We start from the raw sequence: 440820 nt of genomic DNA, 5'->3' as shown, positions 1-440820 counted from the left end.
CCGACGCGGCAGCGCTGCTCGACGGCGTGCGGCTCGTGCGGCTGCCCGCCGGCGCGGCGGGCGGCGCATCCTTCGCGACGTCCACGTGCTGGGCGCTGCCAGCCGACACCCGCACCGGCGACGAGGCGCGCGACCTCGTCGCAGCGCTGCTCGAGGACGACCCGCAGGTCGCGCTCGCCGACGCCACCGGCACCGTGCCGGTCACGACGACCGGCGGCGCCGCGTTCGCCGAGCAGCATCCCGAGCGCGCAGCCGTGGTCGCCGCGGCCGCGGATGCGACCACGATGCAGGCCGCGCTCGGCCCGGCGGAGGCGACCGACGCGCTCGACGACGCGCTCGCGTCGCTCGTCGCCGACGGCGAGGACGCCGACGTGGCCGCGCTGCTCGCCGACCTGCAGGAGCGGCTCGAGCAGCAGCTCGGCGAGGCCTGAGCCGGAGGGCCGGTAGGCGCCCGCGAGCCCGAGCGCCGTCGTCCTCGGCTGGGCGGGCCGCCCTCAGGCCTCCCGCGGCACGCGCACGAGCAGGGCGCCGGGCTCGATCCACGCCCGGAAGGCGGTGGCGATGCCGAACTCGTCGCCGTCGAGCTCGATGCGCTCCGGCCGCTCGAGCCGCGCGACGACCCGCTTCGCGGTCTCGTAGCGCAGGTCACGGTGGTCGCGCCGCTCCCCCACGACGGCCGTGCCCGCCTTCGTGCGGCGCAGCACGCCGTTCGTCCATGCGATCTCGAACCAGACGCGCACCCATCCGAGCGCGTTCCTCGGGCGCATCAGCATGAGGTCGAGCACCCCGTCGTCGATGGCCGCGTCGGGCATGAGCAGGATGTTCGCGGGCAGCGACCCGCAGTTGCCGAGGATGAGCGTGTGCACGGTCGCGCGCCTCGTGCCGCCGTCGTCGACGCGGAACCGCAGGTGCAGCTCGCGCGGATCCCGCAGGGACGCGATGGTCGCCTTGACGTACGCCGCCCAGCCGGCCTTCGCCTTCAGATCCTCGTCGGTGTTCTCGATCATCTTCGCGTCGAGCCCCATGCCGGCCATCACGACGAAGGCGTGCCGATCGCGAGCGCCGCCCTCGCGCTCGATGTCGATCATCCCCAGGTCGACGGGGCGATCGACGCCCTCGAACGCCGCCGACACGGAGTCGGGCATGTCGTCGAGGGTGAGCTCGAGGTTGCGCGCGAGCAGGTTGCCGGTGCCCGACGGCAGGAGCGCGACGGGGGTGCCGCTGCCGCGCACCGCCTCCGCGACCGCTCGGACGGTGCCGTCGCCGCCGGCGGCGAAGATGAGGTCGACGTCGGCGTCGAGCGCCGCGCGCGCGGCTCCCTGGCCTGGATCCTCGGCCGACGTCTCGAACCATCGCGACTCGCCCCACCCCGCTGCGTCGGCCGCCCTCGCCACGACGTCGCGCAGCACCTCGAGGTCGACCTTCACGGGGTTGTAGACGACGCCCGCGGTGCGCTGTCGTGTCGTGCTCATGCGTGCTCCATGCCGCGACGGTACGCAGGCGCAGGCTGCGCGCGTGAGTGCCTTGCGCTCGACGCGGGAAGCACTCGACCTCCGGCGCGACCGACGTCGCGCCGGCGCCCGCGCGGGGTGCACCTCAGCCGAGATCCGCCCTGCCGAACGCGGTCGGCGCGACGTCGGCGTGGTCGTCGCCGTGCTCGTAGGCATGCCGTCGGTACGTCTCGCGCAGGGCCTCGAGACGCGCGACGGCGTCGGCGTGGCGCTGCTCGTCGACGCGCAGCAGCACGTCGATCGCGAGCGAGCACCGGTCGAGGCCGTTGCGCATCGCCATGTCGAACGGCGTCGTCGTGCTGCCCTCCTCGCGGAACCCGTGCACGTGGATGCGTGCGTCGTCCGTGCGCCGGTACAGCAGCCGGTGCACGAGCGCCGGATACCCGTGGAAGGCGAGGATCACGGGCCGGTCGGTCGTGAAGAGCGCGTCGAAGCGCTCGTCGTCGAGGCCGTCGGGGTGCCGCGACGGCGGTGCGAGCCGCTGCAGGTCGAGGATGTCGACGACGCGGATGCGCAGGTGCGGCGCGTGCTCTGCGAGCAGTCGCGCGGCCGCGATCGCCTCCATCGTCGGCACGTCGCCCGCGCCCGCGAGCACGGCGTCGACCGGCTCGCCCTCGACCTCGGTGCCGGCCCACGGCCACGCATCCACCCCTCGTTCGAGGTGGGTGCGGGCCTCGTCGAGGTCGAGCCAGACGGGCATCGGATGCTTGCCGGCGACGACGACCTGCACGCGGTCGGTGGTCGTGAGGCAGCGCTCGACGGTCGCGAGCAGCACGTTGGCGTCGGCGGGCAGGTACGCCCGCACGATCTCGGGGCGCTTGTTCAGGACGACGTCGAGGAACCCGGGATCCTGATGCGAGAAGCCGTTGTGATCCTGCCGCCACACATGCGACGAGAGCAGGGTCGTGAGCGAGGACACGGGCGCGCGCCACGGCACGCGCGTCGCCGACTCGAGCCACTTCGCGTGCTGGTTCGTCATGGCGTCGACGATGTGCACGAACGCCTCGTACGACGTGAGCATGCCGTGCCGTCCGGTGAGCAGGTAGCCCTCGAGCAGACCCTGCATGAGGTTCTCGTCGAGCAGCTCGACGACCTGGCCGCGCGGCCCGAGCGCCTCGTCGCCATCGTGCACCGGCAGCTGCCACTGCCGGTCGGTGACCTCGAACACGGCCTCCAGGCCGTTCGACTCGACCTCGTCGGGCCCGAAGAGCCGGAAGTCGCGGTTCGCGGCGATGACGTCGCGCAGCCACGGCCCGAGGGCGCGCGTCGCACCCGCGTGGGCATCGGTCGCGGCGTACGCGTCGAGCTGCGGCAGCTCGAGCGCGCGGCGGAGCCTGCCGCCGTTCGCGCGGTCGCTCGCGCTCATCCGCCGCTGCGGCGACGGCCGGTTCGCGAGCACCGCGGCGCTCGGGGCGCCCGCCTCGTCGAACAGCTCCTGCGGTCGATACGAGCGCAGCCATCGCTCGAGCTGCGCCCTGCGATCCGCGTCGTCCGCGACCCCGTCGAGCGGCACCTGGTGCGAGCGCCACGTGCCCTCGACCGCCTCGCCGTCGACCTCCGCCGGTCCCGTCCATCCCTTGGGGCTGCGCAGCACGATCACGGGCCGCCGCTGCATCGAGCCCTCCGGCGCCTCGCGCACCGCACGGATGCCGTCGAGCGCGCGGTCGAGCGCATCCGCGAAGCGCGCATGCGCGGCCGCGTGGGCGTCCTCGGGCTCGATGGCGACCTCGATCGGCTCCCAGCCCCATCCCCGCAGCACGTCGCGCAGGCGATCGGCGGGCATGCGCGCGAGCACGGTCGGCCCCGCGATGCGCCAGCCGTTGAGGTGCAGGATGGGCAGCACCGCGCCGTCGTCGCGCGGATGCAGGATCGCCGAGAGCTGCCAGCTCGCCGAGAGCGTCGCGGTCTCGGCCTCGCCGTCGCCGATGACGCAGGCCACGAGCAGGCTCGGATCGTCGAGCGCGGCGCCCACGGCGTGCACGAGCGAGTAGCCGAGCTCGCCGCCCTCGTTGATCGAGCCCGGCGCCTCGGGTGCCGCATGCGACGGCGCGCCACCCGGGGTCGAGAAGCGGCGCACGAGCTCGACGAGCCCCCGCTCGTCCTGGCCGACCTCGGGCTCGAGCTCGCTGAGCGTGCCCTCGAGCCACGCGTTCGCATACGCCGCCGGGCCGCCGTGGCCCGGACCCATCACGAAGATGGCGTCGAGCGCATCACGCTCGATCACCCGGTTCAGGTGCGCCCATGCGAGGTTGAGCCCAGGCACCGTGCCCCAGTGCCCGAGCAGCCGGCGCTTCACCGACGACGCGTCGAGCGACCGCCGCAGCAGCGGGTCGTCGCGCAGGTAGATCTGCGCGGCGCTCAGATGGTTCGCCGCGCGCCACCAGGCGTCGACGGCGACGAGGTCGGGTCGGAGGTCGTCGCTCATGCTCGCCTCAGTCGAGCTGCACCGTGCCGCTCTCCCCGCCCTTCGGCTCGCCCGTGACCTTCGACGTCACGAGGCTGATGAGCGTCGCGAGCCTGCCGGGGCTGTCCCAGAACTGCGCGCTGGACGCCGACACCTTCAGCAGGACGGCCTTCGAGTCGTGCGGGCCCTCGGGGAACCACGCCTCGACGACCGGGTTCCACAGCGCCTCGAGCCTCGCATCGTCGTGCACGATCGCCGCGGTGCCCGCGATCGACAGCCAGGCGGAGTCGCCGCTGAACGACGCGTTCACGGCCGGGTCGACGCCCACGTGCTCGACGAGCGGCGCATCCGAGCCGACGATGAACCACAGGTCGCCATCGAACTCGCGCTCCTGCACGGTGAGCGGATGCGCCTGCAGCATGCCCTGCTCGTCGCGCGTCGTCAGCATCGCGAACCGGAATCCCTGCAGCATCGACTGCACCTGCTCGAGCTCGGTCTTCGCCATCGTCGGCTCCTCTCGTCGGTCGCTCCAGGCTCGCTGCCGAGGGCGCGCGGCGCACCCGGTTGCGCATCGCGAGCGCGCATGCTCCCCTGCACGCTCCGGCGCAAGGCCCTGCGCGCACGCGCCCGGGCCGACATCGTGGAGTCATGGCCGACCTCCACGTCACGCTGCAGTCCGGCACCGAGCTCGCGCTCTCGAACGCCGGGACCCCGTTCGCCGAGCACCTCGTGATCCTGTGCAATCCGCTCGAGGTCACGGGTCTCGTCGACCCCGACCCCGTCGTGACGGCGCGGCATCCCGTGCACCTGCTCGTCGCCGACCCGGTGGTGCAGGCCGACCGCACCCAGGTGACGCCGACGCAGCAGGCGTCGGCGATCGCCGAGTACGTGCGGGAGGCGCAGCAGACGGGTGCGCGCACCGGTGCACGCGACCTGCGCAACATCGGCGTCGTCGGCTGGGGCTCCGGCGCGCTCGTCGCGGTGTCGCTCGTGCTCGACCACCCGGGCCTCTTCACGAAGATCGCGCTCGTCGCACCCGACCTCGCCGAAGGCCCCTCGACGGCCGCTCCGCTGCCGGATCTCGGCGACGGGCCGTCGACCGGCACGCTCGACGACCGCCTCGCTCGCGGCCTCGTGCCCGACGAGGACACGGCGAGGATCGCCCCCGACGACGCCGACTCGCTCGCGGATCGCTGGCGCTCGACGCGCATCGGAGGCGGCGGCTCGCTCGTGATCGACCCCGAGCGGCTGCCCCAGGATCACGGCACCACCGATCTCGAATGGGCCACGGATGCGCTCGTGGGCTCGTGGGAGCGCGTGCTCGCGCACGTGCAGCACGACCCGAGCGACGACGACGAGGGGCAGGAGGAGCGAGCATGACGAAGGATCTCTCGAAGGGCGACCGCGTGAGCTGGTCGACGCCGCAGGGACGCACGCAGGGCAAGGTCGTCGAGCAGCGCACGAAGGACTTCCAGCACGACGGGCAGCACTTCACGGCATCCGCCGACGAGCCCGCCTACATCGTCGAGTCCGAGAAGTCCGGCGCGACGGCGGCCCACAAGGGCTCCGCGCTGCGCAGGCTCAAGGACTGACGGGTCGAGCGCGCACGCGCGCGGGCGGCCCTCGCGGCCGTCGCGTCGCTCGAGCGCGCCCGGATCCATCCGACGAAGCACGACACGAGGCAACACGACACGACGGGACACGAGGAGCGACATGGATCTGGGCATCGACGGCAAGCGGGCACTCGTCACGGGGGCCGACTCGGGCATCGGCTGGCACACCGCGAAGGTGCTGCTCGACGAGGGCGCGACCGTCGTCATCACCGACCTGCACGCCGACCGGCTGCGCGAGGCCGCCGACCGGCTGGAGGCCGACCCCGACCGCCTGCACGCCTTCCCGGCCGACGTGACCGACGTCGCCGAGCTCGCCGCCCTGCACGCGCGCGTGGCGGAGACGGTCGGCGAGATCGACATCCTCGTGCAGTCCGCGGGCGTCACCGGCGCCCAGGGGCTCTTCCACGAGATCGACGACGACGGATGGGTGCAGACCGTCACGACCGACCTGCTCGGCCCCGTGCGGCTCATCCGCGAGTTCCTGCCCGACCTGCGCGCGGGCGGCTGGGGCCGCATCGTGCTGCTCGCGTCGGAGGACGCCGTGCAGCCCTACGACGACGAGCTGCCCTACTGCGCGTCGAAGGCCGGCATCCTCGCGCTGTCGAAGGGGCTGTCGCGGTCGTACGCGAAGGAGGGGCTGCTCGTGAACGCCGTGTCGCCGGCGTTCATCGCGACGCCGATGACCGACGCGATGATGGACTCGCGCGCCGAGGAGCGCGGCACCGACCGCGACGAGGCCATCGCCTCGTTCCTCGACGAGGAGCGCCCGTACCTCGAGCTCGGTCGCCGCGGCGAGGCCGAGGAGGTCGCAGCGGTCGTCGCCTTCCTCTGCTCGGACCTCGCGTCGTTCGTGAACGGCTCGAACTACCGCGTCGACGGCGGGTCGGTCGCGACGATCTGAGGCGGGTGCGGGCGTCGGGCGCGTCCTCGGAGTCCTACCTCTCGTCGGAAGGCCGGAACCGTCTGCGCTCGCGACGCTCGGCCTTGGCGCGTTCGAGCGCGTCAGCGCTCACTCCCGACGCCTCCGCGAGTTCGTCGACGAGGCCGCTCACCTCAGCCGATGCGTCGGTCAGAGCGCGCTCGTCGTCCGTCAGCGCAGACGAGCGCACGCGTCTGAGCAAGAGCGAGCGCAGCACCTCCACGCTCCTTGGACCATCTGTCCGAGCGCCGCGAACGGGCGCGCCGGGCGATGCTGCCGCGCCCGCCGCGACCGCTTGAGGCATCGCGCCGACGAAGACCCGCGGCTCGACGTCTCGCGGCAGGTCCCACGATCTCGACGACCGCGGGGAGGCTTTGACGACGTGGGCGTCGACCGGTTCAGCAGCGGGCCACGTCGTGATCAGGTACCGCTCCATGACGGCGTTCGGCGCGAGGTCGCCTGGAGCGTGCAAGGCTGCTCGAGCGATCACGACCGCATGGAGACGCGACGTCATCGCGAGAGCGTTGCCCTGCTGGCCGGGGGCCACCGAAGCGAGCGAGGCGTCTTCATCGAGCTGCGCTGGAGCGACGACGACGTCGTCCCACTCTTCAAGTCCGTCCAGCCTGACGTCGCCCGTGGCGCGATCGATCTCGACATCCACCACACCCGTATGCGCGCCCGTTCGGATGCCGAGACGACGGTCGAGCAAGACGTGCTCCCCGTCACCGGGCTCGTGCACCCACGCGACACCGCTCAACGCGACGACTGCGAACGTCACCCTGCATCGCACGCCGTCTGCCTCTGTCCCGCCACGGGCAAGGATGCCTGTTCGAGCTGGGGATGCGCGGTGCCCGCTGCTCCGCTCGCGGCGAGGAGGTCCGTGTGCCCTGCTCTCCGCGATCGGCTCGTACGCGAGGTGCCCACGACGGAGGCTGCTGCCACGAGGGCCGCGACGATCGTCTTGACCGAAGCGCCTACCGAGGCGTCGACCAGCACACGACAGCACCCCGTGCGATGAACGCGGACATGAAGGCTGTCGTACGCATGGCGATCCTTCCTGCGTCTCCTCGCACGCCTCGTGGGCATGAGACTGGCCTCGGTGCGATTCGTCCTGAACGACTCCACGCGCCTCGAGTTCGAGCCGCCTGTGCTCGATGGCGACGCGCCGCTCCTCGACTGCTTCGTGTGGCCTCGAATCGAGGTCGCCGGTCGCCTCTGGGTCGAGGAGGACCCGGGCTATGGAGACGTCTTCCGTCGGCTCTCACCCGGGAACGTGCGTGCAGTCACCGTGGAACCCTCATGTGGCATTCGCATCGCGCTCACCACCGGCACGCTGATCCTCGAGGCCCGACTGGACGAGGTCGCGGTGGAGATCGCGCTCCTGAGCATGGGTGATGGCAGCTGGGACGCATGGCGCCCCGGCGATGAGGGCTTCGAACATCTCGGACGAGCCAGCCGACTTCGCGCGGAGGTTCGATCGCGTCGGACGCCCGACCCCCGGAGCCAACGTGAGACGCCCGATGGTGCCCCGGCGCGACCCTCGCGTCAGCGGCGCCCGAGCCTGCGCTCGCCGCCGCTGCCCGTCGCGTACGGCAGGCCGTAGTGCGCGTAGACCTCGGGCTCGACCGCGGCCTCGAGCTCGCCGTCGGTGTCGATCGACGGCGCGTCCTTCACGACCTTCTTGTCGTACATGACGTTGAGGTGCTTCGGCGTGACCGTCGCGCCGTCGAGCGGCACGAAGCGCAGCCGGTAGCGACCGAGGATGCCGGTGCGCACCGCCGCGAACGCGGGCGCGTCGGTCGCGGTGTCGAAGTAGATGCTCTCGAGCGGCCCGATCGTGTCGCCCGCGGGGTCGACGACGTTCGATCCGATCCAGTCGCGGATGCTCGCAGCCTCGAACATGGTCTGTCCTCTCCTGCGCCGACGGTGATGCGCTCGGCAACCATCGCACAGGCCGCCGCCGCCGCGTCATGGCTTGCGCTGCCCGCCGGAGGGCCGTAGCGCCGCCTGCTCAGTCGGCGTCGCCGTGCACGAGGGTGCGCAGGTGCCCCGCGAACCCACTGGGCGCGCGGCCGTCGCGCCGGCCCGAGGTGCGCACCGAGGCGCGAGGCGTCGTGACGACGCGGCGCCCGGCGTCGCGCAGCGCCGCGACGAGCGACACGTCCTCGTGCGCCGCGAGCGGCGGGAAGCCGCCTGCAGCCCGGTAGGCGTCGAGTCGCACGCCGAGGTTGGCACCGTGGATGCGGTCGCCGACCTGCGATCGCGCATGCCAGCGGGCGAGGGCTGCGGCGCTCGCGTCGTCGGATGCGAGATGCACGAGCCCCAGCACCGCGTCGGCACCGGCGTCGGCGAGCGCCAGGTGCACCCGCAGCCAGTCGGCGGGCACGACGCTGTCGGCGTCGGTCGACGCGACCCACACGCGGGCGGGGTCGATCGCGTCGTCGCCTGGCGCATCGACGCCTGCGCGCCGGGCGACGCCCACGCGGGCGGCGGTCGACGCGACGACCTCCACCCCCGCGTGCGCCGCGGCGAGCGCGGCGGTGTCGTCGCGGCACGCGTCGGCCACGACGACGCAGCGGGTGCGCACGCCGCGCGCCTCGACGGCAGCGCGGGCGACGGCGATCGCCGCGAGGCAGCGGTCGATGCGCTGCGCCTCGTCGCGCGCAGGCACGACGATCCGCACCTCGCCGATGCGGGTCACCGGCCGGCGTCCGGCATCGTGCGGCGGTGCGCGCGCAGCTCCATCCGCACGTCGCCGTCGGCGTAGGAGGCGGCTCGCGGGGGCACGGCCTCGACGTCGAACGCGGCGTGCACGGCGTCGGCGTCGAGCACCCATCCGCGCACGGGATGGCGCCAGTGGCACAGCGCGACGGCGCCGTGCGGCGAGAGCGAGCCCGCGACGCGCTCGACGAGCGCCTCGAGCGCCGCGGGCGACAGGAAGTAGCCGAGCTCCGAGACGACGACGAGGTCGAAGCGCCCGTCCGGCCACGTCCACGGCACGTCGCCGAGCAGCAGCCGCACGGGCAGGCCCTCGGTGCGCTCGGCGGCGCGAGCGAGCGCGGCGGGCGAGGCGTCGAGGGCCACGACCTCGTCGGCGCGCGCGGCGAGCGCCGCGGTCGTGACGCCCGTCGAGCATCCGACCTCGAGCACGCGCCCCAGCCGCTCGGCCGGCAGCATCGCGAGCAGCAGCGATCGCTTGCGTCGCTCGTACCAGCGGCGATCGGCGCCCCACGGCTCCTGCTCGTCGACGTGGAGGCGGTCGAGGCGGTCGTCGACGATCGGCGGCGCCACGACGTAGCGCTCGATGCCGGTGCGGAACCGGTCGAGCACGTGCGACCCGAGCAGCACCTCGTCGCCCGGCTCGTCGGAGAGGGGATGCACCTGGCTCGCGTGCGCGTCGATCGCGGCGTGCTTCGCGTGGCGCTCGGCGTCGTCGAGCGCGAGGTGCACGAGCTGCGCGTCGGCGAGGGCGGAGGGCTCGGCGGCGTGCAGCAGCCAGATCGGGTACTCGAGCAGCCGCGCGTCGGTGCGGCGAGCGGCGATGGCGGCCGCACGGCCGGCGGCCTCGTGGTCGGGGTGCCCGTCGCCGCGGTACGGCGCGACGAGCAGCACGCCGCGGCCGTCGCCGACGAGGTCGACGATCGCGGCCACGACGTCGTCCTCGTGCTGCGCGACGGCGCCGTCGGCGACGCCCAGGTGCACGAGCCGGTCGGCGTCGACCCCCACGGCCGCCGCCGCGACCACCGACTCGCGGCGTCGACGCGCGCCGAGCTCGGCCCGCGAGTGCGTCGGCGAGCGCGGATGCGATGCGTCGCCGTCGGTGGCGATCAGCACGTCCGCGGGCACGCCCAGCCGCGCGCAGCGCGCGAGGAGGCCGCCGGCGCCGAGCGACTCGTCGTCGGGATGCGCGGCCACCACCACGACGCGCGCGATGCCCTCGACGTCGATCGCCGGGCCCGTCGCATCCGCCCATGCGCCGAGCGGCGTGCCCGGGTCGGCGTGATGGAAGGTCACCACCCCGCGGCTCCGTCGAGCACGGCGCGGCCGAGCGCGGCGTCGTCGCGCTCGGCATGATGCTGGCGCACGTACACGCGCAGGTCGTCGACGCGGCGCGCATGGTCGGCGTCGAGCGCGAGCGGCGCGGGCCCCATCGCGTGGTCGGCGCAGCGCACGACGTCGTCGACGACGCTCGCGACGGTGCCGCGCACGCGCAGCGCGAGCGCCGCCGGATCGGCGACGCGCGCGCCGTCGACCTCGGCGGCCGCCTCCGCGAGCACCGCGCGCCCCGCAGCGAGGCCGCGGTCGACGCGGCCGAGCAGCGCGAGGGCCAGCTGGTCGGGCTCGCGGCGCCGGCTCGCGTCGAGCATCGTGCGTGCGACGCCCGCCGCACCGCCGAGCCACACGGCGGCGACGCCGATGCCACCCCATGCGAACCCGGGCCGCTCGAGGTACCACCCGGGGTCGCCGACCGGCTCGCCGGGCACGCCAGCGAGACGGATGGGCACGCTCGGCACGTCGGCGAGGCCGCGCGAGACCCACGCGTCGGCGGCGTCCACGACCACCCCGGGGTGGTCGAGCGCGATGGCGAAGAGCCCGCGACGGTCGCCGACGCGGGCGGTGACGAGGGCGCGATCGAGCCGCGCCGCGAGCGAGCACCACGGCTTCGAGCCGGAGAGCGTCCAGCCGTCGTCGCCGGGCTCGGCCTCGAGCCGATGCCCGCCGCCCTCGGCGGCGTAGACGCCCCAGCGCGCGTCGTCGGCGGGCGCGCCGGCACCGCGCTCGCGCAGGATCGCGAGCGCATCGAGGTGCGGCTCCAGCGTGCGGGCGACGCCGAGGTCGACGGCGGCGACCGTCGCGAGCGCCGACCACAGCGTGGCCGTGTCGCCCGCGCCGGGCGGCGACACGGCGGCGGCGACGTCGGGTGCGACCGCGAGCGCGCCCGCGATGCGGTCGCCCCCGTCCGCGGCGTCGTGCGCGAGCGATGCCGCGCGCTCGACGACGTGGCGGTCGGCCCCCGCCAGCAGCACGAGCGGATGGGACTCGGGCCGCATGGAGGTCACCTCACGACGCTAGCCAGCCCTCGCGGCGCACGCCGACCCTTGCGCCATGCCATGTCGCATGGCACGAGTGCGCACGGCACCGTGGTCAGCGCGTCACGACCCACCTGCGCAGCCGCGAGCGCCCCGCTCCGGCGGGCACCGCGCCACCGGGCGCAGCGCTGGCGGGCGCAGCGCCACCGGGCGCAGCGCCGGCGCGCGCAGCGCCACCGGGCGCAGCGCCACCGGGCGCAGCGCCACCGGGCGCAGCGCTGGCGCGCGCAGCGCCACCGGGTGCGGCCCCCGAGGCGGGCGTGAACGAGCCATCGACGCTGAGACCCTCGGGCCGGCCGCCCGCCGGGCCCTCGGCATCGGCGCTGTGGCCGAGGGTGCCGGTCGCGCCGTGGTCGATGCCGTCTGCGACGGCCGGGGCGACGAGGCCGTAGTGGGCGTGGAGGCCGTCCTCGGCGTGCTGGGCGAGCGCACCGTGGATGTCGGTGCGCGGCGCATCCGCGACGCGCCTCCTGTCGACGCCGAGGCGCACCATGCCGTCGGCGACGGTCGCGTCGTGCAGCGGCACGAGCACCTCGGAGGCATCGGACGAGCTCGACACGACGCCGCCCCACGACGGGCGATCGGCGGCGTCCTCCGCGAAGAGGCTGCCCACGGTGCCGATCCGGTCGCCGTCGCGGTCGAGCACCGTGGCGCCGATGAGGGAGGCGAGGTCGTCAGCATGCGTCATGCGACCAGGCAACGCCATCGGCGGCGGCGGGGACAGCGGGTGGCGCGCTCGCCCGGCGCGGGCTAGCCTCGCCGCCGCGCGGGCGCCGGATGAGCCACGACGTCGGCTGCGCGTGTCCCGTCGCCGAGGCCTACGATCGAACGCATGTTCGAACGGGCGCGCGCTGGGATCGGCTCGTGCCCGAGCTGAGGCCCGAGCCGTGCGAGTGGGCCGTGATCGTGCACCGACGCGTCTACGTCGTCATCCGCTGCGTCGAGATCGACGGCGACGACTACTGGCGCGTCGTCACCGGCGAGGACGACCGCGCGCACCGACGGCTCGTCGGCTACTGGGGCAGCCTCGAGGAGGCGTCGCACAACGCGCTCGCCTTCGTCGAGCGACAGCTGCCGGGCGCGTGGATGGCCACGGGCACGTCATCGTCACGGACGCCCCGGGCGATGACGCCGCAGAAGCCGCCGCCCGCGCCCGCCCAGCAGGAGCCGTCATGGCCCGGCCCGCGCGGCATCCCCCACGGCGTCGACACCGTGTGGGGCGCGCCGCGGCGGAGGCCGCGCCGATGAGCGGCCCGCGCGCCGGCGGGCGCGCCGGCGTCACACGATCGCGTCGGTGAGGTGGTCGGGCGTGCCGAAGCGGTGCGCCGTGATCGCGATCGCCTGCTCGCGCAGGTACGGCAGCAGCTCGACGCGGCCCGACTCGGTCGCCGGCCCGGCGTAGACGGCGAGGTCGGGGCGCCCGTCGCTCGCGGCGTGCACCGTCGAGGCGGCGGCGCCGAGGATGCGGACACGCCCGGCGCCGTGCGCCTGCACGCGCGCCGCCCACGCCGCGGCGTCCTCGACCGTCACCGACGCCGCGATCGACTCGAGCGCACGCAGGAGCTCCTCGGGGATCTCGCGGTCGAGCGACACGACGACCCGCGTGCCGGTGAGCGCCGACGCGCCCACGGTGCGCACGACGTCGGCGACGCGCGCCTCCGACTCGAGGCGCACGAGCACCGGCGCGTCGAACGGGCGGTGGCGCAGCAGGTTGCGCTCCGCCTCGAGCCCCGAGACGTCGACGGCCGAGCCGAAGCGCTCGCGCCATGCGAGCGCGTCGCTGCGCAGCGCGCGCTCGAGGCTCGCCGCATCCGCCTCGGGCAGGGCGGCCCGCGCCGCCGCCAGCAGCACCTGCACGCGCGGCTCGGCGATGCGCTCCCCCGCCGTCGCGGGCTTCGGCTCCCACGAGCCGAGGCCCACGAGATAGCTCGGGCCACCCGCCTTCGTGCCCGCACCGACCGCAGAGCGCTTCCAGCCGCCGAAGGGCTGCCGCTGCACGATCGCGCCCGTGATGCCGCGGTTGACGTAGAGGTTGCCCGCCTCGACGCGCTGCAGCCACGCGTCGATCTCGGCCGGGTCGAGCGAGTGGATGCCGGAGGTGAGGCCGTAGTCGATCTCGTTGACGACGTCGATCGCCTCGTCGAGCGTCGCCGCCGTCATGATGCCGAGGATCGGGCCGAAGTACTCGGTGCGGTGGTACTCGGAGCCGCGCGCGACGCCGTCGCGCACGCCGGGGCTCCAGAGCCGCCCCTCCTCGTCGAGCCGCTCGGGGCGCACGAGCCACCGCTCGCCGTCGCCGAGGGTCGTGAGGCCGCCGAGCAGCTTGCCGGATGCGGGCTCGACGAGCGGGCCCATCTGCGTCGTCGCATCCCACGGGTGGCCGACGTCGAGCGATCGCACGGCGTCGAGAAGCTGCGTGCGGAAGCGCTCCGAGCGCGCGACGGAGCCGACGAGCACGACGAGCGACGCCGCCGAGCACTTCTGCCCCGCGTGGCCGAACGCCGAGGCGACGACGTCGCGTGCTGCGAGGTCGAGGTCGGCGGACGGCGTGACGACGATGGCGTTCTTGCCGCTCGTCTCGGCGAGGAGCGGCAGATCCTGCCGGAAGGAGCGGAACAGCTCGGCGGTCTCGTACGCGCCCGTGAGGATGACGCGGTCGACCCGCTCGTGCGCGATGAGCCGCGCGCCGAGGGGGCGGCTGCCGAGCTGCACCATCTGCAGCAGGTCGCGCGGCACGCCGGCCGCCCACAGCGCCTCCGCGACGAGCGCGCCGGAGCGCGCGGTGACGGCCGCGGGCTTGAACACGACGCCGGACCCCGCGGCGAGCGCCGCGAGCACGCCGCCCGCGGGGATCGCGACGGGGAAGTTCCACGGCGGCGTCACGACCGTGACGGCCGCGGGCACGAACGTCGCGCCGTCGACGTCGTCGAGCTCCTTCGCGAGCTCGGCGTACCAGTGGGCGAAGTCGATGGCCTCCGACACCTCGGGGTCGCCCTGGCCGATCGTCTTGCCCGCCTCGGCGGCCATGACCTCGAGCAGCTGCGCGCGCCGCGCCTCCAGCTCGTCGCCCGCGCGGTGCAGGATCGCGGCGCGCTCGGCGCCTGAGCGCCTCCCCCACTCGACGCCGGCGGCATGCGTGCCCTCGACGACGGCATCCAACGCCTCCGCGTCCTCGACGCGTGCGGCGGCGACGGCGTCGACGCCGAGGGTCGAGCCGGGCACGCGGGCGAGGATGTCGCGCGCCCATGCCCGGTTGCCCTCGACGGACGGGTCGGTGTCCGGCGTGCTGCGGAACGCCCCGTCGACCGACCGCGGCGTCGCGGCGAAGCGGTCGGCCACGCGATGCGGCGCCGGCACGTCGCCGTCGAGCGCCGCGACCGAGTCGAGGAATCGCCGTCGCTCCCGCTCGAAGAGGCCCTCGTCACGATCGAGCTCGAACACGGCCGACATGAAGTTGTCGCTCGCCGCGCCCTCCTCGAGCCTGCGGATGAGGTAGGCGATCGCCACGTCGAACTCGGTCGGCGCGACGACGGGCGTGTAGAGCAGCAGGCTGCCGACCTCGCGCCGCACGGCCTCCGCCTGGCCCTGGGCCATGCCGAGGAGCATCTCGTAGTCGATGCCGTCGCGCACGCCGCGAGCGCCTGCGAGCTCCCACGAGTAGGCGATGTCGAACAGGTTGTGGCCCGCGACCCCGAGCCGCACGTTCGCGATGCGCTCGGGCTGCAGGGCGTAGGCGAGGACGCGCTTGTAGTGCGTGTCGGAGTCGAGCTTCGTGTGCCAGGTCGCGAGGGGCCAGCCGTGCAGCGACGCGTCGGCGCGCTCCATCGGCAGGTTCGCACCCTTCACGAGGCGCACCTTGATGGGGGCGCCGCCGCGGCGCACGCGATCGGCAGCCCACTCCTGCAGACGCATCATGGCGCTCAGCGCATCCGGCAGGTACGCCTGCAGCACGATGCCGGCCTCGAACGCGTGCAGCTCGGGGCGGTCGAGGAGGCGGGTGAAGACCGCGATCGTGAGGTCGAGATCCTTGTACTCCTCCATGTCGAGGTTCACGAACGTCGACGGCGAGGTGGCGGCGGCGTCGACGAAGAGCGGTGCGAGCTCGTCGACGATGTCGTCGACGGCGGCGTCGAACGCCCACGGGTCGTGCGGTGCGACGGTCGACGAGACCTTGATCGACACGTAGTCGACGTCGTCGCGCGCGACGAGCCGGCGGGTGCCATCGAGGCGGCGCGCCGCCTCCCGCCTGCCGAGCACGGCCTCGCCGAGCAGGTTGACGTTGAGGCGCACGCCGTCGCGCCTGAGCCTCGCGATCGCGGGGCCGAGGCGATCCTCGCTCGCGTCGATGATGAGGTGGCCGACCATCTGCCGCAGCACGCGGCGCGCGATGGGCACGACGATGCCGGGTGCGACGGGCGCCATGGCGCCGCCGAGGCGCACGGCGGCGCGCATGGGCGCCGGGAGGAAGCCGGGCACGTCGGGGGCGATGGACCGCAGCGTGCGGGCGGCGACGCCGAGATCCTCCGGCCGCACGACGCCGTCGACGAAGCCGACGGTGAAGGCGAGGCCCTTCGGATCCCTCAGCACGCCGGCGAGCTGCTCGCCCGCCGCGTCGGCGGGGATGCTCGCAGCCTCGCGCAGCCACCGCCGCACGAGGGCGACGGCGGCGTCGAGCAGGGCGGGATCGGTGGCGTCGGGGCTCGCGGGCGTGGCGGCGGCGACGGGTGCCGTGTGCGTCATGGGGAGGCTCCGGAGGGTGCTGATCGGGCGACGTCCCGCCCGCATGGCCAGCATGCGCCCGCACGACCCGTCAGGTGAAGCGACGATTGCTAACCTGTTCTCTGCATCTCTGCTGATGGATGGAGCGCCGATGCTCGACGTGCGTCGCCTCATGCTGCTCCGCGAGCTCGCGGTGCGCGGCTCGATGGCCGCGGTCGCCGAGGCCATGCAGTTCAGCCCCTCGGCCGTGTCGCAGCAGCTCGCGGTGCTCGAGCGCGAGGCGGGCCTGCCGCTGCTGCGCAAGGCGGGTCGCGGCGTGCAGCTGACGCCGCAGGCGGAGGTGCTCGTCGCCGCGGCGGAGGAGATCGCCGACGTGCTCGAGCGGCTCGACACCGACCTCGATGCGCTCGGCGACGTCGTGCGCGGTCGCGTGCGCGTCGCCGTCTTCCAGTCGGCGGCGCTCGCCCTCATGCCCGCGGCGCTGCGGGCGATGGGCGAGGCGCATCCCGACGTGCGCATCGAGATGGTGCAGAAGGAGCCGGAGGAGGCGCTGCGCGACACCTGGGCTCGCGACTTCGACGTCGTCATCGCCGAGCAGTACCCCGAGCACTCCGCCCCGTGGCTCCACGGCCTGCGCAGGCAGCGGCTCACGACCGACGAGGTGCGGCTCGCCGTGCCGCCCGGCTCGAGCGCGCAGGGCATCGACGACGTCCGCGACGCGGCATGGTTCATGGAGCCGCGCGGCACCGCGTCGCGCCACTTCGCCGAGCAGCTGTGCAGGCTCCACGGCTTCGAGCCCGACGTGCGCTACGAGTCGGCCGACCTGCAGTCGCAGATCCGCCTCGTCGAGAGCGGCAACGCCGTGGGCCTCATGCCCGACCTCATGTGGACGGGCCGCGCCACGACCTGTCGGCTGCTGCCGCTGCCGGGCCGGCCCAGGCGCACGATCTTCACGGCCCGCCGATCCGCGTCGGCGGCGTCGCCGGCGATGACCGCGTTCCTCGCGGCGCTCGAGCGGTCGGCCGCCGAGCAGGCCGCGGCTGCGACCGAGGGCTGACGCGGGTCGGCCGCCGCGATGCGCGCTGAGCGGATGCTCACGTGCGATCTGCACACGAGTGGCCGCTCAGCGCGCATCTCGGCGGCCGCCGCCTCGCTTCCCCTCGTCGTCGCTCGGGGACGACGATGACCTTGCCCGAGATGCGCGAGGAGCGGCTGACCGACGTCCTGCCGCGCGTCGCCGAGCACGTCCGTAGGGTGTCGCCGCCCGCGATGCGCACGCAGCGGGGTCAGGACGCCCAGGGGCGAGCCAGGCGCCGCTGGGTGCACATCCCGGCGCCTCGCGCACGGTCGCACCATCCCGCGCGCATCCGCAAGGCCGCGCGCCACCACCGCCCGCATCCGTAGCGTCGAGGCCATGGCTGACCAGTACACGTTCGCAGACCCCACGACGCTCTACGCCCACATCGACACGACGGCGATCTCGCAGGACGGCCCCGGCCTCGACGCGAACATGCGCGACAAGGCCGACCTCGGCGAGGAGACCTACCGCGGCACCGGCCGCCTCGAGGGGCGCAAGGCGCTCGTCACCGGCGGCGACTCCGGCATCGGCGCCGCCACCGCCATCGCCTTCGCACGAGAGGGCGCCGACGTCGCCATCTCGTACCTGCCCGAGGAGGAGGAGGATGCGCAGCGCATCGTCGCCCTCATCGAGGAGGCTGGCCGCACCGCCGTCGCGATCCCCGGCGACATCACCGATCGCGAGACGAGCCGCGCCGCCGTCACGACGACCGTCGAGCGCCTCGGCGGCATCGACATCCTCGTCGCCAACGCCGGTCGGCAGCAGTACGTGAACGACATCGAGGACCTCACGGACGAGTCGTTCGACCAGACGTTCAAGACCAACGTCTACCCGCTGTTCTGGATGGTGAAGGATGCCGTGCCGCACATGCCGGCCGGCTCGACCATCATCGCGACGTCGTCCATCCAGGCGTACTCGCCCTCCGAGCACCTCGTCGACTACGCATCGACGAAGGCCACGCAGAACGCCATGTGCAAGGCGCTCGCGCAGCAGCTCGCCCCCAAGGGCATCCGCGTCAACGTCGTGGCGCCCGGCCCGATCTGGACGCCGCTGCAGACCGCGGGCGGCCAGCCGACGGATGCGCTGCCCGAGTTCGGCGAGCAGACGCCGCTCGGCCGCGCCGGCCAGCCGGCCGAGCTCGCACCGGCGTACGTCTTCCTCGCCTCGCCCGAGTCGAGCTACGTCGTCGGCGAGACCCTCAACGTCAACGGCGGGATGCCCACGCCGTGACCTTCGCGTGGCAGGTGGGCTCCGGCCCCCGCTGGCACGGCGGCGAGCCCGTCGACGCCCCGGTCGACGGCCGGGACGCCGACGGGTACGCCGACCTGCGCACGTACGCGCCGATCGGCGACGGGCGCACGATCGCGCTCATCTCGCGCGGCGGCGCCATCGACTGGCTGCCGCTGCCCGCGATCGACTCGCCGCCGCCGTTCGCGGCGCTCCTCGACGCGGAGGCGGGCGGGCGCATCCTGCTCGCCCCCGTCGAGGAGCACACGTCGAGCCGCCGCTACCTCGAGGGCGGCAACGTGCTCGAGACGACGTTCACGACAGCCTCCGGCGTCGTGCGCGTCACCGACGCCCTCAACACGGGGCAGGCTGGGCGTCTGCCGTGGTGCGAGCTCGCGAGACGCATCGACGGCGTCTCGGGCTCCGTGCGCCTGCGCGGCGAGATCGCGCCGGGCACGCTGCTGAACGCGGCGTCGCCGTGGGTGAGCGAGACGGTGCACGGCACCGTGCTGCGCGTGGGCGGCCTCACCCTCGCGCCGCGCACCCTGCACGATGCAGGCGTCGACGTCGAGGAGCGCCGCGTCGTCGCCTGGTACGAGACGACGCCCGGCTCGCGGCACCTGCTCGGCCTCGTCGCCACCGACGAGGAGCCGCTGCCGCTGCCCGACCCCGAGCGCATGGACGAGGGCATCGACCGCACGATCGCCACCTGGCGCCGGTGGGCCGAGTCGTGCGCGTACGACGGGCCGTGGAGCGCCGAGGTCTCGCGCAGCGCCCTCACGCTCAAGCAGCTCATCTACGGCCCCACGGGCGGCATCGCCGCCGCGGCCACCACATCCCTCCCCGAGTCGCGCACCGAGCCGAAGGGCTGGGACTACCGGTACTCGTGGCTGCGCGACACCGCCTACTCGCTGTCGGTGCTGCTGCAGCTCGGCGTCACCGAGGAGGTGCACGGCGCAATGACGTGGATGCTGCGCCTGCTGCGCGCCGAGCACGACGTCACCGCCGTGCTGCACGCGCTCGACGGCAGCGACCCGAGCGCCGACGTCGTCGAGCACGACGTGCCCGGCTGGCGCGGCGCGCAGCCCGTCGTCACCGGCAACCGCGCCACCGACCAGCTGCAGCTCGGCGTCTACGGCGACCTGTTCAGCATCGTGCAGCTGTACGTCGACGGCGGCAACGTGATCGACGCGCCCACCGGTCGCCTCATGACCGAGATCGCCGACCTCGCCGCCGACCGGTGGCGCTCGAAGGACGCCGGCATGTGGGAGCTCACCGAGCAGCGCCACTACACGACCTCGAAGCTCGGCTGCTGGCAGGCGCTGCGCCATGCGGCGCACCTCGCCGACATCGGGCAGATCCCCGGCGACGCGAAGCGGTGGCGGTTCGAGGCCGACGCCATCCGCGACTGGGTCGACGAGCACTGCTGGTCGGACGCCCTCGGCGCCTACGAGTGGTATCCGGGCTCGGATCGGCTCGACGCGTCGATCCTGCTGCACGCCATCAGCGGCTTCGACAGGGGCGAGCGGATGCGTTCGACGCTCGACGCCGTCGAGCGCGACCTCGCGTTCGACGGGCACCTCGTGCGCTGGACGGGTGCCGAGCAGGAGGAGGAGGCGTTCGTCGCCTGCTCGTTCTGGATGGTCGCCGCCCGCGCGATGTGCGGGCAGGTCGAGGTGGCGCGCGAGCGCATGGAGCATCTGGTCGCGACCGTGCCGAACGACGTCGGCATCATGGCCGAGATGGTCGAGCCGTCGACGGGCGCCTTCGCCGGCAACCTGCCGCAGGCGCTCAGCCACCTCGCGCTCGTGAACGCCGCCCTCACCATCCGCACCGTCGAGCGCGACGGCGTGCCGAGCGACGGCTGATGGCGTCGCTGCGCACGCGCCTCGCGTCGACGTCGGCGAGCGCAGCACGCCAGGGCGTCGCGACGCTCGTGTCGCCCGACCGTCTGCTGCTCGCCGCGAAGGGGGCCGTCGCGGCGGTGCTCGCGTGGCTCGTCGCGCGTTCGCTGCCCGGCTTCCTCGACCAGTACGCCTACTACGCGCCCTTCGGCGCCGTCGTGGCGATGATGCCGTCGGTCGTCGACTCGCTGCGCACGGGCCTGCACACCCTGCTCGGGCTCGCCGTCGGCGGCGGCATCGCCGTGCTCGCGTACCTCGTGGGGCTGCCGGGGCTCGCGACCGTGGCCATCGTGATCGTCGTCGCCATCCTCGTCGCGGGCCTGCTGCCTCCTGGTCCCGGACGCGACTACGTGCCCGTCGCGGCGATCTTCGTGCTGATGTCGAGCGGCGGCGATCCCGAGATGTTCGGCACCGCCTACGTGGTGCTGACCGGCATGGGCCTCGTGATCGGCACGATCGTGCACCTCGCGATCCTGCCGCCGCTGCGCACGCTGCCCGTCGACCGGCGGCTGGAGGCGCTGCGCGCCTCGGCGGCCTCGCTGCTCGACGACCTCGCGACGCAGCTCGACGACGCCGAGCAGCCCGTCGTGTCGCTCGAGGATCGCGGCGCCGAGCTGCAGCGCGCCGTCGACGAGACGCAGGCCGCGCTCACCGACGCGCAGCGCACGCGGCGCGTGAACGTCCGCGCGCTCGGGGGGCGCCACACGATGACGATGAGCACCGTGCGGTTCGGCGAGCTGCGCGCCACGGTGCGCGAGCTCGTCTCGCTCGCATCCGTCGTCTCCGACGAGCGCACGACGCTCGCCGTGCCCGACGAGCTGCCCGCGGCGCTGCGATCCGCGGTCGCCGACGTGCTGCGCAGGCTCGGCCGCGCCGTCGAGGGGGAGGATGGCGACGACGAGCTGCGCGCGGCGTGCGACGACGCGGCGCGGGCGCTGCGCGACTGGGATGCGCCGTCGATCGCCGCCGCGGCGGCCGCGGGCGCGCTCGGGCACCATGTCGTGGCGCTCGAGCAGCGCATCCGCGGCCGCTCGCCGCAGGACGACTGACGCGGGCGACGCGCGCGGATCACGGCACCGCGCGACCGCCCGTCACGCCGATGACGGCTGCCGACGTGTACGCCGCCTCGTCGGAGGCGAGGTAGACGTACGCGCCCGCGAGCTCGGCCGGCTGCCCCGCGCGACCGAACGGCGTGTCCTGGCCGAACTGCTGCACCTTCTCGTCCGGGAATCCCGTCGCCGGGATGAGCGGCGTCCAGATGGGCCCGGGCGCCACGGCGTTCACGCGGATGCCGCGCGGGCCGAGCTCGACCGCCATGGCCTCGACGAACGCGCGCTGCGCGGACTTCGTCATCGCGTAGTCGACGAGCCCGGGCGACGGATCGGCCGACTGCACCGACGACGTCACGATGATCGACCCACCCGCGGGCAGGTGCGGCACGGCCTCGCGCGCGAGGATGAGCAGCGCGTAGAGGTTGGTGCGGAAGACGCGGTCGATGCCCTCCCAGGTGATGGCCTCGATGCCGTCGCGCTGCCGCTGATGGGCGGCGTTCGACACGAGCACGTCGAGCCCGCCGAGCTCGTCGACCGTGCGCTGCACGGCCTCCACGCATGCGGCCTCCTCGCGCAGGTCGAGCGCGAACGCGACGCCGCGCTGCCCCGCGTCCTCGATCGCCGCGATGGTGGCGGCGGCGTCCTCGGCCTCCTCGGGCAGATGCACGATGGCCACGTCGGCGCCCTCGCGGGCGTACGCGATCGCCACGGCCCGGCCGATGCCGGAGTCGCCTCCCGTGATGAGCGCGCGGCGCCCCACGAGCCTGCCGCGGCCCACCCAGCTCGTCTCGCCGTGGTCGGGCACGGGATCCATGGGCTGCGTGAGCCCCGGCTGCTCGGGCTGCTGCTGCGTGGGGAACTCGGACGGATGCTGATCGGACATGTCGCGCCTCCTGACGGGTCGGGGGGAGTCCTGCAAGACCAGCAGGCATGCGGTGGGCGCGGGAGCCCCTTGCGCGGTCGACGCGCTCGGTCGACGCGCGCGTCAGGCGCCGACGAGGGCGGGCAGCTCGTGCATCGCGCGGAAGACGACCGATGCACCCGCGGCGCGCAGCGCATCCGCATCCGCACCCTCGGGCGCGTAGGCCAGCACCGTCGCACCCGCGGCGACGCCCGCCGTGGTGCCGGCGACCGTGTCCTCGACGACGGCGCAGCGGCGCGGGTCGACGCCGAGGCTCGCGGCGGCCGCGAGGTAGACGTCGGGAGCCGGCTTGCTGCGCGGCTGCTCCTGCCCGGACAGCACGTGGCCGCCGAAGCGGTCGAGGATGCCGAGCATCGTCAGCTGCATCTCGATCTTCGCCCGGTCGGCGCCCGATGCGCAGGCGACGGCTCCGGGGTAGCGGGCGACGACGGCGTCGAGCGCCGCGACGACGCCCTCGACGGGCGCGACGCCGTCGGCGAGCAGCGCGGCGTCGCGACGCTCGCGGAACTCGTCGATCCACGTCGCGTCGAGCACGGCGCCCGCGTGCGCCATGATGACCGGCAGCTCGTCCTCGAGCACGCGACCCACGAAGCGGCGCATCGACTCCTCGGGCGTCAGCACCCATCCGAGCTCGGCGATCATCGTGCGCAGGACGCCGTTCACGGTGGGCTCGGAGTCGGCGAGCACGCCGTCGCAGTCGAAGAGCACGGCGTCGAAGGGGCGCGCGAGCGGCGCGGAGACGTGGTGGTGCGACGGCATGCGGCGCCGGTCAGGCGACGTCGTCGATGCCGAAGAGGGCCTCGAGCGCGTCGAGGTAGTCGGCGTGGCGGCCCTTCGCGGCGAGCTCGCGGGCGCGCACGCTCGGCTGGTGCAGCAGCACGCCTGCGAAGTGGCGCAGGGCCTGCTCGGCGGCGAGCTGCTCGGCCTCGGTGCCGCGGCGGCGCACGCGCGTGAGCTCGGCGTCGAGCGCAGCCGTCACATGCTGCCGCAGGGCTGCGACCGCCGGGCCGAGGCGCTGCTCCTCGCCGACCCGCTGGTAGGTCTTCGCGGCCTTCTGCACGAGCGCACGAGCGTCGTCGGTGGCGGTGAGGTGGTCGAGCGGAGCGTGGATGCGGATGGTCTCGAGGTCGAGCAGCTCGACGCCGTGCACGCGCGACACGTCGGGCGCGACGTTGCGCGGCAGGCCCATGTCGATGACGAGCTGGCTCGAGCGGCCGTGCTCGACGGGGCACGAGGCACCCGTGACCTGCACGGCGACCGGGCAGACCGCGGGCTCGACGCGCTCGGGCTCGGCGCCCGCCGCGAACGGCCCGACCGCGACGCCGTGCGCATGCCCCGAGGGCATGCCCGCGTACGCGTGGGTCGCGGCGAGCGCGCGGCGGCCCGCTGCGATCATCGCGGCGTCGATGACGTGCTCGCTCGACGTCGTGCACGTGACGACGACGTCGGCGCCCGCGAGCGCGAGCGGCGCATCGCGGCCGTCGACGCTCGCGATGCCGTGGCTGCGGGCGAATCGGTCGCCGCGGCCGGACGGGCTCCACACCTCGACGTCGCGCACGCCGCGGTCGCGCAGCGCCGCGAGCGACGCCGCCGCGAAGCGGCCGGTGCCGACGAGCAGCACGCGCGCCTGCGACCAGTCGTGGATGCGGTCGCTCGCGAGGTCGAGCGCGAGGCGCACGATCGAGCGGCCCTGCTCGCCGAGGCCCGTGCGACGCTTCACGCCGCGCTGCGTCTCGATGGAGCGCTGGAAGAGGCGCTCGAGATCGCTCGTCGTCGTGCCGGCATCCTGCGCGTTGCCGAGCGCGCGCCGCACCTGGCCTGCGATCTCGCCCTCGCCGACGACCACCGACTCGAGGCCGGCCGCGACGGCGAAGAGGTGCTCGGCTGCGTGGGCGTCGTAGAGCGCCTCGACGTGCTCGACCTCGCCGGGCGCGCCGGCGCGCGTCAGCGCGGCGTCGAGCGCGGTGCGCGCCGCTGCGTCGGCCTGGTCGGCGGAGACGTCGAGGTAGGCCTCGAAGCGGTTGCAGGTGGAGACGACCACCGCGCCGTCGACGCCGTCGGAGGAGGCGAGGAGGGTCGGCAGCATCGACGAGTCGGCAGCGGCGAGGCGCTCGAGGACGTCGAAGTCGGCGTTCCGGTGGCTCGCCGTGAGGCAGATGAGCACACTCCATCGTATCGGGCTTCCGACGCTGCGCCGTTCGCTCGCCGCGTGACGGCACTCGCCCTCACCGCCGCCGTCATCCCGACCGCCGATCGCCGCGCCCAGGCTCGCGCGGGCCACGCCGATCGTGCAGGCGCCCGCTGCACGCACGGCATCGGCGCGACATCGCCCGTCGCCCGTTCGAGGCGCTGCATCGTGCGAGCGGCGGCCGCAACCTCGCGACCAGGCCGCTGCCGTGCCTCTCGACGACCGACATGCGAGCGGGTCCCCTCGCGACCTCGGCTCGTGGGGCTCTGCGCACCTCCAGTCGAGGCGCAGGGCCTCCTGGCATCATCGCGAGGGTGAAGCCGGCCTCGCTCGAGTCGCTCGTCGACGACAGCAGCTCGTGGGGAGTCGTCGAGTGGTGGCGCCTCGAGCTGCGATCGTTCGCGGACTTCCCGCATGTCCAACGCGCACTCGCGGTGCTGTCTCCGCGTGAGGCGTGGTCGAAGGAGCACGGGAGGCCCTCGCTCGGCGGCTGCCTGCAGACGCTCGCGTTCGTCGCGTCCCTCGTCACGCCCACGATCGCAGCGGCACTGCTGATCACCTGGATGGCAGACGGGTTCGGCGCCATGCCCCTTCCGCAGGTCGGACTGCTCTTCCTGGTCAGCGTCCTCGTGAACGTCTACTCCGAGGTGCAGGGACGCCGCCGCCCTCGCGCCGTCGCGATCGGCGCGGTGCGTCGCGTCAGCCTCGTGCACATCGTGCCAGCGAGCGCCGTCCTGGCACTCGCTGCGCTGGCCGCGGCGGGCGACGGGCGACGATCGCCGGAACCGCCCGTGCTCCTCTGGCTCCTCCCCGTCCTCATCGACCTCGCGCTGCACGTCCACATCTGGCGAAGGGGTGCGACCCGGCCCGGCGGCCCGCAGGACCCCGTGGAGAACGTCGTCCGAGCCGTGCACGAGCTCGATCACCAGCAGCGCGAGAGCATCCGCGCTGCTCGCGATGCCGCGATCGATCGACTCCTGCTGCAGGGGAAGATCGACGCGGACGCCATGACTCGCGCGCAGCGCACGGAGATCGGATCGTTGGCCCTCACCGTCGCCCCCGAAGGACGATCCGGCTACCACCCGGCATCTGCACCCGACGACTCGAGACCATGACGCGACCCCGCGCGACCGCCGACGGACGCGTCGATCAGGGACGCAGGGAGCGAACCGTCGTCTCCGGGAGGCGTCTCGCTGCCGCCGATCGGTTCGGCTGATGGACGATGCAGGCAGCCATCCACCGCGTCGACGACGCCGTCGACGACGGTGGCGAGGTCGAGCTCGCTGGTGCCGGAGTCGGCGAGCTCGGCCTCACCGGACATGTCGGTGGCGAGCACGGTCCCGCCGACCCCGCGCAGGCCTGCGACGTCCAGCGCCAGGAGGCGCTCCACGTGCGGTCGAGGAGCCGCGGCGCGTCACCTCCTGCCGTGCCGCACGCGACGAGGCCCCCGATCCGCAAGGGGATCGGGGGCCTCGGCGTGCACGGAGTGCTAGCGCTTGTCGCCGCCGAAGGCGTCGTGCGCTGCGTCCTTGACGTGCTCGCCCGCCTGCTTCGCGTTGGCCTTGCCCTGGTCGGCCTGGCCGTCGCGCTCGAGGCGCTCGTTGTCGGTGGCGTCGCCGAAGGCCTCCTTGGCCTTGCCCTTCAGCTCCTCGGCCTGGTTCGAGATCTTGTCTCCGAGTCCCATGGGCTCCTCCTTCTCCTCTTGCGATCGAGGTCTCCCTCGCGTGGTCTGCCTGCAACGATGCCCCTCGCGACGGGGGCCCGCCACGCCTTGCGTCATCGACGCAGCAGTGCAAGGACGCTCGCAGGTCATACGACGATCGAACGACTTGGACGTCGGGTTCGAGGCGGTCGCGATGCGGCTCGGGCGCGGCCGTGGCGGGCGTCGGCGGTGGAAGCGGCGCTACCGTCCCCCGCTCGCAGCCATCATGGGTCGCCTCATCCCCTCCCGGGCATCCCGACGCCAACCGGCGCCTCTACCGCCCCGAATCAGATCTGGCAAGCGTGCCTCAAGGTCGTTCGAAATCGAATCAAGATTCCTCGTGACGAATCGCGAGCTCGCGACGTCTTCATCACGTAGGACCTCGACACGACAGGAAGGGAGCCACACCATGGCCACCACGAACCCCACCCCCAACACGGTCGCCGCCGCAGGCGTCACCGGCACGACCACCGTCGTCGACCCCGTCGTCGCGAAGATCGCCGGCATCGCAGCGCGCGAGGTGCCGGGCGTGCACGACCTCGGCGGCGGCGCAGCCCGCATCGTCGGCTCGGTGCGCGACGCCATCGGCCAGCGCGACCAGGGCCAGGGCATCAAGGTCGAGGTCGGCGAGAAGCAGGTCGCTGCCGACGTCACGATCGTCGTCGAGTACCCCGAGCAGCTGCAGGTCGTCGCCGACGGCGTGCGCCACGCGGTCGCCCGTGCGATCACCGAGCTCGTGGGCATGGAGGTCGCCGAGATCAACGTGACCGTCACCGACGTCCACATCCCGGGCACCGAGGACGACGAGGCCGAGGAGTCGCGCGTCGCATGAACGGCATCACCATCGGCGCACTCGCCGGCCTGATCCTCGCCTTCTTCGGCCTGGCCTTCGGCATCGGCGGATTCCTCATCGCCCTGCTCCTCGGAGCGCTCGGCGCGGTCATCGGGGGCGTCGCCACCGGGCGACTCAACCTCCGCGCAGCCGTCGACGCGGCCCAGGGGCGGAGCCGAGGATGAGCCTCCCCGGTCGCGTCTCGATCGAGCCGCGGGCCATCCGCGCGGTCGTCGAGGCCGCGACCGCCGAGACCTTCCGCGCTCCCGCCAAGGGGGTCCGCGCCAAGGTCCACGCCGATCGCGGGCGGCTCGAGCTCGACATCGCGACGCCGTACGGCGGCGCCGAGCCTCTGCTCGGCGCCGCCACCCGGGGGCGCGACGCCGTCGCCGCCCGGGCCACCGAGCTCACGGGCGCCCGCTTCGACCGGGTGCGCGTGCGCATCACCTCCCTGACCGACATCGACGACCGAAGGAGGGTCGAATGAGCTGGATGCGACGCTACGAGCGCCGCGAGCTGCACCGCTCGCGCTCGCTCTCGTCCTCCATCGCGCTGATCGTGACGGCCGCCGTGCTCGTGTGCGGTGCGCTCGTCGCGATCCTCGGGCCCATGGGGCTCCTGCCCACCGGCATCACCGGCGAGGGCGTGCAGACGTTCCTCGTCTCCGCAGGCGCCGCGAGCATCGCGACCGGCGTCGGCGTCATGATCGTGGGCCTCGTGTGGCTCGCGCTCGGGCTGGGGCACGGCCGCCGCAGCCGGCGTGCGCTCGAGAGGGATGGCGTGGTCGTGATCGTCGACGACGCGACGCTCGCGAGCGCGATCTCGGGCACCGTGGCTCGTGCGGCACGCGTGGGCTCCGGTGCGGCGAGCACCGTGCTCGGCCGTCGCCGCGCACGCACGCTCGTGCGTGCCGACGCCGGCTTCGACGCCGACGTGGATGCCGCCCAGGCGGCCGCCGCGGCGACGCTCGACGCGCTGCGCCCCCGCAGGACACTGCGGGCCGACGTGCAGGCGGGTGCGGCATGACGACCTCGAACCGCGGCTGGAACCGCATCGTGCTCGTGCTGCTCGGCATCGTCTGGCTCGCCGGCGGAGGCATCCTCGTCGCCCGGCAGATCTGGCCCGACCAGGTCGTCGCGGCGTGGGAGGCGGCACCGCAGGCCGTCGCCGACGGCTGGGCCGCGCTCACGGCGCAGCTCGGGCTCTCGCTCGGCGCCCTCGACCCGGCAGCCCTCTGGGGCGTCGTGCTCGTCGCGACCGCCGCCCTCGCACTCGTGTGGGCCGTCGTCCACGCGGCGACGCGCGGCAAGGGTCGCACGAGCGACGCCGTCCAGCAGGACGACGTCGTCGTCGAGGCCGGCGCCGTCGAGGACGTCTACCGCGACGCCCTCGGCTCGCACCCCGACGTGCTGCACGTCAAGGTCACGGCCTGGCGGCACCGCGGCGCGAACGCCTGGCGCGCGAGCGTCGACGTGCGCGACCACGCACGCCTCGACGAGGTCGCCGACCGCGCCGCCCACGCCGCGACGGCGACGCGCGAGCGGATCGGCATCGACGCCCCCATCGTCGTGCACCTCACGAGCAGCATCCGCGCATCCGTGTCGAAGACCGCCAGGGCGGCCTGACGCGCACCGACCATCACCACCGACGCGGCGGCACCCGCCGTCGCATCCACCATCACCGAAGGAGGAGTCATGGGACTCGGAGACAAGATCACGAACAAGGCCGAGGAGCTCGGCGGCAAGGCCAAGGAGGCCATCGGCAACGCGACCGACAACGAGCGCCTCGCTGCCGAGGGCGAGCGCGAGCAGGCCGCGGCGAAGGCCAAGCAGGCCGGCGAGCACGTGAAGGACGCCGCCAAGGACGTCTTCGGCGACAAGCGGTAGCGAGCGACCTCACCGGTCGCACGACGGCCGCGGTGCACGTCGATCGGCGCGCGCCGCGGCCGTTCGCGTCGCGACGGGGAAGGCCGATCGGGCTCCTCGATCGGACGCGCCATCGTCGCGGGCGCCCCGTCGCGCCCGGCCCCTCCATGGCCGGGCGCCTCGACTCGATCGCCCGATCCCCCCGGACCCCGAGACCCCGAGACCCGACCAGAGGAGACCCCATGCGCAGCACCATCGTCCTGCTCGCCGGCGCAGCCGCCATCGGCTTCGTGCTCGGCACGCGGGCCACCCGACCCGTCGTCCGCGAGTCCGCACCGCGCCGCGCCGTGCGACGCGCGATGCGCCGCTGACGATCGATCATCCCGTCGACGACCCGAGCCCTCGCGGGCACGACGCCGACGCCCCACCCGACGACCCGACGAGGGTCGCTACCGTACGACGAGAGGAGGTGCCGATGCGGCTCGAGGATGCACCCGATGCACTGCTCGCCCAGCGATCGGCCGACGGCGACGACCGCGCCTTCGCGGTGCTGGTCCGCCGGCACTCGCCCTACCTGCGCGGCTTCGCCGCCCGCTACCTCGGCTCGAACCTCGAGGCCGACGACGTGGTGCAGGAGGCGCTCGTGACCGCGTGGCGCCGCATGGGCGAGCTGCGCGACCCGGCGCAGGTGCGCTCGTGGCTGGCGACGGCCGTCGCCAGGCGCGCGACCGACGTGATCCGCACCCGAGCGCGGCGCCGCACCGACGGCGGCATCGAGGAGCGCGAGATCGAGGATCGCCGCGACGGACCCGAGCGGCGGCTCGAGCAGCGCGAGGCGACGAGGGCGCTCGGCCGCGCGGTCGACGCGCTGCCCGCCGAGCAGCGCGATGCATGGATCCTGCGCCAGATCGGTGGCCTCTCGTACGACGAGATCGCCGAGCGCACGGGGTCGACACCCGCGACCGTTCGCGGAAGGCTTGCCCGAGCGCGCCAGAGCGTGCTCGCGACGATGGAGGAGTGGAGGTGACCATGCACGAGGACCACGCCCGCGACGACGCTCGCACGGCACCCGACGGATCCGCCGTCGCCCCTGCCGCACCCGTGCACGATCCGCGAGCCAAGGAGCTCGCGCAGACGATCGACGCGACGCTCGAGGAGCTCGGCGAGGCGACCGGCGAGTCCGGCGCCACGCCCGAGGAGCCCGCGCAGCCCGCGCAGCCCGCGCAGCCCGAGGAGCCTGCGGATGCCGCGGAGCCCGGAGAGCCCGAGGAGACGATCGGCGCGACCGGCGCCACGCTCGAGGAGCTCTCGGCGTATCACGACCGCGGCCGCAGCCCGCGCGTCGCCGCCTTCGAGCACGACGCGGAGGCGAAGGCCCTGCTCGACTCGATGGAGCGACTCGACCGGCTCGCAGGCACCATGGCCGACGAGGATGCCGCCGAGGCCGGCGCGGTCGACGACCAGTGGCTCGAGGGGCTGCTCGGCGTGATCCGCAGCGAGGTGCGCGCGGGTCGCGACCTGCCGATCGAGGATCCCGACGAGCGCACGTCGACCACGATCACCGAGGGTGCGCTGCGCGAGATCGCTCGCAGCGCCGGCGACGGCGTCGACGGCGTGCTCGTGGGCCGCGTGCAGCTCGTCGAGGACGCCGGCTCGCTCGACGTGCGCCTGTCGATCGGCGTGCGCTACGGCAGCGCCGTCGTGCCCGCGGCCGACGCCGTGCGGCGCGCGGTGCACGACGCCCTCGTCGCTCACGCGCCGATGCGCGTGGGCACGATCGACGTCGTCGTCGACGACGTGCTGCTGGGAGGTGCACGATGACCGATCCGACCGATGTCGCTCGCCTCGTCGATGCCTCGGTGGCGACCGTGCGGGGCGTCGCGCACGTCTACGTCGCGGCGCCGGCGATGGCGCAGATCGCGGAGGCGGGCCGCCGAGAGGTGCTCGCCCACGTGACGCCCCTGCCGAGGACGATCCGCGTCGCCATCGGCGTGCACCAGTCGGCCGACGTGCGGGCGGCGACGCGCGCCGTCGCGACCGCGGTGCGCGCGGCGCTGCCGGACGACTGGTCGGATGCGCGACTGACGGTGCAGGTGCGCCGCATCGAGCGCGACTGACGCTCCCGGCGCCGCGATCCCCCGAGGCCGCGGCGCCGGGACCCGTCCACCCCCTCGGGGGCGACGACGCGGATGGGAGGATGGAGGCACGATGACGACGCTCCCGCAGCACCACCCGCTCCACTCGACGACGGCAGACAGCCGGCTCATCCGCGCGTACCGCGGCGAGCGGCCCGACGTCACGCCCGTCTGGTTCATGCGGCAGGCAGGGCGCTCGCTGCCCGAGTACCGCGAGCTGCGCACGGGCCACGACATGCTCGACAGCTGCCTCGACCCGGCGCTCGCGAGCGAGATCACGCTGCAGCCCGTGCGGCGCCACGGCGTCGACGCGGCGATCTTCTTCTCGGACATCATGGTGCCGCTGCTGCTCGCGGGCGTCGACGTGCGCATCGAGCCGGGCGTCGGGCCCGTGATCGGCTCGCCGATCGCCTCGCCGGAGGCCGTCGACCGGCTCGTCGCCACCGACCCCGCCATGCTCGACGACGCGCTCGAGCCCGTCCGCGAGGGCGTGCGGCGCACCGTGGCGGGCCTCGCCGGCATCGGCGACGGCACGACGCCGCTCATCGGCTTCGCCGGGGCGCCCTTCACGCTCGCGGCGTACCTCGTCGCCGGTCGCCCGTCGAAGGATCACCTCGCGGCGCGCACGCTCATGCGCGCGCATCCCGTCGCGTGGGCGCGCCTCACCGACTGGTGCGCCGACGTCACGGGACGCTTCGTGCGGGCGCAGGTGGATGCGGGTGCGTCGGCCGCGCAGCTGTTCGACTCCTGGGCGGGCTCGCTGCCGCTCGACGCGTACGTGCAGCACGTCGCGCCCGCATCGTCGCGCGCGCTCGACCACGTGCGCGGCCTCACGGCATCCGACGGCCGCTCGCTGCCCCTCGTGCACTTCGGGGTCGGCGCGATGGAGCTCTACGGCGCCATGCAGCTCGGCGTCGACGCGATGGGCGTCGACTGGCGCACGCCGCTCGACGTGGCGCATGCGCGCATGGGCAGCGGCGTGACGGTGCAGGGAAACCTCGACCCGGCGCTGCTCGGCGCCCCGTGGGAGACGGTGGCCGCCGCCGCCGACGAGGTGCTGCGCCAGGGCGCCGCCGCCCGCGCGCACGTCTTCAACCTCGGGCACGGCGTGCCGCCCGAGACCGACCCCACCGTGCTGACGCGCATCGTCGAGCACGTGCACGCAGCATGAGCGAGCCGGGCGCCGGCGGTCGCGAGACCGGCGAGGACGCGCACGAGCCGGGCGCGACCGGCGACGCGCCGGAGGCCGAGGCGGCGCCCGAGCTCGAGCGCCCCATGCACGAGGTCGTCGTCGTGGGCGCGGGCGTCGCAGGGCTCGTGCTGGCCAACGACCTCGCTCGCCGCGGCTACGACGTGCTCGTGCTCGAGGCGCGGGATCGCGTGGGCGGCATCGTGTCGCGCCATGACCTCGCGGGCATCGCGCTCGACGCGGGCGCCGAGTCGTTCGCGGTGCGCGGCGGCGCCGTCGCCGAGCTCGCCGGGCAGCTGGGCCTCGAGGACGACCTCGTCGACCCGGAGCCCGGCGGCGCCTGGCTGCGGCTCGCCGACCGCTCCGTGCCCCTGCCGAAGCGCACGATGCTCGGCATCCCGTCGGTGCCGCTCGCCGAGGACGTCATCGCGGTGCTCGGCTGGCGCGGCGCGCTGCGCGCATACCTCGACCGCCTCATGCCCGTGCTGAAGGTGGGCAAGGACGACCGGCTCGGCCCCCTCGTCGAGCGCCGCATGGGCTCGGCGGTGCTGCGCAGGCTCGTCGCGCCGATCTCGGGCGGCGTGTACTCGTCGAACGCGCGCGACCTCGACGTCGCCGTCGTCGCGCCGGGGCTCAACGAGGCGATGACGCGTGCCGGCTCCCTGTCGGGCGGCGTCGCGCTGCGCATCGGCGACGGCGCGCGCCCCGGCTCGGCCGTGCGAGGCATCCGCGGCGGGATGCACCGGCTGCCGGAGGCTCTGCGCGTCGAGGTCGAGCGGCGCGCGACGATCCGCACCGCCGTCGCCGTCGACCACGTCGAGCGCACCGATGCCGGATGGGCCGTGCAGGCGGGCGAGGAGCGCTGGACGGCGTCGGCCCTCGTCGTCGCCACGCCGGGTGCACCGGCCGCGACGCTGCTCGCGGATGCGGGCATCGAGGTGCAGGCTGCCCCCGCGACGACCGTCGAGCTCGTGACGCTCGTCGTCGAGGGGCTCGAGGGCGCGCCGCGCGGCTCGGGCGCGCTCGTCGCCGAGGACGCCGGCATCGCCGCGAAGGCCCTCACGCATGCGACGGCGAAGTGGGCCTGGCTCGCCGAGGCCGCCGGTGACCGCGCGGTGCTGCGCGTCTCGTACGGTCGCGCAGGCGAGGCGCCTGCGACCGCCGCGCTCGACGACGACGCAGCGATAGCGCTCGCGCGCGACGACGCATCCGCGATCCTCGGCGTGCCCGTGCCCGAGCCGATCGCCGCCGATCGCGTGCGGTGGGAGCAGGCGCAGCCGTCGTCGTCGGTGGGCGCGCGGGCGATGCAGCAGCGCGTGCGGCAGGCCGTCGCCGACGTGCCGAACCTCGAGGTCGTCGGCGCGTGGATCGCGGGCACGGGCCTCGCGCAGGTCGTGCCCGACGCGCGGGAGGCGGCGTTGCGCATCCGTCGCGAGCGATTCGCGATCGAGCGGGAGCCCGAGGCCGACGAGCCCGGCCCCACGACCGACTGACGCCTGCTGCCCTCAGCGCTCCTGAGCCTCGACGACGTCGGCGACGCGGTCGAGGAAGTCGGCGATGAGCAGTCTCGAGCGGGTCGAGAGCTGCTCGACGATCTCCTGCACCTGCTGCTCGACCGGATCGTGGGCGACGGCGTCGCGGGTGGGGACGACGATCTTGCGACGGCGGTCGGAGTGATGGGGCCGCGTCTCCACGAGGTGCACGCGCATCAGCCGGTCGAGGAGCGACGTCACCGCCGACGTCGTGAGGCCGAGGGACGCGGCGATCTCGGTGGGGGTGACGGGCTCGTCGTCGGCCCGGTCGATGACGAGTCGCAGCGCCGCGGCGTCGGACTCGCCGAGCCCCTGCGCAGCCTGGCGGCGCCGCACCATGTGCGACTCGGCGGTGCGCAGGCGCACGAGCGCCTGCATGACGTCGGTCGCGGTCCGACCGACGAGCGTCTTCTCCTCCATGAGGTGCACGGCAGCCTCCCCTCGCTCGACGGTGCCCCCGCGAGGGGCCACCGCATGCCCGCGCACCGTCGGTCACGGGCATCTGCTTCGACAGCCTAGCAACTCGTCCTTCGAGTAGCATGGCAGGCAGGTCGGATGAGGCGTCGAGACGTACGATCGGATCCCGACCGATCGAGCATGGAGGAGAGCCCATGACCAGCACCGACGAGGCGAGCGCCGCGCTCGACGTCGCTGCGCCGGTGCGTGAGCGGACCTCGGAGTACTGGTACCCCGACGGCCACGCCCCCTCGGCCGTCGACGTGCTCAACCTGCTGCGCCGCTACCGCACGGCCGAGACGGCGATGCGCGCCCGCACGCGGTCGTCGATGCACATGAACGAGACCGACCTGCTCGCGCTGCGCCATCTGCTGCGCGCCCAGCGGCACGGCGACCTCGTGCGTCAGCGCGACCTCTCGCAGCTGCTCGACATCTCGTCCGCCTCGGTCACCGCGCTCGTCGATCGCCTCGAGGCGTCCGGCCACGTGCAGCGGCAGCCGCATCCGAGCGACCGGCGCTCGGTGGTCGTCGTCGCGACGGCCGACACCGACCGCGAGGTGCGCGAGACGCTCGGCGACATGCACCAGCGCATGATCGGCGTCGTCGACGGCCTGAGCGAGGAGCAGCTCGAGGCCGTCGGCATCTTCCTCCGCGGCATGGTCGACGCCGTCGAGGAGTCCAGCAGCCGCCCGGGGCGCTGACGTCCGCACGCCACGCCGCGTGCGAGCGACCACCCCACGACGCGAGACAATGGAGCAGTGAGCGACGACAAGATGGCCCCCGTCGTGCCCATCGGCACGGCACCGATCGAGGTCATCCGGCACCCCAGCGGCCGGGACCTCGAGGAGCCCCAGGGCTTCGCGACGTGGATCGTGCTGCGACGCACCGCACCGGCGGGCACCGCAGGGCGCGAGGCGCTCGACGACGCCGTGGCCGGCCTCGGCAGCGTGACGCTGCGCGGCATCTACGACCTCACCGGGTTCCGAGGCGACGCCGACGTCATGCTCTGGCTGCACGGCCCCGACGCCGCCGACCTGCAGCACGCGGTGCGCCGCCTGCGCCGCACCGCCGAGCTCGCAGGCACCGAGCAGGTGTGGAGCGCCATGGGCGTGCACCGCGACGCCGAGTTCAACAAGCGCCACGTGCCCGGCTTCCTGCGCGGCGTCGACCCGCGCGGCTGGGTCGCGGTCTACCCGTTCAACCGCTCGTACGAGTGGTACCTGCTCCCGGCCGAGGACCGCTCGCGCATGCTCGCCGAGCACGGCCGCCGGGGTGCGGCGTACACGGGCGTCATCGCCAACACGGTGAGCTCGTTCGGCCTGGGCGACTGGGAGTGGATCCTGCCGCTCGAGTCCGACGACCTCGTCGAGCTCGTCGACATGATGCGCGAGCTGCGTGCCGTCGAGGCGCGCATGCACGTGCGCGACGAGATCCCGTTCTACACGGGCCGCAGGATCGAGACGACCGACGTGATGGAGGTGCTGGCATGAGCTGCTGCGGTGGAGGATGCTGCGGAGGTGCGTCGCAGACGCAGGACGCCGCGATCGAGACGATCGGCATGCAGGAGCAGGTGCAGCAGCAGCAGGGGCAGGCTGCAGAGCCCGGCCGCCGCGAGCTGAAGCCCGCGGCTGCCACGAGCGTGCACCTCGAGCCCGGCGCCGTCGTCGCGAACGCGACGCCCGCCGCGCAGGCGGGCCCCGAGCACGTCACCGAGCCCACGCGCTACGACGCCGTGCTGCTGTCGGGATTCGGCGGGCCCGAGGGGCAGGACGACGTCATCCCGTTCCTGCGCAACGTCACGCGCGGCCGGGGCATCCCCGACGAGCGGCTCGAGGAGGTCTCGCACCACTACCGCCACTTCGGCGGCGTGAGCCCCATCAACGACCAGAACCGCGCGCTGCTCGAGGCGATGCGGGCGGCGTTCGCCGCCGCCGGCCTCGACCTGCCGATCTACTGGGGCAACCGCAACTGGGCCCCGTACCTCGACGAGGCGCTCGAGCAGGCGGCCGCCGACGGCGTGCGCACGATGCTCGCGATCCCCACGAGCGCCTACTCGTCGTACTCGTCGTGCCGTCAGTACCGCGAGGACTGGGCGGATGCGCTCGAGGCGACGGGGCTGCAGCAGACGCTGCAGATCGACAAGGTGCGCCAGTTCTTCGACCACCCCGGCTTCGTGCAGCCGTTCATCGAGGGCGTCGAGGCGGCCGTGGCCGAGGCGCGCGGCGCCGGCCACGCCGACGACGCCATCGAGGTGCTCTTCGCGACCCACTCCATCCCCACGGCGGACGCCGAGCGCTCGGGCGCCCCGGACATCTTCCAGTGGGGCGAGGGCGGTGGCTACGCCGCGCAGCATCGCGCCGTCGCCGAGCACGTCATGCAGCATACGGCGCCCGAGGTGGCGTGGCAGCTCGTGTACCAGTCGCGGTCGGGCCCGCCCACGCAGCCGTGGCTCGAGCCCGACGTCAACGACGCCATCGAGGCGCTCGAGGGGCGCACGGCCGTCATCATCGTGCCGCTCGGCTTCGTGAGCGACCACATGGAGGTCATGTGGGATCTCGACGAGGAGGCGCTCGAGACCGCCGAGGAGCACGGTCTGTGGGCGCGGCGCACCCCCACGCCCGGCACGCATCCCGCCTACGTCGGCGCGCTCGTCGACCTCGTGCAGGAGCGCCTCGAGGGGCGACCCGTCGAGCAGCGCGGATCGGTGACCGACATCGGCCCCTGGTTCGACACGTGCCGCCCCGGCTGCTGCGAGAACCCACGGCTGGGGTTCAAGCCGGCCATCGCAGGCGTGCAGCCGTGAGCACCCTCCGGGTCGGCACGCGCGGCTCGGCGCTCGCGCTCGCGCAGACCACCGCGCTCGCGCAGCGGTTCTCGGGCGAGGTCGAGATCGTCGAGATCACGACGCGAGGAGACGTCGACCGGGGCCCGCTCGCGCAGATCGGCGGCACGGGCGTCTTCACCTCGGCGCTGCGCGATGCGCTCCTCGCGGGCGACGTCGACGTCATCGTGCACTCGATGAAGGATCTGCCGACGGCACCGCATCCCGGCATCGCCCTCGCGGCGGTCGCGAGGCGCGAGGATGCCCGCGACGCGCTGTGCGCGCGCGACGGCCTCGGCTTCGACGACCTGCCGGAGGGCGCGAAGGTGGGCACGGGGTCGCCGCGCCGGGCGGCGCAGCTGCGCCGCGTGCGCCCCGACCTCGACGTCGTCGACATCCGCGGCAACGTCGAGACGCGCCTCGCACGCGCCCAGGGTCCCGAGGCCGACCTCGACGCCGTCGTGCTCGCGCTCGCCGGCCTCACGCGCCTCGGCCGCCAGGACGCCGTGACGGAGGTGCTCGGCCTCGGCCGCTTCCCGACCGCCCCGGCGCAGGGCGCGCTGGCCGTCGAGGTGCGCGAGGGCGACCAGGATGCGCTGCGCGCCGTCGCGAAGGCCGACCACGTCGCGTCGCGCGCATGCGCCGACGCCGAGCGCCTCGTGCTCGCAGGTCTCGAGGCCGGCTGCTCGGCGCCGATCGCCGCGAGCGCGCAGATCGACGACGGCATGCTCTTCCTCACCGCCACCGTCTACAAGGCCGACGGGTCGCAGCACCTCACCGCGAGCCACGCGTACACGCTCGACGGCCAGACGGCCTCCGAGCTGTCGGAGGCGGCGATGGACGTCGCCGGCAGAGCCGTGCGCGAGCTGGTCGACGCCGGCGCGATGGGGCTGGACGACGCGTGACCCGCGTCCTGATCCCGCGCGGCGGCTCGTGGGGCGAGCACGTCTCGCGCCTCGTCGAGCAGGCGGGGCTCGTGCCGCTCGTGCTGCCGCTCATCACGGTGGCGCCGGCCGAGGATCAGGACGCGCTGCGCGCCCGCATCGACGAGCTCGGTGCCGGCCGGTTCGACTGGCTCGTCGTGACGTCGCAGTCGACGGTGCGGTACCTGCCGCGCGTGCCCGCCGCCGTGTCGGTCGCGGCCGTCGGCAACGTGACGGCGGCGGCGCTGCGCGAGCGCGGCATCCCGGTGGCGTTCGTGCCGCGCACGCAGTCGGCGGCCGGCCTCGTCGACGAGTGGCCCATCCCGTCCGGTCGCGTGCTGTGGCCGCGGTCGCTGGATGCGAAGCCCACGATCGCGCAGGGGCTGCGCGAGAAGGGCATGGAGGTCGTCGACGTCGTCGCGTACCAGACGGTCTCGGTGCTCGATCAGGACGAGCACGAGCTCGACGAGCTCGGCGTGCTCGCGGGCGACGATCAGGCGCTCACGGCGTTCGAGCCGCGCGAGACGCCCATCGACGCCGTGCTCGTGACGAGCGGGTCGGTCGCGAAGCAGGTGCTGCGCCTCGGCCTGCCCGTGGGCGCGGCCACCGTCGCCATCGGCGAGCAGACCGCCGAGGACTGCCGCCGCGCCGGCCTGCACGTCACGGCGATCGCGAAGGTGCCGACGCCCGAGGGTCTCGTGGCCGCGCTGACGGGGGCGCTCGCGGGCTGAGGCCCGCCCCAGGCTCCCACGGCGCTCGTCGCAGGGACGCCTCGCGGGGACGGCGGGACGTGCCGCTGCGCAGCCAGGAGGCCCGCAGGCGGCGCGCCGCTCCGCTCGGCGGCGCGTCTCGCCGCACCGCCGCACGTGTCAACGCCTGGCCGCCTCCGCCGCATCGGCGTAGCGTCCGGGGGACGACAGAAGGAGCGACGATGAGCGACCACGACGCACGCGACGAGCACGGCACGCCGAAGCCGGGCGGCCTCGGCGACGACGGCACGATCCCCGACACCGACGACGGCGTCGCGGTGGGCCACACGGGCGAGCACTCGACGTTCGAGCCCGAGGAGGACGAGGGCGCCGACGACGAGGCGCAGCGCGACTGACGCCGGCGCTCACGACCCGGGGCGCAGCCCGTCGACGAACGCCAGCTTCTCGATGACCGGGTCGGGCAGGACGAACGGGTAGAGGTCGCGTCGGCCGAGCGAGCGGTTCACGACGTTCATCGCGGTCGCGAACGGCAGCCACCCCTCGACGACGACCGTGCGCATCCCGGCGTCTCGCGGCAGCGGGTCGACGAGGCCGAAGTCGGTCGCCGTCTCGAGGGTGTCGTGGATGTGGAGGACGTGGGCCCAGCACTCGGCGAAGTCCTCGTACGGGTGCATGGTGGCGTAGGCGCTGAGGTGGCGCGCCTGCCAGCCCTCGGGCGGGCCCTCGTCGTAGTGACGTGCGATCTCGGCCTGGTAGTCGGCGCGCTCGTCGCCGAACAGGGCGCGCGCCTCCTCGATGCGCGGCCCTCCCTCGACGAGCTGCCACTCGAAGTAGTGGCCGCTCTCATGCCGAAGGTGGCCGAGCATCGTGCGGTACGGCTCGTCGAGCTGCTGGCGGACCCGCTCGCGGTGGCTGTGGTCGCCCTCCGACAGGTCGATCGTGATGACGCCGTTCGCGTGGCCGATCGTGATGTCCTCGTCGGTGCTCGAGAGCAGGTCGAACCGCAGCGGCGTCGAGCCGTCGACGTCGAAGCCGAGGCGGTGCACGTCGCGCAGCAGGTGACGCTTCGCCTCCTCGGCGACGGGCCACAGGCGCATGCCCTCGGCATCGTCGTCGCGAGGCCGCGTGCGGGTGCGCTCGCAGCTCGGGCACAGCCCGGCGCCGGCGCGCGTGAGCCAGTTGCAGCGGACGAGGTCGGCGTTGACGCAGCGCCGACGCTCGACGCCGGGCACCTCGGATGCGACGACGGCGAGGAACGCGTCGTCGTCGAGCACGTAGCCGACGCGGGTGCCGCACGCGTCGCACGCGATCGAGTCGAAGAAGAGGGTCGCCGCGCATGCGGGACAGTCGTAGCGACGCATGGGAGCGTCTCCGTTCCTGGGTGACGGCGGGGCGGGATGGCGCGGATGGCGCCACCGCCGGGCGGCCGGGTGATGAGGCGGGTCGTCGCGGGACGCGTCAGAGCACGCGGCGCACGTCGCCGACGCCCTCGGTCGGCGCGACGTCGAGCGCGCCCGTGGTCTCGCTCGCCGCCATGTCGCCGAAGGCGCCCTGTGCGACGTCGCGCAGCGCGTCGAGCTGTCCGGTCGTGATGTCGTCGGCCACGTGTCCGTCTCCTCCCGGCGACACGGCTGTCGCCCCGTCCGCCATCCTGCGCGATGCGACCACGCGTCGCCACGGGTCGACAGCGCCCGCCGAGCGTGCTCCACGCCGTCGCGTCGCCCATCCCGGCCGCGCTCCTCCTGCACGACGGCGCCGATCGTGCCCGACGATCGCCCCGCGTGTGCGCGACGTTCGACGATGCGTCGACGCACCGGGTCGGCGAGCGCTGCGAGGGAGCGCAGGGCACGCGAGCATCGCACGCGAGGCGATGCACAGGGATCGTCGGAGGTCAACGCGGTCACCGGCGTTCGCCTCGGCGCACCCGCGTGGTCGATGCTGGCTCGATGGACTCGCGAGGACCGCTGACGCCCACGCCCGACGAGGTCGGCCCCACCGGCGAGCGCACGCACGACACCCGCATCGGCGAGGTCGACCTCACGCGCTGGCCGGGGAGGCTCGGCGACGCGACCGCCGACGGCGCCGACGCCATCGCGAAGCGCAGCGGCCCGTACGCGGCCCTCGCCGTCGCGCTCGCCGTCGCGATCGGGGTGCTCGCCATCGCCACGGCCCTCGTCATCTGGATCTACGCATCCATCACCACGGCGCGCGGCGTCGCCGGCGTCGACCAGCCGCTGCTCGACGACCTGCTGTCGCTGCGCTCCCCTGCCCTGAACGCGACGCTCACCGCCCTCACGATGACGGCGGGCACGATCGGCATGCCGCTCATCGCGCTGGCCGCGATGGCGATCCTCGCGACCCGCAGGCGCTCGTGGACGCCCGTCGTGCTCATCGCGACCACCGGCGTCGTCTCGGTGCTGCTCACGATCGTCGGCAAGCGCTTCATCGACCGCGTGCGACCGCCGCACTCGGATGCCGTGCCGCCGCTCGAGCTCTCGGAGTCGTTCCCGAGCGGCCACACCCTCAACGCGGTCGCGATCGTCGGCGTCATCGCCTACCTCGCGATCCTGCGCCGCACGAGCGCTCGCGCACGCATCGCCATCGCGCTGGGCGCCGCCGCCTACGTCGTGATCATCGGGTTCACCCGCGTCTTCCTCGGGCACCACTGGTTCACCGACGTGCTCGCCGGCCTCGTGCTCGGCCTCGCGTGGCTCGCCCTCGTCATCACGGCGCACCGGTTCTACCTCACCGCGCGCACCCGATCCGAGCCGGTCGATCGCATGGCGGCCGCGCAGCGCTGACGCAGCGGATGGGGCGCCGGATGGGACGCAAGGGGCCTGCGCCATCGGCTGCGACGCGATGGACTGCTGGCATGCGAGCCTCCCGACCCACCGCCGTCTACCTCCGCGACCACGAGATGGGCGCCCAGGCCGGCATGCGCGGCTTCGCGCGCGCAGCCAGCAGCCAGCGCTCCCGCCCCTGGGGCCGCGACCTCGCGCATCTCGCCGTGCAGGTGCGCGAGGATCTCCGCACCGAGCAGCGCATCCTGCGCCGCCTGCGCGTGCGCCGCAACCACCTGGCCGCGCCCGCCGCGGCGCTCGGCGAGCGACTCGGCCGCCTGAAGGGCAACGGCGCCGTGCTGCGCCGCTCGCCCACGACCGACCTCGTCGAGCTCGAGGGCCTGCTGATGATGGTGCACGGCAAGCGCGCCGGATGGCGGTCGCTCGAGACGGCTGGCGGCGTGCCGGGATTCGACATGGGTGCGCTCGTCGCCCGTGCCGACGCGCAGACGCGGCGGCTGCAGGCGATGCACGATCAGGCTGCCGCGGTGCTGCGCGAGCGCACGGGTCGCGCGCGCGGCTGAGGCGCACGGCCCGCCGGCGGGGCTGAGCCTCTCAGCCCGCCGTCGGGGCTGAGCCGCACGGCCCGCGGACGGCTCCGACCGCTCCGCGTCGCCCGGCTCAGACGGCCGGCGCCCGGTGCGGTGCGACGAGCTCGATGCCGTCGTGCCGCAGCCGCGAGGCGTCGACCGCCTGCAGCAGACGGTCGACGAGCATGACGTCGACGGGCTGCGCGGCGGACGCGCCCTGCGCCGGCGCGGCCTCGTCGACCTCGAACGTGAGGGCGACGTAGACGACATGACGGCTCATGCTGCGACGCTACGGCCGCAGCGCCGGATCGTGGATGCCGGGCGTCGGCCTTGACAGCGGGCGCTCCGCGTGCGGCGCCCGGCCGACGGGCCGAGCATCGATCGGCACCGCAGCGCTCGCGCGACCGCGAGCCGCGCACCGCGAGCTGGCCCCCGCGTGCCTCCGTGTCACGCCGCCGGCGGCCACCAACCCCCGAGGTAGCCCCCGAGGTCGGGCTCGTCGTCGAGCACCAGGATGCCGTCGGCGCCGTGTCGCTCGCTGCGCCAGCGGGTCGCTCGGCCCCAGCGACGATCGCGGTGGCGGGCACGCTCGGCCGACACCGTCACGTGCTCGCCGAGCATCACGGTCGCGAGGTCGCCGACCCCGACCGACGCCGCCGCCGCGCGCATCGCAGCGCGCGCCCGCTCGTCGAGCAGCACGGGCACCGCGAGGCGCACCGCCACCCGGTGCCCTTCCCCGGGCTCGCGCACGAGTCGGGCATCCGCCGCGAGCGCGGCGTGCACCGCATCCGGCACGACGACGCGGGCGGTGGGGAACGCGCGCAGCACGGCGTCCACGCACGCGATGGCCGCGGCAGGCGACGGCGCCGACTCGAGGTGCACCACCACGTCGGGCGGCCCGATCGCGAGGGATGCGGGCGCCGACCCGGGCACGCCGATCACGCGTGCGAGGGCCACCGTCTCGGCGTTCTTGCGGCGTCGCCGCTCGTCCTCGTCGCGGCCAGCCCAGTCGGGCCCGTCGTGCCAGGCGACGGCCGACCGCACGTGCGCGAGCGCGGCACCGCGCGACCACGCGCGGTGCACCCACTCCCAGTCCTCGCCGCCGTACGACGTGAACGACTCGTCGAAGCCCCCGACGTCGTCGAAGAGCCACCGCGAGCACGCGACGACGGCGCCGATCGCGAAGCGGTACGAGCGCGCGTCGGCGTCCAGCAGGTCGCGCGAGCGCTCGTACGCGTCGACGAGCCACCGCGGCTCCTCGAGCTCGTGCTCGGGCCCCGCGACCTCGACGGGGGCATCCACCGGCACGGCGTCGAAGGCCGCGTGCCGCCGGCGCCCGACGGCGACGACGTCGGGCGCCGCCGACGGCAGCGCGGCGATGCGCGCGACGTACTCGGGCTCGGGCGCGGTGTCGGCGTCGAGGAAGCACAGCACGTCGCCCGTGGCGCTGCGTGCGCCGAGGTTGCGCACGGCCGAGAGGCGGAACCCGTCGTCGGCCTGGCGCACGAGGATCACGTCGTCGGGCACGACGGGCGGCGTGGGCGAGCCGTCGTCGGCGACGACGATCTCGAGCAGATGGCGCGGATGGGTCTGACGCCGCAGCGCTGCGATCGTGCGATCGAGCTCGCGCTGCTGCGCGTAGTGGGCGACGATGACGGTCACCGATCGTGCGGGCCCGTCGAGGGGCACCGCGCTCCAGTCGTTGCCGACGAGCGGCGAGCCGAACGCCGCGGTCACGGGTGCTCCCAGAGCGCGAGGTGGGCGCGGGCGACGTCGTCGAGCGTCGGCCGCACGTCGACGCCCGCGTCGAGCCACGTGGACGCCGGATCCGCGACGGCGCGCTCGATGGCCGCGGCGAGCCCGTCCTCGTCGACGAGCGTCATGGTGCCGGGGCGCAGCGCATCCATCTCCGCGAAGTACGGTCCGCGCACGACGATGGGGCGCCTGCCGGCTGCGAGCCACGTCGTGAGGGAGCCGGACGCCGAGACGTGCCGGTGCGCGACGACGGGCACCGCGGTGGCACGAGCACGCTCGCGCAGCGCGTCGTCCGAGAGGAAGCCCGTGCTCGTCACGGCGACGCCCGATGCGGCAGCGTGCGCGACGAGCTCTGCGAGCTCGCCCTCATGCCCCGAGGCCGCGCGGCCGATCGCCACGACGGGCAGCGGCGACGGCAGCGCGGCGGATGCCTCGACCGCCTCGCTGTGGCCCTTGCCCGGGTAGAAGTAGCCGAGCACGCCGATCTCCCGTCGCGGATGCGCGGGCGGGCTCGCGGGCGCCGGCGGCTCGCACGGCAGCGGCACGACGTGCGCCGCGACGTCCGCTCCCACGTGGGCGCGCAGCAGCGAGCGCTCGTGCTCGCTGCTGCAGACGACGGCGGTCGCGGCGTCGACGACGCGTCGGTAGGCGGCTGCGCGACGATCGAGGCCCGCGCCGTCGGAGGGCTGCGGCACGTCGTGCAGCGTGACCGTGACCCGAGCGTGCGCGGCGATGCCCTCGACGACGGTGGCCGCATCCGCAGGCGTCGAGCCCCAGAGGCGATCGGTGAAGTGCAGGTGCACGCGCGAGCCGGCGGGCACGTCGCCCGGCATGCGCAGCTCGACGGTCGGGTCGAGCCGTGCGACGGCCGCGGCGAGGTCGCGTGCGTAGCGGTCGACGCCGTGCTGCGCGTCACCGCGGTGCAGCAGCAGCGGCACGGTCATCGTGCGAGCTCCTCGAGCGTCGCCCGATGCCGCTCGATCCCCGCGGCGACGACCTCCGGATGCTCCAGATACCAGGCGAGGTGCGCCGCGCGCACGTCGCCGACGTCGACGGGCCCGCCGCCGACGACCCAGTGCTCCCTCGGCTCGGCGTCGAGCGCGAGCGCGTCGATCACCTGCCGCTCGCGGGGTGCGTGGATGGCGTCGAGCAGCTCGCGCGGCAGCGGCACGAGGTCGCCCTCCAGGCCGAGCCGATCGTGCACGCGCATCGCGAGCGCCTCCCACACCGGGTTGCCGGGGTGGTTGATCGTGCGCATGAGCGCGAAGCGGGGCTCGGCGAGCAGGTCGGATGCGGCGACGGCATCGTCGCGCACCTCCCGTCGCCGCAGCTCGTCGACGGAGGCGGCGCCGACGGCGGCGATGGCCCGTGCCGACGTCGGCGGCAGGGGCGAGCCCGCCGCCTCGGCGAGCAGACGCAGGTCGTGGTACGGCACGACGGGTGGCGTCATCGACGGGTCGCTCGGGGGTCGCACGATCGCCTGCCACGGGTAGAGGCCCGCGAAGCGGATCACGGGGACGACGGCCGTGCGGCGGGCGCGCGTCGCCGCGAGCAGCTGCCGGGTGCCGAGCGGCAGCCCGTGGTAGTCGTCGCGGATGGGCTGCGCCACCAGCACGTCGACGCGCTCCAGGATGCGGTGCAGGTGCGGCAGGTCGTCGATCGTCAGCTCGTGCACGGGCGGGATGCGCAGCAGTCGTGCGCCGCTGCCGTCGAGGGCGACGCGCAACGACTCCGCCTGGCAGTTGCCCACGATGACGCCGAGCGGGCCGTCGTGCTCGACGGGCTCGTAGAGGTCGGCGTAGTGGCGTCTGCGCGCGTCGTCGATCACGTGGCGGTCCCCTTCCCATGTCGACCGTACGGCGTCCGCGCGCGCCCTGCCCGCGCAGCGACGACGCACTATGGTGGCGAGGGACTGCAAGGCCGCCTCGCCCGCGGTGCCGCTGCCGCCCGGCCCGCACCCGAGAAGGACGAGAGATGCCCACCGCCCCGCCCATCCGCGTCGCCGCGGTCCCGGCCGGGCACCCGTACGTGCGGGCCGTGACGCCCGACGACGGCAGCGCCGTCGTGCTCGCCGACCCCGTCGTCGACGCCGCGCATCCCGAGCGCTGGTGGCCGCCCGCGGTGCTCGACGCCGACTGGATCCGAGCGAACGCCGATGCGCTCGACCTCGTGCACGTGCACTTCGGCATGGAGTCGCTGCCCGCCGGGAGGCTCGAGGGCGCGCTCGACGCGCTCGACGCGCTCGGCATCCCGCTCGTCTTCACGGTGCACGACCTCGACAACCCCCAGCTGACGGATCAGGCCGCCCATCGCCGCGACATCGACGCGCTCGTGCCGAGGGCCACGCGGCTCGTGACGTTGACGGAGGCGGCCGCCCGCCGCATCCGCGACGCGTACGGCCGTGACGCCGCGGTGCTGCCGCACCCGACGCTGCTCGACGGCGCAGCGCCGCCGAGCGCCCACGACGCGAAGGTGCCCACGATCGGCATCCACCTGCGCGACCTGCGGCCGAGCATCGACGCCCTCGGCGCCGCACGCGGGCTCGCAGCGACGCTGGATGCGCTCGCGGCCGACGGCCTCCGTGCCGAGGGCAGGGTGCTCGTCAACGACACGACCCGCGACCCCCGCACCGCCGACGAGGTCGAGGCGCTGCTGCGCGACCGCGCGGACTGCATCGTCGTGCGTCGTCCGCGGCCGGACGACGACGCGCTCGTCGCCGAGGTCGACGAGCTCGACGTCGCCTGGCTGCCGTACGCGCACGGCACCCACTCCGGCTGGGTCGAGCTGTGCTTCGATCGCGGCGTGCAGGTGGTGGGTCCGGCGGCCCTGCCCATGGCCGACCAGCATCCGGGCGAGTACCACGGCGTCGACGACGCACGCTCGGCGGCGGGCGCCACGCGCGCCGCCTTGGAGGCCGCGACCCGTGCGGGCTCGGCGGCGCGCATCGCGCAGGTCGAGGGGCGACTGCAACGACGGCGCCTCGAGCGCAAGGCCACGCGGGCGGCGCACGCGGCGCTGTACCGTGCGGTGATGCACGAGTGCGACCGATCGAACGAGTCCGCGGGGTGAGCCGCCCCGAGCAGCGACGCCTGCGCATCCTCGTCATCGCACCCTCGCGCCACCCGATCGCCGAGCCGCACGCGGGCGGCCTCGAGGCCGCGGTGTGGGATCGCGTGCGCTCGCTGCGCGCCGCCGGGCACGCCGTGACCCTCGTCGCCGCGCACGGCTCCGACTTCCTCGACGAGACGCCCATGGAGCTGCGGCTGCCCTCGGTCGCATGGGAGGGCACGGCGACGTCCGACGAGGCGTACCCGGCCGGGTACGTCGACGCGGTGGCGCTCGTGCTGCACCGCCTGACGATGCGGCTCGTGCAGCGGCCCGACGAGTTCGACCTCGTCGACAACCACAGCCTGCACCCGCTGCCGATCGCATCGGCACGCGAGCACGGCATCCCGATGCTCACGACGCTGCACACCCCGCCGCTGCCCGAGCTCGTCGACGCGGCGCTCGTCGCGGGGCCGGCGCACGAGTTCCTCGCCGTGAGCGAGTACACGGCCGCGCAGTGGCGCGCGCACGGCGTGGAGGCGCGCGTGCTCGCGAACGTCGTCGACGCCGACGCGTGGCCGCTCGGGCGCGGCGGACCGGATCTCGTCTGGTTCGGTCGCATCGTGCCCGAGAAGGGCCCGCACCTGGCGATCGACGCCGCGAGGCTCCTCGGCCGCGACATCGTCGTCGCGGGCCGGGTGGGCGACGTCGGCTACTTCGAGCAGGAGGTGGCGCCGCGGCTCGGTCCGGGCGTCCGCCACGTCGGGGGCATGCAGCGCGCCGCGCTCGCGCGCCTCGTGGGCCGCAGCGGCGCAGCGCTCGTCACCCCGAGGTGGGACGAGCCGTTCGGGCTCGTCCTCGCCGAGGCGCTCTGCACGGGCACGCCCGTCGCGTGCTTCGCGCGCGGCGGCGTCGCCGAGGTGGTCGACGGGCTGCCCGGCACCCGGCTGCTGCCTGCCGACGACGTGGAGGCGCTCGCGCGCGCCGCCGACGAGCTGCTCGCGACGGGGCTGGCCGAGCGCCGCCGCATCCGAGCGCACGCGGTGCGCCGCTTCGCGTCGAGCGAGCGGATGCCGGTGCTCGACGAGCTGCTGCGCACGCATGCGGGGCGGGCGTCGTTCGTCGACGTCGCAGCGGCGTCGTGATCGGCTGGTACGTCCACCACCACGGTCTCGGGCATCTGACGCGGCTCCTGACCGTGCTGCCGCACGTGTCGGCGCCGGTGACCGTCGCGAGCTCCCTGCCCCGGCCGGATGCGCTGCCGGATGCCGTGCGCTGGATCCGCCTCGAGCGCGACGACCTCGACGAGGGCTCGGGGCATCCGGCGCTCGCCGACCCGACCGCGTCCGGCGTGCTGCACTGGGCGCCCGTCGGACACGCGGGGCACGCCGCGCGCATGGCCACGATCGCCGCGCTGCTGCCGCACGTCGACACGATGGTGGTCGACGTGTCGGTGGAGGTCACGGCGCTGGCGCGCCTGCTCGGCAGGCGCGTGGTCCGCTTCACGCAGCCCGGCGACCGCACCGACGCGCCCCACGCGCTCGGCGACAGCCTCGCCCACGCGACGATCGCGCCGTGGCCCGGCACGTCCGACGCCGCACGCACCCACGTCGGCGGCATCTCGCGATTCGCGGAGCGCACGCGGTCGGCGGCCCCGCGCCCCGGCACCGTGCTCGCGCTCGGCGGGGGCGGTCGCGACGACGCGTGGACGGCGACGATCGAGCGTGCGATCGCGCAGACCCCCGACCGGTCGTGGAGCGTGCTCGGCCACGACCGCTGGGAACGCGACCCGTGGGATGCGCTCTGCGCCGCCGAGGTCGTCGTGACCGCGGCCGGGCAGAACGCGATCGCCGACGTCGCGGCCGTCGGCGCGCGCGCCGTCGTGCTGCCGCGATCGAGGCCGTTCGACGAGCAGGTGCGCACGGGCGACGCGCTGCGCGACCGCGGCCTCGCCGTCGTCGTCGACGACGACGCCGAGCCGGATTGGCCCGCGCTGCTCGATGGCGCGCGAGCGCTCGAGCCCGACTGGTCGCAGTGGGGCGTCGACGGCGCCGCCGAGCGCGCCGCCCGCATCATCGACGCATCCGGGAGCCGCGCATGACGCTCGCGACCATCACGCTCGCCTCGGCCGCGCGGCTGCTGCACGTGCAGCGGCAGCAGGCGCGCCTCGCCGCCGACGGCGGTGGCGTGCACCGCATCGTCGTGTGGCTCGACGCCGAGCCGCCCGCCGACGACCTGCGGGGGGCGACCGTCGTGCACGTGCCGCCCCACGGCGACGGCCTGCGGCTCGCCGCGGGCCGCAACGCCGGCGTCGACGCCGCGATCGCCGCCGGCTGCGACGAGCTCGTGCTGCTCGACGCCGACTGCATCGCCGGGCCCGCGCTGCTCGATCGCTACGCGCACGCGATGCGCGCGATGCCGCAGGGCCTGCACGCAGGCCCCGTCACCTACCTCGACGAGGGCGTCGTCGTCGACGCCGACACCGACCTGGCACCGCTCACGAGGCCGCACGCCGCGAGGCCGTCGCCTCCCGACGGCGAGCTCGTCGTCGCCCCGCGCGAGCAGCAGCTGCTGTTCTGGTCGCTGTCGTTCGCGACGACGGCGGGCACGTGGCGCTCGATCGGCGGCTTCGACGAGGGATACGTCGGCTACGGCGGCGAGGACACCGACTTCGCGATGCGCGCAGCCGAGGCCGGCGCCGCCCTCACGTGGGTCGGTGGCGCGCACGCGTACCACCAGCACCACCCCACGAGCGCGCCGCCGTGGCAGCACCTCGACGACATCCTGCGCAACGGCCGCCGCTTCGCCGCCCGCTGGGGCTTCTGGCCCATGGAGGGATGGCTGCGGGCCTTCTCGGAGGCGGGTGCCATCGTCGAGGTCGACGGCGACTGGCGCCGCACCGGGGTGCAGGCGCCCTAGCCGCCGGTGCGCACCATGCCGACCGGGTCGTCGTCGGCGCGCGAGAACCCCAGCGACTCGTAGACGCCGACGGCCTCCGGGCTCGCGAACAGCCCCACGACCTTCGCGTCGCCGGGCTGCGCATCCACCCACGCCAGCAGCCGCTCGACGATCGACGTCGCCACGCCCTCGTCGGTGGCATCCGGTCGCACCATGACGTCCTGCACGTAGGCGTACCGCACGCCGTCGCCCACGAGCCTGCCCACGCCCACGACCTCGTCGCCGTCGATCGCGACGACGCCGTGCAGGGATCGCGCGAGGCCCGCGCCGATCACCGACCAGTCGAAGTGGTCGAGCCACCCCACGGCCTCCGCGACGCGCTCGAGCTCGGAGACGGTGGGCGGGCGTTCCTCGAAGACGAGCATCCCGGCACCCTACGTGCCCCGCGACGCGCGCCGCGAGGGGGCTGCGGGGGTGGCGATGGCCGCCGCGCTGGGCATCGCAACCACCGACGCGGGCGCCTGCATGGCCGGTGCGCTTGGATCGTACCCATGGCTCTCCTCAGCGAACGCCCGTGGCTCTCGTCGTACGCGGAGGGCGTGCCGGCGGACATCCCCGAGGTCTCCGAGACCCTCGTCGACATGATCGACGCCGCGGTGCAGCGGCATCGCGGTGCCGTCGCCCTCGACTTCTTCGGGGCCACGACGTCGTACGCCGAGCTCGGCGACGCGATCGCGCGGGTGGCGGGAGGCCTCAGGAGGCTCGGCGTGCGCGCGGGCGACCGTGTCGCGATCGTGCTCCCCAACTGCCCGCAGCACGTCGTCGCGTTCTACGCGGTGCTGCGTCTCGGTGCGATCGTCGTCGAGCACAACCCGCTCTACACCGAGCGGGAGCTGCGGCATCAGTTCGAGGATCACGGTGCCACGACCGCGATCGTGTGGGACAAGGTCGTGCCGACGGTGCTCGGACTGCCCGACGACCTGGGCGTCGGCCGCGTCATCTCCGTCGACCTCACGCGGGCGATGCCGTGGCGCACCCGCGCGGCCCTGCGCCTCCCCATCCCCAAGGCGCGCACGTCGCGCGCCGCCCTGACGTCGGGTGCGCTCGCGCGCGGCGCGGTCGACTGGTCGGATCTGACGGGGGCGAGGAGCATCCGTCGCTCGCATCCCCGCCCCGCCGTCGACGACGTCGCGGTGCTGCAGTACACGAGCGGCACGACGGGGCGCCCGAAGGGCGCGATCCTCACGCATCGCAACCTGCGCGCCAACGCCGCGCAGGGTCGGGCGTGGGTGCCGGGCCTCGAGGCCGGTCGCGAGGTGGTCTACGCGGTGCTGCCGATGTTCCACGCCTACGGCCTCACGCTCTGCGCGACGTTCGCCATGAGCATCGGCGCGCGCCTCGTGCTGTTCCCCCGGTTCGATCCGGCGCTCGTGCTCTCCGCCATGCGCACCGCGCCCGCCACGTTCCTCCCCGCGGTGCCGCCCATCTACGAGCGGCTGGCGCAGGCCGCCGCCGACCGACGGGTGAGCCTGCGCAGCATCCGCTTCGCGATCTCGGGAGCCATGAGCCTGCCGGTCGCCACGGTGGAGACGTGGGAGCGGGCCACGGGAGGACTCCTCATCGAGGGCTACGGGATGACCGAGAGCTCGCCGGTCGCGATCGGCAACCCGCTCGGGCCCTCGCGCCGGCCGGGTGCCGTGGGCGTGCCCTTCCCCAGCACCGAGATCCGCGTCATCGACCCCGACGATCCGAGCGTCGACCGCGGCGCCGGCGAGGAGGGCGAGCTGCTCGTGCGTGGCCCGCAGGTGTTCTCGGGCTACTGGAATCGTCCCGACGAGACGAAGGAGGCGCTGCTCGACGACGGATGGCTCCGCACCGGCGATCTCGTGCGCGTCGACGGGGACGGATTCGTGACGATCGTCGACCGCCGCAAGGAGCTCATCATCACGGGTGGGTTCAACGTGGCGCCGTCGGAGGTCGAGGAGGCGCTCGTCGCGCATCCGTCGGTCGCGGAGGCTGCCGTCGTCGGCCTGCCGAGCGCGAGCGGAGGCGAGACGGTGGCAGCCGCGATCGTGCTCGCGCCGGGAGCCGAGCTCGACGAGGAGGCGATCCGGGCCCACGCGAAGCAGCGACTGGCGGCCTACAAGGTGCCGCGACGACTCGTCGTCGTCGACGACCTCCCGCGGTCGCTCATCGGCAAGGTGCTGCGCCGCGAGGTGCGCGAGCGCCTGCTCGCCGAGCGCTAGGGCCACTCCGCGGCGCCCGGGCCGGCGTCGCCGACGCCCGATGACGACCGCAGGCCGGGCCCACCGGCGCGGCCTGCATCACCCGCCAGCCGTCAGGCGAGGTCGTCGTGCGCGAACGTCGGCAGCGATGCCGTGATGAGCGTGCCGTCGGCGCGGCGGAAGCCCTCGAGGTCGTCGGTCGAGGGGGCGTCCTCGTCGACGACGGGGCCCTGGCCGTCGAGGTCGACCGTGCAGGGCTCGCCCGCACGCACGAGCACGTGCTCGCCGCGCACGAGGACCCGCGCATCCGAGCCCTCCTCGACGGTGAACGTGATGGCGTCCTGCTGCACGCGGATGCGCAGGCGGGTGCCGCGCAGCGTCATGCGGAACGTGATGCCCTCCCACCCGACGGGCAGGCGCGGGTCGAACGAGATCTCGCCGTCGTGGTCGCGCATGCCGCCGAAGCCGGCGGCGTACGCGAGCCAGATACCGCCCGTCGACGCCACGTGCACGCCGTCGGGCGTGTTGCCGTGGAGGTTCGCGAGGTCGACGTACAGCGCGTCGAGGTGGTACTCGAGCGCGAGCTCGCGGTAGCCGACCTCGGCGGCGATGATCGACTGCACGACCGCCGACAGCGTCGAGTCGCCCGTCGTCAGCGCGTCGTAGTACTCGAAGTCGCGCCGCTTCTCCTCCGCCGTGAAGTGCTGGCCCTGCAGCAGCAGCGCCAGCACGACGTCGGCCTGCTTCAGCACCTGGAAGCGGTAGATCACGAGCGGGTGGAAGTGCAGCAGGAGCGGGCGGTGCTCCGCAGGCGTGTTCGCGAGGTCCCACACCTCCCGCTCGAGGAACTGCGCGTCCTGCGGGTGCACGCGCAGCTCGTCGTCGAACGGGATGTGCATGCCCTCGGCGGCGCGCATCCACTCGGCGACCTCCGCGTCGGTCACGCCGATGCGCGCGACCATGCGCTCGTGCGCGGCGGGATCCTCCTCGCGCAGGCGGTGCACGGCCCTCGCGGCCGCCCACAGGTTCGCGCGGGCCATGACGTTCGTGTACAGGTTGTCGTTCACGACGGTCGTGTACTCGTCGGGACCGGTGACGCCGTGGATGTGGAACGTCTCGGAGCCGTTCGAGCGCCAGAACCCGAGGTCCTCCCACATGCGGGCGGTCTCGACGAGGATGTCGATCGCGCCGCGCGCGAGCAGCTCGGCGTCGCCCGTCGCCTCCACGTACTGCACGAGCGCATGCACGATGTCGGCGTCGATGTGGTACTGCGCCGTCGAGGCGGCGTAGTACGCGCTCGACTCCTGGCCGTTGATCGTGCGCCACGGGTACAGCGCGCCGAGCTGGTTCATCTCGGATGCGCGGGCGCGGGCCGCGTCGAGCATGCCCTCGCGGAAGCGCAGCGCGTTCCGTGCGACGCCCGGCGACGTGTACGTCAGGAAGGGCATGACGTACACCTCGGTGTCCCAGAAGTAGTGCCCGCCGTAGCCGGAGCCCGACACGCCCTTCGCGGCGATGCCGCCGCCGTCGGTGCGTGCCGCGGCCTGCGCGAGCGCGAAGAGGTTCCAGCGCACGGCCTGCTGCACGGCCGCCTGCCCCTCGACCTCGACGTCGGCGCGCATCCAGAAGTCGTCGAGCCATTCGCGCTGCGCCGTCTTCACCGCGTCCGGTCCGAGCCGCCTCGCGCGATCGAGCGTGCGCTTCGACCGGTCGACGAGCTCGCGCACGGGCACCTGCCGGGCCGTGTGGTAGCTCGCCCACTTCGTGAGACGGATGCGGTTGCCCGCCTTCGCCTCGATGCGGAAGACGTGCTTCGCGAGGTCGGCCTCGACGTGCCGCACGCACGACCACTCGTCGTCGGTCTCGATGACGTGCTCGATGCCGACCGCGATGGTCATGCCCGAGTTGACCGCCTGGTAGCCGAGGATGACGCGGCCCTCGCGGTCGTGCTGGTGGCGCGGCTCGAGCACGCGACCCTCGACCGTCTCGGCCTTGCGGGGGTCGAAGCCCTCCTCCTCGGGCCTCGCGTGGAGGTCGTCGCGCATGTCCTGCCGGTTCATGAGCTGGCTGGAGATGATGATCGACGCGTCGTCGAGCGGCGTCACCTCGTACTCGAGCAGCGCCAGGTGGCGCTCGGCGAACGACACGAGCCGCGACGTGCGGATGTGGATGCGCTTGCCGCTGGGCATGCGCCACTCGCACTCGCGCTCGAGCACGCCGCGCTGGAAGTCGAGGCGACGCGAGTAGGCGGTGAGGTCGGCGTCGGCGAGCACGAACGGCTCGTCGTCGACGTAGAGGCGGATGATCTTCGCGTCGGGCGCGTCGATGATGGTCTGTCCGACGCGCGCGAAGCCGAAGGCCTCCTCGGCGTGACGGATGGGCCACGTCTCGTGGAACCCGTTCACGTAGGTGCCGAACGCGTGGCCGTGCCGTGCCTCCTCGACGTTGCCGCGCATGCCCAGGTAGCCGTTGCCGATGGCGAACAGCGTCTCGGTCGTGCCCTGCTGGCTCGCGTCGAGCTCGGTCTCGACGAGCGCCCACTCGTCGATCGGGTAGCGGTGGCGGTCGAGCGGGTCGGCTGCGTCGCGCCTCATGCGGCACCTCCGGGGAGCGAGGGGATGAGCTCGGCCAGGTCGTCGACCACGAGGTCGGCGCCGTGCTCGAGGAGCGACGCGGCGCCCGCGCCGCGGTCGACGCCGATCGTGAGCAGGAAGCCGCCCGCGTGGCCGGCGGCGACGCCCGAGTGCGCGTCCTCCACGACGACGCACCGCTCGGCGGCGAGGCCGAGCAGCTGCGCGCCCTCGAGGTACGTGGCGGGCGACGGCTTGCCCGCGAGGCCGTGCGCGGCGGCGTGCACGCCGTCGACGACGACCTCGAAGCGGTCGGCGAGGCCCGCTGCGGCGAGCACGCGGCGGCCGTTGCGGCTGCTCGTGACGACGGCGACCTGCAGGCCGGCGGCCTCGGCGGCGTCGAGGAACGCGACGGAGCCGGCATACGGCTCGACGCCGTGCTCGTCGACCTCCGCGTTGAACGCGACGTCCTTGCGGTTGCCGAGGCCGTGGACGGTCTCGGCCTCCGGCCCGTCGGTCGTCTCGCCCTCGGGCAGCTCGATGCCGCGCGCCTGCAGCATCGAGCGCACGCCGTCGTAGCGGGGCTTGCCGTCGATGTGGGCGAAGTAGTCGGCGTCCACGTACGGGGCGACGCCGTGCTCGGCGAGCACCGGCGTGAACAGGCGCGCCCACGCGCGCATGTGCACCTCCGCCGTCGGCGTGAGCACGCCGTCGAGGTCGAACAGGATGGCGTGGGCGTCGGCGAGCGCGCTCGCGTCGCGGGAGCCGTGGATCATGCGTGTCGCGACCTCTCGGAGCTGGTGTCGAATGGTGCATGGCGACCCGGTTCATCCCTGCCGCGCTCGCGAGCGACGCTACCGCAGGCGCTCGCCGCAGCGCACGTCGCGCACCCCGGCTCGCCGCATGGGCCATGGCCGCCACCCCGTCGCACCCTTCTCGCCTCGACCCTGCGATCCCGCGCGCCGACCGAGCAGTCCCGCGAGCCGACTGGGCACTTCCGGGCGCCGATCGGGCACGTGATGCGGTCGTTCCGTCCGAAGGACCGCATCTCCTGCCCAGTCGAGCGCTCGACCGGCCCGCACCAGGGCATGCTGGAGGCGCACCCGACGGCGAAGGAGCCACGCGTGACGACCGACCTGCTCGACCTCGAGTCGCTGCTCACCGACGACGAGCGCGCCACCCGCGCCCGCGTGCGCGCCCTCGTCGACCGCGACATCCGCCCGCACGTCGCCGACTGGTTCGACGAGGGCCGCTTCCCCACCGAGCTCGTGCCCGCGCTCGCCGCCGAGGGGCTGCTCGGCATGCACCTCACGGGCCACGGATGCGCGGGCCGCTCCGCGGTCGAGTACGGCATCGCCATGCAGGAGCTCGAGGCGGGCGACAGCGGCATCCGCACGTTCGCATCGGTGCAGGGCTCGCTCGCGATGACCGCGATCGCGAGGCACGGCACCCCCGAGCAGCAGGCCGACTGGCTGCCGCGCATGGCACGCGGCGAGGCCATCGGCTGCTTCGCGCTCACCGAGCCGGAGGCCGGCAGCGACCCCGGCGCCATGCGCACGACCGCTCGGCGCGACGGCGACGACTGGATCCTCGACGGCGCGAAGCGCTGGATCGGCCTCGCCTCGATCGCCGACGTCGCCGTCGTGTGGGCGCGCACCGACGACGGCGTGCACGGCTTCCTCGTCGAGACCGCGAGCGCCGGCTTCGCCGCGCATCCGATCGGGCGCAAGCTGTCGATGCGCGCCAGCATCCAATGCGACGTCGAGCTCGACGGCGTGCGCGTGCCCGAGGGGATGCGCCTGCCCCGCGCTCGCGGGCTGCGCGCCGCGTTCGAGTGCCTCGACGAGGCCCGCTACGGGATCGCGTGGGGAGCGCTCGGCGCCGCTCGCGACTCGCTGGAGGTCGCGCTCGCGTACGCCGGCGACCGCGAGGTGTTCGGCCGGCCGCTCGCGGGCATGCAGCTGACGCAGCAGCGGCTCGCCGACATGGTGCTCGACCTGCAGCAGGCGCAGCTGCTCGCCCTGCACCTCGGCAGGCGCAAGGATGCAGGCGCGCTCGAGCCGCACCAGATCTCGATGGGCAAGCTCGCGTCCTGCCGCACCGCCATCCGCATCGCCCGCGAGGCGAGGGCCATCCTCGGCGGCAACGGCGTGACGCTCGACCTCTCGCCCATGCGGCACGCGGCGAACCTCGAGAGCGTGCGCACCTACGAGGGCACCGACGAGGTGCATGCCCTGGTCATCGGACGAGCCCTCACGGGGCTGCCCGCGTTCCGCGGCTAGCGATGCACGACCTCGCGGGGTGGGCGCAACCCACCTGACCTATGAGCGTCGGATCCGTAGCGTGGACGGCACCGAACGAGAGGAGACCATCCAATGGCCACCATCACCGAGCAGATCGAGGTCGACGCACCCATCTCGGCCGTCTACGGGCAGTGGACCCAGTTCGAGTCCTTCCCGCGCTTCATGGACCACGTCGAGCGCATCGAGCAGCTGGGCGACGACCGTCTGCGCTGGCACGTCGAGATCGGCGGCCAGAAGCGCGACTTCGAGGCCGCGATCACCGAGCAGCACCCCGACGAGCGCATCGCCTGGGCGGCCGACGGCGACGTGCACCACGCGGGCGTCGTGACGTTCCACCGCATCGACGACGCCACGACGCGCGTCGCGCTGCAGCTCGACTGGACGCCCGAGGGCTTCCTCGAGAAGGTCGGCGCCGCGGTCGGCATCGACGACGCCAGCGTGCGCGGCGACCTCAAGCGCTTCAAGGCGCTCATCGAGGACGCCGGCCACGAGTCGGGTCGATGGGACGGCGACATCGACCGGGACGCGGACGCGACCGGTCGCTGACCCCCACGAGCGACGGCCCGGCATCCCTTCGGGGTTGCCGGGCCGCTTCGCGTCGTGGCGCCGATGGGGCGCGGACGGGGTCGGGGTCAGCGGCGCTCGGAGGCGCGGTCGCCGGAGAAGAGCAGCGCGAACGGGCTGTTGCCCGCGGCGGTCGTGGACGGGGCGTCGGGCGTCGTCCAGCGCGTGAGGTGCGCGGCGATGGCGGGCAGCGCCGCCTCGGGGATGTCGTGCATCTCGAAGCCGACGCCGAGGTCGACGTGCGTGAGCTCGAGCCACGCGAGGTGGTCGCGAGCGCACAGCTCGTCGCCGTCGTCGGCGGGGATGCGCACGCCCGGCTGCACGTCGAGGCGACGCACGACCATCGTGAGCGTGGTCGACAGGGCGTCGATCAGCTCGGTCGCCGGCGCCTTCAGCAGCGAGTCGCTCGCGAGGCGCTGCGTGGCGTCCTCCCCGGGCGATGCCGTGATGCGGCGCGCGTGCCTGATGAGGCGCGCGATCACGTGACGGCGCGTGCCGAGCCCGCTCGCCGCGGGGTGCAGCAGCTCGACGTCGCCCAGGCGCATCGTCGCGCCGAGCAGCCGATGCGTCGAGAGGCGAACCTGCTGCAGGAGCAGGGCGGCCTCGGGGTCGGCGCGGTGCATGGACTCCTGCTCCGGTGCCATCGTCATCTCGGACCCCCTTCGTCAGACGCGGTCGCCGATGCGACGCCGCGTCCGGTGCGGTGCCTGGCACGAGTCGGACGATGCTCGACGACTCCGAGGCTGCTACCGACTCATAGCAAAGCGCGCACCACCGACACCCGCCAGCCGTTGACACCTGCGGGTCGAAGATGCTTCACCGAGCGACGATCGACGCTCCCACGTCGTTCCGCGGGGGACGCGCCTGCGCGACGTGCCCCCGGAGGGGGACGCGTCAGGCGACCTCGGGCCGCTTCTGCCTGAACATCCGCGCCGGGGTGTCCGGCCCGTCCCACACGAGCACGGCGCCCCACGCGACCGCGGCGAGCGGCACGGCCAGCAGCGTGCCGAGGATGCCGCCCAGCACGGTGCCGACGGTGAGCACGATGAGCACGACGAGCGCATGCAGCTTGAGCGACCGGCCCATGACGACGGGCTGCAGGAAGTTGCCCTCGAGCTGGTTCACCGCCACGACGATGCCGAGGATGATGAGCGCCGTCACGAGGTCGGTCGACACGAGCGCCACGAGCGTCGCGAGCGCGCCCGCCAGCGTCGCGCCGACGATGGGGATGAAGGCGAAGAGGAAGACGAGCACCGCGAGCGGCAGCGCGAGCGGGATCTGGAAGATGGCGAGGAAGATGCCGATCACCACGGCGTCGACGAGCGCGACCGTCGCCGTGCCGCGCACGTAGCCGCCCATCGTGTCGACCGAGCGGCGGCCGACGCGCTTCGCCCGCGCATACGACTCACCCTGGAAGGGGCGCAGCAGGAACTCCCAGATGCGCGGTCCGTCCTTCAGGAAGAAGAACAGCACGACGACCATCAGCACGATGCCCGTGACGAGGTTCGCCGCGACGCCGACGCCAGCGAGCGCACCGGAGCCGAACTGCGCGGAGGTGAGGAAGTCGATGATCGCGTCGCGCCACTCGCCGATCTGCTCGTCGCTCGGCGCGAACGGCAGGGTGGCCACCCACTCGATCACCTGGTCGATGCCCTCGCGCGCCTGGTCGTAGAGGCTGCGCCACTGGTGCTGCACCGAGTTGACGATGAGGAAGACGACGCCGCCGAGCACGCCGACCAGCGCGACGAGCGACAGCACGGTCGCGAGCACCGACGGCACGCCCTTGCGCCGCAGCCACGACATGACGGGCTCGAACGCCGACGCGATGATGAGGGCGATGATCACGGGGATGATCACGAGCGACAGCTGCATCATCGCGAACACGACGGCCGCGACGACGACGACCACGAGGATGAGCTGCAGCGACCGCGTCGCGAGCCTGCCGAACGAGTCGGTCCACTGCGACCACGGCGGTCGGGAGGGCCGCTGGACGACCTCGGTCGGCGCCTTCGACGCCTTGCTGAACAGTCCCATCGCATCCTCCTCGCGCGGCGGCCGGGGCCATCCGCGCTCCTCGCGTGGGCCCCACGCTAGCCCGGCCACCCGGGTGCGGCCCCCGGACGCGCTGCGGTGGCGGGCTGCCATCGGATGCGGTAGGCCCGACTGGTCGCTCGTGACCCCCACGAGCGACCAGTCAGTCCCCACGAGCGACCAGTCGGCGCCCGCCGACGTGTCGGGGGGCACGGATACGGTGGCCCGGTGACCGACTCCCCAGCTCCCGAGGCATCCCTCGCCGCCGGCTACCGCATGCTGCTCGAGGCGCCCACCGTCGACGAGTACCGTGCCCTGCGGGCCGTCTCGGGGCTCTCGCCGAAGTCCGTCGGCCAGGCCGAGGGCGCGATCGCGGGCACGTGGTCGTGGCGCACCGTGCGCGTCGACGACGGCGCGGGCGAGGCGGTCGCGATGGGCCGCGTCATCGGCGACGGCGGCTGGTACTTCCTGATCGCCGACATGGCGACGCTGCCCGAGCATCAGGGCCGCGGCATCGGCAGGGCCGTGCTGCGGTCGCTGCTCGCCGAGATCCGCGACCGTGCCGAGCCGGGCGCGTACGTCACCCTCACGGCAGACCCTCCCGGGCGCCGCCTGTACGAGGCGCACGGCTTCGACGACGTCGCCCCCGCCCGCACGGGGATGTCGCTGCTCACCTGAGGCCGAGCGATCCGCGCTGGCGCGCACCGCATCCGACGGGTATCGTCGCCTCCCGTCCAGCCCGCGGTGAGAGCGCGGATGCAGCACGAGCAGAAGACGAGAGCATGACGGAGATCCTCCGCGACGCGACCATCGCGCGCTGAGAGCGGCACACGCACCGCATCGGTCCTCAGCGCGCAGCGAAGCGCTCCTGGAGGACACCGTGTCTTCGACCATCCATCTCTCCCATGCCGGCGTCGTCTGGCCAGACGGCTCCGTCGCGCTCGACGACGTCACCGGCACGTTCCGCGCAGGCAGCACGGGGCTCGTCGGCCGCAACGGCGCCGGCAAGACCACCCTGCTGCGACTCGTGGCGGGCGACCTCGCCCCGACGAGCGGCACCGTCACCGCCACGGGCCGCGCCGCCACGCTGCCGCAGTCGCTGCCGACGCATCCCGGAACCGTCGCGGATGCCCTCGGCATCGCGCGCGTGCGCGCCGCGATCGCCGCGATCGAGCGCGGCGACGTCGACCCCGCGCGATTCGATGCCGTCGGCGACCGCTGGGGCATCGACGCGGAGGCCGTCGCGGCGCTCGCCGCCACGGGGCTCGACGGCGACGAGGCGCTGCTCGATCGGCCCATGCGGTCGCTCTCCGGTGGCGAGGCCATCCGCGTCGGCCTCGCGGGCATCCGTCTCTCGGGGGCGCCGATCGCGTTGCTCGACGAGCCCTCGAACAACCTGGACGCCGATGCGCGCGCCGACCTGATCGCGGCCATCCGCGACTGGTCGGGCACCCTCGTCGTCGCGAGCCACGACCGTGCGCTGCTCGAGCACGTCGATCGCATCGCCGAGATCCACGGTCGCGAGCTGCGTACGTTCGACGGCCCCTGGTCGACGTACGAGGAGGCGATCGCGATCGAGCAGGCGGCCGCCCGTCGTCGCCTGCACGATGCGGAGGCCCTGCATCGCCGCGAGCGCGCCGATCGCATCGACGCGCACGAGCGACGGCAGCGGGCGGAGGCCGCCGGGCGGCGCAGGCAGGCCGCCGGCGGCATCCCGCGCATCGTGGTGCACGCGTTGCAGAACCAGTCGGAGGCGTCGACGGCGGCGAGCAGGCGGCTGCACCAGGGTCGCGAGGCGAGCGCGCTCGCCGCGATCGCCTCCGCAGAGGAGGCGGTGCGCGACGACCGCTCGATCCGCGTGCCCATGCCCGAGACGCGCGTGCCCGAGGGCACCACGGTGCTCGAGCTCGACGCGCCCGACGGCCGTCGCACGGTGCGCGGCCCGGAGCGCATCGCGCTCGCCGGCCGCAACGGCTCGGGCAAGAGCACGCTCCTGCATGCGATCGCGGCGTGGCCCGCGGCGCCCGACCGCGTGCCCGTGGCCGAGGTCGTGCATCGCATCGGCGAGGTCGGCATGCTCGCGCAGCGCACCGAGCTCGACGACTCGGCGACGCTCGTGGAGGTGCTGCGGCAGGCGAATCCGCACGCGACGCCACTGCAGGCGCGGGCGATGCTCGCCCGGTTCCTGTTCCGCGGCGCGGAGGGCGAGCGGCGTGCCGCCGACCTCTCCGGCGGCGAGCGCCTGCGACTGTCGCTCGCGCGGCTGCTGCTCGCCGACCCGGCGCCGCGGCTGCTGCTGCTCGACGAGCCCACGAACGACCTCGACGTCGACGCCATCGGGCACCTCGTCGAGGCGCTCGCCGGCTACGAGGGCGCGTTCGTGGTGGTGAGCCACGACGAGCGCTTCCTCGCCGACGTCGGCGTCACGCGCCGCTGGACGATCGAGGGCGACGGCATCCGCGATCGGCAGGAGGGCTGACGCGTCGCCGGGCGTGACGCGTGCGCGGCCTCAGACCGACTCGCACCCCTGGAGCGCGGTGAGCGCGCGGTCGTAGATCGTCTGCAGCCGCTCGTCGTCGCCGGCGTCGGCGACGCGCAGCCACTCCTCGATCGAGAGGCGGATGAGCACCGAGAGCCACTCGACGAGGGCTCGCACGTGGAGCGGGTCGCGTCCGCTCGTCTCGACGAGCGCGGCGACGAACGCCTCGTCGCGGCCGTGCTCCTGCCGCAGCGCGGCGGCGAGCAGGCCCGGCTCGTCTGCGATGAGGCGGCGCACGCGCAGGTGCCGGTGGTGCCCGGCGACGTCGGCCTCGAGGTCGGCCATGCGCTCGCGCCAGAAGGCGACGAGCTGCGGGCGCAGCGGCATGGATGCGTCGATGGCGTCGGCGGCGTCGGCGAGCGCGCCGGCGATCTCGCCGTCGTCGAGCACCGCCTGCTCCTTCGTGCCGCACAGGCGGTAGAACGTGCGCGGCGAGATGCCGGCGGCGGCGGCGATGTCCTCGACCGTCGTCGAGGCGACGCCCTGGCGCTCGAAGAGGTCGAGCGCGGCCTCGGCGATCTCGGAGCGCGTCTGCGAGCGACGGCGTTCGCGCAGGTCGCTGGCTGCTCGCTCCTCGATGGTCATGCAGTCATGCTACGGTAGTCCGCGTCAAGATGGCAGTCACTGCCAACTTGGCGAGCATGCGCGGAACGAGGGCGATCGGCGCACGCGAGCCCATCGGGGCTCGCACGGCTCGCGCCCTCGCGCGCGAGCAGCAGACGCAGCGCAGACGAGGACGACATGACGAGCACCGACACCGCATCCACCCCCATCCCCACCGCCGGCGACGAGCAGCGGCCGGCGGCAGCGCCGCGCCCGGGCCCCGTGCTCGCGCTCCTGGTCGCGAGCGCCTTCGTCGTCATCCTCAACGAGACGATCATGGGCGTCGCCATCCCGCAGCTCACGACCGCGCTCGACATCACGCTCTCGACCGCCCAGTGGCTCACGACGGGCTTCCTGCTCACGATGGCCGTCGTCATCCCCACGACGGGCTTCCTGCTGCAGCGCTTCCCGCTGCGCACCCTCTTCTTCGTCGCGATGGGGCTGTTCACCGTCGGCACCGTGCTCGCAGCGGTCGCGCCGGGCTTCGGCCTGCTGCTCGTCGGCCGCATCGTGCAGGCGTCCGGCACGGCGATCATGATGCCGCTGCTGTTCACGACCGTGCTCTCGGTCGTGCCTGCCGAGCGCCGCGGCCGCTTCATGGGCGTCATCTCCATCGTGATCGCCGTCGCACCCGCCGTCGGGCCGACCGTGTCCGGCCTCATCCTGTCGGCGTTCGACTGGCGTTGGCTGTTCGTGTTCGTGCTGCCCATCGCGATCGCGTCGCTCGTGCTCGGCGCCGTGTTCGTGCGCAACCTCACCGAGACGCAGCGCGCCCACCTCGACGTCGCCTCCGTGCTGCTGTCGGCGGTCGGATTCGGTGCGCTCGTCTTCGGCCTCGCCTCGATCGGCGAGTCGGCCGAGGGTCACGCGCCCGTGCCGGTCTGGATCCCGATCGTCGTCGGCGTCGTCTCCCTCGCCGCGTTCGCGTGGCGTCAGCTCGCGCTCGGCGGCACCGACCGGGTGCTGCTGAACCTCGGCGTCTTCCGCACCCGCGCGTTCTCGCTCGCCGTCGTGCTCGTCATCGTCGTGTTCGCGGTGCTGCTCGGCACGCTCATCCTGCTGCCGCTGTACCTGCAGCAGGTGCTGGGCCTCGACACGCTCGCCACGGGCCTCATGCTGCTGCCCGGCGGGGTGCTCATGGGCGTCGCCGCACCCATCGTGGGTGCGCTGTTCGACCGCTTCGGCCCGCGTCCGCTCGTGCTGCCCGCCGCGATCGTGACGAGCGGCGCGCTGTGGTGGATGACGACGCTCGACGCCGACTCGACGGTGCCCACCATCATCGCGATGCACCTCACGCTGAACCTCGGCCTCGCGTTCATGTTCACGCCGCTGCTGACCTCCGCGCTCGGCTCGCTGCCGCGCCACCTCTACTCGCACGGCTCCGCGATCATGTCGACGCTGCAGCAGGTGGCAGGCGCGGCCGGCACGGCGCTGTTCGTGACCCTCATGGCCGTCGGCGCGTCGGCGGCGGTGGCCAGCGGCACGACCGATGCCGCCGCGGCGACGAGCGCCGGCGTGCACTCGGCGTTCGTGGTCGGCGCGAGCCTGTCGCTCGCCGCGGTCGTGCTCGCGGCGTTCGTGCGCGGCGGCACGGCCCGCGACGAGCGGGTGCTCGCGCACTGACGCCGCGCACGAGATGAGCCCGAGCGGGCCGCCGAGTGGAATGCACCCTCGGCGGCCCGCTCGGGCTCATCTCGTGCGTGCCGGCGTGCGTGCCGGCGTGCGTGCCGGCGTGCGTGCGCGCGTCACGCGCGCGCGGCCTCCGCGTCGTCGAACCGCTCGCGCGCGGCCTCGACGTCGGCCATGTGCGTCGTCGTCCAGCGCAGCAGCGCGTCGATGAGATCCTGCAGCCCCTTGCCGACGGGCGCGATGCGGTACTCGACCGCGAGCGGCCGATCGCCCACGACGACGCGCTCGACCATGCCGTTGCGCTCGAGCCTGCGCAGCGTCGCGGTGAGCGACTTCTGCGTGATGGCGGGGATGGAACGACGCAGCGCGTTGAAGCGCAGCGCCCCGTGCTCGCAGAGTCGGTCGAGCACCTCGAGCGACCACTTGTCGAGCAGCTGGTCGAGCAGCTCGCGGTGGGCCCCGGTGATGGTGGTCGGGTCGATGGCGGTCTCCTGCATGACACCTAGTCTCGTTGCAGTGCCTGCGGGGTACCAGGGTTCCATGGGATACCACCAAGCGATCCGATCCAGGAGGCACCCGTGAGCGCACTGCTCCACTCCCCCGAGGGCATGTTCCAGCCCGTCCCCTACCACCACGTCGCCGTCGGCACCGGCTCGCGGCACGTGCACGTCGCCGGGCAGATCGCCCGCGACGGCGAGGGTCGTGCCCTCGCCGTCGGCGACCTGCGCGGCCAGGTCGCCGAGGTGCTGCGCAACGCGCATCGCGGCCTCGCGAGCGCGGGCGCCACGTTCGACGACGTCGTGCGTCTGCGGTTCTTCGCGGCCGGCTGGCGACCCGACCTGTACGACGCGTTCCTCGCGGGCGTCGCCGACGTCGCCGACGAGCTGGGCCTGCCCACCCCGCTGCCGCCGGCATCCCTCATCGGCGTCGACATCCTCTTCGAGCCCGACGTGCTCATCGAGCTCGAGGTCGAGGCCATCGTCGACTGACGCCGCGCACGCGATGAGCGTGAGCGGGCCACCGAGCGGCATGCACCCTCGGCGGTCCGCTCACGCTCATCGCGTGCGGGCGCGTGCCAGGCTGGGATGCACACCCCACCGACGCGAGGAGCACCACGATGCGAGCGACGATCATCCACGGCGAGCGCGACGTCCGCGTGGAGGAGGTGCCGGATCCCGTGCTCGCGTCGGGCCCGAAGGCGAGCGGCCGCGACGCGATCGTGCGCGTCGTCGCGGCGTGCGTGTGCGGCTCCGATCTGTGGCCGTACCGCGGCGTGCGCCCCATCGAGGAGCCGCGGCGCATCGGCCACGAGTTCGTCGGCGTCGTCGAGGAGATCGGCAGCGCGGTGCGCACGCTGCAGCCCGGCGACTTCGTCATCGCCCCGTTCGTCATCTCCTGCGGCGAGTGCGTCAACTGCCGCAACGGCGTCACGACGTCGTGCCTGCACGGTGGCGGCTGGGGCTGGGAGGGCGAGGAGGGCTTCGCGGATGCGGGGCAGGGCGAGCGCGTGCGCGTGCCGCTCGCGGACGGCACGCTCGTCGTCGTGCCCGGCGAGCCCGCGCCGGAGCTGATCCCGAGCCTCCTCGCGCTCTCCGACGTGCTGCCGACGGGCCACCACGCGGCGGTGTCGGGCGGCGTCCGCGAGGGGTCGACCGTCGCGGTCGTCGGCGACGGCGCCGTGGGTCTGTCCGCCGTGCTCGCCGCCAAGCGCCTCGGTGCGTCGCGCATCGTCGCGATGTCGCGTCACGAGGACCGGCAGCGCCTCGCGCTCGAGCTCGGCGCGACCGACGTGGTGCCCGAGCGCGGCGACGAGGGCGTCGAGCGCCTCCACGCGATGTTCGACGGCATCGGCCCGGACGTCGTGCTCGAGTGCGTGGGCACGAAGGAGTCGATGGATCAGGCGCTGCGGTCGGCGCGGCCGGGCGGCCAGGTCGGCTTCGTCGGCGTGCCCGCCGGCGGGCCGGAGCTGCCGGTGCGGCAGCTGTTCTCGACGAACGTCGGCGTGCGCGGCGGCATCGCGCCGGTCCGCGCGTACCTCGACGAGCTGCTGCCGGAGGTGCTCGACGGCTCGCTCGACCCGGGCCGCGTCTTCGACATGGAGGTGCCGCTCGACGACGTCGCGGAGGCGTACCGCGCGATGGACGAGCGCCGCGCGATCAAGGTGATCGTGCGCCCCTGACCCCACGCCGCGGTGCTCGCGCGCACCGCGATCCCCGTCCTGAGGCTCTCGGCCCGTTCTGATGTCAGAAAGCGCCGAGAACCTCGGATCCGCGGCGCCGGGCGGTCGGCGGGGTCTTCCAGGACCTCCCACGGCGCGGGCCCACGGTCGTAGCGTGGGCGCATGGGAGACATGCGTCGCGAGATCCGCGAGTTCCTCACGTCACGGCGCGCCCGCATCACGCCCGAGCAGGCGGGCCTGCCCGCGTACGGCGGCAACCGCCGCGTCGCGGGGCTCCGCCGCGAGGAGGTCGCGATGCTCACGGGCGTCTCGGTCGACTACTACGTGCGCCTCGAGCGCGGCAGCCTCGGCGGCGCCTCCGAGTCGGTGCTCGACGCCCTCGCCCGCACGCTGCAGCTCGACGAGGCCGAGCGCACCTACCTGCACGACCTCGCGCGGTCGGTCGCGCCCACGCGCACGCCGCCGCCGCCGCCCGCGACGAGCGTGCGTCCGGTGATCCTGCAGGTGCTCGACGCCTTCGCTGGGCCCGCGTGGGTGCGCAACAGCAGGCACGACATCATCGCGGCGAACGCCATGGGCCGCGCGCTGTACCAGCCGGTGTTCGACGACCCGCACCGCCCGGTCAACACGACGCGGTTCATCTACCTGAATCCCGCGGCGCGCACGTTCTGGCGCGACTACGAGCAGACCGAGCGCACCGCTGCGGCGATGCTGCGTCTCGAGGCCGGCCGCGCACCCCACGATCCCGACCTCATCCGCCTCGTGGGCGAGCTGTCGACGCGCAGCGAGGTGTTCCGGCAGCGCTGGGCGTCGCGCGACGTGCATCTCCACCGCTCGGGTCGCAAGCGCCTGCACCATCCGGTCGTCGGCGACCTCGACCTCGACTACGAGTCGATGGAGCTGCCGAGCGAGCCCGGGCTCGTGCTCAACGTGTACACCGCGCCGGCCGGCTCCCCGTCGGCCGACGGGCTGCGGCTGCTGGCGTCGTGGGTCGCGACGCACGACGCCGAGCCGGCGAGGGCGACGACCGAGCGGTGAGCCGCGGATGCGCGTTGCGGCTCGCGAGCCGTGCGTCGCATCCGCGAGCGCCGGCGTCGGCGCCCACGGCTCAGTCGCGAGCGCTGCGCCGCTCGAGCAGCACCGTGTCGTGCCAGACGCCGTCGGGCGTGCGGGCGATGCGCTCGCGCGTGCCCACGACGCGGAAGCCGGCCCGTTCGTGCAGTCGGATGCTCGCGGCGTTCTCGACGAGGATGGCCGACTGGATCGTCCAGATGCCGAGTCGCTCGGACTCCTCGACGAGCAGCCCGAGCAGGGCGGAGCCCACGCCGCGGCCGGCGGCCTCCGTGGCGACGTAGATCGAGTGCTCGACGACGCCCCGGTAGGCGTCGCGCGCCGACGCCCGGGAGGCGGCGACCCAGCCGACGACCTCGTGCCGCTCGTCGAGGGCGACGTGGCTGAGGCCCTCGACCCTGCTCGCGAGGAAGGCCTCCGCGGCGGGCGTCGTCGCCTCGAAGGTCGCGAGGCCCGTCGCGATGCCCTCGGCCCAGATGCGCTCGACGCGAGCCCAGTCGGTGGCGAGCATGGGTCGCAGGTCGATCGTCACCCTGCGAGCCTCGCACGCGCCGTGGCCATCGGCCGCCGTGCCCGCTACGCCCTGCCCGCGCCGGCCGCGACCGCCGTCGACACCGCCGTCGACACCGCGGTCGTCGCGGCGAGCACGGTCGCGACGTGCCGGTCGACGACCGTCGCGCCCCAGTCGCCCTGCTGCAGCGCGAGCGCGCGCGAGGCGACGGTGCTCGTCCAGGGGATGCGACGGTGCAGGGCGGGCAGCTGGTCGCTCGCCCAGAGCAGCGCGGCGAGCGCAGCGGAGCGCGGGTCGGGGTCGACGCCGTCGACGAGCACGGCGCGCAGCCGCGACACGACGCCGTCCTCGTGCGTCGTGTCGACGGTGCGCATTCGCGTGACCGGGATGAACCCCAGCACGCGGTCGCGCTCGCGGCGGAGGATGCCGCGCTCCTCGAGCCGGTCGAGCACGGTCTCGCGCAGCGGCGGCCCGATCTCGGCGATGCGTGCCACGACCGAACGACGCTGCGTCGCGATCACGTCGAACGCCGAGCGCAGCAGCGGGTCGGCGGGTGGCGTCGCGCCCGGCACGGCCTCGACGCCCTGGCCCGGGGCGACGCGCACGAGCCCGCGCTGCGCGAGCTCGACGATCACGGCGCCGCCGAGCGTCGCGTACAGCATCCCCTCGCCGAGGATGTGGCCGCCGTCGTCGTCGAGCAGCACGAGCAGCAAGTCCTCGACGAGCAGCAGGTCGTCGTCCACGGTGCATCCCTCCCGGGCCGAGCGAGCCCCGACCAGACGCATCCATGCCACACCGTGCCCTCGGGGCCGGGTCAAGCGGGCGATCGGGCGGCGGCGGCGCGTCCCCCGAGACGCGCAGAAGGCCCCGGAGTCTCCTCCGGGGCCTTCCTCGTCTCCCCGAGGGGACACCGTGCGCGAGGGGGGACTTGAACCCCCACGCCCTTGCGGGCACTGGCACCTGAAGCCAGCGCGTCTGCCAATTCCGCCACTCGCGCATGGGCCGCATCGCTGCGAGCCAACCACGCGACTCTAGCACCCTCCGAGGCGCCTGCGACGCGACGGCTGCGTTCGTCCCGTACCCTGGGTGGCGCATCGACGAGAGGCATGACGGACACGTGGGAATCCTCGACAGCTTCGAGCGTGGGCTCGAGCGGGTCGTCAACGGCGCATTCGCCAAGACGTTCCGCAGCGGCGTCGAGCCGTTGGAGATCGCGGCTGCGCTGAGGCGCGAGCTCGACACCAACGCCTCCGTCGTCTCGCGCGACCGCATCCTCGTGCCCAATCGCCTCACGGTGCGGCTCGCCCCCGAGGACCATGCGCGCATGCAGCGCCTCGGCGACTCGCTCACCGACGAGCTGCGCTCTGCGCTGCAGCGGCACGCCGCCGAGAACCAGTACTCGTTCGCGGGCGGCCTCGACCTGACGCTCGAGCGCGACGACGGCCTGTCGACGGGCATCCTCGCCGTCGATGCCGAGCTCGCGAAGGGCGAGGTCGCCTGGCGAGCCGTCGTCGACATCAAGGGCAACCGCGTCTCGCTGCGCACGGGCCGCACCGTCATCGGTCGCGGCTCCGACGCCGACATCACGATCGACGACGCGGGTGCGTCGCGCGCGCACGCCGAGATCGTCTGGGACGGCTCGCGAGCGCAGATCACCGACCTCGGCTCGACGAACGGCACGCTGCTCAACGGCCGCACGCTGAGGAAGTCGCTGCTCGAGCCCGACTCGATCATCGACATCGGCTCGACGCGGCTCGTGTACCGCGTGCTCGCGGAGTCGAGGGATGCCCGATGAGCGACATCAGCGATCTCACCCTCCTCCTGCTGCGCGTGGGCTTCCTCGTGCTGCTGTGGGTCTTCATCTTCATCGTCATCTACTCGCTGCGCAGCGACCTCTTCGCGTCGCGCATCACGCGGCTGCAGCAGGGCGGCGACGCCGCTGCCTCCTCCGCCGCACCGACTGCGCCTGCGCGACCGGCGCCCTCCACGAGCCCCGACGCCGCGACGACCGTCACCCACATGGGTCGTGGCTCGCGCAGCGCACCCGCCCCGACGGTCGCGCAGCCTGCCCGCAGGCTCGTCGTCACGGGCGGCCCGCGCTCCGGCGTCGAGATCGACCTCCCGGCCACGGGCCTCACGATCGGCCGCTCGAGCAGCTCGGGCCTGCAGGTGAAGGACGACTACACGTCCTCCAACCACGCCCGGCTCGTGCTGCGCGGCAGCGAGTGGCGCATCGAGGACCTCGGCTCGACGAACGGCACGTTCGTCGCCGGTCGTCGCGTGCAGGGCTCGGCGTCCGTGACCCCGGGCGTGGAGCTGCGCATCGGCACCACCACGTTCGAGCTGAGGCGGTGACGTGGCCCTCGCCGCAGCGCGCAGCCACGTGGGCAGGGTCCGGAGCGACAATCAGGACTCGGGCTACGCCGGCGCGCACCTGTTCGTCGTCGCCGACGGGATGGGCGGGCACGCCGGCGGCGACGTCGCCTCCGCGCTGACCGTCCGCCGACTGCGCGACGCCGATCGCGAGCACGCGACGCCCGAGGAGGCGCTCGACGACCTCAAGGGCGTGATCCAGTCGGCCGGCGAGCAGCTGCAGTCGACGATGCGCGAGCACCCCGAGCTCGCCGGCATGGGCACCACGGTGTCGGGCATCGTCCGCGTCGGCGACCGCATGGCGATCGCGCACATCGGCGACTCGCGCATCTACCGCTACCGCGTCGGCGCGCTCACGCAGATCACGACCGACCACACCTTCGTGCAGAAGCTCGTCGAGGCGGGCCGCATCACGCGCGAGGAGGCCGAGACGCATCCGCGGCGCAACGTCGTGATGCGCGTCCTCGGCAACATCGAGACGCATCCCGAGGTCGACGGGCTCGTCGAGGACACGCTGCCCGGCGACCGCTGGGTCGTGTGCTCCGACGGTCTCTCGGGCGTCGTGTCCGAGGCGCGCATCGCGCAGCTGCTCGGCCACCGGCGCGACGCGGGCGCCACCGCCGACCGGCTCGTGCAGGAGGCGCTGAGCCACGGCGCGCCCGACAACGTGACCGTCGTGATCGTCGACGTCGACGAGTCGGGCTCGTCGGGCGTCGAGCCGCAGACCGTCGGCAGCGCCGCGAGCGAGATCGACTACGCGGCGGCCGAGCCCGAGGCCACCCCCATGAGCCTCACGCAGCTGCTGCTGCATCCCGTGCAGGCGAGGCAGCAGCCCGCGTACGAGCACTTCGAGCCCGAGAGCGAGGAGTACCTCGCCGAGCTGCTCGCCGAGCACCGCAGGTGGAAGCTGCGCCGCCGCATCACCTGGACGGTGGGCGTCGCCCTCGCGGTGATCGCGGTCGTCGCCGCGTGCCTCGGCTTCTACGCGTGGACGCAGACCCGCTACTTCGTGGGTGCGAACGACGAGGGCTACGTCACCATCTACCAGGGCGTGCAGAGCGACGTGGGCCCGATCTCGCTGTCGTCGGAGGTGCAGGTCACCGACATCGAGCTCGACGAGCTCAGCGACTTCGAGCGTCAGCGCATCGAGCAGACGATCAACGCGGACGACCTGGGAGCCGCGCAGCGCATCGTCGACCGGCTGGAGGTGGCGGCGCCATGAGCAACGCCCTGCAGACCGGCATGATCCAGCTTCGCGACGCGACGCAGGCCATCCGCGTGCGCATCCGCAATCCGCAGAGGCTGCGAGCGCTCGAGCTGCTGCTGCTCGTCATCGCGTGGGCGATCGGCGGTGGCGCGATGCTGCTCGTGCAGATCGGCGCGCTCGGCGCCGTCGACCTCACGCTGCTCTACCTCTTCGGCGGCCTCGCGGCGATGACGCTCGTCGTGCACGTCGTGCTGCGCTTCGTCGCGCGCGACGCCGACCCGTTCCTGCTGCCGATCGCGACGGCGCTCAACGGCCTCGGCATCGCCATGATCTACCGCATCGACATCGGTCGCGGCGATCTCGGATGGGATGCGGCGGGCGTGCGCCAGATCGTCTGGATGGCCATCGCGCTCGTCGCAGCGGTCGTCGTGCTGCTCGTCATCCGCAACCATCGCGTGCTGCTGCGGTACCGCTTCACGGCGATGGCGGCGGCGCTCGTGCTGCTCGTGCTGCCGATGCTGCCCGGCCTCGGCGCGACGATCAACGGCGCGCAGGTGTGGATCCAGGTCGGCAGCTTCTCGTTCCAGCCCGGCGAGATCGCGAAGATCGCCCTCGCGGTCTTCTTCGCCGGCTACCTCGTCACGGCCCGCGACTCGCTGTCGATCGCCGGGCGCCGCGTGCTCGGGCTGCAGCTGCCGCGCCTGCGCGACCTCGGACCCATCGCGCTCGTGTGGGCCATGTGCATGATGGTGCTCGTCGTGCAGGGCGACCTCGGCACGGGCCTGCTGTACTTCGGGCTCTTCACCGTCATGCTCTACGTCGCGACGGGTCGGCGCTCGTGGATCATCATCGGCCTCGTCATGGTCGTCGCCGCTGGCGCGATGCTGTGGCTGCTCACGCGCGGCGAGGCGGAGTGGATGCAGCGCGTCGGCATCGGCGTCATCGTGCTGGCCGTCGTCGGCATCATGGGCGCGTTCGCGGTCATGTCCCTGCAGCGCTGGCGCGCAGACGGGGGCATCGGCTGGATCGTCTCCGGCGGCGTCGCCGCCGTGGCAGGCCTCGTCGTGGCGTTCGTGCTGCTGCGCCTCGACCCCGCGTCGCTCGAGGGCCTCGGCATCGGTCGCGTCGAGTCGCGCGTCGAGGGCTGGCTGCGCGCGTTCGACGACGACGTCTTCTCCCGCGAGTCGGGCAGCTCGTACCAGCTCGTCACCGGCATCTTCGGCATGGCGGCCGGCGGGCTCATCGGCACGGGCCTCGGCCTCGGCCGCCCCGGGCTCGTGCCGCACGCCGAGTCCGACTTCATCATGGCGTCGATGGGCGAGGAGCTCGGGATGGTCGGGTTCTTCGCGATCCTCGCCCTCTTCCTCGTCCTCGTGTCGCGCGGCATCCGCATCGGCTACCTCGGCTCCGACGACTTCACGAAGCTGCTCGCCGTGGGCCTCGCGTTCGTCATCGCGCTGCAGGTGTTCATCGTCGTGGGCGGCGTCACGCGCGTCATCCCGCTCACGGGCCTCACGACGCCGTTCATGGCCGCGGGCGGCTCGTCGCTCGTCGCGAACTGGATCATCGTGGCGCTGCTGCTGCGCCTCAGCGACACCGTGCGCATGCAACGAAGGGTGGTGACCGCATGAACCGCGAGCTCTCGAGGGTCAGCGTGCTGCTGCTGTGCATGTTCGTGGCCCTGTTCGGCTCCTCGTCGATCATCCAGTGGGCGCAGGCGGATGCGCTGCGCGACGATCCGCGCAACTCCCGCACGCTGCTGGCGTCGTTCGCTGCCGAGCGCGGCTCGATCCTCGTCGACGGCACGGCCGTCGCGCAGAGCGTCGAGTCCGGCGACGTCTACGAGTGGCAGCGCCAGTACCCGCAGGGTGCGCTCTACGCTCCTGTCACGGGCTACAACACGCTCGGACAGGGCAACAGCGGCATCGAGGGCGCCATGAACGACGAGCTGACGGGGCAGGCCTCGAGCCAGTTCTTCCAGCAGGTCGAGCAGCTCATCACGGGTCAGGATCCGTCGGGCTCGTCGGTCGAGCTCACGATCGACCCCGCAGCGCAGGAGGCCGCGATGACGGCGCTGCAGGGCGTCGGCCCGGGTGCCACGGGCGCCGCGGTCGCGATCGACCCGGCGACGGGCGACATCCTCGCGCTCGCCTCGAACCCGACGTTCGACCCGAACGTCCTCGCGAACCACGACACGCAGGCCGTCATCGCCGCGTACGACCAGCTCATCGCCGATCCGGGGGATCCGCTCGTCAACCGCGCGATCGGCGGCGACCTGTACTTCCCCGGCTCGGTCTTCAAGCTCGTGGTGGCGGCTGCGGCGATCGAGTCCGGCGACTACACGCCCGAGTCGACGTTCGCGAACCCGGCCGAGCTGAATCTCACGGGCACCTCCACGCCCATCTACAACTCGACTCGCGAGGCGTGCCGCGGTGGCGAGGGCGACCAGGTGTCGCTCGTCAACGCGCTCATCTACTCCTGTAACATCCCGTTCGCCGAGCTGGGCGAGCAGCTGGGCGAGGATGCCCTCGCCGAGCAGGCTGCGGCGTTCGGCTACGGCGAGGCGCTGCAGATCCCCATGTCGGTCACGGCGTCGACCTACCCCGACGGCCTCGCCCCCTCCGAGCTGCAGCTGACGTCGTTCGGCCAGTACGACGTGCGCGTGACGCCGCTGCAGGTGGCCATGACGACGGCGGCGATCGCGAACGACGGCATGCTCATGCAGCCGCAGCTCGTGGAGCAGGTCATCGACACCGAGTCGCTCGACGTCATCGCCGACCCCGATCCTGCCGAGCTCGGCCAGGCGGTCAGCGAGTCCACGGCTCAGACCATGCAGGATCTGATGGTGCAGGGCGTCGAGCAGGGACTCGCGTCGAACGCGGCCATCCCGGGGGTCACGGTCGGCGGCAAGACCGGCACGGCCGAGAACGACGAGTCGGGCGACAGCCCCTTCAACCTGTGGTTCACGGGCTTCGGCGAGGGGACGGACGGCCAGCAGGTCGCCGTGGCCGTCGTCGTCGTCCCTGAGCAGAACATCGCGGCGGACACCTCGAACGAGGTCGCCGCACCCATCGGCAGAGCGATCATCGAGGCGGTGCTGAACTCATGAGACCAACGAGCGGACTCACCTTCGGTGGGCGGTACCAGCTCACGTCGAGGATCGCCATCGGCGGCATGGGCGAGGTCTGGCAGGCCAGCGACCTCGTCATCGGCCGCACGGTGGCGCTGAAGATCCTCAAGGACGAGTACATGGGCGACCCCGGGTTCCTCGAGCGCTTCCGCGCCGAGGCCCGGCACGCTGCGCTCGTGAACCATGAGGGCATCGCGAACGTCTTCGACTACGGCGAGGAGGAGGGCAGCGCCTTCCTCGTGATGGAGCTCGTGCCCGGCGAGCCGCTGAGCGCGATCCTCGATCGCGACCGCACGCTGCCTGCCGACAAGGTGCTCGACATCGTCGCGCAGACGTCTGCGGCGCTGCACGCAGCGCATCAGGCGGGGCTCGTGCACCGCGACATCAAGCCCGGCAACCTGCTCATCACGCCCGAGGGGCGCGTGAAGATCACCGACTTCGGCATCGCGCGCATCGCCGACCAGGTGCCGCTGACGGCCACGGGTCAGGTCATGGGCACGGTGCAGTACCTGTCGCCCGAGCAGGCGAGCGGCCAGCCGGCCGCCCCCGCCACCGACATCTACTCGCTGGGCATCGTCGCCTACGAGGCGCTCGCCGGCCGTCGGCCGTTCACGGGCGAGTCGCAGGTCGCGATCGCGATGGCGCACATCAACGACGCGCCGCCCGAGCTGCCCGGCACCGTGCCCGAGCCCGTGCGCAACCTCGTGCTGTCGTGCATCGCGAAGAAGCCCGCCGATCGGCCCACGTCGGCCGCGCACCTCTCGCGCGCCGCGACGATGCTGCGCCGCGGCGACATCGCAGGCGCCGCGGCCATCGTGCCCGGCATCGCCTCGACCGACTCGTTCGCGACGATCGACGCGCCCACGCAGGCGACGACGCGCGTCATCGGCACCCAGTCGCATCCGGCCACGGCGGCGCTGCCCGTCGCGATCGAGGAGGACACGCGCGTCGACGAGCGCGGGCGGCGCAAGCCGTGGGTCATCCCCGTCATCGTCATCGCGGCGAGCCTGCTCATCGCGGGGCTCATCGCGCTCGCGTGGGCGCTCATCGGCCAGGGTGCCGACGAGCCCGAGCCGTCGACGAGCCCCGAGCCGACGCCGTCCGAGACGATCGAGACGGTGCAGATCGACGAGGCCGACTACCTCGGCATGACCGAGGCGGAGTTCCGCGACGCGATGGCGAACCTCGACCTCGTCGCCGACGTGCAGACGGGTGGCGAGGCCGCCCCGACGGCCGCGCAGGCGGGCACGGTGTACGCCGTGAACCCGACGGGCCCCGTCGCCCCGGGCACGCAGATCTCCGCGACGATCTACGCCCCCCTGCCCACGCTCGACCAGCCTGCCGCTCCGACGGTGCAGGGCGGCGGTTCGACCGACGTCCAGCCCGGCGATGCCGCCACGGTGACGTGGGACACGTACGGATGCCCGGCCGGGTACGACGCCTCCTACCGCGTGTTCCTCGAGGGTCCGGGCGGCGTCGGCAACGTCACCGGATCGACGGCCGACGTCACGTTCAACGGCGAGGGCTCCGTCATCGTCACGTACACGGTGACGTGCGAGGCCGAGGGCCGCGACCAGCTCACGAGCGAGCCGTCGCAGCCGCTCACGTTCACGGTGACGGCGCCCGAGCCGTCGACCCCGCCGTCGACCGAGCCGCCCGCCGATCCCGAGCCGACGATCCTGCCGACGCCCTGACGCACGCCAGCGCGACCACAGGTCCGCACCCCCTCTCGGCCGCTAGACTCGACCGGTCCGAGAGGGGGTGCGCATGACCGACGTCATCGCATCCCTCGACGTGCTCGGAGACCGCTACGAGATCGGCGAGCTCATCGGTCGCGGCGGCATGGCCGAGGTGCATCGCGGCCGCGATCGCCGCCTCGACCGGCTCGTGGCCATCAAGCTGCTGAAGCCCGAGCTCGGCGAGGACGACGACTTCCGCGTGCGCTTCCGCCAGGAGGCGCAGTCGGCGGCGCGCATGTCGCATCCGACGGTCGTGCGCGTGTTCGACGCCGGCGAGCAGGTCACGAAGGACGCCCACGGTCGCACCGTGTCGGTGCCCTACATCGTGATGGAGTACGTCGACGGCCGCATGGTGAAGGACATCATCGCCGAGGCCCCGCTCACCGAGTCGGAGGCCGTGCGCATCACGAAGGGCATCCTCACGGCCCTCGAGTACTCGCACCGCGCCGGCATCGTGCACCGCGACATGAAGCCCGGCAACGTGATGGTGACGCCGGGCGGCCACATCAAGGTCATGGACTTCGGCATCGCCCGCGCCGTGAGCGAGACGTCGACCTCGGTCGCGCAGACCGGCATGATCCTCGGCACGGCGCAGTACTTCTCCCCCGAGCAGGCTCGCGGCGAGGTCGTCGACGCCCGCACCGACCTGTACTCAACGGGCGTGATGCTCTTCGAGATGCTCACGGGCCGCGCGCCGTTCCTCGGCGACTCCGCCGTCGCCGTCGCGTACCAGCACGTCTCCGAGCAGCCGGTCGCGCCGTCGACGCTGCGCGACGGCATCTCGCCCGCGATGGACTCCGTCGTGCTCAAGGCGCTCACGAAGCGCAAGGAGGAGCGGTTCCAGACCGCCGACGAGTTCCGCGAGGCGCTCGAGGCAGCGCTCGTGGGCGAGGCGGTCGACGTCGAGGACGACGAGGCGGCCATCTTCACGACGGGCGTGCAGGGCGGCGCCGCGACGACGATGTTCCAGGTGCTCGACGTCGACGACTATCGACCGGCGCCCCAGGCGCGGCCGCCGGTCGCGTGGCTGTGGGGTGGCATCGCCCTCATCGGCGTGCTCGTGGTCGCGATCGTCTTCTGGGCTGCGAGCCAGGGCCCGAGCCTGCCGATCGCCGGCCTGTCGGCCACCGTGCCCACGGTGACGGGCCTGACGCAGGAGGAGGCGGTCGCCGCGGTCGAGGAGGCCGGGCTCTCGCCGAGCGTGCGCCAGACGGTCGACGAGGACTCCGACGCCGGCGAGGTGCTCCGCACCGATCCGCCGGAGGGCACCACCGTGTCGCCTGCCACCTCCGTCACGATCTTCGTCTCGAGCGGCCCTCCGCCGTTCGCGCTCGTCAACGTGCTCGGCAACTCGGTCTCCGAGGCGACCGCTGCGCTCGAGGGCGCGCGACTCGTCGTCGCGGAGTCAGTCATCACGAGCGATCACCCGACGCTGCCTGCCGGCACGGTGCTGCGCACCGAGCCGGCCGCGAGCACCCTCGTCTCCCAGGGCGACACGATCACGCTCGTCGTCTCGAGCGGCGAGGTGCAGATCCCCGACGTCGTGGGCGAGAGCATCACCGACGCCGTCGCGACGATGCAGAGCCCCGACGTGGGCTACCAGGTGCGGCAGCTGTTCGTGCAGTCGTGTCAGGGCGGCCGCGTCGTGCAGCAGGATCTGGCGCCCGGCTCGCACCCGCAGGGCGGCACGATCACGCTCACGTACTGCAACGGCCAGCCTGCGCCCCCCGCGGCCCCGACGACGCCTCCCACCGAGGGCGGCGACGCGCCGCCTCCGGGCGACGGCGGCGGCGAGGGCGACGGCGACTGACGCCAGCGGCGGCGGATCGCCGTGGTTCGTCGCGACCGCGCTCACCCGCGTGGGTGCCTCGCGAGGCGCGAGTGCGGCCCGGCTGCCTCGCCGAGCCTGCTCGACGACCCGTCGGCGTCAGTCGCCGAACGACACGAGGGGTGCCTTGCCGTGCGCACGCTCGGCCGCGCCCTCGAGGCCCGCGCGCTCGAGCCAGTTGCCGAGCATGCGGTAGCCGCCCTCGGTCAGCACCGACTCCGGGTGGAACTGCACGCCCCACACCGGGTGCTCGCGATGCTCGAGCGCCATGATGACGCCGGGCCCGTCGGCCTGCTCGGTGCGGGCCGTGACGGCGAGCGCGTCGGGCACCGTGCCGTCGACGACCGCGAGCGAGTGGTAGCGCGTCGCGGTGAAGGGCGAGGGCACGCCCTCGAAGACCGGCGAGCCCTCGTGGACGACCTGCGACGTCTTGCCGTGCATGAGCTGCTCGGCGTGCGTCACGACGCCGCCGAGCGCCTCGGCGATCGCCTGATGCCCGAGGCACACGCCCAGCAGGGGCACGTCGTGCGCGATCGCCTCGTGCACGATGGGGATGGATGCGCCCGCGTCGGCGGGCGTGCCGGGCCCGGGAGAGAGCAGCACGGCATCCCACTCGCCGATCGTCGCCGGGTCGACGACGTCGTTGCGCACGACGTCGACCTCGGCGCCCAGCTCGGAGAGGTAGCCGGCGAGGGTGTAGACGAAGCTGTCGAAGTTGTCGACGACGAGGATGCGCGTCATGCGACGGTCGCATCCGGCGTCGGCAGGAACGTCTGCATGATCCACGGGTACACGTGCCAGATGAGGGCGTAGGCGACGCCGGCGAGCAGCGCGAGGGCGATGATCGCCTTCACGGGCCACGGGCCGGGCAGGATCCTCCACAGTGCGCCGTACATCAGGCACCTCCCTGGATCGCGGCGAGCTCGGCCGGCATGGTCTCGGACCATCCGACGTACACCGAGTACGTGATGAGTCGCGTCGCGGCCGACCACTCGGGGTGGCACGTCGTCATCGTCATGATGCGGTCGGTCGGCACGGCCCCCGGCTGGTTGGGCACGGGCGCGACGACGTCGACCTGGGTGGGCTGCACGTACTCGCTGTCGCGGTACTCGTACACGTACCAGACGCCCGCGGTCTGCACGTAGATGCGGTCGCCGACGACGAGCTCGTCGAGGCGGGTGAACGGGCCGCCCTGACCGTTGCGGTGCCCGGCGATCGCGAAGTTGCCGACCTCGCCGGGCATGGCGGACGTGTCGTAGTGCGCGAGGCCGAGGTCGAGCGAGTCGAGCACGAATCGGCTGGTGCCCTGGCCCACGACGCGCTGGAAGTCGCCGAAGCGGGGGATGTGCACGACGGCGAACGCCTCGCGGTCTGCCGGAGCCGCGGCGACGGGCGGCTCATCGGTGCGCAGCTCGGTGGCGGGCTCGCCCTGCGCGCCACCCGTGAGCGACTGCGCGAACGTCTCTGCGGCGTCCTGCTGCTGGCCACCCATGATCTCGTCGCTCAGCCACACCTGCCAGCCGACGAAGCCCAGCACGAGCACCCCGACGGTGACGAGCAGCTCCCCGAGCACGCCGCCGACGGTCGTGCGACGACGGGGACGCGGTGGCTTCGGCACTCGAGCATTCTACGCGGGACGCTGCGCTAGACTCGCGGATCATGGCCAGGAACAGCATCGCCCGCTCGCGCGCATCGCGCGATCACGAGGAGTCGCGCAATCCGCAGTGGTACGTGCCGGTCATGCTCGGCTTCATCATCGTCGGGCTGCTGTGGGTCATCGTCTTCTACATCTCGGGCTCGACGCTGCCCATCCAGTCGATCGGTCCGTGGAACATCGCGATCGGCTTCGGCATCATGTTCATCGGCTTCCTGATGACCACGCGCTGGCGCTAGCCAGCCCCTTCGCCTCGCCAGCAGGCCCGCACCGTCTCGGTGCGGGCCTGCTGCGTTCGCAGCGCGTCGCATGGAGGGCGACGCGCATAGCGAATGTTCGAAGACGCTCGAATCACACGCCTGTCAGTTGTGCACAGGTGGGGATAAGTCTGTGGAGAACCGCGGGCGGGCGAGCGCACCGCGGTTCCCCTGCCGAGGGTCCGTCGCCATGCCGCTCGACGGATTGGCACGCGGCGCGCTCCGGGTCGGCGAGGGCCCGCTCCCGCAGCAGGGGCGGGCGGAGCGGGTCGCGGCTGCGACCCGGCCGTCAGAGCACGACGAGCAGGAAGCCGATCCACGTCGCGACGGCCGCGCCGCCGACGACCGCGATGGGCACCCACGACGAGCGGCGCGTCTCGCGCCGCCGCAGGTTGGCGCCGATCCAGAAGCCGAGCGCGACGCCGGCGACGAGCCCGCCCACGTGCGCCTGCCAGGAGACGCCCGAGAGGAAGAGGCCGATCGCGAGGTTCACGCCGACGATGATGAGGATCTGCGGATCGAAGCGGCCGCCGAGCATGCGCTGCAGCCCGATGTAGATGCCGAAGAGCCCGAAGATCGCACCGCTCGCGCCGACGACGGCCGAGCCGGACAGCAGCGTGACGGCGAGGGATCCCCATGCGGCGGTCACGAGGTAGATCGCGAGGAAGGGCAGCCTGCCGAGCCGCTGCTCGATGCCTCGACCCACGAGGTAGAGCGTCAGCATGTTGAAGACGAAGTGCAGCAGCCCGCCGTGCACGAGCGCTGCCGTGACGAAGCGCCACGGCTCGGCGACGGCGAAGGGCGCGTAGAAGAGCAGCGACTGCGTGACGACGCCCCGCATGCCACCCGTGACGAGCTGCAGGATGCCGACGGCGGCGGTGAGGGCGATGATCGACGTCGTGACGGGCGTCGGCATGCCGAGCCAGCGACGCACGCCGCGCCGCACGGGGCCGCCGTAGGCCAGCCTGCGCTGCTGGCGATGCGAGGCGATCGACGTCACCTTCGCTTCGCGCACGCACTCGGGGCACTGCACGCCCACGGGCGCCTGGATCTGGCAGGAGCCGCAGATCGTGCGGCCGCAGCGCTGGCACAGCGTCCAGCTCTGACGACTCGGGTGCCGGTAGCACGCCTCGGCGCCGGGAGCGCTCGTCACGAGCGGCTCCCGGCGCCGAGGCAGGGCTGGTGGTGCGTCACGCTCAGACGGGCGTCACCGTGACGCCGGTGATGACGACGTCCTGGAGGGGCTTGTCGCGACCGTCGGTGTCGACGGCCTGGATGGCGTCGACGACCTTGCGGCTCTCGGCGTCCTCGACGAGGCCGAAGATCGAGTGCTTGCCCCGCAGCCACGGCGTGGGCACGGTCGTGATGAAGAACTGCGAGCCGTTCGTGCCGCGGCCGCCCTGGATGCCGGCGTTCGCCATGGCGAGCACGTAGGGGGCGTCGAACGACAGCTCGGGGTGGATCTCGTCGTCGAACTGGTAGCCGGGGCCGCCGATGCCCTGACCGAGCGGGTCGCCGCCCTGGATCATGAACTCGGGGATGATGCGGTGGAAGATCGTGCCGTCGTAGAGCGGCGCCGACGAGGTCTCGCCCGTGCCCGGGTGCTTCCACTCCTTGCCACCCGTCGCGAGGCCGACGAAGTTCTCGACCGTCTTGGGTGCGTGGTTGCCGAGCAGGTTGACCTCGATGTCGCCGAGGTTGGTGGAGATCGTCGCGACTGCGGTGTGGAGGGCCATGCCTCGATCCTCGCACGCGGCACCCCTGCGCTAGCACCCGTTCGACCACAGCGAAACCCATGGGCTCTCTCCATGCGCCCGTCAGGAGTCCATGCCAGGATGCTGAGCAGACACGACCCGGGAGGCAATCATGTCGCTGACGCTCACTCGCAAGCGCGAGAAGGAGATCAAGAAGCTGCGCAAGCAGGCAGAGAAGCTGTGGACGGTGCAGCGCGACGTCGGCGAGCGTGCCGGCCTCCTCGCGCAGCAGGCTGCAGACCAGGCGAAGGCCTACGGCAACGAGACCCTCGTGCCGGAGGCCCGCCGCTACGCCAAGCGAGGCGTCGACAAGGGCCGCGACGCGGTCGCAGGCGCCACGCACGGCTGGAACGACAAGGTGCTGCCCGCCGTCGCGAGCGGCCTCGGCTCGTTCGCCGCGTACGCGCAGATCGCGAAGGACCAGCGCGTCAAGGACGCCATCTCCAACGTGCAGCGACTGCGCCTGCCCGAGGTGGCGCCCGCGAAGAAGAGCGGCCCCTCGGCCCTCCAGTGGGTGCTGATCGGCGTCGGCACCGTCGCGGTCGCAGGTGCCGCGTACGCCGCGTGGCAGACGCTGCGCGCCGACGACGACCTGTGGATCCCCGACTCCGACGAGGTCGACCCCAGCGTCTGACGCTCGTCGAGGCACGACGAAGGCCCCCACCGCGAGGTGGGGGCCTTCGTCATGTCGCGACGAGGGGCGTCAGCCGCGCTGCGCCGCCGCGTCCGACTCGCCTCGCTCGGCCGCCGACGCATCCGACGTCCGCTCGCGCTCGATGCGCTGCTGCGCGTCGAGCGCGCGCCGCTCCTCGATCTCGAGCGACGAGTCGTCGGCCGGATCGAGGTCGGGCTCGGGGGTGTCGACGAGCTCGCCGACGCCCTCGCCCGGCTCGGTCTGCTCGACCGCGAGCTGGAAGTCGTCGCCGTGCGACGTGACGCCGGCGACGACGGCGTGCTCGACGGCGGCGATCGCGTACTGCCTGCGCACGACGACCGGGTCCTGGCTGAGGTCGCGCGTGAGCGCGACGCACAGCCCGATCATGATGACGATGAACGGCAGCGCCGCGATGATCGTGATCTGCTGCAGGCCGCTCAGCGCATCCTCGCCGCCGATCGACAGCATGACCGCTGCGGCGGCGCCCGTCGCGACGCCCCAGAACACGACGGTCCAGCGCGACGGGGTCAGCGATCCGCGGTGCGAGAGGGTGCCCATGACGATGGATGCGGCGTCGGCGCCCGACACGAAGAAGATCGCGACGAGCACCATGACGAGGATCGAGGTGACCTGACCGAGGGGCAGCTCGCCGAGCGCTGCGAACAGCGTCGCCTCCTGGCCGCCGGCTCCGAGCACGTCGACGCCGTCGATCGTCTGCTGGATGCCGAGGCCGCCGAAGATCGCGAACCACACGAGCGAGACGAGCGAGGGCGCGACGAGCACGCCGACGACGAACTGGCGGATGGTGCGACCGCGCGAGATGCGCGCGATGAACATGCCGACGAAGGGGGTCCAGCTGACCCACCACGCCCAGTAGAAGATCGTCCAGCCACCGAGCCAGTCGGCGAACGCGGCGCCACCCGCCGCCTCGGTGCGACCCGCCATCATCGCGAGCTGCTCGGCGTAGCCCGCGATGGTCGTGGGCAGCAGGTTGAGGATGAAGACGGTCGGGCCGACGACGAACACGAAGAGCGCGAGCACGCCCGCGAGCACCATGTTGATGTTCGACAGCCACTTGATGCCGCGCGCGACGCCGGAGACGGCGGACAGCACGAACAGCACGGTCAGCACGGCGATGATGCCGACCATCGCGGCGTTGCCGAGAGGCCCGACGCCCGCGACGATCTCGAGGCCCGTGCTGATCTGCAGGGCGCCGAGACCGAGCGAGGTCGCCGAGCCGAAGAGGGTCGCGAAGATCGCGAAGATGTCGATCGCCTTGCCGACGGGGCCCTCGACGCGCCGCTTGCCCAGCAGCGACGTGAACGCCGACGAGATGAGCAGCGAGCGGCGCTTGCGGAAGACGCCGTAGGCGAGGGCGAGCCCGACGACGGCGTAGATGGCCCACGGGTGCAGCGTCCAGTGGAACATCGTCGTCGCCATGGCGGTGCGCACCGCCTCGGCCTGGTCGCCGCCCTCGGTGCCCGGCGGGGGCGTGACGAGATGGCTCACGGGCTCGGTGACGCCGTAGAAGACGAGGCCGATGCCCATGCCGGCCGAGAACATCATCGCGATCCAGGAGATCGTCGAGAACTCGGGCTTCGTGTCGTCGTCGCCGAGGGTGATGGTGCCGTAGCGGCCCGCCGCGATGCAGACGACGAACACGACGAACGCCGTGCCGGCGAGGGCGAAGAGCCAGCCCGTGCCGTGGATGACCCAGTCGAAGCCGGTCTGCGCGGCCATCGTCAGCGAGCCGGTCGCGAGCGTGCCCCACAGGACGAATCCGATGGCGACCGCGGCGGCCACGAAGAAGACGATCCTGTCGAGCGGCGCCTTGCGCGCGTTCGGGTTGCGGCCCGGGATGGGCTCGAGGGCGGGGTGCTGCGCCGTGACGTCGGGCACCGCGGTGGCGGGCTGCGCCTGCAGCGGAGCGGCGGTGCTGGCGCCGCTCGGTGCGGAGCTCGTCTCCGCGGTCGTCGACGCGTCGGGCGCGTCGGAGTGCGTGTCTCGTGTCATGTTCGGTTGCGAATCCCAGTCGGTTGCGTGTCGTGCTCCGGAAGGTCGGCCGCGAACGGCCAACCTTCCGACGATAGCAACCGCTCGGAGGATCCCTCGGGGCGAGGAGTCGCCCGCGGGCTCAGCGCAACCGCGCGCGGCCCCGCACGACCGACTCGACCGTGTCCCGCACGGGTGCGCCGGCGAGGAGCCCGAGGGATGCGCCGGCGGCGAGCGCGAGACCGATCGCCGCAGCGCCGGCCAGCTGCACGACGCCGCCGACGAGGCTCGAGGTCGACTCCGCGTCGACGAGCGCCACGAGGCCGCTGAACACGGCGTAGCCCGGCACGAGCGGCACGATCGCCGCCGTCGTCACCGCGATCGACGGCACGTGCAGGCGGTGGGCGACGAGGATGCCGGCGAACGAGGTGATGAGCGCGCCGAACGCGCTCGAGACCGGGGCGCCGAGGCCCAGCCCGAGGCCCACCCACCAGCCGGCCCACGCGAGCGCGCCGAGGCCGGCGCTCAGCACGATCGTGCGCACGCTCGAGCCGAAGACGACCGCGACCGCCACGGCGATGAGGATCGACCCCGCGAACTGCTCCCACACGGTGCCGAGCGGGAAGGCCGTGGCGATGGGGATGGCGATGCCGGCGACCGACGCGAGGTGCAGGCCGCCGAGCACGCCGGCGGCGACGCCCACCGTCGACAGCACGATCTCCATGACGCGGCCCTGCGCCGTGAGGCTGAAGCCGTCGATGGCGTCCTGCGCGGCCGCGACGACCGACATGCCCGAGAGCATGAGCACGATCGAGCCGGCGACGATGAGCGAGGCGCGCATGTCGACGAACGGCCCGATCCCCATCTCCCCCGCGGCGGCGGTCGCGGCCGCCGCCGCCGTGACGACGAGCGCGCCGACGACCTGCGAGAAGAAGAACGGCACGCGGATGCGCGCCATGCCGCGCTGCGTGACCGCCGCGAGCACGGCGGCGACGAACGCGATGATCGTCAGCAGCCAGCTCGCACCCATGAAGATGCACACGCCGAGCGTCACGAAGCCCTGCGCGGCGACGACGAGGGCGGGCCGGTAGGTGAAGGCGGTGCGGCGGATGCGGTCGAAGGTCGCGAGCGCGTCGTCGAGCGCCATGCCGGCCTCGACGTCGGCGAGCAGGGCCTGCAGGCGCTGCAGCTTCGCGTGGTCGGGTGCGGGGGCGCGCACGACGCGCAGCAGGGTGGTCGGCTCGCGGTCGACGGTGCGCTGCCAGGAGATCGTGATCGAGTTGTACGTCGTGTCGACGTGCAGGGGGCGCACGCCGTATGCGGCGGCGATGCGCGTGCACGCGAGGGTCACGTCGTTCGCCGACGCACCCGTCGTCAGCATCGCCTCCGCGACGCGCACCGCGAGGTCGAGCACCCGCAGGGCCATCGCACGATCGACGACCACGAGCATCTCGGTGTGCGGCAGCTCGGGGTCGGCCCGCACGATCCCGAGGAGGCGGTCGACGATGCCGCGTCGGCGCTCGATCATGATGCGGCGGGTCGCCAGCCGTCGAGCAGACCGAGCGCGACGTCGACCAGGCCGACGTGGCGCAGGCTCGGGATGTCCGCGACGCGATGCCAGCCCGCGTCGTCGGAGGAGCCGTCGACCTCGATCGTCAATGCGCCGCCCGTGATCTCGGCGGCGTAGACCACGCGGATGGCGTGCAGCGGCTCGCCCTCGCCGCGCAGCCTGTCGGCGACGGGGATGACGATCGAGTCCACGCCGAGGAGGCCCGTGAGCCGCGCGTGGTAGCCGGTCTCCTCGAGCACCTCACGGATCGCGGCGGCCTCGGGATGCTCGCCGGGATCGATGCCGCCACCGGGCAGCGTCCACCCGTGGCGGCTGCCGTCGCGCCAGTGCGAGAGCAGCAGCTGCGCGTCGTCGCCCTCGCCCCGTCGGATCACGCAGTACGCGGCGGCTCGGATGCGCATCCGGTCAGCCTAGTCGCGGCCGTGGGCGCCTCGGCGACGCCGACGCGTCGGGCACGGGCGAGCCCCGCGCCGCTCATGCGGCGCGGGGCTCGTCTCATGCGCTGGTCGAGGGCGGACTACGCCGTGGTGTCGGCCTCGCGGCGCGGCAGCACCCAGCCCGGGCGTGCGAAGTGGCACGTGTAGCCGTTGGGGATGCGCTCGAGGTAGTCCTGGTGCTCGGGCTCGGCCTCCCAGAAGGCGCCGAGCGGCTCGATCGTCGTGACGACCTTGCCCGGCCACAGGCCCGATGCGTCCACGTCGGCGATCGTGTCGCGTGCGACGCGCTCCTGCTCGGGCGTCACGGGGAAGATCGCCGAGCGGTAGCTCGTGCCGATGTCGTTGCCCTGACGGTCGATCGTCGAAGGGTCGTGGATCTGGAAGAACAGCTCGAGCTGCTCGCGGAAGCTCGTCTGCGTCGGGTCGAAGACGATCTCGATCGCCTCGGCGTGACCGGGATGGTTGCGGTACGTGGCGTGGTCGTTGTCGCCGCCGGTGTAGCCGACGCGGGTCTGCACGACGCCGGGGCGCCTGCGGATGAGGTCCTGCATGCCCCAGAAGCAGCCGCCTGCGAGCACGGCGGTCTCGGTGCCGGGGATCTGGGTGACGGTGCCGGTGTCGGTCATGTCGGTCTCCTTCGCGGTCGCTCGCGATGCTACGCGCGGCAGGTTCGCCGCGTCACACCATGGACAACGCGTTCGGACCGGGTTCTGATCCCGGATGGTCGAGCGCATGGGCGATCCACAGGGTCTCGGCCCGCCTGCTCGCCGCGCGGAGGCCCATCCGCCGACCATGCGGCCGGATGCGTCGCGTCAGACGTCGAACGCCGACAGGTCGCGGATGGGGTCGGCCGGGGCCCGCCACCCCATGAGCGCCTCCGTCGCCCGCACGACGACCTGCGTGCGTGCCGCGTCGTGCGTGCGCACGATGCGCGCCCCGCGCGTGATCGCGAACACCGTGGCTGCGAGCGCACGATCGCCGCGCTCCGAGGACGAGGCGTCGGCGGCGGCACCGAGGAGCGGCGCGCTCGACATCGTCGCCAGCACGGGGAAGCCGAGGTCGGCGACCGTCGACAGCCGCCGCGCGAGCCGCAGGCTGTCGATGGCATGCCCGTCGAGGTCCAGCCCCGGGTCGAGCAGGATGCGGTCCGCACGCACGCCGCCGTCGAGCGCCTGCGCGACACGGGCCTCCAGCAGCGCCACGACGTCGTCCTCCACCGCGGCCTCCGCGGTCGACGCGTCGACCTCGGCATCGAGCGAGTGCGCGAGCACGAGCGTCGCATCCGAGGCGGCGATCGCGCCGATCAGGTCCGGCCCCTGCGCACCGCCCACGCGGATCACGTCGGCGCCCGCGTCGATCGCCGCCGACGCGACGCCGGCGTCGGACGCGTCGACCGCGATGACGACGTCGGATGCGGCGCGCAGCTCGCGCACGATGGCCACGACGCGCTCGGCCTCGTGCGCAGCCGTGTCCTCCCCCGCGGCGACCGATGCGCCGCCGAGGTCGACCCAGTCGGCACCCGCGGCCACGGCGTCGATCGACGCCCGCACCGCGACGTCAAGGCCGACGGTGCGCCCCGCCTCGGACGGCGAGTCCGGCGTGCAGTCGATGATCGCGACGACCGCGACCTGCCGATCGAGGTCGAACGTGTGGGTGCCCATCGCGCGCAGCGGATGCGCGATGGGCGGCTGATACGGCTGCGACGCCTCGTGCACGGCCATGCGATCCTCTCGGCGCCGGGGCCCATGGTCGCCGACGACTCCGATCCTGGCCGTCGCGGCGCCCGGCCGCAATCGCCGCGCGTCTTCCCGGGACGCGAAGAACCCCGTCCGATCCGGACGGGGTTCGAGGGGTGGAGCCTGGGAGAATCGAACTCCCGACATCCTGCTTGCAAAGCAGGCGCTCTACCAACTGAGCTAAGGCCCCGGTGTGGCGCGTGGTGGGGCTACATGGACTCGAACCATGGACCTCTTCGTTATCAGCGAAGCGCTCTAACCGCCTGAGCTATAGCCCCGCGCGCACGATCAACGACATTACCATGCGTCGAGCGTGCACATGCACACCCTCGGTGCGGATCCCGACCTACTGGTTCGAGAAGCCCACGAGCAGACCGCCCGTGAACCGCACCGACAGGTTGTACAGCGTCGCGAACACGGCGCCCAGCACCGTGATGACGACGAAGTTGAGCAGCGCCACGATCACCGAGAACAGCAGCACCTGCGGCAGCGACAGGAAGCTCATCACCGTGAACGAGTCGCCGAGGATGTCCGACAGCGTCTCGTCGATGCGGCCGAAGAGCCCCAGCAGGTTCAGCAGCGACCACAGCACGAACGCCACGACCACGAGCACGATGCCCGCGATGAGGCCGACGATCGCCGACAGCTTCAGCGCCGACCAGAAGTCGATCCAGACGAGCCGCAGGCGCACCTGCTTGCCGCCCGACCGTCGCGGGCCCTTGCCCTGCAGTCGCTCCGCGATGCTCATGCTTCCTCCGTGTCACCCTCAGCAGGCGCATCCGTGCCGCTGGACCCGTCCACGATAGTGGCATCGTCGTCGGACGTCGCGTCGCCGGGCTCGTCGGCCGCGATGCCTGCCGCAGCGAGCGATGCTGCGGGCACGCCCTGCTCGTCGGCGAGCTCGACCGCCTCCTCGACGGCCTCCTCGATCTCGGCCTCCGGGTTGATGGCGATCGCGACGATCGGATCCTTGTCGCTGACCGACGCGAACTGCACGCCCTTCGTCATGCGGCTCGTGGCGTTCACCTCGCCCGTCGACGAGCGCACGACCTTGCCGCTCGCGCGGATCACGAGCACCTCGTCGGAGGCACGCACGATGAGCGCGCCCGCCAGGCCGCCGCGGTCCTCGGCGCCGCGGCTGTAGGTGCCGACGCCCTTCGCCCCGCGCCCCGTGAGGCGGTACTCGGTGACGAGCGTCTTCTTGGCGTAGCCGTGCTCGGTCACGACGAAGACGTAGCCGTCGTGCGGCGCGACCATCACGTTGAGCACCGTGTCGCCGTCGACGAGCGTGATGCCCTTCACTCCTGCGGTCTTGCGACCCATGGGGCGCAGCTTCTCGTCGGATGCGGTGAAGCGCACCGCCTGGCCCGCGCGGGACACGACGAGGACGTCGTCCGACTGGTCGACGAGCATCGCCGACACCAGCTCGTCGCCGTCGCGCAGGTCGATGGCGATGATGCCGCCGGTGCGGTTCGTGTCGTACAGCTCGAGGCGCGTCTTCTTGACCTGGCCGTCGCGGGTGGCGAGCACGAGGTACTCGGCCGCCTGGTAGTCGCGCACGGCGAGCACCTGCTGCACCGTCTCGTCGGGCTGCATCGCCAACAGGTTCGCGACGTGCAGGCCCTTCGCGTCGCGGCCGGCCTCGACGATCTCGTACGCCTTCGCGCGGTACACGCGGCCGAGGTTCGTGAAGAACAGCAGCCAGTTGTGGGTCGAGGTGACCTCGAAGTGCTGCACGAGGTCGTCGGCGCGCAGCTGCGCGCCGCGCACGCCCTTGCCGCCGCGGTGCTGCGCCCGGTAGTTGTCGATGCGGGTGCGCTTCACGTAGCCGCCTCGCGTCAGCGAGACGACCATCTGCTCCTCGGGGATGAGGTCTTCCATCGAGACGTCGCCGTCGCCGCCGGGCACGATGTGCGTGCGTCGGTCGTCGCCGTGCTTGTCGACGATCTCGGTGAGCTCGTCGACGATGATCGAGCGCTGTCGTGCGTCGTCGCCGAGGATGTCCTCGAAGTCGGCGATCTTCTCCTCGAGCTCGGTCGCCTCGTCCTGGATGCGCTGGCGCTCGAGCGCCGCCAGGCGTCGCAGCTGCAGCTCGAGGATGGCGCGCGCCTGCACGTCGTCGATCGACAGCAGCTCCATGAGGCCCGTGCGCGCCTCGTCGGCGTTCGGCGAGCGGCGGATGAGCGCGATGACCTCGTCGAGCGCGTCGAGCGCCGCGAGGTAGCCGCGCAGGATGTGCATGCGCTTCTCGGCCTCGCGCAGGCGGTACTGCGTGCGGCGCACGATCACCTCGACCTGGTGCGCCGCCCAGTGGGTGATGAAGCCGTCGATCGGCAGCGTGCGCGGCACGCCGTCGACGATCGCGAGCATGTTGGCCGAGAAGTTGTCCTGCAGCTGCGTGTGCTTGTACAGGTTGTTGAGCACGACCTTCGCGACGGCGTCGCGCTTCAGCGTGATGACGAGGCGCTGGCCCGTGCGGCCCGAGGTCTCGTCCTTCAGGTCTGCGATGCCCGAGATCTTGCCATCCTTCACGAGGTCGGCGATCTTCACGGCCAGGTTGTCGGGGTTGACCTGGTACGGCAGCGACGTGACGACGAGCGACGTGCGCCCGTGGATCTCCTCGACCGAGACGTCGGCCCGCATGCGGATCGAGCCGCGACCCGTGCGGTACGCCTCCTGGATGCCGCGCGTGCCGAGGATCTGCGCGCCCGTCGGGAAGTCGGGCCCCTTGATGCGCGCGATCAGCGCATCCTGCAGCTCCTCCTGCGACACCTCCGGGTGCTCGAGGTGCCAGATGGCACCCTCGGCGACCTCGCGCAGGTTGTGCGGAGGGATGTTCGTCGCCATGCCGACGGCGATGCCGACGGAGCCGTTGACGAGCAGGTTCGGGAATCGCGCGGGCAGCACGATGGGCTCCTGCGTGGAGCCGTCGTAGTTGTCCTGGAAGTCGACGGTGTCCTCGTCGATGTCGCGCACCATCTCCATCGCGATGGGCGCCATCTTGGTCTCGGTGTACCGGGGCGCGGCCGCCTCGTCGTTGCCTGCCGAGCCGAAGTTGCCCTGCCCGAGCGCGAGCGGGTGCCGCATCGCCCAGGGCTGCACGAGGCGCACGAGGGTGTCGTAGATGGGCGAGTCGCCGTGCGGGTGGTACTGCCCCATGACGTCGCCGACGACGCGCGCGCACTTCGAGAACGCCTTGTCGGGGCGGAAGCCGCCGTCGTACATCGCGTACAGCACGCGCCGGTGCACGGGCTTCAGCCCGTCGCGCACCTCGGGCAGCGCGCGCCCGATGATGACGCTCATCGCGTAGTCGAGGTACGACCGCTGCATCTCGAGCTGCAGGTCGACCTGCTCGATGCGGCCGTGGTTCGGCTCGTTGGTGGTGGTGTCGGTCATGCTCGCGTCCTGGATTCGTGGCGTGGGGTTCGTGGATGCAGGCGTTCGCCTAGATGTCCAGGAACCGCACGTCCTTCGCGTTGCGCTGGATGAACGTGCGGCGCGACTCGACGTCCTCGCCCATGAGGGTCGAGAAGACGGTGTCGGCCACGGCGGCGTCCTCGAGCGTCACCTGCTTGAGGACCCGGGTGTCGGGGTCCATCGTCGTCTCCCACAGCTCGGAGTAGTTCATCTCGCCGAGGCCCTTGTAGCGCTGGATGCCGCCGTCGTTCGCCTTCGGCAGGCGTCGGCCGGCCTCCTCGCCGATGCGGCGCAGCTCGTCGCGCTCCCGGTCCGAGAACGCGTAGTCGGGCTCGCCCTGCGTCCACTTCATCTTGTAGAGCGGCGGCGCGGCCAGGTAGACGTAGCCGCGATCGATGAGGGGGCGCATGTAGCGGAAGAGCAGCGTGAGCAGCAGCGTCGTGATGTGCTGACCGTCGACGTCGGCATCGGCCATGAGCACGATCTTGTGGTACCGCACCTTGTCGGGGTCGAAGTCCTCGCCGAGGCCGGCGCCGAACGCGGTGATCATCGACTGGATCTCGGTGTTCTGCAGCGCGCGGTCGAGGCGCGCCTTCTCGACGTTGAGCACCTTGCCGCGCAGCGGGAGGATCGCCTGCGTGCGCGGGTCGCGCCCCTGCACGGCCGAGCCGCCTGCCGAGTTGCCCTCGACGAGGAAGATCTCGCACTCGTTCGGGTTGCGCGACTGGCAGTCCTTCAGCTTGCCGGGCATGCCGCCCGACTCGAGCAGGCCCTTGCGTCGCGTCTGCTCGCGCGCCTTGCGGGCGGCGATGCGCGCCGTCGCAGCCTGGATGGCCTTGCGCACGATGTCCTTCGCGGAGGACGGGTTGCGCTCGAACCAGTCGCCGAGCTGCTCGTTCACGACCTTCTGCACGAACGACTTCGCCTCGGTGTTGCCGAGCTTCGTCTTCGTCTGGCCCTCGAACTGCGGCTCGCCGAGCTTGACGGAGACGATGGCGGTGAGGCCCTCGCGCACGTCGTCGCCCGAGAGGTTCTCGTCCTTCTCGCGCAGCTGGTTCGTCGAGCGGGCGTACCGGTTCACGAGGCTCGTGAGCGCCGCGCGGAAGCCCTCCTCGTGCGTGCCGCCCTCGTGGGTGTTGATGACGTTCGCGTACGTGTAGACGGCCTCCTGGTAGCCCGTCGTCCACTGCATGGCGATCTCGACCGACATGCGCCGCTCGACGTCCTCCGTCTCGAAGTCGATGATCTCGTCGTGCACGAGCTCGACCTTCTTCGTGCGGTTGAGCTGCTCGACGTAGTCGCGCAGCCCGTTCTCGTAGTAGAACTCCTCGAACCGCGGCGTGACCGACCCGTCGTCGGCGACGTCGCCGTGCTCGGGTCGCTCGTCGGTCACGTGGATCCGCAGGCCCTTGTTGAGGAACGCGGTCTGCTGGAAGCGCTTCGCGAGCGTGTCGTAGTCGAACTCGGTGGTCTCGAAGATGTCGGCGCTCGGCCAGAACCGGAGGGTCGTGCCCGTCTGGTCGGTCGCCTCGCCCTTGACGAGCGGCCCCATCGGCTCGCCGACCTCGAACGCCTGCGTCCAGAGGTTGCCCTGGCGGCGGATCTCGACCTCGAGGCGCGACGACAGCGCGTTCACGACCGACGAGCCGACGCCGTGGAGGCCGCCGGAGACGGCGTAGCCGCCGCCACCGAACTTGCCGCCGGCGTGCAGCACCGTGAGGACGACCTCGAGCGTCGACTTCGACGGGTCGGAGGAGTGCGGATCGACGGGGATGCCGCGCCCGTTGTCGACGACCTCGATGCCGCCGTCGGCGAGCATGCGGATCGCGATGAGGTCGCAGTACCCGGCGAGCGCCTCGTCGACGGAGTTGTCGACGATCTCGTACACCAGGTGGTGCAGGCCGCGCGGGCCCGTCGACCCGATGTACATGCCTGGACGCTTCCTGACGGCCTCGAGGCCCTCCAGGATCTGGATCTGATCGGCCCCGTACTCGTCCTGCGTCTCGTCCGCCATGCGTCCTGCAGCTCCCTCGGAATCCCTCGCGCGCGCACGCGCGCGCAACCCTACGATTCTACCTTGTATCTAGGGGGATGCTGCGGTCGGCGGGCCGTCGTCGCACCGATCTCGCGCTCGGCGCGACGCCAGGGGCCGGGGCGACGCCTGCGCACGCAGCATGTCCGAGACGTCGGCGTCGCGGCAGCGGCGCCGACGAGGTCAGTCGGCGAGCGTCGCGACGACCCTCGCGAGCGAGTCCGCGTCGCCGACGTTGCCGGCGAAGACGACGTACGGGATGCCGTCGGCCGGTCCGCCGTCCGGCTGCCACAGCGAGACGATGCCGGGCAGCATCGGGCCCACGACGCGTGCGCGGCGGATGCGCAGCGCCTCCGACGCCACGTCGCTTGACGTGATGCCGCCCTTCGCCACGACGAAGCGCGGCGGCGCGACCTCCAGCACGCGCTGCACGAGCTCGACGACGCCCGACGACACGCGGCGGGCGATCTCGAGGCTCGCGTCGCCGTCCGCCCCGTCGATGCGCTCGCGCGTCGTGTGCACGATGACGGTGCCCGTGCCGATCGCCTCGGCCACGGCGGCGGTGCGCTCGGCGAGATGGGCGTCGCGGTCGTCGCCGATGAGCGCTCGCACGTCGAGCTCGATCGTCGCCGTCTCGGGCCGGGCGGCGCGGAGCGCCTCGAGCTGCTGCGTCGTGAGCGGCACGTGGCTGCCGACGACGACGAGCCCACCTCGATCGTGCGCGAACGCGACGTCGCTCGCGGCGACGGGCGGCGCGACCTCCTGGCCGATGTGGGCTCTGGGGTAGGGCGGGCCGACCCGAAGGAGCGCACCCACGCCCTCGCGCTCGAGCGCGTGCAGCGCGAGCGCCACCTGCCGCATGTCGGCCTCGTCGACGACGTCGACCACGACGACCGCGCCGTCGGGCAGCGGTCGTAGCGCCTCGACGACGGCGTCGGTGCCCGAGCGGATGATGGGCAGCGTGAGGGCGAGCACCTCGTCGCGGCCGATGCGCCCCGCGGTCTTCTCCTGCACCCAGTCGCGCAGGTCCGACGATGCGAAGCCGAACGTGGGATCGCCCGCGAACGCCGTCTCCCCCACCGGGGTCGCCTCGCCGTCGACCACCCAGTGGTGCACGGCGCCGACCGTGATGCGCCCCGCGTCGGGGAAGGCGGGCACGAGCACCGTCAGCCGCGGCGCCGTGCCGCCGGCGGCGACGATCGCCTCGCGCAGCACGTCGGTCTCCAACGGGAAGTGGCCGCGCAGCGTCGAGTCCCCGCGGCTCACGAACGACGCGCGCCGCCCCGCGCGCTCGGCGGCCGCGAGCGCGACGGCGACGACCTCGCGATTGCGGGTCGCGGCATCCTCCTCGCTCAGCGAGCGCGTGTTCGTCAGCACGTACACGGCCGGTGCGCCGGTCGCGAGCGCCCAGTCGAGATCCTCGGCCTCCCACCGCGTCAGCACCGGCAGGTCGGCGACCGACTGGGTGCCCGTGGGGTCGTCGTCGAGCACGATCTGCACCAGCGCCGGATCGAGCGCGGCCGCGACGTCGGATGCGGGGATGGCGAGGGGCGCGGGAGCGCCCGCCAGCAGCTCGTCGACGTGCACGGTTCGACTCCTCGGGACGGGGTGGAGGCCCGGGCAGGGCTCCCGACCAGCCTACGGAAGGCGCGTCGCGCCGCTCATCCCCAGGTGTCGCGCGGGCCGCGGCCGCGCACGACGCGGGGCCCGCGCAGGAACGTCGGCTGCTCAGGCCCGACGAAGCGGATGCCGACGACGCCGGCATCCGGGAAGGTCGTCAGGATTCGCGAGGTGATGTCGGCGCGCATGAGCCGCATCTGCTGCGCCCATGCCGTCGACACGCAGCGCACGACGAGGAGCCCGTCCTCGATGCCCTCGGGCGTCGTGCGCTCGGCGTTCTCGGCGCCGACGATGCGCGGCCACTCGGCGAGCACGCCGCCCTGCGCCATCTCGCCCTGCCAGCCCGCGTCGGCCACCATGCGGTCGAGCACGCCGCCGAGCCCCACGGGGTCGCGACCGGCCGTGAACGGCTCGGAGCCGATCGCACGGCGCGCGCGCGTGCGGCCGTCCTTCGTCGTGATCGCGGGGTCGCCGAAGCGGGCCCGGATGCGCATCCACACGCGCTCGGGCTCGTCGCGGTCGGCGTCGAGATCCCTCATGCAGCCCCCGCAGCCGAGTCCTCGACGACCGCGCCCGCGGCGATGCGGATGCGGCGGCCGGCGAGCACGTCCGGCACGTCGTCGTCGACCGCGGCGGTGATGAGCACCTGCTCGAAGCCCGAGACCGCGACCGCGAGCCGCTCGCGCCGGCCGGCATCGAGCTCGGCGAACACGTCGTCGAGGATCACGACCGGGTCGCCTGCCGCGTCGTGGCGGATGAGCTCGGCCGCCGCGAGCCGCAGCGCGAGCGCGTACGACCACGACTCCCCGTGGCTCGCGTAGTGGCGCGCCAGCAGGCCGCCGAGGTCGAGGTCGAGGTCGTCGCGATGCGGGCCGAGCAGGCTGACCCCGCGGTCGAGCTCGTCGCGCCGACGGGCTCGGAGCGCCTCGGCGTACGCGGCCTCGTCCTCCGGCACCTCCGAGACGAGACGGATCTCGGTCGCGTGCTCGTCGCCCGCCACCGTGCGGTACGCCGCTGCCACGTGGGGCTGCAGCTCGTCGACGAGCGCCCGCCTCGCGCGCTCCACCTCGAGGCCGAGGGCGACGAGCCGCTCGTCCCAGACGTCGAGCGTCGTGAGGTCGTCGGGCTTCAGCCGCGACGACCTCGCCGACTTCAGCAGGCTCGACCGCTGCCGCAGCACGCGCTCGAGATCGCTCATCACCGACCCCATGCGCGGGCTGCGCTGCACGATGAGCTGGTCGAGCATCCGACGCCTGCCACCGGGATCGCCACGCACGAGCGCGAGATCCTCCGGGCTGAACAGCACGGTGCGCAGGTAGCGGGGCAGCTCGCCCATGCGCACGGGATGCCCGGAGGCCTGCGCCTTGTTCGATCCCTTCGCCTGGATCTGCAGGTCGACGCCGATGGTGCGCTCGCCGTTCGTGAGGCTCGTGCGCACGAACGCCTGCTCGTGGCCGGCGCGCACGAGCGCCGCGTCATGGCTCACCCGGTGGCTCGCGCCCGTCGCGGCGACGACAAGCGCCTCGACGAGGTTGGTCTTGCCCTGGCCGTTGCGGCCGATGAGCAGCGTGACGCCCGGCTCGAGCTCGACGATCGCGCGCTCGTAGTTGCGGAAGTCGGTCAGCTCGAGGCGGCTCACGTGCATGACGCCGCCACGCTCACTCCGCCGGCTTGACCGCGTGGCCGCCGAACTGGTTGCGCAGCGCCGCGACGGCCTTCATCGCAGGGCTGTCGTCCTGCCGCGACTCGAAGCGCGCGAAGAGCGCCGCCGAGATGACCGGCAGCGGCACGGCGTTAGCGATGGCCTCCTCGACCGTCCACCTGCCCTCGCCCGAGTCCTCGACGTAGCCGTCGATGTCGGAGAGGTCGTCGTCGGCGTCGAGCGCGCGCACCATGAGGTCGAGCAGCCACGAGCGGATGACGGTGCCGCGCTGCCACGCCTTGAACGAGCCGGGCACGTTCGACACGATCGGCGACTTCTCGAGCAGCTCGAAGCCCTCGGCGTACGCCTGCATCAGCCCGTACTCGATGCCGTTGTGCACCATCTTCACGTAGTGGCCGGCGCCGACGCCGCCCGCGTGCACGAAGCCCTCCTCGCGAGGACCCTCCGGCCGCAGCGCGTCGAAGATCGGCATGGTGCGCTCGACGTCGTCCGTCTCGCCGCCCACCATGAGGCCGTAGCCGTTCTCGAGCCCCCAGATGCCGCCCGAGACGCCGACGTCGAGGAAGCGGATGCCGCGCTCGCCGAGCAGCGCGGCATGCGTCGCATCCTCGGTGAAGCGCGAGTTGCCGCCGTCGATCACGAGGTCGCCGGGCTCGAGGCGCTCGGCGAGGTCGGCGATCACGGCCGCCGTGATCTCGCCGGCGGGCACCATGACCCAGATCGTGCGCGGGGCTGCGAGCGACGCGACGAGCTCCTCGACGCTCGCGACGTCGGTGACCTCGGGGTTGCGGTCGTAGCCGACGACCTCGATGCCCGCGGCGCGCACGCGCTCGCGCATGTTGCCGCCCATGCGGCCGAGTCCGACGATGCCGAGCTGCGTCATGGCTTCGCTCCGATCAGCGCAGCAGCAGGTTGGGCTGCAGCAGGTACTGGAAGTCGGTCGCGCCGGCGTCGTCGCGCGACGTCTGGCCCGTGATGAGCATCGGGCCGGGCTTGTTCGTCGTCTCGGAGCGCGTGAACGCCACCCGCACGAACTCCGAGTGCGTCGCGCCGAGGCCGTCGAGCAGGAACTGCGGCTTGATCGACAGGACGATGTCCTCGCCGGTGAGCACGGCATCCACCGACTCCTGCGCCTGCGCCTGCTCGGAGCCGATCGCCTCGAGGGTGACCTGGCCGTCCTCGAAGGTGCAGCGCAGCGCGGCCTCGCGCTCGAGCACGAGCTGCACGCGACGCGTGGCCTCGACGAGGTCGGCCGTGTTGAGCACGGCGTGGTGCGGGGTCTCGGTCGGGAAGAGGCGGCGCACGGGCGGGTAGTTGCCCTTGATGAGCAGGCTCGTGACGGTCTTGTCGCCGGCCGAGAAGGCGATCTGCTGGCGCTCGCCGGGCTCGGACATCGTCACCGAGATCTGCGCCGCGGAGCCGAACGTGCGGCCGACCTCGGAGATGGTGCGCGCGGGCACGAGCGCCGTGAGCACCTCGGTGTCGTCGCCGGCATCCCACGGGATGCTGCGCACGGAGACGCGGTAGCGGTCGGTCGCGATGAGCGACAGCGTCGTCTCCGACGCCTCGAGCTGCACGCCGGTGATGACGGGGGTGACGTCCTCGCGGGAGGCGGCGACGGCGACCTGCGACACGGCCTCGGCGAACGCCGAGCCGGGCACGACGCCCGTGCGGCCGGCGACCTCGGGCAGGGTCGGGTACTCCTCGATCGGCATCTTCAGCAGCGTGAACTTGGCCGAGCCGCACTGCACCTTGACGATGCCGTCGGCCTCCTCGACCACGATCTCGCGCTGCGGCAGACGACCGGCGATGTCGCTGAGCAGACGGCCGGAGACGAGCACGGTGCCCTCGGTCTCGACGTCGGCGTCGACCGACGTCGTGGCGGACACCTCGTAGTCGAACGTCGAGAGCGTGACCTTGCCGGCAGCGGCCTCGATGCGCACACCCGTGAGGATGGGCAGCGTCGAGCGCTGCGGCAGCAGCTTCACCGCGAACGACACGGCCTCTGCGAAGACATCCCTGTGGATGACGAACCTCACGGCGCACTCCTTCGATCCAGCCCGGTCATTGTGTCACAGCGCAGCGGCGAGCCAGCGGCGGGCCGGAGCCGGCCGGCGACGGTCATCGGGGCGTGGAATGACATCTCTCTCAGGAATGGTCATAACCGGTGTGGAAGGTGTGGAGGGATGACAGGATTCCTGTCATCCAGCGGGAACTACACGGTTGTGAGATGTGGAGCCGCTGTGCGCGGATCCGACGTGCCTGTGCGGACCGCCTCGAATGACATTCCTGTCATTCCACAGGGCATGGCGGGCTTGTCCACACCCCCTCCGGCGCGGCGCACACGGTTGCCAACACGAAGTGCACACCCTCCGAGACGTGTCATCCCGCTCGATGGGCGCCGTCGCCGAGCGCAGCCGGGGCGCCGAGGCGCGCGTCGGGTGCCCGATCCGTCGCGCACGCAGGTCGATCGGGCACCGCGCGCACGCCGAACGACACCGAGCGCACGCCGAACGGCACCGAGCGCACGCCGCAGCAGCACGGATGCCGGACGCAGGCGGGGGATGCCACCCGAGCGGGGCGCGGTCGTCGCGAGACCCCTTGCTCGAGCGAGCGAGCGGGTGCGCAGGTGCTCCTCGCAGGAGCGCGCGCGTCAGCGGCTGGGCGCCGACTTGATGCGCGCGGTGAGCTCCGTCACCTGCGTGTAGACCGAGCGCTTCTCCTTCATGAGCTTCTCGATCTTCTTGTTCGCGTACATGACCGTGGTGTGGTCGCGATTGCCGAACAGCTGCCCGATCTTCGGCAGCGACAGGCTCGTCATCTCGCGGCACAGGTACATGGCGATCTGCCTGGCGAGCGCGACGGTCTGCGAGCGGGAGGAGCCGTAGAGGTCCTCCTCGGTCAGCTGGAAGTAGCCGGCCGTGTGGGTGATGATGTCGCTCGGGCCGACCGCGACCTCGCTCGACTGCGAGAAGAGATCCTTCAGCACGGTCTGCGCGAGATCGAGCGTCACCGGCAGCCGGTTGAGGCTCGCGAACGCCGTCACCCGGATGAGGGTGCCCTCGAGCTCGCGGATGTTCGTCGTCACCCGCTCGGCGATCTTCTCGAGGATGTCGTCCGGCGCATCCATGCGCTCGGCCTGCGCCTTCTTGCGCAGGATGGCGATGCGCGTCTCGAGGTCGGGTGCCGTGACGTCGGTGATGAGGCCCCACTCGAACCTCGACACCATGCGCGCCTCGAAGCCCGTGAGGTGCTTCGGCGCCACGTCGGAGGTGATCACGACCTGCTTGTCGTGGTCGTGGAGCGTGTTGAAGGTGTGGAAGAACGCCTCCTGCGTCGACTCCTTGCCCTGCAGGAACTGGATGTCGTCGATGAGGAGGACGTCGACCTCGCGGTACCGGCCCTGGAACGCCTGCCCCTGGTTGTTCGCGATCGAGTTGATGAAGTCGTTCGTGAACTCCTCGCTCGACACGTAGCGGACGCGGATGCCCGGGTACATGTTCTCGGCGTAGTGGCCGATGGCGTGGAGGAGGTGGGTCTTGCCGAGGCCGGACTCGCCGTAGATGAAGAGGGGGTTGTACGCCTTCGCGGGGGCCTCGGCCACGGCGAGCGCGGCAGCGTGCGCGAAGCGGTTGGAGCCGCCGATGACGAAGTTGTCGAAGACGTACTTCGGGTTGAGGCGCGAGTCGACGCGTCCGGCCGGCGAGGGTCGCGTCACGGCGGACGGCGCCGAGATGACCTCGTGCTGCACGTACGGCGTCGACACCTCGGGGGTCTCGTCGAGCGCGTGGCCGAGCTCGAGCTCGGGGTTCACGACGATCTTGAACGACGTGATCTCCACAGCGTTCTCCACAATCGCCTCGGTCACCGGGATGCGGAGCCGCTGCTCGATCATGTCGCGCGTCAGGTCGTTGGGGACGTCGAGGTAGAGGACGGATCCCATGGTGCCCTGAGGCTCCACGAGGTCGAGGAATCCCCGGACAGAGGGTGGTATGCGCGGATCGGTCGCGAGGGTCGCGATCACCGATGCCCAGAGCTGGTGGGCGTCGCCACCACCGCTCATGCGCAGGCTCCGTCCCGTGGGGTGCGTGGGTCTCTCCACACCGTTGTCCACAGGTGGATGGATCGGTGGGTGGTCTCCGGGAGGCGGCCGTGCAGGCCCCATCCGCCCGGAGGATTCACTGAGTCTGCACGCATAGCGCACTCCTTGCAAGTCGCTCCAGAATGGGGGCGGCGTGGCGTGCGACACGGTTCGAGGCTCGGTTGACCCTCGCTCCGGTTCTCGCGTATGATCGCCAGGTTGCCGTTCGCGGCAGCGACGACTTCCGGCCGCATCGGCCGATACCCATGGAGACAGTCTCATGAGCAAGCGCACGTTCCAGCCGAACAACCGCCGCCGCGCCAAGAAGCACGGCTTCCGCCTCCGCATGCGCACGCGTGCCGGCCGCGCCATCCTGGCTGCGCGCCGTCGCAAGGGGCGCACCGAGCTCTCCGCCTGAGCCGCGGTGCTGCCGAAGCCGAACCGCGTCGTGCACGCGGCGGACTTCCGGCGCATCGTCCGCGCGGGCAGGAGACACTCGTCCCCCGTCGCGGTGCTCCACGTCACCGAAGCCGAAGCGGCCACCAGCCGCTTCGGCTTCGTCGTGTCCAAGAAGGTAGGCAACGCCGTCGTGCGCAATCGCATCCGACGCCGCATGTCCGAGCACGTCCGGCAGCATGTGCTGCCGCTCGATCCCCCGGTCGACGTGGTCGTCCGGGCGCTCCCTGCCGCCGGCATAGCCGACTACGGTACGCTGACCGCTGCATTCGAACCATTGCTGAGGTCACGATGAGCGCGCTCGTGCTGATGCCGCGCAACGTGTGCATCGCGATGCTCGTCGCGTACCGCGCGGTGGTGTCGCCGTTGTACGGCGACGTCTGCCGCTACTACCCGAGCTGCTCGTCGTACACGCTGCAGGCCATCCAGCAGCACGGTGCGGTGCGGGGCATCTGGATGGGGGCGCGGCGCATCGTGCGGTGCCACCCGTGGGCTGCGGGCGGCGTGGACGACATCCCCATCCCGCGCCGATCGATGGCGACGACGAGATTCGGCTTCGTGACGGGAGCCGCATGACGAACGAGAAGAGGAATCGCTGATGCCCGACATCATCGGCCTGCTCATGTGGCCCATCAAGTGGGTCCTCGAGGCCATCCTGGCCGGAGGCCACTGGGTCTTCGAGCAGCTGGGCATGGACGGCTCGTCCGGACTCGTCTGGGTGCTGTCGATCGCGACCCTGACGCTCATCGTGCGCACCGCGATGATCCCGCTGACCGTGCGGCAGATCCTCTCGTCTCGCAAGGCGCTCGAGGTCGCCCCCGAGATCAAGCGCATCCAGGACAAGTACCGCGGCAAGAAGGATCAGTTCTCTCGCGAGGCCATGCAGCGCGAGACCATGGAGGCGTACCGCAAGGCGGGCACCAACCCGTTCGCCTCCTGCCTGCCGCTGCTCGTGCAGATGCCGATCTTCTTCGGCCTCGTCACGGTGCTCACCGAGGCGAACCGCGGCAATGCCGGCGTCGGCTTCATGAGCGAGGCGCTCGCCGACCAGTTCCGGCAGGCGTCGCTGTTCGACCTCGTCGACCTGAACATGACGATGCAGCACGGCTTCGAGCAGGGCGACGTGCCCGTCATCATCACCGCCGTGCTGATGACGCTCATCATGGTGGCGACGCAGTTCTACACGCAGCTGCAGATCATGTCGAAGAACCAGACTCCTCAGATGAAGGAGTCGCCGATGTACAAGCAGCAGCGCATCATCCTGTACGTCATCCCGGTGTTCCTCCTCATCTCCGCCTGGGCCTTCCCGCTCGCGACGATGTTCTACTGGCTCGTCTCGAACATCTACACGCTCGTGCAGCAGCTCATCATCATCGCCAAGCTGCCGAACCCGGGCTCGGATGCGGCGCTCGCCCGTGAGGCCCGCCTTGCTCGCAAGCGTCAGCGCATGGGCATCGAGCCCGAGCAGGCGACGAGCGAGGGTGCCGTCGAGCAGCCCGTGATCGTGAACACCCAGCGGCAGCAGCCCAAGCGCAAGGGCCCCAAGTCGCAGCGCGATGGAGGACCGAAGTGACCGACGAGCAGACCCAGGCGCCCGAGCAGACCGAGGTCGACGAGGGCGAGATCGCCGCCGACTACCTCGAGGCGCTGCTCGACATCGCCGACGTCGATGGCGACATCGAGATCGAGGAGACCGGCACCCGCACGACGCTCAAGGTCGGCGAGCCCGGCGACGCCTCGCTGGCCGTGCTGAGCGCTCCCGAGGTCGTCGCGGCGCTACAGGATCTGACTCGGCTCGCCGTGCAGTCGCAGACCGGTGAGTTCTCGCGCGTCGTCCTCGACGTCGCAGGCAGCCAGGACGCCCGCACCGTCGAGCTGCGCGAGCTGGTCGATCGCGCGATCGCGCGCATCGAGGGTGGCGAGGACCGCGCCGCGCTCCCCGCGATGTCGTCGTACGAGCGCAAGCTGGTGCACGACCTCGTCGCCGAGGCCGGCTACCACTCGGAGTCCGAGGGCGAGGGGCGCGACCGCCACGCGGTCGTCGTTCCCAAGTGACCACGTACGAGGCCGAGCCGTCTGCTGCGGCGGCGATGTTCGGCGACCGCATCGAGGTCGCGCGCTCGTACACGGCCTCGCTCGCCGAGCACGGTGAGACCCTCGGCCTGATCGGACCTCGTGAGCTCGACCAGCTGTGGAGCCGACACATCCTCAACTCTGCTGTCATGGCTCCTCTGCTGCAGCGCAACGCGCTCGTGGCCGACGTGGGCTCGGGTGCCGGGTTGCCCGGGCTCGTCCTCGCGATCGCACGCCCCGACGTGTCGATGGCGCTCATCGAGCCCATGGAGCGCCGCTGCGACTGGCTGCGATCCGAGACCGAGCGCATGGGCCTCACCAACGTCGAGGTCGTGCGAGCGCGCGCCGAGGAGGTGCACGGCACTCGGGCGTTCCACCAGGTGACTGCGCGCGCCGTCTCAGCCCTTCGCACCCTGATCCCATGGACCGCTCCCCTCGTCGCCGACGGCGGCGAGCTCGTGCTGCTGAAGGGCGCCCGGGTGCATGACGAGCTCGCGGCCGCCGAGAAGGCGATGCGCAAGCACCGAGTGGGCGCGCCCGAGGTGCTCGAGCTCGACGCGGGCGACGGCGACGTCACCCGCGTGCTGCGCGCCGTCGTTCGCGGCTGACGTCGGCGTCGCCGACGCGTCCCCGCGTCGGGTCGGTGCTTCCCATGGGCGAGCCGTGCGTGGCGCGGTCAACCCTCATGTCGCACGATGTCTTCGTCCTGTCGGCGAGAACGTTCTGCGTGAGCGCCTGGACGCGGGCTGGTGCTGGGCGACCGAGTCATCCGAGCATGTCCGATCGAGCGATGGATCCGACGCGGCTGGGTGGGTGCAGCATCGATGCTCCCCGGCCGTGGCGCCGGGGTGCCGGCGATGCGGCCGGCGCGGTGGCGGTCGTCTTCTGGTGCGCGCTGCGTGCTGACGGGCGTCGGGCCGGGCCCGTTCTGGCGCGGTGGCGGTCGTCTTCTGGTGCGCGCTGCGTGCTGACGGGCGTCGGGCCGGGCCCGTTCTGGCGCGATCTGGCAATGGTCGACCCGTTGGAGCACGTGGCTACGTGCGTCAGGAGCCATCGAGAGCATGATGCGCCAGTGTCCGCTCGCCGGCGACACGGGCGTGCGGGATCTGGTGACGCCGCATGCGAACGGATTCACCCGTGATCGAAGCGTGAGATCGCGGCATAGCAGGCTCTGGATCCGTGATGCCGAGCGGGCGGGGTTGCTGCGCACGCATGATCGCTCGCGGACGGAACGTCGTCGTTCCTTGCCGTCCGCGCCTCTCTGTCGGTGATCGAAGGGTCGGGCGACGGGTGGCGGGCCGGCCATCGCGCCGTCCTCGCGATCTCGGTCGCGCGTGTGTTCCACGTGAAACACCAGCACCGCGATGCCGTTCCCATGGACGGCCGCAGGCAGAGTGCATGTCTGCCTCACGACGGGTCCAGCTCAGCGCCGTCGATTTGCCCGAGCGGGATGACCAGGCCTGCACCCGCTGCTCCGGGCCGGCGCTGCCGCGCGGAGCGGCCGAGCTCGTGCAGCCGGTCGCATCTCGGCCGCCTCAGACGCCAACGTCAGGGTCATCGTCACGAGCTCAAGGGGTCGAGTGCTCCGGAGCCGTCGACGACTGTGTTCGGATGGTGTGCACGCCCGCGCGCCGCACCTGGGCCGCCTACGACCAGTATGTTCCACGTGAAACATCGGGCCGAGGCGGGGTTCCAGGGTCACGGGTGAACGGGTCCGACCATCGCGGCGTCCTATGCGCGGCTCAGAACATGCGAGCGCCCCGGCTCCAGCCACCTCCACATAGTCCTTCGACGTTTCACGTGAAACCCAACCCGGATCTTCGGGCTCGAAAGGGACCGCTGTACTCAGCTCCATTGTCGATCGGAGAACACGGGGCAACCGCGTTCCGTGTTCACGACGGGCGAGCGTGCAGAGTTCGGTGGCGTCAGCCCTCGCAACCGGTCGGGACGCGCGTCCAAGACCGATGCCTCGTAGGGAACTGGCAGGGTTGAGGCCCGAGTTGGGTCGATCCGATCGCGGCCGCGAAGCGCGCCCGGCGCCGTGCGCCATCGCGCCGAGGAGAAGCGGGCGCCGGCGGTAGAGCCAGCGAGTGACCCCGTCGTCGTGAGACTGGCATGTTTCACGTGAAACAGCGGACGATGCTGGGGTCGTCAGGCGAGCGAGTGGTGCGCACATGTCTGCGAAGCATGTGCATGGCATCCGTGCGGCAAGTGATGTTGTGCGACGGCGCACGGTTGGGAGCGTAGGCGTTGCAGCAGTCTGCGAGGCTCGAGCTCGGCGTTGGCATGCTCCTGCGTGAGGGGGTCCCGCGGCCAACGCGGCACCATCGCCGCCACTCCGTGTCGCTGCGCATCACGCGCGTCGTCATGGAATGCCGGACGGCTAGCCGTCGAGTGGTGCGCCGCCGCGTAGCGGAGGTCTTCGACAGGACGGTGCTGGGGATGGAGCCATGACTCGTCTACAGGCGCAGGCGCACCGGGGCTCGGGCGCGCCGCGACGAACGCGCTCCTGGTGCCGGTGCGCCGGTGCGGTGGTCAGCAGGCATCGCAGCTGAACCGACCGTGGCGGATGTTTCACGTGGAACATCGAGGCGGGCGCCACGGCCGTACGTCGTGGCATTACGGCGGAGCCGCCGCAGTCGCAGCGTCAGACGAAGGCGCTGCCCCAGTCCAAGGCCCCGTCTCGGTGGCCGTCACGCCGTTCCAATCGCAGTCACGCAGTCTCGGTCGCAGTCACCCAGTCGCGCAGTGGCCGGCAGGCAGTTGCGGTGACGCAGTCGCAGTCGTACTCGTACACGCTGGCCCAAACGAAGGCCCAGCCCGGGTCGCAGTCACGTCCACAGCTCTCGGCGCACCCGCAGCCGATGATCCGGCCGCCCACCGAAGGTGTCGCCCGCTGCGGAGAGAGGCGACGTCCTCGTGAAGCCCCTCCCGAGCGGGACCGCCGTGCATCGGTGCCGAGCCACCCGTCCTGTGGAGAACTGTGGAGAACGCGACGCGCTCGGGCGCGTCGCGGCGACGCAGTCTCGGCGCGTCGGAGCGCGACTGCCCAGTGTTTCCGCGGGATTTCGGGGGTCATGGGCGTGAGCGCGCGCGCCCAGCGCGACTGAGCCAATCCCGTGGTGTTCTCCACAGCTCTCCACAGACGTGCGTGTGGAGGGGCGCGCCGAAGGAGTTGGCGAACACAGCCCGCATGCCGGAAGATGGCTTCGGAGCAACGGACGCGCGCGTGATGTTTCACGTGAAACACGACCGGGAGAGGACGGGGTTCCAGTGCAGACGACGGGTCGATTCGACACCACGCCCATCGCACGCGAGATGGCGGATCTGGCCAAGCGACGCACGGCACTCGCCAATGCAGAGCATCCGCTGCCGACGACGACCCGCATCATCGCGGTCGTCAATCAGAAGGGCGGCGTCGGCAAGACGACGTCGGCGGTGAACCTGGCGTCGTCGCTCGTACGCGCGGGCGCGCGCGCGTTGGTCGTCGACCTCGACCCGCAGGGCAACGCATCCACCGCCCTCGGCATCCCGCATCACGCGGACGTCACGAGCACGTACGACGTGCTCGTCGACGAGACGCCGTTGGCCGACGCGGTGCAGCCGAGCGCAGACGCGGAGCGTCTGGCCGGCGTGCCCTCGACCATCCACCTCGCGGGTGCCGATCTCGAGCTCGCGCCCCTCGAGCGGCGGGAGTTCCGGTTGCGGGCCGCCCTCGAGCAGTACCTGGCCTCGCAGGACGAGCCGGTGCACTACGTCTTCATCGACTGCCCGCCGTCGCTGGGCCTGCTCACGATCAATGCCTTCGCCGCGGCGACCGAGGTGCTGCTGCCCATCCAGTGCGAGTACTACGCGCTCGAGGGCGTGACGCAGCTGCTCGACACCATCGAGCGCATCAAGGCGCACCTCAACCCGGCACTGTCGCTGTCGACGGTGCTGCTCACCATGTACGACGGCCGCACGCTGCTGTCGCGGCAGGTCGTCGACGAGGTCCGCGAGCACTTCGGCGACGTCGCGCTGCGCACGATCATCCCGAGGACGGTGCGGATCTCGGAGGCTCCGGGCTTCGGGCAGACGGTGCTCGCCTACGACCCGAACTCGCCTGGTGCGCTCGCGTACCGTGAGGCCGCCGCCGAGATCGCACAGCGAGGAGCACGATGAGCAAGCGCACGGGACTCGGCCGCGGCATCGGCGCGCTCATCCCGACCGCTCCGGTCGACACCGAGGCGCCGACACAGCCCGCGCAGCCGCGCGAGCGGCCCGTCGACGTCTTCTTCCCGGCTGCGAAGACCACGGACGGTCAGGAGCTGGCCGCCGTCCCCGGCGCGCGCCTGGCAGAGCTGCCGCTCGACGCCATCGTGCCCAACCACGTGCAGCCGCGCGACGTCTTCGACGAGGACGACCTCACCGAGCTCGAGCACTCGATCCGCGAGTTCGGGGTGCTGCAGCCGATCGTGGTGCGGCCCATGCCGGGCGACGCCGAGCGGTTCGAGCTCATCATGGGCGAGCGTCGGTGGCGTGCATCGCGACGGGCGGGCAAGGCCACGGTCCCTGCCCTCATCCGCGAGACCTCCGACGAGGCGATGCTGCGCGACGCGCTGCTCGAGAACCTCCATCGTGCGGACCTCAACCCGCTCGAGGAGGCATCGGCCTACCAGCAGCTCATGGCCGACTTCTCGATCACGCAGGAGGAGCTGTCGCGGCGCATCGGCCGCAGCCGCCCGCAGATCTCGAACACGATCCGTCTGCTCCGGCTGCCGGAGACCATCCAGACCCGTGTGGCATCCGGTGTCCTGAGCGCGGGGCACGCTCGTGCGATCCTCTCGGTCGACGGTGAGGACGCGATGCAGCGCCTCGCCGACCGCATTGTGAATGAGGAACTCTCAGTACGCGCTGCCGAGCACGCGGCGAGCGTCGTGCAGGTGAAGGTGCCCCGTCGCACGCCGCAGCGCGGCGGCGTGCAGCGCGGCCTCGACGAGGTCGCCGAGCGGCTCACCGACCGACTCGACACGCGAGTGCGCGTGAGCCTCGGCCGCACGAAGGGCCAGATCGTCGTCGACTTCGCGACGGTCGCCGACCTGAACCGCATCCTCTCCGAGCTCGGCGAGCCGCCGTTCGGCGACGCCGTGAGCCTCTCCGAGTAGCCGCACGCACGACGAAGGGCCCCGGGGAGACCCGGGGCCCTTCGCGTGCTCCCGCGGTGGGGGAGCGATCAGTCGATCAGAGGAATGCTGCGAGGTCGGCCTCGAGGGCCGCCTTCGGCTTCGCGCCGATGAGCTCCTTCTTGACCTCGCCACCCACGAAGACCTTCATCGCGGGGATCGACGTGATGCCGTAGCGCATCGCCAGGTCGGGGTTCTCGTCGACGTTGACCTTCACGACGTCGAGCTTGTCGGTCTCGCCGTCGATCTGCTCGAGGATGGGGCCCACGGCACGGCACGGGCCGCACCACTCCGCCCAGAAGTCGACGAGGACGGCCTTGTCGGCGTCGAGGACGTCGGCCTGGAACGAGTCGGTGGTGACGTTCTTCATGCGATCTCCTTCGTGTCAGACGGTGACTGCCTCGGGCAGCTCCGCCAGGTAGTGCTGGGCATCGAGCGCCGCGACGGTGCCCGAGCCGGCGGCCGTGATGGCCTGTCGGTAGGTGGGGTCGATGACGTCGCCCGCAGCGAAGACGCCGGGGACGTTCGTGCGCGACGAGCGGCCGTCGACCGCGATCGTGCCCTCGGTCGTGAGCTCGAGCTTGCCGTGCACCAGATGCGTGCGCGGGTCGGAGCCGATGGCGACGAAGACGCCGTCGACGGGCAGCTCGCGCTCCTCGCCCGTCACGGAGTCGCGCAGCGCGACGCCCGTGACCGACGTGTCGCCGAGGATGTCGGTGACGACGGCGTTCGTGACGAACGAGATCTTCGGGTCGGCCTCGGCGCGGTCGAGCATGGCAGCGCTCGCTCGGAAGGTCTCGGAGCGGTGCACGATCGTGACGGTCGCGGCGAACTTCGTGAGGAAGGTCGCCTCCTCCATCGCCGAGTCGCCGCCGCCGACGACGACGAGGTGCTTCTCCTTGAAGAAGAACCCGTCGCATGTGGCGCACCACGAGACGCCGTGGCCCGAGAGGCGGTCCTCGCCGGGCAGGCCCAGACGACGGTAGGCGGAGCCGGTCGCGAAGATGACGGTGCGAGCCTCGAGCACCTCGCCGCCCACGTGCACCTTCTTCACGGGGCCGTCGAGCTCGAGCTCGGTGACGTCGTCGAGGCGCACGTCGGCGCCGAAGCGCTCGGCCTGCTGCTGCATGTTGAACATGAGGTCGGGCCCCATGATGCCCTCGGGGAAGCCGGGGAAGTTGTCGACCTCGGTCGTCGTCATGAGGTCGCCGCCGGCCTCGACGCTCGACGCGAGCACCACGGGGGCCAGGTTCGCGCGAGCGGCGTAGATCGCCGCGGTGTATCCGGCCGGGCCGGATCCGATGATGATGACGTCGTGCACGGATGCCTTTCGCTGGGCGCCACGGTGGCGCTCACTGCTGATCAACCGATGCTAGCCGCGGGCCATTCCCTCGACGGGCAGGGTCTGGAGCACGTCGCCGGTGGAGGCGTCGAGCACCGAGATGCCATCGGTCGCGAGGTGTTCGGAGCCGACGACGCGAGCGTTCGGCACCCGCGATCGCGTGCGCCTGTCCCAGGAGTCGACGACGGTGCCCGTCGCGCCGTCGACGAAGACGACGGCGGGATGCGCGTAGGCCATGGGCGAGGACTCGTCGGACGACCACCAGCCCCGGAACGGCAGCGGACGCTCGGGAGCGCCGAGCGACGGCTGCGCAGGCCCGCGGCGCACGAGCGCGCCCTGGGCGACGATGGCGCCGACGCCTGCCGCGGCGCCCACGATCACGGGCACGATGAGCCTGGCGAGCGGATGCGGCATGGTGCCTCCCGAGTCGATCAGTCCTGACGCGTGGTGGCGGCGTCGCCGCCAACGCTACGGCGGCGGCCTGTGAAGCGCGCCAGCACCATGTCGAGCGTCGACCGGAAGTCCGGGTTGCGCGTGAGGAACAGCAGCCCGAAGTAGACGACGCCCATCGCCGCGCCCGCGAGGGATGCGGTCGCCAGGGCGGGCACGGTGGCGGTCGTCGCCCATCCGCCCTCCTGGAAGCCTCCGAGGCCCCAGACGACGAGCACGCCGGGGATCGCGGCGACGAGCGCATAGGCGAGGTACTGCAGGTGGCGCACGGCGACGAGGCGGAAGCCGAACGCGCCGATCTTGCGGCGTACGAGCCAGATCCACGCGGTGCACGAGACGAGGTTCGCGATCGTGACCGCGAGCGACGCGCCCGCGACGATCCACATCCCCGGCAGGAGCGTGCAGGCCCACAGGAGCGCGAACGTCACGAGCATGCCGAACAGCGCGTAGAGGAAGGGGGTGCGTGTGTCCTCGAGGGCGAAGTAGACGCGCTGCAGCACGTACTCGGCGCTGAAGGCGACGAGACCGATGAGCATGGCCCACAGCACGAAGGCCGACTGCAGCATGTCCTCGAACCCGCGGTCGAAGTAGCGGAAGAACGGCACGGCGATGACGGCGAGCACGGCAGCGCTGATGGTCGTGAGCATGCCGACGCCGCGCAGCGCCGCGCTCACGTCGGTGCGGATCCCCGGGAGGTCGCCGCGGGACGCATGGTGAGACATCCGGGTGAAGAAGGCGATCGCGATCGACACGGCGATGACCGAGTGGGGGAGCGAGAACACGTACCAGGCGTTCTGCATCGTGAAGAGGTTCGCGCCGTCGGGGTCAGCGAGCGTCACGACGCGCGCCTGCACGAGGCCCTTGATCTGGCCGATGATGACGACGCCGAACAGCCAGCCGGCGCGCTGCCCCGTGGCACGCAGGCCGACGCCGCGCCATCCGAAGTCGAGCCGGAAGGTCATGCCGGTGCGGCGGAACAGCAGCACGAGCACGAGTGCCTGCACGGCGACGCCCGCCGTCGTGGCGATGCCGAGCATCGCCACGCGGTCGGGGGTCCAGAGCGCGGGATCCTCGGTGCGGTCGCCGACGAGGAGGAGGACGACCAGCAGGCCCGCGATCGAGACGACGTTGTTCGCGACCGGCGCCCACGTGTACGGCCCGAACTGCCCGCGAGCGTTGAAGATCTCGCCGAGCAGCGTGTACAGCGCGTAGAAGAGGATCTGCGGCAGGCACCAGTACGCGAGCGCGATCGCCAGCGCCATCTGCTCGCCGCTGAAGCCGCCGCCCTCGCCGTCGCTGCTCGACGCGTAGAGGTTGACGAGGATCGGGGCCGCGATGGTCGCGACGACGGCGAGCAGCAGGAAGATCGTGCCGCCGAGCGTCAGCAGCTTGCGCACGAACGCCTGCCCGCCGTCGTCGCCGAGGCTGGCCTTGACGATCGCGGGCACGAGCACGGCGGACATGACGCCGCCGGCGACGAGGATGTAGACGTTGTTCGGCAGCTGGTTGGCGAGGCCGAACGCCGCAGCCGCCTCCGAGCCGGTGTTGCCGATGACGACGGCGAGCAGGCCGGCCTTCGCGAAGCCCAGCAGTCGCGACACCGCGGTGCCCGCGGCCAGGATCGCGCTCGAGCGCTGCACGCTCGGACCCTTCGCGGGCGCAGCCGCCCCGGGTGACGCTGCCCCGGGTGCAGCCGCGCCGGGCGACGCGGTGCCATCGGTCATGCCCTCGGTCATCCACGTGCTCCTGGGTCGTCGGTGGCGGGGAGCTCCCCGCGTCGTGCGGCTGCTGCGGCGTCGCGTGCGTCGGCGACGGCGAGCTGCTCGGTGCGGGGGTCGATGTCGCCGCGTGCGGTGCCCGCGCGGCGGCCGCGCACCGAGCGCAGGATGCCGAAGCCGAGCAGCAGCGCCGCCGCGAGGCCGACGACGACGAGCAGGATCGTCTCGAACGCCGGCTGCGCGACGATGCGCAGCGACGCGGAGTCGAGCACGACGTCCGCGGGCGTCCGCACCTCCAGCCGCACGACGCCGTCGCCTGCGGCGATGACGTCGACGGGGAGGGCGACGCGCACGCGTCCGCCGGCGGGGACGACGACGTCGATGGGGTCGTCGGGCAGCGAGACGGCGTTCGTGCCGGCGCGGGCGACGAGCTGCACGGAGACGTCGACGTCGAGCGCGTTCTGCAGCGTCACGGGCAGCTCCGAGGGGCTGCCGAGCAGCGCGGCGTCTCCGCCCTCGACGATCGTGACGGGGGCGCGCAGCGGTGCGACCAGCGCGTCGAAGCGCTCGACGGCTCCCGCATCCTCGTCGCGCGACGTCGCGGCGATCGCGGCGAGCACCTGCAGCCGCACGGGCGCGACGAGCGACACGGGATCCTCGAGCGTCGTCGCGACCGACTCGGCGATCGCGGATGCCGCGACGAGCGCGGCGACGCGCGACGCGGCGTCGGACTCGGCGTCGCTCGCCGATGCGGACACGAGCTCGGCGTCGCGCGGAGGCTCGGCGAGCGCGTCGGCGACGGTGGCGGTCTCGAGCCATCCGGCCGACGCGACGGCCGTCTGCAACGCGAGCGCCGACGACGGGTCGGCGTCGAACGGCAGCGCGGCGACGAGGGTGCGCTGCAGCGACGGCGCCTCGCGCGTCACGGTGGCGAGCAGCGCGAGCACGCGCGCGATGCCGTCCTCCGCGGTCGTGCCCTGCGCGCGCACCGCCGTGCGCACCAGCTGCTGCAGCTCGGCGTCGGCCGCGAGCACGGATGCGCCTGCGACGGTGGCGTGGGCGCCGGGCGTCACGCGATCGAGCTGCTCGTCGAGGGCGTCGGTCTCGACGACCACGGTGGAGCCGGCGGCGAGCGAGCCGAGCAGCGTGGTGTCGAGGGTGGCGTCCGTGGCGTCGACGACGGTGCCGAGGGTCGTGGGCACCTCGGCGAGCGCGGCGGGCAGCACGGCGCCGTCGGGCCCCGGGATGCCCGCGAGGGCCGGGATGGGGGCCGCCGAGCGGGCGAGCACGACGGGATCGGCGCCGCCGTACGGCAGCGCGAACGTCTGCGGCAGGGCGCTCGCGGCGTCGAGCCAGGCCTGCGCGCCATCCGGGGCGTCGTCGCCGAGCGCGGCGATGCTCGCAGGCAGGATGGGGTCGATGCCGAGGGCGACGCCGGTCTCGGCGACGGCGAGCTGCTCGGCGAGCACGCTGCCGGGCGCGACGGCAGCCTCGAGCTCGTCGGCGGTCAGCAGGCCCGTCGCCGTCTCTGGAGCCGTCGACTGCATCGTGAGCGCGAGGCCCGTGGGCCCGCCCTCCGGCAGGTCGCGCGTCACGAGCGAGCGCAGCGTCTCCTCGACGCCGTCGACGTCGGCGGCGAGCAGCATCGCGCCGCTCGTCGATGCCGACCACGGCAGCTGGGCGACGGGCACCGTGATCTCGACGCTCGACGACCCGGCGGGGATCGCCGCCGACGCGACGGTGGAGAGCGGGGGAGACGACGTGCCGTCGAGCCACTGCGTCAGCGCGGAGCGCGTCGCGAGGGCTCGCGCGCCGACGCGCACCTCGACGGCGGTGTCGACGGCGACGTCGGCACCGAGCTCGACCTCCACGACGAGGTCCTGGTCGCTCGCGAGCACGGGGTCGGATGCCGCGACGACGGGGTCGGCGTCGTCGGCTGCGGCGATGGCCGGTGCGGGCACGAGGGCGACGGCGCCGAGCGCGCCGAGCGAGGCGATCGTCATCGCCAGTGCGCGCCGCACGCGCCCACCCGCCGCGAGCATGCTCGACAGTCTACGAGCGCGCGCCCGAGCGCTCGCGCGGCACGCATGCGCGCGCCCTGGCAGGATGGCTGACCGTGACGAGCATGGCCGAGGCGACTGCGCGCCTGCAGCAGGTGGCGGCATCCGGACCGACGGCGGCGCTCGCCGACGCATTCGTCGCCGCGGGCTTCGAGCTGTCGCTCGTCGGCGGCCCCGTGCGCGACGCGCTGCTGGGCCGCGCGACGTCCGACCTCGACTACACGACGGACGCGCTCGCCGACGACATCCTGCGCATCGTGCGCCGCATCTCCGACGCGCAGTGGGACGTGGGGCGCGAGTTCGGCACCATCGCCTGCCGCATCGACGGTCAGACGGTCGAGGTGACGACGTATCGCGCCGACGTGTACGACGGTGCGACGCGCAAGCCGGCGGTGACCTTCGGCGACCGCCTCGAGGACGACCTCGTGCGTCGCGACTTCACGGTCAACGCCATGGCGCTGCAGCTCGTCGCTCGCACCGGGCCGGGGGCGGTGGAGCGCATCGCCCCGCGCCTCGTCGACGTCGGCGGCGGGCTCGAGCACCTGCTCGCCGGGGTGCTCGACACGCCGCAGGCGCCGGAGACGTCGTTCCGCGACGACCCGCTGCGCATGCTGCGCGCCGCCCGCTTCGAGGCGCAGCTGGGCTTCCGCGTCGCGGAGCGCGTGCAGCACGCCATGCAGGAGGCGTCGGCGACGATCACGCACATCAGCGCCGAGCGCGTCCGCGACGAGCTCGTGAAGCTGCTGTGCACCTCCGACCCCACCGGCGGCCTGCGCCTGCTCACCGACGCCGGCATCCTCGACCACGTGCTGCCCGAGGTGCCCGCGCTGCGGCTCGAGGTCGACGAGCACGCGCACCACAAGGACGTCTACGAGCACTCGCTCACGGTGCTGCGCCAGGGCATCGCGCTGGAGGCGTCGCGGCATCCGGGCGCCGCTCCCGACGTGGTGTCGCGCCTTGCGGGGCTGCTGCACGACATCGGCAAGCCGGCCACGCGGCACGTCGAGGGCGGCGCGGTCACGTTCTACAACCACGACGTCGTCGGCTCGCGGCTCGCCGCGAAGCGACTGAAGGCGCTGCGCTTCGACAACGACACCGCGAAGGCGGTCGCACGTCTCGTCGAGCTGCACCTGCGCTTCTACGGGTACATGGATGCGTCGTGGTCGGATGCGGCGGTGCGTCGCTACGTGCGCGACGCGGGCCCGCTGCTCGAGCGCCTGCACATCCTCACCCGCTCCGACGTCACGACGCGCAACCGCCGCAAGGCCGAGCGCCTCGACTTCGCCTACGACGACCTCGAGCGCCGCATCGCCGAGCTCGCCGAGCAGGAGGAGCTCGACGCCCTGCGCCCGGACCTCGACGGCGAGCAGATCATGGCGATCCTCGGGATCGGCCCGTCGCGTGCCGTGGGCGAGGCCTACCGGATGCTGCTCGATGCCCGCATCGAGCACGGCCCCCTCGACCCGGAGCGCGCCGAGGCGATGCTGCGCGAGTGGTGGGCGGCGCGCTCGACCGACTGAGGCGGCGCGGGCGTCGGCCAGCCCGACGACCACCGACGGGCCTCGGCGATGACGGGTGGCGCGACGCGCCCGGGATCCGGTAGCCTTGCCAGGTTGTCCGGCCTCGCCGGGCACCATGCATACCCTCCTGCTGCAGATCGTCTGCAGCCGTTCGAGTCCGAAGGAGGTGGGTGAAGCATGCATCCCTACGAGCTGATGGTCATCCTCGACCCGGCCATCGACGAGCGCACCGTCGCCCCGTCTCTCGAGAAGTTCCTCGGTGTCATCCGCACCGCAGAGGGCGAGATCGAGAACGTGGACATCTGGGGCCGTCGTCGCTTCGCATACGAGATCGACAAGAAGACCGAGGGCATCTACGCCGTCGTCGACTTCACCGCGACGCCCGAGGCGACGCGCGAGCTCGACCGACAGCTGAACCTGTCCGAGGCCGTCATCCGCACCAAGGTGCTCCGTCGTGACGAGGTCATCGCCCAGCGCGCCGTGAAGGCCGCGAAGGACGAGGCCAAGGCTGCCCGCCAGGCGGCGAAGGCGACCGAGGCCGCCTGATGGCCGGCGAGACGATCATCACGGTCGTCGGCAACCTGACGGCCGACCCCGAGCTGCGGTACACGCAGAACGGTCTCGCGGTCGCGAACTTCACGATCGCATCGACGCCGCGCACGTTCGACCGTCAGGCGAACGAGTGGAAGGACGGCGAGGCGCTGTTCCTCCGCGCGTCGGTGTGGCGCGAGTTCGCAGAGCACGTCTCGCAGAGCCTCACGAAGGGCAGCCGCGTCATCGCGCAGGGCCGCCTCAAGCAGCGCTCGTTCGAGACGCAGCAGGGCGAGAAGCGCACCGTCATCGAGCTGGAGGTCGACGAGATCGGCCCCAGCCTCCGCTACGCGACCGCGCAGGTCACCCGCTCGTCGGGTGGCGGCGGCGGCAACCGCGGTGGCGGCGGCCAGGGCCAGTTCGGCGGCGGTCAGCAGCAGGGCGCAGTCGCCGACGAGCCGTGGGGTCAGCCCGCAGGCCAGCAGTCGGGCGGCAACCAGGGCGGCGACGTCTGGGGCGCGCCGGGCACCTCCTACAACGACGAGACGCCCTTCTAGGCGCGTCGGCAGAAGACAAGAGAGCAGGAAGCACTATGGCTGGAAAGCCGCAGGGTCGCCGGGGTCGTGGACCCAAGGGCGGGAAGCCGGTCGCACCGGCGAAGGCCATCACCGTCGGCGTCATCGACTGGAAGGACGTCGCGACGCTGAAGAAGTTCATCTCGGAGCGCGGCAAGATCCGTGCCCGTCGCATCACCGGCGCATCGGTGCAGGAGCAGCGCCTCATCGCGAAGGCGATCAAGAACGCTCGCGAGATGGCGCTGCTGCCGTACTCCGGCGCGGGCCGCTGAGGAAGGATCTGATATGGCGAAGGTCATTCTCACGAACGAGGTCTCGGGCCTCGGCACCGCCGGCGACGTCGTCGAGGTGAAGAACGGGTACGCCCGCAACTACCTCGTCCCGCAGGGCTTCGCGACGCCGTGGACCCGCGGTGGCGAGAAGCAGGTCGAGCAGATCAAGGCAGCCCGCGCCGCGCGCGAGCACGCCACGATCGAGGAGGCGCAGGACCTCAAGCTGAAGCTCGAGGCCAACCCGCTCCGCGTGTCGGTCAAGGCCGGCAAGGAGGGTCGTCTCTTCGGCTCGGTGCAGACGCAGGACATCGCGGACGCCGTCTCGTCGCAGGGCCTCGGCTCGCTCGACAAGCGCGTCATCACCATCCCGTCGGCCATCAAGGTCGTGGGCAAGCACCAGGCGACGGCGCGTCTGCGCGACGACATCGTCGCGAGCATCACGCTCGAGGTCGTCGCCGCCAAGTAGTCGGCGACACCGCACGAACGAGGGCCGCACTCCCGCGAGGGGGTGCGGCCCTCGTCGTGTGCGGCGGCCCGACTGGTCGCTCGTGGGCTGGGACTGGTCGCTCGTTGGGGTGCGACTGGTCGCTCGTTGGGGCGATCGGTCGCTCGTGGACGCAACGAGCGACCAGTCAGACCCAACGAGCGACCGGTCGGATGCGCACGGTCACGCACCGGGGGCCGGCACCAGGCGGTAGAGCACCTGCGGGCGACCGCGGCGACCGTAGCGGTGGGCGAGGTCGATGACACCCGTCGCGACGAGGTGGTCGAGGTAGCGCCGTGCCGTCGCGCGGGAGACGCCCGCCGACGCCGCGACGTCGACGGCCGACACCGCGACGACCGGGTCGAGCGCGGCGAGCACGCGCTCGAGCGTCGGCGCGCTCAGCCCCTTCGGCAGCGCCGCGGATGCGGATGCCGCTGCCGCCGCGGATGCGGATGCCGCCGTCGGCGTCGCGACGGTGCGCAGCGATCCCGTGGCGAGCAGCCGATCCACCTCGCCCTGTCCGAGCGGCACGTCGCGCTCGAGCGACCGTTCGCGCCGCTCGGCCGCGTAGGTGCGCAGCCGTTCCTGCAGCACCTGCTGGTCGAACGGCTTGATGAGGTAGCCGATGACGTGCGCGGCGAGCGCCTGCCGCACGGTGACCTGGTCGCGCGACGAGCTGATGACGAGCACGTCGGTGCCGCGCGCCGCGAGCGTGCGCATGCGGTGCAGCACCTCGATGCCGCTGACGTCGGGCAGGCGCATGTCGAGCAGCACGAGGTCGACGCCGTGCTCGACGAGCGCGAGCGCAGCCGTGCCGGACGCCGCCGTGCCGACGACCGAGAAGCCGTCGACCGCCGACACCCAGCGGGCGTGCAGCGCTCGCGCGCCCGCGTCGTCGTCGACGACGAGCACAGCGATGGAGGCGGTCATGAGCGCACCGCCATGTCGACGTCGAAGCGCGCCCCACCGAGCGTCGACCTGCCGACGACGACGGAGCCACCGCGATCGGCGACCGTGCGGCGCACGAGGTCGAGTCCGACCCCGCGGCCGAGGCCCGTCGCATCGTGCTTCGACGACCATCCGCGCTCCAGCACGCGATGCGCATCGCGCGGGTCGATGCCCGGCCCGTCGTCCTCGACGACGCCCACGAGCACGCCGTCGCGCACCGAGAGCGTGCATCGCACCAGCGCAGCACCGGCCTCGGCCGCGTTGCGGCACAGATTCGCGACGACGAGCAGCGCATCGTCGTCGAGCGCGACGTCGTCGCCGACGCGCATCTCCAGCTGCGCACCGAGGGCCTCCAGCTCGCCGCGCACGGCCTCGATCGTCGCGGCGACGACCGCGCCCGACCGCGCCGAGGCACCGGCGGCGCCGGTGAGGGTCGGGGCGACGCCGTCGATGTAGGCGACGGCGTCATCGCCCTGCCCCTGGGCCACGAGCCCTCGCACGACGTGCAGGCGCGTGCCGAACTCGTGCGCCTGCTCGCGCAGCGCATCCGTGGTGCGCCGCATCTGCCGCGCCTCGGCATCGACCGCGTCGGCGCGACGCAGCCTGCGTGCGATCGAGACCGACAGCAGCGCGCTCGCGAGCGTCGCGACGAGCAGCGCGCCGACGCTCCACGGCAGCAGGCCGCCGAACGCACGCTCGCGGTCCGCTGCGATCTCGGACTCGAGCACGCCGACCGCGACGATGCCGACGACGGCGCCGTCGACGACGACCGGGACCTTCGCGCGCAGCGTCGGTCCGGAGGGGCCGGTCTCGGTGCCGACGAACTCCTCGCCCGCGAGCACCTCGGTCGTCGTCGTCTCGACGAGCTCGCCGCGCTCGTCGGCATCGGGATGCGTGATGCGCACGCCCTCGTCGTCGGTGACGACGACGTACGAGACGCCCGACGCATCCTCGACGAGCGACGCGAGCGGCTGCAACGAGGCCGTCGCCGCGGCGAGCCCCTCGGCGTCAGCCGGGTCGGATGCCGTGCCGGCATCGGTCGCCGCCGCGACGGCCGAGCGCACCTCGGGGAGCGCGGCGAGGCTCGAGGCGACGCCGTGCACCTGCTCGACGACGCTGGCACGGATGCTCTGCTCCTGCACCGCGGCGGCCACGAGCGTCGTGACGCCGGTCGCCGCGAGCACGATGACGCTCGGCAGGGCGAGCAGCGCCAGCCGGGCGGCGCGGGCCGGGAGCCGCATGGGCGCACCTCCTGCCGCATCCGTGAGCGTCAATGAGCACAACGGCCGCTGCGCCCTCATGGCGCGGCGGCGGGTGCCATCGTACCGAGACGCAGCGCACGACGACGTGAGCACGAAGGAGCACCCATGACCGACCCGGGCATCCCAGACGACGGCGTGGCGGCCGCGCCGCCGACCTCGAGGCGCATGGCGCTGCGCATCGCCGGCGGCCTCGTCGCCGCGGCATCGATCGCCGTCGCCTGCTACGGCTCGGTCACCTCGGCTGCCGCAGGCGGCGACCCGACGCGTGCCATCACGATCGTCGCCCCCGCGGCCGCCGGCGGCGGCTGGGATGGCGTCGCGCGCGAGATGCAGCAGGCGCAGCGCGCCCAGGGCATCGTCAACTCGGTGCAGGTCGTCAACATGCCTGGCGCCGGCGGCACGATCGCACTCGGCAACGTCGCGCGGCTCGAGGGTCAGGCCGACACGCTGCTCGTCGGCGGCACGGGCCTGCTCGCCGCCGAGATCCAGTTCGGCTCGGCCGTGACGCACGACGACATCACGCCGCTCGCCGTCACCGTCGAGGAGTACGACGTCATCGTCGTGCCCGCCGACTCCCCGTACGAGACGCTCGACGACCTCGTCGCAGCGTGGGCGGAGGCGCCGGGCTCGGTGCCGTGGACGGGCGGAGGATCGTTCGACCAGCTCGTCGTCACCGACCTCGCCGTCGCCGCAGGCGTCGAGCCCACGGACACGAACTACATCCCGTCGGACGGCGGCGGCGAGGCCATCCAGGCGCTGCTGAACGGCACGGCGGCAGCCGCGGCCGGCGGCTACCCCGACAACATCGACCAGATCGAGTCGGGTCGCCTGCGCGCCCTCGCGCTCGTCGCATCCGAGCCCATCGACGGCATCGACATCCCCACCGCCACCGAGCAGGGCTACGACGTGACGCTCACGAACTGGCGCATGGTCGCCGCTCCGGGCGGGCTCGAGGACGCGCAGGTCGACGCGCTGACGAGCATCGTGCTCGAGACCATCGAGACGCCGGAGTGGGCGGATGCGCGCGAGCGCTACCACTGGACCGAGCGGGTCATCACGGGCGACGACCTGGAGGCGTTCCTCGACGAGGAGCGCACCCGCATCACCGCGCTGTACGAGGAGCTGGGCCGATGACGCATCCGAGCAATCCCACGTCCGCCTCGGCCGTCGTCGGACAACGCCTCGCGTTCGGTGCGGGCCCCGGCCGCCTCGCCGGGCTCGCGAAGGAGCTCACGGTGCCTGTGCTGCTGCTGGCCGCCTCCGCCTACCTCCTCGTCGGCATCGTGACGATGCGGGTGCCGGACGGCACGGCCTTCCCCGGCCCCCGCTTCTTCCCCGGCCTCATCGCTGCCGCGCTCGCGGTGCTGGCGACGCTGCTCGTCGTGCGGGTCGTGCGGCAGCGTCGCGCCGCGGAGGCGGAGGCGGCGGATGCCGTCGCCCGCGCGGTGCTGCTCGACGACGAGGCCGCGGTGCGCGAGCCCGCGGAGCCCGAGCCCGCCGCGCGCGCGGTGCGGGTCGACGTGCGCTCGCTCGCCTGGGTCGTGCTGTCGTTCGCGGGCTTCGCGCTGCTGCTCGACGTGCTCGGCTGGATCGTCGCCGCAGGGCTGCTCTTCGTCGGCGTCGCGCGCGGCCTGGGCGCCGCAGGCTGGCTGCGCCCGCTGCTCGTCGGGCTCACGGTGAGCTCGCTCAGCTACATCGCGTTCGACATGCTCCTCGAGCTGTCGCTGCCGTCGGGCATCATCGGCTGGGGGTTCTGACATGGACGTGCTCGCGCTCCTCGGCGACGGCTTCGCCGGCGCCCTCTCGTGGCAGAACCTCATCTGGGTCGTCGTCGGCTGCCTGCTCGGCACCGCCGTCGGCGTGCTCCCCGGACTCGGCTCGTCGATGGCGGTCGCGCTGCTGCTGCCCGTGACGTTCTCGCTCGACCCGACGGCCGCGTTCATCATGTTCGCGGGCGTCTACTTCGGTGGGCTGTTCGGCGACTCGACCATGGGCATCCTCATGAACACGCCCGGCCAGGCGTCGGCGATCGCGTCGACGTTCGAGGGCCACAAGATGGCGCTGCACGGGCGGGCGGCGCAGGCGCTCGCGACCGCGGCGATCGGCGCATTCGTCGGCGGCATGATCGCGTCGGTGCTCGTCGTCTTCCTCGCGCCGGCGCTCGCCTCGTTCTCGTCGAGCTTCGGCCCCGCCGAGTTCTTCGCGCTCGCGCTCTTCGCGTTCGTCACGACGTCGTCGGTCGTCACCGACGACGCGCTCAAGGGCCTCGGCTCGCTGTGCCTCGGGCTCGGCATCGCCGTCGTGGGCGTCGACGGCATCTCCGGCGCCCCGCGCTTCACGATGGACGTGCCCGAGCTCTTCGACGGCATCTCGCTCGTGACCGTCACGGTCGCGCTGCTGGCGCTCGGCGAGGTCATCTACGTCGCGTGCCTCGCCCGCCACCTGAAGGACGGCGCGATCGTGCGCCCGAAGGGTCGGCCGTGGCTGTCGCGCAAGGAGTTCCGCGAGGCGGCGCCCGCGTGGCTGCGCGGCACCGCGATCGGCCTGCCGTTCGGCGTCGTGCCCGCCGGAGGCTCCGAGATCCCCACGTTCCTCGCCTACGGCCTCGAGAAGCGGCTGGATGCGCGGCGCAAGGATCCGCAGTTCGGCAAGGGCGCCATCCGGGGCCTGGCCGCGCCGGAGGCCGCAGGCAACTCGACGACGGGCATGGCGATGGGTGCGCTGCTGGCGCTCGGCCTGCCCATCTCGGCCACGGCGGCCATCATGCTCGCCGCGTTCCGCCAGTACGGGCTGCAGCCGGGGCCGCTGCTGTTCGACCGCGCACCCGACCTCGTGTGGGCGCTGCTCGCGAGCTTCTTCATCGCGATGGTCGTGCTGCTGGCGATCAACCTGCCGTTCGCGATGGTGTGGGCGAAGCTGCTGCTCATCCCGCGCGCGTACCTCTACGCGGGCATCGCCGTGTTCTGCGGCCTCGGCATCTACGCGACGAGCGGCTCGGTGTTCGACCTGCTGATGCTGCTGGGTCTCGGGCTCGTCGGCTTCCTCATGCGTGCGCTCGACGTGCCGCTGGCGCCGCTCATCATCGGCATGGTGCTCGGTCCGCTGGCCGAGACGAGCCTGCGCGACGCGGCGCTCAGCGCCGACGGCGACCTGACGGTGCTCGTGCAGCAGCCCATCCCGATCATGCTGTACTCGGTGCTCGCGGTCGTGCTGGCGGTGACGGTGCGAGGGCGCATCGTCGCGCGGCGTCGGGCTCGGAGGGAGCGCGAGCTGGTCGACGCGTAGCCCCGGGCCCGACTGGTCGCTCGTCGTTCCCAGGAGCGACCAGTCACCCCGAGGAGCGACCAGTCACCCCGACGGGCGACCAGTCGCACGGTGGGACGTCAGCCTGCGGTGCGCATCGCGACGATCGCGGCCACGATGCGGGAGATGAGGTCGGTGGGCAGCGGGTCGCGGTGGCGCAGCACGACGCCATCCTTGCCCTTCCGCAGCGGTGCGACCTCGGCCTCGAGGGCGTCGTCGAGCACGGGCACGGGATACAGGCCGACATGCGCCTTCCACCCGGCGTAGTGGATGGCGTAGCGGCCGCCGAGCATGACGGCCGGGATGCCGTAGCGCACCCGCTCCTCCGCATCCGGCACCACGGCGAGCGCGATGGCGCGCACCTGCCGGAGCCGGTCGGCGACCTCCAGCGGGACGCCGTCGAGGTAGGCGGCGACGTCGGGAGGCGGCTCGGTCATGCGGTCAGCGTGGCACGGCGGCGGCGCCGCGTCACCCCGCGGGTCCGGTGCCCGCCGGCGCCTGCGAGCCCTCGGCTCGCCCTGCGACGGCCGAGCGCTCCTCAGTAGCCGACTGCCGTCACGCCGTACTCGGCCTCAGCCTGGCTGAACCCCTCGAACAGCAGCTGGTCGATCAGGCCCTGGCGCGAGAACGACATGAAGTCGAGGTAGTCCTGCGCAGATCCCGCGGCCTGCGCGTTCCAGTCGACGGCCAGCGAGTCGACCGCGAACGTCGAGTCCTCGGTCGAGAAGCCCTCGAACTCGAGCTGGTCGATGAGGCCGCTCCGCGAGAAGTGCGTGAAGTCGAGGTAGTCCTGGGCGCTGCCGATCGCATTCTGCTGCGCGACCGACAGCGTCGGCGCCGGTGGGGCCGGGGGCTGGGTGGGCGTCGGAGGCGCGGGTGCCTGGGTGGGCGTCTCGGCCGGCGGCGAGGGCGCGGCTGCCGCGGGCTCCGGCTCCGTGGTCGCGACCGGCGTCGTCTCGACGACCTCCTCGACGGGAGCCGCAGTCGGCTGCGTGGCCGCGGGCGGCGCGATGGTCGGTGGGAGGGCGACGCAGCCGGTGAGTGCCGCGATCGTGAGCGCGGCGACCGCCGCAGCGGTGCGAGGGATGTGCATGGGGGCTCCTTCGTCGGCGTCGTGTGCTGCGGCGCCGAGTCGCAGTGTGAACCCGACCCCTGACAGTCCGCTTCGAGCGCCCCGGTCACGTCACCCATCCACCCCACCCGGCCAGCGCCCACCCGCCGGACCTCGCCCCGCGCACGCGAGAGGGCCCCGCCGACCGCTCGGTCGACGGGGCCCTCTCGGCGGGTCAGCGGAAGCGCAGCTCGGCGTCGCCGCCGTTCAGCAGGATGATGGGCGTCACCGTCGGGTGGCCCGCGGCTCGGATGGCGGCGAGGTCGAACTCGACGAGCGGCGTGCCCTCGGTCACCTGGTCGCCGACCGCCACGAGGGTCGTGAAGCCGCGACCCTCCATCTCGACGGTGTCGATGCCGACGTGCATGAGCAGCTCGGTGCCGTCACCGAGCACCATCGCGACCGCGTGGCCCGTGGGGAACACGTGGGCGACGGTGCCGTCCGCAGGTGCGACGACGACGGACCCGGTGGGCTCGATGGCGAGGCCGGGGCCCATGATGCCCTGGGCGAAGGTCGCATCCGGCACGTCGGCGAGCCGCACCACGCTGCCCTCGACCGGCTGGCGCACCGTGATCACCGTCGCGGTCGCGACGCCGCCGGTGGCAGCGCCGGTCGACTCGACGACGGCCTCGACCTCGGCATCCGACGGCGCGGCGACGCGGCCGGCGATGAGATCGTCCATCGCATCCTTCACGAACTGCACCTCGAGGCCGTAGATGACCTGCACCGACTTGCCGCCGGGCTTCATGACGCCCGCGGCGCCCGCGCGGCGGATCGCCGCATCGTCGACCTTCGAGACGTCGGCGACCTGCATGCGCAGTCGCGTCGCGCAGTTGTCGAGCTCGACGACGTTCGACGAGCCGCCGAGGCCGTCGAGGATCGCCGACGCCTGGGCGTGGAACCTCGAGCCCTTCGAGCCGCCGCCTGCGATCTCGACGTCGTCGTCCTCGCGACCGGGGGTCTTGAGGTCGAAGCGCTTGATGATGAGGTAGAACGCCACGAAGTAGACGACGAACCAGAACACGCCCATGACGGGGATGAGCCAGGGGTTCTGCGCCAGCGGGTTGGCGAGGTTCACGACGAGGTCGATGAAGCCGCCGGAGAAGCCGAAGCCCATGCGCACCGGCAGCATGGCGCTGATCGCCATCGAGATGCCCGTGAACACCGCGTGCAGCAGGTACAGCGGCGGTGCGAGGAACATGAAGGCGAACTCGAGCGGCTCGGTGACGCCGACGAAGAACGAGGCGAACGCCGAGGCGATGAGGATGCCCGCGGTCACCTTGCGGCGCGTGGTCTTCGCCGTGAGGTACATGGCGAGGGCGGCGCCCGGCAGGCCGAACATCATGATGGGGAAGAACCCGGTCATGTACTGGCCCGTGACGCCGAACGTGCCCGTGTTGTTGAGGAAGTTGCCGAGGTCGTTGATGCCGGCGACGTCGAACCAGAACACCGAGTTGAGCGCGTGGTGCAGGCCGGTCGGGATGAGGAGCCGGTTCAGGAAGCCGTAGATGCCGGCGCCGACCGGGCCGAGACCCAGCAGCAGCTCGCCGAACGCGACGAGGCCGCCGAAGACGAGGGGCCAGACGAAGAAGAGCACGAGCGCCACGACGAGCGAGGCACCCGCGGTGACGATCGCGACCGAGCGCTTGCCTGAGAAGAACGAGAGCGCCAACGGCAGCTTGACGTCCTTGAACCGGTCGTAGCAGACCGCGCCGATGAGGCCGGCGAGGATGCCGATGAAGGCGTTCTCGATGTTGCCGAACGCAGGGTTCACCGACTCCACGTCGGCGGCGCCCGTGAGGCCCATGACGGTCTCGGGGGAGAGCAGGCGCGTGATGACGAGGTACGAGACGAGGCCGGCGAGGGCGGCGGTGCCGTCGGACTTCGAGGCCATGCCGAACGCGACGCCGATGGCGAAGAGCAGCGGCAGGTTGTCGAGCAGCGCGCCACCGGCCGCCGCGAAGAACGCGGAGGCGACGTTCGCGCCGGCGACGGAGGAGATCCAATAGCCGATGCCGGAGAGGATCGCCGCGACGGGCAGGACGGCGATCGGCAGCATGAGCGACTTGCCGAGCCTCTGGAAGAACTTCATCGTGCGTGCTCCATGGTGAGGGGGAGGGATGCACGGACTCTATACCGCAGCGGGGTTCTGGTCTAGACCACCGCCGGCGGGGGCTCGTCGGCTCGCGATGCCGCTGCGATCAGTGCTCGTCCGGCACCACGGAGAGATCCCGCGCACGACGGGCTCGCCGGCGCCGGATGGTCGAGACGGCCACGATCCGCAGGGCCAGCGACGCCACGAGGACGATGAGCAGCAGCTCGAGGGAGGACGGCATGCCCGCGAGCAGGAGGAGCCCGACGGCGCTCCGAGCATCGGGCTCCGAGCATCGCGCTCGAGCGTCGCAGCCATGACGGGCCGGGGGTCCGGGCCGGAGACCCGGGTCGGGGCGGAGGCGCTCAGCCGAGCGGCAGCGTGAGCCGCTCGGCGAGCGGGAACGTCAGCTCGTACCGGTCGGCCGGGAAGGTCACGCGCGAGAACTCGACGGGCACGCCGTCGGACACCGCGGTGCGCGACAGCCGCAGCACGGGATACGTCGGGGCGATCTCGAGCACGTCGATCTCCTCGGGCGTCGGCAGCGCCGCCGTCACCACCTCGACGCCCTCGGTGGGCAGCAGGTCGAGGCCCTCGAGCAGCTCGTAGAGGCTGCCCTCGGCGGCCTGGCGGTCGAGGGTCGGCACGAGCGCGACCGGCAGCCACGCGTCCTCGAGCGCGAGCGGACGATCGTCCCCCAGCCGCAGCCTGCGCAGGTGCACGGTCTCGGCCTCGTCGTCGAGTCGCAGGTGCGCGCTGACCTCGGCGGGCCGCTCGGTGCTGCGAACGTACGACAGCACGCGCGTCTCGGGGCGCATGCCGTGCTCGCGCACCGCGCTCGCGAACGACCGCAGCCGCACCTGCAGCGACACGGGCGGCGCGAGGCGCTCGGTGCCGACGCCGCGGCGCGTGCGCACGAGGCCCTCGCGCTCCAGCACGTCGATCGCGGCCCGCACGGTCATGCGCGCGACGCCGAGCTCGCCGGCGAGCGCGCGCTCCGAGGGCAGCAGCTCGCCGGGAGCGAGCGCCGTCGCGAGGCGTCGCACGCCCTCGAGCGCCGTCGTGCCGCTGTCCCGTGCCATGCCCTCCAGCATCCCATCCGTGCCGGGCATCCGACTCGGGACGCATGGGACGATGGATGCGAGACCCCGGCTGCGAGGGCGCAGGCACCGACCCCGTGGGCACCCATCCGCCGACCGCAGCCAGGAGCGCCTCCATGACGACCGACTCCCTCGCCGCCCAGACGGGCGCGCACCCGTTCGACGACGCCGACATCCGCCTCATCGTCTCCGACATGGACGGCACGCTGCTCGACGAGCACGGTGCCGTGCCCGAGCGCCTGTGGCAGCAGCTCGAGGGGCTGCGGGAGCGCGGCATCGTCTTCGCACCCGCGAGCGGCAGGCAGTACGCGGCGCTGCGCGAGCTCTTCGAGCGTGCGATCGACGGCATGGTCGTCATCGCCGAGAACGGCTCGATCGTCATGCAGGACGGCGTCGAGCTGTCGTCGGTCACGATCGAGCGGGAGGGCGCGGCCGCGATCGTGCGGACCCTGCGGCAGCTCGCCGCAGACGGCGCCGACCTCGGCATCGTGCTGTGCGGCAAGCGCGGTGCGGTCGTCGAGCGCGGCGATGCGGGGTTCCTCGAGGCGACGCGGCAGTACTTCGCGGCCTTCGAGGTCGTCGACGACGTGCTCGAGCACGACGACGAGATCCTGAAGCTCGCGGTCATCGACTTCCACGACCCCGCGGCGGTCGCCGCCGCCCTCTCGGCGTTCTCGGCGACGCATCAGATCGTCGTGTCGAGCGACCGCTGGGTCGACATCATGTCCCGCAGCGTCGACAAGGGCGTCGCGGTGCGCGCGCTGCAGGAGCGCCTGGGCGTCACGCCCGCGCAGACCGCGGTGTTCGGCGACTACCTCAACGACCTGCAGATGCTCGACGCCGCCGAGCACTCGTTCGCGATGGCGAACGCGCATCCGACCGTGCGCGAGCGCGCCCGCCACACGGCCGGCTCGAACGCCGAGCACGGCGTCGTCGACGCGATCGAGCGGCTGCTCGCGCGCTGACCCGCGCCCCGCCGCCTCCCCCCTGCACGTTCGCGTCTCGCAGGCGATCCCGGGGAGCGAAGGGGCATCTCCCCTCCGCCACCGCGAATCGCCTGCAAGACGGAACGGCACGCGCGGCATCCGCACAGCACGAAGGGCCCCGACCGAGACGGTCGGGGCCCTTCGTGCTGGCGACGCTCAGTCGCGCGTCGGCGCCGAGCGCACCTCGGCCGCCGCGAGCTCCGCGGTCGTGGGATGCGGCGTGCGGCCCCCGTCGCGCTCGAGGCTCGAGCCCTCGACGTCGACGTTCGGCAGGATGCGGTCGAGCCAGGCGGGGATCCACCACGCCGAGCGGCCCAGCAGGTGCATCGCTGCGGGGATGAGCAGCATGCGCACGACGAACGCGTCGAAGAGCACGCCGATGGCGAGGCCGAAGCCGAACGGCCGCACCATCGCCATGTGCGAGAAGACGAAGCCGCCGAAGACGGAGATCATGATGATCGCCGCAGCGGTCACGACGGGTGCGCCGCCGCGCAGCCCGGCGACGACCGCCACCTTCGCTCGCGAGCCGTGCACGAACGCCTCGCGCATGCCCGACACGAGGAAGAGCTGGTAGTCCATCGCGAGGCCGAAGAGCACGCCCGTGATGACGACGGGCGCGAAGCTCAGCACCGGTCCGGGGTCGTGCACCCCGAACACCTCGCCGAGCCAACCCCACTGGTAGACGGCCGTCACGGCGCCGAGCGCCGCGAAGAGCGACAGCGCGAAGCCGATCGTCGCGATGAGCGGCACGAGGATCGAGCGGAACACGAGCAGCAGGATGAGGAACGACAGCCCGATGACGATCGCGACGTACGCGGGCAGCGCGCCGCCGATCGTCTCGGAGAGGTCGATGTTGCCGCTCGCGGTGCCCGCGACGCCGTACTCCTCGACGCCGTCGATCGGCGTGAGGTCGCGCAGCGCGTGCACGAGCTGCTCGGTCGACACGGATGCGGGGCCCTCGGTGGGCATGATCTGGAAGACGAGGAAGTCGTCGCCCTCGCCGACGCCCACGGGTGCGACCGCCTCGACGTCGTCGACGTCGAGCAGCTGCTCGGCGACGTCGGCCTGCGTCGTGACGACCTCGTCCTCGGCCATCGGCGCATCCAGACGGGCGGACACGACGAGCGGCCCGTTGAGCCCCTCGCCGAACTCCTCGGCGGTCGTCTGGTAGGCGGCGTACTGCGTGGAGTCCTGCGGCTCGGCCGAGCCGTCCGGCAGGCCGAGGCGCATCGACAGCGCGGGGATCGCGATGACGGCGAGGGCTGCGACGGCGATGACGACGCGCAGCACGGCGACGCCCGATCGCATGGGCTTCGGCTCCTCGACGGCGGTGGTGGTGGCGGCCTCTGCCGCCGCACGCTCCTTGCGCGTGAGCACCTTCGTGCCCATGAGCGACAGCGCGGCGGGCGTCAGCGAGATGGCGATGAGCACGGCGACGGCCACGCACCACGCGCCGACGGAGCCCATGACGCCGAGGAAGCCGATGCCCGTGACGTTGAGGGCGAGCAGCGCGATGACGACGGTCGAGCCCGCGAACACCACGGCGGTGCCGGAGGTGCCGTTCGCCAGCGCGATCGACTCGCGCACGTCGAGCCCGCGCCGCAGCTGCGTGCGATGGCGGTTGACGATGAAGAGCGTGTAGTCGATGCCGACGGCGAGACCGAGCATGACGCCCAGCACGGGGGTGATCGACGTCATCTCGACGACGCCAGAGAGCGCGAGGGCCGAGGTGACGCCCACGCCGACGCCGATGAGCGACGACACGATCGGCAGCATCGCGGGCAGCAGGCCGCGCAGCATCACGAGCAGCACGATCGCGGCGACCGCGACGCCGATGATCTCGGCGGGGCCGACGAGGTCGGAGACGTTGGTCGTGAGCTCTGCGGATGCGTCGACCGTGACGCCGTCGATGTCGGCGCCCTCGATGATCTCCACGATCTCGGACTTGTCCTCCGCGGGCACCTCGTAGGCGCTCGTGTCGAACTGGATGACCGCGATCGCGGCGCTCTCGTCGGCGGCGACGAACTGCAGCGCGTCGGCAGCCTCGAGCAGCGTCTGGCCCGCCTCGAGCTGCTCGGCGCCGGCGTCGATGTCGGCGAGGCCCGCGTCGAGCTCGGCCTGCTGCGCGTCGAGCTGCGCCTGGCCCGCCTCGAGCTCCTGCTGCTGCGCGAGCAGCTGCGCCTCGAGGGGCGTGCCGGCCGCTTGCTGCAGGGCGGCGTCGAGCTGTGCGCGGTTGGCGTCGAGCTCGGCCTGCCCGGCGTCGAGCTGCGCCTGGCCGGCGTCGGCCTGCTGACGCCCCGCCTCCAGCTCGTCGGCGGATGCGGTGAGCTGCGACGCCTGGTCGGCGCGCTGCTGCTGCGTCTCGAACGGGTCGACGGTCGTCTCGACCGAGCCGACCTCGCCGATGTCGCCGAGGAAGTCGGCGATGCCGTCGCGCTGCTCGTCGGTAAGGGCCGAGCCGTCGTCGGTCGAGAAGACGACGTTCGCGGTGCCGGTGCTCTGCCCGCCGAGCTCGTCGGCGATCTCGTCACCCACGAGCTGCGTCTGCGTGCCGGGGATCGTCACGTTGGTCGCGAGGGTGCCGCCGAAGCCGAGGAAGGCGGCGACGCCGCCGGCGAGGATCACGATCCACGCGGCGATGACGACCCACGCTCGGCGCGCGGCGAAGCGCCCGAGTCGGGCGAGGAGGAGTGCCATGGATGCCTTTCGACGGCGAGGCGGATGCATGCGGCACGACGGCGGGCCATCCACGAGCCTAACCGACAGGTGTCGGAAAGGCGACACCTGTCGAAGACGCATGGCATGCTCGAAGCCATGGATCCGCGGATCGCGCGCACGCGCCAGAGCCTGCAGCAGGCGCTGCTCGCCCTCGCGCGCGAGCAGCCGCTCGACGCGATCTCGGTCGCCGACATCGCGGCCCGCGCAGGCGTCCACCGCTCGAGCTTCTACCAGCACTACGCCGACAAGGAGACGCTGCTCGCCGACGCGATCGACGCCGCCACCGACGAGGCCGCCGAGCGCTCGCTCGCGAGCGAGCTCGCATCCGGCGCGGGGGAGTCGACGCCCGACGAGCAGCAGATCCTGCAGACCCTCACCGTCTTCCTCGAGCACGCGAGCGCCAACGCGTCGCTCTTCCGCCGCGTGCTCGGCCCGCACGGCTCGGCCCGCGCGACCGCGCGCATGCGCGAGCGCATCGACGCCATCGTGCGCGAGGGCGTCGAGCGCGCCCGCGCGACGGGCACCGTGCCGGCGAACGCCGTGCCGGTCGAGGTCGAGGTCGCAGCGGTGTCCGGCGCGGCGATCGCAGCCGTCGACGCCTGGCTGCACATGCGCCCGATGCCCGCTCCGACGCAGGCCGCCGCGTGGATCTGGACGCTGCTGTCCACATCCCTCATCCCCATGTCCCTCGACGCGGCAACCCTCGACGTGGACTGAAGGTCGATTCCCACAGTCGACCTGTGGAAAGAGAAATCACCGGTCAGTAGCCGATACGGGCGCTGTCAGCGAGAAGTTCCCACAGCGTTGTCCACAGGAGTGGGGATGATGTGGGTGGTTCCACCCACCGTTGTCCACATGTCATCCACAGGCGCACCGCGTGTCGTCAACAGGCTCGGCTTGGCGAGGCGATGGGGTGCCTCCTACAGTGACGTGTCCGTGTCTGAGCAAGGGGAGCAGGAGTCGCAGTGACGAACGTCGCAGAGCTCGGCACGGAGGAGTACCGCCGCGATCGCACGCCGCCGCACGACGTGCTGGCGGAGCAGTCGGCGCTCGGCGGCATGATGCTCTCGAAGGACGCCATCGCAGACTGCATCGAGGTCGTGCGCGGCCCCGACTTCTACCTGCCGAAGCACGAGCTCGTGTACGAGGCGATCCTCTCGCTCTACTCCCACGGCGAGCCCGCCGACGTCATCGCCGTCTCCGACGAGCTCACGAAGGCGGGCCACCTGTCGCGGGTGGGCGGCATCGAGTACCTCTACTCGCTCACGTCGGTCGTGCCCACGGCCGCCAACGCCGGCTACTACGCGACGATCGTCGCCGAGAAGGCCGTGCTGCGCCGCCTCGTCGAGGCGGGCACGCGCATCGTGCAGATGGGCTACGCGTCCGAGGGCGAGGTCGTCGACCTCGTGAACAACGCGCAGGCCGAGGTCTACGCGGTGAACGGCGGGCAGCAGTCCGAGGACTACGTGCCCCTCTCGGTCGCGATGGTCTCGGCCATCGAGGAGATCGAGGCCGCGAAGGGCCTCGACGGGCAGATGACCGGCGTGCCCACGGGCTTCCGCCAGCTCGACGAGCTGACGAACGGCTTCCACCCGGGGCAGCTCATCATCGTCGCCGCCCGACCCGGCTTCGGCAAGTCGACGATCGCGCTCGACTTCTCCCGCGCCGCCGCGATCAAGAACGACGTGCCCACCTGCTTCTTCTCGCTCGAGATGTCGAAGTCCGAGATCGCGATGAAGCTGCTCTCGGCCGAGTCGAGCATCCACCACCACAAGATGCGCAAGGGCTCCATCGAGTCGCGCGACTGGACGACGCTGGCGCAGGTGCGCGGCCGCATCAACGACGCCCCGTTGTACATCGACGACAGCCCCAACCTCACGCTCGTCGAGATCCGTGCGAAGTGCCGCCGCCTCAAGCAGCAGATCGGCCTCGGCATGGTCGTCGTCGACTACCTGCAGCTCATGACGAGCGGCAAGAAGGTCGAGTCGCGTCAGCAGGAGGTGTCCGAGTTCTCGCGGTCGCTCAAGCTGCTCGCGAAGGAGCTGCAGGTGCCGGTCATCGCGCTGTCGCAGCTGAACCGTGGCCCCGAGCAGCGTGCCGACAAGAAGCCCGCCGTCTCCGACCTCCGCGAGTCGGGCTCGCTCGAGCAGGACGCCGACATGGTCATCCTGCTGCACCGTGAAGACGCCTACGCGCCCGACATCCGCCCCGGCGAGGCCGACATCATCGTCGGCAAGCACCGTGGCGGCCCGACGGCGACGATCGCCGTGTCGTTCCAGGGCCACCTGGCGCGCTTCGTCGACATGGCGCAGGATGCGCCGTCGTTCGGCGGCGGCCCGCCCGCGATGCCGCCGATGGGCGGCCAGCCCGGCGGCGTCGGCGCGCCTCCCACGACGGGTGGCGGCTTCTAGGCCGACCACCCCGCGCGGGCCGCGGTGCGCGAGCGCCGCGCGCTACTGCTCCTCGTGCGTCTCGGGGTCGCCGCCCCAGAGGCGACCGCGGGCGAGGCCCGAGATGGCGCGCAGCTCGGCGTCGTCGAGCGTGAAGCCGAAGACGTCGGCGTTCTCGCGCTGCCGCTCGGGGTTCGCCGACTTCGGGATGGGCGTCGTGCCGAGCTGCGTGTGCCAGCGGAGCACCGCCTGCGTCGGCGTGACGCCGTGCGTGCCCGCCACGTCGGCGACGACGCGCTCGGTCAGCAGCTCGCTGCGGCGAGCGAGCGGGCTCCACGACTCGGTGCGGATGCCGTGCTCGGCGTGGAAGGCACGCAGGTGCGACTGCGGGAAGTACGGGTGCAGCTCGACCTGGTTCACCGCGGGCATGACGCCCGTCGCGTCGGCGACGCGCGTCAGCATCTCCTCCGTGAAGTTCGAGACGCCGACGGAGCCGAGCACCCCCTCGTCGCGCAACGCCACGAGCGCCCGGAAGGTGTCGACGTAGCGGTCGACCGACGGGTTCGGCCAATGGATGAGGTGCAGGTCGATGCGGTCGAGGCCGAGCCGCTCGAGCGAGCCCTCGACGCTCCGTCGGGTCTCGTCGAAGCCATGGTCGCGGCCGGGCACCTTCGACGTCACGAGGATCTCGTCGCGCGGCACACCGCTGTCGCGCACGGCGCGGCCCACCTCCTCCTCGTTGCCGTAGTTCACGGCGGTGTCGAGCAGGCGGTAGCCGACGTCGATCGCCGACCGGATGGCGGCGACGCCGTCGTCGCCGTCGAGCTTGTAGGTGCCGAAGCCGAGCTCGGGGAAGGCGGTGCCGTCTGCGAGGGGGACGGTGGGGATCGTCAGCATGCCTCCATGGTGGCGCGCTCGTCGCCCGCGCGACAGGGCTGGTCGCGGCGAGGGACTCGTGCTCTGTCGTTGACGAAAAGTCTTCCCGGAGTGGCCGACGAAGGACTCGACGCAAGACTCGAGCGGCCGAGGGGAGCGACATGACCGGACGACGACTGCTGAGCGAAGCTGCGAGGGGAGATCTCGCGTGCGTCACGGCGATGTTGGATGCCGGTGCCGACGTGGAGCATCGTCATTCCTGGAAGGGCACCACGCCGCTGATGGAGGCGGTCATCGGCGGGCATCTCGAGGTGGCCTCGGCGCTCATCGATCGAGGTGCCGACCTCGAGGCGGCATGCACTGCGCGCGGTCGAACCGCGCTCGGGTACGCGGTCGGCGGACGAGCCATCGAGATGGCCCGCCTCCTGCTCCGCCGCGGCGCGGACGTCGACCACGTCCCCGAGGACAGCTTCCTGGAACGCACACCCCTGCACGAGGCAGCCCTCATCGGCGACGTCGAGATGGTTCGCGTCCTCATGGCTGCGGGCGCTGACCCAGGGCGGGTCGACCGCCGAGGTGACAACGCCCTCTCACTGGCGCGTCCGAGGCCATCCCTGACCGTCGACCGCTTCGACCGACCCTCTGTGGAGCCGCCGCTGCGGGCATCGACCGTTGCCGAGGTGGAGGTCGTGGAGACGCTCATCGCCGCCGGAGCCACCGATCCTGTTCTCGCGCCGTTCCCCCCGTCGATGCCGTGGCCCGAACTGCACTGGGACCCGACGCGGCTGCGCGAGGCCTCCACGCTGCCTCCCGGTGCCCAGCCCGCGCAGGTCGTCACGAGCTACATCCAGGCGCTCCACGCATGGGAGGTCGAGGTGCTTCGCACCGTCGAGCCGAACGGCTCGGTCGCCGATCTGCGGGCCGCGCTCGCGGTCGCGCATCTGCTGTCCGCACTGCACCTCACCGACAGGCCGCGCGCCTCGCAGCGCGGGGGGTTCAGCAGGCCGCCCCTGCTCACCCCGAAGCACGCACTGCTCGAGGTCACGATGCCCTCGTCGACGCGTTGCGAGCTGCTCGTGCGACATCCGCACCCGATGGCGGTCGTCCACGAAGACGAGTGGAGCTTCGTCTGCCTTCGCCGCGCTGGCGAGTGGCGCATCGACTCGGCCCGCACGCGGATGCACGGGACGCTCCGGTGGGAGCGAGCCATCCTGTGATCGACGTGCGAGAGGGGCGCCGACCGCGATGGTCGGCGCCCCTCTCGCACGATGCGGTGGCGCTAGGCCTGCTGCGCGATCGTGAACGTCACGCGGCCCGCGTCGTCGGGCGCGGCATCCAGCACCTTGTCGTCGAGCACGGTCGTCGCCGTCTCGTCGAGGAAGACACGGGCACCCTCGGCGTCGAGCACCTGGTCGCCCGCGACGGGCGCGGGCGCGACGCCCACGTTCAGCTGGTCGCCGTCGGCGCCGCTGATGCGGAGGCCTCCGGTCTCGGCGGCGTCGGACTGGCCGACGATGCCGGTGATGACGGTCTGGGCGGTCTCGGTCAGGGTGAGCATGGGTGCTCCTCTCGGATCGCGAGCAGGCCACGATGCCGAGGATGCGCGCGTCACGCAACCCCCGCGGAGCGACCTCGGGCGTGTCGCCCGAGGGTCGACCGGGCCTCAGCCCTGGGCGACCGTGACCGTCGCGACGAGCGGGTCGCCGCTGTACTCCTCGACCATGAGCGTGTACGTGCCGACGTCGAGGTACTCGTTGAGGCGCGACGCCCACGTGGCGTCGCCGCTGTCGTCGTCGCTCCACGACTGACCGTTGCCGGTGAGCTCGATGCGCGGGTCGCCGTCGTTCGTCGGCACGACGTCGATCTGGTACTGCCCGGCCGTCGTGATCTCGATCTCGGTGACGGACTGGCCGTTCGCGCCGACCGTGACCTCGTACGTGCCGGTGCCCTGCGCGCCGCCGCCGCCCGTGCCGCCGCCGCCGCCCTGCGTCTGGGTCTGCGTCTGCGCCCCTCCGAGGAGGCTCGTGGCAGCCCAGATCCCGAGGCCGCCGATGACGAGCAGCAGCACGAGCACGCCGGCGCCGATGCCGATGAAGAGGCCGGTGCGCGACTTCTTCGCGGGCTGCGGCGACTGGCCGTACTGGTTCCACTGCTGCTGCGTGCCGGTCTGGCCGAAGTCCTGCGGCCCGCCCTGCTGCGGCGTCGAGCCCTGCCCCCAGGCGGGTGCGGATGCATCCTGCTGTCCCCAGGCGGGTGCGGATGCGGCGGGCTGGTTCCACGACGGCTCGGCCGCGGGCGTCGACGCGGTGCCCCAGGCGGGCGCCGACCCGGGCTGCTGCCACGTCGAGGACGCGTCGGATGCGGCCGCGTCGGAGGGCGCGGACGCGGCTGCGCCGTCGCCCGCCTGCTGGCCGCTCGCCGCGCTCGGCGAGAAGCTCTCGAACGGCGTCGGCGACCAGTCGCCCTCACCCGAGGACGCTGCGCCATCCGCGTCGTCGCGCGGCCGGAAGCGGTCGTCGGTCGCGGCGGGCTCCTGCGACGGAGCCCACTGCGAGCCGTCCCACCAGCGCGTGGCGCCCTCGCGCTCGGGATCGGGATACCAGCCGGCGGGCGTCGTGCTCACTGCGTGTCTCCTCATGCGCATCGTCGCCGCGGCGACGTCGAGACGGCCGTCGGCTGCTCGACGGCTCGGACGGGATGCTACCCCGCGCCCGCTGGGAGCACGCCGGGACTCGGCGATGCCATCGCCCACGGCCGGTCCGCGCGGCCCGGTCGGCGCGGGATGCGAGACTGGAGCCGCCGAGAGGAGCTCCATGATCGATCCGGCGGACAGCCGAGTCGCGGTCTACATCGACTTCGACAACATCGTCATCTCGCGCTACGACCAGCTCCACGGGCGCGGCACGTTCCACCAGCAGCGCGTGAAGTCGGTGCAGCGCGGGTCGTCGGAGGCGGCGATCGTCACACGCATGGAGCAGGCGACGGTCGACGTCGGCGCCATCCTCGACTACGCGGCGTCGTTCGGCACGCCCGTGATCTCGAAGGCGTACGCCGACTGGTCGGTCGCGGTCAACGCGGGCTACCGGCAGCAGCTGCTCTCGAGGGCCGTCGACCTCGTGCAGCTCTTCCCGACGACGCGCGGCATCAAGAACGGCGCCGACATCCGTCTCGCGGTCGACGTCATGGAGGATCTGTTCCGCCTGCCCGACATCACGCACGTCGTGATCGTGGCCGGCGACTCCGACTACATCGCGCTCGCGCAGAAGGCCAAGCGCCTCGGTCGCTTCGTCGTCGGGATCGGCGTGGCCGGGTCGACGTCGAAGTCGCTCGCGGCCGCATGCGACGAGTTCGCCGACTACGACGCGCTGCCCGGCATCGAGCGCCCCGTCATCCCGACGCGGGCCGAGCGCGAGGCGCAGGACAAGGCCGATCGCGCCAAGGCCGCGCAGGCGGCCGCGGATGCGCTCGAGCAGGCAGCCGCCGAGGTGGCGAGGGCCGAGGCCCCCGCCGAGGAGCAGCCCAAGGCGGCCGGCCGCCGTCGCAAGCCGAAGACGACCGACGAGCAGGCGGGTGCGGGTGCACCCGAGCAGCAGGCCGAGCCGAAGGTCGCCGCGGCACCGCCCGAGACGCGGGCGCCCGCAGCGTCGAAGCCCGTCGAGCGCGAGATCGTCGACATCGACGACGAGGACGACGACGACGGTGCCGACGACCCGATCGGCGACGCCGAGGAGGCCGCGGCAGCGCTGCTCGAGCGGGCCATGCGCGTGAGCCACGCGAAGGACGACGACGAGTGGCTGCACGCCAACGTCGTGAAGGCGCAGATGAAGCGCATGGATCCCTCGTTCAACGAGAAGACCCTCGGGTACCGCTCGTTCACCGACTTCGTCACGGCGCACGAGGAGCTCACGCAGCTGCGCGAGGACGGCCAGGCGCGGCTCATCCGCCTGCGCACGAAGGACTAGTCCCGCGGTGCCGCGCCCGTCATCCGCGCGGATGACGCGGCGTCGGCGGGATCCTCCGGCAGCCCGACGCGGCCGAGCGCGCCTCGCGGCGAGGCTTGCAGCATGCAGGCGATCAGTGCGCGCGGACTGCGCAAGACCTACGGACCGACCACCGCCCTCGCGGGCGTGGACATCGACATCGCGCCCGGCGAGGCCGTCGCGATCATGGGGGCGTCCGGCTCGGGCAAGACGACGCTCCTCCACGCCCTCGCGGGCATCGTGACCCCCGACGCCGGCACGGTGCACCTCGCGACGCCCATGGGCGTCGTCGACGTCGCCCGGCTCTCGGACGGCGAGCGTACCCGGCTGCGACGCGAGCGCTTCGGCTTCGTGTTCCAGGAGGGGATGCTCGTGCCCGAGCTCACCGCCGTCGAGAACGTGGCGCTCGCGCTCATGCTCGTCGGCTCGACGCGGGCAGCGGCCATCCAGGAGGCCGCGATGTGGCTCGGATCGCTCGGGCTCGCGGGCATGGAGGATCGGCGCATCGGCCAGCTCTCCGGTGGGCAGGCGCAGCGCGTCGCCATCGCGCGCGCCCAGGTCACGGGAGCATCCATCGTGTTCGCCGACGAGCCGACCGGCGCCCTCGACTCGGTGACGAGCGGCGAGGTGATGTCGGCGCTGCTCGGCGCGACCGTCGGCCGTGGCCGCACGCTCGTGCTCGTGACGCACGACGAGCAGGTCGCCGCCCGGTGCACGCGCATCGTGCGCATGCGCGACGGGCTGCTCGCGGATGCCGGGGTCGCGCAGGGTGGGCACGCGCCGCAGGGCGCTCACCTGCCGCAGCGTGCGCCGGTCGCGCAGGGTGCGCCGATGGCGCAGCCGACGGGCACGCTCCCGCCGCCCGCTCCCGGCACGGCGGTGCCTCCGCCCCACCCGGCCGACGCCACGCACCTCGGCCCGCAGACGCATCCGGCGTACGGGGCGCAGCCGCATCCCGTGCACGGTGCGCAGCCGCATCCCGCGTACGGCGCCCCGGCGCAGCGCACCCCCGACCAGGCATGGCAGGTGCGCGCATGAGCGCGCTGCGACTGGCCCCCATGCTGCTGCGACCGTCGACGCAGGGCGCCGCGGTGCTCGCGCTGCCCGTGGTCGCGTTCGGCGTCGTGACGTGGCTGCTCGGCATCGTCGTCGGCGGCGCACGCGCATTCTTCACCTGGACGTCGTACGACGCCGCGACCTACCAGATGCTCGCCGTCGTGGCGCTCGCGCTGCTCGCGGTGCCCCTCGCGACGCTCGGCGGCTCGGCAGCGCGGCTCTCGGCTCGGCGCCGCGACGACCGCCTCGCCGCCCTGCGACTCCTCGGCGCGACGAGCGGCACCGTGCTGGCGCTCGCGGTCGGCGAGGCGACGCTCCTCGCGCTCGGCGGCGCCGTCCTCGGCGCCGTGGGCGCTGCGGCGACGAGCCCGCTCATCGGCCTCATCCCGTTCGCGGGCGTGCCGCTGGGTGCATCCGCCATGCTGCCGATCGGCTGGATCGTCGCGCTCGTGGCTGCGGTGACGCTGCTCGCCGCAGCGAGCGCGCTGCTGTCGATGCGCAGCGTCGTCGTGTCGCCGCTCGGCGTCGCGCGGCGCGACGCGCCGGCTCGGGTGCACTGGATCGTCGTCATCGTGGGCGTCGTGCTCGTCGGCATCGTCGCGACGGTGTTCGCGTCGTTCTCGAGCGTCGCCATGGCGCTCGGCATCGCCGCGACGATCGCGGTGCTCGGGATCGGCTTCGGCGTCACGATGCTCGTGCTGAACCTGCTCGGGCCGTGGATGCTCGGCGTGCAGGCACGCATGCAGGTGCGTCGAGCGTCGACGCCCGCGCGACTCATCGCCGCACGCACGGTGCTCGAGTCGCCGAAGGCGGCGTGGCGGCAGGTCGGCGGCGTCGCGCTCGTCACGTTCGTCGGCGTCATCGCGGGCGTCGGCTCGGCCCTGCTCGGCTCCGGCGGCGGCGAGGTCTACCTGGCCGCCGACATCCGCACGGGCCTGATCATCACGGTCGTCGGCTCGTTCCTCACCGTCGCCTGCACGGTGGGGCTGCAGCAGGCGGCGTCGATCCTCGACGGGCGGTCGCTCTCGCGGGCGCTGCACCACGGCGGCATGGACGTGGCGACGATGGATGCGGCACGCCGCTGGGCGGTGCTGTCGCCGCTGCTGCTCGTCGTGGCCGTCGCGGCGATCGCCGCGGGCACCCTCGTGATCCCGCTGCTCGGCATGGCGCTGCTCTTCGAGCCCCTCACGATCCTCATCACCGGCGGCACGGTCGTGCTGGGCGTCGCGATCGTCGCGGTGGGCCTCCTGTCGACGCGGCCGCTGCTGCGGCGGGTGGCGACGGCGCACGTCGCGACGGCGTAGCGCAGGCGCCGATGGGGCGGCGGAGCATCCGGCTCCGCCGCTCCGCGGCCCCGCCCGCCGGTACCCTCGAGGCATGTCCTCGTCGAGCCGCACCGCGCACGGCGCGCGGCTCGACCGACGGCGGCGGGCGCTCGCGCACGCAGCCATCCTGACGGGGCTCACCACCGCCGTGACGGGCTGCGCGCACTCGCTCGCGGGTGGCTCGGCGCCGTCGCTCCTGCTGCTCGGCGTGGCCTCCATGGTCACGCTCGTGCTGCTCGCGCCCGTGCTCGGCGCTCGCGCGCCATGGCATCGGCGCGTCGTCGCCATCGCGGCCGCGCAGGTCCTGCAGCACGGCCTCTACTCGCTGCCGCAGCCGACCGCATCCCCCGTGCAGGGCCATGCGCACCACGGCGCCGAGGCGCTGCCGACGATCGCCTCGGGCGCCGCGTCGCACGCGCACGGCGACATGCTGCTCGCGCACGTGCTCGCCGGCGCGCTCGCGCTCGCGGCGTCGTACGCCGGTGCCGCCGTCGTCGCCGCCGTGCTCGGCGCGGTGCGCGGCGACCGACTCGTGCGGGTCGTCGCGCTCGTCGTGCCGCTCGGCGTCACCGGGCCCGCGGCCGTCACCGCCGCACGGCCGGTCGTGCGCTCGGCGCAGGCCGTGCTGCGCACGCCCGCGGTGCGCCGCGGGCCACCGCTCCTGGCCGTCTGACCGTCACCTCGCCATCGGGCGAGGTGCGTGGCCGCATGCCACGACACCCGGCGACCGCTCGCGGACGCCGGATCTCAGACGATCGCGCCCGCGTCGGCGCGCACTGCCCAGGAGTCCTCCACCCATGTCCTCATCCCGCATCCTCGCGGGCGCGAGCGTCGGCGTCGCCGTCGCGCTGCTCGCGCTGTCCACCCCGGCCGCCGCGGTCGCGCACGTGACCGTCGACGGCACGAGCACCGCCCCCGGCACCGCATCCACGTTGTCCTTCACGATCGAGCACGGCTGCGATGCGTCGCCGACGACGGCCGTGACCATCGCCGTCCCGGACGAGGTGGCCGCCGTCACGCCCGTCGCCAACGCCGGCTGGTCGATCGGATACGACCTCACCGCACCGGGCCGCACCATGACCTACACGGCGCAGACGCCGCTGCCGTCCGCCATCCACGACACACTCGTCATGGACGTGACGCTGCCCGACGACGTCGCGGACGGCACGGTGCTCGCCTTCCCCGTCGAGCAGACGTGCGAGGTCGGCTCGCTGTCGTGGGATTCGCTCGAGCCGGACGCCGCCTACCCGGCGCCGCTGCTCGCGGTCGCCGCTCCCGTCGAGGAGGCACCGGCCGCCGAGTCGTCGGATGCCGGCCCGCTCGGCATCGCAGCGCTCGTCGCCGCGGTCGCCGCGACGGCGCTCGCCACCATCGCGCTGCGCAGGCAGCAGGCTGCACGATGACCGCGGCGATCGACGAGCGCGCCCCGCGCGCGCCTCAGCCACCGGGCGCCCGGCGCCCGTGGGTCTCGCAGCTGCTGCGTCGCCTGCACTGGCTCGCCGGCATCCTCGTCGGCCCCTTCATCCTCGTCGCCGCGCTCTCCGGCGCCGCGTACGCCGTCGCCCCATCCGTCGAGCGCGTGCTCTACGCCGACGCACTCACGGCGCCGGCGGAGGGTGAGCGGATGCCGTTGGCCGAGCAGGTGACCATCGCGCAGGACGTCGTGGGCGACGACGCACCGCTCGCAGCCGTGCGACCCGCACCCGAGGCGGGGGACACGACGCGCGTGCTCTTCGCCGCGGATGGGCTGCAGGAGAGCGAGTCGCGGGCAGTCTTCGTCGACCCCGTCTCGGGCGAGGTCCGCGGCGACATGACCGTCTACGGCACGAGCGGCGCCCTGCCGTTCCGCGCGGCGATCGACCACTTCCATCGCGGTCTCGGGCTCGGCGACGTCGGCCGGCTCTACTCCGAGCTGGCGGCGAGCTGGCTCGGCATCGTCGTGCTCGCGGGCGTCGCGCTGTGGATCGTGCGGTGGCGCACCGGCAGGCGGCGGAGGGAGCTCGTGCGGCCCGAGGTGCGCGCGAGGGGTCCTCGTCGGCTGCTGTCGTGGCACGCGGCCATCGGCATCTGGGTCGCGCTCGGTGCGCTGTTCCTGTCCGCGACGGGGATCACGTGGTCGCAGCACGCAGGCGCGCACGTCACCGACCTGCGCGCGACGCTCGGCTGGACGACGCCGTCGCTCACGACCGAGCTGGACGGCACGGCGGCGACCGCCGATCCGCACGCCGCACACGGCGGTCACGCGGCGGGGCCTGCAGCCGCGGGCGTCGACGTCGCCCTGTTCGACGACGTCCTCGCCGTCGCGCAGGACGTGAACGTCGACGTGGGCGCCGTCGAGATCCGCCCTCCGTCGGCGGATGGGCAGGCGTGGGTGGTGCAGGAGATCCAGCGCTGGTACCCGACGGAGGTCGACGGCGTCGCGGTCGACGGCTCCACGCTCGAGGTCGTCTCGCGCACCGACTTCGCCGACTACGGCCTCGTCGCGAAGCTCGCGCGGTGGGGCATCGACATCCACATGGGGCAGATGTTCGGCGTCGCGAACCAGATCGTCATGGCGGCCATCGCGCTCGGCATCGCGACCCTCGTCGTGCTCGGCTACCGGATGTGGTGGACGCGCAGCCCCTACCGACGCCGCCCGGGCCGCGCGCCGGAGGCGGGGGCGCTCGCCGCCGCGCCGTGGTGGGGTCTGCTCGTCGTCGGCGCCGCGGGCGTCGTGATCGGCGTGCTCCTGCCGCTCGTCGGGTGGACGCTCGCCGCGTTCGTCGTCATCGACGGCGTGCTCGTCGCGGCACGCACTCGCACGCGGGCCTGATCTCGGACCGCGAGGGAGGGGCGCCGGCGCGGCGCTCCTCCCTCGCGGAACACCCGCGGCCCGCGCGGCGTTCACCCCACATGGCCTTCAACGACATGATCATCGACGCGTTCCGCTCCGGCGAGGGCGTCGTGCGCGAGCCCATCGACTTCGGCAGGAACCTCGGCCTGCTGCACATCCCCAAGAAGGACGGCACCGTCGCCCTCACGCCCCTCTTCGCGCTCGAGCAGGGTGGGGCGTGGCACGTCGTCGCGAGCGCCGCCGGGTCCCCGAAGCACCCGGCATGGGTGTTCGGCCTGCGCCGCGTCGAGGAGATCGACCTCGAGGTCGCAGGCGACCTCGGCGACCCCATCCGCGTCGTGCGGGTGCGCGTCGACGAGCTCGAGGGCACCGAGCGCGACCACCTGTGGGAGGCGTTCAAGGCCACGGGCGGCAGCTTCGCCGGCTACGAGGCGACGGCCGAGGGGCGCGTGTTCCCGATCTTCCGCCTCACGCCCGTCGAGGGCTGAGGCGGCGCGCCCGCCCGCTGCGGGCGCATCCGCTCCGCGTCAGCGGCCGAGGTGCGCGAGCACCGCGGTCGTCATCGCGCGCACGGCCGTGTCGAGCGTCGGCTGCAGCACGGGCACGAAGGCGGGGGAGTGGTTCGTCGGGATGTCGGTGAGCACGGCGTCCGCCTCGACCGCGGCTGCGTAGCGCGCATCCTCGATGCCGCCCGTGAACCAGAAGGCGTACGGAGCGCCGTAGGCGGCGGCGAGCTCCGAGAAGTCCTCCGAGCCCGACAGCCGCTCCATCGGCACGACGTCGTCGCCGAACTCCGCCTCGAACGCCGGCTGCAGCGTGGCTGCGACGCCCGGGTCGTTGTCGGTGACGGGCGCCCACAGCGTCCGCTCGATCGTCGCGGGCCGGGGCGTGCCCGCCGCCTGGCACTCGGCCTGCACGATGCGCTCGACCGCCTCGCGGATGCGGGTGCGCAGCGCCTCGTCGTACGTGCGGATCGAGAGGCCGAGGCGCGCGGAGTCGGGGATGATGTTCGACTTCGTGCCCGCGTGGATCGTGCCGACGGTGAGCACGGCCTGCGCGCTCGAGGGCACCTCGCGGCTCACGATCGTCTGCAGGCGCAGCACGATGCATGCGGCGAGCACGACGGGGTCGACCGTCGTCTCGGGCTGCGAGCCGTGGCCGCCGCGGCCGTGCACCGTGACGATGAGCTCGTCGCACGCCGCCATGATCGGGCCGGGCGACAGGCGCACCTGCGACGCCGGGTAGGGCGCGACGTGCTGGCCGAGCGCGACGTCGATCGACGGCGCGATGGCGCGCAGCGCATCCGTCATGCCGCGGGCGCCGGCGACGGTCTCCTCGGCGGGCTGCAGCACGATCACGAGGGTGCCGCTCCACGCGTCGCGGTGCTGCGCGAGGAGGCGCACCGAGCCCTGCAGGCTCGCCATGTGCACGTCGTGGCCGCACGCGTGCATGACGCCGACGGTGCCGCCGTCGGCCTCGGTCGTCTGCGTCGAGCGGTACGGCACGACGTCGTCCTCGACGACGGGCAGGCCGTCCATGTCGGCGCGCACGAGGATCGTGGGGCCGTCGCCGTTGCGCAGGATGCCGACGACGCCCGTGGAGGCGCCGACGCCCTCGTGCACCTCGTCGACGCCGGTGGCGCGCAGCTCGGCGGCCATGCGGGCGGCGGTCTCGTGCTCGCGATCGGAGAGCTCGGGATGCGCGTGGAGGTGCCGGTAGAGCTCCTCGGTGAACGGGCGGACGGAGGCCAGGTCGTCGAGCACGCGCATGCCGTCAACCTACCCTCCGACATTCGAGGTTCTCGGTCGCCATCGACCTCACGAGCGGCCGAGAGCCTCACGAGGGCTCGGGGTCAGAGGGCGCGCACGCCGCCGATGCCCGGGTTCCACTCCTCGATCGCGGTGATGACCACGCCCGGATGCGTCATGTACGGGTCGGCGTCGATCGCCTCCTGCACGCGCTCGCGCGACGCGGAGAAGAGCAGCAGCGCACCCTCGCCGTGCTCGTAGGGGCCTGCGGCCAGCAGCACGCCGTCGTCGACGAGCCCCTGCAGCAGCTCGCGGTGGCGGGGGCGCAGCTCGAGGCGGCCCGGGGCGTCGGTGTAGCGCAGGTGCACGGCGATCATGGTGCGAGCCTACGGCCGGTGCCCGGCGTCGCCGGGCGCGTCGTCCCAACCCAGCTGCGGCGTCTCGCACGTGTCGCGGAAGACGATCTGCGACGGCAGCTTGCGCTCGGAGCTCGACCAGTCGATGCGCGGCCTGCGCGCCTCCTCGGGCACGTAGCCGATGCGGTACACCGCCATGAGCTCGAGGTCGTCGGGCACGCGGAAGAGCTCGACGATGCGCTCCCACTGGCCCGGCACCTCCATCGGGAACGACACGAACTGGATGCCGAGACCGAGCTCGACCGTCGAGAGCCAGAGGTTCTCCATCGCGGCGCCCATGCTGAAGAGCGAGTAGAACGACGACAGCTCGCCCGGGCGGTGCTCGGCGCGGTCGAGCATGACGCCGAGCAGCATGGGCGACCCCGCGACCAGCTTGCGGTTCTCCTCGCCGAGCGTCTGCGGCACCTTGAGCGTGTTCATGAGCCGCTGACCGCGCGGCGTCATCGCCTGCCCCGTGAAGGGGCGCAGCGGCGCGGGCAGCCGGTCGAAGAGCATGCCGTCGCGACGCTCCTCCATCTCGCGCTTCGAGAAGCGGAAGTACCGTCGATACCGCTCGAAGAACGAGCCGTTCGACATCGCCTCCGTCATGCTGCCGCCGCTGATCGCCGCGACCTGCTCGATGGTGTCGCGATCCTCGGAGATGACGAATCGCCACGGCTGGCTGTTCAGCTGCGACGGCGCGCGCCCCGCCATCTCGATGAGCAGCCGCTGATGCTCCTCGCGCACCGGATCGGGCAGGAAGGCGCCGTTCGTCGTGCGGCGACGGCGGATGGCGTCGAAGAGCTCCATGGGTCAGTCCTTGCGGTCGGGGAGGAGGGCGGCGGCGACGAGCCACGGCGCGATGGTGACCGCCACGAGCGGGTGGCGGCGCGAGCGGGTGGGGATGCGCGGCAGCAGCGCGAGCGGCAGGAGCGCGGGGGCGGCGAGCAGCGTGCGAGCGCGGTCGCCGCTCGCGGCGTTCGCGACGACGGTCGCGGCGGTGAGCGTCTTGGCGCCGATGAACCCGACGTGGTGCACCCAGCGGTGCCGCTCGTTGCGCCACCAGCCGGCGGCGAGCCCGATGCCGAGGGTCGCCGTCGTCGCGTACACGGCGAGCGCGCCCACCGCGAGGCCGCGGGCGGCCGTCATCGCTCGCTCCTGCGGTCGAGCACGAGCAGCAGGCGGAAGGGCCACTGCCGCTCGACGCGCCACGGGGCGGGCACGAGCGCGCGCAGCTCGTGGGCGCGGTGGCTGCGGCGGATGGATGCGGTGCCGTCGTCGTGCAGCAGCGACGACCGGCGCAGCGGCGCGGTGGCGATGCCGAACGCGACGTGCGGCACGCGGGCGCGCTCGAGGTCGGCGTGCAGCGCGAGGCTCGTCGTGAGCGCCTCGCTGTCGGCGACGATCGCGCGCAGGGCCGCGTCGTCGAGGTGGTGCAGCACGTGGTTCGAGAGCACGACGTCGAAGCGCTCGCCCGCGGCGACGAGGTCGGTGCTCGTTGCGAGCTCGAAGCGCACGCCGTCGACGGGCCGGGCGGTGGCGAACGCATGGGCGCGCGGGTCGGGGTCGACGCCCGTGATGCGCGCGTCGATGCCGTCGCGGCGCATCCATCCCGCGAGTCGACGTGCGACGTCGCCGCCGCCCGAGCCGACGTCGAGCACCGTCGCGGTGCGCGTCGTGGGCAGCGCGGGCCGGATGCGCTGCACGTACAGCGCCCGCCAGCGCGCGACGAGCGCGTTCACGGTGTCGAACTGCCGGTAGGTGCGCTCGAGCAGCGCGAGGTCGACGCCGGGGTCGTCCATGCGCTCGAGCTCGTGCGAGCGGTGCGCGAGCGACCTCATCCGACGCCCTGCATCGTGAGCAGCGCCGACTCCATCGTGAGGCCGGGCCCGAACGCCATGGCGCACACCTGCTCGCCGTCGCGTCGCGTGCGCAGCTCGCGCTCGAGGATGTGCAGCACCGTCGCGCTCGACATGTTGCCCCGCTCGGCGAGCACGGCCCGCGACGAGTCGAGCTGCGCGTCGTCGAGCTCGAGGGTGGACTGCACGGTGTCGAGGATCGCGCGCCCGCCTGGGTGGATGGCCCATCCGGCCACGGCGGGCCAGGCGGCGGCCTCGCGTGCCCGCATCAGCGGCTCGATGGCCTCCACGACGTTCGCGCCCACGAGCCTCGGCACCGCGCCCGAGAGCACCATCTCGAAGCCCTCGTCGCCGATCGTCCACGCCATCTCCTCCTCGCTCGAGGGTGCGATGGTGGAGGCCAGGGCGTCGATGCGCAGGCCGCGCGAGCCCGGCCGCGCGGTGACGAGCGCCGCGCCGGCGCCGTCGGCGAAGACGCTCGACGCGACGATGGTGTCGGGGTCGCTCGACGATCGCAGGTGCAGCGAGCACAGCTCGACGCACACGACGAGCACGACGGCGTCCGGCTCCGCCCGGCAGATGGCGTCGGCGGCGCGCAGCGCGGGGAAGGCCGCGTAGCATCCCATGAAGCCGATCGCGAGGCGCGGCGTCTGCACGGGCAGCCCGAGGTCGCGCACGAGCACGTGGTCGAGCCCGGGCGCGAAGAAGCCGGTGCAGGATGCGGTGACGACGTGGGTGACCTCGCTCGCGTCGAGCCCGGCCTCGGTGATCGCGGCCGCTGCCGCCTCGAGCGCGAGCGCCGGAGCGCGCTCGACGAATCGCGCGTTGCGCACGCCGGTGCCCGGGCTGCGCAGCTCGCCGGTCGCGGCGTCGAGGAACGGCGACTCGCTGCCGTCGACGAGCTCGTCGAGCACGACGTGGCGCGCGTCGATCGCCGAGGCGTCGAAGGCGGTGCGCACGAGTCGCCTGCCGAGCGGCGTCAGGCCGGGCTGCGCGCCGATGAGGTCGCGCGCGGCGGTCTGCGCGAGCCGGGCGGCCGGGACTGCGGTGCCGATCGCGACGATCGCGGGTGTTCGTGCCTGCACGGGATCCTCTCGATGCGTCGGTGGACGACCGACGTCGCACCCAGCCTGTCGCGTGCGGTGCCCATCGTGGCAGGGGTCGCGCACATCGCGCTCGGCATGCACACTCCCTGCGTCGTCCTCAGGCATGCCGTGCGAGCGCCGCCTCGATGAGCACGGTGGCCGCGCGCCGCGCGTGCGCAGCGGCGTCGGGGGAGCCGTCGATCGCGGCGGTCGTCTGCGCGCCCTCGGCGAGCAGCGAGAGCTGCGGCGCGAGCTCGGCGGGCGCTCCGAGCTCGTCGACGAGCCGTGCGACGTAGGCCTGGAACCCCGACTTCTGCTCATGCGCGATGCGTGCGACCGCGGGGGAGACGGCGCCGAGCTCGCCGAAGGCGTTGACGAAGCCGCAGCCACGGAACGCGTCGTCGCGGAACCAGACGCCCAGGAAGTCGTAGATCGCGAGCAGCCGAGCCTGCGGCGTCGTCGCGTCGGCGGAGGCGGCGGCGATGCCGTCGGCCCAGATGCCCATGCGGTGGCGCATGACGGCCTCGAGGAGCGACTCCTTCGAGGGGAAGCGCGCGTAGATGCGCTTGAGCGGCACGCCCGACTCGGAGCGCACGAGATCCATGCCGACCGCCTGGATGCCGCGGCCGTAGAAGAGGCGGTCGGCTGCCTCGACGATGCGATCGCGGTCGTCGCTCGCGTCCGTCGCCATCTCGCACCTCCACTTGCATCGAGAACGTCGGTTCTCTATCGTAGCGGTCGGAGCGAGAACGATCGTTCTCGCCAGGATCGTCAGGAGTCGCCATGGGCACCATCACCGTCGGCCAGCAGAACTCGACCCCCATCGAGCTGCACTACGAGGATCAGGGTTCCGGCCAGCCGGTCGTGCTCATCCACGGCTACCCGCTCGACGGCACCTCGTGGGAGCGCCAGACGCGCGAGCTGCTCGACGCCGGCTTCCGCGTCATCACCTACGACCGCCGCGGGTTCGGAGGCTCCTCGAAGGTCGCCTCGGGCTACGACTACGACACGTTCGCCGCCGACCTCGACGCCGTGCTCACGACGCTCGACCTGCGCGACGTCATCCTCGTCGGCTTCTCGATGGGCACGGGCGAGCTCGCCCGCTACGTGCACCGCCACGGCGCCGACCGCGTCGCGAGGCTCGCGTTCCTCGGCTCCCTCGAGCCGGGCATGCTCGGCCAGGGCGTGCCGCAGTCGCAGTTCGACGGCATCGCCGCCGCCGCGAAGGGCGACCGCTTCGCGTGGTTCACCCAGTTCTACGCCGACTTCTACAACCTCGACGAGAACCTCGGGGCGCGCATCTCGCAGGAGGCCGTCGACGCCAGCTGGCGCACGGCCATCGGCAGCGCGCCCGTCGCCGCCTACGCCGTGGTGCCCGCCTGGATCGAGGACTTCACGGAGGACGTCGCGGCGGTGCGCGCGAGCGGCATCCCCTCGCTCATCGTGCACGGCACGGCCGACCGCATCCTGCCGATCGACGCGACGGGGCGCCCCTTCCACGCAGCCTTCCCCGAGGCGCAGTACGAGGAGATCGACGGGGCCCCCCACGGCATGCTCTGGACGCATGCCGACGAGGTGAACGCCATCCTGCTGCCCTTCGTGCAGGGCTGAGCGACGCGGGCCCGGGCGCATCCCGCCCGGGCCCCGCTGCCACGGCGGCGGTGGAGGCGCCAGGGGTCGCGGCGGTCGGTGGTCGCGGGCAGACTGCTTCCATGCCGGAGCTGCCCGAGGTGCAGGCGCTCGCGACCGATCTGCGCGGGCGCCTCGTGGGGCGGCGCGTGCGCCGGCTCGATGCCTACGCCATCTCGGCGCTCAAGACGTTCGATCCGCCGCTCCGCGCGCTCGACGGCGGCGAGATCGTCGCGGTCGACAGGCACGGCAAGTGGCTCGACCTCTCGGTCGCGACGGTCGGCGCGCCGCCCGAGACGCTGCACGTGTGCATCCACCTCGCCCGCGCCGGCTGGCTGCGCTGGCGCGACGAGGCGCCCAAGACGAGGCCGCGCATGGGCAAGGGGCCGTTGGCGGCCCAGCTCATGCTCGACGACGACGCAGGTCTCGACCTCACCGAGGCCGGCACGAAGAAGGGCCTCGCGATCCACGTCGTCCGCAGCCCGCACGACGTCGGCGACATCGCGACGCTCGGGCCCGATCCGCTCGCCGACGACTTCACCGAGGAGGCGTTCGCCGCCGTGCTCGACGAGGCCGGGCGCGCGCAGATCAAGGGCGTGCTGCGCAGCCAGCGCCGCATCGCGGGCATCGGCAACGCCTACTCCGACGAGATCCTGCACGTCGCGCGCATGTCGCCGTTCCATCCCGCATCGATGGGCGCCGACGACCGCCACAGGCTCTACGCCGCGATGCGCGCGACGCTGCAGGGCGCCGTCGCGGCCCGCGAGGGCGTGCCCGCGTCGAGCCTGAAGTCCGAGAAGCGCTCCGACATGCGCGTGCACGGCCGGGCGGGCGAGGCGTGCCCGGTGTGCGGCGACGTGGTGCGGCAGGTCGAGTACGCCGACTCGACCTTCCAGTACTGCGCCACCTGCCAGACCGGCGGCAAGCCGCTGTCGGATCGCGTGCTGTCGCGGCTCCTCCGGTAGCCGCCCGACGATCCGGGCGGCCACCGAGGTCGACTACGACTGCTGCGCGACCCGCTCGAGCACGGCGTCCGCGGCGTCGCCGTCGAGGCCGGCGCTGCCGACGAGCAGCGCGCGTGCCGGCGCGCGGTCACCCGTGCGCCACGCCTCGTAGGCGCGCTCGGCCTCGTGGACGACGTCGGGCGTCAACGTGCCGGTCGCGCCCACCTGGTCGGCGAGCTCCTGCGCGGTGGTCACGCCGAAGGCGCCCGCGATCGACGGGGGAAGGCGGTAGGAGGAGTAGGCGCCGAGGTCCACGAGATGCTCCGTTCGTCGAGCCCGCGCTGCTGCGGGCCGGGACGGCGACGATACGAGCAGGCCACGCGGGCGCTGCAGGCGGTTGACAGCCTCGGCCGGATGCGCGTGCGCGGCAGGATGGATGCGTGACCGACGCGCGCGAGACCGGCTGGACGACGACCTCGACCCGCGAGGTGTACGCGAACCGGTGGATGCGGCTGCGCGAGGACGAGGTCGTCCGGCCCGACGGTGGCGCCGGCATCTACGGCGTCGTCGAGGTCGCGCACCCCGCGGTGTTCGTCGTGGCCCTCACCGATGCCGACGAGGTCGTGCTCGTCGACCTCTTCCGCTACACGACCGGGCGATGGTCGACCGAGATCCCCGCCGGATCGACCGATGGCGAGGATGCGCTCGTCGCCGCCCGGCGCGAGCTCGCGGAGGAGACGGGGCTCGAGGCATCCGAGTGGACGCACGTGGGCGACATGTCGTCGCTGAACGGCATCTGCGACGCACCCGAGCACGTCTTCCTCGCTCGCGACCTGCATCCGTTCGAGGGGGATGCGGCGACGACGCAGGCCGAGGAGGGCATCGCGCGGGTGCGCCGCGTGCCGTTCGCCGAGGTGCTCGCGATGGTCGCGCGCGGCGAGATCACCGACGCCGAGACGATGGCGGCGCTGCTGCACGTCGCCGTGCACCTCGGTCGCGTCGGCTAGTCGCCGAGGGCGTCTCGCTGCAGGTCCTGCGCGAGCATGACGAGGATGTCGCTCGGTCCGCGCAGGTACGTGAGCAGGTACGCGTCCTCGTAGCGGGCGACGCCGCGCAGGGGTCGCACCCCGTGGCGTGCCGCGATGGCGAGCGCCGCGTCCAGGTCGTCGACCTGGAACGCGATCCGGTGCATGCCGATCGTGTTCGCCATCGCCGGCTCCTGCTCGACGCCCGCGGGGTGGATGGGCTCGAAGAGCTCGATCGTGCCGTCGCCGCTCGGCGTCCGCAGCATCGCGATGCGCGCATGGTTGCCGTCGAGGCCGACGGCGGTGTCGGCCCAGTCGCCGCTGACCTCGTCGCGGCCGAGCTCCTCGAGGCCGAGGTCGGTGAGGAACGCGACGGCGGCGTCGAGGTCGCGCACCGCGATGCCGACGTTGACGAACCGGATGTCCATGGCCGAACGGTAGCCCCGGCGGCCGCGCCCCGCCAGGATGAGGGGCGATGAGCGACGACGCCTACTTCCTGCCCGGAGGCACCCTCGACGACGCGGAGCTGCTGCGGCCCACCGCGCACACGGGCAGCCCCTGGAGCGCAGGGCTGCAGCATGGCGGACCCGTGGCGGGCCTGCTGTGGCGCGCATGCGAACGGGCGCCGGGCGCGGAGGGCCGGATGCTCGTGCGGCTCGCGGTCGAGCTGCTCGGCCCCGTGGCCGTCGACGAGGTGGCGGTGCGTGCCGAGGTCGTGCGCTCGGGGCGCTCGGCCGACCTCGTCGAGGCCGAGGTGCGGCAGCGCGATCGGTCGGGCGCGTGGCGTGCCGTGGCGCGCGGGCGCGGGTGGCGCATGCGCACGCTCGACACCGCGTCCGTCGCCGACCGTGCGGGCTGCACCGTGACGCTGCCGCCCGAGGGCGCCCCGACGCTGCACGACGCGCCGGTGCCGCGGCTGTGGCTCGAGGGCTTCGTCGGCTCGCTCGACTGGCGCTTCGCGACGACGTTCGGCGAGCGCGGCGCCCCGACGGTCGCGTGGGCGCGGCTGCGGATGCCGTTCGTCGCGGGGGAGGAGCCGAGCGCGTCGCTGCGAGCGATCCTGCCGATCGACGCCGCGAACGGCGTGGGGGCGCGGCTCGACACGTCGGCGTGGACGTTCATCAACACCGAGCTCGCCATCCACCTCTTCGAGCGGCCGACGGGCGAGTGGGTCGGCATCGAGGCGGAGTCGTCGATCGGCTCGGAGGGCGTGGGCCTCAGCCAGGCGATCGTGCACGACGAGCGCGGCCCCGTCGGCCGCATCGCCCAGTCCCTCCTCCTCTCGCCCCTCGCCCCCGCGATGTGAGGTTCTCGGCCGCTCTTCACCTCCGAAGCGGCCGAAGACCTCACAGGGATCGATTGGAGAGCGCGCGAGCACGGGGCGAGACCTCATCACCGCAAGTGGACCGCGCGGGCCGAGCCACTCGCAGCCACTGCGGCTCGAATGGCCTGCGGCACCCCGCGTAGCGTCCGGCCCATGAGTGAAGATCAGGTTCCCGCGCGCGCGACCGACGGCGTCAAGCGCGGCCTCGCCGAGATGCTGAAGGGCGGCGTCATCATGGACGTCGTCACGCCCGAGCAGGCGCGCGTCGCCGAGGATGCGGGCGCCGTCGCCGTCATGGCCCTCGAGCGCGTGCCCGCCGACATCCGCGCCCAGGGCGGCGTCGCGCGCATGTCCGACCCCGACCTCATCGACGCGATCAAGGCCGAGGTCTCGATCCCCGTCATGGCGAAGGCCCGCATCGGCCACTTCGTCGAGGCGCAGGTGCTGCAGGCGCTCGAGGTCGACTACGTCGACGAGTCCGAGGTGCTGAGCCCCGCCGACTACGTGCACCACATCGACAAGTGGCGCTTCGACGTGCCGTTCGTGTGCGGTGCGACGAACCTCGGCGAGGCGTTGCGTCGCATCACGGAGGGTGCGGCGATGATCCGCTCGAAGGGCGAGGCCGGCACGGGCGACGTGTCGGAGGCGACGAAGCACATCCGCACCATCTCCAAGGAGATCCGCGCGCTCGCGTCGCTGTCGAAGGACGAGCTGTACGTCGCCGCGAAGGAGCTGCAGGCGCCGTACGCGCTCGTCGAGGAGGTCGCGCGCGAGGGCCGCCTGCCCGTCGTGCTGTTCGTCGCCGGCGGCGTCGCGACGCCCGCGGATGCGGCGATGATGATGCAGCTCGGTGCCGACGGCGTGTTCGTGGGCTCGGGCATCTTCAAGTCGGGCGAGCCCGAGCGCCGTGCCGCGGCGATCGTGCAGGCCACGGCCCAGTTCGACGACCCGGCCGCGATCGCCGCGGCGTCGCGCGGGCTCGGCGAGGCGATGGTGGGCATCAACGTCGCCGACCTGCCCGCGCCGCACCGGCTCGCCGAGCGCGGCTGGTGACGCGCGTCGGCGTGCTCGCGGTGCAGGGCGACGTGCGCGAGCACCTCGCCCTGCTCGCGGGCCTCGGCGCCGACGCGAGCCCGGTGCGCAGCGCCGCGCAGCTCGACGACGTGGATGCGCTCGTCATCCCGGGCGGGGAGTCGTCGGTCATCGATCGGCTGACCCGCATCCTGCACCTGCGCGACCCGCTGCTCGAACGCATCGCGGGCGGGATGCCCGTGCTGGGCACGTGCGCGGGCCTCATCCTGCTCGCCGACCGCATCCTCGACGCGGCGCCCGGCCAGCGCACGCTCGGCGGCCTCGACGTGACGGTGCGCCGCAACGCGTACGGCAGCCAGGTCGACTCGTTCGAGACGTCGGTGCCGATGCCGGTGCTCGGCGAGCGACCCGTGGCGGCGTCGTTCATCCGCGCGCCGGTCGTCGAGGAGGTCGGCGAGGGCGTGGCGGTGCTCGGCGAGCACGAGGGGCGCATCGTGGCGGTCGAGCAGGGAGCGGTCATCGGCATCGCCTTCCATCCCGAGCTCGTCGGCGACGACCGCGTGCACCGCAGGCTGCTCGAGCGGGCCGGGTGACGCGCTCGCGACCCGCCGCACCCCACGCGGGCCGGTAGCCTGGGATGCGGTGAGCACGATCGAGCAGCATGGCGGCCACGCGCCGTCGACGCCGAGCGACCGCCCCGTCTGGCAGCTGCCGGCGGCGCGCGCCGTCCCCGGCGTGCTCGTCGGCGTCGCCCTCACGTTCCTGCAGGCGCACGACGCGCGCGTGGGACTCGTCGGCGCCGCCGTGCTCGCGCTCGGCACGGGCATCGCCCTGCTGGCGCTCCGCGGCTCGGTCTACGCGCCCGTGCGCCGCTTCCCGCTCGTCGCCGGCGCCGCGGGCGTCGCGGTGGGCATCGCTGCGGCTGCGCTCGCGATCGCCGCTCCGTCGGGCCTCGCGCTCAAGCTCGTCGTCGCCGCGTGGGCGCTCGTCGCCGCGCTCGCCGAGGGATGGGCGTGGTGGACGCTACGGGCCACGACCGACCCTGCGGCGCGTCGCATCGCCGCCGACTGGCGCTTCGTCGCCGCATTCACGCTCGTCGCCGCGATCGTCTTCGCGCTGCTGCCGAGCCACGACGTCGTGCTCGTCGGCCTGCTCGGCGCGTACGCGATCATCGTGGGCGTCTTCCACGGCATCGCCGCCTCGTCGGCGCGCATCGCCTCGAAGGACGCCCGGAAGGCCACCCCATGAAGCCCTCGCGCCGCGACCGTCTGAAGCCCGTCGAGTACCTCGCCTTCGCGGGCGGCATCGGCATCTTCTCGGCGCTCGTCGTCATGCTCGTCATCCGCGAGCCCGTCCACGCCGTCGTCGTCGGCGGCATCGCGTTCATCGTGTCGCTCGTCGTCATCGCGACGCTGACGCTCATGATGCAGCCGCCGAAGCCCGAGGACCGCGACCAGGGCGACGACCGGCCGCGAGGCCACTGAGCGCATGCGCGCTCGAGGGGGCCGGATGCGCCTGCTCGCCGCTGCGACGCTCGTCGCGACCGCGGCGCTGACGGCGTGCGCACCCGTGGGGCTCGTGGCGCCGCAGCCCGACGCATCCGCAACCGATGGCCCCACCTTGCGGACCGCATCCGCCGTCTTCGACCCCGTCGCCGGCGACGTCGCGGGCACCGAGGCGTGCGACGGCCTGTCCGGACGCGAGGCGCTCGAGGTCTTCGATCGCGCCGCATGGCCCGAGCTCGGCGTCGCGGCCGGCGAGGCGACGCTCACGTGCGGCAACGCCGACGGCTCCGGCTGGCGGCACATCGCCGACGGCCACACGGGCGACTTCGGCGAGCTCGCCGACGAGGTCGGGGCGTCGTGGGAGGACGTCGCCTGGTTCGCGATCGACCAGGCGCTCGAGGCGCCCACGCGCGTCGAGGAGTACCGCTCGGACATCGTGAACTACGACGTGCGCGTCGAGCTCGTCGGCGACGCGGGCGACGTCGAACGTGCATGGATCGTCACGGTGGGCTACGGTCTCGGGTCGAGCAGCATCATCACGTCCTTCCCCGATGAGGTGGATCCTTGACCCTTCCCGACCTGGTCTCCCCGGCCTGGCTCCGGACGCACCTCGGCGACGCCGACCTCGTCCTCGTCGACGCGTCCGTCGGCGGCTTCCGCGGCGCGGACGGCCCGCCCGGCGCGCTGCGCTTCGACCTCGACGGCGTCATGTCGCGGCACGACACGGACGGCGTGCACGACATGCTCGACCCGTCCGAGTTCGAGGAGCGCCTCCGCGAGCTCGGCATCCGCGACGGCGACCGTGTCGTCGCCTACGACGCGCAGGGCATCTTCTCGAGCGCGCGAGCGTGGTGGATGCTCGAGGCCGCCGGCCTCGACGCGGCGGTGCTCGACGGCGGCCTGCCCGGATGGGTGGATGCGGGCGGCACGACCGAGCCGACGCGCGAGCGGGCCGAGACGGCGGGCGACGTGACGGTGCGCTGGCGCGACGACGCGTTCGTCGACGCGGATGCCGTGGCGCGGGCGATCGCGGCCGACGACGCCGTCGTGCTCGACGCGCGATCGTTCGAGCGCTTCGCCGGCATCGCGTCCGAGCCCAGGAAGGGCCTGCGCGGCGGGCACATCCCCGGCAGCGTCTCGCTGCCGTACGCGGCGCTCGAGTGCGACGGCCGCATGCAGGAGGTCGGCAGCCTCGCCGACCGCCTCGACGAGGCCGCGGGCGACGCGCCCATCATCACGACGTGCGGCTCGGGTGTGACGGCGTGCGTCGTCGCGCTCGCGGCGACCCTCGCCGGCCGCGACGACGTGCGCGTCTACGACGGCTCGTGGTCGCAGTGGGGCCGCGCCGACTCGGGCCGCCCGGTCGCCGTCGGCGACTGACGAACGCGCCGGTCGGTCGCCGCTGCGCTTCCATGGCGTCCGTCCGATGACCCTCGACCCATGCGAACCGACGCCACGATGAGAAGGGCACCCGTCACGACCCTCCGTGAGCGCGTCCTCCAAGAGACGAAGCCAGGGAATCCCCTTCGCACCGCAGCGGAGGCATGACGGCGCCGGGACCGAGCGGGTTCAGCGCTCGCTGACGTCGCGCGCCATGACGACGATCTTCCAGATGAGACCCTCATCGAAGGTCACGTGCACGACGCGCCCATCCTGGATGCGGAAGAGGTCGAAGTTCTCCTCCGACCGGTAGGGCTCGCCGAGCACGGCTCGCACGTCCTTCCGATCCGAGGAGGCGAAGTCGATGCCATCGATGAAGCCGGTGGTGTCGGCGTACGGGGTGAAGCCGTCGTCGTCGAGGGCATAGATGAACACGGAGGACAGCCGCTTGGCGTTGAAGCGAAGCGAGATTCCCGCGTCCATGAACTTGACGAAGTCGACGGTGGGGCCGGTGAACGAGGCGCGCTCCGGTGTCCCGTCGTAGCCGTCGACGATCGCCTGCACCTCCGGTTATCCTCGGGGAGGTCGAACGCGGCGGCGATGGTCGCGATGTGGCCGGTGACGGTCTGCATGGTGCGGCGTTCGATAAGAAGCGCTCGTCGGCGTCAGTGCTCGATGACGCCTTGGAACTCGACCATGAGCTGGATGCCGGTGATGGTGTCGCGCGGCTTGACGCCTGCGGCGGTGCGTGTGCCGCCGAGGGAGAGCAGCGGGACGTGGATGAATGACTCGTCGAAGGGGAGCGGGCCGTGTGCTGCGACCGCGTCCTGGTAGGGAGCCCAGTCGAAGTCGTCGTCGATCTGCTCGGCGCCGTCCATCACGGTGAGGCGCACGAACTTGTCGAGCGTGCTGCCGAGTCCGACGACGCGCTCCTGTCGATAGATGATGCCGGTCATGCCGTCGCCAGGATCCCATGTGACGAGGTCGCCGAGGGCGGTGACCATGAGCGGGATGGCGATGGCTTGGCCGGTGACCTTGCCGAGGCAGTCGGCGAGGGCGTCCGCGTAGTGCCTCGGGTCGATGACGCGGAAGAAGCTCTCGCCCCACGTGCCCTGGCCGTACCGCTCCCACAGCTCCACGACCTCGTCGGTCACGACGCCGCGGAACTGGTCGATGACAGCGGGATCCATGGATGAGTGCGGTGTGAAGTCCGAGATCTCGCGCATGAGGCGCAGCCTAGACGAGACGACTGGCAGCGCCGCCACGTCGCGCCATGCGACGGTGGTCCGCGTCCCGCACGAGCTGACGCGGAGGGATGAGGCGCCGCTTCCCGATCGGACCGGCCCTAGCCTCGCGGGTGAGTAGCGGCGCAGGTCCCTCGACCGCCGTCCGCCGCGTCGAGCGAGGACGGGGTCAGGACGTGATCTGGTCGGCCACCCCGTAGGCCCAGGCGACGGGGTCGTGGGCTCGGCCGAAGCCGTCATCCTCGGGCAGTAGCCGCGTCCATGCCTCCCGGATGGAGGCGACGTGCGCGTCGTCGAGCTGCATCTGCGCGGACGATCTGCTGCCACGACGCATCGACCGGCGCAGAGGACGTCCCTCGGAGGCGCGGCTCGAGGCCGCGCATGCCCGTGGCGGTCGTCTCGTCGAGGGCACCGATGAGATCGAGCACATAAACGTCCACGAGACGCAGGAAGGGCTTGCCGTCGTACCGGTCCGTCAAGCGAGACGCTCCTCCTCCTCGTTCATGGTCGGCGCATCCGGTGCGCCATGGAATGCGCCGTGCCAGCCGCGCAAATCTGGCGGTCGCGCGCCCGGAGTCTGGGTGTCGTCAGCGCTCGCTGACGTCGCGAGCCATGACGGTGATCTGCCAGATGCCGATCGAACGCCTCGATCTCGAGGTCGGGGCCGACGAGCCCGATCGCCCTGCCGAGCGCCTCCGGATGGTCGGCTGGAGAGCCGGGTGCGTCGAGAGACGCGGAAACGTCGCCGGAGAGAGTCATGGTTCCCGTGGTCCCATCGGATGTCCTGGCCGCTGGCCGCGAAGCGACCTGTCTAGGGTGGGGCCATGGAGACCTGGTACTTCGTGGCACCATCCGACTCCATCGCCATCTCGACGCTGTCGTGGAGCGGCGGGCTCTTCCGCGCGGCACCGGAACTGCGAGCGCAGCTCAGCGCGCTCCCCGTCCGGGGACCGCAGGCCGCGGACGACCTCATGAGCCTCGCGCCCGTGCTCCTTGGGCGTCGAGGACGGAGGCTCGAGGTGCGTCGCTTGGCCGAGAGTCGGATCGGTCAGCTCGTCGTCCTCTCTCGAGTTCCCGACCCGCTCGTCAGGGCGCTCGCTGCTCCAGATCGCGGCTGGCTCGACGAGGGCGCGGAGTCGCAGCTGCGTGTCGTCCGGAAGGCGCCGTCGAACGGCCTCGAGCAGGCCGTGGTGCACGCTCAGGTCGCGGTGGCGGAGGGCGACCATCTCTACGCCTTCGCCCACTCCTGACCCTGAGGCCTGGGGAGCGGACTGCCGAGCCCGTCCGAGGGCACGGGTACGTTCAGGTGATCGACGAAGGGATGACCATGGCGGTCGGAGCTGCGCTGGGTGGGACCTACGACGAGTTCGTCGAGGCGTACGGAGATGGGCAAGGACACGATCCGACGGCGCTGCTCGAAGAGGCGTTCCGCAACACGGACCCTGTCGCTCGCGTGGCGATCGCGAACAGGCTGCTCGACGATGGCGCGGACGCTGCCTTCGTGTCCGATGGCTACAACGCCCTGTCGCTGCTGTTCGGGCAGCTCGAGCATCTCCCGCAGGAGGAGGCTGCGCTCATCCGACGCCTCATCGAGGGTGGCCTCGACGTCAACTTCCGCTCGCGACGTGGCGAGCGCCCCATCCAGCAGCTGACGCTGATCTCGCACCCAGATGCGGACGCGGTGCCCATGTACGACGCGTTGCTCGAAGCGAAGGACCTCGATCTCGACTTCGACGTGTCGAAGGATGGTTCGGGGAAGTCGTTCCGCGAGTGGCTGCTCGAAGGACCCGTCCGTCGGAAGTGCCCGCTGTTGAAGGAACGCGTTCGGGCGATGGGTTGAGCCGGTCGGGGTCAGCTCGTCCCCGACTCGTCCGACCGACTGGCGATCCGCTCGCCCGTGGTGCTGTCGACGAAGTAGCGCTCGCCCTCGCTGTGCACCAGCTCGAGCCGGGTTCCGATCGGCATGTCGTAGACCGCGATGAGCGCGGGCTCGATCGGGCACAGGGGTACTGCTTGGGGTCGATGACGCGCAGGAAGCCGTCCGCCCACGTGCCCTGTCCGTACTGCTCCCAGAGCTCGATCACGTCGTCGGGGACGTCGCCCCGGAAGTGGTCGATGACGGCTGGATCGATGGGTGCGTGGGGAACGAAGTCCGGGATCTCGGGCATGAGGCGCAGGCTAGACACGACGACTGGCAGCGCCGCCAGGTCGCGCCATGTGATGGTGGTCCGCGTCCCGCACGAGCTGCCGCGCAAGAATGAGGCGCCGCTTCCCGGCCGGACCGGCCGCAGGCCTCGCGGATGAGTGGCGCCCCCAACCCTGGACGACGGTCCGCTGCGTCGAGCGGCGACGGGTCAGGGCGTGATGTGGTCGGCCACCGCGTAGGCCCAGGCGACGGGATCGTGGGCTCGGCCGAAGCCGCCATCCTCGAGCAGCTGCCGCGTCCATGCCTCCCGGATGGAGGCGACGTGCGCGTCGTCGAGCTGCATCTGCGCGCGAACGATCTGCTGCCACGACGCGTCGGCCGGCGCAGAGAACGTCGCTCGGAAGCGCGGCTCGAGGCCGCGCATGCCCGTCGCGGTCGTCTCGTCGAGGGCACCGATGAGATCGAGCACGTAGGCGTCCACGAGTCGCAGGAAGGGCTTGCCGTCGTACCGGTCCGTCATGCTCGACGCTCCTCGTCGTCGTTCATCGTCGGCGCAGCCGGTGCGCCACGGAATGCGTCCGTCATGCCCCTCGCCCACGCGTGAGGGTCGTCGCGCTCGTCCGAGCTGATCGGCGAGGAGTGTGCGCTGAAGTCTGGGTCCCGTCAGCGCTCGCTGACGTCGCGAGCCACGACGGTGATCTGCCAGATGAGACCCTCATCGAAGGTCACGTGCACGACGCGCCGATCCTGGATGCGGAGGAGATCGAGGTTCTCCTCGGACACATAGGGCTCGCCGAGGACCGGTCGCACATCCTCCCGGCCCGAGGAAGCGAGATCGACGCCGTCGATGAAGCCGGTCGTAGCGGGATAGGGAGTGAGGCCGTCATGCTCGATGGCATTGACGAAGACGGTGTCGAGCATCTTTCGCTCGAACATCAAGGACAGACCGGACCTCGTGCGCTGCACGTACTCGGGGGACCAGCTGCACGAACTGCTGCATGTTCTGAGCACGAGCCGCCCACCCGCCCAGCAGCGAGCGTCGAGCGTCGAACGACGATCCTCCACCCGCGGCATCGCGTGCGTTCCAAGGCCCGTCGCAGCGCTCGTCGGTAGCATCGAGCACGAAACGCGACGACGACCGAGGAGCGCGCATGTCCAAGTTGTTCTCGTTGGCCAGCCGGGGGAGCCTCGAGGAGTTCCTCGCTGGCTACACCGCTGAGGATGCTGGCCTCGTCGAGGGCTCGGGTCGGTCGCTCCTGATGCATGCTCTGAGGAACGACGATCCCGCAGTGCGAGTCGCGATCGCCGACAGGCTCCTCGACGACGGGGCTGACGCTGCGGTCGTCGTCCCGGACTCGGGGGTGAACGCGCTCCACGTCCTGCTCGGTGCCTTCGATCACGACTTCGCAGCAGAGGCGCCGCTCGTGACCCGCCTGATCGCCGGCGGGGCGGACGTCAACGCGATGGCACCGCGCTTCGGTACGCCCGTCGTCGTGGCCCTCGACGAGTTCGTCGCGGCCAATCCGGCCGCCACGCCCCTCCTCGAGGCCCTCGTCGAACACGGTGCCATCGACTTCGACGTGCACGTGCAGCGAAAGGGCGCGCCGGTCGTGTCCCTGAGGGACCGCGTGCTCGCAGAGACGAAGCCCGGCAACCCGCTGCGAACGGCGGCCGAGGCGTGAGTCGCGCCGCGGCCCGGCACCGATGCGGGGCCGGGCTGCGCCGAATCAGCGATAGAGCTGCTCGCGCGTGAGTGCGCGCCCCGTCGCCTCATCGACGATGGCGATGCCCCCCGACCCGGGGCGGTCGATCCGCAGCTGAGAGCCGACCGGAAAGTCCCAGATGGGGATGAGCGCTGGCTCGATGGCGCAGAGCTCGTTGAAGTCGACGACCCTGGAGTTGTCGGGGTTCGCGAGGTAGTCGTCGGTGTCGATGTCGCTGAGCACGCGCCAGCCGTTGTCGACGGGGTCCTGCGAGGCCTCTCGCGAGAGCCAGCGGACCTTGCCGGCTCCGGTCATGACGTTGTTCGTAGCGATCGAGGCTCCGGCGCCTGGGATGAAGGTCGGGTAGCTCGCCATGACATCGTCTCCGTCTCGACTGGGAGGCATCAGGCCTCATCCATGTGGGATTGGTTCCTCAATCGATCCTGCACCGTGTAGTTCGACTCCCGCCGAAACTCCGCCAAGAAGTCGTCGAGTGCATCCTGGTCGTCCCAGCTCGGATCGTCGAGCCTGTCGAGGTACTGGCGATGCAGGTCCCTGAACTCCGAGCCCGGTCGATGGCCCATGTCCCATGGTCGACGCCGTGAGCTGCCGCGATCGACGGGGACCCATTCGTTCTGACGGTCGCGAACGAACATCTCGTCAGGCCCCGGACGGCGGGGGAGTCCCATCGCCTCCCAGTTCGCCACCTGCCGGCTGCGATCGCGATCCCACACGTTACGCACGGTCTGCGCGGGCAGATGCGGCCGACGGTTCGGGTCCGTATGCGGCACCCGAGTTCCGTCCGGGTTGTACCGGTAGTTCGACTGCGTCGCGCCGCGCTGTGCTCGATCCCAATTGCGGATCTGATCGATGTCTTGCCTTGTCTTGCCCTTCGCGGCCTTCAGGACGGCCTTGAGCTCCACGCCCTGCCGCATCATCTGCCGGATGATGGGGTCGGTCACCGCATCGATGTCGAACTTCTTGGCCATGGGTCAACCTGCCGTCGAGAACTGGAGTGCGGAGAACTGGGCGACGAACTCGTCGGTGATCCGGCCCTGATCCTCGGCGTTCTCGTCGAGCTCGTCGGCCGCGTCCTCGAGCGCGGCGAGGTCAGCCTCGAACGCCTCCAGCTCGCCGACCGCTCCCTGGACGAGGGGTGCGTCGGACATCTGCTGGATCAGGTGCTCCCCCACGCCCATGAGCGGTTCTGCGACGAGCCCGAGGATCTGCGTCATCGCCTGCTCGATCGCGACGTTCGTGAGGAAGTCGAGCGCCTTCTTGCGGGCGGCGATGATGGCCACGTTCGCCGCAGCGCTGAGGCCGAACGTGAAGGCGGCCGAGGCGATCGCCGCGGCGATCTGCGCTGCCGTGATCACGAGCTCGGCGATGACCTTCAGCTTGAGCGCGATGACGGCATCCGCGAGCACGTCCAGGCCGGTCGAAGCCGGCGGGATGAGCTCCACGAAGCCCTGCATGTTGTTCGACCGGTTGTCGGTCCAAGCGCCACCGAAGCTCGCCCCAGCCTGCGTGCGATAGCCCGGAACGATCTTGTCGCTGATGATCGAGTCGGCCCTGCGGATGGCGGCATCGAGGTCCTCTCCGTACTGCCGCAGCAGCACTGCACCCTTCTGAACCTCGTCCTCGTCGATCTCGGGCCAGTCGTAGCCGAGCATGTTGAGCACCCAGGCGAGCTCGCTGGGGATGGTGATCGCCACGTGCCACCTCCTCTTCCCGTCGAGCACGAAGGTACGGCGGTCGGCTGGAGGGCACCATGGGGAGAACTGCCCGGCCGCCGAACCCGTGCAGGACGCATCCGCGGCGCGAGGACCGCCCCGTCAGGTGCCGCGGCTATCGTGGCGGTCATGGAGGGCGGCTGGCGCGACGACGTGCTGGGCGCGGGCTTCCAGCAGCGCACGCTCGACCTCCGGCCCGATGACGAGGGCGACGTCGTCGCGACGCTCGTGCGAGCGCTGCCGACGCGGCGCAGGCTGTGGCAGCGCGAGCGCGACCTCGAGGACGTCGACGTGCTCTACGTGCACGGTTGGTCCGACTACTTCTTCCAGTCGCGGCTCGCCCGCTTCTTCACCGACCGCGGCGCGCGCTTCTTCGCGCTCGACCTGCGCAAGTACGGCCGCAGCATCCGGCCCCGCCAGACCCTCGGCTTCGTCGCCGATCTCGGCACGTACGACGAGGACGTCGAGGCCGCGCTCGCGGCCATGCGCGAGGGCGGAGGAGCGGATGGCCGCAGGCTCGTGCTCATGGGGCACTCGACCGGTGGCCTCACGCTGAGCCTCTGGGCGCACCGGCATCCCGGCGTGGCGAGCGCCGTCATCCTCAACGCGCCGTGGCTCGAGCTGCAGTTCGGCGCCCGCTCGCGCGCGGCGATCACGCCGGTCGCCGAGCTGCGCGGCCGCATGTCGCCGCTCGCCCCCGCGCCGCAGATCGACCTCGGCTACTACGCTCGCGCGCAGCGCGAGACGTTCGACGCCGACGACCCGTACGTCGTCGACCATGCGTGGCGACCCGAGATCGCGATGACGGCGCACGCCGGCTGGATCCGCGCCGTGCTCGCCGGTCATGCGCGGGTCGCAGCGGGCCTCGCGATCGACGTGCCGGTGCTCGTGCTGCTGTCGACGCGGTCGATCCTGCCGACGCGCTGGTCGAGCGACCTGACGCGCGTCGACACCGTCATCGCCGTCGATCCCGTCGCGCGCGCAGCGCTCAAGCTGGGGCCGTCGGTGACGATCGAGCGCATCGAGGGTGCGCTGCACGACGTCTTCATCTCGCGGCGCGAGGCACGAGCGGATGCGTACGCGCGGCTCGAGCGCTGGGTCGACGGCATGGTGGCGCTGCGCTGACGCCCAGTCGACGGCGCTAGCGTGAGCGCACGGATCCTCGGATGGGAGGTGCGATGGAGCAGCCGGTGACGCTGGCGCGGTCCGCCGTCTTCGCGCCCATCGAGGAGCTCGGCCGATGCGAGGCCGTCACCGCCCGCCTCGAGGAGGCGATCGTGCTCGGCATGCTCGCGCCCGGTGAGCGGCTGCCGTCGGAGTCCGCGCTCGCCGAGCGCTTCGGCGTCGCGCCCGCGACGGTGCGGGAGGCGCTCGCCGACCTGCGCGAGCGCCGCCTCGTCACCACGCAGCGCGGCCGCAGGGGTGGCTCGTTCGTGACCATGGACGAGGCGGATCGCGTCGCCGCGGTCGAGCAGCGCATCCGATCGCTCTCGAGCGACGAGCTCGCCGACATCGGCGTGCACGCGATGGCGATCGGCGGCACGGCCGCGGCGCTCGCAGCCTGCGAGGCGTCGCCGTTCGAGCTCGACGCGCTCGCCCGCGACGCCGAGACCATCGACCTCGACGACGAGCTCGCCGCTCGCCGCGCCATCGGCGGCTTCCAACTGCAGGTCGTGGCGCTCAGCAGGTCGGTGCGGCTCGTGCGCGAGCAGGTGCGCTTCCAGCACGGCGACGGGCCGATGCTGTGGGCGTCGCTCCATGACGCCGAGGAGCGGCGCATCGCGCGCCTCGGCGCCGGCATGCTCGTGCACGCGCTGCGCTCGGGCGACCCGGACGAGGCACGCGACATCGTGCAGCGCGCGGCGGACCGCGGCGTGCGGTGGCTGCTCGACACGAAGCGGAGGCTCATGTGAGCGCGATCGAGGCGATCCAGGGGATCATCGCCGACGTGTCTGCGGTGCAGCAGCGGCTGCTGCGCGACGTCGGCCGCGTCGAGTCGGATCCCGTCATCGCATCCGCCGTCGTCGCCGACGTCGCGGCCGAGGAGCTCACGGCGCGCACCGCCCTGTTCGGCTTGGGCTACGTCGTCGCCCCCGAACGCCACGGCAGCGCGCTCATGTCGTGGTGGCAGGCGCTCGGCGACGCGCGCGAGGTGCGCAGGCTCGACGCCGGCGCGACCGGCACGGGCACCGTGCGCTCGTACGAGGAGCTCGAGTGGTACGCCGTGCCGAGGCGCACGGGCGAGCCGCACATGACGGGCCCGTACGTCGACCTGCTGTGCACCGACCAGGCGACGCTCACCTTCACGACCCCGCTCGTCGTCGACGGCGCGTTCGGGGGCGTCGTGGGAGCCGACGTGACGGTGCGCTCGTTCGAGTGCGCCGTTGCGGATGCGCTGCGCGCGGCGGGAGAGGGCGCGCTCGTCGTGACCGACGAGGGCCGCGTCGCCGCATCCACCGACCCGACGGTGCTCGTGCAGCGCCGCCTCGCCGCGGGCGCCCTCGACGGCTACGCGCTCGAGCGCGTGCCGGGAGCGCCGCTGTCGGTGGCCGTGCCGCGCTGACGCGCCCCGAGCACCGCGATCACGGGCCACAGGGAGGGACGAGATGAGCACCGACCAGCAGATCGCCGCGGAGTCCGACGAGCGACGGCCGACCTGGGGCTCGACCTCGGGCCCACGCGCGCTCCTGCCGTTCGGCGTCGGCCTCGTGGTGGTGTGCTGGATCGCAGCCCGCGGCTCCGTCGGTGGGGGATCGGGCGGCGTCACGGGCGATGGCGCATGGCTCGACGCGAACGGCGACATCACCACCGTCCCGCCCGAGACGTACTCGATCGTGCTCTCGCCCTCGCCGCTCGTGCTCATCCTCGCGCTGCTGCTGCTCGCCGTGGCGTGGTGGACGCGCGATGCACGCGGCATCCCGCGGTGGCTGAGCCCTGCGTTCGCAGCGTCCGGGATGCTCGTGCCGATCGTGGTCATCGCCGCGACGTGGATGTGGATCCGCGGCTTCGAGCACCCGTGGGTGCTGGGGCAGGCGATCGAGGGCCCTTGGTGGTCGACGACGACCGTCACGATCGACCGCATGGAGTGATCGGCGCCACGGACGGAGCGTGTGCGGGACGTCCGCGTCAACGCACGCGCTCCTCGCGCAGCACGCCGTAGACGAGCGCATCGTGCACGCCGCCCGACCAGCGGCGAGCCGAGCGCATGCGCGCCTCGAGCGTGAAGCCGGCCGCCTCGGCCGCGCGCTGCATGCCGACGTTGCCCGAGTACGTCGCGAGGTCGAGGCGCAGCGCGTCGGTGACGGCGAAGAGGTGGTCGGTCCAGAGCGACAGCGCCTCGCGGCCGACGCCGCGGCCGCGGGCCGCGTCGTCGTACAGCACGATGCCGATGCGTCGCCAGTCGGTCTCGCGGCTCTCCCAGTACCAGGAGACGCAGCCGAGCACCGCATCCGTCACGGGGTCGGCGATCGCGAGCGACGCGCGCGGCAGCGGCACCTCGGATGCGGGCATCGCCGCCAGGGCGAGGTAGCCCTCGCGCACGCGCGACATGTCCTCGGCGGTCGGCCTGCCGAGGTACGGGCCGTTCGTGTCGTGCCACGACGCACGCGGGTCGAGCAGCGACCGCAGCGCCTCGGCGTCGCCGAGCGCCCAGTCGCGCAGCACGCAGCGCGAGCCGACGATGCGGATGCGCTCGGCCCGCTCCGCCCTCATCGGTGCGGCGAGCTCACGGCGCGAGATCGGTGAGCTCGGGCGCGAGCCCCACGTACGTGCCGGGCGTCAGCGTCTTCAGCCGCTCCTTCGCCGCATCCGAGATGTCGAGCCCGTCGACGAACTCGGCGAGCTCGGCCTGCCCGACCCGGTGCCCGCGCGTGAGGCCCTTCAGCTGCGCGTACGGATCCTCGATCGACGAGTTGCCGGCGAGCACCTCGGCGCGGATGACCGTCTGGATGGCCTCGGCGAGCACCTCCCAGTTGCCGTCGAGGTCGGCGGCGAGCCGTGCGGGGGCGACGGCGATCTCGCCGAGTCCCTTGCGGAGGTTGTCGAGCGCGAGCAGCGAGTGGCCGAGGGCCACGCCCACGTTGCGCTGCGTCGACGAGTCGGTGAGGTCGCGCTGCAGGCGGCTCGTGACGAGCGTCGCGGCGAGCGACTCGAGGAGCGCGCTCGCGATCTCGAGGTTCGACTCGGCGTTCTCGAAGCGGATGGGGTTGATCTTGTGCGGCATCGTCGACGAGCCCGTCGCACCCTCGACGGGGATCTGCGTGAAGTAGCCCATCATGATGTACGTCCACACGTCGGTGGCGAGGTTGTGCAGGATGCGGCCCGCGTGGCTGATGCGGCTGAAGAGCTCGGCCTGCCAGTCGTGGCTCTCGATCTGCGTCGTCAGCGGGTTCCACGTGAGCCCGAGGCCCGCGACGAACTCCTTCGCGAGGTTCGGCCAGTCGGCCTGCGGGTCGGCAACGACGTGCGCCGAGAACGTGCCCGTGGCGCCGGCGAACTTGCCGAGCACCTCGACGTCCTCGATCTGGCCCGCGACGCGCTCGAGGCGCCACGCGAAGACCGCGATCTCCTTGCCGAGCGTCGTCGGCGTGGCCGGCTGCCCGTGCGTGTGGGCGAGCATCGGCTGGTCGCGGTGCTCGACCGCGAGGCCCGACAGGCGGCCGATGACCTCGCGCAGCGCCGGCATCCACACCTCGTGCACGGCGTCGCGGATCGTGAGGGCGTAGGAGAGGTTGTTGACGTCCTCGCTCGTGCAGGCGATGTGCGTCGCCTCGGCGAGCGCGTCGAGCCCCTGGGTCGCGAGCCGGTCGCGCACGAGGTACTCGACGGCCTTCACGTCGTGACGGGTCACGGCCTCCTTGGCCGCGAGCCAGTCGATCTCGGCCTGGCCGAAGCCCGCCGCCCACTCGCGCAGGCTCGCGGCATCCGCCTCGGCGATCGCCGGCGTGCCGAAGAGGCCTCGCTCGGCGCAGAAGATCAGCCACTCGACCTCGACGTGCACGCGCGCCCGGTTGAGCGCCGCCTCCGACAGGTGCTCGCCGATCGCGCCGACCTGGGAGCGGTAGCGGCCGTCGAGGGGGGAGACGGGCTGCGGGGGAAGGGTCATGACGTCCTCGGGGTCTGCCTGGGGCGCTGGCGCGCGCGGACGTGCCCCATCATCCCATCGCCCACGTCGCCGCGGGGTCAGCGGCGGTGCGCGACGATCGTGCTCGCGGCCGCGGGGGGAGCGGAGGCCGCGGGCTCGAGGTCGACGCGGCGTGCGCCGCAGGCGGCGCAGCGCACGTAGCGCACGGTGCCCTCGGAGGTGGCGTGCGTCGACTCGGTCGTCCAGCCGTGCTCGTGCACGGCGATCGGCTGCGTTCGGGGGTGCTGGGCGAGGGTGGTGGAGGTCACGAGAGCGAGCGTGCTGTAATGCCGTTGTGCAACTCAACCCTTACGGCGAGTACGCGGTGCTGCTCGCCGCATCCCTCGCCAACGACTGGCCGAGCGACCGCGACGGCATCGTGGCGCGCACGTACGAGCACGGCATGACCGCCGTCTACGCACCCGCCGCGTCGGCCGATCACGCGCGCACGCGCGCCGTCGTCGACGACTGGCTCGCCGTCGTCGACGCCCGCGATCCCGACGAGCGCGCACGGCTGCTCAACGAACGCATGGCCGCTGCGACCGCATACCCGAGGCTCACCGACCACGACGGCGCCTGGCACCTGCACTACCGCGACGACGACCAGCGACTGCCGCAGGTGCTGAGCGCCGTCATCGCCGTCGGCACCGCGCTGCACGTGACGACGCGCGGCATGCACCGCCTCGGGCGCTGCGCCGCGGGGCTCGCACCCGGCGACCCGTGCGATCGCGTCGTCGTCGACGTCACGCGCAACGGTCGGCAGCGCTACTGCTCGGTGCGCTGCGCGAACCGCGACGGGGTGCGTCGCCATCGGGCGCGCGCCCGCGGCTGACGCTCAGCCGCGCCTGGATGCGGCGAGCGCCGGATGGATCTGGCGGAACAGTCGCCTGCACGCCGACTCGATCTGGGCGAGCACGGCGTCGAACGTCTCGGGCTCCGAGTAGTAGGGGTCGGGCACGTCGAGCGTCGGAGGGTCGGGCTCGAACGCCATGAGCAGCCGCACCTTCGACCGGGCGGCGGGGTCGCGGGCGAGCTGCCGCAGCACGCGCTCCTGGCCGCGGTCGAGCGCGATCACGAGGTCGAAGCGATCGAACCACTTTCGCGTGAAGTGCTTCGCGCGGTGCTCGGATGCGGGGTAGCCGGCACGCTCGAGGGTGGCGATCGTGCGCTCGTCGGCGGTCTCGCCCACGTGGTAGTCGCTCACGCCCGCGCTCGTCACGACGATGCCATCGGCGACGCCGTGCTCCTCGGCGAGCCTGCGCAGCACCGCCGACGCCATCGGCGAGCGGCAGATGTTGCCCGTGCACACGAAGCAGATGCGGAACCGCGAGTCGTCGAGCGAGACGCGGTCCATGGGCACGTGCTCATCATGGCAAGGATCCCGCACAGGCGGCAGTGGCCTGCCGCCATCCACAGGTCGGTCGGCGCTCGAGGGGGACGCCCGAAGCACCCGGGCAGGGTGCCGCCATGCACATCGCACCCGTCCCCGACGCCGACCCGTCCATCGCGGCCGTGCGCGCCGCAGCCCGTGCGTCGCTGCAGGCCCTCGGCGACGACCTCGTCGCCGCCACCGGCGCCGCACGCGACGCCGCATCCGCCGTGCCGACGACGACGCTCGCATGGGCGGGCATCGACGCCGAGGCGTTCGCCGGCGTCATGGAGCGGCTCCGCGCCGATGCCCTCGCCGTGCGCGACGCCCTCTCGACCGCGTCGGCCATCGTGGCGTCCGAGCTCGCATGAGCGTCACGGCGTGGGATCCCGGCGCGGGCGCGGCGCTCGCAGCCATGCTCGACGCCCTCGACCTCGACCTCGAGCGCACGCAGGGCATCCTGCGTCGCCGCGGCAGCCCGGTCATGGGGGCAGGGGTGCCGTACTCGAGCGAGGCCGTGCTGCACGCGCTCGCGCTCGCCGACGACGCGGAGGCAGGATGCGCTGCCGCCCGCAGGAGGCTCGCGGACACGCGCGTCGCCGCGGGCGCGGCGTTCTGGGCGCACGACGCCGCCGAGGCGGCGACCGCCCTCGCCGTGCAGGCCGTGGGCGGGGCCGTGGCCGCGGGGCTCGGCACGGTCGTGCTCGGGGGGCTGCTCGCGACGCTCGCGAGCCTGCCCGTGGCGGCGCCGGCGTGCCTGCTCGCCGCCGGGCTCGCGCAGACGCCCATCCCGGGCCTCCTGCTCGACGTGGCAGGGCGCGTGCTGGCACCGCTCGCGCCGTCGCTGCCGGAGCTGCTGAACGATCCTGCGTTCGTCGATGCGCTGGCGCTCGCGGTGCAGTCGGCCGACGAGGCCCTCGCGGGGCTCGCAGGGCTCGGCATCGCGAACCCGCTGCTGCCGTTCCTCGCCCAGGGCCGGCCGGACGACGCGGGGCTCTCGTCGGCGGCGGGCGTCGCGCTCGCGGTGGCGCTCGCCGTCACCGGCAACGGCATGCGGCTGCCGGGCGCCGCGGTCACGCGGGCCGAGCCGCAGCCCGCGCCGCCACCGCCGCAGCCGCCGATCGCCTCCTACGCCGCAGCGTTCGAGCGGCTGTCAGCCGACGGCCCGTCGATCGAGGTGCAGCGCTACGCCCTGCCGGACGGCACCGTCGTCTGGCAGGTGCTCGCACGCGGCACGGCGTCCTTCGCGATCGACGACCCGTCGACCGCCTACGACCTCACGGCCAACATCGAGAACGCCGCGAACGCGCAGGGTCGCCCGCTCGTCGGCAGCGCGGCAGCGGTCGAGCAGGCGCTCGCGGCTGCGGGCGCCCGGCCCGGCGACGTCGTGCAGATGTTCGGCTACTCGCAGGGTGGCGCGGCCGTCGCGGCCGCCGCCGGCGGTGCGTACGCCGTCGACGCCGTCGTCACCTTCGGCGCACCCGTGGGCGCCACGCCCGTGCCGCCGGGCACGACCGCCGTCGCCGTGCAGCACGACTCCGACCTGGTCGCCTCCCTCGGCGGGGTGCACGGCGACGACCGGCTCGTGCTCGAGGCATCGCCCGACCTCGCGCGCATCGAGACCGACCGCTACGACCCGGCGGGGCAGCCGCTCTCGACCGTGCCCGTCGGCGGGCACCACCCCGAGGCCTACGCGGCGACGGCCGCCGAGCTCGACGCCCTCGACGACGACCTCGTGCAGGGCGTGTGGGGCGAGGTGGGCGCGGCGACCGCCGGCGCGACGGCGAGCGGCGCCGTCGGGTTCGACGTCGTGCGGGACGCGCCGTGAGCGGTCGCCGCGCTGCCCCTCAGTCGGAGACGTGGATGACGAGCTTGCCGCGCGTCGCGCCCGTCATGCTCTGCGCGAAGGCACCGGCGACGTCGGAGAGCGGGAAGGAGCCCGCGATCTCGACGTCGAGCTCGCCGTCGGCGGCACGCTGCGCGAGCGCCTCGAGTCGCGGGCCGTCGGGCCGCACCCACACCCAGCGGCCGCCGCGCTCGTCGGCCGAGCTGTCCGTGATCGACGCGTGCCGACCACCCTCGCGCAGCACCGCGAGCGTCTGCTCCATGACGCCGCCGACGAGGTCGACGACCGCGTCGACGCCGTCGGGCGCGAGCTCGCGCACCGCATCCACGAGCCCGTCGCCGTACGCCACGGGCTCGGCGCCCAGCGCGCGGAGCCGATCGTGGCCTGAGGGCGAGCCCGTGCCGATCACGCGGGCGCCGCGCAGCCGAGCGAGCTGCACCGCGAGGGTGCCGACGCCGCCGGAGGCGCCGTGCACGAGCACGACGTCGTCGGCGCCGACGCCCGCGGCGTCGAGCACGCGCTCGGCGGTGAGCCCGGCGAGCGGCAGCGCGCCGGCCGCATCCCACGACAGGCCAGCAGGCTTGCGGGCGACGTCGGCGACGCGCACCGTGACGAGCTCGGCGAACGTGCCCTGCTGCACCCAGTCCTTGCGCGCGTACGACAGCACCTCGTCGCCGACCGCGAGCTCGGGCACGTCGGGCCCGAGGGCGTCGACGACGCCCGCGACGTCCCAGCCCGGCACGATCGGCAGCGCGTGCGGCATGAGGCCGCGCAGACCGCCGCTCAGCACCTTCCAGTCGACGGGGTTCACGCCGGCGCGGCGCACGCGGATGCGCACCTCGCCGGGCCCCGGGGTCGGGGCGGGCACGTCGCGCAGCCGCAGCTGCTCGGGGCCGCCGAACTCGTCGTAGACCATGGCCTGCATCGTGGGCACGGAGGAGTCGCTCATGCCGCCATCCAACGACGCACGCGGCTGGGCATTCCAGCCCTTGCCGCGGCAGCCATCGCACTCAGTCGCGGTCGCGCTTGCGGTCCTTGCGCCACAGCGGCTTCGTGACGACCGTCACGAGCCACGTGCCGAACGAGATGAGGATCGCCGAGAGGAAGCCCCACCAGAAGCCGTCGAGGCGCAGGCCGAAGCCGACGGCCTCCGAGATCCAGTGCACGCTCATGAGCAGCAGCGCGTTGACGAACAGCGCCGCGATGCCGAGCGTCAGCAGGTAGATGGGGAACGCGACGATCCGGATGAGGTTGCCGATCGTGGCGTTGATGACGCCGAAGACGACGGCGACGAGCAGCAGGGTGCCGACCTCGGGCCCCACGCCCGGCTCCCACGGCACGATGTGGATGCCGGGGACGATGAGGGTGACGACCCAGATCGCGAGGGCCGTGCCCGCGAGCCGCAGCAGGAAGCGCATGGGCCCATCCTCGCATCCACCGCGCCGAACCCGGCGGAGAAGCCGGCGGTGCATCCGCGTGCATGCCCCATCCGAGCTCGCATCGCCCTAGCCTGGGTTGGTGCCAGTACGACTGCGTGACGCGATCCAGGCCATCCCCGCCTACAAGCAGGGCAGGCCCGCACCCGAGGGCGGCTTCAAGCTCTCGAGCAACGAGAACCCCTTCCCGCCGCTGCCCGCGGTCGTCGACGCGGTCGTCGCCCAGGCGTCGACCGTGAACCGATACCCGGCAGCCGGCGCGCCCGCCCTCGTCGCGGCGCTCGCCGCGAAGCACGGCGTCGAGCCCGAGCGCATCATGGTGTCCGACGGCTCGGTCTCGGGCATCATGCAGCTCGTGACGGCCGTCGCGGGGCCGGGCGACGAGGTCGTCTTCGCGTGGCGCTCGTTCGAGGCCTACCCGCTGCTCGTGCAGGTCGCCGGAGCGACGCCCATCATGGTGCCGCTCACCGAGACCGCCGAGCACGACCTCGACGCCATGGCCGCCGCGATCACCGAGCGCACGCGCGCCGTGTTCGTCTGCAGCCCCAACAACCCCACGGGCACCGTCATCACGCAGGAGCAGTGGGACGCCTTCATCGCGAAGGTGCCCTCGGACGTGCTCGTCATGCTCGACGAGGCCTACATCGAGTTCGTGCAGGTGCCGACGGTCGACGGCCTCGCCGCGCAGGCGGCCCACGACAACGTCGTGATCCTGCGCACCTTCTCGAAGGCGTACGGCCTCGCCGGCCTGCGCGTCGGGTACGCGATCGGCGACCCGGCGATCATCGGCCCCGCGACGATCGCGGGCATCCCCCTGTCGGTCACGGGTCTCGCGACCGCCGCCGCCCTCGCGAGCCTCGAGGCCGAGGGCGAGCTCTTCGCACGCGTCGAGCAGCTCGCCACCGATCGCGACGCCCTGCAGCGACGCCTCGCCGACGAGGGCCTCGCCGTGCCCGTGACCCAGGGCAACTTCGTCTGGGTCGCGGCGCGACCCGAGCAGGCGGAGGCGATCGCCGACATCCTCGACTCCGTGCGCATCGTCGCGAGGCAGTTCCCCGACGGCGTGCGCATCACGGTCGCCGAGCGCGAGGCCCACGACGGCATCGTCGAGGCCGTGCGCCGCATCCGGGAGCTCGCGTGACGGTCGCGCTCACCGATCGCGACGAGCCGCTGCGGCTGCTCGACGCCGACGGCGCGCTCGTGCTGAGCGCCGACACCGAGCGGTGGCACGCGCTCGCCGAGCAGCTGACGCTCGACGACCGCATCGCGATGCACCGCGCGATGGTCGAGACGCGCGCCGTCGACATGGAGGCCCGCAACCTGCAGCGGCAGGGCAGGCTCGGCCTCTGGGTGCCGTCGGTCGGCCAGGAGGGCGGACAGGTCGGCATGGCGTTCGCGATGCGCGAGCAGGACACCGTGTTCCCCTCGTACCGCGAGCACGTCATCGCGCACGTGCGCGGCGTCGAGTGGCTGCAGATCATCGACGTCTTCCGCGGCGCGCGGCACGGCGGCTGGGATCCGTCCGAGACCCGCGGCTGCCGCATCTACTCGCTCGTGATCGCGACGCAGGCGCTGCACGCGACCGGGTACGCCATGGGCGCGACGATGGACGGCGCGGTCGGCTCGGGCGACCTCCAGCGCGACGAGGCCGTGCTTGTCTGCTACGGCGACGGCGCCTCGAGCCAGGGCGACGCATCCGAGAGCCTCGTGTTCTCGAAGACGTACGACGCGCCCCTCGTGACGTTCATGCAGGACAACAAGTGGGCGATCTCCGTGCCCTCGCGCGTGCAGTCGCGCACGCCGCTGCACCTGCGCGCCGCGGGCTTCGGCCACCGCGCGCACTGGATCGACGGCAACGACCCGCTCATCGCGTTCGCGGTCGGCCGTGCCGAGCTCGACGCCGCACGCGCTGGCGAGGGTCCCGGCTACATCGCCGCCGACACGTACCGCATGGGTGCGCACACCACGAGCGACGACCCGACCCGCTACCGCACGAGCGACGAGGAGGCGGCGTGGCAGCGCCGCGACCCGATCGCGCGTCTCGCGGCGCACCTGCGCGCGCAGGGCGTCGAGGATGCGCTGCTGCAGCAGATCGACGCGGAGGCGGCCGACACCGCCGCCGACGTGCGCCGCCGCACGCTCGAGGCGCCGACGCCGCCGAGCGACGTCATCTTCGACCACGTCTACGCCGACCCGCACGCACCGCTCGCCGCGCAGAAGCTCGCGCTCGCCGAGTTCGAGGCATCGTTCGGAGGGGACGCATGAGCGACACGACGACCGAGACCGCACCCGCGCACGCCGCCCCCGCGGGCGCCACCCAGGCCGGCACCGTGCAGATGCCGATCGCGAAGGCCCTCACCGCGGGCATGCGCGCGGCGATGGCCGCAGACGACAAGGTCGTGCTGCTCGGCGAGGACATCGGTCCGCTCGGCGGCGTCTTCCGCGTGACCGATGGCCTGCAGGCCGAGTTCGGATCGTCGCGCGTGCTCGACACGCCGCTCGCGGAGTCGGGCATCGTCGGCTCCGCCATCGGCCTCGCGATGCGCGGGTACCGGTCGATCTGCGAGATCCAGTTCGACGGCTTCGTCTACCCCGCGTTCGACCAGATCACGTCGCAGCTGGCGAAGCTCACGTCGCGGCACCAGGGCGCCGTGACCTTCCCCGTCGTCATCCGCATCCCCTACGGCGGGCACATCGGCGCGGTCGAGCACCACCAGGAGAGCCCGGAGGCGTACTTCGCGCACACCTCGGGCCTGCGGGTCGTGTCGCCGTCGACGGCGAACGATGCGTACTGGATGATCCAGCAGGCCATCCAGGGCAACGACCCCGTGATCTTCCTCGAGCCGAAGGCCAAGTACTGGGCGAAGGGAGAGGTCGACCTGTCGGCGCCTCCCGGGCCCCTCCATCGCTCGGTCGTCGCGCGGTCGGGCACCGACGTCACGCTCGTGGGCCACGGCGCCATGGTGCACGTGCTGCTGCAGGCGGCGCAGATCGCCGAGGGCGAGGGCACGTCGTGCGAGGTCATCGACCTGCGCTCGCTGTCGCCGATCGACTGGCAGCCCATCGTCGAGTCCGCGCAGCGTACGGGCCGCGTCGTCGTCGCGCAGGAGGCGCCCGGCCACGTGTCGGTGGGCTCGGAGATCGCCGCGACCATCCACGAGCGCGCGTTCTACTCCCTCGAGGCGCCCGTGCTGCGCGTCTCGGGCTTCGACGCACCCTTCCCGCCGGCTGCGCTCGAGGCCGTGTACCTGCCGGACGCCGACCGCGTGCTCGACGCGGTCGACCGCGTGCTGGCCTACTGATGGAGGCATGATGCAGGAGTTCCGACTGCCGGATCCCGGCGAGGGCCTCACCGAGGCCGACATCGTCGCGTGGAAGGTCGCCGTCGGCGACGAGGTCGCCGTCAACGACGTGATCCTCGAGATCGAGACTGCCAAGTCGCTCGTCGAGCTGCCGAGCCCGTTCGCCGGCCGCGTCGAGGCGCTGCTCGCCGAGCCGGGCGACACCGTGGAGGTGGGTGCACCCATCATCCGCATCGCGGATGGCGACGAGGCGGCTCCCGTCGACGTCGACCCGTCGGCGCTCGAGGCGCAGGAGGCCGCGGCCGACGCGCACGCCTCGATCACGCACGACGAGCCGGGCGCCGTGCTCGTCGGCTACGGCGTGCGCGGCGATGCGCAGACCCGTCGCCGCAAGCCACGCACCGTCGAGCAGCCGCCCGTGCGCACCGAGCCCGCACGCCCCGCGTCCGTGCCGGCCGCATCCGCGTCGCCGATCATCGCGAAGCCGCCGATCCGCATGCTCGCGCGCGACCTCGGCGTCGACCTGTCGACCGTGGTCGGCTCCGGGCTCGCCGGCGAGGTCACGCGCGACGACGTCGTGCGCGCCGCCGAGCAGCCGAGCGTCTTCAAGAACCTCGAGACGCCGGCCGCGTGGTCGGGCGACCGCGAGGAGCGCATCCCCGTGAAGGGCGTGCGCAAGGCGATCGCGGCGGCGATGGTCGAGTCGGCGTACTCGGCGCCGCACGTGAGCGTCTTCGTCGACGTGGATGCGACGCGCACCATGGAGTTCGTGGCGCGCCTGAAGCAGTCGACGGACTTCGCGGGCGTCAAGGTGTCGCCGCTGCTCATCATGGCGCGCGCCGTGCTGTGGGCCGTGCGCCGCAACCCGAACGTCAACTCGACGTTCACGGGCGACGAGCTCGTCGTGCACCACTACGTGAACCTCGGCATCGCGGCGGCGACGCCGCGCGGCCTGCTCGTGCCGAACGTCAAGGATGCGCAGGACATGTCGCTGCTCGAGCTCGCGAAGGCGCTCGAGCACCTGACGCTCACGGCGCGCGACGGCCGCACGCAGCCCGCAGACCTCGCTCGCGGCACCATCACGATCACGAACATCGGCGTCTTCGGCATGGACACGGGCACGCCCATCCTGAACCCGGGCGAGACGGGCATCATCGCGCTCGGCACGATCAAGCAGAAGCCGTGGGTGGTCGACGGCGAGGTGCGCCCGCGCTTCGTGACGACGGTGGGCGGCTCGTTCGACCACCGCGCGATCGACGGGGACGTCGTCTCGCGCTTCGTGGCCGACGTCGCGTCGATCCTCGAGGAGCCTGCGCTGCTGCTCGACTGACGACGGTGGGCGGGCGTCGTCAAGCGGCCCTGCCGCATCCGTCCGCCCTGCTTGACTGGGTGGACGCCGACCCAGGGAGCCGACCGATGCCCGCCGACACCCTCTCGCCCGCCGACCGCTACCAGGAGCTCTTCCTCGCGGTGCAGACGGGCGAGATCTTCCCCGACTCGAAGACGTTCGTCGACTGCGTGCCGCTCGAGGATCCCGAGCAGATCCTGCGTGACTACCGCAGGCACCGGCACGACGAGGGCTTCGACCTCGCCGCGTTCGTCGCCGAGCGCTTCGACGAGCCGAGGACGGCGCACTCGTCGTTCGAGCCGCATGCGAGCGACGACCTCGCCACCCACATCGAGCGGCTGTGGGATCCGCTGACGCACGACGTCGAGCCGCGCAGGCTCGGCTCGCTCATCGACGTGCCGAGGCCGTATCCCGTGCCGGGCGGTCGCTTCCGCGAGCTCTACTACTGGGACACGTACTTCTCGATGCTCGGGCTCGCGACGAGCGGCAGGCACGAGGCGATCCGCGACGCGCTCGCATGCTTCGCCTCGCTCATCGAGCGCTACGGACACGTGCCGAACGGCAACCGCACGTACTACCTCACGCGGTCGCAGCCGCCGATGCTCGCCTGCATGGTCGAGCTCGCCGAGCGGTGCGGCGCCGCCGACCCCCTCGACATGCTGCATGCGCTGCGTCGCGAGCACACGTGGTGGGTCGACGGCGGCGACGCGCTGCGCCCGGGGGAGACGCACCGCCACTGCGTCGCGATGCCGGACGGCGCCGTGCTGCAGCGCTACTGGGACGACCGCGACACCCCTCGCGAGGAGTCGTACCGCGAGGACGTCGCGACGGCGCGGGCCTCGGATCGACCCGCGCACGACGTCTACCGCGACCTGCGGGCGGGCGCCGCGTCGGGATGGGACTTCTCGTCGCGCTGGAACGACGAGCCGAGCGACCTGTCGACCATCCGCACGACGTCGATCGTGCCCGTCGACCTCAACGCCTTCCTGCTCGTGCTCGAACGGCTCCTCGCGCGCCTCAGCGACGAGGACGGCGACGCGACGTCGGCGCAGGCGTTCGCGGAGGCGGCGGATGCGCGCGCCGCCGCGATCGACCGCTGGCTGTGGAGCGACGAGGACGGCGTCTTCCTCGACTACGACCTGCAGCTGTCGGGGCTGCGCGCCTCGGTGAACGGCGCATGCGTCGCGCCGCTCTTCGTCGGCTGCGCGAGCGACGAGCAGGCCAGGCGCACCGAGGAGGCCGTGCGCGCACGGCTCCTGCGGCCGGGCGGGTTCGGCACGAGCGAGCACGAGACGGGCGACCAGTGGGATCGCCCGAACGGCTGGGCGCCGCTGCAGTGGCTCGCGATCGAGGGGATGCGTCGCTACGACCTGCCGCTCGGCGACGAGATCGCCGAGCGCTGGCTCGCGTCGGTGCAGGCGGTCTTCGATCGCGAGCACATGCTCGTCGAGAAGTACGAGCTCACCGCCGCCGCCGACTCGACGGGGCTCGGCGGAGGTGGCGAGTACGAGCTGCAGGACGGCTTCGGCTGGACGAACGGCGTCACGGCGGCGCTGCTCGCCGAGCGGGCGCCGGCCGCGCGGTAGGGCATCCGCCGCCGTCGCTCGCTACGCTCCCCACCAGGAGGGCGATGCGATGACGCGTGCCGAGGACTTCGTGCAGCGCTACGTCGAGGCGTGGCGCACCGAGGACGACGACGTCGTGCGCGCCGCGTTCGCCGGCGACGCGATCTACCGCGGGCATCCCTCCGACGACGAGCCGGCGATCGGCATCGACGCGATCGTGCGCATGTGGCACGAGGATGCCGACGCGCCGGGCTCATGGACGTTCGAGTGGCACGTCGTGGCCGAGCAGGGCGACGTCGCCGTGATCCAGGGCGTCACGACGTACGCGGACGGGTCGACGTACGACGTGCTGTGGGTCGTGCGGCTCGACGACGCCGGCCGCGCATGCGACCTCACCGAGTGGTTCGTGCGCCGCGACTGAGGCGCGAGCCGGTCAGCGGAACGTGCGACCGTCGTCGCACGACACCGCATCGGTGAAGTCGTCGGCGTCGATGCGCTCGTCGAGGTCGCTCGGCGCCTCGAGCACGGGGAGCACGGCGACCTCGACGGTCGCCGCCTCGAGGACGTCGGCCGCGTCGGCGCATGCGGCGACGACCACCCATGCGGAGCCGTCGTCGTTCGCGTCGTAGGCGGGCGCGACGTCCAGCAGGACGGACACGTCCTGCACGAGCAGCGTGGTGTCGATGGAGAGGGCTGAGGTCAGCATGTCGAGCCGCTCACCGACGAGGGCGCCGGGGGCGACGTCGTCGTCCGCGGCGCATCCTGCGAGGGCGCATGCGAGCCCCGCGACGGCGATCGCAGCACGGCTCGTCAGAACCCGCACGAGAGCTGTCCAGACGACGGGCTGAACGCCTGCGCCCTGTTCGGGCTCGTACGCACCGTGACCCACCGGGAGGGGCCGACGCGCGGGCGCTGCAGCTCCTGACGCACGACGGTGTAGACGTAGCGCGTGCCCATCGCCCGCGCGCGCCACGTCTGGCCGGCCCGCATCGGCGGTGACGTGCAGCCGACCGTCAGGGTCACGGTGGTCGCAGCGCTGATGCCGAGGCTCGCGGCGATCTCCGCACGCGTCGCACCGATCTCGGCGGTGATGGTGCGGGTCGCGTTGCGCCCGGAGGTGATGGCGCAGACCCCGCCGTCCGACGAGACGGAGCATCGCGCGATCTCGCCACCGAGCGCATACGACGTGGTCGTCACGTTCGTCGCGAGGAAGCGTTGCGCCGCCGCGTCGGCGGTCGACGCCGGCGCCGTCGCGAGGGCGACGCCGAGCAGCAGTGCGGCAGCGGCGAGCATCCCGCGGCGGGGCTCGCGGAGGGAGGGGGTCGAAGAAGTCATAAGGTCCTCGTTGTCGGGTGTGCTCCGATCGTGCGCCTCCCGCGCCCCAGCCCACGCGCTGCGGCGACCGATTCGCAACCAGGGGTGACACGACCGCGTTCCACGAGCGCCGGTCGCACCGCCGACGAGCCGCGCGGCGCAGGCTCGACACCCGCGATCGCTAGTGTCGGACGAGTGAGCGATGACGCACGCTGGACCCAGGACCTGCACGACCTCCACGCCCCCTACCGGGCCGCCGCCGACCGGTACGCCCGCGGCGGCTACCGCCAGGTGGGCGACTCGGGGCTCTACCTCCCGCCGATCTCGCTGGGGCTGTGGTGGAACTTCGGCGACAACATCGCCTTCGACAAGCAGCGCGCGCTGCTGCGACACGCGTTCGACCGCGGCATCACCCACTTCGACCTCGCGAACAACTACGGCCCGCCTCCCGGCTCGGCCGAGACGAACTTCGGCCGCATGCTGCGCGAGGATCTCGCGCCGTACCGCGACGAGCTCGTCATCTCGTCGAAGGCCGGCTACGACATGTGGCCCGGGCCGTACGGCTCGTGGGGCTCGCGCAAGTACGTGCTCGCGAGCGCCGAGCAGTCGCTGACGCGCATGGGCATCGACCACGTCGACGTCTTCTACTCGCACCGCGTCGACGGCGTGACGCCCGTCGAGGAGACGATCGGCGCGCTCGACGCGCTCGTGCGCCAGGGCAAGGCGCTGTACGTGGGCATCTCGTCGTACTCGGCGGAGCGCACGGATGCGGCCGTCGCGGTCGCGAAGGATCTCGGCACGCCCCTCGTCATCCACCAGCCCGCGTACTCGATCCTGAACCGCTGGGTCGAGGACGGCCTCACCGACTCGCTGCGCACCCACGGCATGGGCGCCATCGCGTTCACGCCGCTCGCGCAGGGCCTGCTCACCGACAAGTACCTCGGCGACGGCACGGCCGACCGCGCGCAGCAGCGCGCATCCCTGCCCGGCGGTCGCCTGAAGGACTCGACGGTCGCGACGCTGCGCGAGCTCGACGGCATCGCGAAGGAGCGCGGGCAGTCGCTCGCGCAGCTCGCGCTGCAGTGGGTGCTGCGCGACGAGGTCGTGGCGTCGGCGCTCATCGGCGCCTCGCGCCCCGAGCAGATCGACGAGAACCTCGCAGCCCTCGAGGGCGCGCCGCTGTCGGATGACGAGCTCGCCCGCATCGACGAGCTCGCGGGCTCGGTCGACGTCGACCTCTGGGCGCCGTCGGCCAACCGCTAGCCGCCGGCTCGCCGCGCGCGCAACCGGGCGCGCGCGGCGAGCGGCGCATCTACCATCGGCTCGGGGCACGACGAGGGACAGAGGTCATGGACGGCGACAGCCAGCACGACGCCTTCGCGCCGGGCGCGCTCCTCGCCGGCCGCTACCGCATCGGCGAGCGCATCGCCCGTGGCGGCAGCGGCGCCGTGCATCGAGCCACCGACGAGGTGCTCGGCCGCGACGTCGCCGTGAAGGCCGTCGCGAGCACGGCGACGGACGCCGCGACCGCCGAGCGGGAGCGCCTCGAGATCGACCTGCTCGCCACGCTGAGCCATCGGTCGCTCGTCACGATCTTCGACGCGGTGCCGACGCGCATCGACGGCGTCGAGGGCATCGCGCTCGTCATGGAGCTCGTCGACGGCCCGACGCTGGGCGCTCGCCGCGCCGAGGGCCCCATCGTCGCCTCCGAGCTGCGACGGATGGCGCAGGACGTCGCCGAGGCGCTCGCCGTCGTGCACGCCGCCGGGGTCGTGCACCGCGACGTGAAGCCGTCGAACATCCTGCTCGCACCGTCGCCACTGCCCGAGCACGAGTTCGACGCGCGCCTCGCCGACTTCGGCATCGCGGCCGTCGAGGGCGCCGAGCCCATGACGGCCACCGGCACCGTGCTCGGCACGGCCGCCTACCTGAGCCCCGAGCAGGCGACCGGCGGCCGCGTCGGCCCCGCGGCCGACGTCTACGCCCTCGGCCTCGTGCTGCTCGAGGCGATCACGGGCGACCGCGAGTTCCCCGGCCCCGCGATCGAGGCGCTCACGGCGCGCATGCTGCGCGACCCCGTCATCCCGCCCACCGTCGACGCCCGCTGGACGACGCTGCTGCGCAGCATGACGATGCGCGAGCCCGACGCGCGACCGACCATCGACGAGGTGCGCGAGTCGCTCGCGCGGCTCGACGGCGTGCCGATCACGGTCGGCGACGCGGGCGACGATGCGGATGCGGCGACCACGACGCTGCCGCTCGCCGCCGTCGCGGGTGCCGCCGGTGCTGGTGCCGCCGTCGCGGGTGCCGCTGGCGCTGCGGACGCCGGGGCTGCCGCCGCATCCGACCCCACCGCCGCCACCGCCGCCGTGCCCGCCGCGGCAGCGGCCTCGACGGCGACGACCGTCATGCCTGCCGTGCAGGCCGACCGCGGTGCGCTCGGCGACACGCGCGCGCGCCGACGCAGGCTCGGGGTCATCGCGGCCATCGCGGCCGGCGTGCTCGTGCTCGGCGGCATCGGCGCGCTCGCGCTGCAGGCGATCCAGCGCGGCGACGACCCCGCGCCGAGCAGCCCGGCCGAGGTCGCCGATCCCTCGCCGGAGCCGTCGCAGACGCCGACGCCCGAGCCCACGCCGACGGAGGAGACCGAGGCGCCCGCCACCTCGACCCCGCCCTCCGCCCCGCCGTCCGAGCCGGCCCCGAGCGAGCCCGCACCGGCCCCGAGCGAGCCTGCACCCACGACGAGCCAGCCGGCGCCGCCACCCGCGCCCGAGCCCGTCCCGACGCCCGTCCCCAGCGCGCCGGTGCCGAGCGAGCCGGCGCCCACGGAGACGACGCCCGTCGACCCCGTGCCCACGTCGACCCCGTAGGCGAGCCCCGTCGACGCCAGCATCCGCATGCACGCCGCGGCCGTCTCGCGCAACCCTCGCGAGGCGCGAGCGGGCAGGCCGTAGCCTCGACGAGTCATGGACGTCGAGCATCACTCATCCGGCCTCGCTCCCGGCTCGCTGCTCGCAGGCAGGTACCGGGTCGGGCCGCTGCTCGGTGCCGGCGGCATGGCGAGCGTGCACCGCGCGACCGACGAGGTGCTGCGCCGCGACGTCGCCATCAAGGTGCTCGAGTCGCCGCGCGACGACGACGCCAGCCGTCGCCGAGGCCACGCCGAGGTCGAGCTGCTCGCGACGCTGAGCCACCGCTCGCTCGTGACGATGTACGACGTCGCGACGGTGCGGCTCGGTGGCGAGATGCACACCATCATCGTCATGGAGCTCATCGACGGGCCGACGCTCGCGCAGCGTCGCGCGCGCGGGGCCCTCTGCGACCTCGACCTCGCGCGGCTCGCGATCGACATGGGCGAGGCGCTCGCGGTCGTGCACGCGCGCGGCGTCGTGCATCGCGACGTCAAGCCCTCGAACATCCTGCTCGCCCCCTCGCCGCTGTCGCGCCGCGAGTTCGACGCACGGCTCGCCGACTTCGGCATCGCGACGCTCGACGGCGGCGCGCGCCTCACCGCCACCGGCGCCGTGCTCGGCACCGCCGCGTACCTCAGCCCCGAGCAGGCCCTCGGCGGACGTGTGACGCCCGCCGCCGACGTCTACTCGCTCGGGCTCGTGCTGCTCGAGGCGATCACGGGCGCGCGCGAGTTCCCCGGACCCGCGCTCGAGGCCCTCTCGGCCCGCGTGCTGCGCGATCCCGTCGTGCCGGACGCCATCCATCCGCAGTGGGCGGCCCTCCTGCGTGCCATGACGTCGCGCGAGCCGGAGGATCGGCCCTCGGCCGAGGAGGTCGTCGAGATCGTCGCCGAGCTCGAGGCCGCACGCAGCCCGATCCTCGTCGAGCAGCCCGCGAGCACCGATGCGACGCGCGTGCTGCCCGCAGGGGCAGCGGTCGCAGCGGCGGCCTCGTCGGCTGCTCGCACCACGCGCGCGTCCCGGCCCCCGGCTGCCGCGTCGCACCGCCGTCGCCCGCGACGCGCGGTGGTCGTGGGGCTCGTGGGCGGGCTGGCCGCGGCGGCCGTCGCCATCGTCGCCGTCGCGTTGCAGCCGGCCCTCGGCGACGTGGCACCGAGCGCACCCGCCGAGGTCGCCGAGTCGAGCCCGCCCGCTGCGCCGTCGCCGAGCGCACCCGTCGCGGCGCCCGAGCCGACCGCGGTGCCCGTCGAGACGGCACCCGTGCAGCCCGCGCCCGCACCGGTCGAGCCGGGCGTCGCCGACGGCGGCGCCGGCACCGATGCGAGCACCGTCGCCGTGACCGACGCTGGCGACGCCGGGACGAGCGGCTCCGGGAACGGCGACGGCGCGGGGAACGGCAACGGCCCCGGCGGCAGCTCGGGCAGCAACCCGGGCAACGGCTCCGGCGGCAATTCGGGCAGCAACTCGGGCAACGGCAACGGCAACGGCAACGGCAACGGCTAGCGACCGCGACGGCTGATCGCCGAGCAGGGCACCGCCAGGACCCCCGTCGCCGGGAAGCCACGACGCCGCGACCGCGTTCGACCACGCCGACGGGTACCGTGCAGGCACGGGCGGGTTGCGGCGAGAGGCGATGCGGATGGCACGTGGCGTGGGATGGGCGCAGGCCGTGATCGATCGGCTGCGCACGGAGTCGGGGAGCGCGCTGCTGCTCGTCGCGGTGTCGGTCGTCGCCCTGCTCTGGGCCAACTCGCCCTGGTCGCAGACGTACGTCGACCTGTGGCACACGCATGCGGCGGTGACGATCGGCGACTTCGCCATCGACCTGAGCCTGCACCACTGGGTCAACGACGGCCTGATGGTGATCTTCTTCTTCCTCATCGGCCTCGAGGTGCGCGAGGAGCTCGCCGTCGGATCGCTGCGGCAGCGCAGCCGCGCGCTCGTGCCGCTCGTCGCAGGCCTCGTGGGCGTCGCGCTGCCCGCGGCGATCTACCTGCTCGTCGCCGGGCGTGACGCGCCCGACGGGTGGGGCGTCGTCATCGGCACCGACACGGCCTTCCTGCTCGGCGCGCTCGCCCTCGTCGGCCCGCGCATGTCGAGCCAGCTGCGGGTCTTCCTGCTCACGCTGACCGTCGTCGACGACTTCCTCGCCGTCGCGATCATCGGGGTGTTCTACACCGACGACGTGCAGCTCGTGCCGCTCGGCATCGCCGCGGCGAGCCTGCTGCTGCTCTTCTGGCTCGGGCGCGCGCGGCAGTGGCGATCGAGCCCGTACGTCGCCGTCATCGTGGTGCTGTGGGCTGCGACGCTGCTGTCGGGCATCCACCCCTCCCTCGCGGGCATGGCGGCGGGCCTGCTCGTGCCGGCCGCCGCCACCGCGCGAGGCGACGTGGTGGCCGCGAAGCACCTCTTCCGCGACTACTGGCAGTCGCCCGACGCGAGCGTCGCACGCTCGGTGCAGCGGGGGCTCGCGCGATCGATCTCCGTCAACCAGCGTCTGCACGAGGTGCTGCGCGGGCCCGTGTCGCTCGTGATCGTGCCGATCTTCGCGCTCGCGAACGCCGGCGTCGACCTGCGCGGCGGCGTGCTGGGGGAGGCGCTCACGAGCCCCGTGACGTGGGGCGTCGTCGCCGGGCTCACGCTCGGCAAGCTCCTCGGCATCGCGCTCGGCGCCTGGGCCGCGGTGCGCGCGGGCCTCGGCCGGCTGCCGGACGGGGTGGGGCCCGGCAGCGTCGCGGGCGGTGCGGCGCTCTCGGGCATCGGCTTCACGATGTCGCTGCTCATCATCTCCCTCGCGTTCGAGGGCTCGACCGCGGATGCCGCCACGGTCGGCGTGCTCATCGCCCTCGTGCTGTCGTGGGCGCTCGGCTGGATCGTGTTCCGCGTCGCGCGCACGCGCCTCGGCGAGACCGAGGCCGATCTGCCCTCGACCCTCGAGCCGGCCTTCGACCCCGAGCTCGACCACACCCGGGGGCCGGAGGGTGCGCAGCTCACGATCGTCGAGTACCTCGACTTCGAGTGCCCGTTCTGCGCGCGTGCGACGGGGATGTGGAAGGACATCCGCGACCACTTCGGCGACCGCATCCGCTACGTCGTGCGGCACCTGCCGCTCGACGACGTGCACCCGCACGCGCGCGGGGCGGCGATCGCGGCCGAAGCGGCTGCGCGGCAGGACCGGTTCTGGGAGATGCACGACGTGCTGTTCGCCAACCAGTCGGCGCTCGAGGCCGACGACCTGCGGCGCTACGCCGAGCAGATCGGGCTCGACCTCGAGCGCTTCGACGCCGACTGCGCCGACGAGGCGACGGCGCGACTCGTCGAGAAGCACGTGCGCAGCGCCCGCTCGAGCGGTGCGCGCGGCACGCCGACGTTCTTCGTCGACGGCACGCGGCACCGCGGGCCGCACGACGGCCGCACGATGATCGCCGCGATCGAGGCGCGCGCAGCGACGCTCGCATCCGCGAGGCGGCGCTCCTAGCCCGCGCCGCTCGGCGAGACGTGCACGTGCGCGGACCGGCAGCTCGCGTGCGACCGTGCCGAGTCGCTCACGTGCACATCTCGCCGCCGACTCCGCGTCCGTTCACACCCGAGTGCTGAAGCGGCGTCGATAGTCGGAGGGCGTGCTGCCGAACTCGGCTCGGAACGCCTGCCGAAGCGTGATGGGGCTGCCGAAGCCGCACGATGCCGCGATCTGCGCCACGGAGAGGTCGGTCGCCTCGAGCAGCCGTCGAGCCTCGTCGAGCCGCCGCGACCGCACCCAGGAGGCGGGCGTCGTGCCGGTCGAGGCGCGGAACGCGCGCACGAAGGTGCGGCGGCTCATGAGCGCGGCGGATGCGAGGCGGTCGACGGTCAGCTCCTCGTCGAGGTGCTCCAGGGCCCAGCCCATGGCGGCGGCGGTCGGATCCGACTCCGATCGCTCGGGCACGGGCCGCTCGATGTACTGCGCCTGGCCGCCCTCCCGATGCGGAGCGACGACGAGGCTCCTCGCGACCCTGTTCGCCGCGTCGGCGCCCAACCGGGTCCGCACGACGTGCAGGCACGCGTCGAGGCCGGAGGCCGTGCCTGCGGAGGTCAGCACGTCCCCGTGATCGACGTAGAGCTCAGCGGCGTCGACGTCGACGTCGGGATGCGATCGCGCGAGCTCGGCGGCCGCCTGCCAATGCGTCACGGCGCGCCTGCCCTGCAGCACGCCGAGCTCGGCGATGGCGATCGCGCCCAGGCAGAGTCCCGCGAGCGTCGCGCCCCGCGCGTGCGCCTCGAGCAGGGAGCGGCGCAGCGCCGGCCGGGGAGGGTGGGCGTGGGCGAGCCACGACGGCACGACGACGAGGTCCGCGTCGTCCGCGGCGTCCAGCCCGGCGACACGACCGATCGAGTACCCCTCGTCGGTCCGGATCGATCCGGCGCGCTCCGAGAAGAGCACCGTCTCCCAGTCGGCGATCCCCTGTCGAGCCACCTCGCCGAACACCATCTGCGGGACCGCGAGGTGGAACATCGTGATCCCGTCGAAGGCGTAGATCGCGATCCTCACCCGTCGACCTCCTGCCGCCCCGCGATGCCATCCGGCGCGACCGAGCCTGGCATGTCCCGCCGGTGGCGGTGCTGCTCCGCCACGGCGTCCGCCCCCTCGGTCAGGCGGCTGCAGCGCCCTGCGTCGCCGAGGTCAGGAGGTCGCTCTTGGCGATGGGCGTGGACGTCGACGCAGCCCGAGACCACGCGGCCGTCGTCGTGACCGCGGCGAAGTTCGAGTGCAGCAGCACCATGAGGGTCTCGTGCAGCTGCCGCGCCGACACGGTGCCAGCCTCGTTCGCGAGGTGGATGGCGCCGGTCGCGTCCGACAGCACCTCGACGTCGAGCCCGAGGGGCTCGGCGGCCGCGGCCGACCCGATGACGCAGTTGTTGGTCATGTACCCGACGAGCGTCACCGTCTCGACCTCGAGGTCTCGCAGCCACGTCACGACGCTCGCATCGGCGAAGACGCTCGCGACCGACTTCGTGCTGCGCTTCCATGCGGGTGTCTCGCGCTCGGCGATGACGGGGTGGAGCCGCCACCCCTCGGAGCCCTCGGCGAAGACCGGTGCACCGGCCGGCGCCTCGTGCTGGACGACGACGATGGGCAGGCCAGCGGCCTCGGCATCGTCGATCGCCGTCGCGATGTTCGCGAGCGACTCCTCGCGCGGGGGGTGGTGGACGGCCAGCGGGCCATCGAAGTACTCCTGCTGCACGTCGATGACGATGAGTGCGCGGCGCGTGTACGTCATGGGATCCCCTCGGTCAGGCGGGCGGTGGTCGCCACGAGACCAGCGTCCACGATCGCCACGCACGGCGTGAGTGGCACGGATGCCGATGAACGATGGGATCGAGCCATCCTGGACGCGGGTCGTCAGCGCCGCTCGTGACGGTCATCTCCTCGGCGAGATGTGCACGTCAGCGGCCCGGCAGCGCGCATGCGACGGTGCCGAGCCGCTCACGCGCACGCCTCGCGGCCGGCTCAGCCCGCGAGCTGCACGGCTCGCAGGCGCGCGAGCTCCGCGTGCACGAGCGGCAGCGCCGACGCGCCCTCGCCCGCGGCCGACGCGACGCGCTTCATCGAGCCCGCGCGAACGTCGCCGACGGCGAAGATGCCGCGCACCGTCGTCTCGAGGCTCGCGGGCGGCACGCCGTCGATCCACGCGTCGCGCGGCACGTCGCGCCCCGTCAGCACGAAGCCGTGCGCGTCGCAGGCCACGTCGTCCGGCAGCCAGCCGCACGCGGGCTCGGCGCCCAGCATGCAGACGAGGCCGTCGGCGGCGACCGTCTCGCGCTCACCGGTGTCGAGATCCTCGAGCACGAGTCGCTCGAGCCGCGCGTCGCCGCCGCCGTCGACCACCACGGTGCGGGTGCGCACGCGCACCGCCGCGGTGGCCGCGATCTCGCGCACGAGGTAGTCGGACATCGTCTCGGCGAGGTCGCCGCGGCGCACGAGCATCGTCACCGAGCGCGCGAACTTCGCGAGGTGCACCGCGGCCTGGCCCGCGGAGTTGCCGGCGCCGACCACGAAGACGTCGCGATCCTGCATCTCACGGGCCATGGTCGTCGCCGAGCCGTACGTCACGCCGTTGCCGATCTGCGCATCCACGCCCTCGACGTCGAGCCTGCGGTACTGCACCCCCGTCGCGAGCACGACGGTGCGTGCGCACATCTGCGCGCCGTCGACGAGCACGTGGTGGTGCTCCGGCTCGCTCGCGGGGCCGCGCTCGATGCGGATGGCCGCGCGGCCCGTGTAGAAGCGGGCACCGAAGCGCGAGGCCTGGATGCGGGAGCGCTGCGCGAGCCGCATGCCCGAGATGCCGCGAGGGAAGCCGAGGTAGTTGCGGATCATCGACGACGACCCGGCCTGTCCGCCGATCGCATCCGACTCGAGCACGATGGTCGACAGGCCCTCGGACGCCGCGTACACGGCGGCCGCGAGGCCCGCGGGGCCCGCGCCGACGACGACGACGTCGGCCACCTCGCCGTCGGGGATCGCGTCGAAGCCGCCGTACATGGCCTCGCTCACGGCGGCGGGCGTCGCGTCCTGCAGCACCTGGCCGGTGAACGAGCGCACGAGCGGCAGCACGGGATCGGCGCCCGCGGCGACGAGCAGGGGCAGCGCCTCGGGGTCGTCGGGTGCGAGCGTGCGATTGGGCATGCCGAGGCGGTCGAGCAGGTCGCGGATCGCGCCGACGCGCCGGTCGCCGGGCTCGGCGACGATGTCGGCCGACGACACCACGGGGCCCGCGACCGACCATCCCCACTCGGAGAGCAGCTCGGTGAGGGCGATGTGGAACTCCTCGTCGCGCTTGCCGCGCGGCACGCCGACGAACGTGTCGATCTCGCGCCGCAGCACCGCGACCCGCATCTCCTCGAGCGCGTCGACGTACTGGCCGGGCATGAGCAGCGCGACGCGGCGGGCCGCGGGCGCGAGCGCGTGGGTGGCACGCAGCAGCTCGAGGCCGGATGCGTCGGGCAGCATCCGCTCGGCGCCGAGCATCGCGATGGCCGTGCCCTCGTCGGCGAGGTCGCCGAGTCGGGCGAGCAGGGCGGCGGCGTCGCCGACGAGCTCGACGCGGTAGTCGCGGTCGTAGCGTGCGCGGAACTCGCGCTCGATCGTGTCGGCGGAGTCGTGGGCGGCGAGCAGGATGACGGGACGCGTGTCCATGCGGTCAGGATAGGCAGTCGACGCGCGGCGGGTCACGGCGGGGTGCCGATCCGCACGAGAGGCCGCCGTGGGCGCGCATCGCGGGCGGGCTCGGGGCGGCGCGTCAGCGGTCGGCGACCGGGTCGGCCGGGCACGCGTCGCCCTCGGCCGTGATCGCGAGGCGCCGCTCGGGGTCGAGGCGGCCGAGGATGGCGAGGGCGATGGCGGCGAGGTCGTCGATGCGCTCGGCGTCGAGCCCGTCGAGGATCATCGAGCGCACGGCGGCGTCGTACACGGGGCGGCCCGCGAGGTAGGCGTCGCGGCCCGCGCGCGTCAGCACGGCGTTCGTCGCGCGGCCGTCCTCCTCGCACGCGGCTCGCTCGATGAGCCCTCGGCGCTCGAGCGCCGTGGCGACGCGCGAGAGCCGGGGGAGGCTCGCGTTCGTGCGCGCGGCGAGGGCCGAGAGGCGCAGCCGCCCGGCGTCGGCGTCGTGCAGCGCCTCGAGCAGCGTGAGCTCGAACGCCGTGAGACCCGTGGAGGCGAGCTCGCGGTCGAGCGCCGTGGGGAGCAGCTCGAGCAGGGCATGGAGGCGCGCGACGGCGACGCGGTCTGCGTGGCGGAGGGGCTCCATGCCCTCACGATAGCCATTGGTTGCAGGTGCAAGCAATGCGCGATAGTTTCAGGTGCAAGCAGTTCGAGGCCCGCGGGCACGATGGGAGACGAGCCATGAGCGACACCACCGACGAGCGCGTGCTCGACGCCGACACCACGATGGGTGCCGTCACCCTGCGCGTCGGCGATCTCGACGCCATGGCCGACTACTACGCGAACGCCTTCGCGATGCAGCCGATCGAGGAGGCCGCGCGCGGCCGCGAGGTGCACCGCGTGCTCGGTCGCGGCACGGTGCCGCTCGTGCGCCTCGTGCACACGCCGGACCTGCCCGTGGTCGATCCGCGCCAGTCGGGCCTGTTCCACACCGCCTTCCTCTTCGAGGACGCGCCTGCGCTCGCCGCGACGGTCTACCGCGCGGCGCAGGATCCCCGCAGCCGCTTCGTCGGCTCGAGCGACCACCTCGTGAGCGAGGCGTTCTACTTCACCGACCCCGAGGGCAACGGCGTCGAGCTCTACGCCGACCGCGATCGCTCGACGTGGATCCACGACGGCGAGCAGATCCGCATGGCGACCGAGCACCTCGACCCGAACGCGTACCTCCGGCGGCATCTCGAGCAGCGTGCGATGGATGCCGGCCCCGCGCTCGCGGGCGTCGTCGGCCACGTGCACCTGCAGGTGGGCGACGTCGCGCGGGCGCGGCGCTTCTACGTCGACGCGCTCGGCTTCGAGACCACGGTGTCGACGTACCCCGGCGCCCTCTTCGCCTCCGCGGGCGGCTACCACCACCACGTGGCGATGAACACGTGGAACAGCGCGGGCTCGGGGCCCCGAGCCGCGAGCCTCGGGCTCGGCGACGTCGCCGTGACGGTGCCGACGACCGAGGGGCTCGAGGCGCTCCAGACGCGGCTGCGCGCGCAGGGCCTCCCGTTCGACGCCGACGGCAGGCGGGTGATCGTCGCCGACCCGTGGGGCACGCAGGTGACGGTCGCGCTGCCGGACCTCACGGTCGACGAGCTGCTCGCGCGCTGACGAGGAGTCGACCCGCGGCCCGACGCATCGGGGTACACGCGACACGCGATTCGACTTTGAAGCAACGTGGAGTCTCCCTAGAGTGAGGGATGATCACCATTCGGTGAGCATCCATCGACTCGCGTTCGCCCATCGACCTGCCGGCGAGCGCACCGGACCCCTCACCGGAGCCCCATGCGCCGTCGTGCCCGCATGTCCATCACCGCTGCCCTCGTCACGGCAGCGGTGCTCGCCTCGACGCTCGTGGTGCCGCTCGCGGCACCCGCGCCGCGCGCCGAGGCGGCGCCGGTGGGCGCCATCGAGATCGGTGCCGGCGCCGAGGTCTCGGCGACGACGCTGTACGGCGACCGCGTCGCACTCACGCTCACCGCATCCAACGAGACGTCGACGAACGCGTACAACGTCGCCTTCCGCGCGATCCTCCCCGCGGGGACGCCCGCCGGCAGCGTCGCGACGGCGTCGCCGACGATGCCGACCCCCAGGGTGACGACGCTGCAGGACGGGCGCGTGCTGGCCGTCTGGTCGAACGTCGCCGACCTCGTCGCCGGCGCCACCGTGTCGCTCGACGTCACGTTCCTCGCACCCCCTGCGCTCACCATCGGCGCATCCGTGCCCATCGACGTCGCGGCCGCGGCGTCGACGAACCCGCGCAACCTCGCCGCCTTCACGGCCACCGGCGCACCCGACCTCGATGGCGAGACGGGCGCGAACACCACGACGGGCACGACCGAGCTCGCAGCCTTCGAGGTCGAGAAGACCGAGCCGAACGCCGAGGCCGAGCTGCTGCGCGGCGCGCAGGACCACGCGACCGTCTACACGATCACGGTGCGCAACAACCTCTCCACGCCCACGTCGGGCATCTCGATCGTCGACCACCTGCCCGCCGGGCTCGAGTTCCTCGGCTGCGGCACCGTCGACGCGAGCCCTGCGGGCACCGAGGAGTACCCGGACGCCGGGCGCCTCCCCGCCCTCGCAGCGGATCGCTTCGCGAACCCCTGCGTCGTGCCCACGAGCGTCACGAGCGTCGAGACCGACCCCGACGGCGACGGCCCGCTGCCCCTCGACGTCTACACGCGCGTCGAGTGGACGACCGCGACCCTCGCGGCCGCCGGCGTCGCCACCACCCTGCAGGCGAACAGCCAGGTGCGCATCGACTACGCCGCCGCCGTGCCGCTGCGCGAGAACGCCCTGCCCGCACCCGCCGTCTCGACGTCGAACCTCGAGGACAACACGGGCGCCCTCACCGCCGACGAGCAGTCGCTCGTCAACCACGTCGCCGTCACCGGCACGACGCTCGGCGCCGCGCGCACCGTCGCGACGACGCACGAGGTCGTCGCGGAGGACGTCTCGATCCACAAGTCGGTGCAGGAGGCGACGTCGCAGCAGGGCGCGACGAGCACGTGGACGCTCGTGGTCGAGTCGAGCGAGTACGCCACCGCCACGGGCCCCATCACCGTGACCGACGTGATGCCGACGGCCCTCGACTTCGCCGGCAGCGCGACCCCGCACGCCGTCGCGACCGTCGACGGCCGCGAGGTCGTCACGTGGGTGCTCCCCGGCTTCACGGACCGCGACGGCACGCAGACCATCACGTACACGACCACCACGCGCACCGACTACGTCGGCGCCGGCCCCGTCTCGGCCGCCGACTCGTGGAGCAACGACGTCGAGCTCTCTACCACCGCGACGGTCATCACCGCGAACGACGGCACGACGTCGCAGCTGGAGATCGTGGATGCGTCGAGCGCCGGCCAGTCGACGGGCCTCGTCACGCTGCGCAAGGACGTCGCGAACGCCCCCGCCGCCGGCGCGACGCTCGACTGCTCGACCGTCGCCGAGGGCTCGTGGTCCGACACGACCGCGACGGGCGCCTTCGCCGTCGGCGACCGCGTCTGCTGGCGGATCACGGCGGCCTTCCCCGCACAGCTCGACACGCTCGACGTGACCGTCACCGACTTCCTTCCCGCGGGCTTCGCCTACGAGGCGGGCGCAGCGACCTACCCGGGCTCGGTGCAGCCGAGCGGCCAGCCGACGGTCGACGGCCAGACGATCACGTGGCAGCTCGGCACGATCGGCGCCGCCGCCGCGGGCCAGACGTTCGTCGCGATCATCCCCACGACGGTCACGGGCGACACCGCGCGCGCCGCGGGCGATCTCACCGCGAACCTCGCGAAGCTCTCGTACCGCAACTCCGCCGGCGACGTGCTGCAGCTGCGCGACGACGCATCCGCGGTGTTCGCGGCCCCGCTCGTCACGATCGACAAGTCGACGACGCGCACGACCCCCGTCTCGGGCGGCGACGTCGTGCCGTACTCGGTGACGGTGCGCAACGCCGGCACGGTGCCCGTCACGGGCGTCGACGTGCGCGACCTGCTCCCCGCGGGCATCGCGTGCGCCATGGTCTCGGGCGACGTCGCATGCTCGACGGCCGCGAACGGCCGCGCGCAGTTGCAGTGGGACGACATCGCGCTCGCGGTGGGCGAGTCGGCGACGCGCACGTACTCGGTGACGATCCCCGACACGTTCCGTGCGGGTACGACCCTCACGAACACGGCGGGCGTGCTCGAGTACGTCACGACCTCCAACACGGGCGTCCCGACGATGCACGTGCCTGCGAGCAACGTCGACCCGACGCGCACCTCCACCCCGGGCACCGCCGCGGCGCGCGACGACCAGTCGGTCTCCGTGCGCGCGTTCGGGCTGACGAAGACGAACACGACGTCCGTCACGGAGGGCGGCAACGCGCAGGTCGGCCAGGCGACGATCGGCGAGACCGTGACCTACACCGTGCGCGCGACGATCCCCGCCGGCACGACGGCGACGAACCTCGTCGTCGAGGACAGGCTCCCGGTGCTCCCGTCTCGCCTCGAGGTCACGGGTGCGTCGGCCACGCTGAACGGGCAGCCGCTGCCGGAGGGCTTCACGGTCAGCCAGGCCGCCTCCGGCCCGCGCGTGACCGCTCCGTCGCCCTACACGAACGTCGCGGGATCGGGCGACGACGTGATCGAGCTCGTCGTGACCGCTCGCGTGCTCGACATCTCGCAGACCACGCGTGCGACGACCATCCGGAACACCGCGAACATCCTGACCGAGGGACTGGCGCGCGCCAGCGTCGCGAACGACGTCCGCGTCGTCGAGCCGCAGCTCACGATCGCGAAGTCGCACGACGACGCCGACGGGCGCGTGACGCCCGGCCAGGTGCTGACGTACACGGTGACGCCGCGGAACGCGCAGGGCGCAGCGACGGCGCACGACCTCGTCGTCGTCGACACGCTGCCCGCCGACCTCATCCCCATCGACGACGCCGGCGCACCGCTCGCCGACGGCGCCGTGCTGCCGAACGGCGGCGCGTGGGACGCGGATGCGCGCACCCTCACGTGGACGCTCGCGGCGCTCGCGCCGAACGCGAGCCAGCCGTACGCGTACCGCGTGCAGGTGGCGTCGCCCCTCACCGCGGGCACGACCCTGCGCAACGAGGTCGCCGTCACCGGCACGTCGATGGCGGGACCGGCGACGGGCGAGCGCGTGAGCGGCGGCTCGGCGACGGGCTACGCGGGCACGACCGGCATCGACGTCGCGGCGCCCGAGCCGACGATCGCGAAGACCGCGCTCGACGAGACGCCGACGATCGGCGAGTCGATCCAGTACCGCCTCGTCGTCACCATCCCCGCGAGCACGACCGTGCACGACGTGACGGTGCGCGACGCGCTGCCCGCCGGCATCGTGTACGACGGCTTCTCGGCATCCTCCTCGGCGAGCGGCGACCAGGCGCTCACCGCGACGCCGCTGCAGGCCGCGGGCGCCACCGGCACCATCGGGTTCTTCCTCGGCGACGTCGCGTCGGCTCCGGTCGAGCGCACCCTCACCATCACGGTCGACGCGTACGTCGCGGCGCCCGCGCAGTCGGGCCAGACGCTCGTGAACACGTCGCGCGTGCACTTCAACGCGACCGACGTCATCGCCGGCATCCCCACGTCGGTGCCCGCACCGTCGTCGTTCACCGACGCATCCGCACCCTCGAGCGACGACGTCACGGTCATCGCGCCGGTGCTCGCCGTGGACAAGGACGTCGAGGGCCAGACGGGCGACGACGATGCGCGTCGCGCGAAGCCGGGCGACACGCTCGCCTACGCGATCGTCGCGTCGAACACGGGCACCGCGCCCGCGTACGACGTCGTCGTGACCGATGCCATCGACGAGCGCCTGCTCGACTCGGTCGACGACCTCACCGACCTCTCGCAGGCCGGCGGCATCGTCGCGACGGTCGTCGACGGCGAGCTCGTGTGGACGATCGCCGGGCCGCTGGCCGCCGGCGCGAGCGTCGAGCTGCGCTACACGGCCGTCATCCCCGGCGACTGGGACGAGAGCCAGGAGATCGTCGACGGGCCGGAGGTCGTCAACACGGCCGACGTCACGGGCTTCGGCCTGCCGGCTGCGCAGCGCGAGGCCGACCCCGAGCGTCACCCGGCGTACGACGCCGAGCAGGACGTCGTCGGCGTCGAGGTCGACCTCGCCTCCATCGGCGACACCGTCTGGTACGACGTCGACGGCGACGGCACGATCGACGACGGCGAGCCGCTGCTCGCAGGCGTCGCCGTGACCGTGACGCGGCGCGGCGGCGGCGAGGAGCCGCGGACGGTGCTCACCGACGAGCAGGGCCGTTACCTCGTGGAGCACCTGCCGGCCGGCGAGTACGACGTGACGATCGCGACGGACGCGGCCGAGCTCGCAGGACGCGGCCTCGTGCCGTCGTTCGACGGCGACGGCAGGGTCGCCGACGGTGCGCTCGTCGTGTCGCTCGCCGAGGACGAGGCCCACCGCGACGCCGACTTCGGCGTGCGGGGCGCGGGCACGATCGGCGACGACGTGTGGTTCGACCGCGACCGCGACTTCGTGCGCGACGCGGGCGAGGGCGGCATCGCCGGCGCGAGCGTGACGGTGCGCTGGGCTGGCGTCGACGGCCAGCTGGACACGGCGGACGACGTCGTGCGCACCACGACGACCGCCGCCTCGGGCGCGTGGTCGATGTCGGGCGTGCCCGCCGGCGACGTGCGCGTCTCGGTGTCGCTGCCCGCCGCGCTCGAGTCGTACGCTCCCGTGACGGAGCTCGACGAGGTCGTCGACGGCTCGGTCGTCGTGGCGCTCGCGCTCGGCGAGACGCGCACCGACCTCGACTTCGGCTTCGCGGGCGCGGGCGTCATCGGCGACCGCGTGTGGCTCGACCGCGACGGCGACGGCGTCGACGACGCCGGCGAGCCCGGCCTCGCGGGCGTGCAGCTCGAGCTCGTCCTCACCGACGGTGCAGGCACGGCCTCGACGTTCACGACCGTCACGGCAGCCGACGGCTCGTACGCCTTCGACGGCCTGCCGCAGGGCGACTACGTTGTGCGCGTCGTCGGGCCTCTGCCTGCCGGCGTCGCGAACACGTTCGACCCGGACGCGGTCGACGGCGAGGAGGGCGACTCGCGCGCCGAGGGCTCGATCGGCGACGGCGAGGAGCTGCTCGACGTCGACTTCGGCTTCCACGCCGACGTCGTGCTCGGCGACCTCGTGTGGCTCGACCGCGACGGCGATGGCATCCAGGGCGAGGGCGAGCCCGGCATCCAGGGCGTCACCGTGCGTGCCGAGGGCCCGAACGGGCTCGCGTTCGAGACGGTGACCGACGCCGACGGCGGCTACCTCTTCCCGCAGGTCGTGCAGGGTGCGTGGACGGTGACCATCGTCTCCGGCATCCCCGAGGGCGTCGAGCAGACGTCCGACGCCGACGGCCTCGAGACGCCGGGCACCTCGAGCGCCACGCTCACGGAGGCCGGCTCGCTCGCGCAGGACTTCGGCTACGCCGGCGGCGCGTCGCTCGGCGACCTCGTGTGGCTCGACCGTGACGGCGATGGCCAGCAGGGCGTCGACGAGCCCGGCCTCGCCGGCGTGCTCGTGACGCTGACGTGGCAGCGCGGCGAGGGGCTCGACGACGTCGTGCTCACCACCCGCACCGACGCATCCGGCCTCTACGCCTTCCCGGGCCTCGCCGCAGGCACGTACGTCGTCGCGATCGACGACGACTCGCTGCCGGCAGGCGTCGAGCACACCTTCGACGTCGACGGCGTCGAGGGGGACTCCGCGGGCACCGCGACGGTCGTGCTCGCCGCCGACGAGATCCGCACCGACGTCGACTTCGGGGTCGCGGGCTCCGGCACCATCGGCGACCTCGTGTGGCTCGACCGCGACGGCGACGGCGTGCTCGGCGAGACCGAGCACGGCCTCGAGGGCGTGCGCGTGCTCCTGACGTGGGAGGGCGAGGACGGCGAGCTCGGCACGGCCGACGACGAGACGTTCGCCACGGTGACGTCGGCGACGGGCGCGTACGCCTTCTCGGGTCTGCCCGCCGGCGAGTACGTCGTCGCCGTGGATGCGGCGACGGTGCAGCCGGGGCTCGCGATGACGTTCGCGGAGTCGGGTGCCGCCTCGGGCGTCGCGCTCGTGACGCTCGACGAGGGCGAGCGACACGCCACGGCCGACTTCGGCTACCGCGGCACGGGCTCGCTCGGCGACCTCGTGTGGCTCGACCGCGATGGCGACGACGTGCGCACCGACACCGATCCCGGCGTGCCCGCGCAGCCCGTGCGCGTCGTCTGGGCGGGCCGCGACGGCGTGCTCGGCACGGCCGACGACCTCGCGTTCGACGCCGTGACCGACGCCTCGGGCACCTACCTCGTCGACGGGCTGCCGGACGGCGTCTTCCAGGTCACGGTCGTCGGCGGCATCGCCGACGTCGCCGCGAACGTCGCCGACCCCGACGGCGGCGACCCGTCGACGGCGGTCGTCTCCCTCGACGCGGAGGCGCGCGAGCGACTCGACGTCGACTTCGGGTACGGGGGCGCGAACACCCTCGGCGACACGATCTGGTGGGACGACGACGCGAACGGCGTCGACGACGAGGGCGAGCCGCGCCTCGCGGGCGTCTCGACGCTCGTGACCTGGCTCGGCCCCGACGGCGAGCTCGGCACGGCCGACGACCTCGTCATCCCGACGCTCCCGACCGATGCCGAGGGCCGCTACGTCGTCTCGGGCCTGCCGGACGGCACGTACTCGGTGGCCGTGACGGGCGGCGTGCCCGCGGGCCTCGCGCCGAGCGTCGACGCGGGCGACGTCGACGGTGCCGACGGTGCCGCGACGACGACGCTGGTCGCCACCGACGGCGTGGGCCAGGTCGACCTCGACGTCGACTTCGGCTTCGCGGGCTCCGGCTCGCTCGGCGACCTCGTGTGGCTCGACGTGGATGGCGATGGCGAGCGCGACGAGCGCGAGCCGGGGCTCGAGGGCGTCACGGTCACGGTGACGTGGCACGGCGCCGACGGCGAGCCAGGCACGGGCGACGAGCGCACGTGGACGACGACGGTCGACGACGCCGGCGCGTGGAGCGTCGGCGGCCTGCCCGCAGGCTCGTTCGACGTGGTGCTCACGGGCGTGCCCGCGGGCCTCGTGGCGAGCGCCGACCCCGACGGCGGCGACGACGCGCAGGCGTCGACGACGCTCGAGCCGGGCCAGCAGCGCGACGAGCTCGACTTCGGCTTCGTGGGCGCCGCATCCGTCGGCGACACGATCTGGCTCGAGGTCGATGGCGACGGCGTGCAGTCGGCGCTCGAGCCGGGCGTCGAGGGCGTCACGGTCACCGTGACGTCGGCTGGCGTCGACGGCGTGCTCGGCACCGACGACGACCTCGTGATCGTCGTCGAGACCGACGCCGACGGCCACTACCTCGTGGCGGGCCTGCCGACGGGCGCGACGAGCGTGTCGTACGACCCCGAGACGCTGCCGGCGGGCACCGCGCCCGTCGTCGTCGAGGGCGCCGAGGTCACGGGCGTCGAGCTCGTGGTCGAGGCCGACGAGGCACGCGACGACGTCGACTTCCCCGTGCGCGGCACGCAGTCGATCGAGGGCGTCGTGTGGCTCGACGAGGACGGCGACGGCGTGCGCGACGCCGACGAGCCGGGCATCCCGGGCGTCACGGTCGAGGCGACGTGGGATGGCCCGCTGGGCCCGATCACGCTCGTGGTCGTGACGGATGCGGACGGCGCGTACACGCTGCCGAACGTGCCCGCGGGCGACTGGACGGTGCGCGTCGACCTCGACACCGTGCCGCCGCACCTCGTGGGCTCGACGCCAGGCACGGTCGACGTGTCGGTGCCGATCGACGGCGTGGGCTCGGTCGAGCACGGTCTCGTGCCGACGGGCGAGATCGGCGACCTCGTGTTCCACGATGAGGATCGCGACGGCGTGCGGGATGCGGGCGAGGCCGGCATCGGCGGCGTCACCGTGCGACTCGTCGACGCCGACGGCGACGTCGTGGCCGAGACGGTGACGGCGGCGGACGGCTCGTACCTGTTCGAGGACGTCGCACCCGGTGCGTACGTCGTGCGCATCGACCTGTCGACGGTGCCCTCGGGCTACGTCCTCACGCAGGGCGAGGCGGAGATCGCGGTCGAGGTCGGCCCCGGCCAGTCGGTGCTCACGGCCGACTTCCCGCTCGCGGCGCCCGTCGTCGCACCGCTGCCGCGCACGGGTGGCGAGCTCGCGCTCGCGCTGCTCGGCGTCACGCTCCTCCTGCTGCTCGCGGGCGCTGCGCTCGTGCTCGCGGCGCGGAGGCGACGCGCGGCCTGACGCCGTCACGCAGGAGCGGGGGCGCTCGGCCGCACGGCCGGGCGCCCCCGCCGCATCCTGCGGGCCGTCGCTCGAGCTCGGCGCCCGCCCGCCGATGTCGCCACCGGATAGTGAACTGTGATTCACTAATGACATGGTCCGCCCCAGACGCCTCGACGACGACGAGCTGCTCGCGCGCATCGTGGCCTCGCTGGAGGAGCGCGACGAGCTGACGCCCTGGTCGCTCGCGGACGTCGCACCCGCAGCGGGCATGAGCCCCGCGGGCCTCGTCAAGCGGTTCGGGTCGAAGGCGGGCCTGCTGCGCGCCCTCACCCGGCGATGGATCGAGCGCATCCCGCAGGGTCCGCTCGCCAGCGGCGAGGACCCAGCCGCCGCCCTGACCGGCTACGTCGGTCGAGAGTTCGGCGCGGGCTCGCCCGCCGGCGCCGTCTACGCCCTCTCCGAGGTGCTGGGCGAGCTGCAGGATCCCGAGCTCGCCGCGCTGCTCGCGACCGGATGGGGCCTCCAGGCCCGAAGGCTCGCGCAGCTGCTCGCCGCCCTGGATCTCCCCGGGCTCGAGGATCCGGCGGTCGGCGGCATGCTGCTGCTCGACGCGCTGCACGGATCGCTGTTCCGGGCTGCCGTCGCCCTCGACGAGACCTCCCCCCTGCTCACCCTCGAACGCTTCCTGGAGATGTGGCGATGACCTCTCGAACCTGGCGCGGACGCGTCTTCATCGGCACGAGCGCCGACGGCAAGATCGCCCGCGAGGACGGCACCCTCGCATGGCTCACCGACTTGCCCGCCCGCGACCATCGGGTCGACGCGCCGAGCGCGCACCCCGCGCTCGTCTGGGAGACCTTCTTCGACACGATCGACGCGATCGTCATGGGTCGCGCCACCTACGACTCGGTCCTCGGCTTCGGCGAATGGCCGTTCGGCGGCCGCCACGTCATCGTGCTCACCACCCGAGGCGACGTCGACGACGCGCGCGTCCGCACCGCGGCCTCGATCGACGACGCCACGCGCCTGCTCGACGCCCTCGGCGCTCGCGAGGCGTACGTCGACGGCGGTCGCACCATCCAGTCGTTCCTGCGCGCGGACCTCGTCGACGAGCTCACGATCTCGGTCGCGCCCATCGTGCTCGGCTCGGGGCGCTCGCTCTTCGGCGAGCTCGACGCCGACGTGCAGCTCGTCGTCCGCGGCAGCCATGCGACCGACGACGGCCTCGTGCGCACCACCTACGACGTCGTCCGCGCGGAGCGCGCAGCGCAGCTGCCGGGCGCACCGCTTTGACAACGATTCTCATCCGCGCGTAGCGTGGGTCCGTGATCCGCTCCTCCCGCCTCGTGCTGCCCGCGGCCCTCGCCGCATCCGTCGTCGCCCTCGCGGGGTGCTCGTCGTCGTCCGATGCAGGTGCGAGCGGCGACGGCACGCTGCAGATCGTCGCGACGACGACCCAGATGGGCGACGTCGTGCGCGAGATCGTCGGCGACGACGCCGAGGTCACGCAGCTGCTGCAGCCCGGCCAGTCGGCGCACTCGTACGACCCGACGCCCGAGGCGCTCACGGCGCTCGCGAACGCCGACGTGCTCGTGATCAACGGCGCGGGGCTCGAGGAGTGGCTCGACGACACGATCGAGGCGTCGGGCTTCGACGGCGAGCTCGTGGACGCCTCGGCCGACGTGCACCTGCACGAGGGTGGCGAGCACGACCACGGCCACGAGGGCGAGGGGGACGAGGCGCACGCCGACGAGGCGCACGCCGACGAGGCGCACGCCGAGGAGGCGGCAGAGCCCGCGGCATCCGAGCACGCCGACGAGGCGCACGCCGACGAGGGTCACGACGACCACGACCACGGCGGCAGCGACCCGCACGTGTGGAGCGACCCTCACCAGGTCGTGCACATGGCCGAGACGATCGGCGGCGGCATCGCCGCGGCCGCGACGACCGAGCAGGCGGAGGCCTTCGAGGCCGCGACGGCCGACTACGTGGCGCAGCTCGAGGAGCTCGACGCGTGGGTGCACGGCTCGATCGAGCAGGTGCCCGCAGAGCAGCGCCTGCTCGTCACGAACCACGACACCTTCTCCTACCTCGCCGAGGCGACCGGCATGACGGTCGTCGGCTCGGTCATGCCCGCGTTCGACGACAACGCCGAGCCGAGCGCCGCCGACATCGACGCGCTCGTGCAGGCCATCCGCGACTCCGGGGTGCGCGCCGTGTTCTCGGAGACGAGCATCGACCCGCAGATCGCCGAGACCATCGCGTCCGAGGCCGGCGTCGAGGTGTACTCGGGCGAGGATGCGCTCTACGCCGACTCGCTCGGCGCCGAGGGCACGCCCGGCGAGACCTACGTCGGCAGCGTCGTGCACAACGTGACGCTCATCGTCGAGTCGTGGGGCGCCGAGCCGCTGCCGGTGCCGGATAGCCTCGCGTAGGTGAGCATCGTCCGCATCGAACGCGCGTCCTTCCGCAGGGGAGGGCGCACGGTGCTGTCCGGGGTCACGTTCGCGGTCGAGCCGGGGGAGGCCGTCGCGCTCGTCGGCCCCAACGGCGCAGGCAAGTCGACGCTGCTCGACGGGCTGCTCGGCCTCGTGCCGCACGACGCCGAGCGCTTCGACGTGCCCACGGGGCCCGGCGCCATCGGCATGCTGCCGCAGTCGACGACGACGGATGCGGCCTTCCCGATCTCGCTCGAGCAGGTCGTCATGCAGGGCCGCACCGCGCGCCTCGGCCTGCGCTGGCCAGGGCGCGCCGACCGCGACGCCGTCGACGCGGCGCTCGAGACCGTGCGCCTCACGGCGCACCGCAAGGCGCGCTTCGGCGACCTCTCCGGCGGCCAGCAGCGGCGCGGCCTCCTCGCGCGCGCGATCGCGGGCGAGGCAGCCCTGCTACTGCTCGACGAGCCGTTCAACGGGCTCGACGCATCCAGCCGCCAGTCGCTCCTCGACGCGATCGAGCGTCTCAAGCGGCAGGGGGTCGGGCTCGTGGTCACCACGCACGACCTCGAGCTCGCGCGCGCCGTGTGCGAGCGCACGCTGCTGATCGACCGCGAGCAGATCGCCTTCGACGACACCGCGTGCGTGCTCACGCTCGAGCAGGTGCGCAAGGCGTTCGAGCATCACGCCGTCGAGATCGACGGGCACACGCTCGCGACCGCCGAGCACCACGCCGCCGAGCACGGCCATGAGACGCATCGCGAGCACGAGGGCGCCCGCGACGACGAGCACCGCTGACGTGCTCGACCTCGTCACCCCCTTCCAGCTGCCGTTCATGCTGCGGCCGCTCGTGCTGCTGCTCGGCCTCGCCGTCGCGGCGGGCACCGTCGGCACGATCGTCAACCTGCGCAGGCTCGAGTTCGCATCGGACGGCCTCACGCACGCGGTGTTCCCGGGTCTCGTGATCGGCTTCATGGTCGCGGGCGCCGCGGGCATCCTGCCGGGCGCGCTCGTCGCCGCCGTCGTCGCGGCGCTCGTGCTCGTCGCCGTCGCACGCCGCACGGGCACCGAGACGGGCGTCGCCATCGTGCTCACCGCATGCTTCTCGCTCGGCGTCGTGCTCGTGTCGCTGCGCTCGGAGTGGGCGGGCCAGATGGAGTCGTTCTTCTTCGGCAGCCTGCTCACCGTGACGGATGCGCAGCTGCAGCTGTCGCTCGGCCTCGTGGCGCTCGCGGTGGCTGGCGTCGTCGTCACCTGGCGGTGGCAGGTGCTGCGCGCGTTCGACGAGCACGCGGCACGCATCTCCGGCGTGCCCGTGCGGCGCACCGACGTCGTCGCCAACGTGGCGGTCGCGCTCGTCGTCGTCGCCGCATCCGCCGCCGTCGGCACGCTGCTCGTGCTCGCGGTGCTCATCGTGCCGGCCGCCGCGTCGCGCGCCGTCACGCGGCACGTGGTGCCCGGCGTCGTCGTCGCGACGCTCGTCGCAGCGGGCGCCTCGTGGCTCGGGTTGTCGGTGGCGTTCGCGGCGTCGTCGGCGGGCGTGCAGGCGTCGCCGTCGTCGATCGTGGCGCTCACGATGCTCGCGGCGTACCTCGTGGCGCTCGCCGTGGGCGGCGTGCGCGAGGGCGCGCTCGCGCGGAGGGCCGCCGCATGAGCCTCGACTACTTCGGTCGAGCCCTGCTCGAGGCGGGCCTCGCAGGCGCCCTCGCGGGCCTCGTGGGCGTGCTCGTCGTGCTGCGCGGCCGCGCGTTCTTCACCATGTCGCTCACGCATGCGACCTTCCCGGGCGCCGTGCTCGCGGCGATCCTCGGCATCTCGATCCCGTTCGGCGCGGCCGTGACCGCGGTGGCGCTCGTGCTCGTCGCGACGCTCGTCGGCCGCATCCCCACGCAGGGCTCCGCCGTCGCCTCGGGCATCATGCTCACCGCGGGCTTCGCGGTGGGGTCGTTCGCCGAGACCGCGGCGCACGTGCCCGTCGACGTGGGCTCGTTCCTCACCGGGACGATCCTCGCGACGTCCACCGCCGACCTGTGGCTCACCGCTGCGGTGCTCGTCGTGGTGATCGTCGTCCTGGGCGTCTACGGCCGCCATCTGCTCTTCGCGTCGTTCGACGAGGCCGGCTTCCGTGCCGCGGGGCTGCGGCCCGCGCGGGCGGAGGCCGTGTCGCTCGCCCTCATCGCCGCGACCGTCGTCGCGATCATGCCGGCCCTCGGCGCCATCCTCGCCGTCGGCCTCATCGTGGCGCCCGCCGCCGCGGCGCGCAGGCTCGTGCGCTCGGCCGCCACGATGCTGTGGGTCGCGCCCGCGATCGGCATCGCCTGCGCGGTCGCCGGGCTCCTCGTCTCCCGCGCGTGGTCGGTGTCGGCGGGCGGCGCGATCACCCTCATCGCCGCGGCGGTCGTCGGGCTCGTGCATCTCGTGCCCAGGCGTCGGGTGCCCGCGCCGGCGTCCGCCGGTAGCGTGGTCGCATCATGACCGACGTGCGCCGACGATCCACGAAGCAGCGCGAGGCCGTGCGCGAGGCGCTCGACGCCGCCGACGGCTTCGTCTCCGCGCAGTCGCTGCACGCGTCGATGCGCGACGGCGGCTCGACCGTGGGCCTCGCGACCGTCTACCGCGCGCTCGCGACGCTCGAGCAGGATGGCGCGGCCGACGCGGTGCAGCACGAGGGCGAGACCGTGTACCGCGCATGCACGCCCACCCATCACCACCACCTCATCTGCCGCGAGTGCGGCCGCACGGTCGAGCTCGAGGCCGACCCCGTGGAGGCGTGGACGCGCGAGGTCGCCGCGAGGCACGGCTACACCGACCCCCACCACACCATTGAGATCACCGGCATCTGCGACCGGCACGCATCCGGAGGCGACGCATGATCGAGATCCTGTCCCCACGCGAGGTCGAGGCGGCGAAGCCCGCAGGCGAGCTCGTCGGCCGCATCCTGTCGACGCTGCAGTCGCGCGTCGTGCCCGGCACGAACCTGCTCGAGATCGATGCGTGGGCCGCCGAGATGATCCGCGACGCGGGAGCGACGTCGTGCTACGTCGACTACGCGCCGTCGTTCGGTCGCGGCCCCTTCGGCCACCACATCTGCACCGCCGTCGACGATGCCGTGCTGCACGGCAAGCCCTACGACCGCGTGGTGCGCCAGGGCGAGCTGCTCACGCTCGACATCGCGGTGATCGTCGACGGATGGGCGTGCGACTCGGCGCTGACGTTCGGCGTCGGCGGCACGCGCCCAGAGGACGTCGCGCTCGTCGACGCGACGCGCATCGCGCTCGAGGCGGGCATCGCGCAGGCGCAGGTCGGCAACCGCATCGGCGACGTGAGCCACGCGATCGGCGAGGTGCTGCGCGGGGCGGGCTTCACGATCAACGGCCAGTTCGGCGGCCACGGCATCGGCTCGACGATGCACCAGGATCCGCACGTCGCGAACGACGGCACCGCCGGCCGAGGCTACGCGCTGCGCCCGGGCCTCATGCTCGCGATCGAGCCGTGGGTCATGGCGGGCACCGACGAGCTGCGCATGGATGCCGACGGCTGGACGCTGCGCTCGGCCGACGGCTCGCGCACGGCGCACTCGGAGCACACGGTCGCGATCACGGAGGACGGCCCGGTCGTGCTCACGCGCCGCGCCGACGAGGTGCCGCCGACCGCGGGGCTCGCGACGGCCTGACGCCTCGGTGCGCTCGGTCGAGCGCGACGCTCGGTCGAGCGCGACGCTCGGTCGAGCGCGACGCGCGGCCGTCGGGGGCTCGCGGACGTCGACCTCCGTCGTCAGGATCCCGTGAGGATGCGCATGGACGCGCCGTCCGACCGGCAGGATGAGCCGGTGCCCATCATCGACAACGCCGTCTACGTCGACGGCCGCCGGATCGACGACCCCGCGAGCCTCGAGCAGACCTTCGAGCACATGCGCGATGCGAGCGGCATGGCGTGGATCGGGCTCTTGCGTCCGACCGAGGCCGAGCTGCAGGAGGTCGCGACCGAGCTGTCGCTGCATCCGCTCGCCGTCGAGGACGCGCTCGAGGGCCACCAGCGCGCGAAGCTCGAGCGCTACGGCGACACGCTCTTCGTCGTCCTGCGGCCCGCGCGCTACGTCGACGATCGCGAGGCCGTCGAGTTCGGCGAGCTGCACGTCTTCGTCGGGGCCGACTTCGTGGTGACGGTGCGGCACGCCGAGGGCCCCGACCTCGCGGCGGTGCGCGCGCGCATGGAGGGCGAGCCCGACCTGCTGCGCCTCGGCCCGCAGGCGGTGCTGTACGCGATCCTCGATCAGGTCGTCGACGACTACGCGCCGGTGGTGCACGGGTTGCAGGCCGACATCGACGAGATCGACGACTCGCTGTTCCAGGGCGGCGACGCGGGCCTCGCGCGCCGCATCTACGAGCTCGCTCGCGAGATCGTCAGCTTCCAGCGCGCGACGACGCCGCTCGTCGGCATGCTCGAGACGCTGCGCGACGGCGCCGAGAGCGCAGAGGTCGACGTCGAGCTGCGGCGCTCGCTGCGCGACGTGCTCGACCACGTCATCCGGGTGAACGAGCGTGCGGCCGCGTTCCGCGGCGTGCTGCACAACGCGCTCACCGTCAACGCGACGCTCGTCACCGAGCGGCACACCGAGACGGCGCTCGCGCAGAACGAGAGCGTGAAGAAGATCTCCGGGTGGGCGGCGATCCTCTTCGCACCGAGCCTCGTGGCCGCCGTGTACGGCATGAACTTCGACCGCATGCCCGAGCTGCACTGGGCCTTCGGGTACCCCATGGCGCTCGCGCTCATGGCGGCGACGAGCGTCGCGCTCTACGCCGTGTTCCGCATCAAGCGCTGGCTCTAGTCGGCGGCGCTGCGCCTCCACAGGTGGCTCGAGGTCGCCGCTCTCCACAGCTCGCAGGCGCTGCGGAGGCTGACGTGATGGGCTGATGGCGTCGAGAGGAACCGCGTGACCGACGCCGCCCCGCCCATCCACCAGCCCGCAGCGCCCTCGGCGCGACCGGCGCGACGGGTGCTCGGCATCCAGCCCGTGCTCTTCGTGGGCATGGTGCTGCTCGTGCTCGTGACGCTGCTCACGATCGTGCTCGTGTTCGTCGGCGACATCGAGACGCAGGCGGCTCGCGTGGTGTGGACGGTCGTCGCGCTCGTCGGCTTCACCGGGCTGCTCGCGCTCGACCTCGCGCTCGCGCGCCGGTCGTCGGTGCCGCTCGTGGTCGGCGTCGCCGCCAACGTCTACCTGCTCGCCATCCTGATGCTCGCCACCTGGGTCGACGCGCGCACCACCATGGTCGACCAGACCGACCCGTACGGCTACGGCTCCGCCTACGACTACGAGCCGCCGCTCGGCTTCGCGCTCTTCGGCGTCTACGTGCTGGCGTTCGTGGTGGTGCGGGCCGCCGCCGCCGGTGCATGGGCGCTCGTGGCGCTCGGCCGCCGGGGTGGGCTGGCGGTCTCGCGCGGCATCGGTCTCGCCGCAGCATCGCTGCTGGGTCTCGTGGCGGTGCTGCTCACCCTGCACCTCGCGATCGACGCGTTCGGCATCGACGTCGGCGACCTCTACTGGCGCTTCGCGGTGGCCGCCGTCGTGCTCGCGGCGCTCGCGGCGTGCATCACGGCGCTGCTCGCCTGGAACCGGCGCCACCTCGAGCCGCGCTCGGAGCTCGTGCCGAGGGCGTCGCAGGCGCAGCCCGGAGGCCCCCAGCAGCCCTGGCCGGCGCCGCCTGCTCCGGGTCAGCCGTGGCCGCGGCAGCCGTGGCAGGGGCAGCCCGCGCCGGGTCAGGCGTGGCAGGGGCAGCCCGCCCCGGGTCAGGCGTGGCAGGGGCAGCCGTGGTCCGGTCAGCCCATGCCCGGTCAGCCCATGCCCGGTCAGCCCTGGCGAGGGCAGCCGTGGCCCGAGCAGGGCGCGGTGCCGAATCCGATGCAGCCAGCGCCCGCCGAGGGGCGTCTCCCGCACCCGCCGCTGGGCGAGCAGCAGCCGCCGCAGCCTCGGCCCTGAGGCCCGGCACGCCCGTCCGAGACCGCGGTGGCGGGGAGCCCGGGCGTGTCGTAGGATGGTCGTTTGTGCGGCATCGCCGCACGGCGCATCCCAAGCCCTTCTCCGGACGGGAACTGGGCGCGCAGGCAAGTGATCTTGGGTGAGGCCGAAGGGCCTCACGGTACCCCTGGAGGAACCATGGCAGCAGTGTGCCAGGTGACTGGAGCCGTTCCCGGCTTCGGTCACGCAATCTCGCACTCGCACCGCCGGACGAAGCGCCGCTTCGACCCGAACGTGCAGAAGAAGACGTACTACGTCCCCTCGCTCCGCAAGAACGTGACGCTCACCCTGTCCGCCAAGGGCATCAAGGTGATCGACGCGCGCGGCATCGAGTCCGTCGTCCGTGACCTGCAGAAGAAGGGGGTGAAGCTCTGATGGCCAAGAAGGCACAGGACGTCCGTCCGATCATCAAGCTCCGCTCGACCGCGGGCACCGGCTACACCTACGTGACGAAGAAGAACCGTCGCAACAACCCCGACCGTCTCGTGCTGAAGAAGTACGACCCCGTCGTGCGCAAGCACGTCGAGTTCCGAGAGGAGCGCTGACATGGCCAAGAAGTCCATGATCGCGAAGAACGAGCAGCGCAAGGTCATCGTCGCGCGCTACGCCGAGAAGCGGGCCGCCCTGAAGAAGGCGCTCGTCGACCCGAACGGCACCGACGAGTCGCGCGAGGAGGCCCGCCTGGGTCTCCAGAAGCTGCCCCGCAACGCCTCGCCCGTGCGCGTGCGCAAGCGCGACGCCATCGACGGCCGCCCCCGTGGCCACGTCGGCGAGTACGGCATCTCGCGTGTCCGCTTCCGCTCGATGGCGCACCGTGGCGAGCTGCCCGGCGTGACGAAGTCGAGCTGGTAGGCACCAGCCGCTGACGCACAGCACAGCACGAAGGCCCTCATCCCCTGCGGATGGGGGCCTTCGTCGTCCCCGCTCGGATGCGCCGCTCAGGCTCGGGGCGATGGGATGGGAGGCATGCCAGGCACCGCAGCACGACCCCCGCTCGCCATCGCCCTCGTCGTCGCGGCTGCGACGATCCTGACGGCATGCGTCTCGGCAGCGCCCGAGGCGCCGACGGCGCCCATCCCTGCAGCCTCCACCGAGGCGGGCGCCGTCGAGGTCGGCGACGACTCGATCCTCCCCGAGCTCGACGCCCTGCTCGCAGCCTCGCTCGACGAGCGGTTCGCCTCGGTCACGACGACCGAGGGCGACCTCCCCGGCACATGCCGCACCACCATCGCATCGGTGGAGTCGCCCGCCGCCGTCTCGGCGGCAGACGTCGACGAGCTCGTCGCCTACCTCGGCGTCGCATCGACGTACGAGCGCTGCCTCGCCACCGTGCGGCTCGTCGACGGCGACGGCGAGGTCGTGCCGCTCGCGCATCTCGCGCAGCACCTGCCCGTGGTCGCGCTCGAGTCGGGCGAGGTCGAGGTCGAGCCCGCCGGCGGCTGACGCGCGACTCGGGCGTCAGCCCGCGCGGCGCTCGTGCACGGCGCTCGACAGGGCGACGCCGTTGACCTCGGCGTAGACGATGCCCTCGGTGCGCGACAGCGTCATCGTCGTGCGCCGGGCGATGGCATCGGCGACCGCATCCACGAATCCGGCGTCGAACGACACGAGCCGCACGTCCTCCGCCTCGTGGATGCGCTTGCCCGACCACCGCGCCGCCACCTTCTCGGGGTCGCGGTGCGTGTACACGGCGGTGCGCTCCGCGGCCATGCTGCCGCGGTGCACCCGCTCGGCCTCGGGGGCACCCACCTCGATCCACGCGACGAGCGCACCCGTGAGGTCGCGGACGAGCACGGCGGGCTCGTCGCCACCCGAGATGCCGTCGCCGAAGGCGATGCCCTCCTCGTGCTCGAGGCACCAGGCCAGCAGTCGCGTGGCCATGAACGGCAGGGTCTCCGACGGATGCTGCGCCACCTTCACGGTGACGTCGTCGTAGACGCCTCGGTCGACGTCGGCGAGCGACACGTCGAAGGTGTGGATCGTCGCGCCGATGGCCATGCGTCGAGCCTAGGTGCGCGCGACGGTCGCGTCAGACCTGGGCGATGGTCATCGAGTACCGGTTGCCGGCACCGTCGTCGCCGACGAGCTCCATGCCACCCGTCGCGGCGGTGCCCGTGAAGACGATGTCGACGACCTCGCCGGCCGGGGACTGCAGCTGCGACACCGTGAGCGAGAAGGTCTCGCCGTCGACGCTCCACACGTCGGTCGGCGCGTCGAAGGGCTCGCCGTTGAAGCTCTCGAAGTCGACGGTGCCGTCGGCGTTCAGCGAGAAGGTGACCTCGGCGACCCCCTCGGCGGTGCCGAACCACGAGGTGCCCGCGAGGGTCTCGGCGGTGGCGCCCGGCGTGATCTCGGAGGGGGCGGGAGACGCGGACGGCGTCGACTCGACCGTCGGCGGAGCGGAGCCGTTCGGCGCGGGCTCGCTCGAGGCGGTCGCGTCGTCGCCGGAGGCGCAGCCGCCGAGCAGCAGCAGCGCGGCGCCGGCGAGCGCGGGGATCGTCAGGGTTCGCGTCCTCATCCGAGCGACGCTACGCCCATCCGGCCCGACGCGCTCGTGCGCGTGCCCGATGGATGCCGGCGTGCAGGCGTCGCGACGGCGGCCGACCCCGGGGTCAGACGACCGCGCGCTCCTCGTACGTGCCGCGCGGCGAGCTGCCTGCCCGCACGTCGCGCCACGCGGCACCGAGTCGCTCCATCGCCGCATCCATCACCTCGGGCTCCCACGTGATGGGGATGCGTGCGAACCGGTCGAGCACGCCCGTCGCCGTGAAGCGCGGGCCGGGCGGCAGCAGCAGCCCGTGCTCGCGCGCGGCGAGCGACAGGCTCGTCGAGACGGGCGCGCCGAGGTCGACCCATGCGGCGAGGCCGCCGGGCACGAGCGGCATCTCGACGCCGGGCATGTGCGCCGCGAGGCCGCGGCGCACGGCGTCGCGGCCGGCCGACAGGCGTCGCTTCGTGTGCTCGAGGAGCCCCGGCATGTCGCCGAGCAGCTCGGTCGCGATGCACTGCTCGAGGAGCGCGCTGCCGAGGTCGAACGAGGGGCGGATGGCGAGGATGCGCTCGATGTGCGCCGCCTCGGCACGGATCCACCCGATGCGCAGACCGCCCCATGCGAGCTTCGACATCGAGCCGACGCTGATGGCGGGGCCGTGCGCGGCGAACGGACGCGGCGTCCATCCGCGGTCGACGTCGAGCTCGACGCACGTCTCGTCGACGACGACGAGGGCGCCGACGCTGCGGGCGGTCGCCGCGAGCTTCGCGCGCTCGAGGTCGGGCATCGTCGCGCCCGTGGGGTTGTGGAGGTCGGCGATCGTGTAGACGATCGCCGGGCGCGTCTCGCGGATGCGGCCGGCGAGGTGCGCGAGATCCCACCCCTCGGGCGTCACGGGCGTCGGCACGAGGCGCATGCCGACGCGACGCAGCGCCTCCATGGCGTGCGGGAAGGTGGGCTGCTCGACGATCGCGGCGCGGCCGCGCTCGCCGAAGGCCGCCGTGATGAGCGTGAGCGCCTGCATCGCACCGCTCGTGACGACGATCTGCGAGGGGTCGGTGGGCAGCCCTCGCTCCGTGTACCGCGCCGCGATGCGCTCGCGCAGCTCGGCGAGGCCGTCGAGCGAGTAGCCGGGCGTGCCGAGCAGCGACGCGAGGCGGTCGAGGGCGCGCACGGTGGCGGCGTGCAGGCCGGGCGTCGAGCCGACGGACGCGATGGTGAGGTCGATGACGTCGTCGGTGGGGGCGGCGACGCGGGCGGCCGAGCGGTGCGGCAGCGCGACCCTCGTGCCCGAGCCGTGCACGCGTGCGAGGTAGCCGGCGGCCGCGAGCGTCTCGTACGCCTTCGTCACCGTGGCACGCGAGCGCTCGATCTCGGCGGCGAGCGCTCGCTCGCTCGGCACGCGCTCGCCGACGGTGAGGCGGCCGTCGAGGATGAGCATGCGGATGCGGTCGGCGAGCGACTGCGCGACGGCGCCGCCCTGGTACCACTCGCCGAGCTGGCGACCGAGTCGAGATCCCATCGCCCCATCATGCCGCCGAGTGGCCCGCCGTGCACGCGCCACTTGCGGCGCGGTGGCTCGCGCATCCCGGGCCACTCGCCACGCATGCTGGCATGCATGACCCAGCCGGCAGCATCCGCACGTCGTCGCCTCGCCATGCCGGCGTGGATGACGCGCATGGTGCTGCCCGTCGAGGCGGTGTCGCGACGCGACCTCGGCCGTCGTCTCGTGCAGCTCGTCGTGGGGCTGTGGCTCTACGGCGTGGGCATCGCGCTCATGGTGCGTGCCGAGATCGGCGTCTCGCCGTGGGACGTGCTGACGCTCGGCATCCAGTCGCGGACGGGCCTCGGCTTCGGGCTCATCATCGTGCTCACGTCGGCGGCCGTGCTGCTGCTGTGGATCCCGCTGCGGCAGCGCGTGGGCGTCGGCACCCTCGTGAACGGCCTGCTCGTCGGGCCGTTCGCCGAGCTGACGCTCGCGATCGTGCCGCCCGTGCCCACGGCCGACCCTGCGACGTGGTGGTTCCGCGTGCCGCTCTTCCTGCTCGGCCTCGTCACGCTCGCGGCGGCGACGGGCATGTACATCACGGCGCGCTTCGGCCCCGGCCCGCGCGACGGGCTCATGACGGGCGTGGTGCGCGTGACGCGGTGGCCCATCTGGGTTGCCCGCACGCTCATCGAGGGCTCGGTGCTCGTGCTGGGCCTGCTGCTGGGCGGGCCGCTCGGCATCGGCGCCGTCATCTTCGCCTTCGGCGTGGGACCGCTCGTCGGCTGGCTCCTCCCGTGGTTCGAGCGTCGGCGCAGCGCCGCGGAGGCGCGCGAGGCCGAGCGCGTGGGGGCGCTGCGGCGCTAGGGCAGCTCGACCTCGAGGACGCGCAGCGACTCGTCCCAGCGCGGCTCGATCAGCACGCCGATCGGCACCTCGAGCGGCTGCGCGACGGCATCGGCGGGCACGTCGGCGGCGAACGCCGTCGCCTCGTGCTCGTAGAGCGCCGGGTAGCCCCACACGGGCTGATACGCGTTGCGGCTGTCGGTCTCGAACGCGACGCCGCCGAACGACGACTCGGTGATCGCGTCGTCGACGAACGACTCCGCCTGCACGACGAGCGCATCGGTCACGATCCAGTCGTCGACGTCGCCGGCATCGTCGCCGATGCGCGTGACCTCCACGGAGTCGGCGCCCGCGATGCCGTCGACCGCGTACGACACCGTGAACCAGACGACGTCGGTCGTGTCGCCTGGCTCGTCCTCGTCGAGGCGCGTGAAGTCGGTGCCGTCGTAGGCGATCCAGGCGTCCTCGATGCCCGCGATCGCCTCCGGCAGCGCGGCCGTGACGTCGACGGGCGGCGTGCGGCCCGTTGGCGCGACGAGCGCCTCGGGCGACGTCATGGCCGTGGCCGTGTCGAGGTCGAGCGCGCCGATCGCATCGACGTACGCCTGGACGGCGCCGCGCGCCCCCTCGACGACGGGATCGGACTCGACGGACGTGGCCCCGCATCCCGCGAGCAGGAGCGCCGACGCGACGGCGGGGACCGCGAGGCGCCTCATGCGACGTCCATCGTGAGCTCGACGTCGGTGGACGACAGGTACGGTCGCCACGACTGGTTGTCGATCGACCACGGCGCCGTGCCCGAGAACGTCAGGGTGAACGGGCCGTCGGCGCCCTGCACGAGCAGCTCGCCGCCCTCGAGCGTGAGGGTCGCGCCGTCGCCGAGCGTCACGACGGGCGCCGCCGTCAGCTGCGCCTGCCACGGGTACGGCACCTCGAGCTCGAGCGCGAGGTCGCCCATCGCGAACGGGCACTCGATGACGTCGAGCGCGCACCGCGCGAACAGGTCGTCCGACGATGCCTGCAGCACGCTCGCGGTCTCGTCGGTCGGGAGCAGCGGCAGGGCGGGCAGGGGCGTCGCTGCGCCCGCCCGCACCGTGAGCGACCCGACCTCCGATGCGAGGTAGGGATCGCCGCGCAGCTGCACGTCGTAGACGCCGGGGAAGAGGGGCACGGCCGCGCCGGTGTACGCCGTGTCGAGCTCGAGATGCGTGTCGCCGACGAAGACGTCGGGGCCGAGGCCGGCGAGCCCCGTCGCAGCCATCTGCGCCTCGCCCATGAGCGGAGCGACGACGCGCCAGCTGCTCTCGAGCCCGCGCGGCGCATCCTCGAGGGGTGCGACGACGACGGTGCCGGTGTGCTCCTCGCCCGCGAGCGCGTAGCGCACGGGCACCTGCACGGCCTCCCAGGCCACGACGTCCGAGCCCACCGCGTCCGCCGTCGTCGACTCGGCCTCGCTCGCCTCGCCCACCTCGAGCACCTCGATGCGCTCGGTCGCCTCGAGCAGCAGCTGCCCGGCCGTCCTGCCGACGACGGGCTCGGCGGCCGAGAGCGACCACAGCGTCTCGAGGTCGTCGGCATCGGCAGTCGCCACGAGGTCGGCGTAGCGCTCGGCGAGCGCCGCGGCGCCGGAGACGTCCGGCGCGCATGCGACGAGCGTCGCCGTGGACGCGGCGGAGACGGCGATCGCCGCGACGATGCTCGAGCGTCGTCGTCGGCGGGTGCGGATGGGCATGGGGCGACGGTAGCGCCGTGGACGCCGCCGAAGATGGGCCTCGGCTGCATGCGGGGTGCGAGCGGGCGGCCTCCTCGCCGTCGCGCGCACCCGGAGCAGCACCCCGGCCGCGACGGCTCGCGAGATGCATGCGAGGGCCGATTCGGCCCGGATTGCCACGAATCGACCCTGAATCCCGCGGAATCACGCGGGATCCTCGGCGTGTCGGCCCTGCCTGCGCGGCCGCGACGTGTCGCGCGGGTACCGTGGCGATGCGGAACGGGGCTCGCCCCGCAGCCGCCGTGCACGACCCGCCTGGCGGGGAAGAACGAGTCCAGGAGGACACCATGGCAGAGACCATCAACAAGACGACCCTCGTCGCGAAGATCGCAGCGTCGACCGACGCCAGCCAGGCCACCGTCGGTGCTGTGCTCGACGCGCTGTTCGCCGAGATCTCGGGCGCCGTCGCCAAGGGCGACAAGGTGTCGATCCCCGGCTTCCTCACCGCCGAGCGCACCGCGACCGCTGCCCGCACGGGCCGCAACCCGCAGACGGGCGCCGAGATCAAGATCGCCGCTGGCCACCGCGTCAAGCTCACGGCCGGCTCGAAGCTCAAGGCTGCCGTCAAGTAGTCACCGCTTCAGCGCGCGAAGGGCCCCGGCGTCACGCCGGGGCCCTTCGTCGTCCCGCCCTCGGGCGACGGCATCCCCCTCCATCCCCTCCTGCCCCCTCCCGCATCCCGCGCACCGCCCTCTTCCCTCGGTCGACTGGGCAGTAGATGCTGCGGGAGGGCCCGTCTCGCAGCATCTTCTGCCCACTCGGAGGACAGGAAGTGCCCAGTGCGGGCGACCGGGGGTGGATGCGCGGGCGCGTGCGGTGCGCAGTCGGCGCTCATAGGTGGCGCCGATACCCTGGTGCGGTGGCACGTGCGCGACTGATCGGTCCCGGTGCCGTCGTCGCCGCAGCCCTGATCGCCGTCATCGTGGCGCTCGAGCTCGGCGGGGGAGCGGCGCCGCTCTCCGTCGGCGACCCCGGAGCCGGCGTCCGCTGGGGCACGCCCATCGCGCGCACCCTGCAGGACATCGCCACGGCGACGCTCATCGGCGGCCTCGTGCTCGCATGCTTCGCCCTGCAGCCGGGGTCGAAGGCGTGGGATCGCGCGGTCGACGTGTGCGCGGCCGCCGCGGGCGTCGCGACCGCCGCATCGGCCGCCGTCGCCTTCCTCGCCTTCCGCACGCTCTACACCGACCCGCTCTCGGTCGACGAGCAGTTCACGAACGGCTTCCTCTACTTCTTCACCGGCATCGAGCGCGGCCAGTACCTGGGCCTCGCGACGCTCGCGTTCGCGGTCGTGACGACGCTGCTCGTCGTCGTGCGCTCGGCCGCGGGCATCGCGTGGGTGACCGCGGCATCCGTCGCGCCGCTCGTGCTGCTCGCCGCCGCCGGGCACGCGGGCACCGCCGAGAACCACACCCTCGCCACGAGCTCGCTCTGGCTGCACCTCGTCTTCGTGAGCATCTGGGTCGGCGGCCTCATCCACCTCGCGGTGCTGCGCCTCGACCGCAGCCCGAGCCTCGGCGATGCCATGCGCCGCTACTCGAGCCTCGCGCTCGTCAGCTTCGCCGTCGTCGGCTTCTCGGGCGTCGCGAGCGCGTGGGTGCGCACGGGATGGGATGGGCTCGCGACGCCGTACGGCTCGCTCGTCATCGCGAAGACCGTGCTGCTCGTCGTGCTCGGCGGGTTCGGCGCGTGGCAGCGCACGCGGCTCATCCCGCGCGCGATCGAGACGGGCCGCACGCGCTGGTTCCTCGTCGCCGAGCTCGCGTTCATGGGCGTCGCGATGGGCGTCGCGAACGGCCTGGCGCAGACGCCGACGCCCGTCGCCGAGACCCTCGTCGACTCGAGCCCCGCCACGATCCTCACGTCGTCGCCGCTGCCGCCGACGTTCGAGGCGTCGCGTCTGCTCACCGAGTGGTCGCTCGACCCGCTGTGGACGGTGGTGTGCGCGCTGCTGGCATGGTTCTACGTGGCCGGCGTCGTGCGCCTGCATCGCCGCGGCGATCGCTGGCCCGCGCTGCGCACCGCGTCGTGGCTCGCGGGGCTCGGCCTGCTGTGGTGGGTCACGTCGGGAGCGCTCGCGGTCTACGAGCACTACCAGTTCTCGTTCCACATGGCCGGGCACATGCTCCTCGGCATGGCCGTGCCGCTGCTGCTCGTGCCCGGGGCTCCCGTGACGCTCGGCATGCGCGCGATCGCGAGGCGCACGGATGGCACGCGCGGCGGGCGCGAGTGGCTGCTCGCCATCGTGCACTCGCGCTACATGCACGTGCTGGGGCATCCGATCGTCGCGACCGGCATCTTCGTCGTCAGCCTGTGGATCTTCTACTTCTCGCCGCTGTTCCGCTGGGCGATGGAGAACCATCTCGGCCACGTGTGGATGGTCGTGCACTTCGTCGGGTCGGGCTACCTCTTCGTGCAGGCGCTCATCGGCATCGACCCGTCGCCGCACCGCACGCCCTTCCCCATGCGCCTCGTCATGCTGCTCGCGGCGATGGCCGCCCACGCGTTCTTCGGCGTCACGATCATGACGAACGAGGGCCTGCTGCTCGCCGACTGGTTCGGCGCGATGGGCAACGGCGTCGACGCGCTCGAGGATCAGCGCGTCGGCGGCGGCATCGCATGGTCGATCGGCGAGTTCCCCACGCTGATCCTGGCGCTCGTGACCTGCATCATGTGGGCGCGCACCGACGGCCGCGAGCAGCGCCGCATCGACCGCAAGGCCGATCGCGATGGGGATGCCGACCTGCAGGAGTACAACGCGATGCTCGAGAGGATGTCCAAGCGATGACGGATGCGACCACGACCGAGGAGGCCACGTCGGGCGGGCAGCGCCTGCCGGACGAGCTCGGGGCCCTCGCCGACGGCGTCGGCCTCACGCTGCACATCGTGCGGCATGCCGAGACCGAGTACAACGTGGCGCACGTCATGCAGGGGTGGTCGAACTCGCCCATCACCGAGCTGGGTCGGCGGCAGATCGCGGCGGCGGGCGCAGCCCTCGCCGGGGTGTCGTTCGACGCCGCGTTCTCGAGCGACCTCGAGCGCACGCGCCTGACCGCCGAGGGCATCCTCGCCGCGCATCCCTCGCCGCCGTCGCTGCAGCTGCGCGAGTCGCTCCGCGAGTGGAACTTCGGCGGCAACGAGGAGCAGCCGTCGGCCGTCGTCTGGGGCAGGCTGTTCGAGCAGCACGGCCTCGAGGTCGACCGCGAGCTCTCGGCGATGCGCGTGCTCGCCGAGCGCATGACATGGAGCGACATCTTCGACGGCATCGCCGACCTCGACGACACGGGGCAGAGCGAGAAGGCCGCCGAGACGGTCGTGCGCGCCGACCTGGCGCTCGCCGACGTCATCCGCTCGACGACGGCGGATGCCGAGCCCGGCGACGAGCGCACGGTGCTCGTCGTGAGCCACGGCGGGTTCATCACGACGCTGCTGCGGCAGCTGACGCCCGAGATGACGCCGAACACGATCCTGCCGAACTGCTCGATCTCGACGGTGCGACTGCGCGGCACGACGTGGACGCTCGAGGGCGTGGGCGAGCGCCCGGAGGCCTTCGCGGCCTGAGGCCGTGGGGCTGCCTGCCGTGACGCGCTCGCGGCACGGCCCGGCACGGGTGCGCCGGTGGGCCGGAGAGGGCGATCGAAGCCGTCGGCCGCACGTGCCCTGGGAGTCTCGCGCACGCTGCTCCCAGGCTGCGCCGACTAGGGTCGGACAGGCCCAAAAGCGCGACATGATGTCCAACCAACGCCCGGGAGGTCGCGGAGGCGCCCCTGCAGCACGAGAGGAGCCCCGTGAGCCCTGACCGCTCGCCGTTGCGCAAGGCGCCCGTGCAGCGCCGCGCGGCCGACCGCGTCGACGAGCTGCTCGACGCGGCAGCCGCCGTCGTCGACGAGGTCGGCACCGAGCTGCTCACGACCACGCTCGTCGCCGAGCGCGCAGGCGCGGGCGTCGGCACGGTCTACCGCTACTTCCCCGACCGGCTCGCGATCCTGCAGGGCATCGCCGAGCGCAACCGGCACCTGCTGGTCGCCCGCCTCGAGCGCACGATCGCGACGCCGCGCGACGACGTGGAGGACGAGCTCGAGGCCCTCTTCGACGCCTACGTCGACGTCTACCGCACGGTGCCCGCCTACCGGGGCGTGCGCACCGGCGAGCTCCTGCCGACGCCGCAGCAGGCGCACGGCGTCGTCGTCGACGCGCTCGTGGATGCGGCGCTCGCCGTGCTCGGCCCGAGGCACGGCATCTCGACGGGCGGCGCGACCCGCGAGGCGTTCGTCGACAGCTTCCACGTCGTCGACGCACTGGTCGCCGCCGCGTTCCTCGACGAGGCCGACGGCGATCCGCGAGCGCTGCGCCTCGCCTACGACGTCGGGCGCGCCACGGTGCACCGACTCGTGCGCCGCGAGACCGCCCAGCTCGCCTGAGCGGCGTCAGGCTGCGACGCGCTGCGCGCTCGGCAGGTCGACGACCGTCAGCTCGAGCGAGCGCAGGTCGACGTGCGCGGCCGTGTGCTGGCCCATGCGCTGCCAGCCCTCGGCGGGCAGGCCGCTCGACGTGAACGCGACCGCGCCATCCGCCTCGCGCCGCCACGACAGCTGGTAGTAGTGGTCGACGTGATCGCGCGGCAGGTCGGGGCCGAGCCCCGACGACTCGAAGAGGTCGAGCGGCACGGGCGCACCCTCGTTGGCGTGCACGGCCACGAGCTCGTCGGCCGACAGCACGAGGAGGTTGATGGCCGACGTCGGGAAGCGCTCGCGCAGCCGCGCGACCGTCGACGTCGTCGCCTCGAGCAGCGGCACGCCGCGTGCGACCTCGCGCAGCACGAGCGCCGCGATGATCGCGGAGTCGGTCGAGCCGCCGAGGCGCTCGACCTCCTCGGGGCGCACCATGGCGCGCAGCTCGTGCACGGGGTGGATGGATCCGTTGTGCGCGAACGCGATGCCGTCTGCGACGAACGGATGCGTGTTGCGGAGCACGTTGCCCATGCCCTCGGTCGCGAGGCGCAGGTGCGCGATGCGGGCGACGGCCGGGTCGTCGGCGATCGCGCCGGCGAGCTCGGCGCTCTCGGAGCCGTCGCTCGGGTCGCGGTGGCGCCGCACGGCGCCCGCCTCGTCGACCCAGGCGGTGCCCCAGCCGTCGGCGTGCAGCCGACCCATCCGCTGCCACTCCCGCGCATCGGCGCCACCGAGCACGGCAGCGGCCGTCGTCGCACGGGGAGCGGCGTAGCCGAGCAGTCGGCACATGCGCATCCCCCTTCGTCGTCCCTCCATCCTCTCGTGCTCGCGCGGCGCCCGCGTCACGCGAGCGTCATGGGGCGCAACAGACGCGGGTCGCAGGCCGCGAGACGCGCTCGGGAGCCTGCGAGGCGCAGACGGGAGCGCTCGCGGGACGCGGATGCGCGGGTGCTCGGGCGAGCGGATGCGCGGATGCACGGATGCGCGGATGCGCGGATGGGCGGATGCACGGGCGCGCGGATGCGGCGCGGCGCGCGCGAGCGGGCGGCGCGTCCTCCACGGACGCGTGGGGCGCGCATCCGTCCACCGCGCGCGAGCCGCTCGGCCGGGTGGGCGGCACGCGCGCGTACCCTGGAGGGATGGGGGTGTCGCTGACCGCTGAGCAGCAGGCGGTGTTCGAGCGCATCGAGCTCACGCGCGATCACCTCTTCATCACCGGCCGCGCCGGCACGGGCAAGTCGACGCTGCTGCAGCACCTCGCGTGGCAGACGTCGAAGGCGCTCGCGATCTGCGCGCCGACGGGCGTCGCGGCGCTCAACGTCGGCGGGCAGACCATCCACTCGCTCTTCCGACTGCCGCTCGGCCTCCTGGGCGACGCCGCGATCGACCAGACGCAGGAGACCCGCAAGCTGCTGAACTCGATCGAGACCCTCGTGATCGACGAGGTCTCGATGGTGAACGCCGACCTCATGGACGGCATCGACCGATCGCTGCGGCAGGCGCGGCAGCGCCCGGCTGAGGCGTTCGGCGGCGTGCAGATCGTCATGTTCGGCGACCCGTACCAGCTCGCGCCCGTGCCGGGCGATGCGGACGAGCGCGCCTACGTCGCCGACCACTACCGGTCGATGTGGTTCTTCGACGCGCGGGTGTGGCTCGAGGCCGAGCTGCACACGGTCGAGCTCGTCGAGATCCACCGGCAGGCCGACCTCGACTTCAAGGTCGCGCTCAACGCCGTGCGTCACGGCACGGTGACGGCCGACATCGCGCAGCTGCTGAACGACGCGGGCGCGCGCACGCCGCCGGAGGACGACATCCTCACCCTCGCCACGCGCAACGACATGGTGCAGCGCACGAACGCGCGCGAGCTCGCGCGGCTGACGGGATCGGTGCGCAAGGCCGTCGCCGAGGTCTCCGGCGACTTCGGCCCGCGTGCGCTGCCCGCCGACGAGGTGCTCGAGCTGAAGGAGGGCGCCCAGGTCATGTTCCTGCGCAACGACGCGCAGCAGCGGTGGGTGAACGGATCCATCGGCCGCGTCGTCGACATCGGCTCGACGGTGTGGGTGGAGGTCGACGGCGAGGATCACGAGGTCGAGCCGGCGGTGTGGGAGCGGTACCGCTACCAGTACTCGCCGGCGACGAAGGAGCTGCGACGCGACGTCGTCGCCGAGTTCACGCAGTTCCCGCTGCGGCTCGCGTGGGCCGTGACGATCCACAAGTCGCAGGGATCGACCTTCGACCAGGCGATCGTCGACCTCGGCACGCGGGCCTTCAGCCCCGGCCAGACGTACGTCGCGCTCTCGCGGCTCACGAGCCTCGACGGCCTGTACCTGTCGCGGCCGCTGCGACCGAGCGACATCATCGTCGACCAGCGGGTGCGCGAGTACATTTCCGAGGTGCGCACGAGGGCGCAGGAGGCTGCGGCCACGGCGGTGGGGCGCAGCGGGTAGCGGGCGCCCGGTCGGTCCGGCCGCGGCGACCGCGCTGCTGCCGCGCGAGCGCGCTGCTGCGCGTCAGATCGCGCGGCGGCCCCGCGGCGACGCCACGGCCCCTCGCCGGCGAGCGATGGCGCGGACGCGGCGACGCTGCTCCGCATCGTCCTGCGGCCGTTCGCGCCCCTGCGTCAGGATCGCGCATGCGGTGGCCGACACGGGCGGCAGGTCGGTGAGGTCGTAGCGGGCGTCGAGGGCGACGTGCGCGAGCTCGACCCGCGCGAGCAGCGCCTCGAGGTCGTCGCGCACGTCGCACCGCTCGTCCGACGCGGCATCGGAGAGGCGGCGGGCGGCGGCCTCGACCCTCGGGCCCCTCGCGGCGACGGCGTCCGCGAGCGCACCGCCGTCGCCGCACGCGAGTCGCGAGGCGTCGCGCGGGTCGGCGGGTGCGCGCCCGGCACGGCGCCGGTGCAGCGCGGCGACCGTGCGGTCCACGTGACCGAGGAGCGCCTGCACGGCCTCGCGCCGCGTCGTGCCGATGATGCGGGAGGGCTGGGCGAGGTCGTCGCTCCCGAACGTGCCGAGCGTGCGTGCCAGGCGGTCGAGGGCGCTGGCGATCGCCTCGGCGACCTCGTGCGCATCCGGGTGCGGCGTCATCCGTGCACCGCCTCGGTCGCGCCGAGCGCGCGGGTCGCGCCGAGCTCGAGTCCGCCGGGCCAGGCGACGTGCTGCAGCATCGCGTCGAGGCGGGCGCGGTCGAGCGCGACGTCGCCCGGGTCGTCGAAGCGGAGGCGCACGTCGCTCGTCGCGTCGATCCACGCGGAGCCGGGGGTGCCGCAGGCGAGCTGCCAGCGCAGGAGGGTGGGCTCGCCGCCGCGCAGTCGGGTGACGAGCACGAGCGCGACGTGCAGCAGCGTCGCGTCGTCGAGCTCGAGCTCGAGCGGGTGCGGACGCGCGGTCGCACCGAGGTGCAGCGTGGCCATGCCTGACGACCTCCTGGGCGGCGAGGTGTGCGAAGGGTGGTGCGAGCGGGCGGCGATCGACGCGTCGGCCGGTCATCGGGCCACGGTGGATCGTCGGATACACACGCTAGCGGAGGTTTTCTCATCTGCTTTGGGAGCCGAAGCATCGTGCAGGCGGGATGGGCCCGCTCTCGACCCCGTGTCGCACCGCTCGACGCCCGGCGGACGCGGGCTCGGGCGTGCTCGAGCGCCGCATGCACCGAACCCGGTCGCTTGTAAAGCCCCGAGGCGCGTCGGGCGCGCGCGGCCGCGGCTGCGTAGCGTCGATCGCATGCCGAAGCACGCAGCCCAGCAGCCTGCCGACGACGCCGAGGGCGCGGAGGAGGTCGAGGCGCGCGAGCCCGCGCAGGTGGACGCCGCGGATCCCGAGCCCGCGCAGGTGGACGCCGCGGATCCCGAGCCCGCCCAGGCGGACGCCGCGGATCCCGAGCCCACCCCGCGCCGCACGCCCTCGGAGGCCACCGCGCGCGCCGCCGCGCTCGGGGACGACGCATCCCTGCCCGCCGACCTCCGCGAGACGCCGCGCACCGAGCATCCGCGCCGCATCCTCGTGCTCGGCGCCACCGGGTACGTCGGCGGGCGCCTCGCCCCGCGCCTCGCTGCGCGCGGGCATCACGTGCGCGCCCTCGCGCGCACGCCCGAGCGGCTCGCGGAGGTGCCGTGGTCGCACGACGTCGACGTCGTGCGCGGCGACCTCGCAGACGCCGCATCCGTGCGCTCGGCGATGGAGGGCATCGAGGTCGTCTACCACCTCGTGCACTCGATGTCGGCGGGTGGCGACTTCGAGCGCGAGGAGCTCGTCGAGGCGCGCAACGTGGCTGCCGCGGCGAAGGATGCGGGCGTGCGGCGCATCGTCTACCTCGGCGGGCTGCATCCCGACGGCGAGCTCTCGCAGCATCTGCGCTCGCGCGTCGCCGTCGGCGAGGCGCTGCTGGGCTCGGGCGTGCCGACGATCGTGCTGCAGGCGGGCATCGTCATCGGCTCGGGCTCGGCGTCGTTCGAGATGATCCGGCACCTCACCGAGGTGCTGCCGTACATGCCGGCGCCGCGATGGGTGCGCAACTTCGTGCAGCCCATCGCCATCCGCGACGTGCTGCACTACCTCGCCGAGGCCGCGACCGTCGACGACGGCGTGCACGGCACGTTCGACGTCGGTGGGCCCGACGTGCTGCGCTACGGGCAGATGATGAACGGCTACGCCGTGGAGGCCGGGCTGCCGCAGCGGCCCATCGCGCCGCTGCCGGTGCTGACGCCGTGGCTCGCGTCGCACTGGGTCAACCTCGTCACGCCCGTGCCGCGCTCGATCGCCATGCCGCTCATCGGCTCGCTCGTGCACGACTGCGTCATGCGCGACCACCGCATCGACGACGTCATCCCGCAGCCGGCCGCCGGCCTGCTGCCGTATCGACGCGCGGTCGCCCTGGCGCTCGCACGCGAGGAGGACGGCGAGGTCGAGACGTCATGGCGTGACGCGGCGGGGGACGACGCACCGCCGTCGGATCCGCTGCCCTCCGACCCCGAGTGGGCGGGCACGCTCGTGCTGCACGACGAGCGCCAGCGCGACTCGAGCGCGCCGACGGACGCCGTCTGGACGGTCATCGAGGGCATCGGCGGCGAGAACGGCTGGTACTCGCTGCCGCCGCTGTGGGCCGTGCGCGGCTGGGCCGACCGGCTCGTCGGCGGGGCCGGCCTCGCCGGGCGGCGCGACCGGCGCCGCATCCGCGTGGGCGAGCAGCTCGACTGGTGGCGCGTCGAGGATCTGCAGCGCGGGCGCTCGCTGCGGCTGCGCGCCGAGATGCGCGTGCCCGGGCGTGCCTGGCTCGAGCTGTCGGTCGAGCCGCACGGCGACGGCAGTCGCTACCGGCAGCGTGCCGTGTTCTTCCCGAAGGGGCTCTCGGGCCGCCTGTACTGGGCCGCGCTCATCCCCTTCCACCACTTCATCTTCCAGGGCATGGCGGAGCGGATCACGGCCGAGGCGGAGCAGCTCGCCGCGGGCCGCTCGCGGTAGCGTAGGGGGATGGAGCAACCGGTCGAGCTCGTGGTGCTGGTCGACGACGAGGGCACGCCGATCGGCAGCCACCCCAAGGCGACGGTGCACACGACCGACACCCCGCTGCACCTCGCATTCTCGTGCCACGTGCGCAACGCCGCAGGCGACGTGCTGGTGTCTCGTCGTTCGCTCGCGAAGCGCACCTGGCCGGGCGTGTGGACGAACGCGTTCTGCGGCCATCCCGCGCCCGACGAGGACATGGAGGAGGCGGTGCGCCGCCGCGCCCGCGACGAGCTGGGGCTCGAGCTCGGGCCGCTCGCGCCCATCCTCCCCGACTTCCGCTACCGCGCCGTCGACGCCGACGGCATCGTCGAGCACGAGGTGTGCCCCGTCTTCGAGGCCGTCGCGCTCGGCGAGCCCACGCCGCATCCCGACGAGGTCTCCGAGGTGGCCTGGGTCGCGCCTGCCGCGCTGCGCGCGGCCGTCGCGGGCGCGCCGTTCGCCTTCAGCCCGTGGCTCGGATGGCAGCTGCAGGAGCTCGAGCAGGCCGAGCGCGACGCGGAGCGCGACCTCGCGGTGGAGCCCGCATGACGCGTCGCACGCCGCGGCCGGCGGGTCGGCGCTGATGGCGGAGGAGACGGGGCTCGAGCTCTACGCGCGCACCGCGCGCCGCTCGGCCGCGCTCGTCATCCGCGACTACTCGACGTCGTTCGGGCTCGCGTCGCGACTGCTGTCGCCGAGCGTGCGCTGGCAGATCGGCGCGATCTACGGCGTCGTGCGCCTCGCCGACGAGGTCGTCGACGGCCCGGCGCACGCTGCGGGCGTGCCGCTCGACGAGCGCAGGCGCATGCTCGACGCGCTCGAGGCCGAGGTCGAGGCGTCGCTCACGCGGCGCTTCTCGACGAACCTGCTCGTGCACGCCTTCCAGGACGCCGCGGCCGTCGCATCCTTCGGGCCCGAGCTCACGCGCCCCTTCTTCGCCTCGATGCGCCGCGACTGCGACCCCGTCGACCTCACCGACGAGGCCGAGCTCGACGAGTACGTCTACGGCTCCGCGGAGGTCGTCGGGCTCATGTGCCTCGCGGCCTTCCTCGCCGACGCACCACCCGTCGGCGAGCAGCGCGAGCGGCTCGACGCGGGCGCTCGCGCGCTCGGCTCCGCCTTCCAGCGCGTGAACTTCGTGCGCGACCTCGCCGCCGACGCCGATGGCCTCGGCCGCCGATACCTTCCGGGGCTCGACCCCGCGCATCCGACCGAGGAGGCGAAGCACGCCGTGCTCGACCGCATCGATGCCGACCTCGCCGCCGCCGAGGCGACGCTGCCCCTGCTGCCGCGCGACGCGCGCCGCGCCGTGGGAGCGGCGCACGGGCTGTTCGCCGCCCTGTCGCGCCGCCTGCGCCAGACGCCCGCCGAGCGGCTGCGCCGCGAGCGCGTGCGCGTGCCGGGTGCCGAGAAGCTGCGCATCCTCGCCGCTGCGGCGGTGCGGTGATGGGCGTCGCGACGCCCGGGCGCGGTGCGCACGCACGTCGGCGCGTCGTCGTCGTGGGCGGCGGCATCGCCGGCCTGCACTCGGCGGCGCTGCTCGCCCGCGACGGCCACGACGTGACGCTGCTCGAGCAGCGCGACGAGCTCGGCGGCCGCATGGGCACGTGGCGGTCGCAGGGCTTCACGTTCGACACCGGCCCGTCGTGGCTGCTCATGGGCTCGGTCTTCGAGCACGCCTTCCGCATGCTCGGCACCACGATGGAGCGCGAGCTCGAGGTCGTGCGGCTCGACCCCGCCTACCGCGTGTGGCACGACGGCGGCGAGCCGATCGAGCTGCGCTCGGATCGAGCCGACGCCGAGGCCGTGTTCGACGGCATCGAGCCCGGCGCGGGAGCGGCGCTCGGCGACTACCTCGACTCGGCCGAGCACATCGCCTCGCTCGCGGTCGACGGCCTGCTGTACAACCGCTTCGACTCGCCCACGTCGTTGCGGGGCACGGGCGTCGTGCGCGAGGCGGGCACGCTGGGGCGGCTGCTGCTCGAGCCGCTGTCGCGGCGCATCGAGCGCACCGTCGCCGACGAGCGCCTGCGGCAGATCCTCGGCTACCCGGCCGTCTTCCTCGGCACGAACCCGTACGCGGCGCCGAGCATGTACCACCTCATGAGCCACTTCGACCTCGTCGACGGCGTCGGCTACCCCGTCGGCGGCTTCGGCACGATCGTGGATGCGTTCGCACGCCTCGCCCGCGCGCACGGCGCGACGATCGAGACGGGCGCGCGCGTCGAGCGCATCCGCGTCGTCGGGGGCACGGCCGTCGGCGTCGAGGTCGACCGCGGGCGCGGCACCGAGGCGATCGACGCCGACGTCGTCGTCGCCGCATCCGACATGCACGCCGTCGAGACGCGTCTGCTGCCCGAGCGCTTCCACGCCCGCGGTGAGCGGCGCTGGCAGAAGGCGACGCCCGGCCCGAGCGCCGTGCTCGTGCTGCTGGGCGTCGAGGGTCGCCTCCCCGAGCTCGCGCACCACTCGCTGCTCTTCACGGGCGACTGGCGCGAGGGGTTCCGGGCGCTCGACGGCACGGTGCCGTGGCCGGGCGGCGACGCCAACATCTACGTGTGCGCGCCGAGCCGCACCGATGCGACGGTCGCGCCGGAGGGCCACGAGAACCTGTTCGTGCTCGTGCCGCTGCCCGCGGACGCCTCGATCGGGCACGGCGGCATCGACGGTGCGGGCGACGCCGCGGTCGAGCGCATCGCCGACGACGCCATCGCCCAGATCGCGACGTGGACGGGTGCGACCGACCTGGCCGACCGCATCCGCGTGCGCCGCACCATCGGGCCCGCCGACTTCGCCGACTGGTTCGACGCGTGGCGCGGCACCGCGCTCGGCCCGGCGCACACGCTGCGCCAGAGCGCGTTCCTGCGCGGCACGACCGCGTATCGGGGCGTCGACGGCCTGCTGACCGCAGGCCAGTCGACGGTGCCGGGCATCGGCATGCCGATGTGCCTCATCTCCGCCGAGCTCGTGCTGAAGCACGTGCGCGGCGACCGCTCGGCGGGGCCGCTGCCCGAGCCGCCGCTCGAGGCCGTGCCCGGGGCGGGCGCGTGACGCTGCTGTCGTTCGCGTACCTGGGGGCGTTGCTGGCATCGATCGCGGGCATGGCGATGGTCGACAGGCGATGGCGCCTCGCGCTGTGGCACGACCCGCGGCGCACGCTCGTCGCCGTCGCGGCATCCACGGCGGTGCTGCTCGTGTGGGATCTCGTCGCCATCGCGGTCGACCTCTTCCGCATCGGCGACAGCGCGGGCATGACGGGCATCGAGCTCGCGCCGCACCTGCCGCTCGAGGAGCCGATCTTCCTCGTCTTCCTCTCGTACGTCGCCGTGGTGCTGTGGCGCGCGGCGATGCACGGGCTCGCGGCCCGCGACCGCGCCGTCGCGGAGCCGGTGGCGTGACGTACCTGCTGCTCATCGCGATCTTCGGCGCGGCGTCGCTCGTGCTGCTGCTCGTCGCGCGCCGCCGCCTCGCCCCGCGCTCGCTGCAGGCGATGCTCGTCGCGTTCGTCGCGCTCGCGGCGCTCACGATCGTGTTCGACTCGCTCATGATCGCCGCCGACCTCTTCTCCTACGGTCCCGGCATCTCGGGCGTCTTCCTGTGGCTCGCGCCCATCGAGGACCTCGCGTACCCGGCCGTGGCGCTGCTCGTCGGCGTCGCGGCGTGGTCGCTCGTGCCGGCGCGTCCGAGGCGCGCGGGGGATGCGGCGACGGAGCGAGCGTCGACGGAGGACGCCGCGTGATCGGTCGCCTGCTCGCCTCGTCGAGGCCGCTGTCGTGGATCAACACGGCCTTCCCGTTCGCCGCCGCGTACGTGCTCGTCACGGGGCGCATCGACGTCGCGCTCGTCGTGGGCACGATCTTCTTCCTCGTGCCGTACAACCTCGCGATGTACGGCATCAACGACGTCTTCGACTACCCGTCAGATCTGCGCAACCCGCGCAAGGGCGGCGTCGAGGGTGCGCTGCTCGCGCCCGAGCTGCACCGGCCGACGCTCGTCGCATCCGCCGTCGTCTGCGCGCCGTTCGTCGTGGTGCTCGTGGCGCTCGGCTCGTGGCCGTCGTGGATCGTGCTCGCGGTGAGCCTCGTCGCCGTGGTCGCCTACTCGGCGCCGCCGCTGCGCACGAAGGAGCGCCCGTTCCTCGACTCGGTCACGTCGTCGACGCACTTCGTGTCGCCGGCCGTGTACGCCCTCGTGCTCGCCGGTGCGACGTGGACGCCGCAGCTCGTGGCGCTGCTCGCCGCGTTCTTCCTCTGGGGCATGGCGAGCCATGCCTTCGGCGCGGTGCAGGACGTCGTGCCCGATCGCGACGCCGGCATCGCGTCGATCGCGACGGCCCTCGGCGCGGCGCGCACGACGCGCCTCGCCCTCGGCATGTGGACGGGTGCGGGCCTGCTCATGCTCGCGAGCGGATGGCCGGGCGTGCTGGCGTCGGTGCTCGCCGTGCCCTACCTCGTCGCCGCATGGCCGTACCGGTCGGTGTCGGATGCCGACTCGGGCCGTGCGAACGGCGGCTGGCGCTGGTTCCTCGGCATCAACTACGCGTGCGGCTTCGTCGTGACGCTGCTCTGCATCCTGCACGCGCTCATGCGCTGAGGCGCGGCACCGCCCGCGCGAGCCCGCGCGCCGACGCAGGGGCGCGCTACCCCCGCTCGTACCGCCAGCGCGGCTCGGCCGTGTCGAGGCGATGGCGGGCACCGCCGGGCGTCTCGGGCTCGCCGCCGTACGCCTCGTCCCCGTGCCACAGGAACCGCGCCGCGGCGGGATCGTGGACCGTGACGAAGCGGTCGACGCCGGCTGCCCGCGCGCCTGCGATGGCGTCGTCGACGGATGCGGCGCCCACGAGCGCATGCAGCGTGACCCAGGTGGGCGGGAAGAGCAGCAGATCGCCCTCCGCGTGCGCCTCGAGCGCCTCCGACGGGCGCAGCCAGCGGTGCTCCTCGACCTCGCCGCGGCTCGGCACGACCTCGGCCTGCGGTGCGCGGGCGACGAAGAACCACGTGCGGTAGCGCCGGCTCGTCTCCTCGGGCGGCGTCCAGTGCGACAGGGCGGCGAGGTCGTCGGGTGCGAGCGCGAGACCGGTCTCCTCCCGTGTCTCGCGGATCGCGGCCGACAGCGCACGAGCATCCTCGTCGGCTCCGGCGTCGTCGGCATCGACCCGGCCGCCCGGGAACACCCACGCGCCCGCGAACGAGCCGCGGTCGGGGCGGCGCAGCAGCAGCGCCTCCACGCCCGGCACGACCGGGTCGTCGGCGTCGCGCAGCAGCACGACCGTCGCGGCGGCGGGCAGGGCGTCGTCGGCGTCGACCATGCCGCTCACGCTACCCGCGCGCACCGGATGACGCTGAGCGGCTCGTCGAGGGGGCATTCCACTCGGCGGCTCGCCCACGCTCATCTCATGCGCGCCGTCGACGCGTGCGGGCATGCGCGCCGCATGCTCGCGCGACTAGCGTTGACGCATGGTCGCCAACGTGGGCATCCGCCGCATCCTCGCCCCCAACCCGGGGCCCATGACGCTCGACGGCACGAACACGTGGATCGTCGGCGACATGCGCGGCGTGGTCGTCGTCGACCCCGGCCCACGCCACGCGGCGCACATCGCGACCCTCGCGAGCCTGCCGGTGCGCCTCGTCGTCGTGACGCACCATCACCACGACCACACCGACGCCGCGGTCGAGCTCGCCGAGCGGGTGGGGGTGCCGCTGCGCGGGGCGGATGCGCAATGGTGCGTCGGCGCCGATCCGCTCGCGGCCGACGAGGTGCTCGACGTCATCGAGGCGCCCCTGCAGGTGGTCGCGGCGCCCGGTCACACGGCGGACTCGATCGCGCTGTGGATCGCGAACCACGGCGAGCACGGCGCCATGGTGACGGGCGACACGATCCTCGGCCGCGGCACGACGGTCATCGCCCGACCCGACGGCTCGGTCGACGAGTACCTCGCGACGCTCGACCGGCTCGAGGCCTTCGGCGACGCCCGGGTGCTGCCGGGGCACGGCGACGAGCTGCCGTCGCTCGCGAACGTCGTGCGCGCCTACCGCACGCACCGCATGCAGCGACTCGCCGAGGTGCGCGACGCCCTCGACCGTCTGGGCGCGGAGGCGTCGGTCGGGCAGGTCGCCGACCTCGTGTACGCCGACGTGCCGACGTCGGTGCGCGCGGCCGTCGAGGCCTCGGTCGCGGCGCAGCTCGACTACCTGCGCGGCTGACCTGCGCGGCTGATCCGCGGTGCGCGGCCGCAGCCGCCGCCGCATCGCGAGGCGAGCGCACGCACGCGGACGGCCCCGGGTCGATCGGGATGGGCTGCCCATCCCGATCGCTCCGGGGCCGAGCGCGGTCGCTCGCCGACGCGGCGTCAGTCCGGCGAGTCCAGCTGCGGGTCGTCGGTCGTGTCGGCGGTGCCGGTGCCGGCGTCCTCGACGTCCTGGCCGGTGTCGTCCGTCGCGCCCGCGCCGGGCTCGGACGCGGATGCGTCCTCGCTCGCGTCGCTCGCATCCGCCCCCGTGCTCGAGCCGCCGCCCGTCTCGTCGGCCGTCGGCTCCTCGGGCGCACCCGCGCCGAGGTCGGCCTCGCGGTCGGCGTCGTCGCCGCCGTCCGACTCGACGACGGTCTCCGCCGCGTCGTGCTGCGCATCGGGGCTCGCGCCCTCCTGCACCTCATCCTGCTCGGTCAGCGCCTCGACCTCGCTGGCCTCGTCGTGCGGTCGTGCGTCGCTCATGGCGCGCTCCTCTCGTTCGGTCGATTCACGTGCAGCCGGCGCGTCAGCCGGACTTCCTGCGGTGCACGCGCTTCTGCACGGCGGGGCCGGTGTGGGCGTTGTGGATCTGCCCGGCCGGCTGGCCCTGACCGTGGTGCTGCTGGCCCTTCTTGGCGAGCGCCTCGCGGAACTTGCGCCGCTGCGCCTCCTCGGGCGTCTCCGTGCCCTCCGGGGTGTCGGGCGGGGTCTCGATGGCGTCGGCGTCGGTCATGCCCCCACCCTGGCACCGCGACGGCCTCCGACGCCACCGGGTTGCGTCATCGCTCGCGCCACCAGCCGTCGGCCGGAGATGCGGGCAGGTGACGCTTGTGCCGGGAGCGTTCGTAGCGGTCCTCGATGCGGGCGGCCACGTCGGCGTCGACCTCGCGGCCCTCGAGGTACGCGTCGATGTCGACGTACGTGAGGCCCAGCTCGGTCTCGTCGGCCTGCCCGGGTGCGTCGTCGAGCAGGTCGGCGGTGGGCGCCTTCATGACGAGCCGCTCGGATGCGCCCAGCTGCGCGAGCAGCGCACGGCCCTGCCCCTTCGTGAGGCCCGTGAGCGGCGTCACGTCGGCGGCGCCGTCGCCGTGCTTCGTGAAGAAGCCCGTCACGGCCTCCGCAGCATGGTCGGTGCCGACGACGAGCAGGCCGTCGCGCCCGGCGATCGCGTACTGCACGACCATGCGGATGCGTGCCTTGACGTTGCCGCGCGCGAAGTCGTCGAGCGTCGCTCCGCCGGCGTCGACGGCGCGCACGACGCCCTCGACGCCCGGCTGCACGTCGACCGTCAGCGTCTCGTCGGGCTGCGTGAACGCGACGGCCGCCTGCGCGTCGTCCTCGTCGGCCTGCACGCGGAACGGCAGGCGCACGGCCACGAAGGTCGCGTCGTGACCGCCGGCGCGCAGCCGCTCGACCGCGAGCGAGCACAGCCGGCCGGCGAGCGTCGAGTCCTGCCCGCCGCTGATGCCCAGCACGAAGCCGCGGGCGCCGGAGGCGAGGGCGTAGTCGTGCAGGAAGGCGACGCGGCGCTCGATCTGCTCGTCGACGTCGATGGGATGCTCGACGTGCAGCGCCGCGGCGATCGCCCGCTGCCTCGTCGACGCCTCGCGGTCAGCCACGCTGCACCTCCGTCTCGCCCTCGAGGGTGCGCAGCAGCACGCGCAGCGCGTGCTCGATCGACGCATCCACGATCTCGGCGGCGTCGCCCTCGAACGCGTGCTCCTCGAGGATCGAGCCGTCATGGGTGGTGCAGGCGATGAAGACGGTGCCGACCGGCTGGTCCTCCTGCCGATCCGGGCCGCCGACGCCCGTGATGCCCACGCCGACGTCGGCGCGCAGCAGCCGCCTGGCCGCGTCGGCCATCTGCACGGCGCAGTGCTGCGAGATCACCGGGCCGTCGACGCCCAGCAGCTCGCGCTTCACCTCGGTGGCGTAGGCGACGATGCCGCCCCGCAGCCACTCGCCGGATCCGTCGCTCGTGGCGAGCGCATCCGTCAGCAGCCCTCCGGTGAGCGACTCGGCGACGGCGAGGCTCACGCCGTCGGCCGCGGCGCGCGTCGCGATGCGCTCCTGCAGGTCGTGATCGAAGTCGGGCACGGGCATCCTCTCTCGCGTCGCTCGTCGGCGAGCGCCGGGAGGTCAGCGTCGCCGAGGGCGGCCGATGGGTGCCAGCGGGTTGAGGGCGGGCTGCCGAGCCGCTAGGACGCGCGGCGCGCGTCACGATCGCCAGCCGCGGCCGACACCGCGCGCAGGAACGTCGTGAGCCACACGAAGATGAAGCCGCACGCGGCGAACTCGAAGCCCGTGAAGTTGTAGTACCCGATGGGGATCCACAGGGCGAGGGCGCCGAACGTCGCTGCCACGAGCACGATCGACGCCACGTGCACCGCGCGCGGCAGCCTGGGCGCGAGCCACGGCATGAGGGCGCAGAGGATGCAGAAGACGAGCACCATGCTCGCGGCGAGCGCGATGTGCAGCAGCTCGGCGACGTCGACGTGCACGACGCCCGTGAGCAGCATGAGCAGGCCGATGAGCGCGAGCAGCCTGCCCACCCACATCGAGCGCGGCCCGGCGTCGATCGCCCGCTCGAGGTCGTGGCCGAGGTACGCGGCCATCGTCATGACGAGCAGGCCCGACACGATGAGCGTCGCGTTGAAGGCCACCCCCGAGATGCCGCCGCCGGCGCCGAGCGACGAGAAGTGCACCTGCCACCACTCGTCGTCCGACGCGGTGAGCATCGAGAACAGCACGCCCACGGCGAGGAACGACGGCGCGAGGGTGCCGAGCACGCGCGTGTCGACGTCCTCGCCGAGCAGGCGCGCGAGGTACGCGGCACCCGCGCAGGCGAGCGAGACGGCGATCGAGCCCGCCACCCCGTCCAGCTCGAGCCCGACGAACCCCTCCTGGAAGACGAGTCCGAGCGCCTGCACCGCGATGTACGCGAAGCCGGCGCAGACGATCGTCAGCGACACGGCGGCCGTCGCGTGCACGACGCGCGAGAGGCCGCGCGAGTCGGCGACGCGCACGCGGGTGGGCGAGCGCAGGAACGCGATGGCGAAGGTGACGGATGCGGATGCCGCGGCGAGCAGCGACGCGACGGTCGCGACCGTGAGGCCCGCCGCGTCCGTGGCGTCGGGCCCGCCGTCGGGGGCTGCGGAGATCGGATGCGTGTCGCCCACGAGCACGAGCAGCCCACCGACGACGCCGACCACCGCGGCGACGAGCGCGGCGAGGATGGCCTCGAGCTCCTGCCGCGACCGCGGACCGAGGTCGCTCGTCGCGAGCGCACGACGCAGCGGCGCCAGCGGCGAGCGCGTCACGCGGGTGTCGCGAGCAGCAGGCGCTCGGCGTTCGGCAGGCGCAGGAGCGCCGCAGCGGGCACGAGCAGCTTCGCGCCGCGGATGCCGGCGCCGATGACGACCTCGCCCGCATCCGCCACCGCGTCGTCGACGAGGATGGGCCATCCGGGCAGGCCGACGGGGGTGATGCCTCCGTGCTGCATGCCCGTGTCGCGCACGGCGTCGTCCATGGGTGCGAACGACGCCTTGCGGGCGTCGAGCCGCCTGCGCACGACGCCGTTGACGTCGGCGCGATGCGTCGCGAGCACCATGACGGCAGCCGTGCGCGTCTCGTCCCCTCGCCGACCCGCCACGACGACGCAGTTCGCGCCCGCCTCGAGCGCGACGTCGTACGCGGCGCAGAACGCCGCCGTGTCGGCGAGGTCGGCGTCGATCGCGGCGACGAGCGCCTCGGGCACGTCGCCGATCGCAGCCGCGACGGCGGGGGCGAGCAGCTCGGGATGCTCGGATGCAGGGCGCCACTCGAGGGTGCCGCGTGCGCTCGGGCTCATGCGGCGAGCCTAGCCGCGGGCGCGAGAGGCCCCCGCGCCGCGGGGCTCGCCGCGACGGCGTGCACCGAGCGGTCAGGGTAGCCCCGGACCTCGGGCACCGCTACGGGGGCGACGCATCCGTGCCGGTGCGAGGACGGTAGGGGGACATCGTCGATCGGAGACCCGCATGTACTTCCACCTCCAGCAGCTCATCCATCCGATCGTCGAGGACGAGCCGGATCCCGCAGCCGCCAACGCGCTGCAGGAGGGTCTCGGCGGTCAGTTCGGCGAGATGCGCACGATGATGCAGTACCTCTTCCAGAGCATGAACTTCCGCGGTCCGTCGGCGAAGCCGTACAAGGACCTCATCCAGGGCGTCGGCACCGAGGAGATCGCGCACGTCGAGCTCATCGGCACCACCATCTCGCGCCTCCTCGACGGATCGCCGCGCTACAAGGGCAAGCCCGACGCCCCGGTCGACGCGCCCGGCACGGGTGGCGCGACGCCGCTCGAGATCGCGCTCGACCACTCGAACATCCACCACTACCTCGTCGGCGCCCAGGGCGCGATGCCCGTCGACGCCGCAGGCAACCCGTGGCTCGGCAGCTACGTCTACAACTCGGGCAACCTCGTGCTCGACCTGCTCTACAACCTCATGCTGGAGTCGACGGGACGCCTGCAGAAGTGCCGCCTGTACGAGATGACCTCCAACAAGACGGCTCGCGAGACGATCTCGTACCTCATCGTGCGCGACCAGGCGCACGAGAACGCGTACGCGAAGGCCCTCGAGACGCTGGGCGTCAACTGGCGCACGTCGCTGCCCATCCCGAAGACCAACGCCGAGGCCTTCCCCGAGGTCAAGCGCCTCGTCGACCTCGGGCTGCAGTCGAAGAGCTACTCGTTCGACCTGGGCGACCAGTCGGAGGCCGGCCGCATCTTCCAGGGCGCGTCGCCCTCGAACGACGGCACCGACCTCATCGCGACCGAGCAGGCCCCCGAGGGCGGCCCGCTGACGATCGCGCCCGAGCGCCCGGAGGAGTTCTCGCCCGGCGCCGACGCCGAGCTGCGCGCCCTCATCGAGGCGACCGCAGCCATGGAGATGGCCGACATCGACATGACCTTCGGCGCGCTCAAGGGCTGACGCTCGCGGCCCTCCGAGCCATACGATCCACCTCTCACGACAGAAGGAGCACACCATGGCCAAGGAAGCCATCGAGAAGGCTGCGGGCTTCGACCCCATCCGCACCGCCCACGACCTGGGCGTGCGCAGCTCGCACGCCTACCTGGCGGGCTTCGCCTCCATCGGCATCTCGTTCGCCGCATGGACGGTGTCGCGGTTCAAGCCCGACGACGCACGCGACCAGTCGGACCGCTGGGGCATCTTCGTCGGCCACTGGGCGCCGACGTTCCTCGCGATCGGTCTCGCGCTGAAGAAGGAGGAGCGCTAGGCGCTCCGGCGCCTCGGCGCCAGGGCGCATCAGCGTCCATCGCGAGGGGGCTCGGCCGACGGCCGGGCCCCCTCGTCGTGCGGTCGCGCCGCTCATCGCGAGGTGCGCCGTGCGCCGGGAGGTGGGCTTCCCGCTGCGGCGTGCCCCTCGCGGTGAGGTGCGCTGCTCGCGTCGAGGCGCGGCGCGCGCCGCGCCCTGGGACGAGCACCGCACCTCCGTACGAGCAGCGCGTATCGCCACCGGCCACGCCACGCGCACGGCACCTGACGACGGGCCCCCGCGCGCTGAGCGGCTCGACTCATGCGGGGAACCCCACACCTGCGAGCTGCTGCGACACGTCCCACATGCGCGCGGCGTCCGCCGTCGAGCGCAGCGAGTGGAACGGCTCTTGCAGCGCCGGCGCGCCCCCCAGGCGCCCCGGCCCGCGCGGGCCCCACAGCTGTCCCGCTCGCGCATCCGCCGACGTGGCCGCGACGAGCGCGGGCAGCATCGCGGTCTCGGGCGTGCCGACCAGGATGCCCCGCGCCGACAGGCGCCGGATCATCCGCACCGCGCCCGTGTCTCGCGCGCGACCGACCTCGGGACGCGCCGCGAGCAGGCTCGTCGGCGCGATGCCCGGATGCGCGAGCAGGCTCGTGAGGCCCCAGCCGGCCGCATCCGAGCGTCGGGCCAGCTCGAGGCCGAACAGCCCGAAGGCGATCTTCGACTGGCGGTACGCCGCCATGCCGTCGTAGCGCCGCGTCCACTGCAGGTCGTCCCAGCGGATCGACCCGCGTGCGGCTGCGACGCTCAGCTGCGACACGACGCGCGCCCGACCCGCGCGCAGCAGCGGCAGCAGATGGGCGACGAGCGCGACGTGCCCCACGTGGTTCGTCCCGAGCTGCAGCTCGAGGCCGTCGGCGGTCGTCTGCCGGTCGGGCGGCGTCATGACGCCGGCGTTGCCGACGAGCATGTGGATGGGGTCGCCCGCGGCCGTGAGCGTCTCGCCGAGGCGCGCGACCGAGTCGAGCGACGAGAGATCGAGGGCGTGGAGCGCGAGGCGCGCGCCGGGCACCGCTGCTCGGATGCGGGTGGCCGCCGCCTCGCCCTTCGCCGGGTTGCGCACCGGCAGCAGCACCTCGGCGCCCGCTCGTGCGAGACGCTCGGCGAGGCGCAGGCCCATGCCGTCGCTGCCTCCCGTCACCAGGGCTCGGCGACCGGTGAGGTCGGGGACGTCGACGTCGATCGTGCGTGGCATGTCGTGCTCCTTGTCGTCTGCTCCACCCTCGCGGCGGCTCGAGGGCGCATCCAGGGATCGTCGATCCGTGGATGCGCGCGCTGCGGCCGGGCAGGATCGAGCGCATGGACATCGACCGCGCCGGCCTCGCCGCGTTCCTGCGCACGCGTCGGGCCGCGCTGCAGCCGGAGGACGTGGGGCTGCCGCGCGGCCAGCGTCGACGCACCGAGGGCCTGCGGCGCGAGGAGGTCGCAGCGCTCGCGCACATGAGCGTCGACTACGTCGCGCGCCTCGAGCGCGAGGTGGGGCCGCAGCCGTCGCCGCAGATGCTCGCCGCCATCGCGCACGGGCTGCACCTGTCGCGCATCGAGCGCGATCACCTCTTCCGGCTCGCCGGCCACGAGCCGCCGTCGGTCGGCATCGAGGGCGAGCACGTGGGGCCAGGGCTCCTGCGCGTGCTCGATCGGCTCGACGACACCCCCGCCGAGATCGTCACCGAGCTGGGCGAGACCCTGCGGCAGACGCGCATGGGCGTCGCGCTGCTCGGCGACCTCACGCGGCACACCGGTCCCGATCGCTCGATCGGGTACCGCTGGTTCGCGCATCCGGACGGCCGCCGCCTGCAGCATCCCGACGATCACCTCTTCTACTCGCGGATGTACGCGTCGGGGCTGCGCGAGCTGTCGGCCAGGCGGGGCCCGGGGTCGCGGGCCGCGGCCTTCGCGTCGCTGCTGCTCGAGCGGTCGGCGGAGTTCCGCGAGGTGTGGGAGCGGCACGAGGTGGGGGTGCGGCCGCGCGAGACGAAGCGCTTCGTGCATCCCGACGTCGGGGAGCTCGAGCTCGCGTGCCAGCAGCTCGTCGACCCGGCCGCGTCGCACACGCTGCTCGTCTACACGGCGATCCCCGGCACGCCGAGCCACGAGCGCCTCGCGCTGCTGTCGATGCTGGCGGCGCCGGCGGCGTGACGCGCGGTGCCGTCGCCGTCGCGAGGCACGCCCGCCGCTGCGAGGGACGCCAGCCGTTGCGAGGTACGCCAGCCGCTGCGAGGTACGCGTCGCGCGAGCATCGGGTGCGCGAAGGGTCGGGAGGTACGGCTCGTGCAGGACCCCGCGACGCCTCGGGTGCCTCGCGACGACGGCCGTGCCTCGCGTCCGCTCAGACGCGGAGACGGGCGCGCACCCCGCGAGGGATGCGCGCCCGTCGGAGCGAGCGGAGGGTCAGGCCGAGGCCGAGCCCGCCTTCGCAGCCTTCTCGGCATCCGCGGCGGCCTTCGCCTCGGCGGCCTGCGCCTCGAGCAGCGCGTCGCGCTTCGCGCCCGGCACCCATCCGCCGTCGACGACGCGGCGCTGGAACAGCGACGCGGCCACGACGAGCACCACGGCGATGACGATGCAGAGGATGACGCCGAGGGTCGTGCCGCCCATGAGCGAGACGCCGATGAGCGTGCCGAACCAGCCGAAGTCGGCGTCGCCGAACGTCGAGTTCGAGAAGCCGAACTCGCCGAGCACCAGCAGCAGCACCGCGGGCAGGATCGTGATGATCACGCCGTTCACGAAGCCGCCGATCGCGGCGCCGATGCGGCCACCCGTCGCGTTGCCGAAGACGCCGGCGCCACCGCCCGTGAAGAAGTGCGGCACCATGCCGGGCAGGATGAGCGCGAGACCCAGCGCGGGGTTCAGCCACACGGCGATGATGCCGAGCGTCACGAGGCCGCCTGCGAACGACGACAGGAAGCCGATGAGCACCGCGTTCGCGCCGTACGGGAAGACGATCGGGATGTCGAGGGCCGGCTTCGCGCCGGGCACGACCTTCTCGGCGATGCCCTGGAAGGCGGGCACGAGCTCGCCGAGCACCGTGCGCACGCCGTAGAGGATCACGGCGACGCCGACGCCGAACTGCAGCGCCTGCGCGAACGCGGCCATGATGAACGCGCCTGCGTCGGCTGCGCCGAACAGCTCGAGCGCCTCCTCGGGGATGGCGATGAGCGCCCAGACGGCGAAGACCTCGTAGATGAGCACCATCGACAGCGCCGTCGCGACCATCGAGTCGCGCAGGAACTTCAGGCCCTGCGGGAAGCGGATCTCCTCGGTGGAGCGGCTCCGGCGTCCCGTCGCCTGGCCGACGGCGCCGGCGGCGACGTAGCCGAGCGTGCCGAAGTGGCCGATGGCGATCGAGTCGTCGCCCGTGATCTTCTTCATCCACGGCTGCGCGAACGCCGGCATGACGACCATGATCACGCCGAGCAGCAGCGCACCCACGATGACGACGAGCCATCCGAGGTCGTCGCCGAAGCCGACGCTCAGCACGACCGTGAGCATGAGGGCCATGAACACCATGTGGTGCCCCGTGAGGAAGATGTAGCTCAGCGGCGTGAAGCGCGCGAGCACGAGCATCACGAGGAAGCCGAGCACGAGCACGTACGCGCTCGTCGCGCCGTACTGCTCGGAGGCGATGGCCGTGATGACCTCGTTCGTCGGGATGACGCCCTGCGCGCCCGTGACGGCGAGGATGAGCTCGCCGAGCGGGCCGAGGGATGCGACGACGACGTTGGCGCCCGCGCCGAGGATGAGGAAGCCGAGGGCCGCCTTCAGCGCACCGCCCACGACCTGGCCGCCCGTGCGACGCAGGGCGATGAGGCCGACGGCCGTGATGATGCCGATGAGGTACGCGGGCACGTTGAGGATCTGCTGCCCGATGAAGTCGAGGATGACGACGAGCCACTCCATCGCGGCTCCCTTCTGCTGTGTCTGGTGGGGTCCTGGCGTCAGCCGACGTGCGGCGTGAGCTTCTCGGTGATCTCGGCGACGCTCGTGAAGTTGTCGATCACGATGACCGTCGCGGGGACGTCGCCGATCTCGGGTGCGAGCTCGTCGGAGGTGAGCACGACGTCGGCCGTGCGGGCGGCGCCGCGGGCGGTGCCGATGTCGGCCGCCTCGACGTCGGCGTCGTCGACGCCGAGGGAGCGGAGGGCCTTCTCTGCGTTCATCTTGAGCAGCACCGAGGTGCCGATGCCCATGCCGCAGACTGCGACGATCTTCATGGGATGCCTTCCTTCTTCGTTCGGGTGGTGGGGATGCGTCAGGCGGCCGTCGCGAGCGCGCGCAGCTGGGCGCGCACGGCGGCGGGGGAGTCGGCGGCGAGCAGCGACTGGAGGGCGTCGTCGTCGGCGAGGATGCCCGCGAGCGCGGCCATGACCTCGAGGTGGCCGTCGTGGTCGGTGGCGGCGAGGCCGACGACGAGCCGCACGGGGTCGTTGGCCTTCGACCCGAACGCGACGGGCTCGGCGAGCGTGACCCACGAGATGCCGGTGCGCTGCACGGCGGGGCTGGGGCGCGAGTGCGCGAGCGCGAAGCCGGGCGCGATGACGATGTAGGGGCCGTGCTCGTCGACGGCGGCGAGCATCTCGTCGGTGTAGGCGTCGGTGGTCACGCCGGTGGCGACGAGGCGATCGCCTGCCGCTCGGATGGCTGCGCGCCAGTCGTCGGCGGCGACGTGCGTCGCGATCGCATCCTCGGGCAGCTGCTCGGCCAGGTCCACGGTCGTCGTACTCCTTCGTCGTCGAGGCGGGGTCGCCCCTCGGGCGTGGCCGACACTACTCGGAATCGGCGACTTCTGCACACTATTGGTCGAAAGCGCGGCGTTTCCCGGCGGTGCGCCACCCCCGCCTCTCCGCCGCTGGACCGGTCGCTCGTGGCGCGCCTCGACTGGTCGCTCGTTGGGCCTGACTGGTCGCTCGTGGCGCGCCCTGACTGGTCGCTCGTCGAGCCAGACTGGTCGCTCGTGGTGGGGATCCGTCGCTCGTTGCAACGACGAGCGACCACCCGAGCACCACGAGCGACCACCCGAGCACCACGAGCGACCAGTCGGCGGATGCCGGAGGAGCCCGGGCGCCGAGGCGCGACGACGCGGGTCAGCCCGCCGCACGCCTCCGCGTGATGCGGCTGATGCGGTCGGCGTCGAACAGCGCATCCTGGGCGAGCAGCGACGCACCGCGCACGCCCGCCTTCGAGCCCAGGCGCGAGCGCTCGACGACGAGGCCCTGGCGCGAGAAGACGTGGCTCGCGCCGAAGATCGCGCGGCGGATGGCGCCGATGAAGCGCTCGCCGGCCTCGGCGAGGTTGCCGCCGATGACGACGGCGGAGGGGTTCAGCAGTCCCACGACGTCGGCGATCGCGTAGCCGATGACCTCGCCGATCTCCTCGAGCGCGGCGATCGCATCCTCGTCGCCCGCATCCACGAGCGCCACGATGTCGGCGGACGTGCGGATGCGGGCGCCGGCGCGGGTGAGCTCGTCGCGCACGGTGCCGCCGGACGCGACGGTCTCGAGTCGGCGCAGCGGCTCGCTGAGCCGATCGCGGATGGGTGCGGAGAGCTGGCCGGCGCCGCCGCGCGAGCCGCGCAGGATGTCGCCGTCCTGCACGAACGCGCAGCCGACGCCGATGCCGGCCTTCACGACGACGAGGTCGCGGTACTCCTGCCACGCGAGCCGCGACTCGCCGACGGCGAGGATGTTGACGTCGCGGTCGACGGCGACGACGACGTCGGGCATGAGCGAGCCGAGGTAGCGCGAGATCTCGACGTCGTCCCAGCGCGGGTCGAGCTGCGGCGAGCCGAGGATGCCCGTCGCGGAGTCGACGGGGCCGGGCACGCCGATGCCGATGCCGCGCACGTCGACGGTCGAGCGGCCGAGGGCGGCGAGCAGGTGCTCGAAGACCTGCATGGCCCAGTCGAAGATGTCGTCGGGCCCGTCGAACAGGCCGATGTCGGCCTCGTCCTCGCTGAGCACCGTCGAGACGAGGTCGGTGACGCCGACCTTCGTGTGGCTCGAGCCGATGTCCATCGCGAGCAGCACGCCGGAGTCGGCGTTGACCGCGAACTCCTCGGCGGGGCGGCCGCCGCGCGAGTCCTGCTGGCCCGAGCGCACGACGATGCCGGGCTCGAGCAGCTCGTCGAGGCGGCGGCCGATCGTGACGCGCGACCAGCCGAGCCGGTCGACGAGCTCGCTGCGCGTCGTCGCCTCGCCGGAGCGGATGAGGTCGAGCACGACGCCGGAGCCCGTGGACAGGTGCTTGGGCATCTGCGGCTCCTCTCAGCGTCGATGCGGTGCCCGGACGGGCGGAGGGGATCGCGTCGACTTCGGACTACTTCTATGCCAAAGTAGCGGACATGGCCGACGACGTCACCACGATCCTGCCCGACCCCGTGCTCGGTGCCCGACACGAGGCGGAGCGGCGAGCCGTCGCCGCAGCCATCGCGATCCCCGCGCACGTCGTGCAGGCGAAGGGCCACGGGCACGCGGGCACCGCGATGGCGATGGCGCCGCTCGCCCACGTGCTCTTCCAGCGCATCCTGCGGCACGACCCCGCCGACCCCGCATGGGAGGGTCGCGATCGCTTCGTGCTGAGCGCCGGGCACGCGAGCCTGCTGCTCTACACGCAGCTGCACCTCACGGGCTACGACCTCTCGCTCGCCGACGTCGCCGCATCCCGCCAGCTCGACGCCCGCACGCCCGGCCACCCCGAGCTGCGGCACACGCCCGGCGTCGAGATGTCGACGGGGCCCTTGGGCCAGGGCGTCGCCTCTGCGGTCGGCATCGCGCTCGCGGCACGTCGCGACGAGGCGCTGCACGGCGCGGGCACCGGCGTCTTCGACCCGACGGTCTTCGCGCTCGCGGGCGACGGATGCCTGCAGGAGGGCGTGTCGGGCGAGGCGTCGAGCCTCGCGGGCACGCTCGGGCTCGACAACCTGGTGCTCGTGTGGGACGACAACCGCATCACGATCGACGGCGGCACCGACGTCGCCTTCGACGAGGATGTGCGGGCCCGCTACGCCGCCTACGGCTGGCGCGTGCTCGAGATCGACGACTTCCGCGACCTCGCGGCCATCGAGCGCGTCCTCGAGGATGCACGGCGTCCCACGGGCCGCCCCACGCTCGTGGCCGTGCGCTCGACGATCGGCGCGCCCTCCGCGCTGATCGGCGGCACGCCGAAGGCGCACTCGGGCGGCTTCGGCGACGCCGAGGTCGCCGCGGTGAAGACGGCGCTCGGCTTCGCGGCCGACGCATCCCTCGACGACCTCGTGCCGGCCGACGTGCTCACGGTCACGAGGCGCGCGCTCGAGCGCGGCGACCGGCTGCACCGCGAGTGGCGCGAGCGCTACGAGCGGTGGATGGAGGAGGCGCCCGGTCGCGTCATGATGCGTCGCTGCTCGGGCGTCGCCGGCTGGGAGGCCGACGGCGGCTTCGCGGGCTCGCTCGCCGTCGAGGCGGGGCTCGCAGCCCTCGACGAGGTGCCGGCGCCCGAGGAGGGCGCGTCGGTCGCGACGCGGGCGACGAACGGCGCGGTGCTGCAGGCGCTGCAGCCATGGGGTGGTCTCTTCGGCGGCTCGGCCGACCTCTCGGGGTCGACGAGCGTCTCGGTGCCCGGCGAGGCGATGTCGCGCTCGAACCCGGGTGGCGACTTCGTGCACTTCGGCATCCGCGAGCACGCGATGGCCGCCATCCTCTCGGGCATCGCGCTGCATGGGCTGTGGCGCCCGTACGCATCCACGTACCTCGCGTTCAGCGACTACCAGCGGCCCGCGCTGCGGCTGCAGGCGCTCATGGGGCTGCCCGCGATCCACGTGTACACGCACGACTCGGTCGCCGTCGGCGAGGACGGGCCGACGCACCAGCCGGTCGAGCAGGTCGCGGCGCTGCGCACCATCCCCGGGCTCGACGTCGTGCGCCCGGCCGACGGCGCCGAGGTGCTCGCGGCGTGGCGTCGCATCCTGGCCCTGCCGTCGGGTCCGACGGCGCTCGTGCTGTCGCGGCAGGGTCTGCCGGTGCTGCCCGTACGCGAGGGGCTGGATGCGTCGGTCGCGCTCGGTGGATACGTCGCGTGGCAGCACGGCTCGGGGTCGGACGTGGCGCTCATCGCCACCGGCTCCGAGGTGCAGCTCGCGCTCGCCGCGGCGCAGGTGCTCGCCTCGGGGGGCGTGGCAGTGCGGGTCGTCTCGATGCCGTGCGTCGAGTGGTTCGAGGCGGCGCCGGCGGAGTGGCGCGATGCGGTGCTGCCGCCCGCGCTGCGCGCTCGCGTCGCCGTCGAAGCGGGGCGCGGCGACGTCTGGTGGCGCTGGGTGGGTCTCGACGGCCGCGTCGTGTCGATCGACGAGTTCGGCGAGTCGGGCGCTGGCGCCGAGGTGATGGCGCGCCGCGGCATGACGGTGGATGCGGTGCTCTCCGCGGCCCGCGAGGTGCTGGCGGGCTGATCCGCCTCGGGTGCCGCCGTTGCGAGGTGCGCTTCCCGCGTCGCGAGGTACGCGAAGCGCGCCGAGATACTGCTCGTGCGCTAGCTGTCGCTGCTTCGCGTGCCTCGCAACGCGGAGGGCTAGCGGCGGCGCAGGACCTCGACCGTCGCGGCCCGCAGCCAGCGCGCGGGCTCGGCGAGCGCATCCGCAGGGGAGGGCGCCACGTCGACCGCGGCGACCGCATCCGCGATGCCGACCTCGGCGAGCGCCGAAGCGTCGACCAGGACGCGCCCCGCGACTGCGACGCAGGGCACGCCGAGCGCCGCCGCGTGGCGCGCGATGCCGACGGGCGTCTTGCCCATGAGCGACTGCGAGTCGAGCGACCCCTCCGCGACGACGACGAGATCGGATGCGGCGATCGCCGCGTCGAGGTCGAGCAGGTCGGCGAGCAGCTCGACGCCGTCGGCAGCGGAGGCGCCGAGCACCGCCACCAGCCCGCCGGCGATGCCACCGCCCGAGCCGCCCCAGTCGGCACCTTCGAGGTCGACGCCGGTCGCGGCGTCCACGACGCGTGCGAAGGAACGCAGCCCGTCGTCGAGCAGCGCGACCGTCGCAGGGTCGGCGCCCTTCTGCGGCCCGAAGACATGGGCGGCGCCGCGCTCGCCGACGAACGGGTTCGCGACGTCGCTGCACAGCACGAGCTCGACGCCCGCGAGCAGCGCCCGCGCGGCCGACGCGTCCACCGACGCGATGCGCGCGAGGTCCCCGCCACCACCCACCGCCGGCGCACCGGACGCGTCGAGCAGCCGCACGCCGAGCGCCCGCAGCGCCCCGGCGCCGCCATCGGTCGACGCCGAGCCACCGACGCCGACGAGCACTCGGCGCGCACCGGCCGCGATCGCGAGCCGGATGAGCTCGCCCGTGCCCTCGGTGTGCGACGCGAGCGCGGTCCGAGGCGAGGGCGTGACGAGGGGGAGCCCGCTCGCCGCGGCCATCTCGACCATCGCGACGTCGCCGAGCAGCGCCCACCGCGCATCCACCGGCTCGCCCAGCGGGCCGGTCACGGTGTCGACGCGGGTCTCAGCGCCGGCCGCGACCAGCGCATCCACCGTGCCCTCGCCGCCGTCGGCGAAGGGCAGCGTGGTGACGCTCGCCGACGGCCAGACGTCATGCACGCCGTCGCCGATCGCATGGGCGGCCTCGACCGCGGTGAGCGTGCCCTTCAGCTTGTCGGGCGCGACGAGCACGCGCGGCCTGCCGAGACCGGTCGGATGCGGGATGGCTGCTGACATCGTCGTCCTCGGATGGTCGTGGGTCGAGCCGGCGAGGGCCCGGGTCGAGCGCGGAGCGCTACTCGGACTGCAGCGCACCCCATCCGGACGTGCGCTCGATGCGGGCGCGCACGTCGACACGGGGGCGCTCGCGATCGGGGTAGGGGCGGCCGCCGTAGTGCTGCGACAGGGAGTCGATGCCTGCCATGTCGGTGTCATCGCTGATCTCCTCGACGACGAGCTGCAGCGCCAGGTGGTTGTACCAGTTCGACTCGTCGATGACGTCGAGCGCGAAGCGGGGGTCGCGGCGCAGGTGCGCGAGGCGCACGCGCTCGGCGTCGAGGTTCACGAGGATGCGGCCGTCGTCCTCGAGCAGATACCAGGTGGCGACGGCGACGGGCCGGCCGTCCTTCGCGAGCGTCGCCATCACGGCAGGGTTCGCCTTGCGCAGGAACTCGATGGCCTCGGGGCTCAGGGTCGCAGTCATGCCTCAACGCTAGCGACGCCACACCGTGCGGCAAGGGGCTGTGCCACCGCTCGCAGCCCGGCCCCGGCGCTCCGCGACCACGACGAAGCGCCCCGGCCCGCGCGATGCGGGGCCGGGGCGCTGTCGTGCGGTCGGCGGGAGGTCCGACCGGGTCAGAGGGCGGGGACTAGAAGTCCCAGTCCTCGTCCTCCGTCGCCACGGCCTTGCCGATGACGTAGGAGGAGCCGGAGCCCGAGAAGAAGTCGTGGTTCTCGTCGGCGTTCGGCGACAGGGCCGAGAGGATCGCCGGGTTCACGTCGGTCACCGACGACGGGAACAGGGGCTCGAACCCGAGGTTCATGAGCGCCTTGTTCGCGTTGTAGTGCAGGAACTTCTTGACGTCCTCGGTGAGGCCGACCTCGTCGTACAGCTCGGCCGTGTACTTCGACTCGTTCTCGTACAGCTCGTAGAGCAGCGTGTACGCGTAGTCCTTCAGCTCGGCCTGCTGCTCCTCGGAGAGCTTCGCGAAGCCCTGCTGGAACTTGTAGCCGATGTAGTACCCGTGCACGGCCTCGTCGCGGATGATGAGGCGGATCATGTCGGCCGTGTTCGTGAGCTTCGCGTGGCTCGACCAGTACATGGGCAGGTAGAAGCCCGAGTAGAACAGGAACGACTCGAGCAGCGTCGAGGCGATCTTGCGCTTCAGCGGGTCGTCGCCCTCGTAGTAGTCGACGATGATCTCGGCCTTGCGCTGCAGGTACGGGTTCTCCGTCGACCAGCGGAACGCGTCGTCGATCTCCTTCGTCGACGCGAGGGTCGAGAAGATCGACGAGTACGACTTCGCGTGCACCGACTCCATGAACGCGATGTTCGTGTAGACGGCCTCCTCGTGCGGGGTGATCGCATCGGGGATGAGCGACACGGCGCCCACGGTGCCCTGGATGGTGTCGAGCAGCGTGAGGCCCGTGAAGACGCGCATCGTCAGCTGCTGCTCCTGCGGCGTCAGCGTCGCCCACGACTGGATGTCGTTCGAGAGCGGCACCTTCTCGGGCAGCCAGAAGTTGTTGACGAGACGGTTCCAGACCTCGAGGTCCTTGTCGTCCTGGATGCGGTTCCAGTTGATCGCCTGCACCAGGTGGTTGTGGCGGTGCTGGCGCCGCTGCGCCTCGGTCTGCTGGCCGGCCGCGAGCGTCTCGGCCGTGGCCTCGCGCTCGGCGGCGATGTGCTCGCGGGTCGCCTCCGGAGCGTCGACGATCTCGTCGAACGCCCCGGCGGCGCCGGTGCTGTGCTGGGTGTCGGTCATGTCCTGATCCTCGATGTCTCGGTCTCGTGCAGCCCTAGAGCATGCAGGAGACGCAGCCCTCGACCTCCGTGCCCTCCAGCGCGAGCTGGCGGAGACGGATGTAGTAGACGGTCTTGATGCCCTTGCGCCATGCGTAGATCTGGGCCTTGTTGATGTCGCGCGTCGTCGCGGTGTCCTTGAAGAACAGCGTGAGCGACAGGCCCTGGTCGACGTGCTGCGTCGCGGCGGCGTAGGTGTCGATGATCTTCTCGGGGCCGATCTCGTACGCGTCCTGGAAGTACTCCAGGTTGTCGTTCGTCATGAACGGCGCCGGGTAGTAGACGCGGCCGATCTTGCCTTCCTTGCGGATCTCGATCTTCGCGGCGATCGGGTGGATCGACGACGTCGAGTTGTTGATGTACGAGATCGAGCCCGTGGGCGGCACGGCCTGCAGGTTCTGGTTGTAGATGCCGTGCTGCTGCACGAGCGCCTTCAGCTCGCGCCAGTCGTCCTGCGTCGGGATGTGCACCTCGGCGTCGGCGAAGAGCTGCGCGACGCGCTGCGTCGCCGGCGTCCACGCCTGGTCGGTGTACTTGTCGAAGAACTCGCCGGAGGCGTACTTCGAGCGCTCGAAGCCCTCGAAGACCTGGCCCTTCTCCTGCGCGATGAGGTTCGACGCGCGGAGGGCGTGGAACAGCACCGTGTAGAAGTAGATGTTCGTGAAGTCGACGCCCTCGTCGGAGCCGTAGAAGATGCGCTCGCGACCGAGGTAGCCGTGCAGGTTCATCTGGCCGAGGCCGATGGCGTGGCTCATGTCGTTGCCGCGGGCGATCGACGGCACCGAGTCGATGTTCGACTGGTCGGACACCGCGGTGAGCGCGCGGATCGACGTCTCGATGGTCTTGCCGAAGTTCGGCGAGTCCATCGTGAGCGCGATGTTCAGCGAGCCGAGGTTGCAGGAGATGTCCTTGCCGATCGACTCGTAGCCGAGGTCCTCGACGTACTGCGACGGCGTGTTCACCTGCAGGATCTCGCTGCAGAGGTTCGACATGTTGATGCGGCCGTCGATCGGGTTGGCCCGGTTCACCGTGTCCTCGAACATGATGTACGGGTAGCCCGACTCGAACTGGATCTCGGCGAGCGTCTGGAAGAAGTCGCGGGCGCGGATCTTCTTCTTCGTGATGCGAGCGTCGTCGACCATCTCGTGGTACTTCTCGCTCACCGAGATGTCGGCGAACGGCACGCCGTAGACGCGCTCGACGTCGTACGGCGAGAACAGGTACATGTCCTCGTCCTTCTTCGCGAGCTCGAACGTGATGTCCGGCACCACGACGCCGAGCGACAGCGTCTTGATGCGGATCTTCTCGTCGGCGTTCTCGCGCTTCGTGTCGAGGAACCGCATGATGTCGGGGTGGTGCGCCTGCAGGTACACCGCTCCGGCACCCTGACGGGCACCGAGCTGGTTCGCGTAGGAGAAGCTGTCCTCGAAGAGCTTCATCACGGGGATGATGCCCGACGACTGGTTCTGGATCTGCTTGATCGGGGCGCCGTACTCGCGGATGTTCGTGAGGTTGAACGCCACGCCTCCGCCGCGCTTCGACAGCTGCAGCGCGGAGTTGATCGAGCGGCCGATCGACTCCATGTTGTCCTCGATGCGGAGGAGGAAGCAGGAGACGAGCTCGCCGCGCTGCTTCTTGCCTGCGTTGAGGAACGTGGGCGTCGCCGGCTGGAAGCGACCCGTGACGATCTCGTCGACGAGGGCCTCGGCGAGGCGCTCGTCGCCTGCGGCGAGCGCGAGCGCGACGTTGACGACGCGGTCCTCGTAGCGCTCGAGGTAGCGGTTCCCGTCGAACGTCTTCAGCGTGTACGACGTGTAGTACTTGAACGCGCCGAGGAACGTGGGGAAGCGGAACTTGTAGCCGTAGGCGCGCTTCATGAGCGACTTGATGAAGTCGAACGAGTACTGCTCGAGCACCTCGCCCTCGTAGTACTCGTTCTCGACGAGGTAGTCGAGCTTCTCCTTCAGCGAGTGGAAGAAGACCGTGTTCTGGTTGACGTGCTGCAGGAAGTACTGGTTCGCAGCCTCGCGGTCCTTGTCGAACTGGATCTCGCCGTTCGGACCGTAGAGGTTGAGCATCGCGTTCAGCGAGTGGTAGTCCATCTGCGGCGAGTGCGTGCCCGCCGCGGACTGCTCGGTGGTCACAGTTGCCACAGGTCGTCCAATCTGTCGTTCAGGATGCTGACGTCCTCGGGAGTCCCGAAGACCTCGAATCGGTGCAGGTAGGGCACGTCGCACTTCGCGGCGATGATGTCGCCCGCGATGCAGAAGTCGGCCCCGAAGTTGGCGTTGCCGCCCGCGACGACGCCGCGGAGGAGCGCGCGGTTGCCCTCGTCGTTCAGGAAGCGGATGACCTGCTTCGGCACGGAGCCCCTGCCGTGCTCCCCGTAGGTGGGGGTGATGAGCACGTAGGGGCGCTGCGCCTGCAGGGCGGGCTCGCTCGCGTGGAGGGGGATGCGCGCCGCGGGCCGGCCCAGCTTCGACACGAAGCGCGCCGTGTTGCCCGACACCGACGAGAAGTAGACGATCTCGGGTGCGACGGGCGGCGCTTCGAGGAGCATGGGGAGGCCTCGCGGTGCGTCAGGGATGGATGAGGCTCGCGAAACGCGAGATCAGGCGGAGAGGGCCTGGATCTTGTCGGGGCGGAAGCCCGACCAGTGGTCCTCGCCGGCGATGACGACGGGCGCCTGCATGTAGCCGAGGTCCTTGACCGTCTGGAGGGCCTTGTCGTCGACCGAGACGTCGAAGATCTCGTAGTCGACGCCCTGCGCGTCGAGCGCGCGCTTCGTCGCGGTGCACTGCACGCATGCCGGCTTGGAGTAGACGGTGACAGCCATTTCGGTCCTGCTCTCTCACGCTGCGAGGTGGTTCTGGGGATCGGCCTGAGCCGGGAGTGCCCACTATATGTAGGGCCACCGACATTCGCTCGGCACTAGATGCGGCGTTTCTCCACACCTGATGCAACGCCTGTGGACCGTCGGGGATTCCTTCCCAGCGCTGGCGCGGAAGTTGCCTGTGGACACCGCTCTCCACACCTGTGGAGAGGGATTTCGCGACACGCCGACGGCGGCTTACACGCGTGTGATTCGCATCCGCCATGGCGCCCTCCCGATCCCTGCACGATGGCCCATGCCACCGACACCGATCAGGGATCGAGCCGCTCGTGCGTCTCCCGATCCCGCCGCGGGGCGGCGGCGGCATCCCGCGCGCGACGCCGCAGCGCGAGGCCGCGCATCGCGACGCCGATGCCCACGGGGATCGCGACGAGCAGCACCGCCGTCGTCGCCGGCAGCGCGACGCCCGTGGCAGCCATGGTCGACAGCACCAGCACGGCGACCGCGACGAGCGCGCCGCCGCCGAGGATCCACCAGCGCGGCGCCACCTGCCGCTCACGCGGTGCCCGCACGGGGCGCTGCCCCTCGCCGGGCAGGCGGCCGCGGCCGACGGCGTCGCCGCCGGCCGCGTCGACCGGGTCGCTCACCGCTCGGGCGACTCGGGTGCACCGCCGGACGTCGGGTCCTCGTGCGCGGGCTCGTCGCCCGATCCTGCGCCCGTGGGCAGATCGTCCACGCGCTCCTGCTCCTCGTCGCTCGGGCTCGTCGAGCTGCCCTGCTGCTGGTCGTCGCTCATGCGCGTGCTCCTCTCGCATCCGTCGGCGACGCTCGCCGACGCATCCAGGCTCCGCCGAGTCGATGCGGCTCGCCAGAGGGTTGCGCCGTCTCGACGCGTCGTCGGGTGCGCGGGGTCGCGCAAGCCACCCGTCCCGATTCGCTGCGTCGCTCGCGCGCCGCGAGACTGCATGCATGACGGACGAGCGGGCATGGGCGCAGTCGGCGATGTGGTGGCACGTGTACCCCCTCGGGTTCACGGGCGCGCCGATCCGCGAGCGGGAGGCCGAGCATCCGCCGCATCGGCTCGCCCGCATCGAGGGCTGGCTCGACCACGTCGTCGAGCTGGGGCTCAACGGCATCGCGCTCGGGCCGATCTTCGCGAGCAGCACGCACGGCTACGACACGACGGACCTCCTCGCGCTCGACCCGCGCCTCGGCGACGACGACGACCTCGACCGCCTCGTCGCCGCGGCGCACGAGCGCGGCGTCCGCGTGCTGCTCGACGGCGTCTTCAACCACGTCGGCCGCGAGCATCCCGCGTTCCAGGCGGCGCTCGCCGGCGGCGAGGAGGCGGCGCTCTTCCGGCTCGACGGCGGCGAGGCGCAGGTGTTCGAGGGGCACGACGCGCTCGTCGCGCTCGACCACGACAGCGAGGCGACCGTCGACCTCGTCGTCGAGGTCATGGACCACTGGCTGCGCCGCGGCATCGACGGCTGGCGTCTCGACGCCGCCTACAGCGTGCCGAGCGCCTTCTGGGCCCGCGTGCTGCCCGCCGTGCGCGAGCGCCACCCGCACGCCTGGTTCGTCGGCGAGGTCATCCACGGCGACTACGCCGAGATCGTGCGCGAGTCGACGATGGATGCCGTGACGCAGTACGAGCTGTGGCAGGGCATCTGGCACGGCATCGCCGACGGCAACCTCTTCGAGCTCGAGCACGCCATCGGCAGGCACGACGAGCTGCTCGCGACGTTCGTGCCGTACACGTTCGTCGGCAACCACGACGTCACGCGCATCGCATCGGCCATCGGCGTCGACCTCGTGCCGCACGCGCTCGCGGTGCTGTGCACCGTCGCGGGCACCCCGGCGATCTACGCGGGCGACGAGCTCGCGATGCTCGGCGTCAAGGAGGAGCGCGTCGGCGGCGACGACGCCGTGCGGCCCGAGATGCCGGCGACCACGCCCGCTGCCGCCTCGCTCGAGCCGGAGGCCGAGCGCATCCTGCGCATCACGCAGCAGCTCGTGGCGATCCGTCGGCGCCACCCGTGGCTCACGCGCGCGCACACCGACGTGGTCGTGGTGGCGCACGCATCCATCGTGCTGCGCACCGCGACGGCCGACGCGAGCATCGTCACGGCGCTCGCGATCGGCGACGAGGGCGTGCGGCTGCCCGCCGCGGATGCGGTCGAGGTGCTGGCGGGGGAGGGCGCGCGACTCGAGGGCGACGAGGTCGTGCTCGAGCCGCGCGGCTGGGCGGTGCTGGCCGGCTGAGCGCCGCTCGCCGAGCCCGGCTGGCGGAGCGCGGGCCGCGCACCGGATGAGCGTGAGCGGGCCGCCGAGGGTGCATTCCACTCGACCGCGCGCCCACGCTCATCTCGTGCCGCGCGGCACATTAGGTTGTGCACAACCGAAATCCGTGCGAGGCTCGAGCCATGGCCGTGACCGACGAGATGCTGTGCTTCGCGCTCTACGCCGCGCACCGCGCGACGTCGCAGACCTACCGCACGCTGCTCGCGCCGTGGGACCTCACCTACCCGCAGTACCTCGTGCTCGCGACGCTGTGGGTCGAGGGGCCGCAGACGGTGCGCGACCTCGGCGACCGAATGCAGCTCGACTCGGGCACGTTGTCGCCCCTGCTGCGGCGCATGGAGGAGCGCGGGCTCGTGCTGCGCGAGCGCAGCGGCTCCGACGCGCGCGTCGTCGAGGTGACGCTCGCCGACCGCGGCCTCGCGCTGCGCGCCGAGCTCGCGCACATCCCCGCCGCCATCGCCGCCGCGATGGGCGTCGTCGGCGACCGCGACGACGAGCGCCTGCTGCAGCGCCTGCACGCGATCGAGGCGTCGATGCATGCCGCGGGTGCGAGCGCCGCCGGCGCCACCGCCGCGGGTGCGACGGCCGCGACCGCCGTGGGTGCGACCGCCGCCGCGACGCACGCATCCGACGCCGCAGCAGATCCCGCCGGCACCGCGGCGGACGCCCGCACCCCGTAGACCCCGTGCGCCGACCCGGCGCCGACCGATGACGTCGCACCGCGACACGACACGACACGACACGACACGACAGGAGGAGCACCATGGACGCGCTCTACACCGCTGAGGCCCTCGCCACCGGCGCCGGACGCGACGGCCACGTCGCCACCGACGACGGCCGCCTCGACCTCGACCTCGCCATCCCGAAGGAGATGGGCGGCCCGGGTGGCGCGACGAACCCCGAGCAGCTGTTCGCCGCCGGGTACGCCGCGTGCTTCCACTCCGCGCTGCAGGCCGTCGCACGCTCGCAGAAGGTGCGGCTCGGCGACTCGACCGTCGGCGCGCGCGTGCAGATCGGCTCGAACGACACGGGCGGCTTCCAGCTGGCCGTGCAGCTCGAGGTCGTCATCCCCGAGCTCGAGCACGAGCAGGCGCAGCAGATCGCCGACGCCGCGCACCAGGTGTGCCCGTACTCGAACGCGACGCGCGGCAACATCGACGTCTCGGTCACCGTCTCCGACGACTGAGCCCCGCGCCGCGACCCGGCGCCGCATCCCGCACATCCCCCACGAGAGGAGCCACCATGCGTGCGATCGTGCACGAGCAGTTCGGCGAGCCCGCCGACGTCCTGAGCGTCGCCGAGCGACCCACCCCCGAGCCCGGACCCGGGCAGGTGCGCCTGCGCATCCTGATGTCGCCCATCCACAACCACGACCTGTGGACGGTGCGCGGCACCTACGGCTTCGTGCCCGACCTGCCTGCGGGCAGCGGCACGGAGGCCGTGGGCGTCGTGGATGCGCTGGGCGAGGGCGTCGAGGGGCTCTCGGTGGGCGACCGCGTCGTCACGGGCGGCACTTTCGGCGCCTGGGCCGAGCACGTCGTCGCCGACGCCGCCGGGCTCGTGCCGGCCCCGGAGGGCCTGCCGGACGAGGCGGCGGCGCAGCTCGTCGCGATGCCGTTCAGCGCGATCTCGCTGCTGCACTCGCTCGACCTGGAGCCCGGCGCGTGGATCGTGCAGAACGCCGCGAACGGCGCCGTGGGCCGCATGGTCGCGCAGCTCGCCGTGGCGCGCGGCATCCGCGTGCTGGGGCTCGTGCGCCGCGCGGAGGGCGTCGAGGAGCTGCGCGAGGCGGGCATCGGCGACGTGGTGGCGACGGATGCCGACGACTGGCGCGAGCGCGTCGACGAGATCACGGGCGGCGCCCCGATCGTCGCGGGCGTCGACTCGGTGGGCGGCGCCTCGGCGCAGGACGTGCTGTCGGTGCTCGCCGAGGGCGGAGAGCTCGTGGTGTTCGGCGCGATGGCCTCGCCGGTGCTCGAGCTGCGCTCGGGCGACCTCATCTTCAAGCAGGCGACGGTGCGCGGGTTCTGGGGCTCGGTCGTGAGCCGCACGATGGATGCGCCCACCCGCGGCGCGCTGTTCGGCGAGCTCGCGGAGCGCCTGGCCTCGGGTGCGCTGACGCTGCCGGTGTCGAGCATCCACGACCTCGAGGACGTGCGTGCCGCCGTGGAGGCCAGCCTCACGCCCGGCCGGGTCGGCAAGGTGCTGCTGCGCCCGTAGCCACCCGCACGAGATGAGCGTGGGCGGGCCGCCGAGTGGAATGCACCCTCGGCGGCTCGCTCAGGCTCATCTCGTGAGGCTCGTCAGACCTCGCCGTCGGCGATGAGCGCGTCGAGCCTCGCGTAGCCCTCGTTCACGCCGACCTCCATGCCGCTCGCGAGCCAGGCGTCGCGCCCCTCGAACGAGTCGACGAGCGACGTCGCGTGCAGGCGCGTGCGGCCGTCGCCGAGATCCTCGAACGTGAGGGTCTCGAGCGCGACGCCCGGGGCGCCGAGGTACTCGAACGTCTGCACGATGCCCGCCTCGGAGACGTCGTGGAACGAGCCGCGGAACACGAACTCCTGACCCTCGTGGATGTGTGTCATCGCCCATGCGCCACCGGGCGTCGCATCCCAGCGGTCGATGCGCGCCTGCGTGCCGTCGGGCCCGTTCCAGCGCACGTAGAGGTCGGGGTCGGTGTGCGCGCGCAGCAGCTGCGCGGGCGTCGCGTGGAAGTCCCGCGTCGTGCGGATGAGCGGCACGGTGGGGTCGGCGGTGATGGTGGCGTCCATGGTGGGTCTCCTGATCGATGCGGGCGGCCGGCGGTCGGCTCAGGCCCGGGGTTCGGTGGTGTCGTCGGATGCGGTGGCTGCGGCGTCGGCTGCGCGCAGCTCGTCGAGCACGGCGTCGAGGCGCTGGAAGCGCTCCTCGGCCTGCCGTCGGCGGTCCTCGATCCATGACGTCATGGAGCCGAGGCGATGCACCTCGAGGTGCACGAGCCTGCGGGTGCCCGCGCGACCCTTGGTCACGAGGCCGGCGGCCTCGAGCACCGAGAGGTGCTTGGAGATCGCCTGGAGGCTCACGTCGAAGGGTGCGGCGAGCTCGCCGACGGTCGCGTCGCCGAGCGTCAGGCGTGCCACGAGGGCGCGCCTGGTCGCGTCGGCGAGGGCTGCGAACGCCTTGTCGAGCTGCTCGTCCATCTCCGTCCCCTTCTCAACTGATCGGTTGAGAAGAGTATGGCACGCCTCGCGAGCTTCGTCAACCGATCGGTTGAGGATGCGGTCGGGTCGACGCCCGTGCGCCGCTGCTACGGTGGCGCGATGCAGCCCACGACGCAGGCGGATGCCGCGTCGCCGGGCAGGCGCCCCACGGTGAAGGACGTCGCGCGCGTCGCAGGCGTCGGCGTCGGCACGGTCTCGCGGGTGCTGAACGACGAGGGCAAGGTGAGCCCCGACAGCCGCGCGCGGGTGCTCGCCGCGATCGACGAGCTCGAGTACGTGCGCGACACCGCGGCGCGCGCGCTCCGACGAGGCGCGTCGGCGTCGGTCGGCCTGCTCGTGGAGGATGTCGCGGATCCGTTCTACTCGCAGGTGCATCGCTCGGTCGAGGCGACGCTCGAGCGCCACGGGCTCACGCTGCTCGCGGCGTCGTCCGGAGGGTCGGCGTCGCAGGTGCGCACCCTGATCGACGGCCTCGCCGCGCGCCGGGTCGAGGGGCTCGTCGTCACGATGCCGATCGACGCCGACGAGTCGCGCCTCGCCTCGCTGCAGCGGGCCGGGGTGCACGTCGTCTTCGTCGACCGCCCGGCGCTCGCGTTCGAGGCCGACAGCGTGCGCACCGACGGTCGCCGGGGCGCCGCCATGGCGATCGACCACCTGCTGGCGCGCGGGCATCGGCGCATCGTGGCGCTGCTCGACGATGCGCGCAACCACAGCTCCGGCGAGCGGATGCTGGGCGTGCGCGACGCGGTCGCGGCGGCCGGGCTGGGCGAGGATGCCGTGGTCGTGTCGCAGGAGGCGCCGCACCCGGATGCGATCGCGGATCGCCTGGCGCGCGCCGGCGCCGAGGCCGACGCGCCCACCGCGGTCTTCTGCGGCAACAACCGCACGTCGGTGGCGACGCTGCGCGCGCTGCGTGCGCTGGGGCTCGCGTGGGAGGTCGTGGGCTTCGACGACCTCGAGCTCGCCGATCTGCTCGATCCGCCGCTGACGGTCGTGGCGCAGGATCCGCTCGCGATCGGCGCGACGGCGGCGAGGATGCTCGTCGATCGCCTCGACGGATGCGCCGGGCCCGCGAGGTCGGTGCTGCTCGAGCCCGTGCTCGTCGACCGCAGCGGCTGAGTTGACGTCCCCCGGTCGATCCTTCTAGCCTGGTTCGCGGTGGAATCGATTCCACCCGCGCGCACGAGTCGAGGAGGACCCGATGCCCCCATCCACGCCCACCACACGCGGCCCGGCGCGCCGCGTCGTCGGCGCCGCGCTCGCCGCGATCCTGGGCATCGGCGCCCTGCCCGCGGCCCTGCCCGCAGCATCCGCCGAGGCCGCGGACGTCGACCGCGCCGCGCTCGTGAACCCCTTCGTGGGCACCGAGAGCGAGGGCAACGCCTACCCGGGTGCCACGATGCCGTTCGGCATGGTGCAGCCGAGCCCCGACAACACGAACAGCTACGCCTCCACCTCGTACTCGTACGACGACCGACGGGTGTGGGGCTTCAGCCAGCGCCACGTGAACAGCGCCGGCTGCCCCGCCGCAGGCGAGCTGCTCGTCACGCCCACGACCACCGAGGTGCCGCGCACCGACCGCGAGTTCCTGACGATCGCCGGCGACGAGGTCGCCGAGGCCGGCTACTACGCCGTCGCGCTCGAGAACGCCGTGACGGCCGAGCTCACCGCCACCGAGCGCACCGCCGTGCACCGCTACACCTTCCCTGCCACCGAGTCCGCGAACGTCTCGTTCAACCTCGGGCAGACGCTGCGCGACGCAGGCGCCAGCTCGGCGACGTGGGTCGACGACCGCACGCTCGAGGGCTGGATCGACAACGGCGGGTTCTGCGGCGGCACCGACGAGCAGCGCTACTTCTTCAGCCTCACCCTCGACCGCGCACCCGACGAGCGCGGCACGTGGGGCGCGGATGCGGCCTACGTCGCGGGCAGCACGGCCAGCGAGAGCGCGGGCGGCAGCAACGGCGCCGTCGCCGTCTTCGACACCACGCAGGATCAGACCGTCGAGGTGAGCATCGGCGTCTCGTTCGTCGACGTCGACGGCGCGCGCGCCAACCGCGTCGCCGAGCTCGAGGGCGGCCTCGACTTCGACGCCGTGCGCGGGCAGGCGAACGACGCATGGAACGCGATGCTCGGTCGCATCGACATCACGGCATCCGACGAGCTGCAGCGCATCTTCGCCACGCAGCTCTACAAGGCGCTCCTGTCGCCGACGATCGGCAGCGACGTCGACGGCCGCTACCGCGGCATGGACGGCGCGGTGCACGTCGCCGACGGCTGGACGTACCACCAGACCTTCTCGCTCTGGGACACCTACCGCACGCAGGCGACGCTGCACGGCATCATCGCGCCCGAGATCGCGCGGGACATCGTGCGATCGATGCACCAGCACCGCATCGAGGGCGGCTGGCTGCCTCGCTGGTCGCTCGGCGGCGTCGAGACGAACATCATGGCCGGGGACCCCGTGTCGGCATGGCTCGCCGAGAACTTCGCGCTCGGCACCGTGCCGGACGACATCCACGACGAGCTGTGGGGCTACCTCATCGAGAACGCGACGACCGCGCCCCCGGAGGGCGTGGCATCCGTCGGCCGGCAGAGCGCCGAGTTCTACATCGAGAACGGCCACATCCCGTACTACCCCGAGGACGAGCCGGGCCTCGGCCAGCAGTTCGAGGAGTACCGCCACGGCGGGTCGTCGACGATGGAGTTCGCCGTCTCCGACGCCGCGATCGGCGCAGCCGCGCAGCGGATGGGCGACGACGAGACCGCCGCGACCTTCCTCGAGCGCGGCCAGAGCTGGCAGCGCCTGTGGAACCCCGACGTCGAGCTCTCCGGAGGCTTCCAGGGCATGGTGAACGCCGTGACGCCCGAGGGGGAGTTCGTGACGACGCCCGAGATCGCGCCCGTGCAGCAGACCGGCTTCCACGAGGGCGTGCCGTGGCAGTACCAGTGGATGGCGAACCAGGACTTCGCCGGGCTGCAGGAGGTCATGGGCGGCACCGACGGCTTCCTCGACCGCCTCGACGCCTACTTCGACATGGAGGCGCTGCAGGCGGCTCCCGGCGAGCGGCCCGAGTCGTGGGATCCGGGCGGCAGCAGCTACTACACGAGCATCGGCTACAACCCCGGCAACGAGCCCACCATCATGAACGCCTGGCTCTACGCCTCGGCCGGCGAGCCCGCGCACGTCAACGACGTGCTCGCGGCGAACCTCAACCTCTTCCCGAACACCCCGGGCGGCGGCGTCGGCAACGACGACCTCGGCACGCTCGGCGCCTGGTACGTCATGGCCTCGATCGGCATCCAGCCGGTCGTGCCCGGCTCGGGCATGCTGGCGCTCAACGCGCCGCGCGTGCAGCAGGCCGTCGTGACGCTGGGCGAGTCGGGCGAGACCGTCACGATCGCCGCGCCCGGTGCGACCGAGGCGACCCCCAGCTACGTCGCCGGGGTGTCGGTCGCGGGCGAGGAGCGCACCGAGACGTGGATCGACGTCGAGCAGCTGCGCGCGGGGGGCGAGATCGCCTTCTCGCTCACGCAGGACGCCGCCTCGACGACCTGGGGCACGGCTCGCGCCGACTGGCTGCCCAGCGTGGCCGACCCGCTGCGCGCCACCGCCGACGTCGCGGTGCTGGATGCGGAGGTGACGGAGGACGTGGCGACGACGATCGAGGTCGCCGCGGTGACGCTCGCCGACGCATCCACGAGCGAGGGGCAGGCGGCCGCGGTGGCGACGACCGTCGACGACGTCGAGCTCGCAGCGACGCTCGAGCTCGACGGCTCGCAGGTGCCGGTGACGGCCACGCGCGACGGCGACCGCTGGCTGCTGGCCTCCACGGTCACGCTGCCGGACGTGGGCACGGTCGAGGGCACCCTCACGGTGTCGTCGGCCACCGAGACGCCGCGCTTCGCGCCCGACGCGCTCGAGCCCGTCACGGTGCCGATCACGGTGACGGTGCTCGCCGCGGCGGCCTCGCCGGCGCCGTCGTCGCCGTCCACCCCGCCCGAGTCGGGCGAGCCCGGCGCGTCGACGCCGCCCGCCGCGGGCGGCGGCGACGGCTCGCTGCCGGTCACGGGCGCGGCGATCGCGCCGTGGCTCGTGCTCGCCGCGGCGCTCGCGATCCTCGCGGGCGGCCTCGTCGCGACGCGCAGGCGTCGCGAGCGGCTCGCCGCCGACGCCGACTGATCGCACGGGGAGGGGCGCGGGGGGGGAGACCTCCGCGCCCCTCCCGCATGCGCGCTCGCGCCGCGCAAGGTCGTGCGGGCTCGCCGACGCGATGTGGCAGCGTTGGCGCAGGCGGATGGGGGAGGTGCGCATGGCACGCTGGCGACTGCAGAGCACCACGGCATGGGTGCACCGCATCCGTGCCACCGGGCGCCTGCCGTTCCTGCAGGTCGTGAAGATCAGCGTCGCCGCGATCGCCGCGTGGTTCGCCGCCGATGCGCTCATCGCCGAGGAGCCGCCGATCTTCGCCGTGATCGCCGCGCTCATCGTGGTGCAGCCGAGCGTCAACCAGTCGCTCGGGCGGGCGCTCGAGCGCTCGATCGGCGTCATCGTGGGCGTCGCGCTCGCGACGGGCATCTCGCTGCTGCTCGGCTCGGCCGCGTGGATCATCCTCGCCGCCGTCGTCGTGTCGGTGCTCCTCGCGTGGGCGTTGCGGCTGTCGCAGCAGACGTCGAACCAGATCCCCATCAGCGCCATGCTCGTGCTCGCGCTCGGCGCAGCCTCGCCGATCTACGCGATCGACCGCATCGCCGAGACGGTGCTCGGCGCCGCCATCGCGTTCGTCGTGAACCTGCTCATCGTGCCTCCCGTGCTGCTCGGTCCCGCACGACGCGAGATGCAGGAGCTCGCCGAGGAGATCGCGCGCAGCCTCGAGCGCCTCGCGGTCGCCGCATCCGAGCCCGTGGGCCGCGGCACCCTCGAGGGCAACCTCGTGGAGGTGCGGCTGCTGCGCCCCATGCTCGCGCGGGCGCAGGTCGCGGTCGCCACGGCGGAGGACTCGCTGGCGCTCAACTGGCGCGGCGGCAGGCACCGCGGCGAGCTCGCCGGCTACGAGGAGGGGCTCGCGACCCTCGGCGTGCTCGTGACGCGCGTCGCCGGCATGACGCGCGCCATGCGCGACCACTACGACGACTCGCTGCATCGCGAGCCCGTCATGGGGCAGATCGCCTCCGAGCTGCGGCGTGCGGCGCACGACCTGCGCATCCGCTACGTGCTCGCGCTGCCGGGGGACGCGGCCTCCGACACGGGTCCGCTGCTGACGGCGCCGCTCGTCGTCGTCTCGCCGCATCCCGAGCACTGGGTCGTCGTCGGGTCGATGCTCGAGGATCTGCGCCGCGTCCACGAGGAGCTCACGGCGGAGTGAGGCCGCCCGTCACGGATCGGCGGGCTCGGCGTCGTCGGGGGCGTCCGGAGCGTCGGAGGGGTGGGTGGCGCCGGAGGCGGCGGCCGCGGCTGCGGCCGCATGCTCGTCGAGGCGCCGTGCGAGGGCCTCGAGCGCATCCCAGATGCGTGCGAGGTCGCCGGTGTCGTGGATGCCGCCTGCGTCGGCCGGGTCTGCGTGCTCGGGGGTCATGCCGTGGTGCCGGCTGCGCGATCGCCGCCGGCGCGTCCTCCTTCGACGTCGTCGCTGTCTAGGGAGACGTCACGGGGAGGGCGTTCGTCACGCACCGATCCGCCCGGGCGTGTCGCGCGCTGCCCTGCGGCCTCAGCGCGCCAGCACGCGGCGCCGGGTGGCGCCGTACGACATCGCCCGACGCGATGCGCGGCGGCGTTCGACGCGCGTGCCTCGACGCTCGATCGCGGCGACCCCGATGCACAGCAGCGCCAGCATGCCCAGCAGCATGAGGGCGATGCCCGCGTAGACGACGACCCCCAGGTTCAGCAGGTCCTGTGCTCGCTCGACGATGTCCATGGCAGCTCCTTCGGCTCGCTCTCGAGCCTCGCGCCCGAGGGGGCCGCGCCGCGTCGTCCGCCAGGGTCGAGCCCGTCATCCTCGGGGATGATCCGCGCGGGCACCACGGTGCTGCGCCGCGGCAGCGTCGGCGACTACCGTCGTCGCATGGAGCAGCGCATCAGCCTCATCACGCTCGGCGTGCACGACCTCCCGCGGGAGCGGGCCTTCTACGAGGCGATGGGCTGGGCGGATGCGCAGCAGCCCGACGACGAGGTGTGCTTCTTCCAGGCGGGCGACATGGTCTTCGCGCTGTGGACGGGCGTCGCCGGCCATGGTGCGCCGGGCGTGGAGATCGCGCACAACGTGCGTGCGCCGGAGCAGGTCGCCGAGGTGCTCGCCGAGGCGGAGGCGGCGGGCGGCTCGGTCGTGCGGCCGGCGGCGCTCGCCGAATGGGGTGGCACGTCCGGCGCCTTCGCAGACCCGGAGGGCTACGTGTGGGAGGTCGCCCACAACCCCGACTGGCCCATCGCGGCCGACGGGGCGATCACGATCTGAGCGTCAGCGCTGCGTGCGCGCCTGGATGGCGGCGAGCGCGTCCTGCGTCACGGTGACGACGACGTCATCCCACCGCTGGTCGCCGGCGACGACCTTCGCGACGAACGGGCACACCGGCATGACGTGCAGGCCCTCGTCGCGCGTCGCATCGAGGGCGGCGACGACGAGCTCGCGACCGAGCCCCTGCCCGGCGTGGGCGTCGTCGACCGTCGTGTGGAAGAAGACGCGCGAGCCGGCCACCTCCACGTAGTGGGCTCGCCCGGCGACGACGCCGGCGTCGTCGACGATCTCGAAGCGGTCCTCGGAGGCTGCCTTGCGCACGGTGCTCATGCCTCGACACTGCCACCGACGTGCGCGTGGCGCACGTTCGGGCTGCGAGGATCGGGGCATGCCGATCGAGCCGGACACGAAGGACTGGACCTGGGTGCTCGAGCGCCCGTGCACGGAGTGCGGGTTCTCGCCCGAGGTGCCCGACGCCGAGCTGCCCGTCCGCATCCGTGCCGCGGTGGTGACGATCCATCGCGCGCTGCACGACGCCGACGTCCGCGAGCGACCCGATGACGCGACGTGGTCGAAGCTCGAGTACGCGGCGCACGTGCGCGACGTGTGCCGCATCATGCGCGAGCGGCTCGTGTCGATGCTCGAGCACGACGACCCCGAGTTCGCAAACTGGGATCAGGATGCGACGGCCGTCGACGATGCGTACGCCGAGCAGCGCCCGCCTCGCGTCGCCATCGAGCTCGACGTCGCGGCCGCCGACCTCGCCGACGCCTTCGCGGCCGTGCCCGCCGAGGCGTGGGAGCGCACGGGCCGCCGGTCGAACGGGTCGCGCTTCACGGTGCGCACGCTCGGCGCGTACGCGCTGCACGACATCGAGCACCACGCCTGGGACGTGACGAAGGGCTGACGCGGACGGGCCGACGGCGCGCGCCGCTGCGCCCCGCTGCGCCCCGCTGCGCGCCGCCGCGCGCCGGCCCGCGGCGTCACGCGGTTCCGCGCCCGCCTGCGAGACGCAACGCCCCACCCCGATGGCGGGTGCTCGCCGTGGGCGAACGCGCATCCGGAATGCCGCGCGCCCTCCATGCGTCTTCTTGAGCGTAGGTCGCTCACATCCCTAGACTTGAGCGCACCAGACTCACGTTTCTTTGGAGGCAGGATGCCCGCGTTCACCGGTCCCAGCGGATCGTTCGACGACTTCCTCGCGCGACTCCGACAGGCGCAGGGCGCCGGTCGCCAGGTCGACGTCTCGAGGCTGCTCACCCGTCGCGCAGCGACGATCCTCGCCCGCGCCGTCGAGCGCGCCCGCGAGCACGGCCACCAGGACGTCGACGCCCTGCACCTGCTGCAGGCCACCGTCGCGCACCCGCAGGTCGCCGAGGTCATCCGTGCCGCAGGCGCCGACACCGACGCCATCGCATCCGCCGCCGAGGAGCGGCTGCCCGCCGAGGCCGAGACCACCGACGCACCCCAGGTGCTCACGGCCAGCGCGCAGCGCGTGCTGCGCGACGCCTACCAGGTCGCGCGCGCCAACGGCGCGAGCTACATCGACCCCGAGCACCTGCTCTTCGCGCTGCTGCTCGCGCAGGACACCGTCGCCGGTCGCATCCTCGACGCCAACGGCGTGAGCCAGGAGTCGCTCGGTCGCGCCATGGCGGAGGCGCAGCGCGCCCACGAGGAGGGCGCCCAGCAGCAGCCGACGACGCGCGACGGCGGAGCCGTCGACCCCGAGTCGACGACGCCCACGCTCGACAGGTTCGGCATCGACCTCACCGCTCGAGCGGAGCGCGGCGAGATCGACCCGGTGATCGGTCGCGCCGACGAGATCGCGCAGACCGTCGAGATCCTCGCGCGCCGCACGAAGAACAACCCCGTGCTCATCGGCGAGGCCGGCGTCGGCAAGACCGCGATCGTCGAGGGCCTCGCCCAGGCGATCGTCGCAGGCGACGTGCCCCCGCAGCTCGAGGGCAAGCGCGTCATCGCGCTCGACATGACGGCGATGGTCGCCGGCACCCGCTACCGCGGCGACTTCGAGGAGCGCATCGGCACGGCGATGGACGAGATCGCGGCCAACGCCGACGGCCTCGTCGTCTTCATCGACGAGCTGCACACGATCCTCGGCGCCGGTGGCGGCGAGGGCGGCATGGATGCGGCGAACATCCTGAAGCCGCGGCTCGCGCGCGGCGACCTGCACATGATCGGTGCGACGACGCTCGCCGAGTACCGCCGCATCGAGAAGGATGCGGCGCTCACCCGCCGCTTCCAGCCCGTGCACGTCGCCGAGCCCTCGGTCGACGACGCGGTCGCGATCCTGCAGGGCATCCGCTCGGCCTACGAGGAGCACCACGCCGTGCGCTACACCGACGACGCGATCCGCGCCGCCGTCGAGCTGTCGCACCGCTACGTCACCGACCGCTTCCTGCCGGACAAGGCCATCGACCTCGTCGACCAGGCGGGTGCTCGGCTGCGGCTGCGGCTCGGCCGCACCGTCGACGTCGAGGCGCTGCAGGCCGAGCTCGCGACCCTCGAGGCCGACAAGAACCGCGCGATCGAGCGCGAGGACTACGAGGAGGCGTCGCGCGTGCGCGACCGCATCCTCGAGGTGCAGCGCACGCTCGACGGCGACGCGCCCGTCGTCCCCGCCGACGACGCCATCGTCGACGCCGAGCACATCGCCGAGGTCGTCAGCCGCGCCACGGGCATCCCGGCCGCGTCGCTCGGCGACGACGACCGCCAGCGTCTCGCGCGCCTCGGCGACGAGCTGCACGAGCGCGTCGTCGGGCAGGACGACGCGGTGGAGGCTGTGGCGCGCGCCATCCGTCGCTCGCGCTCGGGCCTCGGCGACGAGTCGCGACCCATCGGCTCGTTCCTGTTCCTCGGCCCCACGGGCGTCGGCAAGACCGAGCTCGCGAAGACCCTCGCGGCGTCGCTCTTCGGCGACGAGTCGGCGATGGTGCGCTTCGACATGTCGGAGTTCGGCGAGCGCCACACGGTCTCGCGGCTCATCGGCGCCCCTCCCGGCTACGTCGGCTACGACGAGGCGGGCCAGCTCACCGAGCGCATCCGCCGCCGCCCGTACTCGGTGGTGCTGCTCGACGAGATCGAGAAGGCGCACCCCGACGTGCTGACGCTGCTGCTGCAGGTGCTCGAGGACGGCCGCCTCACCGACGGCCAGGGCCGCACCGTCGACTTCCGCAACGCCGTCGTCATCATGACGTCGAACGTGGGCTCCGAGACGCTCGCGAGCAGGTCGGGCGCCATGGGCTTCGTCGCCCACGGCGGGTCGGGCTTCTCGGAGACCGAGCTGCGCGCCCGCGTCATGGGGCGCCTGCGCGAGGCGATGCGACCCGAGCTCATCAACCGCATCGACGAGATCGTGCTCTTCCGCACCCTCGAGCGCGAGCAGCTGCAGGACATCGTGCGGCTGCTGCTCGCGCAGACGTCGGCGCGGCTCGCCCGGCAGGGCATCCGCATCGACGTCGACGACGCCGCGGTGGCATGGCTCGCCGAGCACGGCTTCGAGCCCGAGTACGGCGCGCGCCCGCTGCGCCGACTCATCCAGCGCGAGATCGACGACCGCGTCGCCGACCTGCTCGTCGGCGGATCCGTCGGCGAGGGCGGCGCCGTGGCCATCGCGGTCGAGGCGGATGCGCTGGCCGCGACCGTCGCCGAGCGCGGCGGCGTCGCGGATGCGAGGATCGCAGCATGACCGACGCAGCCACCGCCGAGACCACCGCAGGCATCACGATGTTCGGCGCCGAGTGGTGCCGCGACTGCCGTCGCACGAAGGCGCAGCTCGATGGGCTCGGCGTGCCCTATCGGTACGTCGACCTCGAGGCCGAGCCGGACGCCGTGGAGGTCGCGCGCGACATCTCGGGCCGCACGCAGATCCCCGTCGTGGTCTACCCGGATGCGTCGCACCACGTCGAGCCGTCGAACGCCGACGTCGAGGCGAGGCTCCGCGAGCTCGGCATGCTCTGACCCCGTCCAGGCGCGCGTGCGACGCTGGTCGCATGCGCACGAACCGACGAGCGGCAGCCCTGTGGCTGCCGCTCGTCGCGTCTGCGGTGACGTTCGCGGGCGTCGTCGGCGGATGCGCGAGCGGCGGCGGCGGCGGCGACCTGCTGGGTGGTGGCGGCGGCGGCGAGGGCGCGACCTCGTGGCCGGCATCGGTGCCGCGGCCCGACCTCCCGCTCGTCGAGGAGACCGACCTCATCGTCGCCTACACCGCCACGTACGACCTCGCCGGTGGCTCGGTCGACGCCTATGCGACCGAGCTCGAGGATGCGGGCTTCGCACCGCAGGGGCAGCGCACGTGGGCCGATGGCGAGCACGTCGTGCTCGTCGAGACCGAGCTCGGCAGCATGATCGTGACGATCACCGAGGCCTGAGCGCGCGTCGCGCCGCGCGTCAGCGCCCTTGGAAGGCGGGGGTGCGCTTCTGCTGGAAGGCGGCGAAGCCCTCGCGGTAGTCCTCGGAGCGGGCGAGCCGAGCCTGCGCCCGCGTCTCGTGCGCCATCGAGCGCCACAGCCCCAGGCGCTGGTCGCGCAGCTCGCGCACGAGCTCCTTCGACGCGCGGAACGCGAGCGTCGCGCCCTGCGCCGCGTGGGCGGCGGCCGCTCGGGTGGCGGCGAGCACCTCGTCGTCGGGCAGCGCCTGCGAGAAGAGCCCGGCGGCGACCGCCTCCGCCCCCGTCATGAGCCGGCCGGAGTAGACGAGGTCGAGCGTGCGATGCGTGCCGAGCCGCTCGACGAAGAGCGAGTGCCCACCGGAGTCGAGGGTGGCGCCGAGGTTCGCGAAGGGGCTGCCGATCTTCGCCGACTCGGCGACGTAGACGACGTCGGTCGCGACGAGCAGGCCCAGCCCCACGCCGAGGCACGCGCCGTGCGCTGCGGCGAACGTGGGGGCGGGGAAGGCGCTCAGGTGCTCGAGCAGCGGCTGCACGCGGTGGCCGAGGAAGCCCTCGACGTCGTCGGTGGCGGGGTCGACCGCCGAGATGTCGCGGCCGGCGCAGAACGCGGGGCCCTCGCCGCGCAGCACGAGCGCGCGCACACCCGCCGCCTCGGCGTCGGCGACCGCCATCGCGAGATCCTGCAGCGCGGCCTCGTCGAGCGCGTTGCGGCGCTCGGGGGCGTCGAGCGTGATCTCGGCGACGTCGTGCTCGATGGTGAGGTCGATCATGCTGCTCCTTCGCGAGTGGCTGTGCCCATCCTCTCGCGGGCGAGGGGCGGATGCGAGGCGTGCTCAGGGCTGCCGCTGGTCGCCCGCGTCGTGCTGGCGGCCGTCGTGCTGCTGCGCGGTCGGCGCCTGCCCGGAGGTGGCCTGTCCGTACGGGTCGGTGCCGGCACCGGGGTGCCCGTACGGGTCGGCGCCGTATCCGGCCTGCCCGTATCCGGCCTGCCCGTGCGGGTCGGTGCCGTATCCGGTGTGCCCGTATCCGGCCTGCGCGTATCCGGCCTGCGCAGAGCCGCCGTATCCGTACCCGTATCCGGTGCCGGGCTGCCCCGGGGCGATCGCCTGCCCCGGCTGCGGCGCGTACCCGTACGCCTGGTGCTGCCATGCCCCGGCGGCCCAGGCCGGGTCGGGCTTCGTGGGCAGGATCGTGAGCACGAGCACGGCGTAGGAGCCGAGCGGCACGAGGGCGAGCAGGATGAGCCACGGCGAGAAGCCGGCATCGCGCAGGCGCCTGGCGCCCGACGAGTAGGTGGGCAGCAGCACGGGCGCCATGAGCAGGAAGAGCACGCCGTAGAACGCGAGCACGGCGAGTGGCGTGAGGCCGCGGCTGCCGTATCCCGACGACGAGGACGGCACCGTCGCGAACACGACGCCGACCAGGAGCACGACCGCACCCATCGAGACCACGAGCACGTACAGCTGCACCGCGAGCTGCGCCCACCAGTACTCGCTGCGGCTGGCGCGGCCCGTGAACACGACGTAGCCGCGCAGGAAGCGCCGCACGGCTCCGCCGAAGCCGATGCCGTAGACGGGCGTGCCGATGGGGACGTCGTCGAGCGATGCAGTCACGCCGACATCCTGCACGGCTCGCCTGCGTGCGCACTGGATCCGCACGCGACGACGGCCCGGATGCCGAGGCATCCGGGCCGTCGATGGGCCTACTGCTGACCGTAGGTGGGAGGCTGCTGGCCGTACGGGGGCTGCTGCTGGCCGGGCTGCTGGCCGTAGGGCTGCTGCTGCGCCGACGACGGCGGCACCGGCGGGTACGACTGCTGCTGCGGCTGGCCGTAGCCCTGGGGCTGGCCGTAGCCCTGCTGCGGCTGCCCGTAGCCCTGCTGGGGCTGGCCGTAGCCGCCCTGCTGACCGTACGCGGCGGGCTGCTGCGAGCCGCCCTGGCCGTAGCCGCCGCCGAAGCCCGACTCGTCCTTCGTGGGCAGCGCGCACATGATGAGCCAGACGATGCCGAGGCCGACGATGCTCAGCAGGAGGAACAGGGGCGTGAAGCCGGCGTCGCGCAGGCGCCGCGCACCTGCCGCGAGCGTCGCGATGCCGAGGGGGATGCAGACGATCAGGGTCAGGATGCCGAGGATCGTCGTGACGATCGGCACCGGCGGCGCCGAGACGGGGGCGTACGGGTCGTACGAGGCCGTGTACGACGACACGAGGGCTGCGGTCTCGATGCCCGAGACGATGCCCACGACGAGGCCGAGGACGACGGCGACGATCGCGACGGCGAGGTAGCCCCACCAGAACTCGCCGCGCGACGCGCGTCCCGAGAAGGTGAAGATGCCCTTGAAGAAGCGCTTGACGGCCGGCATGAAGCCGATGCCGTAGACGGGGGTGCCGACCGGCACGTCGGCGTTCACTGTGCTCATGTCGCCGATCCTGCCGTGGATTCGCTGGACGTCCGCTGCAACTCGGGAGCCGGGTGCGGCGAGGCCGGTGGTCGAAGACGCGGAGGCCGACTCCAGCGCCGAGAAGCCGGTCGCCGTCTGCGTGCCCCGCCTCAGCCGTCGTAGTCGACGACGACGCGGTCGCCCGTCGGATGCGACTGGCACGTGAGCACGTAGCCGCGCTCGAGCTCGTCGGGCTCGAGCGCGTAGTTCTCGGTCATCGAGACGCTGCCCTCGACGACGCGCGCCCTGCACGTGCCGCACACCCCGCCCGCGCACGCGAACGGCACGTCCTGTCGCACGCGCAGCGCGGCGTTCAGCAGCGACTCGTTGGCCGCCACCGGGCTCTCGACCGTGGCCGACTGGCCGTCGAGGGTGAAGTCGAGTCGCCACGTGGGCTCGCCCGAGCGCACCTGCACGGGCCGCCCCGCATCGCCCTCGACGCGTTCGGGCCTGCCGGTCGTGAAGAGCTCGAACCGCACGTGCGCGGGGTCGACGCCGCGCGCCTCGAGCACATCGCGACACAGCTGCACGAGCTCGAACGGACCGCACAGGAACCACTCGTCGACCGTCGCCGGCGGGATGAGGGCGTCGAGGATGCGCTCGAGCCGCTCCTCGTCGATCCGTCCGGACAGCAGGGGAGCCGTGCGCTGCTCGCGCGTCAGCACGTGGTGCAGCGCGAGGCGGCCGCGGTAGCGATCCTTGAGGTCTGCGAGCTCCTCGACGAACATCACGTCGAGCTGCGAGCGGTTCGTGTAGAGCAGGGTGAAGCGCGAGTCGTCGGCCTGCGAGAGCACGCGATGCGCGACCGCCATGAGCGGCGTGATGCCCGAGCCGGCGGCGATGCCGACCACGTGGGTGCCCGCGAGCTCGTCGAGGCCGGAGGTGAACGTGCCCTGCGGGCTCATGACGTCGACGACCGTGCCGGCCTCGAGCGCATCGTGCGCCCACGACGAGAAGACGCCGCCGAGGTCGCGCTTGATGGCGACCGAGATGCTGCCCGCGGTCGGCGGGCGGCAGATGGAGTACGAGCGTCGCACCTCGCGGCCGTCGATCGTCGCGCGCAGCGCGACGTGCTGCCCGGGCACGTAGCCGTACTCGCCGTGCAGCGCCTCCGGCACGGCGAACGTCACCTCGACGCTGTCGGCGGTGAGGGGGCGCACGGATGCGACCTCGAGCGGGTGGAACGCGCCGCGACGGGTGCGCGGCGCGCCGACGTTCTGCGCGGCCATCGCTAGAGCACCTTGAAGAAGTCGAACGGCTCGAGGCACGAGCGGCACTCGTAGAGCGCCTTGCACGACGTGGAGCCGAAGCGGGCGAGCTCGCGCGTGTCGAGCGAGTCGCAGCGGGGGCACTTCACGGCCATCGCGATGCGCACCGGGCCGTCGAGATGCGGGGCTCGGCCGTTGGGCGGCGCGATGCCGTACCGGCGCAGCTTCGCGCGGCCGTCGGCGCTCATCCAGTCGGTCGTCCACGCGGGACTCAGCGTGAAGTCGACCACCACGTCGTCGTAGCCCGCGGCGGTGAGCTGCAGCACGACGTCGTCGCGCATCTGGTCGATCGCGGGGCATCCCGAGTACGTCGGCGTGAGCACGACGCGCGCCGCGGATCCGTCGCTCGCGACCGAGCGCAGCACGCCGAGGTCGGCGATCGTCAGCACGGGCACCTCGGGGTCGGTCACCTGGGCGGCGACCTCCCATGCGGCACGCGACGCCGCGTCGCCCGTCGCGTCGGGCGTCGCGGGCCGCGCGGCGAGCGCCGTCACCACGTCGCCCCCGGGTGCGAGCGGGCAAGCACCTGCATCTCGGCGAGCAGGTACCCGAGTCGCGAGGAGTGGCTGCCGCGGCGTCCGCCCGCCATCGACGGCTCCACCTGCGGCATCGCGAGGCCTGCGGCGTCGAGGATCGCCTGGATGCGCTGCAGCACGGGCTCGCGGAGCGTCGACGGGCGCACGGCGATGCCCTCGAGGCGGTCGACGAGCGGCTCGTCGCGGAAGAGCTCGTCGACGAGCGGCCACACGTCGAGGAGCGACTGCTCGATGCGCTGGCGCGACACGTCGGTGCCGCCCGCCAGCCGCAGCATCCACTGCGTCGCGTGGTCGAGGTGGTACGCGACCTCCTTCACCGACTTCGCGGCGATGGCGGCGAGCGCCGGATCGGCGGAGTCGGCGAGGCGCCGGTAGAGCTCGAGCTGGAACGCGGACGCGACGAGCTGGCGTGCGATCGTGTCGCCGAAGTGGCCGTTGGGAGCCTCGAAGAGCCAGGCGCTGCGGAAGTCGGGCTCGTCGCGCCAGTACGCGAGGTCGTCCTCGGTGCGGCCGTCGGCCGTGCCCGCGTAGCGCAGGAAGGAGCGCGCGTGGCCGAGCACGTCGAGGCCGATGTTGCCGAGCGCGACGTCCTCCTCGAGCTCGGGCGCGCGCGAGATCCACCAGCCCAGCTGCTGCGCGAGGATGAGCGCGTCGTCGCCGAGCCACAGCGCGTACTCGGCGGTGTCGGGCGTCGCCACGGTGCCGTCGGCGCCCGCGAGCTCGGCGGCGAGGTCGAGCTCGTCGACCGTGACGTGGCCGTGGGCCTCGTCGCCCTCGACGCCCGTCGAGATGTCGTGCCCGCTCACAGGTGCTTCACGCCCTCGGTCTTCGTGTAGTAGATCGCGTGGCGGTAGTTCTTGCCGGCGGGCGACTCGAACCACTCGCCCTTCTCGTCGGGGTCGCTCGTCGTGATGCCGTCGGCGGGTGCGACCCAGATCGACACGCCCTCGCCGCGACGCGTGTAGAGGTCGCGGGCGTTGCGGATGGCCATGCTCGCGTCGGGTGCGTGCAGGGATCCGACGTGCACGTGGCTGAGCCCGCGGTTGGCGCGCACGAACACCTCCCAGAGGGGCCACGCCTCGGTGCCGACCTCGCCGGGGGTCGCCATCAGGCGGCCACCTGCTCGGTGGCGGCGGCTTGCTTCGCGGCGTACGCGTGCGCAGCCTCGCGCACCCACGCGCCGTCGTCGTGGGCCTGCCGGCGGTGCTGCAGGCGCTGCGCGTTGCAGGGCCCGCGGCCCGCGAGCACCTCGTGGAACTCGGTCCAGTCGATCTCGCTCATGTCGTACGCCTGCGTCTCGTCGTTCCACCGCAGGTTCGGGTCGGGCAGCGTGAGGCCCAGCACCTCGGCCTGCGGCACGAGCATGCCGACGAAGCGCTGCCGCAGCTCGTCGTTCGAGAAGCGCTTGATGTTCCAGGCCATCGACTGCGCCGAGTTCGGCGACGCGTCGTCGGGCGGGCCGAACATCATGAGCGACGGCCAGTACCAGCGGTCGACGGCGTCCTGCGCCATGCGGCGCTGCGCCTCGGTGCCCTGCGCGAGCTCGAGCAGGATCTCGAATCCCTGGCGCTGGTGGAACGACTCCTCCTTGCAGATGCGCACCATCGCGCGGCCGTACGGGCCGTACGAGGCGCGGCACAGCGGCACCTGGTTGGCGATGGCGGCGCCGTCGACGAGCCAGCCGATCGCGCCCATGTCGGCCCACGTCGGCGTGGGGTAGTTGAAGATCGACGAGTAGCGTGCGCGGCCCTCGATGAGCTGCTGGGTCATCTCCTCGCGGGCGACGCCGAGCGTCTGCGCCGCCGAGTAGAGGTAGAGGCCGTGGCCCGCCTCGTCCTGCACCTTGGCCATCAGGATCGACTTGCGCTTCAGGCTCGGGGCGCGCGTGATCCAGTTGGCCTCGGGCTGCATGCCGATGATCTCGGAGTGGGCGTGCTGCGAGATCTGCCGCACGAGCGTCTTGCGGTAGGCGGCCGGCATCCAGTCGCGCGGCTCGATGCGGCCGTCGGCCTCGATGATGCGATCGAACTGCTGCTGGGCCGCCTGCTCGTCGAGCAGGCGGTCGTCGGACTGCGTGCTCGCGGGTGCGAGGGGTGCGGTCATCGTCGACTCCTCCTTCGTCGATCGGGGTGCTCCTGGTCGGCTCGACTGGATTACCGAACGATCGTTCAGTTACTATAGCGGCACGACGCGATCGAGGGCACCCCCCCGGTCGCACCGAGCACGAGGGAGTGCGGATGGGCGACGCGATCACCACCGAGGCCGACGAGCGCGACCGCACGGCGCAGGCGGGGGCGGCGGACGCCGCATCCGGCGCCGACGACGCCTTCGACGGTGCGGCGGCTGCCGCATCCGGCGTCGACGATGCCTTCGACGGTGCGGCGGCTGCCGCATCCGGCGTCGACGACGCCTTCGGCGGTGCGGCCCCCGCGGCGCGCACGGGCCTCGACGGCGATGCCGTGAGCGCCGCCCGCCCCCACACGCGGGCGATGCTGCTGCGCGACGCCGCATCCGCACTGCTCGGGATGCGCGTCGAGCGCGACGAGGACGGCATCGCCGTCACGTCGATGGTCGTGCGGCCCGAGCTCACGAACGGCTTCGCCATCACCCACGGCGGCCTCGTGTTCGCGCTCGCCGACACGGCGTTCGCGATCGCGTGCAACGACGGCGAGGCGATGACGGTGGCGCAGGGCGCCGACGTCACCTTCCTCAAGTCGACGCATCCCGGCCAGACGCTCACCGCCACCGCGGTGCGTCGCACGCAGCAGGGGCGCACTGGCCTCTACGACGTGCAGGTCGCCGACGAGACGGGCGACGTCGTCGCCGAGTTCCGCGGCCGCTCGTTCACCACGACCCGCCCCCTCCCCACCCCCTGACCCCGCGGACTGGGCACCAGATGTCGGCGAGTGGGCAGCAGATGTCGCGATCGCGCCTCCGCGACAGCATCGAGTGCCCAGTCGTCGACGAACTGCAGACGAAGGACACCGAGATGACGCTCACGAACCCCGACGCCGCCGCCCCCGACGCGGCGCCCGTCGCCACCGACCACGTCGTCACCCCGGCGACGCCCGGCGAGATCCTCGCCGCCCGCGCGCGCACGCGCCTCGCCGCGACGCCCGTCGACGAGCGCGACCCCGAGGAGCGCCTCAGCCGCGCCGACCTCGAGGCGCTGCAGCTCGAGCGCCTCCAGCAGACCGTGCACCACGCCTACGCGAACGTGCCGCTGTACACCGCCAAGCTCGACGCCGCGGGCGTCGCACCCGGCGACATCCGCTCGCTCGCCGACGTCGCTCGCCTCCCGTTCACGACGAAGGCCGACCTGCGCGACACCTACCCGTTCGGGATGTTCGCGGTGCCCATGAAGCAGGTGGCCCGCATCCACGCCTCGAGCGGCACGACCGGCAAGCCCACCGTCGTCGGCTACACGTCTGGCGACCTCGACCGCTGGGGCGACCTCGTGGCGCGAAGCCTGCGCGCCGCCGGCATCCGCCGCGGCATGAAGGTGCACAACGCCTACGGGTACGGCCTCTTCACGGGCGGGCTCGGCGCCCACGCGGGCATCGAGCGGCTCGGCGCCACCGTCATCCCCATGTCCGGCGGGCAGACGGCGCGCCAGGCGCAGCTCATCTGCGACTTCGAGCCCGACGCCATCCTCTGCACGCCGTCGTACCTGCTGACGATCGCGGATGCGCTCGAGGCCGCGGGCGTCGACCCGCGCTCGACGAGCCTCAAGGTCGCGGTGCTCGGCGCCGAGCCGTGGACGAACGAGATGCGCCGCGAGCTCGAGGAGCGCCTCGACATCGACGCCGTCGACATCTACGGCTTGTCGGAGGTCATGGGCCCGGGCGTCGGCAGCGAGTGCGTCGAGACGAAGGACGGCCCGCACATCTGGGAGGACCACTTCCTGCCCGAGGTCATCGACGCCGAGACGGGCGCGCAGCTGCCCGACGGCGAGGTGGGCGAGCTCGTCTTCACGTCGCTCACGAAGGAGGCGTTCCCCGTGCTGCGCTACCGCACGCGCGACCTCACGCGCCTGCTGCCGGGCTCGGGCCGCACGGGCATGCGCCGCATCGAGAAGATCACCGGCCGCAACGACGACATGATCATCCTGCGCGGCGTGAACCTCTTCCCGACGCAGATCGAGGAGATCGCGCTCGGCATCGACGACCTCTCGCCGCACTTCGTGCTCGAGCTCACCCGCTCGGGGCGGATGGATGCCCTCACCGTCGGCATCGAGCCCGACCCGGATGCGTCGCCCGCGCAGGCGCAGGCGGCGGCGGATCGGCTGCAGGCGCTCGTGAAGGAGCGCATCGGCACGAGCGTCGCCGTGCGCCTCATGGAGCCCGGGCACCTGCCGCGCAGCGAGGGCAAGCTCAAGCGCGTCTACGACCTGCGCGAGCAGCAGGGGGCGTAGCGCGCGCGTCGCGACCCCGGGGTTCGGGGCGGCGCGCCCGGTCGCTCCGCACAGGTGCGCGCCCAGCGGCGTCATGATCGCCCACGGGCGCCCCGCTGCCGCTGCATGCGCATCGCGGCGCGAGCGAGCACGCGTCGCGAGACCCGCGGCGCAGCGACGGCGGTCATCGCGCAGCACGGATGCCGCCCTCGCGCAAGCGCGTGCGTGCGCATCCGTCGACCGCTTCGATCGAGGCATGGCACGCATGCTCGTCATCGCCGCGTCGAGCGGCATCGGAGGCTCGACCGTCGCGGCGCTGCGTAGCGCCGGGCACGAGGTGGTCGGCACGTCGCGCGGAGGCGACGGCGACGTGACGCTCGACGCGACCGACTTCGACGCGGTCGACGCCGTCGTCGCCGAGCACGGGCCGTTCGACGGCGTCGCGTGCTTCGCGGGCTCGCTGCTGCTGAAGCCCGCGCACCTCACGACGCGCGAGGAGTACGACGCGACCGTCGCGGCGTCGCTGACGACGTCGTTCGCGACCGTCCGCGCCGCGGGCAAGCACATGCGCCACGGCGGCGCGCTCGTGCTCGTCTCCTCGGCGGCGGTCATGGCGGGCCTCGCGAACCACGACGCCATCGCGGCGGCGAAGGCGGGCGTCATCGGGCTCATGCGGTCGTCGGCGGCGACCTACGCATCCCGCGGTCTGCGCATCAACGTCGTGGCGCCCGGGCTCGTCGAGACGTCGCTCACCGAGCAGCTCACCGCATCCGACGCGGCCCGGCACGCGTCCGAGGCCATGCACGCCCTCGGCCGGCTCGGCAGGCCGGAGGACGTCTCGGCCGCCGTCGCCTTCCTGCTCGACCCGGCGAACGACTGGATCACGGGCCAGGTGCTCGGCGTCGACGGCGGCCTCTCGGCGGTGCGTCCTCGGCAGCGGGCATAGCCTGGAGGGTGGCCCACCGACACCTCTGGAGGCACACCATGCGCGCCCTGCGATTCACCGACTGGAAGACGAAGCCCACCCTGCAGGAGGTGGAGCGGCCGACGCCCGGGCCGGGCGAGGTGCTGCTGAAGGTCGCGGGCGCTGGTGCGTGCCACTCGGACGTCGCCGTGTACGCCGAGTTCGACGGTGCGCAGCCCGGCATGACGCCGCCGTTCACGCTCGGGCATGAGACCTCGGGATGGGCCGAGGCGGTCGGCGAGGGCGTGACGGGCATCGCGCTCGGCGACGCCTTCCTCGTCTACGGGCCGATCGGCTGCGGGCGCTGCGTGCCGTGCTCGCAGGGTCAGGACACGTACTGCGAGCGCGCCGCCGAGCAGCCGTACCTCGCGACGGGTCTCGGACGCGATGGCGGCATGGCCGAGTACATGACGGTGCCCGCTCGCAACCTCGTGCCGCTCGGCGACGCCGACCCCGTCGCCGCCGCGCCGCTCGCCGACGCGGGCCTCACGCCGTACCACGCCATCAAGCTGGCGCTGCCGGTGCTCTCGAAGGGCGGTGCGACCGCGCTCGTCGTCGGCCTCGGCGGCCTCGGCCAGATCGCCGTGCAGATGCTCACGGCCCTCACGGGCGCGACGGTCTACGTCACCGACCGCAAGCAGGATGCCGTCGACCGGGCCGTCGCGCGCGGCGCCGTCGCGATCGACGCATCCGGCGACCAGGTCGCGCAGCTGCGCGAGGCGACCGGCGGCAAGGGCGTGGATGCGGTGTTCGACCTCGTGGGCGCGACGCCGACGATCGAGCTCGGCCAGCGTGTGCTCGCGCGCGGCGGTCGCCTGTCGGTCGTGGGCATCGCGGGTGGCGAGGTGTCGTGGTCGTTCTTCGCGAACCCCTACGAGGCCGTCATCACGAACACCTACTGGGGCACGATCGCCGAGCTGCACGAGGTCGTCGCCATGTACCGCGCAGGGCAGATCGTGCCCGACGTCGAGCGCTTCTCGCTCGACGACGCGCTCGAGGCGTACCGCGCCCTCGAAGAGGGCACGCTGTCGGCACGCGCCGTCGTCGTGCCGCACGCCTGACGCCGAGGCACCCGTCTGCGCACCCACCGCCGACGCGCATCCGCGAGGATGGAGCGATGACCGACGTCGAGCAGCGCCGCGGCCGCCCGGGCTACGACCGGGCGGGCATCCTCGCCGTCGCCGTCGCCGCGTTCAACGAGCACGGCTACGACGCGACGTCGATCGCGATGCTCGCCGAGCGCCTCGGGCTGTCGAAGTCGGCGATCTACCACCACTTCGCCTCGAAGGAGGCGCTGCTCGCCGCAGCGCTCGACGCGGCGCTCGGCGGCCTCGAGGCCGTCGTGGTCGAGTCGGAGGCGCTGGGCGGCCCTGCGGAGCATCGGCTCGCGCACGTGCTGCGCGGCGCGGTGCACGTGCTCGTCGATCGGCTGCCGGAGGTCACGTTGCTGCTGCGCGTGCGCGGCAACACCGTCGTCGAACGCGACGCCGTGCATCGTCGGCGTGCGTTCGACCGCGCGATGCAGCGGCTGGTCGTCGAGGCGCAGGAGGCGGGTGCCGTGCGCGCCGACGTCGACCCGCGCATCGTCGAGCGCCTGCTGTTCGGCATGGTCAACTCGCTCGTCGAGTGGTACCGGCCGGACGGGCCCGAGGATGCCGCGAGGCTCGCGGAGGATGTGCTCGCGATCGCGCTCGACGGCATCCGCGCGCGCTGATCCACCGCGGAGCGTCGGCGTCGACGCGGCCGACGCCGACCCTGCTCTCTCGCCAGGCATCCCTGCCGCTCGCGCACGATTCGACCTCGCCACGCGAGGCGAGTACCGTCGCTCGCCGAACCGCGAGGGACCGCCGCCGCACCTGCCCCGAGAGCCCCTCGCGCCATGGAATCGAGATTCCGGTCGGGCAGGCGACGACGCGTCGAGGCGGGGCCGTGGAGCTTCCATGCAGGACACCCTCGACATCCGCCGCCCGCACCGCTCGCGTTCGCGCGTCGCCCGTACGGGCCTCGCCGCAGCGACCGCCGGCGCCGCCGCGGCAGCGGCCATGCTGCTCGTGCCGACGACCGCGAACGCCGCCGACGCGTCGACGTGGGACGCGCTCGCCCAGTGCGAGTCCAGCGGCAACTGGGCGGCGAACACCGGAAACGGCTACTACGGCGGGCTGCAGTTCTCGCAGTCGACGTGGGAGGCGAACGGTGGCTCGGGCAACCCGGCGGCCGCGTCGCGCGAGGAGCAGATCCGCGTCGCCGAGAACACGCTCGCCTCGCAGGGATGGGGCGCGTGGCCGTCGTGCTCCGCGAGCATCGGCGCATCCGGCAGCGCGGAGCCGAGCGGCGCGGCGGCGCCCGCACCGCAGGCGACGCAGCAGGCCGCGCCGCAGCAGCAGGGCGCGGCCGCGCCGGCCGCACCCGCAGCACCCGCAGCACCCGCCCCCGCGCCGCTGCAGCTGCCCGACGTGCAGCCCTCGGACGCGGTCGTCACGGTGCAGCCGGGCGACACGCTCTCGGCCATCGCGCAGGCGCAGGGCATCGGCTCCGGGTACCTGGGCATCTTCGCGGTGAACCAGGACGTGCTCGTCGACCCCGACGTCATCCAGGCGGGGCAGCAGCTCGTGCTGCCCGCGTCGTAGGCACGCGGATGCATGCGGCGGCGGTCGGGTCTCCCGGCCGCCGCTGCGGCGTCTGGCGCCATCGCCTGCCGGTTCGTGGCTCGCAGGCGACCTCCTGAGACCGCAGACGTCGACCGTCGACCGCCGACCGCCGGAATCGTCTGCAGAACGCTAGGCGAACTACCGATCTCGACACGATCCGGCCGATCGACGTGCGCGGACGGCAGTTCGGGGTACAACTCTGAGTTTCCCTCGGAATGTCGCGCGCATCCGCGCCTCTCGACCGTATGGTCGTCATCGGGTCGGATCCCGAGCGCGACGGCGACACGCTGCACCGCTCGAGACCGAGATCGGGTCGCCGTTCGCCGCACGCCTGCGCTGCGGCGCGAGACCCGAGGGTCGCGCTCCCTGGCCGGAGCGCGCCATGACGCTCGTCGTCGCCGGCATCCGTCGTGCAGTCGCTGCACGCGATGCCGGCGCGGCGACGCGGTCGGGGGACGATGCTGAGGATCGCTCGCACGGCATTCTCAGGAACGATCCATAGGGTCGCGATCGGTGCCGGGTGATGACTCGATGCCCATCGTCATCGAGGGATCGGGAGACCCCATGGATCTGTGCGTCCTGCCGCAGACCGGCGCGACCGAGCAGTGGCTCGTGCTCGCCGTCGTCGCGGTCGTCGTCATCGGAGCGGGCATCGCGCTCGCCGTCAGCGGCAAGGCGCGACGCCGCGTCGCCACCGGCCTCGGCGCGCTCGCCGTCGTGGGCGCGCTCGCGCTCGGCGGCATCGCAGCCGCACCCGCCGCGCAGGCGGACGCGGGTGGCGCGAGCTGCGTCACGGCTCCCGGCAGCGTGCGCGCTCCCGCCGCCGCCGCGACGCTCGTGACCCCCGGCATCCCCACGGCATCGGCGCAGTGCCTCGCCGAGCCTGCCATCACGACGCCGACCACCCAGGGCGTCACCTACACGTCCGCACGCGCCGGCTCGACGCTCACGCTCACGGCCTCGGCACAGCCGGGCTACGCGATCACGCCTGGCGCGACGACGGTGTTCACGTTCGACATGACGCCCGGCGCACGCGCACCGTGGCCCGTCGCGCTCCCGGAGCGCATCGCGACGACGCCCGGCGACGGCGGCACGTCGGAGGACGGCCAGGTCGCCGGCTACCTCATCCCCGCGGACGCCGCGCTCGTGCCTACGCTCCAGGCCGCCGCGGAGGCTGGCGCGCTCACGTATGCGCTCGACGGCTCGCAGTTCCGCCAGTTCTTCACCTTCGCGGCCTTCGACGGCGAGACGGGCACCGAGCTCGGCCGCGAGTCGTTCGGCTTCACGGTCGGTGGCACGCTCGACTACGACTTCGAGCGCGGCGAGTACCGCATCACGTTCGCCGCAGCGCCCACCCCCGAGCAGATCGCCGAGGTCGAGGCGCAGATCGACGCGTTCGTCGCGCAGTTCCCCGAGGACGCCGCGATCGAGAACGTCGACTTCGGCTACGACGGCCTGCAGCTGTCGGCCTCCTACCGCCCGGGCGTCGCGTGCGAGCTCGAGACCGTGGTCGTGCCGATCGACATCGACTTCGGCGGCATCGGCGTCGGCGCGGCGGCGCTGGACGCGCTGACCGCCGCCGTCGACGAGGCATCGTCGCAGCGAGTCGACGAGCCGTCCGGCGACGCCGCGACGCAGACGCAGGCCCCGACGACCAGGGCTCCGGCCGCCGAGGCACCTGCCGTCGAGTCGCCCGCCGACGAGGCGACGGACACGGAGGAGCCGGTCGAGTCGACCGAGCCCACCGCTCCCGTCACCCCCGAGGTCACCGACGACGAGGCGCAGGAGCCCGTCGAGGGCTGATCCTCACGATCGCGTGGCGGTGCCCCGGACCTCGCGTCCGGGGCGCCGTTCGCGTTCGCGTTCGCGTCCGGGGCGCCGTTCGCGTTCGCGTTCGCGTCCGCCGACACTGTCGGCACACGCCGTCGCGGGCGTACGCTCGCGACATGACGGATGCTGCAGACGTGGATGCCACGGTGCCGCCGAGCGGCACGGGCTGCGCCGAGTGCGATGCGGTCGACGGCTGGTGGGTGCATCTGCGCCGCTGCGCCGCGTGCGGGCACGTCGGCTGCTGCGACTCGTCGCCCGGGCAGCACGCCACCGCGCACTGGCGCGAGAGCGGGCATCCCGTCATGCAGTCGTTCGAGCCCGGCGAGGCGTGGGGCTGGCACTTCGAGCGCGAGGAGTCGGTCGACGGCCTCGAGCTCGCGCCGCCCACCGCCCGTCCCGACGAGCAGCCCGCCCCGGGTCCTGCCGGACGCGTGCCCGACGACTGGCGCTCGCGCATCCGCCGCTGACCGCATCCACCGCACCACCCGAGCCGAGGAGCCGCGCATGGAGCGTGCCGTCGTCGTCGCCGCGTCGCCCGAGATCGCGTTCGATCGCGTGCTCGGCGACGACCTGACCGGATTCTTCGACCGGGGGCACCTGCTGCTGCCGGCGATCGCGGCGACCAAGCCCATGGAAGGGCACGCGCGCTGGGGCACCGAGGTGGGGCAGTCGCGTCGCATCCGCCTCGCCGACGGCGGGTCGATGGTCGAGACGCTGCGCACCTCCGACGCGCCGTCCTCGGCGACGTACGCGATGAGCGACCTCACGGGCCCCTTCGCCGCGCTCTACTCGGGGGTGCTCGGCGAGTGGACGTTCGAGCCGGTGGCCGCGGGCACGCGCGTGACGTGGCGGTGGCGCCTGCGGCCGCGCGGCGTCGCGGGCCGCGTGGCCGCGCCCGTCATCGCGGCGATGTGGCAGGGCTACGCCGCGAAGGCCCTCGACCGCATCCGGGCCTCCCTCGGCGCACGATCGATGTGAGGTTCTCGGCCGCTCGTGACCTCACAAGCGGCCGAGAACCTCAGAATGTCACGCGGAGACCGCCTCCAGCGCAGGCTCCTTCGCGACGTACGTCAGCACGTCGTACTGCGCCACGACCTCGTCGGCCTGGTTCAGCAGGCGCGCATCCCATCGCACCTCGCCGTACTCGTCGGTCTCGCGCGGCGTGATCTGCTTCGCGGTGAGCTCGACGCGGATCGAGTCGCCGGGCGACACGGGCGTCATGAAGCGCAGGTGCTCGAGGCCCGTGTTCGCGAGCACGGGGCCCGGCGCCGGCTCGACGAAGAGGCCAGCCGCGAACGACACGAGCAGGTAGCCGTGCGCGACGCGTCCGGGGAAGAACGGGTTCGCCGCCGCCGACGCCTCGTCCATGTGCGCGTAGAACTCGTCGCCCGTGAAGCGCGCGAACGTCTCGATGTCGTCGAGCGTCACCTCGCGCGACGGCGACACGACCTGGTCGCCGATGCGCAGCTCGGCGAGCGACTTGCGGAAGGGATGCGTGCCGCCGGACGTCGCGGGCGCACCCGCGTGCCAGACGCCCGTGAGCGCCGTGAGCATCGCGGGCGAGCCCTGGATGGCGGTGCGCTGCATGTGGTGCAGCACGGCACGGATGCCGCCGAGCTCCTCGCCGCCGCCCGCGCGGCCCGGGCCGCCGTGCAGCAGCATCGGCAGCGGCGAGCCATGGCCCGTCGAGGCGCGGGCGTCGTCGCGATCGAGCAGCAGCACGCGCCCGTTCGAGGATGCGATGCGGCGCGTGAGGGCCGAGACGAACGCCGGGTCGTGGCTCGCGACCGAGGTCACGAGCGAGCCGCCGCCGCGCACGACGAGCCGCGCCGCGTCCTCCGCGTCGGCGTAGCCCACGATCGACGAGACGGGTCCGAAGGCCTCGACCTCGTGCAGCGCGTCGGCCTCGGCGTCGGCGAAGCGCAGCAGCATGGGCGACGCGAACGCGCCGTCGGGCGCGAGGCCCGTCGACCCGTCGGCGTGCCGCACCGAGGGCGCGTCGGTCGATCCGATGACGAGCTCGCCGCCCGCATCCACGAGCCGTGCGACCTGGCGCAGCACCTCGTCGCGCTGCTCGGTCGACGCGAGCGCGCCCATCGTGACGCCCTCGGCGCGCGGGTCGCCGACGACGACCTTCTCGGCGATGCGGTCGCGCACGGCCTCGACGACGGCATCCACCTGCTCGCGCGGCACGATGGCGCGGCGGATGGCGGTGCACTTCTGGCCCGCCTTCGCCGTCATCTCGGCGACGAGCCCGCGCACGAACGCGGCGAACTCGGGGGTGCCTGGCACGGCGTCGGGGCCGAGCACGGAGGCGTTGATCGAGTCGGTCTCGCTCGTGAAGCGCACGCCGCCCGTCTGCACGTGCGCGTGCGAGCGCAGGCGCTCCGCCGTCGACGCCGAGCCCGTGAAGCCGACGATGTCGCCGAGCCGCAGGTGATCGAGCAGGTCGCGCACCGAGCCCGAGACGAGCTGCACGGTGCCGGCGGGCAGCAGACCCGACTCGACGAGGATGCGCACCATGTGCTCGGTGACGTAGCCCGTGGGCGTCGCGGGCTTGATGACGGTCGGCATGCCGGCGAGGAAGGCGGGCGCGAGCTTCTCGAGCGAGCCCCACACGGGGAAGTTGAACGCGTTGACCTGCACGGCGACGCCGGGCAGGGTCGTCGCGATGTGGCGGCCGAGGAACGAGCCGTCGCGCGACAGCGGCTCGACGGGGCCGTCGAGGTACACGGTCGACTGCGGCATCTCGCGGCGACCCTTCGACGAGTAGGCGAAGAGCACGCCGATGCCGCCGTCGACGTCGACCCACGTGTCGGCCTTCGTCGCGCCCGAGCGCGCCGAGAGCGCGTACAGCTCGTCCTTGCGGTCGGTGAGGGCGAGCGCCATCTGCTTCAGCAGCATCGCGCGCTGGTGGAAGGTCAGCGGCGCGAGGCTCGCCTGGCCGACGCTGCGGGCGTGCTCGAGCGCGCCCGCGAGGTCGAGGCCCGTGGTCGAGACGTGCGTCACGATCTCGCCGGTGGATGCGTCGCGCACGACGGCGGCGTCGCTCGCGTCTGCGGGGGTCCACCACGCGTCCTGCACGTAGCTGGGCAGCACCTCGGTCATCATCGTCCTCCTGTGCGGTCGCGAGCCGTCGGCTCGGTCAGTCGTAGTCGTAGAAGCCGCTGCCGCTCTTGCGGCCCAGTCGCCCCTCGGCGACCATGCGTCGCAGCAGCGCGGGCGGGGCGAAGCGGGGGCCGAGCTCGGCCTCGAGCTGCTCGGCGATGCCGAGTCGCACGTCGAGGCCCACGACGTCGGTCGTGCGCAGCGGCCCCATGGGGTGGCGGTAGCCGAGCTCCATCGCGGCGTCGATGTCGGCGGCCGACGCGACGCCCTCCTCCAGCATCCGGATGGCCTCGAGGCCGAGCATGACGCCGAGGCGGCTGGATGCGAAGCCGGGGGAGTCGCGTACCGTGACTGCCGTCTTGCCGAGCGCCGCGACCCATGCCTGCGCGCTCGCGACGACGTCGTCGCCCGTCGCGTCGCCGACGACGACCTCGACGAGTCGCGATGCGGGCACGGGGTTGAAGAAGTGGAGGCCGACGAAGCGATGCGGGCGCGCGAGGGCCGCGGCGAGGCTCGCGATGCCGATCGACGACGTGTTGGTCGCGAGCACCGCGGCGTCGTCGATCGCGGCCTCGGCTCGTGCGAGGGCGTCGGTCTTGAGCGCGGGATCCTCGGGCACCGCCTCGACGACGAGGCCGCAGCCCGCGAGCGCGGCGGCGTCGGTCGCGGTGGCGACGCGGGCGACGAGCGTCGCGCGATCGGTGTCGAGGCCGCGCGCGAGCGATCCGTCGATCGCCTGCTCGACGCGCTCGCGGGCGCCCGCGGCGGCATCCGCGTCGCGCTCGACGACGGTGACGTGCGCGCCGGCGAGCACGAAGGCGTGCGCGATGCCCGCGCCCATGCGCCCGCCGCCGAGCACGCCGACGCGCGTGGGGATCGCAGCGCTCATCGCCGCGACCTCCGCTCGAGGAACTCGGTCATGCGGCGCTCCTTCTCGGGGCTCTCGAACAGCACGGCCTGCTCCTCGCAGTCGACGAGCGGATGCCGGTCGCGCGGCGCGGCGAGCGCGCGCTTCGTCGCCTGGATCGCCTGCGCGTCGAGGGCGGCGATCTGCTCGGCTGCGGCGATCGCCTCGGCGAGGGGGTCGTCGACGACGCGCGACACGATGCCGAGCCGCAGCGCCTCGTCGGCGTCGACGACGCGCGCGGTGAGCAGCAGGTCGGCGGCCACGCCGTGGCCCGCGATCTCGGGCAGGCGCCACGTCGCACCCGCCGCGGCGAGGATGCCGAGGCCCGGCTCGGGGTTGCCGAGCCGCAGCGTGGGGGAGGCGATGCGGATGTCGGCGGCGAAGGCGAGCTCGGCGCCACCGCCGAGCGCGAAGCCCTCGATCGCGGCGATGACGGGCATCGGCAGGGCGTGCACGCGTGCGAAGGCCGTCGCGTTGATGCCGCGCAGCGCATCCGCCGCCCGCCGCTCGCGCAGCTGCGCGATGTCGGCGCCGCCGGCGAAGACGCCGCCGGCGCCGGTGAGGACGAGGGTCGCGGGGTGCGCCTCGAGCTCGTCGCACAGTGCGTGCAGGGCGTCGATCGTGGCCTGGTCGATGGCGTTGCGCCGCTCGGGCCGGTCGAGCGTGGCGAGCACGTAGGCATCGTGGCGCTCGACGCGCAGGGCGCCGCTCATGCCGCGCTCCCGGCTGCAGTCACGTCCGTCATGCCTTGCGCTTCGCAGGCGATCCGGGCGTGCAGAGGGCAGATGCCCCTCCGCCACCCCGGATCGCCTGCGAGACGCAACCCGAGGACGCGCATCACACCCGCTCCACGATCATCGCGGTGCCCTGGCCGACGCCGACGCACATCGTCGCGAGGCCGTGCTGCACGCCCTCGCGCTCCATGCGGCCGAGCAGCGTGACCACGAGGCGCGCGCCCGACGACCCGAGCGGATGCCCGAGCGCGATCGCGCCGCCGTCGGCGTTCACGATCGACTCGTCGAGCCCGAGCCTGCGCACGCACGCGAGCGACTGGGATGCGAAGGCCTCGTTGAGCTCGACGGCGCCGATGTCGGCGATCGAGAGGCCCGCGCGCTCGAGCGCCCTGCGCGTGGCGGGCACGGGGCCGAGGCCCATGACCTCGGGCTCGAGGGCCGCGGCGACGCCCGTGACGATGCGTGCGCGGGGCGTGAGCCCGTGGCGCTCGACGGCCTCGGCGCTCGCGACGACGATGGCGGAGGCGCCGTCGTTGAGCGACGACGCGTTCCCTGCGGTGGTGACGGCGCCGCCTGCGACGACGGGTCGCAGGCCCGCGAGCGCCTCGAGCGACGTGTCGCGCCTCGGGCCCTCGTCGACCGCGACGTCGCCAGCGCGCGTCGGCACGGCGACGATCTCGTCGACGAAGCGCCCCGCGTCGATCGCCGCGACGGCGCGCTCGTGGGAGCGCACGGCGAACGCATCCGCATCCGCTCGCGTGATGCCGTCGACGCGCGCGACCTCCTCGGCGGTCTCGGGCATCGTGAACACGGCCTTGTCGCGCGCGGCGAGGCGGGGGTTCGTGAAGCGCCAGCCGATCGACGTGTCGAACGCCGCGCCGGGCTTCGCCCACGCGCGATCGGGCTTCGCCTGCACCCACGGCGCGCGCGTCATCGACTCGACGCCGCCTGCGACCACGAGGTCGGCGTCGCCCGCGCGAATCGCCTGCGACGCCATCTGGATGGCCGACATGCCGGATGCGCAGAGCCGGTTCACCGTGATGCCGGGCACGTCGTCGGGCAGGCCCGCGAGCAGCACGGCCATGCGCGCGACGTTGCGGTTGTCCTCGCCGGCCTGGTTGGCGGCGCCGAGGATGACCTCGTCGATCGCCGCGCCCTCGACGCCCGCGCGACGCACGGCCTCGCCGACGACGAGCGCCGCGAGATCGTCGGGCCGCACGGATGCGAGGGCGCCGCCGTAGCGGCCGATCGGCGTGCGCACGCCACCCACGAGGTACGCCTCGGGCATCCGTCCTCCTCGACGACTGGGGGTCGGATGCGCGGCTGCCGCGAATTCCTGACCGTTCGTTCAGGAATGCTATCGCACCCTCGACGCGAGCCGCCAGCGACGTCGCCGCACGAGCCCTCCATCGCCGTGGGCGAACGGTGTCAAGGCCGCGCGAGGGCCGCGCCGGGCCTCCTACCGTGGCCGCACCGCATCATCACGACATCTGGAGGCTCCACCATGGCTCAGCTCGACGGCAAGAAGGTCGCGTTCCTGCTCACCGACGGCTTCGAGGACTCGGAGCTCACGAGCCCGTGGGAGGCCGTGACCGGCGAGGGCGCCATCGCGACGCTCGTCAGCCCCAAGGAGGGCTCGGTCGAGGGCAAGAACGGCCACGTGCAGCAGGTCGACCTCGCCGCATCCGCAGCGAGCGCCGACGACTTCGACGCGCTCGTGCTGCCCGGCGGCACCGGCAACGCCGACCACCTGCGCATGGACTCCGACGCCGTCGCGTTCGCCGGCGCGTTCTTCGACCAGCACAAGCCCGTCTCGGTCATCTGCCACGGCGCATGGATCCTCACGGAGGCCGACGCCGTGCGCGGCCGCCGCATGACGAGCTTCCCGAGCCTGCGCACCGACCTCGTGAACGCCGGCGCCGAGTGGGTCGACGAGGAGGTCGTCGTCGACCAGGGCCTCACGTCGAGCCGCACGCCCGACGACCTGCCCGCGTTCAACGCCAAGACGATCGAGGAGATCTCGGAGGGGCAGCACACGGGCCAGACCCGCTGACGCTGCTCTCGACGCGACGCGCGACGGGCCGGATGCATGCATCCGGCCCGTCGCCGCGTCCGCGTCCGCACCCCGAACGGGTCGCCGTCACGCATCGCCTGCCGCGGCGTCGATCGTGTGCCCCGCCGCCCGCAGCGCGCTCGCGACGTCGGCCGCACGGTCGCTCGGCGTCATGAGGACGTCGCCGTCGAAGGTCGACAGGACGAAGACGGGGCAGCCGATCGCGGCGAGCGGGCCGACGAGCGATGCGACGACGCCCGTGAGCCCGAACGGGATGGGGCCGCCGACGTACAGCGCGCGCCACGGGCCGTCGATCTCAGCGCCGGCCGGTGCCGCTGCGGCATCGCACACGATCGACAGCTCCTGATCGGTGCGCGTCAGGGAGAGCAGGCCCGGCGATCGCAGGAGGTCGGCGAGCGAGTCGGCGACGTCCGAGCCGACGGGGAGCCGCGCGACGACGTGCTCGCCGGGGAGGACGCGGAGGGAGACGGTCGGAGCAGGCATGGAGCCATCCGTTCGAGCCACGCGGAAGGCCCCGGGGTCGGTGCCGCTGCGATCGCGCCGGAGACACGATACGCGGTCGCCCGCCGCGCATCCGGTCGCGCTCGTCGAGCGCACGCCAGAGGGGCCACCCGGCGAACCGGGCGACCCCCTCCTCATGCGTGCGGCGAGCGCCTACGCGCGCCACACCAGCGGCTGGCCGTCGTACTCGTCGTACTCGGTGTCGTACGGGCCGTAGGTCACGCCTCCGAACTCCTGGCCCTGACGGGCCGCGACGATGAAGCACGTCGTGTGGGGCGTGCCCGAGTCGAACTCGGGCTCGATCGATGCGGTGTCGCACGGCTCGAAGGCGCCGAACACCGAGATGTCCTGCAGCGCCGACTCGTTCTGATCGAACGCGCCGAAGTCGGTGTAGATCGACTCGAACTCGAGCGCAGCCGTCATCGGGGCGACCTGCGTCATCTCGACGTCGACGTAGAACGGCTCGTAGCCGACGAGCTGGTCGAGGAACTCCTGGTCGAGGCCGGCGGCCTGGAAGTCCTCGACCGAGCCCGGGCGCGTGCCCGTCACCGTGATCTGCACGAGCTGCGGCTGGTCGTCGAGGTTGAGGAGCTGCACGGTGGCGGCCTCGCCCATGGCGAGCTCGGTGCCCGGAGCGGCGACGTCGCCGGGCGCGGCGGCGGGCTGCGACTCCTCGGCCTCCTCGGTGGCGGACGGCGAGGCGCTCGTCGCAGGAGCCGACGACTCGGGCGCCTCGGTGGCCGGCGGAGCCGCGGGCGCCTGGATGCAGCCCGTGAGGCCGACGGCGGCGGCGAGGGCGATGGTGGCGAGCAGCGGGGCACGACGTGCGGGCATGGTGAGCCTCTCTGGGTCCGTGGGGATGCATCCACGGTACGGAGGGTCGCCTGGACGCGCCCTGGCCCTCGCCTGGACGTGCCGTGAGGATCGCTCGGCACGCATGCGGTACGGGCGCCCGCACAGGCGCGACGCCGACGCGTCGGCACGCGCGCCTCTGCATGGATCGACGGCGTCGTCGAGGGCTCGCGGCCGGCGCGGCCGTCTCGATAGCGTCACGGCATGGTCGAGCGATCCGACGTACGGCAGGCGGCCGGTGCCGCGAAGCGAGCAGCAGGTGGCGCCGAGCGCCACGCCTCGAGGCTCGAGCGGAGCCGCACGATGCGCACGCTCGCCCGCGCGGGGCACGTGGCGAACGGCGTCGTGCACCTCGCGCTCGCCGGCGTCGCCGTCGCCGTCGCGGTGGGCGCGGGCGGTGGCTCCGCCGACCAGGGTGGCGCCATGCAGGCCATCGCGTCGACCCCGCTCGGCGTCGCAGCGCTGTGGGCGATCGCGATCGCCATGCTCGCGCTCGCGATCTTCGCCGTCGTCGAGGGCGTCGCGCAGCGCGGCAGCGACGGCGCGAAGGCCGTCGCCAAGGGCCTCGGCAAGGCAGTCGCGTACGCGGCGATCGCCGTCACCGCCATCTCGACCGCCGCCGGTGGCGCCGGCGGCGGGGGTGGCGGCGGCGACGAGCAGGCGCAGTCGGCCACCGGCACGCTCATGGCGCAGCCGTTCGGGCAGGTGCTCGTCGGCCTCGTGGGCGCGGGCATCGTCGCGGTCGGCGTCGCATTCGTGGTGCAGGGCGTGCGGCAGTCGTTCCAGCGGCACATCTCGCCGCCGCCGAGCGCTCGTCACGCGGCCACGGTGCTCGGCGTCGTCGGCTACGTCGCCAAGGGCGTCGCCATCGCGGTGGTCGGTGGGCTCTTCGTCGCGGCCGCCGTCGCGCACGACCCCGAGGAGGCCGGTGGGCTCGACGACGCGCTCAAGTCGCTGCAGGAGCTGCCGTTCGGCCCCGTGGTGCTGCTCGTCGTCGCCCTCGGCATCGGTGCGTACGGCATCTTCTCGATCGCGCGCGGCATCTGGACCGCCAAGCGCTGAGCCCGGATGCGCGGCGGCCTGCCAGCCGCTCGCGATGCGAGCGCCCACGCGCATCCGCCCGCGCGGGCGGCGGTCAGCGACGCCGGCGGTGCATGGCCGAGCGCAGGCCCGTGGGCGGCGGCGGGCGATGGCCGCGGTCGTCGGCGCGCGGCTCGGCGGACGCCTCGGGCTCCGCGTCGGCATCCGCGCCGCGCTCCGCCTCCGGCCGGCCGGTGGGCGCACCCGGCGCCGCGAGGGCTCGCAGGCGGGCGTCGAGCGCGCCGAGGTCGACGGGCGCGCCGTCGAGCTCGCGCGCGAGCACGCGCAGCACCCGCGCGGCCGTCGCGGCATCCTCCGGCGAGATCGCAGCGTCCACCCGAGCTCGCAGCGCCGCATCGCCCTGCTGCGCTCTGGCGCGCGCGACGACGCGGGCGACCTGCTCGACGAGGAGGTCGAGCGCGGGGCTCCTCGGTGCGGGATGACCGGGCACGGCAGCGGGCATGGCGCTCCTTCCGCGTCCAGCGTCCGCCGCGCAGGGCGTCCGCGTCAATCCCGCCCGGCGAGATCCGGATGCGCTCGCCTGGCTAGGCTCGTGCCGTGCTGCTCAGCGACCGCGACATCCGTGCCCGCCTCGCCTCGGGATCCCTGGGCCTCGACCCCCTCGACGTCGCCATGGTGCAGCCGTCGAGCGTCGACGTGCGCCTCGACCGGCAGTTCCGGCTCTTCGACAACCATCGGTACCCGTTCATCGACCCGTCGATCGACCAGCCCGAGCTCACGCGACTCGTCGACACCCCCGACGGCGAGGCGTTCATCCTGCACCCCGGCGAGTTCGTGCTGGGCGCGACGCTCGAGCGCGTCTCGCTGCCCGACGACGTCGCAGCGCGTCTCGAGGGCAAGTCGTCGCTCGGTCGCCTCGGCCTGCTGACGCACTCGACGGCCGGCTTCATCGACCCCGGATTCTCGGGCCACGTGACGCTCGAGCTCGCCAACGTGTCGACGCTGCCCGTCAAGCTGTGGCCCGGCATGAAGATCGGGCAGATCTGCTACTTCCAGCTCTCGAGCCCATCCGAGCACCCCTACGGCACGGGCGACAACAAGAACCGCTACCAGGGTCAGCGCGGGCCGACGGCGAGCCGATCGTCGGCGTCGTTCCACCTCACGCCCGTGCCCCCGGCGCCCGTCGAGGGCTGAGCGGCAGACCCGGTCACGCGCCGGGTTCGAGCGGCGTCACGGTGCGCGTGCCCGCATCCCAGCGGCGCAGCGCGACGCCGGCGCACGCCACCGCGCCACCCACGAGCGGCAGCGCGCGCTCGAGGTCGGCGAGGCGCAGCCGACGCGCGAGCGTGACGTGCGGCGTCCAGGTGCCGGGCGCCATGTGCTCGACGTCGTCGCCCCCGCCGACTGCATCCAGCACGGCCTGCCGCAGCGCGAGCAGCGCCGACGACGGCACGAGCGACCGCGCGAGCACGCGTCGCTCGCCCTCGCCGAAGAGCACGGGGGCGCCGAGCACGAGCGGCACCGGCAGCGCGTCGGGCGGCAGCGGCAGCGGATGCGGCACCCCGCCGCGGCGTGCGAGCAGCGTGACGTGGGGGCGGTTCGAGGGCGACGCGTGCGGCGCCATGCTCGAGACCCCGGCAGCCGCGAGCGCATCCCACTCGGCACGCACCGCGGCCTCGGCGTCGGCGTCGAGCAGCAGCTCGATGCTCGTGATGGGCGCATCGGTCATGCGACCAGTCTGGCGAGATGCGGCAGGCCGGCGCGCCTCGCCGCGCGGCATGCCGCATCCGCTCGCCCGTCGCACCGCATGAGGGCTGCGCTACCACGAGTCGCGACCGCGCGACAGGTGCCCGCGAGCCCGACGCGACACGGCGAGGAGGGTGCAGCATGGTGACCATGCGCTACGGATACAAGGCCAGCGCCGAGCAGTTCACGCCCGCCGAGCTCCTCGACCTCGTGGTCGAGGCCGAGCGCGTCGGGTTCGACTCGGCCTTCATCTCCGACCACCTGCAGCCGTGGCGGCACGAGGGCGGGCACGCCCCCAACGCGCTGACGTGGCTCGGCATGGCCGCCGAGCGCACGACGTCGATCGTGCTCGGCACCTCCGTGCTCACGCCCACGCTCCGCTACCACCCCGCGGTCATCGCGCAGGCGTTCGCCACCCTCGGCCAGGTGCATCCCGGCCGCTTCATCCTCGGCGTCGGCACCGGCGAGGCCCTCAACGAGCATGCGATCGGCGTGCCCTTCCCCGACGGTCCCGAGCGCTTCGCGCGCCTGCGCGAGGCCGTGCGGCTCATCCGCCAGCTGTGGAAGGACGACCTCGTCACCTTCGAGGGCGAGCACTACTCGACCGACGGCGCGACGATCTACGACAAGCCGCACGAGCCCATCCCCATCTACGTCGCGGGCGGCGGCCCGGCCACGACCCGCTACGCGGGCCGTGTCGCCGACGGCCACATCTGCACGTCGGGCAAGGGCGACGCGTACTACCAGGAGACGATCGTCCCGAACCTCGAGGAGGGCATCGCGAAGGGCGGGCGCACCGACGCCGACGTCGATCGCATGATCGAGATCAAGGTGTCGTACGACCGCGACCCCGAGCGCGCCCTCGAGCACACGCGCTTCTGGGCGGCGCTGTCGCTCACGCCCGAGCAGAAGCAGTCGGTGCACTCGCCCACCGAGATGCAGCGCCTCGCCGACGAGCTGCCCATCGAGCAGGTCGCGAGGCGCTGGATCGTCTCGTCCGACCCCGAGGAGACGGCGGCGGCCATCGGCCACTACGTCGACCTCGGATTCACCCACCTGGTCTTCCACGGACCGGGCCACGATCAGCGGCGCTTCCTCGACCAGTTCGCCGAGGACGTCCTGCCGCTGATCCAGCAGAAGGAGGCATGATGCAGGTCACGATCATCGGAGGCCACGGCAAGATCGCGCTGCTCGCGGCGCCCCTGCTCGTCGAGGCGGGCCACGACGTGCGCTCGATCATCCGCAACCCCGACCACGAGGCCGACGTGGCCGCCACGGGCGCGACGCCCGTCGTCGCCGACGTCGAGTCGCTCGACGTCGCAGCGCTCACGGGCCTCTTCGAGGGGTCGGATGCGGTCGTCTGGTCTGCGGGCGCGGGCGGCGGCGACGCCGCGCGCACGATCGCGGTCGACCGCGATGCGGCCATCCGCACCGTCGAGGCCGCGCAGACGGCCGGCGCGCACCGCTACGTGATGGTGTCGTACTTCGGAGCGGGCGCCGACCACGGGGTGCCCGACGACTCGTCGTTCCGCGCCTACGCCGACGCGAAGACCGACGCCGATGCCGCGATCGAGGCGTCGAGCCTCGACTGGGTCATCCTGCGGCCCTCCGCGCTCACGCTCGACGCCGCCACGGGCTCGGTCGACGTGCGGCAGCTGGATGCGTCGGTCGAGCCCGACTCGATCGCGCGTGCGGACGTGGCGGCGCTCATCGCCGCCGTGCTCGAGCGCCCCGCGCTCTCGCGCACGATCGTCGAGGTGAACGCGGGCTCGACGCCCATCGGCGAGGCGCTCGACGCGCTCGCCGCGGCGTAGCCCTCCGCGCGATCGGCGGGTCGGCCGCGTCGTCGAGCGCTACGCGACGCGCACGTGCACGCCCAGCGGGCTGCTCGCCGCGCGGAGCATCGCGGCGACGCGGCCGCCCTCGACGTCGGCGTCGGCCTTGCGCTCGAACCGGAAGCGCAGGGCCGCCGTCGTGTGGATCCAGTACGAGTCGACGACGCCGAGCAGCTCGCTCGCGAACGTGGCGAGGAACGGCTCGTCGTGCGTGAGCCGCTCGGCGATCACGGCCTCGAGGCATGCGAGATCCTCGTCGTCGATGTGCTGCTCGCTCACGCCGTAGTAGAACGTGCCCACGGCACCCCTCTCTCGTACCACCATCGAACCTCCTCGGGGTGCCGCCTAGAACCCCGTTGCAATTCGGCGGCAGCATCGGGACGTGGTGCGCGCACCCCTGCGCACGAGACGCCGGGGATCGCGCGGGCGTGGGCATCGCGGTCGACCCCGCCGCCTCGTAGGCTGAGCGCGTGCCGACCATGCCCGACGCTCCCGCGGCCGAGGACCTCGCGCGGCCGAGCCCGGCGACGACGCACCCGATCGCGATCGTGCCCGCCGCGCTCGTCTCGCTCTCGGCCGTCGTCCTGTTCGGGTTCCTCGAGACGATCCCGGGCTACGTCGTCCTCACGGCGGGCGTGCTCGCCGCCGTCATCACCGACCGCGCGGGCCTGTCGCATCGCCTCGGCGCCGACCTCGCCGCCATCGGCGCGAGCCTCACCGTCATCAGCCTCGTCGAGCTCAAGGCCGACGTGTCGTGGCTCGGCGTCGCCCGCTTCACGCTCGTGCTCGGGGCCGCCCTCGTCATCCCGTTCGTCATCACGCGGCTCGTCTACAAGGAGCGCACCGTCGCGTTCCCCTGGCGAGGCGGCCGGTGGACGCGCGCGCAGTGGATCTACGTGGCCGTCGTCATCGTCGCCGCCTACCTCATCCTGCCGGCGTACTTCCTCGGCTCGGGCGTGTACCTCAACTGGCCCGAGCTCGCCGACGACGGCGAGGTCGCGCGCTTCTTCGTCGGCGTCAACGCCGTCGGCCTGTGGGACGAGCTCTTCTTCATCTGCATCGTCTTCACGTTGCTGCTGCGGCACTTCCCGTTCTGGGTGGCGAACGTGCTGCAGGCGACGATCTTCGTGTCGTTCCTGTGGGAGCTCGGGTACCAGTCGTGGGGTCCGCTGCTCACCATCCCGTTCGCGCTCGTGCAGGGCCTCATCTTCCGGCTCTCGAAGCGCAACCTGCTCTACGTGGTCACGGTGCACCTGCTGTTCGACGTGGTCGTCTTCCTCGCGATCGTCGCGGGTCGCAACCCCGAGCTGCTCTGGCTCTTCCCGCTCGCAGCCCCCCTCGTCGGCTAGGGCCGCGACGCCGCGACGACCCCCTCGCGCTCGCCGCGCATCGGGTCTAGCGTCGCTCCATGGCCATCGCGCGCAGACCCAGCATCGTCCTCGACTGTCCGCATCCCGGTGCGCTCGCCGCCTTCTACGCCGCGGTGCTCGACTGGCAGCACACCGCCGACGACGACGGCTCGTGGGCGGAGGCGTTCGGCGAGGGCTGGCCGCCGCTGTGCTTCCAGCGCGCCGACGGCTACCGCGCCCCGGAGTGGCCGGGGCAGGAGCATCCGCAGCAGATGCACCTCGACCTGTGGGTCGACGACATCGATGCGGCCGAGCCCGAGGTGCTCGCGCTGGGAGCCACGCTGCACGACCACCAGCCGTCGACGGACGGCGGCTTCCGCGTCTTCGTCGACCCGGCCGGGCACCCGTTCTGCCTCTGCCGCTCGACGGACGGCGAGGGCTAGGCGCGCTCGCGGGTGGCGAGCGCTCGACGTCGTCGAGCGCGTGCGGCACGCTGCCGGTGGGCTGGGGCACGGCTCCTCCTCGGGGTCCGCGCATCTGCGCGCGCCCACCGCCGAGGCGCCCCGGCCGTCGCCCACGGCGCCCGCGCATCCCTAGGCTCGTCGGGTGACGAGCATCATCCTCGACGTCGACACGGGCATCGACGACGCCCTGGCCATCGCGACCGCCGCGCGCAGCGCATCCATCGACCTCGTCGCCTGCACCGTCGTGTGGGGCAACGTCGACGTCGAGCAGGGCGCGCGCAACACGAGCGAGGTGCTCGCGCTCGCGGGGCGCGACGACGTGCCCGTCGCGATCGGCGCCGCGGGGCCGTACGACGGCCGCGCCGCCTGGTACTCGCCGCACGTGCACGGCGACGACGGGCAGGGCGGATGCGCGGACCTCGACCACGTGCCCACGATCGCCGCGGAGTCGGCGGTCGAGACGATCCTGCGTGCCAGCCACGCCGTGCGGGATCTCGAGATCGTCGCCGTCGGCCCGCTCACGAACCTCGCGCACGCGCTCGACGCCGACCCGACGCTGCCCGAGCGCATCCGCCAGGTCACGATCATGGGCGGGGCGGTGCTGCGCCGCGGCAACGTGTCCGAGTTCGCCGAGGCCAACATCCACCACGATCCGGAGGCGGCGGCGGCGGTGCTCGAGGCCGCGTGGGAGGTGACGCTCGTCGGCCTCGACGTCACGATGGACTCGATCATCACCGACGCGATGCGCGAGCGCCTCGCCGGCGGCGACGCGCTCGGCCGGCATCTCGCGCGCATCCTCGACGCCTACATGGACTTCTACGAACCCCTGCTCGGGCAGCGGGCGGCGGTGAACCACGACGCGGTCGCGCTCGGGATCGCCACGGGGCTCGCGCGCACCACGAGGTCGCCGCTGGCATCCATCTCGGTCGACTGCTCCGAAGGTCCCGAGCGCGGTCGGACGCGCGCGTCCCTCGAGCTCGTCGACGGCGTCTGGCGGGACGAGCCCGGAGCTCGGCATCGGATCGTGCTGGAGGTGGGGGACGGGTTCGAGGCGGCGATGCTCGACGTCCTCGAAGATGTTTCGAGTTTTAAGGGACGCGCGGAGTAGGCTGCACCCCGCCAGTCTCGAGAGGCCACCCGACCGACCGCCGCTGGTGGTGGGTCGTGGGAAGGGGGTCGGCATGCACGTACGAGAGGTCGGCGCTGCAGCGGGCGTGAGCGTCGCGCTCGTGAAGTTCTACGTGCGCGAGGGCCTGCTGCACGCGGGTGTGCGCACCTCGGCCAACAGCACGTCGTACGACGCGTCGCACGTGCTGCGCCTGCGCCTCATCCGCGCCCTCGTCGAGGGCGGCAGGCTGCAGCTCGCGCAGGTGCGCGAGCTGCTCGACGTCGTCGACGACCCCCACCTGCCGATCGACGCGGTCGTGCGCGACGCGCACCGCGCCGTGTCGAACGTCGAGCAGCGGCCGTCGGATGCGGCGATCGCCGTGGTGCGCGAGGCCATCGAGGCGAACGGCTGGCACGTCGGCCCCGACAACCCGGGCATCCTGCAGTGCGCCGCCGTCGTCGACACGGCGCTCGCGATCGACCGCGACGACGTGCGCGACATGCTGCGGGTCTACGCCGCACCCGTCGAGGAGATCGCGCGTCAGGACCTCGCCGCCGTCGGTCGCGCCGCGGCGACGCGCACCCGTGTCGCCGAGACGGTCGTCATCGGCACCGTGCTCGGGGATGCGATGCTGCTGGGCCTGCGCAGGCTCGCGCAGGAGCATGCGGCCGCGTCGGCGGTGCCCCAGCTGCCCGGCGCCGTGGGGGCGCCGCGGGCGCATCGCACGTCGGGCGCCTCGTCGCTGCGGCCCGCCGCCGACTCCTAGCGCGCCGCTCGCCGCCGAGCGGTCACAGCCCCCGCGCGACGGCCGCGGCCGCGCCCAGCCACGAGCGCCGCGTCTCGGGCCGCAGCGATCCGAGCCGCAGGTGGCCGTCGACGAGCGCCTGGTCGAAGGGGATGCGCACCACCTCGCGCGCGAGCGGCCCGTAGCCGCCGATGACGCCCTCGACGTCCTGCCGGGACGCCTTCGGATCGGCCTGGCTCACGACCACGACCGAGCGCTGGGCGAGGATCGCCGAGCGCTCGTCGCGCTGCGCGAGCGCCTCGAGCAGCAGCGCGCCCGCCTCCGCGTGGTCGGCCCTCGTCGTCGTCGCGACGACGATCTGGTCGGCGTGGTCGATCATGCGCAGCCACATCGGGTCGGACTCGTCGTTGCCGGAGTCGATCACGATGACGCGGTAGTACTTCGAGGCGATGGCGTGGATGGCGTCGACGTCGGCGGGGCTGACGCGGTTCTCGTGCGCGAGGCGCATCGGCTTCGAGCGCAGCACGTCGAACTTGTCCTGCGACTGGTGGTGCACGAAGCTCGCGAGGTCGGCCGCCTGCGCGCCGACCGACAGCAGGCGCTCGGCCTGGGGCAGCAGCTCGAGCAGCGTCGCCTCGTGCGGGCCGCGCTCGGTGCGCCAGCCGAGGGTGCCGCGGGTCTGGTTGTTGTCCCACGCGAGCACGCCTGCGCCGCCGAAGTGGGCGAAGATCGCCGACAGCAGCACGGTGGTGGGCGTCTTGCCGGCGCCGCCCTTGCCGTTCACGACGGCGATCGTGCGCGGCCCCGGCCAGTGCTGGCTCACGGCGCGCTCGTCGGCGCGCTCGCCGAGCTCCTCCTGGCTCGGCGCCATGCGCAGACCCATGCGCGTCATCGCTCCACGGAGCCCGGCCTGCGCAGGCGCCTCGCGCTGGGCCGCCTCGAGGAAGGAGTGGCGGCCGTCGGCCGTCATGGGGCCCGAGAGCTCGCCGGGCGCGTAGCCGGCATGCGGTGCGGACGCGGCGGGCGCCGGCCGCTCCTGCGCGGGTGCCTGCGCAGGAACCTGCGCGGCGGATGCGAGGAGCCCGGGCTGATAGGCGCCCTGCGGCACGGATGCGACGGGTGCGCTGGGGATCGACGCGAGGGGGCCCGACTGGGCGGGCGGGCGCGTGACGGTCTCGTCGAGGAGCGGGTCGTAGCCGGGCACCGACTCGATGGGAGCCTGCAGCGGCACGGCGGGGGAGGACGCCGGCGCCTCGGGGGCGTGGTGGGCAGGCGCGGCGACGTCGGGACGCTCGAAGGGCGACGGCAGCGCGGGCGAGGGCTGCGGCGCCGGCGTCGAGGGCGCCGCGTGCGTCGAGGGCAGCTCGGAGGCGCCGTGCGCCGCCTGCGGCAGCTCGTCGCGCGAGGCGAGCGTCGCATCCGTCAGCTCCGGTGCGGGCCCGGTCTGCCCGAACGAGGGAGCGGGCTGCGGTGCCGGTGCGGGCTGCGGTGCGGGTGCGGGCTCCGGCTGCGTCGCGGGCTCGGCAGCGAACGCGGGCGCGGTCGCGGTCGCGGACGCAGAGTCGGAGACGGGCGAGCGCTCGGGCTCCGGCGACGGCTCGAACGCCGGCGCGGGCTCGAACGCGGGCGCGGGCGCGGGTGAAGGCGCGGGCGAGGGCGAGGGCTCGAACGCGGGCTCGGGTGCGGGGCTCGGTGCCGCGATCGGCGACGCCGCCGCAGCGGGAGGCGCGGCGGGCGGAGGCGCGGCCGGCGGTGCCGCGGCCGAGGGCGCAGCCGGCGCAGCCGTGGGTGCGGGCGACGCCAGCGGCGGCGTCGACGGCAGGGGGTCGGGATCCGGGGGCGGCGTCAGCTGGCGCACGTCGGTCACCGAGCCGTCGGGGTGCACGACGATCTCCCAGTGGCCGTCGGCGCCGGTGATGGCGACGCCGATGGGGCGTCGCAGCGCCTGCGCGAACTCGGCGGCGTGCGAGACGATCGCCGTGCGCGTCTGCGGGAACGCTCCGCGCTCGAGGTGCCGGTGGGTGCCGTTGACGTCGAGCACGCCGGACCCGTCGGGGCGGATCTCCGCGCGGATGCGCGTCTGCGGCACGATCGGCTCGCTCACGGAACCCTCCAGACCTCGGCCATTCCGCGGACGAGGCTACTCGCTCGCGCGGCTCGCAATCTGGATGCGCGTGGGGAGGCGCCCGCAGACGTCACGCGGCGAGCGCGGTGCGCAGCCGTGCGACGCCCTCGCGCAGCACCGCGTGCGACGTGCCGAGGTTCAGACGCACGTGGTTCTCGCCGCCGACGCCGAAGGGCTCGCCGGCGTTGACGCCGAGGCCGGCACGGTGGAGGGCGGCGCTCACGGCGCTCGCGTCGGTGACGGCGCCGCCGTCGGCGCGCGCATCCGGATCGGCGAGGCGCGTGGCCGAGAGGTCGAGCCACGCGAGGTAGGTCGCCTCGGGGATGCGATGCTCGACGCCCGAGCCGGCCAGCAGGTCGCGCACGAGCGCGTGGTTGGTCGCGAGCCCGGCGACGAGGGCGTCGAGCCAGTCGCGGGCGTGGTCGAGCGCTGCGACGTGCGCGACCACGGCGAGGTGGTTCGGTCCGTGGGTCACGACCTCGGGGATCGCCCGCAGCGTCTCGGCGGCATCCGGCCCCGCGAGGATCGCCGCCGAGCGGATGCCCGCCAGGTTCCAGGCCTTCGACGCCGACTGCACGACGATGCCGCGCCGGTCGACCGCGAGATACGGCGTGAACACGGCGCCGGGCAGCGTGAGCGGCGCATGGATCTCGTCGACGACGACGGATGCGCCGTGCCGCGCCGCGACGGCGGCGACGGCCTCGAGCTCGCCGCGCGCGTGCACGGTGCCCGTGGGGTTGTGGGGGCTCGCGAGCAGCAGCACCGCGCGGCGCCCGCCTGCGGTCGCCGCGGCGAGCGCCGCGTCGATGCCGTCGACGTCGAGCCGCGCGTCGGGCGTGAGCCGCACCTCGCGCACGACGCGGCCGGCATGGCGGGCGAAGCCGTGGAAGGGCGGGTAGACGGGGCTCGTGACGACGACCTCGTCGCCGGGGTCGGTCAGCATCCGCAGCAGCTCGAACACGCCCGTCATGACGTCGGCGACCGTCACCGACGCCGACGGATCCGGCCCGAAGCCCCAGCGCTCGGCGCTGAGGCGCGCGAGCGCCTCGCCGTAGGCGGTGCCGTGGGCGTAGCCCGTGTCGCCGTCGCGCATGGCGCGAGCCACCGCCTCCTGGATGGGCTCGGCGGGCACGACATCCATCTCGGCGACCCACATCGGCAGCACCTCGGGGCCGAAGTGGCGCCACTTGATGCTCGTGCGCTCGCGCAGTCGCTCGAGCGGCACCTGCTCGAGCGGGTTGGCGACCGTCATCTACGCGACCCGCTCGAGCAGCCCCGAGTCGACGTCGTAGAGGAAGCCGCCGACCTTGGTCGACGCGGCGATGAGCGGATGCGACGTCACCTTGTGGACGTCCTCCGTGATCGCGCGGCGCTGGTCGGCGATCGCGTCGACGGGCAGCCAGTGCGCGTCCTGCCCGGCGGCCTCGCCGATGCGCGTGAGCAGCGTCTCCTCGTCGTTGGAGGCGACGGCGCAGCGCGTGTGCTCGACGATGAGGATGCGGTCGACGTTCAGCAGGTTGTCGCCGAGCACGAGCGCCACGAGCGCACGGTCGTCGACGCGGCCGCCCGGGTTGCGGAGGATCTTCGCGTCGCCCGGCCTGAGGCCCAGGAGGCCGAGCGGCTCGATGCGCGAGTCCATGCAGGTCACGAGCATCACGCCGGCCTTCGCGATGCCGTCGAACCCGTGCAGGTCGAAGTCGGCCGCGTAGGCGCGGTTGGCGGCGAGCAGGTCGTCGAATGCGTCATCCACGCATCCGAATGTACGCCCGGCCGGGTGCCCTGCGACGCGCGCGGGCCCGCAGTCGTCCCCACCCGCGCGTGTCGCACGCCGTCCGCGACGCGCGGCGGCTCGTCGAGGGCGCCGGGATGCGCACCACGACGCGGTGGATGGTTCAGCGGGCGTATCACCGTCGATCCCCAGAATCCCGGGCCCGCTGGCGATCCGGGGTCGAAGATCGTTCGGTGACGGAAGGATCTCGACCCTGTCCCCCTACCGTCGGATCAGGCGACCACATGATGGGCGCCACGCTCCCCGGGCACCCGCTCGGCACCGCGACATCGACGCCAACGCGTCACCAGCACAGGGAGAGCGACATGGGAACGCTGCACTACGGACAGGCCGCATTCGAGCTCGACGACGACACCCTCCGCCACTTCTCGGCCGTCATGGTCGCGAAGCTGCGTCGCAAGGAGCCGTTCCTCGCGCTCGTGCGCTCCGACGACGACGGCCTCGAGCGCGTCTGGCTGCACACCTCCGCCGACATCCGCATCGAGACGCTCCCGGCCACCGAGAGCCTCGACCAGCAGCGCCTGCAGCACATGATGACGCAGGCGAACAAGGCAGGCGTCGACCTCTGCGAGACCTGGGCCTCCAAGGTCCCGGCCTGACGGCTACGGCCGCTCGCGCGGCTCGGCGCGGTCGACGAGGTCGCGCATCTCCTCGAGGAACTCGGTGATCGTGCGGGCCTCCGAGGCGCTGCGCCTGCCGATGAGCTCGCGCATCTCGACGGGCAGCAGCTCGCCGCCGTCGGCGTCGCCGGTGGGGAGGATCACCTTCCGCCGCCGATCCGTCGGGTGCGCCGCGGTCTGCACCACGCCGGCCGCCGTGAGCCGCTTCAGCAGCTCGGTGACGTTCGGGTTCGAGACGCCGAGGTGCGCCGCGAGCTCGCTGGGCGAGACCGCGTCCTTCGCGGCCGCCCGCTCCCACACGTAGCGCAGGGCGAGACGGTCGAGCTCCGAGGGTCGCGCGCCGAGCAGCCTGCGCCGCTCGAGCCGGTTCTCGGCGTGCCGCAGCTCGTCGAGCGACTCGAGGACGGCCTCCTGCTCCTCTGCGGATGACGAATCGACCACGTCCGCTCCTTCATGCTGCATGGGCCGTCTCGGCTCCATCATGCAACGGGGTCGGCATCCGACGCGACTCCGTGTACGCGCGCATCTCCGGTCGACGCTGGCGCCGAGCACGCGCGCCAGGCATGCTGAGCCCATCCGATCGATGGGAGCCCCATGCGCATCCTGCTCATCGGCGCGGGCGGCGTCGGCGCCGCCTTCGCCCGCATCGCCGCGCGCCGGTCGTTCTACGAGGCCATCGTCGTCGCCGACTACGCGCCGGAGCGGGCCGAGGCCGTGATCGCCGCCATCCGCGAGCGGCACGGCGACGAGGCCGCCGACCGGTTCACGGCCGCGCGCCTCGACGCCTCCGACGCGGCGAACGTCGCCGCGCTCGCGCGCGAGCACGCCTCGACGCACGTCATGAACGCCGTCGAGCCCGCGTTCGTCGACGCGATCTTCGCGGGTGCGCTCGACGCGGGCTGCGACTACGTCGACATGGCGATGAGCCTCTCGTCGCGGCACCCGCAGCGACCGTTCGACGAGGTGGGCGTCAAGCTCGGCGATCGGCAGTTCGCCGTGGCCGACGACTGGCAGGCCGCCGGGCGCCTCGCGCTCGTCGGCATGGGCGTCGAGCCGGGCCTGTCGGACGTCTTCGCGCGCTACGCCGCCGACCACCTCTTCTCCGAGATCGACGAGCTGGGCACGCGCGACGGCGCGAACCTCGTCGTGCGCGACGAGGACGGCCGCGAGATCTTCGCGCCCTCGTTCTCCATCTGGACGACCATCGAGGAGTGCCTCAACCCGCCCGTGGTCTGGGAGCAGGGGCGCGGCTGGTTCACGACGGCGCCGTTCTCGGAGCCCGAGGTGTTCGACTTCCCCGGCGGCATCGGCCCCGTCGAGTGCGTCAACGTCGAGCACGAGGAGGTGCTGCTCATGCCGCGCTGGCTCGACGCGCGGCGCGTCACCTTCAAGTACGGCCTGGGCGCCGAGTTCATCGGCGTGCTGCGCACGCTCGACCTCCTCGGCCTCTCGGCGACCGACCCCATCCGCGTGCGCTCGGCGAGCGGACCCGTGGAGGTGGCGCCGCGCGACGTCGTCGCCGCAGCGCTGCCCGACCCCGCGACCATCGGGCCCCGGATGGAGGGGGTGACGTGCGCGGGCGTGTGGGTGACCGGCACCGGCGTCGACGGCGAGCCGCGCTCGACGTACCTGTACCACCTGGCCGACAACGCGTGGACGATGGCCGAGTACGACTCGCAGTGCGTCGTGTGGCAGACGGCGCTCAACCCCGTCATCGCGCTCGAGCTGCTCGCGACGGGCGCGTGGAGCGGTGCCGGCGTGCTCGGCCCCGAGGCGTTCGACGCCGCGCCCTACCTCGAGCTCATGGCGCGCCCGGAGTCGGAGGGCGGCTACGGGCAGGAGTACGGCATCCGCGAGCAGCCGCACCCCACGCCCGTCGCGTGACGCGTGGCGCGTGACGCGTGACGCGTGAGGATCGGCGCATGCGGCACGTGCGCGTGAGCGGCCGGCGTCGGCCAGCCATGATGGGGCGATGGAGCTCGCAGAGCTGGCACGGCGCATCGACGCCATCAGCGCCCGGTACGCACGCATCTACGGCTTCGAGCGCGACGGCGACTGGCTGATGCTCAAGGTGCAGGAGGAGGTGGGCGAGCTCGCGCAGGCGTGGCTCGCCAAGACCGGCCGCCAGCGCGACAAGGGTCGCACGCCCGCCGAGATCGACGAGCGGTTCGCGCTCGAGCTCGCCGACTCCATCGGCATGCTGCTCGCGCTCGCGCAGCACACGGGCGTCGACGTCGAGCGGGCGATGGATGCGAAGTGGCTCGTGTGGGATCGGCGCGCCAACCAGCGCGAGGAGGATCTCGACGACGCCGAGCGCGCGCTCGAGGGGCGAGCGCTGCGCGGCGACGACGACGCGGGATGACGCTCGGCGCGCCAGCCCTGTCGCCGCCGACCGCGCGCGGCTAGCCTCGACCCATGCGTGAGGCCATCGTCGTCGGTGCCGGCATCGGCGGGCTCGCCGCAGCGAAGGGGCTCGTGGATGCGGGCTGGCGCGTCACGGTGCTCGAGGAGGACCCGGGGCTGCGCGAGTCCGGATCGGGCGTCGTGCTCACCGCCAACGGCCTCGCGGCGCTCGACGCGCTCGGGCTCGGCGACGCCGTCCGCGCCGTCGGCGTCGAGGCGCTGCCGCTCGGCGTCCGCACCGCGCAGGGCACCCCGCTGCAGCGCGGGGCGGAGTTCGCATCGAGCGCCCTCACGGGCATCCATCGCACGACGCTGCACCGCATCCTCGCCGAGGGCGCGAAGGATGCCGAGGTCGTCACCGGCGCGCACGTCGCCCGCGTGCACCCCGGCCGGCGACCCCGCGTCACGGTCGTCGAGGGCGGCGAGCAGCGCGAGCGCGTCGCCGACCTCGTCGTCGGCGCCGACGGCATCGACTCGCTCGTGCGATCCGCGGTGCGCGCCGACCTGCCGACCGACGTCGTCGGGGCGACGTGCTGGCGCGGCGTCGTCGCACGGCAGCCCGACTCGCCCGCGGGCTCGCTCCAGTGGTTCGGCGCCGGCACCGAGGTGGGGCTCGTGCCCATCGATGGCGACCGCCTCTACTGGTTCGTCGCCGCCCGCGCCCGCGCGGGGCGCACGGCACGCGACGAGCACGCGGCGGCAGGCGAGGCGACGCGGGGCTTCGAGGCCGTCGTGCGCGACCACGTGGGGGCGACCCAGGAGTCGGCCGTGCTGCGCCACGACCTGCGGTACCTGCCGACGGGGCTGCGCTCGTACGTCGCGCCCGGCATCGCGCTGCTGGGCGACGCGGCACACGCGATGCTGCCGACGACCGGCCAGGGTGCCGCGTCGGCGCTCGAGGACGCCGCCACGCTCGGCGTGCTCGCCGCCCGCGACGACGTCGACGACGCCCTCGAGGCCTACGACCGCCTGCGCCGACCGCGCACGCAGCGGCTGCAGCGGCTGTCGCACCGGCTCTACCGATCGGGCCTCGAGGTGCGGAACCCGGTGCTCGCCGCCGCACGCAACGGCATCCTCCAGCTCGCGCCGACGCTCGCCGCCGAGATCGCCGCCGACTGGATGCTCCGCTGGAGCCCGCCGCGACGGTAGCCGCGCGCGTCGCGTCAGCGCCCAGCCGCGACGAGCAGCGGGAAGACGTGCACGCGGTTGAGCGGCGCCTCCTGCGGGTCGTCGATGCCGGCGACGGGATCGACCCAGCGGGCGTCCTCGAGCTCGGCCTGCACGACGGGATCCACCTCGCCGTCGTGCGCGAAGACGGTCGCGCGCACGGCGAAGCCCGCCTCGTTGGCGGCGACGGCGTCGAACGTGCCGACGAGCCGCAGCGCCTCGGGCGCCACGACGACGCCGAGCTCCTCGTGCACCTCGCGAGCGGCGCACTCCGCCGCCGACTCGCCCGCCTCCGGCTTGCCGCCGGGCAGCATGAACATCGACGTGCCCCGCTTGCGCACCGTCAGGATGCGTCCGTCGCGCGAGAAGCACACCGCCGAGACCGTGATGACGCCCACGCATCCGAGGCTAGCCGGGGCGTGCTCGCGGCGTGCCCGGGGCGTGCCCGCGGCGTGCCCGGGGCGTGCTCGGGGCGTGCTCGCGGCGTGCTCGGGGCGTGCCCGCGGCGTCCGTCCGCCGGGATGCGCACGGAGCGGGGTCGAGACGGCCATGCGGGCTCGAGATCCCGCACAGGGCGCATCGCGGCGCAGGGATCCCCAGACGCCGCGCCCGTGCCACGACCGTGCGCCGCGTCGTCCATCCTCCAGCTCGTGATCGATCCGCTGCTGCGCCGCCTGGGCGTGCTCTCGACCTCGCAGCTCGCCGAGCTCGGCCTCGCACGTCATCACCGCGACGCGGCCGTCGCGCAGGGCGGTCTCGTGCAGGTGCGCCGCGGCTGGTACGCCGCGGCCGACGCCGATCCGGCCGTCGTCGCCGCAGTGCGCGCCGAGGGGTGCGTCGCCTGCGCGAGCGCCCTTCGGCTGCACGGCGTCTGGGTGCCGGAGTCCATGGGCGCCGGTCACGTGCGGCATGCACGGCACCGCCGGGAGCAGGGGCGACGCGGATGCCTGCCGTACGGCCCGAACCCGCCCGTGCGGGCGGCGGTCGACGACGTCGAGACCGCCTTCCGCTGCGCGCTGCGCTGCGGCTCGAGGGAGGACGTCGTCGTGCTCGCCGACTCGCTCCTGCACCGTCGGCTCGCGACGCATGGCGACCTGGCGGCCTGGAGCTCCGAGGCACCGCGGCGAGTCGCTGCGCTGCTCTCGGCGACGGCGTGGGCCGAGTCGGGGGTCGAGAGCATCGTGCGGGTGCGCTTGCGCGTGCGACGCATCGGCGTGCGCACCCAGGTGCAGATCGGGCCGTGGCGGGTCGACCTCGTCGTCGGCGATCGGCTCGTGGTCGAGTGCGACGGTGCCGAGCATCACGGCGACTGGCGCGCGCATGCCGCCGACCGCGCGCGGGACCGCGGGCTCGTGGCGGCGGGCTACCTCGTCGTGCGGCTCACGTACCGTCAGGTGATCGACGACTGGCCGGCGGTCGAGCAGGATCTGCTCGCGCTCGTGCGACGTGGCGCGCATCGGCGCTCGAACCACCGCCGCGATGCGCGCTGAGCGGCAGCTCGAGCTCCCTGGGGCGGGATGCGGTCGCTGGGTGCGTCTCTGCGCGGGCAGGCGACGCCGCGACGCCACGCGAACGCGTCCGCGGGGGAGGCGATGCCGCGCGAGCGCGTCCGCGGGAGGGAGGCGACGCGAGCGCGTCCGCCCGGGGGAGGCGACGCGAGCGCCCCGCGCGCCCGGGCGCTACGCCCTGCGGTACGCGCGGCCCTCGGGGTCGCGTGCGAGGAGGCCCGCGTCGACGAGGTCGCGGCGCAGGGTGACGGGGTCGCGCCACACGGCGCCCAGCCGCGCCGTGACGGTGGGCTCGTCGACGGTCTCGTCGACCGCGACGGCCTGCTCGCTCGCCCAGCGCATGAGCGCGAGGCGGTCGGCGGGCCGCCTCGGCCAGTCGCGGATGCGGCCCTCGTGCACGAAGCGCTCGATGCCGGCGCGGGGCGGCGTCGGCTCGAGCGTCGCCGTGAATGGGTCGCGCGGCCACGCCAGCCCGTCGACGACCTCCACGAGGCCGACGCGCTCCAGCGCCTCGAGCCGGCGGCGATCGGAGGCCGGCAGCCGCTCGGCGACGACCGGCGAGAGCCGCGCGGCCGCCACGGTCACGTCCGACAGCAGCAGGCGGCGGTCGGCGTCGGCGAGCACGGCGAGCAGCGGGCGCGGGTCGGAGGCCATCGCGCCAGGCTAGCCGGGGTGCGGCACGACGCGCTCGTCTCGCGCGCGTCGCGACGCGCTCGCAGGGCGCGGCTCAGCCCGCGACGCGCGTCACGAGCTTCGACAGCACGATCGCCGACCGCGTGTGGTCGACCGACGACGCGGCGCGCACCTTCTCGAGCGCATCCTCGAGGGCGATGACGTCGCGCGCGCGCATGATGACGATCGCGTCGGCCTCGCCCGTGACCGTGCCGGCCTCGACGATCTCCGGCACGCCCGCGAGGATGCGCTTCAGGTCGGTGGGCGAGACGGTGCCGCGGCAGAAGAGCTCGACGTACGCCTCGGTCGCGAGCCCCTCGACCTTGGGGTCGACCTGCACGGTGAAGCCGCGGATGACGCCGTCGGCGACGAGTCGATCGACGCGGCGCTTCACGGCGGATGCGGAGAGGCCCACGACCTGTCCGATGTCGCCGTAGCCGGCGCGGGCATTCGTGCGCAGCTGGTCGATGATGCCCTGGTCGATGCGATCCATGCGCAAGATCCTACGAGCAGGGCCTGGGATTCGCAGGCATCTTGCGTCTGCGCCGCCCGAAGCGCGCGAGATCGCTGCGAGCATGGTGTCCATGCAGCCCGATCTCGCGACCGCACCGACCACCGAGCAGCACGCGCCTCGCACCGCCGTGTCGAAGACGGTGCTCATGTGCCGCCCCGACCACTTCACCGTGAGCTACCGCATCAACCCGTGGATGCATCCCGAGCATCCCACGAGCACGCAGACGGCCGTCGCCCAGTGGGAGACGCTGCACGCCGCGTACCTCGGGCTCGGCTACGACGTGCACCTCATCGAGCCGATCGACGGCCTGAACGACATGGTCTACGCCGCCAACGGCGGCTTCACCCTCGACGGCAAGGCGTACGGCGCACGCTTCACCTACGAGCAGCGCGCCGCTGAGGGCCCCGCCTACATGGCGTGGCTCGAGGAGGCCGGGTTCGAGGTGCACGCGCCCGCGCACGTCAACGAGGGCGAGGGCGACCTCCTGCTCGCCGGCGACGTCATCCTCGCGGGCCACGGCTTCCGCACGACGCTCGAGTCGCACGACGAGGTGCGCGGCATCTTCGACCGCGAGGTCGTGAGCCTGCGCCTCGTCGACCCGGCGTTCTACCACCTCGACACGGCCGTCGCGATCCTCGGCGACGCGAACGTCGCCTACCTGCCGCAGGCGTTCGACGACGCCAGCCGTGCCGCGCTCGAGCGTCGGTACCCGGATGCCGTGCTCGCCGACGAGGCGGACGCCGCGGTGCTGGGCCTCAACGCGTTCGGCGACGGCGCATCCATGGTGATCGCGGCGCGGGCGCAGGGCTTCGAGCGCGACCTGCGCGAGCGCGGCTACGAGACGGTCGGCGTCGACCTCTCCGAGCTGCTGCTCGGCGGCGGTGGCGTGAAGTGCTGCACGCTGGAGCTGCGCCGATGAGCGCCGTCACCGGCACGGGCACGCGCACCGCCGCGGCGATCGACCTCGTGGAGCGCCACGCCGCGCACAACTACCACCCGCTCCCCGTCGTCGTCGAGTCGGCATCGGGCGCATGGGTGACCGACGTCGACGGGCGCAGCTACCTCGACTGCCTCGCCGCGTACTCGGCGGTGAACTTCGGCCACGGCCACCCGCGGCTCGTGGCGGCGGCGAAGGCGCAGCTCGACCGGGTGACGCTCACGAGCCGCGCGTTCCACTCCGCAGCGCTCGGCCCGTTCGTCGCGGAGCTCGCCGCGCTCGCGGGCAAGGACATGGTGCTGCCGATGAACACGGGTGCCGAGGCCGTCGAGTCAGGCATCAAGGTCGCGCGGCGCTGGGCGTACGCGGTGAAGGGCGTGCCCGCCGGCGAGGCCGAGATCGTCGTCGCATCCGGCAACTTCCACGGCCGCACGACGACGATCGTGTCGTTCTCCGACGACCCCGAGGCGCGCGAGGGCTTCGGCCCCTTCACGCCAGGCTTCGTGACCGTGCCGTACGGCGATGCGGATGCGCTGGACGCGGCCATCACGCCGCGCACCGCCGCGGTGCTGCTCGAGCCCATCCAGGGCGAGGCGGGCGTCGGCATCCCGCCCGCCGACTACCTGCCGCGCGTGCGCGAGATCACGCAGCGCGAGGGCGTGCTGATGATCGCCGACGAGATCCAGTCGGGCCTCGGACGCACGGGCGCGACCTTCCGCTGCGAGCAGCTGGGCGTCGTGCCCGACCTGTACCTGCTGGGCAAGGCGCTCGGCGGCGGCATCGTGCCCGTGTCGGCCGTCGTCGGCGACGCCGACGTGCTCGGCGTCCTCACGCCGGGCAGCCACGGCTCGACGTTCGGCGGCAATCCGCTCGCGGCGGCCGTCGGCCTCGAGGTCGTGCGGATGCTGGCCGAGGGCGACATGCAGCGCCGGGCGCTCGCGCTGGGCGAGCGGCTCGAGGTGGGCCTGCGTGCGCTCGTGGGCCGCGGCGTCACCGCGGTGCGCTGCGCGGGCCTGTGGGCGGGGATCGACGTCGACCCGGAGGCCGCGACGGCACGCGAGGTCTGCCTGCGGCTCATGGAGCGCGGCATCCTCGCGAAGGACACGCACGGCCAGACCGTGCGTCTCGCGCCTCCCATCGTCATCACGGAGCAGGAGATCGATCACCTGCTGACCTCGTTCACCGACGCCCTCATCCCCTGACCCCGACCGCTGGAGGTCTTCGGCCGCTTGTGTCGTCACAAGCGGCCGAGAACCTCGGATCGTCTGGGCTGGCGGGGCTCGACGGGGGTGCATGCCGCATGCGGCATGCGGCGGAGGGCGCACGAGAGGATGGATGGATGCCGACCGATCTGCGCTTCCGATCCGTCTGGCAGCTGGTCGCCGAGCCCGACGCCGTGCAGGCCGCGCTCGGCGACGTCGCGGCGTACCCGACGTGGTGGCCCGGGATCGCCCGCGTCGAGCGCGACGACGCCGGCGACGTCGTGCTCGCCGTGCGCGGCCCCCTCCCCGTCGCCGTCCGCATCCGCGTCACCGGTCTCGACGCCACCGACGGCGTCCTCGCCGCCCGCCTGCGCCGCGACGTGCTCGGCTGGTGCTCCTGGCACGTGGCCGCAGCGCCGCAGGGCGGCACGAGCGTCGTCATGCAGCAGCACGTCATGCTGCAGCGCCGCGCGCTGCGCACGCTCGCTCGCGTCGCGCCGCGCCGACTGCAGGCGAGCCACGCCGCGCTGATGCGCGCGGGCGAGACGGGGCTGCGAGCGCTGCTCGAGCCGTGAGCGGCTGCACGCCCGGGGCTGGATGCGCCGCGAGCGCAGGCGTACCGTGACGGCCATGTGCCGCAACATCACCACGCTGCGCGGGCTCGAGCCCGCCGCGAACGACGACGAGGTCGAGGCCGCCGCGCGGCAGTACGTGCGCAAGGTCTCGGGCATCACGCATCCCACGGAGCGCACGCGCGAGGCGTTCGAGCAGGCGGTCGCCGAGATCGCCCACGTCACGAGGCACCTGCTCGAGGACCTGCCCGAGCGGCGGCAGCCGCCGAGGACGGTGCCGCCGCTGCGGCGACCCGAGGTGCAGGCGCGCATCGCCGCGCGCGAGGCGGCGCGGGCGGGCTGACCCGGTCGCGCCGTGCCGCCAGCGCCGCCCCGCCGCGGAGCCGCCTCGCCTGTCGCCGGCCCGCCGCCGAGCCGGTCCGCCGCCCCGCCGGCCCGCCCCGCTACTGCGCCGGGGCGAAGAGCTCGAGCGCGATGTCGTCGGGGTCGCGGAACTCGAGGATGCTGCCGCCCACGATGTCCTTGACGCCCTCGTGGGTGACGCCCAGGTCGTCGAGCGTCGAGACGGCGTCGTCGAGCACGTCGCGATTCGCGACCGCGAAGCTCACGTGGTCGAGGCCCACGCGGTCCTCGTCGTAGCGGTCCTCGTCGGGAGCCACGGGACGAAGGCCCAGCAGCCCGCCGGGGAAGGCGTAGATGACGCCGCCGAACAGGAAGGCGAGCCGCTCCTTCGTCTCCTCGTCGGCATCCTCCGGCGGCGCCTCGAACGCGACGTCGAAGCCGAAGACCGACTCGTAGAACTCGCGCGAGCGCTCGATGTCGGTGACGGTGAGGCGCATGTGCGCGTAGTCGGTGACGGTGATGGGCATGGTGGCTCCTGACGGTCGTGGAGCCCCGACGCTAGGTGCCGCGAGCATCTGGGCGCGTGGCCTTGACGGGCCCGCGCGGCGGCTCAGTCGCGCGCGGTGACCTGCCGCAGCGTGTCCTCGAGCGCGACCCACGGCAGCATCGCGCACTTCACCCGCATGGGGAACCTCGCGACGCCCTCGAACGCGGATGCGTCGCCGAGCAGCTCGAGGTCGGCGTCGTCGTGCTCGCCGCGCGAGCGCAGCACGCGGCGCATCGCGTCGACGCGGTCCTGGGCGGCAGCGCGCGTGAGGCCGGGCACGTCCTGCCCGAGGATCGAGGCCGACGCCTGCGAGATCGAGCAGCCCTGCCCCTCCCAGCCGACGCGCTCGACGCCGTCGCCGTCGATCGCGATGCGCAGCCGCACCTCGTCGCCGCACGTCGGGTTGCGCTCGAACCGCTCGGCGTGCGCCTCGGCGGCGGGCAGCGCACCCTCGCCGTGCCTGGCCTTCGCGTGGTCGAGGATGATCTGCTGGTAGAGGTCGTCGAGCCCGCTCATCGCGTCACCCCGAAGTAGGCGCGGACGCCGCTCACGGCATCGAGGAAGCGGTCGACCTCGGCCTCCGTCGTGTACAGGTACGTGGATGCGCGGGTCGTGGCCGCGACGCCGAGGCGGCGGTGCAGCGGCTGCGCGCAGTGGTGGCCGACGCGGGCGGCGATGCCCTGCGCGTCGAGCACCTGGCCGACGTCGTGCGCGTGGACGCCGTCGACGACGATGCTCGCGAGCCCCACGCGGTCCCTCCCCGCGGCTGGGCCGACGAGGCGGACGCCGTCGATCGTCGCGAGGCCCTCGGCGAGTCGGGCGCCGAGCGCCACCTCGTGCGCCGCGATGGCCTCGAGGCCGACGGCGTCGAGGTAGTCGACGGCCGCGGCGAGGCCCACGACCTGCGTCACGGCCTGCGTGCCCGCCTCGAACCGCTGCGGCGGCGGCATCCACTCGGCGCCCTCGAGGGTCACGGTCGTGATCATCGACCCGCCCGTGCGCGCGGGCGGCAGCGCGAGGCCGAGCTCGCGGCGCAGGTACAGCACGCCGACGCCGCCGGGGCCGAGCATCTTGTGCGACGAGAACGCCGCGGCGTCGACGCCGAGCGCGTGCAGGTCGAGCGGCATGTGCGGCGCCGACTGGCATGCGTCGAGCACCGTGAGCGCGCCGACGGCGCGGGCGGCCTCGACGATCTCGGCCACGGGCGCGACGAGGCCCGTGACGTTGCCGACGTGCGCGAAGGCGACGACGCGCGTGCGCTCGTCGATCGCGGCGCGTGCATCGTCGGCCGTCCACACGCCGTCGTCGTCGACGCGGATGACGCGCAGCTCGGCGCCCGTCGCCGCCGCGAGGTCCTGCCACGGCAGGAGGTTCGCGTGGTGCTCGGCCTCGGTCGTGACGATGACGTCGCCCGGGCCGAGGTCGACGAGCGACTCGTGCGGCGAGCGCTGGGCTCGGGCGAGGGAGAGCGACACCGTGTTGAGCGCGTCGGTCGCGTTCTGCGTCCAGCTCACCTCGTCGGCATCCGCACCGACGAACGCGGCGATGCGCTCGCGGGCATCCTCGTACGCCATGGTCGCGAGCGCGGCGAGGGTGTGCGCGCCGCGGTGCACCGCGGCGGTGCGGGTCTCGCCGAACGTGCGCTCCACGTCGAGCACCGGCGTGGGCCGCAGGGCGGTCGCACCGGTGTCGAGGTACGCGAGACGGTGCCCCTGCACCTCCTCCGCGAGCTCGGGGAAGTCGGCGCGGATGCGCTCGAGCGCCTCGGGTGCGATCGTCTGGTGCTGCATGCGTCCTCCGTGCCGGGCCCGTCCATCCTCTCGCGCCCACGCGGACGGGGTCGACCCGCGACGTCATGCCGCTGGCGAACGAGTGGCGCGCCGTTCAGCGCCGCGTCAGCGCCGAGCGACGAGGATCGGGGCATGCGCGTGCTGCTGGTCGACGACGAGGTGCGGCTCGCCGACGGCGTGCGCCGCGGCCTCGAGGCCGAGGGCATGACGGTCGACGTCGCACACGACGGCGTCGACGGGCTGTGGCGTGCGCGCGAGTTCTCGTACGACGTCGTGCTGCTCGACGTCATGATGCCCGGGATGTCGGGCTATCGCGTGTGCCAGACGATGCGCGCAGAGGGCATCTGGACGCCCGTGCTCTTCCTCACCGCGAAGGACGGCGAGTGGGACGAGGTCGAGGGCCTCGACACCGGCGGCGACGACTGGCTCACGAAGCCGTTCTCGTTCCCCGTGCTCGTCGCCCGCATCCGCGCGCTCGTGCGCCGCGGCGGCCGCGAGCGCCCCGTGGTGCTCGAGGCCGGCGACCTGCGGCTCGACCCCGCGGCACGCACGGTGCACCGCGGCGAGGCCGAGGTCGAGCTCACGGCGCGCGAGCTCGCCGTGCTCGAGCTGCTCATGCGGCGCAAGGGCGAGGCCGTGACGAAGACGCAGGTGCTCGACGACGTGTGGAGCGAGGACTTCGACGGCGACCCGAACATCGTCGAGGTCTACGTCGGCCGCATCCGCCGCAAGGTCGACCGGCCGTTCGGGCGCGACGCGATCCAGACGGTGCGCGGCTCCGGGTACCGGCTGGCGGCCGACGGTGGCTGAGCCGGCCGAGCGGTCCGCGCCCGCGGACCCTGCGAGCGCCGTCGCACCGGGCGCACGACGCTCGCGACGACGCGCATCCATCCGCGTGCGGATCACGGCTGCGGCGCTCGCGATCGTGACCGCCGCCTTCGGGGTCGGCGCCGTCGCGATGGCGTGGACGCTCGACCGGCAGCTGCAGGCATCGGTCGCCGACCAGCTCGCCGACGAGCTCGCCGCGCTCGCGGAGGGTGTGGATGCGGGCACGATCCAGACGGCTGCGCTCGTGTCGCGCGACGACGACGTGCTCGTGGCGCTGCGCTCGTCGACGGGCGTCGTCGTGAACGCCTCGGATGCGGCGCTCATGCCGGTGCCGACGGGCTCCGCACCCGTCGAGGCGAGCATCGCGGGCGACCACGTCGTCGTGGTCGCCGCCGAGACCAGCCAGGGCACGATCGTCGTCGGGCGCTCGCTCGCCTCGGTCGACGACGCCGTGCGCCTCGCGACGCTGCTGCTCGCCATCGCGGTGCCGCTCGCGCTCGTGCTCATCGGCACCGTCGTGTGGATCGTCGTCGGCCGCGCGCTCGCACCGGTCGACCGCATCCGCGCGCAGGTCGACGGCATCGACGCCACGGGGCTCGACCGCCGCGTGCCGACGACCGGCTCGGGCGACGAGGTCGACCGCCTGGCGGGCACGATGAACCGCATGCTCGCGCGCGTCGAGGAGGGCACGCGAGCGCGGCAGCGGTTCGTGTCGGACGCGTCGCACGAGCTGCGCTCGCCGCTCGCGACGATGCGGCAGTTCGCCGAGCTGTCGAGGGCGCACCCGGATGCCACCGCCCCAGGCGAGCTCGCCGACGTCGTGCTCGGGGAGGGCGAGCGGATGCACGGCATCGTCGAGGGGCTGCTGCTGCTCGCGCGGCTCGACGAGCACGGGGGAGCGGCGCGCAGGGCCGTCGACCTCGACGACCTCGCGCACGCCGAGGTGGAGCGCGTGCGCGGCCTCGGCCGCGAGGTCGACGGCTCGGCGATCCGCGTCGCGCCCGTGGCGGGGGATGCGCGGCTGCTGTCGCGCGCGCTGCGCAACCTGGTCGACAACGCGATGCGGCATGCGACGACGCGCATCGCGATGGGCTCGGTGGTGCGCGACGGGCGCGCGATGGTGTGGGTCGACGACGATGGCGCGGGGGTCGCGGAGGCCGAGCGGCAGCGCGTCTTCGAGCGGTTCGTGCGGCTCGACGAGGCACGGGCCCGCGACGACGGCGGCTCGGGGCTCGGCCTCGCGATCGTGCGCGAGGTGGCGCGCGCGCACGGCGGCGACGCGTGGATCGGCGTCGCGCCCCTCGGCGGCGCGCGCTTCGTGCTCGAGCTGCCGGCCGCATCCGCCTGAGCTCCCCTGCCGGTCGCGGCGCGCTGTCGGGGTTCGCGTCTCGCAGGTGATCCCGGCACTGGAGGGGCATGTTCCCTCGGCTGCTCGGATCGCCTGCGAGACGCGAGACGCGAACGCGAGAGGCCGCACGCGACCCCCGCCGCACCCGTGGGCTGAAGGCGCGTTCAGGTTCGTTCAGAGCCGCGTCAGCGGCCGACGAGGATGGTGGGACCCATGAACGAGCAGACCCCCCGCGATCCGCAGCAGCCGATCGACGCGAACGACCCGACGCCGCAGCACCCCGCCGCCGACACCTCGGCCCAGACGGCGCAGCAGCCCATCCCGAACCCGGCGGCCGACGAGGCGACGCCCAAGCGCGGCCGCGGCCTCCTGAAGCCCGTGCTCATCGGCGCGGGCGCCGCCGTCGCGGTGCTCGCCGTCGCAGGGGTCGGCCTCACGGTCGCCGACGCGCTCGACGACCAGGGCGATCAGCCGCAGACGCAGCCCGGCGTCACGGCACCCATGACGAGCGCTCCCGCGCCGACGCAGTCCGACGACTCGGACGGCTCGGGCGACGACCAGGGCGGCCAGGACGACTCGTCGACCACGGGCCCCGGTGGCGCGGCGTCCGCCGAGCCGTCGGCGTTCGTCGACGCGATCGACGCCGCGATCGCGGCCGCAGGCGGCGAGGGCGCGACGGCCATCGAGCTCGAGCGCGACGGCTGGAAGGTCGACGTGCGGCTCGCCGACGGCACCGAGGTCGACGTGCGCGTCTTCCTCGACGGCCGCGACCCGCTCGTGCAGCAGGACGACGACGACTCGTCGAACGACGCGCTGCTCGACACGTCGCGCATCGCCGACATCGTGGATGCGGCCGTCGCGGCCGCGGGCGGCGGCACGGTCGAGAAGATCGAGGCCGAGGGCGACGACAGCCACGCCTTCGACGTGCAGGTCGACCTCGGGAACGACCGCGACGTCGACGTCGAGCTCGCCGACGACCTCTCGGTGGTCTCGGTCGACGACTGACGCATCCGCTCGCTCGACGCAGGAGGGCCCGCGACCGAACGGTCGCGGGCCCTCCTGCGTGCGCCGTGGTCGCGGGTCGGTGGCTCGGTGCCTGCCGCCGTGGTCGCGGGTCGGTGGCTCGGTGCCTGCCGCCGTGGTCGCTGGTCGACGGCTCGGTGCCTACCGCCTCGGTCGCAGCCGCTCGAGCTGGGTGACGTGCTGCGGGCCGAGCTCCTCGAGCGAGCCGACGCCGAGGAGTCGCATCGTGCGGGCGATCTCGTCGGTGAGGATGGCGAGCGCCCGGTTCACGCCGGCCTGCCCGCCGGCCATGAGGCCGTAGAGGTAGGCGCGGCCGACCATCGTCGAGCGGGCGCCGAGGGCGACGGCGGCGACGATGTCGGTGCCCGACATGATGCCCGTGTCGAGATGCACCTCGACGTCGGCGCCCACCTCGCGCGCGACCTCCGGCAGCAGCAGGAAGGGCACGGGTGCGCGGTCGAGCTGGCGGCCGCCGTGGTTCGAGAGCGTGATGGCGTCGACGCCGACGTCGGCGAGCCGCTTCGCGTCGGCGAGCGACTGCACGCCCTTCACGACGATCGGCCCGTCCCATGCCGCACGCACCTCGGCGAGCGCCTCGTGGTCGACCGACGGGTCGAACATGGTGTCGAGCAGCTCGGCGACCGTGCCGTCCCACTCGGAGATCGCGGCGAACTCGATGGGGTCGGAGGTGAGGAACGACCACCACCACTCCACCTTTGGGGCCGCGTCGAGCATCGCCGACGGGGTCAGGCGCGGCGGGAACTGCATGCCGTTGCGACGGTCGCGGTGCCGCGCGCCCGCCACGGGGGTGTCGACCGTGATGTGCAGGGCGACGTAGCCGGCGGCCTTCGCGCGGTGCACGAGCTCGATCGAACGCGACCGCTCCTTCATCATGTACAGCTGCATCCAGAGGCGACCGCGCGGGGATGCCGCACGGACGTCCTCGATCGACGTCGTGCCGAGCGTCGAGAGGGTGAAGGGGATGCCGTACGCGGCGGCAGAGCGCGCGCCGGCCCGCTCGCCTGCGGTGTGCATGAGGCGGGTGAAGCCCGTCGGGGCGATCGCGAGCGGGTACGAGGAGCGCGTGCCGAGCACGTCCCATCCGGTGGAGACGGTCGTGACGTCCTCGAGCACCGTCGGATGCAGCTCGACGTCCTGGAACGCCTGCCTGGCGCGTGCGATGCCGATCTCGTCCTCGGCGGCGCCGTCGGTGTAGTCGAACGGCCCCTTGGGCGTGCGCGCCTTCGCGATGGCGCGCAGATCCCAGATGTTCGAGGCCCGCTGCAGCCTCGTCCGGGCCGGATCGGTGAGCATCGACAGGTCGATCATCTTGGCGACCATGTCGATGGGGGACTGGCGGGTGGCCATGGCGACTCCTGCGTCGTGCGGGCATGCGGCGTCCGGGAAGACATCATATGAATATCACGGGGTCGGCCGCACGGCACGAGCGACCGGTCCGGATGTGGACGAGCCAGCGTGTCAGGATGCGGCCCTCCGCGCCAGCACCGACGCCTGCGGCATGCGCTCGCGGCCCTCGGGCCCGCGCTCGAGCCGTGCGACGACGTCGAGCCCCGCGCCCTCGAGCGCCGACGCGAGCGCCGCGGCGTCGTGCGCCCACGCCGTGAGGGTCGCATCGGTGCCGTACGCGCTCGCGATCGTGCGCATCCCCGACCCGGACTGCGCGGCCACGAGCACGACTCCTCCCGGGCGCACGACCCGTGCGAGCTCGGCCGCCGCCGCGTCGAGCGCGGCGTCGGGCACGTGGATGAGCGAGTACCAGGCGAGCACGCCGCCCGCGCATGCGTCGGCCACGGGCACCTCGGTCGCCGTGCCGCGCGACCACCGCGCGCCCGGCTGCGCGGCACGCGCGATGCACAGCATGCCCTCGGACGGGTCGACGCCGTGCACCCGCAGGTCGCGTGCGCCGAGCCAGCGGGCGACGCGGCCCGTGCCGCAGCCCACGTCGACGACGTCGCCGCCCGCATCCGCCGCCGCATCCGCGAACGCCGAGAGCATCGCGAGGTCGCGGGGATGCTCGGCGTCGAGCGAGGGGAGCAGCCGGTCGTAGGCGAGCGCGACGGCGTCGTACGCGGCACCCTCCGCAGCCATCGTCAGCTCGCGAGCAGCAGCTCGAGCAGCTCGCCCACCGACCGCCGGTCGCCGGCGACGTGCCAGCGGTGCCCCCGATGCTCGACGACCTCGGTGCGGCCGCCCGCGGCGTCGACGAGCGCCTTGCCGGGCAGCCAGTCCCACTCGGCCGTCGAGTGCTGCGCCCACACGCCGATCCGCCCGCCTGCGACGCCCGCGAGGTCGCACGAGCCCGAGCCGAGGATGCGCACGGTCGCCGCGCCGCCGACGATCGCATGCCACGGCTCGGCGACGTCGGGCTCGGACAGGGTCGTGGGGTGCACGTAGGTCGCGAGGCTCACGTCGGCGAGCGGTCGCTCCACGAGCGGCGCGACGGGCACGCCGTCGAGCGTCGTCGGCAGGTCGCGACCGCCGAGCCACGTCTCGCCCGTGATGGGCTGGTGCACGGCGCCGAGCACGACGCCATCGGCGTCGTCGAGCGCGAGCGCGCTGCACCAGTACGCGAGCCCGGAGAGGAAGTTGTACGTGCCGTCGACCGGGTCGATCACCCAGCGGCGACCCGATGCGCTCTCGACCGCCGCGCCCTCCTCGCCGAGCACGCCGTCGTCGGTGCGCTCGGCCCGGATCGCGGCGAGCACGAGCTCCTCGGCGGCGCGGTCGGCTGCGGTGACGACGTCGGAGATCGACGTCTTGAACTCGGCCTCGAGGCCGGCGGCGCGCATGGTGGCGGCGAGCGCTCCGGCGTCGCGGACGAGGCGGGTGGCGAGGTCGGCGTCGGTCACCGCTCCAGCCTAGGAGCGCCGCTCGCCGCATCCGCATCCGCGCCGCATCCACCGCGCGTCGACTGGCGCACGCGACGCCGGCGCGCAAGCCGTCGACGTGCGCCGTGTCGAGCGGGCACGGTGAGGGGGCAACGGAAGGGAGCGCCTCCATGAAGGTCGCCGTCATCTACTACTCGTCCACCGGGACGAACCACGCCATCGCCCAGGCCGTCGCCGCGGGAGCCGAGGAGGCGGGCGCCGAGGTGCGTCTGCGTCGCGTCGCCGAGCTCGCGCCCGACGCCGCCGTCGACTCGAACCCCGTCTGGCGCCAGCACGTCGACGAGGTCGCACCCACGATCGAGGAGGCGACGAACGCCGACCTCGAGTGGGCGGACGCGTACGCCTTCGGCACGCCGACGCGCTTCGGCCTCCCGGCTGCGCAGCTGAAGCAGTTCCTCGACGCGGCGTCGAAGCCGTGGAGCGAGGGCGTCATGGCGGGCAAGGCCGTGACGAGCTGGACGAGCGCCATGAACGCGCACGGCGGCCTCGAGTCGACGATCCTGGCGCTCAACAACGTGTTCTACCACTGGGGCAGCGTCATCGTGCCGCCCGGCTACACGGACGACCTGCTCTACGCAGCGGGCGGCAACCCCTACGGCACGGGCCACGCGACGGGCACCGACGGCACCCCGCCGACGGATGCCGTGCTCGCCGCCGCGCGCTACCAGGGGCGTCGCCTCGCCGAGATCGGCGCGCGCCTCGTCGGCTGACGCTCGATCGCACGGAGGGCCACGGGATGCGATCCCGTGGCCCTCCGTCGTGCGGACGCCCTAGCCTGGGCCACGATGAGCGACTTCCTGCACCTCGGCCCTGCCCCGCGACCCACGACGGGCGCCGACCTGGTCGGTCGCATCCGCGCCGCCACCCTCGAGCACGTGCTCGAGCATGCGCTCGAGCACGGCCCCGCGTCGCAGCGCACCGCCGTCGAGCAGCTGCTCGGCAGGCTGAGCGCCGACGTCGACGGCGCCGACGTCACGGTCGACGTCGACGGCACGGGCGTGGAGGTCGACGGCGTCGCCGACTGGGTGCCGATCGACGACCTGCTGCCGACGCGCGCCGGCGACGTGCGGGTCGTGGAGGCGGGACTGCTGCGGGCGCTGACCGTGCGCGCGCACCCCCTGCGCGTCGAGGGCGTGCCCGTCGACCTCGGCCTCGAGCTGCACGACATGCGGCTGCAGTGGGTCGACGTCGTCGCCGACGACGCGGTCGGGCTCGCGCTCGTCGACCCCGACGACGCGCATCCCCTGCGCGGGCACCTGCGCATCGAGGCGCCGCTCGCCGAGACGGTCGCCGCGGTGCAGCGGGCGGCCGAGACGGCGATGGCCGAGCTCGGGGTCACGGTCGCCGACCTCGACGTGCGGCTGCGGTCGGACGGCCCGCGCACCATCCACGCCGAGGTCGACGCTCGCGTCAAGAAGGGCTTCCTGGGTGCCCCCGCGAGCGCGAGCGCCACGCTGCGCGTCGACGACGCCCTGCGGGTGCACGTGGAGGATCTGCGCATCACGTCGTCGAACGTGCTCGTGGCCGGCCTGCTCGTCGCGGTGCGCGGCAAGGTGGAGGCCGCCACGAAGGAGCCGTTCGACCTCGCAGCGCACCTGCCCGCGGGCGTGCGCGTGACCGACGTGCAGGTGACGGCGGGCGAGCGCATCGGCCTCGAGGCGCGCATCGGCTGAGGCCGGCGGCGGGCGGTCAGCGCAGCGCCGCCAGCCAATCCGCCCGCTCGCCCTCGTCGGGAGCGAGCGCGCCGGCACGGATGCGCACGCGGCCCGCGCCCGGGATCGCGACGAGGTCGCCGGGATGCAGGTCGGCGACGAGCCGCGGCGTCGCGATGACGAGCCCGCACGACACGACGGCCGTCGGCACGCGTCGCGCCGTCGACGCACGCCCCAGCAGGCGTGCCTCGCCCCACGCGAGCGGCACTCCGCGGGCGTCGACGTCGAGCGCGGCGCCGCACCCACCCGCCACGGGCACGAGCGCGACGACCATCGCGACGACGACGCTCGTCACGGCATCCGGCGACGGCAGCCCGCCCGTGCCCGGTCGCACCGCGGCGCCGGCGTGGATGCACGGCGTGCCCGTGACGGCAGCCACCGCTCGCAGCGACAGCCCGCCCACCACGACGTCGTCGACGCGCGCCCGCGTCTCCTCGGGCCACGCGTCGACGGCGAGGGGATCGGGGAGGGTGCGTCGCAGGCTCGGCAGCTGGTCGGTGAGCGTCATGCCGTCGATGGTGCGCGCGCGAGGGCGCTGCCGCCGACGCCCTCACGACGTCCTCACGGCGTCGAGGCCGACCCGAACGGGATCCGTGCGGGCGGCCGCCCGAGCACCCCGTCACGCAGCCGCCCGTGCGAGCTGGACGCCCCGGGCGCACCGATACCGCATCCGCCGCGTGCACGCACGTCACGAGTCGGAGGCGGGGCGACAAGTAGGCTCGCGACATGGGTGACCTGTTCGAGGACTACGACAAGCCCTTCGCGAACCCGCCGCGACGCCAGGGCACCCCGTGGGACGAGATGTTCGACGCATCCGGCACGCCGCGCGGCCCGTACCGCGAGGTGCACACGGCGCTCAGCGAGATGACGCAGGCCGAGCTGCGAGGCCGCGCCGACGCGCTCGCGCGCTCGTACCTCGCGCAGGGCGTCACGTTCGACTTCGCGGGCGAGGAGCGCCCCTTCCCGTTGGATGCGGTGCCCCGCGTCATCACGAGCGAGGACTGGGCGCACGTCGAGTCGGGCGTGAGGCAGCGCGTGCTCGCGCTCGAGGCCTTCCTCGCCGACATGTACGGCCCGCAGCGCGCCGTCGAGGACGGCGTCATCCCCGCGGCGCTCATCTCGTCGTCGACGCACTTCCACCGGCAGGCGGCTGGCGTCGTGGGCGCGAACGGCGTGCGCATCCACGTCTCCGGCATCGACCTCATCCGCGACCAGGATGGCGAGTGGCGCGTGCTCGAGGACAACGTGCGCGTGCCCTCCGGCGTCTCGTACGTGATCTCGAACCGCCGCGTCATCGCGCAGACCCTGCCCGAGATGTTCGCCTCCATGCGGGTGCGCCCCGTGGGCGACTACCCCGACAAGCTGCTGCAGGCGCTGCGCGCATCGGCCCCGGCGGGCGTCGACGACCCGACGGTCGTCGTGCTCACCCCCGGCGTCTACAACTCGGCCTACTTCGAGCACACGCTGCTCGCTCGCCTCATGGGCGTCGAGCTCGTCGAGGGCCGCGACCTGTTCACGAGCGGCGGCCGCGTCTACATGCGCACGACGAACGGGCCCACGCGCGTCGACGTCGTCTACCGTCGCGTCGACGACGACTTCCTCGACCCGCTGCAGTTCCGGCCCGACTCGATGCTCGGCAGCCCGGGCCTCATGCTCGCCGCACGGCTCGGCAACGTGACGATCGCGAACGCCGTCGGCAACGGCATCGCCGACGACAAGCTCGTCTACACGTACGTGCCCGAGCTCATCCGCTACTACCTCGGCGAGGAACCCATCCTCAAGAACGTCGACACGTGGCGCCTCGAGGACGAGGGGGCGCTCGACGAGGTGCTGGACCGCCTGCACGAGCTCGTCGTGAAGCCCGTGGACGGCTCGGGCGGCAAGGGTCTCGTCGTCGGCCCCGACGCGACGCCCGAGGAGCTCGACGAGCTGCGGCAGCGGCTCGTCGCCGACCCTCGCGGGTGGATCGCGCAGCCCGTGGTGCAGCTGTCGACCATCCCGACGCTCGTCGAGGACGGCATGCGGCCGCGCCACGTCGACCTGCGCCCGTTCGCCGTGCACGACGGCCATGACGTGTGGGTGCTGCCCGGCGGGCTCACGCGCGTCGCGCTGCCCGAGGGGCAGCTCGTCGTGAACTCGTCGCAGGGCGGCGGATCGAAGGACACCTGGGTGCTCGGCGATCCGCGCGAGCCCGTGCCGCTCGACGACGTCGACGCCGAGTTCGGCGCCTCGGGCGAGCCGATGACGCGACCCATCTCGATCGTCGCCGGGCACGAGCATCCGCAGGATCAGAGCCCGCAGGATGCAGGCACGAGCAGCCAGGCCGAGCAGCAGCAGCAGGCCGCCGAGGTGCGCGTCGACGAGCGCGCGACCGCGCCACACGAGGCCGGCGCCCCGCCGTCCCACGAGCACCGGGATGGAGGCGCCCCATGCTGAGCCGCATCGCCGAGAGCCTGTTCTGGATCGGTCGCTACATCGAGCGCGCCGACGGCACCGCCCGCATCCTCGACGTGTACCTGCAGCTGCTGCTCGAGGACACCTTCGTCGACGAGGACACCGCCTGCCGCGCGCTGCTGGGCGTCATGGGCAGCGACGCGCCGCCCGAGCGCACCCTGCGCCGCGGCGACGTCATCACGTCGCTCGCGATCGACCGCATGGACACCGCATCCATCGCCTACTCGGTGAACGCGGCGCGCGAGAACGCCCGCCGTGCGCGAGAGATCATCTCGACCGAGCTGTGGGAGGTGCTCAACACGACGCACACGGGCATGCCGCGCCGCGTGTCCGGCGAGAAGGTGCACGAGCTGTTCGGATGGGTGCGCGAGCGAGCGGCGCTCGCGACCGGCATCGCCGACTCGACGGCGAGCCGCGACGACGCGTGGTCGTTCCTCACGCTCGGACGCTCGCTCGAGCGCGCCGACATGACGGCGCGGCTCCTCGCGACGCGTGCGCTCACCGAGGATGCGAGCCCGTCGTGGACGGCGATCCTGCGCTCCGTGGGCGCGTACGAGGCGTACCTGCGCACGTACCGCGGCGTGCCGTCGTCGACGAACGCCGCCGAGTTCCTGCTGCTCGACCGGCTGTTCCCGCGCTCGATCCTCTTCAGCCTGCTGCGCGCCGAGCAGTGCCTGCGCGACATCGAGCCGCGGCACGAGCGCATCGGCTACGGCGACTCGGCGCAGCGGATGCTGGGCCAGGTGCGCGCCGAGCTCGAGTTCCGACCGATCGGCGAGATCATCGCCGACCTCGCGACCGTGATGGACCAGGTGCAGACGACCACGACCACCGTGTCGGAGGCGGTGCGCGAGCGCTACTTCCCGACCCACAACCTGCCCGCATGGGTGGGGGAGCGAGCATGAGCCGCATCCGCATCCGGCACACGACCGGCTACCGCTACAAGTCGCCCGCCGTGGCGTCGTACAACGAGGCGCGCATGCTGCCGTCGACGAGCGACGGCCAGTTCGTCATCTACTCGAACCTCGACGTGCGCCCCTCGACGTCGGTGAACACCTACGAGGACTACTGGGGCACCACGGTCACGTCGTTCGACGTGCTGTCGCCGCACACCGAGCTGCAGCTCACCGCGACGAGCCTCGTCGAGGTGCGACCGCGCCTCACGGGCGGCCACGACATCACGTGGGAGCAGCTCGCGAAGGTGTCGCGTCGCGCGACGACGTACGTCGAGCAGCTCGGGCAGACGGATCGCACGCGTCCGCTCGACGACCTCGTCGAGACGGCGCGACGCATCGTCGACGAGACGGGCACGCCCGGCGCCGCCGGCGCGGCCATCGCGCGCTACGTCGGCGAGGAGATGCAGTACATGTCGGGCGTGACGCACGTGCACACGAACGCGCACGAGGCGTGGGCGAAGCGCAAGGGCGTCTGCCAGGACATCGCGCACGTCACGATCGGCGCGCTGCGCGCCGTCGGCATCCCGGCGCGCTACGTCTCGGGCTACCTGCACCCGAGGCCGGGCGCGCAGATCGGCGAGACGGTCGTCGGCGAGAGCCACGCGTGGGTCGAGTGGTTCACGGGCGACTGGCAGGCGTGGGATCCGACGAACCTCATCGACATCGGCGAGCGGCACGTGAAGGTCGGCTACGGGCGCGACTACAACGACGTCGCGCCCCTGCGCGGCGTCTACGCGGGCGCGGGCGGCTCGGAGCTGTTCGTCACGGTGGAGATCACGAAGGAGTCGTAGGGCGCGGCGGCTCCTCCGGCGCGCCGCCGTCCCCCGACGATCGATTCGCGCATTCGAGTTGCGCATTCTCGAATTCCGTGGATATGCTCTCCCCCGTCCACGGCTTTCGCCGCATTCCCGTCAGAGAGAGGAGCAGCCCGTGTTCATGAACGCATCGTGCACCGGTCCCGCAGCCCTCGTCTCCGGGATCCGCTAGCACCGCGAGCACGTCGACACCGCCGGCCGCGCGGGCCTGAGCCCCGCAGCCAGCCGTGCACCGTCTGCCCACGCAGCGCCAGCATCCGCAGCATCGAGCCCTCGGCATCGCCGAGCTCGTGCGACGGACGCGAGCACGCGTCGGCGTGATCGCGACACGACACCTCGAGCCGGTCGGCTCGCTTTCACCCGCATTCGCGAATGCGCATCGCGCGCGACTCCTTTCCGCCGCGAATTCGCCGCGCCATTCGCGCGTGCGATCCGTCGCGCATTCGCGAATTCGACGCCCCGTCATTCGGCGTGCCCGCACGCCCCCACCGAAGGACCATCCCCCCATGTCGACCCTGACCCAACCCATGGTGCTCGCAGTCGCGAGACCCACGACCCGAGCCAGGCGTGCGCTGCTCGCGCTCGCCGAGGCGCTCGCCCGCATCGCGCTGCACCGGCCCGATGCGCGTGCGGCCGCGCTGCGCCACGAGGCGGAGGCGCGTCGCGAGCGCGATGCCGACCGCATGCTCGCGCTGTCGCCGCCGCTGCGATGATCGCGAGCCGCGCCGGCCCAGCCTGCGCACCCACCCCGAGGGGCCGTCCGAGAGGGCGGCCCCTCGTCGTGCGCGCGGCCGGTTGCTCCCGGTCGCCTCCGGACGCGCTTCGCAGGCGATCCCGGCAGCGGAGGGGCATCTTCGCTCGGCTGTCGGGATCGCCTGCGACACGCACACGGTCGGATGTCACCCACGGTTGTCGGAACGACGATGTCGCTGCCATTTCAGCACCGCGCCTTCTAGCGTGATGCTGCCTGATCGCGCGGCGCGTCATGCGGTGTCCCTCGACGGTGGCGCGGCCGTCGGAGTCGGGCCGAGGCCTCCTCCTTCGTCGTCGATTGGAACATCTTGATCCGGTTCTCGAAGCTGGTCGCCAGCCCGGTCGGCATCGTCACGCTGACTCTCGCCGCGTCCGTGCTTCCCGGGAGCACCCCGCCCCCCGTCGACATCGGCGTGGAAGCGGCGGTACGCGCCGTCTCCGGCGAGGAGCTGACGATCGTCGAGGATGCAGCGCCGATGCGAGAGGAACGAGACGGCGAGGGATTCGTGTCCGTCACCGAGTCGGGCTCCGTCTCGATTCCGGAGCATCCCGAGGAGGGGATCTCCATTGCCCACGCAGGCGGGACCATCGAAGTCGGCTTGCCGGCCGCTGAGCGCGCCGATGAGGTCGACTCGACGACCTCGGGACTGCTGGCCTACGACAACGACGACGGCTCCTACACTGTTCCGATCCCGGGCCAGCAGGGCGACCTGCAGCTGAACACCGTCATCGAGTCAGCGTCCGCGCCGACGGAGTATGCGTACCAGCTCGAGCTCCCCGCGGATGTGCGCGTAGAGACAGAGCGCAGCGCGTACGCATTCCTCGATGCCGAGGGTGCTCTCGTCCTCATGGTCGCGCCCCCGTGGGCGAGAGACGCAGCAGGGCGGTTGGTCCCAACGCACTACGACTACGCCGAGGGCGTGCTGACGCACGTCGTCGAGCACTCAGCGGACTTCGACTATCCGATCGTCGCGGACCCGTGGCTCGGAGTGCAGCTCTTCGGGTCCTGGGGCACGGGTACGCATCTCAGGCAGCCCATGTACAGCGCTTGGGTGACGTCGCAGGCCGTCGCCACGCTCGGTGCCCCGAGCCTGCTGCCCATGGGCGTGGCCACCTCGCACACTCTCTGGTTGTCGGTCATGGGCTCAGCCGGTTGGCGCGAGTGGACGAGGCGGTGGCCGTCGCTCGCCGACAAGCCGTCCTTGCGGCAGCAGTACGACTGCCACATCCACGCGGGCATCGCCGGGCTTCCCTTCACCCGGGCCTACAACCTCGAACGTTCCCGGCCGAACCGAGGCACTGGCGGGTGGGCGTCCGGTGTCATGAGGCATCGTTGCAACTGGGCGTACGCCACAGGTACGGCGACGAACTGACGAGAGGAGGTGATCGGCGTGACGGGAAGCACTGATCCGCTGAGTCGCGTCCGCTGGACACGAGGCGCGCGCACTGCAGTCGTGATCGCCGCCGTCCTCGGGGCCGTCGCCGCCATCGCGATGCTCGTCGTCGTCCTCGCCGGGGGCCTCGGCGCTCGTCCGGCGCGGATGAGCGACGCCTTCATCGGCGTCGAGGAGTACGTGGCGCCCGAGGAGGACACCGCGGGGCTCTGTGCCGTCGTCGACTGCGTCGAGGGATGGCGCACGAACGTCGGCACGTACCTGCGCTTCGAGACGCAGGACGGCGCCGAGTACTGGAGCATGGTCATCGGTGGGGATGTGCATCGCAACGGCACCGTCCTCCTCGACCTCGATGGCTACGACCTCACGATCGACGATCGCGAGCTCGCCGTGCAGATGCTCTTCCCCGGCCGCGACTGGGACTTCACGAGCCCCCGGTAGCCCGCCCATGCGAGCGCCAGCATCCGCGCCGTACCCTGGCGGCATGGGCAGCGATGCGCCGGCGCAGCGCCTCGATCGCGAGGCGATCGTCGCGATGCGTCGCGTGCGCGACCGCATGGATCGCGAGGGCTCCTGCTTCGGCGTCGACCTCGCGACGGCCGACCTCGACGCGACGTTCGCAGCGCTCGAGGCCGCGGGCGTCGACGTCGTGCAGGCGCCGATCGCGCAGGACCACGGCGTCCGCGACGCGGCCGTGCGCGACCCCGCAGGCACCATGATCCGCATCCAGGAGACGAGGAGCGACCGATGAGCACGAAGACCGGATTCAGCGACGACGAGCGCGCGGCGATGCAGCAGCGCGCCGAGGAGCTGCGCACGACGAAGGGCCTCAAGGGCGCCGCGCGCCTCGCGAAGGAGCTCGAGGCGTGCGTCGCCGCGATCGACGGGCTCGACGGCGCCGACCGCGCGGTCGCCTCGACGCTGCACCGCATCGTCGCCGAGGTCGCGCCCGATCTCGCGCCGAAGACCTGGTACGGCTTCCCGTCGTACGCGCGCGACGGCGAGGTCGTCGTGTTCTACCAGCCGGCGTCGAAGTTCGGCACGCGCTACGGCACCGTCGGCTTCCAGGAGGGCGCGGCGCTCGACGACGGACCCATGTGGGCGACGACGTTCGCGGTCGTCGAGGTGACGGATGCCGTCGAGCGGCAGCTGCGCGAGCTCGTCGCGAAGGCGGTCGCGACCGCCTGAGGGTGCGTGCGCGCGTCCGGCGCCGATCGGCTACGGGCGGGCGTCGCCCAGCGCGGCCGCGCGATCCACGGGCGTGCTGCGATCGACGACCTCGCGCAGCTCGTCGAGGAATCGCGCGACGGTCTGCGCCTCGTCGTGCGACAGGCGGGCCGCGACGGCGCGGATGCCGTCGGTGAGCGCGTCGTCGCCGTCGAGGTGGTCGTTGCGGCTCACCGGCAGCACGATCTTGCTGCGTCCGTCGCCCGGGTGAGGTCGGAGGGCGACGAGCCCCTCGTGCTCGAGCCTGCGCAGCATCGTCGAGATCGCCGGGCGCGACAGCCCCACGTGCACCGCGAGCTCGGACGGCGTCGCCGGGTCGTCGCGGTCGGCGCAGGCGAAGACGTGGCGCAGCACCGAGCGCTCGATGTCGCCGGGCTCCGAGAGCGCCTCGCGCCGACGCTCGAGGCGCGCCTCGGCGAGGCGCAGCTCCTCGAGGGCTTCGGCGACGGTCGCGGGATCGGTCATGATGGGGCGCCGCGGTGGGCGCGGCGTGGCCAGTATGCGCGCTCCGGGGCCGGCCCGCACGGGGCTGCGGCGGCGATGGTTGCGCCTCGCAACGAGGCTGCGTGAGGGGTTCCCGCACGATCGCCGCGCGCATGCCGATGTGCGCTCCGCGCGCCCGGCCAAGTAGTTCTCCGACAGAACTACATCCGTCGGTGGCGCGCGCGGCCACGTGCCCCGCGGGCTGCGGATGCGCGCAGCACGTGACGCCGCGTGACGGCCGCTGCGCGACGGCCTCGCAGGCTCGCATAGCCTGGTCGCATGGCCGATCGCGAGCACGGGTTCCGCACGCGAGCCATCCACGCAGGCAACATCCCCGATGCCGTGCACGGATCTCGCGCGCTCCCCATCCATCAGTCCACCGCGTTCGTGTTCGACGACACGGCCGACGCCGCGGCGCGCTTCGCGCTGCAGAAGTACGGCAACATCTACTCCCGCGTCTCGAACCCGACGGTCGCGTCGTTCGAGGAGCGCATCGCGAGCCTCGAGGGCGGCCTGGGCGCCGTCGCCACAGCCTCGGGCCTCGGCGCCGAGTTCATCGTCTTCGCCGCGCTCGCCGGCGCGGGCGACCACATCGTCGCGGGGTCGAGCCTCTACGGCGGCACGGTCACGCAGCTCGACGTCACGCTCCGTCGCTTCGGCGTCGAGACGACGTTCGTCGCCTCCGACGACCCCGCCGACTTCGCCGCCGCGATCACCGACCGCACGCGCCTCGTGTTCGTCGAGACGGTCTCCAACCCGTCGGGCGGCGTCGCAGACCTCGAGGGGCTCGCCGACGTCGCGCACGCCACGGGCGTGCCCCTCGTGGTCGACGCGACGATCGCGACCCCGTACCTCAACCGACCCATCGAGTGGGGCGCCGACATCGTCATCCACTCGGCGACGAAGTTCCTCGGCGGCCACGGCACGACGCTCGGCGGCGTCGTCGTCGAGTCGGGCCGGTTCGACTGGGCCAACGGGCGCTTCCCGCTGCTCGACGAGCAGGTGCCGCACTACGGCGGCCTCACCTGGAACGGCAACTTCGGCGAGTACGCCTTCCTCACGCGACTGCGCGCCGAGCAGCTGCGCGACATCGGCCCCGTGCTGTCGGCGCAGTCGGCGTTCCAGCTGGCGCAGGGCGTCGAGACGCTGCCGCTGCGCATGCAGGCGCACGTCGACAACGCCCGCATCGTCGCGGAGTGGCTCGAGCAGGATGCGCGCGTCGAGCGGGTGTCGTGGGCCGGCCTGCCGTCGCATCCGCACCACGAGCGAGCCGCCAAGTACCTGCCGAAGGGGCCGGGCTCGGTGTTCTCGTTCGACGTGCGCGGCGGCCGCGCCGTCGGCCAGCGGCTCATCGAGTCGGTCGACCTCGCGAGCCACGTCGCGAACATCGGCGACACGAAGACGCTCATCATCCATCCCGGATCCACGACGCACGCGCAGCTCACCGAGCAGCAGCTGCTGGATGCGGGCGTCGGCCCCGGCCTCGTGCGCCTCTCGGTGGGGCTCGAGGACGTCGACGACATCATCCACGACCTCGACCAGGCGCTCGCCGCCGCGACGGAGGAGCGATGACCGACACCACGGCCCAGCCCGAGACCGAGCTCGTGCAGCTGCAGAACGGCCTCACCTGCTCGATCCCCGCATCCTCGCCGCTCGCCCGGCTGCTGCGATCGCAGCGCACCTGGGTGGGACCGGATGCGAAGCAGCGGCTCGCGATCCTGCGCGCCGCGAAGACCATCGCGATCGTCGGCGCCTCGCCGAACGTCACGCGCTCGTCGTACTTCGTCGGCACCTACCTGCAGCAGTCGAGCGACTACGAGCTGTGGTTCGTCAACCCGAACGCGACCGAGATCCTCGGCCAGCCCGTCTACCCCGATCTGCACTCGCTGCCCGGCGTGCCCGACGTCGTCGTCGTCTTCCGCAAGGCATCCGACATCCCGTCGGTCGTCGACGACGTCGTCGCGATCGGCGCGACGACCATCTGGGTGCAGCTGGGCATCTGGAACGAGGAGGCGGCCTACGACGCCGAGGCCAGGGGCCTCACCGTCGTCATGGATCGCTGCATCAAGGTCGAGCACGCCCGCTTCCACGGCGGCCTGCACCTGCTGGGCTTCGACACCGGCCAGATCACGTCGCGGCGCACGCTGCGCTGACCGGCGCGACGGCCACGGGTGGTCAGTGCCGCCCGCGCGGCACGACGAGCGGCGTGCCCGTCACGGGATCCGGGATGACGACGCAGGGCAGCCCGAACACCCGCTCGACGAGCTCGGCCGTCACGACCTCGCCAGGCGGCCCCTCGGCGACGACGGCGCCGTCGCGCATCGCGATGAGGTGCGTCGCGTAGCGTGCCGCGTGGTTGAGGTCGTGCAGCACCGCCACGATCGTCGAGCCGTGCCGGTGGAGGTCGTCGAAGAGGTCGAGCAGGTCGATCTGGTGGGCGACGTCGAGGTACGTCGTCGGCTCGTCGAGCAGCAGCAGCGGCGTCTCCTGCGCGAGCGCCATCGCCGCCCACACGCGCTGCCGCTGCCCACCGGAGAGCTGGTCGACCGGCACCTCGGCGAGGGAGGCGACCTCCGTGCGCTCCATCGCGAGGTCGACGGCGCGCGCATCGGCCGCGCTCCACCGGTGCAGCAGCGACTGGTGCGGGTAGCGGCCGCGGCGCACGAGGTCGACGACCGTGATGCCCTCGGGCGCCGTCGCCGACTGCGGCAGCAGCCCCACGCGCCGCGCGACCTCCTTCGGCGAGCGCTCGCGCAGGTCGCGGCCGTCGAGCAGCACGGCGCCCTCGGTGGGTCGCAGCAGCCGCGCGAGCGATCGCAGCAGCGTCGACTTGCCGCACGCGTTCGGGCCGACGATGACGGTGAACGACCCCTCCGGGATCGCCACGGTCAGGTCGGTGGCGACCGTGCGGCGGTCGTAGCCGAGCGTGACGCCCTGCGCCACGAGCGGCGCGGGAGCGGCGGATGCATCGTGCACGGGGTCCTCCTTCACCATGCGCGTCGAGCCTCTCGCACGAGCAGCGCGACGAGGTAGATGCCGCCGAGCACGATCGTCACGACGCCCGTGGGGATGCCGGTCAGCAGGTGCTGCGCGACGGCGTCGGCGGCGAGCAGCAGCGCGGCGCCCGTGAGCGCCGACGCCACGAGCGGCAGGCCGGCTCCGCCGACGACGCGCCGCGCGATCTGCGGCGCCGTGAGCGCGACGAACGCGATGGGGCCCGTCGTCGCCGTGACGATCGCCGTGAGCGCGACGCCGATCGCGAGGATGCCGAGGCGTGCCGGCTCGAGGCGCAGGCCGTGGGCGCGGGCGGCGTCGTCGCCGAGCTCGAGCTGCCGCAGCGCCGGCAGCGCGACGGCGAGCAGGGCGGTGCAGAGCGCGAGCAGCAGCGCCGCGGGCACCAGCTGCGCCCAGTCGACGAGCGCGAGCGAGCCGACGCCCCAGATCGCGGCGCTCATCGCGACCTCCGGCTGCAGCCGCAGCAGCAGCCACGTGTTGAGCGCGTGCAGCATGGCCGTGACGCCGATGCCGACGACCACGAGCCGGAACCCCGACAGGCCGCCGCGGTAGGCGAGCGCGTAGACGACGGCGGCCGTCGCCAGCCCGCCGAGCAGGGCACCCGTCGTCGTCGACGCGACCGACTGGCCGAGCACGGCGATCACGAGGATCGCCCCCGTGTACGCGCCGGTCGAGAACCCGATGACGTCGGGCGAGCCGAGCGGATTGCGCGACAGGGTCTGGAAGACGGCGCCCGACAGCGCGAGGGCCGCGCCGAAGCACGCCGCGGCCAGCACGCGCGGCAGCCGCCACTCGAGCACGATCGTGCGCGCGAAGCCCGCATCCGCATCCACGATGGCGCCCAGCACCTCGAGCGGGGTGAGCGCGAACGACCCCGCGCACAGCGACACGGTCGCGAGGGCGCACAGCGCGAAGACGGTGATGCCGAGGCCGCGGCGCGAGCGGCGGCGGCCGCGCACGGCGACGGCGGCGCTCACGACCGGCCTCCGAGCCGGCGGCGCGCGAGCGCGATGAGCACGGGTGCGCCGACGAAGGCGAGCACGACGCCGACGGGCAGCTCGCCGTTCGGCAGCGCGACGCGGGCGAGCACGTCGGCGAGGATGAGCAGCGACGGCGCGAGCACCGCCGACAGCACGACGATCCAGACGTTGCGGGGCCCCGCGAGCCACCTGGCGACGTGGGGCATCATGAGCCCGAGGAAGGCGAGCGGGCCGGCCACGGCCGTCGCGGAGCCGGCGAGCAGCGCGATCGCGAGCACCGTGAGCGTGCGCACGACCGCGACGCGCGAGCCGAGCGCCGTCGCGAGGTCGTCGCCGAGCGCGAGCACGTCGAGGGCGAACGACAGCCCGAACGCCAGCAGCAGGCCGAGGGCGAGCGGCACGAGCACCGGCACGACGACCTCCCACCCGCGGCCGTCGAGCCTGCCCGACTCCCACACCTGCAGCACCGAGAACGTGCGCGGATCGGTGAGGCGCAGCCCCGCGACGATGCCCGCGAGCACCGCGCCGATCGCGACGCCCGCGAGCACGATGCGCACGGGATCCCCGCCGCCGCGGCCCACGGAGCCGATGGCCATGACGATCGTCGTCGCGACGCCCGCGCCGACGAGGGCGACCCACGCGTGCTCGACGGGGCTCGAGAGGCCGAGCAGCGCGACGCCCATCGCGACGGCGAAGGCCGAGCCCTGGGTGACGCCGAGGATGCCGGGGTCGGCGAGCGGGTTGCGCGTGAGCGCCTGGATGAGGGCGCCCGCGGCGCCGAGCGCGGCGCCGACGAGGATGGCGGCGACGGTGCGCGGCAGTCGCAGGCCGAGCACGGCGTCGACGTCCTGCACGGAGGCGTCGCCGCCGCCGAGGATGTGCAGGGCGAGGTCGACGGGCACGGGCCGGGCGCCGACGACGAGGCTCACGGCGCTCGCGGCGCCGAGCAGCGCGAGCGCGCCCACGAGCGCCGCGAGGCGCGCGCCCGGACCGCGGCGCAGCCCGCGGGCGGCTGCGCTCGGCGACTCGGCGACCGGGATGCTCACCGTCCGATCCTAGGTTAGGCTCGCCTTACCTCGCGCCGCGTCCGCTGCGGCGCCGCTCCCCGCGTCGCTGGAAGGACCCTCATGCGTCGTCTCACCGCTGCGCTCGCCACCGCCACCGTGGCCGCGCTCGCCCTCGCCGGATGCTCCACCGCATCCGACGCACCCGCAGGCTCGGCCCCCGCCGGCGCCGCAGAGGAGGGCGCGTTCCCCGTCTCGATCGACACGCTCTTCGGCGAGGTGGCGATCGACGAGGAGCCCACGCGCATCGTCGCGCTCGGCTGGGGCGACGCCGAGACCGTGCTCGCGCTCGGCGGTCAGCCCGTCGGCGCATCCGACTGGCTCGGCTTCGGCGGCGACGGCGTCGGTCCGTGGGCCGAGGGGCTGTACGACGAGTCGCCCGTCATCATCGAGACGCTCGAGCCCGACTACGAGGCGATCGCCGCGCTCGAGCCCGACCTCATCCTCGACGTGAAGGGCTCCGGCGACGAGGCGCGTCACGACCGGCTGTCGGAGATCGCGACGACGCTCGGCGTGCCCGAGGGCGGCGAGTCGTACCTGACGACGCCCGAGCAGCAGCTCGAGATGATCTCGGCTGCGCTCGGCGTGCCCGAGCGGGGCGCCGAGATCGCCGCCGAGCTCGATGACGCCTTCACGGCCGCTGCCGACGCGCATCCCGAGTGGGACGGCCTGACGGCCACGGCCGCGACGCGCACGAGCGAGGGGTGGGGTGCGTACATCGACGGCACCGAGCGCGTCGAGTTCCTCGAGCGCCTCGGCTTCGTGCTGAACCCGGCGATCGACGCGATCGAGCCGAGCGACGGCGGCTTCTCGGTCGACGTGTCGCAGGAGGAGCTCGACACGTTCGACGCCGACCTCATCATCGCCTTCCCGATCTTCATCGAGTCGACCGAGATCACGGACGACCCGCAGTGGCAGGCGATCCCCGCGGTCGAGGCCGGCCACGCCGTCGTCATCGACGGCGACGTCTCCTCGGCCTACTCGCTCGGCTCGCCGCTGTCGCAGCAGTACGCGATCGACGAGGTGACGGCGCTCATCGCCGACGCGCTCGGCAGCTGATCCCGCGCGTGCGATGCGCCCGGATGCCCCGCGCATCCGGGCGCATCGCCATGCGACGTCGCGTCGCCCACACCGGAGGCACAGGACCGCTGGGGATCATGGACGCGTGAACCCGGACGAGCGCCCCGAGCAGCCTGCTGCCGGGCCCTCGCTCGTCCCCAACCTCGACGCCCAGCGTGCGTACGCCGCGTCGATCGCGCCGCCGCCCAAGCCTCCGCTGCCGCAGGAGATGATGCGTCGCGCGCGTCTCGCAGGCGGCGTCGGCGGCGCCGCGATGCTGCTCGGCGTCGAGCTCGTCGGCGTCGGCATCGCCCTGCTGCTGTCGCCGCTCGTCGTCGGATCGGTCGTGCGGTGGCTCGCGTCGATGCAGGTCGACGTCGACGCGTCGGCATCCCCGGCGACGGTCGCGGCGCTGTCGGCTGGCCCGTGGCCGTGGATCGGATCGCTGCTCGTGCTCGTGGGCGTCGCCGGCGTCGTCGCCGGCTCGGTCGTCAGCGTGCGCACCCTGCGCGCCGCCGGGTTCCCGCGACCCGCGCGCCTCACGCTCGGCGCATTCGGCATCGCGTTCGGGGCGCGCGTCGCGTTCGGCATCTTCACGGCGCCGTTCTCGAGCCTCCTGACGCCGCTGCTCGAGCGCGGCGTCGCCGGGCTGTCGGCCGACGGCGTCGAGCTCGTCGGCACGATCGTCGCGTTCGTGGTGCTCGCGCTCATGAACGTCGCGATCGCCGCGGCGACGGGCATGGTGGCCTGGTGGATGCTCGCGAACGCGACGCGCCCGCCCGCCGAGGTGCCCGATCCCGAGCCTCCCGCCTGGGCGGCGGTGCTCGAGCGGCACGACCAGCCGAGCTGACGCGCGGCCGCCCGCTCCACGGGGCCTGCGCTCGCATCCCGGTTGCGTTCGCGCAGGTGATCCGGGCACCGGAGGGGCATGCTCCGTCGGCTGCCGGAATCACCTGCGAGACGCGCACGCCGGAATCCGCGCGGGAGGCGGGCCGGACGCGAACGGGCGCCCTCCCGAGGGAGGACGCCCGCCACCGAGCGGTCGCTCAGTGCATGTGGCTGCCGCCGTTGATGTCGATGTTCGTGCCCTGCAGGTACGAGGCGTCCTCGCTCGACAGGAACGCGAACACGGCCGAGACCTCGTCGGTCGACGCCGTGCGACCGATGGGGATGTCGGCGGCGATGCGCGCCTCGAGCTCGGGCGTGGTGCCGACGCGGATGTTCGTGTCGACGGCGCCGGGCGTGACGGAGTTCACGGTGACGCCCGAGTCGGCGATCTCGCGGGCGAGCGCCTTCGTGAAGCCGAGGATCGCGGCCTTCGCGGCCGAGTACGGCACCTTGCCGAAGACGCCGCCACCGCGCTGCGCCGACACCGACGACATGTTGACGATGCGGCCGAACCCGGCCTCGAGCATCGGGGGGAGGAACGCCTTCGTCACGAGGTACGTGCCGGTGGCGTTCACGGCCATGACCGTGTTCCACAGCGCGAGGTCGGTGTCGAGGAAGGGCACGGGCGAGGTGATGCCCGCGACGTTCGCGAGCGCACCGACGACGGGCAGACGGCCGGCCTCGACCTCGGCGGCGACGGCGGCGCGTGCGGTCTCGACGGCGGCCTCGTCGGCGACGTTCACCGCGGTGCCGAAGTGGGCGACGCCGTGGCGCTCGCCGATCTCGGCGGCGACCTGCGCGGCGCGCTCGCCGTCGAGGTCGAGGATGACGACGGCCCAGCCGTCGCGGGCGTAGCGGTCGGCGACGGCCATGCCGATGCCGCGGTCGCTCGCGGCGCCGGTGACGATGGCGGTGCGGGTGGTGGTCATGCTGCTCCCTCTCGGATGCGTCGGATGCGGTGGTGCTCTGGGTGCGGTGGTCCGCTGCGGGTGCCGTGGCTGCGCCTGACGGCGTCAGCGGGCCGGCGCCGCGCGATGGGCGAGGCCCGCGGCCTCGAGCCTCGGGGCGACGTGGCGCGCTGCGGCGTCGATGGCGGCGACGCGCTCGGCGCGGAACTCGGGGGTGGAGGTCGCGGTCGCGTCGTCGGTGTAGGCGCGGGCGGGCAGCTCGAGCGTGAAGCCGCCCTCGTAGCCGGATGCCGCGAGCGCGGCGAACGCGGCGTCGAAGTCGACGTCGCCGCCGGCGATGGGGCGCGCGAAGTCGCCTCGCACGGCGTCGCGCAGGTGCACGTGCGCGGTGCGATCGCGCCACGCATCCACGACCTCGGCGACGTCGTCGCCGGCGGCGACGACGTGGGCGACGTCGAGCACGGCGCGCACGGCGTCCGGCGTGCGCTCGTGCAGCATGGCCGCGCGCTCGGCGTTCCAGCACAGGCGCAGGAAGTGGATGGACTCGACCCACACCTGCGTGCCGTGCTGCTCGGCGAGCGTCGCGGCGACGGCGAGCTCGTGGGCGACGCGGGCGACGTCGACGTCGAGGGTCGCGGCGGGGTCGTGGTCGAGGGCGCCGCACGGCAGCACGAGGGCCTCGGCGCCGATCGCGGCGGTGAGGCGCAGCAGGCGCTCGAGGTGCGTGCGCCGCGAGGCGGGATCGGTGGCGGGCAGGTTGAGGTCGCCGACGTCGCCGTTCACGGAGCGCACGCGGATGCCGGCGTCGGCGATGGCGGCCGCCACGTCGTCGATCGCGCGGTCGTCGAGCTCGAACGGCACGTGGTCGCAGACGCCGGGCAGGGCGCCGAGGTCGATCTCCTGGAAGCCGAGGGCGCGCACGTCGTGCAGGGCGTCGGGCAGCGTGAGGTGCTGGAACGAGATCGTCGAGCAGCCGAGCCTCTCGGGGAACGTCATCGCGCCCATCCTCACGGTGGCGTGAGGTCCGCTCCACGCCGAGCGACGCGGCAGGTCCGCGCCGAGTGCGACGGTAGCGGGTCGACTGTTGACAGTCAACATGAATCCGTGCATGCTGGCGTCTGCCGACAGCGTCGTGTGGCTCGTGTCCCACGCCGGTCGAGGCATCCTTGACCCGAGAGGACATCATGAGCACTGAGGCTCTTGCGATGCGCGGTCCCGTCCGCGGCACCGCCGACGCGAAGAAGGTCGCGGTCGGCTCCGGCGTGGGCGCCGTCATCGAGACGTACGACTTCATCGGCTACGGCACCGCTGCCGCGCTGTACTTCGGCACCGTCTTCTACCCGTCCGAGGATCCGCTGGTCGGCACGCTGCTGTCGTTCGCGACGCTCGGCGTCGGCTTCCTCGCCCGCCCGCTCGGCGGCGTCATCGGCGGCCACCTCGGCGACAGGATCGGTCGCAAGCCCGTGCTCGTCGCATCCCTCATCGCCATGGGCATGGCGACGTTCGTCATCGGCCTGCTGCCGACGTACGCGCAGGTGGGCATCCTCGCCCCGATCCTGCTCGTCACCGTGCGCATCATCCAGGGCGTCGCGTTCGGCGCCGAGTGGGGCGGCGCGATCCTCATGAGCTACGAGCACGCGCCATGGAAGCGCAAGGGCGCGTTCACCGGCATCGTGCAGGCGGGCTTCCCCGTGGGGCTGCTGCTCGCGAACCTCACCTTCCTCGTGTCGGTGCACCTGCCGGGCGACTGGGCGTGGCGCGTGCCCTTCCTCGCGAGCATCGTGCTCGTCGTCGTCGGCCTGCTCATCCGTGCGAAGGTGCCGGAGTCGCCCGTCTTCGAGGACGTCAAGACGCAGGGCATCGTCGTGAAGTCGCCCGTCGTCGAGGTGCTGAAGACCGACTGGCGCAACATCCTGCGCGGCATCGGCCTGCGCGTCGCCGAGACCGCCGGCTACGCCGTCTCGGTCACGTACATGATCAGCTACATCAACGGCGAGGGCCTCGCCGAGCCGTCGCAGACGCTCACGGCCCTCTGCATCGGCGCAGGCATCGGCATCTTCGCCACGTGGGGATGGGCTGCGCTCACCGACCGCATCGGTCGCCGGCCGCTGTACATCGCCGTCACCGCCTTCGCCGTGCTGTTCGCGATCCCGATGTTCCTGCTCGTCAACACGGGCCTGTTCATCCTCATCGTGCTGACCATGATCCTCGCCTACTCCGTGTGCCAGAACGCCCTCGCCGGCGCGCAGGGCGCATGGTTCCCCGAGCTGTTCAACGCCGCCACCCGCTCGTCGGGCGCGTCGCTCGCGTACCAGTTCTCGGCGATGGTCTCGGGCTTCACCCCGTTCATCACGACGCTGCTGTTCGTGTGGCTCGGCTGGGTCGGCCCCGCGCTGCTCTTCGCGCTCTACGCCGCGATCGGCCTGACCTCCGCCCTCCTCACGCGCGAGACGTGGGGCCCGCGCGAGCGCGCCCTCGCCGCCGACGCGGAGGAGGCCGCAGGCGGCGACGACAGGCTCGCCCGCGTCTGACGCGAGCACCAGGCTCGGCGCCCGGTCGCTGCCAGCGACACCTCGGCCGGGCGCCGGCACCACACGGGGGCGGATGCGCACAGCATCCGCCCCTATCCTTCTTCTTCGGACACGCGATCGTCAGGGGGACGGCATGAGCGCACTCGTCGGGCTCGACCGCACGAACCTGCGAGAGCTCGCGGTCGGCTCGCTGCGCCGCGCGATCACGAGCGGCGAGATCGCACCGGGCACGCACATGGTCGAGACCGACCTCTCCGAGCGCCTCGGCATCTCGCGCGGCACCCTGCGCGAGGCCATGCGGCAGCTGCAGCAGGAGGGGCTGCTCGAGTCGGGCGCCCGCGGCCGCCTCAGCGTGCGCAACCTCGACGCACGCGAGATCGAGGACATCTTCCTCGTGCGCGGCGCCCTCGAGGCGCTCGCCGCGCGCCTCATCATCTCGGCGGGCACGATCGACGACGCGAAGCCCGTGCTGCAGGCCGCGATCGACCGGATGCGCGCCGCCGAGGACGGCACGGTCGTCGCATGGATCGAGGCCGACCTCGACTTCCATCGCGCGCTCGTCTCGTTCCCCGGCAACGCGACGCTCGTGCACCAGTGGGAGCAGCTCGAGGGCTCCATCCGCATGTCGATCATGTTCGCCGGCCTCGACCGCGCGACGTCGAACATGGACACCGACCGCCATCTCGACATGGTCGAGGCGATCGCGACGGGCGACGAGGAGCACGCGGTGCACGTCATCCGCTCGCACATGATGCAGGCCGCGGCGACGCTCACGGCCTAGCGGCCGGCGCGCCGCCGCGCGAGCCGCCCCCGTGCGATGGGCGCGCCAGCGCCTCGGCGCGCGCCGCATGCGTCGCGCCGAGCCGCCGAGCCGCGCACGCTCGCAGCGCGCCGACCACCGCACCCCCCTGCACGCAGCAGCGGCACGGCGGCGACCCTCTCGGGTCCACCGCCGTGCCGCCGCACCGCGTGGAGGCGCTCAGCCGAGCTCGGCGAGCACCTTCGCGACGATCGCATCCTTCGACAGGCCGTAGCGGTCGTGCAGCGTCGGCAGCGCGCCGGCGTCGAGGAACGCATCCGGCAGCGCCACGGGCACCACGCGACGCCCCACGCCGCGCTGCACGAGCGCCGACGCCACCGACTCGAACAGGCCGCCGACCACGGTGTGGTTCTCGAGCGTCAGCGCGAGACGGGGCGTGTCGAGCTCGGCGACGATCGTGTCGACGTCGAGCGGCTTGATGGTGGGGGCGTGCACGACGGCGACGTCGACCTTGTGGGCGGCGAGCAGCTCGGCCGCCTCCAGGGCGCGCATCGTCATGAGACCTGACGACACGAACACGACGTCGGCGCCGCCGCGCAGCACCTTCGCCTTGCCGAGCTCGAACGCGTAGTCGTACTCGTCGAGCACCGTCGGCACCTTGCCGCGCAGGAGGCGCAGGTACGTGGGCCCGTCGGAGGCGGCGAGCTGCGGCACGGCCTGCTCGATGTCGATCGAGTCGCACGGGTCGACGATCGTCAGGTTCGGCATGCCGCGGAAGATCGCCATGTCCTCCGTCGCCTGGTGGCTGGGGCCGTAGCCCGTCGTGAGGCCGGGGAGGCCGCCGACGACGTTGACGTTGAGGTTCGGCTCGGCGATGTCGAGGCAGATGAAGTCGTACGCGCGCCGCGCCGCGAACACCGAGTAGGTGGATGCGAACGGCGTGAGCCCCGCCTCCGCCATGCCGGCGGCCGCGCCGAAGAGCAGCTGCTCGCTCATGCCCATCTGGAAGTAGCGATCCGGATGCGCCTGCGCGAAGACGTGCATGTCGGTGTACTTGCCGAGGTCGGCGGTGAGGCCGACGATGCGCTCGTCCTGCTCGGCGGCCCTCGCGAGGGCGTGGCCGAACGGGGCGGGGCTCGTGCGCTGCCCGGGGTCGGCGAACGATGCGATCATCGCGCTCGTCTTCAGCCGCTGCCTCGGCGCCGGGGCGGCAGAGGGCGCCTCGGTCGTCGCGATCTCGGGATCCGGGTTGCCGGGGTTCGTGCCGGCGTCGACGGTGCTCATCGCGCGGCCTCCTTCGCTGCCTCGTGGCGGGCGGTGAGCTGCTCGCGGCAGATCGCCCACTCGTGCTCCTCGATGCGCATGAAGTGCGCCTTCTCGCGGTCCTCGAGCATCGTGACGCCCGAGCCGACCTTCGTGTCGCAGATCAGCACCTGCGGCTTGCCCTCGGCGGCGGCGACGGAGCGCGCCTCGTCGAACGCCGCGACGAGCGCAGGCAGGTCGTTGCCGTCGACGCGGATCGCGTGCCAGCCGAACGCCGTCCACTTGTCGAGCACGGGCTCGGTGCGCAGGATGCCCTGCGCGGGGCCATCGGCCTGCAGCGCGTTCATGTCGACCATGGCGGTGAGGTTGCCGAGCCGGTGGTGCGCGGCGCCCATCGCCGCCTCCCACGTCGAGCCCTCGTCGAGCTCGCCGTCGGAGAGGAAGTTGAACACGCGCTGCTCGGTGAGGCCGCGGTGGCGCAGGCCGAGCGCGATGCCGACCGCGACCGTGAGGCCGTGGCCGAGCGAGCCGCCCGAGATCTCCATGCCGGGCGTGTACGAGGCCATGCCCGACATCGGCAGGCGCGAGTCGTCCGAGCCGTACGTCTCGAGCTCCTCGAGCGGCACGATGCCGGCCTCGGCGAGCGCCGCGTAGAGGCCGATGGCGTAGTGGCCGGTCGACAGCAGGAAGCGGTCGCGGCCCTCCCAGTGCTCGTCGGCCGCGTCGAGGCGCAGCTGATCCATGTAGGCGACGGTGAGGATGTCGGCGGCGCCGAGCGCCTGCCCGACGTAGCCCTGCCCCTGCACCTCGCCCATGTGGAGGGCGTGCATGCGCACGTTGTAGGCGTGCTCGGCGAGGCGCTCGAGACGCTCGGCCTGCGTGGCGGCCGGTGCGGCGGTGGTCATCGGACTCCTTCCATGGTGGGCTGCGCGGCGTTCGCCCGGCCGACGACCGCGGGTGCGGTCTCGCGTGCCGTGATGGCGACGAGGGTCGAGATGATGCCGAGCAGCGAGAACAGCAGTGCCGGCCCGATCCATCCGACCCAGCCGTAGACGGCGGTCGCGATGAAGGGCAGGAAGCCGGCGACGATCGCGGCGCCGTTGTAGCCGAGCGAGATGCCCGAGGTGCGGCGGTTGGCGGGGAACAGCTCGGAGAACCAGCTCGACTCGACGGCGAAGATCGGGTCGTGGCTGAAGACGAGCGACAGCGCGACGGCGACGACGATCATCACGAGCGATCCGGTGTTGATGAGCAGGAACATCGGGATGCCGAAGGCGATCGTGAAGACCGAGCCGATGAGGAAGACCTTCTTGCGGCCGATGCGATCCGACAGCGCGCCGTAGAGGAGGTGGCTCGCGAGGCCGATCGCCGAGCCGACGAGCGTGCCGATGAGCACGTTCGACGACTCCGTGATGGCCGCGAGGCCCACGTACGAGACGACGAACGACGTGGTGACGTAGTAGCCGCCCGTCTCGGCAAGGCGCAGGCCGACGATGCGCAGGATGGAGCGCCAGTCGTGCTTGATGGCCTCGAGCGCGGGCTGCCGCAGCACCTCGCCCTGCTCCTTCACGGCCTCGAACGCGGGGCTCTCGGCCACCTTGAGGCGGATGAAGATGCCGATGATGACCATGACCGACGCGAGCAGGAACGGCACGCGCCATGCCCAGTCGCCCGGCAGGCCGCTCGTGGCGAGGATGACGCCGTTGGCGACGAGCAGGCCGCCGGGGATGCCGATCTGCGGCAGGGCCCCGAAGAACCCGCGGCGACGCTCGGGCGCGTGCTCCACGGCCATGAGCACGGCGCCGCCCCACTCGGCACCGTAGGCGATGCCCTGGATGACGCGGAGGAGGATGAGCAGGATCGGCGCGACGACGCCGACGGTCGCGTAGGTGGGCAGCACGCCGATGAGGGTCGTGACGACGCCCATGACGACGAGCGACCAGATGAGCACGCGCTTGCGGCCGATGCGGTCGCCGAAGTGGCCGGCGAGGTAGCCGCCGAGCGGGCGGAACAGGAAGCCGACGGCGAGCGTCGCGAACGAGGCGAGCGCGCCGACGATGTCGCTGTCGGTCGCGAAGAAGACGGTGCCGAAGTAGGTGGCGGCGGCCGTGGCGTAGATGAAGAAGTCGTACGACTCGACGACCGTGCCGATCATCGAGGCGAGCGACACCTTCACGGCGTTGTCCTTCTTCGGCTGCGCGCCGGAGACGGTGGGTGCGGACATGGTGCTCCTGTGGGTGGGTCCGGGCGGCGGCTGCGTCGCCCTGGGTCGGATCGGTGGGCGCGGCTAGCGCTGGTAGGTGCGGATGACCTGGCTGTCGTCGGCGCGGTCGAGGCCGGCGTCGGCGGCGGCGAGGTAGCGCTCGCGTGCCGCGGCGAGCACGGGCACCTCGGCGCCCGCGGCGGCGGCGGCGTCGGCGACGAGGCCGGAGTCCTTCACGAAGATGCCGATGCTCGACGTGACCTGCGGCTCGTCCTCGAGCATGCGGGGGCCGCGGTCGGACAGCATCCACGAGCCCGCGGCGCCGCCTGCGACGAGGTCGAGCACGGCTGCCTGCTCGAGGCCCAGACGCTCGGCGAGCGCGAGCGCCTCGGCTGCGGCGACGATGTGCACCGAGCAGAGGTGCTGGTTCACGACCTTGATGCCCTGGCCCTGGCCGAGCCGGTCGCCGACGACGCGCACGGTGCCGAGCGGCGCGAGCACGGCGGCGGCCTCGTCGAGGTCGGCGTGGGAGCCGGAGGCGAAGATGACGAGCTCGCCGGTGGTCGCGCGGGCGACGCCGCCCGTGACGGGGGCGTCGACGACGCGGCCGCCGAGGGCGACGATGCGGGCACCGGATGCCTCGACCGCGGCGGGGCCGACGGTCGACATGACGATCCAGAGGCGGTCGGCGGCGACGCCTGCGGCCTCCGCCTGGTCGACGAGCGCATCCAGCTGCTCGCCCGTGGCGACCATGACGACGACGGGGCCGGATGCGGGGGCCTCGGCGATCGATGCGACGGCGTCGATGCCGGCGGCCTGCGCGCGGTCGCGGGCGGCCTCGAAGGGATCGACGCCCGTGACGGCGAGGCCGGCGCCTGCGATGCGCTGCGACATGGGGGTGCCGATGGCGCCGAGGCCGACGAAGGTGGCGGTGGTCATGCTGCTCCTGCGGTCGTGGGGGCCGCGTCGCTCGTGGCGACGACGGCATCGTGGTGGTCGAAGTGGAGGCGGATGGCGACGCGTGCGGCGTCGACGTCGCGCGCGCCGAGCGCGTCGACGATCGCGCGGTGCACGGTGTCGGTGCGGTACGTGCCGTCGTCGGCGGGGGTCTCGGCGCGCATCGCCGTCGCGCGGCGGGCGGCGAGCGTGTCGCGCAGCATGCCGGCGAGGCCGTCCTGCAGCACGTCGAGCACGGGGTTGCCGACGATCGTGAAGAGGTGGCGGTGGAAGGCGAGGTCGGCCTCGAGGCCCGCGTCGTGGTCGCCGCAGGCCGTGGCCGCGATCATCGTCTCGACGAGCGCGCCGAGGGTCGCGACGTCGGCGGCGGTCGCGCGCCTCGCCGCCTCGACGGTCGTGACGATCTCGAGCATCTCGCGCGCCTGGTCGACCTGGTCGGGCGTGACGCCGCCGAGGGCGGACATGAGCGTGAACGTCGTGCGCACGACGGATGCGCCGGGGGAGCGGAGGTAGGTGCCGTGGCCCTGGCGGCGGTCGAGGATGCCGAGCGACTCGAGCTGCGAGAGGCGCTCGCGCAGCGTGCTGCGGCTCATGTCGAGACGCTCGACGAGCACGCGCTCGGGCGGGAGGCGACGGGTGCCGTCGTGCTCGACGGTCGAGAGGTCGACGAGGCGGGCCACGAGGGCGTCGAGCGCGTCGTCCATCATCTCCCCATCGAGTGGAGGTCCGACCGCATTGGTCCGACCAATCCGCGACGATACGCCCGCGCTGCGTCGACTGTCAACACTCCCGCCGCCCGTGCACCCTCCCGCCCCTCCACGAACCTGTGCAGGCTCTCGGCCGTCTGCGAGGTCAGAAGCGGCCGAGAACCTGCAGGAGTTCGGGGTGGGAGATGCAGCGAGGCCCCCGCCGGGTGGCGGGGGCCTCGCGAGTGGTTCGGGTGGATGCGGGTCAGGCGACGCCGAGCAGGTCGATGACGAAGATGAGGGTCTTGCCCGAGAGGCGGTGGCCGCCACCGGCGGGGCCGTATGCGAGGTGCGGCGGGATGGTGAGCTCGCGGCGTCCGCCGACCTTCATGCCCGGGATGCCCTCCTGCCAGCCGGCGATGAGGCCCTGCAGCGGGAACTGGATCGACTGGCCGCGGTTCCACGACGCGTCGAACTCCTCGCCGGAGTCGTGCTCGACGCCGAGGTAGTGCACCTCGACGGTCGCGCCGGGCGTGGCCTCGGCGCCCTCGCCCACGACGATGTCGCGGATGACGAGCTCGGAGGGGGCGGGGCCCGTGGGGGCGTCGATCTCGGGACGGGTCAGGTCGCTCATGCCTCCATCCAACCGCACGGTGCGGGCAGCGTGCGAGGCGCTGGCTCTTGCGATCGAGATGGACGCGATATATCGTGAGCCTCAGCACTCGCGATATAACGCGAGTTCACCATGTGAAAGAACCCTTGCGAAGCACACGCTTCGAAAGTAGTCTTTCGTTAGACGCAGGTCCACCGATCGAGGAAGGAGCAGGCCATGCGACGCAGCACCAGCAGCATCCGACCGGGACGCGACGAGGAGATCCACCGCGCCCGTCGCGCCACGGCAGCCGCAGAGCAGCGCCATGCGCAGGCGCGCCAGACGGCGATCGCCACGCAGGGTCTCCTGCCGTGACGGCGCCCGAGCAGGCGGGGTCCGCGGACGCGACGTCCGGGCAGGCGGTGCCCGAGCAGGCGACGTCCGGGCAGGCAGCGCCCGAGGCGGCGACGTCCGGGCAGGCGGACGTCGCGAGCGGCCCGGGCGCGCTCGTCACCAGCGATCCCGCCATGCTCCGGGCGCTCGCGCATCCGCTGCGCGTCGAGATCCTCAGCGTGCTCGACGACATGCGCGAGGCGACGGCGACCGAGATCGCCGAGCGCGTGGGTGAGAGCCCTTCGAACTGCTCGTTCCACCTCCGTCAGCTCGAGAGGGCCGGCTACATCGAGCGTGCCGAGCCGCGCGGCACCGCCAAGCCGTGGCGGCCCATCCACCGCAGCCGCAACCTCATGCCCGACGTGCACGACCCGGCGTCGGTGCGCTCGTCGGCGACGGTCGGCGCGCTGTACGTGCAGCACGAGGCGGCGCGCATCGTCGACTTCCTCACCACCGCACCCACCGACGACGCCGCATGGGCAGGCGCGGTCACGGTGAACACCTCCGAGTTCTGGGCGACCGCCGACGAGATGCGCGAGCTCGTGCACGCGATCGCGGCGCTCACCGAGCATCTGCACGGCCGTGAGGCGGATGCGTCGACACGACCGCCGGGCAGCCGCCGCGCGCACTTCCTCGGCGTGCTGAATCCCGACCCGCGGACCCCGCCGACCCCCGAGGCGTGACGCGCGGGGCCTGACCCCTCGCACCCCGACGCGTCCCCGCTCACGGCGTCGGGTCATCCCGCGGCGCCCGCGCGACCGCGATGCGCCGTCATGCGTGCGCGACCGCGTCGCGTGCGGCGTCGCGCCGTGAGGCGCGCAGGACCGCGTCGCGCCGCCGGGTCGCGCCGCGTGCGTCGGCACGATGCGCCGTCGCGCGAGGCGTGCCTGCGCGATGGGCCGACCACCCCGACCGAAGCAGTGCCGTCCACGTCAGCAGGAGCGAATCGTGACCCAGCCACCCCGACCGAGGTCGTGCCGTCCGCGTCAGCAGGAGCGAATCGTGACCCAGCCACCCCGACCGAGGTCGTGCCGTCCGCGTCAGCAGGAGCGAATCGTGACCCAGCCACCCCGACCGAGGTCGTGCCGTCCGCGTCAGCAGGAGGGAATCGTGACCCAGCCACCCCGACCTTGGTCGTGCCGTCCTCGTCCGCAGGAGCGATCGTGACTCAGCCAGCACCCGGCCCGGACCCCGCACGCGAAGCGCACGCCGCGCCCGCGTCGCCAGCCGCATCGCCCGCCGCTTCCGCACCCGGAACCGCCGCCGCATCCGCACCGGCATCCGCCCCCGCATCCACCGCGAGGTCCGCGTCGCCGTTCCGTCGGCCCGCGTTCCGCCGCCTCACGGTCGGCTGGTTCGCCTCGAACCTCGGCGACAGCGCCCTCTACCTCATGCTCGCCGTGTGGGTGCGCGAGCTGACGGGTTCGGATGCGGCGGGCGCGCTCGTGTTCCTCGCCCTCGGCGCGCCGACGCTGCTCGCACCGATCGTCGGCCATGTGGCCGACCGCGTCTCGCGGCGCAGGCTGCTCATCGCCGCGAACGCGGGCGGCGCGGCGCTCGTGCTCTCGCTGCTCGCGGTGCACGGGCCGCGCGACGTGTGGCTCATCTACGTCGTGACGGTCGGCTACGGTCTCGTCGCGATCGTCACGGCAGCCGCGCAGTCGGGGCTGCTGCGCGACATGCTGCCCGATGCCGAGCTGGGTTCGGCGAACGGTGCGCTCTCGTCGATCGACAACGCCATGCGCATCGTGAGCCCGCCGCTCGGCACCGTGCTGTACGTGGCGTTCGGGCCGTGGGCGGTCGTGCTGCTCACGTCGCTCTGCTTCGTGGCGACGACGATCGTGCTGCTGACGGTGCGCGTCGCCGAGTCGCCGGCCATCCTCGAGGATGCGCACGAGCCGTGGATGCGGCAGGTCACCGCGGGCTTCCGCCACCTGCTGTCGGAGCCGACGCTGCGCCTGCTCACGATCGTCCTGACGTCGGCGTTCGCGGCGAACGGTCTGCTGAACGCGACGATCTTCCCGTTCGTCGAGGTCGGCACGGGAGCCGGCCCCGAGGCGCTCGGCCCGTTGCAGGCCGTGCAGGGCGCCGGCGCGGTGCTCGGCGGCGTCACGGCGGCGGCGGTGCTGCGACGCATCGGCGAGCGCCTGCTCGTGGCGTGGGGCCTCGGCCTGCTGGGTGCGGGGCTCGTCGTGGGCCTCGCCTTCCTGTACGGCCAGCCCGACGCGGCATGGATGCGGTGGGCCGGCATGGGCGCGTCGCAGCTGCTCATCGGCTTCAGCGTGCCGTGGGCCATCGTGGGCGTCGTGACGTATCGGCAGCGCGTGACGCCTCCGCGGCTGCAGGGCCGCACGTCGGCGGCGTTGAACGCCGCGATCAACGTGCCGCAGCTCGGCTTCCTCGCGCTCGGCGCGTGGCTGCTGGCGGTGCTCGACTTCCGCATCCTCGTCGGGGTCTGCGCCGCGGCGATGGTGGCGGCGGGCATCGTGTGCGCGGCGGTGCGCCCGCGCTCGGCGGCGTGACGCGTCCGCGTGCCGCGGTGCGACGCGCACGCGTTCCGCGGTGCGACGCGCCCGCGTGCTGCGCCGTGACGCGCCCGCGTGCCGCGGCGTGACGCGCCCGCGTGCCGCGGCGTGACGCGCCCGCGTGCCGCGGCGTGACGTGCCCGCGCTCCGCGCCGTGACGCGCCCGCGTGCCGCGGTGTGACGCGCACGCGTTCTGCGCCGTGACGCGCTCACCCCTCCGCACGCGCGCCGCCACCTGCCCCGCGCTCCGCCGCATCCCCTGCACGTCGCGTGCTCGCCGACCGGGCACTCGATGCGCTCGAGTGGGCACCACATGTCGCCGAGCCGGGCTGCCGAGAGCATGTACTGCCCAGTCAGCACAGGAACCGGGGAGCCGCGCCCGAGGCACGCAGGACGGACCGGGCAGCAGATGCGCGCGAACGGGCAGCAGATGTCGTGGAGAGCGCCGTCAGGCGACATCGTCTGCCCAGTCCGCCATGAGGAGCGTGCGCCGCATCCGCCGTCGCGCATCCGCCGCGCAGGATCCGCTCCCGCGCACGCGGTGCCAGGATGGACGCGATGCCCCCCACGACCGCCCGCTCACCCCGCCGCTACGTCGCGTTCGTCGTGATCGGTCTCGTCGCCGGCTTCATGTCGGGGCTGTTCGGCGTGGGTGGCGGCATCGTCATCGTGCCGCTGCTGCTGGCCTTCGGTGGGCTCGAGCGCAAGCTCGCGAGCGGCACGAGCCTCGCCGCCATCGTGCCGACGAGCGCCGTCGGCGTCGTCGCCTACGCCATCCCCGGCAACGTCGACGTGCTCGCGGCCGCGCTGCTCGCCGCCGGCTCGGTGGTGGGCGCGCAGCTGGGCGCGTTGCTGCTCGCGAGGCTGCCCGTCTCCTTCGTGCGATTCCTCTTCATGGCGTTCGCGCTCGCGGTCGCCGTGCAGCTCTTCCTCGTCGTGCCCGAGCGCGGCGACGGCATCGAGCTCGACGGCTGGACCATCGCGGGGCTCGTGCTCGTCGGCCTCGGCACGGGCGTGCTCGCCGGCATCATCGGCATCGGCGGCGGCGTCGTCGTGGTGCCGGCGCTCATCCTGCTGTTCGAGTCGAGCGACCTCGTCGCCAAGGGCACGTCGATGCTCATGATGGTGCCGACGGCGATCTCGGGCACGATCGGCAACCTGATCCGCAAGAACGTCGACCTGGTCGCCGCGGCATGCGTCGGCGGCGCCGCGTGCCTCACGACGGCGCTCGGCGCGACCGTCGCCGGCCTGCTCGACCCGCGCGCCGCCGCCATCCTGTTCGCCATCTTCCTCATCGCCGTGCTGGTGAAGACGGCGATCGAGGCGTGGAGGGCGCGCACGCCGAAGGGCGACGCGAAGGCCTGATCCCGCACGGGAGGATGCGCGGCGCCCTGCTCGCGCTCGACCGCGCCGCTCCCTGGCGTCTCGCATGCGGGCGGTGCATGCTCGTCGCATGGATGCGCGCGGCACGCCCCCGCCGCCCGGCGAGCGGGCGTCGTGGCCGCACCGCGCCGCGCGGCCGCCGCACCCGGATGGGCTGCCAGGGTCGAGCCCGCACCCCGCGTCCGCCGCGCAGCCGCCGCCGTCGCCCGCGTACGAGCAGCCGCACCAGGCGCCTCGCGGGCGGGGTGCGCCGCCGTCGGCGCCGTGGTCGCCGGCGTACGGCCCGCCCGCGGCGACGCCACCCGGCAGTGCTGCGCTGCCAGCCCCTGCGTCGCCGACCCCTGCGCCATTCGCCCCTCTGCCAACACTGCCGTCCGCCCCTCCGCCAACCCTGCCGTCCGCCTCACCACCCCCTCGCCGCGGGCGCGCCACCGACGGCCGCACCACGCTCGGCCGCGTGCTGCGCGCGTGGTGGTCCGGCCGCATCCGTCGGCTCGTGCCACGCGGTGTGGCGTGGACGGCCGTGGCGTTCGCGGCGCTGCTGCTCGCGGCGTGGGTGCTGCTGGCCGACATCCTCATCACCCCCGGCGTCGTGCAGGAGTTCCCGGGCGAGGTGCCGAGCCGCGACTGGGGCCACGACGTCGTCGGATGGGTGGCGCTGCAGATCACGTTCGGGCTCGGCTTCGCCGCCGCCACGATGCTGCTGCTCGTGGGCAGGCCGTGGCATCGCTGGGTCGCCGTCGGTGCGACGGTGGCGTCGAGCGCCATCACGCTCGAGGCGGTGCTGTCTGGGCCCGGGCAGGGCGTGCAGTGGGTCGCGGGCATCGGTGCGAGCGGGCTCGCCGCCGCCGTGCTCGCGGCGCTCGCGATCGCACTCACGCGGCCGCGCGTGCATCTCGCGGTCTGCGCGGGCGTCGCGCTCGCGATCCAGTGGGCGCTCGTGACGTGGGTGGGCGCCGTCGAGCCGACGCAGTGGGTGTTCGTGAAGGCGTGGACCGACCTCGCCTTCCCCGTGCTCGTCGTCATCGGCGCCGTCGCGATCCTCGCCGTCGCCCTGTACGCGCAGCAGGTGCATGCGCGCGCCGACCGCATCGGCAGGCGCATCCTGCTCGCGTCGTGGGTGCCGATCGCGGCGGCGGCGATCGCGCTCGCCGTCGTCGCCGTGCGCATCGGGCCGCTCTCGACCCTGTTCGGCGACCTCGACGCCAACATCTGGGGCTACCCGACGTGGAGCTCGTGGCCACACGCGATCGTCGCCGGCGTCGTCGTGGTGTGGCTCGTCGCGCGCTCGGGGCGGATGCCGGTGCGGCCGCGCGGGCACCTGCTCGTGATCGCGACGCTCGCGATCGTCGCGGGCATGGCGCTCGTCTCGTTCCTCGTGGCGTACGCGCTCCTCACGTTCGTCACCGACGACGGCGCGGTGGTCGATGCCGTGCAGGCCGTCATCCTCCCGGCAGGCAACCTCACGGGGCTCGTCGTGCTGCTCGTGCTGCTCGTGCCCGTGGTGCTGCCGCGGCTGCGCCGCTCGACGGGGCGGGTCGGCGCGATCGTGGCGCTGCTCGTCGTGGTGCCGCTGCAGGCGTGGTTCATCTGGTCGATCGACCTCGGGCTGCCGGGTTCGCGGTTCGCGGCGTCGCCGTCGCAGATCGTCGCCGTCATCCTCGTGCTCGTGCTGGGGCTCGCGATCTGGGGTGCGGCGCGTCGCCGCGACGTCGTCGACCGCCATCTGCTGCTGCGCCTCGCGCTCGTGCCGCTGCTGACGATGCATGCGGGCCAGCTGCTGCCCGGCGTGTGGAAGGACGACCTCGAGCAGCCGCTCGTCGTGGTGCTGAGCCTCGCGGCCCTGCTGCTGCTGGGCGCGCCGCGCACGGGCACGAAGGAGGGCGACGCGCGGGCGATCGTCGCGCCGTTCGCCGTGCAGGTCGCGGTGCTCGGCTCGGTCATCGTGTCGCGCACGATGGGCGAGCTCATGGACGACGAGACGACGACGATCTCGGTGCTGTTCCTCACGATCCCGCTCGCGGCGATGCTGTGCTGCAGGCTCGAGGATCCGTCGGATGCGTGGACGCAGCGGGCGTCGACCGTCGACCTGCAGACCATGCGCCGCGGCCGCGCGCCCGCGCCCGTCGTGACGCCCGCCGACGCATGGGGCGCGCCCGCGATGGGGCCCGTCGCACCGATGGGATCGGGCGACGTGCCGTGGCGGGGAGGCCCGCCGCCGGGCTGAGACCACGGGATGCGCACGCCTCGCGCGTGCCCGCCGCGGGGTTGAGGCCGCGGGATGCGCACGCCTCGCGCAGGCCCCGCGCGAGTGGGCGATGCCCGGCCCCTGGCGAGCGCATCGAGCCCGGGGCGTCATCCCACGCCCCGCCGTCGGCGCATCCAGTGCGCGCGAAGGCCGCCGACACGGCAGGCTGGGGCGAACGTCACCACGAAGGGGAGTGCCGCATGGCCCGTGCATCGAGGCTGCTGCTCGGAGGGATCGCGGTCGGTGCGGCCGCGGCGGTCGGCGCGCACGCCGCGCGCGTGCGGGCGGCGACGGCTGCGGTGGATCCGCAGTACCGCACGCCGTGGCTGCTGGTGCCCGATGCCGCGATCGGCGCCCGCATCGTGGCGCTCTCGCGACGGATGCGGGCGAAGGCCGCGCCGATCGCCGACGGCGTCGTCGCCGAGGGTCGGCTGGTCGCCGGCCGCGACGGTCGACGCGTGCCCGTGTGGGTGTACGAGCCCGAGCGCACCGGCGAGCGGCCGCTGCCGGTGCTGCTGTACGTGCACGGGGGCGGCTTCGTCCTCGGCGATCCCGTGACCTACCACGACCGTTGCTCGTCGCTCGCGGCCGACCTGGGCATCCGCGTCGTGAGCGTCGACTACCGGCTCGCGCCCGAGGATCCCTTCCCTGCGGCGCTCGACGACTGCGTCGACGTGCTGCGGTGGATCCACGCGTCGGCGCATGCGGAGGGCGTCGACGGCACGCGGGTGGCGGTGGGCGGCGACAGCGCGGGCGGCGGGCTCGCGGCGTGCGCCGTGCAGGCCGGGGTCGACGAGGGGCTGCCGATCGCGTTCCAGCTGCTGCTGTACCCGATGCTCGACGACCGCACCGTGACGCGGGAGGATCACGCGGGCACGGGTCGCTTCGTGTGGTCGACGGGCTCGAACCGGCACGGGTGGACGTCGTACCTCGGCGTCGCGCCCGGTGGCGACGCCGTGCCGCCGTACGCGGTCGCCGCGCGCCGCGAGGGGCTCGCGGGGCTGCCGCCCACGTGGATCGGCGTCGGCGCGCTCGACCTCTTCGTCGAGGAGGACATCGTGTACGCCCGTCGGCTGCGCGACGCGGGCGTCGACGTGACGCTCGTCGAGGTGCCAGGCGCGTTCCACGCCTTCGAGCGCATCGTGCCGGATGCCCCGGGCTCGCGGATCTTCGAGCGGCGGATGCGGGCCGCGCTGCGTGCGGCGCTCGGGCTGCCGCAGCAGCGCGGCCGCCGCGGTGTCGGTGGCGCCGTCTAGCGTGCGAGCCACCTGGTGCGCGGGGCCACGGCCTGCCGCAGGCGCTGGCACCTGCGAGGTCGGGTCTCATGCGCGCGGCGCGTCGCAGGAGAGGCCGTAGAGTGCCAGGCACGCGCGAGGAGGGGTGGGCATGACGGTCGTCGACGAGCTGCGGGCGAGGCTCGCGCCCGCGCAGGTGCTGACGGATGCGGCCGCACTCGACGCGTACGCGCACGACGACGCCGAGTGGGCGCCGTTCGCGCCGCCAGCCGCGGTCGTGCTCGCCGAGTCGCTCGACGACGTCGTCGCGACGGTCGAGGTCGCGCACGCGACGGCGACGCCGATCGTGCCGCGCGGCGCCGGCACGGGGCTGTCGGGCGGCGCGAACGCCATCGCGGGATGCATCGTGCTGAGCCTCGAGCGCATGACCCGCATCCTCGAGGTCGACGTCGACGAGCGCTTCGCGGTGGTCGAGGCGGGCGTGCTCAACGACGACCTGCGCCGCCATGTCGCCAGCCACGGCCTCTGGTACCCGCCCGATCCCGCGAGCCAGGCCATCTCGACGATCGGCGGCAACGTCGCCACGAACGCCGGCGGCATCTGCTGCGTGAAGTACGGCGTCACGACCGACTACGTGCTCGGCCTCACGGTCGTGCTCGCCGACGGCCGCGTCGCGCGCGTGGGTCGCTCGACCGCGAAGGGCGTCACGGGCTACGACCTCACGTCGCTCATCGTCGGCAGCGAGGGCACGCTCGCGATCGTCGTCGAGGCCCGCCTCAAGCTCGTGCCGCTCGCCGGGCGCGAGGATCGCGTCGTCGTCGGCACGTTCTCGTCGCTCACGGATGCGGGCCGCGCCGTCGCGTCGATCGCCCGCGACGGCATCGTGCCGGCGGCCCTCGAGCTCGTCGATCGCACGTGCCTCGCAGCGGTCAACGCGTGGCAGGGCCTCGGCATCCGCGACGACGCGGCTGCGATGCTGCTCGTGCGCGTCGACGAGGTGGGTCCGGCGGGCGAGGCGCTCGCCGAGCGCGTCGCGGCGCACCTCGCGGCGGCCGACGCGTCGGGCATCGAGCGCGCATCCGACCCCGACGAGATCGACCGGCTGTTCCGGGCCCGCCGGCTGGCGTATCCGGCGCTCGAGCGCCTCGGCCCGGTGCTCACCGAGGACATCTGCGTGCCGCGCATGCAGGTGCCCGCGATGCTCGCGCGCATCGAGGCGATCGCGGCCGAGGCCGACGTGACGATCGCGAACATCGCGCATGCGGGCGACGGCAACCTGCATCCGCTCATCGTCGTCGCCGCCGACGACGCTGCGGCCCGCGCGCGAGCGAAGGTCGCGTTCGACCGCATCGTCGACGAGTGCCAGCGGCTCGGCGGCACGGCCACCGGCGAGCACGGCGTGGGGCTGCTCAAGCTGCCGGCGGCGGCCGCCGAGATCACGGGCGTCGAGCTCGACCTCCACGCGGCGGTGAAGCACGCCTTCGACCCGCGCGGCCTGCTGAACCCCGGCAAGGCGTTCCCGTCGGCCGGCTCGGCGCTCGCCGGCGGCATCGGCGCGGTCATCGACCTGGCAGGCGAGCCCGCGGCGCCCTCATCCCTCGCCGCCGCCGCCGAGCCCGCATCCCTTGCCTCTCCCGCCGCACCCGCATCCCTCGCCCGAACCACCCCCACTGGGCAGCAGATGCAGCCGATCGGGCAGGAGATGTCCTGATTCCGCCCGAAGCACCGCATCTCCTGCCCGATCGAATGCTCGAAGCGACCGATCGACCCAGGAGGATCTCGTGACCACGACCGTCACCGCCGACGACGGGTACCGCATCCACGTCGCCGAGCACGGGGATGCGGGCGGCCGGCCCGTGGTGCTGCTCGCCGGCTTCACGGCAGCGGCGACGACGTGGCGCTTCCAGGTGCGATCGCTGGCCGATGCCGGCTACCGCGTGCTCGCGGTCGACGTGCGCGGCCATGGCGACACCGAGCCCATCGGCCGCGGCGTCACGATGGCGCGGCGCGGCGACGACGTGCAGGCCGTGCTCGAGCGGCTCGACCTGCGCGACGCGACGCTCGTCGGCGGCTCGATGGGCGGCAACACGATCTGGGCGTTCGTCGAGCGTCACGGCACCGAGCGCGTGCGCTCGATCGTCGTCGTCGACCAGACGCCGCGCATGCTGAACGACGACGACTGGCGCCACGGCTACTACGGCTACGAGCCGGCGAACCGCGACACGTTCTTCGCCGAGGGCATCCCTCCGACGGGCGTGGGCACGCCCATCTGGCGGCGCGGGATGCGCGTGGTGCGGCTGCTGCGGGCGATGGGTCGCCCGAGGGCTGGCGGCCTCAGCGCTGGCGAGCTCGACATCCTGGGCGACCATGCGCGCGCCGACTGGCGGCCCGTCATCGCGCGCACCGAGGTGCCGGTGCTGTTCGTCGCGGGCGACGAGAGCGAGCTGTGGCCGTCGACCCACGCCGCCGCCGCCGCGAGGCTCGCGCCGATGGGCGAGTCGGCGGTGGTCCGGCGAGCCGGGCACGCGACGAACGCCGAGCAGCCCGCGGCGTTCGACCGCGGCCTCCTCGCATTCCTCGCTCGCACCTGAGCTCGCGCGACGTCGCTTGACCGTGCCCCGAGGGCACGGTGTCGGGTGGTGGCATGAGCGACACCACCCTTCGCCCCGCCCCCACCGTCGAGCGCCCGGGATGGCCCGAGCTGGCTGCCGGCGCCATCGCCTTCCTGCTCGGCCTCGTCGGCACCGTCGCGCTGCTCACGTCGGTCGACCTCGAGCCGGTCACCGCGGGCCTCGTGCAGTACGCGCTCTCGGGCACCCTCGGGCTGCTGGGGTTCACGGCGGCGTTCGCCGTGCGCATCCGCAGGCTCGACGTGCTGGGCGTGCGTCGCGCATCCGGTCGCTGGCTCGCGATCGGTGCGGCGAGCGGGGTCGGCACGTTCGTGCTGAGCCTCGTGGTCGGCGTCGTCATGAGCCTCGTGCTGCCCGCGCCCGAGAACATCCAGAGCGACTACCAGGCGGCGGCCGCGGGCGGTGCCCTCGCGTTCGTGGCGACGCTGTTGCTCGGCTCGGTGCTGACGCCGCTCGGCGAGGAGGCGTTCTTCCGCGGCGTCGTCGCCAACGCGTTCGGGCGCTGGTCGGCGTGGGTCGCGGTGCCGGCGAGCGCGGCGATCTTCGCGCTTGCGCACGGCGTGAACGCGGTGCTGCCGGTGGCGTTCGTCGTGGGCGTCGCGACGGCGCTGCTCTTCCGCCGCACCGGATCCATCTGGCCGGGCGTGCTCGCGCATCTCGTGCACAACACGCTCGCGACCCTGTTCCCGCTCGTGGTGCTGCCGCTGCTCGCCTGACGCGGCGCGGTTGCGGTCGCGTCGGCGGCTTCGCGTGCTGCAGGCGATCCCGGCAGCAGAGGGGCATGTTCCCTCCGCTGCCGGGATCGCGTGCGAGACGCGAAGCGCGGCCCGCGAGACGCGAGGCTCGGCCCGCGAGACGCGAGGCTCGGCCCGCGAGACGCGAAGCTCGGCCCGCGAGGCGCGAGGCTCGAGCCCGCGAGGCGCGAGGCTCGAGCCCGCGAGACGCGAGGCTCGAGCCCGCGAGACGCGAACGTGGGCGCGCGGCGGATGGGCCGCGGCGCGGGGCGGATGCGGTCGCCCTGCCCCGGGCGCAGTACGGTCGACCCATGGCCGAGCGCACCACGTACATCCTCGTCGATGGCGAGAACATCGACGCGACGCTCGGCCAGTCGGTGCTCGGGCGCCGCCCCGACCCGCACGAGCGCCCGCGCTGGAACGTGCTGCTCGACTTCGCCGAGCAGCAGTGGCAGCAGGGCGTGAAGGGTCTCTTCTTCCTCGCCGTGCAGGAGACCCTGCCGATGTCGTTCGTGCAGGCGCTGCTCGCGATGGGCTACACGCCCGTGCCGCTGCAGGGCGACGGCAAGGTCGTCGACATCGCCATCCAGCGCACCGCGGATGCGTTGCGACACCGCGCCGCCGACGTCATGCTCGTGAGCCACGACGGCGACTTCGCGCCGCAGATGACGGCGCTCGCCGACGGCACGCGCCGCGTCGGCACGATCGGCTTCGCCGAGTTCATGTCGACCGGGCTGCGTCAGGTGCCGGGCGTCGAGCAGTTCGACCTCGAGTACGACGTGCACGCGTTCACCTCGCGACTGCCGCGCGTGCGCATCATCCCGATCGACGAGTTCGACCCGGCGCAGTTCCTCTGATCCAACCCTGCATGGGTTCTCGGCCGCTTTCGACCTCGCAAGCGGCCGAGAACCTCCAAGGGTTTCTGGGGCCGAGGGCGCGATTCGTCGCCGCCCACCCGCGGGTGGTGGGATGGATGCGGTGGGCCCGCGCCCGCCGCCGCCCGCATCCGTGAGCCGAGAGGCATCCATGCCGCACGCATCCCACGCCCGCGTCGTCTTCCTCGACGTCGACGGCACGATCATGGACGAGGCGGCGCGCGTCGCCGACTCCACGGTCGAGGCGGTGCGGCGGGCGCGCGCGAACGGGCACACGGTGCTGCTGGCGACGGGTCGCGCGCCCATGGAGGTGCCCGAGCACGTCGCGGCGATCGGCTTCGACGGCGCGATCACCGCAGGTGGCGGCTACGCGGCGATCGGTGGCGAGCAGGTGCTCGAGCGCACGATGGACGCCGAGCTCACGGCACGCATGGTCGCCGTCTTCGAGGATGCGGGCGTCGACTACTACCTGCAGACCGACGAGGGCGTGTACCCGACCGCCGGCGTGCACGTGCGCTACGCCGAGTACCTGCGGCGCTACGCGGGCGAGACGTTCGACGGCGTCGAGCCGCACGAGCATCCGCGGGTCGCGCCGCTCGTGCAGACCGAGCCGCTGCCCACCGAGCGCGTCGCGAAGGCCATGTTCATCGGCGAGGACCTCGGCCTGTTCGCGCGCATCGCGGAGAGCCTCGGCCCCGACTTCCACGTCATCACCGGCACGATGCCGCACCTCGGCACCGCGAGCGGCGAGGTGAGCCGGGCGGGCGTCACGAAGGGCGCGGCGATCGAGCACGTGCTGCCGCTGCTCGGCTTCGCTGCCGAGCAGGCGATCGGCATCGGCGACTCGTCGAACGACGTCGAGATGTTCGACGTGTGCGGCGTCGGCATCGCGATGGCGGATGCGGTCGTCGAGGTGCGCGAGCGCGCGAGCGAGTTCACGACGGGCGTGCTCGACGACGGCATCTGGAACGCCTTCGCGCGCCACGGCCTCGTCTGAGGAGGCGCAGGGCGCGCTCGACGAGCTCCCGCGTCGGCTTCCGGCTCGTGGGTCCTCGTGACTGCGTCCGTCGCCGCGCGGATGCGCACCTGGAGAGGCCTCGCGTGCGCTGGGGGATCGCGACCCCGCTCCGTGCGCATCGCGGCGACGGGCTCCCGGCTCGTGGGTCCTCGCGACTGCGTCCGTCGCCGCGCGGATGCGCATCTGGCGAGGCCTCGCGTGCGCGGGGGGATCGCGAGCCTGCTCCGTGCGCATCGCGGCGGCGGGCTTCCGGCGCGTGGAGTCTCGCGTCCGCGTCCGTCGGCGAGCGGATGCGCATCTGGCGGTGGCTCGCGTGCGCTGGGGAATTGCGACCCCGCTCGGTGCGCATCGCGGCGACGATCCCGGCCGATGCCGAGGTCGGCGCGCACGAGCTCGTCGTGCTGGTGTCGAACGTCGATGCCGAGGTGGCGCCCGTCGTCATGCGGTTCTCCGTCGAGGCCGCGCCCGTCGTGGTCGCGCCGGAGGCTCCCGCGCCGGTGCAGGTCACGCCCGCGCCTGCCGGGTCCGCGCCGGCCGGCTCGGCATCGTCGGCATCGTCGACGAGCTCGCACCTGCCGCGTACGGGAGCGGATGCGCTCCTGCCGATGCTGCTGCTCTCGGTGGCGCTGCTCGGCGCGGGCCTCGCGGTGCGGCGACGCTCGGCGGTCGCCGCGCGTCGCTGATCTCGCGTCGCTCAGCGGATGATGGCGGCGGTCGACCCTCGGGTCGGCCGCCGCCTCGTCGTTCGCGCCGGCCGTGGCGTCAACGGGCTCGCGGGCGCCCGCACGAGGGCCGACGATCGCATGGATGGGTGCATCACGATCGTCGTCGCGCGGACCGCTGCTGCTGCTGCTCGCACTCGACCTCGCGGGCAGCGCGGCGACGACGCTCGTCGTGGCGTCCGGCCGCGGCGGGCGTGCCCGACTCGGGGCGGTCGCCGCGGTGGCCGCGAGCGGCGTCGGCACCGCGGCGCCCATGCTGATGCGAGCCGCCCGCTCTCACGCGCGGCGTGACGTCGACGCGGCGCTCGCGACCGTCGCGGTCGGCCTCGTGTGGAACACGGCGGGCGCGCTCGCCGTGGCCCGCGCCGCCGGCGTGGAACCCGACCGCACGGCGGCCGCCGCCCGGCTGCTGCTCGTGCTCGGCGACGCGATCAGCGTCGGCTACCTCGTCGAGCTCGTGCGCATGCGGCGTTCGGCGGCACGCACGCGCTGAGCGTCGGCGCGATGCGCGCCTGAGCGGCGCGGCATCCACCCCGCGCGGCGGCCTCCTCGCTCCCGTGCGCGGCTCGCCGCGCACCACGCCCCACGGCCAGCACGACGAAGCGGGGCGAGCCCGAAGGCCCGCCCCGCATCCATCCATCCGCGCCCGCCATCGCCGACGGGCGCCGAGGGCTACTCGAGCGGGATCGAGCGCGTCGGCTCGGCCGTGCCCTGCTGGTACTCGCGCTTGCGAGCGGCGCGGGCGATGAGGAAGAGGATCGTGCCGACGACGACGTAGCCGAGGGCGATGAGCCACGTCTGCAGCGACTGCTGCGTGAGCAGCGCGATCGATGCGATGAGCGCGAGCACGGGCACGACGCGCGGCACCGAGAAGTGCTTGTGCCTGACCTCGTCCTTCTTCAGGACGAGCACCGAGATGTTCGCGGAGATGAAGACGAGCACGAGCAGCAGCACCGTGGTGTCGGCGAGCGTGCCGACGTCGCCGACGAACGACATCGCCATCGTGACGAGGCCGACGACGAGGATCGCGAACCACGGGGTCTTGCGGCCCGAGAGCACCGAGCCGAAGATCTTCGGCAGCAGCTTCGCCTCGGCGAGACCGTACGTCGCACGCGACGCCATGACCATGAACAGCAGGGCGCCGTTGCCGATCGCGACGAGCGCGATGATCGAGAACAGCCACGTCGGGAACGCGAAGCCGGATGCGTTGATGACCTCGAGCAGCGGGCCCTCCGACTGCGCGAGCTGGTCGGTGGGCACGACGATGGATGCGCCGATCGCGAGCGCGAGGTACACGACGGCGGCGGTGATGATGGCGCCGAACAGTGCGCGCGGGTACGAGCGCGAGGGGTTCTTCACCTCCTCGGCCATGTTGGCTGCGGCCTCGAATCCGAGGAACGAGAAGAACGCCGTGATCGTGGCGGCGAAGGCGCCGGTGAACGGCGAGATGCCCTCGGCGAAGGTCATGGGGCGCGACAGGTCGCCGCCGCCGCCGCCGATGACGAGCGCCGCGATCACGATGATGATGATGAGGCCCGTCATCTCGATCACCGTGGCGCCGACGTTGGCGATGAGCGACTCGCGCACGCCGCGAATGTTGATGACGATGAGCAGCGCGATGAAGACGAGCGTCACGGGGATCGTCGGGATGTCGACGATCGCCTGCAGGTAGTCGCCCGCGAACGCGTTCGCGAGGGCCGCAGACGTCGTGATGCCCGACGACAGCATGAGGAAGCCGATGAGGAAGGTCACGAACGGCTTCTTGAACGCGCGCTCGGCGAAGCGCGCTGCGCCACCGGCGTGCGGGTACTTCGTGATGAGCTCGGCGTAGGTGCCGGCCGTGAGCAGCGCGAGCACGAGCGCCAGGATGAGCGGCACCCACAGGGCTCCGCCGACGTCCTGGGCGAGGGTGCCCATGAGCGTGTAGATGCCGGCGCCGAGGGTGTCGCCGACGATGAAGAAGAAGAGGAGGAGCGTCGTGATGCCGCGCTTGAGCTTCGTCGCTGGAGCGGAGCCCTCTGCCGGGGCTGTGCTGGTTTCGGCCATAGCGAACCACCATGCCACGAAACGCGAAGTGGCGCGTACGGGTCGGGCGGAAGTTGCGCGCGGGGGAGGGGCGTGGCAGGCGGCGGGCGGCGCGTGAGTCTTCGTGTCTCGATCGTTACCTCGTCACGATGACGAATCCTCAGCGCCGGGGTACGCTCAGGCGACGCTGCTCCCGCAGCCGATGAGCTGTGGAGGGTGCGCATGGACGATCGTGCGAGGGGCTGGCTGCCGGACAGGGCACGCGAGGCGCAGAGCTGGGCGCAGGATCGCGCGCAGCAGGCGCACGGATGGGCGCAGGAGCGAGCGCAGTCGCTGCCGTGGGCGCAGGGTGTGCAGCAGCCCTTCCCGCCGGGTGCGGCGGGAGCCCCTGCCATGCCGCCGACGGTGCCGAACCCCGTGATGAACCCGATGGCTGCGCCGGCGATGCATGCGACGGGCACGCCGGAGTGGGGCGGTCAGCCTGAGCGGCCGAATCGTCGATGGCCGAAGCGCGTGCTGATCGGTGCCGGCGTCGTGGCTCTGTTCGCACTCGGCTCGTGCGCGGGCGGGATCGGGCAGATGCACGAGGTCTCGACGCTGCGGACCGAGCTCGAGACGACGACCGGCCAGCTGACCGGCATGTCGGCCGAGCGCGACGAGCTGTCGCTGCTCGTCGAGCAGCAGGGCGACGACCTGCTGGCGGCGCAGGAGGAGTCCGAGACGCTCGCGACGACGCTCGGCACGACGGAGACCGATCTCGCCACCGCGCAGACCGACCTGACGACGGCGCAGACCGATCTCGCCGCATCGCAGGCGCTCGTGTCCGAGCGCGACGCGACCATCGCCTCGCTCCAGGCCGAGCTCGCCGCAGCGCAGGCGGCTGCCGCCCCGGCGATCGCGCCGCTCGTGTCGGCACCGTCGCAGCCGGCGGCCGCCGCACCCGCGGCACCCGCAGCGTCTGCCTACTACGCGAACTGCACGGCCGTGCGTGCGGCGGGTGCTGCGCCGATCCGAGCCGGCCAGCCCGGCTACGGCGGCCACCTCGACCGCGACGGCGACGGCGTCGGCTGCGAGTAGGCCGCTGCACGTGTGGATCGCATGACGGCTCGGCGGGGACCGGGCGCGCTCGGCGCGCTCTCCATCGCGGCATTCGTGCTCTCGGTGAGCGCGCTCGTCGCGTCCCTCGTGGTGCCTCCGCTCGTGGCGGGCGACGCGTCGGCGGTCGGGGCGGAGCCGGTGACGTCGTCGCCGAGCGCGGCCCCCACGCCGGCTTCGGCTGCGCCGCCGCCGTCGGTCGCGCCATTCGTCGCGCCGTCGGTCGCACCATCCGCAGCGCCGTCGGCCACCCCGTCCGTCGCGCCTGCCCCTTCGGCATCCTCCGAGGCGCTCGCGCAGCTCGCGGCGCTGCCGCTCACCGATCCGAGCGCGCCGAGGCCCGACTACGTGCGCGACCTGTTCGGCGAGCGGTGGACGGACGTCGACGGCAACGGCTGCGACCAGCGCAACGACGTCCTGGCGCGCGACCTCGAGTCGTACGCGCTGTTCCCGGACCGGCACTGCATCGTGCAGACCGGCGTGCTCGCCGATCCGTACACGGGTGCGACGATCGCCTTCCTGCACGGCGAGCAGACGTCGCAGGCCGTGCAGATCGACCACCTCATCCCGCTGGCGCTCGCCTGGCGCAGCGGCGCGTGGGCGTGGACGGACGAGCAGCGCCTGCTGTTCGCGAACGACACGTCGCTGCTGCTCGCCGTCGAGGGCCAGATCAACCAGTCGCGCAGCGACTCGGACTTCGACGAGTGGCTGCCGCCCGTCGAGGCCGTGCACTGCTCGTACGTCATCACGATCGTCGACGGCCTCGCGCGGTACGAGCTGAGCATCACGGCGTCGGCGCGGGCGGCCGCCGAGTCGGTGCTGGTCGGATGCGGCGACGAGGAAGGGCTCGTGCGGGCCGCGTCGTGAGCGCCGCGCGTTCGTCTGCGCTCGTCACTCGAGCTGGCATCATGGCGCACTCGGCCGACGAGGCCTGAGCACCGTGCGAAGGTCGAACGACCGCGCTCCTCTTCGACTGGAATGGGGCCCTGGCATGATGCGAGAGCATCTCCACGTGACGAAGGGGACGGGCCACTCCGTCTCACTGCCAGCGACGGCGGAGGTCGTGCTCATGGGCACGATGGTCGGAACGAGCTCGCCGACATGGCTCCAGCCGTTCGTGGGTCCTTCGTCCGCGAATGCACAGAAGAGCTGCTGAGGGGTAGGACGACATGGGCGCTTCCGGTGTGGTTCAGGTGGCCATCATGGTCGCGGTGGTCATCGCGGTGGTCGTCGTGGCGGTGGTGATCGCGACGATCTTCCTCGTTCGTCGCGCGCGGAGACGGGCGGACGCTGGATCGGCGCCGGGGGAGTCGCGCGACCTCGTGTGAGCGTGCACGCCTCCTGGGTGCGGGTTGCCTCCGCGGCGTCGCATGCACGGTGCACCGCCCTGCAGGTCGCCGTGCTCGCCGTGTTCCGAGCGCCATTCCGCAGCCCCACCCGGGCCGTGGGGACGATCGGTGTCGTGGCTGAGGTCGAGCCGGCAGATGCAGCGCAGCCTCTGCTTCGCGCCATCGTCGCGTCGTCTGCTCTCGTGGGGTCTCCTTCGGAGAGGGTCCTCGAGCACGCGGTGGTGGCCGCGCGGCGTTCAGTCGGGCCGCTCGCCCGTGACCCAGCGCTGCGCGAGTGCGGTGAAGCGCTCGACGACCGCATCCTCGGGTGCGTGGAGCGGCAAGCCGAGGGGGATGTGGTCCCAAGGCCGCGTCGGACGGTTGCGGCGCTGGTACGCCGTGACGCGGTACCCATACGTGCCGGTACGCGGCAGCCATCCGATGAGCAGCTCGATCGTGCCGCTCTTGACGGCGTTGAAGCCGACGTAGACGAGGGCGCGCTCGCCGCGGCTGCGGCCCCAGGCGTGGTCGCCGGCGTTCACGAGCCACGACGAGTGCTCGATGCCCTCGGCCTCGAGCCGCTCGCCGATCGCTCGCTGCAGGCGCGTGCCGCGGGCCACGAGCACCCTGTTGACGGCGTCGATCGCGGTGAAGAAGTCGAGCACCTGATCCTGGTGATGCTCGATCGCCGCCCAGAGCTCGTCGAGCCGCCACTGCTCCTGCTCGATCAACATCGTGGTGATCCTCTCGCTCATCGCCTCGCGGAACTGCGCATACAGCTCGAGGCTGCGCGGCTCGGCCGTGGGCCCGACCTCGTAGAGGGCAGCGTCGGCCGCCTCGAAGAGGTCGTCGTAGCGCAGCAGGCGAATGCCCAGCGGCGCCGCATCTCGGTCGTGATGCGCGGGCGCGAGCACGGCAGCGACGACCGTGCCGTGACTGCGTGATGCCCTCTCGACGTAGGAGCCGAACGGGTTGGCGACCGCCGCGTCGAGCGAGCTCTCGACCACGATCGCGATGTCGAGATCGTCGTTCTCGAGCAGCACGTCGATGCGAGTGTGGCGGTCGGTCGGGACCTCCGTCGCCGTGCTCCACTCGCTCGAGCCTCTGGCACGCCCGGCCTCGAAGGCATCGCCCGTCGAGGTCTGCGCGCCGTCGAGGAGCGTGAGCAGCGCGTCGACGAAGGTCGTGCCGAAGCGGTGGCGCTCGTTCGGGTCGAGCAGGAAGGCGAGGACGTTGGATGCGACGGTCTCGCGCCGCGTGAAGCCGGCGACGGTGAAGACGTTGACGGGCGCCGGCGCGTCATATGCGGAGGTGAACGGCTCGTCGAGGAACGCGAACGCGGCAGCCGTCATGGGCGGCATCGTATGGCGGCGCTCGGGGGTCGCTCCAGGTGCGGACGCGGCCTGTGGATAACTCGGCGGCGCGTGCGCGCGGATGGCTACGGCGAGCATCCCGGATCGTCCGGGTACTCGACGCAGTCCCCACGCGTCAGCACCGTGTGCACCTCGAACACCCGCACGGGCTCGGCGGGTGCCGCCAGCTCGAGGGTGCCCGGCACCGTCGTCCATCCGGCGCCGCTGCCGACGTCCGCCTCGAACGTGATGGTGACGCTCGCCGTGTACTCGCCGCGCTGCTGATACTCGTGGCTCGTGGATGTGCGAGACCAGTCGTCGGCGGTGCTCCGCCACAGGGCGCCCGCCTCGTTCGAGGTGACCCGCGTGCCATCGCCGTAGTCGAACGCGAACGCGACGGGCCGCCACCGCACCTGCACGGGCTGCCCGAGGAGCGTGCCTGCCTGCACGTGCTCCGTGGCGGTCGCCACGAAGTTCGTCGGGACGCCGAGCACGCCCCAGTTCGTGGGCTGCACGATGAGCTCGCCGACGGCCGGGGTGAAGGATGCGAGGTCGGCGATCGTCATGGCCGACGGGGCACCGACCGGGGTAGGGGCCGAGACAGAGGTCCCGTCGCAGGACGAGAGGCCGCGAGCACATCGAAGGTGGCGAGCAGGTTTGCCAGCGCGCGCGCTTGCCCCAGCACTCGTCGGTGCCTGGTTGGGCGCACCACTCTGGTCGCTGGAACCGGCGTCAACTGTCAGTTGCCGACCCACTTGAAGCGCAACGTCCCCGTACTGACATGAGGTGACGACGTTGGCGCCACTGCATGTCCCTGACGCTTGTGAAGGCGCCAGAGGGCAAAGAGACACCAGAGCGAGTGTCATGACTGCTACTGCACGCATGGACTCGCCTTGGCCGGATCCCAGGGATCTTGAGCATCGAGGAGGGGCATCTCACCGGGCATTACGTCGAAGCGCAGATTCAACGGAACGTGATCGGGCCTGCCGGTTGGTGTGAAGTCCGACCCGGTGGGTCCGAATAGGCGAACCGCCGCTACGTCTACACAAACCGGCAACTCGAGCACTTGCTCGCTCAAGGACACGGTTCCGAATCGTTCCACGGTGTACCAGGCTTCGACAGTGACTCCGTTAGCTGCCAATTCTGCAACTGCGGCTGCCTCGCGCGACGCCATCTCGGCAGTCGCGAACTCGAGCAACTCGGTGTAATCGTCATCTCCGGTGACATACATCTCAGTGACAGCAGCCAGGTACTGCCTGTAGTTGGCTTCCGCCGACTCCTGAGGCGACGCGTGAGACGAGGATGCGACCGGGCCAGGATTGGGCTCGGAAGGGGTGTCCGCACTGCATCCGCCCAGCAGCACCATGGTCGTGGCGGCGAAGATGCAAGTTGCGTAACGAACCCGTCGCCTCATGCTCGCGACCATACGAGCAGAGCGGCCGCGCCCGTGCGGGTTCTCCACAGGCGGGTGGAGAGGCTCAGTCAGTGACCGATGCATTCACCTCCGCTCCCGGGTACCCGTCGATGAAGCGCCGATACATCACCCGATTCGGGAAGACGTCGCGTACCTCCGTGCCGACGACATGGGCGAGGTCGTCGGCCGGAATCCCGCGGAATCCCCATCGATCCCTCCCCTGATCCCATGGCTGCTCCGAAGGGAACCACTCGTCGATTCGGTAGGCGCCGCGCACCACGCCGTGCGCGACGCCTAGGCAGTACTGCGCGCGCTGGCGGACCCATCTCGCGATCTTCCAGTGCCCCCGCGTCTGTTCGTAGATCTGCCTCTCGTTCCAGTCGGGCCGCCACCCGTCTTGGATCTTGACCATGATGAGCGGGGCCGGAACCGGTGGGCACGGCAGGGCCTCGTGCCGGGCAACGACAGCGGCGAGGGAGGCAAGGCCGAGCGCTCCGGAGTGATGACCGCGGACGAGGTTCGTCAGGGCGTGGCCACCCGCCATGTACGAGTCGATGACGGCTTGCTCAACAGCGAAGGCCGTCGATTCCTCGTCGATGCCGGTGCGGAGGAAGAGCAGCTCGACCTCGCGCCCGGCCGACTCGATGTCCGAGATGGTGCGCAGCTTCGCGCGCTCTGACGCAGGATCCTTATCGGCCTCGCGCTGATGTGCCTGAATGCGAGCACCCGCGCCCTTGCCGACGTAGAAGACGTGGCCATCGCGAGGATCTCGCAGGGCGTACACGTAGTACCGCAGGGCATCGGCTACTTCATACGGGATGCGAATCTCCTGGCGCATGAGCTGACTGTAGGGGCCTTCCCCCTGAGTCGACAGGGCACGGCCTCCAGCCGAGCGTTCATGCATCCAGCCGACGTAGAGTCGCGACAGGAGGCCACATGGAGCGCATCAGACACGTCGGCATGGACCTCGCTTGGGGGCCGCGGAACAGGACTGGGCTGGCAGCCGTCGACGAGCGGGGTGCGCTCGTCGCGTCCGCCAGCGTCCATGGCGACGACGAGATCGTCGCATGGATCGAACGGCACGCACCGCGCACGGGCGTCGTCGCGATCGATGCGCCGCTGGTGGTGGCGAACGTCACAGGCTCGCGGGCGTGCGAGCAACTCATCCAGGCCGCATTCGGTCGGTTCGATGCGGGCGGGTACCCGTCGAACACCTCGAACCCCCACTTCGACCCGCCTCGCGCGCTCACCCTCGCGAAGCGACTCGGCCTGGGCATCGACCCCGAGGCATCGCTACGGGAGCATGTCGCCATCGAGGTCTACCCGCACCCGGCCATGGTCGGCCTCTTCGAGCTGGGCCGGACGCTCAAGTACAAGCGCAAGAAGCAGGGATTCGAGACGCAGCATGCCGAGACCGTTCGGCTGCTCGACCTCATGGAGGGGCTCGAGGTGCTGCGGCTGCGGTCGAGCGTCGACTGGGCGAGGATGCGCGACGCCGTCGAACGATCAGCGACCGCCGGATCGCTCGGCAAGGTCGAGGATGAGATCGATGCGATCTTCTGTGCCCACCTCGCATGGCTCTGGTCGCAAGGTGCCGCGAACCTCGAGGTGTACGGCGACGTGCAAAACGGCTACATCGTGGCGCCGCCTCCGCCGACGTGGAGTCCGTCGCCCCGCTCCGTGAGGGCTGAGGTCGAGCCGCGCGCAGACGACCCCGTCGTCTTTGAGTCCGATTCGCCGTCAACAGGCCGAGGCGACGGCACGGATCTATGGGCACGCCTCGAGGCGCTCGTCACACGACTCCCGATGGGCACCTGGACGACGTACGGCGACATCGCGGTCGCCCTCGGCACTCACGCCCGTCCGGTGAGCGAGCGCATCCGTACGACGCATCCGTCCAACTACTGGCGCATCCTCACTGCGGATGGGAGCGTGTCGACGGGCTTCCGCTGGAAGGACGGTCGCACTGATGCAGAGCGCTCGGTGCTTGCGCATCTGCGAGACGTCGAAGGAGTGCCCGTCGTGGATGACCGCGCCCCAGCCCAAGCACGATTGGCTGCGGCAGCACTGCGAGGACTCCTGCCGGGCGCCTCGTGAGCAGCGACGTCACCACCGACCGCGCCCTAGGCGCCATTCTCGGCTCCGCCGTCGGCGACGCGCTCGGGGCGCCCTACGAGTTCCAGCCGCCATTGCCGAGCGACGACGCCGTCGTGATGCGCGCTGGGGGCGCGTTCGACTGGGAGCTCGGCGAATGGACGGACGACACCTCCATGGCCGTGCCGATCCTTCGGGCGCTCGCCGATGGTCGCGACCTCTCCGACGACTCGACGCTCGACGGCTTCGTCGCGACGTGGGCGCAGTGGGCCGTGGGCGCGAAGGACGTCGGCAACCAGATCCGCGCGGTGCTCGGTTCGCTCGAACAGCCGACGGCGGTCGCCGCACGACGCGCGGCGCAGGCCGTGCACGCCCAGATCGGGCGCAGCGGCGGCAACGGCAGCCTCATGCGCACGGGGCCGGTGGCACTCGGCTACCTCAGCGACGCGGACGAGCCCGACCTCGCGGCGACCGCTCGCACGATCAGCGACCTCACCCACTTCGACCCGGAGACGGGTGACGCGTGCGTCCTGTGGTCGCTCGCCATCCGCCGCGCGATCCTCACCGGCGAGATCGACGTGCGACCGGGCACGCAGCACATCGCCGCCGACCGACGCGAGACGTGGCTCGCGAGGCTCGACGAGGCCGAGCGGATGCACCCGTGGGACTTCCCGCAGAACGGATGGGTCGTGCACGCGCTGCAGGCGGCGTGGTCGGCGATCGCGCACGCCGACACCTACGAGCGCCGGGTCGTGCTCGCGGTGCGGTGCGGGAACGACACGGACACCGTCGCTGCGATCGCGGGCGCCCTCGCCGGTGCTGCGGCGGGAGCCAGTGCGATCCCGCAGGACTGGCGACGCGAGCTGCACGGCTGGGCAGGAGACGGCGAAGTCGCGACGGGCGGCCACCTCGAGGCGTGGGCGGAGCGCGCGATCGCGCAGATGCGCTGACGCGCGGCCGACGGCACGCATCGACCGCGGGCAGGCGATGGGGCGTCAGTGCGCCGTCGTCACCAGCTTCGCCGCGAAGCCGAGGAACACCGTGCCGATCGCCGCGTTGCCGCCGGCGGCCACGAGCGGGCGCTTGCGCACCACATCCGCCAGCCTCGCGCCGACGAGGATGAGCGTCGTCAGGTAGAGGGCGCTCGCGACCTCGAGGATCGTGCCGAGCAGCAGGAACGTGAGGGCGGGCGCCTCGTACGTCGGGTCGACGAACTGCACGAAGAAGGCGAACATGAAGAGGATCGCCTTCGGGTTCAGCAGACTCACGACCAGGGCGCGGCGGAAGGGTCGCTCGCGCTTCTCTGGCCGGGCCGGTCGACGTGATGCGGCGGCAGCCGCGGCGACGTCGAGCTCGGCGGGCTGGATGCCGGCCGCCTCCAGGCGCACGAGGTCCATCGGCGACGTGTCGGCCGGATCCTGCAGCAGCCGACGTTGCCGCCACTGCCTCCACGCCGCACGCAGGGACATGATGGCGAGGAACGCGAGGTAGGCGGCGCCGATCCATTGCACCGCGGTGAAGATCATCGGGTTGGCGGCGAGCACAGATGCGACGCCGATCGCGGTGAGGAAGATGAGCACGGCGTCGCCGATGAAGACGCCGCTCGCGGCCGCGTACCCGGTGCGGATGCCGCGACGGGCGGCGACCGACAGGACATAGAGCGAGTTCGGCCCGGGCATGAGGATGATGACGGCCAACCCAACGAGGAAGCCGCCGAGGTCGGTCACGCCCAGCACGGAGCGATCCTCGCATGCAGGATGCGCTCCCAGGGAGATGCGTGAGCGTCAGGGGACGACGGGATCCTGCCAGTCACTGCGCGTGGTCACGGCATCGCAGCGGCGACCATCGGCTGCAGCACCTGCAGGTCGTGCTCGACGTCGCGCAGCAACCGGGTGCCCTTGTGCGCGAGCTGATCGCTCGACACGTCGATGAGTCCCATGTGGTGCACGCGCACCTCGATGCGGCGGCGCTCATCGTAGAGCCGGCGCTGCTCGGTGCGTGGTGACACGGTGCTGCCCGCGAGGACCGGTTCGCGCGTGCAGACGTCGCGATAGAGGGCGACCATCGCCTGCTCGGGCCAGTACGCATCCACCGGCAACCGGCGGCGACTGCCGCGCGCATCCGGGTCGGCTCGGAGCCAGTCGAAGCAGTGTTGGCGCAGTGCCTTGCGGCCGACGAGTCGCTCGCAGAGCGACAGGACGTAGTGCTCGTCGCTCTCCTCGCGGATGGGCCCGGTCGACAGCTCGAAGTCGAGACCCTTCACGTGGCGCATGGGGTGCACGTCAGGCCGCCTTGGGTGCCGCGGCGTGGCGCGGTCGTCGGCGGACGGATGGGGGAAGTGCGCTGGCCATCGCTGCTCCTCGTCGGTGAGCCGGATCGGAGGCAGCGTAATCAGCGGCGAGATTTGCCGATGTGATTTTCCACAGCCGGGGACGCCGCACCCCGCGGGCGGATGGCTAGCGGAGCGTCGTCGAGGTCAGACGACGTCCGTCTCGACCGCGGCAGATCACGCCTCGAGCGGTCGAGTGGAAGCCCTCCACGAGAGCGGCTCGCCGTCGTGCACGAAGGCGATGCCTCGCAATTCCCAGCGCAGATCGGTGATCGGCTCGGTCTTGACGACATCGGCACCATGGGTGCGGATCGCCCATGTCGCTCGGTCGCCGCGAAGATCCCTCCGGATGAACAGCTCGTCGACGAGCGGGTCGATGGAATCGATGTGCATCGGCGCGCCATGCACCACCGCGTCGATCTCCACCCCGTAGACCGGGGTGGGGGCATGGTTCGTGATGAGCAGCCCGAACTCCTTCGGGCTTCCACCTCGGCCGGTGCCGTCCCGATGGCGGACGATCCAGCGGGCAGTCACCTGACGGGCTCGGGCATTGCGGGCGACGCGCTGCTCCTCAGCGTCGCGGCGATGCTCGCGTCGCGACGAGCGCCACGCGATGCCAGCGGCGATGGCTGAGAACACGACGGCAAGGAACGCCGAACCTGCAGTGATCCAGTTCGGAATCGTGGTCGCGAGCATCTCGTCCATGGCGGGCTCGGCGTCAGACCACGTCGGTCTCGACGTGCGCGAGTCGGGGCGGCACCGCCACGTCGTGCGCGTTGGCGCTCGCGATGCGGGCGACGGCGGTGACGGTGCTCGCGGCCTCGCCGTCGGCGGCGACGATCCACTCGCCGACCAGCGTGCGCGAGCCATCCGGAGTCTGCAGCGCGACGCCCGTGACGTCGAACGCGCCATAGAGCGCGTGCTCGAGGCGCGCCGTCGCGAGGTCGCCGTGCACGAGGTCGGTCGCGTCGACCGTCTCGCCATCGGCGTCGGCGAGGTCGTCGAGCACCTCGAACGCGCGGAGCGTGCTCGTGGGCTTGCCCGTACCCGAGTCGAAGGAGCGCGCGGCGAGGAGGCGCGAGCCGTCGGAGACGGTGACGGGCACGCCGGCGTACTCGAAGAGCCCATAGCGGTCCTCGCGGAACGTGGCTCGCACGGGTGCGTCGGCGGCGCGGTCGGCGATCGCGGCGGTCATGGCGGCGACGTCGCGCTTCGTGGCGCCCTGTGCGGCGGCGAGTCGGTCGGCGGTGCTCATGGGCGCTCCTCTTCGTTTGCGGGACGTGGGCAGGATACGGGTTGCGGCGGCCCGGGGAAGCCCGGGCGTCGATGAACGGCATTCGGCGTGCGCTCAAGGAAGGGCGGCTGGGTTTCGCAGCGTCGCAGTGTCGCGACGGAAGCATCGAGCACGACGTTAGGAAGCCTGATGGGCGACGAGAAGCAGGACGCGAGCGAGCCGACGTCGAAAGAGATCGAGCCAACGCCCGATGCGACCGCGGCCGTCGAGGTCGACGAGACGCCCGGCACGCTGGAGATCGACGAAACCTCGATCACCGCTGTCGAGCAGGAGGAGCAGACCCTCCGCGAGCGGATCGACGAGCTCACCGAGGAGCAGGGTCGCGAGGCCGAGGAGTTCGCCGCCGAGTTCCTCCTCAAGGTGCTCCGTCTCCGCGGCGTGCGCATCGATCGCGTCAAGTTCCTGACCTCCGAGCTGCACAAGCGAGGCATCGACCGCGCAACGATCAAGCGCGCCATCGAGGAGAATCCGGCCGGCGCTGGCATCGCTCCGTCGATGCTCGACGACATCGCGCGCAGCTCGATCGAGTTCGAGACCCGCAAGTCGTCGGCCCTGTCGTTCGCTGCCGGCCTTCCGGGCGGCTTCGCGATGTTCGCGACCATCCCCGGTGACATCACGCAGTTCTACATCCACGCCTTCCGGGTGATGCAGAAGACCGCCTACGTGTACGGCTGGCAGGCGTTCCTCGATGACATCGACGACATCGACGACGAGACGCTCGGCAAGCTGACCGCATTCCTCGGCGTCATGATGGGCGTCGGTGGAGCGCAGGCGGCGCTCGGGCGATTCGCGGCGAACTCCGTGGCACCGGCGATCCAGAAGAAGATCGCGAGCGTCGCGCTCACGAAGACGGCTTGGTACACGCCGATGAAGCAGGTCTTGAAGTTCGTGGGCGTGCACGTCACGAAGGACAGCTTCGCCAAGGCTGCGAGCAAGGTCGTGCCGGTCGTCGGCGGTGTCGTCTCGGGTGGGCTGACGTACGTGACGCTGAAGGTGCAGTCCGGGCGACTGATGAAGCATCTTCGCGAGCTGCCGCCTCCGGGCGTCGACGCCGCTGCATATCGACGCATGGTCGAGGAGCTGGATGCCGCGAATCCCGACGATGGTGGAGGCATCGGCGGTGTGGTCGGCGCTGCCGGGACCCGCATCGCGAATGCGACGTCGGGAGCCGCGGACTACTTCCGCCCGATCGATCTGGACGGTGATGGCGTTGCCGATGAGGCGCGTGCGCTGACCGCGATGAAGGATGCCGGCTCGGCCGCGCGGGAGGCGGCGGGCAAGGCCTCCGAGCGTGTCTCGGGGCTCTTCAAGCGCAAGCGCGGCACGGAGTCTCAGGCGACGCCCGAGGACGAGTAGCTCGGCGCATCGGTCGCGGTCGGGGAGCTCGCCGAGCAGCGCGTGCTCTTCCCGTACGGAGTAGCGGCTCCGACGCAGTACGTGGGACCGGACGCTCTGCACGCCCTGGTCGGACTCGACCCTCGGGATGACGACCCGGAGAGCGCGTTCGTGCCCGTTCACACGATCGCGACGCAGCTCAACGTGCAGGCCAAGACGCTGCGATGGTGGATGCGCCGCGACGGCCTGGACGGTCAGTTCAAGGTCGGCGACCGGTACCGGATCGACGAAGCCGGGGCGCAGGAGCTCCTGGCGCGCTATCGCCGCGGGTGACGACGGGTCTGCCGACTACGCCGGCCGGTCGGATCGGAACTCCAACGTCCCATGGTCTTCGGCGATGACCGCAGAAGACGCCGTCCGACGCTGCAATGCGTTCTCGTAGAACAGCTCTCCGATGAACCGCACGACCTCGCGGCGCAGGCCGGGCTGGTCGAAGACCGTGTCGACGATGCGTCCGTTCGTCTCGTTCGACGCGAGCATCGCGCCGACGACGGCGTCGTCGAGGTCGGGGGAGTCGACGAACTGGGCGGCGGAGTTCGCGGCGGCCTGCATGTGCAGGTCGGCATGGTCGTCGAGCACGGTGACCACACCCTGCACCCACGACTCGATCGACGACTCGGCAAAGTCGTGGTCAGCGAACAGGTCGTTGATCCGCTCGAGAATCTCAGCAAGCCGGGCGAGGCGGGGGTCGCGCGCGGTGCCGGTCTCTCCGGACGTCGAGGCCCGCAGGGGGTTCGCATCTGGCCCAAGGACGAGCGCGTGCTCACCCGAGCGCGTCTGCTTGATGTGCGTGAGCTCGACAGCAGAGAGGTCGATGGCGTCAGGCGAGACGCGGCCAGTGAGGCGCGGCAACAGCAGTCGCAGGTAGAGCGAGCGCTTCTCGAGGTCGGTGTCGCCGTAGTCGAGGATCTGCGAGAGGAAGTCGTAGAGGCGCACGAACGAGCCGACGTCCTTACGGAACCCATCGAGCACCTCCAGTTCGGCACGATCTTCGTCGGCGACCGCGGCCGAGTACCGCTGATTGAACCGGTCGGCAGCGACCTTCAGGGGCGCGGTGTGCGCACCGTGCTTCGGGCCGGAGCCGCCGGCACCGAGGAACGCGGACGCGAACGCTTCGAAGTCGGCATGCGAGTAGATCAATGCGGCGTCGAGCTTCGACTGCAGGTCATGCACGACGTTCGGGTCGGACTCCCGCTCGAGCGACGCGTCGCGATAATACGGCTGGAACGACGCGAGGATCTCGTCGGGGTCGTTCACGAAGTCGAGGATGTAAGTGGTGTCCTTGCCGCCGCCGGCGTAGGTGCGGTTGAGGCGCGACAGCGTCTGCACGGCCGCGACGCCCGCGAGCCGCTTGTCGACGTACATGGCGCACAGCAGCGGCTGGTCGAAGCCGGTCTGATACTTGTTCGCGACGATGAGGATCTGGAAGTCGTCGCTGCCCAACGCGACCGGCAGCGCCCTCCCGCGCATCTTCGTGTTGAGGTTCGCCTCCGTGTACGGCGGCTCGGCGTGCGCGAAGGCGACGCCGGCGGTCTGCTCCTCCGTCAGCGACCCCGAGAAGGCGACGAGCGTACCCATGCGGTAGCCCTTCGATGCGATGTATCGGTCGATGGCCTCCTTGTAGCGCACGGCCGCCTCGCGCGACGCGGTGACGACCATCGCCTTCGCGTGCCCGTCGAGCAGGTGCGCGACGTTGGCGCGGTAGTGCTCGACGATGATCTGCACCTTTTGCGCGATGTTCGTCGGGTGCAGCGACACCCACCGCATGAGGCCCTTCGTCGCCTCCGCCTCGTCGACCTCCTCGACGATCTGCAGCCGTCGCTTGGCGGCCTCCGCGACCCGGAAGGCGGTCGAGTAGGTCGTGTAGTTGCGGAGCACGTCAAGGATGTAACCCTCCTCGATCGCCTGCTGCATCGAGTAGACGTGGAACGGCGCGGGTAGCCCACCCGGCGTCGCAGGCCGGCCGAACAGCTCCATCGTCTTCGCCTTCGGCGTTGCCGTGAACGCGAAGAACGAGAGGTTCGCGGATGCGGCACGGTTCGTCATCTCGTGGGCCAGCATCGCTTCGACGTCCAGCTCGCCGCCATCGTCGAGCGCCGCCTGCTCGTCGGCGGTGAGGACCTTCCGCAGCTCCTTCGCGGCAGCGCCGGTCTGCGACGAGTGCGCCTCGTCGGCGATGATCGCGAACCGCTTCGACGCGAGGCCGGGTGTCTGACGAATGGCCTCGAGCGCAAATGGGAAGGTCTGCAGCGTCACGACGATGATGAGGCGTCCGGAAGCGAGCTCCTGCGCCAGAAGCGCCGACTTGGCCTGCACGTCGTCGCCCGCCTTGCGCACGGCATCTGCATTGATCGTGGCCACGGTGCCGTCGACGCCCTCGATGCCACGGATGGCCTGCTGCAACTGGTCGTCGAGCACCGTGCGGTCGGTCACGACGATCACCGAGTCGAACACCTTCGCATCGGCCGTGTCGTGCAGTGTCGCGAGCCCGTGTGCGAGCCATGCGATCGAGTTCGTCTTGCCCGAGCCGGCGGAGTGCTGCACGAGGTACCGCTGCCCCGGCCCCTCTTCACGCACCGTCGCCAGAAGGCTCGTCACGAGCTCCCACTGGTGGAAGCGCGGGAACAGCAGCGTCGTGCGCTTCTCGATCGCGCCCGTGATGGGATCGGTGTGCTGCGTGTGCTCGAGGTGCAGCAGTCGACCGAGGATGTGCAGCCACGCGCCGCGCTCGAGCACCCGCTCCCACAGGTACGACGATGCGGCCTTGCCCGCGACGGGGGGGTTGCCGGATGCGCCGTCGTCGCCGCGATCGAATGGGAGGAAGCGCGTGGCGGCGCCGTCGAGGCGCGTCGTCATGGCGACGCGGTCGTTCGAGACGGCGAAGTGCACGAGGCACCGGTTCGCGAAGCCCAACAGCGGCTCGCCCTTCGGGCTGCGGTCGACGCGGTATTGCTTCACTGCGTCGTCGAGCGCCTGCACGTTGTCGGTCTTCAGCTCGAGCGTCGCCACGGGCAGGCCGTTGACGAACAGCACGAGGTCGATCGACTGCTTCCCCTTGGCCGAGTAGTACACCTGCCGCACGGCCCGCAATCGCACCGCCTCATGCTCGGCAAGCGTCTGCGCGTTGATGCCGGTGGCCGGCTTGAACGTGGCCATGCGGAACGTCGCATTGAGATGCTTGAAGCCCTTGCGCAGCACGTGCAGCGTGCCGCCACCAGACTCGAGCGGCAAGTTCAGCGTCTTCACGAGCCGGTCGAGCAGCTGCTCACGTTGCTTGGATTGCTCGAGCTCGGATGCGTCGGCCTTCACGACCTTCGCGAGCTGCTCGGGCTGCGTCTGCTGCAGCCACTCCAGCACGTCCCCCGGTATGAGCGCGCGCTGCTTGTCGTATTCAGCGCCCGGCTGCTTGTCGCTCTGGGACACGACCCAGCCGCGCTCCTCCAGCGCGTCGCAGATCTCCTGCTCGAATGCCTGCTCGTGCTGGATGCCCATCCTCACGCCACCTTCGTCGTCTCGTCAGGATCAAACCCGGGCACGGCGATCTGTCCCGTCACAGCCACGGTGATGAGCGCGGCACGCCGCTCCTTCGCGAGCATGATGAACTGCTGCGCCTTTCCGATGAGCGCGTCGATCTTCATCATCTGCTCGTCGAGCTGGGCCGCGACGCGTCGCTGTTCGTCCAGCGGTGGGAGCGGAAGCGCGATGTTGAGCACCTGCTTCGATGACAGGTGCTTGACCGTCGTCGAGTACGTGAGGTCGTTGATAACTCCCAAGTACGTCGGCAGTGCGTAACTGAGGTAACTCATCGATGCGTCACCGGTCTCGCGAAGCAGACATACTCGCTGGTTCAACGCTGCCGCGCCCCGAGACCAGAGCGTGGAGTTGAAGTCTCCATCCATTCCGATCACGAGGTCGCCATCGCGCACCAGAGCGGTGTCGGGCACTTGCTCACGAGCGAGGAATGTTCCAAACGTGCTTCCAAGAATGTCGCGAATGCGGACGAGCGGGATATCCCCAGAGTCGCGAAAGAGCCCAGCGTCGAACGGGTATCCGTTGACGAGTGCAGCTACATCCTTGATGCGAGCGGTTCGGCCGCCGGCATCGCCGACCATCGAAGCAGCCGCAGCGACACGCCGCTCGCGGAGGGTCGCGATGAGCTGCTCCTGCTTCGCGATGAGCGCGTCGATCTGCGCGGTCTCGCGGTCGAGGTAGTCGGCAATCGCTCGCTCGTTGGCTAGCCCCCATGACGGAATCGGCGTTTGAGCCAGCGGGCCGAGGTTCAAAGCTCGGAAAGTCGCGCCGCCGACTGACCTCTGCCAGTGAGCGAGCGAGGTTGCGGACTGCAATGCCCAGATGAGGTAGCGGGAGTCGACGTGCGGTCCGGCCGCGACCCGAGCAGTGCCCTGCGTCAGATTGGCGCCGTCCAGATCGGCCGGCACGATCATCGTCTTGCCAAAACCCGGGCCGATGGACACGACGATGTCGCCAGCGACAATCCGCGAGCGCCGATAACTTGCGTCCACCTCAGCGGTTGTGCGCTGCAGTGCTTCAACCACCACGCCACGGTGACCGCGCATATCGATCGGACGGATATACGGGACGCCGTCTGGAGTATCCGGGCCAGCTTGAACGATGCCGTACGTGAGGGGACGCCGCTCATCGACGAGCCGTTTGAGCGGCACCCACTTCACGCCTCAACCCGATTCAGCAGCGCGCGAATCTCGGCAACGAGCGAGTCGAGGTCACGATCGATCTCCTCGAGCGGGCGCGGCGGCACATAGCGGTAGAAGTGCCGTGTGAACGGGATCTCGTAGCCGACCTTTGTCTTCTTCGCGTCGATCCAGGCGTCGGGCACGTGAGGTGTGACCTCGGCGGCGACGTACGCCTGGATCGTCGCTTCGCGCGCATCCTGCCCAGCCGCGTTCCCGCCGTACGTGAACGGCACGGTCTCCGTGTCGCGCAACTTCGCGTCCGCCTTCGGCTTGCCCGATCGGTCGCGCACGATCTCGCCGGCGTCGTCGCGAAGCGGGCGCTCGACGGTGATCGTCCAAAAGCCAAACGCATTGGTCGGCAGCACCTTCGAATGCTCGTTGTTGGCGTGCTCGGCGTAGAGGGCGAGCACGCGGTCGCGATCGGCGGGCGTGAGCTCTCGGCTCTTCGCTCCAAGGCTCTTGCGCATCTTCGAGAAGAACGACGAACCGTCGATGAGTTGCACCGTGCCCTGCCGCTCGGCGGGCTTCGCATTGTCGAGCACCCACACATATGTGGCGATGCCGGTGTTGTAGAACATGTTCGTCGGCAGCGCGACGATGGCGTCGACGAGGTCGTGCTCGAGCAGCCAGCGCCGAACCTCGCTGGGCCCCGACTCCGCAGCGCCCGTGAACAGTGGCGAGCCGTTCAGCACGATGCCCGCGCGGCCTCCCTGCTGCCTCGTACCGTGCTGCAGCGGCCGCATCTTGGTCGCGACGTGCTGCAGGAAGAGCATCTGTCCGTCGCTGATCGCCGGCAGGCCGCCGGGGAAGCGGCTCGCCTCACCTGCCTCCTGTACGTGGCGCTTCACGGCCTCCTGCGACGACTTCCAATCAACGCCGTACGGCGGGTTCGACAGCACGTAATCGAACGTCTGCCCGGCGAACAGATCGTCGGCCAGCGTGTCCCCCAGCCGGATGTTGCGAGCGTCCTGCCCTTTCGCGATCATGTCGGACTTGCAGATGGCGTACGACTGGCCGTTGATCTCCTGGCCGAAGAGGTTGAGGCGAGCGTCGGGGTTGCGGCCCGCGTGCTCAGCGGTGCCGACAAGGTGTTCCTCGGCGACGGACAGCATGCCGCCCGTGCCGACGGTCGGGTCGTAGATAGAGCGGATCGCACCGGGCTCTGTCAGGCCGTCGTCATCGCGCGCGAAGAGCAGATCGACGACCAGACGGATCGCATCGCGCGGGGTGAAGTGCTCACCCGCGGTCTCGTTCGACGCCTCCGCGAACTTGCGGATGAGCTCCTCGAACAGGTCGCCCATCTCGGCGTTCGAGACCTTCGAGGGATGCAGGTCGACGCGCGCGAATGCCTGCACGACGAGCAGCAGTCGATTCGACTCGGCCATCTGCGCGATCTCCTGCTCGAAGCGGAAGCGCTCGAACACGTCGATCGTGCTGCTGAAGCCGGAGATGTAGTCGACGAGGTTCGACGCGAGCCCTTCGGGGTCAGCGACGAGCGACGCGAACGTCCACCTGGTGGCGTTGTGGAACGTCAGGCCCGTCGTCTGCTTGACACGCGCGTCGCGCAGCTCGTCGTTCGTTGTGCTCTCGACCACCTTGGCGATCTCCGAGCGGTGGTCGGCCATGACTGCGTCGAGGCGTCGCAGGATGGTCATCGGCAGGATGACGTCGCCGTACTGGTGCGGCTTGTAGACGCCGCGAAGTTGATCGGCGATGCCCCAGACGAACTGTCCCATCTGACTCATGCTGTGCGTGCCCCCATGTTTGGCGGCGACCGTGCGGCGCCGGCATGAGTCTCGCACGTTGCCCACCGCACTCTCTGAGGCGACACTGTGTCGGGTCTCGCCCCCGCGTCACCCGAGGAGCCGTCGATGACGACGAGAGTGTCGACCTACCACTCGACGAACCCGAGCGGCCCCGATGTGCTCACGCGTTTGACGACTGCCCGACCGAACAGCAGATTCCATCGCAGGATCGTGCCATCGGCGAGGGCGGCCACGCTCAGTGCGAACAGTGCGCCTAGTGCTGAGCACTCGCCTGCCCCGGGCTCAGTTCGGGGCAAGCAAGTTCTCTCAGGTCCGGTGGTCCGGCGCCGCGATTCGCGCGGGCCCCGTCTGCACCTCATGCGGTTGCCGTGTACGGCGAGCCGAGTGTCAGACGCCTACCCCAGGCGGGTATTCGCGCTGCCCGACTTGATCAGGCGGATGGTCGGCAGCCCCACGTAGAGCGATGAGACTGCGCGCGCGACGTCAACGTGCCCGAACGTCGGCTCCGCCGAGCAGACCGAACCTTGGCCGGCAGGAGACCATGTCATACAACTCGCCACCTTCACTGCTTTGCCATCGGCCCGGCCCTCACGCAGCTCATTGAAGTGGAGACACTTGGCTGGTCGAGGCGCTCATTGCCTACCAATCAGTGCCGCGACTCATGAATGTGCGTCGCGCCTGCGGGGCGTCGGACGTGGCCACGAACGCCGACCCGACAGGCAGCCGCTCGATCTCCTGCGAGAGGTCCACCCCATTACGGCCTCGCAGCAAGCCCGCGATCCCCTTCGATGCTGGGAAGTTGGTTCGGAAGACGATCTTCGTTCCTGCGTTAGCGGTCACATCCTTGTGGAAATCGTCTGCGGACTGGCTGGCGACGACGACGCTGACACCGTACTTGCGGCCTTCCTTCATCAGCTTCGGCAGCGTCACGTCGCCCGCAAGGCGGTGCGCCTCATCGAGCACGACCGCCAGCTTCATGGTGCCGTCCTGCGGCCAGGAGAACATGTCTCGGTACACACGTCGCAGCAAGAACGACGCAGCGTACTTCTGCACGTCCTCCTGGTTGGCCGTGCTGAGATCGACCACGACGGTCCGCCTCGCCGGGTCGAGCACGTTGAATGCACCATCAGCAGAGGACGCGAAGAGGCCGAAGTCCGTGAGCGGCAGGAGCCTGGCGACGGCGTGCTTCGCGCCTCCGCCGCTCTCCACGTCTTCGAGCGCTGCCTTGAACTCGGCGACGGTCGGGGCGCGCTCGCCTCGCCGGTCTTCGTGCCATCCCTGCTGCACGTAGACGCTCTGCAGGGCCTTGTAGACGTTGGTCTTCTGGATCTGACCCAAAGACCCTACGTAGCCAAGAACCTCGGCCACCTCCCAGGCGATGGAGTTGATCTGTCCATACCTAGCTGAGCCTGGGTCGAATGGATTGAAGGGCAGCCCGACTCCGGCGTCGACGACGACCGATCCCTCAGGCGCCTCTCTCGCCATGTCTCCGTGGAAGTCGATGATGAAGCTCGGCAGCTCTTGCTCGGCGAACGAGCGCACGATGTGGCGAGTCGTCACCGACTTACCCTGGCCTGGGATGCCCACGACGAACGCGTGCGGGCTGCCCTTCGTGCTGACCCGCCATCGCACGGGCTCCCCGCCGGCATCCTCGCCGAGTTGGACCTCAAGCTGAAGGATGGAGGCCTGGCCCTTGTTGCCCTCCGCCGCCGCTGTCTCGTCGACCATATCGGTGGCCATAGCGCTCGACTCTCTTGCAGGAACGCTGGGCTCGCTGCCGGCGAGCGCCTTGACGGCTTTTTCGCCCTCAGTCCGCTCGGGCGAGGCGAGATCCTCTCCCTCGGCGGGATCGTTCGCCATGGTCGGCGCGTGACCTGATGGAGCCACGACGCGATCCGGCGTAGTTGCTTCGTTGTGGCTCGGGTGCGGGCGCGGTTCGTGTCCGATAGGGACGCTCAAGGTGTACCCGAGCTTGCCGAGGTCCTGCGCGTTCAGCACGGTGATCGGCACGTCCCCGTAGGACTTCTTGAAGCCGTCGTCGCCGAGGAGGCTGACGACGTAACCGCGCATCGAGATCGAGGCTGGCTCGCCCGACTCTTCCACACGGTCGATGTACTGGTGGACGTCAACGAGCCTGTCTCGATCGAAGAGCCCATGACTAGCGGCACGGTCTGCGTAGTAGTGGAGCAAGCTCGCCAGACGCGCCCTCTGCAGTGGCGCATCGACTCGCGGGGGATCTGAGAAGTAGAGCGAGGAGAGCAGGCGGCGCGTCTCGTCGAGCTGTCCAACGATCATCTGCGCGAGCGCATCGGGAAGCCTTGCTTCTTTGCGCGACTTCACCTCGACGCACTCGATCTTGAACGATCGCTGCCCAAGCCGCACGAGGAGCAAGTCGCAGCGCTGCCCACCCTCTTCTCTTGCCGAGGCGCCGAAGATCTCAGGATGGGCGTCGATTGGCACAACGATCGTATTCGAGAGCTCGCCCCGAGCCTTGAGGTGGTGGACGAGCGCAGCCAATGAGACGGCTTCTCGGGCGTGCGTCGAGTCCTGGAGTAGGCGGAGGGCTAGTCGGCCGGACACGACGCTGAGGTGATCAAGAGCGACTCCCACGCTCTGATCCACTCGATCGAGGCCGAGTTCTCGCATCGCTCCCGACAACAGCTCCTCGACCTCATCGCGTCGAGTCGTCGTCACCGTCATCCGCTCGCCGATCCCTTCGACGAAGTCCGGAGCGTAGTCGAGGATGAACGGTTCACTCAGACCCTCTTCGAACAGATTGGCGCCGACGAATCGATCGATGCTGACAACCCAGTCGGCCCGCTCGTGCATGCTGGCCACCGCTACCTCGCTCCGTCGGCCGAGCGAGACGAACACCGAAGGGACGTGCGACTCAGCCCCGCCGAGCGCGCGCCCAATCGCCTTCTGATGAGCTGCATGGGCGAGAGCCAGACTGTTGTCCTCGGCTCCACGGTTGGTGTTCGTCGCGGCGGTCGTCCACCACGTGGCTTCGTCGCCCGCGCGCTCGAAACGCGTCGTCAAGGACACGAGGAGGCCATCGAGGGCCGGTCGACGATCCGACAGTTCGGTCGTGCCGATGGCCATCTGTGCAACGTCCTGCATCACTGCCACGTGTGCAGCCGCCGCGTCGCTCGAGACTCGATCGACTTCGCGTACCGACACGCCGAGGGGCGGCGCCAGATGGTTCACCCCTCTGCCAGCACCTTGTTCACGCAGCTGAGTTTGCAACGCCGTGAGCGCGGGAAGCGGCGCGACATACGATGCGCTCTCCGTGTACGCGATGGCCTCCATCCGCGGAGTGCTCGCCCGACTCGGAGCGTCCGGATCGGCCAAGACGCGATCCTCGAGGGCCGCCGCCAGCAGAGCGCCGGAACCCGGATTGAGTGCGAGCAGCCGAACTGCCGCGCCCACGTCATGAGCAGACTCATAGGCGCGAAGTCGATCAGCGAGCATTCGTGCTGACGCCCCGAGTGTGACCGTCTTGCGCACCATGCCCAGCGCCGTGGCGACAGCCTGTGCAGCGGCGTCCGTATCGACCTCGCTCGGAACGAGGTACAGGCCCGTGCCGAACGATAGCTCGTCGAAGTACAGCGCCGCGTCGCCAGAGTGGTGCAGCGCGACGAAGGGAAGATTGGCCGGCACGATCTGCTCGACGAGCCGCTCATTCACCGCAGACCGACGGGCGCCGCCCCTCATCGGCAGGTCCCTCAGCTCGTCGGCCCACTCGCGGACCAAGCCATCGTGCTCCATCAACCATTTGACCCGGAGTGGATGGATGGGTAGCAGCGCCACCGCGCGGACGTCGCGCCGACTGTGCTTGAGGTCGATCGAAACCGCATCCAACAGTGCGAGAGAGCGCGATGACTCGGCATCCGCACCATCCAGCGCACGCCGGTACGAGTCGATCAGCGTCTGGGCGAGCTTTCGAAGCTCCGAAGTCCACTGCACCGCCTCGACGGTGTCACGTGGCGCTGCGTCTCGAAGCGCCATGAGGAACTCCGTCCTCGCTCGCCTGAGGGCACCCGGCAATTGCAGCTCGAACGACTTGTCGATGGTCTCGATGGAGCCGCCGCGTGTCGCTTTCGCGATCGCATGGAATGCGCGCTCCGGCGACGCGGTCGCTCGCCGCTGCAGACCGATGAAGTGTTCGTTCACTCGAACCTGGATCGCGCGGCGATTCCCGAGACGAACCCCGAACGCCTGGCCTGCCAGGTCCCATGTCGGAAGGTCCTCCGTCAGGTCATCAATGCCGTCCAGGACGGCACGCAGCGCGCCGTGGGCGAGGCTAGTCGTGGCTGTCCTGCGGATCGCGGCGACCTCCGCGTCATCGAGGACGACTTCGAACTCCTGGCTCTCGGCCGTGGCCGGTGTGCCATCACGGAGCATCAGTAGCTGGCCGCCCTCGCCAACGGCTGTCACGCGGACCAGGAATCTCGAGCCCTCGGCGAGCAGGTCGAGGAGCTCGTCCTTCGAACCTTGCACAGATAGGGTCCCAGAACCGTTAGCTCCCTTGACCGTGATCGACGCGATGACATCTGCTTCGAGCTCGCCCCCGGTATCCGTGCGCTCGAGGTCCAGGCGCCATCGCTCGACATCGGAGGACCTTCCTGGCGTGGTTCGCCAGTGCACGGTCACCTTGCCGACACCTCCATCGGGGACGCGAAGGACCAGTTGTCCATCGCCTCCGATCGACAACTTCGCGCGCTTCTCCACAGATCCGTCCGCCTTCTGGAACGGGTCGACGACGAGCTGCTGCAGCTCGCCCTCGACCTGTTCGACGCGGACCCAGCGCTCGAAAGAGAGCTCGCTCGAATGCTGAACGAGTTCTCGTGCCCAAACAGTCGGGTCGACCAGGCCTTCGCGCTGCGCCTCCAAGAACTGGCGAAGGGGGAATCGCCACGAGCCCTCCTGCACGCCCGCTGCATTCAGGCGCTCATCGATGGAGGCTGCGGGACGCGTTGGACGAGCGATGTTCGCGACGGCGTGCGCATTCCAAGCGAGCCGGTCGAGGACGTCCTCCCCTACGTCGGGTACGAGCCCGATTCTCCACAGGTTCGCTCCAAGTCCTGCCAACGTCGGCACAGCGGCCACCGCCGCGAGAAACTCGGCCCAAGCCTCGCGGCCCGCCGCCACGTTGGCTCGTCGCAAGATGCCGAGTCCGGCTGCGACGTCGGGGTCCTTCACGGTCCGGTGCATGCGCCTCGCGGCGGCGTCCAGGAGCTGCACCATCGGCGTGCGCTCGAATGAGTTATCGAGCGAACTCGCTGCGTGGCCCTCGCCTGCCGGAACGAGAAGGAGCAGCGGGGCAGACTTGCGATTACGCAGCTCGATGGCGCGCTCCGCCGACATCTCCACTGGTGTTGACGCGTGCTCCCTCAAGACACCGACAAGGAAACGGTCGTCTCGGGCGAACATCTGTGCCAGATCGAGCGCGAGGGTCAGCTCGATGTCGTCGAGTCGGGCGCAGTGTCCCGCCTCGCGGCCCGCCACGAGTCTTTCGGCTTCAGCCTTGAGCTCGTTCGCGAGCATCGACCGCACGTCGGTCATCGGCGTGCCCTTCCTGGATTCGAAACGTACTGAGCAGCGAAGTCGTCAGAGAGTCCTTCGAAGCATCCGAGCAGTTGAAGCCTTCGAGTGAATGCTGCGAGGTTCTCAGCCGCGCCCGAACGAGCGTCGGCGGAATCCGCTGCCGCAGGCGGACGCTCGACGAGGAGGCCGAAGCGTAGCTCCAGGCGGCGAAGCAGCTCGCGTATCGGCAGACGGGCAATCACCGACTTCCCGTCCTCGTCGATGAAGCACATCATCAACACGGCGGTGAGAGCGTCGTCCGAGAGGGAGTAGCGCCACGTTGACCGTGCGCGGAGCGTGCCGCTCAGGAGGCCGTAGTCCTTCTGTATGCCGCCAGTGTTGTGGAACCACTTGACTTGATTCTCCAGACCCCGCTTAGCGAGCGCGGCTACGAGGACGTCGCGAGTCGCCGCTGCTCCATCGGCGCCCCAGGTCGCGAGTGCTTCGGTGATGACGGCCTGATCTTCGGGTGTGTCGAGCTGCATCTTGATCACCATGAGTTGTGATCGCAGCAACATGTTGACGTCATCGTCCTTCAGCGCAGCGGCCGACTGCCGCAGCATCTGGTCGGCGGGGAGGTCGTCGGGCAGTGACTTCGCCATGGGAAGGATCTGTGCGACCGCGTGCAGCAGGACCCGATCACCGAAGAAGGTTCGGAGAAGCTCGAGATCTCGCACGACCGCCTGCGCCGAGAGCTTGTCGGAGGCGGAGCCTCGTTCCCTCGTGAAGTCAATGTATGTCTCGAGCGACTGGGGTCCGACGTTCTCGGGCGTCGTGAGCAGGCTGCGAACAGATCGCGCCGAGAGCAGCGGCAGCTGAAACAGACGCAACGCGATGAGGGCACTGAGGTGCGCGTTGGCTTCGAGCGCAGGGGTGGTGGGCCCATAGTGCTGCAGGAACGTGATGACGTCGCGGCCGACGAGCCGCTCGATCCACGGGATGGGTGCAGTGACAAGGCTCCACTCCTTCCCCAGGTTGGCGGAGCCTTCGAAAGTCTCGAGGAATCGCAGCTGCAGGAGCCGGTCGATGTCGACCCGGGTCACCTCGTCGTACTTCGGTGTCGGCCAGGGCGACACCCCCACGTCCACTCCCTCACCGAACGTGTCGACGAAGAGCTGCTCGATCGCCTTGGTGCTGTTCGCCTGGCCCTGCTCGACGAGGCAAGACACCATGCTCCGGTAGATGAGGGAGTCAGCGGTACGGTTCCTGGACACCGTTTTTGGGAGACCTGATCGGTATGTCGCAAGCGTGAGCGGGCGCAAGTAGCCCATCTGCGCGCGGTCTCTGCGTAGCCCGCCCCGCTCGAAGGTGAGCACCGAGGTGCGGAGCCAGCCGTCGAGTACCTCGCGCCCCCGCTCGCCCTCGAACCCGCGTAGCTTTGCATGACTGTGTAGCGCGGATAGGTGCCGCTCGAATCCGCCCGGATCAGCTTTCGATGAAGCCGCTCGACCCCGCTTCACGGCCATCTCGAACAGGCGGGTCATCAGCCGGTCGACGTCGATATCGTTGAGCTCGACATTGATGACCGCTCTGGTCACAAGGGACGCGAGACTACTCGAGCCGCTCGGCAGCGTGAAGTTCACTGCTCCCCCAAAGCCAAAAGGTCGTCCCGCACCTCGGCCTTGGCCACGTCACCAGCCGCGTCGATGATCAGCGCCGTGAACGACGCCTGCCTCGCGAGGTGGTTCGCGAATCGCTCAAGTTCGACGACGACTGTATCCGCGCCCCGGTCGCGGATGAGCTCACCATCGGCAGCGCGCAGGAGCACTTCGGCCATGTCGAGGGAAAGGACGAGCGACGCGCCAGAGCGATGCCGGAGCTGAATTGAGTCGGCAACGGCTTCGATGAACGGAGATCCCCTCCGCCGCGTGACCAGCTCGAACTCGGACGCATCCACGGGCTTGACGACAGCCCATCCATCGTCAACCGAGCGCGTCCCGACAGCGAGTCCTGAGTCCTGGAACCCGTAGGCCCCAGCGATGCGACTCGCCCCCAGGAGAACGCGGCGCAGGGAGGTCTTTTCATCGTCCTCCTGCAGCATCGCGACGAACTCATCCAGGTATCTGTAGGGGCGCACGATAGTCCGATCTAGCCCTTCGGCGGGCGCGAAGTAGAGCTGCCGCGCGGCGCTCTGCGCGTCAGGCGCTCGTCCGCCCTCGCGGCGCCGGACGCGTCGAAGACGGTCGACCTCGGGAGCCGGTACCAGCGCTGGATCAATCTGTGACCACTCGGCGATGAGGTAGTCGCCGGCCGTCGGATCGAACGCGAGGTCGCCCAGCGTCGATTCACTTTCGAACCCCTCAGCATTTTCGCCTCTGAGCCAGGCATGGACGTCCGGACAGTCCCGATCGCCGGTGATGAGCCAGGATGCCGCGGACCGCAGGTCGCGGAATGTGGCACGGCGCTGCTTTCGAAGATGACTGATCAACACGAGCTCTTCGAACCCGCTACGCCCGTCGACGGAGTCGAGTGCCTGGCGGCTGGCGAGGATCGGACAAGTGTGCTTTGCGCTGCAGCCTCCGCACACGTCCCAGAGGTTCTCGTTCGTCAGCGCCGCCAAGGCTCGGGATGCGAGGCCCCCTTCACGTTCGAGCGTGGCGAGAGATCGCTGCTTGAGGTCTACGACCGCGACGCGTGGGTTAGAAGCCCCTTCCCCGCTTATCGCCGAGCGCACGTCGAGTGAGAGCTCCTCGAACTCATCCTCGTGGTCGGTGAAGAACTGCATGAGCCGACCGTCATTGATGGCGATAAGTGCCGTCGCTTCCACCAGCGGGTCGGTCGTCGGTTCGAGGGCGCGACGCATGAGGTCGTCGGAGGACTGGCCCTCATGCGACTCGCTGGCGTCGTAGACCGCGCTGAAGACCCGACCGTTGAGCATGAGCCGCCATCCCGAGTCATCGACGAACTCCTCAGCGGCGCCTGCCTTGCGAAGAGCGTCCCCGATGGAGACCAACACGGAGGTCTTGCCGTCGCCAGGATTGCCGGACAAGAGCACCACGTCGAGATCACCTCTGACGACTCGAGGGAGGAGTGCGTCATCGAGCAACGTCGGCACATAGGTCGATCGTGCGAACGCGTCGTCGAGACCACGATTGCCGGCGTTGCCTGCGGTGCTACCGCGATACAACCTCCGGATCGCCGCAACGGTCGGGTTCGCGATTTCCGCCAGCGGTTCCGCAGCCTCGGGCTCCTCGTCTTGCGCAGTCGTCTGAGCATCGTCTGGTGTCTGGGCATCGTCGATGGCGGCTAGGCGGCCTCGGATGCGGCCACGAAGCTCGGTCGCGGTCTGCGGACGCTGCCCCGAGGAAGGGTCAATGACTTCACAGAGGAGTCCGAGCAGAACCCTGCCGTGTGCATCCCAGAGTTCGAGGTCAAGTTCGGTTGGCGGGTCGAACCGGACGTTTCCGCCACTTTCCACCACGGCCATGTGGCGGCCCAGCATCGCCCACCCGAGCGACGCGGCGAGTCCATAGAGATCGCTGGACGGGCTTGTCGGGCCGCCGCGCACGGTCTCAGGCGCCGCGAAAGATGGATTGAAGCCGCCGGGTCGAGCGCCTCTCTGGCGTGTGAGACCAAAATCGATGAGTGTCGCGCGCCCATCCCCGGCTGCGTCCACAATGATGTTGCCCGGCGTGACGTCGCCGTGGACAAGATCGAGTTCATGCACCTCGATGAGTGCCTCGAGCAGACACTCCGTAATAGCCACGAGCTCATCGCTCGTCCGTATGCTGCTGCCGCTCAACGGCGAGCCTTCCACGTATGCCTGAACGAGGAAGGGCGTGGTGCCTTGGAGCTTCGCGTCGTAGACGCGCGCGCAGTAGCGATTACGGATCTTCTCGAGCGTCTCGAACTCGCGCAAGACCTCGTCGGCGCTCTCGCTATGGAACTGTTTGATGACACGGCGGCCGTGCAGCTCTTCATCGCGCGCCAACCATGTCGTCCCGAACCCGCCGGCACCCAGCTGCTCGATGAGTCGCCATCGGTTACCGACCAGCTCGCCTTCGTCGAACACGTCGGGCGATGGAAGGTCCTGAGACGGGTCGGGCAGAGCGAGCGCGGGCGCCGCCAGCCGGTCGGCGACGGTCGCCGCCGTCGGCCGCAGCGCCGGATCTTGCTCGAGGCTGTCCCTCAGTGGCGCAGCCCACTCCCAAGCGGCCAGTTCCTCTTCGATCGCGGCCGTCGTGAGGTCATCCGCACCCTTGCCAGAAAGCCAAGTAATGAGGCACAGCGCGAGGCTGTAGACGTCCGACGCGACGGACGCCTGCGAAAGCGAGACGACGACCTCGGGAGCGCGATAGTCGTCGGACCGGTCTCCGTCTTCGACCCAGAGCGCGATCGTCTGTGCTCTGGGCATCCGAGCGAAGTGCAAGTCGCTGAACATCACACGCAGTTGCCGACCGAGCCAGATCCGGCTCGGGTGTAGCGCTCGATGAAGAACGCCCTGTCCGTGCACATCGGCGAGCGCGCGAAACGCGTCCTGCACTACCTCGCGCGCAACATCGTCCGGGAGGCGCCCATCAGGTCGAGACGGGTCGAGTTCCTTGAGCGATACGTCGAGTGATCGGCGGATCGCGGGAGGCACGAGGGGCACCGCGAAGACGTCAGCAGTCTCGTCCTCGAGGAACGGGTCGGCCTTCCAAGTTCGGCCGAGCTCCTCCAGTGCCCAGATCGCTCGTGACTCGCGCTCCAGAAACTCATGCGGATCGCCGAAACGTCGCAGCTCGGCGCGAGGGTAGGTCTTGAGCTCGACACGGCGATTCGTGTCGCGGTGGACTGCGTCGTAGACCAGCGCGCCCCCAGACGACGCCAGCCGGCCTTGAATGTCGTAAGGGCCGATCACCTTCTTGGCTGGATCCGCCCTCGGGCGGTCATCCAGCCAAGCCTCGATCGGCGCTTTCATGGCGCCGAGGGGCGAGACGCCTTGCGCATCCGCCGCGGCGAGCTCTTCGGCCGCGCGGTCCAATCGCCACACGCGCTCCCCCTCATGGAACTTCGCGCCCGCGGCGAACTGCAGGTCCGGGTGACTCAGCACGACGGCGGGGATGACACGATGCGACTTGCCCAGCGCACCGAATCCCTTAAGCCTTCGGAACTCGCCCGCGAGCTTCCGCGAGAGCTGCGCAACTCGATTCAGTGGATTCGCTCGGAACTCTCCCTTGACCTGCCAGTAGCTGTCATGCGGGACGACGCGAGGGCCCCAGGCCTTCTCCTCCACGAGGAACACGAGTCGCTCGCCGACGATGACGAAGTCGGTGTCCGCACGGTCCGGTCCGGGCAGCTTGCGACCGAAGAAGATGGTCCATGAACTTGGGAGGTGCTCGGCGAGGAACTCCGCAGTGCGCCGCTCCCCCGGGCCCTCGTAGTCACCCTTGACCTTCAACGTTGCCATCAGTTCGCTCCCGGGAAGTCGTCGGGCCAAATCCACGGCTGGATGGAGGCCGCTGGAAGAGCCCGCACCCGCTCGAGGTAGGGGTTGGACTTCGAGTAGGTGATCACAAGCCGATCTCTAGCGCGCGTCGCGCCCACGAAGCCGGTCCTTGCTTCGCGCGTCGTCTCCGGGGCGTCGTCGGGTGGAGGCAGGTGCTCCAACCCGACTAGGAACACGGCGTCGAACTCATAACCCTTGGCCGAATGAACGGTCAGTATCTTCACGCTGGGCTCGACGAGTGAGAACTCCCCGTGATTGTCCGCATAGACGGACCTGGCCTCGACCCCGATTTCCTCCAGTGCTCCGCGGACCTTGCCCATGAGGAACTTCCGCGTCACCAACACCCCGATCGCTGAGGGTTGCACACCGTTCTCGACCAGCCTCTTGACGTCGTGCGCGACCGCATCTGCTTGCCCGGCGGCATTGTGTGACCACACCAGATCCACCGGGACGCCTTCGAGAGACTCGGCATCCGTCGGCGTGCGATCGACGAGCGCCGCGGCGACATGCATCACGGGCGCAGTGGAACGGTAGGAATGCTGCAGCTTCAGTTGGCGAAGTGACCTTCCCCGTAGTCCCTCGACCGGCGTCGAATCTCGATAGAGCGCCTGCGCTGGATCACCGGCGACGACCGTTCCGCCCCGGCCCGGCCGGACGGAGGCGAGTGCGAATCGCGTCCATGCCGACGCGAAGTCCTGCCACTCATCGATGAGCAACGCGTCAATCTGCGGATCATGTTGCAAGAGGGGCTCGATTGCGTCGACGTCCCGCTTCGCTGCGAGCTCATCCCCGAGCGAGACCCGATACCCGAGCGAGTGACTAAACTTGCCGAAAGTCTGAACTCGAACGTTCGCTACGTCGCCGACGAGCGACTCAAGATACGGGACGAGGAGACGATTGAAGCAGAGCAGCCGGATGTCCCAGTCCGGATGCGCTTCAGCAAGATGGCGGGCGCGTGCGGCGAGCACCAACGACTTCCCGCTACCGGGAGGTCCAGTCACGACCAAGACATCGTCAACCGGCTCCAGCGCTCCCGCGGCTTGCTGTGCATCTAGCCGGACTCGATGTGCCATGCGGTCGGCAGTAAGAGCGTCGCTGTAATCACCTCGGCTGGGGACGTCGATGTGCACGGCCGTTCGTGTCAAATGGGCTTCGAGAGCCCCTCGAGCCTCGCTGGGCAGCGGGCGCGGCGCAGAGTGATCGATCAGATGGAGAACCGTAAAGAGATCGCGTTCGACTTCTTTGCCGACCGTGCTTCGCCCCTCTTTCGCGACCGCGACGCGATGCGGCATCACTCGGGAGAGTGAGGGGTCGATCTGCCGGAGGTTGCTGACCTGACGATTCAGGAACACGACGCCATCGCCATGATCACGAGATTCGGAGACGCAAAGGAGTCCACCTTCGCCGACGCACACGAGATCTGGGAGAGAAGCATCCCCAGGTGCATGGACCAACCATCCGCGCTCTTCCAGTTTCGGCCGGAGATTGGTGAGGAATGCGGGAGTCACCTGCGCTCCCAGCTCTGCCGCTGTCCGGCGGGCGAGCACCTCGCGGTCTGTTGAGAGGCATTGACACGCGACATGGTGTGACCTTAACCGAAGCCCGGTGAGAGTTTCCGGTGCGAAGTGATGGCGCGTCGGGGTTCAGTCTCTCCGTGCACGCCTGAGCGGCGTCGACGGCTTGGCAAGCCGAGGCGTCGGCCTCCCCTCCTCGTGGAGCGAGGCGCTCCCGGACGCCTCAACTCGCTAAGACCGAACCGGTGGCAGATGGCCTGGCCACCACGGTGTTGCCGCGCCGCTGAAGGCTCGTTAGCCTTGTCTCAAAAGCCGATCGATGCGTTCATATAAAGAACGCGCAGTGAGGCGCGACAGTGCAGTCGAAGCGAGGACCGATGCAGTTCCATCACGACGGGTACGTCTCCGGCGACCCCCGCATCCAGCCCGCCCGCGGCACCGGCGTTGACCGCCCGCAGACGATTCCCGATGAACTCGACGTCCTCATCGTTGGCTCCGGCCCGGCCGGCATGCTCCTCGCAGCACAGCTCTCGCAGTACCCGTCCGTCACGACGCGCATCATCGAGCGTCGCGCGGGGCGACTCAAGGTAGGGCAGGCCGACGGCATCCAGGCCCGCAGCGTGGAGACGTTCCAGGCGTTCGGGTTCGCGGAGCGCATCACGCAGGAGGCATACCGCATCACGAGCACGAGCTTCTGGGGGCCGAGCGAGAGCGACCCCGGCAGCATCGTCCGCACGAAGCGCACCGACGACGACCCGAACGGCATCAGCGAGTTCGAGCACCTCATCGTCAACCAGGCGCGCGTGCTCGACTACTTCGCCGAGGCGGCGCTGCAGGGTCCGGGGCGCATCGAGCCCGACTTCGGCATCGAGTTCGTGACGCAGGAGCGCGACGACCACCCGACGCATCCCGTTCTCGTCAGCATCCGCGACTCCGGCGCGACGACGGAGCAGGAGGATGCGGCGCTCGCCCGCGCGACCGGCGCCAACGCCGAGGCGGCACGGCTCGCGGTGAACGAGGCGACGGCACCGCCGACGGCGGCCATCCCCACGAAGGATGACCGGCCGACGCGTCAGATCCGCGCGAAGTACGTCGTCGGATGCGACGGCGCTCGCAGCGGCGTGCGCCGCTCGATGGGTCGGCAGCTGCAGGGCGACCAGGCGTTCCACGCGTGGGGCGTCATGGACGTGCTGCCCTCCACCGACTTCCCCGACATCCGCATGAAGTGCGCCATCCAGTCGCAAGCGGGCAGCATCCTGCTCATCCCGCGCGAGGGCGGGCACCTCGTGCGCTTCTACGTCGACCTCGGCGAGGTCGCGGCCGACGATGCCGGCCGCATCCGCACGACGACCCTCGACGAGACCGCAAAGCGTGCCAACGCCATCCTCGCGCCGTACACGCTCGAGGTGCAGGACGTCGCCTGGTACTCCGTGTACGAGGTGGGGCACCGCCTGTGCGACCGCTTCGACGACGGGGTGGATGCCGACGGCGCCGAGCGCGCACCGCACGTGTTCATCGCGGGGGATGCGTGCCACACGCACTCGGCGAAGGCCGGGCAGGGCATGAACGTGTCGATGCAGGATGGCTTCAACCTCGGTTGGAAGCTCGGCGCGGTGCTCACCGGCCAGAGCCCCGAGGCGCTGCTCGAGACGTACTCGGCGGAGCGACAGGTCGTCGCACAGAACCTCATCGACTACGACAAGCAGTGGTCGAGCCTCATGGCGAAGAAGACGGCCGAGCTCGCCGACCCCGACGAGATGACGCGCTTCTACGTCGACCAGGCCGAGTTCCTCTACGGCTTCCGCACGCGCTACGAGCCGTCGATGATCACCGGCACCGGCGAGCACCAGGCGCTCGCGGCCGGCTTCCCGATCGGCAAGCGCTTCAAGTCGTACCCGGTCGCGCGGGTGGCGGATGCGAACTTCGTGCAGCTTGGCCACCACCACCGCGCGGATGGGCGCTGGCGGCTGTATGCGTTCGCGGATGCGTCGGGGGAGGCGCTCGCGTCGTTCGCGTCGGAGGTGCCCGAGGTGCTGGCTCGGTTCACGCCCGCGGGTGCAGACGCGGATGCGGTGTTCGACGTGAAGGTCGTGCTGCAGGAGGCGTGGCAGGACGTCGACCTGGGCGCCGTGTCGCCGCTCTTCCTGCCCAGGGTGGGCGAGCTGCAGCTCACCGATTACGAGAAGGTCTACGCCGCGATCGCCCCGCGCGACTGCCTCCCGGCGGCGCCGAAGATGGCGGTCGGCACCGACTTCGACGCCGACATCTTCGATGCTCGCGAGGTGTCGCGTGATGGGGCGATGGTGCTGGTGCGGCCCGATCAGTACGTGGCGGCGGTGCTGCCGTTGGGAGCGGTGGGTGATCTCGCGGCTCTGCTGGAGGAGGCGCTGCTTCCCATGAGGCAGCCCACGCTGGCCTGAACCTCGCGACTCGACGAGTTCCGCTTCGAGCGGAGCGTCCCTGTGAATTATTTTCTCTCTCGTACGGAAATCTACCGTACACTCGCGACATGACCACGACAGAGCGCATCGAGCTGCGCATTCCAGGCGAGCAGAAGGCTCAGGTGGAGCACGCTGCCGCGCTTCGGGGCATGACGACCTCAGCGTTCGTTCGGGACGCGGTGATCGAGCGGACGCAGGAGATCATCCGCGCCGAGCGCGAGATCCGGCTCGGAGCCGAGGCGTGGGAGCGATTCAGCGCTGCCGTCGACGCCCCCGGCACGGAGCGCGCCGGACTCGCTGAGCTGCTGACTCGGAAGTCGCTGTTCGAGTGAGCTTCGCCGCTCCGCGGCCGGTCGCAGCGCGCGACGACCTCGCTGCCTTCCGGTGCGGCACGCGCGGACTCGATGAGTGGCTTCGTCAACACGCTCGCGAGAACGAGCGAAGGGGAGCATCGAGGACCTTCGTCTCGATCGACGAGCAGGGTCACGTGGCTGCGTTCTACTGCCTCAGCGCGTTCACCGTTCAGCGAGCCGATCTCGGTGATGGGTGGGACCGCATGCCGCCTTCGCTGCCCGTCACCCTGATCGGCCGCCTTGCCGTGCACGCAGACTACCAAGGCACGGGGCTCGGCTTCGCCATGCTCAAGGATGCGGTGGTGCGAGCGATCGGGGCGGCGCAGGCGGTCGGCTCCGTCGCGGTGGTCGCGCACGTCGCGAATCCGTCAGCCCGGTCGTTCTACGAGCGTTTCGGCTTCTCGACGCTCCCCGGCGACGAGAACACGTTCATCTTGACGATGGCCGACGTAGAGGCAACGGTCGCGCGACTCGCTGAGCGGTGAACGCCTTCACGCTGCTGGTGTGCGTGGGGTGCGGGTGCCGGCGCCCTCATGCGGCAGGGTGTGCCTCGGCAGGGTGCAGCTCGAAGCGGTCCCGTAATCGGTGTAAGCGTCGCGAACGAGTCACGCCTCGTCGGCAGTGTCTTCTGCGCCAGAGTTCGCAGTTGCGGGATTAAGGCCCCGAAGGCGTCGCCAGACCGCGGCACTTGCGTCGTCGAGCCGGTAGTAGGACTGAGGGGGTTCAGCATCCACCTCGCCGTACCACGTGTCGAACGGAGGGTTGCTGCGGTCGAACTTCCGGCGCACCACGATGGCGAAGCCACCATAGTCACCGCGGTGCTGTGCTTGAGCACGGCCTGTGGCTGCCATCACCCGGAGGCCACCGATCCACTCATCGGGTTTCTCGGCGCACATGTCGAGAGTGGTGAGCACCGTCTCTCGGATGTCCAAAGCAGCCAGCTGCTCGAGGTCCCGAACCGACCAGGGAGTGGCGGGCAGGGGCTCAGTCGCTTTCGCTCCGGTCTTCTCCCGACGCGCGGGCGCCACCACATAGTCCTCAACGTCAGCGACCGGCCACAACCGGGACACCGTGACCGCGTGACTCGCTTCCCATTCGTAGGCGCGAACCTGAATCAGCATCATGTCGATGCCTTGCTCGGTGAGCCAAACTGCAGCCGACGTAACTGCCGCAGGAAATTCGCCTGCGACAAGGGTGATCCGCGGATTGCGGAGTGTCTCCACGGACAGCTCCGGCGCGTGGGTGGTGAGGGCTGCTAGTGCTTCAACCGCGGTGGTGGGAGCGTCCTCGCCTTTGCTGACGAAGGATAGATAGGCATCCGCGAGGTCTTCGAGCGAGAAGCGTGAGGCTCGGGCTGCGTAGTTGATGGCCTGCGTCGTCACATAGTCTGGCGCTCGGTCGCGCTTCAACTCGGCCACGACTAGCCGGCCGTCAGAACCCAGCCCGAGTATGTCCAGACGATCGGCTTCGCGCCCATCCTTCGACATCCAGCGATCGAACTCGCTCGTCACGACAAGCACATCGGGGCCCAGGATCTCGGGGTTCGCAAGCACCCATTCCTGAAGGTGGCTGCGCTCGTGCAGACCAGCGGCCGCCAGGGAGGTCTCCCGCGCGGGTAGTGCACTCGTGCCCTGGACTTTGAAGACGAGCTCGTCGGTCATGAACATCCTTGCGGTGGCTCGGTGAGATGTGCTGTCTCGAAGTGTGCCGCAGATGTCTGAAGGTTCGATCTGGCGATGCGCGCGACATCGATAGCAACCGGCCCGTGATGTCCTGCCCCGTGATCAATCGCCGTACGTACTCAGGCCTCGACCGGCTTGCAGCGTCCGGCTCACTCGACGAACCCCACCGCCCGCACCGGCGCCCCATCCCCATCGAGCCGCAGCGGGAAGAAGCCCATACGCACCCGGTCGGGCACGGCGTCCAACCCGCACAGGTTCTCGACGATGAGCCCATCCGCGCCCAGCACCACGTCGTGCACCGGGAAGTCCGACGACGAGCCGGTCGGGTCGGGGCTCAGGGTGTCGACCGCGAGGATGCGCATGCCGCGAGCGACGAGCTCGCGCGCCGCATCCGCGCCGAGCGCCGGATGCTCCAATGCGCGCGACGACCCGAAACACTGCGCCCAGCCCGTGTCGATCGCGACGATCGGAGGCACGCGGTCAGGGATCGAGGCGGCAGCAGAGAGACGCTCCCACCCATAGACCTCCCGAGGTGCTAGCCCGGGCATTCGCACCACCAGCGCATCCCCGACCAGCTCATCGAGCGACACCGCACCGAGCGTCCGCCCACCCGCCACCGTGTGCGACGGCGCGTCGATGTGCGTGCCCGTGTGCGAGCCCATCCGCAGCGACGTCACCGCGACGCCGTCGCCTTCCAGCGACAACGCAGACGACACATGGACCGCGGGGTCGCCCGGGTAGACGAGCATCCCGTCGACGATCGGATGGCTGAGGTCGATCACGCGCGACGTCACGAGCGCGACGCAGCGGGGGCCGAGGGCGACGCGGGCGCGTCATCCGCTAGGTGCCTGCTCGGCCCAACGGTCGTCGAAGCCCGACGAGGCCAGGACGCCGCGAGGTACACGACCACCGTCAGCAGGAACGCCGGCACCGTCGCGCCGATGGGCAGCGGCCACACGTACGCCCACACGTACGCCATCACGGCACCGACCGCCCAGGCGAGCACGGCGATCCAGTTCACCCCGCCCGAGAACCAGAATCGACCACCCCGTGGGCGCAGGATGTCCCGGTCGTAGCTTCCGCGCGACACCACGAAGTAGTCGACGATCATGATCGCGAAGATCGGCGCGAAGAGGGCGCCGATCGTCACGAGGAACGTCGTGAACTGGTCGAGCAGGCCGAAGAACGTCGAGCCGACGACCGAGATGACGCCGAGCACGAGCGCCGCGGGCAGGAAGCGCACGCGCGAGCCGGGCAGGGCGTTCACGACGCTCGTCACCATGCCGTAGACGACCATCGTGTTCGTCGCCATCACCGACAGGAAGATGGCGACGGCGAACGCGGCGCCGAAGGGCTCGATGATCGTCACCGGGTCGAACGCGACGGGCTCGCCGCCCATGATGACGACGTAGGCGATGGCCATCGCGCCGAGCGACATCGAGATGACGGTCGACAGCGTGTAGCCGATGCCGGATCCGATCACACCTGCGCGCGTGGTGCGGGCGAAGCGGTTGAAGTCGGCCGACAGTACCGTCCACGAGATGGCGGTCGCCACGACGGCGTCGAAGGCGAGGCCCGGCGTGTAGAAGGGCTCGGCGGGGCGCGCGATGCCGGCGAAGTCGGCCGGCGACGCGTTCAGCAGCACGACGACGAGGATGTACGCCGCGATCGCGAGGATCACGGCGGCGAACCACGGCTCGACGCGCGAGACGCCCGCGTGGCCGAAGATCGCGAGGATCACGACGATCGTCTGGCAGATGACGGCGAAGAGCACGGGGCTCGAGAAGCCGGTGGTCGTCGCCACGATGTAGTTCAAGGCGGTGCCGGCGAGCATCGCCTGCACCCAGCTCCACCCCATGAGGATGAGCACGTTCACCGCGACGGGCAGCAGGCTGCCGCGCGTGCCGAACGGGCCGCGCGTGAGAGCCATCGTCGGCAGGCCCGTGCGGGTGCCGATGGCGCCGATCGTCACGAGCACGGCGGCGCCCACGAGCGTGCCGCCCACGATGAGCGCGATGACGAGGCCGAACGGCAGGTCGGGCACGAACAGCGTGCCCGTGAGCAGGGTCGTGACGACGAGGTTCGCCGCCAGCCAGATCATGAGGGTGCGGCCCAGCGAGTGGGTGCCGCGCACGGGCCTGCCGTCGTCGTCGTCGGTCGAGATGCGGCGTTCGAGTCGTGCGATGAGGGACATCTTCGTCTCCTGGGGCTGCGGGGCGCGGGTGCGGGATGCGCGGGTCAGGGCGTGGGGGAGAGGTGCTCGTGGATGGCGAGCAGCCCGGCAGGCGTCGAGCGGAACACGATGGTCTCCCGCTCGCGATACGAGTCGGGCCCGTCGGGCGTCTCGACGGCGGTGGTCACGGTGTGCGAGAAGACGCCACCGCCCGGCATGAGCAGCACCTGCTGCTCGCTCGACGTGCACGACGTCACGCGCCACCCCGTCGCGATCCACTCCTGCCACAGCGCCTCGTATGCCGCGCGGTCGTCGAGCCGCTGCGGCTCGGTGTGGAAGACGAAGCTCGCCTCGGGTGCGAAGAGCGCGAAGTAGCGCTCGCCGTCGGTGGCGGCGAACGCATCCACGATCGCCGCCGCGGCGTCGCGCACGTGCTGCTCGGTGACATCGGTCATGACTGCTCCTCGGATGCGGTGCGCGGCGCCATCGCGCTGAGCAGCTCGTAGACGACGTGGCTCGCGGCGACCGCCGTGAGCTGCGCATGGTCGTAGGCGGGGGAGACCTCGACGACGTCGGCGCCGACGATCCTGAGGTCCGAGAGCGCGCGGAGGATGCGCAGCAGCTCTCGGCTCGTCAGGCCGCCGGCCTCGGGGGTGCCGGTGCCGGGGGCGTGCGCGGGGTCGAGCACGTCGATGTCGATCGAGATGTAGAGGGGCGCGTCGCCGACGCGGGCGCGGATGCGCTTGATCGCGGCCGCGACGCCCTCCTCCTCGAGGTCCTCGCTCGTCACGACGGCGAAGCCGAGGCGGGCGTCGTCGCGGAGGTCCTCCTTCGAGTACAGCGGCCCGCGGATGCCCACGTGCATGCTCGCCGTCTGGTCGATGAGGCCCTCCTCCGACGCGCGGCGGAAGGGCGTGCCGTGCGTGACGGGCTGGCCGAAGTACGTGTCCCACGTGTCGAGGTGCGCGTCGAAGTGCAGCACCGCGACGGGCCCGTGCTGCTGGTGGACCGCTCGCAGCAGCGGCAGGGCGATGGTGTGGTCGCCACCGACGGCGACGATGCGGTCGGCGTCCTTCGCGAGGGCGAGCGCGCCGGCCTCGATCTCGGCGACCGCCTCGGAGAGGTCGAACGGGTTCACGGCGATGTCGCCCGCATCCGCCACCTGCTGCGCCCCGAAGGGATGCACGTCCTGCGCCGGGTTGTACGGGCGCAGCAGCCGCGAGGCCTCGCGCACGTGCGCCGGGCCGAAGCGCGCGCCGGGCCGGTAGCTGACGCCGCCGTCGAAGGGGATGCCGACGACCACGATGTCGGCGTGCGCCACCTCGTCGAGCCTCGGGAGGCGCGCGAAGGTCGCGATGCCGGCGAAGCGCGGCACGCGGCTGGCGTCGACCGGGCCTCTCGGCTTCTCGTGCGTGCCGTGTTGCATATTGGGCAACCTTCTGTATTCTGAGGACAACTTGGGCCGACCGTACTCCTGCGCGGAGTCGAGCGTCAAGATGCTTCCGACGAAGGGGCGAGCCGTGCGCGCCATCCATCCCGCCGCCGACGACGCCGTGGCGCCCATCGGGGCCCGCCTGCGCTCGGTGCGCCTTGCCCAGGGCATGACGCTCGCCCAGGTGGCCGAGACGACGGGTCTCTCGAAGGGGTTCCTCAGCCGCGTCGAACGCGACGAGACGTCACCGAGCCTCGCGACGCTCGTGCAGCTGTGCCAGGTGCTGTCGCTGCCGATCGGCGCCCTGTTCGCCGAGCCGGAGGTGCAGCACGTCGCGTTCGACGACGCGCCGCGCGTCAACCTCGGTGGCGTGCACGTCGACGACCGGCTCATGACGCCGCGCGGCGAGGAGCGGCTGCAGCTGCTGCGCTCAGAGCTCACGCCCGACGCGCACGGCGGCACCGACCTCTACACGATCAACTGCCAGGTCGAGGTGCTGCACGTCGTCTCGGGTGCCGTGCGCCTGCAGTTCGTCGACCGCTCGGTGCTCGCGGTGGCGGGGGATGCCGTGACCTTCCCCGGCCGAGAGCCGCACACGTGGCGTGTCGAGGGCGGCGAGCCAGCCGTGGTGCTGTGGGTGCTCGTGCCGGCACCGTGGAGCGGGTCGGCGTAGGCGCACCCAGGCGCGCGCGGTGCTGGGAGGTGTCGATCGTTCGTCGCGACGTACGGCGCGACGAGACCTCTATGCCTCGGTGGGGTCTGACGCTCGACGCGACCGCAGCCCGATCACGAGGTGATCGAGCAGCCACCGAGCGATGCGATTGAGGAGGTGGGCCGTTCGGAGGCCGTCCGCGATCGGGGGACTGACGACGTAGTACGCACGGATCGCAGCCCGGCCGAAGCGTGAGGTCGCGAGCACCTCGTCGCGGAATCGACGGAGCACCAGCACCTCGGGTGCGTCGTACGAGCCGTAGACGGCGGTCGCGATGTAGCAACCACCTCCTCCTGACGACGTCGACGAGGGCGATGCTTGCATTCCAGAGGTCGGCCGCTGGCCCGTGGGCGCCGACTTCAGGGTCGCGAGCCTGGCCCCGCCGCCGATGAAGGAGACCAGCTCTCTTCTCGCCGTCTCGAAGTCCCGAGGAAATGCGTAACCAGGTCGACCGGAGAACGGAGTGAGGTACTCCTCCAGGTCCGATTGCGACGACACAGCAGCGCGAAGCTGCGGGTAGTGCAAGTCGTACGACGACGGTCCGCTCTCGAGACCGAACGGCATCTGCACGGGATTGCGGTCGAGGACCTGCTTCAGGACCAGGAGAACTCCGGCGGCCTCACGCAGATGACCGGAGCACGCCAGCGGCTTGTAGAGATTGCCCAGCAGTCCTGAGTAGAGCGTCCCCGACTCGAGCATGAGCCCGACGTAGATGGCGACGGAAGTCGCGTCGTCTCCTGCCCGCTTTGCGAGGACGGCTGAGTGCACGATCTCGTTCCAAGAGGCAGGGCTCAGCTCGATCGATTGCTGCATCGATTCCCAACGGTCGAAGAAGGCATGCATCGAGTCGTCGATCGAGGGCGTGTCCACGAGTCTCCCGACGTCGCTGGGTAGGTGGCGGCAGCCTAGTGGTGCTGCATGGTGAGGGAGTGTGTGCCCGGCGCTGACGCGCTCGGACCTCGGCGGCTCGGACTCATGAGGCGCGTCGACGAATGGACCGTCGACGGCAGCGAGGAGTGCGAGCGGCTGCTGGACAGGGACCCCGGCGAGTGCGTCGACTGCCACGCGCGCGAGTCCGCGTGCCTCATGCGGGCTGACGCGTGATGCATGGCGCGTCTGCGCCCGCCGATCGGCGGCCCTGGTGCGCCATCGGCCGGCGCGGCACGATGGAGAGGAGTCGAGGAGGTCGCATGGTCACGTCCATCGCCATCACGGGAGCCGCGGGCAGCATCGGGTACGCGCTCGCGTTCCGCATCGCGAGTGGTGCGCTGCTCGGGCCCGACGAGCCCGTGCGGCTGCGTCTGCTCGAGCTGCCGCAGGCGATGCCCGCGCTCGAAGGCGTCGCCATGGAGCTCGAGGACTGCGCGTTCGGCACGCTCGCGGGCGTCGATCTGGCTGACGAAGCCCGGGACGCGTTCGACGGCGTCTCGCACGCGCTGCTCGTCGGTGCACGCCCGCGCGGGCCCGGCATGGAGCGGCGCGACCTGCTGGCTGCGAACGGTGCGATCTTCCGCGAGCAGGGTGCGGCGCTCGACGCCGTCGCCGCATCCGACGTGCGCGTCACCGTCACGGGCAACCCCGCGAACACGAACGCGCTCATCGCCGCACGGCACGCGCCCTCGGTCCCCGCGACGCGCTTCAGCGCCCTCACCCGTCTCGACCACAACCGGGCCGTCGCCCGTCTCGCCGCCGAGCTCGGCGCCAGCCCGGCAGCGGTGCGACGCATGACCATCTGGGGCAACCATTCGACGACTCAGGTCCCCGACCTCGCGCACGCGACGGTCGACGGCCGCGCCGCGCGCGACGCCGTCGACGCCGCCTGGGTCGTCGACGACTTCGCCCCCGCCGTCGCGGGGCGCGGCGCAGCCGTCATCGCCGCGCGCGGAGCGTCGTCGGCCGGCAGCGCCGCGGCTGCGACGATCGACCACGCGCGCACGTGGGTCGCAGGCACGGCCGAGGACGACTGGACGTCGATGGCCGTGGTCTCCGACGGCTCCTACGGGGTGCCCGAGGGGCTCGTGTCGTCGTTCCCCGTGCGCGTCGTCGGCGGCGAGTGGTCGATCGTGCAGGACCTGCCGATCGCCGACGGCGTCCGCGCGCGCATCGATGCATCGGTCGCCGAGCTCGTCGACGAGCGCGAGCAGGTGCGATCGCTGGGCCTCGTCTGAGCGCCGCCGAACGCGGCCGGCGGTCGTCGGCGGCGGCCTCGGCCGCGCTCGAGGACGACGGGAGCCCACCCCTAGCGCATCGCCCGCGCATCGTTCGCCCACTGCCCTCGCGGGCTACCGTCAGGAGCATGACCGACGACTCGCCCGCGCCGACGAGCGCGCCGCAGGTCGCCGCCGTCGTCGTGAACCCCACGAAGGTGCCGCTCGACCGGCTGCGCGAGGCGGTCGACGCCGCCGAGCAGGAGCACGGGTGGGGCCCGTCGCTGTGGTTCGAGACCGACGCCGACGACGCCGGCGCGGGCGCGGCCCGCGCTGCCGTGGCCCAGCATCCCGACGTCATCCTCGTCGCAGGCGGCGACGGCACGGTGCGCGCCGTCGCCGAGGTGGTGCACGAGAGCGGCATCCCGCTCGCGCTGCTGCCCGCAGGCACGGCCAACCTGCTGGCGCGCAACCTGCGCCTCGCGCGCGTGGGCATCCCGGGCGCCGTCGAGACGACGTTCGCCGGCATCGACCGCCCGGTCGACATCGCGTTCGCCACGATGCGCGCCGCCGACGACACGGTGACGCGCAAGGCGTTCCTCGTGATGGCGGGCATCGGGCTCGACGCGCGCATGGCGGCCGACACGAACGCCGACCTCAAGCGGCGCATCGGATGGGGCGCGTACGTCGACCCCATCGCCCGCTCCATCCTCGGCAACGCGCAGTTCTCGTTGCGCTACCGCATCGAGCGCGGGCGGTCGCGCAGCCTGCGCGCGCACACGATCATCGTCGGCAACGTGGGCACCCTCACCGCCAACCTCCTGCTGCTGCCGGATGCGGTCGTCGACGACGGGCTGCTCGACGTCGTCGTCTTCAAGCCGAAGGGCGCGTTCGGGTGGGTGCAGATCGCGTCGCGCTTCACGACGAACGGCATGTTCCAGGCGTCGCGCGCCGGCCGCTGGGTGCTGCGCCGCACGCCCGACCTGCGCGCGCTGCGCTACACGCAGGGCCGCCACTTCGAGGCGCGCTTCGACGAGCCGCAGCTGCTGCAGCTCGACGGCGACACCGTCGGCGACGTCGTGGGCGTCGCGATGTCGCTCAAGCACCACGGGCTGACGCTGCGGGTGCCGGCCGTCTGACCCGGCGGGGCGTCAGCCGCTCGGCTCGACGACCCTGCTCTGGTACGCCCACACGACGGCCTGCAGCCGCGAGCGCACCCCCAGCTTCGGCAGGATGCGCACGAGGTGCGACTTCACGGTGCTCACCTCGACGACGAGGCTCGCTGCGATCTGCTCGTTCGACATGCCCTGCGCGAGGAGGCGCAGGATGTCGAGCTCGCGCGGCGTGAGGAGGTCGACGTCGGCGGGCGTCGCGACGGCCTGCAGCGTGCGGCGCCGCGCGAACTCGCGCAGCACCTTCCGCGTCACGGAGAGGTCGAGGGTGCCGTCGCCCGCGGCGACCCGTCGCACCGCGGCGACGATCTCGTCGGGCTCCGCATCCTTCAGCAGGAAGCCCGCCGCGCCGGCCTCGAGCGCGCCGAAGACGTACTCGTCGACGTCGAAGGTGGTGAGGATGAGCACGGGGATCGGCGCGGCATCCGCGGCGCCCTCGGCCGACGACAGCGCGCGCGTCACCTCGATGCCCGTGCGCCCGGGCATGCGCACGTCGAGGCATGCGACGTCGGGGCGCAGCTCGAGCGCGAGCCGCAGCGCCTCGTCGCCGTCCTCGGCGACGCCGACGATGTCGACGTCGGGCTCGGCGGCCAGCAACGCGGCCATGCCGGCGCGTGCGAGCGGCTGGTCGTCGGCGACGAGCACGCGGATCACGGCGTCACCGTACCCTGCTGCGCGGCCGCCGAGCCGGGCGCTCGGCCGTTCTCGCCCTGCCTCGCAGCGCCCGAGTCGGGCGGAGGGCCGCCGGCGCCCGTGGGCTCCGACGGCAGCTCGAGCCGCACGAGCCACGTGCCGTCGGCATGCAGCCCGGCGCTGACCTCGCCGCCGACGAGCGCTGCGCGCTCCCGCATGCCCAGCAGCCCGAATCCATCTCGTGCGTCGTCGCCTGCGGATGCCGGGGCGTCGTTGCGCACCGACACCACGACGCGCCCGGGCCGGGTGCCGTCGATCGTGACGACGCAGCCAGCACCCGGTGCGTGGAGCGCGGCGTTCGCGAGCGACTCCTGCACCATGCGGAAGGCGACGAGCTGGCCGAGCGGGCCCACGCCGTCGGTGCGCCCCTCGACGTGCGAGGCGACCTCGCGCCCCGCCGCGCGTGCATCGGCGACGAGCCGCTCGATGGCGTCGACGGTCTCGATCGCGTCGACGTGGTCGGCGTCGCGCAGCAGGCCGACGAGGCGGCGGAGGTCGTCGAGCAGCGCACGGCTCTGCGCGCGCACCTGCCGCACCGACTCCTTCGCGCCGGCCGGATCGGCGTCGATCTGCCGCTCGATCGCCGCCGCCATGACCGCGATGCCCGAGACGTGATGCGCGGCGATGTCGTGCAGCTCGCGGGCCATGCTCGTGCGCTCGCGCGCGACGGCCGCCTCGACGCGCGCGTCGTGCTCCCGTGCCATCGCGGCCGACTCGCCGCTGCGAGCGCGCTGCGCGTCGCGGCGGGCCGTGACGGCGAGCACCCCCGCCGCGGGCAGCGCCACGACGACGACGGCCTGCAGCAGGCCGGACACGATGGCCGGCCCGACGTCGAGGCCGCCCGCCCGAAGGAGGTCGGACGCCTGGCCGACGGCCACCGCGGCACCGGCGAGCGGCAGCAGCAGGCGCAGCGATCGCGCCGACAGCAGCGACGTCGTGCGCAGCACGGCCACGATGACGGCCGCATCGGCCAGGTTCGTCAGGCCGCTCGGCACGACGAGCCCCAGCAGCATCGCCGCGGCGACGACACCCAGCAGCGTCGCGCGCGGTGCGACGCGCGCGACGATCAGCAGGAGCGCCTGCGCGACGAGCACGCCCACCGTCTGCCAGGTCGCCGCAGCATCCAGCGCAGGCGCCTCGGCAGGGCCGAGCAGCGTCGGCGCGGCCGCGACGGCCCCCACGGCGACGACGCCGCAGCCGAGCGCCACCGACAGGTCGGCGACGCTCGGCACGCGACGGGATGGGCTCACGCCGCAATCCTCCCCGATCGCGCCGCGCGGCTGCCGAAGAGCGGCGTCGATCGGGGCAGCCCGAGGCGTCCGCGGGTGAGGACGACGACCGCGGCCGCGGCGACGGCCGAGCCGACGAGCAGCACCCCGATGGCGTCGTCGACCGTGGGGAACATCTCCGCCCAGAAGACCGACACCGTCGTGTTGAGGCTCACGTGGAAGAGCATGACGATCGGCAGGCTCTGCCCCGAGCGGTTGAAGAGCCACATGACGGCGACGTTGAAGAACGCGGAGAACGCGACGAACTGCACGACGTCGAGCACCGTCACGTTCGGCCAGGCTCCCCAGTCGGCGGTGAGGAACAGGGGCAGGTGCCACGCGCCCCACAGCGGGCCGAGGATCGCCGCGGCGCCGAGGGGGCCGAAGCGCTCCTGCAGCGGGGGCAGGGCGAAGTCGCGCCAGCCGGGCTCCTCGGCGAGACCCGTCGTCACCATCTGGAACGCGAGCATCGGCGCGTAGAGCGCGAGCGCCGCGAGGCTCGGCGCCTGCATCGTGCCGCCCGAGGCGATCGCGCCGAGCGCGAGCACCGAGACGGGCACGGCGAGCAGCGCGACGGCGTACCACCGTGGTGCGACGCGCCACCGCAGCAGCCGTCCCACCCACACACGCAGGCCCGCGCGGCCCGACGTCACGATCGTCACGATGAACGCGGCGCCGAGCGGACCGAGGTAGGCGCCAAACAGCATCCCCGTGATCTGCGTGCTGCCGAGCACCGTCGGGAACGAGAACGGCAGCACGCCGAGGCCGTCCTCCGAGAGGATCCACGGCGTCCACGCCAGCCAGCTCATCCCGAGGGCGAGCGCGAAGAACGCGACGAGGGGTCGGCGTCGGATGAGGGCGGCGACGCCCCCTCCCGTCCGGGTGGGTTCGAGATCGGTGCGAGTCATGGTCGGGCCTCCGCTCGGGTCGCGTGACTGGTCGCTCACGACGCTACGAACGGGCAGGGGGCGGCCGCGACGACCGAAGGGCGGCACCTCGCGCCTCCATCGAAGGTCGCAAGGCGCGTGCCGGCGCGGTCGGGCGGCGCTCGGGCGACGCGGCGTATCGTCGGCTCGGCGGTGCCCCGGGCGCCCCGGGATCGACGAGAGGGCGGCGCATGGCGCGGAGGCGACGGGAGCCCACGCCCGACGAGCGGCGCTTCGTGCAGATCGCGTCGCACCCGAGCCTCGGCGTCGAGGTGACGACGGGCCAGGCATGGGTCGGCGTCGACCAGCAGGTGGGGCACGGCTCGGCCGACGCGCTCTTCGCGCTCGCCGACGACGAGTACGCGGCAGCCCTGCGGAACGCCTGGGACCTGCAGCCGCTGCTCGCCGAGTGCTGGCGCGGCGAGCACCCCGAGCGGCTGCTCTTCCACCCCGGCGGTGCGACATGGCGGCCGGAGGGATGGATGCCGCGTCGCGAGCGCATGCTGCGACAGCCGTTCGAGGGCGAGCTGTGGTGGCACGTCGACGCGCTCGGGGCGCCCGACGGCTCGCCGAGCCTCGAACGCTCGCGCGCCCTCGCTGCCGGCACCGTGCGCGTGGAGGCGGATGCGGGCGGCGTGCGCTCGCTCGCTCTACGGCTCGTCGGCGACGGCGCCTACCCGCGGCCTGCGGCGCTCGTCGCTGGGCTGGATGCGGGCAGCGACCGGGCGCAGGTCGGCGCGATCCTCGGCGACGCGGTCGACGGCATCCACCACGTCGAGGGCAACCCGCTGCGGGTGCGGTACGACGAGGCCGGGGGCGCCGTGGCGCTCGTGCTCGAGCGCGGCGCCGTCGCGCCCACGCCCGCGGGCGCGATCGGCGTGGCGCTCGAGGCGCTCGGCGAGCCGGAGGAGGGCCCCGCCTTCCGGGCCCTCGCACGGCTCGCGGGCGGCACGAACCGCCGCTGGGCCGTCTCGTCGGGGCATCCGCGACGCCTCGTCGCCTTCGAGCACGGCGCCGAGGTGCAGGTCGAGGGCGATCGCGTGCTGAGCGTGCGGATCGACGTGCGCGCGTTCGGGGGTCGAGCGCCGCTGCCTGCGACGCACGGGGCGCTCCGGGATGCGGCCGGCGCGCCCGCCGCCGTGGCTGGCACGACCTCGCTGCACCGCTTCGCGCGCGGCGACTTGCTCGTCGAGCACGTCGGCGAGGGCGACGCGGCGACGGTGACCGCGGTCACGGCCGTGCTGCGCGGGGTCACGGTGTCGCACCGCATCCACCGCTGGCGGTCCGGGCAGTTCACGCGGCATCTCGACGCGCTCGGGCGGCCCGCGTCGAATCCGCTCGTCGAGCACGTGCGCGCGCTGCCGGGCGTGACGGTGCGGATGCGCGGCGGCGTCGTCGATGCCGTGGAGGTCGAGCCGCGCGCGTCCCTGCCCGGCTGCTTCGCCGACGACATGCCGAGCGCGCCCGGTCGCCGCGACATCCCGTTCGCGCGCCCCACGTACCTCCTCGAGCGCGACGACCTCTACGACTTCGACGGCGCGTGGGTGCACGTGCATGCACCCGACGGCCACCGCATCGGCCGCATCACGGTGCGTCGCGACCTCCCGCCGCGACTCGACGTCGAGCGGTGGGTGCCGCCCGAGGATCGGGGTGCGTGGGCGCCGGAGGCATGAGCGGGTGCCCCTCGCCGGCCCTCGTCGCGAGGTGCGGTGCTCGTACGGCGCACCGAGAGGCGCACCCGAACGCGGGAACCGGGCCTCGAGACGAGAGGCGCACGTCGCGGCGGGGAGCGCACCTCGTGGCGCACGGCGCATCCGGGAGGATGGGGGCATGCGCGTCCTCATCACCGGCGGTGCCGGCTTCGTCGGCTCCCAGCTCGCCCACCGCATCCTCGGCGACGACGCTCCGATCGGGCACGTCGACCGCCTGACGCTGCTCGACATCGCCGAGCCGCGCCCCGAGCTGCTCGCCGACGAGCGTGTCGACGCGCTCGTCGGGCCCATCGGCGAGCGAGCCCGCGACCTCGGCCCCGTCGACGTCGTCTTCCACCTCGCGGGTGTCGTCTCGGGTGCCGCGGAGGCCGACCTCGACCTCGGGCTGCAGACGAACGTCGACGACACCCGCACGCTGCTCGACCGCGTCCGCGCCGCGACCGAGGCCGGCGCCGAGCCCGCGACGTTCGTCTTCACGAGCTCGCTCGCGGTCTTCGGCGACGACCCGCACCTCGGCCAGCCTGACGTCATCGGCGACGACACCGTGCCGCGTCCCCAGTCGTCGTACGGTGCGCAGAAGTACATGGCCGAGCTGCTCGTCGGCGACTACGGCCGCCGCGGCCTCGTGCGCGCACGCACCGTGCGCCTGCAGACCGTCGCCGTGCGACCCGGTGCGCCGAACGCGGCCGCCTCGTCGTTCGTGTCCGGCATCGTGCGCGAGCCCGTCGCGGGTGTGCGCGCCCCGCTGCCCGTGCCGCCCGAGACCCCGATCAGCCTCTCGTCGCCCGCGCGGACGGTGGATGGGCTCGTGCGCGCCGCCACCGCGACCGACGAGGAGTGGGGCAGCCCGACCGCCGTCATCCTGCCCGGCCTGTCGACGACGCCCGCCGCGATGCTCGAGACCCTCGATCGCGTCTCGGGGCAGCCGCTCTCCGACCTCGTCGACGTCGACGTCGATCCGGCGATCGTCGCGATCGTCGCGTCGTGGCCCGGCGCGTTCGACCCGAGGCGGGCGCTCGCGCTCGGCATCGAGGCGCCCGCGTCGATCGACGACGTCATCCGCGAGCACCTCGAGCTCGTCGGGATGCCGACGGCCGACTGAGTCGGGCGGGATGCGAGGGGCGCCTGTCCACCCCGCGCGTGCCGCGGCGCGGCTCCGTAGCGTTCCCTGGAGCGACCATCGAAGGGAACCGCACATGAAGATCCTCGTCACCGGAGCCTCCGGCCGCGTCGGCCGCGCGACCGTCGCCGAGCTGCGCGAGCACGGCCACGACGTGCTCGGCATCGACCAGGCGCCCTCACCCGACGGCCCGGACGGCGGCCCCGTCGTCGACCTCGCCGACTTCGGGCAGGTCGTCGAGACGATGAGCGGCGTCGACGACCGCCTCGGCGGCTTCGACGCCGTCGTGCACCTCGGCGCCGTGCCCGCGCCCGGCCGGAGGCCGAACGCGACGATCTTCGCCAACAACGCCGTCTCCGGCTACAACGTCCTCGCCGCGGCTCGGATGCTCGGCATCGACAAGGTCGTGTGGGCGTCGAGCGAGACGGTGCTCGGGCTCCCGTTCGACGCGCCGCCGCCGTACCTGCCGGTCGACGAGGAGTACACGGTGCGGCCCGAGAGCACCTACTCGCTCGGCAAGGCCGTGGAGGAGGAGATGGCGCGGCACTTCGCGCGGTGGCAGCCCGACGCGTCGATCATCGGCCTGCGCTTCTCGAACGTGCTCACCGACGACGACTACGCGCGCTTCGACTCCTGGCAGGACGACCTCGCCGCCCGCTCGTGGAACCTGTGGGGCTACATCGACCACCGCGACGCCGCGCAGGCGGTGCGACTCGCCGTCGAGGCCGACCGGCGCGGCGCCGAGGTGTTCATCGTCGTCGCCGACGACACCGTGATGCGTCGCCCGAGCGTCGAGCTGCTCACGGGCGAGCTCGCCGACCTCGAGCGCCGCGCCCCCATCGAGGGCCGCGCGACGCTGCTCAGCAACGCGAAGGCGAAGCGCGAGCTCGGCTTCCAGCCGCGGTACTCCTGGGTCGACCGGGTCGACGGCGCCGAGGCCTGACCCCCGCGCCGGCCGCACCCGACCCGCGGGGTGGATGCGGCCGGCCGCGCGTCAGAGCGCCGCGACGGCCTCGAGGATCGTCTCGGTCTCGGTGCGCGTCGTGTAGTCGACGTGCACGTCGGCGAACCGCACGGTTCCGCCAGCGTCGACCACGAGCACGGTGGGGAAGGGGATGCCGGGGGTCGCGTCGGCGTTGCTGTCGCGCACCGCGAACCCGAGGGCGGTGTGCGCCCGCTGCGCCTCCTCGCTCGGCGCCGTCACGATGCCCAGCTGCGCGGCGAGCGCGTTGCCGGGGTCGGAGAGCACCGTGAACGACAGCTCGCCGTTCGTGACCGCCGCGGCCGATCCGTCCGGCGTCTGCGGGCTGATGGCGACGAGCCCGACGCCGCGCTCGCGCAGCGCCGGCGCGAGCGTCCGCTCGTAGTGCTGGAGCGCGATGTTGCAGTACGGACACCAGGCGCCGCGGTAGAGGACGAGCACCGCGGGCGCGCCGCCGAGCACGTCGGCGAGCTCGACGGCCTCGTCGGCCGGGGTGCGCAGGGTGGCTGCGGGCAGCGCGTCGCCGGGCGCGACGACGCCCGCGGGGGTCCCCGCGGCGAGGAGGTCCTGCTGCTCGCGCGCGAAGACTGCGGTGAGGTCGGGGCCGATCGTCTCGGCGAAGCCGACGTCGAACTCGGAGACCTGGTCGGCGATCGAGCGGGTGGTGGTGGTCATGCGGACTCCTCGTCGGATGCGGTGGCTGCCCTCGCGGCGACCGTACGGACGACGCGCTCGCGCGTCGACGGGCATGCGTCACGCTGCGTCACGAGCGGATGAGGCGTCTCCAGCGCTCGCCCGCTGCTTGCGTCACGATCTCGCAACGGTGAGCGATGCTCGCATCCGATCGTCAGGGGTGACGCATAGCATCCGAGCATGACGACCGACAGCCGCGCGGGATGGCGCACCGACCCCTACGGCGTCGAGCGCTGGTGGGACGGCTACAAGTGGCACGAGGCGCGCGATCGCAGTCACGACATCGTGGCGCGTACGCCGTCGACCGCCATCGCGCCGACGACGTCGCGCGCACCCGCGCGCCTGAGCTTCACCGAGCAGTACCCGCACCAGCAGGCGTACGCGCCCACGCCGCAGGTCGTGATCGTCGCCTCGATGAAGGAGATGTGGGTCGCGTACGTGCTCGCGATCGTCTTCGGCACGCTCGGCATCCATCGCTTCTACCTCGGCCGCACCGGCAGCGCCATCGCGATGCTCGTCGTCGGCCTCGTGAGCGTGCCCGCCATCCTCCTGTTCGGCGTCGGCCTCCTCGGCCTGCTCGCCGTCGCGATCTGGTGGGTCGTCGACCTCTTCCTCATCCCCGGCATGGTGCGCGAGGAGAACGAGCGGCGGATGCAGCCGATGCGCTGGGGCACGCGGCACTGACCCCGCCACGCAGCGCGGCCCCCACGCCCGCTGGGGCGAGGGGCCGCGCGACGAGCGGGCCAGGCGCTAGGCCGGCACCGCCTCCGCCGGCCCCGGCAGCACCTCGCGCAGGAGGTCGTCGAGCGTGACGACGCCCACGAGCGCCTCGCCCGAGACGACCGTCGCGAGCTGCACCCGCTCGCGGCGCATGCGCGCGAGCACGTCGTGCACCGACGCGTCCGACGTCACCGTGAACGCGTCGCGCGCGAGCCCCGCGACGGGGGTCGATGCGGGCACCGCGAGCGTGTCGCGCACGTGCACGACCTGCGCCGTGGCGCCCGAGCCGACGAGCACCCGCAGGTGCCCCGAGCGGGCCGATGCGGCCTGCACGTCGGCCGCGACCGCGGTCGTCGGCACCGACGTGGGCACCGCATCCGCGCGCACCACGTCGGACACCTGCAGCGTCGTGAGCGAGATCGCCTTCGCGATCGGCTCCGAGTACTGCTCCTCGAGCACGCCGGCCGCCTTCGAGTGGGCGACGAGCTCGCGGATGGTGTCGACGTCCTGCCCGCCGGCCGCGGCCTTCTCCACGGGCTCGACGCCCGACGCCCGCACGAGGCGGTTCGCGATGTGGTTGATCCACAGCAGGAATGGGCGCAGCGGCCACGTCATGCCGCGGGCGAGGAGGCCCGTCGCCTTCGCGGCGGTCTCGGGATGCGCGATGGCCCACGACTTCGGCGCCATCTCGCCGATGACGAGGTGCAGGAAGGTCACGACGACGAGCGCCAGCGCGAACGCCAGCACGTCGGCGAGCCAGTACGGCAGACCCCAGCCCTCGAGCACCGGCGACAGCGCGTAGTCGATCGCGGGCTTCGTGATCGCACCGAGCAGGAAGGTGCACACCGTGATGCCGAGCTGCGCGAACGCGAGCATGACGGTGAGCTCGTTGACGCCGCGCAGCGCGGCGCGAGCGGATGCGCTGCGAGGCGCCTCCTCCTCGAGCCGGTGGCGGCGGGCGGCGAGGAGCGCGAACTCCACGATGACGAAGAAGGCGCTCGCGACGATCAGCAGCGTCGTGACGAGGGTCACCACCCACCAGCTCATCGGGCCACCTCCTCGGACGGGGCGTCGGAGGCGACGGCATCGGCCTCCACGCGCTCGCCCGTCGACCGGTCGAGCTCGACGAGGCGCAGCACGACCTGCGAGGGCACGTGCCGCTCGACGGCCGACACCTCGATCTCGAGCCAGCGGTCGATCTCGATGCCCTCGACCATCTCGCCCGCCTGCTCCGGCAGGTCGACGCGCACGACGTCGCCCTCGGCCGGCAGGTCGCCGTGATGGCGGATGGCGACGCCCGCGATGGTCTCGTCGTCGCCCTCGGGCAGGTCGTGGCCGATGAGGCGCTCGACCTCGTCGACGTGCACGTCGCCGGGCAGCACCCACGCGTGGTCGCCGCTCGCGACGACCGCGATCTCATCCGTGTCGTGCTCGTCGGCGATCTCGCCCACGACCTCCTCCGTGAGGTCCTCGATCGTGAGGATGCCGTCGAACGAGCCGTGCTCGTCGACGACGCACACCAGCTCGTTGCGGGTGCGCTGCATGCGGTCGAGCGCCTGCGGCAGCAGCATCGTCGCGGGCAGCACCACGGCATCCCGCATCACCTCGGTCACGGGCGCCGAGTCGGGCGCCTGCGACCGCAGCACGTCGACGAGCTCGACGACGCCCAGGGGCGAGTCGTGGTCGTCGACCACGGGGTAGCGGGTGTGCGCGGTCGCCATGCGCGCCCGCACCTCGCCGATCGTCGCGTCGGGCGACACCGAGTCGACGCGCGAGCGCGGCACCATCGCGTGCTCGACGTCGCGCTGCGGGAAGTCGAGGATGCGGTCGATCATCATCGACAGGTCGGCGGGCAGGTGCCCGCTGACGCGCGACTCCTCGACGATCGCCTCGAGGTCGCGGGCCGTGGCGCTGGCGTCGACGTCCTCGAGCGGCTCGATGCGCACGAGCCGCAGCAGCGCGTTCGCCGCCTTGTCGAAGACGGTGATCAGCCAGCCGAACGCCAGCAGGTAGATGCGGGTCGGCAGCGCGAGCGCGCGGGCGAGCGGCTCGGGGTTCGCGATGGCGTAGTTCTTCGGGTACAGCTCGCCGAAGATCATCGTGACGATGGTGGCGAGCACGAGGGCCGCGGTCGTGCCGACGAGCACGCTCACACCGGCGGGGATGCCGACGCCGCCGAGCAGCACGCCCAGCGACTCGCCGATGAGCGGCTCGGCGACGTAGCCGATGAGGAGGCCCGTCACCGTGATGCCGAGCTGCGCGCCCGACAGCATGAACGACGTGCGCTTCGTGATGGCCTGCACGCGCTTCGCCTGCGCGTCGCCGCTCGCGGCCTTCGCGGCGATCCGCGACCGGTCGACGGACATGTAGGCGAACTCCTGCGCGACGAAGAAGCCGCAGGCCGCGATGATCGCCAGCGTCAGCAGGATGCCGAGGAGCAGCGTGAGCGTCGCCTCGAGCATCAGCACTCACCCCCTCGGGCGGTGCGGGGCGTCAGGCCGGGTGATCGGCCCTCCGCGTCGGGACTTCGTCCCTCCGAGTCGAGGGAGGGACTTCGGCCCTCCGAGTCGGGGGCGGGGCTTCGATGGCTCACGGGTGTCTCTCTCGTGGGTCAGGGAACAGGTCCTCCCAGCGTACGGGCGCCCGCGGCCGCGCACGCTGGTAGCGACGCTTCCGGAAGCACTGCATCGGCACGTCATAGGAAGCGACCCCGCGTCGCGTGGCTCGGGATCGATCGGACACGGGGTGCCGAGGCGCGCAGGGAGCGCCTAGGCTCACCCCATCTCGACCTGCGGAGGCCGCTGTGACGACGATCGTCTCGACCCTGTTCATCTCGCTCGACGGCGTCGCCGAGATCGACCCCGACTGGCACTTCCCGTACTTCGACGAGGCGGTCGGTGCCGCCGTCGGCGAGGACTACGCCGACGCCGACGCGCTCATCCTCGGCCGCGTCACCTACGACTCGTTCGCGGGCGCATGGCCCGAGCGCGAGGCGGCGGGCGGCGAGGATGCCGGCTTCGCGAAGGAGCTCGGCGACCTCCGCAAGGTCGTCGCGACGCGCGGCATGCAGGAGCTCGGCTGGCGCGCCGTCGAGCGCACGAACGACGTCGTCGCCGCCGCGCAGGCGCTCCGCGAGGAGGGCGTCGAGAAGGTGCTGGTCGCGGGCTCCATCACGATCGTGCGCGCCCTCATCGACGCGGGCCAGCTCGACGAGCTGCGCCTGCTCATCCATCCCGTCGCCGCGGGCACCGGCGCGCGCCTCTTCGCCGACGGCTCGCCCATCCAGCACTTCTCGCTCGTGCGGGCAGATGCGCTGCCCACGGGCATGCTGCGCACGATCTACCGCGTCTCGCAGGGGCCGACGGCGCACGGCGAGACGCCCGCGTCGTACGACGACGCCGCGCAGCACCTCCCGGGCGACGGCGCCGACGCCTCGCGCGAGGGCGACTTCGGCGTCGACCCCGGGTGACCGACCGCGCCGCGCCGGCGCCGCCGTCGCGCGACCTCGACGCGACGGGCGGGCATCCTCCGCTGCGCCCCGTGCGCGCGACGGTGCGCTCGGCGCGCATCGCGGCGGGCAGCGATCGACGAGCGCCATAGCGCGGGTCGCGCCGTCGCGTCCAGCGGGTGCGGGGCGCCGCTCGCGACGGGCAGCATGCGAGCATGCTGTTCCTCCAGGGTGACGACGCCGGCCCCTCCGACCCGCTGACCGCCGATCTGACGCCCGTGTTCCAGGTGCTCGGCATCGTGGGCGCCATCGCGGTGGTGCTCGCGCTGATCGTGATCGTCGTGCGCTTCCGGCGGCTGCGGCGGCAGGAGACGCTGCCGCGTCCGCTGACCGTCGCGGCGGTGGTGGGCGGCGCGATCGGCTTCCTGCTGCTCGTCATGGCGATCGGTGCGGGCGTCGTGGCGGCCTGACGCCACCGCGCCGCTCGGGTGGCGCTCACCCGTCGGGGCTATGGTCACGGCATGGGTTGGGCACCGCTGCGCTTCGAGACCACCATCGGCGTCGACGTCAAGGGCGAGACGTGGTCGTGCGTCGCGATCCCCGGCTCCGCCGAGCACTTCGGCACGGGCAGGTCGGTGCGCGTGGATGCGCAGGTCGACGACGTGCCGCTGCCCGACGTCGGCGCGATGCCGACGGGCACCGGCGATCACATGGTGTCGCTCAGCGCGAAGGTGCGCGCTCGGCTCGGGAAGGACGTCGGCGACGCCGTGACGGTCGTCGTGTCGCCGCGCCCCTAGCCGGCGTCCGCTCGGCGCGCCCTCAGCCGCGGTCGCCGAGCACGACGGGATCGTCGAGCGGCGTGCCCTGCTCGTAGGGGCCGAAGAAGAGGTCGGCGCCATCGGCCGCGAGCGTCGTGCCCGCGCCGTGGCGCGCACCGTCGTCGTCGCCGCGGGTCATCGACGCGACGTCGGCGAAGTGCAGGCGCACCGTGGGGGCGTCGGGGTCGGCGAACTCGAGCCGCCAGCCGTCGCCGACCGGGGTGAGCGACGGCTCCGACAGCTCGACGTGCATCATGCCGCTGTGGCCCTGGAACGTCACGCAGCCGCCGAATCGCAGCACGCCGCCCTCGGTGCCGAGCGGCGGGAAGGCGAAGCCGCCGGCCGTCTCGGCCACGCCGTCGTCGAGCAGCACCTCGCCATCGGGCATGCCGCGCACGTAGTCGATGAGCGACGCCTTGATGCGCCACACGAGCGAGCCCGGGGCGGGGGAGGCGGCGGCGGAGGCGGCGAGCGCGGGATGAGCCGCGGCCCCGGCGGCGTCGGATGCGGGCGCGTCGGCGTCGGCGGCCGGCGTCGGCTCGGTGTCGGGCATCGCCACAGCGTAGCCCGGTGACCCTGGGGCGAGGTCGCGTATCGCAGGCGATCCCGGCAGCGGAGGGGGCATGTTCCCTCCGCTGCCGGGATCGCCTGCGAGACGTGGATGCGACCGCGACGGCGGCCGCCACCGCCCGGGCCGCTAGGCGTCGACCGCCGGCCAGGCGATCGTCGTCGCGAAGTCGAGCAGCGCGCGCACGCGCGCGGGCGGCTCGACGTCCGCCGACCACAGCACGTCGACGCCCACCGCATCCACCGCGGGCTCGAGCTCGCGGCGCACGAGCGGCAGCCCCTCGTAGCTCGCGGCGTTGGCCGGCCGCTGCACGAGGATGCCGTAGCCGAGCCCGCGGCCGACGAGCGTGCGCACGGCCTCGTAGCTGCGCACCCGCTGGCGGATGCGGGGTGTGAGCCCGCGAGCGGCGAAGAGGCTGAGGGTGTGCTCGCTCGACGGCGGCGCGTCGAGCAGGATGAGGTCGCGGTCGACGAGCTCCTCGAGCCGGATGCGCTCGCGGTCGGCGAGCGGGTCGCCCGCGGCGAGCACGACGTGCGCGGGCAGCGCGTAGAGGCGTGCGCGGCGCGGGGTGCCCGGCACGAGGCGGTCGTAGACGAACGCGACGTCGATCTCGCCCGACTCGATGCGGCCGACGAGGCCGTCCTGCGTCGTCTCGACGACGCGGAGGTCGACGCGCGGATGCTGCGCCGCGAACCCTGCGAGCAGCGGCGGCAGCACGGTGGGCGCGAGCGTCGGGAAGCATGCGATGGCGATGGGGCCGACGAGCTCGCCGTCGGCGGCGGTGACGCTCGTCGCGAGCTCGCGGGCGCTCGCGAGCAGCGGGCGCGCCTGGGCGACGACGTGGGCGCCGGCGCTCGTGAGCGTGAGGCCGTGCGCGCGGCGGCGCACGGCGAGGTGCGCGCCGAGCGAGCGCTCGAGCTCGCCGATCGCATCCGAGATCGCCGACGCCGACACGTGGAGGCGCGCTGCGGCCGCGGCGATCGTGCCCGCGTCGGCTGCGGCGACGAGGTACGCGAGCTGGCGCAGCGTGAAGTCGGGGACGGGTGCGTCGCTCACGCGCCCCGACCCCTCTGACTGGGCACTTGATGCTGCCGACACGGCGTGCGCGCGACATCGTCTGCCCGTTCGGCGGCATCGAGTGCCCAGTCCGTGATCCGGCGAGGTCGGTGTGCGTGCATTCCTCGGTTCTACCGTAGAAGGACCGCGCATCTCTCCGCTTTTCGCGGGGAGGCGGGCGCAGCATCCTGGATGCACCGCGGCGACGAGGCCGCGGCAGGAAGCGGACGACACGATGCCGAACCCACCCGTGGCCGACTGGGTCGAGATCCCCGACCTGTATCGCGACCCCTTCCCGATCTACGAGCGCCTGCGCGCCGAGGGTGGCGTGCACTGGGTGCCGAGCGTCGGCCGCTACCTCATCACCTCCTACGACGCCGTGCACGCGACCGAGGTCGACCAGGAGACCTTCTCGGCCAACGAGGAGGGGTCGCTGCAGATCCGCGCCATGGGGCACTCGATGCTGCGGCGCGACGACCCCGAGCACTACCTGGAGCGCAGGGCGTGGCAGCCGACGCTGCGACCCGGCGTCGTCAAGCGCGTCTGGCGCGGCGTCTTCGAGCGCAATGCCGCCCGCTATCTCGAGGAGACGATCGCGAAGGGTCCCGGCGACGCCGACCTCATCTGGGACTTCGCCGCACCCTTCGCCGCCGAGAACCTGCGCGAGATGCTCGGCTTCCACAACGTGCATCAGAGCGACCTGCAGCGGTGGTCGCAGACCCTCATCGACGCGACCGGCAACTACGCCGACGACCCCGAGGTGTGGGCGAGGGGCCAGCGCTCGTTCGACGAGGTCGACGCGGCCCTCGACGAGATGCTCGCGTGGCACGCGAGGCATCCCGACCACTCGCTCATCTCGCAGCTCATCCGCATCCCCGACTACCGGATGCCCATCGAGCGCATCCGCGCGAACGTCAAGATGACGATCGGCGGCGGGCTCAACGAGCCGAGGGATGCGCTGGGCGTCGCCGCGTGGGCCGTGCTCACGCATCCCGAGCAGCGGCGCATCGTCGAGGCCGACGCGAGCCTGTGGCCGACGGTCTTCGAGGAGACCATCCGTTGGATCTCGCCCATCGGCCTCTACTCGCGGCAGACGACGCGCGACGTCGAGCTCGCGGGCGTTGCGCTGCCGAGGGGCGCGCGGCTCGGCATCTGCATCCTCTCCGCCAACCGCGACGAGACGGTGTGGGATCGCGCCGACGTCTTCGACGTGCGCCGAGAGGTCAAGCCGCACCTCGCGTTCTCGAAGGGCGTGCACGTGTGCCTCGGCAGCTGGGCGGCGCGCTCGGCGGTCGCCGACGTCGCGCTGCCCATGCTCTTCGAGCGGCTGCGGGGCCTCGACCTCGTGCCCGACCGGCCGGCGGAGGTCGGCGGATGGGTCTTCCGCGGCATGCTGTCGATGCCCATCCGATGGGATGCCGTCGCAGGCCCGGGCGGTGCGAGCGCGCCGGGTGCCGCCGACGCCGCCCGCGACGAGGCCGCGCCGGCCCTCGCCCCGCGCATCGCCGTCGTCGGCTCGGGTCCCGCGGGATGCTTCAGCGCGCAGGCGCTGCGCGCTGCCATGCCCGCCTCCCGCATCGACGTCGTCGACCGACTCCCCGTGCCGTCGGGGCTCGTGCGCTACGGCGTCGCCGCCGACCACCAGGGCACGAAGGCCGTCGCGCGCCAGTTCGACCGGCTCCTCGCCGACGACGGGGTGCGCTTCGTGGGCAACGTGCCCGTCGACGGCCCGGATCTCGCCCGACTGCGCGACGCGTACGACGCCGTCGTGCTCGCGACGGGGCTCTCGGCGGATGCGGCGCTCGCGATCGAGGGCGCGGGACTGCCGGGCGTCGTGGGCGCCGGCCGCGTCACGCGAGCCCTCAACGGGCATCCCGACGAGCCCGACGTGCCGGCGCTCGGCGCGCGCGTCGTCGTCGTGGGGCACGGCAACGTCGCGATGGACGTCGCGCGCCTCGTCGCGCGCGATGCCGCCGAGCTGGACGGCACCGACCTCGACGACGCCGTGCATCGCGCGCTCGCGGGCGACGTGCGCGAGCTGCATCTCGTGGGTCGCTCCGCGCCGGCCGACGCCCGCTTCGACCCCGTGATGGTGCGCGAGCTCGCGACGCTCTCGGGCGTCGAGCACGTCGTGCACGACGCCGACCTCGATGCCGTGCCGGTGGGCAAGGACGCGCGCCTGGATGCCGTGCGAGCGCTCGCCGCGCGCACGCCCGAGGCGGTCGGCGACGTGCGCGTGCGCATGCACTGGTGGTTCGGGGCGACGCCGCTCGCCGTCACGGGCGCGACGGCCGTGACGGGCGTGCGCGTCGCGACGCCGGGCGGCGAGCGCGTGCTCGACGCCGACGCGGTCGTCACGGCCATCGGCTTCGCGGCGGGCGCGGATGCGCTCGTCGAGCCCGGGGCGCACGCCGACGGCCGCGTCGAGCCCGGCCTGTACGTCGCGGGTTGGCTGCGCCGCGGCCCGCGCGGCACGATCCCCGACCAGCGCTCCGATGCGAAGGGGCTCGCGGGGCTCGTGCTCGACGACATGTCGTCGGGTGCCGTGCCGCTCGGCAGGCCCGGCATCGACGCCTTCGAGGGCGCGACGGACCTCGACGGGTGGCGCCGCATCGACGTCGTCGAGCGGCGCGCGGCGGCACCGGGTCGCCGACGTGCGAAGCTGCGCACCGTCGAGGCGATGCTGGCCGCGGCGACGGATGCGTCGATCCCGCTGCCGACGACGGTCGCGGCCGCGGCGTCGGCGGGCGGCGGCGTGCCCGTGACGATCCTGTTCGGCACGGAGTCGGGCGGCGCCGAGCTCGTCGCCGACGAGCTCGCGCAGCACCTCGGGGCTCGCGCCGACGTGCAGGTGCTCGACCTCGCGGACGCGACGCCGGACGGGCTCGACGCGTCGCGCATCCACCTGCTCGTCTGCTCGACGTACGGCGACGGCGAGGTGCCCACGTCGGCGCGGCCGTTCCACGCGGCGCTCGTCGCCGATGGCGCTTCGCTCGAGGGGCTGCGCTACGCGGTGCTCGGCATGGGCGACACGTCGTACGCGAGGACGTACTCGCGCGGCTCCGAGCTCGTCGACGAGGCGCTCGCCGCACGCGGCGCGACGCGCATCGGCGAGTACGGCAGGCACGATGCGTCGGGTCCGCTCGATGTCGGCGAGGTCGCGCGGGCGTGGGCCGACGGCGTGCTGGCCTCGGACGAGGCCCAGGTGGTCGCCGCCGGGTGACGGGGTCGCGTGCCCGCCGGCTCGGGGGAGCGCTCGGCGCATCGGGTGGAGAGGGGCCGGTCGGAGGCCTGCGGCCGGCTGTGCGAGCGGCCCGCGAGCGACGGCGCCCAGGTGACACGCAGCGCTCGCCTCGCGCGGTGACGGCGGATGGGTGCATGATCGTCTGCGTGCCGCACGACGTGACCGCCGACCTCCGCGAGATGCAGGAGCTCCTCCGCGCATTCGACGACGAGACGATCGGCATCCGCGACGCCTCGAGGCTCGAGCGGCTCGACGCCTGCGCTGCCTCCGCAGCCGCGGTGCTCGGCGACACCGACCTCGAGCGCTCGGTGTCGATGTGCATCCTCACCGCGACGCAGGCGGCCGACGAGGCGCGGGAGGCGGCGGCGAGCCACGCGCGCCGCCCCATCCTGCGCCCGCTCACCCAGGCGCAGTTCGACGCCCGCATCGACACGGCCACCGACGCGATCGCCGTCGCCCTCGCCGACCTCGACGACGACGCGGCGCAGCAGCCGCGCGCGCCGCGCGCCCACCGCGCGCCCGTCGAGCGCTGAGTCGCCTCAGCGGCGCACGAGCCTCGCGAGCGCCCAGGCTGCGACGGGCGCGTACGCGGCGGTCACGGGCAGGGGTCCGCGCAGCACGAGGCGCGTGAGGGTGCCCTCGCGCTCGGTGCCCACCTGCGTCGCGGCGACGACGGAGTGCGCGAGCCGCAGCCGTACGGGGCCGACCCGCACCGTCCACGACCAGGTGCGCGCCCGCTCGTCGACGGCGTCGACGCGGAAGCGGGCGACGAGCCCTCCGATCGCGACGACGCGACCGGTGAGGCCGGGGTGGATGCGCGGAGCCTCGTCGTCGCCGTCGACCTCGACGGCGCGCAGGTGCCGTGCCCACCACGTCCAGCGGTCGGTGCGGGCGTATCGCTCCCAGGCGAGGTCCGGGTCGATGGGTCCGCCGACGGCGAGGTGGATGCGGCCGCCACGCACCCTCATGCGGGCTCCGTCGCGACGCTCATGACGGCAGGCTATCCGGGATGCCCCACCCGATCGAGCCGCACGAACGTGAGGACTCGTCGACGACGATTGCGAATACGTCACATGTATGATCTACTGATCCCGCCGCTGCCCGGCGGCCCTGTCGTCAACGACGTCGACTGAAAGGCGCGAACCCATGGCGCATCGCCCCATCACCCGCATCCCCCGCACGCTCATCGCTGGTGCCGCGATCGCCGGCCTCGGCCTCCTCGCAGGCTGCAGCGCCGGCGGCGCAGGCGGCGAGGTCGACCCCGAGTACGGCTTCGTCACGGCCGAGCAGGTCGACGACAGCCCCATCACCATCTGGGTCGACGCCACGCGACAGCCCGCGGTCGAGGCCTTCCAGGCCGCGAACCCCGACATCGACGTCGAGATCGTCGTCGACGACGGCTCGGCAGGCGCATCCGGCACCTTCCAGACCCGCATCGGCCTCGCCGACCAGGCGGGCGAGGGCTGGCCCGACGTCGTCTTCTCATCGCAGGCGAACGACGCCGCGTGGGCGTCGCAGGAGAACGCGGGCCAGCAGGCCTTCGCCGCACCGCTGAACCAGGGCTTCCTCGACGACGAGCTCCTCGACGGCTTCACCGAGGGCGCGCTCGCACCCGCCACGATCGACGACACCGTCTACGGCCTCCGCAACGACCTCGCACCCGTGGTGCTCTGGTACAACGCAGCGCTCTTCGAGCAGTTCGGCTACGACGTGCCCACGACGTGGGAGGAGTACGAGGCGCTCGGCGAGACGCTCGCGGCCGAGCACCCCGGCTACTTCCTCGGATCCGTCGGCGACTCGTTCGTCGGCCCCTACGTCTACTACTGGGCAGGCGAGGCGCCCATCTTCCAGGTCGACGGCCAGGAGTTCTCCTCCGACCTCTCCGATCCGAACGCCGAGAAGGTCACCGACATGCTCGACGCGATGATCGCCAACGGCTCGCTCATCCAGGACAGCCTCTTCAGCGCCGAGTTCGTCGCGCAGGCCGACCAGCTGCTCGCGATCCCCGGAGCCGCCTGGTACGCGGGCGCCCTCTTCCAGAACCCCGACAGCATCGGCGCCGAGCCCGGGGAGTGGGGCGCCGCAGCCCCGCTCACGTGGGAGGACGGCGCCGACGTCACCGGCAACATCGGTGGCGGCATGTGGTACGCCTCGAGCCACTCGCAGAACCTCGACGCCGTCGAGACGTTCCTCGAGTTCATCGTGACGAACGAGGAGACCGCCGGCACCGGCGGCCTGCCCGCATACGACGCCGCCGCCGTGACGTGGCTGGCCGCCCAGGCCGAGAGCGGCTTCTTCGCCGGCGACTTCGAGGGCGCGATCTCCACGGCCGCCGAGACGGTGTGGGATGGCTGGGGCTACCCGAGCTTCTCGCCCGAGACCGCCTATGCGAGCGTCATCGTCCCCGGGCTCGCAGAGGGGCAGACGATCGCCGAGCTGTCCGACGCGTGGCAGACGGAGATGGAGAACGAGGCGCAGACCGTCGGCTACACCATCCGCTGACACCCGCCATCCCTTCGAGCCAGGAGCATCGATTCCGATGATCGACACCCGTCCCGCGGCCGCACCCGCACCTCCTCGTCAGGTGCGGCCGCGGGCCGGCGCCCGCCGCCGGGCGCCGGCGAGGACCCAGGGGCGGATGGGCGTCGTCTTCGTCGCCGCCTACGTCGTCCTCCTCGTCGCGTTCGGCATCGGCCCCGCGCTCTACGCGCTGATCCTCGCGTTCAGCCGCGACGGCGCGTTCGTCGGCATCGACAACTTCCTGCGGGTCTTCGCCGACTACCGCTTCCTGCCGGCCGTCGGCCACGTCGCGATGTACGTCGTCGTGTGGCTCGTGAGCCTCATCGTGCTCGTGGTGCTGCTCGCCCTGCTCGTGCACGCCATCCGCGTGCGCTGGGTGTCGGTGAGCCTGCGATTCCTGTACTACATCCCCGGCGCCCTCGCGGGGGCGTCGAGCGTGCTGCTGTGGCTCTTCGTGCTCGACCCGTCGGTGAGCCCCGTCTCGTTCTTGCTGCGGGCGCTCGGCAACGAGACGTTCGTGCAGGTGCTGCGCGTCGACACCCTGCACGTCGTGCTCGCGATCATCGCGTTCTGGACGGGCGCGGGCGGCTGGATCGTCATCATGTACGGCGCGCTCAACAACATCAGCACCGAGGTGATGGAGGCGGCCCGCATCGACGGCGCCGGCCCCGTGCAGACGGCCCTCCACATCCAGATCCCGCTGCTGCGCAAGTGGATCTCCTACATGGCGATCATGTCGCTCGCCGCAGGCACGCAGCTCTTCGTCGAGCCGCGCGTGCTCGCGCAGGCGAGCCGCGGCGTCGTCGGGCAGGACTACTCGCTCAACCAGCTCGCCTTCCTCTACGCGTTCCGGCAGAACGACTTCCACGGCTCGGCAGCGATCTCGATCGTGCTGCTCGTGGTCGCCCTCGGCCTCAGCGCCTTCTTCGTCTTCAGGGGTGGTCTCTTTGAGCGCGACTGAGCTCGCAACCCGCGACATCCGCACCGTCACCGGCGGTCGCCCGCCTCGCCGCGTGAGGACGGCGGGACCCGTCAGCCCCGGCCGGTGGCTCGGCCGAGCCACGAGCACGCTCGTGATGGTCGTGTTCCTGCTGTTCTTCACCGTGCCGCTCGTGTGGCTGCTCATCGCACCCACGAAGGACGCGAGGCAGCTGCTGCTCGACCACCCGTTCTCGTTCGGCACGCTCGAGCAGGTCGGACGCAACCTCGAGAGCCTCGCCGGCTACCAGGGCGGGCTCATCTGGACGTGGCTCGGCAACTCCGTCGCGTACTCGCTCGGCGCGCTCGTCATCACGCTCCTCGTGTCGATCCCCGCCGGCTACGCCCTCGCGCTCACCGAGTTCCGCGGCCGACGGCTGCTGCTCGCCATCACGCTCATCGTCATGCTCATCCCCAACACGGCGCTCGTGCTGCCGATCTTCCTCGAGCTGAGCGCCGTGCGCCTCATCGGCTCCCCGCTCGCCGTGATCCTGCCGTTCTCGTTCTTCCCGTTCGGCGTGTACCTGACGTACATCTACTTCTCGACGACGATCTCGCGCGACCTGCTCGATGCCGCGCGCATCGACGGCGCGAGCGAGCTGCGCGTCTTCGGCACCGTGGCGCTGCCGCTCGCGACCCCCGTCGTCGCGCTCGTCGGCTTCTTCTCGTTCACGGGCAACTGGAACAACTACTTCCTGCCGTTCGTGACGGTGCCGGGCCGCGACGCGCCGCTGCAGGTGGGCCTCGCCGAGCTGCTGTCGAACGTGCCGCAGTTCAACCCCACGAGCGCCGCGTCGACGACGATCCAGCTGCCGGCGCTCGCGCTCGCGACGCTGCTCGCCGTCGCGCCCGTGCTCATCGTCTTCCTCTTCTCGCAGCGCTTCCTCGTGACGGGCATGACCGCGGGCGGGACGAAGGAGTGACTCGCCGCGTCGGCATGCTCTGCCGGATGCGGCCGGAGCGTGCCGCCGAGTACCTCGCGCTGCACGCCGCCGTCTGGCCGCAGGTGGAGGCGACGATCATCGCGTGCGGCATCCGCGACTTCACCATCTGGCGGCACGGCGACGTGCTCGTGGCGTCGTTCGAGTACGTCGGCGACGACTACGACGCCGACCAGGCGCGCATGGCGGCGGATCCGGCCACGCAGGAGTGGTGGTCGCGCACGGCACCGTGCCAGGTGCCCTTCGACGACGGCCTCGAGCCCGGGGCGACGGGGTCGTGGCAGCTGCTCGACGAGGTGTGGCACCTCGGCTGACGCCGCGCCCGGCGCGACGACGGCGGGCGCCCGCGCCGTCGCACGAGCGCCCGCCGTCGTGGCTCAGCGCTGCGGCTCGTCGCCGCGCTCGTCGCCGTCGGCTGCGCGCGTCGGCTCCTCGGCCGCCTCGAGGTCGACGGCCGCCTGCGACGCCGCGAACTCGGGGGTGTCGAACACCTCGCCTGCGATCGGATCCTGCGTGAGGCGATCCTCGTCGACCTGCGCGACGCCGTCGGCATCGACGTCGACCGCGTCCGACGGCACGCTGTGCAGCGCGATGAGCACCTCGCCCGAGCCAGGCGCCTGCGAGGGGCCCGGCAGCGACGCCGACAGGCCGGCGAACGTCGACGACACCTCGCGGCGGCGGCGCAGGAGTCCGCGACGGGTCGAGCCGCCGGCTGCCGCTGCCTGCGCGAGCGCCTCCGGCCCCATCTCGGTGGCCGAGGCGACGCGGGCGCGCACGTAGCGCGGCGTCGACGCGACCTCGAAGTGGAACGCGCGCAGCAGCGAGACGCATGCGAGCGCCATGATGACCGAGAACGGCACCGCCGTCGCGATCGACGCGGTCTGCAGCGCCGTGAGCGCCTCCGAGCCGCCGACGACGAGCAGCACGCCCGCCGCGGTCGCCGCGATGGCGACCCACAGCATGCGCGTCAGCCGCGGGGTCGTCGTCGCGCCACCGGTCGCGAGGATGTCGACGACGAGGGCGCCCGAGTCGGCCGACGTGACGAAGAAGAACACGATGACGAGGATGGCGAGCACGCTCGTCACCTCGGCGAGCGGGAACGTCGCGAGCAGATGGAAGAGCGACGTGTTCGTGTCGACGGCGCCGTCGACGAGCATGTCGCCCTCGGCCAGCTGCCGGATGATCGCGGAGTCGCCGAAGATCGTGAACCACAGGATGCCGATGATCGTCGGCGCGAGCAGCACCCCGAAGACGAACTGGCGGATGGTGCGACCGCGCGAGATGCGTGCGATGAACATGCCCACGAAGGGCGCCCAGCTCATCCACCACCCCCAGTAGAAGATCGTCCAGCCGCCTGCCCAGCCGTCGTCCGCGAGCGGCCACGTCTCGAAGGCGAGGCTGGGCAGCGCCGAGAGGTACGAGCCGGTGTTCGCGACGAACGACTGCAGGAGGACGAGCGTCGGACCGAGCGCGAGCACGAAGACGGCCAGCAGCGCGGCGAGCGTCATGTTGACGTTCGACAGCCACTTGAGGCCCTTGTCGAGCCCCGAGACGACCGACAGCGTCGCGAGGCCGGTGACGATCGCGATCAGCACGATCGCCAGCGTCGGCGACTGCTCGAACAGCCCGAGGAACTCGAGGCCGGCCATGATCTGCTGCACGCCGAGTCCGAGCGACGTCGCGACGCCGAACATCGTGCCGACGATCGCGACGACGTCGATGGCGTGGCCCATCCACCCCTCGACGCGGGCGCGCCCGAGCATGGGCTCGAGCAGCCAGCGGATCGACAGCGGACGCCCGCGACGGAAGGTCATGTACGCGAGCCCGAGGCCGACGACCACGTAGATCGCCCACGCGTGGAGGCCCCAGTGGTACAGCGTGAGATCCATCGCCAGGCGGGCCGCCGCATCCGTGCCGCCCTCGACGCCCGCGTTCTCGGGCGGCGTCGTCATGTGCGACAGCGGCTCGGCCACGGAGTAGAACACGAGGCCGATGCCCATGCCCGCCGAGAAGAGCATCGTGAACCACGAGAGCGTCGAGAACTCCGGCTCCTCGTCGTCGCGGCCCAGGCGGATCGCGCCGATGCGCGACAGGCCCACGTACAGCGCGAAGATCACGAAGCCGGTCGCGGCGAGGACGTACCACCAGCCGACGCCGTTCGTGATGGCCGTGTTCAGCACCGTGAACGCGTCGCCGCCCGTCTGCGAGTACAGGATGGCGAACAGCGTGAGGCCGACGATCAGCACGATCGCGGGGATGAAGACGGGCTTCGACAGCTGCGCCCACACCTCCCGCGGCGACCAGTCGCGAGCGAGCTGCGAGATCTGGCGGTCTGCCATGGGTGGAGGTCCTCCTGGGGGTGCGTGTGCGCCGGGTGCGCGTGGTGCGTCGAGTCCTGCGGCGCCGTCGGAGCAGACCGACCGACAACCCTACTGAGACACGGCGCCTCGTGGGCGGAGGTCGCAGGGATGCTGCACGGAGGGCCGCGAGCGGGGCGGCATCGTGCGGCGCACCGCGGGCGACGCACGATGCGACCGCGAGCGCTGGCGGCTGGTCGCACGCGCCCGGAGCCGGTATCGTGAGCGGCTGGTGTGCCGGGAAGCCTGGTCGGCGCGCCGCAGCGGACGCTGCGGCGGTCGTCGACGAAGGGATCCTCGATGCACGCTCACCTGCACGCCGTCACGTCCTCGCTCCGTCGCGAGACGACGAGCGGCATCCTGCTCCTCGTCGCTGCCGCGGCCGCGCTGATCTGGGCCAACTCGGCCTGGCAGGAGGCCTACCGAGGTCTCGCCGCCACCGAGATCGGCCCCGCGGCGCTGCATCTCGACCTCTCGCTCTCGACCTGGGCGGCGGACGGGTTGCTCGCCGTGTTCTTCTTCGTGGTCGGCGTCGAGCTGAAGCATGAGATCGTCGCAGGCAGCCTGCGCACGCCTCGCGAGGCCGCCGTGCCGGTGCTCGCGGCGATCGGAGGCATGGCGCTGCCGGCCATCGTCTTCACGATCGTCGTGCTGAGCCTCGGAGATGCCGAGGCGGTCACCGGATGGGCGATCCCCACCGCGACCGACATCGCCTTCGCCCTGGCGATCCTCGCCGTCTTCGGCCGCGGGCTCCCGATGCCGCTGCGCACGTTCCTCCTCACGCTCGCCGTCGTCGACGACCTCCTGGCCATCACGGTGATCGCCGTCTTCTACTCGGCCTCGATCGACGTCGTCGCCCTCGGCCTCGCACTCCTCGCAATCGCCGCGTTCGGCGTGCTCGTGCGCATGCGCTGGGCGCGGTGGTGGCTGCTGATCCCGGTGGCGCTCGTCGCATGGTGGCTCACGCACGAGTCGGGCGTGCACGCGACGGTCGCGGGCGTCGCGCTGGGGGCGGTCGTCCCGGCGTCGCGCATCCACGGCGAGGCCGAGCCGCGCACCCTGCGCTACGAGCACGTCGTGCGTCCGCTCTCGACGGCGATCGCGCTGCCGGTCTTCGCGTTCTTCGCCGCCGGCGTCACGGTCGAGGGCAACGTGCTCGACGTGCTCTCCGAGCCGGTCGCGATCGCGATCGTCGCGGGGCTCATCCTCGGCAAGGTCGTCGGCGTGCTCGGGGTCACCGCGCTCGTGACGATGATCACGCCGCTGCGGCTGCCCGACGGCATCGGGATCCGCGACCTGCGCCCAATCGCCCTGCTGACGGGCATCGGCTTCACGGTGTCGCTGCTGATCTCCGGGCTCTCGTTCCCCGACGGCGAGCACACGGATGCCGCGAGGCTCGCCATCCTCGTCGCCTCGGGCGTCAGCGCCGTGCTGGCAGCCAACGAGCTGCGATGGGATGCTCGGAAGGCGCGCAGGCGCGACATGAACGAGGACGGCGTGCCCGATCGGCCCTGGCCGCTCATCGGCGCGCAGACCGAGGAGGACGCACGATGAGCACGCAGCCCGAGGTCGAGGCGGATCGCGACCTCCCGGACGAGGATCGGGATCGACGCGGCGACGAGGTGCCCGACGACGAGGTGCACGACGACATGGTGAGCGACGCCGGGACGCCGGAGCGCTAGGCGAGGGCTGGGCGGCGGAGTCGGTCCGGCGCGCGCCTCACGGCGAGCGCGGCACGACCGCCCCGCAGCGCCGCGCCGCGAGCAGCGCGAGCGACCGGGCGACCCGGACGGTCTCGGCGATGTCGACCGACTCGCGCGGACCGTGCGCCAGGCGCACGTCGCCCGGGCCGTAGTGCAGGGTGGGGATGCCGCCGAGCCCGGCGTACAGCCGCAGGTCGCTGCCGTAGGGCGCGGCGCCGAGCGCCGCCTGGCGGCCCTCGACGGCGACGATCGCGTCGCGCACCTCGTCGACGAGCGGATGCGCGCGGTCGATCTGGCCGCTCGCGAACTGGCCGCCCACCCATCGCACCTCGGCCGGGTGGTCGCGCAGCCACGCGTCGCGCTCGCACGCCCCGGCGACCGCGCGCTCGAGGGCGGCGCGGGCGGCCGCCGGATCCTCGCCGACCTCGACGCCGAGCCGGCCCGTCGCGACCAGCAGGTCGGGCACGCTGCTCGCCCAGTCGCCGGCCTGCACCGTGCCGATCGAGATCGGATACGGCAGGTCGTCGCCCGCGAAGAGATCGTCGACCACGGCGTTGCGCTCGCGCTCGAGCTCGAGCAGCGCAACGTGCACGGGCAGGAACGCCTCGAAGGCGCTGCGGCCTGCGAGGCGGCTGCTGCCGTGCGTCGCGAGCCCGTGGACGCGCAGCTCGAACGTGAGGGCGCCGGCGTTGGCGACGACGACCTTGCCGCTCGTGGGCTCGGTGATGACGGCGGCGTCGCCCCCGTGGCCCCGCAGCATCGTCGCGAACGCGCCGAGCCCGCCGTCCTCCTCGCTGACGACGGAGTGCACGGCGAAGGGCCGCGTCAGCCGCACGCCCGACGCCACGAGCGCGCGAGCGACCGCGAGGTCGACGGCGACGCCCGCCTTCATGTCGCACGCGCCGCGGCCGTGGACGGCGCCGTCGTGGATCGCGCCGCTCCACGGGTCGCCGTCGCGCCACTGCGCGAGGTCGCCCGTCGGCACGACGTCGACGTGTCCCTGCAGCACGAGCGCGGGCACGCCGCTCGGGCCGAGCACGCCGACGACGCCGATGCCCTCGGTGCGCGGCGCCTCGGTGCCCGGGTGCTGCGGATGCGCGGCGAGCGCCGGCAGGTCGAGCGCCCACGCGTCGACGTCGAAGCCGAGCTCGGTGAGTCGCTGCGCCTGCTCGTGCTGCAGGGCGCTCTCGGCGCTCGTGCCCGTGACGCTCGGGATGCGCACGATGCCGACGAGCTCGTCCACGAGCGCGCGCTCGTCGATCGCGTCGACCACGCGGGCCTCGGCCAGGGTCATCTCGATGGGCGCGGGATGCAGCATGAGGCCGACGGTACGGCTCCACGGTGTCCTTGGGAATGGCACGGATGCGCACGATCCGTCATACGCTGCATGCCATGATGCAGCCGCAGCAGCTCCGCGTGCTCGTGGCGGTGCGCGACACCGGCTCGCTCAACCGCGCGGCACGCGCGCTCGGCTGCGGCGTGCCGTCCGTCGTGCACCACCTCCGAGCGCTCGAGCGGCACCTCGACGCGCGGCTCGTCGACCGCGAGCGCACGGGCACGCGCCTCACGCCGCTCGGCGAGACGTTCGCGGCGGAGGCCGACGAGATCCTCGGCCGCATCGATCGCGCCGAGCTCCTCGTGCGGGCGCAGCGCGATCAGGGGCTGTCGGTCATGCGCATCGGCACGTTCGCGTCGATCGGCTCCCGCATCCTGCCGCGGGCCATCCAGCAGCTGCGCACGCGCCTGCGCGTGCAGGTCGAGGTCGTCGAGGCCGAGCCGACGGAGGTCGTCGCGAGGCTGCGCGCGGGCGAGCTGCACGGCGGGGTCATCTACGACTCGGTCGAGGAGCCGCTGTTCGCGAGCGACGACCTGCACGCGACGCTGCTGTTCGAGGAGCGGTTCCGCGTGCTCGTCGCCCGCGGCGGCCCGCACGACGCTCCACATCCCATCGACCTCGCCGACATGGCCGAGGCGACGTGGATCAGCAGCCGCCACGACGACGAGACGTCGCACCGCGTGCTGCTGCGCGCATGCCGGGCCGCGGGGTTCGAACCCTCGGTACTCATGCGCACCGACGACCTCCACATGATCCACGGACTCGTCGCGGAGGGGCTCGGCTGCGCCCTGACGACGCCCGCAGCCATCGATCGCAGGTTCCCCGTGAGCGTCGTGCGCACGACGCAGGACCTCGGATCGCGGCGCACGTCGTTCATCTGGCGCGCAGGCACGACGCCCGCCGCGGTCGACGAGCTGCGCCGCATCCTCGCCGTCGCGGGCGCCGCTCGCTAGCGCCCGCCCGGCACCCGATCCCATGGAGGTTCTCGGCCGCTTGTGACCTCACGAGCGGCCGAAGACCCATCGAGGCGGTGCGGAGGGTCAGGCGTCGCGGGCCGTGGGGAGGCGGCGGCGGGCCCACGCCTCCGCGATGTGGTGCTGCATCGCGCGCTGCGCACCCTCGGCGTCGCCCGCCTCGATGGCGTCGAGCACGGCCTGGTGCTCGTCGAGCGTGAGGCGCAGGGCCTCCTCGCGCGGCGCGCCCGTGAAGCGGCTCGACTCGCGTGCGCGGTCGAAGAGGATGCGCGTGATCGTGGGGGCGAGCCTCGTGCCCGACTGATCCATGACCGTGAAGTGGAAGTCGACGTCGGCCTGGCTGTACGCCTCGAAGTCGTCGATGGTCTCGGCCATGTGATCGAGCGCGTGCTGCAGCGCCTCGGTGCGCTCGGTCGTGCGCCTGCCCGCGGCTGCGCTCGCCATCGAGCCCTCGAGCACGCCGCGCACGACCGCGAGCTCGTCGAGGATGCCGAGCGAGTCGTCGTGCTCGACGAGCGCCGAGAGCACCACGGGGTCGAGCACGTTCCACGCGCTCGCCTCGTTGACCGACGTGCCGCGGCCCTGCGCGACCGTGAGGAGGCCCTTCTCCTCGACGCGCTTCACCGACTCGCGGATGACGGTGCGGCTCACGCCGAACGTCTGGCTCAGCACGCCCTCCGGCGGCAGCACGGCCCCCGGCTGCACCTCGCCCGTGACGATCGCCTCGACGAGGTCGTGCACGACGGCGACGCCGAGTCGCGCGGGCGGGGTGCGCGGCGTCACGGCTCCCAGCACCGTGCTCGGCTGCTGCGCCTGCGCCGGTTCGGTCATGCGGACAGCGTACTGGGCAGGGTGAGCACGCCATCGATGCGGCGGGGGATGCCGGCGTCGGCGTCGCGCACCTCGACGGGCAGCAGCGCCTCGGGGGCGTCCTGCCATGCGAAGGGGCGCAGGAAGCGGCGGATGGCCGTCATGCCCACCGACGTGTGCAGGGTGTTCGTCGCCGGCCACGGCCCACCGTGGTGCTGCGCCCACGACACCCGGACGCCCGTGGGGTAGCCGTTCACGACGAGCCTGCCCGCACGGTCGGCGAGGTCGGTCGCGAAGCCCGCGAGCGCATCCACCTCGGCGTCCTCGACGTGCAGCGTCGCCGTCAGCGAGTCGGGCACGGCGTCGAGGGCCGCCGTCACCTCGACGAGCTCGCGGTAGCGCACGAGCATCACGAGCGGGCCGAACGCCTCCTCGGTGGCTGCGGGCGTCACGGCCGGCGCGTCGATCTCGAGCACGGCCGGGCTCATGCCGAAGCCCTCGTCGGCGGCGACGGGTGCGACGAGCTCGCGCGCGGCGCCCTCCTCGACGAGCCGGGCGCGGATCTCGTCGAACGACGCGTGGATGCGGCCGTTCAGCAGCGGCTGCGCCGCGGCGTCGCGGGCGAGCGCGACGACGGCGTCGACCACGGCGTCGCCCTCGGCTCCCGCGGGCACGAACGCGATGCCGGGCTTCGTGCACAGCTGCCCCGCGGATCCGGTCACCGAGGCGAAGAGGCCCTCGGCGATGGCGGCACCGCGCGCGGCGACGGCACCGGGGGTGACGACGAGCGGGTTCACGCTCGCGAGCTCGCCGTAGAAGGGGATGGGGCGCTCGCGGCCCTCGATGACGTCGAGCAGGATGCGCCCCGTCGTCAGCGACCCCGTGAAGCCGACGGCCGTGATGCGCGGGTCGGCGACGAGCGCCGTGCCCGCCGGCTGCCCGTAGACGATGCCGACGGTGCCGACCGGCCCGCCGACCGCGGCGACGCCGGCGGCGAGCGCCTCGAACGCGAGCGCCGAGGTGCCCGGGTGCGACGAGTGCGCCTTCGCGACGACGGGGTTGCCCGCCGCGAGCGCCGACGCGGTGTCGCCGCCGGGCACCGAGAACGCGAAGGGGAAGTTGCTCGAGCCGAAGACCGCGACGGGGCCGAGCGGCACGAGCATGCGACGGATCTCCGGGCCAGGGCCCATGGGCGTCGGGCCGGCGTGGTCGATCGCGGCCTCGAGGTACGAGCCCTCCTCGACGGCGTCTGCGAACATCCGCAGCTGCGTCGTCGTGCGCGTGAGCTCGCCCTCGAGCCGCGGCGCGCCGAGACCGGTCTCGGCACCCGCGACGCGCATGAGATCGGCGCGGCGCTCCTCGAGCGCGTCGGCGCAGGCGCGCAGCATGGACGCGCGCCACGCGCGAGGCCGTGCCCGCAGGACGAGGAACGCCTCGTGCGCGGCCCGGGTGATCGCCGCGACCTCGTCGGGCGACGTGGGCTCGACGCCCGCGTCGGTCGTGATGCCCGTGCGCGGATCGGTGGTCGTGAGGGTCATGCCGTGCCTTCCGTGAGCAGTCCGCGCCGCGCGAGCGACGCCATGAGCGCATGGACGCCGAACGTCCACGGCGCTGCGTCGTTCGCGTGCACGACGCGGTCGACGAGCGCCCCGAGACCCGGCGACGCGATGCGCACGACGTCGCCGACGTGGTGCGTGAAGCCGCGGCCCGGCTCGCCGCGATCCTCGCCGGGGGCGAACATCGTGCCGAGGAAGAGCACGAGGCCGTCCGGGTAGCGGTGGTGCCGCAGCGCCTGCGCGACGAGGTCGACCGGGTCGCGGCTGATGCGCGCGAGCGGCGAGGTGCCCTCGAGCACGAAGCCGTCCTCGCCCTCCACGCGCAGCGTCACCGTCTGCGAGCGCAGCGCGTCGAGGTCGAAGCGGTCGTCGAGCAGCCGCACGAACGGGCCGACGGCGGCGGAGGCGTTGTTGTCCTTCGCCTCGCCGAGCAGCAGCGCCGAGCGGCCCTCGATGTCGCGCAGGTTCACGTCGTTGCCGAGCGTCGCACCCACGATGCGGCCGTCGGAGGCGACGACGAGCACGACCTCCGGCTCGGGGTTCGACCACGACGAGTCGTCGCGCACGCCGACCTCGACCGCGGTGCCGACCGTGGCGAGCACGGGTGCCTTCGTGAAGATCTCGGCATCGGGGCCGATGCCGACCTCGAGGTACTGGCTCCACATCCCCTCGGCGACGAGCAGCTGCTTGAGCGCCGTCGCCTGCGGGCTGCCGGGCACGAGCGAGTCGAGGTCGCCGCCGAGCTGCGCGAGGATCCGCTCGCGGATGGGCCCGGCCGCGTCGGCGTCGCCGCGGGCGCGCTCCTCGATGACGCGCTCCAGCATCGAGACGGGGAAGGTGACGCCCGCGGCCTTCACGACGTGCAGGTCGATGGGGGAGAGCAGCCAGGGCGAGCCCTCGTCGCGCGCATCCTCCGGCGTGTTCGCGAGCACGGCCTCGACCGTGCCGCGCACGGGGCCGTCGGCGGCGGCGAGCGCCGCGACGGGGTCGGCGGCCTCGGTGAGGTCGCGCAGCGTCGAGAACGCACGACTCACGTCGACGAGCTCGCCGCCGCGCACGGCGACGACGGACGGGCCGCCGACGGCGGGATCCCAGACCCGGCCGACGAGCACGGCGTCGGCGGCGTCGGCAGGCAGCGCATCCGCGGCGGTGCCCTGCCAGGGCGCGGTGGGCTCAGCGGCCATGGAACACCCCCTGGCGGCGCTCGGCGAACGCTGCGCGGCCCTCGGCCGCATCCTCGGTGGCGAACGCGATGCCCTGCATCTCTCGCTCGTACCGGATGGCGCCGCTCATCGGCAGCTCGAACGCGGCCGCGAGCGTCGCCTTCGCGGTCTGCGCCGCGATCGGCGGGCGGCTCGCGATCGTCGCCGCGAGCTCGAGCGCACGCGGCAGCAGCGCCTCGGGCTCGAGCACCTCGCTCACGAGCCCCCATGCGAGGGCGCGCTCGGCGTCGATCGCCTCGCCCGTGAGGAGCATGAGGGATGCGTTGCTCGCGCCGATCGACGCGGCGAGCATCGCCGACATGCCGCCGCCGCCGATCCATCCGAGCGTGATCTCGGGCGCTGCGAACGTCGCGGTGCGCGAGGCGAGGCGGATGTCGCAGATGAGCGCCGTCTCGAGGCCGCCGCCGAAGGCGTAGCCGTTGACGGCGGCGACGAGGGGCTTCCGCAGCCCGCGCAGCGCGTCGCAGTAGTCGCGGCGGTTGCGGAACTCCCACGGGGTCGCGTAGCGGTCGAGCGTGGCGATGTCGGAGCCCGCGCTGAACGCGCGCTCGCCCGCGCCCGTGAGCACGACGACGCGCACCTCGTCGTCGGCGTCGAGCGCGGCGACGACCCGCTCGAGCGCCTGCGACATCTCCTGCGTGACCGCGTTGAGCTTCGCGGGCCGGTCGAGCGTGAGGATGGCGACGTGGCCGATGCGCTCGAGCCGCACCTCCTCGACGCCGGTGTCGATCGTGGCGGTCATGCTGCGGCTCCCGTCGTGCGTGGCGTGCGGAGGAGGTCGTCGACGCGCTCGTGCGCCTCGCGGCTCGCGACGCGGCCGAGCGCGGCGTCGCGCACGAGCGCCGACGCCGCGGTCTGCACCGCCACGTACCCGGGGAAGCGCGGGCGCACCCACGCCTGCTCGGTCGTGGCGGCCGTGCCGGAGTAGAAGCCGCCCGCGGCGGCATCCACGGCCTGATCGCGCCA

General features: G+C 72.7%; 450 protein-coding genes, 3 tRNA genes and 3 pseudogenes (2 of these 456 cut by a window edge). 244 read left to right on the top strand and 212 right to left on the bottom strand.

Annotated features, from left to right (window positions below; translation table 11 throughout):
* Positions 1-431: the final stretch of a hypothetical protein gene (locus ACFQPP_RS03245; RefSeq protein ID WP_376915078.1), read on the top strand. It extends 1027 nt beyond the left edge of the window; the window shows 431 of its 1458 coding nt (coding positions 1028-1458); the start codon falls outside the window, past its left edge; it ends in the stop codon at positions 429-431.
* A 63-nt stretch (positions 432-494) separates the two neighbouring features.
* Here the strand turns inward: ACFQPP_RS03245 and ACFQPP_RS03240 are convergent, their stop codons facing one another.
* The 3 genes from ACFQPP_RS03240 to ACFQPP_RS03230 all read right to left on the bottom strand — a co-directional run bounded on the left by ACFQPP_RS03240 (position 495) and on the right by ACFQPP_RS03230 (position 4420).
* The gene (locus tag ACFQPP_RS03240; RefSeq protein WP_376915077.1) at positions 495-1472 is read right to left on the bottom strand and encodes a diacylglycerol/lipid kinase family protein; all 978 of its coding nucleotides are present in this window, start codon (positions 1470-1472) and stop codon (positions 495-497) included.
* A gap of 124 nt (positions 1473-1596) precedes the next feature.
* A complete protein-coding gene (locus tag ACFQPP_RS03235; RefSeq protein ID WP_376915076.1) occupies positions 1597-3936 on the bottom strand; it encodes a phosphoketolase in 2340 nt (779 codons plus the stop codon).
* A gap of 7 nt (positions 3937-3943) precedes the next feature.
* Positions 3944-4420 carry a pyridoxamine 5'-phosphate oxidase family protein gene (locus ACFQPP_RS03230; protein WP_376915075.1) on the bottom strand — a complete coding sequence of 159 codons (477 nt, stop codon included), beginning with the start codon at positions 4418-4420 and terminating at the stop codon, positions 3944-3946.
* Between the two features lie 143 nt (positions 4421-4563).
* Here ACFQPP_RS03230 and ACFQPP_RS03225 point away from each other — a divergent pair, with 143 nt between their 5' ends.
* The 3 genes from ACFQPP_RS03225 (at position 4564) to ACFQPP_RS03215 (ending at position 6429) form a co-directional block, all read left to right on the top strand.
* Positions 4564-5295: a hypothetical protein gene (locus tag ACFQPP_RS03225; RefSeq protein ID WP_376915074.1), complete on the top strand. Its 732-nt coding sequence runs from the start codon at positions 4564-4566 to the stop codon at positions 5293-5295.
* Complete coding sequence (locus ACFQPP_RS03220) at positions 5292-5507, top strand: DUF2945 domain-containing protein (protein WP_376915073.1); 216 nt, start codon at positions 5292-5294, stop codon at positions 5505-5507. Before ACFQPP_RS03225 ends, ACFQPP_RS03220 begins: the two co-directional genes overlap by 4 nt.
* A gap of 121 nt (positions 5508-5628) precedes the next feature.
* Positions 5629-6429: an SDR family NAD(P)-dependent oxidoreductase gene (locus ACFQPP_RS03215; RefSeq protein ID WP_376915072.1), complete on the top strand. Its 801-nt coding sequence runs from the start codon at positions 5629-5631 to the stop codon at positions 6427-6429.
* A 34-nt stretch (positions 6430-6463) separates the two neighbouring features.
* On the opposite strand, the gene ACFQPP_RS03210 is transcribed toward ACFQPP_RS03215, so the two are convergent.
* The 6 genes from ACFQPP_RS03210 to ACFQPP_RS03185 form a co-directional block, all read right to left on the bottom strand.
* Positions 6464-7225, bottom strand: a complete 762-nt coding sequence (locus ACFQPP_RS03210) for a hypothetical protein (RefSeq protein ID WP_376915070.1) — start codon at positions 7223-7225, stop codon at positions 6464-6466.
* Between the two features lie 767 nt (positions 7226-7992).
* Entirely contained in the window at positions 7993-8349 is a 357-nt protein-coding gene (locus ACFQPP_RS03205) for a PRC-barrel domain-containing protein (protein ID WP_376915069.1), read from the bottom strand.
* A gap of 109 nt (positions 8350-8458) precedes the next feature.
* Positions 8459-9148, bottom strand: coding sequence for a glycosyltransferase (locus ACFQPP_RS03200; RefSeq protein WP_376915068.1), 690 nt, complete (start codon positions 9146-9148; stop codon positions 8459-8461).
* Positions 9145-10461, bottom strand: a complete 1317-nt coding sequence (locus tag ACFQPP_RS03195) for a PIG-L family deacetylase (protein WP_376915067.1) — start codon at positions 10459-10461, stop codon at positions 9145-9147. The genes ACFQPP_RS03200 and ACFQPP_RS03195 overlap by 4 nt, the downstream gene beginning before the upstream one ends.
* Positions 10458-11498: an acyl-CoA dehydrogenase gene (locus ACFQPP_RS03190; RefSeq protein WP_376915294.1), complete on the bottom strand. Its 1041-nt coding sequence runs from the start codon at positions 11496-11498 to the stop codon at positions 10458-10460. The genes ACFQPP_RS03195 and ACFQPP_RS03190 overlap by 4 nt, the downstream gene beginning before the upstream one ends.
* A gap of 94 nt (positions 11499-11592) precedes the next feature.
* Positions 11593-12225: a hypothetical protein gene (locus tag ACFQPP_RS03185; protein WP_376915066.1), complete on the bottom strand. Its 633-nt coding sequence runs from the start codon at positions 12223-12225 to the stop codon at positions 11593-11595.
* A 176-nt stretch (positions 12226-12401) separates the two neighbouring features.
* Between ACFQPP_RS03185 and ACFQPP_RS03180 the strand changes: the two genes are divergently transcribed.
* Positions 12402-12785: a hypothetical protein gene (locus ACFQPP_RS03180; protein ID WP_376915065.1), complete on the top strand. Its 384-nt coding sequence runs from the start codon at positions 12402-12404 to the stop codon at positions 12783-12785.
* Positions 12786-12815: 30 nt separating this feature from the next.
* On the opposite strand, the gene ACFQPP_RS03175 is transcribed toward ACFQPP_RS03180, so the two are convergent.
* A complete protein-coding gene (locus ACFQPP_RS03175; protein ID WP_376915064.1) occupies positions 12816-16277 on the bottom strand; it encodes a bifunctional proline dehydrogenase/L-glutamate gamma-semialdehyde dehydrogenase in 3462 nt (1153 codons plus the stop codon).
* Positions 16278-16407: 130 nt separating this feature from the next.
* Here ACFQPP_RS03175 and ACFQPP_RS03170 point away from each other — a divergent pair, with 130 nt between their 5' ends.
* From ACFQPP_RS03170 to ACFQPP_RS03150, 5 genes are all read left to right on the top strand, one after another.
* The gene (locus ACFQPP_RS03170; RefSeq protein ID WP_376915063.1) at positions 16408-17313 is read left to right on the top strand and encodes a LysR family transcriptional regulator; all 906 of its coding nucleotides are present in this window, start codon (positions 16408-16410) and stop codon (positions 17311-17313) included.
* Positions 17314-17444: 131 nt separating this feature from the next.
* On the top strand, positions 17445-17660 hold the full coding sequence (locus ACFQPP_RS03165) for a hypothetical protein (RefSeq protein WP_376915062.1): 216 nt from the start codon (positions 17445-17447) through the stop codon (positions 17658-17660).
* Between the two features lie 10 nt (positions 17661-17670).
* Entirely contained in the window at positions 17671-18564 is an 894-nt protein-coding gene (locus ACFQPP_RS03160; RefSeq protein WP_376915061.1) for an SDR family oxidoreductase, read from the top strand.
* Complete coding sequence (locus ACFQPP_RS03155) at positions 18561-20429, top strand: glycoside hydrolase family 15 protein (protein WP_376915060.1); 1869 nt, start codon at positions 18561-18563, stop codon at positions 20427-20429. The genes ACFQPP_RS03160 and ACFQPP_RS03155 overlap by 4 nt, the downstream gene beginning before the upstream one ends.
* A complete protein-coding gene (locus tag ACFQPP_RS03150) occupies positions 20429-21514 on the top strand; it encodes an aromatic acid exporter family protein (protein WP_376915059.1) in 1086 nt (361 codons plus the stop codon). The genes ACFQPP_RS03155 and ACFQPP_RS03150 overlap by 1 nt, the downstream gene beginning before the upstream one ends.
* Positions 21515-21533: 19 nt before the next feature.
* Here ACFQPP_RS03150 and ACFQPP_RS03145 read toward each other — a convergent pair whose 3' ends face one another.
* From ACFQPP_RS03145 to ACFQPP_RS03135, 3 genes are all read right to left on the bottom strand, one after another.
* Entirely contained in the window at positions 21534-22400 is an 867-nt protein-coding gene (locus ACFQPP_RS03145; RefSeq protein ID WP_376915058.1) for an SDR family oxidoreductase, read from the bottom strand.
* Between the two features lie 102 nt (positions 22401-22502).
* Positions 22503-23198 carry an HAD family hydrolase gene (locus ACFQPP_RS03140; protein WP_376915057.1) on the bottom strand — a complete coding sequence of 232 codons (696 nt, stop codon included), beginning with the start codon at positions 23196-23198 and terminating at the stop codon, positions 22503-22505.
* A gap of 10 nt (positions 23199-23208) precedes the next feature.
* Positions 23209-24603 (bottom strand): glutamyl-tRNA reductase, encoded by a 1395-nt coding sequence (locus tag ACFQPP_RS03135; RefSeq protein ID WP_376915056.1) that lies wholly within the window; start codon positions 24601-24603, stop codon positions 23209-23211.
* 338 nt (positions 24604-24941) lie between these two features.
* On the opposite strand from ACFQPP_RS03135, the gene ACFQPP_RS03130 reads away from it, so the two are divergent.
* Entirely contained in the window at positions 24942-25742 is an 801-nt protein-coding gene (locus ACFQPP_RS03130; protein WP_376915055.1) for a hypothetical protein, read from the top strand.
* Here the strand turns inward: ACFQPP_RS03130 and ACFQPP_RS03125 are convergent.
* A complete protein-coding gene (locus ACFQPP_RS03125; RefSeq protein ID WP_376915054.1) occupies positions 25703-26017 on the bottom strand; it encodes a hypothetical protein in 315 nt (104 codons plus the stop codon). The genes ACFQPP_RS03130 and ACFQPP_RS03125 overlap by 40 nt on opposite strands.
* Before the next feature lie 99 nt (positions 26018-26116).
* A complete protein-coding gene (locus ACFQPP_RS03120; RefSeq protein ID WP_376915053.1) occupies positions 26117-26311 on the bottom strand; it encodes a CsbD family protein in 195 nt (64 codons plus the stop codon).
* Positions 26312-26738: 427 nt separating this feature from the next.
* Between ACFQPP_RS03120 and ACFQPP_RS03115 the strand changes: the two genes are divergently transcribed.
* The 12 genes from ACFQPP_RS03115 (at position 26739) to hemG (ending at position 33843) form a co-directional block, all read left to right on the top strand.
* Positions 26739-27161 carry an Asp23/Gls24 family envelope stress response protein gene (locus ACFQPP_RS03115; protein ID WP_376915052.1) on the top strand — a complete coding sequence of 141 codons (423 nt, stop codon included), beginning with the start codon at positions 26739-26741 and terminating at the stop codon, positions 27159-27161.
* Entirely contained in the window at positions 27158-27346 is a 189-nt protein-coding gene (locus ACFQPP_RS03110) for a hypothetical protein (RefSeq protein WP_376915051.1), read from the top strand. Before ACFQPP_RS03115 ends, ACFQPP_RS03110 begins: the two co-directional genes overlap by 4 nt.
* The gene (locus ACFQPP_RS03105) at positions 27343-27648 is read left to right on the top strand and encodes a hypothetical protein (RefSeq protein ID WP_376915050.1); all 306 of its coding nucleotides are present in this window, start codon (positions 27343-27345) and stop codon (positions 27646-27648) included. Before ACFQPP_RS03110 ends, ACFQPP_RS03105 begins: the two co-directional genes overlap by 4 nt.
* Positions 27645-28187 (top strand): hypothetical protein, encoded by a 543-nt coding sequence (locus ACFQPP_RS03100; protein WP_376915049.1) that lies wholly within the window; start codon positions 27645-27647, stop codon positions 28185-28187. Before ACFQPP_RS03105 ends, ACFQPP_RS03100 begins: the two co-directional genes overlap by 4 nt.
* Positions 28184-28786, top strand: a complete 603-nt coding sequence (locus ACFQPP_RS03095; RefSeq protein WP_376915048.1) for a hypothetical protein — start codon at positions 28184-28186, stop codon at positions 28784-28786. Before ACFQPP_RS03100 ends, ACFQPP_RS03095 begins: the two co-directional genes overlap by 4 nt.
* A 69-nt stretch (positions 28787-28855) precedes the next feature.
* Positions 28856-29047, top strand: a complete 192-nt coding sequence (locus ACFQPP_RS03090; RefSeq protein WP_376915047.1) for a CsbD family protein — start codon at positions 28856-28858, stop codon at positions 29045-29047.
* Positions 29048-29268: 221 nt separating this feature from the next.
* The gene (locus tag ACFQPP_RS03085; protein WP_376915046.1) at positions 29269-29397 is read left to right on the top strand and encodes a hypothetical protein; all 129 of its coding nucleotides are present in this window, start codon (positions 29269-29271) and stop codon (positions 29395-29397) included.
* Positions 29398-29501: 104 nt separating this feature from the next.
* Positions 29502-30053: an RNA polymerase sigma factor gene (locus ACFQPP_RS03080; RefSeq protein WP_376915045.1), complete on the top strand. Its 552-nt coding sequence runs from the start codon at positions 29502-29504 to the stop codon at positions 30051-30053.
* Positions 30050-30847, top strand: coding sequence for an Asp23/Gls24 family envelope stress response protein (locus ACFQPP_RS03075; protein ID WP_376915044.1), 798 nt, complete (start codon positions 30050-30052; stop codon positions 30845-30847). Before ACFQPP_RS03080 ends, ACFQPP_RS03075 begins: the two co-directional genes overlap by 4 nt.
* A complete protein-coding gene (locus ACFQPP_RS03070; RefSeq protein ID WP_376915043.1) occupies positions 30844-31143 on the top strand; it encodes a hypothetical protein in 300 nt (99 codons plus the stop codon). The genes ACFQPP_RS03075 and ACFQPP_RS03070 overlap by 4 nt, the downstream gene beginning before the upstream one ends.
* A gap of 91 nt (positions 31144-31234) precedes the next feature.
* Complete coding sequence (hemE, locus tag ACFQPP_RS03065; protein ID WP_376915042.1) at positions 31235-32332, top strand: uroporphyrinogen decarboxylase; 1098 nt, start codon at positions 31235-31237, stop codon at positions 32330-32332.
* The gene (gene hemG / locus ACFQPP_RS03060) at positions 32329-33843 is read left to right on the top strand and encodes a protoporphyrinogen oxidase (RefSeq protein WP_376915041.1); all 1515 of its coding nucleotides are present in this window, start codon (positions 32329-32331) and stop codon (positions 33841-33843) included. The genes hemE and hemG overlap by 4 nt, the downstream gene beginning before the upstream one ends.
* A 12-nt stretch (positions 33844-33855) precedes the next feature.
* On the opposite strand, the gene ACFQPP_RS03055 is transcribed toward hemG, so the two are convergent.
* Positions 33856-34302: a MarR family winged helix-turn-helix transcriptional regulator gene (locus tag ACFQPP_RS03055; protein WP_376915040.1), complete on the bottom strand. Its 447-nt coding sequence runs from the start codon at positions 34300-34302 to the stop codon at positions 33856-33858.
* 191 nt (positions 34303-34493) lie between these two features.
* Here ACFQPP_RS03055 and ACFQPP_RS03050 point away from each other — a divergent pair, with 191 nt between their 5' ends.
* The 6 genes from ACFQPP_RS03050 to ACFQPP_RS03025 all read left to right on the top strand — a co-directional run bounded on the left by ACFQPP_RS03050 (position 34494) and on the right by ACFQPP_RS03025 (position 39187).
* Positions 34494-35039: a MarR family winged helix-turn-helix transcriptional regulator gene (locus ACFQPP_RS03050; RefSeq protein WP_376915039.1), complete on the top strand. Its 546-nt coding sequence runs from the start codon at positions 34494-34496 to the stop codon at positions 35037-35039.
* Positions 35040-35096: 57 nt separating this feature from the next.
* Positions 35097-35828, top strand: a complete 732-nt coding sequence (gene hemQ / locus ACFQPP_RS03045) for a hydrogen peroxide-dependent heme synthase (RefSeq protein WP_376915038.1) — start codon at positions 35097-35099, stop codon at positions 35826-35828.
* A 68-nt stretch (positions 35829-35896) separates the two neighbouring features.
* Entirely contained in the window at positions 35897-37141 is a 1245-nt protein-coding gene (locus tag ACFQPP_RS03040; protein ID WP_376915037.1) for a ferrochelatase, read from the top strand.
* Positions 37138-38064, top strand: a complete 927-nt coding sequence (gene hemC / locus ACFQPP_RS03035) for a hydroxymethylbilane synthase (protein ID WP_376915036.1) — start codon at positions 37138-37140, stop codon at positions 38062-38064. Before ACFQPP_RS03040 ends, hemC begins: the two co-directional genes overlap by 4 nt.
* On the top strand, positions 38061-38813 hold the full coding sequence (locus tag ACFQPP_RS03030) for a uroporphyrinogen-III synthase (protein WP_376915035.1): 753 nt from the start codon (positions 38061-38063) through the stop codon (positions 38811-38813). Before hemC ends, ACFQPP_RS03030 begins: the two co-directional genes overlap by 4 nt.
* 200 nt (positions 38814-39013) lie before the next feature.
* A complete protein-coding gene (locus ACFQPP_RS03025) occupies positions 39014-39187 on the top strand; it encodes a hypothetical protein (protein WP_376915034.1) in 174 nt (57 codons plus the stop codon).
* Between the two features lie 9 nt (positions 39188-39196).
* Here ACFQPP_RS03025 and ACFQPP_RS03020 read toward each other — a convergent pair whose 3' ends face one another.
* Positions 39197-40153: a putative zinc-binding metallopeptidase gene (locus ACFQPP_RS03020; RefSeq protein ID WP_376915033.1), complete on the bottom strand. Its 957-nt coding sequence runs from the start codon at positions 40151-40153 to the stop codon at positions 39197-39199.
* A 97-nt stretch (positions 40154-40250) separates the two neighbouring features.
* Positions 40251-40397, bottom strand: coding sequence for a hypothetical protein (locus ACFQPP_RS03015; RefSeq protein ID WP_376915032.1), 147 nt, complete (start codon positions 40395-40397; stop codon positions 40251-40253).
* Positions 40398-40738: 341 nt separating this feature from the next.
* Between ACFQPP_RS03015 and ACFQPP_RS03010 the strand changes: the two genes are divergently transcribed.
* Together ACFQPP_RS03010 and ACFQPP_RS03005 are read left to right on the top strand one after the other, a co-directional pair.
* Positions 40739-41593 carry a phosphatase PAP2 family protein gene (locus ACFQPP_RS03010; RefSeq protein ID WP_376915031.1) on the top strand — a complete coding sequence of 285 codons (855 nt, stop codon included), beginning with the start codon at positions 40739-40741 and terminating at the stop codon, positions 41591-41593.
* Between the two features lie 71 nt (positions 41594-41664).
* The gene (locus ACFQPP_RS03005; RefSeq protein WP_376915030.1) at positions 41665-42156 is read left to right on the top strand and encodes a hypothetical protein; all 492 of its coding nucleotides are present in this window, start codon (positions 41665-41667) and stop codon (positions 42154-42156) included.
* A gap of 97 nt (positions 42157-42253) precedes the next feature.
* Here ACFQPP_RS03005 and ACFQPP_RS03000 read toward each other — a convergent pair whose 3' ends face one another.
* The 4 genes from ACFQPP_RS03000 to ACFQPP_RS02985 form a co-directional block, all read right to left on the bottom strand.
* Entirely contained in the window at positions 42254-42442 is a 189-nt protein-coding gene (locus ACFQPP_RS03000) for a hypothetical protein (RefSeq protein ID WP_376915029.1), read from the bottom strand.
* Between the two features lie 167 nt (positions 42443-42609).
* A complete protein-coding gene (locus ACFQPP_RS02995) occupies positions 42610-43899 on the bottom strand; it encodes a glycosyltransferase (RefSeq protein WP_376915028.1) in 1290 nt (429 codons plus the stop codon).
* Complete coding sequence (locus tag ACFQPP_RS02990) at positions 43896-44861, bottom strand: hypothetical protein (RefSeq protein WP_376915027.1); 966 nt, start codon at positions 44859-44861, stop codon at positions 43896-43898. Before ACFQPP_RS02990 ends, ACFQPP_RS02995 begins: the two co-directional genes overlap by 4 nt.
* Positions 44858-45745 carry a WcbI family polysaccharide biosynthesis putative acetyltransferase gene (locus ACFQPP_RS02985; protein WP_376915026.1) on the bottom strand — a complete coding sequence of 296 codons (888 nt, stop codon included), beginning with the start codon at positions 45743-45745 and terminating at the stop codon, positions 44858-44860. The genes ACFQPP_RS02990 and ACFQPP_RS02985 overlap by 4 nt, the downstream gene beginning before the upstream one ends.
* Before the next feature lie 146 nt (positions 45746-45891).
* Between ACFQPP_RS02985 and ACFQPP_RS02980 the strand changes: the two genes are divergently transcribed.
* The 4 genes from ACFQPP_RS02980 to ACFQPP_RS02965 are packed head-to-tail and all read left to right on the top strand — an operon-like array spanning position 45892 to position 49881.
* The gene (locus ACFQPP_RS02980; RefSeq protein WP_376915025.1) at positions 45892-46986 is read left to right on the top strand and encodes a glycosyltransferase family 4 protein; all 1095 of its coding nucleotides are present in this window, start codon (positions 45892-45894) and stop codon (positions 46984-46986) included.
* The gene (locus ACFQPP_RS02975) at positions 46983-48107 is read left to right on the top strand and encodes a glycosyltransferase (RefSeq protein WP_376915024.1); all 1125 of its coding nucleotides are present in this window, start codon (positions 46983-46985) and stop codon (positions 48105-48107) included. Before ACFQPP_RS02980 ends, ACFQPP_RS02975 begins: the two co-directional genes overlap by 4 nt.
* Positions 48104-49063 carry a hypothetical protein gene (locus tag ACFQPP_RS02970; RefSeq protein WP_376915023.1) on the top strand — a complete coding sequence of 320 codons (960 nt, stop codon included), beginning with the start codon at positions 48104-48106 and terminating at the stop codon, positions 49061-49063. The genes ACFQPP_RS02975 and ACFQPP_RS02970 overlap by 4 nt, the downstream gene beginning before the upstream one ends.
* The gene (locus ACFQPP_RS02965) at positions 49060-49881 is read left to right on the top strand and encodes a glycosyltransferase family 2 protein (RefSeq protein ID WP_376915022.1); all 822 of its coding nucleotides are present in this window, start codon (positions 49060-49062) and stop codon (positions 49879-49881) included. Before ACFQPP_RS02970 ends, ACFQPP_RS02965 begins: the two co-directional genes overlap by 4 nt.
* Here ACFQPP_RS02965 and ACFQPP_RS02960 read toward each other — a convergent pair.
* Complete coding sequence (locus tag ACFQPP_RS02960; protein WP_376915021.1) at positions 49878-50285, bottom strand: GNAT family N-acetyltransferase; 408 nt, start codon at positions 50283-50285, stop codon at positions 49878-49880. The genes ACFQPP_RS02965 and ACFQPP_RS02960 overlap by 4 nt on opposite strands.
* 126 nt (positions 50286-50411) lie before the next feature.
* Between ACFQPP_RS02960 and ACFQPP_RS02955 the strand changes: the two genes are divergently transcribed.
* Positions 50412-52106, top strand: a complete 1695-nt coding sequence (locus tag ACFQPP_RS02955; protein WP_376915020.1) for a long-chain-fatty-acid--CoA ligase — start codon at positions 50412-50414, stop codon at positions 52104-52106.
* Positions 52107-52198: 92 nt separating this feature from the next.
* On the opposite strand, the gene ACFQPP_RS02950 is transcribed toward ACFQPP_RS02955, so the two are convergent.
* Both ACFQPP_RS02950 and ACFQPP_RS02945 read right to left on the bottom strand, forming a co-directional pair.
* The gene (locus ACFQPP_RS02950) at positions 52199-54679 is read right to left on the bottom strand and encodes a glycoside hydrolase family 65 protein (RefSeq protein ID WP_376915019.1); all 2481 of its coding nucleotides are present in this window, start codon (positions 54677-54679) and stop codon (positions 52199-52201) included.
* On the bottom strand, positions 54676-55431 hold the full coding sequence (locus tag ACFQPP_RS02945; RefSeq protein WP_376915018.1) for an HAD family hydrolase: 756 nt from the start codon (positions 55429-55431) through the stop codon (positions 54676-54678). The genes ACFQPP_RS02950 and ACFQPP_RS02945 overlap by 4 nt, the downstream gene beginning before the upstream one ends.
* Before the next feature lie 348 nt (positions 55432-55779).
* Between ACFQPP_RS02945 and ACFQPP_RS02940 the strand changes: the two genes are divergently transcribed.
* Together ACFQPP_RS02940 and ACFQPP_RS02935 are read left to right on the top strand one after the other, a co-directional pair.
* A complete protein-coding gene (locus ACFQPP_RS02940; RefSeq protein ID WP_376915017.1) occupies positions 55780-56937 on the top strand; it encodes an acyl-CoA dehydrogenase family protein in 1158 nt (385 codons plus the stop codon).
* A gap of 93 nt (positions 56938-57030) precedes the next feature.
* Complete coding sequence (locus ACFQPP_RS02935; protein WP_376915016.1) at positions 57031-57504, top strand: SRPBCC family protein; 474 nt, start codon at positions 57031-57033, stop codon at positions 57502-57504.
* A gap of 86 nt (positions 57505-57590) precedes the next feature.
* On the opposite strand, the gene ACFQPP_RS02930 is transcribed toward ACFQPP_RS02935, so the two are convergent.
* Both ACFQPP_RS02930 and ACFQPP_RS02925 read right to left on the bottom strand, forming a co-directional pair.
* Complete coding sequence (locus ACFQPP_RS02930; RefSeq protein ID WP_376915015.1) at positions 57591-58172, bottom strand: hypothetical protein; 582 nt, start codon at positions 58170-58172, stop codon at positions 57591-57593.
* Positions 58173-58416: 244 nt separating this feature from the next.
* Positions 58417-59556, bottom strand: coding sequence for an AI-2E family transporter (locus ACFQPP_RS02925; RefSeq protein ID WP_376915014.1), 1140 nt, complete (start codon positions 59554-59556; stop codon positions 58417-58419).
* Between the two features lie 225 nt (positions 59557-59781).
* Here ACFQPP_RS02925 and ACFQPP_RS02920 point away from each other — a divergent pair, with 225 nt between their 5' ends.
* Both ACFQPP_RS02920 and ACFQPP_RS02915 read left to right on the top strand, forming a co-directional pair.
* Positions 59782-60231, top strand: coding sequence for a GNAT family N-acetyltransferase (locus ACFQPP_RS02920; RefSeq protein ID WP_376915013.1), 450 nt, complete (start codon positions 59782-59784; stop codon positions 60229-60231).
* Positions 60232-60433: 202 nt separating this feature from the next.
* Positions 60434-62032 (top strand): ATP-binding cassette domain-containing protein, encoded by a 1599-nt coding sequence (locus ACFQPP_RS02915; protein WP_376915012.1) that lies wholly within the window; start codon positions 60434-60436, stop codon positions 62030-62032.
* A 30-nt stretch (positions 62033-62062) separates the two neighbouring features.
* Here the strand turns inward: ACFQPP_RS02915 and ACFQPP_RS02910 are convergent, their stop codons facing one another.
* Positions 62063-62677, bottom strand: a complete 615-nt coding sequence (locus ACFQPP_RS02910) for a TetR/AcrR family transcriptional regulator (RefSeq protein WP_376915011.1) — start codon at positions 62675-62677, stop codon at positions 62063-62065.
* A gap of 156 nt (positions 62678-62833) precedes the next feature.
* Between ACFQPP_RS02910 and ACFQPP_RS02905 the strand changes: the two genes are divergently transcribed.
* On the top strand, positions 62834-64318 hold the full coding sequence (locus ACFQPP_RS02905; RefSeq protein WP_376915010.1) for a DHA2 family efflux MFS transporter permease subunit: 1485 nt from the start codon (positions 62834-62836) through the stop codon (positions 64316-64318).
* 122 nt (positions 64319-64440) lie between these two features.
* Here ACFQPP_RS02905 and ACFQPP_RS02900 read toward each other — a convergent pair whose 3' ends face one another.
* Positions 64441-64821, bottom strand: coding sequence for a winged helix-turn-helix transcriptional regulator (locus ACFQPP_RS02900; RefSeq protein WP_376915009.1), 381 nt, complete (start codon positions 64819-64821; stop codon positions 64441-64443).
* 81 nt (positions 64822-64902) lie between these two features.
* Here ACFQPP_RS02900 and ACFQPP_RS02895 point away from each other — a divergent pair, with 81 nt between their 5' ends.
* From ACFQPP_RS02895 to ACFQPP_RS02885, 3 genes are all read left to right on the top strand, one after another.
* Positions 64903-65313 (top strand): RidA family protein, encoded by a 411-nt coding sequence (locus tag ACFQPP_RS02895; RefSeq protein ID WP_376915008.1) that lies wholly within the window; start codon positions 64903-64905, stop codon positions 65311-65313.
* 128 nt (positions 65314-65441) lie between these two features.
* Positions 65442-66503, top strand: a complete 1062-nt coding sequence (locus tag ACFQPP_RS02890; RefSeq protein WP_376915007.1) for a zinc-dependent alcohol dehydrogenase family protein — start codon at positions 65442-65444, stop codon at positions 66501-66503.
* 162 nt (positions 66504-66665) lie between these two features.
* Positions 66666-67541 carry a helix-turn-helix transcriptional regulator gene (locus ACFQPP_RS02885; protein ID WP_376915006.1) on the top strand — a complete coding sequence of 292 codons (876 nt, stop codon included), beginning with the start codon at positions 66666-66668 and terminating at the stop codon, positions 67539-67541.
* 70 nt (positions 67542-67611) lie between these two features.
* On the opposite strand, the gene ACFQPP_RS02880 is transcribed toward ACFQPP_RS02885, so the two are convergent.
* The 3 genes from ACFQPP_RS02880 to ACFQPP_RS02870 form a co-directional block, all read right to left on the bottom strand.
* Positions 67612-68106, bottom strand: a complete 495-nt coding sequence (locus ACFQPP_RS02880; RefSeq protein ID WP_376915005.1) for a GNAT family N-acetyltransferase — start codon at positions 68104-68106, stop codon at positions 67612-67614.
* Positions 68107-68150: 44 nt separating this feature from the next.
* A complete protein-coding gene (locus ACFQPP_RS02875; RefSeq protein WP_376915004.1) occupies positions 68151-68828 on the bottom strand; it encodes a GPP34 family phosphoprotein in 678 nt (225 codons plus the stop codon).
* A gap of 170 nt (positions 68829-68998) precedes the next feature.
* Positions 68999-69082, bottom strand: a tRNA-Leu gene (locus ACFQPP_RS02870).
* Positions 69083-69202: 120 nt separating this feature from the next.
* Here ACFQPP_RS02870 and ACFQPP_RS02865 point away from each other — a divergent pair.
* The 7 genes from ACFQPP_RS02865 (at position 69203) to pknB (ending at position 78344) form a co-directional block, all read left to right on the top strand.
* On the top strand, positions 69203-69880 hold the full coding sequence (locus ACFQPP_RS02865; RefSeq protein WP_376915003.1) for an FhaA domain-containing protein: 678 nt from the start codon (positions 69203-69205) through the stop codon (positions 69878-69880).
* A complete protein-coding gene (locus tag ACFQPP_RS02860; RefSeq protein WP_376915002.1) occupies positions 69877-70440 on the top strand; it encodes an FHA domain-containing protein in 564 nt (187 codons plus the stop codon). Before ACFQPP_RS02865 ends, ACFQPP_RS02860 begins: the two co-directional genes overlap by 4 nt.
* A 1-nt stretch (position 70441) precedes the next feature.
* Complete coding sequence (locus ACFQPP_RS02855) at positions 70442-71680, top strand: PP2C family protein-serine/threonine phosphatase (RefSeq protein WP_376915001.1); 1239 nt, start codon at positions 70442-70444, stop codon at positions 71678-71680.
* Positions 71677-73296 (top strand): FtsW/RodA/SpoVE family cell cycle protein, encoded by a 1620-nt coding sequence (locus ACFQPP_RS02850; protein ID WP_376915000.1) that lies wholly within the window; start codon positions 71677-71679, stop codon positions 73294-73296. The genes ACFQPP_RS02855 and ACFQPP_RS02850 overlap by 4 nt, the downstream gene beginning before the upstream one ends.
* Complete coding sequence (locus tag ACFQPP_RS02845) at positions 73293-74774, top strand: peptidoglycan D,D-transpeptidase FtsI family protein (protein WP_376914999.1); 1482 nt, start codon at positions 73293-73295, stop codon at positions 74772-74774. The genes ACFQPP_RS02850 and ACFQPP_RS02845 overlap by 4 nt, the downstream gene beginning before the upstream one ends.
* Positions 74771-76489 carry a protein kinase gene (locus tag ACFQPP_RS02840; RefSeq protein ID WP_376914998.1) on the top strand — a complete coding sequence of 573 codons (1719 nt, stop codon included), beginning with the start codon at positions 74771-74773 and terminating at the stop codon, positions 76487-76489. The genes ACFQPP_RS02845 and ACFQPP_RS02840 overlap by 4 nt, the downstream gene beginning before the upstream one ends.
* Before the next feature lie 73 nt (positions 76490-76562).
* Positions 76563-78344 carry a Stk1 family PASTA domain-containing Ser/Thr kinase gene (gene pknB, locus ACFQPP_RS02835; RefSeq protein WP_376914997.1) on the top strand — a complete coding sequence of 594 codons (1782 nt, stop codon included), beginning with the start codon at positions 76563-76565 and terminating at the stop codon, positions 78342-78344.
* Between the two features lie 117 nt (positions 78345-78461).
* Here the strand turns inward: pknB and ACFQPP_RS02830 are convergent, their stop codons facing one another.
* The 3 genes from ACFQPP_RS02830 to ACFQPP_RS02820 are packed head-to-tail and all read right to left on the bottom strand — an operon-like array spanning position 78462 to position 79980.
* Positions 78462-79103 (bottom strand): anthranilate synthase component II, encoded by a 642-nt coding sequence (locus tag ACFQPP_RS02830; protein WP_376914996.1) that lies wholly within the window; start codon positions 79101-79103, stop codon positions 78462-78464.
* On the bottom strand, positions 79100-79258 hold the full coding sequence (locus ACFQPP_RS02825) for a hypothetical protein (protein ID WP_376914995.1): 159 nt from the start codon (positions 79256-79258) through the stop codon (positions 79100-79102). The genes ACFQPP_RS02830 and ACFQPP_RS02825 overlap by 4 nt, the downstream gene beginning before the upstream one ends.
* On the bottom strand, positions 79258-79980 hold the full coding sequence (locus ACFQPP_RS02820) for a class E sortase (RefSeq protein ID WP_376914994.1): 723 nt from the start codon (positions 79978-79980) through the stop codon (positions 79258-79260). Before ACFQPP_RS02820 ends, ACFQPP_RS02825 begins: the two co-directional genes overlap by 1 nt.
* A 41-nt stretch (positions 79981-80021) precedes the next feature.
* Here ACFQPP_RS02820 and ACFQPP_RS02815 point away from each other — a divergent pair, with 41 nt between their 5' ends.
* Positions 80022-80255 carry a cell division protein CrgA gene (locus ACFQPP_RS02815; RefSeq protein ID WP_376914993.1) on the top strand — a complete coding sequence of 78 codons (234 nt, stop codon included), beginning with the start codon at positions 80022-80024 and terminating at the stop codon, positions 80253-80255.
* A 307-nt stretch (positions 80256-80562) separates the two neighbouring features.
* Here ACFQPP_RS02815 and ACFQPP_RS02810 read toward each other — a convergent pair whose 3' ends face one another.
* Both ACFQPP_RS02810 and ACFQPP_RS02805 read right to left on the bottom strand, forming a co-directional pair.
* Entirely contained in the window at positions 80563-81426 is an 864-nt protein-coding gene (locus ACFQPP_RS02810; RefSeq protein WP_376914992.1) for a rhomboid family intramembrane serine protease, read from the bottom strand.
* 43 nt (positions 81427-81469) lie between these two features.
* Positions 81470-82009 carry a peptidylprolyl isomerase gene (locus ACFQPP_RS02805; protein ID WP_376914991.1) on the bottom strand — a complete coding sequence of 180 codons (540 nt, stop codon included), beginning with the start codon at positions 82007-82009 and terminating at the stop codon, positions 81470-81472.
* 130 nt (positions 82010-82139) lie between these two features.
* On the opposite strand from ACFQPP_RS02805, the gene ACFQPP_RS02800 reads away from it, so the two are divergent.
* Entirely contained in the window at positions 82140-82661 is a 522-nt protein-coding gene (locus ACFQPP_RS02800) for a hypothetical protein (RefSeq protein ID WP_376914990.1), read from the top strand.
* 69 nt (positions 82662-82730) lie between these two features.
* On the opposite strand, the gene ACFQPP_RS02795 is transcribed toward ACFQPP_RS02800, so the two are convergent.
* The 16 genes from ACFQPP_RS02795 to dnaA form a co-directional block, all read right to left on the bottom strand.
* Complete coding sequence (locus ACFQPP_RS02795) at positions 82731-84695, bottom strand: BCCT family transporter (RefSeq protein WP_376914988.1); 1965 nt, start codon at positions 84693-84695, stop codon at positions 82731-82733.
* Between the two features lie 121 nt (positions 84696-84816).
* Positions 84817-86202, bottom strand: coding sequence for a threonine/serine exporter ThrE family protein (locus tag ACFQPP_RS02790; protein ID WP_376914987.1), 1386 nt, complete (start codon positions 86200-86202; stop codon positions 84817-84819).
* Entirely contained in the window at positions 86199-86645 is a 447-nt protein-coding gene (locus ACFQPP_RS02785) for an NUDIX hydrolase (protein WP_376914986.1), read from the bottom strand. Before ACFQPP_RS02785 ends, ACFQPP_RS02790 begins: the two co-directional genes overlap by 4 nt.
* Before the next feature lie 116 nt (positions 86646-86761).
* On the bottom strand, positions 86762-87307 hold the full coding sequence (gene msrA / locus ACFQPP_RS02780; RefSeq protein WP_376914985.1) for a peptide-methionine (S)-S-oxide reductase MsrA: 546 nt from the start codon (positions 87305-87307) through the stop codon (positions 86762-86764).
* Between the two features lie 186 nt (positions 87308-87493).
* Positions 87494-88402: a dihydropteroate synthase gene (locus tag ACFQPP_RS02775; RefSeq protein WP_376914984.1), complete on the bottom strand. Its 909-nt coding sequence runs from the start codon at positions 88400-88402 to the stop codon at positions 87494-87496.
* Between the two features lie 132 nt (positions 88403-88534).
* A tRNA-Ala gene (locus tag ACFQPP_RS02770) sits at positions 88535-88607 on the bottom strand.
* Positions 88608-88618: 11 nt separating this feature from the next.
* Positions 88619-88695 (bottom strand) — tRNA-Ile (locus ACFQPP_RS02765).
* A 68-nt stretch (positions 88696-88763) separates the two neighbouring features.
* The gene (locus ACFQPP_RS02760; RefSeq protein WP_376914982.1) at positions 88764-89165 is read right to left on the bottom strand and encodes a DUF3566 domain-containing protein; all 402 of its coding nucleotides are present in this window, start codon (positions 89163-89165) and stop codon (positions 88764-88766) included.
* The gene (gyrA, locus tag ACFQPP_RS02755; RefSeq protein WP_376914980.1) at positions 89162-91813 is read right to left on the bottom strand and encodes a DNA gyrase subunit A; all 2652 of its coding nucleotides are present in this window, start codon (positions 91811-91813) and stop codon (positions 89162-89164) included. Before gyrA ends, ACFQPP_RS02760 begins: the two co-directional genes overlap by 4 nt.
* Positions 91814-91862: 49 nt before the next feature.
* On the bottom strand, positions 91863-93848 hold the full coding sequence (gene gyrB / locus ACFQPP_RS02750; protein ID WP_376914979.1) for a DNA topoisomerase (ATP-hydrolyzing) subunit B: 1986 nt from the start codon (positions 93846-93848) through the stop codon (positions 91863-91865).
* Positions 93849-94049: 201 nt separating this feature from the next.
* The gene (locus ACFQPP_RS02745; RefSeq protein WP_376914978.1) at positions 94050-95453 is read right to left on the bottom strand and encodes a four-carbon acid sugar kinase family protein; all 1404 of its coding nucleotides are present in this window, start codon (positions 95451-95453) and stop codon (positions 94050-94052) included.
* Positions 95454-95527: 74 nt separating this feature from the next.
* A complete protein-coding gene (locus ACFQPP_RS02740; RefSeq protein ID WP_376914976.1) occupies positions 95528-96025 on the bottom strand; it encodes a DUF721 domain-containing protein in 498 nt (165 codons plus the stop codon).
* Positions 96022-97131, bottom strand: coding sequence for a DNA replication/repair protein RecF (recF, locus tag ACFQPP_RS02735; protein ID WP_376914975.1), 1110 nt, complete (start codon positions 97129-97131; stop codon positions 96022-96024). The genes ACFQPP_RS02740 and recF overlap by 4 nt, the downstream gene beginning before the upstream one ends.
* 13 nt (positions 97132-97144) lie before the next feature.
* Positions 97145-98032 (bottom strand): phosphogluconate dehydrogenase (NAD(+)-dependent, decarboxylating), encoded by an 888-nt coding sequence (gene gnd / locus ACFQPP_RS02730; protein ID WP_376914974.1) that lies wholly within the window; start codon positions 98030-98032, stop codon positions 97145-97147.
* Positions 98033-98045: 13 nt separating this feature from the next.
* The gene (gene dnaN / locus ACFQPP_RS02725) at positions 98046-99188 is read right to left on the bottom strand and encodes a DNA polymerase III subunit beta (RefSeq protein WP_376914973.1); all 1143 of its coding nucleotides are present in this window, start codon (positions 99186-99188) and stop codon (positions 98046-98048) included.
* A 614-nt stretch (positions 99189-99802) separates the two neighbouring features.
* The gene (gene dnaA, locus ACFQPP_RS02720) at positions 99803-101212 is read right to left on the bottom strand and encodes a chromosomal replication initiator protein DnaA (protein WP_376914972.1); all 1410 of its coding nucleotides are present in this window, start codon (positions 101210-101212) and stop codon (positions 99803-99805) included.
* A 298-nt stretch (positions 101213-101510) separates the two neighbouring features.
* Between dnaA and rpmH the strand changes: the two genes are divergently transcribed.
* From rpmH to ACFQPP_RS02680, 8 genes are all read left to right on the top strand, one after another.
* On the top strand, positions 101511-101648 hold the full coding sequence (rpmH, locus tag ACFQPP_RS02715) for a 50S ribosomal protein L34 (RefSeq protein ID WP_021010601.1): 138 nt from the start codon (positions 101511-101513) through the stop codon (positions 101646-101648).
* A gap of 6 nt (positions 101649-101654) precedes the next feature.
* Positions 101655-101981, top strand: coding sequence for a ribonuclease P protein component (gene rnpA / locus ACFQPP_RS02710; protein WP_376914970.1), 327 nt, complete (start codon positions 101655-101657; stop codon positions 101979-101981).
* On the top strand, positions 101978-102262 hold the full coding sequence (gene yidD, locus ACFQPP_RS02705) for a membrane protein insertion efficiency factor YidD (protein WP_376914968.1): 285 nt from the start codon (positions 101978-101980) through the stop codon (positions 102260-102262). The genes rnpA and yidD overlap by 4 nt, the downstream gene beginning before the upstream one ends.
* A gap of 22 nt (positions 102263-102284) precedes the next feature.
* Positions 102285-103259 (top strand): membrane protein insertase YidC, encoded by a 975-nt coding sequence (yidC, locus tag ACFQPP_RS02700; RefSeq protein ID WP_376914967.1) that lies wholly within the window; start codon positions 102285-102287, stop codon positions 103257-103259.
* Positions 103256-103741, top strand: a complete 486-nt coding sequence (locus ACFQPP_RS02695) for a protein jag (RefSeq protein WP_376914966.1) — start codon at positions 103256-103258, stop codon at positions 103739-103741. Before yidC ends, ACFQPP_RS02695 begins: the two co-directional genes overlap by 4 nt.
* Complete coding sequence (rsmG, locus tag ACFQPP_RS02690) at positions 103738-104367, top strand: 16S rRNA (guanine(527)-N(7))-methyltransferase RsmG (RefSeq protein WP_376914964.1); 630 nt, start codon at positions 103738-103740, stop codon at positions 104365-104367. The genes ACFQPP_RS02695 and rsmG overlap by 4 nt, the downstream gene beginning before the upstream one ends.
* A 2710-nt stretch (positions 104368-107077) precedes the next feature.
* The gene (locus tag ACFQPP_RS02685) at positions 107078-107920 is read left to right on the top strand and encodes a ParA family protein (protein ID WP_376915292.1); all 843 of its coding nucleotides are present in this window, start codon (positions 107078-107080) and stop codon (positions 107918-107920) included.
* Complete coding sequence (locus ACFQPP_RS02680) at positions 107917-108903, top strand: ParB/RepB/Spo0J family partition protein (RefSeq protein WP_376914963.1); 987 nt, start codon at positions 107917-107919, stop codon at positions 108901-108903. Before ACFQPP_RS02685 ends, ACFQPP_RS02680 begins: the two co-directional genes overlap by 4 nt.
* Positions 108904-108979: 76 nt before the next feature.
* Here ACFQPP_RS02680 and trxA read toward each other — a convergent pair whose 3' ends face one another.
* The 5 genes from trxA to ACFQPP_RS02655 form a co-directional block, all read right to left on the bottom strand.
* Positions 108980-109291, bottom strand: coding sequence for a thioredoxin (gene trxA / locus ACFQPP_RS02675; RefSeq protein WP_376914962.1), 312 nt, complete (start codon positions 109289-109291; stop codon positions 108980-108982).
* A 15-nt stretch (positions 109292-109306) separates the two neighbouring features.
* A complete protein-coding gene (gene trxB / locus ACFQPP_RS02670; protein WP_376914961.1) occupies positions 109307-110242 on the bottom strand; it encodes a thioredoxin-disulfide reductase in 936 nt (311 codons plus the stop codon).
* A gap of 51 nt (positions 110243-110293) precedes the next feature.
* Complete coding sequence (locus tag ACFQPP_RS02665) at positions 110294-110677, bottom strand: hypothetical protein (RefSeq protein WP_376914959.1); 384 nt, start codon at positions 110675-110677, stop codon at positions 110294-110296.
* A gap of 17 nt (positions 110678-110694) precedes the next feature.
* Complete coding sequence (murJ, locus tag ACFQPP_RS02660; RefSeq protein ID WP_376914958.1) at positions 110695-112353, bottom strand: murein biosynthesis integral membrane protein MurJ; 1659 nt, start codon at positions 112351-112353, stop codon at positions 110695-110697.
* A gap of 92 nt (positions 112354-112445) precedes the next feature.
* Entirely contained in the window at positions 112446-114473 is a 2028-nt protein-coding gene (locus ACFQPP_RS02655; RefSeq protein ID WP_376914957.1) for a DUF6049 family protein, read from the bottom strand.
* A gap of 74 nt (positions 114474-114547) precedes the next feature.
* Here ACFQPP_RS02655 and ACFQPP_RS02650 point away from each other — a divergent pair, with 74 nt between their 5' ends.
* The 5 genes from ACFQPP_RS02650 to rplI all read left to right on the top strand — a co-directional run bounded on the left by ACFQPP_RS02650 (position 114548) and on the right by rplI (position 117855).
* Positions 114548-116011: a CCA tRNA nucleotidyltransferase gene (locus tag ACFQPP_RS02650; protein ID WP_376914956.1), complete on the top strand. Its 1464-nt coding sequence runs from the start codon at positions 114548-114550 to the stop codon at positions 116009-116011.
* A gap of 177 nt (positions 116012-116188) precedes the next feature.
* Positions 116189-116557 (top strand): 30S ribosomal protein S6, encoded by a 369-nt coding sequence (gene rpsF, locus ACFQPP_RS02645; protein WP_376914955.1) that lies wholly within the window; start codon positions 116189-116191, stop codon positions 116555-116557.
* Positions 116557-117099, top strand: a complete 543-nt coding sequence (locus tag ACFQPP_RS02640) for a single-stranded DNA-binding protein (protein ID WP_376914954.1) — start codon at positions 116557-116559, stop codon at positions 117097-117099. Before rpsF ends, ACFQPP_RS02640 begins: the two co-directional genes overlap by 1 nt.
* 35 nt (positions 117100-117134) lie before the next feature.
* Entirely contained in the window at positions 117135-117389 is a 255-nt protein-coding gene (gene rpsR / locus ACFQPP_RS02635; RefSeq protein ID WP_092503972.1) for a 30S ribosomal protein S18, read from the top strand.
* 13 nt (positions 117390-117402) lie between these two features.
* Positions 117403-117855 (top strand): 50S ribosomal protein L9, encoded by a 453-nt coding sequence (gene rplI, locus ACFQPP_RS02630; protein ID WP_376914953.1) that lies wholly within the window; start codon positions 117403-117405, stop codon positions 117853-117855.
* Between the two features lie 201 nt (positions 117856-118056).
* Here the strand turns inward: rplI and ACFQPP_RS02625 are convergent, their stop codons facing one another.
* Both ACFQPP_RS02625 and ACFQPP_RS02620 read right to left on the bottom strand, forming a co-directional pair.
* The gene (locus ACFQPP_RS02625) at positions 118057-118803 is read right to left on the bottom strand and encodes a response regulator (protein WP_376914952.1); all 747 of its coding nucleotides are present in this window, start codon (positions 118801-118803) and stop codon (positions 118057-118059) included.
* Positions 118800-120062 (bottom strand): ATP-binding protein, encoded by a 1263-nt coding sequence (locus ACFQPP_RS02620; RefSeq protein WP_376914951.1) that lies wholly within the window; start codon positions 120060-120062, stop codon positions 118800-118802. Before ACFQPP_RS02620 ends, ACFQPP_RS02625 begins: the two co-directional genes overlap by 4 nt.
* Positions 120063-120188: 126 nt before the next feature.
* On the opposite strand from ACFQPP_RS02620, the gene ACFQPP_RS02615 reads away from it, so the two are divergent.
* The 3 genes from ACFQPP_RS02615 to ACFQPP_RS02605 are packed head-to-tail and all read left to right on the top strand — an operon-like array spanning position 120189 to position 123368.
* A complete protein-coding gene (locus tag ACFQPP_RS02615; RefSeq protein WP_376914950.1) occupies positions 120189-121217 on the top strand; it encodes a Bug family tripartite tricarboxylate transporter substrate binding protein in 1029 nt (342 codons plus the stop codon).
* Positions 121214-121840 (top strand): tripartite tricarboxylate transporter TctB family protein, encoded by a 627-nt coding sequence (locus ACFQPP_RS02610; RefSeq protein WP_376914949.1) that lies wholly within the window; start codon positions 121214-121216, stop codon positions 121838-121840. Before ACFQPP_RS02615 ends, ACFQPP_RS02610 begins: the two co-directional genes overlap by 4 nt.
* Position 121841: 1 nt before the next feature.
* Positions 121842-123368, top strand: coding sequence for a tripartite tricarboxylate transporter permease (locus tag ACFQPP_RS02605; protein ID WP_376914948.1), 1527 nt, complete (start codon positions 121842-121844; stop codon positions 123366-123368).
* Between the two features lie 98 nt (positions 123369-123466).
* Here the strand turns inward: ACFQPP_RS02605 and ACFQPP_RS02600 are convergent, their stop codons facing one another.
* From ACFQPP_RS02600 to ACFQPP_RS02585, 4 genes are all read right to left on the bottom strand, one after another.
* A complete protein-coding gene (locus tag ACFQPP_RS02600; protein ID WP_376914947.1) occupies positions 123467-123823 on the bottom strand; it encodes an iron chaperone in 357 nt (118 codons plus the stop codon).
* A 101-nt stretch (positions 123824-123924) separates the two neighbouring features.
* Entirely contained in the window at positions 123925-124479 is a 555-nt protein-coding gene (locus ACFQPP_RS02595; protein WP_376914946.1) for an Ltp family lipoprotein, read from the bottom strand.
* Between the two features lie 193 nt (positions 124480-124672).
* Entirely contained in the window at positions 124673-126589 is a 1917-nt protein-coding gene (gene nagE, locus ACFQPP_RS02590) for an N-acetylglucosamine-specific PTS transporter subunit IIBC (protein ID WP_376914945.1), read from the bottom strand.
* Positions 126590-126954: 365 nt separating this feature from the next.
* A complete protein-coding gene (locus ACFQPP_RS02585; RefSeq protein ID WP_376914944.1) occupies positions 126955-127671 on the bottom strand; it encodes a GntR family transcriptional regulator in 717 nt (238 codons plus the stop codon).
* 134 nt (positions 127672-127805) lie between these two features.
* Here ACFQPP_RS02585 and ACFQPP_RS02580 point away from each other — a divergent pair, with 134 nt between their 5' ends.
* The gene (locus ACFQPP_RS02580; protein WP_376914943.1) at positions 127806-128654 is read left to right on the top strand and encodes an HAD family hydrolase; all 849 of its coding nucleotides are present in this window, start codon (positions 127806-127808) and stop codon (positions 128652-128654) included.
* 177 nt (positions 128655-128831) lie between these two features.
* Here the strand turns inward: ACFQPP_RS02580 and ACFQPP_RS02575 are convergent, their stop codons facing one another.
* Positions 128832-131372: an MMPL family transporter gene (locus ACFQPP_RS02575; protein ID WP_376914942.1), complete on the bottom strand. Its 2541-nt coding sequence runs from the start codon at positions 131370-131372 to the stop codon at positions 128832-128834.
* Positions 131373-131489: 117 nt separating this feature from the next.
* On the opposite strand from ACFQPP_RS02575, the gene ACFQPP_RS02570 reads away from it, so the two are divergent.
* Positions 131490-132110, top strand: a complete 621-nt coding sequence (locus ACFQPP_RS02570) for a TetR/AcrR family transcriptional regulator (protein ID WP_376914941.1) — start codon at positions 131490-131492, stop codon at positions 132108-132110.
* Between the two features lie 248 nt (positions 132111-132358).
* Positions 132359-133702, top strand: a pseudogene (gene dnaB / locus ACFQPP_RS02565) (replicative DNA helicase); the annotation flags it as partial.
* A gap of 144 nt (positions 133703-133846) precedes the next feature.
* On the opposite strand, the gene ACFQPP_RS02560 reads toward dnaB, so the two are convergent.
* Complete coding sequence (locus ACFQPP_RS02560) at positions 133847-134680, bottom strand: aldo/keto reductase (protein ID WP_376914940.1); 834 nt, start codon at positions 134678-134680, stop codon at positions 133847-133849.
* A gap of 140 nt (positions 134681-134820) precedes the next feature.
* Between ACFQPP_RS02560 and ACFQPP_RS02555 the strand changes: the two genes are divergently transcribed.
* Positions 134821-135876, top strand: coding sequence for an ankyrin repeat domain-containing protein (locus ACFQPP_RS02555; RefSeq protein WP_376914939.1), 1056 nt, complete (start codon positions 134821-134823; stop codon positions 135874-135876).
* 62 nt (positions 135877-135938) lie between these two features.
* Here ACFQPP_RS02555 and ACFQPP_RS02550 read toward each other — a convergent pair whose 3' ends face one another.
* Together ACFQPP_RS02550 and ACFQPP_RS02545 are read right to left on the bottom strand one after the other, a co-directional pair.
* The gene (locus ACFQPP_RS02550; protein WP_376914938.1) at positions 135939-136217 is read right to left on the bottom strand and encodes an iron-sulfur cluster assembly accessory protein; all 279 of its coding nucleotides are present in this window, start codon (positions 136215-136217) and stop codon (positions 135939-135941) included.
* Between the two features lie 105 nt (positions 136218-136322).
* Complete coding sequence (locus tag ACFQPP_RS02545; protein WP_376914937.1) at positions 136323-137282, bottom strand: DUF2510 domain-containing protein; 960 nt, start codon at positions 137280-137282, stop codon at positions 136323-136325.
* A gap of 190 nt (positions 137283-137472) precedes the next feature.
* On the opposite strand from ACFQPP_RS02545, the gene ACFQPP_RS02540 reads away from it, so the two are divergent.
* The 7 genes and pseudogenes from ACFQPP_RS02540 (at position 137473) to ACFQPP_RS02510 (ending at position 144341) form a co-directional block, all read left to right on the top strand.
* Positions 137473-138621 (top strand): NYN domain-containing protein, encoded by a 1149-nt coding sequence (locus tag ACFQPP_RS02540; RefSeq protein WP_376914936.1) that lies wholly within the window; start codon positions 137473-137475, stop codon positions 138619-138621.
* A 102-nt stretch (positions 138622-138723) separates the two neighbouring features.
* A pseudogene (locus ACFQPP_RS02535) lies at positions 138724-139395 on the top strand (ABC transporter ATP-binding protein); the annotation flags it as partial.
* A gap of 278 nt (positions 139396-139673) precedes the next feature.
* A complete protein-coding gene (locus ACFQPP_RS02530; protein WP_376914935.1) occupies positions 139674-140999 on the top strand; it encodes an FtsX-like permease family protein in 1326 nt (441 codons plus the stop codon).
* Positions 141000-141072: 73 nt separating this feature from the next.
* Positions 141073-141693 carry a hypothetical protein gene (locus ACFQPP_RS02525; protein WP_376914934.1) on the top strand — a complete coding sequence of 207 codons (621 nt, stop codon included), beginning with the start codon at positions 141073-141075 and terminating at the stop codon, positions 141691-141693.
* Between the two features lie 124 nt (positions 141694-141817).
* Positions 141818-142423, top strand: a complete 606-nt coding sequence (locus ACFQPP_RS02520) for a DUF1775 domain-containing protein (protein ID WP_376914933.1) — start codon at positions 141818-141820, stop codon at positions 142421-142423.
* The gene (locus ACFQPP_RS02515) at positions 142420-143832 is read left to right on the top strand and encodes a PepSY-associated TM helix domain-containing protein (RefSeq protein WP_376914932.1); all 1413 of its coding nucleotides are present in this window, start codon (positions 142420-142422) and stop codon (positions 143830-143832) included. Before ACFQPP_RS02520 ends, ACFQPP_RS02515 begins: the two co-directional genes overlap by 4 nt.
* Before the next feature lie 95 nt (positions 143833-143927).
* Positions 143928-144341 carry a nitroreductase/quinone reductase family protein gene (locus tag ACFQPP_RS02510; RefSeq protein WP_376914931.1) on the top strand — a complete coding sequence of 138 codons (414 nt, stop codon included), beginning with the start codon at positions 143928-143930 and terminating at the stop codon, positions 144339-144341.
* A 39-nt stretch (positions 144342-144380) separates the two neighbouring features.
* Here the strand turns inward: ACFQPP_RS02510 and ACFQPP_RS02505 are convergent, their stop codons facing one another.
* The 7 genes from ACFQPP_RS02505 to ACFQPP_RS02475 all read right to left on the bottom strand — a co-directional run bounded on the left by ACFQPP_RS02505 (position 144381) and on the right by ACFQPP_RS02475 (position 149631).
* A complete protein-coding gene (locus ACFQPP_RS02505) occupies positions 144381-145622 on the bottom strand; it encodes an amidohydrolase (RefSeq protein WP_376914930.1) in 1242 nt (413 codons plus the stop codon).
* Between the two features lie 83 nt (positions 145623-145705).
* Positions 145706-145978, bottom strand: a complete 273-nt coding sequence (locus ACFQPP_RS02500; protein ID WP_376914929.1) for a YciI family protein — start codon at positions 145976-145978, stop codon at positions 145706-145708.
* Between the two features lie 9 nt (positions 145979-145987).
* Positions 145988-146806, bottom strand: coding sequence for a nitroreductase family protein (locus ACFQPP_RS02495; RefSeq protein WP_376914928.1), 819 nt, complete (start codon positions 146804-146806; stop codon positions 145988-145990).
* A gap of 3 nt (positions 146807-146809) precedes the next feature.
* Positions 146810-147145, bottom strand: a complete 336-nt coding sequence (locus tag ACFQPP_RS02490; RefSeq protein WP_376914927.1) for a hypothetical protein — start codon at positions 147143-147145, stop codon at positions 146810-146812.
* Positions 147142-147837, bottom strand: a complete 696-nt coding sequence (locus tag ACFQPP_RS02485; protein WP_376914926.1) for a methyltransferase domain-containing protein — start codon at positions 147835-147837, stop codon at positions 147142-147144. Before ACFQPP_RS02485 ends, ACFQPP_RS02490 begins: the two co-directional genes overlap by 4 nt.
* Complete coding sequence (locus tag ACFQPP_RS02480) at positions 147834-148940, bottom strand: type III polyketide synthase (RefSeq protein WP_376914925.1); 1107 nt, start codon at positions 148938-148940, stop codon at positions 147834-147836. The genes ACFQPP_RS02485 and ACFQPP_RS02480 overlap by 4 nt, the downstream gene beginning before the upstream one ends.
* A 118-nt stretch (positions 148941-149058) precedes the next feature.
* Positions 149059-149631 (bottom strand): TetR/AcrR family transcriptional regulator, encoded by a 573-nt coding sequence (locus ACFQPP_RS02475; RefSeq protein ID WP_376914924.1) that lies wholly within the window; start codon positions 149629-149631, stop codon positions 149059-149061.
* Positions 149632-149723: 92 nt separating this feature from the next.
* Here ACFQPP_RS02475 and ACFQPP_RS02470 point away from each other — a divergent pair, with 92 nt between their 5' ends.
* Together ACFQPP_RS02470 and ACFQPP_RS02465 are read left to right on the top strand one after the other, a co-directional pair.
* Positions 149724-150551, top strand: a complete 828-nt coding sequence (locus tag ACFQPP_RS02470) for an alpha/beta fold hydrolase (RefSeq protein WP_376914923.1) — start codon at positions 149724-149726, stop codon at positions 150549-150551.
* 101 nt (positions 150552-150652) lie between these two features.
* On the top strand, positions 150653-151534 hold the full coding sequence (locus tag ACFQPP_RS02465) for a DNA-formamidopyrimidine glycosylase family protein (protein ID WP_376914922.1): 882 nt from the start codon (positions 150653-150655) through the stop codon (positions 151532-151534).
* 33 nt (positions 151535-151567) lie between these two features.
* Here the strand turns inward: ACFQPP_RS02465 and ACFQPP_RS02460 are convergent, their stop codons facing one another.
* The gene (locus tag ACFQPP_RS02460; protein WP_376914921.1) at positions 151568-151828 is read right to left on the bottom strand and encodes a hypothetical protein; all 261 of its coding nucleotides are present in this window, start codon (positions 151826-151828) and stop codon (positions 151568-151570) included.
* Positions 151829-152019: 191 nt separating this feature from the next.
* Between ACFQPP_RS02460 and ACFQPP_RS02455 the strand changes: the two genes are divergently transcribed.
* Positions 152020-152520 carry an NUDIX domain-containing protein gene (locus tag ACFQPP_RS02455; RefSeq protein ID WP_376915291.1) on the top strand — a complete coding sequence of 167 codons (501 nt, stop codon included), beginning with the start codon at positions 152020-152022 and terminating at the stop codon, positions 152518-152520.
* On the opposite strand, the gene ACFQPP_RS02450 is transcribed toward ACFQPP_RS02455, so the two are convergent.
* Positions 152517-152966, bottom strand: a complete 450-nt coding sequence (locus tag ACFQPP_RS02450) for a VOC family protein (RefSeq protein WP_376914920.1) — start codon at positions 152964-152966, stop codon at positions 152517-152519. The two genes, ACFQPP_RS02455 and ACFQPP_RS02450, sit on opposite strands and share 4 nt — an antisense overlap.
* A 47-nt stretch (positions 152967-153013) precedes the next feature.
* Between ACFQPP_RS02450 and ACFQPP_RS02445 the strand changes: the two genes are divergently transcribed.
* From ACFQPP_RS02445 to ACFQPP_RS02415, 7 genes are all read left to right on the top strand, one after another.
* Positions 153014-153844, top strand: a complete 831-nt coding sequence (locus tag ACFQPP_RS02445; RefSeq protein ID WP_376914919.1) for a thioesterase family protein — start codon at positions 153014-153016, stop codon at positions 153842-153844.
* 171 nt (positions 153845-154015) lie between these two features.
* Positions 154016-154915, top strand: coding sequence for a pyridoxal 5'-phosphate synthase lyase subunit PdxS (gene pdxS, locus ACFQPP_RS02440; protein WP_376914918.1), 900 nt, complete (start codon positions 154016-154018; stop codon positions 154913-154915).
* Positions 154912-155487 (top strand): pyridoxal 5'-phosphate synthase glutaminase subunit PdxT, encoded by a 576-nt coding sequence (pdxT, locus tag ACFQPP_RS02435; RefSeq protein ID WP_376914917.1) that lies wholly within the window; start codon positions 154912-154914, stop codon positions 155485-155487. Before pdxS ends, pdxT begins: the two co-directional genes overlap by 4 nt.
* A gap of 49 nt (positions 155488-155536) precedes the next feature.
* Positions 155537-156142, top strand: a complete 606-nt coding sequence (locus tag ACFQPP_RS02430; protein ID WP_376914916.1) for a hypothetical protein — start codon at positions 155537-155539, stop codon at positions 156140-156142.
* A complete protein-coding gene (locus ACFQPP_RS02425; protein WP_376914915.1) occupies positions 156139-156378 on the top strand; it encodes a hypothetical protein in 240 nt (79 codons plus the stop codon). Before ACFQPP_RS02430 ends, ACFQPP_RS02425 begins: the two co-directional genes overlap by 4 nt.
* A 25-nt stretch (positions 156379-156403) precedes the next feature.
* Complete coding sequence (locus ACFQPP_RS02420) at positions 156404-156967, top strand: hypothetical protein (protein ID WP_376914914.1); 564 nt, start codon at positions 156404-156406, stop codon at positions 156965-156967.
* On the top strand, positions 156964-157779 hold the full coding sequence (locus ACFQPP_RS02415; protein WP_376914913.1) for a sulfurtransferase: 816 nt from the start codon (positions 156964-156966) through the stop codon (positions 157777-157779). Before ACFQPP_RS02420 ends, ACFQPP_RS02415 begins: the two co-directional genes overlap by 4 nt.
* A gap of 189 nt (positions 157780-157968) precedes the next feature.
* On the opposite strand, the gene ACFQPP_RS02410 is transcribed toward ACFQPP_RS02415, so the two are convergent.
* From ACFQPP_RS02410 to ACFQPP_RS02400, 3 genes are all read right to left on the bottom strand, one after another.
* Complete coding sequence (locus ACFQPP_RS02410) at positions 157969-158343, bottom strand: hypothetical protein (RefSeq protein ID WP_376914912.1); 375 nt, start codon at positions 158341-158343, stop codon at positions 157969-157971.
* A 101-nt stretch (positions 158344-158444) separates the two neighbouring features.
* Positions 158445-159005 (bottom strand): GAD-like domain-containing protein, encoded by a 561-nt coding sequence (locus ACFQPP_RS02405; protein ID WP_376914911.1) that lies wholly within the window; start codon positions 159003-159005, stop codon positions 158445-158447.
* 187 nt (positions 159006-159192) lie between these two features.
* The gene (locus tag ACFQPP_RS02400; protein ID WP_376914910.1) at positions 159193-159327 is read right to left on the bottom strand and encodes a hypothetical protein; all 135 of its coding nucleotides are present in this window, start codon (positions 159325-159327) and stop codon (positions 159193-159195) included.
* Positions 159328-160051: 724 nt separating this feature from the next.
* Here ACFQPP_RS02400 and ACFQPP_RS02395 point away from each other — a divergent pair.
* Together ACFQPP_RS02395 and ACFQPP_RS02390 are read left to right on the top strand one after the other, a co-directional pair.
* Positions 160052-160273, top strand: a complete 222-nt coding sequence (locus tag ACFQPP_RS02395) for a hypothetical protein (protein WP_376914909.1) — start codon at positions 160052-160054, stop codon at positions 160271-160273.
* 71 nt (positions 160274-160344) lie between these two features.
* A complete protein-coding gene (locus ACFQPP_RS02390) occupies positions 160345-160863 on the top strand; it encodes a hypothetical protein (RefSeq protein ID WP_376915300.1) in 519 nt (172 codons plus the stop codon).
* 178 nt (positions 160864-161041) lie between these two features.
* On the opposite strand, the pseudogene ACFQPP_RS02385 reads toward ACFQPP_RS02390, so the two are convergent.
* From ACFQPP_RS02385 to ACFQPP_RS02375, 3 genes and pseudogenes are all read right to left on the bottom strand, one after another.
* Positions 161042-161191: pseudogene (locus ACFQPP_RS02385) on the bottom strand (GAD-like domain-containing protein); the annotation flags it as partial.
* A gap of 186 nt (positions 161192-161377) precedes the next feature.
* Entirely contained in the window at positions 161378-161689 is a 312-nt protein-coding gene (locus ACFQPP_RS02380) for a hypothetical protein (protein WP_376914908.1), read from the bottom strand.
* Positions 161690-161832: 143 nt separating this feature from the next.
* Positions 161833-162090: a hypothetical protein gene (locus ACFQPP_RS02375; protein WP_376914907.1), complete on the bottom strand. Its 258-nt coding sequence runs from the start codon at positions 162088-162090 to the stop codon at positions 161833-161835.
* A 230-nt stretch (positions 162091-162320) separates the two neighbouring features.
* Here ACFQPP_RS02375 and ACFQPP_RS02370 point away from each other — a divergent pair, with 230 nt between their 5' ends.
* Positions 162321-162851 carry a hypothetical protein gene (locus ACFQPP_RS02370; RefSeq protein WP_376914906.1) on the top strand — a complete coding sequence of 177 codons (531 nt, stop codon included), beginning with the start codon at positions 162321-162323 and terminating at the stop codon, positions 162849-162851.
* A gap of 45 nt (positions 162852-162896) precedes the next feature.
* Here ACFQPP_RS02370 and ACFQPP_RS02365 read toward each other — a convergent pair whose 3' ends face one another.
* The 3 genes from ACFQPP_RS02365 to ACFQPP_RS02355 are packed head-to-tail and all read right to left on the bottom strand — an operon-like array spanning position 162897 to position 164587.
* On the bottom strand, positions 162897-163247 hold the full coding sequence (locus tag ACFQPP_RS02365) for a DUF2185 domain-containing protein (protein WP_376914905.1): 351 nt from the start codon (positions 163245-163247) through the stop codon (positions 162897-162899).
* Between the two features lie 29 nt (positions 163248-163276).
* Entirely contained in the window at positions 163277-163861 is a 585-nt protein-coding gene (locus ACFQPP_RS02360) for a GH-E family nuclease (RefSeq protein WP_376914904.1), read from the bottom strand.
* Between the two features lie 3 nt (positions 163862-163864).
* A complete protein-coding gene (locus ACFQPP_RS02355) occupies positions 163865-164587 on the bottom strand; it encodes a hypothetical protein (protein WP_376914903.1) in 723 nt (240 codons plus the stop codon).
* A 147-nt stretch (positions 164588-164734) separates the two neighbouring features.
* Between ACFQPP_RS02355 and ACFQPP_RS02350 the strand changes: the two genes are divergently transcribed.
* The 4 genes from ACFQPP_RS02350 (at position 164735) to ACFQPP_RS02335 (ending at position 167694) form a co-directional block, all read left to right on the top strand.
* Positions 164735-165730, top strand: a complete 996-nt coding sequence (locus ACFQPP_RS02350; RefSeq protein ID WP_376914902.1) for an alpha/beta hydrolase — start codon at positions 164735-164737, stop codon at positions 165728-165730.
* Between the two features lie 65 nt (positions 165731-165795).
* Complete coding sequence (locus tag ACFQPP_RS02345; protein ID WP_376914901.1) at positions 165796-166518, top strand: FadR/GntR family transcriptional regulator; 723 nt, start codon at positions 165796-165798, stop codon at positions 166516-166518.
* Entirely contained in the window at positions 166515-167168 is a 654-nt protein-coding gene (locus ACFQPP_RS02340; RefSeq protein ID WP_376914900.1) for a cache domain-containing protein, read from the top strand. The genes ACFQPP_RS02345 and ACFQPP_RS02340 overlap by 4 nt, the downstream gene beginning before the upstream one ends.
* 43 nt (positions 167169-167211) lie before the next feature.
* Positions 167212-167694, top strand: coding sequence for a hypothetical protein (locus ACFQPP_RS02335; RefSeq protein WP_376914899.1), 483 nt, complete (start codon positions 167212-167214; stop codon positions 167692-167694).
* A gap of 37 nt (positions 167695-167731) precedes the next feature.
* Here ACFQPP_RS02335 and ACFQPP_RS02330 read toward each other — a convergent pair whose 3' ends face one another.
* The 3 genes from ACFQPP_RS02330 to ACFQPP_RS02320 form a co-directional block, all read right to left on the bottom strand.
* Complete coding sequence (locus tag ACFQPP_RS02330; protein ID WP_376914898.1) at positions 167732-168316, bottom strand: GNAT family N-acetyltransferase; 585 nt, start codon at positions 168314-168316, stop codon at positions 167732-167734.
* Between the two features lie 13 nt (positions 168317-168329).
* A complete protein-coding gene (gene purB / locus ACFQPP_RS02325) occupies positions 168330-169709 on the bottom strand; it encodes an adenylosuccinate lyase (RefSeq protein WP_376914897.1) in 1380 nt (459 codons plus the stop codon).
* Positions 169710-169786: 77 nt separating this feature from the next.
* A complete protein-coding gene (locus tag ACFQPP_RS02320) occupies positions 169787-169996 on the bottom strand; it encodes a hypothetical protein (protein WP_376914896.1) in 210 nt (69 codons plus the stop codon).
* Positions 169997-170022: 26 nt separating this feature from the next.
* Here ACFQPP_RS02320 and ACFQPP_RS02315 point away from each other — a divergent pair, with 26 nt between their 5' ends.
* Positions 170023-170559 carry a CGNR zinc finger domain-containing protein gene (locus ACFQPP_RS02315; RefSeq protein ID WP_376914895.1) on the top strand — a complete coding sequence of 179 codons (537 nt, stop codon included), beginning with the start codon at positions 170023-170025 and terminating at the stop codon, positions 170557-170559.
* Positions 170560-170562: 3 nt separating this feature from the next.
* Here the strand turns inward: ACFQPP_RS02315 and ACFQPP_RS02310 are convergent, their stop codons facing one another.
* On the bottom strand, positions 170563-171081 hold the full coding sequence (locus ACFQPP_RS02310; RefSeq protein WP_376915290.1) for a low molecular weight protein-tyrosine-phosphatase: 519 nt from the start codon (positions 171079-171081) through the stop codon (positions 170563-170565).
* A gap of 113 nt (positions 171082-171194) precedes the next feature.
* Here ACFQPP_RS02310 and ACFQPP_RS02305 point away from each other — a divergent pair, with 113 nt between their 5' ends.
* Both ACFQPP_RS02305 and ACFQPP_RS02300 read left to right on the top strand, forming a co-directional pair.
* Positions 171195-171467 carry a hypothetical protein gene (locus ACFQPP_RS02305; RefSeq protein WP_376914894.1) on the top strand — a complete coding sequence of 91 codons (273 nt, stop codon included), beginning with the start codon at positions 171195-171197 and terminating at the stop codon, positions 171465-171467.
* Positions 171464-172924: a hypothetical protein gene (locus tag ACFQPP_RS02300; RefSeq protein WP_376914893.1), complete on the top strand. Its 1461-nt coding sequence runs from the start codon at positions 171464-171466 to the stop codon at positions 172922-172924. Before ACFQPP_RS02305 ends, ACFQPP_RS02300 begins: the two co-directional genes overlap by 4 nt.
* Positions 172925-172943: 19 nt before the next feature.
* Here ACFQPP_RS02300 and ACFQPP_RS02295 read toward each other — a convergent pair whose 3' ends face one another.
* Both ACFQPP_RS02295 and ACFQPP_RS02290 read right to left on the bottom strand, forming a co-directional pair.
* Entirely contained in the window at positions 172944-173891 is a 948-nt protein-coding gene (locus ACFQPP_RS02295) for an NADP-dependent oxidoreductase (protein ID WP_376914892.1), read from the bottom strand.
* Between the two features lie 61 nt (positions 173892-173952).
* A complete protein-coding gene (locus tag ACFQPP_RS02290; protein ID WP_376914891.1) occupies positions 173953-174360 on the bottom strand; it encodes a phage holin family protein in 408 nt (135 codons plus the stop codon).
* Positions 174361-174460: 100 nt separating this feature from the next.
* Here ACFQPP_RS02290 and ACFQPP_RS02285 point away from each other — a divergent pair, with 100 nt between their 5' ends.
* The 6 genes from ACFQPP_RS02285 to ACFQPP_RS02260 all read left to right on the top strand — a co-directional run bounded on the left by ACFQPP_RS02285 (position 174461) and on the right by ACFQPP_RS02260 (position 181014).
* Positions 174461-175519 (top strand): histidinol-phosphate transaminase, encoded by a 1059-nt coding sequence (locus ACFQPP_RS02285; RefSeq protein ID WP_376914890.1) that lies wholly within the window; start codon positions 174461-174463, stop codon positions 175517-175519.
* The gene (locus tag ACFQPP_RS02280; protein WP_376914889.1) at positions 175516-176643 is read left to right on the top strand and encodes a thiamine pyrophosphate-dependent enzyme; all 1128 of its coding nucleotides are present in this window, start codon (positions 175516-175518) and stop codon (positions 176641-176643) included. Before ACFQPP_RS02285 ends, ACFQPP_RS02280 begins: the two co-directional genes overlap by 4 nt.
* A gap of 71 nt (positions 176644-176714) precedes the next feature.
* Complete coding sequence (locus ACFQPP_RS02275; protein ID WP_376915288.1) at positions 176715-177680, top strand: alpha-ketoacid dehydrogenase subunit beta; 966 nt, start codon at positions 176715-176717, stop codon at positions 177678-177680.
* 7 nt (positions 177681-177687) lie between these two features.
* Positions 177688-179010: a dihydrolipoamide acetyltransferase family protein gene (locus ACFQPP_RS02270; protein ID WP_376914888.1), complete on the top strand. Its 1323-nt coding sequence runs from the start codon at positions 177688-177690 to the stop codon at positions 179008-179010.
* A gap of 86 nt (positions 179011-179096) precedes the next feature.
* Entirely contained in the window at positions 179097-180614 is a 1518-nt protein-coding gene (gene treF, locus ACFQPP_RS02265; protein ID WP_376914887.1) for an alpha,alpha-trehalase TreF, read from the top strand.
* A 49-nt stretch (positions 180615-180663) separates the two neighbouring features.
* On the top strand, positions 180664-181014 hold the full coding sequence (locus tag ACFQPP_RS02260) for a nuclear transport factor 2 family protein (protein WP_376914886.1): 351 nt from the start codon (positions 180664-180666) through the stop codon (positions 181012-181014).
* A 12-nt stretch (positions 181015-181026) separates the two neighbouring features.
* Here the strand turns inward: ACFQPP_RS02260 and ACFQPP_RS02255 are convergent, their stop codons facing one another.
* Both ACFQPP_RS02255 and ACFQPP_RS02250 read right to left on the bottom strand, forming a co-directional pair.
* The gene (locus ACFQPP_RS02255) at positions 181027-181299 is read right to left on the bottom strand and encodes a hypothetical protein (protein ID WP_376914885.1); all 273 of its coding nucleotides are present in this window, start codon (positions 181297-181299) and stop codon (positions 181027-181029) included.
* Positions 181300-181403: 104 nt separating this feature from the next.
* Positions 181404-181928, bottom strand: coding sequence for a hypothetical protein (locus ACFQPP_RS02250; protein WP_376914884.1), 525 nt, complete (start codon positions 181926-181928; stop codon positions 181404-181406).
* Positions 181929-182102: 174 nt separating this feature from the next.
* On the opposite strand from ACFQPP_RS02250, the gene mgrA reads away from it, so the two are divergent.
* From mgrA to nhaA (ACFQPP_RS02230), 4 genes are all read left to right on the top strand, one after another.
* On the top strand, positions 182103-183170 hold the full coding sequence (gene mgrA / locus ACFQPP_RS02245; RefSeq protein WP_376914883.1) for an L-glyceraldehyde 3-phosphate reductase: 1068 nt from the start codon (positions 182103-182105) through the stop codon (positions 183168-183170).
* Positions 183171-183256: 86 nt separating this feature from the next.
* Positions 183257-184777, top strand: a complete 1521-nt coding sequence (locus tag ACFQPP_RS02240; RefSeq protein WP_376914882.1) for a serine/threonine-protein kinase — start codon at positions 183257-183259, stop codon at positions 184775-184777.
* A 96-nt stretch (positions 184778-184873) separates the two neighbouring features.
* A complete protein-coding gene (locus ACFQPP_RS02235; RefSeq protein ID WP_376914881.1) occupies positions 184874-186322 on the top strand; it encodes a serine/threonine-protein kinase in 1449 nt (482 codons plus the stop codon).
* A gap of 136 nt (positions 186323-186458) precedes the next feature.
* A complete protein-coding gene (gene nhaA, locus ACFQPP_RS02230) occupies positions 186459-188297 on the top strand; it encodes a Na+/H+ antiporter NhaA (RefSeq protein ID WP_376914880.1) in 1839 nt (612 codons plus the stop codon).
* 102 nt (positions 188298-188399) lie between these two features.
* Here nhaA (ACFQPP_RS02230) and ACFQPP_RS02225 read toward each other — a convergent pair whose 3' ends face one another.
* The 4 genes from ACFQPP_RS02225 to ACFQPP_RS02210 all read right to left on the bottom strand — a co-directional run bounded on the left by ACFQPP_RS02225 (position 188400) and on the right by ACFQPP_RS02210 (position 192606).
* A complete protein-coding gene (locus ACFQPP_RS02225) occupies positions 188400-189347 on the bottom strand; it encodes a GlxA family transcriptional regulator (RefSeq protein ID WP_376914879.1) in 948 nt (315 codons plus the stop codon).
* A gap of 100 nt (positions 189348-189447) precedes the next feature.
* Positions 189448-190077 (bottom strand): isochorismatase family protein, encoded by a 630-nt coding sequence (locus tag ACFQPP_RS02220; RefSeq protein WP_376914878.1) that lies wholly within the window; start codon positions 190075-190077, stop codon positions 189448-189450.
* A 230-nt stretch (positions 190078-190307) separates the two neighbouring features.
* Complete coding sequence (locus ACFQPP_RS02215) at positions 190308-191996, bottom strand: FAD-dependent oxidoreductase (protein ID WP_376914877.1); 1689 nt, start codon at positions 191994-191996, stop codon at positions 190308-190310.
* 103 nt (positions 191997-192099) lie between these two features.
* The gene (locus ACFQPP_RS02210; protein ID WP_376914876.1) at positions 192100-192606 is read right to left on the bottom strand and encodes a MarR family winged helix-turn-helix transcriptional regulator; all 507 of its coding nucleotides are present in this window, start codon (positions 192604-192606) and stop codon (positions 192100-192102) included.
* Between the two features lie 95 nt (positions 192607-192701).
* Between ACFQPP_RS02210 and ACFQPP_RS02205 the strand changes: the two genes are divergently transcribed.
* The 16 genes from ACFQPP_RS02205 (at position 192702) to ACFQPP_RS02130 (ending at position 212153) form a co-directional block, all read left to right on the top strand.
* Complete coding sequence (locus ACFQPP_RS02205; protein WP_376914875.1) at positions 192702-193616, top strand: VOC family protein; 915 nt, start codon at positions 192702-192704, stop codon at positions 193614-193616.
* Positions 193617-193808: 192 nt separating this feature from the next.
* The gene (locus tag ACFQPP_RS02200) at positions 193809-202274 is read left to right on the top strand and encodes an SdrD B-like domain-containing protein (protein ID WP_376914874.1); all 8466 of its coding nucleotides are present in this window, start codon (positions 193809-193811) and stop codon (positions 202272-202274) included.
* 133 nt (positions 202275-202407) lie between these two features.
* Positions 202408-202959: a TetR/AcrR family transcriptional regulator gene (locus tag ACFQPP_RS02195; RefSeq protein WP_376914873.1), complete on the top strand. Its 552-nt coding sequence runs from the start codon at positions 202408-202410 to the stop codon at positions 202957-202959.
* Positions 202956-203549 carry a dihydrofolate reductase family protein gene (locus ACFQPP_RS02190; RefSeq protein ID WP_376914872.1) on the top strand — a complete coding sequence of 198 codons (594 nt, stop codon included), beginning with the start codon at positions 202956-202958 and terminating at the stop codon, positions 203547-203549. Before ACFQPP_RS02195 ends, ACFQPP_RS02190 begins: the two co-directional genes overlap by 4 nt.
* Positions 203550-203581: 32 nt before the next feature.
* Positions 203582-204691: a metal ABC transporter substrate-binding protein gene (locus tag ACFQPP_RS02185; protein ID WP_376914871.1), complete on the top strand. Its 1110-nt coding sequence runs from the start codon at positions 203582-203584 to the stop codon at positions 204689-204691.
* Positions 204692-205489 (top strand): metal ABC transporter ATP-binding protein, encoded by a 798-nt coding sequence (locus tag ACFQPP_RS02180; RefSeq protein WP_376914870.1) that lies wholly within the window; start codon positions 204692-204694, stop codon positions 205487-205489.
* Entirely contained in the window at positions 205440-206345 is a 906-nt protein-coding gene (locus ACFQPP_RS02175; RefSeq protein WP_376914869.1) for a metal ABC transporter permease, read from the top strand. Before ACFQPP_RS02180 ends, ACFQPP_RS02175 begins: the two co-directional genes overlap by 50 nt.
* Complete coding sequence (locus tag ACFQPP_RS02170; protein WP_376914868.1) at positions 206342-207166, top strand: metal ABC transporter permease; 825 nt, start codon at positions 206342-206344, stop codon at positions 207164-207166. Before ACFQPP_RS02175 ends, ACFQPP_RS02170 begins: the two co-directional genes overlap by 4 nt.
* Positions 207163-207564 carry a transcriptional repressor gene (locus ACFQPP_RS02165; protein WP_376914867.1) on the top strand — a complete coding sequence of 134 codons (402 nt, stop codon included), beginning with the start codon at positions 207163-207165 and terminating at the stop codon, positions 207562-207564. Before ACFQPP_RS02170 ends, ACFQPP_RS02165 begins: the two co-directional genes overlap by 4 nt.
* Entirely contained in the window at positions 207561-208364 is an 804-nt protein-coding gene (map, locus tag ACFQPP_RS02160; RefSeq protein WP_376914866.1) for a type I methionyl aminopeptidase, read from the top strand. Before ACFQPP_RS02165 ends, map begins: the two co-directional genes overlap by 4 nt.
* Before the next feature lie 156 nt (positions 208365-208520).
* Positions 208521-209519 (top strand): magnesium and cobalt transport protein CorA, encoded by a 999-nt coding sequence (locus ACFQPP_RS02155; protein ID WP_376914865.1) that lies wholly within the window; start codon positions 208521-208523, stop codon positions 209517-209519.
* Positions 209520-209624: 105 nt separating this feature from the next.
* Positions 209625-210671 (top strand): hypothetical protein, encoded by a 1047-nt coding sequence (locus ACFQPP_RS02150; RefSeq protein ID WP_376914864.1) that lies wholly within the window; start codon positions 209625-209627, stop codon positions 210669-210671.
* A 177-nt stretch (positions 210672-210848) separates the two neighbouring features.
* Positions 210849-211085 carry a 50S ribosomal protein L28 gene (gene rpmB / locus ACFQPP_RS02145; protein WP_092503808.1) on the top strand — a complete coding sequence of 79 codons (237 nt, stop codon included), beginning with the start codon at positions 210849-210851 and terminating at the stop codon, positions 211083-211085.
* A complete protein-coding gene (gene rpmG / locus ACFQPP_RS02140; protein WP_092503806.1) occupies positions 211085-211255 on the top strand; it encodes a 50S ribosomal protein L33 in 171 nt (56 codons plus the stop codon). Before rpmB ends, rpmG begins: the two co-directional genes overlap by 1 nt.
* Position 211256: 1 nt before the next feature.
* Positions 211257-211562, top strand: a complete 306-nt coding sequence (gene rpsN, locus ACFQPP_RS02135; RefSeq protein WP_092503804.1) for a 30S ribosomal protein S14 — start codon at positions 211257-211259, stop codon at positions 211560-211562.
* Between the two features lie 114 nt (positions 211563-211676).
* Positions 211677-212153, top strand: a complete 477-nt coding sequence (locus ACFQPP_RS02130) for a hypothetical protein (protein WP_376914862.1) — start codon at positions 211677-211679, stop codon at positions 212151-212153.
* A gap of 15 nt (positions 212154-212168) precedes the next feature.
* Here ACFQPP_RS02130 and ACFQPP_RS02125 read toward each other — a convergent pair whose 3' ends face one another.
* From ACFQPP_RS02125 to ACFQPP_RS02115, 3 genes are all read right to left on the bottom strand, one after another.
* A complete protein-coding gene (locus ACFQPP_RS02125) occupies positions 212169-212708 on the bottom strand; it encodes a YaeQ family protein (protein ID WP_376914860.1) in 540 nt (179 codons plus the stop codon).
* A gap of 31 nt (positions 212709-212739) precedes the next feature.
* Entirely contained in the window at positions 212740-213228 is a 489-nt protein-coding gene (locus tag ACFQPP_RS02120) for a hypothetical protein (RefSeq protein ID WP_376914859.1), read from the bottom strand.
* A gap of 94 nt (positions 213229-213322) precedes the next feature.
* Complete coding sequence (locus ACFQPP_RS02115) at positions 213323-214723, bottom strand: PLP-dependent aminotransferase family protein (protein WP_376914858.1); 1401 nt, start codon at positions 214721-214723, stop codon at positions 213323-213325.
* Positions 214724-214819: 96 nt separating this feature from the next.
* Here ACFQPP_RS02115 and ACFQPP_RS02110 point away from each other — a divergent pair, with 96 nt between their 5' ends.
* Positions 214820-215554 carry a YitT family protein gene (locus tag ACFQPP_RS02110; RefSeq protein ID WP_376914857.1) on the top strand — a complete coding sequence of 245 codons (735 nt, stop codon included), beginning with the start codon at positions 214820-214822 and terminating at the stop codon, positions 215552-215554.
* Here the strand turns inward: ACFQPP_RS02110 and ACFQPP_RS02105 are convergent.
* A complete protein-coding gene (locus tag ACFQPP_RS02105) occupies positions 215551-216249 on the bottom strand; it encodes a hypothetical protein (RefSeq protein WP_376914856.1) in 699 nt (232 codons plus the stop codon). The genes ACFQPP_RS02110 and ACFQPP_RS02105 overlap by 4 nt on opposite strands.
* A complete protein-coding gene (locus ACFQPP_RS02100; protein WP_376914855.1) occupies positions 216246-217265 on the bottom strand; it encodes a hypothetical protein in 1020 nt (339 codons plus the stop codon). Before ACFQPP_RS02100 ends, ACFQPP_RS02105 begins: the two co-directional genes overlap by 4 nt.
* Positions 217266-217591: 326 nt before the next feature.
* Between ACFQPP_RS02100 and ACFQPP_RS02095 the strand changes: the two genes are divergently transcribed.
* The 4 genes from ACFQPP_RS02095 (at position 217592) to ACFQPP_RS02080 (ending at position 221725) form a co-directional block, all read left to right on the top strand.
* Positions 217592-217876, top strand: coding sequence for an HU family DNA-binding protein (locus ACFQPP_RS02095; RefSeq protein WP_092503791.1), 285 nt, complete (start codon positions 217592-217594; stop codon positions 217874-217876).
* Positions 217877-218163: 287 nt separating this feature from the next.
* A complete protein-coding gene (locus tag ACFQPP_RS02090) occupies positions 218164-220092 on the top strand; it encodes a cytochrome c oxidase assembly protein (RefSeq protein ID WP_376914854.1) in 1929 nt (642 codons plus the stop codon).
* On the top strand, positions 220089-220865 hold the full coding sequence (locus ACFQPP_RS02085) for a histidine phosphatase family protein (RefSeq protein ID WP_376914853.1): 777 nt from the start codon (positions 220089-220091) through the stop codon (positions 220863-220865). The genes ACFQPP_RS02090 and ACFQPP_RS02085 overlap by 4 nt, the downstream gene beginning before the upstream one ends.
* Positions 220866-221092: 227 nt before the next feature.
* Entirely contained in the window at positions 221093-221725 is a 633-nt protein-coding gene (locus ACFQPP_RS02080; RefSeq protein ID WP_376914852.1) for a TetR/AcrR family transcriptional regulator, read from the top strand.
* 6 nt (positions 221726-221731) lie between these two features.
* Here ACFQPP_RS02080 and ACFQPP_RS02075 read toward each other — a convergent pair whose 3' ends face one another.
* The gene (locus tag ACFQPP_RS02075) at positions 221732-222544 is read right to left on the bottom strand and encodes a class II glutamine amidotransferase (RefSeq protein ID WP_376914851.1); all 813 of its coding nucleotides are present in this window, start codon (positions 222542-222544) and stop codon (positions 221732-221734) included.
* 350 nt (positions 222545-222894) lie between these two features.
* Between ACFQPP_RS02075 and ACFQPP_RS02070 the strand changes: the two genes are divergently transcribed.
* Positions 222895-224202, top strand: a complete 1308-nt coding sequence (locus ACFQPP_RS02070; protein WP_376914850.1) for an ATP-dependent RecD-like DNA helicase — start codon at positions 222895-222897, stop codon at positions 224200-224202.
* A 63-nt stretch (positions 224203-224265) separates the two neighbouring features.
* Here the strand turns inward: ACFQPP_RS02070 and ACFQPP_RS02065 are convergent, their stop codons facing one another.
* Both ACFQPP_RS02065 and ACFQPP_RS02060 read right to left on the bottom strand, forming a co-directional pair.
* Complete coding sequence (locus ACFQPP_RS02065) at positions 224266-224841, bottom strand: hypothetical protein (protein WP_376914849.1); 576 nt, start codon at positions 224839-224841, stop codon at positions 224266-224268.
* Entirely contained in the window at positions 224838-225167 is a 330-nt protein-coding gene (locus ACFQPP_RS02060; protein WP_376914848.1) for a hypothetical protein, read from the bottom strand. The genes ACFQPP_RS02065 and ACFQPP_RS02060 overlap by 4 nt, the downstream gene beginning before the upstream one ends.
* A 310-nt stretch (positions 225168-225477) precedes the next feature.
* Here ACFQPP_RS02060 and ACFQPP_RS02055 point away from each other — a divergent pair, with 310 nt between their 5' ends.
* From ACFQPP_RS02055 to ACFQPP_RS02025, 7 genes are read left to right on the top strand one after another with little or no spacing between them, the layout of a single operon-like run.
* Positions 225478-227214 (top strand): DUF2867 domain-containing protein, encoded by a 1737-nt coding sequence (locus tag ACFQPP_RS02055; protein ID WP_376914847.1) that lies wholly within the window; start codon positions 225478-225480, stop codon positions 227212-227214.
* Between the two features lie 9 nt (positions 227215-227223).
* Positions 227224-227787 (top strand): isopentenyl-diphosphate Delta-isomerase, encoded by a 564-nt coding sequence (gene idi / locus ACFQPP_RS02050; protein WP_376914846.1) that lies wholly within the window; start codon positions 227224-227226, stop codon positions 227785-227787.
* Positions 227788-227821: 34 nt separating this feature from the next.
* Positions 227822-228685 carry a phytoene/squalene synthase family protein gene (locus ACFQPP_RS02045; RefSeq protein ID WP_376914845.1) on the top strand — a complete coding sequence of 288 codons (864 nt, stop codon included), beginning with the start codon at positions 227822-227824 and terminating at the stop codon, positions 228683-228685.
* The gene (gene crtI, locus ACFQPP_RS02040) at positions 228685-230289 is read left to right on the top strand and encodes a phytoene desaturase family protein (RefSeq protein WP_376914844.1); all 1605 of its coding nucleotides are present in this window, start codon (positions 228685-228687) and stop codon (positions 230287-230289) included. Before ACFQPP_RS02045 ends, crtI begins: the two co-directional genes overlap by 1 nt.
* Entirely contained in the window at positions 230286-230636 is a 351-nt protein-coding gene (locus ACFQPP_RS02035) for a lycopene cyclase domain-containing protein (RefSeq protein WP_376914843.1), read from the top strand. The genes crtI and ACFQPP_RS02035 overlap by 4 nt, the downstream gene beginning before the upstream one ends.
* Complete coding sequence (locus tag ACFQPP_RS02030; RefSeq protein WP_376914842.1) at positions 230633-230977, top strand: lycopene cyclase domain-containing protein; 345 nt, start codon at positions 230633-230635, stop codon at positions 230975-230977. Before ACFQPP_RS02035 ends, ACFQPP_RS02030 begins: the two co-directional genes overlap by 4 nt.
* The gene (locus ACFQPP_RS02025) at positions 230974-231831 is read left to right on the top strand and encodes a prenyltransferase (RefSeq protein WP_376914841.1); all 858 of its coding nucleotides are present in this window, start codon (positions 230974-230976) and stop codon (positions 231829-231831) included. Before ACFQPP_RS02030 ends, ACFQPP_RS02025 begins: the two co-directional genes overlap by 4 nt.
* 46 nt (positions 231832-231877) lie before the next feature.
* Here ACFQPP_RS02025 and ACFQPP_RS02020 read toward each other — a convergent pair whose 3' ends face one another.
* Positions 231878-232546, bottom strand: coding sequence for an NUDIX domain-containing protein (locus ACFQPP_RS02020; protein ID WP_376914840.1), 669 nt, complete (start codon positions 232544-232546; stop codon positions 231878-231880).
* A gap of 148 nt (positions 232547-232694) precedes the next feature.
* Here ACFQPP_RS02020 and ACFQPP_RS02015 point away from each other — a divergent pair, with 148 nt between their 5' ends.
* Positions 232695-233441, top strand: coding sequence for an MBL fold metallo-hydrolase (locus ACFQPP_RS02015; protein ID WP_376914839.1), 747 nt, complete (start codon positions 232695-232697; stop codon positions 233439-233441).
* A 146-nt stretch (positions 233442-233587) separates the two neighbouring features.
* Here ACFQPP_RS02015 and ACFQPP_RS02010 read toward each other — a convergent pair whose 3' ends face one another.
* The 6 genes from ACFQPP_RS02010 to ACFQPP_RS01985 all read right to left on the bottom strand — a co-directional run bounded on the left by ACFQPP_RS02010 (position 233588) and on the right by ACFQPP_RS01985 (position 237317).
* Positions 233588-233950, bottom strand: a complete 363-nt coding sequence (locus ACFQPP_RS02010) for a hypothetical protein (protein WP_376914838.1) — start codon at positions 233948-233950, stop codon at positions 233588-233590.
* 43 nt (positions 233951-233993) lie between these two features.
* The gene (locus ACFQPP_RS02005; protein WP_376914837.1) at positions 233994-234200 is read right to left on the bottom strand and encodes a DUF5302 domain-containing protein; all 207 of its coding nucleotides are present in this window, start codon (positions 234198-234200) and stop codon (positions 233994-233996) included.
* Positions 234201-234246: 46 nt separating this feature from the next.
* On the bottom strand, positions 234247-235086 hold the full coding sequence (gene nadE, locus ACFQPP_RS02000) for an ammonia-dependent NAD(+) synthetase (RefSeq protein ID WP_376914836.1): 840 nt from the start codon (positions 235084-235086) through the stop codon (positions 234247-234249).
* The gene (locus ACFQPP_RS01995; RefSeq protein ID WP_376914835.1) at positions 235079-235564 is read right to left on the bottom strand and encodes a CinA family protein; all 486 of its coding nucleotides are present in this window, start codon (positions 235562-235564) and stop codon (positions 235079-235081) included. The genes nadE and ACFQPP_RS01995 overlap by 8 nt, the downstream gene beginning before the upstream one ends.
* Positions 235565-235665: 101 nt before the next feature.
* Positions 235666-236787: a DUF998 domain-containing protein gene (locus tag ACFQPP_RS01990; protein ID WP_376914834.1), complete on the bottom strand. Its 1122-nt coding sequence runs from the start codon at positions 236785-236787 to the stop codon at positions 235666-235668.
* A complete protein-coding gene (locus ACFQPP_RS01985) occupies positions 236784-237317 on the bottom strand; it encodes a YbaK/EbsC family protein (RefSeq protein ID WP_376914833.1) in 534 nt (177 codons plus the stop codon). Before ACFQPP_RS01985 ends, ACFQPP_RS01990 begins: the two co-directional genes overlap by 4 nt.
* A gap of 166 nt (positions 237318-237483) precedes the next feature.
* On the opposite strand from ACFQPP_RS01985, the gene ACFQPP_RS01980 reads away from it, so the two are divergent.
* Together ACFQPP_RS01980 and ACFQPP_RS01975 are read left to right on the top strand one after the other, a co-directional pair.
* Positions 237484-238437, top strand: coding sequence for a manganese catalase family protein (locus ACFQPP_RS01980; protein WP_376914832.1), 954 nt, complete (start codon positions 237484-237486; stop codon positions 238435-238437).
* 55 nt (positions 238438-238492) lie between these two features.
* Positions 238493-238744, top strand: a complete 252-nt coding sequence (locus ACFQPP_RS01975) for a hypothetical protein (RefSeq protein ID WP_376914831.1) — start codon at positions 238493-238495, stop codon at positions 238742-238744.
* Positions 238745-239042: 298 nt separating this feature from the next.
* Here the strand turns inward: ACFQPP_RS01975 and ACFQPP_RS01970 are convergent, their stop codons facing one another.
* Complete coding sequence (locus tag ACFQPP_RS01970) at positions 239043-239981, bottom strand: SDR family oxidoreductase (RefSeq protein WP_376914830.1); 939 nt, start codon at positions 239979-239981, stop codon at positions 239043-239045.
* Positions 239982-240085: 104 nt separating this feature from the next.
* Between ACFQPP_RS01970 and ACFQPP_RS01965 the strand changes: the two genes are divergently transcribed.
* The gene (locus ACFQPP_RS01965; protein WP_376914829.1) at positions 240086-240925 is read left to right on the top strand and encodes a helix-turn-helix transcriptional regulator; all 840 of its coding nucleotides are present in this window, start codon (positions 240086-240088) and stop codon (positions 240923-240925) included.
* A 252-nt stretch (positions 240926-241177) separates the two neighbouring features.
* Here ACFQPP_RS01965 and ACFQPP_RS01960 read toward each other — a convergent pair whose 3' ends face one another.
* The 4 genes from ACFQPP_RS01960 to ACFQPP_RS01945 form a co-directional block, all read right to left on the bottom strand.
* On the bottom strand, positions 241178-242686 hold the full coding sequence (locus ACFQPP_RS01960; RefSeq protein ID WP_376914828.1) for a PTS ascorbate transporter subunit IIC: 1509 nt from the start codon (positions 242684-242686) through the stop codon (positions 241178-241180).
* Between the two features lie 38 nt (positions 242687-242724).
* On the bottom strand, positions 242725-243000 hold the full coding sequence (locus ACFQPP_RS01955) for a PTS sugar transporter subunit IIB (protein WP_137756986.1): 276 nt from the start codon (positions 242998-243000) through the stop codon (positions 242725-242727).
* A gap of 38 nt (positions 243001-243038) precedes the next feature.
* Positions 243039-243497 carry a PTS sugar transporter subunit IIA gene (locus ACFQPP_RS01950; RefSeq protein ID WP_376914827.1) on the bottom strand — a complete coding sequence of 153 codons (459 nt, stop codon included), beginning with the start codon at positions 243495-243497 and terminating at the stop codon, positions 243039-243041.
* Positions 243498-243870: 373 nt separating this feature from the next.
* Positions 243871-245037, bottom strand: a complete 1167-nt coding sequence (locus tag ACFQPP_RS01945) for an ROK family protein (RefSeq protein WP_376914826.1) — start codon at positions 245035-245037, stop codon at positions 243871-243873.
* An 89-nt stretch (positions 245038-245126) separates the two neighbouring features.
* On the opposite strand from ACFQPP_RS01945, the gene ACFQPP_RS01940 reads away from it, so the two are divergent.
* Positions 245127-247208 (top strand): transketolase family protein, encoded by a 2082-nt coding sequence (locus ACFQPP_RS01940; protein WP_376914825.1) that lies wholly within the window; start codon positions 245127-245129, stop codon positions 247206-247208.
* A 119-nt stretch (positions 247209-247327) separates the two neighbouring features.
* On the opposite strand, the gene ACFQPP_RS01935 is transcribed toward ACFQPP_RS01940, so the two are convergent.
* From ACFQPP_RS01935 to ACFQPP_RS01900, 8 genes are all read right to left on the bottom strand, one after another.
* Positions 247328-248479, bottom strand: a complete 1152-nt coding sequence (locus ACFQPP_RS01935) for a glycerate kinase (RefSeq protein WP_376914824.1) — start codon at positions 248477-248479, stop codon at positions 247328-247330.
* Between the two features lie 58 nt (positions 248480-248537).
* On the bottom strand, positions 248538-248945 hold the full coding sequence (locus ACFQPP_RS01930; RefSeq protein ID WP_376914823.1) for a TIGR03618 family F420-dependent PPOX class oxidoreductase: 408 nt from the start codon (positions 248943-248945) through the stop codon (positions 248538-248540).
* 166 nt (positions 248946-249111) lie between these two features.
* Positions 249112-250227: a class 1b ribonucleoside-diphosphate reductase subunit beta gene (gene nrdF, locus ACFQPP_RS01925; RefSeq protein ID WP_376914822.1), complete on the bottom strand. Its 1116-nt coding sequence runs from the start codon at positions 250225-250227 to the stop codon at positions 249112-249114.
* Positions 250228-250261: 34 nt separating this feature from the next.
* Positions 250262-252367: a class 1b ribonucleoside-diphosphate reductase subunit alpha gene (gene nrdE, locus ACFQPP_RS01920; RefSeq protein ID WP_376915287.1), complete on the bottom strand. Its 2106-nt coding sequence runs from the start codon at positions 252365-252367 to the stop codon at positions 250262-250264.
* A gap of 38 nt (positions 252368-252405) precedes the next feature.
* The gene (gene nrdI, locus ACFQPP_RS01915) at positions 252406-252825 is read right to left on the bottom strand and encodes a class Ib ribonucleoside-diphosphate reductase assembly flavoprotein NrdI (RefSeq protein ID WP_376914821.1); all 420 of its coding nucleotides are present in this window, start codon (positions 252823-252825) and stop codon (positions 252406-252408) included.
* Positions 252826-252876: 51 nt separating this feature from the next.
* Positions 252877-253101 (bottom strand): glutaredoxin-like protein NrdH, encoded by a 225-nt coding sequence (gene nrdH, locus ACFQPP_RS01910; RefSeq protein ID WP_376914820.1) that lies wholly within the window; start codon positions 253099-253101, stop codon positions 252877-252879.
* A 308-nt stretch (positions 253102-253409) separates the two neighbouring features.
* Positions 253410-253745, bottom strand: a complete 336-nt coding sequence (locus ACFQPP_RS01905) for a hypothetical protein (RefSeq protein ID WP_376914819.1) — start codon at positions 253743-253745, stop codon at positions 253410-253412.
* Positions 253742-253894 carry a hypothetical protein gene (locus ACFQPP_RS01900; RefSeq protein ID WP_376914818.1) on the bottom strand — a complete coding sequence of 51 codons (153 nt, stop codon included), beginning with the start codon at positions 253892-253894 and terminating at the stop codon, positions 253742-253744. Before ACFQPP_RS01900 ends, ACFQPP_RS01905 begins: the two co-directional genes overlap by 4 nt.
* Positions 253895-254067: 173 nt before the next feature.
* Between ACFQPP_RS01900 and ACFQPP_RS01895 the strand changes: the two genes are divergently transcribed.
* The 4 genes from ACFQPP_RS01895 (at position 254068) to ACFQPP_RS01880 (ending at position 257622) form a co-directional block, all read left to right on the top strand.
* On the top strand, positions 254068-255363 hold the full coding sequence (locus ACFQPP_RS01895) for an alpha-amylase family glycosyl hydrolase (RefSeq protein WP_376914817.1): 1296 nt from the start codon (positions 254068-254070) through the stop codon (positions 255361-255363).
* Positions 255364-255524: 161 nt separating this feature from the next.
* Positions 255525-256082 (top strand): MarR family winged helix-turn-helix transcriptional regulator, encoded by a 558-nt coding sequence (locus ACFQPP_RS01890; protein WP_376914816.1) that lies wholly within the window; start codon positions 255525-255527, stop codon positions 256080-256082.
* A gap of 83 nt (positions 256083-256165) precedes the next feature.
* Positions 256166-256588: an organic hydroperoxide resistance protein gene (locus ACFQPP_RS01885; RefSeq protein WP_376914815.1), complete on the top strand. Its 423-nt coding sequence runs from the start codon at positions 256166-256168 to the stop codon at positions 256586-256588.
* A gap of 56 nt (positions 256589-256644) precedes the next feature.
* Positions 256645-257622 carry a zinc-binding dehydrogenase gene (locus ACFQPP_RS01880; RefSeq protein ID WP_376914814.1) on the top strand — a complete coding sequence of 326 codons (978 nt, stop codon included), beginning with the start codon at positions 256645-256647 and terminating at the stop codon, positions 257620-257622.
* Between the two features lie 83 nt (positions 257623-257705).
* On the opposite strand, the gene ACFQPP_RS01875 is transcribed toward ACFQPP_RS01880, so the two are convergent.
* The gene (locus tag ACFQPP_RS01875; protein ID WP_376914813.1) at positions 257706-258173 is read right to left on the bottom strand and encodes an SRPBCC domain-containing protein; all 468 of its coding nucleotides are present in this window, start codon (positions 258171-258173) and stop codon (positions 257706-257708) included.
* Positions 258174-258212: 39 nt separating this feature from the next.
* Complete coding sequence (locus ACFQPP_RS01870; protein WP_376914812.1) at positions 258213-258581, bottom strand: ArsR/SmtB family transcription factor; 369 nt, start codon at positions 258579-258581, stop codon at positions 258213-258215.
* 120 nt (positions 258582-258701) lie between these two features.
* Here ACFQPP_RS01870 and ACFQPP_RS01865 point away from each other — a divergent pair, with 120 nt between their 5' ends.
* The 3 genes from ACFQPP_RS01865 to ACFQPP_RS01855 all read left to right on the top strand — a co-directional run bounded on the left by ACFQPP_RS01865 (position 258702) and on the right by ACFQPP_RS01855 (position 263968).
* The gene (locus tag ACFQPP_RS01865; protein ID WP_376914811.1) at positions 258702-259721 is read left to right on the top strand and encodes a LacI family DNA-binding transcriptional regulator; all 1020 of its coding nucleotides are present in this window, start codon (positions 258702-258704) and stop codon (positions 259719-259721) included.
* An 82-nt stretch (positions 259722-259803) separates the two neighbouring features.
* Entirely contained in the window at positions 259804-262785 is a 2982-nt protein-coding gene (locus ACFQPP_RS01860) for a GH92 family glycosyl hydrolase (protein WP_376914810.1), read from the top strand.
* Positions 262786-262915: 130 nt separating this feature from the next.
* A complete protein-coding gene (locus ACFQPP_RS01855; RefSeq protein WP_376914809.1) occupies positions 262916-263968 on the top strand; it encodes an aromatic acid exporter family protein in 1053 nt (350 codons plus the stop codon).
* 9 nt (positions 263969-263977) lie between these two features.
* Here the strand turns inward: ACFQPP_RS01855 and ACFQPP_RS01850 are convergent, their stop codons facing one another.
* Positions 263978-264178 (bottom strand): hypothetical protein, encoded by a 201-nt coding sequence (locus tag ACFQPP_RS01850; protein WP_376914808.1) that lies wholly within the window; start codon positions 264176-264178, stop codon positions 263978-263980.
* A gap of 132 nt (positions 264179-264310) precedes the next feature.
* Complete coding sequence (locus tag ACFQPP_RS01845; protein ID WP_376914807.1) at positions 264311-264517, bottom strand: hypothetical protein; 207 nt, start codon at positions 264515-264517, stop codon at positions 264311-264313.
* Between the two features lie 147 nt (positions 264518-264664).
* Here ACFQPP_RS01845 and ACFQPP_RS01840 point away from each other — a divergent pair, with 147 nt between their 5' ends.
* Entirely contained in the window at positions 264665-265054 is a 390-nt protein-coding gene (locus ACFQPP_RS01840; protein ID WP_376914806.1) for a VOC family protein, read from the top strand.
* Between the two features lie 3 nt (positions 265055-265057).
* Here the strand turns inward: ACFQPP_RS01840 and ACFQPP_RS01835 are convergent, their stop codons facing one another.
* Positions 265058-265384, bottom strand: coding sequence for a GNAT family N-acetyltransferase (locus ACFQPP_RS01835; protein ID WP_376914805.1), 327 nt, complete (start codon positions 265382-265384; stop codon positions 265058-265060).
* A 58-nt stretch (positions 265385-265442) separates the two neighbouring features.
* On the opposite strand from ACFQPP_RS01835, the gene ACFQPP_RS01830 reads away from it, so the two are divergent.
* The 4 genes from ACFQPP_RS01830 to ACFQPP_RS01815 all read left to right on the top strand — a co-directional run bounded on the left by ACFQPP_RS01830 (position 265443) and on the right by ACFQPP_RS01815 (position 269442).
* A complete protein-coding gene (locus ACFQPP_RS01830; protein ID WP_376914804.1) occupies positions 265443-265961 on the top strand; it encodes a DinB family protein in 519 nt (172 codons plus the stop codon).
* A 249-nt stretch (positions 265962-266210) separates the two neighbouring features.
* Positions 266211-268760: an ATP-dependent Clp protease ATP-binding subunit gene (locus ACFQPP_RS01825; protein ID WP_376914802.1), complete on the top strand. Its 2550-nt coding sequence runs from the start codon at positions 266211-266213 to the stop codon at positions 268758-268760.
* On the top strand, positions 268757-269032 hold the full coding sequence (locus ACFQPP_RS01820; protein ID WP_376914801.1) for a glutaredoxin family protein: 276 nt from the start codon (positions 268757-268759) through the stop codon (positions 269030-269032). The genes ACFQPP_RS01825 and ACFQPP_RS01820 overlap by 4 nt, the downstream gene beginning before the upstream one ends.
* A gap of 32 nt (positions 269033-269064) precedes the next feature.
* The gene (locus tag ACFQPP_RS01815; RefSeq protein WP_376914800.1) at positions 269065-269442 is read left to right on the top strand and encodes a hypothetical protein; all 378 of its coding nucleotides are present in this window, start codon (positions 269065-269067) and stop codon (positions 269440-269442) included.
* Between the two features lie 19 nt (positions 269443-269461).
* Here ACFQPP_RS01815 and ACFQPP_RS01810 read toward each other — a convergent pair whose 3' ends face one another.
* From ACFQPP_RS01810 to paaA, 8 genes are all read right to left on the bottom strand, one after another.
* On the bottom strand, positions 269462-270232 hold the full coding sequence (locus ACFQPP_RS01810; RefSeq protein ID WP_376914798.1) for an enoyl-CoA hydratase/isomerase family protein: 771 nt from the start codon (positions 270230-270232) through the stop codon (positions 269462-269464).
* A 63-nt stretch (positions 270233-270295) separates the two neighbouring features.
* Entirely contained in the window at positions 270296-271075 is a 780-nt protein-coding gene (locus ACFQPP_RS01805) for a DUF805 domain-containing protein (protein ID WP_376914797.1), read from the bottom strand.
* 89 nt (positions 271076-271164) lie between these two features.
* On the bottom strand, positions 271165-271881 hold the full coding sequence (locus tag ACFQPP_RS01800) for a DUF805 domain-containing protein (protein WP_376914796.1): 717 nt from the start codon (positions 271879-271881) through the stop codon (positions 271165-271167).
* A gap of 131 nt (positions 271882-272012) precedes the next feature.
* Positions 272013-273131, bottom strand: a complete 1119-nt coding sequence (gene paaE / locus ACFQPP_RS01795) for a 1,2-phenylacetyl-CoA epoxidase subunit PaaE (protein ID WP_376914795.1) — start codon at positions 273129-273131, stop codon at positions 272013-272015.
* 2 nt (positions 273132-273133) lie between these two features.
* Complete coding sequence (gene paaD, locus ACFQPP_RS01790; protein WP_376914794.1) at positions 273134-273667, bottom strand: 1,2-phenylacetyl-CoA epoxidase subunit PaaD; 534 nt, start codon at positions 273665-273667, stop codon at positions 273134-273136.
* Complete coding sequence (gene paaC, locus ACFQPP_RS01785; RefSeq protein ID WP_376914793.1) at positions 273661-274512, bottom strand: 1,2-phenylacetyl-CoA epoxidase subunit PaaC; 852 nt, start codon at positions 274510-274512, stop codon at positions 273661-273663. Before paaC ends, paaD begins: the two co-directional genes overlap by 7 nt.
* Positions 274509-274814 (bottom strand): 1,2-phenylacetyl-CoA epoxidase subunit PaaB, encoded by a 306-nt coding sequence (paaB, locus tag ACFQPP_RS01780; protein ID WP_376914792.1) that lies wholly within the window; start codon positions 274812-274814, stop codon positions 274509-274511. Before paaB ends, paaC begins: the two co-directional genes overlap by 4 nt.
* Positions 274814-275809 carry a 1,2-phenylacetyl-CoA epoxidase subunit PaaA gene (gene paaA / locus ACFQPP_RS01775; RefSeq protein WP_376914790.1) on the bottom strand — a complete coding sequence of 332 codons (996 nt, stop codon included), beginning with the start codon at positions 275807-275809 and terminating at the stop codon, positions 274814-274816. The genes paaB and paaA overlap by 1 nt, the downstream gene beginning before the upstream one ends.
* A gap of 134 nt (positions 275810-275943) precedes the next feature.
* Between paaA and ACFQPP_RS01770 the strand changes: the two genes are divergently transcribed.
* The 9 genes from ACFQPP_RS01770 (at position 275944) to ACFQPP_RS01730 (ending at position 284519) form a co-directional block, all read left to right on the top strand.
* Entirely contained in the window at positions 275944-276582 is a 639-nt protein-coding gene (locus tag ACFQPP_RS01770; RefSeq protein ID WP_376914788.1) for a hotdog fold thioesterase, read from the top strand.
* Positions 276583-276695: 113 nt separating this feature from the next.
* The gene (gene paaK, locus ACFQPP_RS01765; RefSeq protein ID WP_376914786.1) at positions 276696-278120 is read left to right on the top strand and encodes a phenylacetate--CoA ligase PaaK; all 1425 of its coding nucleotides are present in this window, start codon (positions 276696-276698) and stop codon (positions 278118-278120) included.
* 235 nt (positions 278121-278355) lie between these two features.
* Positions 278356-279045 carry an SDR family NAD(P)-dependent oxidoreductase gene (locus ACFQPP_RS01760; protein ID WP_376914785.1) on the top strand — a complete coding sequence of 230 codons (690 nt, stop codon included), beginning with the start codon at positions 278356-278358 and terminating at the stop codon, positions 279043-279045.
* Positions 279046-279083: 38 nt separating this feature from the next.
* Positions 279084-280124, top strand: a complete 1041-nt coding sequence (locus ACFQPP_RS01755; protein ID WP_376914784.1) for an NAD(P)-dependent alcohol dehydrogenase — start codon at positions 279084-279086, stop codon at positions 280122-280124.
* 56 nt (positions 280125-280180) lie between these two features.
* Entirely contained in the window at positions 280181-280777 is a 597-nt protein-coding gene (locus tag ACFQPP_RS01750) for a TetR/AcrR family transcriptional regulator (RefSeq protein WP_376914783.1), read from the top strand.
* Positions 280778-281003: 226 nt separating this feature from the next.
* Positions 281004-281690 carry a transglycosylase family protein gene (locus ACFQPP_RS01745; protein WP_376914782.1) on the top strand — a complete coding sequence of 229 codons (687 nt, stop codon included), beginning with the start codon at positions 281004-281006 and terminating at the stop codon, positions 281688-281690.
* Positions 281691-282242: 552 nt separating this feature from the next.
* Positions 282243-283514 carry a hypothetical protein gene (locus ACFQPP_RS01740; protein ID WP_376914781.1) on the top strand — a complete coding sequence of 424 codons (1272 nt, stop codon included), beginning with the start codon at positions 282243-282245 and terminating at the stop codon, positions 283512-283514.
* Between the two features lie 143 nt (positions 283515-283657).
* Complete coding sequence (locus ACFQPP_RS01735) at positions 283658-284008, top strand: UBP-type zinc finger domain-containing protein (protein WP_376914780.1); 351 nt, start codon at positions 283658-283660, stop codon at positions 284006-284008.
* A gap of 37 nt (positions 284009-284045) precedes the next feature.
* Complete coding sequence (locus tag ACFQPP_RS01730) at positions 284046-284519, top strand: SRPBCC family protein (protein WP_376914779.1); 474 nt, start codon at positions 284046-284048, stop codon at positions 284517-284519.
* A gap of 48 nt (positions 284520-284567) precedes the next feature.
* Here the strand turns inward: ACFQPP_RS01730 and paaZ are convergent, their stop codons facing one another.
* The 4 genes from paaZ to ACFQPP_RS01710 form a co-directional block, all read right to left on the bottom strand.
* The gene (gene paaZ, locus ACFQPP_RS01725) at positions 284568-286649 is read right to left on the bottom strand and encodes a phenylacetic acid degradation bifunctional protein PaaZ (protein WP_376914778.1); all 2082 of its coding nucleotides are present in this window, start codon (positions 286647-286649) and stop codon (positions 284568-284570) included.
* A 37-nt stretch (positions 286650-286686) separates the two neighbouring features.
* Positions 286687-287538, bottom strand: a complete 852-nt coding sequence (locus ACFQPP_RS01720) for a 3-hydroxyacyl-CoA dehydrogenase family protein (RefSeq protein WP_376914777.1) — start codon at positions 287536-287538, stop codon at positions 286687-286689.
* Positions 287535-288269 carry an enoyl-CoA hydratase/isomerase family protein gene (locus tag ACFQPP_RS01715; protein ID WP_376914776.1) on the bottom strand — a complete coding sequence of 245 codons (735 nt, stop codon included), beginning with the start codon at positions 288267-288269 and terminating at the stop codon, positions 287535-287537. Before ACFQPP_RS01715 ends, ACFQPP_RS01720 begins: the two co-directional genes overlap by 4 nt.
* A 124-nt stretch (positions 288270-288393) precedes the next feature.
* Complete coding sequence (locus tag ACFQPP_RS01710) at positions 288394-289578, bottom strand: thiolase family protein (RefSeq protein WP_376914775.1); 1185 nt, start codon at positions 289576-289578, stop codon at positions 288394-288396.
* A 216-nt stretch (positions 289579-289794) separates the two neighbouring features.
* On the opposite strand from ACFQPP_RS01710, the gene ACFQPP_RS01705 reads away from it, so the two are divergent.
* Positions 289795-290343 (top strand): type 1 glutamine amidotransferase domain-containing protein, encoded by a 549-nt coding sequence (locus ACFQPP_RS01705; protein WP_376914774.1) that lies wholly within the window; start codon positions 289795-289797, stop codon positions 290341-290343.
* A gap of 87 nt (positions 290344-290430) precedes the next feature.
* On the opposite strand, the gene ACFQPP_RS01700 is transcribed toward ACFQPP_RS01705, so the two are convergent.
* Positions 290431-290847 (bottom strand): ACT domain-containing protein, encoded by a 417-nt coding sequence (locus tag ACFQPP_RS01700; protein ID WP_376914772.1) that lies wholly within the window; start codon positions 290845-290847, stop codon positions 290431-290433.
* Between the two features lie 171 nt (positions 290848-291018).
* Positions 291019-291699 carry a hypothetical protein gene (locus ACFQPP_RS01695; protein ID WP_376914770.1) on the bottom strand — a complete coding sequence of 227 codons (681 nt, stop codon included), beginning with the start codon at positions 291697-291699 and terminating at the stop codon, positions 291019-291021.
* 222 nt (positions 291700-291921) lie between these two features.
* Here ACFQPP_RS01695 and ACFQPP_RS01690 point away from each other — a divergent pair, with 222 nt between their 5' ends.
* Positions 291922-292779: a DUF1206 domain-containing protein gene (locus ACFQPP_RS01690; protein ID WP_376914769.1), complete on the top strand. Its 858-nt coding sequence runs from the start codon at positions 291922-291924 to the stop codon at positions 292777-292779.
* A 73-nt stretch (positions 292780-292852) separates the two neighbouring features.
* Here the strand turns inward: ACFQPP_RS01690 and ACFQPP_RS01685 are convergent, their stop codons facing one another.
* On the bottom strand, positions 292853-293260 hold the full coding sequence (locus tag ACFQPP_RS01685; RefSeq protein WP_376914767.1) for a hypothetical protein: 408 nt from the start codon (positions 293258-293260) through the stop codon (positions 292853-292855).
* A gap of 95 nt (positions 293261-293355) precedes the next feature.
* On the opposite strand from ACFQPP_RS01685, the gene dcd reads away from it, so the two are divergent.
* Positions 293356-293952 carry a dCTP deaminase gene (dcd, locus tag ACFQPP_RS01680; protein ID WP_376914765.1) on the top strand — a complete coding sequence of 199 codons (597 nt, stop codon included), beginning with the start codon at positions 293356-293358 and terminating at the stop codon, positions 293950-293952.
* Positions 293953-293965: 13 nt separating this feature from the next.
* On the opposite strand, the gene ACFQPP_RS01675 is transcribed toward dcd, so the two are convergent.
* On the bottom strand, positions 293966-294487 hold the full coding sequence (locus ACFQPP_RS01675; RefSeq protein WP_376914763.1) for a 2'-5' RNA ligase family protein: 522 nt from the start codon (positions 294485-294487) through the stop codon (positions 293966-293968).
* Between the two features lie 158 nt (positions 294488-294645).
* On the opposite strand from ACFQPP_RS01675, the gene fgd reads away from it, so the two are divergent.
* Both fgd and ACFQPP_RS01665 read left to right on the top strand, forming a co-directional pair.
* Positions 294646-295653, top strand: coding sequence for a glucose-6-phosphate dehydrogenase (coenzyme-F420) (gene fgd, locus ACFQPP_RS01670; RefSeq protein ID WP_376914762.1), 1008 nt, complete (start codon positions 294646-294648; stop codon positions 295651-295653).
* Complete coding sequence (locus tag ACFQPP_RS01665; RefSeq protein WP_376914761.1) at positions 295653-296318, top strand: NAD(P)-dependent oxidoreductase; 666 nt, start codon at positions 295653-295655, stop codon at positions 296316-296318. The genes fgd and ACFQPP_RS01665 overlap by 1 nt, the downstream gene beginning before the upstream one ends.
* 39 nt (positions 296319-296357) lie before the next feature.
* Here ACFQPP_RS01665 and ACFQPP_RS01660 read toward each other — a convergent pair whose 3' ends face one another.
* A complete protein-coding gene (locus ACFQPP_RS01660; protein ID WP_376914760.1) occupies positions 296358-296663 on the bottom strand; it encodes a hypothetical protein in 306 nt (101 codons plus the stop codon).
* A 155-nt stretch (positions 296664-296818) separates the two neighbouring features.
* On the opposite strand from ACFQPP_RS01660, the gene ACFQPP_RS01655 reads away from it, so the two are divergent.
* From ACFQPP_RS01655 to ACFQPP_RS01640, 4 genes are all read left to right on the top strand, one after another.
* The gene (locus tag ACFQPP_RS01655; protein ID WP_376915286.1) at positions 296819-297688 is read left to right on the top strand and encodes a type II CAAX prenyl endopeptidase Rce1 family protein; all 870 of its coding nucleotides are present in this window, start codon (positions 296819-296821) and stop codon (positions 297686-297688) included.
* 59 nt (positions 297689-297747) lie between these two features.
* Positions 297748-298131, top strand: coding sequence for a VOC family protein (locus ACFQPP_RS01650; RefSeq protein WP_376914759.1), 384 nt, complete (start codon positions 297748-297750; stop codon positions 298129-298131).
* Between the two features lie 163 nt (positions 298132-298294).
* Positions 298295-299260 carry a nucleoside hydrolase gene (locus ACFQPP_RS01645; RefSeq protein ID WP_376914757.1) on the top strand — a complete coding sequence of 322 codons (966 nt, stop codon included), beginning with the start codon at positions 298295-298297 and terminating at the stop codon, positions 299258-299260.
* Positions 299261-299333: 73 nt separating this feature from the next.
* Positions 299334-300026: a MerR family transcriptional regulator gene (locus tag ACFQPP_RS01640; RefSeq protein WP_376914756.1), complete on the top strand. Its 693-nt coding sequence runs from the start codon at positions 299334-299336 to the stop codon at positions 300024-300026.
* 22 nt (positions 300027-300048) lie between these two features.
* Here ACFQPP_RS01640 and ACFQPP_RS01635 read toward each other — a convergent pair whose 3' ends face one another.
* The 3 genes from ACFQPP_RS01635 to ACFQPP_RS01625 form a co-directional block, all read right to left on the bottom strand.
* Positions 300049-302109 (bottom strand): AAA family ATPase, encoded by a 2061-nt coding sequence (locus ACFQPP_RS01635; protein WP_376914754.1) that lies wholly within the window; start codon positions 302107-302109, stop codon positions 300049-300051.
* Positions 302110-302200: 91 nt separating this feature from the next.
* Positions 302201-303382 carry a MalY/PatB family protein gene (locus ACFQPP_RS01630; RefSeq protein WP_376914752.1) on the bottom strand — a complete coding sequence of 394 codons (1182 nt, stop codon included), beginning with the start codon at positions 303380-303382 and terminating at the stop codon, positions 302201-302203.
* Positions 303383-303880: a beta-class carbonic anhydrase gene (locus tag ACFQPP_RS01625; protein ID WP_376914751.1), complete on the bottom strand. Its 498-nt coding sequence runs from the start codon at positions 303878-303880 to the stop codon at positions 303383-303385.
* A 344-nt stretch (positions 303881-304224) separates the two neighbouring features.
* Between ACFQPP_RS01625 and ACFQPP_RS01620 the strand changes: the two genes are divergently transcribed.
* Entirely contained in the window at positions 304225-304518 is a 294-nt protein-coding gene (locus ACFQPP_RS01620; protein ID WP_376914750.1) for a hypothetical protein, read from the top strand.
* A 3-nt stretch (positions 304519-304521) separates the two neighbouring features.
* On the opposite strand, the gene ACFQPP_RS01615 is transcribed toward ACFQPP_RS01620, so the two are convergent.
* A complete protein-coding gene (locus ACFQPP_RS01615; RefSeq protein WP_376914749.1) occupies positions 304522-304980 on the bottom strand; it encodes a MarR family winged helix-turn-helix transcriptional regulator in 459 nt (152 codons plus the stop codon).
* 153 nt (positions 304981-305133) lie between these two features.
* Between ACFQPP_RS01615 and ACFQPP_RS01610 the strand changes: the two genes are divergently transcribed.
* From ACFQPP_RS01610 to ACFQPP_RS01600, 3 genes are all read left to right on the top strand, one after another.
* Positions 305134-306423: a saccharopine dehydrogenase family protein gene (locus tag ACFQPP_RS01610; RefSeq protein WP_376914748.1), complete on the top strand. Its 1290-nt coding sequence runs from the start codon at positions 305134-305136 to the stop codon at positions 306421-306423.
* An 88-nt stretch (positions 306424-306511) separates the two neighbouring features.
* Positions 306512-306901 (top strand): pyrophosphatase, encoded by a 390-nt coding sequence (locus ACFQPP_RS01605; RefSeq protein WP_376914746.1) that lies wholly within the window; start codon positions 306512-306514, stop codon positions 306899-306901.
* Positions 306902-306954: 53 nt separating this feature from the next.
* Positions 306955-308091, top strand: coding sequence for an FAD-dependent monooxygenase (locus tag ACFQPP_RS01600; RefSeq protein ID WP_376914744.1), 1137 nt, complete (start codon positions 306955-306957; stop codon positions 308089-308091).
* A gap of 14 nt (positions 308092-308105) precedes the next feature.
* On the opposite strand, the gene ACFQPP_RS01595 is transcribed toward ACFQPP_RS01600, so the two are convergent.
* Entirely contained in the window at positions 308106-308507 is a 402-nt protein-coding gene (locus ACFQPP_RS01595; protein ID WP_376914742.1) for an NUDIX domain-containing protein, read from the bottom strand.
* 252 nt (positions 308508-308759) lie between these two features.
* Between ACFQPP_RS01595 and ACFQPP_RS01590 the strand changes: the two genes are divergently transcribed.
* Positions 308760-309599, top strand: a complete 840-nt coding sequence (locus ACFQPP_RS01590; protein ID WP_376914740.1) for an endonuclease domain-containing protein — start codon at positions 308760-308762, stop codon at positions 309597-309599.
* A gap of 189 nt (positions 309600-309788) precedes the next feature.
* On the opposite strand, the gene ACFQPP_RS01585 is transcribed toward ACFQPP_RS01590, so the two are convergent.
* Both ACFQPP_RS01585 and ACFQPP_RS01580 read right to left on the bottom strand, forming a co-directional pair.
* On the bottom strand, positions 309789-310271 hold the full coding sequence (locus ACFQPP_RS01585) for a DUF2087 domain-containing protein (RefSeq protein WP_376914738.1): 483 nt from the start codon (positions 310269-310271) through the stop codon (positions 309789-309791).
* Positions 310272-310344: 73 nt separating this feature from the next.
* Positions 310345-310782, bottom strand: a complete 438-nt coding sequence (locus ACFQPP_RS01580; protein ID WP_376914736.1) for an Lrp/AsnC family transcriptional regulator — start codon at positions 310780-310782, stop codon at positions 310345-310347.
* Between the two features lie 91 nt (positions 310783-310873).
* Here ACFQPP_RS01580 and ddaH point away from each other — a divergent pair, with 91 nt between their 5' ends.
* The 4 genes from ddaH to ACFQPP_RS01560 all read left to right on the top strand — a co-directional run bounded on the left by ddaH (position 310874) and on the right by ACFQPP_RS01560 (position 313857).
* Positions 310874-311722, top strand: coding sequence for a dimethylargininase (ddaH, locus tag ACFQPP_RS01575; RefSeq protein ID WP_376914734.1), 849 nt, complete (start codon positions 310874-310876; stop codon positions 311720-311722).
* Positions 311719-312942 carry an ornithine--oxo-acid transaminase gene (gene rocD / locus ACFQPP_RS01570; protein WP_376914733.1) on the top strand — a complete coding sequence of 408 codons (1224 nt, stop codon included), beginning with the start codon at positions 311719-311721 and terminating at the stop codon, positions 312940-312942. The genes ddaH and rocD overlap by 4 nt, the downstream gene beginning before the upstream one ends.
* A 137-nt stretch (positions 312943-313079) precedes the next feature.
* Positions 313080-313517: an SRPBCC family protein gene (locus ACFQPP_RS01565; RefSeq protein ID WP_376914731.1), complete on the top strand. Its 438-nt coding sequence runs from the start codon at positions 313080-313082 to the stop codon at positions 313515-313517.
* Positions 313518-313572: 55 nt separating this feature from the next.
* Positions 313573-313857, top strand: a complete 285-nt coding sequence (locus tag ACFQPP_RS01560; RefSeq protein ID WP_376914730.1) for a DUF2277 domain-containing protein — start codon at positions 313573-313575, stop codon at positions 313855-313857.
* Between the two features lie 100 nt (positions 313858-313957).
* On the opposite strand, the gene ACFQPP_RS01555 is transcribed toward ACFQPP_RS01560, so the two are convergent.
* The 3 genes from ACFQPP_RS01555 to ACFQPP_RS01545 form a co-directional block, all read right to left on the bottom strand.
* Positions 313958-314383: a VOC family protein gene (locus ACFQPP_RS01555; protein ID WP_376914729.1), complete on the bottom strand. Its 426-nt coding sequence runs from the start codon at positions 314381-314383 to the stop codon at positions 313958-313960.
* 83 nt (positions 314384-314466) lie between these two features.
* Positions 314467-314919 carry a Fe-S cluster assembly sulfur transfer protein SufU gene (sufU, locus tag ACFQPP_RS01550; protein WP_376914728.1) on the bottom strand — a complete coding sequence of 151 codons (453 nt, stop codon included), beginning with the start codon at positions 314917-314919 and terminating at the stop codon, positions 314467-314469.
* On the bottom strand, positions 314916-316193 hold the full coding sequence (locus tag ACFQPP_RS01545; RefSeq protein WP_376914726.1) for an aminotransferase class V-fold PLP-dependent enzyme: 1278 nt from the start codon (positions 316191-316193) through the stop codon (positions 314916-314918). The genes sufU and ACFQPP_RS01545 overlap by 4 nt, the downstream gene beginning before the upstream one ends.
* Positions 316194-316325: 132 nt before the next feature.
* Between ACFQPP_RS01545 and ACFQPP_RS01540 the strand changes: the two genes are divergently transcribed.
* The 3 genes from ACFQPP_RS01540 to ACFQPP_RS01530 all read left to right on the top strand — a co-directional run bounded on the left by ACFQPP_RS01540 (position 316326) and on the right by ACFQPP_RS01530 (position 319374).
* A complete protein-coding gene (locus ACFQPP_RS01540; protein WP_376914725.1) occupies positions 316326-317003 on the top strand; it encodes a response regulator transcription factor in 678 nt (225 codons plus the stop codon).
* An 85-nt stretch (positions 317004-317088) separates the two neighbouring features.
* On the top strand, positions 317089-318369 hold the full coding sequence (locus tag ACFQPP_RS01535) for a sensor histidine kinase (protein ID WP_376914723.1): 1281 nt from the start codon (positions 317089-317091) through the stop codon (positions 318367-318369).
* A gap of 213 nt (positions 318370-318582) precedes the next feature.
* The gene (locus tag ACFQPP_RS01530; RefSeq protein ID WP_376914721.1) at positions 318583-319374 is read left to right on the top strand and encodes a hypothetical protein; all 792 of its coding nucleotides are present in this window, start codon (positions 318583-318585) and stop codon (positions 319372-319374) included.
* 159 nt (positions 319375-319533) lie between these two features.
* On the opposite strand, the gene ACFQPP_RS01525 is transcribed toward ACFQPP_RS01530, so the two are convergent.
* The 3 genes from ACFQPP_RS01525 to ACFQPP_RS01515 all read right to left on the bottom strand — a co-directional run bounded on the left by ACFQPP_RS01525 (position 319534) and on the right by ACFQPP_RS01515 (position 322262).
* Positions 319534-320760, bottom strand: coding sequence for an alpha-hydroxy-acid oxidizing protein (locus ACFQPP_RS01525; RefSeq protein ID WP_376914720.1), 1227 nt, complete (start codon positions 320758-320760; stop codon positions 319534-319536).
* A gap of 111 nt (positions 320761-320871) precedes the next feature.
* Positions 320872-321501, bottom strand: a complete 630-nt coding sequence (locus ACFQPP_RS01520) for a class I SAM-dependent methyltransferase (protein WP_376914719.1) — start codon at positions 321499-321501, stop codon at positions 320872-320874.
* 2 nt (positions 321502-321503) lie between these two features.
* On the bottom strand, positions 321504-322262 hold the full coding sequence (locus ACFQPP_RS01515; protein WP_376914717.1) for an inositol monophosphatase family protein: 759 nt from the start codon (positions 322260-322262) through the stop codon (positions 321504-321506).
* A 149-nt stretch (positions 322263-322411) separates the two neighbouring features.
* On the opposite strand from ACFQPP_RS01515, the gene wrbA reads away from it, so the two are divergent.
* Together wrbA and ACFQPP_RS01505 are read left to right on the top strand one after the other, a co-directional pair.
* The gene (wrbA, locus tag ACFQPP_RS01510; protein ID WP_376914715.1) at positions 322412-323011 is read left to right on the top strand and encodes an NAD(P)H:quinone oxidoreductase; all 600 of its coding nucleotides are present in this window, start codon (positions 322412-322414) and stop codon (positions 323009-323011) included.
* Between the two features lie 75 nt (positions 323012-323086).
* A complete protein-coding gene (locus ACFQPP_RS01505; protein ID WP_376914713.1) occupies positions 323087-323974 on the top strand; it encodes a hypothetical protein in 888 nt (295 codons plus the stop codon).
* A gap of 16 nt (positions 323975-323990) precedes the next feature.
* Here ACFQPP_RS01505 and ACFQPP_RS01500 read toward each other — a convergent pair whose 3' ends face one another.
* A complete protein-coding gene (locus ACFQPP_RS01500) occupies positions 323991-324521 on the bottom strand; it encodes a hypothetical protein (RefSeq protein WP_376914711.1) in 531 nt (176 codons plus the stop codon).
* Between the two features lie 218 nt (positions 324522-324739).
* On the opposite strand from ACFQPP_RS01500, the gene ACFQPP_RS01495 reads away from it, so the two are divergent.
* From ACFQPP_RS01495 to ACFQPP_RS01460, 8 genes are all read left to right on the top strand, one after another.
* A complete protein-coding gene (locus ACFQPP_RS01495) occupies positions 324740-326449 on the top strand; it encodes a circularly permuted type 2 ATP-grasp protein (RefSeq protein WP_376914710.1) in 1710 nt (569 codons plus the stop codon).
* Positions 326443-327372 carry an alpha-E domain-containing protein gene (locus tag ACFQPP_RS01490; RefSeq protein ID WP_376914708.1) on the top strand — a complete coding sequence of 310 codons (930 nt, stop codon included), beginning with the start codon at positions 326443-326445 and terminating at the stop codon, positions 327370-327372. Before ACFQPP_RS01495 ends, ACFQPP_RS01490 begins: the two co-directional genes overlap by 7 nt.
* A complete protein-coding gene (locus ACFQPP_RS01485; protein ID WP_376914707.1) occupies positions 327369-328214 on the top strand; it encodes a transglutaminase N-terminal domain-containing protein in 846 nt (281 codons plus the stop codon). Before ACFQPP_RS01490 ends, ACFQPP_RS01485 begins: the two co-directional genes overlap by 4 nt.
* Positions 328215-328744: 530 nt before the next feature.
* Entirely contained in the window at positions 328745-328951 is a 207-nt protein-coding gene (locus ACFQPP_RS01480) for a hypothetical protein (RefSeq protein WP_376914706.1), read from the top strand.
* A gap of 348 nt (positions 328952-329299) precedes the next feature.
* Complete coding sequence (locus ACFQPP_RS01475; RefSeq protein WP_376914705.1) at positions 329300-330364, top strand: DUF2599 domain-containing protein; 1065 nt, start codon at positions 329300-329302, stop codon at positions 330362-330364.
* An 81-nt stretch (positions 330365-330445) separates the two neighbouring features.
* Positions 330446-330826: a hypothetical protein gene (locus ACFQPP_RS01470; protein WP_376914704.1), complete on the top strand. Its 381-nt coding sequence runs from the start codon at positions 330446-330448 to the stop codon at positions 330824-330826.
* A 43-nt stretch (positions 330827-330869) separates the two neighbouring features.
* Positions 330870-331136 (top strand): VOC family protein, encoded by a 267-nt coding sequence (locus tag ACFQPP_RS01465; RefSeq protein WP_376914703.1) that lies wholly within the window; start codon positions 330870-330872, stop codon positions 331134-331136.
* Positions 331133-331573: an iron chaperone gene (locus ACFQPP_RS01460; protein ID WP_376914702.1), complete on the top strand. Its 441-nt coding sequence runs from the start codon at positions 331133-331135 to the stop codon at positions 331571-331573. The genes ACFQPP_RS01465 and ACFQPP_RS01460 overlap by 4 nt, the downstream gene beginning before the upstream one ends.
* Before the next feature lie 30 nt (positions 331574-331603).
* On the opposite strand, the gene ACFQPP_RS01455 is transcribed toward ACFQPP_RS01460, so the two are convergent.
* On the bottom strand, positions 331604-332077 hold the full coding sequence (locus ACFQPP_RS01455; protein WP_376914701.1) for a MarR family winged helix-turn-helix transcriptional regulator: 474 nt from the start codon (positions 332075-332077) through the stop codon (positions 331604-331606).
* 297 nt (positions 332078-332374) lie between these two features.
* Between ACFQPP_RS01455 and ACFQPP_RS01450 the strand changes: the two genes are divergently transcribed.
* Positions 332375-333667, top strand: a complete 1293-nt coding sequence (locus ACFQPP_RS01450) for an O-acetylhomoserine aminocarboxypropyltransferase/cysteine synthase family protein (RefSeq protein WP_376914700.1) — start codon at positions 332375-332377, stop codon at positions 333665-333667.
* Positions 333664-334248, top strand: coding sequence for a CoA-binding protein (locus tag ACFQPP_RS01445; RefSeq protein WP_376914699.1), 585 nt, complete (start codon positions 333664-333666; stop codon positions 334246-334248). Before ACFQPP_RS01450 ends, ACFQPP_RS01445 begins: the two co-directional genes overlap by 4 nt.
* 22 nt (positions 334249-334270) lie before the next feature.
* Here ACFQPP_RS01445 and ACFQPP_RS01440 read toward each other — a convergent pair whose 3' ends face one another.
* From ACFQPP_RS01440 to ACFQPP_RS01430, 3 genes are read right to left on the bottom strand one after another with little or no spacing between them, the layout of a single operon-like run.
* Positions 334271-335089 (bottom strand): ABC transporter ATP-binding protein, encoded by an 819-nt coding sequence (locus tag ACFQPP_RS01440; protein ID WP_376914698.1) that lies wholly within the window; start codon positions 335087-335089, stop codon positions 334271-334273.
* Positions 335083-336087: a FecCD family ABC transporter permease gene (locus ACFQPP_RS01435; RefSeq protein WP_376914696.1), complete on the bottom strand. Its 1005-nt coding sequence runs from the start codon at positions 336085-336087 to the stop codon at positions 335083-335085. The genes ACFQPP_RS01440 and ACFQPP_RS01435 overlap by 7 nt, the downstream gene beginning before the upstream one ends.
* A complete protein-coding gene (locus tag ACFQPP_RS01430; protein ID WP_376914695.1) occupies positions 336084-337136 on the bottom strand; it encodes an iron chelate uptake ABC transporter family permease subunit in 1053 nt (350 codons plus the stop codon). Before ACFQPP_RS01430 ends, ACFQPP_RS01435 begins: the two co-directional genes overlap by 4 nt.
* An 81-nt stretch (positions 337137-337217) precedes the next feature.
* Between ACFQPP_RS01430 and ACFQPP_RS01425 the strand changes: the two genes are divergently transcribed.
* Positions 337218-338213, top strand: a complete 996-nt coding sequence (locus ACFQPP_RS01425; RefSeq protein WP_376914694.1) for an ABC transporter substrate-binding protein — start codon at positions 337218-337220, stop codon at positions 338211-338213.
* Between the two features lie 106 nt (positions 338214-338319).
* Complete coding sequence (locus tag ACFQPP_RS01420) at positions 338320-339063, top strand: hypothetical protein (RefSeq protein ID WP_376914693.1); 744 nt, start codon at positions 338320-338322, stop codon at positions 339061-339063.
* Between the two features lie 196 nt (positions 339064-339259).
* Here ACFQPP_RS01420 and ACFQPP_RS01415 read toward each other — a convergent pair whose 3' ends face one another.
* Both ACFQPP_RS01415 and ACFQPP_RS01410 read right to left on the bottom strand, forming a co-directional pair.
* Positions 339260-340030: an SDR family NAD(P)-dependent oxidoreductase gene (locus ACFQPP_RS01415; protein ID WP_376914692.1), complete on the bottom strand. Its 771-nt coding sequence runs from the start codon at positions 340028-340030 to the stop codon at positions 339260-339262.
* Between the two features lie 84 nt (positions 340031-340114).
* Positions 340115-341005, bottom strand: coding sequence for a sugar phosphate isomerase/epimerase family protein (locus ACFQPP_RS01410; protein WP_376914691.1), 891 nt, complete (start codon positions 341003-341005; stop codon positions 340115-340117).
* Between the two features lie 188 nt (positions 341006-341193).
* Between ACFQPP_RS01410 and ACFQPP_RS01405 the strand changes: the two genes are divergently transcribed.
* Both ACFQPP_RS01405 and ACFQPP_RS01400 read left to right on the top strand, forming a co-directional pair.
* On the top strand, positions 341194-342540 hold the full coding sequence (locus ACFQPP_RS01405) for an MFS transporter (protein WP_376914690.1): 1347 nt from the start codon (positions 341194-341196) through the stop codon (positions 342538-342540).
* A 133-nt stretch (positions 342541-342673) separates the two neighbouring features.
* On the top strand, positions 342674-343321 hold the full coding sequence (locus tag ACFQPP_RS01400) for a GntR family transcriptional regulator (protein WP_376914689.1): 648 nt from the start codon (positions 342674-342676) through the stop codon (positions 343319-343321).
* A gap of 198 nt (positions 343322-343519) precedes the next feature.
* Here ACFQPP_RS01400 and ACFQPP_RS01395 read toward each other — a convergent pair whose 3' ends face one another.
* From ACFQPP_RS01395 to ACFQPP_RS01370, 6 genes are all read right to left on the bottom strand, one after another.
* Complete coding sequence (locus ACFQPP_RS01395) at positions 343520-344473, bottom strand: transketolase family protein (protein ID WP_376915285.1); 954 nt, start codon at positions 344471-344473, stop codon at positions 343520-343522.
* A gap of 107 nt (positions 344474-344580) precedes the next feature.
* Positions 344581-345468, bottom strand: coding sequence for a transketolase (locus ACFQPP_RS01390; protein ID WP_376914688.1), 888 nt, complete (start codon positions 345466-345468; stop codon positions 344581-344583).
* Entirely contained in the window at positions 345465-346787 is a 1323-nt protein-coding gene (locus ACFQPP_RS01385; protein WP_376914687.1) for an MFS transporter, read from the bottom strand. The genes ACFQPP_RS01390 and ACFQPP_RS01385 overlap by 4 nt, the downstream gene beginning before the upstream one ends.
* A 63-nt stretch (positions 346788-346850) precedes the next feature.
* Complete coding sequence (locus ACFQPP_RS01380) at positions 346851-347705, bottom strand: NAD(P)-dependent oxidoreductase (protein WP_376914686.1); 855 nt, start codon at positions 347703-347705, stop codon at positions 346851-346853.
* Positions 347702-348430: a FadR/GntR family transcriptional regulator gene (locus ACFQPP_RS01375; protein WP_376914685.1), complete on the bottom strand. Its 729-nt coding sequence runs from the start codon at positions 348428-348430 to the stop codon at positions 347702-347704. The genes ACFQPP_RS01380 and ACFQPP_RS01375 overlap by 4 nt, the downstream gene beginning before the upstream one ends.
* Before the next feature lie 244 nt (positions 348431-348674).
* A complete protein-coding gene (locus tag ACFQPP_RS01370; protein WP_376914684.1) occupies positions 348675-349043 on the bottom strand; it encodes an FKBP-type peptidyl-prolyl cis-trans isomerase in 369 nt (122 codons plus the stop codon).
* A 195-nt stretch (positions 349044-349238) separates the two neighbouring features.
* Between ACFQPP_RS01370 and ACFQPP_RS01365 the strand changes: the two genes are divergently transcribed.
* From ACFQPP_RS01365 to ACFQPP_RS01305, 13 genes are all read left to right on the top strand, one after another.
* Positions 349239-349376, top strand: a complete 138-nt coding sequence (locus ACFQPP_RS01365; RefSeq protein WP_376914683.1) for a hypothetical protein — start codon at positions 349239-349241, stop codon at positions 349374-349376.
* On the top strand, positions 349373-350077 hold the full coding sequence (locus tag ACFQPP_RS01360; protein WP_376914682.1) for a winged helix-turn-helix domain-containing protein: 705 nt from the start codon (positions 349373-349375) through the stop codon (positions 350075-350077). The genes ACFQPP_RS01365 and ACFQPP_RS01360 overlap by 4 nt, the downstream gene beginning before the upstream one ends.
* 480 nt (positions 350078-350557) lie before the next feature.
* A complete protein-coding gene (locus ACFQPP_RS01355) occupies positions 350558-351916 on the top strand; it encodes an MFS transporter (RefSeq protein ID WP_376914681.1) in 1359 nt (452 codons plus the stop codon).
* Between the two features lie 561 nt (positions 351917-352477).
* A complete protein-coding gene (locus ACFQPP_RS01350; protein ID WP_376914680.1) occupies positions 352478-353284 on the top strand; it encodes a sulfite exporter TauE/SafE family protein in 807 nt (268 codons plus the stop codon).
* A 475-nt stretch (positions 353285-353759) separates the two neighbouring features.
* A complete protein-coding gene (locus ACFQPP_RS01345; protein WP_376914679.1) occupies positions 353760-355529 on the top strand; it encodes a hypothetical protein in 1770 nt (589 codons plus the stop codon).
* A gap of 221 nt (positions 355530-355750) precedes the next feature.
* On the top strand, positions 355751-356806 hold the full coding sequence (locus tag ACFQPP_RS01340; protein ID WP_376914678.1) for an alpha/beta hydrolase: 1056 nt from the start codon (positions 355751-355753) through the stop codon (positions 356804-356806).
* A gap of 130 nt (positions 356807-356936) precedes the next feature.
* On the top strand, positions 356937-358496 hold the full coding sequence (locus tag ACFQPP_RS01335; protein ID WP_376914677.1) for an FAD-binding oxidoreductase: 1560 nt from the start codon (positions 356937-356939) through the stop codon (positions 358494-358496).
* A 70-nt stretch (positions 358497-358566) separates the two neighbouring features.
* Entirely contained in the window at positions 358567-359376 is an 810-nt protein-coding gene (locus ACFQPP_RS01330; protein ID WP_376914676.1) for an alpha/beta fold hydrolase, read from the top strand.
* 53 nt (positions 359377-359429) lie between these two features.
* A complete protein-coding gene (locus tag ACFQPP_RS01325; RefSeq protein ID WP_376914675.1) occupies positions 359430-360131 on the top strand; it encodes a CPBP family intramembrane glutamic endopeptidase in 702 nt (233 codons plus the stop codon).
* 329 nt (positions 360132-360460) lie between these two features.
* Positions 360461-361006: an NYN domain-containing protein gene (locus ACFQPP_RS01320; protein WP_376914674.1), complete on the top strand. Its 546-nt coding sequence runs from the start codon at positions 360461-360463 to the stop codon at positions 361004-361006.
* A gap of 169 nt (positions 361007-361175) precedes the next feature.
* On the top strand, positions 361176-362021 hold the full coding sequence (locus ACFQPP_RS01315) for a Cof-type HAD-IIB family hydrolase (RefSeq protein ID WP_376914673.1): 846 nt from the start codon (positions 361176-361178) through the stop codon (positions 362019-362021).
* Positions 362022-362368: 347 nt separating this feature from the next.
* Positions 362369-362725 (top strand): hypothetical protein, encoded by a 357-nt coding sequence (locus tag ACFQPP_RS01310; RefSeq protein ID WP_376914672.1) that lies wholly within the window; start codon positions 362369-362371, stop codon positions 362723-362725.
* 124 nt (positions 362726-362849) lie between these two features.
* Positions 362850-363257, top strand: coding sequence for a hypothetical protein (locus ACFQPP_RS01305; protein WP_376914671.1), 408 nt, complete (start codon positions 362850-362852; stop codon positions 363255-363257).
* Between the two features lie 179 nt (positions 363258-363436).
* Here the strand turns inward: ACFQPP_RS01305 and ACFQPP_RS01300 are convergent, their stop codons facing one another.
* The gene (locus ACFQPP_RS01300) at positions 363437-364810 is read right to left on the bottom strand and encodes an APC family permease (protein ID WP_376914670.1); all 1374 of its coding nucleotides are present in this window, start codon (positions 364808-364810) and stop codon (positions 363437-363439) included.
* Between the two features lie 201 nt (positions 364811-365011).
* Here ACFQPP_RS01300 and ACFQPP_RS01295 point away from each other — a divergent pair, with 201 nt between their 5' ends.
* From ACFQPP_RS01295 to ACFQPP_RS01285, 3 genes are all read left to right on the top strand, one after another.
* Positions 365012-365866, top strand: a complete 855-nt coding sequence (locus ACFQPP_RS01295; RefSeq protein ID WP_376914669.1) for an excalibur calcium-binding domain-containing protein — start codon at positions 365012-365014, stop codon at positions 365864-365866.
* Positions 365867-365887: 21 nt separating this feature from the next.
* Complete coding sequence (locus ACFQPP_RS01290) at positions 365888-366751, top strand: HNH endonuclease family protein (RefSeq protein ID WP_376914668.1); 864 nt, start codon at positions 365888-365890, stop codon at positions 366749-366751.
* Between the two features lie 302 nt (positions 366752-367053).
* Positions 367054-367212, top strand: coding sequence for a hypothetical protein (locus ACFQPP_RS01285; RefSeq protein WP_376914667.1), 159 nt, complete (start codon positions 367054-367056; stop codon positions 367210-367212).
* Between the two features lie 257 nt (positions 367213-367469).
* Here the strand turns inward: ACFQPP_RS01285 and ACFQPP_RS01280 are convergent, their stop codons facing one another.
* From ACFQPP_RS01280 to ACFQPP_RS01265, 4 genes are all read right to left on the bottom strand, one after another.
* A complete protein-coding gene (locus ACFQPP_RS01280) occupies positions 367470-368564 on the bottom strand; it encodes a PD-(D/E)XK nuclease family protein (protein ID WP_376914666.1) in 1095 nt (364 codons plus the stop codon).
* 86 nt (positions 368565-368650) lie between these two features.
* Positions 368651-369130: a hypothetical protein gene (locus tag ACFQPP_RS01275; protein WP_376914665.1), complete on the bottom strand. Its 480-nt coding sequence runs from the start codon at positions 369128-369130 to the stop codon at positions 368651-368653.
* A gap of 305 nt (positions 369131-369435) precedes the next feature.
* On the bottom strand, positions 369436-369978 hold the full coding sequence (locus ACFQPP_RS01270; RefSeq protein ID WP_376914664.1) for a hypothetical protein: 543 nt from the start codon (positions 369976-369978) through the stop codon (positions 369436-369438).
* Between the two features lie 64 nt (positions 369979-370042).
* The gene (locus tag ACFQPP_RS01265) at positions 370043-370816 is read right to left on the bottom strand and encodes a hypothetical protein (RefSeq protein ID WP_376914663.1); all 774 of its coding nucleotides are present in this window, start codon (positions 370814-370816) and stop codon (positions 370043-370045) included.
* Positions 370817-370914: 98 nt separating this feature from the next.
* Between ACFQPP_RS01265 and ACFQPP_RS01260 the strand changes: the two genes are divergently transcribed.
* Complete coding sequence (locus ACFQPP_RS01260; protein ID WP_376914662.1) at positions 370915-372075, top strand: DUF429 domain-containing protein; 1161 nt, start codon at positions 370915-370917, stop codon at positions 372073-372075.
* Positions 372072-373022 carry an ADP-ribosylglycohydrolase family protein gene (locus ACFQPP_RS01255; protein WP_376914661.1) on the top strand — a complete coding sequence of 317 codons (951 nt, stop codon included), beginning with the start codon at positions 372072-372074 and terminating at the stop codon, positions 373020-373022. Before ACFQPP_RS01260 ends, ACFQPP_RS01255 begins: the two co-directional genes overlap by 4 nt.
* A gap of 45 nt (positions 373023-373067) precedes the next feature.
* Here the strand turns inward: ACFQPP_RS01255 and leuE are convergent, their stop codons facing one another.
* From leuE to ACFQPP_RS01235, 4 genes are all read right to left on the bottom strand, one after another.
* On the bottom strand, positions 373068-373808 hold the full coding sequence (gene leuE / locus ACFQPP_RS01250; RefSeq protein ID WP_376914660.1) for a leucine efflux protein LeuE: 741 nt from the start codon (positions 373806-373808) through the stop codon (positions 373068-373070).
* Between the two features lie 86 nt (positions 373809-373894).
* Complete coding sequence (locus ACFQPP_RS01245) at positions 373895-374344, bottom strand: hypothetical protein (protein ID WP_376914659.1); 450 nt, start codon at positions 374342-374344, stop codon at positions 373895-373897.
* A 234-nt stretch (positions 374345-374578) separates the two neighbouring features.
* The gene (locus ACFQPP_RS01240; RefSeq protein WP_376914658.1) at positions 374579-375106 is read right to left on the bottom strand and encodes a hypothetical protein; all 528 of its coding nucleotides are present in this window, start codon (positions 375104-375106) and stop codon (positions 374579-374581) included.
* 13 nt (positions 375107-375119) lie between these two features.
* Positions 375120-375656, bottom strand: coding sequence for a hypothetical protein (locus tag ACFQPP_RS01235; protein ID WP_376914657.1), 537 nt, complete (start codon positions 375654-375656; stop codon positions 375120-375122).
* A gap of 168 nt (positions 375657-375824) precedes the next feature.
* On the opposite strand from ACFQPP_RS01235, the gene ACFQPP_RS01230 reads away from it, so the two are divergent.
* Positions 375825-377051 carry a hypothetical protein gene (locus ACFQPP_RS01230; RefSeq protein WP_376914656.1) on the top strand — a complete coding sequence of 409 codons (1227 nt, stop codon included), beginning with the start codon at positions 375825-375827 and terminating at the stop codon, positions 377049-377051.
* A 42-nt stretch (positions 377052-377093) separates the two neighbouring features.
* Positions 377094-377363: a hypothetical protein gene (locus ACFQPP_RS01225; protein ID WP_376914655.1), complete on the top strand. Its 270-nt coding sequence runs from the start codon at positions 377094-377096 to the stop codon at positions 377361-377363.
* 15 nt (positions 377364-377378) lie between these two features.
* Here the strand turns inward: ACFQPP_RS01225 and ACFQPP_RS01220 are convergent, their stop codons facing one another.
* The 7 genes from ACFQPP_RS01220 to ACFQPP_RS01190 form a co-directional block, all read right to left on the bottom strand.
* Positions 377379-380582: a type I restriction endonuclease subunit R gene (locus tag ACFQPP_RS01220; RefSeq protein ID WP_376915284.1), complete on the bottom strand. Its 3204-nt coding sequence runs from the start codon at positions 380580-380582 to the stop codon at positions 377379-377381.
* 2 nt (positions 380583-380584) lie between these two features.
* Positions 380585-381781 carry a restriction endonuclease subunit S gene (locus ACFQPP_RS01215; RefSeq protein ID WP_376914654.1) on the bottom strand — a complete coding sequence of 399 codons (1197 nt, stop codon included), beginning with the start codon at positions 381779-381781 and terminating at the stop codon, positions 380585-380587.
* Positions 381778-383613 (bottom strand): N-6 DNA methylase, encoded by a 1836-nt coding sequence (locus ACFQPP_RS01210; RefSeq protein ID WP_376914653.1) that lies wholly within the window; start codon positions 383611-383613, stop codon positions 381778-381780. Before ACFQPP_RS01210 ends, ACFQPP_RS01215 begins: the two co-directional genes overlap by 4 nt.
* Before the next feature lie 594 nt (positions 383614-384207).
* Positions 384208-389133, bottom strand: a complete 4926-nt coding sequence (locus ACFQPP_RS01205; protein WP_376914652.1) for an ATP-binding protein — start codon at positions 389131-389133, stop codon at positions 384208-384210.
* On the bottom strand, positions 389130-390737 hold the full coding sequence (locus ACFQPP_RS01200; RefSeq protein WP_376914651.1) for a hypothetical protein: 1608 nt from the start codon (positions 390735-390737) through the stop codon (positions 389130-389132). Before ACFQPP_RS01200 ends, ACFQPP_RS01205 begins: the two co-directional genes overlap by 4 nt.
* Positions 390734-394543 carry a protein kinase gene (locus tag ACFQPP_RS01195; RefSeq protein ID WP_376914650.1) on the bottom strand — a complete coding sequence of 1270 codons (3810 nt, stop codon included), beginning with the start codon at positions 394541-394543 and terminating at the stop codon, positions 390734-390736. The genes ACFQPP_RS01200 and ACFQPP_RS01195 overlap by 4 nt, the downstream gene beginning before the upstream one ends.
* Positions 394543-396090 carry a 3'-5' exonuclease gene (locus ACFQPP_RS01190; RefSeq protein WP_376914649.1) on the bottom strand — a complete coding sequence of 516 codons (1548 nt, stop codon included), beginning with the start codon at positions 396088-396090 and terminating at the stop codon, positions 394543-394545. Before ACFQPP_RS01190 ends, ACFQPP_RS01195 begins: the two co-directional genes overlap by 1 nt.
* A 383-nt stretch (positions 396091-396473) precedes the next feature.
* Here ACFQPP_RS01190 and ACFQPP_RS01185 point away from each other — a divergent pair, with 383 nt between their 5' ends.
* The 3 genes from ACFQPP_RS01185 to ACFQPP_RS01175 all read left to right on the top strand — a co-directional run bounded on the left by ACFQPP_RS01185 (position 396474) and on the right by ACFQPP_RS01175 (position 399375).
* The gene (locus tag ACFQPP_RS01185; protein WP_376914648.1) at positions 396474-398516 is read left to right on the top strand and encodes an FAD-dependent monooxygenase; all 2043 of its coding nucleotides are present in this window, start codon (positions 396474-396476) and stop codon (positions 398514-398516) included.
* Positions 398517-398605: 89 nt separating this feature from the next.
* Positions 398606-398869 (top strand): DUF1778 domain-containing protein, encoded by a 264-nt coding sequence (locus ACFQPP_RS01180; RefSeq protein ID WP_376914647.1) that lies wholly within the window; start codon positions 398606-398608, stop codon positions 398867-398869.
* Complete coding sequence (locus tag ACFQPP_RS01175) at positions 398866-399375, top strand: GNAT family N-acetyltransferase (protein ID WP_376914646.1); 510 nt, start codon at positions 398866-398868, stop codon at positions 399373-399375. The genes ACFQPP_RS01180 and ACFQPP_RS01175 overlap by 4 nt, the downstream gene beginning before the upstream one ends.
* Positions 399376-399495: 120 nt before the next feature.
* Here ACFQPP_RS01175 and ACFQPP_RS01170 read toward each other — a convergent pair whose 3' ends face one another.
* From ACFQPP_RS01170 to speB, 5 genes are all read right to left on the bottom strand, one after another.
* On the bottom strand, positions 399496-400551 hold the full coding sequence (locus ACFQPP_RS01170) for a hypothetical protein (RefSeq protein ID WP_376914645.1): 1056 nt from the start codon (positions 400549-400551) through the stop codon (positions 399496-399498).
* A gap of 170 nt (positions 400552-400721) precedes the next feature.
* A complete protein-coding gene (locus ACFQPP_RS01165; RefSeq protein WP_376914644.1) occupies positions 400722-401366 on the bottom strand; it encodes a cyclase family protein in 645 nt (214 codons plus the stop codon).
* A complete protein-coding gene (locus ACFQPP_RS01160) occupies positions 401363-402766 on the bottom strand; it encodes a purine-cytosine permease family protein (protein WP_376914643.1) in 1404 nt (467 codons plus the stop codon). The genes ACFQPP_RS01165 and ACFQPP_RS01160 overlap by 4 nt, the downstream gene beginning before the upstream one ends.
* 44 nt (positions 402767-402810) lie before the next feature.
* Entirely contained in the window at positions 402811-403200 is a 390-nt protein-coding gene (locus ACFQPP_RS01155) for a YybH family protein (protein ID WP_376914642.1), read from the bottom strand.
* Positions 403197-404171, bottom strand: a complete 975-nt coding sequence (speB, locus tag ACFQPP_RS01150; RefSeq protein ID WP_376914641.1) for an agmatinase — start codon at positions 404169-404171, stop codon at positions 403197-403199. Before speB ends, ACFQPP_RS01155 begins: the two co-directional genes overlap by 4 nt.
* A 94-nt stretch (positions 404172-404265) precedes the next feature.
* Here speB and ACFQPP_RS01145 point away from each other — a divergent pair, with 94 nt between their 5' ends.
* Positions 404266-404850, top strand: a complete 585-nt coding sequence (locus tag ACFQPP_RS01145; RefSeq protein ID WP_376914640.1) for a helix-turn-helix domain-containing protein — start codon at positions 404266-404268, stop codon at positions 404848-404850.
* A gap of 69 nt (positions 404851-404919) precedes the next feature.
* On the opposite strand, the gene ACFQPP_RS01140 is transcribed toward ACFQPP_RS01145, so the two are convergent.
* Entirely contained in the window at positions 404920-405954 is a 1035-nt protein-coding gene (locus ACFQPP_RS01140) for a CFI-box-CTERM domain-containing protein (protein ID WP_376914639.1), read from the bottom strand.
* Between the two features lie 125 nt (positions 405955-406079).
* Between ACFQPP_RS01140 and ACFQPP_RS01135 the strand changes: the two genes are divergently transcribed.
* Together ACFQPP_RS01135 and ACFQPP_RS01130 are read left to right on the top strand one after the other, a co-directional pair.
* On the top strand, positions 406080-407057 hold the full coding sequence (locus tag ACFQPP_RS01135; RefSeq protein ID WP_376914638.1) for a malate dehydrogenase: 978 nt from the start codon (positions 406080-406082) through the stop codon (positions 407055-407057).
* A gap of 128 nt (positions 407058-407185) precedes the next feature.
* The gene (locus ACFQPP_RS01130; protein ID WP_376914637.1) at positions 407186-408175 is read left to right on the top strand and encodes a diacylglycerol/lipid kinase family protein; all 990 of its coding nucleotides are present in this window, start codon (positions 407186-407188) and stop codon (positions 408173-408175) included.
* A 12-nt stretch (positions 408176-408187) separates the two neighbouring features.
* Here the strand turns inward: ACFQPP_RS01130 and ACFQPP_RS01125 are convergent, their stop codons facing one another.
* From ACFQPP_RS01125 to ACFQPP_RS01115, 3 genes are read right to left on the bottom strand one after another with little or no spacing between them, the layout of a single operon-like run.
* Entirely contained in the window at positions 408188-408862 is a 675-nt protein-coding gene (locus ACFQPP_RS01125) for a response regulator (protein WP_376914636.1), read from the bottom strand.
* On the bottom strand, positions 408859-410151 hold the full coding sequence (locus ACFQPP_RS01120; protein ID WP_376914635.1) for a sensor histidine kinase: 1293 nt from the start codon (positions 410149-410151) through the stop codon (positions 408859-408861). The genes ACFQPP_RS01125 and ACFQPP_RS01120 overlap by 4 nt, the downstream gene beginning before the upstream one ends.
* Complete coding sequence (locus ACFQPP_RS01115; protein WP_376914634.1) at positions 410148-411077, bottom strand: CPBP family intramembrane glutamic endopeptidase; 930 nt, start codon at positions 411075-411077, stop codon at positions 410148-410150. Before ACFQPP_RS01115 ends, ACFQPP_RS01120 begins: the two co-directional genes overlap by 4 nt.
* 209 nt (positions 411078-411286) lie before the next feature.
* On the opposite strand from ACFQPP_RS01115, the gene ACFQPP_RS01110 reads away from it, so the two are divergent.
* From ACFQPP_RS01110 to ACFQPP_RS01100, 3 genes are all read left to right on the top strand, one after another.
* Positions 411287-412768 (top strand): hypothetical protein, encoded by a 1482-nt coding sequence (locus tag ACFQPP_RS01110; RefSeq protein ID WP_376914633.1) that lies wholly within the window; start codon positions 411287-411289, stop codon positions 412766-412768.
* A 157-nt stretch (positions 412769-412925) separates the two neighbouring features.
* Complete coding sequence (locus ACFQPP_RS01105; protein ID WP_376914632.1) at positions 412926-413909, top strand: NAD-dependent epimerase/dehydratase family protein; 984 nt, start codon at positions 412926-412928, stop codon at positions 413907-413909.
* A 94-nt stretch (positions 413910-414003) separates the two neighbouring features.
* On the top strand, positions 414004-414870 hold the full coding sequence (locus tag ACFQPP_RS01100; RefSeq protein WP_376914631.1) for an NAD-dependent epimerase/dehydratase family protein: 867 nt from the start codon (positions 414004-414006) through the stop codon (positions 414868-414870).
* 51 nt (positions 414871-414921) lie between these two features.
* On the opposite strand, the gene ACFQPP_RS01095 is transcribed toward ACFQPP_RS01100, so the two are convergent.
* Positions 414922-415584: a peroxiredoxin-like family protein gene (locus ACFQPP_RS01095; protein WP_376914630.1), complete on the bottom strand. Its 663-nt coding sequence runs from the start codon at positions 415582-415584 to the stop codon at positions 414922-414924.
* Positions 415585-415782: 198 nt separating this feature from the next.
* On the opposite strand from ACFQPP_RS01095, the gene ACFQPP_RS01090 reads away from it, so the two are divergent.
* The gene (locus tag ACFQPP_RS01090) at positions 415783-416286 is read left to right on the top strand and encodes a TM2 domain-containing protein (RefSeq protein WP_376914629.1); all 504 of its coding nucleotides are present in this window, start codon (positions 415783-415785) and stop codon (positions 416284-416286) included.
* Positions 416287-416352: 66 nt separating this feature from the next.
* Here ACFQPP_RS01090 and ACFQPP_RS01085 read toward each other — a convergent pair whose 3' ends face one another.
* Positions 416353-417369, bottom strand: coding sequence for a CNNM domain-containing protein (locus ACFQPP_RS01085; protein WP_376914628.1), 1017 nt, complete (start codon positions 417367-417369; stop codon positions 416353-416355).
* Complete coding sequence (locus ACFQPP_RS01080) at positions 417366-418784, bottom strand: hemolysin family protein (RefSeq protein ID WP_376915283.1); 1419 nt, start codon at positions 418782-418784, stop codon at positions 417366-417368. The genes ACFQPP_RS01085 and ACFQPP_RS01080 overlap by 4 nt, the downstream gene beginning before the upstream one ends.
* Before the next feature lie 341 nt (positions 418785-419125).
* Here ACFQPP_RS01080 and ACFQPP_RS01075 point away from each other — a divergent pair, with 341 nt between their 5' ends.
* The 3 genes from ACFQPP_RS01075 to ACFQPP_RS01065 all read left to right on the top strand — a co-directional run bounded on the left by ACFQPP_RS01075 (position 419126) and on the right by ACFQPP_RS01065 (position 420567).
* Complete coding sequence (locus ACFQPP_RS01075; RefSeq protein ID WP_376914627.1) at positions 419126-419791, top strand: dihydrofolate reductase family protein; 666 nt, start codon at positions 419126-419128, stop codon at positions 419789-419791.
* 194 nt (positions 419792-419985) lie between these two features.
* Positions 419986-420240 carry a hypothetical protein gene (locus ACFQPP_RS01070; RefSeq protein WP_376914626.1) on the top strand — a complete coding sequence of 85 codons (255 nt, stop codon included), beginning with the start codon at positions 419986-419988 and terminating at the stop codon, positions 420238-420240.
* Between the two features lie 51 nt (positions 420241-420291).
* Positions 420292-420567 (top strand): DUF1905 domain-containing protein, encoded by a 276-nt coding sequence (locus tag ACFQPP_RS01065; RefSeq protein WP_376914625.1) that lies wholly within the window; start codon positions 420292-420294, stop codon positions 420565-420567.
* A 22-nt stretch (positions 420568-420589) separates the two neighbouring features.
* On the opposite strand, the gene ACFQPP_RS01060 is transcribed toward ACFQPP_RS01065, so the two are convergent.
* Both ACFQPP_RS01060 and ACFQPP_RS01055 read right to left on the bottom strand, forming a co-directional pair.
* Positions 420590-421141 (bottom strand): HtaA domain-containing protein, encoded by a 552-nt coding sequence (locus tag ACFQPP_RS01060; protein WP_376914623.1) that lies wholly within the window; start codon positions 421139-421141, stop codon positions 420590-420592.
* Between the two features lie 144 nt (positions 421142-421285).
* Entirely contained in the window at positions 421286-422212 is a 927-nt protein-coding gene (locus tag ACFQPP_RS01055) for a LysR substrate-binding domain-containing protein (RefSeq protein ID WP_376914622.1), read from the bottom strand.
* A 250-nt stretch (positions 422213-422462) separates the two neighbouring features.
* Between ACFQPP_RS01055 and ACFQPP_RS01050 the strand changes: the two genes are divergently transcribed.
* Together ACFQPP_RS01050 and ACFQPP_RS01045 are read left to right on the top strand one after the other, a co-directional pair.
* Positions 422463-425435, top strand: a complete 2973-nt coding sequence (locus tag ACFQPP_RS01050; RefSeq protein ID WP_376914621.1) for a cytochrome P450 — start codon at positions 422463-422465, stop codon at positions 425433-425435.
* Between the two features lie 167 nt (positions 425436-425602).
* Entirely contained in the window at positions 425603-425989 is a 387-nt protein-coding gene (locus tag ACFQPP_RS01045; RefSeq protein WP_376914620.1) for a hypothetical protein, read from the top strand.
* 6 nt (positions 425990-425995) lie between these two features.
* On the opposite strand, the gene ACFQPP_RS01040 is transcribed toward ACFQPP_RS01045, so the two are convergent.
* On the bottom strand, positions 425996-426424 hold the full coding sequence (locus ACFQPP_RS01040; protein ID WP_376914619.1) for an SRPBCC family protein: 429 nt from the start codon (positions 426422-426424) through the stop codon (positions 425996-425998).
* 178 nt (positions 426425-426602) lie between these two features.
* Between ACFQPP_RS01040 and ACFQPP_RS01035 the strand changes: the two genes are divergently transcribed.
* The 4 genes from ACFQPP_RS01035 (at position 426603) to ACFQPP_RS01020 (ending at position 430209) form a co-directional block, all read left to right on the top strand.
* Positions 426603-427958, top strand: coding sequence for an ABC transporter substrate-binding protein (locus tag ACFQPP_RS01035; RefSeq protein WP_376914618.1), 1356 nt, complete (start codon positions 426603-426605; stop codon positions 427956-427958).
* Positions 427959-428094: 136 nt separating this feature from the next.
* The gene (locus ACFQPP_RS01030) at positions 428095-428937 is read left to right on the top strand and encodes a carbohydrate ABC transporter permease (protein WP_376914617.1); all 843 of its coding nucleotides are present in this window, start codon (positions 428095-428097) and stop codon (positions 428935-428937) included.
* 52 nt (positions 428938-428989) lie between these two features.
* Positions 428990-429877, top strand: a complete 888-nt coding sequence (locus ACFQPP_RS01025; protein ID WP_376914616.1) for a carbohydrate ABC transporter permease — start codon at positions 428990-428992, stop codon at positions 429875-429877.
* Positions 429878-429891: 14 nt separating this feature from the next.
* Positions 429892-430209: an L-rhamnose mutarotase gene (locus tag ACFQPP_RS01020; RefSeq protein WP_376915282.1), complete on the top strand. Its 318-nt coding sequence runs from the start codon at positions 429892-429894 to the stop codon at positions 430207-430209.
* Positions 430210-430272: 63 nt separating this feature from the next.
* Here the strand turns inward: ACFQPP_RS01020 and ACFQPP_RS01015 are convergent, their stop codons facing one another.
* Positions 430273-432234 carry a BCCT family transporter gene (locus ACFQPP_RS01015; protein ID WP_376914615.1) on the bottom strand — a complete coding sequence of 654 codons (1962 nt, stop codon included), beginning with the start codon at positions 432232-432234 and terminating at the stop codon, positions 430273-430275.
* A gap of 318 nt (positions 432235-432552) precedes the next feature.
* Between ACFQPP_RS01015 and nhaA (ACFQPP_RS01010) the strand changes: the two genes are divergently transcribed.
* Both nhaA (ACFQPP_RS01010) and ACFQPP_RS01005 read left to right on the top strand, forming a co-directional pair.
* On the top strand, positions 432553-433806 hold the full coding sequence (nhaA, locus tag ACFQPP_RS01010) for a Na+/H+ antiporter NhaA (RefSeq protein ID WP_376914614.1): 1254 nt from the start codon (positions 432553-432555) through the stop codon (positions 433804-433806).
* Positions 433803-433934 (top strand): hypothetical protein, encoded by a 132-nt coding sequence (locus ACFQPP_RS01005; RefSeq protein WP_376914613.1) that lies wholly within the window; start codon positions 433803-433805, stop codon positions 433932-433934. Before nhaA (ACFQPP_RS01010) ends, ACFQPP_RS01005 begins: the two co-directional genes overlap by 4 nt.
* A gap of 37 nt (positions 433935-433971) precedes the next feature.
* Here ACFQPP_RS01005 and ACFQPP_RS01000 read toward each other — a convergent pair whose 3' ends face one another.
* Positions 433972-435273 (bottom strand): M20/M25/M40 family metallo-hydrolase, encoded by a 1302-nt coding sequence (locus ACFQPP_RS01000; RefSeq protein WP_376914612.1) that lies wholly within the window; start codon positions 435271-435273, stop codon positions 433972-433974.
* A 74-nt stretch (positions 435274-435347) separates the two neighbouring features.
* On the opposite strand from ACFQPP_RS01000, the gene ACFQPP_RS00995 reads away from it, so the two are divergent.
* Positions 435348-436244: a LysR family transcriptional regulator gene (locus tag ACFQPP_RS00995; protein ID WP_376914611.1), complete on the top strand. Its 897-nt coding sequence runs from the start codon at positions 435348-435350 to the stop codon at positions 436242-436244.
* Positions 436245-436331: 87 nt separating this feature from the next.
* Here ACFQPP_RS00995 and ACFQPP_RS00990 read toward each other — a convergent pair whose 3' ends face one another.
* The 5 genes in view from ACFQPP_RS00990 to ACFQPP_RS00970 are tightly spaced (each overlapping or abutting the next) and all read right to left on the bottom strand, a layout consistent with a single transcriptional unit that may run on beyond the window.
* Positions 436332-437096 (bottom strand): FadR/GntR family transcriptional regulator, encoded by a 765-nt coding sequence (locus ACFQPP_RS00990; protein WP_376914610.1) that lies wholly within the window; start codon positions 437094-437096, stop codon positions 436332-436334.
* Positions 437093-438613, bottom strand: a complete 1521-nt coding sequence (locus ACFQPP_RS00985) for an aldehyde dehydrogenase family protein (RefSeq protein WP_376914609.1) — start codon at positions 438611-438613, stop codon at positions 437093-437095. The genes ACFQPP_RS00990 and ACFQPP_RS00985 overlap by 4 nt, the downstream gene beginning before the upstream one ends.
* Positions 438610-439815, bottom strand: a complete 1206-nt coding sequence (locus tag ACFQPP_RS00980; protein WP_376914608.1) for a fumarylacetoacetate hydrolase family protein — start codon at positions 439813-439815, stop codon at positions 438610-438612. The genes ACFQPP_RS00985 and ACFQPP_RS00980 overlap by 4 nt, the downstream gene beginning before the upstream one ends.
* Positions 439805-440596 carry an enoyl-CoA hydratase/isomerase family protein gene (locus ACFQPP_RS00975; RefSeq protein WP_376914607.1) on the bottom strand — a complete coding sequence of 264 codons (792 nt, stop codon included), beginning with the start codon at positions 440594-440596 and terminating at the stop codon, positions 439805-439807. Before ACFQPP_RS00975 ends, ACFQPP_RS00980 begins: the two co-directional genes overlap by 11 nt.
* On the bottom strand, positions 440593-440820 hold the 3' portion of the coding sequence (locus ACFQPP_RS00970) for a hypothetical protein (protein ID WP_376914606.1). 897 nt of this gene lie beyond the right edge of the window; 228 of the gene's 1125 nt are visible here — the last part of the coding sequence; its start codon lies off the right edge, out of view; its stop codon occupies positions 440593-440595. Before ACFQPP_RS00970 ends, ACFQPP_RS00975 begins: the two co-directional genes overlap by 4 nt.

This window comes from Agrococcus sp. GCM10030265, from assembly GCF_042666675.1.
GTDB lineage: Bacteria > Actinomycetota > Actinomycetes > Actinomycetales > Microbacteriaceae > Agrococcus.
Note: the sequence above shows the minus strand (reverse complement) of the source record. Positions and strands in the feature narration are given on the sequence as shown.

Excerpts from the sequence above, each read along its gene's own strand:
- ACFQPP_RS03240 (WP_376915077.1), bottom strand. The coding sequence starts at position 1,472 with ATGAGCACGACACGACAGCGCACCGCGGGCGTCGTCTACAACCCCGTG.
- ACFQPP_RS03235 (WP_376915076.1), bottom strand. The coding sequence starts at position 3,936 with ATGAGCGACGACCTCCGACCCGACCTCGTCGCCGTCGACGCCTGGTGG.
- ACFQPP_RS03230 (WP_376915075.1), bottom strand. The coding sequence starts at position 4,420 with ATGGCGAAGACCGAGCTCGAGCAGGTGCAGTCGATGCTGCAGGGATTC.
- ACFQPP_RS03225 (WP_376915074.1), top strand. The coding sequence starts at position 4,564 with ATGGCCGACCTCCACGTCACGCTGCAGTCCGGCACCGAGCTCGCGCTC.
- ACFQPP_RS03220 (WP_376915073.1), top strand. The coding sequence starts at position 5,292 with ATGACGAAGGATCTCTCGAAGGGCGACCGCGTGAGCTGGTCGACGCCG.
- ACFQPP_RS03215 (WP_376915072.1), top strand. The coding sequence starts at position 5,629 with ATGGATCTGGGCATCGACGGCAAGCGGGCACTCGTCACGGGGGCCGAC.
- ACFQPP_RS03205 (WP_376915069.1), bottom strand. The coding sequence starts at position 8,349 with ATGTTCGAGGCTGCGAGCATCCGCGACTGGATCGGATCGAACGTCGTC.
- ACFQPP_RS03190 (WP_376915294.1), bottom strand. The coding sequence starts at position 11,498 with ATGCGGCCCGAGTCCCATCCGCTCGTGCTGCTGGCGGGGGCCGACCGC.
- ACFQPP_RS03185 (WP_376915066.1), bottom strand. The coding sequence starts at position 12,225 with ATGACGCATGCTGACGACCTCGCCTCCCTCATCGGCGCCACGGTGCTC.
- ACFQPP_RS03175 (WP_376915064.1), bottom strand. The coding sequence starts at position 16,277 with ATGACGCACACGGCACCCGTCGCCGCCGCCACGCCCGCGAGCCCCGAC.
- ACFQPP_RS03170 (WP_376915063.1), top strand. The coding sequence starts at position 16,408 with ATGCTCGACGTGCGTCGCCTCATGCTGCTCCGCGAGCTCGCGGTGCGC.
- ACFQPP_RS03160 (WP_376915061.1), top strand. The coding sequence starts at position 17,671 with ATGGCTGACCAGTACACGTTCGCAGACCCCACGACGCTCTACGCCCAC.
- ACFQPP_RS03150 (WP_376915059.1), top strand. The coding sequence starts at position 20,429 with ATGGCGTCGCTGCGCACGCGCCTCGCGTCGACGTCGGCGAGCGCAGCA.
- ACFQPP_RS03145 (WP_376915058.1), bottom strand. The coding sequence starts at position 22,400 with ATGTCCGATCAGCATCCGTCCGAGTTCCCCACGCAGCAGCAGCCCGAG.
- ACFQPP_RS03140 (WP_376915057.1), bottom strand. The coding sequence starts at position 23,198 with ATGCCGTCGCACCACCACGTCTCCGCGCCGCTCGCGCGCCCCTTCGAC.
- ACFQPP_RS03120 (WP_376915053.1), bottom strand. The coding sequence starts at position 26,311 with ATGGGACTCGGAGACAAGATCTCGAACCAGGCCGAGGAGCTGAAGGGC.
- ACFQPP_RS03115 (WP_376915052.1), top strand. The coding sequence starts at position 26,739 with ATGGCCACCACGAACCCCACCCCCAACACGGTCGCCGCCGCAGGCGTC.
- ACFQPP_RS03110 (WP_376915051.1), top strand. The coding sequence starts at position 27,158 with ATGAACGGCATCACCATCGGCGCACTCGCCGGCCTGATCCTCGCCTTC.
- ACFQPP_RS03105 (WP_376915050.1), top strand. The coding sequence starts at position 27,343 with ATGAGCCTCCCCGGTCGCGTCTCGATCGAGCCGCGGGCCATCCGCGCG.
- ACFQPP_RS03100 (WP_376915049.1), top strand. The coding sequence starts at position 27,645 with ATGAGCTGGATGCGACGCTACGAGCGCCGCGAGCTGCACCGCTCGCGC.
- ACFQPP_RS03095 (WP_376915048.1), top strand. The coding sequence starts at position 28,184 with ATGACGACCTCGAACCGCGGCTGGAACCGCATCGTGCTCGTGCTGCTC.
- ACFQPP_RS03090 (WP_376915047.1), top strand. The coding sequence starts at position 28,856 with ATGGGACTCGGAGACAAGATCACGAACAAGGCCGAGGAGCTCGGCGGC.
- ACFQPP_RS03085 (WP_376915046.1), top strand. The coding sequence starts at position 29,269 with ATGCGCAGCACCATCGTCCTGCTCGCCGGCGCAGCCGCCATCGGCTTC.
- ACFQPP_RS03080 (WP_376915045.1), top strand. The coding sequence starts at position 29,502 with ATGCGGCTCGAGGATGCACCCGATGCACTGCTCGCCCAGCGATCGGCC.
- ACFQPP_RS03070 (WP_376915043.1), top strand. The coding sequence starts at position 30,844 with ATGACCGATCCGACCGATGTCGCTCGCCTCGTCGATGCCTCGGTGGCG.
- hemE (WP_376915042.1), top strand. The coding sequence starts at position 31,235 with ATGACGACGCTCCCGCAGCACCACCCGCTCCACTCGACGACGGCAGAC.
- hemG (WP_376915041.1), top strand. The coding sequence starts at position 32,329 with ATGAGCGAGCCGGGCGCCGGCGGTCGCGAGACCGGCGAGGACGCGCAC.
- ACFQPP_RS03055 (WP_376915040.1), bottom strand. The coding sequence starts at position 34,302 with ATGGAGGAGAAGACGCTCGTCGGTCGGACCGCGACCGACGTCATGCAG.
- ACFQPP_RS03050 (WP_376915039.1), top strand. The coding sequence starts at position 34,494 with ATGACCAGCACCGACGAGGCGAGCGCCGCGCTCGACGTCGCTGCGCCG.
- ACFQPP_RS03040 (WP_376915037.1), top strand. The coding sequence starts at position 35,897 with ATGCAGGAGCAGGTGCAGCAGCAGCAGGGGCAGGCTGCAGAGCCCGGC.
- ACFQPP_RS03025 (WP_376915034.1), top strand. The coding sequence starts at position 39,014 with ATGAGCGACCACGACGCACGCGACGAGCACGGCACGCCGAAGCCGGGC.
- ACFQPP_RS03020 (WP_376915033.1), bottom strand. The coding sequence starts at position 40,153 with ATGCGTCGCTACGACTGTCCCGCATGCGCGGCGACCCTCTTCTTCGAC.
- ACFQPP_RS03010 (WP_376915031.1), top strand. The coding sequence starts at position 40,739 with ATGGACTCGCGAGGACCGCTGACGCCCACGCCCGACGAGGTCGGCCCC.
- ACFQPP_RS03005 (WP_376915030.1), top strand. The coding sequence starts at position 41,665 with ATGCGAGCCTCCCGACCCACCGCCGTCTACCTCCGCGACCACGAGATG.
- ACFQPP_RS03000 (WP_376915029.1), bottom strand. The coding sequence starts at position 42,442 with ATGAGCCGTCATGTCGTCTACGTCGCCCTCACGTTCGAGGTCGACGAG.
- ACFQPP_RS02990 (WP_376915027.1), bottom strand. The coding sequence starts at position 44,861 with ATGACCGTGCCGCTGCTGCTGCACCGCGGTGACGCGCAGCACGGCGTC.
- ACFQPP_RS02980 (WP_376915025.1), top strand. The coding sequence starts at position 45,892 with ATGCCCACCGCCCCGCCCATCCGCGTCGCCGCGGTCCCGGCCGGGCAC.
- ACFQPP_RS02965 (WP_376915022.1), top strand. The coding sequence starts at position 49,060 with ATGACGCTCGCGACCATCACGCTCGCCTCGGCCGCGCGGCTGCTGCAC.
- ACFQPP_RS02960 (WP_376915021.1), bottom strand. The coding sequence starts at position 50,285 with ATGCTCGTCTTCGAGGAACGCCCGCCCACCGTCTCCGAGCTCGAGCGC.
- ACFQPP_RS02955 (WP_376915020.1), top strand. The coding sequence starts at position 50,412 with ATGGCTCTCCTCAGCGAACGCCCGTGGCTCTCGTCGTACGCGGAGGGC.
- ACFQPP_RS02950 (WP_376915019.1), bottom strand. The coding sequence starts at position 54,679 with ATGAGGCGCGACGCAGCCGACCCGCTCGACCGCCACCGCTACCCGATC.
- ACFQPP_RS02945 (WP_376915018.1), bottom strand. The coding sequence starts at position 55,431 with ATGATCCACGGCTCCCGCGACGCGAGCGCGCTCGCCGACGCCCACGCC.
- ACFQPP_RS02935 (WP_376915016.1), top strand. The coding sequence starts at position 57,031 with ATGGCCACCATCACCGAGCAGATCGAGGTCGACGCACCCATCTCGGCC.
- ACFQPP_RS02930 (WP_376915015.1), bottom strand. The coding sequence starts at position 58,172 with ATGACGATGGCACCGGAGCAGGAGTCCATGCACCGCGCCGACCCCGAG.
- ACFQPP_RS02925 (WP_376915014.1), bottom strand. The coding sequence starts at position 59,556 with ATGGGACTGTTCAGCAAGGCGTCGAAGGCGCCGACCGAGGTCGTCCAG.
- ACFQPP_RS02910 (WP_376915011.1), bottom strand. The coding sequence starts at position 62,677 with ATGACCATCGAGGAGCGAGCAGCCAGCGACCTGCGCGAACGCCGTCGC.
- ACFQPP_RS02905 (WP_376915010.1), top strand. The coding sequence starts at position 62,834 with ATGACGAGCACCGACACCGCATCCACCCCCATCCCCACCGCCGGCGAC.
- ACFQPP_RS02900 (WP_376915009.1), bottom strand. The coding sequence starts at position 64,821 with ATGCAGGAGACCGCCATCGACCCGACCACCATCACCGGGGCCCACCGC.
- ACFQPP_RS02890 (WP_376915007.1), top strand. The coding sequence starts at position 65,442 with ATGCGAGCGACGATCATCCACGGCGAGCGCGACGTCCGCGTGGAGGAG.
- ACFQPP_RS02885 (WP_376915006.1), top strand. The coding sequence starts at position 66,666 with ATGGGAGACATGCGTCGCGAGATCCGCGAGTTCCTCACGTCACGGCGC.
- ACFQPP_RS02860 (WP_376915002.1), top strand. The coding sequence starts at position 69,877 with ATGAGCGACATCAGCGATCTCACCCTCCTCCTGCTGCGCGTGGGCTTC.
- ACFQPP_RS02850 (WP_376915000.1), top strand. The coding sequence starts at position 71,677 with ATGAGCAACGCCCTGCAGACCGGCATGATCCAGCTTCGCGACGCGACG.
- ACFQPP_RS02845 (WP_376914999.1), top strand. The coding sequence starts at position 73,293 with ATGAACCGCGAGCTCTCGAGGGTCAGCGTGCTGCTGCTGTGCATGTTC.
- ACFQPP_RS02840 (WP_376914998.1), top strand. The coding sequence starts at position 74,771 with ATGAGACCAACGAGCGGACTCACCTTCGGTGGGCGGTACCAGCTCACG.
- pknB (WP_376914997.1), top strand. The coding sequence starts at position 76,563 with ATGACCGACGTCATCGCATCCCTCGACGTGCTCGGAGACCGCTACGAG.
- ACFQPP_RS02830 (WP_376914996.1), bottom strand. The coding sequence starts at position 79,103 with ATGACGCGCATCCTCGTCGTCGACAACTTCGACAGCTTCGTCTACACC.
- ACFQPP_RS02825 (WP_376914995.1), bottom strand. The coding sequence starts at position 79,258 with ATGTACGGCGCACTGTGGAGGATCCTGCCCGGCCCGTGGCCCGTGAAG.
- ACFQPP_RS02815 (WP_376914993.1), top strand. The coding sequence starts at position 80,022 with ATGGCCAGGAACAGCATCGCCCGCTCGCGCGCATCGCGCGATCACGAG.
- ACFQPP_RS02805 (WP_376914991.1), bottom strand. The coding sequence starts at position 82,009 with ATGGCCCTCCACACCGCAGTCGCGACGATCTCCACCAACCTCGGCGAC.
- ACFQPP_RS02800 (WP_376914990.1), top strand. The coding sequence starts at position 82,140 with ATGTCGCTGACGCTCACTCGCAAGCGCGAGAAGGAGATCAAGAAGCTG.
- ACFQPP_RS02795 (WP_376914988.1), bottom strand. The coding sequence starts at position 84,695 with ATGACACGAGACACGCACTCCGACGCGCCCGACGCGTCGACGACCGCG.
- ACFQPP_RS02790 (WP_376914987.1), bottom strand. The coding sequence starts at position 86,202 with ATGATCGAGCGCCGACGCGGCATCGTCGACCGCCTCCTCGGGATCGTG.
- ACFQPP_RS02785 (WP_376914986.1), bottom strand. The coding sequence starts at position 86,645 with ATGCGCATCCGAGCCGCCGCGTACTGCGTGATCCGACGGGGCGAGGGC.
- msrA (WP_376914985.1), bottom strand. The coding sequence starts at position 87,307 with ATGACCGACACCGGCACCGTCACCCAGATCCCCGGCACCGAGACCGCC.
- ACFQPP_RS02775 (WP_376914984.1), bottom strand. The coding sequence starts at position 88,402 with ATGGCCGTGCACGAGGCGTCGCAGCCGTATCAGCCGCCCATCGCGCAT.
- ACFQPP_RS02760 (WP_376914982.1), bottom strand. The coding sequence starts at position 89,165 with ATGAGCATCGCGGAGCGACTGCAGGGCAAGGGCCCGCGACGGTCGGGC.
- gyrA (WP_376914980.1), bottom strand. The coding sequence starts at position 91,813 with ATGACCGACACCACCACCAACGAGCCGAACCACGGCCGCATCGAGCAG.
- gyrB (WP_376914979.1), bottom strand. The coding sequence starts at position 93,848 with ATGGCGGACGAGACGCAGGACGAGTACGGGGCCGATCAGATCCAGATC.
- ACFQPP_RS02740 (WP_376914976.1), bottom strand. The coding sequence starts at position 96,025 with ATGAGGGATCTCGACGCCGACCGCGACGAGCCCGAGCGCGTGTGGATG.
- recF (WP_376914975.1), bottom strand. The coding sequence starts at position 97,131 with ATGCACGTGAGCCGCCTCGAGCTGACCGACTTCCGCAACTACGAGCGC.
- gnd (WP_376914974.1), bottom strand. The coding sequence starts at position 98,032 with ATGACGCAGCTCGGCATCGTCGGACTCGGCCGCATGGGCGGCAACATG.
- dnaA (WP_376914972.1), bottom strand. The coding sequence starts at position 101,212 with ATGAGCGGTGGTGGCGACGCCCACCAGCTCTGGGCATCGGTGATCGCG.
- rpmH (WP_021010601.1), top strand. The coding sequence starts at position 101,511 with ATGAGCAAGCGCACGTTCCAGCCGAACAACCGCCGCCGCGCCAAGAAG.
- yidD (WP_376914968.1), top strand. The coding sequence starts at position 101,978 with ATGAGCGCGCTCGTGCTGATGCCGCGCAACGTGTGCATCGCGATGCTC.
- yidC (WP_376914967.1), top strand. The coding sequence starts at position 102,285 with ATGCCCGACATCATCGGCCTGCTCATGTGGCCCATCAAGTGGGTCCTC.
- ACFQPP_RS02685 (WP_376915292.1), top strand. The coding sequence starts at position 107,078 with ATGGCGGATCTGGCCAAGCGACGCACGGCACTCGCCAATGCAGAGCAT.
- ACFQPP_RS02680 (WP_376914963.1), top strand. The coding sequence starts at position 107,917 with ATGAGCAAGCGCACGGGACTCGGCCGCGGCATCGGCGCGCTCATCCCG.
- trxA (WP_376914962.1), bottom strand. The coding sequence starts at position 109,291 with ATGAAGAACGTCACCACCGACTCGTTCCAGGCCGACGTCCTCGACGCC.
- ACFQPP_RS02665 (WP_376914959.1), bottom strand. The coding sequence starts at position 110,677 with ATGCCGCATCCGCTCGCCAGGCTCATCGTGCCCGTGATCGTGGGCGCC.
- ACFQPP_RS02655 (WP_376914957.1), bottom strand. The coding sequence starts at position 114,473 with ATGCTCGCGGCGGGTGGGCGCGTGCGGCGCGCACTGGCGATGACGATC.
- rpsF (WP_376914955.1), top strand. The coding sequence starts at position 116,189 with ATGCATCCCTACGAGCTGATGGTCATCCTCGACCCGGCCATCGACGAG.
- ACFQPP_RS02640 (WP_376914954.1), top strand. The coding sequence starts at position 116,557 with ATGGCCGGCGAGACGATCATCACGGTCGTCGGCAACCTGACGGCCGAC.
- rpsR (WP_092503972.1), top strand. The coding sequence starts at position 117,135 with ATGGCTGGAAAGCCGCAGGGTCGCCGGGGTCGTGGACCCAAGGGCGGG.
- rplI (WP_376914953.1), top strand. The coding sequence starts at position 117,403 with ATGGCGAAGGTCATTCTCACGAACGAGGTCTCGGGCCTCGGCACCGCC.
- ACFQPP_RS02625 (WP_376914952.1), bottom strand. The coding sequence starts at position 118,803 with ATGACCGCCTCCATCGCTGTGCTCGTCGTCGACGACGACGCGGGCGCG.
- ACFQPP_RS02620 (WP_376914951.1), bottom strand. The coding sequence starts at position 120,062 with ATGCGGCTCCCGGCCCGCGCCGCCCGGCTGGCGCTGCTCGCCCTGCCG.
- ACFQPP_RS02615 (WP_376914950.1), top strand. The coding sequence starts at position 120,189 with ATGACCGACCCGGGCATCCCAGACGACGGCGTGGCGGCCGCGCCGCCG.
- ACFQPP_RS02610 (WP_376914949.1), top strand. The coding sequence starts at position 121,214 with ATGACGCATCCGAGCAATCCCACGTCCGCCTCGGCCGTCGTCGGACAA.
- ACFQPP_RS02605 (WP_376914948.1), top strand. The coding sequence starts at position 121,842 with ATGGACGTGCTCGCGCTCCTCGGCGACGGCTTCGCCGGCGCCCTCTCG.
- ACFQPP_RS02600 (WP_376914947.1), bottom strand. The coding sequence starts at position 123,823 with ATGACCGAGCCGCCTCCCGACGTCGCCGCCTACCTCGACGGCGTCCCG.
- ACFQPP_RS02595 (WP_376914946.1), bottom strand. The coding sequence starts at position 124,479 with ATGCACATCCCTCGCACCGCTGCGGCGGTCGCCGCGCTCACGATCGCG.
- nagE (WP_376914945.1), bottom strand. The coding sequence starts at position 126,589 with ATGAAGTTCTTCCAGAGGCTCGGCAAGTCGCTCATGCTGCCGATCGCC.
- ACFQPP_RS02585 (WP_376914944.1), bottom strand. The coding sequence starts at position 127,671 with ATGGCACGGGACAGCGGCACGACGGCGCTCGAGGGCGTGCGACGCCTC.
- ACFQPP_RS02580 (WP_376914943.1), top strand. The coding sequence starts at position 127,806 with ATGACGACCGACTCCCTCGCCGCCCAGACGGGCGCGCACCCGTTCGAC.
- ACFQPP_RS02575 (WP_376914942.1), bottom strand. The coding sequence starts at position 131,372 with ATGGCACTCCTCCTCGCCCGACTCGGGCGCTTCGCCGCGCGCCGAGCG.
- ACFQPP_RS02570 (WP_376914941.1), top strand. The coding sequence starts at position 131,490 with ATGGATCCGCGGATCGCGCGCACGCGCCAGAGCCTGCAGCAGGCGCTG.
- ACFQPP_RS02560 (WP_376914940.1), bottom strand. The coding sequence starts at position 134,680 with ATGCTGACGATCCCCACCGTCCCCCTCGCAGACGGCACCGCCTTCCCC.
- ACFQPP_RS02555 (WP_376914939.1), top strand. The coding sequence starts at position 134,821 with ATGACCGGACGACGACTGCTGAGCGAAGCTGCGAGGGGAGATCTCGCG.
- ACFQPP_RS02550 (WP_376914938.1), bottom strand. The coding sequence starts at position 136,217 with ATGCTCACCCTGACCGAGACCGCCCAGACCGTCATCACCGGCATCGTC.
- ACFQPP_RS02540 (WP_376914936.1), top strand. The coding sequence starts at position 137,473 with ATGATCGATCCGGCGGACAGCCGAGTCGCGGTCTACATCGACTTCGAC.
- ACFQPP_RS02530 (WP_376914935.1), top strand. The coding sequence starts at position 139,674 with ATGAGCGCGCTGCGACTGGCCCCCATGCTGCTGCGACCGTCGACGCAG.
- ACFQPP_RS02525 (WP_376914934.1), top strand. The coding sequence starts at position 141,073 with ATGTCCTCGTCGAGCCGCACCGCGCACGGCGCGCGGCTCGACCGACGG.
- ACFQPP_RS02520 (WP_376914933.1), top strand. The coding sequence starts at position 141,818 with ATGTCCTCATCCCGCATCCTCGCGGGCGCGAGCGTCGGCGTCGCCGTC.
- ACFQPP_RS02515 (WP_376914932.1), top strand. The coding sequence starts at position 142,420 with ATGACCGCGGCGATCGACGAGCGCGCCCCGCGCGCGCCTCAGCCACCG.
- ACFQPP_RS02510 (WP_376914931.1), top strand. The coding sequence starts at position 143,928 with ATGATCATCGACGCGTTCCGCTCCGGCGAGGGCGTCGTGCGCGAGCCC.
- ACFQPP_RS02505 (WP_376914930.1), bottom strand. The coding sequence starts at position 145,622 with ATGCGCGTGCTCGACGACCTGGCCTCCGTCCGCCCGTTCACCGAGGAG.
- ACFQPP_RS02500 (WP_376914929.1), bottom strand. The coding sequence starts at position 145,978 with ATGATCGCCGTGCACCTGCGCTACACCGACGCCCCGGGCCGCCTCGAG.
- ACFQPP_RS02495 (WP_376914928.1), bottom strand. The coding sequence starts at position 146,806 with ATGGAGCTCTTCGACGCCATCCGCCGTCGCCGCACGACGAACGGCGCC.
- ACFQPP_RS02490 (WP_376914927.1), bottom strand. The coding sequence starts at position 147,145 with ATGACGGCCGCCCGCGGCCTCGCGGTGGGCGCGCTCGCCGTGTACGCG.
- ACFQPP_RS02485 (WP_376914926.1), bottom strand. The coding sequence starts at position 147,837 with ATGAGGTCGCTCGCGCACCGCTCGCACGAGCTCGAGCGCATGGACGAC.
- ACFQPP_RS02475 (WP_376914924.1), bottom strand. The coding sequence starts at position 149,631 with ATGGCGACGGACGCGAGCGACGACCGCGATCGCATCGTCGAGGCAGCC.
- ACFQPP_RS02470 (WP_376914923.1), top strand. The coding sequence starts at position 149,724 with ATGGGCACCATCACCGTCGGCCAGCAGAACTCGACCCCCATCGAGCTG.
- ACFQPP_RS02465 (WP_376914922.1), top strand. The coding sequence starts at position 150,653 with ATGCCGGAGCTGCCCGAGGTGCAGGCGCTCGCGACCGATCTGCGCGGG.
- ACFQPP_RS02455 (WP_376915291.1), top strand. The coding sequence starts at position 152,020 with ATGCGGCTGCGCGAGGACGAGGTCGTCCGGCCCGACGGTGGCGCCGGC.
- ACFQPP_RS02450 (WP_376914920.1), bottom strand. The coding sequence starts at position 152,966 with ATGGACATCCGGTTCGTCAACGTCGGCATCGCGGTGCGCGACCTCGAC.
- ACFQPP_RS02445 (WP_376914919.1), top strand. The coding sequence starts at position 153,014 with ATGAGCGACGACGCCTACTTCCTGCCCGGAGGCACCCTCGACGACGCG.
- pdxS (WP_376914918.1), top strand. The coding sequence starts at position 154,016 with ATGAGTGAAGATCAGGTTCCCGCGCGCGCGACCGACGGCGTCAAGCGC.
- ACFQPP_RS02425 (WP_376914915.1), top strand. The coding sequence starts at position 156,139 with ATGAAGCCCTCGCGCCGCGACCGTCTGAAGCCCGTCGAGTACCTCGCC.
- ACFQPP_RS02420 (WP_376914914.1), top strand. The coding sequence starts at position 156,404 with ATGCGCCTGCTCGCCGCTGCGACGCTCGTCGCGACCGCGGCGCTGACG.
- ACFQPP_RS02405 (WP_376914911.1), bottom strand. The coding sequence starts at position 159,005 with ATGCGCGAGATCTCGGACTTCACACCGCACTCATCCATGGATCCCGCT.
- ACFQPP_RS02400 (WP_376914910.1), bottom strand. The coding sequence starts at position 159,327 with ATGCAGCTCGACGACGCGCACGTCGCCTCCATCCGGGAGGCATGGACG.
- ACFQPP_RS02390 (WP_376915300.1), top strand. The coding sequence starts at position 160,345 with ATGACCATGGCGGTCGGAGCTGCGCTGGGTGGGACCTACGACGAGTTC.
- ACFQPP_RS02380 (WP_376914908.1), bottom strand. The coding sequence starts at position 161,689 with ATGACGGACCGGTACGACGGCAAGCCCTTCCTGCGACTCGTGGACGCC.
- ACFQPP_RS02375 (WP_376914907.1), bottom strand. The coding sequence starts at position 162,090 with ATGCTCGACACCGTCTTCGTCAATGCCATCGAGCATGACGGCCTCACT.
- ACFQPP_RS02370 (WP_376914906.1), top strand. The coding sequence starts at position 162,321 with ATGTCCAAGTTGTTCTCGTTGGCCAGCCGGGGGAGCCTCGAGGAGTTC.
- ACFQPP_RS02365 (WP_376914905.1), bottom strand. The coding sequence starts at position 163,247 with ATGGCGAGCTACCCGACCTTCATCCCAGGCGCCGGAGCCTCGATCGCT.
- ACFQPP_RS02360 (WP_376914904.1), bottom strand. The coding sequence starts at position 163,861 with ATGGCCAAGAAGTTCGACATCGATGCGGTGACCGACCCCATCATCCGG.
- ACFQPP_RS02350 (WP_376914902.1), top strand. The coding sequence starts at position 164,735 with ATGGAGGGCGGCTGGCGCGACGACGTGCTGGGCGCGGGCTTCCAGCAG.
- ACFQPP_RS02335 (WP_376914899.1), top strand. The coding sequence starts at position 167,212 with ATGAGCACCGACCAGCAGATCGCCGCGGAGTCCGACGAGCGACGGCCG.
- ACFQPP_RS02330 (WP_376914898.1), bottom strand. The coding sequence starts at position 168,316 with ATGAGGGCGGAGCGGGCCGAGCGCATCCGCATCGTCGGCTCGCGCTGC.
- purB (WP_376914897.1), bottom strand. The coding sequence starts at position 169,709 with ATGACCCTTCCCCCGCAGCCCGTCTCCCCCCTCGACGGCCGCTACCGC.
- ACFQPP_RS02310 (WP_376915290.1), bottom strand. The coding sequence starts at position 171,081 with ATGGACCGCGTCTCGCTCGACGACTCGCGGTTCCGCATCTGCTTCGTG.
- ACFQPP_RS02305 (WP_376914894.1), top strand. The coding sequence starts at position 171,195 with ATGCACATCGCACCCGTCCCCGACGCCGACCCGTCCATCGCGGCCGTG.
- ACFQPP_RS02300 (WP_376914893.1), top strand. The coding sequence starts at position 171,464 with ATGAGCGTCACGGCGTGGGATCCCGGCGCGGGCGCGGCGCTCGCAGCC.
- ACFQPP_RS02295 (WP_376914892.1), bottom strand. The coding sequence starts at position 173,891 with ATGAGCGACTCCTCCGTGCCCACGATGCAGGCCATGGTCTACGACGAG.
- ACFQPP_RS02290 (WP_376914891.1), bottom strand. The coding sequence starts at position 174,360 with ATGCGCTTCCTGCTGCGGCTCGCGGGCACGGCCCTCGCGATCTGGGTC.
- ACFQPP_RS02275 (WP_376915288.1), top strand. The coding sequence starts at position 176,715 with ATGCCGATCGCGAAGGCCCTCACCGCGGGCATGCGCGCGGCGATGGCC.
- ACFQPP_RS02270 (WP_376914888.1), top strand. The coding sequence starts at position 177,688 with ATGATGCAGGAGTTCCGACTGCCGGATCCCGGCGAGGGCCTCACCGAG.
- treF (WP_376914887.1), top strand. The coding sequence starts at position 179,097 with ATGCCCGCCGACACCCTCTCGCCCGCCGACCGCTACCAGGAGCTCTTC.
- ACFQPP_RS02260 (WP_376914886.1), top strand. The coding sequence starts at position 180,664 with ATGACGCGTGCCGAGGACTTCGTGCAGCGCTACGTCGAGGCGTGGCGC.
- ACFQPP_RS02255 (WP_376914885.1), bottom strand. The coding sequence starts at position 181,299 with ATGCTGACCTCAGCCCTCTCCATCGACACCACGCTGCTCGTGCAGGAC.
- ACFQPP_RS02250 (WP_376914884.1), bottom strand. The coding sequence starts at position 181,928 with ATGACTTCTTCGACCCCCTCCCTCCGCGAGCCCCGCCGCGGGATGCTC.
- ACFQPP_RS02240 (WP_376914882.1), top strand. The coding sequence starts at position 183,257 with ATGGACGGCGACAGCCAGCACGACGCCTTCGCGCCGGGCGCGCTCCTC.
- ACFQPP_RS02235 (WP_376914881.1), top strand. The coding sequence starts at position 184,874 with ATGGACGTCGAGCATCACTCATCCGGCCTCGCTCCCGGCTCGCTGCTC.
- nhaA (WP_376914880.1), top strand. The coding sequence starts at position 186,459 with ATGGCACGTGGCGTGGGATGGGCGCAGGCCGTGATCGATCGGCTGCGC.
- ACFQPP_RS02220 (WP_376914878.1), bottom strand. The coding sequence starts at position 190,077 with ATGACGTACACGCGCCGCGCACTCATCGTCATCGACGTGCAGCAGGAG.
- ACFQPP_RS02215 (WP_376914877.1), bottom strand. The coding sequence starts at position 191,996 with ATGGACACGCGTCCCGTCATCCTGCTCGCCGCCCACGACTCCGCCGAC.
- ACFQPP_RS02210 (WP_376914876.1), bottom strand. The coding sequence starts at position 192,606 with ATGGAGCCCCTCCGCCACGCAGACCGCGTCGCCGTCGCGCGCCTCCAT.
- ACFQPP_RS02205 (WP_376914875.1), top strand. The coding sequence starts at position 192,702 with ATGAGCGACACCACCGACGAGCGCGTGCTCGACGCCGACACCACGATG.
- ACFQPP_RS02200 (WP_376914874.1), top strand. The coding sequence starts at position 193,809 with ATGTCCATCACCGCTGCCCTCGTCACGGCAGCGGTGCTCGCCTCGACG.
- ACFQPP_RS02195 (WP_376914873.1), top strand. The coding sequence starts at position 202,408 with ATGGTCCGCCCCAGACGCCTCGACGACGACGAGCTGCTCGCGCGCATC.
- ACFQPP_RS02190 (WP_376914872.1), top strand. The coding sequence starts at position 202,956 with ATGACCTCTCGAACCTGGCGCGGACGCGTCTTCATCGGCACGAGCGCC.
- ACFQPP_RS02175 (WP_376914869.1), top strand. The coding sequence starts at position 205,440 with ATGAGACGCATCGCGAGCACGAGGGCGCCCGCGACGACGAGCACCGCT.
- ACFQPP_RS02170 (WP_376914868.1), top strand. The coding sequence starts at position 206,342 with ATGAGCCTCGACTACTTCGGTCGAGCCCTGCTCGAGGCGGGCCTCGCA.
- ACFQPP_RS02165 (WP_376914867.1), top strand. The coding sequence starts at position 207,163 with ATGACCGACGTGCGCCGACGATCCACGAAGCAGCGCGAGGCCGTGCGC.
- map (WP_376914866.1), top strand. The coding sequence starts at position 207,561 with ATGATCGAGATCCTGTCCCCACGCGAGGTCGAGGCGGCGAAGCCCGCA.
- rpmB (WP_092503808.1), top strand. The coding sequence starts at position 210,849 with ATGGCAGCAGTGTGCCAGGTGACTGGAGCCGTTCCCGGCTTCGGTCAC.
- rpmG (WP_092503806.1), top strand. The coding sequence starts at position 211,085 with ATGGCCAAGAAGGCACAGGACGTCCGTCCGATCATCAAGCTCCGCTCG.
- rpsN (WP_092503804.1), top strand. The coding sequence starts at position 211,257 with ATGGCCAAGAAGTCCATGATCGCGAAGAACGAGCAGCGCAAGGTCATC.
- ACFQPP_RS02130 (WP_376914862.1), top strand. The coding sequence starts at position 211,677 with ATGCCAGGCACCGCAGCACGACCCCCGCTCGCCATCGCCCTCGTCGTC.
- ACFQPP_RS02125 (WP_376914860.1), bottom strand. The coding sequence starts at position 212,708 with ATGGCCATCGGCGCGACGATCCACACCTTCGACGTGTCGCTCGCCGAC.
- ACFQPP_RS02120 (WP_376914859.1), bottom strand. The coding sequence starts at position 213,228 with ATGAGGACGCGAACCCTGACGATCCCCGCGCTCGCCGGCGCCGCGCTG.
- ACFQPP_RS02115 (WP_376914858.1), bottom strand. The coding sequence starts at position 214,723 with ATGGGATCTCGACTCGGTCGCCAGCTCGGCGAGTGGTACCAGGGCGGC.
- ACFQPP_RS02110 (WP_376914857.1), top strand. The coding sequence starts at position 214,820 with ATGACCCAGCCGGCAGCATCCGCACGTCGTCGCCTCGCCATGCCGGCG.
- ACFQPP_RS02105 (WP_376914856.1), bottom strand. The coding sequence starts at position 216,249 with ATGAGGCGCCTCGCGGTCCCCGCCGTCGCGTCGGCGCTCCTGCTCGCG.
- ACFQPP_RS02100 (WP_376914855.1), bottom strand. The coding sequence starts at position 217,265 with ATGCCCATCCGCACCCGCCGACGACGACGCTCGAGCATCGTCGCGGCG.
- ACFQPP_RS02095 (WP_092503791.1), top strand. The coding sequence starts at position 217,592 with ATGGCAGAGACCATCAACAAGACGACCCTCGTCGCGAAGATCGCAGCG.
- ACFQPP_RS02085 (WP_376914853.1), top strand. The coding sequence starts at position 220,089 with ATGACGGATGCGACCACGACCGAGGAGGCCACGTCGGGCGGGCAGCGC.
- ACFQPP_RS02075 (WP_376914851.1), bottom strand. The coding sequence starts at position 222,544 with ATGTGCCGACTGCTCGGCTACGCCGCTCCCCGTGCGACGACGGCCGCT.
- ACFQPP_RS02070 (WP_376914850.1), top strand. The coding sequence starts at position 222,895 with ATGGGGGTGTCGCTGACCGCTGAGCAGCAGGCGGTGTTCGAGCGCATC.
- ACFQPP_RS02065 (WP_376914849.1), bottom strand. The coding sequence starts at position 224,841 with ATGACGCCGCACCCGGATGCGCACGAGGTCGCCGAGGCGATCGCCAGC.
- ACFQPP_RS02060 (WP_376914848.1), bottom strand. The coding sequence starts at position 225,167 with ATGGCCACGCTGCACCTCGGTGCGACCGCGCGTCCGCACCCGCTCGAG.
- ACFQPP_RS02055 (WP_376914847.1), top strand. The coding sequence starts at position 225,478 with ATGCCGAAGCACGCAGCCCAGCAGCCTGCCGACGACGCCGAGGGCGCG.
- idi (WP_376914846.1), top strand. The coding sequence starts at position 227,224 with ATGGAGCAACCGGTCGAGCTCGTGGTGCTGGTCGACGACGAGGGCACG.
- ACFQPP_RS02045 (WP_376914845.1), top strand. The coding sequence starts at position 227,822 with ATGGCGGAGGAGACGGGGCTCGAGCTCTACGCGCGCACCGCGCGCCGC.
- crtI (WP_376914844.1), top strand. The coding sequence starts at position 228,685 with ATGGGCGTCGCGACGCCCGGGCGCGGTGCGCACGCACGTCGGCGCGTC.
- ACFQPP_RS02020 (WP_376914840.1), bottom strand. The coding sequence starts at position 232,546 with ATGGTCGACGCCGACGACGCCCTGCCCGCCGCCGCGACGGTCGTGCTG.
- ACFQPP_RS02015 (WP_376914839.1), top strand. The coding sequence starts at position 232,695 with ATGGTCGCCAACGTGGGCATCCGCCGCATCCTCGCCCCCAACCCGGGG.
- ACFQPP_RS02010 (WP_376914838.1), bottom strand. The coding sequence starts at position 233,950 with ATGAGCGACGCACGACCGCACGACGAGGCCAGCGAGGTCGAGGCGCTG.
- ACFQPP_RS02005 (WP_376914837.1), bottom strand. The coding sequence starts at position 234,200 with ATGACCGACGCCGACGCCATCGAGACCCCGCCCGACACCCCGGAGGGC.
- ACFQPP_RS01985 (WP_376914833.1), bottom strand. The coding sequence starts at position 237,317 with ATGAGCCCGAGCGCACGCGGCACCCTCGAGTGGCGCCCTGCATCCGAG.
- ACFQPP_RS01980 (WP_376914832.1), top strand. The coding sequence starts at position 237,484 with ATGTACTTCCACCTCCAGCAGCTCATCCATCCGATCGTCGAGGACGAG.
- ACFQPP_RS01975 (WP_376914831.1), top strand. The coding sequence starts at position 238,493 with ATGGCCAAGGAAGCCATCGAGAAGGCTGCGGGCTTCGACCCCATCCGC.
- ACFQPP_RS01970 (WP_376914830.1), bottom strand. The coding sequence starts at position 239,981 with ATGCCACGCACGATCGACGTCGACGTCCCCGACCTCACCGGTCGCCGA.
- ACFQPP_RS01965 (WP_376914829.1), top strand. The coding sequence starts at position 240,086 with ATGGACATCGACCGCGCCGGCCTCGCCGCGTTCCTGCGCACGCGTCGG.
- ACFQPP_RS01960 (WP_376914828.1), bottom strand. The coding sequence starts at position 242,686 with ATGGAGTGGCTCGTCGTCATCCTCGACTTCATCGGGCAGCAGATCCTC.
- ACFQPP_RS01955 (WP_137756986.1), bottom strand. The coding sequence starts at position 243,000 with ATGAAGATCGTCGCAGTCTGCGGCATGGGCATCGGCACCTCGGTGCTG.
- ACFQPP_RS01945 (WP_376914826.1), bottom strand. The coding sequence starts at position 245,037 with ATGCCCAAGCACCTGTCCACGGGCTCCGGCGTCGTGCTCGACCTCATC.
- ACFQPP_RS01940 (WP_376914825.1), top strand. The coding sequence starts at position 245,127 with ATGGCCGACGACGTCACCACGATCCTGCCCGACCCCGTGCTCGGTGCC.
- ACFQPP_RS01935 (WP_376914824.1), bottom strand. The coding sequence starts at position 248,479 with ATGTCAGCAGCCATCCCGCATCCGACCGGTCTCGGCAGGCCGCGCGTG.
- ACFQPP_RS01930 (WP_376914823.1), bottom strand. The coding sequence starts at position 248,945 with ATGACTGCGACCCTGAGCCCCGAGGCCATCGAGTTCCTGCGCAAGGCG.
- nrdF (WP_376914822.1), bottom strand. The coding sequence starts at position 250,227 with ATGACCGACACCCAGCACAGCACCGGCGCCGCCGGGGCGTTCGACGAG.
- nrdE (WP_376915287.1), bottom strand. The coding sequence starts at position 252,367 with ATGGACTACCACTCGCTGAACGCGATGCTCAACCTCTACGGTCCGAAC.
- nrdI (WP_376914821.1), bottom strand. The coding sequence starts at position 252,825 with ATGCTCCTCGAAGCGCCGCCCGTCGCACCCGAGATCGTCTACTTCTCG.
- nrdH (WP_376914820.1), bottom strand. The coding sequence starts at position 253,101 with ATGGCTGTCACCGTCTACTCCAAGCCGGCATGCGTGCAGTGCACCGCG.
- ACFQPP_RS01900 (WP_376914818.1), bottom strand. The coding sequence starts at position 253,894 with ATGAGCGACGACCAGCAGCAGGGCAGCTCGACGAGCCCGAGCGACGAG.
- ACFQPP_RS01895 (WP_376914817.1), top strand. The coding sequence starts at position 254,068 with ATGACGGACGAGCGGGCATGGGCGCAGTCGGCGATGTGGTGGCACGTG.
- ACFQPP_RS01890 (WP_376914816.1), top strand. The coding sequence starts at position 255,525 with ATGGCCGTGACCGACGAGATGCTGTGCTTCGCGCTCTACGCCGCGCAC.
- ACFQPP_RS01885 (WP_376914815.1), top strand. The coding sequence starts at position 256,166 with ATGGACGCGCTCTACACCGCTGAGGCCCTCGCCACCGGCGCCGGACGC.
- ACFQPP_RS01880 (WP_376914814.1), top strand. The coding sequence starts at position 256,645 with ATGCGTGCGATCGTGCACGAGCAGTTCGGCGAGCCCGCCGACGTCCTG.
- ACFQPP_RS01875 (WP_376914813.1), bottom strand. The coding sequence starts at position 258,173 with ATGGACGCCACCATCACCGCCGACCCCACCGTGCCGCTCATCCGCACG.
- ACFQPP_RS01870 (WP_376914812.1), bottom strand. The coding sequence starts at position 258,581 with ATGGACGAGCAGCTCGACAAGGCGTTCGCAGCCCTCGCCGACGCGACC.
- ACFQPP_RS01865 (WP_376914811.1), top strand. The coding sequence starts at position 258,702 with ATGCAGCCCACGACGCAGGCGGATGCCGCGTCGCCGGGCAGGCGCCCC.
- ACFQPP_RS01860 (WP_376914810.1), top strand. The coding sequence starts at position 259,804 with ATGCCCCCATCCACGCCCACCACACGCGGCCCGGCGCGCCGCGTCGTC.
- ACFQPP_RS01855 (WP_376914809.1), top strand. The coding sequence starts at position 262,916 with ATGGCACGCTGGCGACTGCAGAGCACCACGGCATGGGTGCACCGCATC.
- ACFQPP_RS01850 (WP_376914808.1), bottom strand. The coding sequence starts at position 264,178 with ATGACCCCCGAGCACGCAGACCCGGCCGACGCAGGCGGCATCCACGAC.
- ACFQPP_RS01845 (WP_376914807.1), bottom strand. The coding sequence starts at position 264,517 with ATGGACATCGTCGAGCGAGCACAGGACCTGCTGAACCTGGGGGTCGTC.
- ACFQPP_RS01840 (WP_376914806.1), top strand. The coding sequence starts at position 264,665 with ATGGAGCAGCGCATCAGCCTCATCACGCTCGGCGTGCACGACCTCCCG.
- ACFQPP_RS01835 (WP_376914805.1), bottom strand. The coding sequence starts at position 265,384 with ATGAGCACCGTGCGCAAGGCAGCCTCCGAGGACCGCTTCGAGATCGTC.
- ACFQPP_RS01830 (WP_376914804.1), top strand. The coding sequence starts at position 265,443 with ATGCCGATCGAGCCGGACACGAAGGACTGGACCTGGGTGCTCGAGCGC.
- ACFQPP_RS01825 (WP_376914802.1), top strand. The coding sequence starts at position 266,211 with ATGCCCGCGTTCACCGGTCCCAGCGGATCGTTCGACGACTTCCTCGCG.
- ACFQPP_RS01820 (WP_376914801.1), top strand. The coding sequence starts at position 268,757 with ATGACCGACGCAGCCACCGCCGAGACCACCGCAGGCATCACGATGTTC.
- ACFQPP_RS01815 (WP_376914800.1), top strand. The coding sequence starts at position 269,065 with ATGCGCACGAACCGACGAGCGGCAGCCCTGTGGCTGCCGCTCGTCGCG.
- ACFQPP_RS01810 (WP_376914798.1), bottom strand. The coding sequence starts at position 270,232 with ATGATCGACCTCACCATCGAGCACGACGTCGCCGAGATCACGCTCGAC.
- ACFQPP_RS01800 (WP_376914796.1), bottom strand. The coding sequence starts at position 271,881 with ATGAGCACAGTGAACGCCGACGTGCCGGTCGGCACCCCCGTCTACGGC.
- paaE (WP_376914795.1), bottom strand. The coding sequence starts at position 273,131 with ATGGCCGCGCAGAACGTCGGCGCGCCGCGCACCCGTCGCGGCGCGTTC.
- paaB (WP_376914792.1), bottom strand. The coding sequence starts at position 274,814 with ATGGCGACCCCCGGCGAGGTCGGCACCGAGGCGTGGCCCCTCTGGGAG.
- paaA (WP_376914790.1), bottom strand. The coding sequence starts at position 275,809 with ATGACCGCACCCCTCGCACCCGCGAGCACGCAGTCCGACGACCGCCTG.
- ACFQPP_RS01770 (WP_376914788.1), top strand. The coding sequence starts at position 275,944 with ATGGGCGACGCGATCACCACCGAGGCCGACGAGCGCGACCGCACGGCG.
- paaK (WP_376914786.1), top strand. The coding sequence starts at position 276,696 with ATGACGCTCACGAACCCCGACGCCGCCGCCCCCGACGCGGCGCCCGTC.
- ACFQPP_RS01760 (WP_376914785.1), top strand. The coding sequence starts at position 278,356 with ATGGCACGCATGCTCGTCATCGCCGCGTCGAGCGGCATCGGAGGCTCG.
- ACFQPP_RS01755 (WP_376914784.1), top strand. The coding sequence starts at position 279,084 with ATGCGCGCCCTGCGATTCACCGACTGGAAGACGAAGCCCACCCTGCAG.
- ACFQPP_RS01750 (WP_376914783.1), top strand. The coding sequence starts at position 280,181 with ATGACCGACGTCGAGCAGCGCCGCGGCCGCCCGGGCTACGACCGGGCG.
- ACFQPP_RS01745 (WP_376914782.1), top strand. The coding sequence starts at position 281,004 with ATGCAGGACACCCTCGACATCCGCCGCCCGCACCGCTCGCGTTCGCGC.
- ACFQPP_RS01740 (WP_376914781.1), top strand. The coding sequence starts at position 282,243 with ATGCCCATCGTCATCGAGGGATCGGGAGACCCCATGGATCTGTGCGTC.
- ACFQPP_RS01735 (WP_376914780.1), top strand. The coding sequence starts at position 283,658 with ATGACGGATGCTGCAGACGTGGATGCCACGGTGCCGCCGAGCGGCACG.
- ACFQPP_RS01730 (WP_376914779.1), top strand. The coding sequence starts at position 284,046 with ATGGAGCGTGCCGTCGTCGTCGCCGCGTCGCCCGAGATCGCGTTCGAT.
- paaZ (WP_376914778.1), bottom strand. The coding sequence starts at position 286,649 with ATGACCGAGGTGCTGCCCAGCTACGTGCAGGACGCGTGGTGGACCCCC.
- ACFQPP_RS01720 (WP_376914777.1), bottom strand. The coding sequence starts at position 287,538 with ATGAGCGCTGCGATCCCCACGCGCGTCGGCGTGCTCGGCGGCGGGCGC.
- ACFQPP_RS01715 (WP_376914776.1), bottom strand. The coding sequence starts at position 288,269 with ATGAGCGGCGCCCTGCGCGTCGAGCGCCACGATGCCTACGTGCTCGCC.
- ACFQPP_RS01710 (WP_376914775.1), bottom strand. The coding sequence starts at position 289,578 with ATGCCCGAGGCGTACCTCGTGGGTGGCGTGCGCACGCCGATCGGCCGC.
- ACFQPP_RS01705 (WP_376914774.1), top strand. The coding sequence starts at position 289,795 with ATGGCTCAGCTCGACGGCAAGAAGGTCGCGTTCCTGCTCACCGACGGC.
- ACFQPP_RS01700 (WP_376914772.1), bottom strand. The coding sequence starts at position 290,847 with ATGCCTGCTCCGACCGTCTCCCTCCGCGTCCTCCCCGGCGAGCACGTC.
- ACFQPP_RS01695 (WP_376914770.1), bottom strand. The coding sequence starts at position 291,699 with ATGCCCGCACGTCGTGCCCCGCTGCTCGCCACCATCGCCCTCGCCGCC.
- ACFQPP_RS01690 (WP_376914769.1), top strand. The coding sequence starts at position 291,922 with ATGGTCGAGCGATCCGACGTACGGCAGGCGGCCGGTGCCGCGAAGCGA.
- ACFQPP_RS01685 (WP_376914767.1), bottom strand. The coding sequence starts at position 293,260 with ATGCCCGCTGCCGTGCCCGGTCATCCCGCACCGAGGAGCCCCGCGCTC.
- ACFQPP_RS01675 (WP_376914763.1), bottom strand. The coding sequence starts at position 294,487 with ATGACCGATGCGCCCATCACGAGCATCGAGCTGCTGCTCGACGCCGAC.
- fgd (WP_376914762.1), top strand. The coding sequence starts at position 294,646 with ATGGTGACCATGCGCTACGGATACAAGGCCAGCGCCGAGCAGTTCACG.
- ACFQPP_RS01665 (WP_376914761.1), top strand. The coding sequence starts at position 295,653 with ATGCAGGTCACGATCATCGGAGGCCACGGCAAGATCGCGCTGCTCGCG.
- ACFQPP_RS01660 (WP_376914760.1), bottom strand. The coding sequence starts at position 296,663 with ATGGTGGTACGAGAGAGGGGTGCCGTGGGCACGTTCTACTACGGCGTG.
- ACFQPP_RS01655 (WP_376915286.1), top strand. The coding sequence starts at position 296,819 with ATGCCCGACGCTCCCGCGGCCGAGGACCTCGCGCGGCCGAGCCCGGCG.
- ACFQPP_RS01650 (WP_376914759.1), top strand. The coding sequence starts at position 297,748 with ATGGCCATCGCGCGCAGACCCAGCATCGTCCTCGACTGTCCGCATCCC.
- ACFQPP_RS01640 (WP_376914756.1), top strand. The coding sequence starts at position 299,334 with ATGCACGTACGAGAGGTCGGCGCTGCAGCGGGCGTGAGCGTCGCGCTC.
- ACFQPP_RS01630 (WP_376914752.1), bottom strand. The coding sequence starts at position 303,382 with ATGACGGTCGCCAACCCGCTCGAGCAGGTGCCGCTCGAGCGACTGCGC.
- ACFQPP_RS01620 (WP_376914750.1), top strand. The coding sequence starts at position 304,225 with ATGGGAACGCTGCACTACGGACAGGCCGCATTCGAGCTCGACGACGAC.
- ACFQPP_RS01610 (WP_376914748.1), top strand. The coding sequence starts at position 305,134 with ATGCGCATCCTGCTCATCGGCGCGGGCGGCGTCGGCGCCGCCTTCGCC.
- ACFQPP_RS01605 (WP_376914746.1), top strand. The coding sequence starts at position 306,512 with ATGGAGCTCGCAGAGCTGGCACGGCGCATCGACGCCATCAGCGCCCGG.
- ACFQPP_RS01600 (WP_376914744.1), top strand. The coding sequence starts at position 306,955 with ATGCGTGAGGCCATCGTCGTCGGTGCCGGCATCGGCGGGCTCGCCGCA.
- ACFQPP_RS01585 (WP_376914738.1), bottom strand. The coding sequence starts at position 310,271 with ATGGCCTCCGACCCGCGCCCGCTGCTCGCCGTGCTCGCCGACGCCGAC.
- ACFQPP_RS01580 (WP_376914736.1), bottom strand. The coding sequence starts at position 310,782 with ATGGATCGCATCGACCAGGGCATCATCGACCAGCTGCGCACGAATGCC.
- ddaH (WP_376914734.1), top strand. The coding sequence starts at position 310,874 with ATGCAGCCCGATCTCGCGACCGCACCGACCACCGAGCAGCACGCGCCT.
- rocD (WP_376914733.1), top strand. The coding sequence starts at position 311,719 with ATGAGCGCCGTCACCGGCACGGGCACGCGCACCGCCGCGGCGATCGAC.
- ACFQPP_RS01565 (WP_376914731.1), top strand. The coding sequence starts at position 313,080 with ATGCCGACCGATCTGCGCTTCCGATCCGTCTGGCAGCTGGTCGCCGAG.
- ACFQPP_RS01560 (WP_376914730.1), top strand. The coding sequence starts at position 313,573 with ATGTGCCGCAACATCACCACGCTGCGCGGGCTCGAGCCCGCCGCGAAC.
- ACFQPP_RS01555 (WP_376914729.1), bottom strand. The coding sequence starts at position 314,383 with ATGCCCATCACCGTCACCGACTACGCGCACATGCGCCTCACCGTCACC.
- sufU (WP_376914728.1), bottom strand. The coding sequence starts at position 314,919 with ATGAGCGGGCTCGACGACCTCTACCAGCAGATCATCCTCGACCACGCG.
- ACFQPP_RS01545 (WP_376914726.1), bottom strand. The coding sequence starts at position 316,193 with ATGCAGCACCAGACGATCGCACCCGAGGCGCTCGAGCGCATCCGCGCC.
- ACFQPP_RS01540 (WP_376914725.1), top strand. The coding sequence starts at position 316,326 with ATGCGCGTGCTGCTGGTCGACGACGAGGTGCGGCTCGCCGACGGCGTG.
- ACFQPP_RS01530 (WP_376914721.1), top strand. The coding sequence starts at position 318,583 with ATGAACGAGCAGACCCCCCGCGATCCGCAGCAGCCGATCGACGCGAAC.
- ACFQPP_RS01525 (WP_376914720.1), bottom strand. The coding sequence starts at position 320,760 with ATGGCCACCCGCCAGTCCCCCATCGACATGGTCGCCAAGATGATCGAC.
- ACFQPP_RS01520 (WP_376914719.1), bottom strand. The coding sequence starts at position 321,501 with ATGGCTGCGGAGGGTGCCGCGTACGACGCCGTCGCGCTCGCCTACGAC.
- wrbA (WP_376914715.1), top strand. The coding sequence starts at position 322,412 with ATGAAGGTCGCCGTCATCTACTACTCGTCCACCGGGACGAACCACGCC.
- ACFQPP_RS01505 (WP_376914713.1), top strand. The coding sequence starts at position 323,087 with ATGAGCGACTTCCTGCACCTCGGCCCTGCCCCGCGACCCACGACGGGC.
- ACFQPP_RS01500 (WP_376914711.1), bottom strand. The coding sequence starts at position 324,521 with ATGACGCTCACCGACCAGCTGCCGAGCCTGCGACGCACCCTCCCCGAT.
- ACFQPP_RS01495 (WP_376914710.1), top strand. The coding sequence starts at position 324,740 with ATGGGTGACCTGTTCGAGGACTACGACAAGCCCTTCGCGAACCCGCCG.
- ACFQPP_RS01490 (WP_376914708.1), top strand. The coding sequence starts at position 326,443 with ATGCTGAGCCGCATCGCCGAGAGCCTGTTCTGGATCGGTCGCTACATC.
- ACFQPP_RS01485 (WP_376914707.1), top strand. The coding sequence starts at position 327,369 with ATGAGCCGCATCCGCATCCGGCACACGACCGGCTACCGCTACAAGTCG.
- ACFQPP_RS01480 (WP_376914706.1), top strand. The coding sequence starts at position 328,745 with ATGTCGACCCTGACCCAACCCATGGTGCTCGCAGTCGCGAGACCCACG.
- ACFQPP_RS01465 (WP_376914703.1), top strand. The coding sequence starts at position 330,870 with ATGGGCAGCGATGCGCCGGCGCAGCGCCTCGATCGCGAGGCGATCGTC.
- ACFQPP_RS01460 (WP_376914702.1), top strand. The coding sequence starts at position 331,133 with ATGAGCACGAAGACCGGATTCAGCGACGACGAGCGCGCGGCGATGCAG.
- ACFQPP_RS01455 (WP_376914701.1), bottom strand. The coding sequence starts at position 332,077 with ATGACCGATCCCGCGACCGTCGCCGAAGCCCTCGAGGAGCTGCGCCTC.
- ACFQPP_RS01450 (WP_376914700.1), top strand. The coding sequence starts at position 332,375 with ATGGCCGATCGCGAGCACGGGTTCCGCACGCGAGCCATCCACGCAGGC.
- ACFQPP_RS01445 (WP_376914699.1), top strand. The coding sequence starts at position 333,664 with ATGACCGACACCACGGCCCAGCCCGAGACCGAGCTCGTGCAGCTGCAG.
- ACFQPP_RS01440 (WP_376914698.1), bottom strand. The coding sequence starts at position 335,089 with ATGGTGAAGGAGGACCCCGTGCACGATGCATCCGCCGCTCCCGCGCCG.
- ACFQPP_RS01425 (WP_376914694.1), top strand. The coding sequence starts at position 337,218 with ATGCGTCGTCTCACCGCTGCGCTCGCCACCGCCACCGTGGCCGCGCTC.
- ACFQPP_RS01415 (WP_376914692.1), bottom strand. The coding sequence starts at position 340,030 with ATGACCACCACCCGCACCGCCATCGTCACCGGCGCCGCGAGCGACCGC.
- ACFQPP_RS01410 (WP_376914691.1), bottom strand. The coding sequence starts at position 341,005 with ATGACGTTCCCCGAGAGGCTCGGCTGCTCGACGATCTCGTTCCAGCAC.
- ACFQPP_RS01405 (WP_376914690.1), top strand. The coding sequence starts at position 341,194 with ATGAGCACTGAGGCTCTTGCGATGCGCGGTCCCGTCCGCGGCACCGCC.
- ACFQPP_RS01400 (WP_376914689.1), top strand. The coding sequence starts at position 342,674 with ATGAGCGCACTCGTCGGGCTCGACCGCACGAACCTGCGAGAGCTCGCG.
- ACFQPP_RS01395 (WP_376915285.1), bottom strand. The coding sequence starts at position 344,473 with ATGATCGCATCGTTCGCCGACCCCGGGCAGCGCACGAGCCCCGCCCCG.
- ACFQPP_RS01390 (WP_376914688.1), bottom strand. The coding sequence starts at position 345,468 with ATGACCACCGCCGCACCGGCCGCCACGCAGGCCGAGCGTCTCGAGCGC.
- ACFQPP_RS01385 (WP_376914687.1), bottom strand. The coding sequence starts at position 346,787 with ATGTCCGCACCCACCGTCTCCGGCGCGCAGCCGAAGAAGGACAACGCC.
- ACFQPP_RS01380 (WP_376914686.1), bottom strand. The coding sequence starts at position 347,705 with ATGACCACCGCCACCTTCGTCGGCCTCGGCGCCATCGGCACCCCCATG.
- ACFQPP_RS01375 (WP_376914685.1), bottom strand. The coding sequence starts at position 348,430 with ATGATGGACGACGCGCTCGACGCCCTCGTGGCCCGCCTCGTCGACCTC.
- ACFQPP_RS01370 (WP_376914684.1), bottom strand. The coding sequence starts at position 349,043 with ATGAGCGACCTGACCCGTCCCGAGATCGACGCCCCCACGGGCCCCGCC.
- ACFQPP_RS01365 (WP_376914683.1), top strand. The coding sequence starts at position 349,239 with ATGCGACGCAGCACCAGCAGCATCCGACCGGGACGCGACGAGGAGATC.
- ACFQPP_RS01350 (WP_376914680.1), top strand. The coding sequence starts at position 352,478 with ATGCCCCCCACGACCGCCCGCTCACCCCGCCGCTACGTCGCGTTCGTC.
- ACFQPP_RS01340 (WP_376914678.1), top strand. The coding sequence starts at position 355,751 with ATGGCCCGTGCATCGAGGCTGCTGCTCGGAGGGATCGCGGTCGGTGCG.
- ACFQPP_RS01335 (WP_376914677.1), top strand. The coding sequence starts at position 356,937 with ATGACGGTCGTCGACGAGCTGCGGGCGAGGCTCGCGCCCGCGCAGGTG.
- ACFQPP_RS01325 (WP_376914675.1), top strand. The coding sequence starts at position 359,430 with ATGAGCGACACCACCCTTCGCCCCGCCCCCACCGTCGAGCGCCCGGGA.
- ACFQPP_RS01320 (WP_376914674.1), top strand. The coding sequence starts at position 360,461 with ATGGCCGAGCGCACCACGTACATCCTCGTCGATGGCGAGAACATCGAC.
- ACFQPP_RS01315 (WP_376914673.1), top strand. The coding sequence starts at position 361,176 with ATGCCGCACGCATCCCACGCCCGCGTCGTCTTCCTCGACGTCGACGGC.
- ACFQPP_RS01305 (WP_376914671.1), top strand. The coding sequence starts at position 362,850 with ATGGGTGCATCACGATCGTCGTCGCGCGGACCGCTGCTGCTGCTGCTC.
- ACFQPP_RS01300 (WP_376914670.1), bottom strand. The coding sequence starts at position 364,810 with ATGGCCGAAACCAGCACAGCCCCGGCAGAGGGCTCCGCTCCAGCGACG.
- ACFQPP_RS01295 (WP_376914669.1), top strand. The coding sequence starts at position 365,012 with ATGGACGATCGTGCGAGGGGCTGGCTGCCGGACAGGGCACGCGAGGCG.
- ACFQPP_RS01290 (WP_376914668.1), top strand. The coding sequence starts at position 365,888 with ATGACGGCTCGGCGGGGACCGGGCGCGCTCGGCGCGCTCTCCATCGCG.
- ACFQPP_RS01285 (WP_376914667.1), top strand. The coding sequence starts at position 367,054 with ATGGGCGCTTCCGGTGTGGTTCAGGTGGCCATCATGGTCGCGGTGGTC.
- ACFQPP_RS01280 (WP_376914666.1), bottom strand. The coding sequence starts at position 368,564 with ATGACGGCTGCCGCGTTCGCGTTCCTCGACGAGCCGTTCACCTCCGCA.
- ACFQPP_RS01275 (WP_376914665.1), bottom strand. The coding sequence starts at position 369,130 with ATGACGATCGCCGACCTCGCATCCTTCACCCCGGCCGTCGGCGAGCTC.
- ACFQPP_RS01270 (WP_376914664.1), bottom strand. The coding sequence starts at position 369,978 with ATGAGGCGACGGGTTCGTTACGCAACTTGCATCTTCGCCGCCACGACC.
- ACFQPP_RS01265 (WP_376914663.1), bottom strand. The coding sequence starts at position 370,816 with ATGCGCCAGGAGATTCGCATCCCGTATGAAGTAGCCGATGCCCTGCGG.
- ACFQPP_RS01260 (WP_376914662.1), top strand. The coding sequence starts at position 370,915 with ATGGAGCGCATCAGACACGTCGGCATGGACCTCGCTTGGGGGCCGCGG.
- ACFQPP_RS01245 (WP_376914659.1), bottom strand. The coding sequence starts at position 374,344 with ATGCGCCACGTGAAGGGTCTCGACTTCGAGCTGTCGACCGGGCCCATC.
- ACFQPP_RS01240 (WP_376914658.1), bottom strand. The coding sequence starts at position 375,106 with ATGGACGAGATGCTCGCGACCACGATTCCGAACTGGATCACTGCAGGT.
- ACFQPP_RS01235 (WP_376914657.1), bottom strand. The coding sequence starts at position 375,656 with ATGAGCACCGCCGACCGACTCGCCGCCGCACAGGGCGCCACGAAGCGC.
- ACFQPP_RS01230 (WP_376914656.1), top strand. The coding sequence starts at position 375,825 with ATGGGCGACGAGAAGCAGGACGCGAGCGAGCCGACGTCGAAAGAGATC.
- ACFQPP_RS01220 (WP_376915284.1), bottom strand. The coding sequence starts at position 380,582 with ATGGGCATCCAGCACGAGCAGGCATTCGAGCAGGAGATCTGCGACGCG.
- ACFQPP_RS01205 (WP_376914652.1), bottom strand. The coding sequence starts at position 389,133 with ATGACCGACGTGCGGTCGATGCTCGCGAACGAGCTCAAGGCTGAAGCC.
- ACFQPP_RS01195 (WP_376914650.1), bottom strand. The coding sequence starts at position 394,543 with ATGGCAACGTTGAAGGTCAAGGGTGACTACGAGGGCCCGGGGGAGCGG.
- ACFQPP_RS01185 (WP_376914648.1), top strand. The coding sequence starts at position 396,474 with ATGCAGTTCCATCACGACGGGTACGTCTCCGGCGACCCCCGCATCCAG.
- ACFQPP_RS01180 (WP_376914647.1), top strand. The coding sequence starts at position 398,606 with ATGACCACGACAGAGCGCATCGAGCTGCGCATTCCAGGCGAGCAGAAG.
- ACFQPP_RS01170 (WP_376914645.1), bottom strand. The coding sequence starts at position 400,551 with ATGACCGACGAGCTCGTCTTCAAAGTCCAGGGCACGAGTGCACTACCC.
- ACFQPP_RS01160 (WP_376914643.1), bottom strand. The coding sequence starts at position 402,766 with ATGTCCCTCATCGCACGACTCGAACGCCGCATCTCGACCGACGACGAC.
- ACFQPP_RS01155 (WP_376914642.1), bottom strand. The coding sequence starts at position 403,200 with ATGACCGATGTCACCGAGCAGCACGTGCGCGACGCCGCGGCGGCGATC.
- speB (WP_376914641.1), bottom strand. The coding sequence starts at position 404,171 with ATGCAACACGGCACGCACGAGAAGCCGAGAGGCCCGGTCGACGCCAGC.
- ACFQPP_RS01135 (WP_376914638.1), top strand. The coding sequence starts at position 406,080 with ATGGTCACGTCCATCGCCATCACGGGAGCCGCGGGCAGCATCGGGTAC.
- ACFQPP_RS01130 (WP_376914637.1), top strand. The coding sequence starts at position 407,186 with ATGACCGACGACTCGCCCGCGCCGACGAGCGCGCCGCAGGTCGCCGCC.
- ACFQPP_RS01115 (WP_376914634.1), bottom strand. The coding sequence starts at position 411,077 with ATGACTCGCACCGATCTCGAACCCACCCGGACGGGAGGGGGCGTCGCC.
- ACFQPP_RS01110 (WP_376914633.1), top strand. The coding sequence starts at position 411,287 with ATGGCGCGGAGGCGACGGGAGCCCACGCCCGACGAGCGGCGCTTCGTG.
- ACFQPP_RS01105 (WP_376914632.1), top strand. The coding sequence starts at position 412,926 with ATGCGCGTCCTCATCACCGGCGGTGCCGGCTTCGTCGGCTCCCAGCTC.
- ACFQPP_RS01100 (WP_376914631.1), top strand. The coding sequence starts at position 414,004 with ATGAAGATCCTCGTCACCGGAGCCTCCGGCCGCGTCGGCCGCGCGACC.
- ACFQPP_RS01095 (WP_376914630.1), bottom strand. The coding sequence starts at position 415,584 with ATGACCACCACCACCCGCTCGATCGCCGACCAGGTCTCCGAGTTCGAC.
- ACFQPP_RS01090 (WP_376914629.1), top strand. The coding sequence starts at position 415,783 with ATGACGACCGACAGCCGCGCGGGATGGCGCACCGACCCCTACGGCGTC.
- ACFQPP_RS01085 (WP_376914628.1), bottom strand. The coding sequence starts at position 417,369 with ATGAGCTGGTGGGTGGTGACCCTCGTCACGACGCTGCTGATCGTCGCG.
- ACFQPP_RS01080 (WP_376915283.1), bottom strand. The coding sequence starts at position 418,784 with ATGCTCGAGGCGACGCTCACGCTGCTCCTCGGCATCCTGCTGACGCTG.
- ACFQPP_RS01070 (WP_376914626.1), top strand. The coding sequence starts at position 419,986 with ATGCTGTTCCTCCAGGGTGACGACGCCGGCCCCTCCGACCCGCTGACC.
- ACFQPP_RS01065 (WP_376914625.1), top strand. The coding sequence starts at position 420,292 with ATGGGTTGGGCACCGCTGCGCTTCGAGACCACCATCGGCGTCGACGTC.
- ACFQPP_RS01060 (WP_376914623.1), bottom strand. The coding sequence starts at position 421,141 with ATGCCCGACACCGAGCCGACGCCGGCCGCCGACGCCGACGCGCCCGCA.
- ACFQPP_RS01040 (WP_376914619.1), bottom strand. The coding sequence starts at position 426,424 with ATGAGGGTGCGTGGCGGCCGCATCCACCTCGCCGTCGGCGGACCCATC.
- ACFQPP_RS01035 (WP_376914618.1), top strand. The coding sequence starts at position 426,603 with ATGGCGCATCGCCCCATCACCCGCATCCCCCGCACGCTCATCGCTGGT.
- ACFQPP_RS01030 (WP_376914617.1), top strand. The coding sequence starts at position 428,095 with ATGGGCGTCGTCTTCGTCGCCGCCTACGTCGTCCTCCTCGTCGCGTTC.
- ACFQPP_RS01020 (WP_376915282.1), top strand. The coding sequence starts at position 429,892 with ATGCTCTGCCGGATGCGGCCGGAGCGTGCCGCCGAGTACCTCGCGCTG.
- ACFQPP_RS01015 (WP_376914615.1), bottom strand. The coding sequence starts at position 432,234 with ATGGCAGACCGCCAGATCTCGCAGCTCGCTCGCGACTGGTCGCCGCGG.
- nhaA (WP_376914614.1), top strand. The coding sequence starts at position 432,553 with ATGCACGCTCACCTGCACGCCGTCACGTCCTCGCTCCGTCGCGAGACG.
- ACFQPP_RS01005 (WP_376914613.1), top strand. The coding sequence starts at position 433,803 with ATGAGCACGCAGCCCGAGGTCGAGGCGGATCGCGACCTCCCGGACGAG.
- ACFQPP_RS01000 (WP_376914612.1), bottom strand. The coding sequence starts at position 435,273 with ATGCTGCATCCCGCGCCCATCGAGATGACCCTGGCCGAGGCCCGCGTG.
- ACFQPP_RS00995 (WP_376914611.1), top strand. The coding sequence starts at position 435,348 with ATGATGCAGCCGCAGCAGCTCCGCGTGCTCGTGGCGGTGCGCGACACC.
- ACFQPP_RS00990 (WP_376914610.1), bottom strand. The coding sequence starts at position 437,096 with ATGACCGAACCGGCGCAGGCGCAGCAGCCGAGCACGGTGCTGGGAGCC.
- ACFQPP_RS00985 (WP_376914609.1), bottom strand. The coding sequence starts at position 438,613 with ATGACCCTCACGACCACCGATCCGCGCACGGGCATCACGACCGACGCG.
- ACFQPP_RS00980 (WP_376914608.1), bottom strand. The coding sequence starts at position 439,815 with ATGGCCGCTGAGCCCACCGCGCCCTGGCAGGGCACCGCCGCGGATGCG.
- ACFQPP_RS00975 (WP_376914607.1), bottom strand. The coding sequence starts at position 440,596 with ATGACCGCCACGATCGACACCGGCGTCGAGGAGGTGCGGCTCGAGCGC.